General features: G+C 46.8%; 415 protein-coding genes and 1 tRNA gene (2 of these 416 running past the window's edge). 206 read left to right on the forward strand and 210 right to left on the reverse strand.

The window, feature by feature from the left end:
• The 3 genes from FEN17_RS02200 to FEN17_RS02210 all read left to right on the forward strand — a co-directional run.
• Nucleotides 1–374: the 3' portion of a YeeE/YedE family protein gene (locus FEN17_RS02200; RefSeq protein WP_138363674.1), read on the forward strand. It extends 190 nt beyond the left edge of the window; 374 of the gene's 564 nt are visible here — the last part of the coding sequence; the start codon falls outside the window, past its left edge; its stop codon occupies nucleotides 372–374.
• Between the two features lie 73 nt (nucleotides 375–447).
• On the forward strand, nucleotides 448–894 hold the full coding sequence (locus FEN17_RS02205; RefSeq protein WP_205748127.1) for a DUF6691 family protein: 447 nt from the start codon (nucleotides 448–450) through the stop codon (nucleotides 892–894).
• A gap of 168 nt (nucleotides 895–1,062) precedes the next feature.
• Nucleotides 1,063–1,431 carry a YidH family protein gene (locus tag FEN17_RS02210; RefSeq protein WP_138363676.1) on the forward strand — a complete coding sequence of 123 codons (369 nt, stop codon included), beginning with the start codon at nucleotides 1,063–1,065 and terminating at the stop codon, nucleotides 1,429–1,431.
• Nucleotides 1,432–1,461: 30 nt separating this feature from the next.
• On the opposite strand, the gene FEN17_RS02215 is transcribed toward FEN17_RS02210, so the two are convergent.
• The 3 genes from FEN17_RS02215 to FEN17_RS02225 form a co-directional block, all read right to left on the reverse strand.
• Nucleotides 1,462–2,178 (reverse strand): aspartate/glutamate racemase family protein, encoded by a 717-nt coding sequence (locus FEN17_RS02215; RefSeq protein WP_138363677.1) that lies wholly within the window; start codon nucleotides 2,176–2,178, stop codon nucleotides 1,462–1,464.
• An 11-nt stretch (nucleotides 2,179–2,189) separates the two neighbouring features.
• Complete coding sequence (locus tag FEN17_RS02220) at nucleotides 2,190–3,059, reverse strand: HEPN domain-containing protein (RefSeq protein ID WP_138363678.1); 870 nt, start codon at nucleotides 3,057–3,059, stop codon at nucleotides 2,190–2,192.
• 184 nt (nucleotides 3,060–3,243) lie between these two features.
• Nucleotides 3,244–3,519, reverse strand: coding sequence for a glycosyltransferase (locus FEN17_RS02225; RefSeq protein ID WP_229208655.1), 276 nt, complete (start codon nucleotides 3,517–3,519; stop codon nucleotides 3,244–3,246).
• A gap of 349 nt (nucleotides 3,520–3,868) precedes the next feature.
• Here FEN17_RS02225 and FEN17_RS27820 point away from each other — a divergent pair, with 349 nt between their 5' ends.
• The 3 genes from FEN17_RS27820 (at nucleotide 3,869) to FEN17_RS27435 (ending at nucleotide 5,568) form a co-directional block, all read left to right on the forward strand.
• Nucleotides 3,869–4,156: a hypothetical protein gene (locus FEN17_RS27820; protein ID WP_310589742.1), complete on the forward strand. Its 288-nt coding sequence runs from the start codon at nucleotides 3,869–3,871 to the stop codon at nucleotides 4,154–4,156.
• Between the two features lie 12 nt (nucleotides 4,157–4,168).
• On the forward strand, nucleotides 4,169–4,351 hold the full coding sequence (gene trpF / locus FEN17_RS27825; RefSeq protein WP_310589743.1) for a phosphoribosylanthranilate isomerase: 183 nt from the start codon (nucleotides 4,169–4,171) through the stop codon (nucleotides 4,349–4,351).
• A gap of 599 nt (nucleotides 4,352–4,950) precedes the next feature.
• The gene (locus FEN17_RS27435; protein ID WP_205748090.1) at nucleotides 4,951–5,568 is read left to right on the forward strand and encodes a DUF4242 domain-containing protein; all 618 of its coding nucleotides are present in this window, start codon (nucleotides 4,951–4,953) and stop codon (nucleotides 5,566–5,568) included.
• Nucleotides 5,569–5,662: 94 nt separating this feature from the next.
• Here the strand turns inward: FEN17_RS27435 and FEN17_RS02245 are convergent, their stop codons facing one another.
• The 3 genes from FEN17_RS02245 to FEN17_RS02255 form a co-directional block, all read right to left on the reverse strand.
• Nucleotides 5,663–6,043, reverse strand: a complete 381-nt coding sequence (locus FEN17_RS02245; protein ID WP_138363680.1) for a hypothetical protein — start codon at nucleotides 6,041–6,043, stop codon at nucleotides 5,663–5,665.
• Nucleotides 6,044–6,210: 167 nt separating this feature from the next.
• A complete protein-coding gene (locus FEN17_RS02250) occupies nucleotides 6,211–6,489 on the reverse strand; it encodes a DUF4242 domain-containing protein (protein ID WP_138363681.1) in 279 nt (92 codons plus the stop codon).
• Nucleotides 6,490–6,586: 97 nt separating this feature from the next.
• Entirely contained in the window at nucleotides 6,587–9,169 is a 2,583-nt protein-coding gene (locus FEN17_RS02255) for a helix-turn-helix transcriptional regulator (protein ID WP_171037813.1), read from the reverse strand.
• A 974-nt stretch (nucleotides 9,170–10,143) separates the two neighbouring features.
• Between FEN17_RS02255 and FEN17_RS27610 the strand changes: the two genes are divergently transcribed.
• From FEN17_RS27610 to FEN17_RS02265, 3 genes are read left to right on the forward strand one after another with little or no spacing between them, the layout of a single operon-like run.
• Nucleotides 10,144–10,620 carry an SDR family NAD(P)-dependent oxidoreductase gene (locus FEN17_RS27610; protein WP_229208656.1) on the forward strand — a complete coding sequence of 159 codons (477 nt, stop codon included), beginning with the start codon at nucleotides 10,144–10,146 and terminating at the stop codon, nucleotides 10,618–10,620.
• Nucleotides 10,562–10,981, forward strand: coding sequence for an SDR family NAD(P)-dependent oxidoreductase (locus FEN17_RS27615; protein WP_262711548.1), 420 nt, complete (start codon nucleotides 10,562–10,564; stop codon nucleotides 10,979–10,981). Before FEN17_RS27610 ends, FEN17_RS27615 begins: the two co-directional genes overlap by 59 nt.
• Before the next feature lie 53 nt (nucleotides 10,982–11,034).
• Nucleotides 11,035–11,889, forward strand: a complete 855-nt coding sequence (locus tag FEN17_RS02265) for a helix-turn-helix domain-containing protein (RefSeq protein ID WP_138363683.1) — start codon at nucleotides 11,035–11,037, stop codon at nucleotides 11,887–11,889.
• Nucleotides 11,890–11,967: 78 nt separating this feature from the next.
• On the opposite strand, the gene FEN17_RS02270 is transcribed toward FEN17_RS02265, so the two are convergent.
• The 5 genes from FEN17_RS02270 to FEN17_RS02290 all read right to left on the reverse strand — a co-directional run bounded on the left by FEN17_RS02270 (nucleotide 11,968) and on the right by FEN17_RS02290 (nucleotide 17,240).
• Nucleotides 11,968–12,183 (reverse strand): hypothetical protein, encoded by a 216-nt coding sequence (locus tag FEN17_RS02270; protein WP_138363684.1) that lies wholly within the window; start codon nucleotides 12,181–12,183, stop codon nucleotides 11,968–11,970.
• A gap of 23 nt (nucleotides 12,184–12,206) precedes the next feature.
• Nucleotides 12,207–13,805, reverse strand: a complete 1,599-nt coding sequence (locus FEN17_RS02275; RefSeq protein WP_138363685.1) for a T9SS type B sorting domain-containing protein — start codon at nucleotides 13,803–13,805, stop codon at nucleotides 12,207–12,209.
• A gap of 162 nt (nucleotides 13,806–13,967) precedes the next feature.
• Nucleotides 13,968–15,131, reverse strand: coding sequence for a T9SS type A sorting domain-containing protein (locus tag FEN17_RS02280; RefSeq protein ID WP_138363686.1), 1,164 nt, complete (start codon nucleotides 15,129–15,131; stop codon nucleotides 13,968–13,970).
• A gap of 363 nt (nucleotides 15,132–15,494) precedes the next feature.
• Nucleotides 15,495–16,205, reverse strand: coding sequence for a LytR/AlgR family response regulator transcription factor (locus tag FEN17_RS02285; protein ID WP_138363687.1), 711 nt, complete (start codon nucleotides 16,203–16,205; stop codon nucleotides 15,495–15,497).
• A gap of 6 nt (nucleotides 16,206–16,211) precedes the next feature.
• Complete coding sequence (locus tag FEN17_RS02290; RefSeq protein WP_171037814.1) at nucleotides 16,212–17,240, reverse strand: sensor histidine kinase; 1,029 nt, start codon at nucleotides 17,238–17,240, stop codon at nucleotides 16,212–16,214.
• A gap of 200 nt (nucleotides 17,241–17,440) precedes the next feature.
• Here FEN17_RS02290 and FEN17_RS02295 point away from each other — a divergent pair, with 200 nt between their 5' ends.
• Nucleotides 17,441–18,166 (forward strand): ABC transporter ATP-binding protein, encoded by a 726-nt coding sequence (locus FEN17_RS02295; RefSeq protein ID WP_138363689.1) that lies wholly within the window; start codon nucleotides 17,441–17,443, stop codon nucleotides 18,164–18,166.
• Nucleotides 18,163–18,933 carry an ABC transporter permease gene (locus tag FEN17_RS02300; RefSeq protein WP_138363690.1) on the forward strand — a complete coding sequence of 257 codons (771 nt, stop codon included), beginning with the start codon at nucleotides 18,163–18,165 and terminating at the stop codon, nucleotides 18,931–18,933. Before FEN17_RS02295 ends, FEN17_RS02300 begins: the two co-directional genes overlap by 4 nt.
• 994 nt (nucleotides 18,934–19,927) lie before the next feature.
• Here FEN17_RS02300 and FEN17_RS02305 read toward each other — a convergent pair.
• Nucleotides 19,928–20,374 carry a hypothetical protein gene (locus FEN17_RS02305; RefSeq protein WP_138363691.1) on the reverse strand — a complete coding sequence of 149 codons (447 nt, stop codon included), beginning with the start codon at nucleotides 20,372–20,374 and terminating at the stop codon, nucleotides 19,928–19,930.
• Between the two features lie 248 nt (nucleotides 20,375–20,622).
• Between FEN17_RS02305 and FEN17_RS27935 the strand changes: the two genes are divergently transcribed.
• On the forward strand, nucleotides 20,623–20,859 hold the full coding sequence (locus FEN17_RS27935; RefSeq protein ID WP_171037815.1) for a PLD nuclease N-terminal domain-containing protein: 237 nt from the start codon (nucleotides 20,623–20,625) through the stop codon (nucleotides 20,857–20,859).
• Nucleotides 20,860–21,419: 560 nt separating this feature from the next.
• On the forward strand, nucleotides 21,420–21,848 hold the full coding sequence (locus FEN17_RS02315; RefSeq protein ID WP_138363693.1) for a CHRD domain-containing protein: 429 nt from the start codon (nucleotides 21,420–21,422) through the stop codon (nucleotides 21,846–21,848).
• A 289-nt stretch (nucleotides 21,849–22,137) separates the two neighbouring features.
• Here FEN17_RS02315 and FEN17_RS27190 read toward each other — a convergent pair whose 3' ends face one another.
• From FEN17_RS27190 to FEN17_RS02330, 4 genes are all read right to left on the reverse strand, one after another.
• Nucleotides 22,138–22,302, reverse strand: coding sequence for a hypothetical protein (locus tag FEN17_RS27190; RefSeq protein WP_171037816.1), 165 nt, complete (start codon nucleotides 22,300–22,302; stop codon nucleotides 22,138–22,140).
• Between the two features lie 387 nt (nucleotides 22,303–22,689).
• Nucleotides 22,690–23,973 (reverse strand): alginate export family protein, encoded by a 1,284-nt coding sequence (locus FEN17_RS02320; RefSeq protein ID WP_229208658.1) that lies wholly within the window; start codon nucleotides 23,971–23,973, stop codon nucleotides 22,690–22,692.
• 457 nt (nucleotides 23,974–24,430) lie between these two features.
• The gene (locus FEN17_RS27940) at nucleotides 24,431–24,868 is read right to left on the reverse strand and encodes a PH domain-containing protein (RefSeq protein WP_138363694.1); all 438 of its coding nucleotides are present in this window, start codon (nucleotides 24,866–24,868) and stop codon (nucleotides 24,431–24,433) included.
• Between the two features lie 800 nt (nucleotides 24,869–25,668).
• Nucleotides 25,669–27,357: an alpha/beta hydrolase family protein gene (locus FEN17_RS02330; protein WP_138363695.1), complete on the reverse strand. Its 1,689-nt coding sequence runs from the start codon at nucleotides 27,355–27,357 to the stop codon at nucleotides 25,669–25,671.
• Nucleotides 27,358–28,675: 1,318 nt separating this feature from the next.
• On the opposite strand from FEN17_RS02330, the gene FEN17_RS02335 reads away from it, so the two are divergent.
• On the forward strand, nucleotides 28,676–29,065 hold the full coding sequence (locus FEN17_RS02335) for a hypothetical protein (RefSeq protein WP_138363696.1): 390 nt from the start codon (nucleotides 28,676–28,678) through the stop codon (nucleotides 29,063–29,065).
• 165 nt (nucleotides 29,066–29,230) lie between these two features.
• Here FEN17_RS02335 and FEN17_RS02340 read toward each other — a convergent pair whose 3' ends face one another.
• The 4 genes from FEN17_RS02340 to FEN17_RS02355 form a co-directional block, all read right to left on the reverse strand.
• A complete protein-coding gene (locus FEN17_RS02340; protein ID WP_138363697.1) occupies nucleotides 29,231–30,268 on the reverse strand; it encodes an alpha/beta hydrolase family protein in 1,038 nt (345 codons plus the stop codon).
• 607 nt (nucleotides 30,269–30,875) lie between these two features.
• Nucleotides 30,876–31,055 carry a hypothetical protein gene (locus tag FEN17_RS02345; protein WP_205748091.1) on the reverse strand — a complete coding sequence of 60 codons (180 nt, stop codon included), beginning with the start codon at nucleotides 31,053–31,055 and terminating at the stop codon, nucleotides 30,876–30,878.
• A gap of 9 nt (nucleotides 31,056–31,064) precedes the next feature.
• Nucleotides 31,065–33,452 carry a TonB-dependent receptor gene (locus FEN17_RS02350; protein WP_138363698.1) on the reverse strand — a complete coding sequence of 796 codons (2,388 nt, stop codon included), beginning with the start codon at nucleotides 33,450–33,452 and terminating at the stop codon, nucleotides 31,065–31,067.
• Nucleotides 33,453–33,490: 38 nt separating this feature from the next.
• Entirely contained in the window at nucleotides 33,491–37,717 is a 4,227-nt protein-coding gene (locus tag FEN17_RS02355; RefSeq protein ID WP_171037818.1) for a hybrid sensor histidine kinase/response regulator, read from the reverse strand.
• Between the two features lie 240 nt (nucleotides 37,718–37,957).
• Between FEN17_RS02355 and FEN17_RS02360 the strand changes: the two genes are divergently transcribed.
• Nucleotides 37,958–38,455: a hypothetical protein gene (locus FEN17_RS02360; protein WP_138363700.1), complete on the forward strand. Its 498-nt coding sequence runs from the start codon at nucleotides 37,958–37,960 to the stop codon at nucleotides 38,453–38,455.
• Between the two features lie 258 nt (nucleotides 38,456–38,713).
• On the opposite strand, the gene FEN17_RS02365 is transcribed toward FEN17_RS02360, so the two are convergent.
• The 4 genes from FEN17_RS02365 to FEN17_RS02380 all read right to left on the reverse strand — a co-directional run bounded on the left by FEN17_RS02365 (nucleotide 38,714) and on the right by FEN17_RS02380 (nucleotide 43,352).
• On the reverse strand, nucleotides 38,714–39,550 hold the full coding sequence (locus FEN17_RS02365; RefSeq protein WP_310589744.1) for a histone deacetylase family protein: 837 nt from the start codon (nucleotides 39,548–39,550) through the stop codon (nucleotides 38,714–38,716).
• A 69-nt stretch (nucleotides 39,551–39,619) separates the two neighbouring features.
• Nucleotides 39,620–40,501 carry a DUF808 domain-containing protein gene (locus tag FEN17_RS02370; protein WP_138363702.1) on the reverse strand — a complete coding sequence of 294 codons (882 nt, stop codon included), beginning with the start codon at nucleotides 40,499–40,501 and terminating at the stop codon, nucleotides 39,620–39,622.
• Nucleotides 40,502–40,532: 31 nt separating this feature from the next.
• A complete protein-coding gene (locus FEN17_RS02375; RefSeq protein WP_138363703.1) occupies nucleotides 40,533–40,982 on the reverse strand; it encodes a response regulator in 450 nt (149 codons plus the stop codon).
• A gap of 186 nt (nucleotides 40,983–41,168) precedes the next feature.
• Nucleotides 41,169–43,352 (reverse strand): DUF6242 domain-containing protein, encoded by a 2,184-nt coding sequence (locus tag FEN17_RS02380; protein WP_138363704.1) that lies wholly within the window; start codon nucleotides 43,350–43,352, stop codon nucleotides 41,169–41,171.
• Between the two features lie 431 nt (nucleotides 43,353–43,783).
• On the opposite strand from FEN17_RS02380, the gene FEN17_RS02385 reads away from it, so the two are divergent.
• Nucleotides 43,784–46,234 (forward strand): T9SS type A sorting domain-containing protein, encoded by a 2,451-nt coding sequence (locus tag FEN17_RS02385; protein ID WP_138363705.1) that lies wholly within the window; start codon nucleotides 43,784–43,786, stop codon nucleotides 46,232–46,234.
• A 37-nt stretch (nucleotides 46,235–46,271) separates the two neighbouring features.
• Here FEN17_RS02385 and FEN17_RS02390 read toward each other — a convergent pair whose 3' ends face one another.
• From FEN17_RS02390 to FEN17_RS02410, 5 genes are all read right to left on the reverse strand, one after another.
• On the reverse strand, nucleotides 46,272–46,706 hold the full coding sequence (locus tag FEN17_RS02390) for a response regulator (RefSeq protein ID WP_138363706.1): 435 nt from the start codon (nucleotides 46,704–46,706) through the stop codon (nucleotides 46,272–46,274).
• 334 nt (nucleotides 46,707–47,040) lie between these two features.
• On the reverse strand, nucleotides 47,041–47,430 hold the full coding sequence (locus FEN17_RS02395; protein ID WP_138363707.1) for a hypothetical protein: 390 nt from the start codon (nucleotides 47,428–47,430) through the stop codon (nucleotides 47,041–47,043).
• Between the two features lie 18 nt (nucleotides 47,431–47,448).
• A complete protein-coding gene (locus FEN17_RS02400) occupies nucleotides 47,449–48,609 on the reverse strand; it encodes a serine hydrolase domain-containing protein (RefSeq protein WP_138363708.1) in 1,161 nt (386 codons plus the stop codon).
• A complete protein-coding gene (locus FEN17_RS02405; RefSeq protein WP_138363709.1) occupies nucleotides 48,606–49,811 on the reverse strand; it encodes an acyltransferase family protein in 1,206 nt (401 codons plus the stop codon). The genes FEN17_RS02400 and FEN17_RS02405 overlap by 4 nt, the downstream gene beginning before the upstream one ends.
• Nucleotides 49,812–49,910: 99 nt before the next feature.
• Entirely contained in the window at nucleotides 49,911–50,465 is a 555-nt protein-coding gene (locus FEN17_RS02410) for a DoxX family membrane protein (protein WP_205748092.1), read from the reverse strand.
• Between the two features lie 133 nt (nucleotides 50,466–50,598).
• Here FEN17_RS02410 and FEN17_RS02415 point away from each other — a divergent pair, with 133 nt between their 5' ends.
• A complete protein-coding gene (locus FEN17_RS02415; RefSeq protein WP_138363710.1) occupies nucleotides 50,599–51,342 on the forward strand; it encodes a beta propeller repeat protein in 744 nt (247 codons plus the stop codon).
• 42 nt (nucleotides 51,343–51,384) lie between these two features.
• Here FEN17_RS02415 and FEN17_RS02420 read toward each other — a convergent pair whose 3' ends face one another.
• The 3 genes from FEN17_RS02420 to FEN17_RS02430 all read right to left on the reverse strand — a co-directional run bounded on the left by FEN17_RS02420 (nucleotide 51,385) and on the right by FEN17_RS02430 (nucleotide 55,886).
• Entirely contained in the window at nucleotides 51,385–53,859 is a 2,475-nt protein-coding gene (locus FEN17_RS02420) for a TonB-dependent receptor domain-containing protein (protein ID WP_138363711.1), read from the reverse strand.
• An 84-nt stretch (nucleotides 53,860–53,943) separates the two neighbouring features.
• Nucleotides 53,944–55,200 (reverse strand): sensor histidine kinase, encoded by a 1,257-nt coding sequence (locus FEN17_RS02425; RefSeq protein ID WP_138363712.1) that lies wholly within the window; start codon nucleotides 55,198–55,200, stop codon nucleotides 53,944–53,946.
• An 11-nt stretch (nucleotides 55,201–55,211) separates the two neighbouring features.
• Nucleotides 55,212–55,886 (reverse strand): response regulator transcription factor, encoded by a 675-nt coding sequence (locus FEN17_RS02430; RefSeq protein WP_138363713.1) that lies wholly within the window; start codon nucleotides 55,884–55,886, stop codon nucleotides 55,212–55,214.
• A gap of 281 nt (nucleotides 55,887–56,167) precedes the next feature.
• Between FEN17_RS02430 and FEN17_RS02435 the strand changes: the two genes are divergently transcribed.
• From FEN17_RS02435 to FEN17_RS02445, 3 genes are read left to right on the forward strand one after another with little or no spacing between them, the layout of a single operon-like run.
• On the forward strand, nucleotides 56,168–56,506 hold the full coding sequence (locus tag FEN17_RS02435) for a PadR family transcriptional regulator (RefSeq protein ID WP_138363714.1): 339 nt from the start codon (nucleotides 56,168–56,170) through the stop codon (nucleotides 56,504–56,506).
• Nucleotides 56,503–59,166, forward strand: a complete 2,664-nt coding sequence (locus FEN17_RS02440) for an ABC transporter permease (RefSeq protein WP_171037819.1) — start codon at nucleotides 56,503–56,505, stop codon at nucleotides 59,164–59,166. The genes FEN17_RS02435 and FEN17_RS02440 overlap by 4 nt, the downstream gene beginning before the upstream one ends.
• A gap of 58 nt (nucleotides 59,167–59,224) precedes the next feature.
• A complete protein-coding gene (locus tag FEN17_RS02445) occupies nucleotides 59,225–59,680 on the forward strand; it encodes a ferritin-like domain-containing protein (protein WP_138363715.1) in 456 nt (151 codons plus the stop codon).
• An 80-nt stretch (nucleotides 59,681–59,760) separates the two neighbouring features.
• Here the strand turns inward: FEN17_RS02445 and FEN17_RS02450 are convergent, their stop codons facing one another.
• Both FEN17_RS02450 and FEN17_RS02455 read right to left on the reverse strand, forming a co-directional pair.
• Complete coding sequence (locus FEN17_RS02450) at nucleotides 59,761–60,009, reverse strand: hypothetical protein (protein ID WP_138363716.1); 249 nt, start codon at nucleotides 60,007–60,009, stop codon at nucleotides 59,761–59,763.
• A 35-nt stretch (nucleotides 60,010–60,044) separates the two neighbouring features.
• Nucleotides 60,045–61,289 carry a PQQ-dependent sugar dehydrogenase gene (locus FEN17_RS02455; protein WP_229208659.1) on the reverse strand — a complete coding sequence of 415 codons (1,245 nt, stop codon included), beginning with the start codon at nucleotides 61,287–61,289 and terminating at the stop codon, nucleotides 60,045–60,047.
• Nucleotides 61,290–61,594: 305 nt separating this feature from the next.
• On the opposite strand from FEN17_RS02455, the gene FEN17_RS02460 reads away from it, so the two are divergent.
• From FEN17_RS02460 to FEN17_RS02480, 5 genes are all read left to right on the forward strand, one after another.
• Nucleotides 61,595–62,020: a DUF4345 domain-containing protein gene (locus FEN17_RS02460; RefSeq protein WP_138363717.1), complete on the forward strand. Its 426-nt coding sequence runs from the start codon at nucleotides 61,595–61,597 to the stop codon at nucleotides 62,018–62,020.
• Between the two features lie 135 nt (nucleotides 62,021–62,155).
• A complete protein-coding gene (locus FEN17_RS02465) occupies nucleotides 62,156–63,052 on the forward strand; it encodes a helix-turn-helix domain-containing protein (RefSeq protein WP_138363718.1) in 897 nt (298 codons plus the stop codon).
• Nucleotides 63,053–63,151: 99 nt separating this feature from the next.
• On the forward strand, nucleotides 63,152–63,973 hold the full coding sequence (locus FEN17_RS02470; protein ID WP_138363719.1) for an SDR family oxidoreductase: 822 nt from the start codon (nucleotides 63,152–63,154) through the stop codon (nucleotides 63,971–63,973).
• A gap of 127 nt (nucleotides 63,974–64,100) precedes the next feature.
• Nucleotides 64,101–65,546 (forward strand): DUF1800 domain-containing protein, encoded by a 1,446-nt coding sequence (locus FEN17_RS02475; RefSeq protein ID WP_138363720.1) that lies wholly within the window; start codon nucleotides 64,101–64,103, stop codon nucleotides 65,544–65,546.
• 65 nt (nucleotides 65,547–65,611) lie between these two features.
• The gene (locus FEN17_RS02480) at nucleotides 65,612–66,829 is read left to right on the forward strand and encodes a DUF1501 domain-containing protein (protein ID WP_138363721.1); all 1,218 of its coding nucleotides are present in this window, start codon (nucleotides 65,612–65,614) and stop codon (nucleotides 66,827–66,829) included.
• Nucleotides 66,830–66,956: 127 nt separating this feature from the next.
• Here the strand turns inward: FEN17_RS02480 and FEN17_RS02485 are convergent, their stop codons facing one another.
• A complete protein-coding gene (locus tag FEN17_RS02485) occupies nucleotides 66,957–67,379 on the reverse strand; it encodes a winged helix-turn-helix transcriptional regulator (RefSeq protein WP_229208660.1) in 423 nt (140 codons plus the stop codon).
• Between the two features lie 88 nt (nucleotides 67,380–67,467).
• On the opposite strand from FEN17_RS02485, the gene FEN17_RS02490 reads away from it, so the two are divergent.
• Entirely contained in the window at nucleotides 67,468–68,331 is an 864-nt protein-coding gene (locus FEN17_RS02490; protein ID WP_138363722.1) for an SDR family oxidoreductase, read from the forward strand.
• Nucleotides 68,332–68,374: 43 nt separating this feature from the next.
• On the opposite strand, the gene FEN17_RS02495 is transcribed toward FEN17_RS02490, so the two are convergent.
• A complete protein-coding gene (locus tag FEN17_RS02495; RefSeq protein WP_229208661.1) occupies nucleotides 68,375–69,109 on the reverse strand; it encodes a GAF domain-containing protein in 735 nt (244 codons plus the stop codon).
• Between the two features lie 86 nt (nucleotides 69,110–69,195).
• Here FEN17_RS02495 and FEN17_RS02500 point away from each other — a divergent pair, with 86 nt between their 5' ends.
• From FEN17_RS02500 to FEN17_RS27830, 4 genes are all read left to right on the forward strand, one after another.
• The gene (locus FEN17_RS02500) at nucleotides 69,196–69,807 is read left to right on the forward strand and encodes a Crp/Fnr family transcriptional regulator (protein WP_138363723.1); all 612 of its coding nucleotides are present in this window, start codon (nucleotides 69,196–69,198) and stop codon (nucleotides 69,805–69,807) included.
• A gap of 58 nt (nucleotides 69,808–69,865) precedes the next feature.
• Complete coding sequence (locus tag FEN17_RS02505; RefSeq protein ID WP_138363724.1) at nucleotides 69,866–70,243, forward strand: DUF4267 domain-containing protein; 378 nt, start codon at nucleotides 69,866–69,868, stop codon at nucleotides 70,241–70,243.
• Nucleotides 70,244–70,374: 131 nt separating this feature from the next.
• A complete protein-coding gene (locus tag FEN17_RS02510; RefSeq protein WP_138363725.1) occupies nucleotides 70,375–70,695 on the forward strand; it encodes an ArsR/SmtB family transcription factor in 321 nt (106 codons plus the stop codon).
• Nucleotides 70,696–70,747: 52 nt separating this feature from the next.
• Nucleotides 70,748–71,611, forward strand: a complete 864-nt coding sequence (locus tag FEN17_RS27830; protein WP_310589755.1) for an SRPBCC domain-containing protein — start codon at nucleotides 70,748–70,750, stop codon at nucleotides 71,609–71,611.
• A 138-nt stretch (nucleotides 71,612–71,749) separates the two neighbouring features.
• Here the strand turns inward: FEN17_RS27830 and FEN17_RS02525 are convergent, their stop codons facing one another.
• Nucleotides 71,750–73,999, reverse strand: a complete 2,250-nt coding sequence (locus tag FEN17_RS02525) for an ATP-binding cassette domain-containing protein (RefSeq protein WP_138363726.1) — start codon at nucleotides 73,997–73,999, stop codon at nucleotides 71,750–71,752.
• 129 nt (nucleotides 74,000–74,128) lie between these two features.
• Here FEN17_RS02525 and FEN17_RS27195 point away from each other — a divergent pair, with 129 nt between their 5' ends.
• Both FEN17_RS27195 and FEN17_RS02530 read left to right on the forward strand, forming a co-directional pair.
• Nucleotides 74,129–74,299 (forward strand): hypothetical protein, encoded by a 171-nt coding sequence (locus FEN17_RS27195; protein ID WP_171037820.1) that lies wholly within the window; start codon nucleotides 74,129–74,131, stop codon nucleotides 74,297–74,299.
• A 58-nt stretch (nucleotides 74,300–74,357) separates the two neighbouring features.
• Entirely contained in the window at nucleotides 74,358–74,657 is a 300-nt protein-coding gene (locus FEN17_RS02530) for a hypothetical protein (protein ID WP_205748093.1), read from the forward strand.
• Nucleotides 74,658–74,732: 75 nt separating this feature from the next.
• On the opposite strand, the gene FEN17_RS02535 is transcribed toward FEN17_RS02530, so the two are convergent.
• The 4 genes from FEN17_RS02535 to FEN17_RS02550 form a co-directional block, all read right to left on the reverse strand.
• Entirely contained in the window at nucleotides 74,733–76,172 is a 1,440-nt protein-coding gene (locus FEN17_RS02535; protein WP_138363728.1) for a TolC family protein, read from the reverse strand.
• Nucleotides 76,162–79,368 (reverse strand): efflux RND transporter permease subunit, encoded by a 3,207-nt coding sequence (locus FEN17_RS02540; RefSeq protein ID WP_138363729.1) that lies wholly within the window; start codon nucleotides 79,366–79,368, stop codon nucleotides 76,162–76,164. Before FEN17_RS02540 ends, FEN17_RS02535 begins: the two co-directional genes overlap by 11 nt.
• A 28-nt stretch (nucleotides 79,369–79,396) precedes the next feature.
• Entirely contained in the window at nucleotides 79,397–80,479 is a 1,083-nt protein-coding gene (locus FEN17_RS02545) for an efflux RND transporter periplasmic adaptor subunit (RefSeq protein ID WP_138363730.1), read from the reverse strand.
• A 108-nt stretch (nucleotides 80,480–80,587) separates the two neighbouring features.
• On the reverse strand, nucleotides 80,588–81,004 hold the full coding sequence (locus FEN17_RS02550; RefSeq protein WP_138363731.1) for a hypothetical protein: 417 nt from the start codon (nucleotides 81,002–81,004) through the stop codon (nucleotides 80,588–80,590).
• A gap of 410 nt (nucleotides 81,005–81,414) precedes the next feature.
• On the opposite strand from FEN17_RS02550, the gene FEN17_RS02555 reads away from it, so the two are divergent.
• Together FEN17_RS02555 and FEN17_RS02560 are read left to right on the forward strand one after the other, a co-directional pair.
• Nucleotides 81,415–83,160 (forward strand): ABC transporter ATP-binding protein, encoded by a 1,746-nt coding sequence (locus FEN17_RS02555; RefSeq protein WP_138363732.1) that lies wholly within the window; start codon nucleotides 81,415–81,417, stop codon nucleotides 83,158–83,160.
• A complete protein-coding gene (locus FEN17_RS02560) occupies nucleotides 83,144–84,901 on the forward strand; it encodes an ABC transporter ATP-binding protein (RefSeq protein WP_138363733.1) in 1,758 nt (585 codons plus the stop codon). The genes FEN17_RS02555 and FEN17_RS02560 overlap by 17 nt, the downstream gene beginning before the upstream one ends.
• A gap of 73 nt (nucleotides 84,902–84,974) precedes the next feature.
• On the opposite strand, the gene FEN17_RS02565 is transcribed toward FEN17_RS02560, so the two are convergent.
• The 14 genes from FEN17_RS02565 to FEN17_RS02630 all read right to left on the reverse strand — a co-directional run bounded on the left by FEN17_RS02565 (nucleotide 84,975) and on the right by FEN17_RS02630 (nucleotide 101,526).
• Nucleotides 84,975–85,775 (reverse strand): transglutaminase domain-containing protein, encoded by an 801-nt coding sequence (locus FEN17_RS02565; protein WP_229208662.1) that lies wholly within the window; start codon nucleotides 85,773–85,775, stop codon nucleotides 84,975–84,977.
• A 66-nt stretch (nucleotides 85,776–85,841) separates the two neighbouring features.
• Complete coding sequence (locus FEN17_RS02570; RefSeq protein WP_138363735.1) at nucleotides 85,842–86,027, reverse strand: hypothetical protein; 186 nt, start codon at nucleotides 86,025–86,027, stop codon at nucleotides 85,842–85,844.
• A 101-nt stretch (nucleotides 86,028–86,128) separates the two neighbouring features.
• Entirely contained in the window at nucleotides 86,129–86,458 is a 330-nt protein-coding gene (locus FEN17_RS02575; protein WP_138363736.1) for a hypothetical protein, read from the reverse strand.
• Entirely contained in the window at nucleotides 86,455–86,874 is a 420-nt protein-coding gene (locus tag FEN17_RS02580; protein ID WP_138363737.1) for a HEPN domain-containing protein, read from the reverse strand. The genes FEN17_RS02575 and FEN17_RS02580 overlap by 4 nt, the downstream gene beginning before the upstream one ends.
• 66 nt (nucleotides 86,875–86,940) lie before the next feature.
• Nucleotides 86,941–89,148, reverse strand: coding sequence for an outer membrane protein assembly factor BamB family protein (locus FEN17_RS02585; RefSeq protein ID WP_310589745.1), 2,208 nt, complete (start codon nucleotides 89,146–89,148; stop codon nucleotides 86,941–86,943).
• Nucleotides 89,145–90,086 carry a DUF4380 domain-containing protein gene (locus FEN17_RS02590; RefSeq protein ID WP_138363738.1) on the reverse strand — a complete coding sequence of 314 codons (942 nt, stop codon included), beginning with the start codon at nucleotides 90,084–90,086 and terminating at the stop codon, nucleotides 89,145–89,147. The genes FEN17_RS02585 and FEN17_RS02590 overlap by 4 nt, the downstream gene beginning before the upstream one ends.
• 214 nt (nucleotides 90,087–90,300) lie before the next feature.
• On the reverse strand, nucleotides 90,301–91,866 hold the full coding sequence (locus FEN17_RS02595) for a RagB/SusD family nutrient uptake outer membrane protein (RefSeq protein WP_138363739.1): 1,566 nt from the start codon (nucleotides 91,864–91,866) through the stop codon (nucleotides 90,301–90,303).
• A 42-nt stretch (nucleotides 91,867–91,908) separates the two neighbouring features.
• The gene (locus tag FEN17_RS02600; RefSeq protein ID WP_138363740.1) at nucleotides 91,909–95,409 is read right to left on the reverse strand and encodes a SusC/RagA family TonB-linked outer membrane protein; all 3,501 of its coding nucleotides are present in this window, start codon (nucleotides 95,407–95,409) and stop codon (nucleotides 91,909–91,911) included.
• A 3-nt stretch (nucleotides 95,410–95,412) separates the two neighbouring features.
• Nucleotides 95,413–96,405: a FecR family protein gene (locus FEN17_RS02605; protein ID WP_229208663.1), complete on the reverse strand. Its 993-nt coding sequence runs from the start codon at nucleotides 96,403–96,405 to the stop codon at nucleotides 95,413–95,415.
• Nucleotides 96,406–96,474: 69 nt separating this feature from the next.
• Nucleotides 96,475–97,116, reverse strand: a complete 642-nt coding sequence (locus tag FEN17_RS02610; RefSeq protein WP_138363742.1) for an RNA polymerase sigma-70 factor — start codon at nucleotides 97,114–97,116, stop codon at nucleotides 96,475–96,477.
• Between the two features lie 166 nt (nucleotides 97,117–97,282).
• A complete protein-coding gene (locus tag FEN17_RS02615) occupies nucleotides 97,283–97,783 on the reverse strand; it encodes a methylated-DNA--[protein]-cysteine S-methyltransferase (RefSeq protein ID WP_138363743.1) in 501 nt (166 codons plus the stop codon).
• Nucleotides 97,784–97,851: 68 nt separating this feature from the next.
• Nucleotides 97,852–98,505: a class I SAM-dependent methyltransferase gene (locus FEN17_RS02620; RefSeq protein WP_171037821.1), complete on the reverse strand. Its 654-nt coding sequence runs from the start codon at nucleotides 98,503–98,505 to the stop codon at nucleotides 97,852–97,854.
• Between the two features lie 67 nt (nucleotides 98,506–98,572).
• Complete coding sequence (locus tag FEN17_RS02625) at nucleotides 98,573–101,194, reverse strand: ABC transporter permease (RefSeq protein WP_138363745.1); 2,622 nt, start codon at nucleotides 101,192–101,194, stop codon at nucleotides 98,573–98,575.
• On the reverse strand, nucleotides 101,191–101,526 hold the full coding sequence (locus tag FEN17_RS02630; RefSeq protein ID WP_138363746.1) for a PadR family transcriptional regulator: 336 nt from the start codon (nucleotides 101,524–101,526) through the stop codon (nucleotides 101,191–101,193). The genes FEN17_RS02625 and FEN17_RS02630 overlap by 4 nt, the downstream gene beginning before the upstream one ends.
• A gap of 166 nt (nucleotides 101,527–101,692) precedes the next feature.
• Between FEN17_RS02630 and FEN17_RS02635 the strand changes: the two genes are divergently transcribed.
• The 3 genes from FEN17_RS02635 to FEN17_RS02645 all read left to right on the forward strand — a co-directional run bounded on the left by FEN17_RS02635 (nucleotide 101,693) and on the right by FEN17_RS02645 (nucleotide 104,294).
• Nucleotides 101,693–102,094: a hypothetical protein gene (locus FEN17_RS02635; protein WP_205748094.1), complete on the forward strand. Its 402-nt coding sequence runs from the start codon at nucleotides 101,693–101,695 to the stop codon at nucleotides 102,092–102,094.
• A 1-nt stretch (nucleotide 102,095) separates the two neighbouring features.
• A complete protein-coding gene (locus FEN17_RS02640) occupies nucleotides 102,096–103,400 on the forward strand; it encodes a hypothetical protein (RefSeq protein WP_138363748.1) in 1,305 nt (434 codons plus the stop codon).
• 66 nt (nucleotides 103,401–103,466) lie between these two features.
• Nucleotides 103,467–104,294, forward strand: a complete 828-nt coding sequence (locus FEN17_RS02645) for an SGNH/GDSL hydrolase family protein (protein WP_138363749.1) — start codon at nucleotides 103,467–103,469, stop codon at nucleotides 104,292–104,294.
• On the opposite strand, the gene FEN17_RS02650 is transcribed toward FEN17_RS02645, so the two are convergent.
• Nucleotides 104,287–104,832 carry a DUF4468 domain-containing protein gene (locus FEN17_RS02650; RefSeq protein WP_229208664.1) on the reverse strand — a complete coding sequence of 182 codons (546 nt, stop codon included), beginning with the start codon at nucleotides 104,830–104,832 and terminating at the stop codon, nucleotides 104,287–104,289. The two genes, FEN17_RS02645 and FEN17_RS02650, sit on opposite strands and share 8 nt — an antisense overlap.
• A gap of 130 nt (nucleotides 104,833–104,962) precedes the next feature.
• Between FEN17_RS02650 and purL the strand changes: the two genes are divergently transcribed.
• The gene (gene purL, locus FEN17_RS02655) at nucleotides 104,963–108,625 is read left to right on the forward strand and encodes a phosphoribosylformylglycinamidine synthase (protein WP_138363751.1); all 3,663 of its coding nucleotides are present in this window, start codon (nucleotides 104,963–104,965) and stop codon (nucleotides 108,623–108,625) included.
• 57 nt (nucleotides 108,626–108,682) lie between these two features.
• Here purL and FEN17_RS02660 read toward each other — a convergent pair whose 3' ends face one another.
• Entirely contained in the window at nucleotides 108,683–110,257 is a 1,575-nt protein-coding gene (locus FEN17_RS02660) for a DUF8451 domain-containing protein (RefSeq protein ID WP_171037822.1), read from the reverse strand.
• Nucleotides 110,258–110,427: 170 nt separating this feature from the next.
• Here FEN17_RS02660 and FEN17_RS02665 point away from each other — a divergent pair, with 170 nt between their 5' ends.
• Nucleotides 110,428–111,159 carry a hypothetical protein gene (locus FEN17_RS02665; RefSeq protein WP_138363752.1) on the forward strand — a complete coding sequence of 244 codons (732 nt, stop codon included), beginning with the start codon at nucleotides 110,428–110,430 and terminating at the stop codon, nucleotides 111,157–111,159.
• A 75-nt stretch (nucleotides 111,160–111,234) separates the two neighbouring features.
• Nucleotides 111,235–111,786 carry a Fic family protein gene (locus FEN17_RS02670; protein WP_138363753.1) on the forward strand — a complete coding sequence of 184 codons (552 nt, stop codon included), beginning with the start codon at nucleotides 111,235–111,237 and terminating at the stop codon, nucleotides 111,784–111,786.
• Between the two features lie 7 nt (nucleotides 111,787–111,793).
• On the opposite strand, the gene FEN17_RS02675 is transcribed toward FEN17_RS02670, so the two are convergent.
• On the reverse strand, nucleotides 111,794–111,973 hold the full coding sequence (locus FEN17_RS02675) for a hypothetical protein (protein ID WP_138363754.1): 180 nt from the start codon (nucleotides 111,971–111,973) through the stop codon (nucleotides 111,794–111,796).
• Between the two features lie 178 nt (nucleotides 111,974–112,151).
• Between FEN17_RS02675 and FEN17_RS02680 the strand changes: the two genes are divergently transcribed.
• From FEN17_RS02680 to FEN17_RS02695, 4 genes are all read left to right on the forward strand, one after another.
• On the forward strand, nucleotides 112,152–112,679 hold the full coding sequence (locus FEN17_RS02680; protein WP_138363755.1) for a hypothetical protein: 528 nt from the start codon (nucleotides 112,152–112,154) through the stop codon (nucleotides 112,677–112,679).
• A 15-nt stretch (nucleotides 112,680–112,694) separates the two neighbouring features.
• Nucleotides 112,695–113,447, forward strand: a complete 753-nt coding sequence (locus tag FEN17_RS02685) for a hypothetical protein (protein ID WP_138363756.1) — start codon at nucleotides 112,695–112,697, stop codon at nucleotides 113,445–113,447.
• A gap of 232 nt (nucleotides 113,448–113,679) precedes the next feature.
• Nucleotides 113,680–113,931, forward strand: coding sequence for a hypothetical protein (locus FEN17_RS02690; protein ID WP_138363757.1), 252 nt, complete (start codon nucleotides 113,680–113,682; stop codon nucleotides 113,929–113,931).
• A 68-nt stretch (nucleotides 113,932–113,999) separates the two neighbouring features.
• Complete coding sequence (locus tag FEN17_RS02695; RefSeq protein WP_171037823.1) at nucleotides 114,000–115,973, forward strand: amidohydrolase family protein; 1,974 nt, start codon at nucleotides 114,000–114,002, stop codon at nucleotides 115,971–115,973.
• A gap of 134 nt (nucleotides 115,974–116,107) precedes the next feature.
• Here FEN17_RS02695 and FEN17_RS02700 read toward each other — a convergent pair whose 3' ends face one another.
• A complete protein-coding gene (locus FEN17_RS02700) occupies nucleotides 116,108–117,463 on the reverse strand; it encodes an alpha-L-fucosidase (protein WP_138363759.1) in 1,356 nt (451 codons plus the stop codon).
• Between the two features lie 169 nt (nucleotides 117,464–117,632).
• Here FEN17_RS02700 and FEN17_RS02705 point away from each other — a divergent pair, with 169 nt between their 5' ends.
• Genes FEN17_RS02705 through FEN17_RS02715 form a run of 3 tightly spaced genes read left to right on the forward strand, consistent with a single transcriptional unit; the run spans nucleotide 117,633 to nucleotide 118,811 of the window.
• Nucleotides 117,633–117,827: a hypothetical protein gene (locus FEN17_RS02705; protein ID WP_138363760.1), complete on the forward strand. Its 195-nt coding sequence runs from the start codon at nucleotides 117,633–117,635 to the stop codon at nucleotides 117,825–117,827.
• Complete coding sequence (locus FEN17_RS02710) at nucleotides 117,827–118,288, forward strand: nucleotidyl transferase AbiEii/AbiGii toxin family protein (protein WP_138363761.1); 462 nt, start codon at nucleotides 117,827–117,829, stop codon at nucleotides 118,286–118,288. Before FEN17_RS02705 ends, FEN17_RS02710 begins: the two co-directional genes overlap by 1 nt.
• Entirely contained in the window at nucleotides 118,275–118,811 is a 537-nt protein-coding gene (locus FEN17_RS02715; protein ID WP_138363762.1) for a DinB family protein, read from the forward strand. The genes FEN17_RS02710 and FEN17_RS02715 overlap by 14 nt, the downstream gene beginning before the upstream one ends.
• Nucleotides 118,812–118,814: 3 nt before the next feature.
• Here the strand turns inward: FEN17_RS02715 and FEN17_RS02720 are convergent, their stop codons facing one another.
• The 4 genes from FEN17_RS02720 to FEN17_RS02735 form a co-directional block, all read right to left on the reverse strand.
• The gene (locus FEN17_RS02720) at nucleotides 118,815–119,291 is read right to left on the reverse strand and encodes a hypothetical protein (protein ID WP_138363763.1); all 477 of its coding nucleotides are present in this window, start codon (nucleotides 119,289–119,291) and stop codon (nucleotides 118,815–118,817) included.
• A gap of 102 nt (nucleotides 119,292–119,393) precedes the next feature.
• Nucleotides 119,394–119,942, reverse strand: a complete 549-nt coding sequence (locus FEN17_RS02725) for a TlpA family protein disulfide reductase (protein ID WP_171037824.1) — start codon at nucleotides 119,940–119,942, stop codon at nucleotides 119,394–119,396.
• Between the two features lie 22 nt (nucleotides 119,943–119,964).
• A complete protein-coding gene (locus FEN17_RS02730; RefSeq protein ID WP_138363765.1) occupies nucleotides 119,965–120,978 on the reverse strand; it encodes an OmpA family protein in 1,014 nt (337 codons plus the stop codon).
• A gap of 46 nt (nucleotides 120,979–121,024) precedes the next feature.
• The gene (locus FEN17_RS02735) at nucleotides 121,025–121,489 is read right to left on the reverse strand and encodes a T9SS type A sorting domain-containing protein (RefSeq protein ID WP_138363766.1); all 465 of its coding nucleotides are present in this window, start codon (nucleotides 121,487–121,489) and stop codon (nucleotides 121,025–121,027) included.
• A 100-nt stretch (nucleotides 121,490–121,589) separates the two neighbouring features.
• Here FEN17_RS02735 and FEN17_RS02740 point away from each other — a divergent pair, with 100 nt between their 5' ends.
• Nucleotides 121,590–122,195: a 2'-5' RNA ligase family protein gene (locus FEN17_RS02740; RefSeq protein WP_229208665.1), complete on the forward strand. Its 606-nt coding sequence runs from the start codon at nucleotides 121,590–121,592 to the stop codon at nucleotides 122,193–122,195.
• Nucleotides 122,196–122,198: 3 nt separating this feature from the next.
• Here FEN17_RS02740 and FEN17_RS02745 read toward each other — a convergent pair whose 3' ends face one another.
• Entirely contained in the window at nucleotides 122,199–124,028 is a 1,830-nt protein-coding gene (locus tag FEN17_RS02745; protein ID WP_138363767.1) for a glycoside hydrolase family 2 protein, read from the reverse strand.
• 19 nt (nucleotides 124,029–124,047) lie between these two features.
• Nucleotides 124,048–124,782, reverse strand: a complete 735-nt coding sequence (locus FEN17_RS02750) for a DNA-formamidopyrimidine glycosylase family protein (protein ID WP_138363768.1) — start codon at nucleotides 124,780–124,782, stop codon at nucleotides 124,048–124,050.
• A 95-nt stretch (nucleotides 124,783–124,877) separates the two neighbouring features.
• Between FEN17_RS02750 and FEN17_RS02755 the strand changes: the two genes are divergently transcribed.
• Complete coding sequence (locus FEN17_RS02755; protein ID WP_138363769.1) at nucleotides 124,878–126,047, forward strand: AI-2E family transporter; 1,170 nt, start codon at nucleotides 124,878–124,880, stop codon at nucleotides 126,045–126,047.
• Between the two features lie 67 nt (nucleotides 126,048–126,114).
• Here the strand turns inward: FEN17_RS02755 and FEN17_RS02760 are convergent, their stop codons facing one another.
• Nucleotides 126,115–127,116 carry a ScyD/ScyE family protein gene (locus FEN17_RS02760; protein WP_138363770.1) on the reverse strand — a complete coding sequence of 334 codons (1,002 nt, stop codon included), beginning with the start codon at nucleotides 127,114–127,116 and terminating at the stop codon, nucleotides 126,115–126,117.
• A gap of 232 nt (nucleotides 127,117–127,348) precedes the next feature.
• Between FEN17_RS02760 and FEN17_RS02765 the strand changes: the two genes are divergently transcribed.
• Both FEN17_RS02765 and fdhA read left to right on the forward strand, forming a co-directional pair.
• The gene (locus FEN17_RS02765; protein WP_138363771.1) at nucleotides 127,349–127,927 is read left to right on the forward strand and encodes an O-methyltransferase; all 579 of its coding nucleotides are present in this window, start codon (nucleotides 127,349–127,351) and stop codon (nucleotides 127,925–127,927) included.
• A gap of 143 nt (nucleotides 127,928–128,070) precedes the next feature.
• Complete coding sequence (gene fdhA / locus FEN17_RS02770) at nucleotides 128,071–129,258, forward strand: formaldehyde dehydrogenase, glutathione-independent (protein ID WP_138363772.1); 1,188 nt, start codon at nucleotides 128,071–128,073, stop codon at nucleotides 129,256–129,258.
• 91 nt (nucleotides 129,259–129,349) lie between these two features.
• Here fdhA and FEN17_RS02775 read toward each other — a convergent pair whose 3' ends face one another.
• From FEN17_RS02775 to FEN17_RS02795, 5 genes are all read right to left on the reverse strand, one after another.
• Nucleotides 129,350–130,264: a TraB/GumN family protein gene (locus FEN17_RS02775; protein WP_138363773.1), complete on the reverse strand. Its 915-nt coding sequence runs from the start codon at nucleotides 130,262–130,264 to the stop codon at nucleotides 129,350–129,352.
• A gap of 23 nt (nucleotides 130,265–130,287) precedes the next feature.
• Nucleotides 130,288–131,055 (reverse strand): hypothetical protein, encoded by a 768-nt coding sequence (locus tag FEN17_RS02780; protein WP_138363774.1) that lies wholly within the window; start codon nucleotides 131,053–131,055, stop codon nucleotides 130,288–130,290.
• 117 nt (nucleotides 131,056–131,172) lie between these two features.
• A complete protein-coding gene (locus FEN17_RS02785) occupies nucleotides 131,173–132,060 on the reverse strand; it encodes a Nif3-like dinuclear metal center hexameric protein (protein ID WP_229208666.1) in 888 nt (295 codons plus the stop codon).
• 28 nt (nucleotides 132,061–132,088) lie between these two features.
• The gene (locus tag FEN17_RS02790) at nucleotides 132,089–134,785 is read right to left on the reverse strand and encodes an ABC transporter permease (protein WP_229208667.1); all 2,697 of its coding nucleotides are present in this window, start codon (nucleotides 134,783–134,785) and stop codon (nucleotides 132,089–132,091) included.
• Nucleotides 134,786–134,796: 11 nt separating this feature from the next.
• Nucleotides 134,797–135,117 (reverse strand): PadR family transcriptional regulator, encoded by a 321-nt coding sequence (locus tag FEN17_RS02795; RefSeq protein ID WP_138363775.1) that lies wholly within the window; start codon nucleotides 135,115–135,117, stop codon nucleotides 134,797–134,799.
• Between the two features lie 246 nt (nucleotides 135,118–135,363).
• Here FEN17_RS02795 and FEN17_RS02800 point away from each other — a divergent pair, with 246 nt between their 5' ends.
• Together FEN17_RS02800 and FEN17_RS02805 are read left to right on the forward strand one after the other, a co-directional pair.
• Nucleotides 135,364–138,006 (forward strand): DUF7133 domain-containing protein, encoded by a 2,643-nt coding sequence (locus FEN17_RS02800; protein ID WP_138363776.1) that lies wholly within the window; start codon nucleotides 135,364–135,366, stop codon nucleotides 138,004–138,006.
• A gap of 259 nt (nucleotides 138,007–138,265) precedes the next feature.
• Nucleotides 138,266–138,718: an SRPBCC domain-containing protein gene (locus FEN17_RS02805; RefSeq protein ID WP_138363777.1), complete on the forward strand. Its 453-nt coding sequence runs from the start codon at nucleotides 138,266–138,268 to the stop codon at nucleotides 138,716–138,718.
• An 18-nt stretch (nucleotides 138,719–138,736) separates the two neighbouring features.
• Here FEN17_RS02805 and FEN17_RS02810 read toward each other — a convergent pair whose 3' ends face one another.
• Nucleotides 138,737–139,201 carry a hypothetical protein gene (locus FEN17_RS02810; RefSeq protein WP_138363778.1) on the reverse strand — a complete coding sequence of 155 codons (465 nt, stop codon included), beginning with the start codon at nucleotides 139,199–139,201 and terminating at the stop codon, nucleotides 138,737–138,739.
• Between the two features lie 9 nt (nucleotides 139,202–139,210).
• A complete protein-coding gene (locus tag FEN17_RS02815) occupies nucleotides 139,211–139,561 on the reverse strand; it encodes a hypothetical protein (RefSeq protein ID WP_138363779.1) in 351 nt (116 codons plus the stop codon).
• Nucleotides 139,562–139,707: 146 nt separating this feature from the next.
• Here FEN17_RS02815 and FEN17_RS02820 point away from each other — a divergent pair, with 146 nt between their 5' ends.
• Nucleotides 139,708–140,970: a hypothetical protein gene (locus tag FEN17_RS02820; RefSeq protein WP_138363780.1), complete on the forward strand. Its 1,263-nt coding sequence runs from the start codon at nucleotides 139,708–139,710 to the stop codon at nucleotides 140,968–140,970.
• 58 nt (nucleotides 140,971–141,028) lie between these two features.
• Here FEN17_RS02820 and FEN17_RS02825 read toward each other — a convergent pair whose 3' ends face one another.
• The 3 genes from FEN17_RS02825 to FEN17_RS02835 form a co-directional block, all read right to left on the reverse strand.
• Nucleotides 141,029–142,123, reverse strand: a complete 1,095-nt coding sequence (locus FEN17_RS02825) for an Ig-like domain-containing protein (protein WP_138363781.1) — start codon at nucleotides 142,121–142,123, stop codon at nucleotides 141,029–141,031.
• A gap of 28 nt (nucleotides 142,124–142,151) precedes the next feature.
• Nucleotides 142,152–142,829, reverse strand: a complete 678-nt coding sequence (locus FEN17_RS02830) for a hypothetical protein (RefSeq protein WP_138363782.1) — start codon at nucleotides 142,827–142,829, stop codon at nucleotides 142,152–142,154.
• A gap of 119 nt (nucleotides 142,830–142,948) precedes the next feature.
• Nucleotides 142,949–144,328 carry an immunoglobulin domain-containing protein gene (locus FEN17_RS02835; protein ID WP_138363783.1) on the reverse strand — a complete coding sequence of 460 codons (1,380 nt, stop codon included), beginning with the start codon at nucleotides 144,326–144,328 and terminating at the stop codon, nucleotides 142,949–142,951.
• Between the two features lie 198 nt (nucleotides 144,329–144,526).
• Between FEN17_RS02835 and FEN17_RS02840 the strand changes: the two genes are divergently transcribed.
• Nucleotides 144,527–145,324 (forward strand): HipA family kinase, encoded by a 798-nt coding sequence (locus FEN17_RS02840; protein WP_138363784.1) that lies wholly within the window; start codon nucleotides 144,527–144,529, stop codon nucleotides 145,322–145,324.
• Nucleotides 145,302–145,685, forward strand: a complete 384-nt coding sequence (locus FEN17_RS02845) for a DUF3037 domain-containing protein (protein ID WP_138363785.1) — start codon at nucleotides 145,302–145,304, stop codon at nucleotides 145,683–145,685. The genes FEN17_RS02840 and FEN17_RS02845 overlap by 23 nt, the downstream gene beginning before the upstream one ends.
• On the opposite strand, the gene FEN17_RS02850 is transcribed toward FEN17_RS02845, so the two are convergent.
• The 5 genes from FEN17_RS02850 to FEN17_RS02870 form a co-directional block, all read right to left on the reverse strand.
• Nucleotides 145,682–146,467 carry a LytR/AlgR family response regulator transcription factor gene (locus FEN17_RS02850; RefSeq protein ID WP_138363786.1) on the reverse strand — a complete coding sequence of 262 codons (786 nt, stop codon included), beginning with the start codon at nucleotides 146,465–146,467 and terminating at the stop codon, nucleotides 145,682–145,684. The two genes, FEN17_RS02845 and FEN17_RS02850, sit on opposite strands and share 4 nt — an antisense overlap.
• A gap of 172 nt (nucleotides 146,468–146,639) precedes the next feature.
• A complete protein-coding gene (gene glgB, locus FEN17_RS02855) occupies nucleotides 146,640–148,571 on the reverse strand; it encodes a 1,4-alpha-glucan branching protein GlgB (protein ID WP_138363787.1) in 1,932 nt (643 codons plus the stop codon).
• A 9-nt stretch (nucleotides 148,572–148,580) separates the two neighbouring features.
• Nucleotides 148,581–151,916: a maltose alpha-D-glucosyltransferase gene (gene treS / locus FEN17_RS02860; protein ID WP_138363788.1), complete on the reverse strand. Its 3,336-nt coding sequence runs from the start codon at nucleotides 151,914–151,916 to the stop codon at nucleotides 148,581–148,583.
• A 13-nt stretch (nucleotides 151,917–151,929) separates the two neighbouring features.
• Nucleotides 151,930–153,885, reverse strand: coding sequence for an alpha-1,4-glucan--maltose-1-phosphate maltosyltransferase (locus FEN17_RS02865; RefSeq protein WP_138363789.1), 1,956 nt, complete (start codon nucleotides 153,883–153,885; stop codon nucleotides 151,930–151,932).
• Nucleotides 153,886–154,058: 173 nt separating this feature from the next.
• Entirely contained in the window at nucleotides 154,059–158,264 is a 4,206-nt protein-coding gene (locus FEN17_RS02870; RefSeq protein ID WP_138363790.1) for a hybrid sensor histidine kinase/response regulator, read from the reverse strand.
• 185 nt (nucleotides 158,265–158,449) lie between these two features.
• On the opposite strand from FEN17_RS02870, the gene FEN17_RS02875 reads away from it, so the two are divergent.
• From FEN17_RS02875 to FEN17_RS02885, 3 genes are read left to right on the forward strand one after another with little or no spacing between them, the layout of a single operon-like run.
• Nucleotides 158,450–158,830, forward strand: a complete 381-nt coding sequence (locus FEN17_RS02875; protein ID WP_138363791.1) for a response regulator — start codon at nucleotides 158,450–158,452, stop codon at nucleotides 158,828–158,830.
• A gap of 55 nt (nucleotides 158,831–158,885) precedes the next feature.
• On the forward strand, nucleotides 158,886–163,094 hold the full coding sequence (treY, locus tag FEN17_RS02880; protein WP_138363792.1) for a malto-oligosyltrehalose synthase: 4,209 nt from the start codon (nucleotides 158,886–158,888) through the stop codon (nucleotides 163,092–163,094).
• A gap of 58 nt (nucleotides 163,095–163,152) precedes the next feature.
• Entirely contained in the window at nucleotides 163,153–163,623 is a 471-nt protein-coding gene (locus FEN17_RS02885; RefSeq protein WP_138363793.1) for a hypothetical protein, read from the forward strand.
• A 27-nt stretch (nucleotides 163,624–163,650) separates the two neighbouring features.
• Here the strand turns inward: FEN17_RS02885 and FEN17_RS02890 are convergent, their stop codons facing one another.
• Nucleotides 163,651–165,513, reverse strand: a complete 1,863-nt coding sequence (locus FEN17_RS02890) for a YfbK domain-containing protein (protein WP_138363794.1) — start codon at nucleotides 165,511–165,513, stop codon at nucleotides 163,651–163,653.
• A 174-nt stretch (nucleotides 165,514–165,687) separates the two neighbouring features.
• Here FEN17_RS02890 and FEN17_RS02895 point away from each other — a divergent pair, with 174 nt between their 5' ends.
• From FEN17_RS02895 to FEN17_RS02930, 9 genes are all read left to right on the forward strand, one after another.
• Nucleotides 165,688–166,284, forward strand: coding sequence for an RNA polymerase sigma factor (locus FEN17_RS02895; RefSeq protein ID WP_171037825.1), 597 nt, complete (start codon nucleotides 165,688–165,690; stop codon nucleotides 166,282–166,284).
• Entirely contained in the window at nucleotides 166,271–167,260 is a 990-nt protein-coding gene (locus tag FEN17_RS02900; RefSeq protein ID WP_138363796.1) for an energy transducer TonB, read from the forward strand. The genes FEN17_RS02895 and FEN17_RS02900 overlap by 14 nt, the downstream gene beginning before the upstream one ends.
• Before the next feature lie 400 nt (nucleotides 167,261–167,660).
• Entirely contained in the window at nucleotides 167,661–168,050 is a 390-nt protein-coding gene (locus FEN17_RS02905; RefSeq protein WP_138363797.1) for a response regulator transcription factor, read from the forward strand.
• A 14-nt stretch (nucleotides 168,051–168,064) separates the two neighbouring features.
• Nucleotides 168,065–169,279 carry a sugar transferase gene (locus FEN17_RS02910; protein WP_138363798.1) on the forward strand — a complete coding sequence of 405 codons (1,215 nt, stop codon included), beginning with the start codon at nucleotides 168,065–168,067 and terminating at the stop codon, nucleotides 169,277–169,279.
• Between the two features lie 57 nt (nucleotides 169,280–169,336).
• A complete protein-coding gene (locus tag FEN17_RS02915; protein WP_138363799.1) occupies nucleotides 169,337–170,005 on the forward strand; it encodes a TolC family protein in 669 nt (222 codons plus the stop codon).
• On the forward strand, nucleotides 170,002–172,188 hold the full coding sequence (locus FEN17_RS02920; protein WP_138363800.1) for a GumC family protein: 2,187 nt from the start codon (nucleotides 170,002–170,004) through the stop codon (nucleotides 172,186–172,188). The genes FEN17_RS02915 and FEN17_RS02920 overlap by 4 nt, the downstream gene beginning before the upstream one ends.
• Nucleotides 172,185–173,354: a glycosyltransferase gene (locus FEN17_RS02925; protein ID WP_138363801.1), complete on the forward strand. Its 1,170-nt coding sequence runs from the start codon at nucleotides 172,185–172,187 to the stop codon at nucleotides 173,352–173,354. The genes FEN17_RS02920 and FEN17_RS02925 overlap by 4 nt, the downstream gene beginning before the upstream one ends.
• Nucleotides 173,355–173,365: 11 nt before the next feature.
• The gene (locus tag FEN17_RS27200) at nucleotides 173,366–173,509 is read left to right on the forward strand and encodes a hypothetical protein (protein ID WP_171037826.1); all 144 of its coding nucleotides are present in this window, start codon (nucleotides 173,366–173,368) and stop codon (nucleotides 173,507–173,509) included.
• Nucleotides 173,510–173,521: 12 nt separating this feature from the next.
• Nucleotides 173,522–175,012 carry an O-antigen ligase family protein gene (locus FEN17_RS02930; protein ID WP_138363802.1) on the forward strand — a complete coding sequence of 497 codons (1,491 nt, stop codon included), beginning with the start codon at nucleotides 173,522–173,524 and terminating at the stop codon, nucleotides 175,010–175,012.
• Here the strand turns inward: FEN17_RS02930 and FEN17_RS02935 are convergent.
• Both FEN17_RS02935 and FEN17_RS02940 read right to left on the reverse strand, forming a co-directional pair.
• Nucleotides 175,009–175,380: an Hpt domain-containing protein gene (locus FEN17_RS02935; RefSeq protein ID WP_138363803.1), complete on the reverse strand. Its 372-nt coding sequence runs from the start codon at nucleotides 175,378–175,380 to the stop codon at nucleotides 175,009–175,011. The two genes, FEN17_RS02930 and FEN17_RS02935, sit on opposite strands and share 4 nt — an antisense overlap.
• A gap of 62 nt (nucleotides 175,381–175,442) precedes the next feature.
• Entirely contained in the window at nucleotides 175,443–177,020 is a 1,578-nt protein-coding gene (locus tag FEN17_RS02940; RefSeq protein ID WP_138363804.1) for a glycosyltransferase family 39 protein, read from the reverse strand.
• A 303-nt stretch (nucleotides 177,021–177,323) separates the two neighbouring features.
• Between FEN17_RS02940 and FEN17_RS02945 the strand changes: the two genes are divergently transcribed.
• Nucleotides 177,324–178,283 (forward strand): hypothetical protein, encoded by a 960-nt coding sequence (locus tag FEN17_RS02945; RefSeq protein WP_138363805.1) that lies wholly within the window; start codon nucleotides 177,324–177,326, stop codon nucleotides 178,281–178,283.
• A 1-nt stretch (nucleotide 178,284) separates the two neighbouring features.
• Nucleotides 178,285–179,493 carry a glycosyltransferase family protein gene (locus FEN17_RS02950; RefSeq protein ID WP_138363806.1) on the forward strand — a complete coding sequence of 403 codons (1,209 nt, stop codon included), beginning with the start codon at nucleotides 178,285–178,287 and terminating at the stop codon, nucleotides 179,491–179,493.
• Here the strand turns inward: FEN17_RS02950 and FEN17_RS02955 are convergent, their stop codons facing one another.
• From FEN17_RS02955 to FEN17_RS02995, 9 genes are read right to left on the reverse strand one after another with little or no spacing between them, the layout of a single operon-like run.
• Nucleotides 179,494–180,345, reverse strand: a complete 852-nt coding sequence (locus FEN17_RS02955; RefSeq protein ID WP_138363807.1) for a glycosyltransferase family 2 protein — start codon at nucleotides 180,343–180,345, stop codon at nucleotides 179,494–179,496.
• Between the two features lie 42 nt (nucleotides 180,346–180,387).
• The gene (locus FEN17_RS02960; RefSeq protein ID WP_138363808.1) at nucleotides 180,388–181,731 is read right to left on the reverse strand and encodes a flippase; all 1,344 of its coding nucleotides are present in this window, start codon (nucleotides 181,729–181,731) and stop codon (nucleotides 180,388–180,390) included.
• A 30-nt stretch (nucleotides 181,732–181,761) separates the two neighbouring features.
• Nucleotides 181,762–182,526 (reverse strand): glycosyltransferase, encoded by a 765-nt coding sequence (locus FEN17_RS02965; RefSeq protein ID WP_138363809.1) that lies wholly within the window; start codon nucleotides 182,524–182,526, stop codon nucleotides 181,762–181,764.
• 12 nt (nucleotides 182,527–182,538) lie between these two features.
• On the reverse strand, nucleotides 182,539–183,429 hold the full coding sequence (locus FEN17_RS02970; protein WP_138363810.1) for a glycosyltransferase family 8 protein: 891 nt from the start codon (nucleotides 183,427–183,429) through the stop codon (nucleotides 182,539–182,541).
• 28 nt (nucleotides 183,430–183,457) lie between these two features.
• Complete coding sequence (locus tag FEN17_RS02975; RefSeq protein ID WP_138363811.1) at nucleotides 183,458–184,591, reverse strand: acyltransferase family protein; 1,134 nt, start codon at nucleotides 184,589–184,591, stop codon at nucleotides 183,458–183,460.
• Between the two features lie 2 nt (nucleotides 184,592–184,593).
• Nucleotides 184,594–185,181 (reverse strand): sensor histidine kinase, encoded by a 588-nt coding sequence (locus FEN17_RS02980; protein WP_138363812.1) that lies wholly within the window; start codon nucleotides 185,179–185,181, stop codon nucleotides 184,594–184,596.
• A gap of 3 nt (nucleotides 185,182–185,184) precedes the next feature.
• Nucleotides 185,185–185,523, reverse strand: coding sequence for an STAS domain-containing protein (locus FEN17_RS02985; protein ID WP_138363813.1), 339 nt, complete (start codon nucleotides 185,521–185,523; stop codon nucleotides 185,185–185,187).
• A gap of 5 nt (nucleotides 185,524–185,528) precedes the next feature.
• On the reverse strand, nucleotides 185,529–186,686 hold the full coding sequence (locus FEN17_RS02990; RefSeq protein WP_138363814.1) for a response regulator: 1,158 nt from the start codon (nucleotides 186,684–186,686) through the stop codon (nucleotides 185,529–185,531).
• Nucleotides 186,683–187,228, reverse strand: coding sequence for a hypothetical protein (locus tag FEN17_RS02995; RefSeq protein WP_138363815.1), 546 nt, complete (start codon nucleotides 187,226–187,228; stop codon nucleotides 186,683–186,685). Before FEN17_RS02995 ends, FEN17_RS02990 begins: the two co-directional genes overlap by 4 nt.
• 185 nt (nucleotides 187,229–187,413) lie before the next feature.
• On the opposite strand from FEN17_RS02995, the gene FEN17_RS03000 reads away from it, so the two are divergent.
• Both FEN17_RS03000 and FEN17_RS03005 read left to right on the forward strand, forming a co-directional pair.
• Nucleotides 187,414–188,331, forward strand: a complete 918-nt coding sequence (locus tag FEN17_RS03000; protein ID WP_138363816.1) for a glycosyltransferase family 2 protein — start codon at nucleotides 187,414–187,416, stop codon at nucleotides 188,329–188,331.
• Between the two features lie 3 nt (nucleotides 188,332–188,334).
• Nucleotides 188,335–189,519 carry a glycosyltransferase family 2 protein gene (locus tag FEN17_RS03005; RefSeq protein ID WP_138363817.1) on the forward strand — a complete coding sequence of 395 codons (1,185 nt, stop codon included), beginning with the start codon at nucleotides 188,335–188,337 and terminating at the stop codon, nucleotides 189,517–189,519.
• Nucleotides 189,520–189,546: 27 nt separating this feature from the next.
• On the opposite strand, the gene FEN17_RS03010 is transcribed toward FEN17_RS03005, so the two are convergent.
• The 11 genes from FEN17_RS03010 to apaG all read right to left on the reverse strand — a co-directional run bounded on the left by FEN17_RS03010 (nucleotide 189,547) and on the right by apaG (nucleotide 200,005).
• Nucleotides 189,547–189,915, reverse strand: coding sequence for an Hpt domain-containing protein (locus FEN17_RS03010; protein WP_138363818.1), 369 nt, complete (start codon nucleotides 189,913–189,915; stop codon nucleotides 189,547–189,549).
• 55 nt (nucleotides 189,916–189,970) lie between these two features.
• Entirely contained in the window at nucleotides 189,971–190,981 is a 1,011-nt protein-coding gene (locus tag FEN17_RS03015; RefSeq protein ID WP_138363819.1) for an MlaD family protein, read from the reverse strand.
• Between the two features lie 2 nt (nucleotides 190,982–190,983).
• The gene (locus FEN17_RS03020) at nucleotides 190,984–191,748 is read right to left on the reverse strand and encodes an ABC transporter ATP-binding protein (RefSeq protein ID WP_138365249.1); all 765 of its coding nucleotides are present in this window, start codon (nucleotides 191,746–191,748) and stop codon (nucleotides 190,984–190,986) included.
• Nucleotides 191,749–191,750: 2 nt separating this feature from the next.
• Entirely contained in the window at nucleotides 191,751–192,539 is a 789-nt protein-coding gene (locus tag FEN17_RS03025) for an MlaE family ABC transporter permease (RefSeq protein WP_138363820.1), read from the reverse strand.
• 28 nt (nucleotides 192,540–192,567) lie between these two features.
• Nucleotides 192,568–193,341, reverse strand: a complete 774-nt coding sequence (locus FEN17_RS03030; protein ID WP_138363821.1) for an EcsC family protein — start codon at nucleotides 193,339–193,341, stop codon at nucleotides 192,568–192,570.
• Nucleotides 193,342–193,496: 155 nt separating this feature from the next.
• The gene (locus tag FEN17_RS03035; protein ID WP_138363822.1) at nucleotides 193,497–195,494 is read right to left on the reverse strand and encodes a sialate O-acetylesterase; all 1,998 of its coding nucleotides are present in this window, start codon (nucleotides 195,492–195,494) and stop codon (nucleotides 193,497–193,499) included.
• Nucleotides 195,495–195,533: 39 nt separating this feature from the next.
• Nucleotides 195,534–196,526: a glycoside hydrolase family 43 protein gene (locus FEN17_RS03040; RefSeq protein ID WP_138363823.1), complete on the reverse strand. Its 993-nt coding sequence runs from the start codon at nucleotides 196,524–196,526 to the stop codon at nucleotides 195,534–195,536.
• A 59-nt stretch (nucleotides 196,527–196,585) separates the two neighbouring features.
• Complete coding sequence (locus tag FEN17_RS03045; RefSeq protein ID WP_138363824.1) at nucleotides 196,586–197,728, reverse strand: hypothetical protein; 1,143 nt, start codon at nucleotides 197,726–197,728, stop codon at nucleotides 196,586–196,588.
• Complete coding sequence (locus FEN17_RS03050) at nucleotides 197,725–198,690, reverse strand: DUF2157 domain-containing protein (RefSeq protein WP_138363825.1); 966 nt, start codon at nucleotides 198,688–198,690, stop codon at nucleotides 197,725–197,727. Before FEN17_RS03050 ends, FEN17_RS03045 begins: the two co-directional genes overlap by 4 nt.
• A gap of 109 nt (nucleotides 198,691–198,799) precedes the next feature.
• Entirely contained in the window at nucleotides 198,800–199,576 is a 777-nt protein-coding gene (locus FEN17_RS03055) for an O-methyltransferase (RefSeq protein WP_138363826.1), read from the reverse strand.
• Nucleotides 199,577–199,618: 42 nt separating this feature from the next.
• Complete coding sequence (gene apaG, locus FEN17_RS03060; protein WP_138363827.1) at nucleotides 199,619–200,005, reverse strand: Co2+/Mg2+ efflux facilitator ApaG/CorD; 387 nt, start codon at nucleotides 200,003–200,005, stop codon at nucleotides 199,619–199,621.
• Between the two features lie 151 nt (nucleotides 200,006–200,156).
• Between apaG and ung the strand changes: the two genes are divergently transcribed.
• On the forward strand, nucleotides 200,157–200,822 hold the full coding sequence (gene ung / locus FEN17_RS03065) for a uracil-DNA glycosylase (RefSeq protein ID WP_138363828.1): 666 nt from the start codon (nucleotides 200,157–200,159) through the stop codon (nucleotides 200,820–200,822).
• Between the two features lie 66 nt (nucleotides 200,823–200,888).
• Here the strand turns inward: ung and FEN17_RS03070 are convergent, their stop codons facing one another.
• Entirely contained in the window at nucleotides 200,889–201,293 is a 405-nt protein-coding gene (locus FEN17_RS03070) for a Dabb family protein (RefSeq protein WP_229208668.1), read from the reverse strand.
• A gap of 525 nt (nucleotides 201,294–201,818) precedes the next feature.
• Between FEN17_RS03070 and FEN17_RS03075 the strand changes: the two genes are divergently transcribed.
• On the forward strand, nucleotides 201,819–202,655 hold the full coding sequence (locus FEN17_RS03075; protein ID WP_310589746.1) for a zinc dependent phospholipase C family protein: 837 nt from the start codon (nucleotides 201,819–201,821) through the stop codon (nucleotides 202,653–202,655).
• On the opposite strand, the gene FEN17_RS03080 is transcribed toward FEN17_RS03075, so the two are convergent.
• From FEN17_RS03080 to ald, 3 genes are all read right to left on the reverse strand, one after another.
• Nucleotides 202,656–203,177 (reverse strand): DinB family protein, encoded by a 522-nt coding sequence (locus FEN17_RS03080; RefSeq protein ID WP_138363830.1) that lies wholly within the window; start codon nucleotides 203,175–203,177, stop codon nucleotides 202,656–202,658. It abuts the gene before it with no gap.
• 66 nt (nucleotides 203,178–203,243) lie between these two features.
• Nucleotides 203,244–205,025, reverse strand: a complete 1,782-nt coding sequence (locus FEN17_RS03085; protein ID WP_138363831.1) for a DEAD/DEAH box helicase — start codon at nucleotides 205,023–205,025, stop codon at nucleotides 203,244–203,246.
• A 436-nt stretch (nucleotides 205,026–205,461) separates the two neighbouring features.
• Complete coding sequence (gene ald, locus FEN17_RS03090; protein ID WP_138363832.1) at nucleotides 205,462–206,574, reverse strand: alanine dehydrogenase; 1,113 nt, start codon at nucleotides 206,572–206,574, stop codon at nucleotides 205,462–205,464.
• Nucleotides 206,575–206,746: 172 nt separating this feature from the next.
• Between ald and FEN17_RS03095 the strand changes: the two genes are divergently transcribed.
• The 8 genes from FEN17_RS03095 to lepB (FEN17_RS03130) all read left to right on the forward strand — a co-directional run bounded on the left by FEN17_RS03095 (nucleotide 206,747) and on the right by lepB (FEN17_RS03130) (nucleotide 214,145).
• Complete coding sequence (locus tag FEN17_RS03095; protein WP_138363833.1) at nucleotides 206,747–207,208, forward strand: Lrp/AsnC family transcriptional regulator; 462 nt, start codon at nucleotides 206,747–206,749, stop codon at nucleotides 207,206–207,208.
• Nucleotides 207,209–207,280: 72 nt separating this feature from the next.
• Nucleotides 207,281–208,303, forward strand: a complete 1,023-nt coding sequence (locus FEN17_RS03100; protein ID WP_138363834.1) for an SPASM domain-containing protein — start codon at nucleotides 207,281–207,283, stop codon at nucleotides 208,301–208,303.
• A gap of 166 nt (nucleotides 208,304–208,469) precedes the next feature.
• On the forward strand, nucleotides 208,470–209,267 hold the full coding sequence (locus FEN17_RS03105; RefSeq protein ID WP_138363835.1) for a ParA family protein: 798 nt from the start codon (nucleotides 208,470–208,472) through the stop codon (nucleotides 209,265–209,267).
• A gap of 33 nt (nucleotides 209,268–209,300) precedes the next feature.
• A complete protein-coding gene (locus FEN17_RS03110) occupies nucleotides 209,301–210,218 on the forward strand; it encodes a ParB/RepB/Spo0J family partition protein (protein WP_138363836.1) in 918 nt (305 codons plus the stop codon).
• 3 nt (nucleotides 210,219–210,221) lie between these two features.
• Nucleotides 210,222–210,920: a DUF5683 domain-containing protein gene (locus FEN17_RS03115; RefSeq protein WP_138363837.1), complete on the forward strand. Its 699-nt coding sequence runs from the start codon at nucleotides 210,222–210,224 to the stop codon at nucleotides 210,918–210,920.
• Between the two features lie 27 nt (nucleotides 210,921–210,947).
• The gene (dapB, locus tag FEN17_RS03120) at nucleotides 210,948–211,667 is read left to right on the forward strand and encodes a 4-hydroxy-tetrahydrodipicolinate reductase (RefSeq protein ID WP_138363838.1); all 720 of its coding nucleotides are present in this window, start codon (nucleotides 210,948–210,950) and stop codon (nucleotides 211,665–211,667) included.
• Between the two features lie 30 nt (nucleotides 211,668–211,697).
• Nucleotides 211,698–212,834 (forward strand): signal peptidase I, encoded by a 1,137-nt coding sequence (lepB, locus tag FEN17_RS03125; protein WP_138363839.1) that lies wholly within the window; start codon nucleotides 211,698–211,700, stop codon nucleotides 212,832–212,834.
• A gap of 132 nt (nucleotides 212,835–212,966) precedes the next feature.
• Nucleotides 212,967–214,145: a signal peptidase I gene (gene lepB / locus FEN17_RS03130; RefSeq protein WP_138363840.1), complete on the forward strand. Its 1,179-nt coding sequence runs from the start codon at nucleotides 212,967–212,969 to the stop codon at nucleotides 214,143–214,145.
• 55 nt (nucleotides 214,146–214,200) lie between these two features.
• Here the strand turns inward: lepB (FEN17_RS03130) and FEN17_RS03135 are convergent, their stop codons facing one another.
• Nucleotides 214,201–216,024, reverse strand: coding sequence for an alpha-amylase family glycosyl hydrolase (locus tag FEN17_RS03135; protein WP_138363841.1), 1,824 nt, complete (start codon nucleotides 216,022–216,024; stop codon nucleotides 214,201–214,203).
• Nucleotides 216,025–216,132: 108 nt separating this feature from the next.
• Here FEN17_RS03135 and dprA point away from each other — a divergent pair, with 108 nt between their 5' ends.
• On the forward strand, nucleotides 216,133–217,254 hold the full coding sequence (gene dprA, locus FEN17_RS03140) for a DNA-processing protein DprA (protein WP_138363842.1): 1,122 nt from the start codon (nucleotides 216,133–216,135) through the stop codon (nucleotides 217,252–217,254).
• A 4-nt stretch (nucleotides 217,255–217,258) separates the two neighbouring features.
• Entirely contained in the window at nucleotides 217,259–217,888 is a 630-nt protein-coding gene (locus FEN17_RS03145; RefSeq protein ID WP_138363843.1) for an AlbA family DNA-binding domain-containing protein, read from the forward strand.
• A 36-nt stretch (nucleotides 217,889–217,924) separates the two neighbouring features.
• Here FEN17_RS03145 and FEN17_RS03150 read toward each other — a convergent pair whose 3' ends face one another.
• Both FEN17_RS03150 and proS read right to left on the reverse strand, forming a co-directional pair.
• Nucleotides 217,925–218,356, reverse strand: coding sequence for an FKBP-type peptidyl-prolyl cis-trans isomerase (locus FEN17_RS03150; protein WP_138363844.1), 432 nt, complete (start codon nucleotides 218,354–218,356; stop codon nucleotides 217,925–217,927).
• Between the two features lie 62 nt (nucleotides 218,357–218,418).
• Nucleotides 218,419–219,894: a proline--tRNA ligase gene (gene proS, locus FEN17_RS03155; protein WP_138363845.1), complete on the reverse strand. Its 1,476-nt coding sequence runs from the start codon at nucleotides 219,892–219,894 to the stop codon at nucleotides 218,419–218,421.
• A 181-nt stretch (nucleotides 219,895–220,075) separates the two neighbouring features.
• On the opposite strand from proS, the gene FEN17_RS03160 reads away from it, so the two are divergent.
• A complete protein-coding gene (locus tag FEN17_RS03160; RefSeq protein WP_138363846.1) occupies nucleotides 220,076–221,404 on the forward strand; it encodes a hypothetical protein in 1,329 nt (442 codons plus the stop codon).
• A gap of 114 nt (nucleotides 221,405–221,518) precedes the next feature.
• Nucleotides 221,519–223,075, forward strand: coding sequence for an OmpP1/FadL family transporter (locus FEN17_RS03165; protein ID WP_138363847.1), 1,557 nt, complete (start codon nucleotides 221,519–221,521; stop codon nucleotides 223,073–223,075).
• 53 nt (nucleotides 223,076–223,128) lie between these two features.
• On the opposite strand, the gene FEN17_RS03170 is transcribed toward FEN17_RS03165, so the two are convergent.
• Genes FEN17_RS03170 through FEN17_RS03180 form a run of 3 tightly spaced genes read right to left on the reverse strand, consistent with a single transcriptional unit; the run spans nucleotide 223,129 to nucleotide 225,301 of the window.
• Nucleotides 223,129–223,632, reverse strand: coding sequence for a shikimate kinase (locus FEN17_RS03170; protein WP_138363848.1), 504 nt, complete (start codon nucleotides 223,630–223,632; stop codon nucleotides 223,129–223,131).
• Nucleotides 223,633–224,724: a BT_3928 family protein gene (locus FEN17_RS03175; protein WP_138363849.1), complete on the reverse strand. Its 1,092-nt coding sequence runs from the start codon at nucleotides 224,722–224,724 to the stop codon at nucleotides 223,633–223,635.
• Nucleotides 224,725–224,755: 31 nt separating this feature from the next.
• Nucleotides 224,756–225,301 (reverse strand): DUF1599 domain-containing protein, encoded by a 546-nt coding sequence (locus FEN17_RS03180; RefSeq protein ID WP_171037827.1) that lies wholly within the window; start codon nucleotides 225,299–225,301, stop codon nucleotides 224,756–224,758.
• 81 nt (nucleotides 225,302–225,382) lie between these two features.
• On the opposite strand from FEN17_RS03180, the gene folP reads away from it, so the two are divergent.
• From folP to FEN17_RS03205, 5 genes are all read left to right on the forward strand, one after another.
• Nucleotides 225,383–226,234, forward strand: coding sequence for a dihydropteroate synthase (folP, locus tag FEN17_RS03185; RefSeq protein ID WP_138363851.1), 852 nt, complete (start codon nucleotides 225,383–225,385; stop codon nucleotides 226,232–226,234).
• A gap of 37 nt (nucleotides 226,235–226,271) precedes the next feature.
• Nucleotides 226,272–227,075 carry a diadenylate cyclase CdaA gene (gene cdaA, locus FEN17_RS03190; RefSeq protein WP_138363852.1) on the forward strand — a complete coding sequence of 268 codons (804 nt, stop codon included), beginning with the start codon at nucleotides 226,272–226,274 and terminating at the stop codon, nucleotides 227,073–227,075.
• Between the two features lie 96 nt (nucleotides 227,076–227,171).
• Nucleotides 227,172–227,435 (forward strand): 30S ribosomal protein S20, encoded by a 264-nt coding sequence (rpsT, locus tag FEN17_RS03195; RefSeq protein WP_082214323.1) that lies wholly within the window; start codon nucleotides 227,172–227,174, stop codon nucleotides 227,433–227,435.
• A 113-nt stretch (nucleotides 227,436–227,548) separates the two neighbouring features.
• The gene (locus FEN17_RS03200; RefSeq protein ID WP_138363853.1) at nucleotides 227,549–228,823 is read left to right on the forward strand and encodes a lactonase family protein; all 1,275 of its coding nucleotides are present in this window, start codon (nucleotides 227,549–227,551) and stop codon (nucleotides 228,821–228,823) included.
• 134 nt (nucleotides 228,824–228,957) lie between these two features.
• Nucleotides 228,958–230,571: an ABC-F family ATP-binding cassette domain-containing protein gene (locus FEN17_RS03205; RefSeq protein WP_138363854.1), complete on the forward strand. Its 1,614-nt coding sequence runs from the start codon at nucleotides 228,958–228,960 to the stop codon at nucleotides 230,569–230,571.
• Between the two features lie 76 nt (nucleotides 230,572–230,647).
• Here FEN17_RS03205 and FEN17_RS03210 read toward each other — a convergent pair whose 3' ends face one another.
• Nucleotides 230,648–231,283 carry a gluconate 2-dehydrogenase subunit 3 family protein gene (locus tag FEN17_RS03210; RefSeq protein ID WP_138363855.1) on the reverse strand — a complete coding sequence of 212 codons (636 nt, stop codon included), beginning with the start codon at nucleotides 231,281–231,283 and terminating at the stop codon, nucleotides 230,648–230,650.
• 31 nt (nucleotides 231,284–231,314) lie between these two features.
• A complete protein-coding gene (locus FEN17_RS03215) occupies nucleotides 231,315–233,054 on the reverse strand; it encodes a GMC oxidoreductase (RefSeq protein WP_138363856.1) in 1,740 nt (579 codons plus the stop codon).
• A gap of 169 nt (nucleotides 233,055–233,223) precedes the next feature.
• On the opposite strand from FEN17_RS03215, the gene FEN17_RS03220 reads away from it, so the two are divergent.
• Nucleotides 233,224–234,189, forward strand: a complete 966-nt coding sequence (locus FEN17_RS03220; protein WP_138363857.1) for an L-threonylcarbamoyladenylate synthase — start codon at nucleotides 233,224–233,226, stop codon at nucleotides 234,187–234,189.
• A 7-nt stretch (nucleotides 234,190–234,196) separates the two neighbouring features.
• On the opposite strand, the gene FEN17_RS03225 is transcribed toward FEN17_RS03220, so the two are convergent.
• The gene (locus FEN17_RS03225) at nucleotides 234,197–235,624 is read right to left on the reverse strand and encodes an ATP-dependent DNA helicase (protein ID WP_138363858.1); all 1,428 of its coding nucleotides are present in this window, start codon (nucleotides 235,622–235,624) and stop codon (nucleotides 234,197–234,199) included.
• A 144-nt stretch (nucleotides 235,625–235,768) separates the two neighbouring features.
• Between FEN17_RS03225 and FEN17_RS03230 the strand changes: the two genes are divergently transcribed.
• The 4 genes from FEN17_RS03230 to coaD are packed head-to-tail and all read left to right on the forward strand — an operon-like array spanning nucleotide 235,769 to nucleotide 238,266.
• Nucleotides 235,769–236,209, forward strand: a complete 441-nt coding sequence (locus FEN17_RS03230) for a CBS domain-containing protein (protein ID WP_171037828.1) — start codon at nucleotides 235,769–235,771, stop codon at nucleotides 236,207–236,209.
• A gap of 17 nt (nucleotides 236,210–236,226) precedes the next feature.
• Complete coding sequence (locus tag FEN17_RS03235; protein WP_229208669.1) at nucleotides 236,227–236,844, forward strand: NUDIX domain-containing protein; 618 nt, start codon at nucleotides 236,227–236,229, stop codon at nucleotides 236,842–236,844.
• Nucleotides 236,845–236,865: 21 nt separating this feature from the next.
• Nucleotides 236,866–237,771, forward strand: a complete 906-nt coding sequence (locus FEN17_RS03240) for a DUF3822 family protein (RefSeq protein ID WP_229208670.1) — start codon at nucleotides 236,866–236,868, stop codon at nucleotides 237,769–237,771.
• Between the two features lie 12 nt (nucleotides 237,772–237,783).
• On the forward strand, nucleotides 237,784–238,266 hold the full coding sequence (gene coaD / locus FEN17_RS03245) for a pantetheine-phosphate adenylyltransferase (RefSeq protein ID WP_138363859.1): 483 nt from the start codon (nucleotides 237,784–237,786) through the stop codon (nucleotides 238,264–238,266).
• Nucleotides 238,267–238,269: 3 nt separating this feature from the next.
• On the opposite strand, the gene FEN17_RS03250 is transcribed toward coaD, so the two are convergent.
• Nucleotides 238,270–238,956: an NUDIX hydrolase gene (locus FEN17_RS03250; RefSeq protein WP_138363860.1), complete on the reverse strand. Its 687-nt coding sequence runs from the start codon at nucleotides 238,954–238,956 to the stop codon at nucleotides 238,270–238,272.
• Nucleotides 238,957–239,057: 101 nt separating this feature from the next.
• On the opposite strand from FEN17_RS03250, the gene FEN17_RS03255 reads away from it, so the two are divergent.
• Together FEN17_RS03255 and pyrE are read left to right on the forward strand one after the other, a co-directional pair.
• Nucleotides 239,058–240,362, forward strand: a complete 1,305-nt coding sequence (locus FEN17_RS03255; RefSeq protein ID WP_138363861.1) for a hemolysin family protein — start codon at nucleotides 239,058–239,060, stop codon at nucleotides 240,360–240,362.
• Complete coding sequence (gene pyrE, locus FEN17_RS03260) at nucleotides 240,362–241,003, forward strand: orotate phosphoribosyltransferase (protein ID WP_138363862.1); 642 nt, start codon at nucleotides 240,362–240,364, stop codon at nucleotides 241,001–241,003. Before FEN17_RS03255 ends, pyrE begins: the two co-directional genes overlap by 1 nt.
• Before the next feature lie 118 nt (nucleotides 241,004–241,121).
• On the opposite strand, the gene FEN17_RS03265 is transcribed toward pyrE, so the two are convergent.
• Nucleotides 241,122–242,144: an aldo/keto reductase gene (locus FEN17_RS03265; RefSeq protein ID WP_138363863.1), complete on the reverse strand. Its 1,023-nt coding sequence runs from the start codon at nucleotides 242,142–242,144 to the stop codon at nucleotides 241,122–241,124.
• Between the two features lie 141 nt (nucleotides 242,145–242,285).
• Here FEN17_RS03265 and ppk1 point away from each other — a divergent pair, with 141 nt between their 5' ends.
• Complete coding sequence (gene ppk1 / locus FEN17_RS03270) at nucleotides 242,286–244,382, forward strand: polyphosphate kinase 1 (RefSeq protein ID WP_138363864.1); 2,097 nt, start codon at nucleotides 242,286–242,288, stop codon at nucleotides 244,380–244,382.
• Between the two features lie 206 nt (nucleotides 244,383–244,588).
• On the forward strand, nucleotides 244,589–245,182 hold the full coding sequence (locus tag FEN17_RS03275) for a TetR/AcrR family transcriptional regulator (RefSeq protein WP_138363865.1): 594 nt from the start codon (nucleotides 244,589–244,591) through the stop codon (nucleotides 245,180–245,182).
• Here the strand turns inward: FEN17_RS03275 and epsC are convergent.
• Complete coding sequence (gene epsC, locus FEN17_RS03280; RefSeq protein ID WP_138363866.1) at nucleotides 245,175–246,017, reverse strand: serine O-acetyltransferase EpsC; 843 nt, start codon at nucleotides 246,015–246,017, stop codon at nucleotides 245,175–245,177. The two genes, FEN17_RS03275 and epsC, sit on opposite strands and share 8 nt — an antisense overlap.
• Before the next feature lie 191 nt (nucleotides 246,018–246,208).
• Between epsC and FEN17_RS03285 the strand changes: the two genes are divergently transcribed.
• On the forward strand, nucleotides 246,209–247,135 hold the full coding sequence (locus FEN17_RS03285) for an alpha/beta fold hydrolase (RefSeq protein ID WP_138363867.1): 927 nt from the start codon (nucleotides 246,209–246,211) through the stop codon (nucleotides 247,133–247,135).
• A 13-nt stretch (nucleotides 247,136–247,148) separates the two neighbouring features.
• On the opposite strand, the gene FEN17_RS03290 is transcribed toward FEN17_RS03285, so the two are convergent.
• Entirely contained in the window at nucleotides 247,149–248,273 is a 1,125-nt protein-coding gene (locus tag FEN17_RS03290) for a T9SS type A sorting domain-containing protein (RefSeq protein ID WP_138363868.1), read from the reverse strand.
• A 134-nt stretch (nucleotides 248,274–248,407) separates the two neighbouring features.
• Nucleotides 248,408–249,466 carry an isoaspartyl peptidase/L-asparaginase family protein gene (locus FEN17_RS03295; protein ID WP_374756666.1) on the reverse strand — a complete coding sequence of 353 codons (1,059 nt, stop codon included), beginning with the start codon at nucleotides 249,464–249,466 and terminating at the stop codon, nucleotides 248,408–248,410.
• Between the two features lie 159 nt (nucleotides 249,467–249,625).
• On the opposite strand from FEN17_RS03295, the gene FEN17_RS03300 reads away from it, so the two are divergent.
• Nucleotides 249,626–251,485 carry a glycoside hydrolase family 2 protein gene (locus FEN17_RS03300; RefSeq protein WP_138363870.1) on the forward strand — a complete coding sequence of 620 codons (1,860 nt, stop codon included), beginning with the start codon at nucleotides 249,626–249,628 and terminating at the stop codon, nucleotides 251,483–251,485.
• Between the two features lie 93 nt (nucleotides 251,486–251,578).
• Here the strand turns inward: FEN17_RS03300 and FEN17_RS03305 are convergent, their stop codons facing one another.
• From FEN17_RS03305 to FEN17_RS03335, 7 genes are all read right to left on the reverse strand, one after another.
• Entirely contained in the window at nucleotides 251,579–252,760 is a 1,182-nt protein-coding gene (locus tag FEN17_RS03305; RefSeq protein ID WP_229208672.1) for an MraY family glycosyltransferase, read from the reverse strand.
• Nucleotides 252,761–252,938: 178 nt separating this feature from the next.
• The gene (locus FEN17_RS03310) at nucleotides 252,939–253,682 is read right to left on the reverse strand and encodes a glycosyltransferase family 2 protein (RefSeq protein ID WP_138363872.1); all 744 of its coding nucleotides are present in this window, start codon (nucleotides 253,680–253,682) and stop codon (nucleotides 252,939–252,941) included.
• Nucleotides 253,679–254,248 carry a WcaF family extracellular polysaccharide biosynthesis acetyltransferase gene (locus FEN17_RS03315; protein WP_138363873.1) on the reverse strand — a complete coding sequence of 190 codons (570 nt, stop codon included), beginning with the start codon at nucleotides 254,246–254,248 and terminating at the stop codon, nucleotides 253,679–253,681. The genes FEN17_RS03310 and FEN17_RS03315 overlap by 4 nt, the downstream gene beginning before the upstream one ends.
• Complete coding sequence (locus FEN17_RS03320) at nucleotides 254,205–255,131, reverse strand: glycosyltransferase family 2 protein (protein WP_138363874.1); 927 nt, start codon at nucleotides 255,129–255,131, stop codon at nucleotides 254,205–254,207. Before FEN17_RS03320 ends, FEN17_RS03315 begins: the two co-directional genes overlap by 44 nt.
• A gap of 57 nt (nucleotides 255,132–255,188) precedes the next feature.
• Nucleotides 255,189–256,340, reverse strand: a complete 1,152-nt coding sequence (locus tag FEN17_RS03325) for a glycosyltransferase (protein ID WP_138363875.1) — start codon at nucleotides 256,338–256,340, stop codon at nucleotides 255,189–255,191.
• A 30-nt stretch (nucleotides 256,341–256,370) separates the two neighbouring features.
• On the reverse strand, nucleotides 256,371–257,525 hold the full coding sequence (locus FEN17_RS03330) for a glycosyltransferase family 4 protein (RefSeq protein ID WP_138363876.1): 1,155 nt from the start codon (nucleotides 257,523–257,525) through the stop codon (nucleotides 256,371–256,373).
• Nucleotides 257,525–258,583, reverse strand: coding sequence for a hypothetical protein (locus tag FEN17_RS03335; RefSeq protein WP_138363877.1), 1,059 nt, complete (start codon nucleotides 258,581–258,583; stop codon nucleotides 257,525–257,527). The genes FEN17_RS03330 and FEN17_RS03335 overlap by 1 nt, the downstream gene beginning before the upstream one ends.
• 187 nt (nucleotides 258,584–258,770) lie before the next feature.
• Here FEN17_RS03335 and FEN17_RS03340 point away from each other — a divergent pair, with 187 nt between their 5' ends.
• Nucleotides 258,771–259,649, forward strand: a complete 879-nt coding sequence (locus tag FEN17_RS03340; RefSeq protein WP_138363878.1) for an alpha/beta fold hydrolase — start codon at nucleotides 258,771–258,773, stop codon at nucleotides 259,647–259,649.
• 50 nt (nucleotides 259,650–259,699) lie between these two features.
• Here the strand turns inward: FEN17_RS03340 and FEN17_RS03345 are convergent, their stop codons facing one another.
• The 3 genes from FEN17_RS03345 to FEN17_RS03355 are packed head-to-tail and all read right to left on the reverse strand — an operon-like array spanning nucleotide 259,700 to nucleotide 261,972.
• Complete coding sequence (locus tag FEN17_RS03345) at nucleotides 259,700–260,068, reverse strand: VOC family protein (RefSeq protein ID WP_138363879.1); 369 nt, start codon at nucleotides 260,066–260,068, stop codon at nucleotides 259,700–259,702.
• Between the two features lie 27 nt (nucleotides 260,069–260,095).
• Entirely contained in the window at nucleotides 260,096–260,626 is a 531-nt protein-coding gene (locus tag FEN17_RS03350) for a cupin domain-containing protein (protein WP_229208673.1), read from the reverse strand.
• 8 nt (nucleotides 260,627–260,634) lie between these two features.
• Complete coding sequence (locus FEN17_RS03355) at nucleotides 260,635–261,972, reverse strand: amidohydrolase family protein (RefSeq protein WP_138363880.1); 1,338 nt, start codon at nucleotides 261,970–261,972, stop codon at nucleotides 260,635–260,637.
• Nucleotides 261,973–262,110: 138 nt separating this feature from the next.
• On the opposite strand from FEN17_RS03355, the gene FEN17_RS27205 reads away from it, so the two are divergent.
• Nucleotides 262,111–262,287, forward strand: coding sequence for a DUF6496 domain-containing protein (locus tag FEN17_RS27205; protein WP_171037829.1), 177 nt, complete (start codon nucleotides 262,111–262,113; stop codon nucleotides 262,285–262,287).
• A 177-nt stretch (nucleotides 262,288–262,464) separates the two neighbouring features.
• A complete protein-coding gene (locus FEN17_RS03360; RefSeq protein WP_138363881.1) occupies nucleotides 262,465–266,340 on the forward strand; it encodes a PAS domain S-box protein in 3,876 nt (1,291 codons plus the stop codon).
• On the opposite strand, the gene FEN17_RS03365 is transcribed toward FEN17_RS03360, so the two are convergent.
• The gene (locus FEN17_RS03365; RefSeq protein WP_138363882.1) at nucleotides 266,337–267,194 is read right to left on the reverse strand and encodes an SDR family oxidoreductase; all 858 of its coding nucleotides are present in this window, start codon (nucleotides 267,192–267,194) and stop codon (nucleotides 266,337–266,339) included. The genes FEN17_RS03360 and FEN17_RS03365 overlap by 4 nt on opposite strands.
• Before the next feature lie 206 nt (nucleotides 267,195–267,400).
• Here FEN17_RS03365 and FEN17_RS03370 point away from each other — a divergent pair, with 206 nt between their 5' ends.
• Genes FEN17_RS03370 through FEN17_RS03385 form a run of 4 tightly spaced genes read left to right on the forward strand, consistent with a single transcriptional unit; the run spans nucleotide 267,401 to nucleotide 271,987 of the window.
• Entirely contained in the window at nucleotides 267,401–268,702 is a 1,302-nt protein-coding gene (locus FEN17_RS03370; protein WP_229208674.1) for an NAD(P)/FAD-dependent oxidoreductase, read from the forward strand.
• Nucleotides 268,703–268,711: 9 nt separating this feature from the next.
• A complete protein-coding gene (locus FEN17_RS03375) occupies nucleotides 268,712–269,614 on the forward strand; it encodes a magnesium transporter CorA family protein (RefSeq protein WP_138363883.1) in 903 nt (300 codons plus the stop codon).
• 33 nt (nucleotides 269,615–269,647) lie between these two features.
• Nucleotides 269,648–270,829 (forward strand): fibronectin type III domain-containing protein, encoded by a 1,182-nt coding sequence (locus FEN17_RS03380; RefSeq protein WP_138363884.1) that lies wholly within the window; start codon nucleotides 269,648–269,650, stop codon nucleotides 270,827–270,829.
• 33 nt (nucleotides 270,830–270,862) lie between these two features.
• Nucleotides 270,863–271,987, forward strand: a complete 1,125-nt coding sequence (locus FEN17_RS03385; protein ID WP_138363885.1) for a glycoside hydrolase family 18 protein — start codon at nucleotides 270,863–270,865, stop codon at nucleotides 271,985–271,987.
• On the opposite strand, the gene FEN17_RS03390 is transcribed toward FEN17_RS03385, so the two are convergent.
• A complete protein-coding gene (locus FEN17_RS03390) occupies nucleotides 271,968–275,369 on the reverse strand; it encodes a DEAD/DEAH box helicase (RefSeq protein ID WP_138363886.1) in 3,402 nt (1,133 codons plus the stop codon). The two genes, FEN17_RS03385 and FEN17_RS03390, sit on opposite strands and share 20 nt — an antisense overlap.
• Nucleotides 275,370–275,458: 89 nt before the next feature.
• On the opposite strand from FEN17_RS03390, the gene FEN17_RS03395 reads away from it, so the two are divergent.
• The 3 genes from FEN17_RS03395 to FEN17_RS03405 all read left to right on the forward strand — a co-directional run bounded on the left by FEN17_RS03395 (nucleotide 275,459) and on the right by FEN17_RS03405 (nucleotide 278,124).
• Nucleotides 275,459–275,902 (forward strand): RpiB/LacA/LacB family sugar-phosphate isomerase, encoded by a 444-nt coding sequence (locus FEN17_RS03395; RefSeq protein WP_138363887.1) that lies wholly within the window; start codon nucleotides 275,459–275,461, stop codon nucleotides 275,900–275,902.
• On the forward strand, nucleotides 275,902–276,843 hold the full coding sequence (locus tag FEN17_RS03400) for a DUF481 domain-containing protein (protein WP_229208675.1): 942 nt from the start codon (nucleotides 275,902–275,904) through the stop codon (nucleotides 276,841–276,843). Before FEN17_RS03395 ends, FEN17_RS03400 begins: the two co-directional genes overlap by 1 nt.
• Before the next feature lie 120 nt (nucleotides 276,844–276,963).
• A complete protein-coding gene (locus FEN17_RS03405; protein WP_138363888.1) occupies nucleotides 276,964–278,124 on the forward strand; it encodes a Gfo/Idh/MocA family protein in 1,161 nt (386 codons plus the stop codon).
• An 87-nt stretch (nucleotides 278,125–278,211) separates the two neighbouring features.
• Here FEN17_RS03405 and FEN17_RS03410 read toward each other — a convergent pair whose 3' ends face one another.
• Entirely contained in the window at nucleotides 278,212–279,060 is an 849-nt protein-coding gene (locus tag FEN17_RS03410; protein ID WP_138363889.1) for an aldo/keto reductase, read from the reverse strand.
• A 602-nt stretch (nucleotides 279,061–279,662) separates the two neighbouring features.
• Here FEN17_RS03410 and FEN17_RS03415 point away from each other — a divergent pair.
• The 4 genes from FEN17_RS03415 (at nucleotide 279,663) to FEN17_RS03430 (ending at nucleotide 282,747) form a co-directional block, all read left to right on the forward strand.
• Nucleotides 279,663–279,923 (forward strand): hypothetical protein, encoded by a 261-nt coding sequence (locus FEN17_RS03415; protein ID WP_138363890.1) that lies wholly within the window; start codon nucleotides 279,663–279,665, stop codon nucleotides 279,921–279,923.
• 115 nt (nucleotides 279,924–280,038) lie between these two features.
• Nucleotides 280,039–280,737, forward strand: coding sequence for a response regulator transcription factor (locus FEN17_RS03420; RefSeq protein WP_138363891.1), 699 nt, complete (start codon nucleotides 280,039–280,041; stop codon nucleotides 280,735–280,737).
• Nucleotides 280,721–282,082: a HAMP domain-containing sensor histidine kinase gene (locus FEN17_RS03425; protein ID WP_138363892.1), complete on the forward strand. Its 1,362-nt coding sequence runs from the start codon at nucleotides 280,721–280,723 to the stop codon at nucleotides 282,080–282,082. The genes FEN17_RS03420 and FEN17_RS03425 overlap by 17 nt, the downstream gene beginning before the upstream one ends.
• A 143-nt stretch (nucleotides 282,083–282,225) precedes the next feature.
• Nucleotides 282,226–282,747 carry a hypothetical protein gene (locus FEN17_RS03430; protein ID WP_205748095.1) on the forward strand — a complete coding sequence of 174 codons (522 nt, stop codon included), beginning with the start codon at nucleotides 282,226–282,228 and terminating at the stop codon, nucleotides 282,745–282,747.
• A 4-nt stretch (nucleotides 282,748–282,751) separates the two neighbouring features.
• Here FEN17_RS03430 and FEN17_RS03435 read toward each other — a convergent pair whose 3' ends face one another.
• Nucleotides 282,752–283,639, reverse strand: coding sequence for a hypothetical protein (locus FEN17_RS03435; RefSeq protein ID WP_138363893.1), 888 nt, complete (start codon nucleotides 283,637–283,639; stop codon nucleotides 282,752–282,754).
• Between the two features lie 189 nt (nucleotides 283,640–283,828).
• Between FEN17_RS03435 and FEN17_RS03440 the strand changes: the two genes are divergently transcribed.
• From FEN17_RS03440 to FEN17_RS03470, 7 genes are all read left to right on the forward strand, one after another.
• Nucleotides 283,829–287,671, forward strand: a complete 3,843-nt coding sequence (locus FEN17_RS03440) for a PVC-type heme-binding CxxCH protein (RefSeq protein WP_138363894.1) — start codon at nucleotides 283,829–283,831, stop codon at nucleotides 287,669–287,671.
• A gap of 74 nt (nucleotides 287,672–287,745) precedes the next feature.
• Entirely contained in the window at nucleotides 287,746–288,870 is a 1,125-nt protein-coding gene (locus FEN17_RS03445) for a redoxin domain-containing protein (RefSeq protein ID WP_138363895.1), read from the forward strand.
• A gap of 25 nt (nucleotides 288,871–288,895) precedes the next feature.
• On the forward strand, nucleotides 288,896–289,903 hold the full coding sequence (locus tag FEN17_RS03450; RefSeq protein WP_138363896.1) for a sugar phosphate isomerase/epimerase family protein: 1,008 nt from the start codon (nucleotides 288,896–288,898) through the stop codon (nucleotides 289,901–289,903).
• Between the two features lie 256 nt (nucleotides 289,904–290,159).
• Nucleotides 290,160–290,525 carry a BlaI/MecI/CopY family transcriptional regulator gene (locus FEN17_RS03455; protein ID WP_138363897.1) on the forward strand — a complete coding sequence of 122 codons (366 nt, stop codon included), beginning with the start codon at nucleotides 290,160–290,162 and terminating at the stop codon, nucleotides 290,523–290,525.
• 18 nt (nucleotides 290,526–290,543) lie between these two features.
• Nucleotides 290,544–292,487, forward strand: coding sequence for a M56 family metallopeptidase (locus FEN17_RS03460; protein ID WP_138363898.1), 1,944 nt, complete (start codon nucleotides 290,544–290,546; stop codon nucleotides 292,485–292,487).
• A gap of 65 nt (nucleotides 292,488–292,552) precedes the next feature.
• Complete coding sequence (locus FEN17_RS03465; protein WP_138363899.1) at nucleotides 292,553–293,692, forward strand: cellulase family glycosylhydrolase; 1,140 nt, start codon at nucleotides 292,553–292,555, stop codon at nucleotides 293,690–293,692.
• Nucleotides 293,693–293,777: 85 nt separating this feature from the next.
• Nucleotides 293,778–294,125, forward strand: coding sequence for a hypothetical protein (locus FEN17_RS03470; protein ID WP_138363900.1), 348 nt, complete (start codon nucleotides 293,778–293,780; stop codon nucleotides 294,123–294,125).
• A 39-nt stretch (nucleotides 294,126–294,164) separates the two neighbouring features.
• Here FEN17_RS03470 and FEN17_RS03475 read toward each other — a convergent pair whose 3' ends face one another.
• Nucleotides 294,165–294,659, reverse strand: a complete 495-nt coding sequence (locus FEN17_RS03475; protein ID WP_138363901.1) for a VOC family protein — start codon at nucleotides 294,657–294,659, stop codon at nucleotides 294,165–294,167.
• Nucleotides 294,660–294,761: 102 nt separating this feature from the next.
• Here FEN17_RS03475 and FEN17_RS03480 point away from each other — a divergent pair, with 102 nt between their 5' ends.
• From FEN17_RS03480 to FEN17_RS03540, 13 genes are all read left to right on the forward strand, one after another.
• Nucleotides 294,762–295,676 (forward strand): sugar phosphate isomerase/epimerase family protein, encoded by a 915-nt coding sequence (locus tag FEN17_RS03480; protein WP_138363902.1) that lies wholly within the window; start codon nucleotides 294,762–294,764, stop codon nucleotides 295,674–295,676.
• 93 nt (nucleotides 295,677–295,769) lie between these two features.
• A complete protein-coding gene (locus FEN17_RS03485) occupies nucleotides 295,770–296,060 on the forward strand; it encodes a GNAT family N-acetyltransferase (protein WP_138363903.1) in 291 nt (96 codons plus the stop codon).
• Nucleotides 296,061–296,104: 44 nt separating this feature from the next.
• Nucleotides 296,105–296,656, forward strand: coding sequence for a carboxymuconolactone decarboxylase family protein (locus FEN17_RS03490; protein ID WP_138363904.1), 552 nt, complete (start codon nucleotides 296,105–296,107; stop codon nucleotides 296,654–296,656).
• A 57-nt stretch (nucleotides 296,657–296,713) separates the two neighbouring features.
• Nucleotides 296,714–297,265 carry a DNA-3-methyladenine glycosylase I gene (locus tag FEN17_RS03495; RefSeq protein WP_138363905.1) on the forward strand — a complete coding sequence of 184 codons (552 nt, stop codon included), beginning with the start codon at nucleotides 296,714–296,716 and terminating at the stop codon, nucleotides 297,263–297,265.
• A gap of 141 nt (nucleotides 297,266–297,406) precedes the next feature.
• On the forward strand, nucleotides 297,407–298,873 hold the full coding sequence (locus FEN17_RS03500) for a Gfo/Idh/MocA family protein (RefSeq protein WP_138363906.1): 1,467 nt from the start codon (nucleotides 297,407–297,409) through the stop codon (nucleotides 298,871–298,873).
• A gap of 179 nt (nucleotides 298,874–299,052) precedes the next feature.
• On the forward strand, nucleotides 299,053–300,168 hold the full coding sequence (locus FEN17_RS03505; RefSeq protein WP_138363907.1) for a sensor histidine kinase: 1,116 nt from the start codon (nucleotides 299,053–299,055) through the stop codon (nucleotides 300,166–300,168).
• On the forward strand, nucleotides 300,165–300,932 hold the full coding sequence (locus tag FEN17_RS03510; RefSeq protein WP_138363908.1) for a LytR/AlgR family response regulator transcription factor: 768 nt from the start codon (nucleotides 300,165–300,167) through the stop codon (nucleotides 300,930–300,932). Before FEN17_RS03505 ends, FEN17_RS03510 begins: the two co-directional genes overlap by 4 nt.
• Nucleotides 300,933–301,082: 150 nt before the next feature.
• Nucleotides 301,083–301,439 carry a helix-turn-helix domain-containing protein gene (locus FEN17_RS03515; RefSeq protein WP_138363909.1) on the forward strand — a complete coding sequence of 119 codons (357 nt, stop codon included), beginning with the start codon at nucleotides 301,083–301,085 and terminating at the stop codon, nucleotides 301,437–301,439.
• A 40-nt stretch (nucleotides 301,440–301,479) separates the two neighbouring features.
• A complete protein-coding gene (locus tag FEN17_RS03520; protein ID WP_138363910.1) occupies nucleotides 301,480–301,965 on the forward strand; it encodes a cytidine deaminase in 486 nt (161 codons plus the stop codon).
• A gap of 120 nt (nucleotides 301,966–302,085) precedes the next feature.
• Entirely contained in the window at nucleotides 302,086–302,706 is a 621-nt protein-coding gene (locus FEN17_RS03525; protein ID WP_138363911.1) for a hypothetical protein, read from the forward strand.
• Nucleotides 302,707–302,760: 54 nt separating this feature from the next.
• The gene (locus FEN17_RS03530) at nucleotides 302,761–303,723 is read left to right on the forward strand and encodes a hypothetical protein (protein ID WP_138363912.1); all 963 of its coding nucleotides are present in this window, start codon (nucleotides 302,761–302,763) and stop codon (nucleotides 303,721–303,723) included.
• Between the two features lie 8 nt (nucleotides 303,724–303,731).
• Nucleotides 303,732–304,313, forward strand: coding sequence for an RNA polymerase sigma factor (locus FEN17_RS03535; RefSeq protein ID WP_138363913.1), 582 nt, complete (start codon nucleotides 303,732–303,734; stop codon nucleotides 304,311–304,313).
• Complete coding sequence (locus FEN17_RS03540) at nucleotides 304,303–305,577, forward strand: hypothetical protein (RefSeq protein WP_138363914.1); 1,275 nt, start codon at nucleotides 304,303–304,305, stop codon at nucleotides 305,575–305,577. Before FEN17_RS03535 ends, FEN17_RS03540 begins: the two co-directional genes overlap by 11 nt.
• 13 nt (nucleotides 305,578–305,590) lie before the next feature.
• Here the strand turns inward: FEN17_RS03540 and FEN17_RS03545 are convergent, their stop codons facing one another.
• The 3 genes from FEN17_RS03545 to FEN17_RS03555 all read right to left on the reverse strand — a co-directional run bounded on the left by FEN17_RS03545 (nucleotide 305,591) and on the right by FEN17_RS03555 (nucleotide 308,662).
• Entirely contained in the window at nucleotides 305,591–306,571 is a 981-nt protein-coding gene (locus FEN17_RS03545) for a glycosyltransferase family 2 protein (RefSeq protein WP_138363915.1), read from the reverse strand.
• 8 nt (nucleotides 306,572–306,579) lie between these two features.
• Nucleotides 306,580–307,434: a phytanoyl-CoA dioxygenase family protein gene (locus FEN17_RS03550; RefSeq protein ID WP_138363916.1), complete on the reverse strand. Its 855-nt coding sequence runs from the start codon at nucleotides 307,432–307,434 to the stop codon at nucleotides 306,580–306,582.
• A 133-nt stretch (nucleotides 307,435–307,567) separates the two neighbouring features.
• Nucleotides 307,568–308,662, reverse strand: a complete 1,095-nt coding sequence (locus tag FEN17_RS03555) for an aldo/keto reductase (protein WP_229208676.1) — start codon at nucleotides 308,660–308,662, stop codon at nucleotides 307,568–307,570.
• Between the two features lie 202 nt (nucleotides 308,663–308,864).
• Between FEN17_RS03555 and FEN17_RS03560 the strand changes: the two genes are divergently transcribed.
• Nucleotides 308,865–309,260 carry a hypothetical protein gene (locus tag FEN17_RS03560; protein ID WP_138363917.1) on the forward strand — a complete coding sequence of 132 codons (396 nt, stop codon included), beginning with the start codon at nucleotides 308,865–308,867 and terminating at the stop codon, nucleotides 309,258–309,260.
• Nucleotides 309,257–309,460: a helix-turn-helix transcriptional regulator gene (locus FEN17_RS03565; RefSeq protein ID WP_138363918.1), complete on the forward strand. Its 204-nt coding sequence runs from the start codon at nucleotides 309,257–309,259 to the stop codon at nucleotides 309,458–309,460. The genes FEN17_RS03560 and FEN17_RS03565 overlap by 4 nt, the downstream gene beginning before the upstream one ends.
• 113 nt (nucleotides 309,461–309,573) lie before the next feature.
• On the opposite strand, the gene FEN17_RS03570 is transcribed toward FEN17_RS03565, so the two are convergent.
• From FEN17_RS03570 to cobA, 7 genes are all read right to left on the reverse strand, one after another.
• Nucleotides 309,574–309,858: a hypothetical protein gene (locus FEN17_RS03570; protein WP_138363919.1), complete on the reverse strand. Its 285-nt coding sequence runs from the start codon at nucleotides 309,856–309,858 to the stop codon at nucleotides 309,574–309,576.
• A gap of 167 nt (nucleotides 309,859–310,025) precedes the next feature.
• Complete coding sequence (locus FEN17_RS03575) at nucleotides 310,026–310,520, reverse strand: nitrate reductase associated protein (RefSeq protein ID WP_138363920.1); 495 nt, start codon at nucleotides 310,518–310,520, stop codon at nucleotides 310,026–310,028.
• A complete protein-coding gene (locus FEN17_RS03580; RefSeq protein WP_138363921.1) occupies nucleotides 310,517–311,992 on the reverse strand; it encodes a rubredoxin in 1,476 nt (491 codons plus the stop codon). Before FEN17_RS03580 ends, FEN17_RS03575 begins: the two co-directional genes overlap by 4 nt.
• A 5-nt stretch (nucleotides 311,993–311,997) precedes the next feature.
• Nucleotides 311,998–315,525 (reverse strand): nitrate reductase, encoded by a 3,528-nt coding sequence (locus FEN17_RS03585; protein ID WP_138363922.1) that lies wholly within the window; start codon nucleotides 315,523–315,525, stop codon nucleotides 311,998–312,000.
• Nucleotides 315,526–315,739: 214 nt separating this feature from the next.
• A complete protein-coding gene (locus FEN17_RS03590; protein ID WP_138363923.1) occupies nucleotides 315,740–317,050 on the reverse strand; it encodes a NarK family nitrate/nitrite MFS transporter in 1,311 nt (436 codons plus the stop codon).
• A gap of 29 nt (nucleotides 317,051–317,079) precedes the next feature.
• Nucleotides 317,080–318,438 (reverse strand): alginate export family protein, encoded by a 1,359-nt coding sequence (locus FEN17_RS03595; protein ID WP_138363924.1) that lies wholly within the window; start codon nucleotides 318,436–318,438, stop codon nucleotides 317,080–317,082.
• 25 nt (nucleotides 318,439–318,463) lie between these two features.
• Entirely contained in the window at nucleotides 318,464–319,222 is a 759-nt protein-coding gene (gene cobA / locus FEN17_RS03600) for a uroporphyrinogen-III C-methyltransferase (RefSeq protein WP_138363925.1), read from the reverse strand.
• A 269-nt stretch (nucleotides 319,223–319,491) separates the two neighbouring features.
• Here cobA and nirB point away from each other — a divergent pair, with 269 nt between their 5' ends.
• From nirB to FEN17_RS03620, 4 genes are read left to right on the forward strand one after another with little or no spacing between them, the layout of a single operon-like run.
• Complete coding sequence (nirB, locus tag FEN17_RS03605) at nucleotides 319,492–322,008, forward strand: nitrite reductase large subunit NirB (protein WP_138363926.1); 2,517 nt, start codon at nucleotides 319,492–319,494, stop codon at nucleotides 322,006–322,008.
• A gap of 43 nt (nucleotides 322,009–322,051) precedes the next feature.
• Nucleotides 322,052–322,402, forward strand: a complete 351-nt coding sequence (gene nirD, locus FEN17_RS03610; protein WP_138363927.1) for a nitrite reductase small subunit NirD — start codon at nucleotides 322,052–322,054, stop codon at nucleotides 322,400–322,402.
• Between the two features lie 4 nt (nucleotides 322,403–322,406).
• Nucleotides 322,407–323,837, forward strand: a complete 1,431-nt coding sequence (locus FEN17_RS03615; protein WP_138363928.1) for an ATP-binding protein — start codon at nucleotides 322,407–322,409, stop codon at nucleotides 323,835–323,837.
• Between the two features lie 23 nt (nucleotides 323,838–323,860).
• Complete coding sequence (locus FEN17_RS03620; protein ID WP_138363929.1) at nucleotides 323,861–324,535, forward strand: response regulator transcription factor; 675 nt, start codon at nucleotides 323,861–323,863, stop codon at nucleotides 324,533–324,535.
• Here FEN17_RS03620 and FEN17_RS03625 read toward each other — a convergent pair.
• The 3 genes from FEN17_RS03625 to FEN17_RS03635 all read right to left on the reverse strand — a co-directional run bounded on the left by FEN17_RS03625 (nucleotide 324,507) and on the right by FEN17_RS03635 (nucleotide 329,732).
• Nucleotides 324,507–325,955: a serine hydrolase domain-containing protein gene (locus tag FEN17_RS03625; protein ID WP_171037831.1), complete on the reverse strand. Its 1,449-nt coding sequence runs from the start codon at nucleotides 325,953–325,955 to the stop codon at nucleotides 324,507–324,509. The genes FEN17_RS03620 and FEN17_RS03625 overlap by 29 nt on opposite strands.
• Nucleotides 325,956–326,027: 72 nt before the next feature.
• The gene (locus FEN17_RS03630; protein WP_138363931.1) at nucleotides 326,028–326,321 is read right to left on the reverse strand and encodes a hypothetical protein; all 294 of its coding nucleotides are present in this window, start codon (nucleotides 326,319–326,321) and stop codon (nucleotides 326,028–326,030) included.
• Nucleotides 326,322–326,399: 78 nt separating this feature from the next.
• Entirely contained in the window at nucleotides 326,400–329,732 is a 3,333-nt protein-coding gene (locus FEN17_RS03635; RefSeq protein ID WP_138363932.1) for a PVC-type heme-binding CxxCH protein, read from the reverse strand.
• Between the two features lie 195 nt (nucleotides 329,733–329,927).
• Here FEN17_RS03635 and FEN17_RS03640 point away from each other — a divergent pair, with 195 nt between their 5' ends.
• Complete coding sequence (locus tag FEN17_RS03640; protein WP_138363933.1) at nucleotides 329,928–332,336, forward strand: ABC transporter permease; 2,409 nt, start codon at nucleotides 329,928–329,930, stop codon at nucleotides 332,334–332,336.
• Nucleotides 332,337–332,360: 24 nt separating this feature from the next.
• Here the strand turns inward: FEN17_RS03640 and FEN17_RS03645 are convergent, their stop codons facing one another.
• From FEN17_RS03645 to FEN17_RS03660, 4 genes are all read right to left on the reverse strand, one after another.
• On the reverse strand, nucleotides 332,361–333,179 hold the full coding sequence (locus FEN17_RS03645) for a GNAT family N-acetyltransferase (protein WP_229208677.1): 819 nt from the start codon (nucleotides 333,177–333,179) through the stop codon (nucleotides 332,361–332,363).
• A gap of 11 nt (nucleotides 333,180–333,190) precedes the next feature.
• On the reverse strand, nucleotides 333,191–334,198 hold the full coding sequence (locus tag FEN17_RS03650) for a TolB family protein (protein ID WP_138363935.1): 1,008 nt from the start codon (nucleotides 334,196–334,198) through the stop codon (nucleotides 333,191–333,193).
• A 50-nt stretch (nucleotides 334,199–334,248) separates the two neighbouring features.
• Nucleotides 334,249–335,292, reverse strand: coding sequence for an esterase-like activity of phytase family protein (locus FEN17_RS03655; RefSeq protein WP_138363936.1), 1,044 nt, complete (start codon nucleotides 335,290–335,292; stop codon nucleotides 334,249–334,251).
• Between the two features lie 155 nt (nucleotides 335,293–335,447).
• Nucleotides 335,448–336,176: a 3-keto-disaccharide hydrolase gene (locus FEN17_RS03660; RefSeq protein WP_138363937.1), complete on the reverse strand. Its 729-nt coding sequence runs from the start codon at nucleotides 336,174–336,176 to the stop codon at nucleotides 335,448–335,450.
• A 134-nt stretch (nucleotides 336,177–336,310) separates the two neighbouring features.
• Between FEN17_RS03660 and FEN17_RS03665 the strand changes: the two genes are divergently transcribed.
• From FEN17_RS03665 to FEN17_RS03675, 3 genes are all read left to right on the forward strand, one after another.
• Nucleotides 336,311–337,591 carry an MFS transporter gene (locus FEN17_RS03665; protein ID WP_138365258.1) on the forward strand — a complete coding sequence of 427 codons (1,281 nt, stop codon included), beginning with the start codon at nucleotides 336,311–336,313 and terminating at the stop codon, nucleotides 337,589–337,591.
• 89 nt (nucleotides 337,592–337,680) lie between these two features.
• Entirely contained in the window at nucleotides 337,681–338,919 is a 1,239-nt protein-coding gene (locus tag FEN17_RS03670; RefSeq protein WP_138363938.1) for a GDSL-type esterase/lipase family protein, read from the forward strand.
• Between the two features lie 197 nt (nucleotides 338,920–339,116).
• Nucleotides 339,117–342,551 (forward strand): PVC-type heme-binding CxxCH protein, encoded by a 3,435-nt coding sequence (locus tag FEN17_RS03675; RefSeq protein ID WP_138363939.1) that lies wholly within the window; start codon nucleotides 339,117–339,119, stop codon nucleotides 342,549–342,551.
• A gap of 69 nt (nucleotides 342,552–342,620) precedes the next feature.
• On the opposite strand, the gene FEN17_RS03680 is transcribed toward FEN17_RS03675, so the two are convergent.
• Entirely contained in the window at nucleotides 342,621–343,511 is an 891-nt protein-coding gene (locus tag FEN17_RS03680) for an NAD(P)H-binding protein (RefSeq protein WP_138363940.1), read from the reverse strand.
• A gap of 80 nt (nucleotides 343,512–343,591) precedes the next feature.
• On the opposite strand from FEN17_RS03680, the gene FEN17_RS03685 reads away from it, so the two are divergent.
• The 10 genes from FEN17_RS03685 (at nucleotide 343,592) to FEN17_RS03730 (ending at nucleotide 348,586) form a co-directional block, all read left to right on the forward strand.
• Entirely contained in the window at nucleotides 343,592–343,972 is a 381-nt protein-coding gene (locus FEN17_RS03685) for a winged helix-turn-helix transcriptional regulator (protein WP_138363941.1), read from the forward strand.
• Between the two features lie 26 nt (nucleotides 343,973–343,998).
• The gene (locus FEN17_RS03690) at nucleotides 343,999–344,199 is read left to right on the forward strand and encodes a hypothetical protein (RefSeq protein ID WP_229208678.1); all 201 of its coding nucleotides are present in this window, start codon (nucleotides 343,999–344,001) and stop codon (nucleotides 344,197–344,199) included.
• Nucleotides 344,192–344,599 carry a putative toxin-antitoxin system toxin component, PIN family gene (locus FEN17_RS03695; protein WP_138363943.1) on the forward strand — a complete coding sequence of 136 codons (408 nt, stop codon included), beginning with the start codon at nucleotides 344,192–344,194 and terminating at the stop codon, nucleotides 344,597–344,599. Before FEN17_RS03690 ends, FEN17_RS03695 begins: the two co-directional genes overlap by 8 nt.
• 128 nt (nucleotides 344,600–344,727) lie before the next feature.
• Nucleotides 344,728–345,474: a ThuA domain-containing protein gene (locus FEN17_RS03700; RefSeq protein ID WP_138363944.1), complete on the forward strand. Its 747-nt coding sequence runs from the start codon at nucleotides 344,728–344,730 to the stop codon at nucleotides 345,472–345,474.
• Between the two features lie 89 nt (nucleotides 345,475–345,563).
• Entirely contained in the window at nucleotides 345,564–345,926 is a 363-nt protein-coding gene (locus FEN17_RS03705) for a DUF1304 domain-containing protein (RefSeq protein WP_138363945.1), read from the forward strand.
• A 12-nt stretch (nucleotides 345,927–345,938) separates the two neighbouring features.
• On the forward strand, nucleotides 345,939–346,523 hold the full coding sequence (locus FEN17_RS03710; RefSeq protein WP_138363946.1) for a Crp/Fnr family transcriptional regulator: 585 nt from the start codon (nucleotides 345,939–345,941) through the stop codon (nucleotides 346,521–346,523).
• An 88-nt stretch (nucleotides 346,524–346,611) separates the two neighbouring features.
• A complete protein-coding gene (locus tag FEN17_RS03715) occupies nucleotides 346,612–347,346 on the forward strand; it encodes an SDR family oxidoreductase (RefSeq protein WP_138363947.1) in 735 nt (244 codons plus the stop codon).
• 85 nt (nucleotides 347,347–347,431) lie between these two features.
• Nucleotides 347,432–347,854 carry a nucleotidyltransferase substrate binding protein gene (locus tag FEN17_RS03720; RefSeq protein ID WP_138363948.1) on the forward strand — a complete coding sequence of 141 codons (423 nt, stop codon included), beginning with the start codon at nucleotides 347,432–347,434 and terminating at the stop codon, nucleotides 347,852–347,854.
• A gap of 2 nt (nucleotides 347,855–347,856) precedes the next feature.
• Nucleotides 347,857–348,192 (forward strand): nucleotidyltransferase family protein, encoded by a 336-nt coding sequence (locus FEN17_RS03725; protein WP_138363949.1) that lies wholly within the window; start codon nucleotides 347,857–347,859, stop codon nucleotides 348,190–348,192.
• A 166-nt stretch (nucleotides 348,193–348,358) separates the two neighbouring features.
• Nucleotides 348,359–348,586, forward strand: coding sequence for a hypothetical protein (locus FEN17_RS03730; RefSeq protein ID WP_138363950.1), 228 nt, complete (start codon nucleotides 348,359–348,361; stop codon nucleotides 348,584–348,586).
• A 126-nt stretch (nucleotides 348,587–348,712) separates the two neighbouring features.
• Here FEN17_RS03730 and FEN17_RS03735 read toward each other — a convergent pair whose 3' ends face one another.
• Complete coding sequence (locus tag FEN17_RS03735; RefSeq protein ID WP_138363951.1) at nucleotides 348,713–349,084, reverse strand: hypothetical protein; 372 nt, start codon at nucleotides 349,082–349,084, stop codon at nucleotides 348,713–348,715.
• Nucleotides 349,085–349,429: 345 nt separating this feature from the next.
• Between FEN17_RS03735 and FEN17_RS27945 the strand changes: the two genes are divergently transcribed.
• The 5 genes from FEN17_RS27945 (at nucleotide 349,430) to FEN17_RS03760 (ending at nucleotide 354,011) form a co-directional block, all read left to right on the forward strand.
• On the forward strand, nucleotides 349,430–349,675 hold the full coding sequence (locus tag FEN17_RS27945; protein WP_171037833.1) for a DUF3850 domain-containing protein: 246 nt from the start codon (nucleotides 349,430–349,432) through the stop codon (nucleotides 349,673–349,675).
• 95 nt (nucleotides 349,676–349,770) lie between these two features.
• Nucleotides 349,771–350,301 carry an ATP-binding protein gene (locus FEN17_RS03745; RefSeq protein WP_138363953.1) on the forward strand — a complete coding sequence of 177 codons (531 nt, stop codon included), beginning with the start codon at nucleotides 349,771–349,773 and terminating at the stop codon, nucleotides 350,299–350,301.
• Entirely contained in the window at nucleotides 350,298–351,827 is a 1,530-nt protein-coding gene (locus FEN17_RS03750) for a PIN domain-containing protein (RefSeq protein ID WP_138363954.1), read from the forward strand. Before FEN17_RS03745 ends, FEN17_RS03750 begins: the two co-directional genes overlap by 4 nt.
• On the forward strand, nucleotides 351,805–352,182 hold the full coding sequence (locus FEN17_RS03755; protein ID WP_138363955.1) for an ASCH domain-containing protein: 378 nt from the start codon (nucleotides 351,805–351,807) through the stop codon (nucleotides 352,180–352,182). Before FEN17_RS03750 ends, FEN17_RS03755 begins: the two co-directional genes overlap by 23 nt.
• A 35-nt stretch (nucleotides 352,183–352,217) precedes the next feature.
• Nucleotides 352,218–354,011: a hypothetical protein gene (locus tag FEN17_RS03760; protein WP_138363956.1), complete on the forward strand. Its 1,794-nt coding sequence runs from the start codon at nucleotides 352,218–352,220 to the stop codon at nucleotides 354,009–354,011.
• Nucleotides 354,012–354,032: 21 nt separating this feature from the next.
• Here FEN17_RS03760 and FEN17_RS27950 read toward each other — a convergent pair whose 3' ends face one another.
• On the reverse strand, nucleotides 354,033–354,278 hold the full coding sequence (locus FEN17_RS27950; RefSeq protein WP_138363957.1) for a helix-turn-helix transcriptional regulator: 246 nt from the start codon (nucleotides 354,276–354,278) through the stop codon (nucleotides 354,033–354,035).
• Between the two features lie 45 nt (nucleotides 354,279–354,323).
• On the reverse strand, nucleotides 354,324–354,542 hold the full coding sequence (locus tag FEN17_RS03770; protein ID WP_310589747.1) for a helix-turn-helix transcriptional regulator: 219 nt from the start codon (nucleotides 354,540–354,542) through the stop codon (nucleotides 354,324–354,326).
• 134 nt (nucleotides 354,543–354,676) lie between these two features.
• Here FEN17_RS03770 and FEN17_RS03775 point away from each other — a divergent pair, with 134 nt between their 5' ends.
• Nucleotides 354,677–354,946 (forward strand): SymE family type I addiction module toxin, encoded by a 270-nt coding sequence (locus FEN17_RS03775; protein WP_138363959.1) that lies wholly within the window; start codon nucleotides 354,677–354,679, stop codon nucleotides 354,944–354,946.
• A 6-nt stretch (nucleotides 354,947–354,952) separates the two neighbouring features.
• Here FEN17_RS03775 and FEN17_RS03780 read toward each other — a convergent pair whose 3' ends face one another.
• Nucleotides 354,953–356,071, reverse strand: coding sequence for an acyltransferase family protein (locus FEN17_RS03780; protein ID WP_138363960.1), 1,119 nt, complete (start codon nucleotides 356,069–356,071; stop codon nucleotides 354,953–354,955).
• Between the two features lie 179 nt (nucleotides 356,072–356,250).
• On the reverse strand, nucleotides 356,251–357,327 hold the full coding sequence (locus FEN17_RS03785; protein WP_138363961.1) for a spore photoproduct lyase family protein: 1,077 nt from the start codon (nucleotides 357,325–357,327) through the stop codon (nucleotides 356,251–356,253).
• A gap of 263 nt (nucleotides 357,328–357,590) precedes the next feature.
• Here FEN17_RS03785 and FEN17_RS03790 point away from each other — a divergent pair, with 263 nt between their 5' ends.
• The 9 genes from FEN17_RS03790 (at nucleotide 357,591) to FEN17_RS03830 (ending at nucleotide 368,790) form a co-directional block, all read left to right on the forward strand.
• Nucleotides 357,591–358,811, forward strand: coding sequence for an alpha/beta hydrolase (locus FEN17_RS03790; RefSeq protein WP_138363962.1), 1,221 nt, complete (start codon nucleotides 357,591–357,593; stop codon nucleotides 358,809–358,811).
• A gap of 84 nt (nucleotides 358,812–358,895) precedes the next feature.
• Nucleotides 358,896–359,849 carry a bifunctional helix-turn-helix transcriptional regulator/GNAT family N-acetyltransferase gene (locus FEN17_RS03795; protein WP_138363963.1) on the forward strand — a complete coding sequence of 318 codons (954 nt, stop codon included), beginning with the start codon at nucleotides 358,896–358,898 and terminating at the stop codon, nucleotides 359,847–359,849.
• A gap of 196 nt (nucleotides 359,850–360,045) precedes the next feature.
• A complete protein-coding gene (locus FEN17_RS03800; protein ID WP_138363964.1) occupies nucleotides 360,046–360,402 on the forward strand; it encodes a nuclear transport factor 2 family protein in 357 nt (118 codons plus the stop codon).
• Nucleotides 360,403–360,540: 138 nt separating this feature from the next.
• A complete protein-coding gene (locus FEN17_RS03805; protein WP_138363965.1) occupies nucleotides 360,541–361,149 on the forward strand; it encodes a dihydrofolate reductase family protein in 609 nt (202 codons plus the stop codon).
• Between the two features lie 125 nt (nucleotides 361,150–361,274).
• Nucleotides 361,275–363,518 (forward strand): transferrin receptor-like dimerization domain-containing protein, encoded by a 2,244-nt coding sequence (locus FEN17_RS03810; protein ID WP_138363966.1) that lies wholly within the window; start codon nucleotides 361,275–361,277, stop codon nucleotides 363,516–363,518.
• Between the two features lie 196 nt (nucleotides 363,519–363,714).
• Nucleotides 363,715–364,149, forward strand: a complete 435-nt coding sequence (locus FEN17_RS03815; RefSeq protein ID WP_138363967.1) for a glycine zipper family protein — start codon at nucleotides 363,715–363,717, stop codon at nucleotides 364,147–364,149.
• A gap of 117 nt (nucleotides 364,150–364,266) precedes the next feature.
• A complete protein-coding gene (locus FEN17_RS03820) occupies nucleotides 364,267–365,031 on the forward strand; it encodes a methyltransferase domain-containing protein (RefSeq protein ID WP_138363968.1) in 765 nt (254 codons plus the stop codon).
• Nucleotides 365,032–365,047: 16 nt separating this feature from the next.
• The gene (locus FEN17_RS03825; RefSeq protein ID WP_138363969.1) at nucleotides 365,048–367,969 is read left to right on the forward strand and encodes a glycosyl hydrolase; all 2,922 of its coding nucleotides are present in this window, start codon (nucleotides 365,048–365,050) and stop codon (nucleotides 367,967–367,969) included.
• An 11-nt stretch (nucleotides 367,970–367,980) separates the two neighbouring features.
• The gene (locus FEN17_RS03830; RefSeq protein ID WP_138363970.1) at nucleotides 367,981–368,790 is read left to right on the forward strand and encodes an EcsC family protein; all 810 of its coding nucleotides are present in this window, start codon (nucleotides 367,981–367,983) and stop codon (nucleotides 368,788–368,790) included.
• Nucleotides 368,791–368,835: 45 nt separating this feature from the next.
• On the opposite strand, the gene FEN17_RS03835 is transcribed toward FEN17_RS03830, so the two are convergent.
• The 5 genes from FEN17_RS03835 to surE (FEN17_RS03855) form a co-directional block, all read right to left on the reverse strand.
• Entirely contained in the window at nucleotides 368,836–369,741 is a 906-nt protein-coding gene (locus tag FEN17_RS03835) for an NAD(P)/FAD-dependent oxidoreductase (protein WP_138363971.1), read from the reverse strand.
• Between the two features lie 52 nt (nucleotides 369,742–369,793).
• Nucleotides 369,794–370,348 (reverse strand): TetR/AcrR family transcriptional regulator, encoded by a 555-nt coding sequence (locus FEN17_RS03840; RefSeq protein ID WP_138363972.1) that lies wholly within the window; start codon nucleotides 370,346–370,348, stop codon nucleotides 369,794–369,796.
• 248 nt (nucleotides 370,349–370,596) lie between these two features.
• Nucleotides 370,597–372,921 carry a DUF7133 domain-containing protein gene (locus FEN17_RS03845; protein ID WP_138363973.1) on the reverse strand — a complete coding sequence of 775 codons (2,325 nt, stop codon included), beginning with the start codon at nucleotides 372,919–372,921 and terminating at the stop codon, nucleotides 370,597–370,599.
• A gap of 53 nt (nucleotides 372,922–372,974) precedes the next feature.
• Nucleotides 372,975–374,276 carry an MFS transporter gene (locus FEN17_RS03850; protein WP_138363974.1) on the reverse strand — a complete coding sequence of 434 codons (1,302 nt, stop codon included), beginning with the start codon at nucleotides 374,274–374,276 and terminating at the stop codon, nucleotides 372,975–372,977.
• Between the two features lie 238 nt (nucleotides 374,277–374,514).
• Complete coding sequence (gene surE, locus FEN17_RS03855) at nucleotides 374,515–375,252, reverse strand: 5'/3'-nucleotidase SurE (protein WP_138363975.1); 738 nt, start codon at nucleotides 375,250–375,252, stop codon at nucleotides 374,515–374,517.
• Nucleotides 375,253–375,339: 87 nt separating this feature from the next.
• On the opposite strand from surE (FEN17_RS03855), the gene FEN17_RS03860 reads away from it, so the two are divergent.
• Nucleotides 375,340–376,242, forward strand: coding sequence for a diacylglycerol/lipid kinase family protein (locus FEN17_RS03860; RefSeq protein WP_138363976.1), 903 nt, complete (start codon nucleotides 375,340–375,342; stop codon nucleotides 376,240–376,242).
• A gap of 5 nt (nucleotides 376,243–376,247) precedes the next feature.
• Here the strand turns inward: FEN17_RS03860 and FEN17_RS03865 are convergent, their stop codons facing one another.
• Complete coding sequence (locus tag FEN17_RS03865) at nucleotides 376,248–376,940, reverse strand: SGNH/GDSL hydrolase family protein (protein ID WP_229208679.1); 693 nt, start codon at nucleotides 376,938–376,940, stop codon at nucleotides 376,248–376,250.
• A 214-nt stretch (nucleotides 376,941–377,154) separates the two neighbouring features.
• On the opposite strand from FEN17_RS03865, the gene FEN17_RS03870 reads away from it, so the two are divergent.
• Nucleotides 377,155–377,877 (forward strand): proteasome-type protease, encoded by a 723-nt coding sequence (locus tag FEN17_RS03870; RefSeq protein WP_138363977.1) that lies wholly within the window; start codon nucleotides 377,155–377,157, stop codon nucleotides 377,875–377,877.
• A 70-nt stretch (nucleotides 377,878–377,947) separates the two neighbouring features.
• On the opposite strand, the gene FEN17_RS03875 is transcribed toward FEN17_RS03870, so the two are convergent.
• The 6 genes from FEN17_RS03875 to pdxA all read right to left on the reverse strand — a co-directional run bounded on the left by FEN17_RS03875 (nucleotide 377,948) and on the right by pdxA (nucleotide 386,198).
• Entirely contained in the window at nucleotides 377,948–380,269 is a 2,322-nt protein-coding gene (locus FEN17_RS03875) for an efflux RND transporter permease subunit (RefSeq protein ID WP_138363978.1), read from the reverse strand.
• 64 nt (nucleotides 380,270–380,333) lie between these two features.
• On the reverse strand, nucleotides 380,334–381,527 hold the full coding sequence (locus FEN17_RS03880) for a class I SAM-dependent methyltransferase (protein WP_138363979.1): 1,194 nt from the start codon (nucleotides 381,525–381,527) through the stop codon (nucleotides 380,334–380,336).
• Nucleotides 381,528–381,593: 66 nt separating this feature from the next.
• Nucleotides 381,594–383,393 (reverse strand): tetratricopeptide repeat-containing sensor histidine kinase, encoded by a 1,800-nt coding sequence (locus FEN17_RS03885; RefSeq protein ID WP_138363980.1) that lies wholly within the window; start codon nucleotides 383,391–383,393, stop codon nucleotides 381,594–381,596.
• A 173-nt stretch (nucleotides 383,394–383,566) separates the two neighbouring features.
• The gene (locus FEN17_RS03890; RefSeq protein ID WP_138363981.1) at nucleotides 383,567–384,190 is read right to left on the reverse strand and encodes a DNA-3-methyladenine glycosylase; all 624 of its coding nucleotides are present in this window, start codon (nucleotides 384,188–384,190) and stop codon (nucleotides 383,567–383,569) included.
• A 5-nt stretch (nucleotides 384,191–384,195) separates the two neighbouring features.
• Nucleotides 384,196–385,083, reverse strand: a complete 888-nt coding sequence (locus FEN17_RS03895) for a YicC/YloC family endoribonuclease (RefSeq protein ID WP_138363982.1) — start codon at nucleotides 385,081–385,083, stop codon at nucleotides 384,196–384,198.
• A 5-nt stretch (nucleotides 385,084–385,088) separates the two neighbouring features.
• Nucleotides 385,089–386,198 (reverse strand): 4-hydroxythreonine-4-phosphate dehydrogenase PdxA, encoded by a 1,110-nt coding sequence (gene pdxA, locus FEN17_RS03900; RefSeq protein WP_138363983.1) that lies wholly within the window; start codon nucleotides 386,196–386,198, stop codon nucleotides 385,089–385,091.
• Nucleotides 386,199–386,293: 95 nt separating this feature from the next.
• Here pdxA and FEN17_RS03905 point away from each other — a divergent pair, with 95 nt between their 5' ends.
• Nucleotides 386,294–387,220 (forward strand): 2-hydroxyacid dehydrogenase, encoded by a 927-nt coding sequence (locus FEN17_RS03905; protein ID WP_138363984.1) that lies wholly within the window; start codon nucleotides 386,294–386,296, stop codon nucleotides 387,218–387,220.
• Between the two features lie 59 nt (nucleotides 387,221–387,279).
• Here FEN17_RS03905 and FEN17_RS03910 read toward each other — a convergent pair whose 3' ends face one another.
• The 4 genes from FEN17_RS03910 to trpS are packed head-to-tail and all read right to left on the reverse strand — an operon-like array spanning nucleotide 387,280 to nucleotide 390,415.
• Nucleotides 387,280–387,846, reverse strand: a complete 567-nt coding sequence (locus FEN17_RS03910; RefSeq protein ID WP_138363985.1) for a 50S ribosomal protein L25/general stress protein Ctc — start codon at nucleotides 387,844–387,846, stop codon at nucleotides 387,280–387,282.
• 35 nt (nucleotides 387,847–387,881) lie between these two features.
• The gene (locus tag FEN17_RS03915; RefSeq protein WP_138363986.1) at nucleotides 387,882–388,826 is read right to left on the reverse strand and encodes a ribose-phosphate pyrophosphokinase; all 945 of its coding nucleotides are present in this window, start codon (nucleotides 388,824–388,826) and stop codon (nucleotides 387,882–387,884) included.
• Nucleotides 388,827–388,865: 39 nt separating this feature from the next.
• Nucleotides 388,866–389,441 carry a phosphatase PAP2 family protein gene (locus tag FEN17_RS03920; RefSeq protein ID WP_138363987.1) on the reverse strand — a complete coding sequence of 192 codons (576 nt, stop codon included), beginning with the start codon at nucleotides 389,439–389,441 and terminating at the stop codon, nucleotides 388,866–388,868.
• Nucleotides 389,438–390,415, reverse strand: a complete 978-nt coding sequence (trpS, locus tag FEN17_RS03925) for a tryptophan--tRNA ligase (RefSeq protein WP_138363988.1) — start codon at nucleotides 390,413–390,415, stop codon at nucleotides 389,438–389,440. The genes FEN17_RS03920 and trpS overlap by 4 nt, the downstream gene beginning before the upstream one ends.
• A gap of 104 nt (nucleotides 390,416–390,519) precedes the next feature.
• On the opposite strand from trpS, the gene FEN17_RS03930 reads away from it, so the two are divergent.
• The 5 genes from FEN17_RS03930 (at nucleotide 390,520) to FEN17_RS03950 (ending at nucleotide 396,126) form a co-directional block, all read left to right on the forward strand.
• Nucleotides 390,520–391,185, forward strand: a complete 666-nt coding sequence (locus FEN17_RS03930) for a DUF2461 domain-containing protein (protein ID WP_138363989.1) — start codon at nucleotides 390,520–390,522, stop codon at nucleotides 391,183–391,185.
• A 157-nt stretch (nucleotides 391,186–391,342) separates the two neighbouring features.
• Complete coding sequence (gene dnaE, locus FEN17_RS03935; RefSeq protein ID WP_138363990.1) at nucleotides 391,343–394,993, forward strand: DNA polymerase III subunit alpha; 3,651 nt, start codon at nucleotides 391,343–391,345, stop codon at nucleotides 394,991–394,993.
• A 91-nt stretch (nucleotides 394,994–395,084) separates the two neighbouring features.
• Nucleotides 395,085–395,417, forward strand: coding sequence for a thioredoxin (gene trxA, locus FEN17_RS03940; protein WP_138363991.1), 333 nt, complete (start codon nucleotides 395,085–395,087; stop codon nucleotides 395,415–395,417).
• Between the two features lie 123 nt (nucleotides 395,418–395,540).
• Entirely contained in the window at nucleotides 395,541–395,720 is a 180-nt protein-coding gene (locus FEN17_RS27955) for a type II toxin-antitoxin system HicA family toxin (RefSeq protein ID WP_138363992.1), read from the forward strand.
• A gap of 10 nt (nucleotides 395,721–395,730) precedes the next feature.
• A complete protein-coding gene (locus FEN17_RS03950) occupies nucleotides 395,731–396,126 on the forward strand; it encodes a helix-turn-helix domain-containing protein (RefSeq protein WP_138363993.1) in 396 nt (131 codons plus the stop codon).
• A gap of 22 nt (nucleotides 396,127–396,148) precedes the next feature.
• On the opposite strand, the gene FEN17_RS03955 is transcribed toward FEN17_RS03950, so the two are convergent.
• The 9 genes from FEN17_RS03955 to FEN17_RS03995 all read right to left on the reverse strand — a co-directional run bounded on the left by FEN17_RS03955 (nucleotide 396,149) and on the right by FEN17_RS03995 (nucleotide 404,970).
• A complete protein-coding gene (locus FEN17_RS03955) occupies nucleotides 396,149–397,027 on the reverse strand; it encodes an aldose 1-epimerase family protein (protein WP_138363994.1) in 879 nt (292 codons plus the stop codon).
• Nucleotides 397,028–397,074: 47 nt separating this feature from the next.
• Nucleotides 397,075–397,932, reverse strand: a complete 858-nt coding sequence (locus tag FEN17_RS03960) for an SDR family oxidoreductase (RefSeq protein WP_138363995.1) — start codon at nucleotides 397,930–397,932, stop codon at nucleotides 397,075–397,077.
• Between the two features lie 101 nt (nucleotides 397,933–398,033).
• Complete coding sequence (locus tag FEN17_RS03965; protein ID WP_138363996.1) at nucleotides 398,034–398,612, reverse strand: Crp/Fnr family transcriptional regulator; 579 nt, start codon at nucleotides 398,610–398,612, stop codon at nucleotides 398,034–398,036.
• Nucleotides 398,605–399,837 carry an aspartate aminotransferase family protein gene (locus FEN17_RS03970; RefSeq protein WP_138363997.1) on the reverse strand — a complete coding sequence of 411 codons (1,233 nt, stop codon included), beginning with the start codon at nucleotides 399,835–399,837 and terminating at the stop codon, nucleotides 398,605–398,607. The genes FEN17_RS03965 and FEN17_RS03970 overlap by 8 nt, the downstream gene beginning before the upstream one ends.
• A gap of 65 nt (nucleotides 399,838–399,902) precedes the next feature.
• Nucleotides 399,903–401,096 (reverse strand): hypothetical protein, encoded by a 1,194-nt coding sequence (locus FEN17_RS03975; protein WP_138363998.1) that lies wholly within the window; start codon nucleotides 401,094–401,096, stop codon nucleotides 399,903–399,905.
• On the reverse strand, nucleotides 401,089–401,931 hold the full coding sequence (locus FEN17_RS03980; RefSeq protein ID WP_138363999.1) for a type 1 glutamine amidotransferase: 843 nt from the start codon (nucleotides 401,929–401,931) through the stop codon (nucleotides 401,089–401,091). The genes FEN17_RS03975 and FEN17_RS03980 overlap by 8 nt, the downstream gene beginning before the upstream one ends.
• Before the next feature lie 40 nt (nucleotides 401,932–401,971).
• A complete protein-coding gene (locus FEN17_RS03985; protein ID WP_138364000.1) occupies nucleotides 401,972–403,072 on the reverse strand; it encodes a carboxylate-amine ligase in 1,101 nt (366 codons plus the stop codon).
• 20 nt (nucleotides 403,073–403,092) lie between these two features.
• Nucleotides 403,093–404,235, reverse strand: coding sequence for an ATP-grasp domain-containing protein (locus FEN17_RS03990; RefSeq protein WP_138364001.1), 1,143 nt, complete (start codon nucleotides 404,233–404,235; stop codon nucleotides 403,093–403,095).
• Between the two features lie 27 nt (nucleotides 404,236–404,262).
• The gene (locus FEN17_RS03995; RefSeq protein WP_138364002.1) at nucleotides 404,263–404,970 is read right to left on the reverse strand and encodes an esterase family protein; all 708 of its coding nucleotides are present in this window, start codon (nucleotides 404,968–404,970) and stop codon (nucleotides 404,263–404,265) included.
• A gap of 133 nt (nucleotides 404,971–405,103) precedes the next feature.
• On the opposite strand from FEN17_RS03995, the gene FEN17_RS04000 reads away from it, so the two are divergent.
• Nucleotides 405,104–405,877 (forward strand): alpha/beta hydrolase, encoded by a 774-nt coding sequence (locus FEN17_RS04000; RefSeq protein ID WP_138364003.1) that lies wholly within the window; start codon nucleotides 405,104–405,106, stop codon nucleotides 405,875–405,877.
• 8 nt (nucleotides 405,878–405,885) lie between these two features.
• Here FEN17_RS04000 and FEN17_RS04005 read toward each other — a convergent pair whose 3' ends face one another.
• Nucleotides 405,886–406,911, reverse strand: a complete 1,026-nt coding sequence (locus FEN17_RS04005) for an aldehyde dehydrogenase family protein (protein WP_171037834.1) — start codon at nucleotides 406,909–406,911, stop codon at nucleotides 405,886–405,888.
• A gap of 129 nt (nucleotides 406,912–407,040) precedes the next feature.
• Between FEN17_RS04005 and FEN17_RS04010 the strand changes: the two genes are divergently transcribed.
• From FEN17_RS04010 to FEN17_RS04020, 3 genes are all read left to right on the forward strand, one after another.
• Complete coding sequence (locus tag FEN17_RS04010; RefSeq protein ID WP_138364004.1) at nucleotides 407,041–407,388, forward strand: 4Fe-4S dicluster domain-containing protein; 348 nt, start codon at nucleotides 407,041–407,043, stop codon at nucleotides 407,386–407,388.
• A 346-nt stretch (nucleotides 407,389–407,734) separates the two neighbouring features.
• Nucleotides 407,735–408,928, forward strand: coding sequence for a porin (locus FEN17_RS04015; RefSeq protein WP_229208680.1), 1,194 nt, complete (start codon nucleotides 407,735–407,737; stop codon nucleotides 408,926–408,928).
• A 49-nt stretch (nucleotides 408,929–408,977) separates the two neighbouring features.
• On the forward strand, nucleotides 408,978–410,297 hold the full coding sequence (locus FEN17_RS04020) for an ammonium transporter (RefSeq protein WP_138364005.1): 1,320 nt from the start codon (nucleotides 408,978–408,980) through the stop codon (nucleotides 410,295–410,297).
• A gap of 94 nt (nucleotides 410,298–410,391) precedes the next feature.
• On the opposite strand, the gene mtaB is transcribed toward FEN17_RS04020, so the two are convergent.
• Both mtaB and FEN17_RS04030 read right to left on the reverse strand, forming a co-directional pair.
• Entirely contained in the window at nucleotides 410,392–411,720 is a 1,329-nt protein-coding gene (mtaB, locus tag FEN17_RS04025; protein WP_138364006.1) for a tRNA (N(6)-L-threonylcarbamoyladenosine(37)-C(2))-methylthiotransferase MtaB, read from the reverse strand.
• Nucleotides 411,721–411,757: 37 nt separating this feature from the next.
• Nucleotides 411,758–413,593 carry an LTA synthase family protein gene (locus FEN17_RS04030; protein ID WP_138364007.1) on the reverse strand — a complete coding sequence of 612 codons (1,836 nt, stop codon included), beginning with the start codon at nucleotides 413,591–413,593 and terminating at the stop codon, nucleotides 411,758–411,760.
• A gap of 146 nt (nucleotides 413,594–413,739) precedes the next feature.
• On the opposite strand from FEN17_RS04030, the gene FEN17_RS04035 reads away from it, so the two are divergent.
• Entirely contained in the window at nucleotides 413,740–415,926 is a 2,187-nt protein-coding gene (locus FEN17_RS04035; RefSeq protein WP_138364008.1) for a glutamine synthetase III family protein, read from the forward strand.
• Nucleotides 415,927–415,964: 38 nt separating this feature from the next.
• Entirely contained in the window at nucleotides 415,965–416,516 is a 552-nt protein-coding gene (locus FEN17_RS04040; RefSeq protein WP_138364009.1) for a hypothetical protein, read from the forward strand.
• Nucleotides 416,517–416,604: 88 nt separating this feature from the next.
• Here FEN17_RS04040 and FEN17_RS04045 read toward each other — a convergent pair whose 3' ends face one another.
• Nucleotides 416,605–417,618 carry a glutamine synthetase beta-grasp domain-containing protein gene (locus tag FEN17_RS04045; RefSeq protein WP_138364010.1) on the reverse strand — a complete coding sequence of 338 codons (1,014 nt, stop codon included), beginning with the start codon at nucleotides 417,616–417,618 and terminating at the stop codon, nucleotides 416,605–416,607.
• A gap of 389 nt (nucleotides 417,619–418,007) precedes the next feature.
• Between FEN17_RS04045 and FEN17_RS04050 the strand changes: the two genes are divergently transcribed.
• From FEN17_RS04050 to FEN17_RS04060, 3 genes are all read left to right on the forward strand, one after another.
• Nucleotides 418,008–418,718, forward strand: a complete 711-nt coding sequence (locus tag FEN17_RS04050) for an RsmE family RNA methyltransferase (RefSeq protein ID WP_138364011.1) — start codon at nucleotides 418,008–418,010, stop codon at nucleotides 418,716–418,718.
• 42 nt (nucleotides 418,719–418,760) lie between these two features.
• On the forward strand, nucleotides 418,761–419,408 hold the full coding sequence (locus tag FEN17_RS04055) for a DUF4159 domain-containing protein (protein ID WP_138365262.1): 648 nt from the start codon (nucleotides 418,761–418,763) through the stop codon (nucleotides 419,406–419,408).
• Between the two features lie 131 nt (nucleotides 419,409–419,539).
• The gene (locus FEN17_RS04060; protein WP_138364012.1) at nucleotides 419,540–420,286 is read left to right on the forward strand and encodes an acyl-CoA desaturase; all 747 of its coding nucleotides are present in this window, start codon (nucleotides 419,540–419,542) and stop codon (nucleotides 420,284–420,286) included.
• 155 nt (nucleotides 420,287–420,441) lie between these two features.
• Here FEN17_RS04060 and FEN17_RS04065 read toward each other — a convergent pair whose 3' ends face one another.
• The 5 genes from FEN17_RS04065 to FEN17_RS04085 are packed head-to-tail and all read right to left on the reverse strand — an operon-like array spanning nucleotide 420,442 to nucleotide 425,676.
• Complete coding sequence (locus tag FEN17_RS04065; RefSeq protein WP_138364013.1) at nucleotides 420,442–421,824, reverse strand: sensor histidine kinase; 1,383 nt, start codon at nucleotides 421,822–421,824, stop codon at nucleotides 420,442–420,444.
• 1 nt (nucleotide 421,825) lies between these two features.
• On the reverse strand, nucleotides 421,826–422,503 hold the full coding sequence (locus tag FEN17_RS04070; protein ID WP_138364014.1) for a response regulator transcription factor: 678 nt from the start codon (nucleotides 422,501–422,503) through the stop codon (nucleotides 421,826–421,828).
• Entirely contained in the window at nucleotides 422,500–423,033 is a 534-nt protein-coding gene (locus tag FEN17_RS04075) for a 5' nucleotidase, NT5C type (protein WP_229208681.1), read from the reverse strand. Before FEN17_RS04075 ends, FEN17_RS04070 begins: the two co-directional genes overlap by 4 nt.
• Nucleotides 423,033–424,346, reverse strand: coding sequence for a dihydrolipoamide acetyltransferase family protein (locus FEN17_RS04080; protein ID WP_138364015.1), 1,314 nt, complete (start codon nucleotides 424,344–424,346; stop codon nucleotides 423,033–423,035). Before FEN17_RS04080 ends, FEN17_RS04075 begins: the two co-directional genes overlap by 1 nt.
• Nucleotides 424,347–424,401: 55 nt before the next feature.
• Nucleotides 424,402–425,676 carry a competence/damage-inducible protein A gene (locus FEN17_RS04085; RefSeq protein ID WP_138364016.1) on the reverse strand — a complete coding sequence of 425 codons (1,275 nt, stop codon included), beginning with the start codon at nucleotides 425,674–425,676 and terminating at the stop codon, nucleotides 424,402–424,404.
• A gap of 104 nt (nucleotides 425,677–425,780) precedes the next feature.
• Between FEN17_RS04085 and FEN17_RS04090 the strand changes: the two genes are divergently transcribed.
• Nucleotides 425,781–426,506 (forward strand): DUF4197 domain-containing protein, encoded by a 726-nt coding sequence (locus FEN17_RS04090; protein WP_138364017.1) that lies wholly within the window; start codon nucleotides 425,781–425,783, stop codon nucleotides 426,504–426,506.
• Nucleotides 426,507–426,560: 54 nt separating this feature from the next.
• On the forward strand, nucleotides 426,561–426,902 hold the full coding sequence (gldC, locus tag FEN17_RS04095) for a gliding motility protein GldC (RefSeq protein ID WP_138364018.1): 342 nt from the start codon (nucleotides 426,561–426,563) through the stop codon (nucleotides 426,900–426,902).
• Here the strand turns inward: gldC and FEN17_RS04100 are convergent, their stop codons facing one another.
• The 5 genes from FEN17_RS04100 to FEN17_RS04120 all read right to left on the reverse strand — a co-directional run bounded on the left by FEN17_RS04100 (nucleotide 426,903) and on the right by FEN17_RS04120 (nucleotide 431,864).
• The gene (locus FEN17_RS04100) at nucleotides 426,903–427,262 is read right to left on the reverse strand and encodes an MmcQ/YjbR family DNA-binding protein (RefSeq protein ID WP_138364019.1); all 360 of its coding nucleotides are present in this window, start codon (nucleotides 427,260–427,262) and stop codon (nucleotides 426,903–426,905) included. It lies immediately after the preceding gene.
• The gene (locus FEN17_RS04105; RefSeq protein ID WP_138364020.1) at nucleotides 427,259–427,438 is read right to left on the reverse strand and encodes a DUF6728 family protein; all 180 of its coding nucleotides are present in this window, start codon (nucleotides 427,436–427,438) and stop codon (nucleotides 427,259–427,261) included. Before FEN17_RS04105 ends, FEN17_RS04100 begins: the two co-directional genes overlap by 4 nt.
• A 32-nt stretch (nucleotides 427,439–427,470) precedes the next feature.
• Nucleotides 427,471–429,474: a (E)-4-hydroxy-3-methylbut-2-enyl-diphosphate synthase gene (gene ispG / locus FEN17_RS04110; protein ID WP_138364021.1), complete on the reverse strand. Its 2,004-nt coding sequence runs from the start codon at nucleotides 429,472–429,474 to the stop codon at nucleotides 427,471–427,473.
• Between the two features lie 80 nt (nucleotides 429,475–429,554).
• Entirely contained in the window at nucleotides 429,555–430,637 is a 1,083-nt protein-coding gene (locus tag FEN17_RS04115) for a mevalonate kinase family protein (protein ID WP_138364022.1), read from the reverse strand.
• Between the two features lie 3 nt (nucleotides 430,638–430,640).
• On the reverse strand, nucleotides 430,641–431,864 hold the full coding sequence (locus FEN17_RS04120; RefSeq protein WP_138364023.1) for a sugar MFS transporter: 1,224 nt from the start codon (nucleotides 431,862–431,864) through the stop codon (nucleotides 430,641–430,643).
• A 351-nt stretch (nucleotides 431,865–432,215) separates the two neighbouring features.
• Here FEN17_RS04120 and FEN17_RS04125 point away from each other — a divergent pair, with 351 nt between their 5' ends.
• Together FEN17_RS04125 and folE are read left to right on the forward strand one after the other, a co-directional pair.
• A complete protein-coding gene (locus FEN17_RS04125) occupies nucleotides 432,216–432,632 on the forward strand; it encodes a 6-pyruvoyl trahydropterin synthase family protein (protein WP_138364024.1) in 417 nt (138 codons plus the stop codon).
• The gene (folE, locus tag FEN17_RS04130) at nucleotides 432,592–433,281 is read left to right on the forward strand and encodes a GTP cyclohydrolase I FolE (RefSeq protein WP_138364025.1); all 690 of its coding nucleotides are present in this window, start codon (nucleotides 432,592–432,594) and stop codon (nucleotides 433,279–433,281) included. Before FEN17_RS04125 ends, folE begins: the two co-directional genes overlap by 41 nt.
• A 150-nt stretch (nucleotides 433,282–433,431) precedes the next feature.
• On the opposite strand, the gene FEN17_RS04135 is transcribed toward folE, so the two are convergent.
• Together FEN17_RS04135 and FEN17_RS04140 are read right to left on the reverse strand one after the other, a co-directional pair.
• Nucleotides 433,432–434,352, reverse strand: a complete 921-nt coding sequence (locus FEN17_RS04135) for a sugar phosphate isomerase/epimerase family protein (protein WP_138364026.1) — start codon at nucleotides 434,350–434,352, stop codon at nucleotides 433,432–433,434.
• 24 nt (nucleotides 434,353–434,376) lie between these two features.
• Nucleotides 434,377–435,390: a cation diffusion facilitator family transporter gene (locus tag FEN17_RS04140; protein ID WP_138364027.1), complete on the reverse strand. Its 1,014-nt coding sequence runs from the start codon at nucleotides 435,388–435,390 to the stop codon at nucleotides 434,377–434,379.
• Nucleotides 435,391–435,437: 47 nt separating this feature from the next.
• Between FEN17_RS04140 and FEN17_RS04145 the strand changes: the two genes are divergently transcribed.
• Together FEN17_RS04145 and FEN17_RS04150 are read left to right on the forward strand one after the other, a co-directional pair.
• The gene (locus FEN17_RS04145) at nucleotides 435,438–435,983 is read left to right on the forward strand and encodes an NUDIX domain-containing protein (RefSeq protein WP_171037835.1); all 546 of its coding nucleotides are present in this window, start codon (nucleotides 435,438–435,440) and stop codon (nucleotides 435,981–435,983) included.
• A 1-nt stretch (nucleotide 435,984) separates the two neighbouring features.
• Nucleotides 435,985–436,599: a LysE family translocator gene (locus FEN17_RS04150; RefSeq protein ID WP_138364029.1), complete on the forward strand. Its 615-nt coding sequence runs from the start codon at nucleotides 435,985–435,987 to the stop codon at nucleotides 436,597–436,599.
• 2 nt (nucleotides 436,600–436,601) lie between these two features.
• Here FEN17_RS04150 and FEN17_RS04155 read toward each other — a convergent pair whose 3' ends face one another.
• On the reverse strand, nucleotides 436,602–438,167 hold the full coding sequence (locus FEN17_RS04155; protein WP_138364030.1) for a GH3 family acyl-acid amido synthetase: 1,566 nt from the start codon (nucleotides 438,165–438,167) through the stop codon (nucleotides 436,602–436,604).
• Between the two features lie 14 nt (nucleotides 438,168–438,181).
• On the reverse strand, nucleotides 438,182–438,949 hold the full coding sequence (surE, locus tag FEN17_RS04160; protein ID WP_138364031.1) for a 5'/3'-nucleotidase SurE: 768 nt from the start codon (nucleotides 438,947–438,949) through the stop codon (nucleotides 438,182–438,184).
• 113 nt (nucleotides 438,950–439,062) lie between these two features.
• Between surE (FEN17_RS04160) and FEN17_RS04165 the strand changes: the two genes are divergently transcribed.
• The gene (locus FEN17_RS04165) at nucleotides 439,063–439,557 is read left to right on the forward strand and encodes a GNAT family N-acetyltransferase (RefSeq protein WP_138364032.1); all 495 of its coding nucleotides are present in this window, start codon (nucleotides 439,063–439,065) and stop codon (nucleotides 439,555–439,557) included.
• 3 nt (nucleotides 439,558–439,560) lie between these two features.
• Here FEN17_RS04165 and trhO read toward each other — a convergent pair whose 3' ends face one another.
• Nucleotides 439,561–440,547, reverse strand: coding sequence for an oxygen-dependent tRNA uridine(34) hydroxylase TrhO (gene trhO / locus FEN17_RS04170; RefSeq protein WP_138364033.1), 987 nt, complete (start codon nucleotides 440,545–440,547; stop codon nucleotides 439,561–439,563).
• Between the two features lie 135 nt (nucleotides 440,548–440,682).
• Here trhO and FEN17_RS04175 point away from each other — a divergent pair, with 135 nt between their 5' ends.
• Complete coding sequence (locus FEN17_RS04175) at nucleotides 440,683–441,297, forward strand: deoxynucleoside kinase (RefSeq protein ID WP_138365264.1); 615 nt, start codon at nucleotides 440,683–440,685, stop codon at nucleotides 441,295–441,297.
• Between the two features lie 49 nt (nucleotides 441,298–441,346).
• Here FEN17_RS04175 and FEN17_RS04180 read toward each other — a convergent pair whose 3' ends face one another.
• A complete protein-coding gene (locus FEN17_RS04180) occupies nucleotides 441,347–441,829 on the reverse strand; it encodes a hypothetical protein (RefSeq protein ID WP_229208682.1) in 483 nt (160 codons plus the stop codon).
• A gap of 156 nt (nucleotides 441,830–441,985) precedes the next feature.
• On the opposite strand from FEN17_RS04180, the gene FEN17_RS04185 reads away from it, so the two are divergent.
• The gene (locus FEN17_RS04185; protein ID WP_138364034.1) at nucleotides 441,986–442,183 is read left to right on the forward strand and encodes a hypothetical protein; all 198 of its coding nucleotides are present in this window, start codon (nucleotides 441,986–441,988) and stop codon (nucleotides 442,181–442,183) included.
• A complete protein-coding gene (locus FEN17_RS27440) occupies nucleotides 442,183–442,545 on the forward strand; it encodes a hypothetical protein (protein ID WP_205748096.1) in 363 nt (120 codons plus the stop codon). The genes FEN17_RS04185 and FEN17_RS27440 overlap by 1 nt, the downstream gene beginning before the upstream one ends.
• A 49-nt stretch (nucleotides 442,546–442,594) precedes the next feature.
• Here FEN17_RS27440 and FEN17_RS04190 read toward each other — a convergent pair.
• Nucleotides 442,595–442,676 (reverse strand) — tRNA-Leu (locus FEN17_RS04190).
• A gap of 158 nt (nucleotides 442,677–442,834) precedes the next feature.
• Here FEN17_RS04190 and FEN17_RS04195 point away from each other — a divergent pair.
• Complete coding sequence (locus FEN17_RS04195; protein WP_138364035.1) at nucleotides 442,835–444,238, forward strand: Gfo/Idh/MocA family protein; 1,404 nt, start codon at nucleotides 442,835–442,837, stop codon at nucleotides 444,236–444,238.
• Nucleotides 444,239–444,279: 41 nt separating this feature from the next.
• Here the strand turns inward: FEN17_RS04195 and FEN17_RS04200 are convergent, their stop codons facing one another.
• A complete protein-coding gene (locus FEN17_RS04200) occupies nucleotides 444,280–445,956 on the reverse strand; it encodes a PLP-dependent transferase (RefSeq protein ID WP_138364036.1) in 1,677 nt (558 codons plus the stop codon).
• A 30-nt stretch (nucleotides 445,957–445,986) separates the two neighbouring features.
• On the reverse strand, nucleotides 445,987–447,327 hold the full coding sequence (locus FEN17_RS04205; RefSeq protein ID WP_138365266.1) for an amidohydrolase/deacetylase family metallohydrolase: 1,341 nt from the start codon (nucleotides 447,325–447,327) through the stop codon (nucleotides 445,987–445,989).
• A gap of 304 nt (nucleotides 447,328–447,631) precedes the next feature.
• Here FEN17_RS04205 and FEN17_RS04210 point away from each other — a divergent pair, with 304 nt between their 5' ends.
• The 3 genes from FEN17_RS04210 to FEN17_RS04220 all read left to right on the forward strand — a co-directional run bounded on the left by FEN17_RS04210 (nucleotide 447,632) and on the right by FEN17_RS04220 (nucleotide 451,075).
• Entirely contained in the window at nucleotides 447,632–449,341 is a 1,710-nt protein-coding gene (locus FEN17_RS04210; protein WP_229208683.1) for a T9SS type B sorting domain-containing protein, read from the forward strand.
• Nucleotides 449,342–449,443: 102 nt separating this feature from the next.
• The gene (locus FEN17_RS04215; protein WP_138364037.1) at nucleotides 449,444–449,800 is read left to right on the forward strand and encodes a YciI family protein; all 357 of its coding nucleotides are present in this window, start codon (nucleotides 449,444–449,446) and stop codon (nucleotides 449,798–449,800) included.
• Nucleotides 449,801–449,842: 42 nt separating this feature from the next.
• Nucleotides 449,843–451,075, forward strand: coding sequence for an RNA polymerase sigma factor (locus FEN17_RS04220; RefSeq protein ID WP_138364038.1), 1,233 nt, complete (start codon nucleotides 449,843–449,845; stop codon nucleotides 451,073–451,075).
• A 2-nt stretch (nucleotides 451,076–451,077) separates the two neighbouring features.
• On the opposite strand, the gene FEN17_RS04225 is transcribed toward FEN17_RS04220, so the two are convergent.
• Both FEN17_RS04225 and FEN17_RS04230 read right to left on the reverse strand, forming a co-directional pair.
• The gene (locus FEN17_RS04225; protein WP_138365268.1) at nucleotides 451,078–452,427 is read right to left on the reverse strand and encodes a WG repeat-containing protein; all 1,350 of its coding nucleotides are present in this window, start codon (nucleotides 452,425–452,427) and stop codon (nucleotides 451,078–451,080) included.
• 53 nt (nucleotides 452,428–452,480) lie between these two features.
• A complete protein-coding gene (locus tag FEN17_RS04230) occupies nucleotides 452,481–454,079 on the reverse strand; it encodes a MutS-related protein (RefSeq protein ID WP_138364039.1) in 1,599 nt (532 codons plus the stop codon).
• 176 nt (nucleotides 454,080–454,255) lie between these two features.
• Between FEN17_RS04230 and FEN17_RS04235 the strand changes: the two genes are divergently transcribed.
• From FEN17_RS04235 to FEN17_RS04250, 4 genes are all read left to right on the forward strand, one after another.
• Nucleotides 454,256–456,640, forward strand: coding sequence for an ABC transporter permease (locus FEN17_RS04235; RefSeq protein WP_138364040.1), 2,385 nt, complete (start codon nucleotides 454,256–454,258; stop codon nucleotides 456,638–456,640).
• A 639-nt stretch (nucleotides 456,641–457,279) separates the two neighbouring features.
• Entirely contained in the window at nucleotides 457,280–458,293 is a 1,014-nt protein-coding gene (locus tag FEN17_RS04240; protein WP_138364041.1) for a Gfo/Idh/MocA family protein, read from the forward strand.
• A 24-nt stretch (nucleotides 458,294–458,317) separates the two neighbouring features.
• Entirely contained in the window at nucleotides 458,318–459,193 is an 876-nt protein-coding gene (locus tag FEN17_RS04245; protein WP_229208684.1) for an aldo-keto reductase family protein, read from the forward strand.
• A 188-nt stretch (nucleotides 459,194–459,381) separates the two neighbouring features.
• Nucleotides 459,382–461,373, forward strand: the 5' portion of a protein-coding gene (locus tag FEN17_RS04250) for a GumC family protein (RefSeq protein WP_171037836.1). 204 nt of this gene lie beyond the right edge of the window; only the first 1,992 of its 2,196 coding nucleotides appear in the window; it begins with the start codon at nucleotides 459,382–459,384; the stop codon falls past the right edge of the window.

The following is a 461,373-nucleotide window of genomic DNA, read 5'->3' on the forward strand; positions in this document are numbered from 1 at the left end:
ACCTGTTTTTCGTATCGGGTATCTTTTTTGGAGGCGTGATCGCAGTAACATTTCTGGCCAATCCAAACCCAATGCAGCTGAATCCAGCACTGGCAAAAGAGCTCAGCGTATATGGTATAACGGATTTTTCATCACTTGTGCCGGTTGATCTGATGCGTTGGGACAAACTCCTGACTCTCCCAGGATTTATCATGATAGTCGGTGGCGGGTTTCTGATAGGATTTGGAACAAGATATGCCGGAGGCTGCACCAGCGGGCATGCGATCATGGGACTTTCAACCTTGCAATGGCCTTCGCTGGTAGCGACCATCTGTTTTATGATCGGCGGATTTGCGATGGCCAACTGGATATTGCCTTTCATATTAACATTGTAATCAACACATGGAAAATTCAAAACAGGTCAATTTTATCCGGCACCACGAGCACGAAATCCGCGCCACGGATTCAATGTGTATCAACGAAAGTCAAGTGCAGCACAAATGGTATTACAACTTGAAATACCTTGTGGTTGGATTAGTATTTGGAGTGCTATTTGTAAAAGCAGAAGTAACCAGCTGGTTCAGGATCCAGGAAATGTTCCGGCTGCAATCGTTTCACATGTATGGCATTATCGGCAGCGCAGTGGTGGTCGGAATGATTTCGGTTTCGCTTATCAAGCGGTTTGACTTGAAGACCATTTCAGGGGAGCCTATCACTTTCACCGATAAAAAATTCAACAAGGGACAAATTTATGGTGGATTGTTGTTCGGGCTGGGCTGGGGTTTGACCGGCGCTTGTCCGGGACCCTTGTTTACGCAAATAGGTATGGGAGCCACGGTTGTAATTGTGACATTATTGAGTGCAATTGCCGGGACCTGGGTTTATGGGAAGTACAGGGATAGCCTGCCTCATTAGGCCGGCTGGCTCTTAGTAAATGTCTTCTGATCGGTCCGCAAGTAGTTTCTAATACCGCATTAAGATTATCTTTCCTGCTGACTTTGTTCTATGATACGCTGTTTTTATCAATCGATATTGTAGCGTACATTGCATTGCATTGATTTTAAACAAAGAGCGTAAACAAGGATGAGCAACATGAATGCTGGTGATCACCTGGCTAACGAGCGTACTTTTCTGGCCTGGATACGGACGAGCATCGGTATTATGGGTTTTGGTTTCGTTGTCGTTAAGTTCTCTCTTTTTGTCAGACAAATAACTGCGGTTTTGGGTCAAAAGGCAGAAATCCCGAGGACCGGCTATTCACCAGTGATCGGGATTTTGCTTGTTGTACTAGGGGCAATGACAACTTTGTTCTCTTACATCCGCTATATGAATACGAAGAAGCTGCTGGAAAGCGGCCAATATTACCACTCCACATTGTTGATCAAATTGATGACTGCGGCCATCTTTTTGATCAGTATTCTCTTGATTGTCTATTTATTGAAGACCACTTAGAAGCCTACTGACATTCATAAGCCAGTGAACTTAATTCCCCTTTAAACTTCGTTCGACCGCTGCCAGAGCGTGTAATGTCGTCGTATCGAACAAAGGAACGCGGCTATCTTCCTGCTGCACTAAGAGCATGATCTCCGTACATCCCAAAATAACACCCTGAGCACCACGCTCAACCAAATCCCCGATGATCCTTTTATATTGTTCCCTCGACGATGCAAAAACTTTTCCGCGGACCAATTCCTCGTAAATGACACGATGGACAATCGCACGGTCTTCCGCATCAGGAGTGAGTACTTCGAGACCGAACTGATCTTGCAGGCGACGCTTATAAAAATCGCCCTCCATTGTGAAAGCAGTTCCCAGCAGTCCAATTTTGGTAATGTTTTGCTCCCGAATGGCCTGGCCCGTCGGATCGGCAATGTGTAATAATGGAATGGAAATATGCTGCTGCAACTCGTCGGCCATGCGATGCATGGTGTTGGAAAGGATCAAGATGAAGTCCGCGCCGCCCCGTTCAAGCCGTTGAGCTGCATCGATCATTACCTGCGTCGCCAGATCCCATTGCCCGAGATGCTGGTATTGCTCGATCTCGGCAAAATTGACCGAAAACATCAAAATTCTGGCCGAATAGAATTCTCCTAACCTGTCACGTGTTGCCTCGTTAATGATGCGATAGTACTCCGCGCTGGATTCCCAGGAAAGGCCGCCAATAAGGCCAATTGTCTTTAATGGTGTTATTGTAGTCATCGTATCTCTTCTCAACCTTCCGTAAACTGCGCAATGCGTTCGTTACAAATACGTTCGGTCAATTCTTTCAGCAGTTTCACCCGTTCGCCGAGATATTCCAATTCCTCTTTTTCGATTTTGTAGTTCGTTTCATATCGGGCATCGATGTAAGCTTTTTTCAAGAGTTGAAACAATCTTTCTTCCTCGGCGGTCATTCTCGGGAAAATAGTTGCGAAATCAGAATGAAGTTTTTTCACCCGGTTGCCAAGTTCCTCGATATCGTGGATTTTGGGTTTGTAATCAGTGAAAACAAGAAGAATAGCGGTGTAATATCTTTCCGTCGCTTGGTGAAGTTCGAAAACTGCGTTCGTGTAAAAATCTGAATCTTCCTCTCCTTCTTGGAAATAGAGTTTAAACCCTATCAAAAATTTACTTGCAGATTTGAACCAATGACTAAAAGCATCATTGGCTTTTTTCTGTCTTTCTTTTGGATTCAAATCTTTTGGTTCGGACAATTTAAAATTTCCGGAATCGAAAAGCATAATTCCTTCTTTTAAAATGTCAACAAAAAAGTAATAATTCCGCTCTATTTTATCATTTACAAACCCGATGCTATGCTGAATAATGCTGGTTCTGTTAATGTCTTTATTGTCAGACAATTCCCTGTCTAGATCTCGCCATTTCTTATCTCGCTTTGCAGAAATGCGGTCTTTGGTAATGACAAGAATATCGATGTCACTTACGTATTCGTACTTTTCCTGATAATCCTCTACCCATGTACCACGGGCATAACTTCCGAAGAGAATGATCATTTCGGCCGGGACTCTGGATTGGATGATTTTGGTGAGGGTTTTTAGGGCGGTTTGTTTGGGTTTGGGGAGGTGGGAGAGGGAGGTTTTCATGATTGTGTGGGCAGCGTGTAGACGGAATAACTAATTGTTATTTCCAGGACAAACGATTTGAAGTCGTGAACAAAGAATTTTCGCCAATGTACGAAATTTCGAATTTAGTAGGATCTTGTCGGTATTTGCTGTGATTGAACCAGCCTTCTTGTAATTGCAGAGTCAACTCACTCCCGCCCCTCAATCAATTGGATCGCGTTTTCCAGTACATTTTCCGTTTGTCGGCCAGTTTCACTGCGTTTTGATACAGGATTTCAGAGGTCATTAATTTGTCGACTGAATCGACGAACCGGTTTTCATCGAGTTTTTTCAGGGGGATTGGTTTGATCCCATATCCATTCTGACTGGCAAGTTGCCCCCAGAAATGTTGGTCGCCGGTGGGATACAGGATGGGGCATACTAAAAACGGTTTTCCGGCGCGCATACATTCGGCCGTGGTACCAATGCCTCCGTGATACACAACGGCCTTTACAAGTGGGAAAAGCTTTTCGTAGGGCGCAGATTCGATAATTTTGATCTGTTTTTCCCGTTCAAGTTTTCGGAGCCAGGCTTAGCACCTTGTTTCGTTGTTTCTCGAAAATGACAGTGATATATGTTTATTGATAAATAAAAGAACTTAATATGTACGCTTCTCAAAAGGTGAGAGTCAAGATATGCTGTATAAGCAGTCTCCAAGAAGCAAAGCTTGCAATAGAATATGGAGCTGATGCGATAGGGTTAGTCGGCAAGATGCCTAGTGGGCCTTGCGTGGTGGATGATCTTACTGCTGCTGAATTGCTCTGGCCACACCACCCCCAATTGCTACATTTATGCTGACTAGTGAAATAACTTACGAGGGTATAATTTCACATTACCAGATAGTAAAGCCAACAACAATTCAATTGGTGGATGAAATATCAGTAGAAGTTTATGTGCAGCTGCGCCAAACACTTTTCAACACCAAATTGGTACAGGTAATTCACGTGATTGATGAACGCAGTATTGAGCAAGGTTTGATGGCCGCAGAATATGGTGCAGATGCTCTGTTGTTAGACTCAGGAAATCCCAATTTGGCAATAAAAGAATTAGGAGGAACAGGCCGCATACATAATTGGTAAATTAGCAGGAAAATGACTGAAAGTTCAAGTATTCCGGTTTTTTTGGCAGGTGGGCTAAATGTACTGAACGTGAGACAAGCGATTGATCAGGTAGGACCGTTCGGGTTAGATATCTGTAGCGGAGTTCGTTCAAATGGATTATTAGATGTAAAGAAATTAAAAGACTTCATGTCCGTTGTAATCAATCATGCATAGTGGCGGTCTTGGTTATTGTGCATGAGTGATTTTGGACTTGGCGCAAATAACCTCCGAATATTGCGGCTGATCTGGATAAGTTGCTGTGGGGGGGCCTGTCTCGCAGTCAGAGGGTTTTTTGTGAGAATCTTGTATTACTTCTTTCGTTTCAAAAGAGCCTGCGTACCCAGGATTAATGTACCCAAGTTCGCTTTACTGTTCGTCAGGATTACACAACCACTGCCTGGCTCAAGGAAAGCTGAGATGTGCGCGGCAAACCCCGGCGTACTGCCATTATGCTGAATATCACGATAGGAACCCATGTTTCGTAGTCCCCACCCCGGGCCGATGTCGTTACGCGTGGGCTGTGGCCGGATTACACCGTGGTTGATCTGAAAGGAAAAGAAATCCCGATCAGCAAAACGTATCGGGAGACATTCATGAAGCTGGTAAACAGGGATCAGCTGTTTTAATGTATATATGGAATGTAAGTTAGCATGATCTAGGCTTGTTGAACCTGATAAAATAGGGCATCTGCAATCTAAAATAGGGAAAAGCACTGAAATGATATCATCTGCCGCAACCTTAGTTTGCACCGTATCTAAAACTATCAAAACAACATGAAAAATTTAAGCTACGCTTTGATTGCAACAGCAGTACTTTTTAGTTCTTGCAAATCGGAATCACAAAGTATCGATTCCAATCAACAAAAAAGCATGTTCCTGGACGTGCACAATCTGGAACCAGGTAAGGTAACGTTTGATGCAGTGGCGGATGCCCACAAAAAAGACCTCGCCACGCAGGGCAAGTATGGTGTTAATTTTGTCAAGTTCTGGGTAGACGAAGCCGCAGGTAAAGTGTACTGCCTGTCCGAATCACCGGATTCGGCGGCGGTATACCGAACTCACAAAGAAGCACACGGCCTGGTTCCGGATCTGGTGCAACCCGTGAGCAGCGGCAAAGAAGCTGTGGCTGGCGTTCAACCTACTTTATTTTTAGACATTCACCAGCTCGGTGCTGGCAATGTGACCGCCAAAGCGGTTGCAGATGCGCATGTGAAAGATCTTGCCGTTCAGGGTAAGTATGGTGTCAATTTCATCAATTATTGGGTTGATGAAAAGTCAGGGGCGGTAATGTGTCTTTCCGAAGCCAAAGATGCCAACTCTGTGATAAGCACGCACAAGGAGGCGCACGGACTTATCCCCGTTGAAGTTCACCAGGTAAAACAGGGACAGTAGAAACCTGTCGGCCCAACGCGAGAGAGCGTCTCAAATGTATGAGACGCTCTCTTTTTGTATTACATTTTAACAATCAAACGGATAAATATATACGTTATCTCACGCTCAGCAGACGATGTTGTTGCACTGAGATATTCTCGATATGGAAATGCTTGTTCTCCATCATTCGCTTGCTGTAAATACAAATTTCGTAGTCGCCATCTTTCAGTTCGGAGATGTCGTAGTTAATGGCAGTCTTAACCGGCCTTTTGCCGATGTAATTTTGCTGGATTGTCTTTCCTTCAAAAGATTTAACCATCACTATCAGCTTCATTTTCAAATTGTTATTGATGTTTACCCTGAGTCTTCCGTCTTTCAGCGGAAAGATGGTCCATTCTAATGATCCGATGTTCTTGTGGCTGTTGTCCTTTGCTTCTGTATTTAAAGCAAGCAACATAAGTACCTGAAAGGCGAGTGCCCTGTTCATGATTTTCATGATTGTTTGATTTTTGTGATTGATAAATTGGTGTGGAAACTGCGTAGAATTCCTGACTGCCAGATGTTAAGCCGGCAGAAGCGGTGCATAAAATCCGTCGCGGAAACCTCCGCGACGGATATGACACATAACAAACCTAATTATTGACGACGAAGGTGAACCGGCAACTAGTAAGTGGCCCCGGTGGCCGGGTCGATGATGGTTTTAACTTCGGTAATGGAATCAATCGGGAAGTTTCCAAGACGCGCGTGCTCGCGGACCATTTCTTCCGATTCACTAATGTGAATACAAAAAAGCTTGTCATTGGTTACAAATGATTGGATCCAATGATACGGTACGCCCAGCTTGCGCACAGTTGCGCATGACGCCTGCGAGATCGCCTTCAACTCTTCGCCTGACAGATTACCCAGTCCCGGGATCGTCCGCTCGATGATAAATTTTTTCATATATGGCTAGTCTTTGTGATTAGAATAGGATACAAAGATATATGGTGCCAGCAGGGAGAACCAGGGGGGTATTGCCTAAATTACCAAACCCAATTCCCTATTTTAGTATTCCCATAGACAATGCTTCATTGACGGCTTTCGACCGGGTACCTACATTGAGTTTCAGCAGGATAGCGGAAATGTGATGATCCACCGTTTTTGCTGAAATGAAAAGCTTTTCGGCTATCTCTTTGTTTTGCATCCCCGTCTGCAAAAGTTGTAAAACATCCAGCTCCCGGCTGGTGAGCTGGGCCGCATTGGAACGGGTGCTCAGGCGCTTTCCTCTCGGAATTTTTTTGACGCCCTCGGAGCGCATGGATTGCCTCAATTTTTGATAAACCCGCTCCGCGCCAAGCTCCTCAACCATTTTCAGCCCCTTCCTCATATCCTCTTCGTCCCCCTCGAACAATGTCAGGGCATACTCGTACGGGCAGCCGGTTCTTTCCCAATAAGCGGCCGCTCCCTTTTCATTTGTATACTGACCGTCAATTTCTTTCGTCAAAACATAATCCCTTCTGGCCCGTTTCAACCAGAAATACAACTTGTTATCATCTGTGATTTTCTTTACCTGCCGGATCATGTCTACCGCCTGATCGAGCACGGCTGTTTCTATGAGGCTAGTACCCAGCAGCCACTCATACTCCAGCAATGCAGACAAAGCCGGCACAATCCGGTGCAGCTCCATTGTGTCAAAAGCAATCGTCTTGGCCTCGGAGAGCAAATCGAGTGCCCCATCCTCCCCGCGGCGCAATTTCAAAAGCCCGATTGTTATCAGCGAGCCGATTTTGATCACAGGCAGCAGGTCTTCGGTTTGTAAAAGACTCTGCGCCAGCTTAAAAGCCTCATCCCAGGCTCCGGTTTCCAGGTTAAGCCTCGCTTTGTACCCCACCATGTAAAGGCGAAGAGAGTCCATATCCCTTTCCTGACAGTAGGCAATTCCCAGATCCAGATGTTCCCTGGCAACATCGTAAAGTTTCATTGATATCGCATTGCTACCAATGGCTGTATATGCACGGGCGGCGTGTTCGTGAAATGCGTATTCCAGTGCGATCTGAAGGCTCTCCTGCAAATAGGACATCCCTTCCGCAACTGATTGATGGTCTGTCATCAGTGCTGACCCAATGCTGTTCAAAGCATGCGCAAGTGTTTCCTGATCGTCAATCTCACGTGCCAGATGACTTGCTTTTTGTCCCCAGGCCAGGCATTCGTCTGTTTGGTCTGCAAGCATTTTCAGCGCTGCCATGTTACTGTAAGCCATTGCTTTGGCGCGGGAAGCAGGAGCGTTTTGCAGTTCATTTACTGCCCTGATACCCAGCTTTTCTGCCTGTGCACGATTTCCCTCATACCACCAGAGCCTCGACAAAAATCGCAGGTTCTTCCCTATCTTTTCCGCATCTTGCTGTTCCTGCCAAAATTCCAGCGCCCGCTCCGTGTATGCGATTGCCTCTTTGTTTTGGTGGATCAGATAGCATTCGTAGGCGTATAATTCGTGGTAAGCTGCAAGTTTTTCCTTACCGATAAACTTTTCACATTCGATAGCCAGGCAATACAGCCTCGCTGCGTCTGCATGGGCCCCGGCTAAGGCGGACTTTTCAGCAGCGATGGGCGCATAGCGTGCAATCAGCTCATCGGAGCCCGCATTTTTGGCGTGATGAACGATGCGCTCAATTTCCTGGTTTTGCTCAAACACTTCCAGGAACATGGCCAGGATTTGTTTATTGAGTGCGATGCGAAGTAAGGGAGATAATGACGCCTCAATAGTCTGACTATAAAGCTGATGCTTAAAAAAAATCAGCCCGTCCCTTACAATCAGTATTCTGGATCCAAAACAATATTTAACTGCTTCCCTATACCTCGGCTGTATCTGCTCGAGGTATTTCAATTCGAAACCCGCAGGAAAAATGGAGAGCATTTCCCACAGTGTTTTCGTATCATCTTCCTGCTGATGATAAACCGACAAAATAGAATCCCGGACATTTTCGGGGACTCCGTTGCTATAACTTGCAAGGATTTCTGTGACGTAAAAAGGGTTTCCACCCGTAATATTGTACACTTCTTCGCCGCTGTAACCCTTCTCAGCGGCCAGTTTTTCCACGATTGCGCGCGAGAAGGGCGCCAGTTGAAATTTGGTGAAAGAATGGGAGTAAAGTTGTCCGAGCACATTCCGCAAAGGGTGCCGCGCATGCACTTCGTCATCACGGTAAGTCAGGATAAAAAGGCATTTCAGCTGACCGATACGCCTGCCCAGAAATTTGATAAAATCAAGCGTAGCTTCGTCCGCCCAGTGAATGTCTTCAAAAACCACCACCATGCCTTTGCGCTCCTTATGCAGTTCCTGTAAAACACTCAAAAAAAGCGACGTCCGGTCTTCGGCATCGGTATGAACCTCTGAGAATCCTTTTCCCAGCTGGATCAGAAGGTCGTATAGGGGTGCAAGGGGCCGCGGGCTGTACAGTGCATCACAGGTTCCCCAGTATGTTTTGTAATCAGGTTTGATCTCTTTGCAAAATGCGTTGACCAAAGTGGTCTTTCCGATACCTGGCTCACCAGTCACAAAAATGCAATGCCCTTCATCGCTTAATGTTTGTTTGAATTTGGAATGGAGCGTGGTTAAGAATTCAGCTCTTTCGATAAGTTCCATGGCGCTATTTTCGAGAAATGGCATCCAAGTTAGTGCGAAACGGAAGATAACACCGATACCGTAAACTAATTAGCCCTTTTAATCGCGAAAAACCTTCATTAAAACAGCTAATCATCCACGGAATTTTCGTTAGCAAGCACAGGTCATGAATAGGTGGATTGGTTGTAACAACCGGCTATAATTTAGCTCACCAACAGAAACATTACTATCAACTTTGAGACTCTTCTCCGGAGCCGGCCATCAGGGCTTTGTGTATGGATCATCATGGAAACTTGTGGCCAGGCACGAGGAAAGGCAGTAGACTACAAGATTGGCGAGAAAGACTGGAAGCTTACTACGGTCCTAATCAAATCAAGACTTTGACTGTTTGATCATTTCTTTACGAATCATTTGTACACACTTGTATTTTGGTTATTGGCTGTATGCTTATTTTTCCAGCCCATAGTTTCCATCAGCGTTTCAATTGGGAGCTGCAAATAGAAAAGTGATTTAATAATCCACCGGCAGTGGGTCGTTATATTTTGCAGGTAGGATTCCATTTTCTGCTCGTCGGTCTGCTCCAATAAAAATATTTTTCTTACACTTCCAATTAAAAATCGTTTTAGATGATCGTATTTTTCCAATTAACATCAGCCAAATCTAAACGGAAATATGAGGTTCCTTATTAAACTTAAAATCAACAAAGGGTCGAACGGGTATCATGTTTCTGGTACCGATGATGCCGATAGTGAGATCCTCACAACTGGCAATCTATAACTTTGCTTTCTCAATTCAGATCCATTAATTTAATGAGTGTCTTTGCAACGATATGCTCATAATTATTTGCTTTAAACCAGCCGCCAATCTTGATTGATAGCCATTAGTACTTGATTTCGAGGGCATTGACACATAGAACAAAGTTAGATTGACCTTTTGAACAAACCGCACTTCAAAGCAACATCGTATCTTTGCATGCTTATAAAAATCAAATAGCTATGGAAAAAGTATGGTTTATAACTGGTAGTTCGAGCGGCTTTGGCAGAAGCTTGACAGAAGCATTATTAGCAAAGGGCGATATTGTTGCGGCTACGGCAAGAAATACTGAAAAATTAAATAATCTGGCTGTTAAATATACGGACCGCCTGTTGACACTGGAGTTAGATGTTACAAGCCAGCAGCAAATCCAGGCCGCTATTTCGGACACGATTGCCAAGTTCGGCCGTATCGATGTTCTGGTTAATAACGCCGGCTTTGGCGTAACCGGCGCAACTGAAGCTTTTACCGACGATCAGGTAAAGAACCAGTTTACTGCAAATTTGCTGGCTCCTGTCAAGATCTGCAGGGCAGTATTGCCTTATATGAGAAAACAAAAAGCCGGGAGGATTTTTAAATTTAAGCTCAGTAGGCGGATTGGTGGCAAGCATTGGCCTGTCCATTTACCAAAGCGCGAAATTCGGACTCACCGGGTTTAGCGAAGCGCTGGCAAAAGAAACGGCTCCGCTCGGGATAAAAGTGACTTCAGTAGAGCCAGGCGGAATGAGCACGAATTGGGCGGGGCAGTCCATGTCTTTCGCACCTCATATTGAAGGCTATGAATCGACGGTTGACGCCCGCGTTGAATTATTTAAAAGCGGAAAATTTGTAGCCAAAAGCGACCCGAATAAAGTTGCACAGGTATTGATAGAGCTGGCCGACAACCCTGAGCCGCCGATTCACCTGGTTCTTGGCAGCGACGCCGTGGGTATACTCAAACAGGCAGAAGCGACGAAGAAACAAGAATACGAAAAGTGGCTACCGGTGACTCTGTCGACTGATGCAGACGATAGTAAATAATAATATCATTAGTAACAGCATGGTATAATTGCCATGCTGTAATTATGCGAAAAATGGGCAGCCAGATAGAACACAGGACCTTACGTCAAATTACCTACACTTGCTATTCGAACAGCATAAGAGAAGGTGAACAATTTATTCCGGAACACGTATTTAGTTACCAGATTTCCGGGAAGCTCATCTATAACGACGGCGAAAATGAATATTTATTCGATGAAGATAGCTTTCGGTTAACAAGGAGGAACACGCTTATCAAGTTCAACAAGGTTCCTTCACAGGACGGTGAATATTCTAATGTTTCTGTCTTCATGGATCAGAACACTCTGAGAAACATTAGTCTGGAATATGGCTACCGAGGAACTAAAAGTCACCGGAGCGAGCCTGCATTCCATATAACATCCAATGAGCTGCTGTCTGGTTATATTGAGTCACTAAAACCCTATGATGAACTCAATAAACCGGGCAATGAAATTTTAAAAAACCTAAAACTAAAGGAACTTATTATTGTGCTGATCCAGACGAATCCTTTTTTAATGGATATCTTGTTTGATTTTACCGAACCTGGAAAAATTGACCTGGAGGCCTTCATGAACCGCAATTTTCGCTTTAATGTTTCACTTGAACGTTTTGCTTACCTGACAGGCAGAAGCCTTTCTACATTTCAACTCGATTTTGAAAAGACTTTTGCAGCAAACCCCAGGAAATGGCTGCAGCAAAAAAGGCTCCAGGAAGCGTATTATCTTATTAAAGAAAAGGGCGCACATACGTCTGAGGTATACATAGATGTTGGATTCCAAGACCTGTCACATTTCTCTTATGCTTTTAAAAAAAATGTTTGGTTTTCCGCCATCACAAATACCTTAAGCTGGAACTGGAAAAACGATATAAATCGTATTTTTTTCTTCTAAAACAGTTGCAAAAAAATCAATAGTTGATGATTTCTGGTCAAAAATATTCTTTGTTGTCTGAGGAGTGTTGGTGTTTAACTAGTCTAACGAATTTTTGATCTCAGTTATCGGCAAATGATCACCGAGGAATTTTCCGTAATGGGCCATATTAATTTTTCCACTTTCATCAATAAGAAAGTCAGCACCGATGCGGTCAGAACTACCGTCTGATTTGATTTCACGTTTGATTAATCTTTTTCCCTTTTTCACTTTTCCCCACGTACCATGAAATAGCCCTTTCATAACTTTGCCCATTTTTTTATCGATATCATAGAGCCTCACAGGACGAACACTTTACCAAAGTAAACGTAGCTGCTTCCACCCCTCATAAGGATTCGGATCTTGTAAGCGAAGGGACCTTGCATGATACTTCCTTTATAGATGCCGTCCCAAAGTGAATAACCGCTAGAAATGACTCCGGGTTTATTCTGCAAAATAACTTCTCCCCACCGGTTATAAAGTGTCAATTCTTGTACTTCAAGCTTTGCGTCTGAAAAAAAAATTTCCCATCTGTCATTGATTCCATCTTTGTTTGGAGTAAACGCTGATGGTAAAAAGAATGACTGGTTGCAGGACGATACTAAATCTACATTTTGCTCAACGACACAATCCTGATCGTCTTTCAAGGTAACTGTAAATCTTCCCTGCGCTAATTGAGTAAATACGGCCTCGTTTTGAAACTCTGTCTTGTCAAGACTGTAAGAGTAACCGCCCGTTCCGGTTGCTACAATCACTATTTGGCCATTAGACATGCCGCAAGCCGGTTTTTGTACATCTATTTGACTAATTACTGGCCCGATGCTTTTATTTATCGTAATGTCCGTTGAGTCGGCGCACCCACCTTCGTCTTTGACTAAAAGCTGATATTTGCCAGCCTGCAAACTGTCGAATTCGTTTAGATGTTGTTCAGGCCTGCCGGTAATGGTGTAAGACAAGTTACCATTGCCCGTAGCCATCGGTAATTTTACCTTACCATTGGGAATCCCACAGGATGTCGCTACTACATCTATCTGATTCAGTTGCAACTTTTGGCTCTTCTTTAAAGAGACATTCTGTGACACGGTGCATAGAGAGTCATCCGTGACCCAAACCGTGAAATCTCCTCCCTTGAGCTGCTCAAACAAGTTGTTTTCGCTGAAATTTTTGCCGTCGAGCGAGTAGGTTAAAATGCCATTTCCGCCATAAGCTTCGATATGGATTAGACCATTTGCATCTCCACATTTGGGGTCAGTTAAGTCAACTGAAAGAATGCTGGGAGAAAGTTGCTTTTCGATTTTTACCTTATCACTGACTATACATCCCTCCGATAACGGTTGAGCAGAAATCTTGTAATCTCCGCCAGCGAGGTTGTCAAAAAAGCCAGATAATTGCATAGGGCCATCATTGAGCCTGTATTTCAGTGGGTAACGTTCTGAACCACCATCGCCTACCACGCTCAAAGTTCCATCATTTTTCCCGCAACTGGCGGGCGTTGTTGTGACTTTAACGAGAATGGCGTCCACCACTTCAATTTTTATGGGAGTAACGACAGACTCAACTCCGCCCAGATTTTGTGTGAGATAAAAGGTTGTGGTGGAGTCGAGTGGCGCCGTATGAAAGGTATTACCTTTGGCAAGAAAAGCATTTCTCGAGGAATCTGCATACCAAGTTACGTTTATTCCAGTCACATTGAGCACCGGGCTACCACCGCGGCAAGTTACATCCGGCGATTGCAGAATGATAGAATCGGTATGTGCTGACTGCGGTTCTGTAAGCACTACTACGATTGTGCTTTTTAAGTCAGATGCATAGACGCTATTAAATAATTGGAACGTCGCAATCAACAGACTAATCCATTTTATAAGACCTGTGCCTGAGAGCTGATTTTCAATTGCCATATTTCATTTGGCAAATCGTAGATTGAAATAGCGCTTAATTGAAATCTGTATTCTATTAAGCTTTCCACTAAATGATATTTAATCCAACGCATTAAGGAATTAATTGTAGCCGTGCACATCTCTGCACCCCGCCAGCTCTTTTAAACTGACGGGGTGCAAATATTATTCAAGAATTATCCTTTCCTTCCGCACGGGCAATTTCGATTTTTCGTCCGAAATTACATGAATATAGTACGTTCCACGAGGAAACTTACTAACATCCATTTCTATCTTGTGATTTGCCTTGTATGATTCGAGCCTACTTAGCTCGTCAGCCGAAATATTTTTTATCTCCTCCCCGGACTTTTCAGAGTATAGAACTACTTGGAAAGGAATGGAATTAGCAGATTCGGTATCAGCAAATTCAAGTGACAGCAAATTAGAAGCCGGATTTGGATAAATGGTTTTTAGCATTCCACCTGCGCCTGGGATGTAAAAACAATATGATGTTCCTGTTCCACACGAATTAGTACCACTCACACAAATTGTTGCGCCTGAAGATGTTGTTATGTATGCATCTCCATAATTTTGAACAATTGAAGCAGAACCGGAAGTAACAGTGAAAGCGTACGTTACGGACGGATAACCCGAGATTTGAGTAAACTGCCACATATTCGAGCCTGGATCAAATAGCGAATAACTTGGATTTGTAATAACAGGTGTACCTAAGTTCGCGCTGGTTAAAGTACTTTCCAAGTTGCTACACGACGGAACAACAGCTTTAACAGAGTAAGTCCCAGAGGAACTATTGGCAATTGTCACAGTACTTGAAACTCCTGGTAAGGCCGTGACAATACTTCCTCCGTTGACAGTTACCCCACCTGTTGATTGCCAAACAAAATTCATTGGTTTAGTACTTTGGAAAGCATAGCTGCTATTTGCAGTGAAGCTTGCAGAATGGCCAGCACAGACATTTGATCCCGTAACCGTCGGAGCAGGAGGTCGTTGTTGAATATATACCCTTATTTCGCCAGTATTATTTACATAGCCGACATCGATGTAACCATTTTGGCGTGCAGCATCAAGATTTAGTGTTTTTTGAACATCTGAAGCAGTGTTACTTATGCTTAAATTAGACGATGACGTTGCTCGCATTTTTAGAATATCGGTGCCATTTGTAACGACATCTATGATAAGTGCGACACTGGTCTTGCTACACTCGATATAAGCTACCTGGCCATTCGTATACCAGGTGCCATTTACCTGTACTCTTGAAGGAGCTACAGCAAAAACTGCGGCACAACAAGAAAATAAAAAGAATACTGTTAGGTAAAACAAATTTCTCATTGATATTAAAGTTTATCGTGAACATTAATTGTCTCCCTAAGTTACTTTAGATTAAATTATTTAAATTATAAATGTCATTAAATTAATATTAAACTTTTCTAACGGATATAGAAGGTTTTCTACACTTCTATTTTGCATTGTTTCCAGCATTGGCCTGGTGATCAACTTGGGTGGTGTCGTCCCAGGATAGAGGTTTTTTTGAGAATCCAATGATAATGCCGTGAATTGCAAAAAAGTGGTTATGGCCTTCGATTGTGTTTACAAATTATCAGGGGCATGTTTGGACAAAATGTCTAATGAAAGTATCGTCCGCACTGCCCCCACATTTATATATTTAATTTCAGCAACCAGCGGATGAATGATTTAGCTGATTCTTTTAAAAAGATCTTCGCGGTAAAATTCGCCGATTGGAATCTCCTTTTTGTCGATCATAACACGGTTTCGCTCAATGCTTTCAATTTTATTCAAAGCAACGATAAACGACCGGTGTATTCTTAAAAACTGGTCGCTTGACAATTTTTCCATCAGGCTAGACAGGGAAAGCTGTGTTGTGATCTGGCTCTGGCGCGTATGTAGCATGACGTGATCTTTCTTACCCTCAATAAACAGTATTTCCTGTACATCAACACGGACTGTTTTGCTGCCGGATTTGATAAAAATATTTCCGTCCAACGGCTTTGTTTCAGTCAGATTTTGGTTTCGCTGCTGATTTTCAGATAATTGTGCTTGTGCTTTTTGCACCGCCGTCAGAAACCGACTGAATGGAATGGGTTTGAGCAGATAGTCTACCACATTCAGTTCAAATGCATCCACTGCAAACTGGGGGTAAGCTGTCGTCAGGATTACAAGAGGCGGGGTCTTTATGGCCTGAAGAAACTCCAATCCATTCAGGCCTGGCATTTCAATGTCCAGAAAAAGCAAGTCAATTGGGTTTCTTGCCAAAAATTCGAGTGCCTGCATGGGTTTTGCGCACAGCTGAGCGAGATGCAGGAATGGTATCCGCTCGATATAAGCCTCCATTACTTCGAGGGCCAGTCTTTCATCGTCTATTGCCAGGCATTGAATCTTCGTCATTGCAGATCAAAAGGTCAGGGAAAGTGTGGTTTGAAAGCTTTTATTGGTTTCGTTAAAATACAACTGATGCCGGTCCGGATACAAATGCAGCAAGCGCCGTTCCAAATTGGCTAGTCCGATCCCCCCTGTTGCGGCCATTGATTTTGTGCCAATCCCGTTATCGGTTAGCAGCCTGATACTGCTTTCCGTCACGGAAAGAGAAATGGACGCAAATCCGGACCCATGTTTAAATACATTTTCGACGATCGGCATTAATAGCAGCGGTTCGAGGAATATGTTTTCAACATCTCCCTGTATTTCGAAATGCACTGGAAAGTCCAACGGTAGCCGAAGTCTTTGCAACTCAAGAAAATGTTCGATCATCTCCACTTCTTTGGCAAGGCCTATCTGGTCGTTATTGGTTTCGTAAAGTACATACCGCATCAGTTGGGAAAGCCGCATGATACCCGCCGAAGTTTCTACCGACTGTTTGATAGCTAACCCATAAAGCGCATTTAGTGTATTGAAAAGAAAGTGCGGATTGAGCTGTGACCGGAGGAATGCCAGCTCTGTTTTCAAATACGCATTTTCGAGCTCCCTTGTTTTTTGCTGAAATGAAAACCAGTCGACAGAAAACCGCACGATACAGGCAATTCCTGCAAACATTAACAATTCGAATGACCTCAAAACAAACTGCTCATCGTAAGATAATGGAAATAACGTAGCGTCCGGGCCAAGATACCAATTTCGCAGTGAGTGGTAGGCGGGAATAAAGATGGTTACCAGGACCAGTATTGTGGCAACATTCAGCAGCAGGAACCGTGGGACTTTCATCTTTGCCAACAGGGTAGGAATAAAATAGCTGTAATTGGCGTAGAAAACGATCATCTCCGCGACAAGATGAATGCTTGGGTGGCCAATCAAAAAGTTAACTCCCTGATAATTATTGATATAAATAGCGGACAACAGATAGATCAGCCAAACCATGCCATGAAACAGCGCAGGCAAATAGTAGGGCAGAGGCTTGTGAAGAAGCTGTTGAAACCGGTTTTGCATAATTGGTAAAATTACCGAATAAGCCTTTCCTTTTCCTAAATTACCCTCAGACTGCCCTCTGAGTATATCAGACGCCATTTTTAAGGCCTTCAAGACGCGCAGTGGGCTGAAAGATATGCCAGGTGTTTTCAGGAAGGCATTGGCGGTTTTTTGTTTTTGAAGTCAAACTCGCGGATTTGTTTTGGAGAAAATCAAATCTGATGACTTACGCAATCCAAACCGATCAACTAAACTACTCCCACGGGGGGCAGTTGATTGTCAACAACCTCAGCCTACAGGTCCCGGCTGGAAGTATCTTCGGTTTTCTTGGCCCGAATGGCTCCGGGAAAACGACTACAATCTGCCTACTGCTCGGATTGATCCCGACACAAGGGCCTTGCATTCAAATGTTTGGACAGCAACTCAATGACCAACGGTTGTTAATACTGCAAAAGATTGGTGCTCTCATTGAAGCCCCTGTTTTGTATCCACATTTATCAGGCGGGGAAAATATGGAAATAGGACGACTGGCCCGAAGGGTTGAACGTGAGCGAATTGGCCGTGTACTTGAAATGGTTGGCCTTGCGGAAGAAGCGAGAAGACGCGTAAAAACTTATTCGCTAGGCATGCGGCAGCGGCTCGGTATTGCATTGGCACTGTTGGGCGATCCTGAACTGCTTATCCTGGATGAACCAACGAACGGTCTGGACCCCGCGGGTATTAGGGAAATGCGAAGGTTATTGGCTGAACTGAGCCAGGTTCATGGCAAAACGGTCTTTATTTCAAGTCATTTATTAGATGAAATGGAAAAGCTCGTCACGCATGTAGGCATACTGAACCATGGAAAAATGCTGTTCCAGGGGCCGGTTGCACAGCTTCATTCGGATTTTGCCGCCGGGGCCACCCTGGAAGAAATATTTTTGAACCTTACCAATGAGCCGATATGAATATTGCGGCACATCTGCTCTCAGGCCTTGCCATGGAAAGGCTGAAAATAAAAAGGACAATGGTCGTCTGGTTGGCCGTGTTTGCGCCGGCCTTTGTGGTGGTTGTGGCATTTGTAGCAGGCTATGCGGACGGCGAAAAATTTTATAAACCCGGAGTCAATCCCTGGTTCAATTTTTCGGAACACATCCTGGCAGGCTGGTCCCTGTTTATTTTTCCGATTTACGTCTCGCTGCTTTCCGCACTTTATGCAGGTATCGAACATCAGAACAGGGCGTGGGGATACATATATAGCTTGCCGATGTTAAAAAGCAGTATTTATCTGAGCAAGCTTGTGGTATTGACAGCGCTTATCGCGCTCAGTCACGTGGTCTTATTTGTATCGGGATCATTGGCAGGGAACCTGATGGGAGTGTTAAAACCTGCTTACGGATTCCAGGATTTCACGATGCCAACATTCATGCCGCAGGCTTGCATTTGGATATGTATTTGCGGCCTTGGGATGACGGTTATTCAATTGTTAATCAGCCTTTGGTTCGAAAGCTTTATAGTTCCGGCCGGGTTCGGCCTTTTTGCGACATTGACAGGTGCGATCGCAAGAAGTTTTCAGGTAAGCCATTTTTCTCCATACCTGTGGCCATTTGTATTTCTGAACTTTACACTGGACGTGCAGAAGTGGGATTATCCTATTTTGGGAAAGAGCTTCTTATTGTATGTGCTTGGTATACTGATTAGCCTTTGGGCCCTGGGCAAGAGAAGTAATTTATAGATTGGTATATCCTTCAACATCCATTATTTATCCTCCTACTCTGATCTGTTTCCTTTTCTTTAATAGTTCTTTTAAATTGTACCAAGGGGGCGAATGCAATATTTTCGTTGCAAAATAGGAGGAATAATTGTTAAAAAAAGTTCTCTCCATTCCACCGACAATTCGTATTTTAAGGTCTTAAAATATCCAGATTATGCGCAATCAAATCAAATTACATGTCCTGTTTTGGCTGGTAACATTTTTACTATTTATGGGGCAGCCATTGGTAGACTGGCAGCACAGTATTTTTGGTTATTTTCTGGTTTTGGGAAACGTGTATACGGCCAGGTGGATATGCGGCCAATCCTATTCGGCCAATTGGAGCGACATGTTCCGCATGTTCTTCCTTACCTTTTTTGCTTGGAGCTTGGCCGGACTGTCCGTATTTGCCAGTTTCGTCGAACCTGGCCTGCATCTTATGCATTACTTAGAATCACTTATCAACATCTCGTGTCTTGTCGCATTTTCATTATTCCCAGCTTATTTTGTTTTCAGGATCAAAAGGAAAATTGCAGCTAAAATTTAATTCTTTGAGGTTATTTCGGCTTAATAAAGACATCAAAAACGACCGGGGACAAATCGTTAGGACAGAATTGCTATTCGTATATTCTTGGTGCCCCATTATCGTAATGACAAGTTCTTTTTCTGCCCGAGAACCGCCGACAAGCTTGCGAATCTGGGCCTCAGGGCAATACCGTCGCTCAATACGTCCCGTTCTTGCGATTGCTCGGCATGCGTTGAGGGTGGGATGGCTGTCTCATCTTGGAGCGTTTTGTGAGATTGATCGATTTGTTAGGATATTTAATTCCGCGTAACAGCTAAAGAACTCATAATGAGGGCATATTGTCTTTTCAATATAGCTGGCTGCTTTGAAAAATGAGGGCTTTCATCTCTCCTTTGTTCTCGAATCTACAGCTGGATTTAGTAAGCGCATCGATCATTTGCGCAACGACACTTACCTTCTCAATTTATTCATCATATGAAATTGAGGCGAATCTTGCATTAGCAACGCTATTGCCAAAGCATTAAGCGGCACCGAAGAAAGATGCTCATCAAGAATTGAGATACCATTGAATAAGCAGAATTCTATCATTGAATCCAGTAAGCTTGAGTAGTCCGATGTAAAATCTACACGAAAGCGAACGCTCACTACGCGCTGGTCTTCCATAAAAATCTCACAACAACTTTTGTCCAGTTCACCAAACTGTACTATGTTTTCACTCCATGATTGCTTTTGCGGTATAAATGTCTTTATGGGCATGAAAGCTGACACATCCATTGGGAATACTGTCCAAAAGCGTTCATCATCCACCAGTCCATCAGAAGTTTGAAAATCATCAAAGTTGACCGTATCGATACTGGCCGCAGGAACTAAAATGAAATGGTATTGCCAAATTGCCATGTTATGGGCGGATAAAATTAATAGCATTGGTGTTGTCGTAAAAGTAACTGAGACAATAGGTATTATCGCTATACTCAACAATTATCCTGTAGCTCTTCGGAACTCAGCTACTGCGGATTGATACTATTCCCCGCTTCAAAAGAGCGTTTTGTGAGAACAGACAATAATGATAAAAAGATGAGATGCTATTTTGAAATAAGTATCCAATCTTTATATTTATGCTGTTATCCAACTACTTATTAATCAGTATGGCCATATTGACCTCATTGTTTGGACTCGGAGATCAGGAGCTTTTTCTGATTTCGATTGCAATACTATTTTACTCAGTTGTGATATGGACGGTCGTCGATCTATTTTCTAATAAAGATCTACCCGCAATCCCAAAACTACTTTGGTTGATTGTAATTCTTTTCTTTCCATTTCTAGGAACGCTGATTTACTTATATTACGGGAGGTCAGCGAAACATTTGTCCAACCAACGGTAATAGCGATATCTGCGCCAGTATAGCTAGTTCCTGGGCGAAGAAACCCATAGTACCTGTCTCAAATAACGTCCGAATATTGCGGCTGATCTGGATAAGTTGCCATGGGGTTTCTGTCTCACGTCGAGGGTTTTGCAAGAACGGAAAATGAGCTAGACTTTCCATGTTTCCGATTAAATAATCGACAAAACCATATTACTGTTCTGCCCAGGCCAATATTTTATCGATATATAGCTTCCACCAGTGCATATTTAAATAAAAAAGCAGATGCGAGTACCTCAGCAGCAGCTTAATCGCCAGTTGCCATTTTTTGTTTGGAAGTCAGCTTGCTTGTCATGTACCGAAAAACTTGAAAATCCCTTTAATCTGGGTTAAGTTTTCAGGCCCGCAAGTGGATGGCGACGAGTAAGTGGATTTCATTGCCGACACGCGGATTTTGGATGACAGTTGTGTGATGTCTATTACTTTACACTATATTTATGGAGTAGAGTGGCTGATTAGGAGCGCGTTAGTTAATACTGATTGAATTGGAGTCTTCATTTACACAAATAAATCTTACTACTATGAAGAAGTTTACTCTGCTGTTCCTCTTTTTATTACCACTCATTGCTTTAAAATGCGACGATCATGATCTGCCAGCAATCCAGAAGGTAGAAACAACCCTATCCGGAGCCAATGAGGTCCCGGCCAATAATACGCAAGCAAGCGGCAAGTTTTCAGGGACATTTGACCCAACCACCAAATTATTAAAATTCAGCCTCACCTACACCGGACTTGTTCCCACAGCCGGGCATATTCATACCGGGGCAGCTGGTACCAATGGACCCGTGACCATTCCATTTCTTTCTGTTGCCACAAGTCCGATTGTCTACGAAGTGGCCCTCACAGATGCTCAGGTGACAGCTTTGCAGACCGGAAACCTTTACACAAATCTTCACACGCCGATGTATCCCGGCGGAGAAATACGTGGCCAGCTAGCCATTGTTCCGTGACATTAACATGGTTTTAATGGTTGCTTCGGTGCTGAGGTGCTTGGGTCAGAAGTAAATTTCTTCCCTTGCCCGGCCACTGCAGCGACATTGAAAAATCCGACGACGGTCGATCCGTTTGCCTTTGAGTTGACAATATTGATGGATACGTTCGCCAGCGGGGCAGAGGTGAACAGCTCCGAGATGCCGCCTCTCCGGTCGGCTTGAGAAATGACCTCAGCCAAATAGTTAAAGGAAACCAGGTTAATCGAATGAATCTTTGCATAAACGGAGTCGCCGTCGACCAGAGGAGCTACCGGACGGTCGTCGTCACCCCGTCGTCTGCGTTGATCCCCAGCCTGATCGGTAAAATGAAGGTACTGCCCTCAAAGCCGCTGCCTGACGATTTTCCTTCATCGTAGGCGGTGCTAATTTCACTTGTCTTATTGAGCAGTTTCCCGTTTTTATAAGCGCGCATCACCCTCTATAAATTGACCAGCTTGCAAAGAACTATCAATCCTAAGGAAGAGTTTTTGTTCTATACCGCCTTGCTCTTGAGTGGACTGCGGTCTCGTACAAACCGGAGATGTCTTAAAAGACAACCTCGCCGTCAGAAAAGCTCTCGCCGATATTGATGCCATACGAACCGGGGTCGTCTTAACAGAGAAAGCCCTTTTTTATAAAGTTAGCCTTAGCGAGCAAATGGATTCAACCTTAATTCCGTGTGGCCATATTAGGTTTAAACAATGAGTTAGTATTCTAGCTGTTTCCTAACATCCCAAATCTAATGCACGGAAGCAACCGAGAATGTGCAGGCGATTTATCTCATGTTCGAGGGTTTTGTGAGGAAGTAACTGCCAGACGGTTATTGAAGTTTGAACCATTTACGGCTTAGTAAGCGGGGTGTATAGGATACCATCAGATAGCTCCATATGGGTATTTTTCCAGCATCCGGAACCTTATTGAGTAGCTCCATGCGCTTGTCAGCAATGGTGAACGAAAAGCCATAAATGATCTCTATTCCTTTGATGGGCTTGTAATTCAAAGACAAATCACTTTCAAAGCCAAGATATTTACCGGCGATTTCCTCGCCTTCACTTATAAGCGGATATTGGGAGTAAAATAGGTGGGCATCGCCTCGCAAAGAAAGCCTTTTACCAGCCTGGTAAATAATAAAGAGGTACGGATTGATCAGTCCTTTTTCATTGACATCTGCCGGGAACCGGGTGAACAGGTTCATGTTGCCCATGAATTTCCAAGCTACTCCGTAGAGCGGCACGAACGAATTGGATATCTTTTTAGAGGGAGTATTTTTCTCACCACTCAATATTTCAGCACCCAACCGGAACAACGTTCTTCCTGTATTCGCACTGATCTCAGGTTGGATGTAATAAGCGCGTAATTTTTCCGAAGCTGCGTTCTGGCCATACTGATAGTATGCGTTCACTGTCCCGAAAATGCTGCCCTGGGTGTATTCAAGTCGTCCGCCATTGGTGATACGTCGATAGTATTGCCGGTCGCCGGTTGTTCTCCGGAATACATCCATTGCATTGATGTTTGTAAGTGTAATGTTGTTATTGAACTTGTGCTTTAAGTGATGGACAAAAAGAAATTTATAGGTGTGAGAGCCAACCGGCGAATAGGCTGGATCGAAATGCTGTCCATATGGCCTGGTGAATACTAATGTTAGGTCTGTCTCCAATTTCTTCTTATAAAGTAACCGGATACCCTCATGCGAGCGGCTCTGCTGGCCCCAGGGCGCAGCAGAGAATATCCTGCCATTGTCGAGCGACAAAGCTTGTCTGCCGACCCTTACAGAAAAGTTTTTAGTAATAGTAGGTTCAGCGTACAGTTCAAAAAAATTAATACTCCCGACATGGGAAAAGCGTCCAGTTTCACCCCAAACGTGGATTTCCTGCGGCGAAGCATGTAAACGAAGCCAATTTGTCTTATAAGTAATGCTGAGCCGGTTCCTTTGGGTGGTATATAGATCAGGCATAACCGTATCGGCAGCTGTCCACATAAAATTATCCCGATATTCAGCCCTGGGTCTTACTTCGAAATCAATGATCAATTCCCGGCGCAAGGTATCAGCCGATTGTGCAAGCAAATCACCGGCTCCAAAAATCAGAAGTAGAAACGCTATCAAATAAAGCGTTGTAGGATTTGGATAGGTCTGCCTGAACACAAAAAATTAGTTTGTCAGGCAAAACTAGCTCATAATCTATAAATTCAATAGACTAATATTTCTTTTTACTTGTCTCATGAAACGTCCGATAGTTGTGACCGATCAGACTTCGACGGGGCGGCGGGATGAGTGTCTCACGTTCGAGGGTTTTGTGAGAATCGTTAGTCCGGGCTCGAATAACTCATTTTATGTTAAACAACAAAACACAGAACAAGAGGGTGAGAGGGGTTTTGTGAAAGTTCTTGGTTTTGTACAAGGAGAACCCACTTTTTCCCATTGCGTTCCGGATCCGCTGCTGAACTAGGTAGAAGCAGTCCTGAACGAAAATTTTATAACGCTTTTGTGTTTTTTGACTGCTACTAAACGTATCAAATCTATTAGTCTTACAATGTCGTAATAGAGCTATTGATATAAAAACTCAGTGCTTTGGCGTATAAGATACTTGAACATGAATGTGTTCTGAGATTTTGAGAAGATCAGCTATGAAATTAATCCTGTCTTTGGGAGAGATCATTATACTGTCATATCGATTATATTTCAACTCTAATCTGTTCAATGACAGAGCTGGCGCGCTCAGGGGGTTTCTTGTTTCCACTATCCTTGTAATCGATCTGATAGGTATCGTCTTGTCCACTATAAAGCCAGATTTAATTCTGATCTGATCGCCAATGATTTGGTAGTATGTAGTCAAAAACAAGTGCAGAAAGAAAGCACCTATTAACGCAACAATAGCAAAACCGCCCCAACCTCCTTTCGAGATAAGTAATATGCTAACAACTATGGACAGACCAGAAATTGAAATAGATAACTCAGGCCCGATTGCAGAATTGTATTTTTTTGTCTTTAAATCTACCATCGTAACAGCTAATCAACTTACGAAAACGAATGACAACATAAAGTTATATAAAAATAGTTATACTCACTTAACATCAGTTTATTACCGGCTTTAATCCAAAATTCCTGAGGTAATACAAGCCCTAAAATACCTATTTGTCTCAGAAAACGTCCGAAATTTCCGGCTAATAAGAACACAGACAGGCGAGTGAAGTTAGTCTCGTGGTCGAGCGTTTTAGGAGACTGAATCCATCTGGTCTCCTTTCAACTAAATTCAACGTTTCGACCATAATTAGTGTCCTCATGTATAAACTGTTATCTAAGATGAAGGCTTTACTCTATTTACTTTTGATGGTGCTGGTTTGTTGCTGCAAGAAATCAGAGGTATCATTAAATACAAATAACTTGATTGGGACTTGGAAATTACGCTCGTCAACACCCGCGTCTCAAATTCGTTGGACATTCGACGAAGACTACCTTTATATAGCATCCGATTCTTCGCTTAGTTGTCGCTCAGCCGAAGGACAGCCTTGGGAATATCGAGTGACAGAAAAAACCTTCCATGCGAGATATGTCGGAATATCGAACGGACTCGTAACCATTCCAGATATCCGCTACCAAATTACTGTTGTTTCAGACAGCATACTTACTCTGGAAAATAGCGGCTCTGACAGACAAGACTTCATAAAATGTAGGTAGGACAGAAAAGCCAATTCGTCTAAAATAAATTGGTTGGGTGTCTTACAAGGGAGGATTATGTGAGAATCCAAGCATAGGAATGCTATGAAAGCGGTAGAATAAGATTGATTTCAGTTTGTGATCCTATGGAACTGTAAGTTGTAAACGATTTGTCCAAATCGCTTGATGGTCGGTATCACGCATATAGGTACCAAGCATGAAGTTACGATCTGCTGTGGTGGCACTGTTAAAAACTAAAGTTCCATTGATTACAACTTGAACAGGTCTACTAAAATCGACCATTTCAGGTGACAGATAAATTGTTAACAATTTAACGCGGGAGGTTTCAATTTCAAACCGATTGTTTGAATAGGAAGCGTTTACGGCACCGGATCGGCGCGGATATACAAAAGCCTGAGAAGTACTATCCAGGACAACTTCCGGATTAACGACATGGCGCCATCCGGCAACTGATAAATTTTGATTGATTTGCCATGGCATTTTTTGTGCCATTGTATCTAATTGATTCAGTTCCAGCCAGTCGACGCGTCCGTGTTTCACATCATCACATTCCCAATACAAGTTTTGCTGAAACGGGTCACGTTGTTTGACCACGAGATTGGCAAAAAGTTTTTGGTAAACTTCCTTCGTGACGCTGTCCTTTGAACTGATCAGATAGGAATGCTTTCGGTGGCCCAAAAGTTCCTGATTTTCCCAGTTCACTTTTAGTTGACTCGCCAGATTAGCGACGGCCCGGTGAGCTTCCAACGGATAATAATAATCAAAGTCCGTAGCCACATTGTAAAAGGACCGATTAATGCCATTCTTGATAAAAGTACCGCCGGTGCGTACCTGCGGGCGGTTGTTAACGCCGGCAAACCCTGCAAACAGGCTTGGTTGTTTCATAAGATATGAAAATGCGCCGGTAGCGCCATTGGAATGCCCAGCCACATATACACGACGATCGTCAATCGAGTACATTTTCTTAACCTGCTTAACCAGCTCTGGAACCAGCCCGAATCCATCGTCGGGCATCATCCAGTTATAACGGTTGGTGCCATACGGAAATATGGCAATGAGACCCGACTGGTATGCTTGTTCAACAAATGGTTCGCCAAAGAATCCTGTCAAAGTACTATCGACCATATTCGGAAATTGTGTCTGTCGGTTGATAGCGCCGTGCAGCACTACTATCGCTGGATAATGACGATTGGGATCAAAACCTAATGGCAGTTGTACCAGATAAGGGAATTCCAGTGAGTCCGACATTTCAAGCCAGTGGGATTTGTACCGGCCCGGATGGGAATAGGTATGTGCCGAACGAGCTTCTCGCATCCGTTTGTAGAGCATGTCGACAGGCAAGATTTTGGTCAAAGAGTCAAGATGTTCACTATTTTGGCGAAGCAGTTGTCGCTGGTCCTCCCGAAAAACGAGGCTCGCCTGGATCCGCTGTTGGCGTTGTTTTTCTTTGAGCTGCTCTACGCGGTCCATGATCTGAATCCAACGCACGTCCTGGCGCAACCAATCGAAACTCTTATTTCCAAATACTTTAGTTGCAATATCCGATTCGAGAACCAGGGTTGCATATTTGATTGCTAGATCCGCATTATGGTCCCGGCTAGCGAAATCAGCTGCATTTAAGTAGCGCCAATATTTGTCGGCAGGCTCTGCTTCCGCCGCTTTCAGGGCCCATTGAATAGCAGCACCCCAGTTCTGCCTGCCCATATTGGCGCCCATGCTATCTACCGCAGGATTTCGCGATTGTGCAAAGCTAAGGATGGGCAGCAAGATGCTTAAAATGATACCTAGAAAAAGGTGGATAGAAATTTTCATTTGACTAGTCATGTTGGGTTTAGTAATTACCGAATCTAATGATTGATGATATCACAACTGATTAGTCAAAAGAGGAGAATAATGAAACGAGCGTTGCATTCGAGCGCAGTAGTGACTGTCAAACATCGGTATGTTTCACATTGGAAGGATACGACAAACTCGATGACAACGTATTTTATATTTCGGGAGAAGCGCTGTGAAGTGGCACTGTCTCGAAAGTGACAAATTTAATCGGAGTATTTTGATTTAAATGTTCGCTTCTGAACAATCTGGAAGACGCATTTCCCTTGTAAGTATATTATTTTCAGTTACTTAAAATACCAGCATAGATTTTTCATTTGGCTATGTAAATAACATCTTCTTTTGAAAACTTCTCTACGTATTTATCCGCTTGATGTAGCCAGCCTGGCATTGGTTGTTCAAAAAATATCCTTTACAAAAAAGTAGGTTGTTTGTGGTAGATATATGCCGTCGGCAATCTACTTTGTGGATGGTGTTGGTTCTGCAATTAATCTCGCTTTCCGCGGCTATGCACTCGGCTCGATACTTTGGCTGAAAGCCAAGATGCACTATTGCCAAACTATATTTTGAACGGCGAAGTGAGAATACCATGTTTTAGTGGGCCAACCCTATTGCCCTCACAACCGCTACTCAAAATAACATCGATCAAAAGAATCCCGTAATGCAGCCTGCTGGTTGAGGTTGAAAATGTGTCTTACGATTGGAGGGTTTTGTGAGATCCGTTGCAGGACGTAACTTTGGAAGATATCTCAATCATAAGATGGGGAATTTTCACGATCACATTAACAAACTGTTCTCTCTAACACCTGAATTCTCTGAAGATCGTATCCAACAAACACATCTGTTAAGTGGCCTCGGTTATTCAGATGAAAATCTCGTCTTAATTGACGATATACTTCGAACCAAAGAAGTTTCCACTTTCAAGCATCTTTCGGATGCCAATCAGAGTGTTTTGGATAACTTACTGATCTATGAGATCCAGACGTTCAAAGGCAAAGTTTACATTGGTCTAATTGTGGACCCGTACGAATTATATCACCCTGCCTTTATCCTTCGCCTGATCGAAATATAATAAAGCATACACCATCCATGTATATTAGAAACGCAGTCAGCGATGTAGACACAAATCGTTAATTGCATTCAAAACCTTCAATACTACTATCGCAACATGGCACAAGAGTTAAGCGGCTGGACAATCTTAACTTCGAGCATTTTGTGAGATTACCTAAAAAACTGCACAAGCTCCAACTATTGGCAGCGGAATAGTATCCAATAACAAACTAACCCATCTGCCGACATGAAATATCTTGCATATTATTTTTTATTTGTAGTGTTATCGGCAGCCTCCTGCCATACTGAGGAAGTAGATGAAACTGACAGCCTCGGATGTCAATCTGATAATGCATTGGAGCAAGTGGCCTGGTTAAAAGAAAAAGTGAATGATTTAACAAAGCAGAGTGCTCAATTCAAATGTAGCGACAAGGAAGAAGGTTGCTTCTATATCGCAAGAGGCGACGTCAATGGCGAAACCATTTTTGAAGTTGGGAACTGCTGCCCAAACATGAATTCTGTTCCAGCATTCTTCAAATGTGACGGTACATCTTTTTGTGAAGCAGGAGATATTGACTGCATACGAAAAACCACTCCTGACGGCAGAAAGCTTCTTTGGAGCTCTCGCATAAAATGAATAGTAGACTTTCAAGAAAGTTTGTTGTAAAAAAAGTCCGATCACTGCTGCTGTTAAAACCAGGATGGATAATGGACAGGTGCCTCACGTTCGAGGGTTTCATGAGAACGGGAAATGTGAGAAGAACTCTCCATAGTTTCGATTAAATAAAAAAACAAAAAGCTATCACTGTTCTACCCAGGCCAATATTTTATCGATGTAGCTGCCACTAGTTGGCTTACTATTTTCCGAACCACCTAAATAATGATTGCAGCCTACGCAGGTATCATATATTAAGTTTGTTTTCCCTAGACGCAGAAATTCAAGCCTAACATAATCAAGCCCGTAAATGGGAGAACTGTCATCCTGGCTTGCAGCAATCATATATATTGGGATCGTCAGTTTGCGTAACTGCTCAAAGGGGATGAGTGTACCGAAACTTGCCCAGCGTAGGTAAGAATGGCCGCCTGTTTCTTTATCCGTCGCCGTCGGATTTTTATAAATTTCTGCAATGCGCCCAAAGGAAACATTTACGCTATCCTGTGCCTGTTGCTGGGTTAGCTCACCCTTGGCAGCTTTGATGCGCCAGCTAATGATTCCATCATAAAGTTGATTAAGCCCACTTCCAACGACGGAAGCAATGTGAGTAATCCGCTTGTCTTCAACGGCCAGAGAGGGAACCACCTGACCACCTTCGGAGTAACCATAAGCTACTATCTTTGTCTTATCCCAAAAGCCGTGATCAATTAAGTAACTTATAACGATCTTGGTCGCCTGCACACGCCAATACAAACTAAGGCGTTTCGTATATTCCTTTGAAGGTTTATGTGCGAATACAACCTGTGACGGATTCTTTTGATATTCTGCAACACTTACATTGAGGTTTAATGTATCACAAAAGGAGGTGCCTGGTTTGCCTAGAATGATATAGTGATATTTATTTTTCGTCTTGCTGAATAATTCTTCGCTGAAAGTAGTAGGTGTCGTTACAAATTTATTTCCCTGAATATACAGGCATAAAGGAAGTCCCCCGCTACCATTGACTTCAATAAACAAAGGCGCTTTTCGGAGGATATGTACAGTATCAACATAGAATTGGATCAGGCCCAAGTTCTTGTCTGTTATTGAGTATTCCTTCAACCCATAACCATCAGGAGTTACGAGCTGAGCCAATACAACGTTTTTTAACAATAGTAGGACAATTAATAGTAATATGTTTCTCATATAAGCTTTCAATCAGATGATTTCACAAAAAGACGCATTTAAGGACTAAGAGTTGCATGCCATTAAAATCAAGCCCTATGCTATTACGACACTGCCTGTCTCATGAAACGTCGGATATGGGTAAGAAATATTAACGTCAATGGGAACACGCTAACCTTAAATCAATCGGTCTTAGATTGTTATCTCAAAAATCAATGCCTCTGCCTAATTCATCTTAGTGAGTTTTTGAGAACGTGACATGATCCTCTAAGTCTATTTACATAGTTAAATTATAAGGAATAATTAGGCGTGAGGCATCCCAGATTTCATTCGCACACCAGAGCAGCCAACTTCTTCGGATCCTCTAACAGAAAGTTCTAGTGTTGTACCATTTGGTGCAGCCATAATGAGTGCCGATTTTTTTGCCTGCCGATATTTACACCTGTTTGTCCGTTGTAGGTATAATTCCTGTCCCCCAATTGTCCCTTAAATCTATAATTGTTTAATAATGAGCGTGTTAAATTTTGTATCGGGAAGTGATTAGCTGGTAATGGCCCAGCTCGAGACGCTGATGCCGTGAAAAAATAAATTGATCACCCTGGCGCCATTAAGTCCATGGCTGCGATCTCTACGTTGGCAATGCCCGCCAGGTTTTCGTGGCCTTTTCTATATCCCTTGCAGGGACTATGATGGTTGCGCCTGCGGTTGCCAATGTTTTCGTTGTTTCCAGGCTGATGCCTGTATTGCCGGCGGTTACAATGGTGATCTGTCCTGCTAGGTCAGTGCCTTGGAAAGCGCTTTCTCTCATTACGCAACATTACTTTTTGCCAAACCTGTAATTAAACGTTACAATAATTTGCCTCAGCGGCCTTACATCGAACAGGTTGAATTGCCAGGGGTTGAGGTAGCTGACCTGGTTGGTCAGGTTCATTGCATTTATCTGAAGTTCGTAACTTTTGAACTTATAGCCCAGACTTACATCCCAGGTATAACTTTTCGGGATTCGCAATTTTGGGTCATTGGCAATGCCGGAGAAGAACCTTCCCTTGTAAAACAATCCGGATCCGATAGAAAGGCCCTTCCATGTTTTAACAGGGGAATAGTGTAGCCAGATATTCGCGGCAACTTTGGGCGCATTTGGCAGAAGATTGCCGGTTGGATAGCCAGGATCAGAAACTACCCTGGTTCGCATGAAAGAAGCGCCGGCCGTGAGAGATAGTGACGGAAGCAGCAATCCGTCTGCATCGATTTCTACCCCCTGGCTGCGGTGGTGACCTTCGTAATAAACATTGTATTCGTCGTAATTGGGATTGACCGGATCAAGATACACGTAACCGTACGGGTGGTGCTTGTCGATTTGGAATAAACTAACCGTAACTCCAAGCTTCTCCGAGAGCAGGTTTGTTTTCGCACCGGCTTCAACTTGCGAGCTGATCGTAGCCGGAGGTGTCGCGTAGTCTTTATAGTTTTTTGCAAAAACATCCGGCGAATTGATCTCGTAACCCTTGGAATAGGATGTATAGAGTGACAAACCGGGACCGGGCTTAAAAACAAGGCCCGCCCGGGGGGTCAGAATTTTTTTGTTAATAATGTCATCCTGGTAGCCTTCGTACGCTGTGCCGGCAAGCTCATTCTGGTAATAGTGGTTGCCTTGTCGGGTCAAACCCGCCCTGATACCGAGCAATATCTGCAATTTTTCGTCCCAAAGAATCAGCTGGTCCTGAAAGTAAAACCCGGTACGTTCTATGAGGGAAACATAGGGGCGGAGCGGAGCCTTAGCAGGGGCCTCAATCTGCTCCAGAGCACGTTTGGGGCTATAAATGTTATTGGTATCCAGCACGCTTAGTTCTCCCCCGTTTGTATAGCGATAGTGGGTAGCCTGATAATCGGCGCCTACCAGAAGCTGATGCTTGACCGCTCCACTGTAAAAGGTGCCATAAGCGTCCGCAGAGACAGTCCCATTTTTTGATTTTTGATTAAATCCATAAATCCGGCGGGCAAAATCACCTTTTTCATCGGGCTGATCAAACCATATCCCAAATGGCCGGTTGCTTGTTTTTGCGACGAAGATTTTTAACGCGATTCGCCAGGCATTATTCAATTCATATTTAGCTGTCAAAAAGTGGCTCTGATCTTTGAACCGGTATTTCAATGAAGGCTCTCCAAAATATAAGGATGGACTGAGCTTCCTGAGACCTGTTATGGTCCCATCCGGCGACACCAATCCCGCATCGTCGGTAGCGCTTGATGCACGTATCACTGATTCGGTACTGATGGACAACTTCGGCGTGACCGCCCAGGATAGGGCAGGCGCAATGAAACTTCGGTCGGATCCGACAAAATCCCTGAAACTTTTGCTTTTTTCAAGTGAGGCATTTACACGGAACCTCAAATTCCGGCTTTTTGTCAGCGGGCCTGTCAGGTCTAATGATGTCCTGGCGAGTCCCCAGGAACCGGTTTTTAGCTGAAAACGGCCGCCAAAATCAGCAAGAGGCTTTTTGGTAACAAAGTTTAAAACCCCACCGGGAGCAACATCCCCGAACAATATCGAAGCCGGGCCCTTCAAAAATTCTACCTGTTCAATGTTGTCCGCATAGTTGTTGCCCCAGTTCCAGATCATCATCCCGTTCCACCGGTAATTCTGCGCGTCATTGAGGTCGAATCCCCGGGCATTGAAAAACTGTGCAGAGCCCGCGCCACTATAATTCCCCGAGAAAGTAATCCCGCTGATATTGCGCACGATCGTGGTCAGGTCAAAAGCCGCTTGCTGATTAATGGTCTTCTGACCGACTACCGCAATGGATTGGGGTATGTCCCGGATATCGATCAGTGTCCGGGTGGCAGTGGCTGATTTCGTCCTGACGCCGGAAATGGCGACTTCTCTGATAGCCAAAGGATTTTCGGTCATGTTGAAAGATAGGGTCACAGTCGAGCCGGCCTTGACATCCACAGGAAGGTTTTTTGTGCCAAAGCCCAGCATTGTGGCGATAAGCAAGTGCTTTCCCGCAGCTGCTTTGATCAGATAGTTGCCTTGCTCGTCGGTATTTGTAATGACATTCCAATCTTTAATTGCAATGCTCACAAACGGCAGCGGCAGTCCGTTGATATCCGTTATCTTACCTGCCAGTGTGCCTTTCACGTTTTGTGCAGACAAACCCGCCGAAGCGTAAATCATCAAAAGAAGAGCCATGAAGCCGACTTTCATATTAGCCGAGGCTGATCAAAGGAACGTGGAACATATTTTCAGGAGGCACTTATCTGCTGGTTGTACAGGTTTGTAAGGCATTTTGTGAGTACTTCGAGGTTGATGGGTTTTGACATATAATCATTCATCCCTGCCGCGATACATTTCGTCCGGTCTTCGCTCATTGCATTCGCCGTCAATGCCACAATCAATGGTCGCGAGCCATAAGTTTGCCTGATGATCCGGGTTGCTTCCAGTCCGTCCATCTCAGGCATTTGCAAGTCCATCAGGATCAAATCGTAGGTGTTCAGCTTCATCATTTCAATCACTTCCAGTCCATTATTGGCCAGGTCGGGCTGATATCCCAGCTTATTTAAGATCCAGATGATCAGCTTTTGGTTCAGTAAAATGTCTTCTGCAATCAGGATGTTGTATGGATATTGACCCGCAAATTCGGTCGACAGCGCTGTTTTCCGCTGTTCTGGTTTCGGTGCTTCCTGTGTTTTGAGCAGGTTTGTGATGGAGCGAAAAAGTTGCGCCTGCCGTACCGGCTTACTGATGATCGAGCTAAACAGAGACTGAGAGTTACGCTGATTTTCGTCCCTGAGCGATCCCAGCAGGATGATCGGCATTGCACTTGTAGTCTCCCTGATTTTTTTAGACAGTTGCAGTCCATCCATACCCGGCATCTGCATGTCAGCGATGACCAGGTCGACCCGCGCCTCGCCCGAAAGGATTTCCAGTGCCTCCGTTCCAGAGCCGACGGCGATCACATTGATTTTTAAGGATGAAACCTGACTCTTAAGAATTGCCCGGCTGTTTTCATTGTCATCTACGATCAGTGCCAGCTTATCATTAAAAAATAAGTTTTCCGGCGCTTTTAGGTTAGGCTCCTGCGTTTCAATGTTCTCGCAGTCGATTTCAAAGTGAAAGCTTGTCCCGTGTCCAAATTCACTCTGGACTTCAATCTGTCCGCCCATTAATTTCACCAGACGTTCGCAGATGACCAGCCCCAGACCGGAGCCGCCATATTTTCGGGTAACAGACGAATCCAGCTGATTAAATGCTTTGAAGAGGTTGCCCTGCTGCTCCGCAGGTATGCCGATCCCCGTATCTGATATTTCAAACCTAAGTTTAAACTTGTTATCAGAAACCTCTCCAAGCATTATCTTAATCAGTACCTCTCCGTGGTGCGTAAACTTGACTGCATTCCCCACCATATTGATCAGGATTTGTCTCAGCCGGAAGCTGTCTCCAAAAACAAAGGCCGGAACATTGTCTTCGATCAGATAAAGCAGATCAATCCCCGATTCGACAATTTTCGGCCCGAATAATTCCAGCACATCTTCGATACAGCTCCGGAGCTCGAAACGATGCGCTTCCAATTCTATATTTCCCGACTCGATTTTTGAGAAATCAAGCACATCGTTGATGACGCTCAGCAGCGACTGCCCACTATTTAAAATGGCCTCTGCATATTCCTTCTGCTCATTGTCAAGGTTGGTTTCCGTCAGCAGCGATGCCATCCCCATCACACCGTTTATGGGTGTTCGCAACTCGTGGCTCATGGTTGCGAGGAAAGTGCTTTTTGCGGAATTAGCTGCATCTGCCTGTTTCTGGGCCGATTCCGCAATGAGCCTGGCATTCCGCTCCTGCGCTTTTTGTTCCAGGAGCCGGTCATTCAGTTCTTCGAGCGTAGCCGTATTTTGCATTAATTCCCGGTTTAGCTTTTGAAGATTATAAGCCTGGTCCCTGATTTCCTCCGTCCTGCGCCTGACCTGCAACGCCAGCATTGCTTTTTGTTTTCTCTCGAATTTCAGACGATAATAATAGAAAAGGTAAGCGCCAGCGACAAAAAACAGCACAAGTGCCGATTTGAACCACCACGTCATCCAATAAGGTGATTTGATGCGGATGACCAGGCTCGCTTCCTTGTCACTCCAAAGGCCATCGTTGTTGGATCCCCTGATCCTCAGCGTGTAAGTGCCGGGATTAAGGTTGGTGTAGGAAGCATTATGTGCGTTTCCTATATAATTCCAATCGGCATCGAAGCCTTCCAGCTTGTAAGCATACTGATTGTCCTGGGGATTTGTATAGTCGAGGGCCGCGAATGAAACCGTGAAGACGGAATGCGAATGATCCAGCACTATTTCCTTTGATGTTAACAGGGTTTGCTTCAAAGGACCGTTCCTCGTTTTCAGGTTGACCGGCTTATTAAAGAGCTGCAAACCGGTCAGTACAATGTTGGGTTTGTTGCTGTTGTACGTAAGCTGAGCAGGATCGACGATTGTAAAACCGTTGATGTTCCCCATGGCAATTTCACCACTTGCCAATCTGATCCCGGCGCCCAGGTTAAATTCCGTCGTTTTAAGATTATTATTTTTTCCGAAATTCTTGAAAGTGCCCCTGATCGGGTCGAAAGAGGTAATTCCATGGTTTGTGCTGATCCAGAGAATGCCGGATTTATCTTCCGAAATGTAATTGACCGAATTGTTGACCAGCCCATTTTCCTCAGTAAAGCTGGTGATCGCACCGTTTTTGGGATTGTACCGGTTCAGTCCGCCGCCCTGCGTCCCGATCCACATGTCACCCTTCGAATCTTCATAGAAACAGGCCACAACGTCACTGGTCAGCGTGCTGTTGGCTGTGTTAAGTTGCGAAAAGGTATTTCGCACCGGGTCAAAAATGCTGATCCCTTTTGAATACCCTCCAATCCAGATGTTGCCTTTCCGGTCTTCATGAAGCGCGAGAACCGTGTTGTCGCAGAGACTGTTGGACGGGTTTTCTTCCTGATGCAGATATTTGACGAAATTGCCGCTAGCCGGGTCGTAAAGGTTCACACCGCCACCATCGGTCCCGATCCAGATCCTGCCGGCCCGGTCCTCGATCAGTATATCGATGGAGTTGTTATTGATCGATTTCGCTCCGGGACCTTTCGTGAAATGCTTGAAAGTACCTGTTCCCGGATTAAATAGGTCCAGGCCATTGCCGGATGTCCCGATCCATAATTGACCGTTTTTCTTTGAGTAAACCAGGCTCGTGGTGTAATTGCTCGACAAACTATTCAGGTTACCTTGCTGGTGTGTGTACTTTTTATAAGTCAGCCGGGTGCGGTCGAAATATTCAAATCCTGCGTCTGTTGCAAGATAAATGTTGCCTGCCTTGTCCTCAGCCAACGCCCGGACAATATTTTTTGCGGATGGAATGTTGGCAAGAGAGGACTTATAGGACTCAAATGTGGTCAGGTTAGGGTCGTATTTTAAAATTCCCTGACTGGATGTCCCGATCCACAGCACGCCGGATTTGTCTTCAAAAAGTGAATAAATTCCGTCATTGGGCATTCGGCTTTCGCCATCAGTCCGATCGTTCAGCTGAACAAGCTTTTTGTCGGTGGCGTCAAACAGCTGGAGCGTCGTATTAGAGCCCAGCCAAAACTGGTTATTTCGGGTTTTGAGCAAGCAAATGATCGGATTAATTCCGCCGACCGAATTTTTGTCCGGTTCAACAGCGTACTGCCGGAAGGTGCCTGTTTTTTTATCCAATAATTTGAGGCCGCCGGCACATCCGATCCAGATATTTCCGCCGTCATCCTCTGAAATTGAAAGGACGCTGTTGTCCTGGTTCTTTAAGTCATGGTCCCGGTAATATTGTAGTGAAGTGGCATTTTTCTTCCGAAGTATGAGGCCGCGATTGGTACCGATCCAGATATTTTGTCGGCTATCTTCAAAAATGGCGCGTACTTCTTCTGGTTGATCCAATGGCCCCAAAGGGATGTTCTGAAAAGATCTTGCATTTCTTTTGAGAAAGTTCAAGCCACTGGGCGTACCGACCCAGATATTTGACTGACTATCCTTACAGACAACATTGATCTGATTCCCATTGATGGAATGAGGATCGCCCTCTTTGTTGACAAAACGGGTAAAATGATCTTTGGCCCGGTCATACTTATTGAGTCCTCCGGTGCGCGTTCCAATCCATAAATTTCCATCAAGGTCTTCACAGATGCTCGTGATGTGATTTGCAGAAAGCGAGGTTGGCTCATTTTTATTGTTTTTAAAAACCTGAATTCCGTAGCCGTTATATTTATTTAAGCCATCCTGCGTCCCAAACCACATAAATCCGTAGCTGTCTTGCAAAATGCAGTGAATGGAATTTTGGGAAAAATTTTCAGAACCGCTCAGCGGCGCTAGCTGTAAGGTTCGGTTCTGCGCACTGGCTATGGTCAACCCGTAAAGGGACAAAAAAAGCAAATGCAAAAATCGGCTCTCCTGCAGGAAGCGTAGCATAAACTTGGTTTTCCTATTCATTCAAAGCAAAGAGGATGTCGGAGCACTCAAAACGTAGTATTAATTCGTTCGAATATCGTAAATATAGTTGACCAATACCAACTCTCGATTGCTTAGCATCCAACTTATCGAAATCGTAGGCCTGGGGATCATCATGGAAGGGATCAAAATTCCTCTCTTAGTGAGAAATACATCCTGCGGCTAACTATATCCCCACTTATTCAACTTTCGTCGAGAGGATTGAAAACCGATTCCATCAAGCCTGGCCGCAATGCTATGCGCAAGCCAAAAGGTTGGAGTTATGACGATGGGGGAGCGCAATGGCGCACGATTGATTTTGATACGGTTAACCCGCCCGCTCATCTTCCCAATTTTATGGAGTATGTGGGTTTTCCATATAAGGAATTGAAAGTTGAAGGGTGGAACCCGGTCATGTGGCGCAACTATTATCCGAATAATTCTAATGGTGCAGTCGGGATCGCTTCTTTGCTGATTGTGGTACAAGATCTGAAAGCGGCGCGCGATGAATTTAGGAAAATTGGCTTTAAAGAGCTGGAAGATAGCGATACCCTGGCTCGTTTTAAAGTAGCAGATGGGCAGGAGCTTCATTTAAAAGCGCCCAATTTACCTGGTGATGCATTCAGCAAATTTTTGAAAAAACGCGGCCAGGGTGTTTATGCGGTGCGTTTTGATGTAAAGAATTCGCAGCATGCCACGGTGCGAAAGGAGAGGGAGTAAGTGCCCCGGCGCTCGCCCATCCGATGTTGCTGGCCACGGCAAGCGACGCCTTCCTGCGTTACACGATCACGGAGGGAAGGGACCACACGCCGATGCCCGCGTTTGTGTATTGCGCCTGCCCACATGCTGCATCCGTCCAGGTTGTCAATACCTTGAAGCGCTTTGGCTATAAACATACGGCCATTCTTGACGAAGGAATCCTGGTTTGGGCACAACTTGGCTACCCGGTTAAGCATGGACGGTAATAATGCTGAACAATCAGAAAATTCTTGCAGCAACGCGATAGGTATTCGCATGCGCCTCGATAATCAGGCGGAGCTGTTCGGAATAGCCACCTCCCATACTGCATTGAACGGGAATATTGTGATTGTGGGCGAGCTGCAGCACAATTTCATCACGCCGCCGGCACCCTTCGAGCGTACACGACATTCTTCCGATTTTGTCCGTATACAAAATGTCTACACCAGCCTGATAGAAGATAAAATCAGGTTTTACATTGGCGACTAATGCAGGCAGGGTTTCGGAAAGAATCCTCAGATAGGTGCTGTCACCTGTTTTATCTTCCAGACCAATATCCAGGTCACTTATTTCTTTTCGGAAAGGATAATTATTTGTCCCGTGCATGGAGAATGTAAAAACGCGTGGCTCGTGCGCGAAAATCGCCGCTGTGCCATTTCCCTGGTGTACGTCCAGGTCAACAATCAGTACCTTGGATGCTTTCCCGTGATCGAGCAGGTATTGCGCGGCAATAGCTTGGTCATTAAGCATGCAAAATCCTTCTCCCTGAGCCGGTCCCGCGTGATGCGTACCGCCGGCAATGTTGAATGCAATGCCTGTCTCAAATGCCATCAATGCACCGCGGACCGTTCCGTTTGCAATGCGCAGCTCGCGTTCGGCGAGCATCGGCGTTTGTTCAAAACCAATCCGCCGCATTTCCTTGCCCGTCAGCCTTCCCTGCACAACACGGTCCGCATATTCGCGCTCATGAACGGCGTAGACCGATTGCATATCGAGCGGATCAGAGCTGAAAAAATTAGCTGGCTCGGCAATACCCTCCCGCAGCAGCTGTTGCGGCAAAAGCTCGTACTTATCCATGGGAAAGCGATGCTGTTTGTGAACAGGATATTTATAGCACGAATGATATGCGATGGGGAACATCAGGACCTAGACAGCCGGTGTACGTTTTTTGAAAAAACCAAGCTTTTGGATCAGCGTAACAACCCCGGCTACGATCAATCCTACGGCAAGCCCGACGATAAATTCCTTTAATGTGGCAGGTAAAGCAGGGAAAAGGTCGTGGATGAAGTGAATGTTATGAACAAAGATCCCGCCGGCAACCAGCAACAGAGCGAGGGTACCTACGACGGTTAAGATTTTGATAATCACAGGCAACGCGCCAACAAGTACTTTCCCTATTTTGAAAAGAAATCCTTTTTTATCCGACCGGTTGATCAGCTTATGACCGGCGTCATCTGACCTAACAATCAATGCAACAAGGCCGTACACACCGACGGTCGCAAGCAGAGCCACTGTCGCGACGGTGATGATTTGTATCGTCAGGTTTTCGGTCGCCACCGATTCCAGTGCGATGATCACGATTTCGACGGAAAGAATAAAATCGGTCATAATAGCCCCCTTTACCTTCGCTTTTTCGTCAATGACCACCGGAGCTTGGTGCCTTGCGACAGGAACTTCCGCGTCTTTACCGTTTTTGTGAAAAAAATATTCAATGATCTTTTCGGCACCCTCGTAGGCGAGGTAACAGCCACCGAGCAGCAGAATATAGGTAATTGCGACTGGGAAAAATGCATTCAGAAGCAGGGATACAGGAACAATGATGAGCTTGTTGACGAGCGAGCCTTTTGTAATTGCCCATAAAACCGGCAATTCTCTTTCGGCCAGAAAACCTGTTGCCTTTTCCGCATTCACCGCCAGATCGTCCCCGAGAATACCGGCCGTTTTCCGTGTCGCTACTTTTGTAGCCACAGCAACATCATCCATTAACGCAGTTATATCGTCCAAAACTGCAAAGAAACCCGACGCCATTGATGTTAGTTAAAATTGATCACTCCATAAGTTACAGTTCTAAGGTAGGGTTTAGTTCAATTGTAAAGACAGGCGCGGGTTTATTCTTGAAAACTTTACTGCGATTCTCAACAGCGTCGGCATCGCTTACCAGGCGACCAAGCCGGACATTATCCTGCCGGTCGGGATTTCGTTTTACACCTTCGTTATAATCGTTCGCGCCGCTTTGCAGGCCAAAAATGGTATCCTGCACCGTGTCGCGTGCCGTTAAAAATATAAGCGGCGTTTTTCTGTCCTGTTTTCTGAACTCCCGGCATACCTCGATCCCGCTTTTTCCGGGCAGCATCCAATCGACCAGCAACAAATCGTAATCGCCGGTTAAGGCCATTTGAAGCCCGCTAATTCCCTCCGACGCCGTATCGACTGCATAGGATTCTTCTTCCAGCCCCTGTTTAAGAAAATTAAGAATTCCCTTTTCGTCTTCAATAATCAGGATTCTCATGCGCTTAAAAATTTACAAAAGCCCGGTATTTATCCACTGCTTCTTTAAGCTGCAAATTCGGTATATATAATTGTTGAAGGTATGAAGTCGGCCTTAAGATTAGCTTAAATTTTGTGGCGCTGCATTTGGATAGTTTTTTGGACCAGGATTTCTGGCATCCGGGCCCAAAAAATAAGATTGATTTAGTTATTGTTTAAAAATCTTGACCGTCTGCATTTGAGTGCGTGTGCTCACGCGGAGCATATAATTACCCGGTTGCTTCTGACCCATTGAGATCGATTCGCGCAATGCAGCGGATCCCGTGCGAAGTGTTTTGTCTGAAATGGTCCGACCAGACAGATCAAAGAGCGTCAACCTGACGGTTTCACCCGTAGCACCCTGGATATCAACCTGAAACTCGTCCACTACCGGATTTGGAAAAGTGACTACCTTAAAATCAACTTCATTCTCTGATCCTTCTTCTACCGTTGACTCTTCTCCCGAAGTGCGGCAGCCCACGCAGTCCATTGCTTTGGGCGGATCGGAAAGTACAGGGGCAGGTGCGTCGGGAGATGTCATCAAAAGCGAAGTATTGCCTACCGCGAAGAACTGACCGTTACCATGCGTAATGGCATTCAGCATAAAATTGAACCCGTAGTTGGTGACATTCATCCAGAAATCACCGTTCGCAGAAGTATAAACGTTTCCCGATGCACTCACAGCGACAAATTGTCCATTTGCATAGCAGACGTCATTGAAACTGACCGCGCTGTTTGGAAGCTTTTTCGATTTCCAGCCGTAACCATTCAGTGACGTGACGATGGTATTATTGGTGCCCACCGCTACCCATTTGCCATTTCTATAAGCCACACTCCGAAGTTCGTTCGTAGTTCCGGTCGCTTTAAAATCCCAGTTCATCCCCATTTGAGACGTCGCCAGCACCCCTTTTTCGCCCACAAGTACAAACTGTCCGTTTTCAAACCCAACGCCACTATACGAAAGCGTTCCCAGGCAATTCGATTTATACCAGACCTTCGCATCCACCGACCAGAGGATCAAGCCATTTAAACCGACCGCGACAAACCGGCCGTTTCCGTAAGCGACACCCGTCAGCTTTTTACCAAATGTTACCTGGCCATAGTTCCAGGAAATACCATCGGCCGAATATTGAATGAATGCATCGTCACCCACTGCCACGAACATCGATTTCCCGAAAGTCACATCATTAAAACATTTCGCGCCGCCAACCAGGTGATTGGTTTCTGATGCGCTGAAATGAATGCCGTCTGCTGAATTGATGATCAGGTTGGCGTACCCAAAATTGCCATAAATGTTACCCAGCGGCTCCGTGCCCACAGCCACAAACCGGCCATTACCATACGCGGCGCCTTTCAAGCTCATTTTCCCAAAATTGGGCATAGGCGAGCTCCATGATTTGCCATTGTTGTAGGAAGCGCGAATTCTCGGACTTACCCCTAAGGTAAGATAGTGGCCGTCTAGAAATCGGACCCGCGTGCTAGTACAGTCTGAACCTGAATTGATCAGTGGAGCAGTCCAGTTACTTCCATCGGAAGATGTTGCCACCTTGTATCCATCGTTGATCGCCACATAGATGCCCGTCAGGGGATTACAGGTCACGCCGATCCAGTTTAAGCCAGATGAATTAGCTGGTCCCTGTCTAAGAGTCCAGTCGAATGCATTATAGGAGAACATAATCGCCCCGTTGGTACCCACGGCCACAAAATTGGTGCCTTTACCGGCTGTGACGGCTTTTAGTGAATAAACTGCTCCGGAGGCTCTTTTTGTCCATACGCCGATATTGTCAAACCGCGAAGTCCTGATCTCGCCATCACTTCCCACGGCAACGAAAAAGATGGCGCTGAAAGCTACGTCGTTCAAATGCTTCGTAGTTCCGGATGTGCACTTTGTCCAGTTGCTTCCGTCGGTGGAGGAAACGATCGTGCCCTCTTCACCCACAGCAACGAAAACACCGTTTCCATAGGCTATGCCTTTCAGTTCTTTTTGCGTTCCTGAATTTTGTTTGTTCCAGGAAACGCCGTCCGTGGATGACAGGATGATGCCATTTTCTCCGACCGTGACAAATTTCCCATTCGCAAAAGTGATGGAATTGATAGCATAAGATTGGCCCACACCTGATTGTTGCATGTCCCAGACGCGCTCGTTGACAGAAGTTCTGATGAGCCCTCTGTTGCCCACCTGGACATACTTTCCATTACCGTAGGCAATGTCGCGAATTTGATTTGTCAACTCGGCGCTGGCGAAATTCCAATTGCTTTGTGCTGTTGCTATGAATGTTGAGAACAGCATGGCAAGAGACAACAATGTCTGGCGGAAAATTAAAAAGTGATTATTGGTAAATCTTTTTTTCATGACTAATAAATGAATGTTGGTAATTGAGAATGCAGTGTTTCCGGGCCACTAGTTGACGTTCCGGAAGACAATGCAAACTTAAAGCGGGCGGTGAGCGGCAACAATAAAGTGAAGGGTACAAAACGTCATCAGACCGTTTTATAGAGGTTTACAAGAGGTATACACTTAAAGAAAAATGAAATAATTTCCAGGCTTAATGCAGATTGTATGCAAATGGTGATAAGCATTATTCAACAAGCTGCTGCCGCATTTTAGCCGAAAAAATAAAGTTTCCAGTTGCTGCATTATACGTTTGGGTAAATCAGATTTAATGATTGTTCTTTGCAGAATCTCAATTTCCTCTTTCAGAACTTCATGAGTTAAAGTCTACTTCCCCAGAGATCATGGTCTCTTTTTGACTCAGCTATTCCTTGACATCTCTAATCCTTTTTATGAAAAAACTTTACTGCTTCATTGCGTTCCTGCTTCCTTTTGCTTCGTTCGCTCAATGCCCCACCAGCACCGTTTTCCTTGGCACGCAAGATGATGTGAATTCGTTTCCCAGCACCTATCCCGGTTGTGTAACGCTGCCCGAAAGTTTGTACCTAATAGGAGGGGACCAACCTACGGACATTTCCGATCTGTCTCCGTTATCGGTTCTTACGAGTGTTGGTGGTAGCATCCTGATCCAAAACATGGGTGCATTAACAACCCTGAACGGCCTTCAAAACATTACTTCAATTGGTGGCGAGCTGGAACTTTATTCCAATCCGGTATTAGCGGATATATCAGCGCTTTCACAAATTACAAGTGTGCCGGACAGACTTTCGATTGATGGCAATGATGCGCTTACAACATTGTTTGGCCTGAATAATGTCAAGTCCATAGGTAATGACCTGAATATCTCTGCTAATAATGCCCTGACCACAATAAGCGGTCTGACCGTAACGTCTGTGGGCGAAGACATCAACATTGTGAGCAATCCGTTGCTTACGGATTTGCAGGGACTTCAAAATATTGTCACGCTTGGTAACGATCTTTTGATATCGAATAACGATGCCCTGACCAGCCTTCAAGCCCTTTCTGGATTTACAGTTGTAAATGAAGATATGGAAATATCTTACAATCCGTCACTGATCAGTCTAGCCGGTCTCGAAAATATTACAACCTACACTGGCGATTTAATTATCCTTGGCAATACATTGATTTCGGATCTCTCGCTGCTTTTAGACCTCACCGAAATTGGCGGCACACTCCGTATCGGCGAAAGTCCGTTGATTACAGATTTAAAAGCATTGGAAAATATTACTACGGTAGGTGGTCTTTACATTGACGGCAATACTGCATTGACGACTTTGAGTGATCTGAAATTAACAAGTGCGCAAGCTATAACGATTGAAAACAACGATTTACTCACGGATCTGAAAGGTCTTGAGAATATTACCACATTGGAAGAGAATTTAGCAATCATCGATAATGATGGGCTGACAAACCTGAACGAGCTGGCTGGTTTGACCAGGATCGGTTCAATGATCATCGCTAATAATATCGCCCTAAACAACATTCAGGCGCTGTCAAAAATCACTTCATTGCCCGGATATTTCGGGCTTCAAATCGCCTCAAATAGCGCACTGACGGATTTACAGGGTTTGGAAAATATAACGACCATTAGCGGGCCAGTTCTGATTTTGCAAAATCAAGGATTAACTAGTTTGAATGGATTGGACGGCCTCACAGCGATTGACGGGACAGATTTTAATGGGCCTGGTTTGACCATTACGGGCAATCCGGACCTCGCCGATATCAGTGCTCTCTCCGCTTTGACAACCTTGAACAATGGATTTGCAATTTCCGAGAATGGTGCGCTGGTAAGCCTCGCCGGGTTAAACAACATACAATCATTCGGGCCTTTTTCTTATTTATATATTGCGGGTAATCCGTCATTAACAAGCCTGGCCGGGATTGGAAATCTTGAAAGCGTGGATGTTTTTGTGATCGACGATAATGACTTACTGACCGATTTATCCGGTCTTGAAACGCTGGAAACAGTGACACTGTACTTCGATGTAAGCGGCCATGGCGCACTTACTTCTCTTAAAGGATTGAAGAACCTGACAACCATCAGCGGTGCGCTTGTATTGGACTCTAACCCAATGCTTTCAAATCTAAACGATTTGAGCAGTCTTACTTCGCTGCTGAAGACACTCACCATTACGAATAACGAAAATCTGGGCACTTGCGCCGTGGCGGGTATATGTGCTTTCTTAAAAACGAGCAGCCCCGACGACGTCATGATCGCCAATAATAGCATTGGATGCAACTCTCAGCAACAAGTAGAAGTATCATGTGGCAATTTGCCGGTTACATTGGTGGAGTTCAAAGCCAGGAAACAAGAGCGTTTTGTGCAGTTGATCTGGTCTACCAGCAGTGAGGTGAATAGCAGCCATTTTGATATACAGCACAGCCATAATGCGGGCCAATCCTGGGAAACGCTGGGTCAGATTCGGTCGAGTGGGGAGAGTTCCGAAGCAAAAAATTACGAGTTTATCCACCTTAACCCTTCGCAAGGCGAGAATCTATACCGTTTGAAAATGGTTGATCTGGATAAAACGTTTGCATTCAGTACAATCCGTAGCGTCAACATTGACCAGCCGAATGAATTCTCGGTATATCCCAATCCCGTCGCTGACCAGCTTACCGTGGAAGCAAGCGGTGCAACCACAGCTAGTAAACTTCGGATTTGCAATGCAGCGGGCAAAATGCTTTTATCCAAAGACGTCAAGTTCTCCGGACAACCTTACCAGGTTGAAACATCAGCCTTGCCCACTGGAATTTACACCATTCAAATGCTTAGCGGGACGGGTAAAAAACAAGTGCAGAAATTCGTGAAAATGGTACATTAAACGGGATCATTGAAGACTGACTGAATAAGTGGCCATTTTACGGGACAGCCGCAAAATTATTCGGAGCTGCGCACTGTTTCCAATAATCGACTATCAGCCTGATTGTATTTTTAATATCTTCCATTTTCGACGGTTTTATAAAAAAGCCCTGTGCGGAAGTACTATAAGCGTCAATAACAGCCTTTTGATTAATTGCCGTCGTGAAATAGATATATGGAATGCATTTAAGGCTGAGCGCTGCATCAGTGTGTAATTTTCGCCTTAGTTCAAGTCCGTCGAGCTTGGGAAGATTGATGTCAGACAGAATCAGAAAAGGAAGGTCTGTGGTTGTATGCAGATGCTCCAATGCTGATAGTCCGTCGGGAAAATAAAGACGTTGGTTACTATAACCGAGCTCATTGAAGACTTCCTCTAAGATAAATTGATCGTCTTCGTCATCTTCAATGATGATAATGGTGCCATTTTTATTCATGATTCTGGTTTTTTGCATTTCGGAAAATATCCTAACACCTCGCTTACAAATTTTTGTTGATGTGTGGTGGATACGGCCCTTAAACAAATTATACCAGACAGAGATAAAGACCTTGGGTTACTGCCCTGCCTCAAACTTTTAAAGTGAAAACGCGCCATAAGGCGATAGCGCCGACATCATGAAAACCCAACTAACTATTCAAGGCAGTTCAATTCGAGGAATCGCATCATTTTACGAGGAGATCAACAGGGTCTTTGTCAAACCCGGAATGAGGTAAATGGCAGAATGAATAATAGGAGGTTAAATGCGGGTTAGAAAACATAAAAAACATGAATCACCTCCTGAAAAACGAGAGGATAACATTGACTAGAAAAATGATCTGAGCTGCCGCGAATGTAAACAAAAGCGCGAAAAAAGTTTGGAATGCAATGTTAGCATTGGACGCCAGTAGCGCAATAATGGTGAGTGTAACGATGGTTATTGCAATATGCAAGAAGGACATTGAATAATTAAGCTTCTTGCCGGCCTTGCGCATCATCCAATAAATTAGCCCGAAAAAACCTATCAAAATAGCTACCGCACCAGCATATTGAATGATACCGAGTACATAGTAGGTATCATAAAGCTGAAAATCGATCGCATGCTGTTTGAATAATAGCCCTGCTAGCAGAATTATGGGTATGCTTAACCAACATACTGCGTGAGGTGAGGTTGAAGTACTCATAATTAAATCCCAAAATTCTCAAAAACTATACCTTACCAACTGTCGAAAATCTAAATTTGGTTGGATGGTTTTGTCGAACCCGGCTTGGGTGAAGATGAGGCCATAGAAGTTTCTTTTTCGATTGATCCAGCCATGGATTCCCTTTGCACTCATGATTACCACTTCTTCCGCAACCTTATTAGAGATTTCGGCTCTTGTCATGCCTAATCCATAGGTTTGATCCACACCGTTCGTATTGTCGCGTTCCATGATGTCAACTGAACTGGATTTAAGCACTCTTACTCCCCCATAAGTGCCTTTATTATACATCATTGTCAAAAATCGAAGGTATTCATTCATAGAACAAACAACCCCATAACCAGTTGCTGGATTGGCGACGTTTTCCGGACTGTAAACGGCTTTTCCCATTTGACATTTAGAGCCAATTCGCTCCCAGAAGATTTGCGCCCACGGTTTTTTTTCAACGATCTCTGCCACGCGCGATGCGACGCTGAAAGATACGCTGCCATAATGTGACTGCGTGCCGGGTGCAAATAATAATGGAGTCCTGATCGCAATACTATCTATATTTTGTGAAAGCGTTATATTGTTGCGGGTATCGAATGTTGATTCCGTGACAATTCCGGAGGTGTGGGTTAATAATTGGCGGATCGTAATGTCTTTTTTGTCATTTTGAAAAGAGGCAATGTATTTACTCACCTTATCATCAAGTGCCAAATTTCCCGATTCCACAATACTCATGATCACCGCAGCCGTAATTGTTTTTGAAGCAGAGAAAATGGGCAACGGGGTTTCAGTATTATAAATCCCTTTCTGATAACAAAATAAGGTGGAACCTTGCCTCCCGATATAAACAACCAGATTGCTATCATATTTCTGGGCATTTGCATCGAGGAAACCGCGAAATTTTGCCTTTGAATTTGAAAGTGCGTTAATCGGAAAGTTATTGCACGGTTTCAAAAACATCAGGTTTTGAAGATCGCGGTCTGTTCCAAATGCTGAGACGGAATCACTAACCAAACCGAGTTCCGCGTTGCAGGTTACACACGTGCTATCGACCGGATTAATGACTACTGGGGTGGTGACATCGGGGATGGTATCTACCGGTTTTGGGGCACTATGATGAGTTTCACAAGCCAGACTCAGCGCGGCGATAAAAACAAGTAATGTTCGTTTCATGAATGGCTGACAGGAATAACATTAGGAAATATCTTATGTCTCAAACTCATGAAAGGCAATTCTATAAACCGGTACATCAGGTAAGCGACTATGTAGGTGAAAAAATATGTTCCGGCAAAAACGGCAGCCTTTGAAATGCCTAATTCAAGTCCCTCCGCGTTATACCAGTCTGTCGCTAAATCTATCATTAATAAATGCATCAAATAAAAGGAGTACGACGTCTTGCTGATATTGGTAATTATGTTTACGGTAATTTTTCCCGGACGCGGACATATCGATGCGTAAGGCAATATAAGTGCAAAACCACAGCAAAATAGCGGAAGAAATAATACATCAATAAAAATATTAGCCTTTCCGCCTGCGACAGTCTGGTCGACAATTACAAAGCAGATCAGGACAAGTGCAAGACCAGCACCGAGCAGTATTTTCCTTATTTTTTCACTGTAATGATTTTTGTCAACTAAAAAAGCGGTCAGACATCCGTAAGCAATTGCGTCCAGCCTGAAAGGGACAATCTTTCGCATTTGATCCCAATCGCCTACGGGTGTTGCGAAAGTTTTCCAGCTTGGATAGATGAAATTTTCAGTAATAAGATAGTTGATCAAATCTTGCTGATAAACAATATGGTAAATCAGCTTGGTAAATAATCCGAAAATCAGAAAGGCGAATACTACTGTAAGGAAAATCCGGTCCCTGTTTCTGAAATCCGATATTAAATATCCCACCGTTATCATTAACAAAGGAAACAACAAATAGAACCACTCTTCCACGGCAAGGCTCCACGAATGTGGAAAAAAGCCGGGAACAGGCGTAATGATATTTTGAATAAAAAATAAATAGAAAACCTTGTTGTGGGTAGATCCTGAAAAAGAATTGTAGATGGCAAAAGCCGCAAAATAAGCGGGCAAAGTCCGCAGCCATCGATTAACCCAAAAGACCCGGACTGCTTGCCAGTTAAGTTCCGGTTTAAACATGGTGCGAAGTATAATGCGTCCGATCAGAAAGCCGCTGAGTACGAAAAAGGCTTCTACACCAAATCCCAGATAACCGAAGTAGTTAAAGATGTTTGTGAATGGATTGATTGATACGGAATGTGCTAAAAAAACCATTATTACGCAACAGGCACGTACGAGATCTAATCCAAATAACCGTTCAATTTTCTTAGAAACTACACGGTAAGGGGGAGTAAAAGTTTCGATCATGAGAGGTGAGAGTAAGATGTCCAGGACGAAGATATAAGGTCTTCAAATTAATTGGACATTTTACAACTAAAAAAAAAGGAGCCGTGTAGCTCCTTTATTTTAAATTCGCGCACTGGCCACCTCTCTATAAACGCCAGGTACTCTTTTAGTTAACGTGCTGCGCAGGCTTTGAGGCCTTGCGACTATCCTTGCGCCTGTCCAGGTGGAGGCAATGACCATTCCTGCTGCAATCAGAATAATATCTTTAATAATATATTGGGCTTCCAAAGTTGGCGCGTGAACCGGACCGGGAAAAAGTTCTGCCGGGTACAAAAGCAGCGGCGACATAGCCCCTATCATTTGTAAAGCAAGCAACCAAACCCCAACCCGCAGGAGCATACCGGTTAAAAAGCAGAGGCCGATCACACATTCGAGGCCAGCTACGAATATCATGGCTGTATGCCCGGAAAAGATGCCCAATGTCAGGACGGTTGTAGTGCGTGTTGCCAGCGACTGGATCGGACTGATGCCATTGAAAAATTTGAGGACACCAAATCCCACAAAAACCAGCCCCATCGAAAAGCGAAGAACATTAATGCTGTTGGCTACGAGCCATTTGTTGATGGCAGTGTCAAGCTTGTCGAAACGGTCAAACAAATTGTGCGTGTTATTCATGATGAAGACGTTAAGTTTTAGATTTCCCTTATGTACGCCGGTGGTCACTTAAAAAGATTTGTGGTGTTGAATTAATTATCTTTTTTGAAGTATAAATATGTAACTTAATGGCAACTAAACTAACTGAATACACATGAAGGTCTTTCTTTACGCTTTCTTGCTGCTTGCAGCATTGTCTTGTAAAAAATCCGATGTGGATATCGTTGAAAGCGACACGGTTTTGAGTGAATATCCGGATTGGTATACCTTAAAATCCCCGGTAGATCGCCAGATTGAAGGTGTTTGGGGCAATTACGACAAAACGGTGCTCATCTCAACCATGTCGAAAATCTTCCGGACTACCGATCAGGGAAAGCATTGGGACTTGGTTCACGAGCAGTCGACAGGGATGTTTGGCGTTGTGCAATATCAGGACACGCTGTTCACCATGAGCGGGTTGTCCAACCAAACCAGGGATAAATCATCCCAGCAGGTTTTGGTACAGGCCGATAATTTCAGCACCGACGATGGCAAAACCTGGCAGAAATACACCGCGATAAATCCTGCTTTGGGAGAAATCCCCGAATTCGATTCACCCGAAAAATTTCTGATAAACCCGATTGTTGCGCCAACAAAAGTTACCTACCAAATCTTCAAAGCCTTCCGCGACGAAAATGCAACCGTGGGAAACTTTACCACTCCCGGCGTCGTGAAGTCAACAGGCGAAAGAATTGATCTTCCGCAGCTTCATCAGCTCCAAAGCCTCTACTTCGATGATCAGCAGCGGCTATACATCGTCGGAAGTGATGCGGTGTGCGGCACGGAAGAGTCATTTAAATTTTGCAATAGCAAAGGGGGACGGGGTGTGGTATACGTTTCCAAGAAGGCATTGCCGTAGTCAATGTAATATTCTGACGGCGTTGTTGAGAAACTGGACAACTCAATTATCCCCGCTCGGGGCGCTGTGCAGGAAGTCGTTGCCTTGTTCTTTGCCTCTCTTGAATTCCAGCTTGCCGAATTTGTAGGTGAGACTCACGCCGAATGAGCGGTAGGGGACTAGTACCGTGTTTTTTGAAATGTAATTGCCTGTGCGGATTGTGGTTACCTGGCTGATGTATTTGGTAAAAGGGTTGGTGGCGGTGAGCCCGATGCTGGCATTTTTGTGATAAAACTGTTTGCGGAAAGCAAAGTTGTAAGTCAGCTGCTGCGGGCGTTTACCCTGGATCGTGTTGATCGCCGAAGAATAATTTCCAAAACCTTCTAAAACCAGGTCCTTCGGCAGCAGGTAAGTCGCATTGAGGTTGAAGCGCCAGTTGGTACCATTCGTCACATTGCCGCCGAGCAGGTCATTCACGACGCGTTTCTGTGTGACCATCAAATTTCCGCGCAAATTCAGCTGACTGGTAATCGGCATTGAACCTGAGATGCTTACACCCGAATTATATTCGATCCCGATGTTCTGCCGGTTGGTGACCGACACATTTACATACGTCGAGTCGCCGATCACATAAGTGGGGTAGAGGATGGTGTAGGGTTTTACATCATCCGTGTTGATCCGCTCGATCAGCGCGATGTAGACATTGCCGCCGTTTTTGAAGGATTTGTTGTAGCCCAATTCAAAATTATTGCCGATCTCCGGTTTCAAAAGCGGGTTGCCGGTGGTAATGTTGTACGGGTCGCTCAGGTTCATAAATGGGTTAATGTCCCGGTACTCGGCCCTTTCGATGCGGCGGGTGAATGCCAGTTTCAGCGACTGCTCGTCTTTGAAATTATGTGAGAAAATCAGCGAGGGCACCAGGTTGTTATAAGACGGGATCGCCGTATTCGGGTAGTCGATTTTTACGTCGGTATGCTCAAAACGAGCCCCGGCTTTAACATTTAAAAACTTGAAAAGCGAAAAAGTGGTCGACAGGTATCCCGCATAAATTTTCATGTCATACCCCAGCTCGTAAGACTGTGCCGGATCGGGAATGTATTGGCTTAATGCTGGCTGAAAAACGCGGATGTCAGCCACACTGCTGATGTTTTGCAGAACCGTTTTTACCCCGGTTTCAATGATGAAATTCTTTCTGATCGGGTGGGCGTAGTCGATGGAAATGTTGGTTTGTTTGTCATTGCCGGGCGTATTTCCCGAAGTCCCGGCGAAAGGAATTTGCTCCGACGCCAGGTTCTGGACCTGGTTGTAGCTGGCGCGCGGCTTGCCAAAACTGGAACTGTAAAGCACATTCAGTTCCTGGCCGTCTTTGGCAAATTTCTTGATGTAGTTTAGGCTCCAATCGATCGCGCCGATACCGCCTTTGCTGGACGAATTGCGTAAAATGTTTGACGCCGCAATTGGCACACCATTTTGGCCCAGCAATGTTTGCGAAATGTTGGTTACCCCGCTGCTGCTGTTGCTGAAATTGTTGTAACCTACGGCACCGATCAGGTTGTCTTTTTTCGACAAATTCCAGTCGAAACCGATGCCCGAGCGGTAGCCGCTCCGCTGAAAATCCTGGTAACCATTTTGCAGCAAATGCGTTTGCGTGTTGTCCGCCACATTAGTCGAAAGGCGGTCCTGCGCGCTGGGCGTCCGGGAACTGAGCTGCTTGTTGCCGCTAAAAAAGGCATTAAGTCCAAAATTATTTTTTCTGAAATTCAGGTTCAGAGAGCCATTTTCAAGGCGGGTGCCGGCGGCCAGGTTAATGCTGCCATTTACCCCTTGCAACCGGTTGTCTTTCAGGATAATGTTAATGATCCCGCCCGTACCCTGGGCATCGTATTTAGCGCCCGGACTGGTGATGGCTTCAATACTTTTGATCTGGTTGGCGGGAATCGAAGCCAGTGCGTCCGTCAGACTGTTCCCAAAAACACTGGAAGGTTTGCCATTGATCAGGAAGCGCACATTCGGATTGCCCTGCAACTCTACATTGCCATCGATATCGACGGATACCTGCGGCACTTTTTTCAGGACATCCAGCGCTACGCCCGCCTGCGAAGTCACATCATTCGCTGCATTAAAAACGATCTTATCAATCTGATTTTCAATGATCGCCGCCCGTCCGGTGACCGTCACTTCCGCCAAAGTTTTCACGGTGGGTGTCAAGGCAATGTTACCCAAATCCACCGTCTTTCCACTTACGCCCATCTGAACGTTGGTGACCGATTTTTTTTCATAACCAATAAAATCAATGTTCACCGTGAATGTGCCGGTGCTGAGACCGGTGACCTCGAAGTACCCCGTCGAATCTGTCACCGCACCGTTGACCACTTTATTGGAAACCTGGTCGGTGACGCCTACGGATGCGTATTCCACTGCTTTACCGGTTGCGGCATCGGTGATTTTTCCGGAGATTTTAAGGTTTGATTTGCTCTGGGCGAAAACATTCGCGCAGATAAACAGGAGCAGGACGGATAAGAATATGGGTTGCTTCACGGGATGGCATGTTATGAAGCAAACTTAGAATGCGATTCTGGAGAATTTTTAGAGAAGCCGTCGCGTAGCTGTTTTTTTATAAAACTAATCCCACCTTAATGTAAACCGGTGCAAACCAGCATTGTAACGATATTGAATGTCAATCGAAAGCTGTTCACAGATTTGTTTCACAATAGACAAGCCCAGACCATTGTGCTGGCTGTGCTGTTGTTCCTTGTAAAATCTGCGGAAAAGCCGGTCGGTATCCAGCGGCTTTTCCGGGCCGGAATTTTCAATGTAAAATTCTTGGGGTAACAGTTTTATAGCAATCACGCCGCCTTCCTTGTTGTGCCTGCCCGCATTTCCAATCAGGTTTGTCAGCAGGATATCAATCAGTTGCGGGTTTGCAGTGATCGTCGCGGGATGCAGCTCGGAGGTGATCAGCATTTCGTTATTCCGCCAGAATTCCTGAAACTGAGAAAGCTTTTCCTGCACATTCTCCAAAAGATTCACCTGTCCGGTTTCTGCATACTGTTGGTTTTCAATCTTAGCCAAAAGTAAAAGCGACTGGTTGAGTTTGGTGAGCCGCTTGATACCCGAATACACGCTGGTCAAAGCCTGGATCTGTTTCTCCGACAGGCCTTCCTCCTGGATCACCAGGTCAAGTTTCGAGCGGATAATTGCCAGCGGCGTCTGTATCTCATGGGACGCGTTTTCAGTAAATTCTTTCAGGACCTGATAGTCGGTCTCCGCATTCGAGATGGTTTTTTCCAGCAGCGCATTCATGTACGTGAACTCCTCAATGTCTGTCGCGGGAAAGTCGGGAATGTTGTTTTTGCCTAATTTAAATGTCTTCATCGCCGCCAGCGCACTGTAAAAAGGCGTCCATAAACGTTTTAAAATGATCAGGTTAAGAAAAATGGAAGTTGCGATGATGAGGAGCAGCATTGCCAGCGTCAGCCCAACCACCGTCCGTGTCAGTAACTTTACACCCTCGATCGGCTTGGCAATGGTGATCCGGAAATTTTCGGTTTTCGTTTTTTGAATGTAGGTCAGCTGGCGGTATTTGTGGGAACGTTTCTCAACCCGCTCGGCAATAAAAACAGTCGACAAATCTGCGTAATTGTCTGCCTGAATGGTCTTTTGATAGGCAACCCGCGTCTCATCCATCGTGTTGATCGGTGGCAGCTTGCCTTCCTTTTCTACATATTTTTCAATGCGGATCTTGTAATCATCCAGCGCCTCGTCGAGCTCATGTACCAGCACATAGTTTACCAGGAAATAATAGCAAATACCCGAAAACACGAAAAGCAAGACCATGACAGTCAGGTTAATGCGGTTATATCTGGTGAAAAGTTTCATCCGCCGGAAGATCAAAAACTGAATTTGTAGCCCATGCCGTAAACGGCCTTAATGTAGTCATCGCAACCCGCATGCATCAGTTTCTTGCGCAGGTTTTTAATGTGTGAATAAATGAAATCGTAGCTGTCGGCCATATCAATATCATCACCCCAAAGATGCTCGACGATCGCCTCTTTTGTTACCACGCGGTTTTTGTTGCTCAGAAAATACAGCAGCAGTTCATACTCTTTTTTAGTGAGCGCGACAGGCTGCTCGCCTGCTTTCAAAACCCTATCAGAAAGGTCCAAGGTGAGCGGGCCGATCGCTACCCGGGTTTTGCCATCGAAAGATTTTCGCCTGACAATCGCCGCCACTCTCGCACCCAATTCGGCCAGGTGAAAAGGTTTGGTGAGATAATCATCCGCGCCGGTATTGAGTCCTTTGATCCGGTCGTCGAGTGAGTTTTTGGCGCTGATAATGAGCACACCTTCGGACTTGTTCATCGCTTTCAACTCTTTCAAAATATCCAGCCCGCTGCCGCGCGGCAAGGTAATGTCCAGGATAATGCAGGCGTATTCGTTGATCACCACCTTATCCAGCGCAGTGGGAAAATCGTAGGCCGTTTCACAGCTGAATTGTTCCGAATTGAGATAGGTACAAATGCTGTCTGAAAGCTCTTTTTCGTCTTCAATAACCAGTAATTTCATGGATTGGCTTGCTTGCTTACAAATACCAAATATTCGTCCACAATCTGTATTATTTCTGGATTAAAATCACAGCAAAACAAGTTTGAGCATAGGCAAATTTTCAAATAGACTGTAAGTCATATCTGCGAAATGTTGTTTTGGTAGCGAACATTCAAATGTCCGGTATCGGACAGGAAACAGAAATGGTGTCGATAGTAAATATCTATTAGTCAATACATTATAAACAATAAACATTTGTGGCCTGACATTTTAATCAGCAAAAGTAGAAGTAATAAAAACCGATGAAACGAACATACTTAGGTGAGTTTGAAGAGATCGTTCTGCTGACCGTTGCGGTGATGGAGGGACGGGCATACGGCGTGGTGCTGATGCAGGAAATTATGGAACAGACTCGCCGGGAAGTGAGGCTGAACCAGGTTCATTCGGCTTTGCAGCGGCTGGAAGAAAAGGGGATGGTGAAATCCGAAATGGGCGAGCCCACCGCCGAAAGGGGCGGAAGGCGCAAAAGGTTGTTCAAAGTGACGGCATTGGGGCAGCGGACCCTGCGCGAAATTCAGGATGTACGCGTAAGTTTTTGGGACAGACTCTTGAATCCGTTAAAGCTTTCCACCGATTTATGAGCCGGCAAGACGAACTTTCCGAACCACCGCGGCTGGCCGATAAGCTCCTTCGCTTTTTTTGTGCGCCGCATTTACTGGAATCGATTCAGGGCGACCTGCACGAAGCCTTTGCATATAAAGCCGAAACTGCCGGCATAGAGAAAGCCCGCCGCGACTACTGGTGGGAAGTACTGGGGTTTTTCAAGCCCAGATATATCAGGCGAAAAAATTCGGCGCGCCAGCCATACGATGATTATTCTTATAACCCTTTATTCGGTATTGATATGCTAAAAAATTATTTAAAGATCGCGTTCAGGAACCTCGTGAAAAACAGAGGTTATTCGGCCATAAATATTGGTGGCCTGGGCTTGGGCATGGCTGTGGCCGTGCTGATCGGGTTGTGGGTTTACGATGAATTCGCCTTCGACAGGTACCATCAACATTACGATCGCATTGCTAAGGTCATGCAGAAAGGTGCTCTCAACAATGAGGTCTTCTACAACGAGTACATGCCGGCACCGCTGGGAAATGAGCTTGCTGCGAAGTTTGCGGATGACTTTGAACACGTGGTCATGTCGTCGTGGACCAGCGAGCATATCCTGGCGTATGGAGAAAAGAAATTCACCAGAAAGGGTAACTACCTGAGCGCCGGAGCGCCCGATTTGTTTTCCCTGAACATGAAACAGGGGACGCGCCGCGGGCTGAAAGATCAGAACTCCATCATGTTGTCAGAGTCGGTTGCACAGGCATTATTCGGGACGGCTAATCCGATAGATCAGATCGTGAAGCTGGATAATAGTATGAACCTCAGGGTTACAGGTGTTTACGAGGATCTTCCCTATAACACCGAGTTCAGGGACCTTTCATTTATCGCACCGTGGAGCTTGTATGTTGCCACGCAGGATTGGGTCAAAACGGCCATCGACAACAATCAATGGAACAACAATTCGTGGCAGGCGCTGGTGCAGATCAGCCCAAAATCAAGCTTTGAAGCGGTATCGAAAAAGATCCGGAATTTAAAGCTGCAACATGCACCCGAGACGGCATTTTACAAGCCGGAGCTTTTTCTTCAGCCCATGAAAAAATGGCATTTGTATACTGGCTGGGACAAAACCGGAAACCTGGACAGCCGCATTCAATATGTCTGGCTTTTTGGCATTATCGGTGTCTTTGTGCTGCTGCTTGCCTCCATTAACTTCATGAACCTGAGTACGGCCAGGTCCGAAAAACGTGCCAAGGAAGTGGGTATCCGAAAAGCAGTCGGTTCCTACCGCACGCAGCTGGTCAACCAGTTTTTTACGGAGTCACTGATGGTTGTGGGCCTGGCTTTTATACTTTCCATGTCGCTGGTCATCATCATTTTGCCTTTTTTCAACGAGGTGGCAGACAAGAAGATCAAGTTTCCGGTCGATAATGCCTGGTTCTGGTTGTCAGGACTGGCATTTACATTGGTTACCGGCATTTTCTCGGGAATATATCCCGCGTTTTACCTTTCCTCATTTCAGCCTGTAAAAGTTCTGAAAGGCGTGATCAATGTCGGTCGCTATGCCGCCATCCCGCGCAAAGTGCTGGTTGTTTTACAATTCACCGTTTCTGTTACCCTGATCATCGGGACCATCATTGTGGTCAAGCAAATCCAGCATGCCAAAAACCGGCCTATCGGTTATGATCGCGCCGGACTGATTACCGTAAATATGAATACGCCCGAGTTGTATGGGCATTACAATGCATTGAGGGATGATTTGCTGAAAACCGGCGCCGTGGTAAATATGTCCACTTCATCCACGCCGGCCACGGATATGAATTCTTCCAACGGCGGATTTGAATGGGAGGGCAAGGATCCGAATCTGAAGGAAAACTTTGGCACGATCGGGGTGACCCATGATTTTGGTAAAACAGTCGGTTGGGAATTTATCAGTGGCCGCGATTTATCAAGGGAATATGCCACAGACTCGTCAGGAATGGTGCTGAATGAAAAAGCGGTGAAATACATGGGCCTGAAACATCCTTCCGAAATCGTCGGTAAAATCATGAAATGGAACGGAAAGCCATTTACCGTGGTAGGGGTGATCAGGGATATGGTGATGGATTCGCCTTTTCAGCCGGTTTATCCGACGGTATTTATGCTCAACTACAACTGGGCTAATGTCATCAACATTAAGCTGAACCCGCACCAGTCCGCCGCCAGTTCCCTGGCAAAAGTGGCCACCGTTTTCAGGAAGTTCAATCCCGGCAGCCCGTTTGATTACAAGTTCACCGATCAGCAATATGCGCTCAAATTTGCAACAGAAGAGCGCATTGCCAAGCTTGCCTCAGCCTTTGCGATCCTTGCGGTTTTAATCAGCTGTCTGGGATTATTCGGGTTGGCTTCTTTTACGGCGGAGCAGCGGACCAAGGAAATCGGCGTCCGGAAAGTCCTGGGCGCGTCCGTGGCAAACCTCTGGGCATTACTATCCGGCGATTTTGTGAAACTGGTGATTTTATCCTGTGTCATTTCGGCACCAGTAGCCTATTATTTCCTCAGCGCCTGGCTTTTAAAATACGAATACCGTACCGAAATCTCGTGGTGGGTTTTTGTTGCTGCTGCCTCCGGGGCAATGCTGATCACCATGCTTACGGTTAGTTATCAGGCAATTAGGGCCGCACTGCTGGATCCTGTGAAGAGCTTAAAGAGTGAGTGAGGCGGTGATTCTGGCATGATATTCTTAGAGCATTTTTTAAACAAACAAAAAAACCATCATGGCAACTACAGAAAATGCAACCGGCGTATTACATGAACTGATCGAAATCAACAATGACCGCGTAGCCGGCTTTGAAAAAGTGATCGCCGATATCAATGACGAAAACATCGACCTGAAAGCAATCTTTGAAGGATATGCGCAGCAGAGCAGAAAAAATGTGCAGGAATTGTCCGCTATCGCGGGTTCTGCCCCACATTTAGAAGATGATAACAGTGTAGCAGGTACTTTGCACCGCGCATGGATCGATGTAAAGGCGCTTTTTGGCGGCAGCGACCGTGCCAGCATTCTATCAGAAGCTGAGCGTGGTGAAGATGCAATTAAAAAAGCATATCAGGATGCATTGAATTCTGCGGAACTGCCTTTTGACGCACAGGAAATCGTTAGAAGCCAGGCGCAGGATATCAACTCAGCGCATGACAAAATCAAACTTTTGCGCGACGCGGCTAAGGCTTAATTTCAGCAAAAGCCGGATTTAGAAGGCATTAAACCGCCCTGATTGTTCAGGGCGGTTTCTTTTTTAAAGTCTGGTCGCTGTCAGGAATTGCCTTTTGCGTCCCAGTGGTCTTTAATAATGTTTTGATCCTGGTCACGGATTAAAACACGCACAAACCTTTCGCCCCTCACACGTCCCTGTGCATCGCGGTTGCCGATGAATAACATGACCGGATTTCCTTCCTCATCTGTTTTGAAACTGATATCATATCGCTCAAATTTTTGATGAAGCATTTGTCCGGGTGCGTATTTTTTGCTCAGTTTTTTGAGCAGCTTTTCTCCGATTTTCATGTCTCGTATTTTTTATTGACCGCACTTTGTTGCCCTTACTTACCTGTGTAGGAAACCCGGTATACCACACCATTTGTATCGTCGGAAAACAACAGTGATCCGTCTTTGTGTACCGCTACGCCCACCAGTCTTCCGAAGTGTGCCCGGTTATTATTGACAATGAAACCGGTCACAAAGTCTTCAAACCTTACAGGTTTTCCGTTCTCAAAATGCATCCTGACAATCTTGTAACCAACCGGCTTGCTGCGGTTCCAGGAGCCGCGCATCGCTACAAATGCATCATTCTGATATTCCGCAGGAAATCCTGAACCATTATAAAATGCCATACTCATGGGCGCAGAATGAGCCTGATACGTGAGGGTAGGCAAGGTGGTTTTTTGCAGATATTGCTGGTAAGTCGTGTCACCTTCGGGCCGGTCGCCCGGGTTGTACTTGCCTTCACCATAAATGTATGGCCAGCCATAGTCAGCGCCTTGTTTGATCTGGTTCACTTCTTCCTTCTGCTCGTCGTCGCCCAGCCAGTCTATTCCGTGGTCCATCCCCCACAACTCGCTCGTTTGCGGATGCCAGCCAAAACCGATCGTGTTCCTTAAACCTTTTGCAAAAACTTTGCGGTTGGAGCCGTCTTCATCCGCCCGCAGGATGGTCGCGTTTTCACCATTTGGTTCAGGACAGGAATTACAAGTGCTGCCGACAGTAAGGTACATTTTATTATCCGGTCCAAAGCCAATCGTCCGGTTGGGGTGCTGGCCACCATCCGGCAAGTCGCTGATCAGCATCCGCGGCTGCCCAAGTGTACCATCCGGGTTCATATCCGCTACATAAACCTCCTTTACCGCCACCATGTACATTTTTCCATTGTGAATCGACAGCCCGTGCACCTGCTTGATGGTTGCCACTGTCTTTTTATTGTCAGCAACACCATCATTATTATTGTCTGTAAACATCATTACGATCCCTGCTTCCCGGTCAGAGGCATATACCTGTCCCTGATCACCGACTACCAGGATCCTTGGTTTGCCGACTCCATCCGTAAACTTATTCACAGCAAATCCTGCCGGCACTTTCAGCTGTGCAATGTTGGCATCGGTAGCAGGTTGTACCGCCGGATAAAACACATAACCCTCAATCTGCGTCGACGTCGGTTCCTCATCCGTTTCAGGGATAAATGATTCCCAAAAACTGTCACCGTCCTTACACCCGGTCACTGCGACAGCCAAAATGAGTACCAGCATGCTAGCCTTCCCCATCCATTTCCAAATCCCATAATTGTTTTCCATGTTCGTTTGTTTGTTGATAAATATGTATTCTGGCCGGGCAGATAAACAAAATACGTGCGCATTCTAAATCGGCGAAATTTCGAATGTGCGCGTGTAATGCGTTCTACATTCCGGGAATTGTTTTGAAAATTAAAATACGGATTTGGCAGTTACGCGTGTTGCTATCGATTCACAGTTCAGCTCCAATTTCCCACAACTAAGCCATCGAAATCGCCGGTTGGCGGGTTAACCCTTCTAACAACTGCGTGTCCTTGATACTTTTGAATCGATAATTCTTTTCATCGTCTCAATCACAATCAATCAATATGCGCAGACCAAAACTTCTCGAAAGGGCCGCCCAGGGCTTCATTTTCTTATCCGCATTGGCATTGCTTTCCGTCAGTGCCATGGCTTTAAAAGACCCTCAGTCGATCATGGACCTGGTAAGTGTCAAACTTACCAACAATGATGCATTCAGCTCAATAAGAGGCATTTACGGCGGCGTGAGCCTCACCTTGGTTATTTGTTTGCTTTACCTGATGTTTCATCATGTCACCGGCGGATTAGCCTTTTTGTCTTTGCTTTGGGGTTTTTATGCCTTGTCAAGAATCATCACAATATATTCAGAGGGCCCCCTCGGATCATTCGGCCAGCAGTGGTTACTGATCGAATCCACACTAGCCGTAATTGCGATCGCGCTATTCTGGGCAATGAAAAATGCGGAAGATTTGAAGCCTGCTGAGGTAAAGTAAACCGGGGAGGAGGAGTGCCTGACTTCGGGGTGATCGTGTCCTGCTAAATGTTGGAATCCGTGTTTCGCGTGGGATCCGAATTGTTTCATTTCAAAATGCGTTCGGGAACAGGGACATTGTTTCTCGTTACTCGAAATGATTTTAACACAACCAATACAAGTTTTTGCACCGGAGCTTTCCGATGTGAAAGATCCGACTGCTGGCTACTTTATCGCCGTCAGGCTGGACGATTTCTCGGAGGAAAGCCTGGTGGCGAGCACGGTTTACAGCCGCAAGGATTTTTACAAAATCTCCCTCATCACCGGGCACTCGGATTACCATTATCGTGGGGAAGTTTACCCGTTGCGGCCCAATGACTGGGCTTTGGTTTTTACAAACACCGAGATACCGTATCGCTGGGACCTGCACGAGGAGAAATGCCGGGGTTTCAGCTGTTTGTTTACAGAAGATTTCCTGCCCCTGCATACACACATTCGCCCGGCAGACTGGGATGTTTTCAACGGAAATGCGCAATCTGTTTTTAAGTTAGATGAAAGAGAGAAGCTTCATTTTGAAGGAATTTTTCAAAAAATGCTGGCAGAACAAGCTTCCGTTTACACGCACAAGTATGACCTGCTTTTCCTGTACGTTTTGGAATGCATTCATGGCGCGATGAAGCTGCAACCTGCAACCGAGCCGCGTCCCCAAAATGCGGCAGCAAGCCTGGTCAGGTCTTTCAAGGATTTACTTGCCAGCCAGTTCCCGATCGCCTATCCGCATCAACAGATCGGCTTGCGCTCGCCCCAGCAATTTGCCGACAAGCTCGCCGTGCATACCAATTATCTCAACCGCGTGGTAAAAGAAGTGACTGGCAAAACCACTTCACAGCTCCTGACCGAAAGGTTAATGCAGGAAGCGCACGCGCTGGTTATTCATTCCAATTGGACGATCGGCCAAATCAGTTACAGCCTCGGGTTTGACGAGCCGACGCATTTTGCCCGCGCTTTCCGGAATCATACCGGCGTCCCACCTTCTTCTTTGCGCCAGTTATAGCAATGGTTTGACCGAGGTCAGTTTTGGTTTGATCATGGTTAATGCTCGTTTCCTCCCGCTGGTAGTTTTGTATTTCAAAACTTACAAAGCGATTTTACTATGAAAACCTGGTTTATTACAGGCACCTCAAAGGGCTTGGGAAAAGTACTTACTGAAAAATTACTGGCAAAAGGAGATAGGGTGGTTGCAACAGTCCGGCAGGCAAATGCGCTGGACGAATTGAAATCGCAATACCCGGATACATTATGGGTTTACATGCTTGATGTCACGGATACTGCGGCCATCAAATCGGTGGTTCGTCAGGCATTTGGGGCAGCGGGCAGCATTGATTATGTCGTAAACAATGCCGGATATGCGCTATTCTGTGCCGTGGAAGAAGCCGGCGATGAGCAGATTCGTCAGCAAATAGATACGAATGTGATAGGCTCCATCCAGGTTATCCGTGCTGTTCTGCCTTATTTCAGAAAGCAGGGTTACGGTCGTATTTTGCAAATTTCCTCCGCTGGCGGGCAAACGACCTACCCGAATTTCGGTTACTATCACACCACCAAATGGGCGATTGAAGGCTTTTGTGACACCATTTCCCAAGAGCTCAAACCGCTCAACATTGGCGTTACCATCGTAGAACCCGGCGCACATCACACCTCCTTTGGCTCTGCCATGGTTACCGCCCCAGTAATGGAAGCCTACGATCAGACGCCCGCCGGGGACGTCAGAAGAGCCATCGCCGAGGGCGCATTCCCGATCAAAAACGACGTGCATGTTACGGTTCAAGCCATCATCGACAGCGTCAATGTGCATCCCGCGCCACTCAGGCTAGCTTTGGGCGGCGATGCTTACCGGGACGTCCGCGCATCTTTGGTAGCCAGACTGGAAGCACTGGACGCGCAGAAAGATCTCGCGCTGGCCAGTGAAAAATAGGGTAGGTTCGCCGGCTCGTCTGCGGGCTTGATACCATTTCTGTGAAGTTGCAGTTTAAACCTTGTGCGGTTTTTAAAGTCATAGACCTGAAAACCAAGGCAATATTTTATCCTGCAAATTTTTCTTCATGGAAAATATCATCAAATCGGAGCGGTTGCGACATCTGTACTGGCGGGCTGGGTTCGGGGCAAGCCCTGAGCAATGGTTGAAAGAAGACCGACCTGTTAAAAAAGTGGTGGAAGAAATGTTGGGTAACAAGCATGGCTTTCAGCCACTGACGGTGGTAGATGCCGACCAGTTTGTGAGAAACAAGACACCCAAAAAACGGATCGCTGAGGGCGGGCTCAATCGAGACGCCATTAAAATGCGTGTGAAGGAAAATGCGGAACACATCCGTGACCTGAATGTGCGCTGGGTGGAAAAGATGGCTTCGGGCGAGGATGTTCTTCGGGAGAAAATGGCTTTGTTCTGGCATGGGCATTTCGCCTGCCGTGTGCTCAATCCGGTGGCGGTGCAACATTATCTGAATACGGTCCGGCAACATGCGCTCGGCAATTTTGCAGATTTGCTGATGGCCGTTTCAAAAGAGCCTGCGATGCTTCAATTTCTTAATAATCAGCAGAACAGGAAGAATGCGCCCAATGAAAATTTTGCCCGGGAAGTAATGGAATTGTTCACATTGGGACGCAGTTCCGGAGAATATACCGAAGCCGATATCAAAGATGCTGCCAGGGCTTTTACAGGCTGGGGATATAATGTCAGCGGCGAATTCATTTTCCGGCAAAATCAGCATGACGATGGTGAGAAAACGATCTTTGGTCAGACCGGCCAATTCAAAGGCGAAGATGTGATCCGGCTTTTGCTCGAAAAAAAGCAGACAGCCAATTTTATTACAGGCAAAATATATCAGTTTCTGGTCAGCGAACAGACGAATAGTCCGGAAGTAAGATCACGGATCAAAATGCTTGCTGAAAACTTTTACAAATCGGACTATAACATTGCGGGGCTTCTGAAAAGCATTCTGACCGCCGATTGGTTCTACGACCCGAAAATCCGGGGCAGCCGCATCAAATCACCCGTTGAACTTGTCGCCGGCATGCAGCATACCTTAGGGCTGGTTTTTGAACAAAAGCAGTCGCTGATCTTTATCCAGCGCACATTGGGGCAGGTCTTGCTTTATCCCCCCAATGTAGCCGGGTGGCCAGGCGGGCGAAACTGGATTGATTCTTCAAGCCTCTTGTTCCGGATGAAATTGCCTGACCTGGTTTTGAAGTCCGGCGAGGTAACCCTGCAGCCCAAGCAGGACGGCGACGTCAATACAGAATTACTGGCCAGGCGCGGCAGTGACCTGATGCATGTAAAGCTGGACTGGAATGCATTTGAGTCCGCATTTTCGGAGATTAAATCTGACCAACTCTTCGAAGCTTTGGCGGCCTGCCTGATTCCGTTACCGCTGGAAAAAACACAGCGAGAGCTCATATTGAAAACCGCCGGAAAAAGCAGCTCGCGCGGTGAACGGATCAAAAATCTCACCATCGCATTGATGGCTTTGCCGGAGTATCAGCTTTGCTAGATGGAAATTCGTAGCTGCGTATAAGTGTGTGCGTTCTTAGTTTTATCAATTAAATGGCATTGGAAATGAAACGACGGGAATTTTTAAAAAGATCGGCTTTAACGACTGCCGGAACCATGATGATTCCTTCTTTTTTGAAGGCTTATGAACTGGGGCAGATGAATGTGGGTGCGGCAGGTAGCAAAATTTTGGTAGTAATTCAACTCTCTGGCGGCAATGACGGACTTAATACGGTTATACCTTTCAGAAATGACATTTACTACCGGGAAAGGCCTTCCCTGGCAATTGCTCGCGAAAAAGTATTGGCGCTGAATGACGAGATGGGGTTCAATCCGGCACTATCACCATTGAAAGAACTCTATGATGAAGGCTTGGTGCGGGTGATCAACAATGTTGGCTACCCAAATCCCGACAGGTCACATTTCCGCTCCATGGACATCTGGCAGACAGCCAGCAGTTCCGACCAATACTTGCAAACCGGCTGGGTAGGACGCTACATGGACGCTGCCTGCTCGGGTGCCGGCGGCTGTGCACCGCACCGGGCGGTGGAGGTGGACGATACGCTCAGTCTGAGCCTGAAAGGAAATGCGGTAAATGGCCTTGCCTTGCTCAATCCCAAAAAACTGTATAATCAAACCCGCGGCGGAATGGTGAAAGAATTGGCGCAAACCAGTAGCTCAAAAACACCGGATAACCTGGGTTATCTGTACAAAACGCTGGCTGAAACCGTATCCTCCGCAGCCTATGTGTACGATCAATCGGCGAAGTCTGTCCACCAGACAAAAGGGACATACCCCGCGCATGAGTTGGGGAAACGACTGAAAACGGTATCGGAACTAATTCAGTCAGACACAGTTACACGGGTTTATTATGTTTCCATTTCGGGTTTCGATACACATGTAAACCAGGCAGGTCAGCAAGAAAGGCTTTTGCGGCAATATGCCGAGGCGGTAAAGGCATTTATGGATGATATGAAGGCAACCAATCGCCAGGATGATGTTTTGGTGATGACTTTTTCAGAGTTTGGTCGTCGGGTAAAGCAGAATGCGAGTAATGGTACGGACCACGGCACCGCCAACAACGTTTTTCTGGTAGGAGGGGGTCTCAGCAGCAGCGGCCATATTTACAACCAGCCGCCAGACCTGGATAATCTAGAAGAGGGCGATTTGAAATTCTCTGTTGATTTCCGGAGCATTTATGCAACCCTGCTTGCAGATTGGCTGAATGCAGACGCTCAGGCTATTCTTGGTAATAAGTTTCCTAAACTGGATCTTTGGTCCTAGCAATTATTGGCAGTGCAGGCAGAATTTCAGAAGATTCTCTCACGTGGTTGCTAACGAACCATTCGAAAGCAGCTGCCAGTAATTTTCTGAGCCATCGGCAATGTTCCCTGATGGGCGCCGGCTTACGTCAGGCGTTGCGGGCAAGCTGCTGGTACTTCTCCACCGCCGCATCTTTGCCAGTCCGAAGTTCATCCAGCAGGCCAGGGTCAATGTCGGTCGTATAATGCCGGGCTCCCCACAGGATGTGCGACACGATAATCGGCACGATATCTAACCCTTTTTCCGTCAATCGGTATGTGAATTTTGATTTTTTATCAGCGGCTACTTCCTTGGTCAAGATGCCCTGCGATTCCAGGACGGCCAGACGATCGGCCAGCACATTGGTCGCGATTTTTTCTGCTGATTGCAGAAACTGCCCGTAAGTAGACTTTCCTGCAAACACCATATCCCTGAGAATGAGCAGGGTCCACTTGTCCCCCAGCACGTCGAGCGAGGTGCTGATCGGGCAGGCAGAACGTTGTTTTGGCTCTTTCATAATAAATGAATTCATTTTTACTTGCTTTTTGCAAGTATTATTTTTTAACTTTACACTTGCAAATCGCAAGTAAATATAAACTGTTTTTTTTAATTCTTTTATTATGATTTTAGTAACAGGTGCCACAGGCGGTTTAGGACGCCAAACCATCGAATTTTTGCTCAATACTACCCCGGCCTCACAGATTGCAGCTTTGGTACGGGATGTTAACAAAGCTACGGACCTCGCTGAGCGTGGTGTAGACGTCCGGCAAGCCGACTACCTTGATGAGGCTGCGCTGGTGCGGGCCTTCCAGGGCATTGATAAGGTGTTGCTGGTTTCGGCAGTAGCCTTTACCGACCGGGCACGCCAGCACAGGAATGTCATCGACGCCGCCAAAGAAGCCGGTGTAAAGCATCTGTTTTACACCAGCATCCAGCGCAGTACGAATTTTGTCATGATGGAGGTTACAGAAAGTGACCTGGCTACGGAAGCCTACCTGAAAGCATCCGGACTTGCTTACACCATTCTCAAAAACGGCTACTATTTTGAAGGACTGGGGTATATGATTGGCAGCGAAGTGCCGGAAGCGGAGATACAGGTTCCGGCGGGAGAAGGCAAGATCGCCTTAGTGAGGCGTAGCGAACTGGCTGCTGCCACTGCCGCGCTGCTTACCAGTGAAGGACATGAAAATCAGGAGTATACCCTGTCAGGCAGCGAAGCGTATTCGTTTCACGACATTGCCCGGGAATTATCTGCACTGGCGGGCAGGCCTATTTCTTACAAAAGCATCGGGCAGTCAGAATTTGTTGCGCAGAAAGTGGCTGCAGGCTTGCCAGAAATCGTTGCCAAATTTATTGGCCAGTGGGCCGCTGCGGCAGAACATGGCATGCTGGCGGGAACCAGTGACATTGTGGAGCGTCTGCTGGGCCGCAAGCCCACATCGCTGCGGAAGTATCTGAAAGCAACTTACTTTCCGGGTACCTGACGTTTTTCAACGACAGCCCAAGTTACCGAGCTTTTACAGACAATTAGGAATTTGCCAGCAAGTCAAGAGTTGCCTGTAACTTGCTTATTGCGAAGCTGGGTTTAAAGGTGCTTGAAGGAGTATCATTATTCCCTTCGCTATCTGTTTTCAGCTCATGCAAAACATCGGAAACATGCTCGGAAATCAAATTATGAAGGTTTTCAACTTCCGCATGTCGCTCCTGTAGTGCATGCTGGATTGCCCGCATCGCTTTGTCAGCGGATTTCAATTCGATCAGGTTTACAACATGCCTGGCCAATATCTGCAACGCGAGAAGCTGTTGTTCCGTCAGCTCCCTGGGTATATGGTCGATCACGCAAAGCGAGCCGAGGCCAAATCCTTTGCTGTCTATGAGCGGTGCGCCGGCGTAAAATATGACATTCGGGTCATCGGTTACGAGCGGGTTTTGTGCAAACCTCTCGTCTTCGCGGGAATCGGGTACGATAAAAACCTGGGATGGATTCTGGATTGTATGGGTGCAAAATGCAAATTCCCTGGGCGTTTCTTTGACAGCCAAGCCATGGTTTGACTTAAACCACTGGCGGGAATCGTCCACCAGACTTATTAGGGAAATGGGTGTTTTGCAAATTTCAGATGCGAGCTTGGTGATATCTTCATACTCTTTTTCAGGGAGTGAGTCGAGAATATCATATCCTTTTAAAGCGGCGAGCCTTTCTATTTCTGCAGGTGTGATGGACGTTTCAAACATGGTAATGATCTCTGCCAAAAGATACGGCATAAATGCAAAGATGCAAATTTTATCGACCGGGCTCCAAATTAGGCGGGACTTATGAAAAGTCTCAGATTAATCCGAAATTGGTTTCAATGAATGCTTCGCTCAACCCGCTTATCGAGACCATACGATCAATAGTACCGCTGACTCCGGCAGATGTTACTCTTATCGAGACTTTGTTCCAGCCTTTGCTGCTGAGGAAAAACGAATATTTTGTTCAGTCCGGACAAGTTTGTCAACATGTAGGCTTCATTCAATCAGGTTTGGTCCGGTATTTTGTCAACCAGGACGGCGACGAAAAGATCTATGACTTTGGTTTGGAAAACGACTTTGTCTGTGACTATGAAAGCTTCGTCCCGCAAAAGCCCTGTCGGCGCGACATTCAGGCTATTGAAGATTCCAGTCTTTGGGTGATTTCATGGACCAATCTGCAACGTCTGTTTTCCGAACTTACTTATGGTGAGCGCTTTGGCCGGATCGCTATCGAGCAGGTTTTTGTCAGGACGATCGGGCAGTTGGTCTCACTTTACACGGATTCGCCAGAGCGCCGGTACCAGGCATTTTTAGATGAGTATCCAACGCTGCCGCCCCGGATTACACAATACCATATATCTTCCTTTGTTGGGGTCAAACCGCAATCGCTGAGCCGGATACGGGCGCGATGGGCGGGGAAGGATTACAATCGTCTTTCTTCACCTGAGTGAATGCACAGGCAGGGGCTGCTGACCAATTTTGTGCTGTACTTTAAAAACGCACAAGATCATGTCAACACAACCTATTTCTTCTTCACTCAGGCTGATAAGCCTGCTACTTGGTTTGGGAATGCTATTTATTGGCGCCCGTTTCCTGATTGCCCCGGAAGTCGGTGAAGCCGGATTTGGCCTGCACTATGACCAGCCGAATTATGCTTTCCACAGCATTAAGGGCATCCGGGACATTTTCTCGGGACTGCTCATCGTGCTCTTCGCCTGGTCGCACGACCGCAGAGCGTTATTTCTGACCTTATTGGCCGGCTCCATCATTCCTTTGGCTGACATGATCACTGTCTGGCAAACACCAGGCAGTAATCTGTGGGCCATGCTTATTCACGGAGGGACCGTCGTTACACTGTGGGTGATGAGCTATTTTTTAAGGCATTAAATAAATCAAACATTCATTACAAAGATTTGGGAAACCAGTCGGTTGTATTATATTTGCAACCGACTGGTTTCTTTTTGTCTATACAAGAAGATCTTAATCAAACGGTTTTTATAACGATCAACAAACATTTCATGAGAAGAGATATTTTCCAAGCCATCGCCGATCCTACCCGAAGAGCAATCATCTTACTGATCGCGGTACAAGCCATGACACCCAACGCGCTTGCCGAGCATTTTGATACCACCCGACAAGCGATTTCCAAGCATTTGAAGGTACTTATACAGTGTGAGCTGGTTAAACCACAACAACAAGGCAGGCAGATTTACTATCAGCTTGAAGTTGAAAAAATAGATGAAATAGACCACTGGCTGCGACAATTCCGAAAAATCTGGGAAAGCCGCTTCGAACGTCTGGACGACCTTTTAACAACACTTAAAAAACAACAGCAATGAAACCTAATCTTCAATTTGATTTTTTGGCAGACAAGCAAAATAACAGCTTACAATCCGGCGCGAATTCCAGGCAGATCGTCATTTAGTTTGGGACTGTTACACAAAAAGTGAGCTCCTTGACCAGTGGTTTGCGCCCAAACCGCTGTCTACAAAGACAAAGTCCTTCGATTTTCGGGAGGGCGGTCACTGGCATTATGCCATGCTGGAACCGAATGGCAATGAATATTGGGGCTGGACCGATTACGTAAAAATCCAGCCAGTTGAGTATTATACGGCCCTCGACGCATTTTCTAATGCGGAAGGAGAAATCAACGAAAGCCTTCCACGCGCTGAGTGGCTCGTGACCTTTACCGATAAAGGAGACAATGCATTGGTCGAAACGGTCGTCACCTACAAATCGCTGTCAGATCTCGAAGCGGTTATCCAAATGGGAATGGAAGATGGAATGACCAGCACACTCGAAAAACTTGATGAACTATTATACACTTTAACAGACAAAAAAATGAGCGACAAGGTGACGGTTAATGCAACAATTGATGCGGATGCGGCGAAGGTTTGGGATTATTACACAATGCCTGAGCATATTACAAAATGGAATTTTGCGGACCCGTCCTGGTGCTGCCCTTCCGCTTCGAACGACATGCAGGTAGGAGGAAAATACGCCGCCCGGATGGAAGCAAAAGACGGAAGCTTCGGCTTCGACTTTGAAGCGGTTTACGACGAAGTTAACCCAGGCAAAAGTTTTGCTTATAGCATGCCAAATGGCCGAAAAGTTGACGTAGTTTTTGAACCTGCTGACGACAAGACAAATGTAAATGTGACGTTTGATGCGGAAACAGAAAACCCTGTCGAAATGCAAAAAGCCGGCTGGCAGGCGATTTTAAACAACTTTAAAGAATATACAGAGTCAAACTAACCGATCGGAGATAACGATTTGAAAAACGCTGTTACCGTTTAAATGGTAGCAGCGTTTTTTATTTTTACTACTATATAAATGAAACCCACCGGCTGCCGTCAGGCCTTGTGACAGACCGAGATAACGGTATCAAGGTTATTAAACCGAATTCCTCAGATAGACACTCGTAATCGATCCTTCCGCGCGCAATAATTCCACCGGCGTGCCTTCAAAAACGACTTTTCCGCCTTTGGTGCCGCCGTCCGGGCCCATATCAATGATCCAGTCTGCATTTTTGATGACATCCAGGTTGTGTTCGATGACGACCATGGTGTTGCCGGCGTCGACGAGGCGGTTCATGATGGAAAGCAGGTGGGTAATGTCCGACATGTGGAGGCCGGTGGTGGGTTCATCGAGGACGTAAACGCCGCTTTTTTTGTGCAGCTCGCTGGCGAGTTTGATGCGCTGACATTCGCCGCCGGATAATGTGCTCAGCGGCTGACCCAACGTAAGATAGTCCAGGCCGACGTCACTCATCGCCTGTAACTTTTGCAGGATTTCTTTTTGGGTAAAAAATTCAAGTGATTGTAAAACAGTCATTTCCAGTACATCGGAAATCGATTTTCCATCCAAATGATAGGCAAGTACCTGTTCCTTGAAACGCTTTCCCTCGCAAACTTCACAGGGCGTTTTGATGCCATCCAGAAAAGCCAGATCGGTATAAATAACACCCGTGCCCTGGCAAGTTTGGCACGCACCTTCGGAATTGAAACTGAACAAAGAAGCACTCACGCCGTTTGCTTTGGCAAATGCTTTCCGAAAATCGTCCATCACACCGGTGTAAGTGGCTGGATTAGAGCGGGTAGAGGTGCCCACGGCCGACTGATCGATCACTACTGCCTTGGGATGCTGTGCCAAAAATACCTGGTGAATTAAAGAGCTTTTTCCCGAGCCGGCAACGCCCGTCACCACGGTGAGTACACCTTTTGGAATGTCAACATTTACATGGTGCAGATTGTTGACATTCGCATTCACGACAGAAAGTTGGCCCGAAGGTTTCCGGAATTTTCCCTTGATCGGCAAGGATTGTTTGATATGTCGGCCGGTTAATGTATCTGCTTTCGAGAGATCAGTAAAACTGCCTTCAAACACAATGTGACCGCCTTTTGTACCGGCATGCGGGCCGACGTCGACAATGTGGTCCGCGACTTTGATCACATCCGGATCGTGCTCGACGACGATGACGGTGTTGCCTTTGTCCCGCAGTTTTCCCAGCAGCTCATTCAGGCGGTGTACATCTCTGGGATGCAGGCCCACGCTCGGCTCGTCGAAAATGTACATCACATCAATCAGGCTGCTGCTGAGATGTTTCACCATTTTCACCCGCTGTGATTCGCCGCCGGATAATGTGCTGGTTTCGCGGTCGAGGCTTAAATATTCCAGACCAATGTTGACCAAATGTCCGATCCGCTCAGTCAAAGTTGTGACCATGGAAGCGGCCAAAGGGCTCTCTATCTTTTTAATCAGATCCAGTAATTCCGAAACTTCCATCGCCGACATTTCGGCAATGTTCAGGCCTTCAATCTTGCAGCCCAGTGCCGCCTGGCTCAGCCTTGCGCCTTTGCAAAGTGGACAGGGGCGGAGTGCAATGTAGGGCGCGACCTGCTTCTGCGTGCGCTCGGATAATGTTTTGAGATCCCGTTTTATATATGCCCTTTCGAATTTCTCGATCACGCCGAGATAACTCGCATTCATCGTCCCGCCACCCACTTGCAGCTTGAATTTCAAATCCTTCCCATGCAGCAGCAAGTTCATTTCCTCAGGCGTGAAATCCGACAGTTTTTTATCATTATCAAAAAATCCTGAACTGGCGTAGCTGGCTTTTTCCCAGGTTGCAAACGTCGGCACTTGCACGGCGCCTTCATTCAGCGACTTGCTCATATCCAGGAAAGTATCGGATACAACACCCATTTTCTTGCCTAGCCCGTTACATTCCGGGCACATTCCCTGCGGGTCATTGAAAGAAAACGCATTGGAACCACCGATGTGGGGCTTTCCGATCCGCGAAAAAAGCAGCCGCAGCACCGGAGAAATGTCGGTGATCGTACCTAATGTTGAATGCGAATTCCCGCCAAGCCTCCTTTGGTCCACGACGATCGCCATGCTCAGGTTTTCGATCGCGTCGGCGTGAGGTTGGGCATATTTCGGTAGGAAGTTCCGGATAAACATGCTGAAATTTTCATTCAGCTGCCGCTGCGCCTCAGTTGCGATGGTATCAAAAACAATGGAAGATTTTCCGGACCCCGACACGCCGGTAAAGATCGTAATCTTCCGTTTCGGAATGCTTAAAGACACATTTTTGAGATTATTCTCCCGCGCACCGCGAATTTCAATGTATTCCTGAGGCATGTTGGATTTAGGTAAAGTGGAAGAATTGGCTGGAAAAGCAAATCAACGAAAATGCAACAACTTTTTAAGTATTTGTGAAATCAATTCACAAAATTTATATTTGGAAAAAACTATCACACGCTAGGATAAATGAGCAAATCTAGAAGGGAAAAATTAGTAGAAGAATTGCAGCAAATGATCGATGAGGCAGAAAGTCTGCTTATTAACACACCTAATAATGTGACAGCAGAAGAATATCAACATGCAATAGAAAGGATTAAATACCTGCGGGAAACATTGAAAAATGTATTGAAAATGTGAGGGCAATGGTTACTTATAAATATGTATTGAAATGAAATCTATAAATAAGACTAATACAGTGTTTGAAGAAGTTAGCCAGCTGCTTGATGATGTAGAATCTAAATTGATGGAACTGACAGGCAGCAAGCTGATTATCATGGATAAGGAATACAAGCTGCGTGAGTGGATGACCCTTTCCGACTACTGTAAGAAGTATCAGATTAAGCCCTCGCGGCTTTCTAACTGGATTGAGCGGGGTATTGTTCCAAATGGGAATTTAATTGTCATACCCGAACTGAATGGCTTGAAATTGATAAAAAACCAACCTTACGCGGCAAGGTCTTATGAAACCCGGGCAGTTCGAAGTGCAGTTAATTGATGCGTAAATTGTCAAACCAAAAAAAAGCCAGATCAACAGATCTGGCTTTCCTATTTTTAAAATCAACTAAAAACCTTAATTCCAGCCGCCGCCGAGTGCACGGTAAATATTGACCGTGGCATTCATTTGCTGCATTTTGGTTTCGATCAGGTCGAATTTTGATTCCAGGGCTTCGCGCTGGGTTAATAATACTTCCATGTAATCGGCGCGGGCTGAGGTGAAAAGTCGGTTTGCAATGTTGGTCGACTCGTTCAAAGCTTGCACCTCCCGGAATTTGGTATCGTAAGCCAAACCCAGATTATTAATGTTCGAAAGCTGGTTTACCACCTCGATATAAGCATTCAAAACAGTACGCTCATAGTTGTAAACTGCCTGGATTTGTCTTGCATTGGCACTGTAATATGTTGCCTGGATCGCATTTTTGTTAATCAGCGGTCCTGCAAGGTCACCTACCAGCGCACCCATTAGCGATTTTGGTACATTACCTAAATAAATCGGGTTAAATGCTTGTAAACCAATCGCCGCTGAGATTCCCAAAGAAGGATAAAAATTCGCTCTTGCGACCTGAATGTCCAGCTTTGCGGCTATCAGATCCTGCTCTACCTGACGCACATCCGGGCGGTTTTGCAGCAATTGCGCCGGGATACCAGCCTGCATGACATTCGGTACAAGGCTCTCGAAGCTGGTGGTATCTCTCAAAACAGGCTGCGGGTAGCGTCCCAACAGAAAGTTGATCCGGTTTTCAACCTCCACAATCCGCTGCCTGATGGCATACTGGCGGTTTGTGGTGTTAAGTACCTGCGCTTCAAACCTGCGCACGGCAAGTTCAGTAACACGGGTCGCCTCTTTCTGCATCTTCACAATTTTCAATGCATTGTTCTGGATCTCAATGTTCTGGCTCACGATGTTCAGCTGTGTGTCCAGGGCGCGCAGCTCATAGTAAGAGTTGGCGATCTCGGCTACAATGTTGGTCATCGTGAAATTCCGGCCCTCGATCGAGCTTAGATACCGGTACATGGCCGCTTTTTTCGCATTCCGCAGTTTGTGCCAGATATCTATTTCCCAGCGTGCAAAAAGGTTGATCCCAAAGTCCGGAAGCGGCTCGGGCGTTTCTCTTCCCGGCTTGATCTCGGTTGTAGCTTCGCTCGAACCTACCTGCGTGTAGCGACCTGCTTTTTCCACTCCGGCACCGCCGCGCAGACCGACAAAAGGCATGTATTCCCCTTGTCTGGCACGGATCTCGTTTTTAGAGATCGCGATTTCCTGCAAAGTAATGTTCAACTCCTGGTTATTGCTAAAAGCCGTGTCGATCAGGGCGCTGAGGTAGGGATCTGTAAAATAATCCCGCCATTTTATCTTACCCGTGTTAGTCGAATCCGTGCCCTGCGTCGCATTATAGCTGCTTGTCAGTGCCGGGTTGGGCGTTCTTTGTACCGAGTTTGGTGCATGGCATCCGTAGTATGTCAGGGCGACAAATGCCACCCCGACCCACTTTAATATTCTTTTATTGCGCATCGTTTTGAGTTTCTTGTGTTTGAGGGAAAGCGTCGACCGCGTGAACAAATTGCTCAGACAACGAGCCGTCATCTTCATCTTTGATCATTTTTCTGCCGTCGGCCAGAGAGCCGAAGATGACGTACAATCCTGGAATGATGATAACCCCGAAAATGGTACCGAACAACATACCGCCGAGCGCCGAAGCACCGATGGTACGGTTACCGATCGCACCTGCACCTGTCGCGCTGATCAGCGGGATCAAACCGGCGATGAAGGCGAAGGAAGTCATCAAAATCGGACGGAAACGTACTCTTGCTCCCTCGATAGCCGCATTCAGGATCGTTTCACCCTGGTGCCGTTTCTGGACGGCAAACTCGACGATCAACACCGCATTCTTACCCAACAACCCGACGAGCATGATCAGACCGATCTGTGCATAAATGTTGTTTTCCAGGCCCATCAATTTCAGCAATAGGAATGAACCAAACACCCCAACCGGCAGCGACAACACTACCGCGAAAGGAATGATGAAGCTTTCATATTGTGCGGCGAGTACGAAGTAAACGAATGCCAAAACGATCATAAATACTACCAGCGATTCATTTCCGCGGATCGATTCATCGTATGAAAGACCTTCGAATGCAATGTCATAACCTGTCGGCAATGTATTCGCAGCCACTTCACGGATCGCCGCGATGGCATCCGCTGTGGTATATCCTTTGGCAGGAAGTCCCTGGATCGCAGCGGAGTTATACAGGTTGAAACGCGTGATCTCATTCGGTCCCTGTCCTTTTTTCAATTTCATAAAAGAAGAATAAGGCACCATTTCACCTGCATCATTTTTTACAAAAAGCTTCAAAAGGTCAGATGGAAGACGACGGAAACTAGGGTCGGACTGCACATACACTTTAAAGAACTGGTTGAATCTTGTAAAACCCTGTTCGTAAGTACTACCGATCATAATGTTCAGGTTATCCATCGCTTTTCCGATCGATACGCCTTTTTGCATCGCCAGCTGATTGTCAATCTGCAATTCGTACTGCGGATAGTTGGCAGCGAAGAAGGTAAACAAACCGGTCAGCTCGGGACGTTTGGCCAGATCTTCCATGAATTTCTTGTTGATCTTGTCAAATTCCGCGTAATCGGTATCAGTCGTTTTATCCAGCAAACGCATAGAGAAACCACCGGAAGTACCGAAACCTGGGATCGCTGGTGGTTCAAAAAATTCAACCACGGCTCCAAGTCCTCTGGTTTTACCTTCAAGCTCTTCCATGATCTCCTTCACATTCAGCTTACGGTCGTGCCATGGTTTTAAGTTGATCAAACAGGTACCTGCGTTAGAACCGCGACCTTCTGTCATGATCTCGTAACCTGCCAGAGAAGATACCGATTCGATTCCTTCCACTTCCTCGCAAATCTTTTGAAGACGTCTTGAAACTTCATTGGTTTTTTCCAAAGTCGATCCCGGAGGTGTCTGGATGATCGCGTAGATCGTACTTTGATCCTCGTTTGGAATAAAACCTGCTGGAAGCACTTTGTTCACATAAACAATACCTGCGCAGAATGCCAGCAACACGCCCCAGGTTACCACCCGGCGGCTTACGATCCTTTTCAGCAAGCCTACATATTTTCCGGTTACCCGGTCAAAAACCCGGTTGAAACCGTCCAGCGATTTTGTCAGGATGTTTTTCTTTTTAGGATGTCCGTGGTGGTTTTGCAGCAGCATGGCGCAAAGTACCGGCGTCAATGTCAAGGCGATAAGTGCCGAGATTACGATGGAGCTCGCCATCGTGATCGAGAACTGGCGGTAGAATGTACCGACCGGACCAGACATGAAGGAGATCGGAAGGAATACCGAAACCATGACCGCGGTGATCGCGATGATCGCGCCGCTGATCTCTGCCAATACTTTTTTCACCGCATTAAAAGGCGAAATCCCAGGCTCTTCCTCAAACTTCGCGTGGACGGCCTCGACGACGACAATCGCATCATCGACCACAATACCGATCGCAAGTACCAATGCAAAGAGCGTGATCAGGTTGATCGAAAGCCCGAAACCCTGTATGACAAAGAATGCCCCGATCAGCGAAACCGGTACCGCAAGGATCGGGATCAATGTGGAACGCCAGTCGCCCAGGAAGACGAATACCACAAGTGCTACCAGGATAAATGCATCCCGCAATGTGTCGATTACCTGCTCGATAGACGCGTCAAGGAATTTCGATACGTCATAGCTGATCTTGTAATCCACGCCCGGAGGGAAGGTTTTCTTCATCACGGCGAGCTTCTCTTTTACTTCTTCAATCACGTCGCTCGCATTACTACCATAGTTTTGGCGTAGTACGATCGCCGCAGAAGCGTGGCCGTCAAGGTTAGAATAAATATCAAAAAACTCGCTACCCAGCTCCACTTTTGCAATATCCCTTAAATGGATACTTTCCCCGTTTGCGTTAGCCCGGATAATGATCCCTTCGTATTCTTCCGGCTTATCGTACCGGCCTTTATAGGTCAATACATATTCCAGTGATTGTGCTGCGATACCGGAGCTTTGTCCGATCCGGCCCGGGCGACCTACAATACTTTGTTCGCCCACCGCCTTCATCACTTCCTCAGTAGAAATGTTGTAGGCACGCATACGTTCCGGGTTCAGCCAGAGACGCATCGCATACCGGCGGCTACCCAGGATCTGCGCCCGCGCGATACCCTTTGTGCGTTGCAGCTCGGGGATCATTTTTACGGTCGCGTAGTTGAACAGGAATTTTTCGTCAATCGTCTCCGCTTTCGAGTACAGGTTGACGTACATCAACATACTAGGCTGTACCGGCGTGATGATAACCCCCTCACGTTGTACCAGTTCCGGCAAAAGTGGCATTACCTGGTCCACCCTTGTTTTTACCCGGATTACGGCCACGTTGGGGTCGGTCCCGGGCTCGAAGATGATCCTTAGCGTCGCCTCCCCCGCACTGGTTGCATCAGTTGCAATGTAACGCATGTCCTGCACCCCGTTGATCGCCTGTTCAAGGGTGATCAGCGTGGATTTTACGAGTACGTCCGCACTCGCACCAGGGTAGGCAATAAAAATGTTTACGGTCGTCGGGGCAATGTCCGGGAATTGGGAAATGGGTAATTTCTCAATCGCCAGAATGCCTATGAAGACGATCATGATCGAGATCACAATCGCAAAAACAGGTCTTCTTATGAATTGATTGAACATGTCTTTTTGTGCTTTTTAAGATACCTGACTATTCGGCGTACAGACTTAAATTCGAGATCACAGAATCAGGCTTCACGAACTTGGTGTGTATTTTCTCGTTCTCCTTCACCTGACGCAAACCTTCCAGCAGGATCTTATCATCCTTGGTCAGACCAGAGCTGACGACGAAAATATGCGGCAGCTCGGCGGCGATCTTGATCTCTCTTGAATGGATCACATTGTTTTTATCCAGTACAAAAACATATTTCTTTTCAAGTACCTCGAAAGTGGCTTTCTGAGGGATGATCAGCGCATTTTTGTAGGGAAGCTTTACTAGGATGTTACCTGTTTCTCCATGTCTCAGCAACCTGTTCGGGTTTGGGAATGTAGCCCTGAAAGCAATGTTACCCGTCTCATTATTGAAGTCCGCCTCGATCGTTTCAACTACCCCAGGATATTCAAAAATCTTATTGTTGGCCATCAGAAGGTTCACTTTCAGGCCTCCGTCTTTACTGATCTTCGTTTTGTAATCCAGGTATTCCGCCTCGGGAACATTGTAGTAAACCCACATTTTGCTGTTGTCCGAAAGGGTTGTCAGCAAATCGCCCTCGTCGAGCAAACTTCCCAGCCGCACCTGAAAATGGTCCATGATACCGTCAAAAGGTGCGCGGATATCGGTAAACCCAAGGTGCACTTTCGCCAGTCCCAGCTCTGCTTTCGCTTTGTCGAGTTTCGCTTTTGCCAGCGCCAGCTCGTTCTTCGAAACCACATTGCTGTCGGCCAGCGACTTGGTGTTTTTGAATTCGATCTCGGCAAAATTTGCTTCCGCTTCTGCTTTCTGTGCTTCGGCCTGGTAAACCATCGGCATGATCTGGAACATCATCTGTCCCTTTTTCACGGTCTGACCTTCGTCCACATATATTTTTTGCAGATATCCTCTTTCCAGCGCCCTCAATTCAATGTGGCTGATCGCGCGGATCTGGCTAACATATTCCTTGGTGACCAATGTATCTTTCTGTAAGGGGCTTGTAGTGAGGTAGTCAACCTCTTCTTCCTTCTCTTCTTTTTTTGATTCACAGCCTGTTTGCAGAAACAAAGCGCACAAGCTCATCAACATGAGAATTCTCTTCATGATCATTTTTAGATATTTAAAAATTATAGTTTTCTGACATTTTCCTGTTGTGTCGCCCGGCCTCATCGCCGGACATTTGCGGGGTTTCCGCTTAAAAAAGGGTTGGGATCAAATCCGTAAAACCCGAAGCCTCAGATACCTGCTGGAAGAGGAATAGAACCAGTGCGTAAAAAATGGCAAAACCTCCTTGACTTGGTCAAAAAGGTGGACAGGTATCTGGTTAAAAAATGAATAAAGATCGTTACAAGGCTGGGTATACGTTTTTGCAAACGCAGATTTATAAAGCTCTTCCTCTTTCTCTTCGGGATAAGTTCCGTCGTGAGATTTGGTGTCGGTATTTAGCTCGGCGCGGATGACGGCCTGGCGGTGAAAAGCATCGTTTAATGTGGCTTCCCCTGACTTTTCCAGGCGTCTCTGCAACCTCTGACGCGCTGCACTCCGGTGCGAATACGCCGAAGCGGTACCGCGTCCCACCAGCAGGAGGATAAACAGGAACACCACATATTTTCCCAGCGCCTTCATCATTTCAAAGCAGGGCTATGAGGTTGTGGGTAAGTGCCTCCGAGCCATTTCGGCGAGGCTGTTAAAATCCCTGTTTTATAATTTTTCATAGAAGTGAGCTTTATGTAATTGGTTACAAAAACCGCACATTTCTCTTAATAAGGTGTTAAAAGCAAGTTAAAAAGGGATTAAAATGTCGCGATTCGAACCAAAAATCTTAAAAAAAGACAATTCCGGAAAAAACAGGTCTACCCATGGTAACAAAGACCTTGGCCTGCCGCCGGAAACCGTTTTTGAAAGATTTTGTGGTCTGGTAAAATTCGAAGATTTAATATATCTATTTTGTTAAGTGTCGAGGTCTTGTATTAATTGAACTTTAATGACCCTGCGCCGCCCACTTTGCTATATTTGCGGACTGATTAAATATCCACCACATGTCTGAAAAAGCAAAAGGCCCGGACGCCGCACAACCGGGAATATTCAGCCTGCTGACGCCGTATAGGGGATTGATCGTCTTGCTCCTGCTCTGCGCGCTGCTTAGTAACGGGATCAATCTTTGGCTCCCAAAAATCATTGCCGATGGTATCGATGCCTATACCCACCAGCGTTTCGACCTGCATGCCATCCTCATCAAATTCTCAATTGCGGTCGTGCTGGTCTTCGTTTTTGGTTACATCCAAAGCATTATCCAGGTTTACGCCTCAGAAAAAGTAGCCCGTGATCTGCGGATGCGGTTGTCGGACAAAATTTCCCGGCAAAGTCATGCTTTTGTTGAAAAATCAAATCCTTCCAGGCTGCTGACCTATCTTACCGCGGATTCAGATTCTGTAAAACTGTTTGTCTCCCAGGCATTTGTGTCAATGGTATCTTCTGTTTTTATCATTGTCGGGGCCAGTATTCTTTTGTTGAGTATCAACTGGAAACTGGGGTTGGCTGTCATTGCGATCATCCCCATCATCGGCGGTGCATTCTTTTTAACACTGCGAAAAGTGCGGGCGCTTTTCGTGCAGAGCCGGGAGGTGATCGACTGGCTGAACAAGATTATTAACGAAAGTATTCTCGGCGCCGCGCTCATCCGGGTCGTCAATTCCCAGCAGCTTGAATATGCCAAGTTCCTGGAAGCCAATACAAAAGCAAAAAGTTTTGGGCTCGCTATCCTCAGCCTTTTTGCCGGTCTGATCCCGATCGTCACCTTCGTCGCCAACTTGTCCATGCTGACGATTCTGGTACTCGGCGGGCATTTTGTGATCGAGGGTACGATGACGCTCGGTAGTTTTGCAGCATTCAACAGTTACTTATCCCTGCTCATTTTCCCGATTCTCATCATCGGTTTTATGAGCAATGTAATCGCGCAGTCCACCGCCTCATTTCAGCGCATTTCCGCCGTTTTAAATGTCCCCGATCCAGTAATTAATCCCGGTCAAAAAACAGAATTAAAAGGTAATATCGACCTTCAAAATGTGTGGGTGAGATATGGTGAAAAACCGGCGCTGAAAGATGTAAGCATGTCGATCAAAGCAGGTGCAAAAACAGCGATAATTGGCCCCACTGCCGCTGGGAAAACGCAGCTTTTATATTTGTTAACCGGCCTCACAACGCCACAGGAAGGTACCCTGGAATTCGATTCAAAACCCATCGATTTTTACGATAGCGAGTCTTTTCACAGTCAGGTTGGATTTGTATTTCAGGACAGCATTGTCTTCAATATGAGCATCCGGGAGAACATTGCATTCAGTTCAAAAGTCACCGACGAATTGTTGCAAAAAGCCATTGAAACCGCTGAGCTGAATGCTTTCATAGAGAATCTTCCAGACAAATTGGATACCATCGTTTCTGAGCGCGGTTCAAGTCTTTCAGGCGGACAAAAACAGCGGATCATGCTGGCTCGGGCACTCGCTATCAATCCGAAAATTCTCCTGCTCGACGATTTTACAGCCCGTGTCGACAGCAATACCGAGAAAAGCATTTTGGCCAATGTTGAGCGCAATTATCCAGGCATTACATTGATTTCCGTCACCCAGAAAATTTCCGCTATCGAGCATTATGACCAGATTATTGTGCTCATGGAAGGCGAAGTGATCGGCAGCGGCACGCATCATGAACTGATGGAAACCAGCCCGGAATACGTACAGATTTTTAATTCACAACAAAGCACCAGCAATTATGAATTACGATCTTAACCAGCTTTCGGAGCAGCAGGAAAAAACCTCTACTTACAAGGCGTTGGGCAGGCTGCTGAAACTGATCGCGCATGAGCGGGGGAATCTCATGTTGGCGATGGTCGCGATCATTCTCAATACGTGCGTTAACCTGTTTGGGCCGTTTTTGATAGGTCATGCCATCGATAAGTATGTGGTTACCAAACAATTCCATGGCTTGCTGGTTTTCGGTAGCATTCTGTTGGCGATGTACCTGCTTGGGCTTGTCACCGCTTACAGCCAGACCAAGCTGATGGGCGGGGTAGGGCAGCGGCTGCTTTTTACCTTGCGTAATGCCATTTTCAGCAAATTACAGGAGCTGCCGATGGCGTTTTTTAATAATAACAAAGCCGGTGACCTGATTTCGAGGGTAAATAATGACACGGACAAAATCAATCAGTTTTTTTCGCAGTCCCTCATGCAGTTTATCGGCAGCATTTTTACCATCCTCGGTGCCGGGATTTTTCTGTTGTCGATCAACTTGAAACTGGGCGCCGCAACATTGGTACCTGCGGTATTTATGTTGTTTTTCACGATGGTGCTCTCGCCGTGGGTGAAGCGTACCAATGCGGCTAACTTGAAGAGTACGGGCGGTTTAAGTGCAGAAATCCAGGAAAGCTTGAACAATTTCAAAGTTGTGATCGCATTTAACCGTCGGGATTATTTCAGGGAGCGTTTCCAGGCAGTGAACCTGGATAACTACAAAACCGCGCTGCGTGCCGGGTTGGCGAATAACCTATTTATGCCGGTCTACACGCTTTTTGCCAACATTGCCCAGCTTGTGGTGCTCAGTTACGGCATTTACCTGATCAGTACGGGCGAATTCAGTGTCGGCTTGCTGGTGAGTTACCTGGCCTATGCGACCAACTTTTACAATCCGCTGCGGCAACTTGCGGCACTGTGGGCCAACTTCCAGGTAGCGATGGCCGGCTGGGACCGTATCTCGCACATTCTGACGATGGAAACCAATCTCGTCGAGCTCCCCGCCACCAAAAATGCGGCCGCCGGATCGTTGCTCGAATTCCGGAATGTGCATTTCAGCTACGATAGCCGCGAAATCCTGCATAACATTAATTTCAAAATGGAGCGCGGTAAAACCTACGCGCTCATCGGCCCGACGGGCGGCGGAAAAACCACCACTGCGTCGCTCATTGCCCGTTTGTATGATCCAAAAGAAGGCACAGTTCTACTCGACGGAAAGGACATTCGGGAGTATAGCGCGGAAGAACGCAGCCGCAAGATCGGCTTCATTTTGCAGGAACCCTTCTTGTTTAGCGGCACCATCCGCGAAAACATTCTGTATGGAAACGAGCATTTGAAAGATTACTCGTCCGAAAAATTGGAACAACTCATCCAAAGCACCAATCTTGGTGAGATACTATCCCTTTTTGAAGACGGTCTGGAAACAAAGGTAACTGCCTCGGGAGACAGCATTAGCCTGGGACAAAAACAGCTCATCGCCTTCATGCGCGCCGTTTTGCGCAGCCCGGAAGTGTTGATCCTCGACGAAGCTACTGCCAACATTGATACCGTCACGGAAAAATTATTGGGCGATATTTTGAAACAATTACCTGAAACAACCACGCAGGTGATCATCGCACATCGGCTCAATACCATCGAGAATGCAGATGAAATTTTCTTTGTCAACTCCGGAGAAGTAAACCGCGCCGGCTCACTGGATGACGCGCTCGCCATGTTACTGAAAGACAAGCGGAGTAGCTGATTTTCTTTTTGGTTTCTGTTAAAACAAAAAATGTCTGTCGTTTCCGGCAGACATTTTTATTCAAAACCTTTAACTATTGCGCTGGTTCCGGTTCAAGAAGCTGTACCTCAACATGCAATGATTTCAATGTGGCATTCCCGAACTGGGTCACCATCGCCACATCTGCGGCATCACGGCCGTGGGCAATTTCGATGCGGTAACCTTCGGTATGTTCCTGTACGGCGTCAAACGCGTACCACTCGCCGCCGATATATACCTCAAACCACGCATGCAAATCCATTTCCTGCAACTTGTCAAGATACCCGACCGTCATCCGCGCAGGGATGCTGAGGCTCCGGCAAAGCGCGAGCGCCAAGTGGGTAAAGTCGCGGCATACGCCGATTCGGTTGCGGGCCAGGTTCAGCGCCGTAGTCGTCGAATCCGTAACGCCATATTGATATTTCACATTGTTATGGATCCACTTCCGGATTTCTTCCACCTGATCGTAGCCAGGAACGAAGTTTCCGGCTATTTCCATCGCCAACTTGCCAATTTCCGGCAAATCAGACTCACAGTAGCGGCTTGGCAGAATGTACATCATTACTTCGTCGGGCAAATCGCCGACAAGCATATAGGAGGGCGGAGGCGTCGGGATCGGTTTGGTAATGTTCACCTGCGCCTGCACTTGCGTTGAGATCGTCACCTGTCCCACGGGCAGCACAAAGCGCTGGCACGGGTTTCCATAAACGTCGGTATATTCCGAAAAAGGCACCGACGGGCTCACCTCAAAACCTTCCTGGATCACAGATTGGCCGTCCTGGCGACGTGGGCGGAGCATGGTTGTCACATTGGTAGGCGCGTAAACATCATAAATGATTACGCTTTTGCCCTGCATTTTCATAGAATTCGCTTGATTTTAGTATACCTCACTCGCTATAAATCCTATGCCATTTGCCGGTTCTCAGAGCGGAACCAGCTCATCTTCCGCGAATTCTCCTTCTACTTCCTCGTTTTCTTCATTTTTATACTTCACCTTCACCCGGCCGCCATCTCCTGACCCACCGACCGAATATTCCACCACGCTCATTCCTGTGGTTCCATTCTTTTCCTTCACCCAATCCCCAGCCTTAAATTTTTGCTCGTCCATTGTTTTGTTCGTTTGATTGAGCAGGTTGACTGGAAAAAATTATTCCAGCCGGGTAGCGGCTGGAATGAGTAATAAACATATCGTAAGTGGAATTTGCAACTTTAATGTGTTCCGATCAGAACCTGTGGGGGCTGATCAGCAGTAGAAGAGGTCATGATACCTGCTCGCCACTCGAAAAGTGGTTCTTCCAGTTTTGTGAAATTATCGTCTGTAATAAAGACCAGATTTTTGCCTTCAAATTCACGGATAAATTCTGCAAACAATGCTCCTGCGTCAGCTCTGAATTCACGATCAGATTTGAGTAGCTCGGTTGGATAAATATTTGCCAAAAAAACATCACTGGTTTCGCCGTAGCCTAATTTAATAGTCGCCTGGCTGAATTTTGCCGAAAGTCCTGTTAAACTGGATAGTAAATGTGTGATCGGATTCATATACTCAATTTATAAATATTTTCCAGACAGTTAACAATTTCGAAAGCAGATTCTTGCGCCCGCCTGCTTGTTACTTCATCAATGAGGTCCGGAGTATAATCGGCAACTTCTCTTATTTGTTTCAAATCCGATAGGGCAGTGTTTATATCAACGGAAAGCGCAATGTTATCCCTGTAAAGTTTGCCGACTAGCTCTGACATCAGGGAATTGATCAAAAGTAAATGCGTACTCGCAGAATTGTTCTTCAAACTTTGGTCAATAACCCTCTTTGATTTCAGCTTGTAAAGCAGCTCTTTAATATACTGCAAACATCCATAATAAGAGCAATGAACGCTGCTATTCCATTTTGCGTGGTCGATCAGTATTTGCGCAGACTCGAAATTTTCCTTGTATTTAACTAGTAATGTTGTAGCCATTTAAGTGTGTGAGAAGGTTTGCTATATCCGGCAAACCTAAAAAAAGCCGGCCTTCAAAGCAAACTGTCACGGCAGCCCAAATGCCATGATAAACCCGGAAGGATTCTCCTTCGTCCCGCCGACCGAAAGTGCCACGAACTGCTTGCCGCCACTCATATAGGTGCAAGCCGTAGCATTGGCGACGCCCGGCAATGCTGTTTTCCAAAGCAGCTTACCCGTTTTTTTGTCAAAGGCCCGGAGTTGTTTATCATTGGTCCCGCTGATGAAAACAAGGCCGCCGGCTGTGACGATCGGGCCGGCAGAACCTTCCTGACCTGTTTCAGGGCCGTCTTTAAGTTGACGTTTTTCATCATTACCCAGCGGGATCTGCCACTCGTATTCGCCGGTCGATAGATTTACGGCGCTTAATGATCCCCACGGCGGGCGCAATGCCGGGTTTCCATCGGGGTCGCGGAAGTGGCCGTAGGCCGTCAGGTTCAGGTATTTGTCTGCGCCTTTTTTCGTTTTACCTGTTTCAAATTTCGTTACCGCATCGCTGCTCTGCTGTTCACGCTCATATAAAAACGCGATGATCGCCTTTTCTTTTCCTTTTACAACGCTGGCAAATGCAGGCATTTTTCCGCCGCCTTTTTTGATTTTATCCAAAGCCGCCTCACGCGTCATCCGGTTGCGCAAGCCAACCAGCGAAGGGTATGTAGGCTCATCGCCATTTTTATCTTTCCCGTGACAAGCCACGCAATAAGTCATGTAGAGCGATTTTCCTTGCTGAAAAACCGACATATTCTTTGATTCCTCTTCCGGATCCACCTTTTTCATTGATTCGATCTCAGGAGAATCATTTGATTTAACAAACAAAACACTGGAAGTCGGATCAATCGCCGCGCCGCCCCACTCAGCGCCGCCGCGTGAACCAGGCAACATCAATGTTCCCTTCAAGTCCGGCGGTGTGAAAAGTCCCTCATACCGCATCGAGCGAAACTTCTTCACGATCGTATCATGCCCTGCATCGGTATAATGTGTGAGGTCTGTCTCGGTCATAATTTGTCTGGCAAAAGGCTTAGGCTTCGATGGAAAAGGCTGCGTAGGCCAGGATTCTTCGCCAGGGATGGTCGACTTTGGTACTGCCCGCTCCTCGATCGGAAAAAGCGGCTCGCCCGTTTCCCGGTTAAAGACAAAAATGAAACCGTGCTTGCTCACCTGTGCCACTGCATCCACCTTCTTATGGTCTTTTTCAACCGTCACCAGATTAGGCGGACAGGGGAGGTCGTAATCCCACAGATCATGATGCACAGTCTGAAAATGCCAGATATGTTTGCCCGTCGCCGCATCCAGGGCTACCACGCTGTTTCCATACAAATTCTGTCCTTTCCGGTCAGTACCATAATAGTCGTAAGTCGGAGAGCCCGTCGCCAGGAAAACCATTCCGCGTTTCAAATCCACGCTCATACCACCCCAATCATTCGCGCCGCCCGCATATTTATACGCCTCTTTCGGCCAGGTTTCGTAGCCCGCCTCGCCTGGGAGAGGGATCGTGTGAAATGTCCAGACCAGCTTGCCTGTCTTACAGTTGTAAGCCCGGATATAACCCGGCTGCGCGCCGTAAAGCTCTGACACCTCCGCGCCCATGATCAGCAGATCTTTATAAACAATCCCCGGAGAAGTTGGGATCACCGAAATCGCCGCCGGGTCGTCCCTTAACCCCACATTCATGCTCACTTTTCCGTCTTTTCCGAAAGTTGGGATCGGTTTTCCGGTTTTAATGTCGAGCGCAAAAAGGTTATCCCCACCCGTCACCAGGATCCGCTTATTTTTAGCATTCGCCTTTTCCCCTTCTTCCCAATAAGTCACCCCACGACTCACGCCGCCGCCTTCCGCACCGAAAAACGGATCAAATTCCCATATTTTCTCTCCGGTCGTAGCATTCACCGCATATACCCAATGTTTGGCGGAAGTGGCGTACATCACGCCGTCGACAATGATCGGGTTACATTCGCTGCTGCCCGGGCGGCCGCCATCTTTCATATCCTTCAATGCAAATGTCCAGACTGGTTTCAGCTGGGTAACATTGCCCGTATTGATCTGGTCGAGCGGGGAGTAGCTGGTGCTGTACGGGTCGGCTTTGTAGACGCTCCACGTACGGTCATCGTCTTTTGCAGACTGATAAGCCACAAAAAAAACGAAAGAAAAACTGGCGATCAGGAGGCCGGAAAGCGAATTGAAAATGCGGAAGTTGAATTTTTTCATGCCGGTGATAAAAGGCAGCAAAGGCTTCATTTTACTAATGTTCTAACATAGTCGACCAGCGGTTTTCCGCCGGCTTGGACCGGTATATTTGCAGGTAATTTTCGCAAAAACCAGCGCGTGACCCACACAGAAGAAGCATTCGGCGCAAGTTCTGAATAAGGCCCCTGATGCTCAATTTCCACATATCCGGGATTGGTGTCGCTTACTTCGCTGGCAAAAAGCTCGACTTCGCCTTCTTTCGGGGCAGTTTGTTCGAGGGATATATCCGGAAATTTTTTGACCAGAATTACATCACCGTTTACCTGCGCCAGCCATCCTTCGGAGCCGTCGGCATAAATCTGCCGGTCGCCTTTCAGAGGCAACTTGTCTTTTTGATATGAATAATAAAAAATCCCGTCTTGAATCTCGGTAGACGACATTAAGCCGCCCCGCGCGGAATCTTTTCCTACCGGAAAAAACGCAAGGCCATTCGTTTTCACCCGGGTAACCTCCCAGGGCGCGACTTTCTGAGGTTTACGGGAGTGATTGGTAATAATAAATTTCAAAACAAAAGACCCGCTTTTCGCATCCGCCGAAATTTCCTTGGTAACAACCAATCCCGTCTTAGAATCTTTCTGACTGATCATTTTAACAACATCACCTACCATAGAAGCAGTGTAAGGCTTATTGTCAATCTCAGCCGAAGGCGGCCAATTCCAGTCACTTTGCGGACTAAACCAAAAAGTCGATCCCCAGTTGAAATTGTTAATGGTGCTGTCAGTCAAAAAATCCTCTCCACTTAAAATCAAATTCGAGATTCTGCCCCCTTTTGAAGGGTCAATGCGCATCACCTGGTCCCCAAGGCTTATTTCGAATTTTCCCTCTTTTTGGATTGGGAAAGTTGTTTTTGACTTCTGGGCAAGGAGGTCTTGCCTGGAAGTTAAAAGCAACATTAAGGTGGTTAAATGTATTAGCGTTATGCGGCTCACTTGGACTGTTGTTTTGCTCAACTTTGCTATGATAATTTAAATAATATATGTAATGCGCTTTCGTGTCATGCTGAGCGGAGTCGAAGCACGTTACTGGCTGGGAACATTGCAAAAAGGGCGTTGTGCCTAGCCAGTAGCGTGCTTCGACTCCGCTCAGGGTGACAAGGGTTGGTAAGCTCAGGCTGACAAAAAGACTAAACTTCAACCCTTTTTCTCAATTCCAATCCCCGGCCACATCCGCCGCAATCGCCGGATTGGAATTCCTTTCCGCAATCGGGATGGGCAGGAGCACATGCTTATCCAAAAACGGCTGCTGGCCTGGTCCGGCGGGGTGTTCTGCATTCAATGTTTCTTTTGCTATACCCCAGCGGTTGAGGTCGAACCAGCGGACTTGTTCGCCGGCAAGCTCAATGCGGCGCTCGCGGCGTACGGCTTCGCGGGCGGCTGTTTGGGTTAATGTTGTCGGGTAGTTTTTGGCCATTACGTCCGGGCGGTTACGCACCTGGTTGATGTAGCCGATAGCCGTGGGGATGTTAGGTGAAGCTTTTTCAATATTCGCTTCGGCGAGCATCAGGAGTACGTCGGCGTAGCGCATCACGTGTGTGTTGATGCCGCTCATCGGTGCTTCGGTGTACTTTTGAAATTCATATGGCTCGTATTTTCGGTAGCGGTTGCTGTAAAAATCGTAGGGATATTTGATCGGGCCGGCGGCGCAGAAATCACAATATTGGGTGTCGCCGCCGTTGCTGGTCGCTCCATAGAAAGTGTATTTCGCTCTCGGATCAATGTACCCTGCTGCGCCTGTCGCAGGATCATTGTATTTGTGGGCCGCTACCAATGCATTCGAAATTGTCACGTTTTCCCAGTCATTGAAACCATATTCCTGCGCCCGGCCGGTGTGGAATGTTTTTCCATCCTCACCTTCCTGGCCGCCAAACATATAGTACTGTGTGTTCGACGTAGTGTAAGTATGGTTTACTGCAAAAATCACCTCGGGCGTGTTGATGTTGTCCTCGCCAAACAAATGATCATATTTCGGGTCCAGCGCATACGTGTAAGGCGCGGCGGTAAGCTTCACAAGCTGCTCGGCTGCCTGGTCGTATTTTTTCTGGAAAAGATAGGTTTTCCCCAAAAATCCCACCGCTGCACCTTTCGTCGCGCGGCCGAGCTGGTCGGCAGGGTAGGCGACGGGCAGGTCGGGGATCGCGAGGGAAAATTCGCTTTCAACCACTTTCCAAACCTCTTCCACAGAAGCACGCGGCGCCGAGTTGGTTTTGGAATCGTCGTAAGTCATTTTCAGCGGCACACGGCCCCAGTTCGTCACCAAATTAAAATACGCAAAACCCCGCAGCCAATGTGCCTCGGCAATGTACTGCGCCTTCAAAGCAACCTCCGAATCATCCCCGGGTTGCCAGGTTTCCATCACTTTTAATGCCAGGTTTGCCCGGAAAATCATGCGGTAAAGTGACGCCCAAAGACCTACGATATCCTCATTATTATTGGTAAAACTGTAATCTGTCAGCTGCAACTCGGTACCCACCAGCGCACTGGAACGCTCGGCTTCATTGGCAAGCAGGTCAAAGATGAAATACCACTCCCGCGACATCATCCCCATGTGGCTAAACACCGCATAAGTCGCCAAAATGGATTCGTTGAACTGTGTCTGGGTTTTGAAATACGTTTCGTCGGTATAAGTATTCTCGTTTTTCACGTCGAGGAGCTTGTCGCTGCAGCCCGACAGAAAAAGGATGGAGAGTGCCAGTATTTTTAAATTTTTCATTGTTGTTTTGATTTTTTACAACATTCCATTTTTTTCAAAAACTCAAAATCCTGCCTGCAGACCGAACATAATTGTCCGCGGCTGCGGTACCTGGCCGGTATCGATGCCCCTGCCGAAAATGAAGTTACCGCTGCCCGTCACCTCAGGATCGTAACCCGAATATTTGGTGAATGTCATCAGGTTTTGCGCGGTAACGTACACTCGCAGGCTCGAAAGAATACTGCCCGTGAAGGGTTTGATCTTCGTCCCAGGCACCGTGTAGCCGAGCGTCAGGTTTCTGATCCGGGCATAAGCACCGTTTTCGACATACCAGGAAGAGTTGCGCAGGTTGGCAGCCGTACCGTAGTTTTGCCCGGCGCGGGCAATGTCGGTAACGTCACCCGGATTTTGCCAGCGGTCTAGCACGGTGGTTTTGGTGTTAAAAGGCAGCGCGATACCTTCAAGATAATATTTGGTACCATTGATAATGTCCACGCCAGCCAGTCCCTGCAAGGTAGCCATCAGGTCGAAATTCTTGTAATTCAGGTTGATATCAACGCCGTAGGTAAATTTCGGGATCGGGCTGCCGAGAAAAGTCTGGTCGGCATCGGTTACCTGGCCGTCACCATTAACGTCCTTGAAAATCCGGTCGCCGGGGAGCAAGCCTGCCTGGTAAACCGCATCCGCATTGCCCGAAGCAGATCTTGCCAAAGCATTGTATTTCTCCACATCCGCATTGTCGATTGCCACGTGGTCATACACATAACCGTAAAAAGCGCCGATCGGCTGACCCACCTCCGTACGCGACATTGCTGGCACCGAATAGAATGCGCCATCAATGATAGGCACCGCATTTTGCGTACCCAGCGACCTTACCTGGTTTTTATTAAAAGAACCATTCAGGTTAATGCTGTAAGTCAGTCCTTTATCGGTATTTCCATTATAACCCACAGTCAATTCAAATCCGCGGTTGAATGCAGAGGCAGCATTGATGAGCTGACTGCTCGAAGCGCCCGCCACGCCGCCGTAACCCGTCGACAAAGGCAGCGGTACCTGCACAAGCAAATCCTTGTTCAGCCGGTTGTAGTAACCTGCGCTCAATGTCAGTTTTTTCTTGAAAAACGACGCGTCGAGGCCGAAATCCAATGTGGATGTTTCCTCCCATTTCAAATTTGGCGTAGAAGGGACCGCTACTGTTGCACCATTATTCAAGGTTTCGCCGGGGCCGAGCGGGTATACCACACTGTTGCCACTTCCGGTCCAAACCGTTGATTGATAGGAGAAACCATTAATGTTGGAGTTACCCGTCTTACCCCAGCTCGCGCGCAGTTTCAAGTCCGAAATAAAATCCACCGATTTCATGAATTCCTCATCCGAAACCCGCCAGCCTAGACCTGCCGAGGGAAAATAACCCACCCGGTTATCCTTGCTGAAAAGCGAAGTAGCATCGCGGCGGCCAGTCAATGTCAGGATGTATTTTTCTTTGAAATTATAATTGACCCTGGCAAAATAAGAGATGAACCTGGCATTGGAATTAGCCAATCCCGAACTGAAATTCACGGTTTTCGCTACACCGATTTGGTGAATTTCCTCATTGGCAAAATTGCTGCCGACCAGATTGACCGAGCGCGACAAGTAGCCGTCTCGGTACGAATTTCCGGCCGTTATGGTAATTCCGTGGTTTTTGAATTGTTTGTTATAGGTAAAATAATTTTCAAGAATGTAGCTCAGGTTGAAGCCGTAACCTTCGGAAATCTGGCTTTGCGTCACGAGCTGGTTCCCGGCGTAGGTCGGGTTATAGGAATAGTTCTGGTTAAAATTGTAAGTGCCGCCAAACTGCGTCCGGAATTTCAAACCGTCCAGAATTTCCAGCTCGCCGTACAGTTGCAGGTAGTTGTTCAGGTTGCGGTTTTTAGTATCATATAAACTGGGCACGATGAGCGGGTTCTGCGAGTCGTTCCCATCTTTTGCGCTGGTCGCAATGCCGTAGCCGCCGAGCGGGTTAGTCGGGTCAAGTACCGAAATGTAAGGTGGCATCCGCAGGCCATTCAGAATGTTGGCCACATTCCCATCCGTAACCTGGTAGCGAATGTTGAGCTGCTGCCCGAGCTTGATGCGTTTTCCTACAAATTCTTCCAGGTTAAAACGAAAGTTGGCGCGGGTGAAGCTCATATCCACCACCTGGCTTTGCTGTTTGGTATAACCCGTTGAAAAACTGTAAGTAACATGCTCGGTACCGCCGCCAATGTTGATGTGGTGCTCGCTGATCTTGCCGGTGCGGAACATTTCCTTCTGCCAATCCGTCTGCGTAATGTTGGCTTCCGGCGTCGCCAGTCTCGGTGGCAGCGGCTGACCGTAGTTGGTGTACCATTCTTTTACCAGATCGGTATACTGCTGCGCATTGAGCATATCAAACTGTTTCCATGGCCTCGAAAAGCCCACATATCCATTATAAGTGATTTTTGGTTTGCCTGTTTTGGGTAATCTTGTAGTGACTACCACGACACCATTTGCGCCCTGGGCGCCATAAATAGCCACCGAAGAAGCGTCTTTCAAAACACTGATCGATTCAATGTCATAAGGACTGAGCGAGTTGAACATCGTCGCGTCGCTCTGAATTCCGTCGATTACATAAAGCGGTGCCGAGTTGGTGAAGGAGCCGGTGCCTCGAACCACAATCTGCGCGCCGGAACCTGGTACGCCACTGTTGTTGATCACCTGCACGCCAGCGACTTTTCCCTGCAATAACTGCGAAGTATTGCTCACGCCCACGTCGCCAAAACTTTTGCGTGAAACCACGCCGACAGCGCCGACAAGGTCTTTCCGGGACTGTTCGCCGTAACCTACCACCACAAATTCTTCCAGCGCATTCACATTCTCAGCCAATGTTATATCGATCGTCGAACGGTTGCCGACGGGAATTTCCTGGCTGGTAAAACCGACGAAGCTGAATATCAAAACTGCATTCGCGTGATCGACCGAAACGGTATAATTACCCGCATTATCACTGATCACCCCGCGATTGGTACCCCGTACCACAATGCTCACACCAGGCAGCCCGTCGCCTTTTGAATCCAGGACGCGGCCTTTGACAGGAATTTCAACTACCTGGCGCTGAGGCGAAAAACGTACTTCTGCCGGAATTGTCGGCGCGGGCAGCATGGCCTCTTCGCTGCCGGGCGTAGCGGGCTTTTCTTCTTCGTAAGCCGTTTTTCTCACCGGTTTTTTAACGATCAGATACGTATCGCGACCAGATTTTTTAAATTCCAGCTGGTTGGGATTGAGCAAGCCTTCGAGCCGCTTTTCCAGTTTGCCGGTGTTCGATTCGGGCGCGGCAGGGATGGTAATGCCTTGAACAGTAGCTTCTTCAAATACAATGTTGACCTGGTATTTCCGACCGAGTTCCAGCAGGACATCGCGTAATTTTTGCGCTTCGGGCACATTTCTCGGCGCAGGCTGCGGGCGGGCAGTTTGCACGAAGGCCATGTTCTGCGCCATTCCGGCGAGCGCCGCCAGCGACATGCAGAGACTCAGCCCCGATCTCAGAAGTAATTTTTTAGACATAAATCAAGGAATTTTGGGGGTAGACAATTCTATGTAATCCTCTTTCTGGGTAATCTCGATTTGCATCAGCTCGGACAAAATCTGTAATAAATCGTCCGCCTGGGTCGCTTTGTAAGTGCCGGCAATGCGGCGGTTCGCGAGCAACGTATCCGGTATACGCACATTGACATTGAACTGCTCATGAATTTGCAGCGCCACTTGTGAGAGCAGGGTATTGTCAAAGTAAAAAGTCTGGTCTTTCCAGGCGGTGTAGGGGCGGGGATCGGCTTCTTTGGTGAGGTTAAATGCGCCGGTTTTGTCAGAAACAAAGAGATTTCCCGGTTTCATGTACAACTGTTTTCCTTCCGGCAACTTCAATTTAACCTTGCCATTTTTAAGAAAAACCCTTTTTCCACGCGCCCTCGAAAACGCAACAAACTCGGTTCCGAGCACTTCGATCTCATAATTCTCACCGATATGCACGATAAAACGATCGTTATGCGGAGTGTGTGTTACTTTAAATTCCGCTTCGCCGTCCAGAAACACTTCCCGACTGCCGCTGCCAAAACCAAACCTCGGTACCAGCAAGGTTGAGTTGGAATTGAGCACCACCCGGGTACCCTCCGAAAGCTGATAGGAAGCCGTTTTGCCGATCACGGATTCAAGTGAACGATACAGGATTTGTTTTTTAAACACAAAACAGGAGGCGATCAAAAAACAGGCTGCGGCGGCCCATTTCCACTTACTCAGGTTTAAAAAGGGTATCAAAATGGCATTGTGTTCCACATTGTCAGCTTCCGGCTGGGCGGTTGAGGACGTTACTCCGGCAAGATTTGCCTGGAAATGCTGCAAGGCGCTTTCTGCATCCGGCTCGAACTGAGGATGTGCGGTTTCCCACTCGTCGAGATACTTATAGTATGTGTCCTGATTATTTTCGTCGGCCAGCCATTCCTCCACGAGCTTTCGCTGCATCGAGGTGGTTTTGCCGTCGAAAAAATCAAATAGTAACTGTTTCATGATCGGTTCCTTCATGGTATGGACAGGAAATAGCGCGGCCGCTGCAGACGGCCTGGCAGTGTCTGGTTTTTAATATAAAAAAAGAAGTAAAAGCAGCGTCCAATGCGAGGAAAGCTCTTTTCGCAGGCGGATCAAGGCCCGGCTCACCAGTGCTTCGACGGCTTTCGAACTGATTTTCAGTTCCTCCGCGATCTCGTGGTATTTCTTGCCTTCGACGCGTTTGAGGATGTAGGCGCGGCGGCATTGCGGCGGCAGCTCGCGGATAATGTGCTCGATTTTCTGATGCAGCTCGGTGAACTGTAATGCTTCATCTGGATTCAAACTATCCGAACATTTGGTCTGATCTTCCGGAGAATGCGAAAATTTCATTTGGAATTTCAGATAATTATACGCCCGGTGTCTGACCGATTTGTACAAATAAGCGCGGTAGGAGGTGGTCACGTGCAGGAAAGTCTGGTTTTGCCAAAACACCGTAAAGATTTCAGAAACAATGTCCTCCGCCACCTCTTTGGAATGTACAAAACGTACGGCGTGGTTACAGAGGTTGACATAATACCGCCTGAAAAGCAGCTCGCAGCCTTTTTCGGGGTTGGTGCCAAATTCTTTCCGCAGTAGAAATTCGTCGTCGGTGACGAGGGTATCGTCCAACAATTTTTCCTGAGCCGGAACAGGCAGATCTTCGTGGGGATTGCGGTAGGAAAATGTACTCATTTGAATGGTGTTCACAGTGCTCGCCTCGTATTACACCACCCAGACAAAAAATTACCACTTTTCCCTATACTGCAAATAATAAAAAAGTGAAAATACTTTCAAACGGAATATAATAACATGAGAAAAGATAATCGCCAAATTTCCTGATACCTACTAAATGCAGCTTTTAATCCCATAAAGAAAGCTGGGCAGGCGGTTTTTCGAGATTAAGCAAAATGCTTTTGTGGGCAAGTCCGCCACCAAAACCAACCAGCTTTCCATTCGCGCCGATGATCCTGTGACAGGGGCCGATGATCGGGATTGGATTCTTGTTCGCTGCGCCGCCGACAGCCCGCACCGCATCCGGAATGCCGATTTCCTTTGCAATCTGTCCGTAGGTTTTTGTTTCTCCAAAAGGTATCTCCATCATCGCGAGCCACACTTTTTTCTGAAAATCGGTGCCTTCAAAATCGAGTACCAGATCAAATTCCTTTCGGCTTCCTGCAAAATATTCATTCAGCTGCTTCTCGGTTTCCAGCAGGATCGGATGGTTTTCATCCAAAACAAAATCCTCCGTTACGCCGGCCAGCAAATCCGCCCGGTCCCAATGCACGGCTTTGAGCGCGGTATCGCTTGCGATCAGTGTCAGCTTTCCGACAGGGGACGCTATAGTCTTGAAGTATCTCATGTTTCTCTGTCTTTAACCCAAGGCTTAAATCTTGGGTTCCTGAGACTTGTGTTCCTGCGGCCCAGATCTTATGACCTCGGTTTATGTTCCATCCACTCGAAAACCCTGGCCAGAATAAACCCACCATAATGTCTGCTCTCAAACGCAATTTTAAAACTGGCAGCCATAAAAAGTCCTTCCATATCCGGCAGCTGCTTGGCCTCGACATTGCCGATGATCCTGAAAAAACGGTACATGAGTTGCAGCAGTGGTTTTTGCCAGATGCGGTTGAGATTTGTTTGAATGTTGAAATCGACAAAAAGCCACTTGCCGCCGGGTTTCAACAATTTCTTTAACAAGTTGAAACTCAATGCTGCATTGTCGGGGCTAAAATTGTCAAAAAGGAAAGGCGTGAAAATAATGTCAAACTGGTGGATGGTTCTGAAATCCTCGACGGGTATTTCCAGGAATGTTACCTCATTTTGTTTCCAGTTGCGCTGCCGGGCCAGGGCAATCATTTTTGTAGAGTTATCAAGGTAAGTGATGACCAATCCGGCGGGATGGATTTTTACGATTTCTTCCAGGATCCAACCCGTGCCGCCGCCCACGATCAACACATTGGCCGGTGTGGTGATATATGGCAAAAGCGATTGCTGCGAGCGCACAATCGCTTTTTGAAAAACCAGACGACTGATCAGGTCATAGCTGCCGGCAATCGAGTCGTAATTATTTTTTTTAGCCAAAATAAAAAACCGGTCAAAAGGAATTCAGGCAATATACATATTTATAATCCGCCTGACCGGTCCGGTATCATTCACTTTTCAAAACCTTCGCAGGATTGTTTCTTGCGGCCTTCACCGTCTGCGAGCCGATCATCAAAAACGCCAGCAGCATGACCGTAAAGGCACCACCCAGCATTTCGACTACACTGATGGGCTGGTGGTAGGCGAACCGGGTCAAAACCACTTTGTCAAAAAACAGGTAAGTCGCAGGCAGGGCGATCAGTGCGGAGATGACAAGCAAGACGAGGAAGCTTTTGCATAATAAATAAATCAGTCCTTCCTCGCTGGCGCCCAATACTTTACGAATGCTGATCTCCTTCAATTTTGTTTCAGTTGTGAAAACCACCATGCCGAATAAGCCCAGTGACGCAATGCAGATCGCGAGGAATGCGATGAACCCGATGATCTTGATCATAACCGAAAACTGGCTGTACGCTTCCTCGATCTGATCGTCGTAAAATTTGGCATCCATCTCATGCACTTTATCCACTTTCTGCCAGGCCGATTTAATGCCCTCCATCGTTGCTGCCAGGTTGTTGGTTTCCACTTTCACATTGAGATAACCGCCCGGCACATCCGTCGCGTAGCGGAATACCACCGGCTCGATCTTGTTTTCCAGGGTCCCATAGTGAAAGTCTTTGACCACACCCACGATCACCAAATCCCGCGCCGCTATCTTCACAACCTCTCCGATCGCTTTCTGCGGATCACCGTTTGCAATGTGAAAATGTTTTAAAGTCTGTTGGTTCACAATGATTTCACTCTCTTTACCCTCCTCCGGTCTGAGCTTGAAATTGCTTCCCGCAAGAAATTTGTGGTTGTGCATCGGGAGATAATGTTCATCCACCCGGTTTTGCCAGATCGAGGCGGAATCCATTTTGTAGCGGAAGCTTTCGCCGTACATACTGCCCAGGCTGGTCACCATCATCGACTGGGACACCTTTTTGACAGTCGGTATCTGCGTAATTTCCCTGGAAAGCAGGTCGGCTTTATTGCCTTTTAGCTTAATGTTGATGATGTTATCGGTTTTGAAACCAAGATCGAAAGATAGTAAGCCTTTATACTGATTATACCCGACTAGCGTCGCCGCGATGAAAATGAGGGACAATGTAAATTGGGTGACGATCAGAGCCTTGCGGAATCCGATCCGGCGGAAGATTTTGAAATTGGACGCGTCTTTCATGACGGTCAGCGCATTGATTTTTGAAAAAAACACAGCGGGTAGCAAGCCGGCAGCGAGTCCGGTAGCGACGGCCAGCAGCAGAAAGTAGAAGATGGTTTCGAAGCGAAGATCAAGCGCTACCAGATCAGGCATGTGCTTGTCGAGCATCATAAATTGATTTCTTAAAACCAGAAACAACCCAAAGGAAAATAGCAGCGCCAACAAAGCTATGATGACCGATTCTGCCATAAACTGACCCAGGACGTGGCTTTTTTGTGCACCAATGATCTTTCGGATGCCAACTTCCCGGGACCTTCGCATAGACCGCGCGACAGAAAGATTGGTGTAATTGAAACAGGCCGATAAGATAACTACCAGTGCCAGGCCGCCCAGTACCCAAATCATGGACGGCGCTATGGCCGGGCCAATGTTGTTGGAAAGCTTTCCGCCCAGCACAATGTCTTTAAGCGGTTGTAGCGAAATGAAGATGGTACGGGCGGTGAGCGCCTTGTTTTCCTCCTTGCTGAGCCGGTCGAGGGCAGGCTGGATGGATTCAGGATCTGTTTTTTTCGGAAATGTTACATAAACGTAATTGGACCAGATACTCGCCCAGTTGTGCAGGTCGGCGTCGATTTTTCTTGCGTCGGCAGTGGAGAACGAAACCAGCGCCTCGAAGGTCAGGTGCGAAAGTTTGGGCACATCCTGCACAATCCCGCTGACAACATAATTCGTGGTGTCGATCAGGATACTTTTGCCGATCGGGTCTGTGTCGCCAAAAAGCTTTTTGGAGGTTTTTTCTGTCAAAACCAGATGATACGGATCTTTCAGTGCCGTATTTCGGTCGCCTTTGAGCAGCGGGAAAGAGAAAACTTTGAGGAAGGAATTGTCTGCGTACAACGCTGAAATGGGGAATGTACCCTTGTTTACCTTGGCATCGCCCCAAAGTCCCTGTCTGATCACCGTCACGTCCTCAATCGCGGGCACCGCTTCCTTGATCCTGTCGCCAATTTTGACGGAGGTGGATGCGAGCTTCATTTCATTCGCATTGCCTTTTTCAGTGGTAGTCGTGATGACGCGGTAAAGCCGATCTTTTTTCTCCTGAAAGCCGTCGTACGATTTCAGGTCAGTCAGGATCGCGATCACCAACAAACCCACAGACATGCTGACTGCCAGGCCGATAATGTTGATTAAAGAAAATAATTTATTGCGGACGAGGCTTCGCCGGGATGTTTTGAGATAGCTGCCGATCATGATCCAGTGAATGAAAAAGTGGAAGATTTCTATTTTTCTGATGGTATAAGGTCTGAGGAATTTGAGGACGTCGATGACATAGATCAGCCTCGCCCGTCGCACGCCTTTGCGCTGCACATTGCGGTCGAAAAATTCGTTGAGATCACCTTCGAGGTCTTCGAGCAGACGCGGGCGGCAGTACCATCGCAGGAAACTGGTAGCCCATTTTGGCGGCGCGGCTTGTTGCTGTTTCTTCATATCGAACCTTCGAGATTAAAGCCGGGAATGTTGCGCCAGATGTTCTCACGCATTTCCTTGGCCTTCATTAAAGCGACTTTCCCCGTGTGGCTCACTTCATAAAAGCGTTTTCTCTTACCGCCGCGTGTACTGGTGGCTTCACCAAGCCTACTTTTTGCCAAACCCTTGTCTTCTAATCGGTTAAGTACCGAATGTACTACGCCCAACTTGGCGGCGCGACCCGTATATTTTTCCAGCTCATCACAAATCGCAACGCTGTAAGCCTCGCTCGCCAGTGCCGCAATCGTCAGCAAAACAAGCTCTTCAAATTCACCTAAATTGGCCCCCTTCATGAAGTTATAACGAATGTCAAATGTTAATTCACCAAATGTATGTAAAATGAAATGGTTTATTTTGGTTTTGTATGTAAAATAATTTTTTGGCCAGGTTTTGAACAGACAGATGTGATACGAACTGAGAATTCCTCTCGCCAAATTGCGCTATATTGCGACCATACTTTTGTTCGCTTTAAAATACATTGCATTGAAATTGGCTTTCGTCCCCCTCGCGGTGATTTTGTGGCTTTGCTGGATTACAGCCGCCAATTACAGAAAACTTTCACTCGCCAAATCCGATGTCGAACTCGATAAAATCGACCAGATGCTGGCCGGAATAAAAGACAAGCTGCCGATGGATGCCAAGATAGGTTTCAGGACCAACATCGATCCGGGCAGGAGAGGGGTACTTTATTTTAAATCAACATTGATACTTGCACCAAGAATCCTGGAAAACAATGACCGGGACACCATTCTGTTGATCGAGGATCCTCATTTACAGCCAGTTTTGGATAAAAATTACGAATGTCTGGAACGTGGCGGCAACCAGGAGCTGAATTATTGTTTGATGCGCAGACGAAACTGATATGCTGTTTTTTGCTATGCTTGCCTGCGTGCTGGTTTTGTTTGCGGGAACCAGTTTGTCACTGACCAAAACTTGCGGATTATCCGGCCCGCTGCGGTTTCCTGTGGCTTTTGCACTGGTTTTGGTGATACTCAGTTACGGTTATTATCTTGGTTTGTTGTTTCAAATTCAGATAGGAATTCTGCTGCTGAGCCTTGGCCTGCCGCCCATCTTGTACCTGGCTTTTGAAAAGTATAAAAGCAGGCAGCTAAATCTGAGTTTTCCAAAAAAGATTGGTAGTAAGAACCTGGCTGTACTCCTGGCGATACTGGTTCTGACGATCCGTTTTAACAAATATGTGTATCGCTGGGGCGACTGGGACGCCTGGGCGATCTGGAACCTGCACGCCAAATTTCTTTTTTACCCCGAACATTGGCGAAATATTTTTACGGCCAGCCTGGCTGAAACCCATCCCGATTACCCCCTGATGCTTCCCTCGCTGATCGCACTCTTCTGGCGCGGATTGGGATTTGTGACGCCGCTGGTCCCGGTTGCAATCGCACATTTGGTTTTGCTGGCCATACCAGTGACGGTATACCTGGCCCTGAAACGCGCAATGCATTCATTTGCAGCACTTTTAAGCCTCTTGATTTTCTGCGTTGATACCACATTCATTCACATTGGAGGCTCCCAATATGCGGATACACTCGTAGCATTTTTTGTGCTGATGACTTTTGTGCTTTACCAGGAAACGAAGGTTAGCAGTAATCGCAGACTTGTATTTGTTTTGGGAATTGTAGCCGGAAGCACGAGCTGGATTAAGAATGAGGGAATGTTATTTTTCCTGGTTTTCTCTTTTTCATTTTTGTGTTTTCATTTCAAAAAGCCAGCCGTCATTTTCAGGTACATCCTGGGGGCACTGATCCCTTTTATAATTGTCATTCATTTTAAACTAAAACTCGCGCCAGCCAATGATCTGATTCACGGCGGCAGGGAAAAGGATTTGCTGAGCTTGATAAGCGATCCAAATCGCTACTGGCTTATCATCAAGCATTTTACTATGACTGGGATAACCGATTACTGGATCATGCTGTTGCTGGTGATGATTGTTTTGATCAACAAAATGCCGGTTATAAGAACATTGCCTTTTATGGCGATCAGCCTGGTTCTGGTAGGATACATCCTTGTATATCTCACAACCCCGCACGATCTCGACTGGCATCTCGGCGCTTCGGTCGACCGGCTTTTTCACCACATTTACCCGGCGGCGGTTTATTTGTTTTTGTTAAAATTCAGTGAAAACCGCGAAATCCGGCTTTGGTCGTGAGGCGCGTTTAAGGAGTTTACCACGCGTTTTGACTTATAGTGCAGGATTATTATTTAGTTAGTCAACATGAAAAAGCTCCTGCTACCGATTTTACTTTTGCTTATCAGTACCGCATTCCTCCCTCGCCAGATCACCTGGGTCGCCATCGGCGATTCTATTACTTATCTGAATGATCACAAAGACGAAACCGGTAACCGGGTCACGAAAGGTTATCTGACGTTAATCAAGGAGAAATATCCTGATGTTGAGTACATTAACCAGGGGCACAATGGGTGGACTTCGGTAAATATTGCGGAGAAAATAGAGGCGCTGAATCTGGTCAAAGCGGATGTGTATACTGTTTTTCTAGGTACAAATGATTGGTGGCAAGGTAAATCGCTGGGTACTATCTCGGATTACCAGAATGCAACTGGGACCGGAACTGTTTTTGGGTCTTTTAAAGTGATTACCAACAAATTAAAAACGCTGAACCCCGATGCGCAGGTGATCCTGATTACACCTATGCAGCGGGGTGATTTTGTTTATATCAACAATTCAAAAAACAATGCATACGGCTCTTACAAGCCTAAAAAAGAGCAAACGCTGGAACAGTTTGCGAATGCAATTGTAGAGATTGGCAAGCTGGAAAATTATCAGGTGATGGATTTGTACCACGAAAGCGGCATTACGCCTGATAATATGGTGAATTTCAAAAGATTAAAGGACCCGAAAACGGGTGAATATAAAAACTACACGTATCCTGAATACGTCAACATTCCCTTTGATCCTGAAAAAGACGAATATCCATATCCCGCCGAAGCGAGTAACATGACTTACGACGGCCTTCACCCTTCGGACAAAGGCTACGAAATTATTGCCAATATGTTGATTGACAAATTGAAAGGTCTTAAATAAGCGACCGTTTGAGGCTGCCTAGAAGATTATAAAGCGCCGTATTGATGCCTTCATTTTCGGCCTTCATCACCTTTAATTCCTGTTCAAGTTCAGCGCGTTTTTTCTTGTTGTTTTCTGCCTTGACAATCACTTCTTTAGCAGTAATGTTGTCATTTTCTTTTGAAGTGAGCCGCTCAGGGCTGTGCAATGTTGAAATGCCATCCAGGTTGGTGATTTTGGCGAAATACTGATTGTCAGCGGACTCGACAGTCAGGTCAAAGCGCACATAACCATATTGTGAATGAATCAGCGGCACATAGCTCGTCACCCGCAGAACCCCCTTCACAGAATCCTCAAAAGAGACGGCATTTTCATAGTTCCCAAATGTCTTCGAAACCCACTCCTGGACTTTCTTATACAACTCATTTTTAGACAATTCCGGCTTCCCGGAGTCGGAATAATAAATGTTCTTTTCCTGATCAAGCGGAAGTAAGCCATCCTGCGCGAATGTCTGGGCAGCTGAAAAAAGAAGCAGAGCTATAAAAATGAAATGTTTCAAACCGGATGTAAAATGGTTAAGTCGACAAATATAGGAGAAAAGGTGTGTTATGTCGGATGCGACCAATCTCCTATCTACGCATTTTAATCCGTAGCAAAAAAGCCCTACCTTTGCGGCATAATACGATACCATGATATACTTTTTTGCAGACACCCAAAACACTGTCTTTGCGTTACAAGTTGAACGATCGCTGACAGACACCGATATCTCAAAATTAAGCTGGCTTTTTGGCGGCGCAGAACTCCGGGATGAGCAAACCATCACGGAGTTTTTTGTTGGTCCCCGTGCCGCGATGATCACGCCGTGGAGTACCAATGCCGTGGAAATCACGCAGAATATGGACATTCAGGGCATTATTCGCATTGAAGAATTTAAAAAAGTAGATGAGGATTTCTCTGGTTTCGACCCCATGCTTTCGCAAAAATACAGCGAGCTGAACCAGGATATATATACGATTAATATCCAGCCTGAGCCGATCCTGGAAGTCGATGACATTGCGGCATATAACAAGCAGGAAGGACTTTCGCTGAGTGATGAGGAAGTGGATTATCTGAATAATCTTGCTGAGAAGTTAAATCGCAAATTGACTGATTCAGAGGTTTTTGGTTTTTCTCAAGTGAACTCCGAACATTGCCGTCACAAGATTTTCAATGGCGTGTTCGTGATTGACGGCGAAGAGCAGCCGATTTCGCTTTTCAAATTGATCCGCAAAACTTCCGAAGCCAATCCAAATTCAATTGTTTCGGCATATAAGGATAATGTTGCTTTTGTAAAAGGCCCTGTTATCCAGCAATTTGCGCCAAAAAAACCGGATGTTCCTGAATACTACGAGATCAAAGATTTTGAATCGGTACTTTCTTTGAAAGCCGAAACACACAACTTCCCAACAACCGTTGAACCATTCAATGGTGCTGCGACAGGTTCTGGCGGAGAAATTCGGGATAGATTAGCGGGTGGACAAGGTTCTTTGCCGCTGGCGGGGACTGCGGTTTATATGACGGCATTGTCGCGTTTGGAAGAAAATCGTCCGTGGGAAAATGGCGTGGAAGAACGCCAGTGGCTGTACCAAACTCCGATGGACATTCTGATCAAAGCTTCAAATGGTGCGACGGATTTTGGAAACAAATTCGGCCAACCGCTGATCGCAGGCTCGGTTTTGACATTTGAACATGAAGAAAACGGTCGCAAGCTGGGTTACGATAAAGTGATTATGCAGGCTGGCGGAGTGGGGTATGGAAAGGCGGATCAGGCGAAAAAGCATACACCCGAAATTGGCGACCAGATCGTCGTGATGGGCGGTGAAAATTATCGGATTGGAATGGGCGGCGCGGCGGTTTCTTCTGCGGATACCGGCGCATTTGGTTCTGGAATTGAGTTAAATGCGATCCAACGCTCCAATCCTGAAATGCAAAAACGTGTAGCCAATGCTGTTCGCGGGATGGTTGAAAGTGGCAACAATACGATTGTGTCGATTCATGACCACGGCGCGGGCGGACACTTGAACTGTCTTTCTGAGCTGGTTGAAGAAACCGGTGGAAATATTGATCTGGACAAATTGCCGGTTGGTGACCCGACGCTTTCTGCCAAAGAAATCATCGGTAACGAATCCCAGGAAAGAATGGGACTTGTGATCGGCAAGGAAAATCTTGAAACCTTGAAACGTATTGCCGACCGCGAGCGCGCGCCGCTTTACCAGGTAGGGGAAGTGACTGGCAGTCATCGGTTTACATTCGAATCGGAGAAGACCGGTGCCAAGCCGATGGACCTGAAAATGGAAGATATGTTTGGCAGCTCGCCCAAAACGGTGATGGCTGACAAAACCATTGATAGAAATTATGAGCCTGTCACTTACGAAGTTGAAAAACTTCACGAGTATTTGGAGCAACTGCTTCAATTGGAAGCAGTTGCATCCAAAGACTGGCTGACAAATAAAGTAGATCGCTGCGTAGGCGGCCACGTTGCCAAACAGCAATGCGCCGGACCATTGCAATTACCTTTAAACAATGTAGGCGTAATGGCATTGGACTTCCAGGGAAAAGATGGCATCGCAACTTCCATCGGTCACGCACCGCTTTCGGCATTGATTGACCCGGCGGCCGGAAGTCGCAACGCCATTGCCGAGGCGCTTTCTAACATTGTCTGGGCGCCTTTGAAGGATAACCTGGCCAGCGTGTCGCTATCTGCCAACTGGATGTGGGCTTGCAAAAATGAGGGCGAAGATGCACGTTTATATAAAGCTGTGAAAGCCTGCTCTGATTTTGCTATCAGTCTGGGAATCAACATTCCGACCGGGAAAGATTCACTTTCGATGAAGCAAAAATACAAAGGCGACGAGGTAATCGCGCCGGGCACGGTGATCATTTCCGCGGCTGGACATTGCGATGATATCCGCGCGGTAGTTGAGCCGGTTTTGAAAAAAACGGGCGGGTCGATTTATTATATCAATTTGTCTGGTGACACTTACAAATTGGGCGGCTCGTCTTTTGCGCAGATATTGAACAAAATTGGGGATCAAACACCTGACATTCAAAGTGCAGATGATCTCAAAAATGCATTCAATGTAATCCAACAGCTAATCAAAGAAGGCAAAATTCAGGCTGGTCACGATATTGGCAGCGGCGGTTTGATCACGACTCTCTTGGAAATGTGTTTTGCAGACCGCGATCTTGGCGCATCGATCGATTTGTCAAGTCTCGGCGATCAGGATATCATTGAAAAACTCTTTGCAGAAAATATTGGAATCGTCTTCCAGGCCGATGAATCGGTGGAAAACACGCTTGAAGCCAGCGGTGTCAACTTCCATAAAATCGGGACTGTAAACCTGGCTTCCACATTAACCGTGAAAGATGCGGCTGGCAAATGGGATTTTGACATTGACCAGCTTCGCGATGTCTGGTTCAAAACTTCGTATTTGCTGGATAAAAAACAAACCAAGCCGGAATTGGCAAAAGAGCGTTTCGACAACTACAAACACCACTTGTTGCGCTACAAATTTCCTGCGCAGTTTGATGGTAAAAAACCAGTTATCGACGAATCAAAACCTCGTCCCAAAGCAGCAGTTCTCCGCGAAAAAGGCAGCAACTCCGAGCGGGAATTGGCCAATGCGATGTACCTGGCCGGTTTTGATGTCAAAGACGTCCACATGACGGACCTAATTTCGGGCCGTGAACCTTTGGAGGACATTCAATTCATCGGCGCGGTAGGAGGGTTCTCGAACTCGGATGTACTTGGTTCTGCAAAGGGTTGGGCGGGCGCATTTTTATATAATGATAAGGCGAGGATCGCGCTGGAAAATTTCTTCAAACGTGAAGATACCTTGTCAGTGGGCGTTTGTAACGGTTGCCAGTTGTTCGTCGAGCTGGGCTTGATCAACATCGGCCACGACGTGAAACCGAAAATGCTGCACAACGCCAGCGGCAAGCACGAAAGCATTTTCACTTCCCTGACCATCCAGCCCAACAAATCGGTGATGCTGTCGTCACTGGCAGGCTCCACATTGGGCGTCTGGGTATCTCACGGCGAAGGTCGCTTCGAGTTCCCGTATACCGAAGACCGTTACAGCATCGTCGCCAAATACGGCTACGAAACTTACCCGGCCTGCCCCAACGGTTCCGGCTTCAACACCGCAATGCTCTGCGATGAAACCGGCAGGCATTTGGTGATGATGCCGCATATTGAGCGGTCGCTGTTCCAGTGGCACTGGGCAAATTATCCGGATGGGAGGAGGGATGAGGTGAGTCCGTGGATGGAGGCGTTTGTGAATGCGCGGGAGTGGGTTGAAAATAAGAAGTAAAAGTTCTTACCATATTAAAGAAGAAAGCGAGTTGTCAAGTTTTGCTTGACAACTCGCTTAGTTATCAGTCTCAATCAGTCTATTCTCAAAAAATTCAGTTGTGTAATATCCTCCGGTTTTTGGTGGGCCAACAAATCGGATCACGTTCAATGCTTTAAGTCTCTTTATGTGCCGCTCAACTGTCGCTCGGGATTTTCCCATTAACGAAGCAATTTTATCCGATCTTAAACCCTCATTTTTAATAACTAAAAAGGTCAATTGCGTCATTTCAAATTTCATTGATTCAGAGAAATCTTCGGTTTTGTCTTCTTCAACTTCAAGTAGGCGGCAAATAAGTGTTGATAAAAGACGAAGATCTCCCTGAACAGTGTAGTATCGGGCTTCCGGCTCCCTTAAAGAAAACTTATTTACTCCCTCAAATACTCCCTCATTTACTCCCTCATTTACTCCCTCAGTCTTACCAGCTGGTATCGGAATCTTGGTTTTAAATGTGATTCCTTCTATAAATATCGGCAATCTGTTTCCCGCATAGCGATTTGTCAGACGATTTACGTTCAGAACTCCGGAACCTAGTTCATCAACGCGCCCCAGCTGTATGAAAAACTTTGCGATAACAGGATTTTTTGGAAACGGAGTAAAGCGGTCGGGGTCAATCAAGCCTTCTCCATGTGGATTATTGGCGTTTTCAGTTTCAACATAATTATTTCCGATAATGAATGTGCATGGATAGGCGTTGGTGTACTCTCGGTGCACAATGATATTTGCAGCGACTTCGCGGAATATAGCGGTTCTCAAGCTAATGCGCTGATCTTCTTGCATATAAAACTTGTCAGGTAGATGCTTTTCAACAAAACTCATAAGTTGCTCATACGCTTCTACCAAGTTTGTCTGAATGTAATTTCTGTCGTCGTACCGGTCTTTGTTATTTATCCTGACCAGCGCGTCAATTTTATAATGAGGTAATATCTGGTTAATCGTGTCGTCTTTTCCGAAAATCAGCGCAGCCGCGAGGGTGTATCCTTCCAATCCTGTGTGAAAATCCTTTTTCCAGAGTCCGGCAGTGGTTAGAAGTCGCTTATCATCTAGTATAAGCCACGGATGATCGGGATTGTTACTGCGAATTAAGCTTCTCACTTTCGAGAAAAGCGCCGGGTTAAAATCTTCAAATTTCAGTTCCGGGTAGACAATGTTCTCGGTGTAGTGTGCCCGCTTTTGATTGAATATCTCTGCAATTTGTTGAGGTTCAGTTACCTTGAAATCTCCATCACCACTTCTTTTGTATATAAAATTGGATGTCTTATGAACCTGGGAGCTCGCAGGTACTTGTAAGTGGATGATCCATTTTTCATCTACAAAATGTTTATGTGGAGAAAGGATAAACGTTGGAGTAATTTTTGTCGGATTATTCGAAAGCGCAGCGAGGTCAACGATCATTCTATTTACCTGCTCGGGCTCTATGCCGGTGATTTCGCCAGCATCATTTACGCCCAACAAAATTTCTCCACCCTCATAATTCAGCATTGCGCAAATTGTTTCAAAGAGACTCCCGGGAAGGTCGGATCTAGCCTCCTTAAATTCTAGTCGCACGCTTTCCTTTTCTCGTAAAAGCGACATCAATCTTTCTATCTTCATTCCAGTAAAGTTTTCCCTTCTTTACTTCATTGAATACGGCTTTTACTACCTACAAAAAAACGAATTAGCCAGCGTGGGAGTTTGGGTGATTAAACGGTAAATTTCAAACCTGCTTCCTGGCTCGGAAACTTTAACAATGTTATAACTGAAGGCTCAACAAACTCTCTATCATGACAGCCCAAACCCTCAACACCCAACTCCTCGAACTCTACCAAAAATACACCGCCTCCATCTACGCCCAAACCTGGGAAGACAATGTTTCAGCGCCCTTGCTAATGCATGTTTTTGATGAGTACTGCGAAATGGAAAATAAGATTCTTTTCGTGGGGCAAGAAACATTCGGGTGGCATTCTATGTCTGCAAAACCGAACGTTTCGGAGTTGCTGCTAATGTACAAAGGCTTTCAACTTGGCAAGCCCAGCGAGCTGCGAGAGGGAAGAAAACAGCGCATTCTGTCCAGCCCGTTTTGGAATTTTTGCCGCAGTTGTTTTTATGATTTGAATCGTAATGTCGGTGGTGTTACTAACAAAACAAACGGCTTCCTCTGGACCAACATTTCCAAATTCGATTGCAACAGTACCACGCCATCGTACGATCTGCAAGAGCGAAACAAGGAAGGTTTTGAATTGTTGAAAGCCGAAATCACCATTTTGAAACCCGATGTGGTGGTGTTTCTCACTGGCTCCAAATACGACAACCGCATTGATGCGGTGTTCAATCCCATCCGCAAAATCATTTTGCCCGAAGGATATTTGTATCAGCTCTCCACCGCCGACGGCTCGCTGCCGCCCCGCACTTTCCAAACCAAGCATCCCAGAACATTACTAGGCTCCCGCCGGAATAAAATGCCGAATCGGTATCGGGAGGTTTTGGGGAAGGTTGGGGAATGGGCGTTTTGTTAGCTCGGGAAAGCTGGTCAAAGAAAGATTGCCGTTTTCATGCAAAAATGCTTTCTTGAAGAATAGTTCAATATTCCGATGAACGACGGGACCGACTACACGCCTTCCATTGATGATAATCTGCTGGATATTTCTGATAAGGAACTGTTGAACCTGTACGAAACCAGCGGAATTGCTAAATGCGAGATTTTGATTCAGGAACTGGATTTGGCGACGGATCTTGATATTAGCCTGATTTTGGAAATTCATAGGACAGCTTTTTCCGAATTGTATAGTTGGGCTGGTAAATGGAGAAACATTGAGGTCCAGGTTGGTAAGTTGTCCCCACCGCATCCATCGCAGGTTCCGGCGTTGATGTACCAATTTGCCGACGACATCAATTACAGGTTGAAAAGGGTGGAAGAGAAGCAGGGGATTGCTGAGCTACTAACCTATTTGCATCACCGTTTTGTGTGGATTCACCCTTTCAACAATGGAAATGGACGAACGGCGCGGTTACTTTTAAATGCTGCTGCGATGCTCAAAGGCTTTGAGCCGATTAAGTTATATCACCGTGAGGGAGAGGCTAGAACGAAGTACATTGGAAGCTTTGAGAAAGGCAGATCAGGGCGATATGCGTGCACTTACTGACCTGATTTTAATCGAACTTACGCCCCTTTAACTCCGCTTCCCGCAACAACGCGATCACGATAGCCTTGACCTGCGCCTCGGGCACCTCCTGGTTTTCCAATGCCATGCTGCCACTTACAGATTCGGTGATCATGGAAGTGACGTAGGCTTTCTGGCGCAGTTTGGCGTATTTTTCGAAGAGTTTCATAGTTTAAATATAGGAATTTAAATGGTAAGTAAGAATGAGTTTAATCGGGTCAAGGAAACCTAGAGTTGTTCGAATTTAACGTAAATTTTGAATGGGGATCAATATGTGTCCAGGTAAAATATGAATCAATGTGATAAATTAGTTGCATAATGTTTCTATTATTTAGTTGTTGATTGAAATGGCAGAACAATTACCCGATTGGTTAGTAAGAATGCAAAACGGCACAATCGGCGAAGCTAGGGCCAAAGCATTCTTGATTGACCGCTTTTGGATCTTAGAAAGATCAGTTGATATTGACGGTGTCGATTTGCTCATTCAGCGAAGGATTACGAGGCAAAATAGATATGATAGGGAAAACCCTCGATATGGACTCGTCCAAGTTAAATTTTTCGGCTCGGTAAATACGTCTCATTACATTAGAAAGGAATATGTTTGTTATGAGGATGATTCTGCTCGTGACGATTTTTTTGTACTATGTCATTCGGGTGATGAGGGTCAGGCTCAAACATTTATTCTTACAGCGGACGAAATTTTGAAGAATTTTAATTTGTCCGATTATCAGGGAGTTGTAGCATATAGACTTCCTTATACAAGCTTTCATAAAGATTCAAACTTTTTAGTGTCATCTAGTAAACTGGCGCTGGACAGAATTGAAAATCAATTGAGGCAAGCGGATTTTACTAGAAATAGACAATTTATATCTTAGAGGTACGACTATTCGATGGAAAGTCTAGCGACTACTTCACCTGAATTTTGTGAACCACTTGATAATACTTATGGCGATATTCCGGAACAGTTTGGAATTATTAAAGGTATCGTTTCCAATGCTATGTATGAGATGTCAGAAGTTATGGACATTTTGGAACTAGTGATGAAAGAAACAGATCCTTTAAAAGCCTTGACCCTTAGTTTCGAGATAAATTCTGGCCTTGCTGATGGATATGGGAGTTGGGGAAAGGAACTGGCAAATGCATTGTGGGATCAGCATTTCTATTCTGTTTGTAAGGAGCATAAGGAGAAGATTGATTTTTTGAAATCAAATCACATATTAGATAGATTTATATTGGCAAGACAAGAATTGCAAGAAGCTATTGTGCGCTTTCTGTGTGATAACCTTCCACAAGACCAAGATCTCGTGCACCGGGTTGTAATAACTTTTTTGCCGGATACACTTCGGCAAATACAGGTGCAAAATTCCTTAATCCATGCTACAAAGTACTGGGATACTGATTTACAATTTGATCAAAGATTTAATAGGTTGTTGGTGCCAGAAAGTTGTGGCACTAGGAAGATTGAGGCTGGACAAGTGGAGATTTTCTGGATGCCGGCTATATATCTCGAAAGTGAAAGGAAGTTTGGAAAGTTGTCTGTTAGTATTGAAGATTTTTATCGCGTAACAGACTTTATCATATATGCTGAGGGAATGGAGGGTATCTACAACAGTCTCATGGCGAGCAGAGCATCGAAAAATTAGGTGAGCCAGATTCTAGATAGCAATGAATACCGTTAAAAAATTCCCCCGCCCCCAATTTGCATCCCACCAAATTTCTCCCGGATATGCGACCTCCAAAAAAATAGTCTTTATGAAAAATCTTGAAAGTTTTGCCCTGTTATGGTGTGAGGACCGCGAAAGCACCTCGAGCGATGACTACTTCGCTTGGACACCTTAGGCAGGGCATTTTTTATCCATCCAAAAAAATAGTCTTATGTCCAACCAACAAACCAATCCCGAGTCCGCCGACGCGCAGTCCGCCGACTCGAAATGCCTGGCCTACGGCCAACAAGTAAAAGAATTGCTTAGCGCAAGTTCGCCCGACGCTTGGTGCGATCACCTTTGGTCAATGTACGGTGGTTACGTCCTCGCTCAGAAAGAGTTGGGTTACAGCGCAGAAGCACCCAATGTCTTTTGGTCATTCCGTGATTTGCTTTTTTTCTTTGAAGGAATGAAGGAGAAATGAGCGAGTGGGTGGATGACTGAATGAGTGAATGTTTTGATACTCACGTTCTTCTATTACTTCTCAACAAAATGAAAAAGCTCACATTATTCACACTTCTGATTTTCATTTCTTTTACCCCGGTGGTTCTGGCTGGCGGCATGCCTGCGGATAGCGGGGTTTTTATTTTGCATAAGTTTCAGCAGCGCATTGGGCGGGAGGTTTACCGGGTTTCGGGGGAGAATGGCGCGATGCGGTATGATGTTGATTTTAAGTTTGTTGATCGCGGGAGTCCGGTGCCGCTTACTGCCATGATTCGCTTGAATGCGGCTTTTGAGCCGGTGGATTTTTTTGCGGAGGGTAAAACTTCGCGGCTTTCGCAGATCAAAGATTCCATTCACATTGAAAATGGTACCGCATTTGTCTCGGCGGCTGATACGGTTTTTACGCAAAAAGTAGATAAAAATACATTTCCCATCGACGGGTATTCCCCGGCCACAGCGCAGGAATTGTTGCTGAAATTCTGGAAAAAAAGAGGTCAGCCTGCCCACATTACCACCTTGCCAGCGGGCGATTTGCAGATCCTGAAAGACGGAACCGACCAGTTTACCCTCGCCGGGAAGAAAGTCACATTGACGCGATATATGGTCAGCGGGCTGATCTGGGGCAATGAAATGCTTTGGGCCGATGGCGACGACAACCTTGCGTGCATTCTGACGATCGATGCCGAGGGCGACAAAACCGAGATGGTGCGGGAGGTTTATGAGCCTTTGCTCGATGAATTTATCAGCCGCGGCGCTGCTTATGGCATGGCCGCTTTTGCCAAAACGATGACCCAAACTGAAAACGCGAATGTGCCGGTTCTGATCCGCGGAGGCCAGGTGATCGACATAATCAATGGCGTGGCGGCGCAAAATGATGTGCTGATCGAAAACCGGCGAATCAGTAAAATCGGTAAAAACCTGACAGCGCCGAAAAACGCAAAGGTGATCGACGCGACCGGAAAAACGGTGCTGCCCGGACTTTGGGACATGCATGCGCATTTCGAGCAGACGGAGTGGGGGCCGGCCTACCTCGCCGCCGGCGTAACAACCGTGCGTGACTGTGGCAACGAAATCGGCTTCATCGCCGCCACGCAAAAAGCGATCGACACCGGCAAAGGAGTCGGCCCGAAGATTTTGATGGCGGGTATCATCGACGGAAAAGGGCCGATCGCATTGGGCGTGATCCAGGCCAATACGCCCGATGAGGCGATAAAAGCGGTGCGGAATTACAAGGAAAAGGGTTTCGATCAGATCAAAATTTACAGCTCCATCAAGCCTGAAATCCTGAAAGTGATCAGCGACGAAGCCCACCGCCTGGGCCTGACCGTCACCGGGCACGTGCCGCAGGGCATGAACCTCCGGCAGGCCGCCGGGCTGGGCATGGATATGGTTAACCACCTGCCGTATGTCACCCAGCTGATGAAGCGCGACACGTTGCGCAGGATCGATTTTGCGGATACGGCCAGCATTTCGGCGATCGAATTTGTAAAGCAAAAACCCCTTGTAGTAGACCCGACCATCGGCGTTTACACCTTATGGTCGCGGAGCCTGAGCGAAGATATTACCCTCTCCGAACCCGCATTTTACACGCTACCGCTCACTTTACAATCACAATTCAAAAGCACCGGCGTCGATTCCGCGACGGCACGGCGGTACAAGCCTGCATTGGAAAGTATGGGAATGTTGGTCAAAAAACTATACGACCAGGGCGTGCCGATCGTAGCCGGCACCGACATGGGTTTTCCCGGATACAGCCTGCCACGAGAACTTGAACTCTACGTCGAAGCTGGCCTCACCCCAGCCCAGGCGCTGAAAACTGCTACGATCACCCCGGCCGAGATCATGGGAAAAGACAAGCAAACCGGCTCAATTGTAGAAGGGAAAGATGCTGATTTGATTATTGTTGACGGAAATCCCCTCACCAGAATCAGGGATGTGCGTAATGTGAAGGTGGTGGTAAAGGGTGGGGTTGTTTATGATCCCGGGGTGCTGCATCGGATGGTTGGGTTTAATGTGAAGTAAATGATGCACTTTGTCATGCTGAGCGCAGTCGAAGTACGTCACTGGCTTGGCACATTGCAAAAAGCGTTGTTCTTAACCAGTAGCGTGCTTCGACTCCGCTCAGCATGACAAGTCGATTGGGCGCTTCGCCTTCCTCACTGCGCCCCGTCAATCCCCGATTTGGACGTCTTAACTTCCTCCGCCACCTTAAACTTTGCCCCAGAAATCTTCAAAACCACCGCATTCGGCCAGGTGCGATTGGTATAAAACCGCTGCCCATTCACCGCGCTCACGGCCAGCCCGAGCGGCGTAGGTGCTGATTTGATGGATGCGTCGAAATTGTTGACGTACTCTACCAGCTCACTTTTGTAGCCGAGTACTTCCACTTTCGTTTGCGCATTCCCTTCAATCATTGGGAAGAGAAATTCGCGGCGCTGGCCATATTTCCATTCGTCGTCGCGCTTTTTGGTGATGAAGGCGTAGATATGTTTTTCGTCGTTCGATTGGATGAACCAGATGTCTTTGTCACGGATGACGGGGAGCGGTTTAACAGCGTATATAGCTTCCCCGTTGGCGAAATTCCAGAGTGCGATTTCCCGCAAAAGTGCTTCCTGCTCGATCTGGATTTCGCCGTTTGGTTTCGGGCCGACGTTTAGTAGGAAGTTACCGCCTTTCGCGCGGATTTCGATGAGCATGTTGATGATCTCGGTGCCCGATTTGTGCGGATCGTTGGTGGGTTTGTATTGCCAGTCGGTGCCCATCGTGTAGCAGGCTTCCCAAGGGCGCGGCTGGGCTTTGTCGGGGATGTTTTGCTCGGGTGTGTTCATGGCGTCGCGGGTGATCACGAGCTCGGGTTGCAGGCTCCATGCATACTCGCGCAGCCCGTCGCCGGGGCCGTCGAAGAACATAATGTCGATTTTGCCGTATTTGGTGAGGAGTTCTTTGATCTGCGCCTTGTCGTATTCCATCAGTTTCGGGTTATTCATCGGAAACTGTCGCTTGTCCTGCAACCGGCCGAGCGGAATGTTGTTTTGATGAAAAAACAGAAAATCTTCCGGTGAAAAATACAGCCCGATCGCAATGCCCTGCTTGCGGAAAGCGGTGATAATCTCCTTCAAAACATCGCGCTTGAAGGGCGTGTTCATGACATTGAACGTCGTCGTTTTGGTATCGAACATGCAAAAACCGGCATGGTGCTTGGTCGTGAAAACCACATATTTCATCCCTGCCAGTCGTGCCATCGTCGCCCACTCGTCGGGGTCAAATTTTTTGGGGTTGAAAAACGTAGGGAGTTCATTAATATATTTTTCTACATACTCATCCGAAGCCCCGGCCAGCGAGTGACTGATCACGGTGCCAAGTGAAACATCCACATTCCAGTGAATGAACATGCCGAAACCCAAGTCCTGGAACCATTTGACGCGGTCGGGTTTGTTGGTGGTTTGCTGGGCGAATGTTGGGTTCGATATGATTAGGAGTAGTACGAGGATTAGGAGTTGTTTGAGGCGCATGGAGTGAAATGTGGTTTTTATAAAGATTGGTTTTGGGTGCATTAATACTCTCTTTACCTTAAATTTTCTTAACCTTCATAGAATTATGCATTCTTGAAATCAAAATATGCATTCTTCGGCATCATCTTTCTGCACATATCCTAATATATTTGATAAAATCAAAGCGAAAATGGATCGGAAAATTGCAATGGTTAAGCGGCAGATTGACATGAAAACTGCCGATCAAGCGGATGATGATTTGAGGTACTGGTTAGGCAAAACGCCGCAAGAACGAATTGCGGCGGTGACTTTCCTGGTGAATCAGCGCTTGAAGCCTTCTGAGCGAATGGATAAGACCTTCTTTACTCAACGAAAAATGAAATAATGCAGCTGGCATCGGACTTTGAGGATTTCATATCGCTTCTGAACAAACATTCGGTAGAGTATCTTGTCGTCGGAGGATATGCGATGGCATTTCATGGCCGGCCTCGTTTTACAGGTGATCTCGATATCTGGATTAATATATCCGACCGTAATGCAGAAAAGATGCTTGTGGTTTTGGTTGAGTTTGGCTTCGCTTCATTAGGTTACCAAAAGGATGATTTTTTGAAGGAAAATATCATTAATCAGATTGGTTATCCCCCACTGAGAATTGACATTCTAACCTCAATAGATGGAGTGACATTCAGCGAGGCAGTTGAGCATCGAAAAGTAATTTTAGTAGATTCAATAAAGGTGCCTTTTATTGGCCTCAGCCAGCTCATAGCAAACAAAAAGGCATCTAATAGACCACAAGATATTGCCGATGTAATCGCATTAAAATCGAATGACAATGATATCGAATAGCGACACACTTATGATGACCATCAAATCCAGCCTCTGGCAGCAATTCGGCGCCGGCATCAACACCCTAGGCAACGCCATCGAACGCTGCCCTTTGGAAGTCTGGGAGGATAAAAAACGCTTCTTTTACATTGCGTACCATGCCGTAATCCTGACGGATTATTATCTCACCATTCCATCGCCAGAGGAATTTCATGCGATTTTACCCTTCTCTTTCACTGAACCTGATGAAATACCTGACGGCGTTTTGGGGGACATGGTGCCTGACAAGCATTACACCCAGCCAGAAATGCTGGGCTATATCGACGAAGTGCGCATTAAATGCCAGAATGTAATTTTCGGATTGACCGAAGAGAAATTAAGCGAGCGCTGGATCGAGCCGAGCGGGGATATGGATTACGCGGTCTTGGAAATTTTACTTTACAATTTGCGGCATGTTCAACATCACGCCGCGCAGCTGAATATGTTGCTGAGGCAGGAAGCACATATGCGGTCGGAGTGGGTTTTTCGGGTGGATGAAGATTGAAACCTACTTGTAATTGTAATTTAAGGGTTCGAACGTTCTAAGATAATATCTGTCTATTTCGCTTTTGTAAGTCTTACTCTTTTGTAAAGTCCCATCTGTACAATTATACACTAAGCTCAGACCAAATTTATGAGCTGCCATGCGAAGGTTGTGTATAGCGTGTTCTCTTGGCGGAAATTGATTTATATAATAGTCCAGAGCGCCTAATTTAATTAGTGCATCCATGATTATTCCGTCGTTATGGTAGCGCCATGTCGATGTGAGTATCGGATCTATAAATATCGGGTTGCCAGATTTTCCCATTTCACGTATAACTATTGCATAGCCATTTGATACTGGTATATCTTTTAAGATTTTTAGAAGAAATATTAAAAGATCCGGTTCGGCTCCTCTCACCATTCGCTTAAAGGCGTTTAAACGAGCCTTTCTTGTATGAGCCGAGAGGCTAATTACAACTTGGTCGACATCTTCTTGCAGCATATCTGGTTGGATTAAAACCAAATATGACACCTGCCTACGACTTTAAAATTATTGCTTATTCTATGGCCGCTGAGACTTATCCTGCGGTTTATGACAAGTAAATTACTTCACCGGCGAATCGGCCATCTTGGTAAAATATCCTAACTGACCCATGCCATCCACAATCGTCTGAGAAACTTTAAGCCGCCCGGCTTTGTCGAAAATCATGGCGCGGGGGATGAATGTGAGCTTTTGTTCTTTTAAAAAGCGGGAAGATCGGTAGTCTAATATGAGATAATTTTCTGTGTAGTCTGTCAGCTTTTCTTGCTCATTTGCTTTTTTCCATTTCTCAACATTGTCGTCGATCGAGAGATAGACAAAAACAATGTCTTTGCCTTTTAAAGCTTCGACTAGTTTCGTCGATTCCGGCATGATTTCACGACATGGTCCGCACCAGCTGGCCCAGAAATCGACTACTAGTATTTTTCCGGCGTGACGTTTTTTGATATCGTCGAATGTTAATTTTTTGCCAGTCATATCAGCCAGGAATATGGAATTGGTATCCTTCTCCGCCTTTAAAATCAAACTTGTTTCGCCCGATTTTAACGTATGGATTTTGTCTGTAAAACTAAAACTAAAAATGCTGGAAAGAGCTAAACTAATAACTAACATGAGACACTTCATATGCAATGTATTATTGATTTGACGCCTTGTTGTTATTTACAAATCTCAATTCTACACGCCGGTTTCTAATTTTATTTTCCTCACTATCATTCGCAACTACCGGCGCATCGGGCCCCTTCCAATCAATTCGAATTTGCCCGGGAGGGACACCATTTGTTTTCATATATTGCTGGACAACGCGTGACCGGTATTCAGAAAGAATCATGTTCAGATTTCGCTTCCCAACATTATCAGTGTGGCCGGTGACCTGGGCGATGAGGTTGTGCCGACGCACAAGTTCCTGGCAAATGGAATCCAATGTTAACCGGCTGTCTTTTCGAAGCTGGTAGCTGCTTTGATCGAAGTATAATGTTCTCGGCCTCAACATTGTTAGCTGTGTCCGGGAGGAAATGGCTTCGTTAATATCCGATTTTGTATAATGAATTGGCAGGAAATTGAAGCCCTCTTTCAGTACTACTTTTTCACTGCTGGTAGCTGTGAAGTAATTTTCATTCGGAAGATAAATACCTTTTGAAAGCGTGTATGGACCGGCTGATATGTAATTCACTTTCAGATTTTTGCGACGGTAACTGTTTAGAATTGGACGGGTTTCCGAAATCTTACGAGCACTTTCATCGTCCAATACAATGTGGGATATAATGCTGTCCGGAACGTCATAATGCAGGAAAAGCATGTTGCGCGGAAACAATGTTTCATCGTCTTTAACTGACTGATCGAAACCCGTTCCAAGCATTGCAACCGTGATTTCAAACGTAGCATCCTGCTCTGGCTTTTGAACAAAATTCACCGGAACACTGCGTGTCTCAAACCCTTCCGCCTCAAATGTGAGCGATAATGTCGAATCCGGAATCACAAACTTAAATTCACCCGATCTTGCTGCGGTTAACTTTTTCTTACTTGACCTGAAAACCGCGGTCACATTGCTTTTGACCACGGAATTATCCGCGAGATTATAGCAATGTCCCGTGATTGTAATGTCGGGGGTGGCAAATAGCAGAATCGAGAGAAGTAATGTTGTGAACATTTTTATATTAAAAGAAATAAGAAGTTAGTTCAGATGAAGAAAAGCTTCACAATTTCGCCAGCTTGTAATTGATAACATTTCCGTTTTCTTTTTTTAATCGGATTACATATTGCCCTGCCGGCAAATGCTTAATATCAACCGCTGATTTAATCTGACCGGAAATTTGTTCGACGAGCTTGCCTTCGAGATTAAAGATTTCAATTTGCTTAAGATTGGCAATATCGTTCGCTCCGATATGGAATTTTTCAGAAACAGGATTTGGGTAAATTCCAGTATTTAATTGATTTCCAAGATCGACTTTCACAATCCTGGAATAGGCATAAGTGTCATCAAGGTCGACCATTTTGAGCCGGTAATAATTGGTTTCCGGAGCTGGCCTTTCGTCGGTAAAGGTATATAAATGCGTCGCGCTGCTTTCGTGCTGGGCTGTTATCCGGTTTATTATCTGCCAGTTTTTGCCGTCGGCGCTTCTTTCGATAACAGTCAATAGCACCAGGTAAATTTTTTTCATGGAAGCCTTTAGTTAGTTGTGTATACCACAAATGTAAGAAGTAACCGTTGTATATTATGATTAATTCAACATTAGTTTGTATGTATTTAATTTTCCCTAAATGGTAGGTTCTTCCGTCTACTCCCTAGCCATTATGCCCAGCCTCGACATTGCGGAGCAGGTGCAGGAAATGAAGCAGCAGTACCGCATCGCGCTTGGCCGCAGCTACGGGAGTGCGAATGCAGATGGGCACATTTCCCTGGATGGATTTGAGGCGGCTGAGGCGGACTATCCTCTGGTTTTAGCTGAATATCAGCGGCTTGTTTTGGAGTTGACTGCTTTTGAGATTCGATTTTCCGGATTTGCTGATTTTGATCGGGGGAATTTCTCGGCCTTTTACATTCAGCTTACCGATGAATCTGCCGCCGCGATCCGGGAGAGGAGTACGGCGGTGATGAAGGGTTTTGATAAAAAACTCAAAAAACAATACATGCAGAAGTGGGCCGACGAATCCAAAAACCCGCACATGACCATTGGTCGGAGGCTGACGCGTGAGTGGGTTGCTGTGGCGCATTCCATGTTTACAGACTATAATGCCAGCTTTTTGTGCGACGCGTTTGCGATCAGGAAATACAATGAAAAGCGGCGACAGTATGATGTGGTAGACGTACTTCCACTCGCCCGTGAAAGTACGCCTTTTTTGCAGCTGGATTTATTTCAGCCCTGATTATCAATGTGATTTCAATATTCCTGCCGGCACTTTGAGCGCGCCGGTTTCAGGATCTATCAAACCGTTTCTTTCGTCCTCAATATCGGTCGCTTGCGTATATACGTCGCCGGAAATAGATCTTTTCCGCAGCTCTTCCTTGAACTTCCGGATCTGATCGGCGCGGCCCGCTTCGTCCTCCGGTCCGCCATAGTTGCTGAACCCAAAACCACCCCACTCGCTCACCACCAGCGGCACCTGTTTCCGGTAAAAAAACGGATCGCCTACCACCAGCGGAAATGCCGCCACGCTCTGCATGTTTCCTGCCGTCAATTCATCGAGCACTTGTTTCCAGCGTTCGAGATCCGGCGTGTAAAGGTGGGCAGTGAGCAGCCCCGATTTCAGTTTTCCTTCGTGCGAAATGTGCTGCCATCCATCATTATCGACTGTAAGGAATTGTGGGTAAGCGATTTGCATATAATGATACATATCCATAATGTACTGGCGCGTATCCTGATTGGAAGCAATATCCTGCGCGCCCCAGTCTTCATTATACAAGCTCCAAATCACGATTGAAGGGTGCGTGCCCATCAGCGCCAGCATTCTCAGTAACTCCTGCTTGTGATTCTCACGGCTTTTTTTGCTCGACTGGTGCGGGCTCGGCACTTCCACCCAAAGCATCATTCCGATTTTATCGGCTAGCTTGTAAATCCGCGGATCCACGCCGGCAATGTGAATGCGCACGAGGTTACAGCCCAGCTCCTTCATCGCATACATGTGTTTCTGGATTTGCCGGTAAGTCGAAGCACCGGGCTGGTACAGAATACCATCGAGATATACCGGCTGGTTGTTGAGATAAATCTGACTGCCGCGGGCTTCAAACCTCCGCAGCCCGAATTTTGTCTCAATCTGCGATTCATAGCCGTTTTTATCCACCAGCTGCGCCACCAGATTATACTGATAAGGCGACTCCGGTGACCATAATTGCGGATCTGGAATCGCCAGTACGAGTCGCTGCGACTTTTGTCCGGCCTCCAACGAAATCGGAAATTCGTCTGTCGCGATCGGCTCGGTAGGGTGGTCGGCAATGTTGTAGACTTTCAACCGGATCGTATACAAACCCGGATCGTGGATGCGGGTCGTCAGATCAAATCGCGCCAGGTTATCTTCCATCGTACTCAGCACCCGCACGCGCGACCGCAGCCGGTTTCTCTCCACGGTTTCGAGCCACACGCTGCGGACTGCGCCGGTGTAAGTCTGGTACCAGATTCCACCGCGTTTATACACATGCGATTCCTGTTTTCCGCGCGTCGTATCTGCGTCCATCGTGCTGGAAACCCGCACGGTCACCCGGTTCACAGGCTGTAAAATCCGGTCGTCCAACTCATAGGAAAATGAAGTATACTCGCCAATGTGCACTTCTTCTCCTTCAATCGTCGCGAGCGGATGACCGTTCAGCCACACGCGCGTTTCATAGCCGCAGGCGCCAAAAGTCAGTTGCAGCAGCGAGTCGGGCTTGTTTCCGATATGCTGCTCAGGCAGGTTAAATTCACGCTCATACCACACCACGATCTTGTCGCGCCAGGAGGCAGCACTTTTTTGCGCCTGTCCGATGTGTTCTTCCACACTGCCCGGCCAATGTGCGGTCTGGCTGTACTGATGGCCGATCGACCACATCTCCTGCACCCCGATATCGCCCGGATCTATGTCAAATTTCCACTCGCCGTCCAGTAGCACGTGCTCATTGGGACGAAGTACGGCGCGGGGTAATGCGTCCAGATAGAGTTCATTATCAAACGATTCCTCACGACTTTTCGTAGTTCCGTAGTTAGAATGATCGGGTGTGGTGTTCATATTTTTTATTAAGTTTTACTCAAAATTTTTCCTGACAAACCTCACAATAGTAACTCCGCCGCTTGTTTTTGCCGATGTACTCTTTGTGAAAAGGCACCTTATCCCTCGGGCAGGTTTTCTTCGTATAGGCTTCCCAGTGTTTCTTTAATGTACCCGCTTTTTTCCATTCCAAAAATTCCTGCGCGTATTTGTGGGTTTCCCTAATGATTTCTTTCAACTTTTTATCAGGGATTTCGCCCACCTTGCTCATTGGATGCACGCGGGCACGAAAGAGCACCTCGTTTTTGATAATGTTGCCGCTGCCGGCGAAGATATCCTGGTCGAGCAGGGCGTCGCAGGCGAGTGCTTTGGGCTGTCCTTTCAGTTTTTTTAATGCTGTCGCTGGCGACCAATGTTCGGACATGATATCGCCCGACCAGTCGTAAAGTTCCTCGGCCGGCTTGTCCAGAATCTTAATATTCGCCACGTAAAAGTTGATCTCGTGCGTGTCAAAAACCAGCCTGAGGCGCGGATTCTGCTTTTTTCGCTCGTCGACGGTATAGCTGCCAAAAAGCATCAGGTGAATGCTCACGGTAAAATCTTTAAAGCATATCAGGAAATGTTTTCCCCAAGATTTGAAGTCAAGGACCGTCTCGCCAACCAGCCGGTCCATATCTATTTTGGCATAACCTTCGGCCTGCTGAACAGCTTTTCTCCGAAGGTGGAGGTCACAAACCATTTCTTTCAATATCACAATCGACGGTCCTTCCGGCATGGCATACTTATTATGTTGTCAAACTTGCCGGGTTCCGTAAAAAATGCGCGCCACGGGCATTTCCGAATTACTCATTTTAACTTCGCACAACACGTATGGGATTTTTTTCCAGCAAACCCAAAGAAGTAAAAGCACCCATCTCCATCGGCCTCGATGAAAAGGAATATCCTTTTTACATCAAGGCGCCGATGACGCTGATCGGGCTGTATTTATTCTTCTATTTCCTCTATCTGCTACAAGATATTATTGTTCCTTTCGCCTTCGCCGGGCTGATTTCAATATTGCTGAATCCGGTTTATAACCGTTTTGTGCGGTGGAATTTTAATAAAATACTGGCCATCGTCTGTACCATTTTTTTAGCGCTGCTTGTCGTGGCGGGGATTATGTTTTTCCTTTCTTCCCAAATCGCCCAGTTCGGCGAAATGCTGCCTCAGTTGAAAACCAAGGCGGTTTCACTCATCCACGACCTGCAATCCTGGCTTTCGGCCAAGTTTAATGTCTCCAATGAAAAGCAGACCAGCATGGTGAATGATGCATTGAACGAAGCCATGAACAGTGGCAAGACGTACGTGGGGAAAACGCTGAATACCGTGTTCGGGGTCGTGAGCTTTTTCATTCTTATTCCGCTGTATATCTTCCTATTATTGTTTTATAAACCGCTGATCCTGAACTTCGTATTTGAAGTTTTTGACGAACATAACTCTGAGCGGGTAGCTGAAATTTTGCAGGAAACCAAAGGTGCGGTGCAAAGCTATATTGTCGGATTAATGATAGAAACCACCATTATCGCAGTCTTAAATTCCACTGCATTGCTGATCCTGGGTGTGAAATATGCGGTATTGCTGGGGGTGATCGGTGCGATTTTAAACCTGATACCGTACATCGGCGGGTTGATCGCGATCATTTTGCCGGTACTGATTTCATTTATTACAAACGACGGTTTCACAACCCCGCTGCTGATTATAGGTGCATATACATTGATCCAGTTCGCGGATAACAACATTATCGTCCCGCGTATCGTATCTTCTAAAGTTTCGGTGAATGCGCTGATTTCCATTCTCATCGTTTTACTCGGCGGAACATTGTGGGGCGTGAGCGGCATGTTCTTATCCATTCCGTTTGCAGCGGTTTTAAAGATTATCTTCGATCGTATCGAGGAGTTGAAACCCTGGGGAAAATTACTGGGAGATACCATGCCGGAACATGCACCGCCGAAAGTTGTCGATCCGCGGGAAGCTGAGGATGATACGAAAACGCTGCTTTGATTTTTACCAAAACAAAAAAAAGGCGCCACCCTGCGAAGAGTGGCGCCTTTTTTAGCTGTAATCAATCTTAGTAAGTCAGTTTGTCCACAGTTCCCGCAAACATATTTACCAGAACAAACTCACGATCTCCCGTACGTTTGATGTCAGTTGCCATGGTAAGACCGCTCAAAAGTGGTGTTCCGTCTTCATTCATCACCGCACCCGATCCAGGCTTGAACATTCCTTTGTCAAATTCAGCAAATTTCAACACCAACGGCTTGTTGTTGGCAGTCAGCGCAATGTGCGTCAGCGTGGTGAAGCCGGATTTGTAAACGCTTACATTTCCAATGTTGTCCACTGCAAAAATCTTCGCGCTGCCTGGCACAAAAGGTCCGCCGGACAATGTGCTGATCAGGAATTGTTTGCCATCCCAAACGATGCCGGTTGGAACCGCATCCACGATCGGACCAGTACCTACTTTTGGCAATTTTGCGTACAATTTAATGGTGCCCACGGTTTTGTCTCTTCTGAAAATCGCGTTTGAACCAGCGTCTGTCATGTAAATGTCGCCGTCAGGGCCCATAGTCAAAGCGTACAGGTTGGAGTTGTCAGGCGTAGCCAGGTGCATTGCCCTGATTTCGTTTCCGTACTCATATACTTTGAAAGAAGAAATAGGTCTCGGAGCATCACCTGTTTTGAAACCAGCTACATCAGCAACGTACAATTTCCCGTCGATACCATGCAGGATGTAAAGTTTGCCGTCGTGGTAAAGCACGTGACTCATGCCTTCGGGACCTTCCGGGCCGCCAGCAGAGTTGAAACCAGTAGCGAAAGTAGTTTTTGTACCATCTGGCGCGATCATCACAACTGCGCCATCGTTGTTTCCGGTACCGATTTCCGATACCCAGAAATTGCCTTTATCATCTTTGTCAATGCCCAGCGGCGCACGCAATCCCGAAGCGAAAGGAGTGGACATCAGCGCAGTAGGTTCCGGAATCGGGCCTCCGGGAATTTCATGGTCGGTACAGGCGAAAACGCCCAGGAGCAGGAGTAGGTAAACAGCCGTTGATTGTAAAAAACGCTTTTTCATAACAAAGGTTTAATGGAAGTTGGTTGGATAATAATCTGTGCTCTTTAAAAACACACAATCCAAATTTAATTATTTAAAGGCCGATTTTTGCTGCGTATAGCAAGATTTAGCTATCCGTAATTATTTACCGGTAACATTTATGTTGTAAAGAGTTAAGAAGCCGATTATTGGTCTTATGTTTGGAAATCCGATATTTTTCCATCCTTTTTCCATATAAAATTTCGTTTTTCCGATGACCCAAGATATTAATCAACCTTTTCCCAAAGCCTATTTGGCCATCGACGCCGCTACGAAGGAGTCCGGCTTCACAATGGCGTCCGACGTTTACACCTGCTCTTTATTAAAAACCCTCGCCGCCTCCAAGCCGGGCGGTAACTTTCTCGAACTAGGTACGGGTACAGGATTATCTACTTCCTGGATCCTCGATGGCATGGATGAAAATGCGACTTTAACTTCGATCGATTATGATGAAGCATTTCTCAAAATAGCAGCATATTACCTCGAAAGCGATCCGCGTCTGACGCTGGTTCAAACTGATGGCGCCGACTGGGTAGCTGCAAATGCCGGCAAAAAATACGATTACATTTTCGCCGATACCTGGCACGGAAAATACCTACTGCTTGACGAAGTGCTGGATATGCTCAAACCCGGCGGCTTTTACATCATCGACGACATGCTCCCACAACCCAACTGGCCCGAGGGCCATGATGTGAAAGCGCGGAATCTGGTCGAGTATCTTGATAGCCGGAATGACCTTGTGATCACAAAACAGGTTTGGGCAACTGGGATTATTTTGGCAGTGAAAGTGTAGCCACGAATACACGAATCCGCACGAATGCATTCGTGTTGATTCGTGTATTCGTGGCTAAAAAATTTGATTTATTCAAGACAAATTAGAGTAAAATTTAGTAACGGTCAGCTTCAATTAGAACTAACCCCTTAAATTTTAGCTATATGTGTCAAAATCATGGAGTGGCCTACATTAAGCCCGGCGAAGTGCAGGTGCAGGAAATTGAGTATCCAAAACTCGCGCTCGGCGACCGGAAATGCGAGCATGGCGTGATCCTGAAAATCGTTTCCACCAACATTTGCGGCTCTGACCAGCACATGGTCCGCGGGCGTACCACCGCCCCGGCGGGACTCGTACTTGGTCACGAAATCACCGGGATTGTGCTCGAAGCAGGCAGGGACGTGGAGTTTATCCGGGTCGGCGACCTGGTGTCGGTGCCTTTCAACATTGCCTGCGGACGTTGCCGGAACTGCAAGGAAGGCCGCACCGGGATTTGTCTTAATGTAAACCCCTCGCGTCCCGGTGCCGCTTACGGTTATGTGGATATGGGCGGCTGGGTTGGCGGACAGGCCGAATACGTGATGGTGCCTTATGCCGATTTTAACCTACTGAAATTCCCCGACAAAGATCAGGGGATGGCTTACATTAAAGATCTGACATTACTTTCTGATATTTTTCCAACCGGTTTTCACGGCGCAGTTACTGCGGGTGTTGGCCCAGGTTCGATTGTATATGTGGCAGGCGCTGGACCAGTGGGACTTGCCTGCGCAGCATCCTGCCACTTGCTCGGCGCAGCGGTGGTGATCGTCGGCGATATGATCAAGGAGCGCCTCGACCAGGCGAAAAGCTTTGGTTGTGAGGTGATTGATTTAACAAAAGATACCCCGCTCGAACAAGCGATCGAAGCGATCATTGGCGTGCCGGAAGTGGATTGTTTCGTGGATTGCGTCGGTTTCGAAGCCCGTGGTCACGGCGCGGACGCAGGAGAAGAAAGGCCGGCGACCGTACTCAACACTGCCATGGCGGTCACCCGCGCCGGAGGAGCCATCGGTATTCCCGGCCTCTACGTGACGGGCGACCCGGGCGCGAAAGACACCGCCGCCCAGCAAGGCAGCCTCAGTATCCGTATCGGTCTGGGCTGGGCCAAATCACATTCATTTTACACTGGCCAGTGCCCAGTCATGAAGTACCACCGCCCGCTCATGAATGCGATCCTGTACGACAAAATCAAGATTGCGAAGGCTGTCAATGTGGAAGTTATCACCTTGCAGGACGCACCGAGGGGATATCAGGATTTCGATAAAGGCGCTGCAAAGAAATTTGTGATCGATCCACACGGGATGATTGCTTAGGGGATTTTTAGAGTGATAAAAAAGGGCTGCATAGATGAATGCAGCCCTTTTTTTATGAAGATAAATGTATTGTAAATGTGCATTTGAGAAATCAAAGTACCGGCTCGACGCGGTAGCCCTTTTCCCGTAAGAGCACAATCAAGCCGGTTTTGTATTTCAAATGCGCGAAGCCGACGGCGATCAGACAGGACTTTCCGGTCATGTTTTTCTCGATTTTTGGGATCCAGTATCGGTTTCTTTGTTCCAGGGTTCCGTAGTCATTCAGGACTACCGGCTGATCGGGTGTATCGGTTTTTTCCAGCTCGTACGGCGCATTCATTTGTTTGTAAGAATCTATAACGTGCTGAATGTCAATATTCCGCGAGTAAATATTCCAGCCTGGCTTGTCACTGCCGGGAATTAGTGCGATCGCCTTTTGCATCACGTTCCGCGCATCGTTGATCCGGCTTGAATCAAAATCATAGTTCTTGACCTTGTCCAAATGATCGCCTTTCTTACCCTTTGATTTGAAATAATTAAAAAGATCCTGATCCATGGACCGGTTGACGCCATTTCCACCTGCGCGGTCGGCCACCAAAGTTTGCATGATTACATCCCACATTTCCGCCACATTCATTTCCGCTGCGTCAGTATTGTTCTTGATACCTTCGCCGACGCGGACTACAAAAAACGAATCCAGCGTCTGATACTGTTCAGATGTAATAATCGAAACAGCTTTCAGCGATCTGGCAGATTTTACGGGTAAATTGATTGGGTCTGTACTAAAAACTTCTGTCAGCAGAAACTCGGAGCTATCCACTGCCGCCTTGATTTTAGGAAATTGAAACAGCCACGCGGAATCCAGCAAATGGTGCGTACCAAGTAAATAGGAAGGTTTTTTGAGACCATTCCCACTGATTTTCCAGAGAATAGTTTTTGGATTTTCTTCAAAACGTATTTCTCCCGGCGACGACACAGAGCAAAGGAACAGCGCTGGTAGTATGAAGCAAAAAATGTCTTTGAGCATACATTAAATATTCCTGCGAAACCTCAAAGGCATTTATAAAATGTCGCTCCTGCGGCTCTTTCTGCCAAAGCTGGGTCAACTTTGTTCGGATCAGGAACGTACAATTTCTCAGCCCGGTGTGCAATCAGATTTTTAAGCTTGCTGTTCGTGCAAAAGCTTAAACTTTTTAAACTGTAACAATCGCTCAGGTCGAGGTTTTCTAAATTTACGAGGCCGGATAGGTCGATCTGGTTCATCATTCCGAATTGCGAGATCAGCGTCTTCAATTTCGTATTATCTCCCAACTTCAAAAAGCCGATTGATGCTTTGTAACCGCCACCGTCAGATTTTCCGGAAACATTCAAATATTCAAGGTTCACATTGTAGCGCACATCCAGGGTGTCGATCGGTGCACGATATTCTTTGTTTGCCCCGCCTGTCGCCCACGAGTAATTATTAGAATTGTCCGTAGGAACCTGGTACAAATCGAAACTCAGGGAGCGCAGGTTCGTAAAATATTCGAGGCCTTTTACAGATCTTTTACTCCCCAACATAAAAATGTTGAGGCTATCCACATTCTTAACCAGACCATATCGAATGCTTCCGTTAGCATTCGCATCAGGGTCAATTTTTTCTTTGATTAAAAAGGCTTCAAACTCAGGCGAAAGCTCCACCAGATCTGTATCTGCCAAAGGTTTCAGCGGCGCAAGGGTCTCCGGCTTTTCGATTTCTTTTACCGGCTCGGTTGGCTTGTCTTTGCAGCTGAAAAGAACAGATAATGTTAAAATGAGGCAAAGAGAGAGGTTTTTCATGAGGCTAAATTGTGTCAGGTTTTGAGTAGCATTGTCAAGAGTAAAAGTTACAAAAAATAGTTGTAACCTATTGAATATTAGTTTTACAAATGACTGTTTTCAAAACGCTGCGCTAGCTTAAAGCCACTTAAACGGGTCCCCTGAAGCAATGTGCGTCACTTTCAAATCACCTACTTTCGGCCGCAGCCACTCCGAGAAATATTCCATCCCCGGCTCTTCGCTGACCGAATGTCCCAAGATGATCAGCGCGGTTTTGCCGCCCATTAATCGGCTGTCGCGGATATATTCGGCCGTTTCCCACTCCGAAACTTCACCCACGATCAGCACATCCGGTTTCTCCGCTTCAACCACAGAAACGTGAGACACCCCGCCCGACGCGCCAGGCAGCAAGGCTACCTTGGCACATGTCTGATCCAGGTCGCCGATCACCCGTAACTCTTTAATGTTCAGCGCGGTTTTCAATTTTTTTACCAGGTCGCCCAATGCCACGGGCGGAACCGTGAGGATCCGCGAGCCGGTTTTATAATATGATTCCCAGCCAACCTTTTTTGCGACGCCAAAACTGACCGCATCCGGCCGGAGCGAATGACAATAATCGTGAAACCGCCAGACCGTAATATTATTTTTTGCCAGCAGCTCCTGCTTTTTCTTGACTACCTGATTGTTTTTGACCCACTCAGGATTGTCGAGGTGATTATAGAATGTCGGTTCGTGGGCAATGATAAAATTGGCTTTCTGTTTCACGGCTTCATTGATCACGGTTGCCGTCGAAAACATCGTTGTGATGATACCGGTCACCTGCTGGTCTGCGCTGCCCGATTTCAATGTATCGACCGTGTTCGGGATCGGAGAAAGGTTACCCTCTTTCATGATCAGGTCCATGATTTGCTGAACCGTCCAGGTTTTCTTGGGAGCAAAATCCGAAGCCGATAATAGCTCGGGCGCGAGGGAGAGGCCAGCCGCCGCAGCGAGTGAGTTTTTCAGGAAGTTTCTTCTAAAGATCATGTTTTGAAAAGCCCGGAAGCACGCTATGTTACTCGCTTTTCAGCGATTTCGCCGGATTGGTCAGCGCGGCTTTGATCGCCTGGGAACTTACCGTGGCGAATGCAATCACCACAGCCAGCAAGCCTGCGAGCACAAACATCCACCATTCTATGTCGATTTTATAAGCGAAATCGTCCAGCCACTGCTTCACCCCGTACCAGGCAATCGGCGAGCCGATGACAATCGCGATCAGAACCAATTTCAAAAAATCCTGCGAAAGTAATGTGACAATGCTGCTTACTGTTGCGCCAAGCACTTTTCTCACGCCAATTTCTTTCGTCCGCTGGGCAATCGTGTAGGATGACAAGCCGAAAATTCCGAGCGAAGCGATCATGACTGCCAGCAGCGAGAAAAAGCTGGATACCTGTCCGAAAATGCGGTCGTCTTTGTATTGTTCATTGAATTTTTGATCCATGAAAAAATAGTCAAACTGGTTTCCCGGAAAGAATTCTTCATACTTCTGCCGCACCAGGTCCACCGTCGCCTGCATATCCTTGCTCGCAACTTTGACCGAGAAAAATCCGCCCATGGAATAGAAAGGCGCAAAAACGATCGGCTCGATGGCGTGTTTCAAAGATTGCTGGTGAAAATCGCTCACGATACCGACGATCTCCCATTCTTTTCCGAAGAGCAAAAACTTCTGCCCGGCCGCTTCTTCCGCAGTTTGAAAACCCAGCAATTTGGCCGCTGAAAGATTGAGCACCACATTCTTCACTTTCCGGCCGTCAGGATTTGAGTCGGTCGGGAGGAAGTCACGGCCTGCCAGCATTTTGATTTTATAAGTTTCAAAAAAGTCAAGATCAACCGGCATCCGGCTGAATGTCACACCTTTCTGATCATTCGATCCCAGCCTTTTAATGTTGAAGTTGCGGCTCAGCCGGTTTCCAAAAACATTACCTGAAGAAGCCGCCGCCGCGACCGACGGATACCGGCGCAGCTCAGTTTTGAAACCATTGATCCGGTCAATTCCAGTCGAATCCCAGTGCGTCAGCTCGGGGCCGCGCACCACGAGCATTTGTTCCATGTTGAAGCCCAGACTTTCATTCCGCATGAATTGCAGTTGTTTGAAAACAATAAAAGTCCCGACAATCAGCACCATAGAGGCGGTATATTGGAAAACCACCAGCGACTGGCGTACCCAAACACCTTTGGCCGAGCGCTTAAAAGAACCTTTCAACACACTGATCGCCTGAAAAGCCGACAATGCGAAAGCAGGGTAGAAGCCTGAAAGCAAAATTCCGAAGATGAAAATCGCGCCCAGCGCCAGCGCCATCGTACTGCCGCCGTAACCCTGGCCGGTGAGCAAGGAGAATGATAACGGTTTTTCAATGAGTTGATTTAAAACCGGTTGCATTAGTAGTGCCAGCGCCACAGCCAGCGCCAATGCCATGAAATTCAAAAGTACCGACTCGGAAAGAAATTGCCAGATCAGCTGCGCTTTGGTCGCCCCGGCAACCTTGCGTACACCTACTTCTTTGGCGCGTTCGAGCGAGCGGGCCGTCGACAAATTAATGTAGTTGATCCAGGCAATAAGCAGGATAAATGCGGCGATGATCAGCATGGTCCATACCGCTTTTCCGCTGTTGACTTTGCCGATTTCGTATTCGTAATCCGAGAAAAGGTGGGCCTTATTTAAAGGTTGTAAATGAAATTTCTCCATGCTGCCCGATACCTTGTCGCCTTTGAAATAATGCTGGCTGAATGCCGGAAACTTCCTTTCCAAATTCGCTGCGTCCGTACCTGGTTTCAGTTTGAGATAATGCCACATATCCGAGCCGTCCCAGCTGGTATTCACCCAATCGCCCCAAGTCACCACCAGTGTTTCGTACGACATGAGCACATTATACTGCAAATGTGAGGTCGCCGGAAAGTCCTTCATGACACCGGTAATCTGGTAGGGCTCCGTGTCCAAATCCAGCTTGATCGACTGTCCGATGAGGTTACTGTAATCGTCCGGGCTTGCATGGAAAACGGTTTGCGCGCTGCTCTCAGAAATAACCATGGAATGCGGCGCTTTCAATGCGGTTTTTGCATCGCCGGCCAGCAGCGGGAAGGTAAAAAAGGAGAGAAAATGATTGTCTGCGTAAACGCCTTTCTCCTCAAAGATCTTCCGGTCTTTTTGCAACTTGAATGTACCCGGATTAGAAATGGTGGTGTAATCCTCCACTTCGTTGTAATCCTTTGCCATCGTTTTTCCGATGGTCGGGTAGGTGATGGTACCGTGCTGGATCAGTTTTCCTTGCTGAAAACGGTCGTTTGTGACGCGGTAAATGCGGTCGCTGCCTTTATGGAACTGGTCGAAACTCAGCTCAAAGCTTACATATTGCAGGATCAGCAGGCAGGCAGTGATGCCCACCACCAGTCCCGTGAGATTGACAAATGTGAAAGCCTTGTTCTTCCACATATTCCGCAGAGCGATTTTGAAATAATTCCTGATCATGGCCGGTTGGTAGGGATAAGTTTTAGGGTATCTCGATTTTTCTTTTTTGAAAGCGAAAGGGCGGATCATACTCAGCACGTCCACGGCGTAGCGCCACCGGGCATGCCCGACATCTCCGGCTTTGACGCGTTGGAAATACAGTTCTTCCAGGTCGCCTTCCAGTTCTTCCACCAGGTGTGGCGCACAGAAAATACGCAGTAAGCGGTTAGGCCACTTGGGCGGGCTGCTGTTGTTTTTGTTGTTCATATAAAGGTTTTTCAGGCAGGTCTTGGAATATTTTCCCACATTCTGTTACGGATCTCACGAATGTTATCAAGTGCTTTGGTACCCGCCATCGTGATGGTGAAAAGTCGCTTGCTCCGGCCGCCGCGCTCGGCAGTAGCTCCGCCCATCCGCGACGAAAGCAGGCTTTTTTCTTCCAGCCGGTGCAGGGCCGCATGTACCGCGCCCAGGTTTACCGAGCGTCCCATTTGCTGCTCAATCTCATTCGTGATCGCCGCGCCATAAGCGTCCCCGGCCAGCACCGCGACGGCCAGCAAAACGATTTCTTCAAATTCACCCAGGTATGTTCCTTTCATTGATAAAAGCGGACTGTGCTACATTACTTCTGTAAATGTATAACAAATAGGGTGCCACATTTCAAAATGCCTTTTTGCAGTGATTTTAAGCGGTTTTTCAAAAACTCAAGTGTTCGGATGCGGACAAAATATTTTCGCGGCGGACAGCATTTAGAGTAGTTCCGCCCACTTTTTCATTTTAATATCCGGTTACTTTATCTACTAATAAACAGGCTTTCACCAGCCACACCTGTATTACAAATTATTATGTTAAAAATTACATTTAGCCTGTTTTCAGCGTTCCTGCTTCTTTGCTGGAATGGCCTGAATTTACAGATCAACAAAACTTCTGAACGTTCTTTACAAGTTGCGGCCGACTCTCTTCCGAACGCTTCCGGCTGGCCCGCCGAACTCGATGTGACCCCTTTTGCCGGCCCGAATCTGACGCCGAGCCCGGCTTGTCTGGCGGTGGCCGCTACCGGCGAAGTATATGTGGGCGTGGATATGATCGGTTCTTTGGGCAAAGAGCCGGGGAAAGGCAGCATTGTCCGTCTCGTTGATTCTAATAATGATGGTAAAATAGATGCGAATTCCACATTCGCGATGGTGGATGATCCGCGCGGGATCATTGCGATGGGCGACCAGGTTTTTGTGCTGCATACCACATTCGTCGACGGAAAAGCTTCCGGTATGGATCTCGTTGTTTTTGAAGATAAAAACCATGACGGAAAAGCCGACGGTCCTTCGAAACAATTGATTAAAGGAATCAGCAACCCGAAATTCCTGCAAAGCCGCGGTACCGACCACGCTACAAATGGTATCCGCATGGGTATCGATGGCTGGATCTACATTGCTGTGGGTGATTTTGGTTTTCATGAAGCGGTGGATGCTTCTGGTAAAAAGCTGACGCAGCTTGGCGGAGGAATTGTCCGTGTTCGACCAAATGGTACCGAGATGGAAGTGTTCACGCACGGTCTGCGAAACATATATGATGTGGCGATCGATCCTTATATGAATGTTTTCACCCGCGATAACACCAATGACGGCGGCGGCTGGAACATTCGTTTCAGTAACCAGATCCAGTCTGGTGAATATGGTTATCCGGTTTTGTTTAAAAACTTCACCGAAGAAATCATCCCCGCTTTGATTGACCTCGGCGGCGGCTCGGGAACTGGTTCTTTGTTTATGGACGATCCAACCTGGCCAGCCAAATACAACCACGTGCCGATGATGGCCGACTGGGGAAGAAGTCAGGTCTACGTCCATCGCGTCACACCCGACGGCCCGACATTCACTCAAAAAGAAGAAGAATTTATCAAGCTCGCGCAGGTAACGGATCTGGACGTGGATGCATCCGGAAGAATGTACCTCGCTGCCTGGGACGGTGCCGGCTACTCGGGTAACCCAAGCAAGGGTTTTGTAGTACGCGCAATTCCGAAAGGCTGGAAGTACACCGCATTTAAAGATGTAAAAAAATCGTCTGCCAAGGAACTGGAAGCACTTTTGAAATCGGAAAGCGCGGTGCAGCGTCTGGCCGGTCAGCAGGAATTGTTGGCACGTTTCCCGAAAGAAGCTGTGACGGCTTCCTGGAAAATTGCGTCGGATAAAAGCCTGCCTTTGCACATTCGTGCAGCGGGAATTTTTACTTACGGGCAGGCTGCCGGGAAAGATGGAATCACTAACCTGGTGAAACTCACGGACGATGCCAATGTAAAAGAATTCGCATTGCGGACATTGGCCGACCGGAAAACTTTCCTGGATAAAGTACCGACCGAACCTTTCCTGAAAGCGATGAAAGATTCGAATCCAAGGGTTCAATCCGTGGCGACGATCGGGCTGGGACGTTTGGGACGCGTAGAAGCAGCGCCGGCATTGCTCGCGGTGAAAGTACCTTCTTCATTTAAATCTCCCGAAAAAGGCACCGAAGGCCCGCACGCGACACCTAACTCGGCTATCGTACCGCCGCATTTGGCTGTACGTGCGCTGGTGGCGATCAATGCCGTAGATGCCTGCGTGAAAGCGATTGGTACTGAAAATTCGACGATCGCATTGTGGGCGCTGCGCTACATGCACGACCCGAAAGCAGTTTCAGGACTGATTGCCGCTTACGGAAACGCGAAAGATCTGGACGCTAAAAAACAAATCTTGACCACATTGGGCAGGTTATATAAAGAAGAAGCCCCTTACGACGGCTCCTGGTGGTGGAGCACCCGGCCGGATACCCACGGTCCTTATTATAAGGCAGTTACCTGGGGCTCTTCCGATGCTATCAAAACATTGTTGATGCAGGAGTGGAGCAAAGCCGATGAAAATGGCAAGAAATTCTTCGCGGATCTGAATGGTCGCCAACGGATGGGGATCGATGAATTTGGTGGTGAGGAAATTGTGGTAGAGAAAACCGAACAGCGTATCGATCTGAGCAAAATCCAGAATAAAAAAGGCCAGGTAGGGGATAACTCGATCGAGGATGTGATGCTGGCTATCGCCAAAATAGAAGGTGACCCGGCTTTGGGCAAACAATTGTTTACCAAACAAGGATGCATCGCCTGCCACAGCATTACCAAAAACGGGCCGCTGAAAGGCCCTTACATGGGACAGATCGGCTCGATCATGAACCGCGAGCAAATTGCCGAATCGATTCTGAAACCCAATGCTTCTATCTCGCAGGGTTTCGCTTCGGTGCTGGTGACTACCAAGGACAAACAATCTTATATGGGTTTTGTTTCGGAAGAATCGGCGGAGAAACTAGTTCTACGGGACATTACGGGCGCGGTGTATACATTTAAAATGTCGGATGTGACTTCCCGCAAGGAAATGGAAAATTCCATGATGCCGCAGGGACTGGCCAACGAGCTTTCGTACCAGGAATTTGCTTCTCTGGTGACATTTTTATCACAGCAGAAAAAATAATTGCAAAAAATCCGGATTACGATAGTCGTAAATCTTGCCATTGTAGTACTACTTAGTACAGATGGTAAGCCCACTTATCAGAAATTCCGATTTACTCAATGTTATAGCTTGACCAATCCCGTCCGACTTCCGGACGGGATTTTTTTCGTCCCGAATCACCCTCTCAAAGTCCGATTTTCACCGCAGAGGAAAAGTGATTGATTCCTAGCTTTGAATCATGTGTTTAGAGTTATCATCTATTTCAAAAACTTCAACCAGCATGGAAAATTTAAAATTGCAAACCGATAATGCGATCCAAATCTCAAAATCGCAGCACGAAGTTTTCGAGGGCATCGTAGACCCTGCGAAAATGTCTAACTATTTTATTGCCAATAGTACCGGCAGGATGGAAGAAGGCGCAGAACTGATCTGGCATTTTCCGGAAATGGACGTAGATGTGTCTGTGAGAGTCGGTAAAATCGAGCAGGATAAGTATGTGTCTTTTTACTGGGGCGAAAAGGACAGGGAATTATTGGTAGAGATTTCGTTGGAACCTTTCCGGGACGCGACGGTGGTAAAAGTTTCTGAAAAAGAAATGGAAAACGACGAGGCCGGCATCGCGTGGCTGAAAGGCAACACCGAAGGCTGGGCCAATTTTTTAGCCTGTTTAAAAGCTTACCTGGAATATGGGATCAATCTGCGTAAAGGAGCTTTTGAGTGGCGCTTTCAATAAAAAAAGCTGCCTTTGTCGTCAGAAATCTCTCAGATAAGGTCGCGCAGAAAGCGGTGAAAACGGCCAGGGAATCGCGATCAGAATGATTACCGCAGCAATGATGTAATAAATTGTCATTGTCTTAAATTTTGCCAGATCATCTTCATTTCGCTTCGCAATCGACGATCCTGCCGAGAGCACAAAAATCGCGATCGTCATCAGCGTGATATGGATCATTCCGAAAAACACAAATTCAAACTGACTGACCGCCTCTTTGTAATGTGTGCGGAAGTAAGTAATAAACGGACTATTGAAGTACAGCACATACCCGATCATTAGCTGGATATGTGAGAATGTAGCCGCCGTATGCCTGACAGAATCGTCAAACTTTGTAAAGGGTTTTCGCCCGGACCAACCTCTGATCCCGCGGTAAATGGCAAAAAGAAGAGTAACAACCACAAACCACCGGACAATGGAATGTGAAAAAATCAGGACTGGATACATGTTTGATTATCAGGGCTTTTTTCGTTTTTTCAAGCTGTCGGCCTGTGCCGGCGTCATAGTTCTCACCGTTTTTTTAACCGTATAAGAGGTAGTTGTATCTGCATCCGGGCGACCGGTGCTGCTTCGGCTGCCATCAATGGTACCGGTGGAATTTACATTGCCGTTATCATTCAAAATAGGGCCGGTTTCGGCATTGGCGGAGTCTTTCAAGATGGCGGTAACATCGGAAGTGTCCGTCTTTGCCTTGCGGACACGCATTTTTTCTTCGTGATATTTTTCAGACGATTTTCCTTTTTGTGCAAAGGTCAAAGTCGGGGCGGCGAAAAGCGCCAGGGCAATAATAAGTTGATGCGTTTTCATGGTAAGCTGGTTTTAGTTAATGTTGACGGTCCAGTCCTGATTTTACTTTAAAACCAATCAAATATTATTCCAGCCACATCATTAGGGCGCATGATCATTATTTTTGCAGTTTTGTAGCTTTTAAGTCATATCGCATCGATTCCTAAATGGCTTCAGATTTAATCGTACTGCAACGCTGCAAAAAGATCATTGAAGAAAATCTGGACTGGGGGGCCGGGGAAACCTGGCAGACTTTGGATTTTGAAAACCTGAGCCAGCTGATCCTCGACAAAACCGGCGTTTCCCTCAGCATCAGTACCCTGCGCCGGATCTGGGGCCGGGTGGAGTATAACCATTTGCCCAGCACCACGACATTAAATACACTGGCAAAATTTGCCGGCTACCACGACTGGCGGACCTTCGCAAAAGAACAAAGGCCGGCCCCGCTGCCCGAACCGGAAACAATTGCCCCGGTGCGGACAGTAAGCCAACCTTTTGCCCTGAGAAACCTCATCTGGCCCGCGCTGGTTTTGCTGGCGGTTACCGCATTTTGCATTGTGGCCTTTCAGCGGTCACAAATGGTCAGCAAAGACCAGTATGCATTTCGGAGCCACCGGGTTACGCGGGGCGTGCCCAATTCGGTCATTTTTACTTACGATGCCTCGGCTTCGCCGACCGACTCGGTCTTCATACAACAGTCGTGGGACAGCAGTACGAGAACTAGGGTCGACAAAAACACAACAAAGCATACTTCCATTTATTACGAGCCTGGTGTGTATACGGCCAAACTGATTGTGGGGGACCAGGTGGTAAAAGAACATCAGCTGGTGATCCCGACCAACGGATGGGTTGCGACCATAGGCTCCGACAAAGTGCCGGTTTATCTCAAAGACCGGGAGTTTATGCACGACAGCCTGCTCCGTATACCAGTTGAAGTGATACGGAAGAACAACATTGCCTTGCAGCCCCAGCCACCGTTTGCACGGATTTTCAATGTCGGAAACTTTCCGCCGGTGCCTCTGGACGACTTTTCTTTTAGTGTGTCTCTCAAAAATGAATTCGGGGAAGGAGCCGGGGTATGTCAGTATTCATTCGTTTCTCTGCTTACAGATGACATTCCCATTTTCTTCCCGCTTTCGATCGAAGGGTGTGTGTCGGAGCTCAATATACGCTGTGTCGATTCTTTCGCTTCCGGCAAAAAAACAGACTTGTCGGCATTCGGTGTCGATTACGCAAAGTGGGTACATATTTCCTGCAAAGGCGACGGAAAAAAGATACGGTACTATGTAAACGACAGGCTGGCGATTGAATTTCCTGCTCCTCAAAGGCACATCCGCGTACTGGGACTAGCCTTTGGTTTTCAGGGAACCGGTGCTGTCAAAGACATCGCTCTGAATGCGGGTAACAAAACTGTTTTCCAGGCATTTTAGATTTGTAGTATGTGTTTTGGAAAACGAACCCCGGTCAAAGACCGGGATGTGTTCAGATTTAATTATGCATCAACTTGAAGATCTTCACGGTACCGTCCTCCTGTTCAAAATGAATGTAGTACATGCCGCTTGGATATTCTTTCATACTGATCGTAAATGAAGACTCTGCAACCGGCTTCGATAGCCTGACAATCCCCGAATTGCTGATCATGCGCATATTTTTCACCTTTTTGTTGCGCACTACCACATGCAGCATGTCGTTAACCGGATTGGGATACAGCTCTGCCCACGAGAATTCCGGGAAATGCACCGATTTGATTTTACTATAAGTAAATGTTGCGTTGGCATCGGTCATTTTAAGCCGGTAGTAGTTCAAGCCTGATTCAGGCAAACTGTCCACCGAGACATATTCCCTCGATTCCCTGCTTTCAAAGGCAGCTTCAACCCTTGCGATGTTCTTCCAGTTTTTCAAATCCTGGCTGCGTTCCACGTCGTAATGATCGCTGTTCGATTCTTCGGACGTGCCCCAGGTAACTTCTGCTGCTGTTTCCAGTTTTGTTACATCAAAATGGGTCAGCGTCACAGGGAGCGGATTGGTCACAATGTCCAGCTTTACATTCGCGATGTTCGTCTGCTGGCCGGTTTTGTCACTTACCTGGTAAGTGAATGTTACCTCGCCGGCGAAATCGCGCGCCGGAATAAAACTAAACTTTCCATCCACCCGGGTTACAGCGCCTTTTAGAGGCTGCTGGATAACCACCAATGTGGAAGCATCGAATTCTGCACAAACCGACTGGTCATTCTTCAAAACGTCCACCAGGACATTTGTGTTGACCTTTCCAGTTGCAATGTCGTCGACCGCAGTCGGCTTGTGATGTTTTACAATAATTTTAATGGACTCGTCAGATATGCACCCATCCTTGTTTACACCAAACGCTTTGTATGTACCTTCCTCACTGACAACCAGTTCGCTGGCGTATGAACCGACGATGATCTCATTGTTACGATACCATTCATAGCGTGTGGCGCCTGTGGATGCGGCATTGATCCGGAGCGTTGCGGCCTTGCACATGGAGACTTCCCTGGTCTGGCCCTGCCCGAAGGCGAGGCCAGATAGCAGGAGCATCATCCAGATGAGCGGATAAGTGCGCATAGTAATGGGTAACCCGGTTGAGCCCGGATTAGTTAAGTGTGATAGTAGGCACGCTTGGCATTGGCAGGTTGTTCAGGATCTGCTGCGTTCCAAGGACTACGCAGTTGGTCAGGTTGGATGCAGTTGATGGGAAAGTACCGGATGTTGGCAGTACATAAGATACTACTGCTGTGTAAGTTCCGGCAGCTTTGGCAACCAAAGTACCGGTTGTTTCGCTCAATGTGGTCGCACCGTTTTTCCAGACAAAAGGAGATACAGTTACGCCATAAGTACCCAGGTTGGATACCGTATTGATGGTAGCGGTCAGACCTACATTCGGCAATGTTCCCGAACAAAAGTTTGTCTCGCCGTCGGGAGTGATCGTAACTGTGATCTTTGGCAATACAACGATGTTATATTCAACCACGTCGGACAAACATCCACCTGCAATTTCCAATACTTTCAAGGAGATTTTGTGCAGTTTAATGTCGGTAGTCGCATCTGAGAACGTATGTGTCAATACGCCGTTTCCAACTGAACCCAGAATTTCCTGAATATCTACGTCATCAATCGTCCAGATCAGCTTGGACAGTGCACCGCCACCAGTAGGTGTCAGCTTAAAAGGTTCTCCGCTAACAACATAGTAGTTAGCAATAGGCGCTGCTTTTGAGATTTGAGCGAAAGCAACAAGGGTAAACACTGCGAGGATTGAGAAAAACTTTTTCATGTGTTGTGTTTTGTTTAAAAAAATTGATAGATGAATTGGTTATAAAAATTTGGGCAATACGATGCTAACGGTTGTGTATATTCGCAACCAGGGGAATTTGAAAAAAACTAAGCTGAAAACTAGGGATTAAGCGACACGACCGGAAGGATAGGAGCAGTTTGTACGGTCACAGTAACCTTCTTTCGGGGCGATGCGAGGCATCCCGACCCGGTTTTCTGAGTTTGGACGTAGTAAGTCTTCGTCCCGACTGTCGTGAGCCCGGAGGCAAGCAAGTTCTGCGCGGAGGAGAGCAAAGTTCCCGAACGGATATCCGTATACCACGCGTAGTTGAATGTTCCGATGTCCGAAATCCCGGCTTGGAGCGAAAGTGCCGAAAGCGACACAGATCCGACATTGGTACAGGCTTGCATATCCGGCGCAGTCATACTCGTCTCGTCGGGCACGCGCCTGATATCGTGGATGTTAACTCCCGCAGCGCCAAGTCCTGCACCCAGCCCTGCAATGTTCAGATCGATCTCGATCCGGTCGAAGATCACCGGCGTACCGTCAGATTCTTTTGGAGCATAGTAAAATGCTACCTGTGAGTCATTTACACCGAGAAGGTCGAGGAGCGCCACGTCGAGCAGGGAATTCATGAGCGTAACCGCCCCCACCTGACTCGCCCCGTTATAGGCCTTTAAGTTGACACTGCCCGCCAGGTTGGCTTTTACAAACGATCCACTTTGAGAAAGCACGATCCGCACGGCATCACGGTTGTTCGATTTACCATTGAAAATGAATGTCTGCGTAATGTGTCCCGTCAATAGTGCAGCCCCGGTGGAAACAAGAGACGACTTGGTACTGAGGTCGTTATCGATCGCACTGGACGGATTGGTGACGTCAAATTTACCCAGTGTCAATCCCGACGAACCTTTGGTGGACGCATTGGGTTGTCCGCAATCTGCGGCGTTGAAAGGGTATGGATTGGATTCATTGGACGGGTTTGCCGCACGGAAAGCATAGTAAACATTCAACGTGTTGCTGGCTACTACGAGTGGAGAGGACAAGGTTACCCTGACGGTCTTAAAGTTGCCGGTAGGCGTCACTGCGATGAACACTTTTCCGTCTGACGTGTAATAAGTAGTTGAGGTCGAGGATACTAACGTTGTTCCGCTGTAAGCCGTAACTGCCACACCGCCTGCAAGCAAATTGGTGGAAGCGCTGTTGTTGACTCTGACGTAAACGGTGGACGGACTGGCCGCACTGCTGGTAATCTCATCAGCAAAACCCAGATTGAGGTACGCCGTAACCGTTCCCACAACGGTCGTCGCGGTCAAGGTTGCATAGGTTTCCTGGGAATTGATGGCATTGGTTTCTCCGGTTACAGTACCTCCCGTACCTCCGGTTGTTTGACTGTTTGCATAAACTGCTCCTGCTGGCTGGGCGTGTGAAATGTGTGCACAGAGATTCAACAAAAGCAGCGCAAAAGTGCGTGCGATTTTTGAGTAAAAAATTTTCAAATATGAACTGGATAGAGGTGTTGCTGTGTGAATTAGTTCTACAAATGAAAAGGGTTTGTTTTGTCTATACAAAATAATTTTTGTAGAATAATCTGAATGCACTTGTCAAGTGTCCAATTTAAGTATGCTGAAACGTTTAAACGGTTGCAAAATTTTTTTGGGGTTTTGCCTAAATTGCCCTCGTTAACCAAAAATTGTATGGCCAACGAAATTTCCGAGCTGCGAAATGTTCATGTAGACCGCTACCTCACACCGCTCCGGGAGGGAGGTTCTTTGCCGGCGATTGTAGAAGCAAATGATGGGTTTTTATATGTGCTGAAATTTCGCGGCGCAGGCCAGGGGCCAAAAGCGCTGATCGCCGAAGTCATTGGTGGTGAGCTTGCAAGGTACCTGGGCTTGAAAATTCCCGAGATTGTCTTTGCGCATCTCGATGAAGCATTTGGCCGCACAGAACCCGACGAGGAAATCCAGGACCTGCTCAAAGCCAGCGTCGGCTTGAACCTCGGAATGCATTATTTGTCCGGCTCCATCACCTTCGATCCGCTGGTAACACGGCTGGAATCGCGGCTCGCTTCGAAAATTCTCTGGCTCGACAGCCTCCTTACCAATGTGGACCGCACGGCGCGGAATACCAATATGCTGATGTGGCACAAGGAACTCTGGCTGATCGACCACGGCGCATCTTTGTACTTTCATCATTCCTGGGATAACTGGAAGGAACAGGCAAAACGGCCATTTCCGCAAGTCAAAGACCATGTGCTGCTGTGGCAGGCAAATGATCTGGCCGAAATTGATGAAGAATTTAAATCCCTGATCACGAGTGATATTATAAAAAAAATTACTGCGCTGATCCCGGATGAGTGGCTCCTCGTGGATGCACCTTTTACGACTGCCGAGGAACATCGCAATGCGTATGCGGAATTTTTGGAGACCCGGCTCTCCGTTTCAGATTTATTTGTAAAAGGAGCCAGCGATGCCAGAAAAGCACTTATTTGAATATGCGGTGATTCGCGTGGTGCCAAGGGTAGAGCGCGAAGAGTTTATGAATGTGGGCGTCATTTTGTATTGTTCCAGCCTCAACTTCCTGCGGGTTAAAACTCGGCTGGACGAAACCCGGCTGAGCGCATTTTCGCCTGCTATTGATTTTACAGAAGTTCAACATTACCTGCGTGCTTTGGAGCAGGTTTGCCAGGGCAGAAAAGAAGGCGGTACCATCGGCGCACTCCCGGTTTCTTCCCGGTTCCGCTGGCTTACGGCTACCAGAAGTACGGTTATCCAGGCTTCAAAAGTACATGCTGGTTTTTGTGAAGATCCAGATTTAACCCTCGCAGCATTGTTCAACCAGCAGGTCTCTTAGCCCGGCTTATGCGGGTTAACATATTGATTCAGAAGATCTTTCTTTCTCCGGGAAACTTCAATTTCTGTTCCGTCTGTGAGCAGGATCACCTGGTTATTGTGGCTGATATGCTTGATGTGTCTCGGGTTGATCAAATGTGATTTGTGTGTGCGCAGAAAATTGAATTCCGATAGCATATCATCAAAATGCTTCAATGTTTTGCTGGACAAAAACGGCCTTTTTCCGACGAGGTGTATAGCTGTGTAATTCTTGTCCGCTTCGAGACGCAGGATTTCATCGAGACCAAAAAAGTACACGCCGGCACTGGAAGGTACGGCTAGCCGGAATTCGCGTATATCTTTCTTGGCAATGTTGCGGGTGAGGTTTTCGTAAAGTTGTTGTTGTAAAAGCTGCTGCTGCTGGTCGGCGGGAGGCATGCGGCTGATGGCCCGCTGCATGTGTTTGTCCACGGCTATTTTAAGTTCTTCAATATCGACCGGTTTCAAAAGATAATCCAGCGCGCTGAAACGGATGGCCTGGATGGCGTAGTGATTGTAGGCGGTGATAAAAATAATGTCAAATGGCGGATTGGTTTGGGTGGCGAGAAAATCAAAACCGTTTTGATAAGGCATCTCAACATCGAGGAAAACCACATCCGGCGTAAAATCTTCCATTGTGGCGAGTGCCTCGTGGACGGAACCGGCTTCGCGGATGATCATTTCGGTAGTTACAAAGGAGATCAGGTAATGCGCCAGCACATTGCGGGCACGCTGCTCATCGTCGATAATTAGTGCTTTGATCATGTTTAGGTAAGTATTACAGAGTTGTTGATATCCGCAATATTCCTCCCTTGTACCGCTTTTCTAAATCCGTTTATTCAAAGGCACAGATGATTTATTCAAAGGCAAGGCCGACCTCACAATGTGAAGCCGGCCTTGTCTTTAAGAACCTGAATGTTTATAAATCCTGTAAATATCAGAGCCAGTCAAACTCTCCTGCATACCTTAGCACAATGACACTCAGCGCAGGAAGGACGAGCGGCAAAGAATGTCCGCGGCGATGTTTCGGGATCGGATAACTCTCTAAGTTTTCCCTCAGAATCAAATCACAACCGCCATATCTCAGGTTATCTGTATTTAAAATCTCTTCGTAATAACCTGGTTTTGAAACACCTATGCGATAGTTCTCCCTGACAGTCGGCGTGAAGTTCGCGATGAAAATCAAGTTGTCTTTTTCATCATTTCCTTTTCTGACCCAGCTGAAAACGCTGTTCGTCGCATCCTGGTTATCGATCCACTCAAAGCCCTCGCCTGAAAAATTCTTTTCATAAAGCGCTGGCTGTGATTGGTAAAGTTCGTTCAAATCCTTCACCAGTTTTTGAATTCCCTGGTGACTTGGGTTCAGATTTTCGTCCCAGTCCAGGCTGAAATCGTGTCGCCACTCATGCCGCTGGGCAAATTCACCGCCCATAAAAATGAGCTTTGCGCCCGGATGCCCGAACATATAAGCGTAGAGCATGCGAAGATTGGCAAACTGCTGCCAGTAATCACCCGGCATTTTATTGATCAGCGAATTCTTGCCATATACCACCTCATCATGCGAAAGCGGCAGCGTGAACTTTTCGGAAAAAGCGTAGTGAATGCTGAATGCCAGCTGCCCCTGATGGTAAGACCGATATACAGGATCCTTCTGAAAATAGGAGAGGGTATCGTGCATCCAACCCATCATCCATTTCATATCAAAGCCCAATCCACCATTGAAGACCGGCTGCGTAACCCCAGGCCAGGCAGTGGATTCTTCCGCAACCGTGAACACATCGGGATAATATTTATGCACCGCAGAATTGAACTCTTTCAGGAAATCGATTGCTTCCAGATTTTCCCTGCCGCCATACTGGTTTGGTATCCATTCACCTTCGTTTCTTGAATAATCAAGGTAAAGCATGGACGCAACTGCATCAACGCGCAATGCGTCAATGTGAAATTTATCAAGCCAGTAAACTGCATTCGAAATCAGAAATGCCTTCACCTCATTTCTTCCGTAATTGAAAATAGAACTTTTCCAATCGGGATGAAAACCTTTGCGGGGATCTTCGTGCTCGTAAAGGTGTGTTCCATCGAAGTAACCCAGGCCGTGCTGGTCGGTCGGGAAGTGGGAGGGAACCCAGTCCAGGATCACGCCAATGTTGGCCTGATGCAGCGCATCTACCAGAAACATAAAATCTTCCGGCGTACCGAAACGGCTGCTCGGGGCGAAGTAACCCGTAAGCTGATAACCCCACGAACCGTAAAACGGATGTTCCATCACCGGCATGAATTCCACATGCGTGAAATTCATAAACTGGCAATATTCAGGAAGTTCCGCCGCCAGCTCGCGGTAAGTCATGAAATGGCCTTCTTCTTCATGCACCCGCCGCCACGACCCAATGTGCACTTCGTAAACTGAAATCGCTTTTTCCATAGCAGGTTTCGATTTCCTTTCACCAAGCCAGGCTGCGTCCTTCCAATCATACTCGGCGTCCCACACAATCGACCCCGTATTTGGCGGCGTTTCCCAATGTATCGCATAAGGATCACCCTTTTCGACCTCATAACCATTCATCGACCGGATAAAATATTTGTAATATTCTCCTTTGCCGATGCCCGGAATGAATGTCTCCCAAATCCCGGAATGATCGTCGCGCGGCTGCATTGTGTGGCTGCCGCGGTTCCAGCCGTTAAAATTTCCGATGACGGAAACCTCCTTCGCGTTGGGTGCCCAAACCGCGAAGAAAGTCCCTTTTTCACCGTCCCGCTCCGCCACGTGCGAACCGAGCTTGTTATAAATATGATAATGCGTACCCGATTTGAACAATTCAACATCAAAAGGGGTAATCAACGATTGTGCATCGTTCTGGATCTCAGTCATAATCTGTTTTTAAGCGGTCAAAATTTCATGCTTTTTCAGGATCGATTTAATTCCCCTGAGTGGTACCATGACCCATGACGGCCGGTTGTTTACCTCGTAATTCAGCTCGTAAATGGCTTTCTGCAACAGGAATGTCTGCATCAGAATGTTGAGATCTTCCTTATTCTGCGGGATGATCGGATTGTCTTTCACCGTTTCCAGATAAGCTTTCATAAAGAAGCCGCTCATGTAATGATACCATTGTTCCACGTAGGGGATCAATTTTCCGATATCTTCCTTACGAATTTGATTATCAAGGAACAAGCTGCCATAAGCCGCATAGTGGAACGAGCGGATCATACCGGCAACATCGCGCAGTGCCGATCTTTTTAACCTTCTTTCACTGTAACTGCGCGCTGGCTCGCCCTCAAAATCCAGGATTACAAAGTCTTTTCCGGTAAACAGCACCTGGCCCAAATGGTAGTCACCATGGATACGAATTTTAGAGGTATCAATCTTGCGACTGTATACCTTTTTAAGCTCGGCCAGGATGTCTTCCTTCATTGCCAGAATTTCATTGGCTTCATCTTTTACCTCAGTTTCCAGCTTTTTCATGTTCCGGTTAAGGCTCTGGAAGGCTACCCGCACCAGGGATTGCAGCGAAGAATAAACCGACCGCTGGTAATGCAGGGAGAAATCTTCAGGTTTGAAATCCGGCGTATCCGTACCCGCCGCCAGGGCCAGGTGCATCTCTGCAGTCCTTACGCCCAGCAATGCAACCTGCTCAGCCACCGGCACATCAAGCAACTCTTTCAGCTGGTCCGGAATATCTTCGTATCCTACCGGCTCCGTCAATGTACCCATCATTTCAGGCAGCTCCATTTCGCTACCCGACAGGATTTTTTCATTAAAGCTATCGAGGCGGTCGAGCATATTCGCCCAGGCATCGGTACTGTTATTGACCATTTCCTGCATCATTCCCAGCACCATCGAGTCCTTTTTGTATTTCCACTCCACGGCACCAACATAAGCCGGAATGTTGGGGAATTTGGCCTTATTGCTCAGATACTGCGTGATCTCGACATCCGGATTGATCGCCCGGTCTACTTTACGGTATAGCTTGAAGAAGAATTTACCATCGTACGTGATGGAAGTATTGCTTTGCTCGCCTGACAAAACACGCGGCTTTATCTTATCCGACTCCTGTACATGTCTTTCCAGATCAGCATTGCCGGAGAAATGGATTTCGCTGTCTTTTGCATGCAGCTTTTCACTCCCAGCCATATTCTGGATCAGCGCCTGCTGCATTTCAAGGCCATAAATCGCGTCAAAAAGTACTCCTTCCTCCTCACCGTCAATTTTCACCCTGGCCACTACCGCCTGCGGGCAGTTTTCCTTCACTTTATAAGAAAAAGGTTCTTTTCCAAAGGCCAGCGGAAGCTGGTACATTTCCGGCAGGTCACTCTGGTACGAAGCTTCCAGGAGGAAAATATATGCCGGTGGGTTGTCGCCCAGCGGCATTGCGGCGTGCGATACCACACGAATGCTGTCAAGCCCTTTCCCTTTTCCGCCAAACCAACGCATCTTCATCAGATAGTTGGGCAGGAAGCTCGATTCGAGTCTTTCGATCACTGCGGGGTCGATCAGATCACCCCACTTTTCCAGTTCCAGCAAAGGCAACTCGGCAGTCTCATCAATTTCCGGATGCGTTTTGGTCAACGCGAAACATTGGCAGGCATAGGCTTCCAGCGTAAAGAAATAAGGCGTGCTGTCTTTTACCGACGGGAATTTATTTTTACTATAAATCTCAACCGGCTGGTATCCTTTGTACTGATCCAGATCCAGCTCAACCGGCTGCGGAAAACGTGACAGGTTGGCGATCACCAGCATCGTCTCGTCTTCGAATGTCCGGGTAAATGCCAGAACCTTCGAATTTTCCGAGTTCAGGAATTGAATGTCGCCGCGGCTGAATGCTTTGTATTTTTTCCGGGTACTGATCGCCTTTTTCATCCACCATAACAAAGAGGAAGAATTGCGCGATTGCAGCTCCACATTGACAGACTCATAATGATACTGCGGATCCAAAATCAGCGGCAGATATAGCCGCTGTGGGTTTGCCTGCGAAAATCCTGCATTCCTATCCGGGCTCCACTGCATCGGCGTACGTACGCCATCGCGGTCACCGAGATAAAAGTTATCGCCCATCCCGATTTCGTCACCATAATAAATGATCGGTGTGCCCGGGAATGTGAAAAGAAGTGAGTTCAGCAACTCAATTTTTTTCCGGTTGTTTTCCATCAAAGGTGCAAGCCGGTGACGGATACCGAGGTTGATCCGCGCCTTCGGATCCTTGACATATACCTTATACATGTAGTCACGCTCCTCGTCGGTTACCATTTCCAGCGTAAGCTCATCATGGTTACGAAGGAAAATACCCCACTGGCAATTATCTGGGATCGCAGGAGTTTGGTCGAAAATATCCGTCAGCGGGTACCGGTCTTCCATTTGCAGCGACATAAACATCCGCGGCATGATCGGGAAGTGGTAATTCATCTGACATTCGTCGCCTTCACCGAAATATGATGCCGAATCTTCCGGCCACATATTCGCTTCCGCCAGCAGCAATGTGCCAGGGTAGCGCTCGTCGACATATTTCCTTAATTTTTTCAGATAAGCGTGTGTCTCGGGCAGGTTTTCACAGTTGGTACCGTCGCGTTCAAACAAGTACGGCACAGCATCCAGGCGGAAACCATCGACACCCATTTTACACCAGAAATTCAGGATCTTGAAGATCTCTTCCTGCACCAGCGGGCTATCATAGTTCAAATCGGGCTGGTGGTGGAAGAAACGGTGCCAGTAATATTGCTCAGCCTCGCTATCCCATGTCCAGTTTGATTTTTCGTAATCCTGGAAAATAATACGGGCATCCTTGAACTGCCGCGGATCATCCGTCCACACATAAAAATTCCGGTGATCTGATCCTTTCGGAGCTTTCCGTGCCCGCTGAAACCATGGGTGCTGGTCAGAAGTGTGGTTGATTACCAGTTCGGTAATCACTTTCAAACCGCGTTTGTGCGCCTCTTTCAGGAAAGTCTTGAACTCGTGAATGTCGCCGTAAGACGGATTGATGGAATAATAATCCGCAATGTCATAACCATCGTCGCGCAGGGGAGAGGGGTAAAATGGCAAAAGCCAGATCGCCGTCACGCCGAGATCCTGCAGATAGTCCAGCTGTTCCATCAGACCCTTGAAGTCCCCGATACCGTCACAGTTGCCGTCCTTGAAGGCCTTAATGTGCAGCTCGTAAATAATCGCGTCCTTATACCACTGCAAATTCTTTTCTAGTACTCCCTTTTTATATTCCATATCATCTTGGTGTTCAGTGATTTTCGATTTTCAGAATGTGTGCCGGCATTTCGTAAGGGTTCATCTGTACGTAATTATATTCGCCGCGCCAGTGATATCTTTCCCCGCTGAGCATGTCGCGGACGGTGTAGGGTTGGTCCCAGTGAATGCCGAACTGATGGATAGGTACTTTAATATGAGCGCCCTGCGTGTTCCAGTTGTCCAGGTTCACAGCAATGATCAGCCTGTTTCCGCTGGCTTCGTCGGTCTTGGTGTAGGCAATTACACTGTCGTTATTGGTTTCTGTAAAATTGATGTTCCAGGTCGTTTGCAGCGCCGGATTCTCTTTCCTGATCCGGTTTACCCGGGTAATGATCTCCCGGGTGCGGCTGTACCTGTCCCAGTCCCAATGTTTGATCTCGTATTTTTCGTTGTCGGTATATTCCTCCTTGCCGGGGTGCGGCGTGTTGACGCCGTATTCGTAAACCGGGCCGTACATGCCGTAATTGGAAGATAATGTTGCCGCAAGGATGAATCGCGTAATGTGCGCATTCTCGCCGCCTTCTACCAAATGATGCGGGAGAATGTCAGGCGTGTTGGGCCAGAAATTTGGCCTGAAATAATATTGCTGATCCGTCTTGGTAAGCTCGTAGAGATATTGTTCCAGCTCCCACTTGCTGTTCCGCCAGGTGAAATAGGTGTAGGACTGGTTGAAACCAATTTTCGCCAGCCGCTCCATTACCCTCGGCCTTGTAAATGCCTCGGCCAGGAAAAGAACTTCGGGATGTACCTTACGCACTTCACCGATCATCCATTCCCAGAATGCAAATGCCTTCGTGTGCGGATTGTCTATCCTAAAAATGTGCACACCTTTTTCAATCCAGAAATCGATCACACTTTTCAGTTCGTTCCAGAGATTTTGCCAGTCTTTCGTTTCAAAATCAAAAGGTAGAATGTCTTCGTAGCGCTTCGGCGGATTTTCGGCAAACTGTACCGTGCCGTCGGGACGCCATTTGAACCACTGCGGATGCTCCTTCACATAGGGATGGTCAGGCGCACATTGGTAGGCAATGTCCATGGCAATTTCGATTCCTAACTTGTCCGCATCCGCTATCAACGCCTCAAAATCTTCCATGCTGCCCAGCTCCGGGTGCACCGATTTATGGCCTCCAAGCCGGTTACCGATTGCCCAGGGAGAGCCTGGATCGGTTTCTGATGGGGTAAGCGAGTTATTTTTTCCCTTCCGCTTCATCTCACCGATCGGATGGATCGGCGGAAAGTATAGCACGTCGAAACCCATTTTCGCTACTTTCGGTAGCAGTTTCTGAACATCTTTAAATGTTCCGTGCGTATCAGGCAGGGTAGAGGCCGATCGTGGAAAAAGCTCATACCAGGTACTGAATGCTGCTTTCTTGCGCTCGACTTCTAATTTAAATGTCTGGTCAAAAACGGTGATGCGATCTGTATACCGAATTTTGGACATGGCCGATTCGACTTCTTCGCTCAGGGCCAGGTTCAGCGCCCACTCGGGATCGTGGGTATTTTTCAGCCCGTCAATCCATTTATCAAAGTCATCCACATATTCCTGATTTGCCAGCGACCGCGCTTCTTCCAGGATCTCGGCACCGATCAGAATTTCTACTGAAATGTCTTGTCCGGCCTGGAATTTTTTGAGCAAACCTTTCTTCCAGGTAGTAAAATGGTCGATCCAGCCTGTGAAGCGGTATTCATAAATGCCGGGTTTCTCTGGTGTCCAGGTCGTTTGCCAGCGATCGTTGATGACATATTGTAACGGAACATCTCCCCAGAACTGGTCGGATTCGTGTTTGAAGATCACGCTGGCAGCCAGGGAATCATGGCCATCGCCGAAGATATCGGCCGAAAAGACTACGCTTTCGCCGATCGCCCGTTTTGCCTGAAACCTGCCCTCTTCAACTTGCGGGGCCACATTGCTGATCACGACACGCTTTCTTCCATCCTGAATTCCCATTGATGCATTTCATTTGTTGAATGCCTCAACGTTAATCAAAATCATGCCTGCAGAACGGTTCCCGCAATCATTTCGGACGCGTATAGGGAGGGAGCAGTGCTACAAACGGTTATTTAACTGTTTGTAAATAAAAGAATTGGAAAATTGTAGGGGGGTAACGTTTAACCCCGAACTCAAACAAACTGTTTTGCGGCGAAGGCGCGTTGCAGACAGGACTTAATTTCCTCATAACGGATCGGTTTGGCGATATAATCATCCATTCCGGACTGTAAGCAAATCTCCCGGTCTTCGGCCATAGCATTGGCGGTGAGCGCGATAATGTAGGGTTGCTGGCCGGGCAGCTTACGGATCATTCGGGTAGATTCGAGCCCGTCCATTTCCGGCATTTGCACATCCATAAACACTAAATCAAAAGATTCCCGGGTTACTTCTTCCAGCGCCTCGAGACCATTGCGGGCTACCTTCGGCGCGTAGCCCAGCTTGGTCAGTACCGCCACAAAAAGCTTCTCATTTACGGCATTATCTTCCGCCATGAGAATTTTCATGGGGTAACCTTCCGCAAAATAAGTCGACAGCAAAGTTTTTCCTTCCGAAGCCCTCGGTTCCACCACCTGCCGCGACAGCTCTTTTCTGATCACATCGCCCAGCCGCTGGTGTTTGACCGGTTTGGTGAGAATGGCGGAAAAAATATCGGGATTGTTCTTGCGCGTCTCGTCACCGACCGAGCTCAGCAAAACGATAGGCAGGTCGGGGAATTTCTTTTTTACTTTTTCGGCCAGCTGGATCCCGCTCATTTCCGGCATGTTCTGGTCGGTGATCAACATATCGATCCGGTTGTTCTCACCCAGGATTTGCAGCGCCTGACTGCCCGAAGACGCCAGGATCGGCACCAGTTTCCAGTATTTGAGCTGGGTTTCGATGATACGCAGGTTCGTTTTGTTGTCGTCAACCACCAGCACCGTTTTTCCATCGTTTTCAAATGGATTGGTACTCGTGCTGCTGTCCGCTTCGCCCGGCGCCGATTCGGTTTGAATGGTAAAGAAAAAGCTGGTCCCCATTCTTTCAACACTTTCGGCACGGATACTGCCGCCCATCAGCTGCACCAGGCGCTGGCTGATCACCAGGCCGAGCCCGGTACCGCCATACTTCCGGCTGTGCGAAGAGTCCACCTGCGAGAACGCTTTGAACAAAAGATCCAGCTTGTCGGCCGCAATACCAATACCGGTATCCTGCACCTGGAATGTCAGCTCAATGCCACCATTTTCATTCTTCTTCTCACATTGTACACTCACCACAATTTCGCCGCCATGGGTGAACTTCACCGCATTACTGACCAGATTGATCAGAATTTGCCGCAGCCGAAGGTTATCCCCGATGATCTGCGACGGCACTTCGGGATCTATCTGGTACACGAGGTCGAGGCCCATATCAGCCGCTTTTCTTGAAAAAATACCCAGCACTTCCTCGATACATTCGTGCAGGTCGAAAGACTTGTGTTCCAGTTGCATATTGCCCGACTCGATCTTCGAAAAGTCGAGAATGTCATTGATTACCGTCAGCAGCCCGTCGCCGCAGCCAATAATGGTGTCGGTATATTCGGCCTGCTCCTCAGACATGTCGGTTTGCGAAAGCAGCATCGCCATGCCCAGGATCCCGTTCATCGGCGTGCGGATCTCGTGGCTCATGGTTGCCAGGAAAACACTTTTCGCCTGGTTGGCTTTTTCGGCTTCCTGCCGTGCCTGCTGTTCCAGGATGTGTTTTTCCTGTAAATCAAAATTCAGCTGGTACAGGTCCAGCGCCTGCGCTTCCAATGCCTGTCTTTTTTCGGTTACTTCCCGCGTCCGCTGATTTACCTGGTTCAGTAGTTCTTCCCGCTGATTCTCAATAACCCGCACCCGCGCCTCGTAAAACAGATAAACTGCCAGAAAAAACAGCAGCACCAACATGGCCCTGAACCACAATGTTTGCCAGTATGGCGGGATGATGTGCAGCCGGATGTACGTGCCGGTTTCATTCCATACCCCATCATTGTTGGAAGCCTTCACCCTGAAAACGTAGTCCCCCGGATCAAGGTTGGTGTAGGTGGCTTTGCGCGTTGTGTTCGAGTAGATCCAGTTATCATTGAACCCCTCCATTTTATACGCGTACTGGTTCTTGCGCGAAATGGTGTAGTTCAATGCTGTAAATTCAAAAGACAGCATCAGATCCTCATAGGAAACCGTAATGTCCCGGACCTCCGTAATGTGCTTGTTCAGGGGTGAATCCGTTGTGTGCGGACTTACCGACTGGTTGTAGATCTGGAAATCCGTAATAAAAACCGGTGGAATGTTGCGGTTATAGTGAATGCTGTCGGGATGAAAAACATTCAGCCCGTTTTGCCCGCCAAAAAACAATGTGCCTTCACTGTTTTTGAATGCTGACATGCGGTTGAATGAGGCGCCCTGCAGACCGTCGCTGTTGTCGAAATTGCGGAAGGTCCTGGCGGCCGGATTAAAATTGCAAAGTCCGTTATTGGTGCTGACCCACAAAGTGGCGTGCGCATCTTCCTCAATTGCCCAGACCACATCATTGGGCAATCCGTTTTTCTGGTTGTAGTGCGTGAAGGTTCTTTTCTTACGGTCGAAAAGGTTCAGCCCGCCGCTGGTACCGATCCAGAAATGATTTTTACTATCCTCGAAAATGCAGTTGATCAGGTTGTTGCTGATTGTTTTCGGATTTTTCTGGTTGCGGATAAAATGCGTAAAGGTTTCTTCTTCGGGATTAAACAGATTCAGCCCGCCACCTTCCGTTCCGATCCAAACGCTGCCGGTTTTATCAACGTAAACAGAAAGGATCGTGCTGCTGCTGAGGCTGCCGGGATTCGCGGCATCGTGCTTGTAGGTGATGTAGGTATTGTTGGTAGTGTTATATCTCAAAAGTCCTTCCGAGGTCCCGACCCAGATCGATCCCCGCTGATCGTTGGCGAGGCAATAAATGTTCAGGGGTATCGGATATTTGACCTTCGGATTTCTGTTTAAATTATCAAAATGATTCGCGCCCGGCACAAACCGGCTGAGCCCGCCTTTGAAATTACCCGCCCACATAGTACCGTCTGGCTCCTGCAAAAGCGCGGTTATGAAAGCACTGGCCGGACTATTGGGGTTGCCGGGATCGTGGGGATAATGTTCAAATTTGCCGGTTTTTCTGTCCCACACATTCACGCCGCCGCCATCGGTCCCGATCCAGAGCTTACCGTCCTGTGCCTGGATCACCGACAGCACATTATCATTGTTCAATCCGTTTGGAAGACTTGGGTTGGCCCGGTAGCGCCGAAATTTGAGCGGCGCATGGTCTGCCACATTGATCCCGCCGCTGAATGTCCCTACCCACATATTCCCGACCCGGTCGCAGAAAAGGGAATAAATAGAACCGTTGTTAAGCCCCTCAGCATTGGCTTTATTAAAAACTTCCCTGGTGAATTTTCCGTCCTTTTCCAGGATGTTGATCCCGCCGTTTCGTGTCCCGATCCAGAGCCGGCCGGTCTTGTCCTCCGCCAGCGAAATAATGTCGTTATGTGAAATGCTTGCAGGGTCGGCGGGAATATTGCGGTAGGCTGTAAACGTTCCGCGGGTACGGTTCATTAAATTGAGCCCGCCGCCTTCTGTACCGATCCAGAAATTACCGCGGACGTCTTCGTATAAAGTATTTATTTCATTTTTGCTCAGCGACTTGTGGTCGGTGGTAAGGTTGATATATCTTGAAAACGTATTTGTCGCAACATCAAGCTTATTCAGCCCGCCATCTTTGGTGCCAGCCCAAACTACGCCGGCGCGGTCTACAAGCACTTTTTTTACAAAATCATCACTGAGGCTGGCGGTGTTTCCGGGCGTGTTTTGGTACCGTCTGAATGTTTTGGCACGCACATCGAAATAATTCAGCCCGCCTCCGCCCGTCCCGATCCAGAGATTTCCTTGTTTGTCCTGGCTGATGGACATGACCTTATTATGGCTGATACTTTTCGGATTTGAAGGATCATTCCTGTAAGTTGTAAAAATGTCGGTTTCATAGCTGTACATGCTGATGCCGCCATCGTCGGTACCAATCCAGAGGCGACCCTCCCGGTCTTCAAAAAGTACGTTGACGTAGCTATATCCAATACTTTTTGCATTATCCGGGTCATTCCGATAGACCGTAAACTTATATCCGTCGTACATATTGAGGCCATCCTGCGTCCCAAACCACATAAAACCGCGGCGGTCCATCAAAATGCTCGTCACATTGTTTTGAGATAATCCCTGATTGGTAGTAAGATGGCGGAAAATGTAGCTTTTATGCTGGGCTTGTAAACCTGAAAAGGTAAGTAGGAAGAGGAAGAAACTATTTATGAAAAATACTTTCATTTTTATTTCATAGAGGGTATAAAGTATTTACCAAATAGTTTGCCTATTCAGGTTTTAGTTGTAACTCGCTAACTAAATTATTTCTACAACTAAATTTTAAATGTATAAAAAAAATTGTTTTTCTACATTTAAATAACCGCTTGTTCGTGGATATATTTATGTGAAAATGCTTTTTTCCCGCCTGCATGGAATTTATAATTATAGACGATAGCGCATTTGACCTCTTTACCCAGGAAAAGCTGCTTTTGAAGAGCGGGCTGGCCTCCAAGGTCCAGACATTCTTTTCACCGCAGACGGCACTGGAACATCTGCGCAGCCACAGCAGCGGGATCTGCGATACCGTAATTTTAGTAGACTTGCAAATGCCCGAATTGAACGGCTTTGAATTTGCGGAAAGATACGGGCTCTTACCGGAAGAAGTACGCGGTCATATCCGCCTTTTCATGATCTCCTCCACCGTCGATTCTTCCGACATCGACGAAGCCGAATCCAATCCTCACATCATTAAATTATTGTCGAAACCGCTGGAAATTCCGGTTTTGAAAGGGCTTTTAAACGAATGTTAGGCATTTTGCTGGCATAATATTTAAAGCGCAGGATTTTGAATCATCATCACTTCGTATGACTAATCCTGTTTCTACTTACCGCATTCAATTTCATAAAGGGTTTTCATTTCAAGACTTCGAAAATCTCATTCCGTACTTCCAAAAACTGGGTGTAGGGACCATATATGCCTCGCCGATCCTGGAATCTGTCCCGGGAAGTACCCACGGCTACGATGGCGTCAATCCGGGGAAAATAAATCCGGAATTGGGCACGCTGGAAGATCTTAAAAATATAAGCGGAAACTTAAAAGAGTCCGGTATCGGCTGGTTGCAGGACATTGTGCCCAACCACATGGCTTTTGATCCGGGCAATCCGTGGCTGATGGATGTCCTGGAAAAAGGCAAACTTTCGGAATATGCCCCCGCTTTTGACACCGCCTTAAACAGCAAGCTTTTTAAGGGCAAACTGATGGTGCCTTTCCTGGGCCAGGAGCTCGCAGATGTGATCGAAGCGGACGGAATCAAACTTAAATACCAGGACAACCGCTTCATGGTCAGCTATGAAGGTGCTGCCTATCCGCTCAATCCGCTTTCTTATATCACCTTGCTTTCTTTTGATCATGAAGGTCAGTCGGAATCGGTGCAGCAGCTGCTGAGCCAGTTGCGGGAGCTTACGGATGAGGAAGATGCTAAAGTCTTTTCGGGCCGGTGGAGTGAATTCCTGCTGCAACTGGCGTCGCTCGCAAAAAATGAGCAGATCCGGGTTTACCTGGACCGGGCACTGGAACATTTCAACAATGATAAGGCCGAGCTACAAAAAATCCTCGATGAGCAGGCCTACGAACTTTGCTTTTGGCAACAAACCGAAGAAAAAATCAATTTCCGCCGGTTTTTTACAGTTAATGGGCTAATATGCCTGAACATGCAGGACGACCAGGTTTTTGACCAATACCATGAACTCGTTAAAGAACTAGTGGCGGACGGCACATTCCAGGGACTGCGGATCGACCACATTGACGGGCTTTACGATCCGACGGGCTATCTGGAAAAATTGCGGAAGCTGGTAGGGGAGGACACCTATATTGTCGCTGAAAAAATCCTGGAAAAAAGCGAGGAACTGCCTACATCCTGGCCGATCGAAGGCACGACGGGCTATGAATTTCTGGCGATGGTGAATAATATTTTTACCAATCAGGCGGCGGAACCGGCTTTTGATGCTTTTTATAAAAAGTTAAGTGGAGAGGAAAAACCAATCCACGACCAGCTGATCAGCAAAAAATCGGAGATTCTCTACGGTCACATGGGCGGCGAGCTGGAAAATTTGTACCAGCTTTTTATTGAACTCGACTTGCTGGACCTGGAAAAAGCGGGCAACCTGCAGGAAGGAGAATTGAAGGAAGCGATCGGCGAAATGCTCATACATTGCCCGGTTTACAGATATTACGGCGCAACAATTCCGCTGGCTGAGGAGGAAGCTGCGGCGGTTCAGGGCATTTTTGAAGAGATAAAAAAATACCACCCCAAGCTGCAAAACGGCGTGGGTATCCTGGAAGAAACATTGCTGGCGAAAGCTGGCGAGCGCGACGAGGAGTATGACATTCGGGTGACTGAATTTTATCAGCGCTGCATGCAGTTTACCGGCCCGCTGATGGCGAAAGGTGGTGAGGATACTTTAATGTACACCAACAACCGCTACATCGGCCACAACGATGTCGGTGATTTTCCGGATCGTTTCGGGGTGACTACCAAGGCATTTCATCAGTTTATGAAATCGCGGCAAAAAGACTGGCCGCTCGCATTGAATGCTACTTCGACGCACGATACAAAAAGGGGCGAGGACGTAAGGGCGCGGCTGAATGTGCTGACCGACCTGAGCGAAAAGTGGCTGCAAAAAGTGGAAGCCTGGCAAAATCAGCATGCGGATTTAACTGAAAAACCGACAGCAAATGACCAGTACCTGATCTACCAAACATTGATCGGGGCACATCCGATGCCGGGCGAGGACGAGGACGATTTTTCTGAGCGGGTTTCGGAATATTTGCAAAAAGCGCTTCGTGAAGCGAAAACAAATACTACATGGTCGGAGCCGGACGAGGCTTACGAGCAGAGTGCCAAGGATTTCGCAGCCAATCTATTAAAAAAAGACCAGCCATTCTTCCAGGAGTTTCAAGGATTATTGACTGAAATTGCTGACTTCGGGATCATTAACTCCCTATCCCAGCTGATTTTGAAGTTCACTTGTCCGGGCGTGCCGGACGTGTACCAGGGTTGCGAATTCTGGGACCTGAGCCTGGTGGATCCGGATAACCGTCGTGCCGTAAAATTTGCCAATCGGATCGATGCCTTGCAGGCATTTGAAAATTATGAGCCGGAAAGGTTACTGGAAAAACTCTGGGACGAGCGCAGCAGCGGCCAGATCAAGCTCTGGCTCACGCAGCAGCTGTATCATTTGCGCAAGGAAAACCCGATCCTTTTCTCAAAAGGAGATTATATTCCGCTTAAAACCCGCGGTGAGTACAAAGATCATTTACTGGCCTTTGCCCGCAGGTTTAAAAAGTCATTTTACATTACTGTGGTACCGCTGCACGCCGCACAAATGTGTGAAGCCCAGAGTAAAAGTTTCTTTGAGCTCGACTGGGCGGATACGACCGTGGTACTTCCCGACAACATTTCGCCGGAGTGGGAATCTGCCGCAACCGGCGAGACATTTGAATGTCACAGCAAGCTGCTTCCAGGTGATTTATTCAAACAGCTGCCTTTCGCGATCTTGAAGGGTTCGAAGCCTGACAATGAGCGCAGTGCCGGAATTTTGGTGCACATTACCTCGCTGCCTTCGCCTTTCGGGATTGGCGATCTGGGGCCGGAATCTTATGCATTTGCTGATTTTTTGGAAAAAGCGAACCAGAAATACTGGCAGATTCTGCCGCTGAACCCGACAGAAGCAGCGCAATCCAATTCACCTTACAGTGCATTGTCCAGCCGGGCAGGTAATCCGCTGCTTATTAGTCCGGAAGTGCTGGCGGAAGAAGGTTTGATCCCGGTTGAAATGCTGGACAATTTCAAAGTGGAAGCCAGCGCCCAGACAGATTTTGAAAAGGCAGGGAAAATCAAGTCGGAAATTTTGGAAAAAGCATTTCAAAACCGGCCGAAAAACGGTGCGGAGCAGGCGGACTTTGAAGCTTTCTGCACTGCAAATGAGGAGTGGCTGGAAGATTTCGCCCTATACATGTTATTGAAGAAAAAACACGACGGCGCACCCTGGTATACCTGGGACGGGCCATTCAGGCTGCGTGACGAGGCTGCGCTGGCTGAATTGCGGGAGCAGGATGCCGAGATGCTGGAATTTGTAAAGTGGGAGCAATATGTTTTCGATAAACAGTGGAAAAAGCTGCGTAAGTATTGTAACGATTTGGAGATCAAGCTGCTCGGCGATATTCCTTTTTATGTCAGCTACGATTCGGCGGATGTTTGGGCCAACAAAGAGTTGTTCTGCGTGGACGATGAAGGTAAGATTACAGGAATTGCAGGCGTGCCGCCGGATGCATTTTCGGATGATGGTCAGTTGTGGGGTATGCCGGTTTTCAACTGGCAGGCCGTGAAAGCGCAGGGATACCAGTGGTGGATCGACCGGCTGGCGAAAAACATTGAGCTTTTTGATCTGATCCGTCTGGATCATTTCAGGGCATTTGCGGATTACTGGGAAGTACCTGGTGATGAAAAAACGGCGATCAACGGGAAGTGGAAGCTTGGGCCGGACGAAGAATTTTTCAATAAGATCAAAGGCGTGTTCGGGAATCTACCTTTCATTGCCGAAGATCTGGGTGAGATCGGGCCGGAGGTATATAAGCTCCGCGATAAGTTCTCGCTGCCCGGCATGAAAGTCCTGCAATTTGCTTTCGACGAAAACATGCCGCAATCGGACCACATTCCGCATAACTACTCCGCGAATTTCATTGCATACACCGGTACACATGATAACAATACAACGCGGGGCTGGTTTAAACAATCGGCTGCGGAAGGTGTGCAGAAACAGTTGGAAAGATACATTGGCAAGCCTGTCGACGAGGAAAACGCCTACATCGAAATGGCCAGGCTGGTTTACGGTTCGGTAGCGAAAACCGCGATTTTGCCCATTCAGGATGTACTTAACCTCGATGAATCAGCTAAAATGAATCTGCCGGGATCAAGCGAAAATAACTGGTCGTGGCGGTTATTGCCGGGCCAGGTGACAGAGGAGCATCAGCAATTCCTGGCTGATCTGGCGGTTTTGTTTAACCGGGATTAATACGCGTTGATCTGAGAGATCAGAAATTATATTTGCATTTCACCAACCTGAATATGATATGTCGCGCAAAATAGCCTTTCTCGGTCCGTTTATGTTTTCCTTCGTCTTGTTGCTGCAATCCTGCGGCGGATCGGCGGGGAATCCGGAAGAGGCGTCGCAGCTGCTGACAGCTTCGCCAAAGTGGGCGATTGACGAGATTACGGTGAATGATGCGGTGACATTCAAGGATGGAAAAATGACGAAACAGTTTGGCGGGATTGATTTTGAGCGCTACATGGAAACAGTCGAGCTGAAAAAAGACGGAACGTTTTCAGGTGTTTTCAAAGGTGATCCCAAGCCTTTTGAAATGAAATGGAAGGTCAATGGTGAGAACATTACGGTTGGGCTGGAAGGCCGGGCCCGGGGCAGCGACTGGACGATCGCGCCCCGGGATGTGACCAAAGATGCATTTATCATGCGCACAAAAAGTACGGCGTACGACTATCCGCGCGAAACTTCGATTTCTCTGAAATTCAAAGCATTAAAATGATCCCGGATCATTTCCGGGATCATTTCTTTATTCTTTCCTGGCAGTTTCTTTCCGACCGTCGAGGGATTGCGCAGCCTTTACAAGCTGTACAAATTCGGCGCGGTAACCTTCTTCATCCGTCCCGAAAGCACCTTTTGCCAGAGGAATAATATGGTTGTAAGAGGCATTTCCCTTGAATTCCGAATCCCGTAAAAGAAGACCAAACTCAGCGACTGCACTTGCGAAACGCAGGTTTTCGGAACATTGTGCTAAGGGTTTCGAAGTGTTCTTCACCGGCACATTGAGCAGCACGCTTTTCTCACTTTCCGGGTTTTTATAGCGGACCTTCACAGTCAGCATTTCATCGTTGCTACCCAAATCCGATGCATTTGTTTTTTTGTATTTCAAAGCGTCGGTTTGCGTGATATAGCTACTTTTTGCCCCTACGGGCACAATTTCGTAGATCGCCGTAACCGTGTGGCCGGCGCCCATATCACCAGCATCTTTTCTATCATTGTTAAATTCCTCATTTTTCATCGCCCGATTTTCGTACCCGATCAGCCGGTAAGCCTGCACGTGCGCAGGGTTAAACTCGATCTGGATCTTCACATCTTTGGCAACCGTAAACAATGTCCCGCCGAATTCCTGCACGAATACTTTTCGCGCCTCCTGCATGTTGTCGATGTAAGCGTAGTTACCATTACCTTTGTCGGCCAGCGTTTCCACGTGGCTGTCTTTGTAATTACCCATTCCAAAACCCACAACGCTCAGGAACACGCCGCCTTTTCTTTTTTCTTCAATCAGCCGCTGCAAACCGCCCTCGCTGGAAATGCCAACATTGAAATCGCCATCGGTTGCGAGGATCACGCGGTTGTTGCCTTTTTCCAGAAACCCTTGTTTTGCCAGCTTATATGCCAGTTCAATACCTTCGCCGCCTGCTGTGGAGCCACCGGCTTCGAGGTTATCCAGCGCTTCTTTGATCTTCATTTTTTCATCACCGGAAGTGGTTGGTAGCACCACGCCAGCGGCACCTGCGTAAGCGACGATGGAAATTTTATCTTCCGGCCGCAGCTGGTCAACCAGCAACTTGAATGCCTGTTTTAGGAGTGGCAGCTTGTTCTGTGCCATCATCGAGCCCGACACGTCGACGAGGAAAACGAGATTGGAGGCGGGCAAATTTTTGGCAGAAACCGTCCTGGCCTGCAAGCCAATGTGCAGCAATTTCAGACCGGGATTCCAGGGTGAATCCGTGTATTCAGTATTAATGGCAATCGGATGGTTGCCAGTGGGTTGCGGATATTGATAATCAAAATAGTTGATCATTTCCTCGATCCTTACCGCGTCCACCGGCGGCATCTGGCCAGCATTCAAAAACCGGCGCACATTACTATAAGCCGCCCGGTCCACATCAACCGAAAACGTCGTCAGCGGGCTTTGACCGGTGAGCTGGAAGCCGTTTTCGTTGATCACGTTATAGTCCTCGGTATTGCCCTGCTGTGGTACCATTATTTCCATTGCTACGCCAGATGGAGCGGGCGCTGAGGCCAGCTGGGCAAAAGGTAACCCTACTTTTTTAAGGGACTGCATCGCTTTATCGCTGAGGCTTTCTGACTCTACTTCGCCGGGCGACAATGTTACCGTCATTTCTTTTTCAGACGTAATGTTTACTTCACTGGTTTTAAAATTGGGATGCGTGAAGACGATTACTTTGGCATAAACCGGCACCGAAATCGAAAACTTACCCGCGGCGTCCGTCTTCGTTTTGGCGACGCCGCTTTTCACCGAAACCTGTACATTAGAAATCGGTTTTGAGCTGGTATCCAGTACGGTACCTGTAATGTTACGGTCTGGTACCAGGACAAATGCTGCGCTGAAAAGCAGTGCGAGGAGTACAATCCATTTTCCTTTCATGGTCAATCAAGTTTTAGTTTTAACCGCTTGATGCACCGGGCAAAGGGATTCCATAAACTTTTTTTAAAAATTTTTATGGAATTTTGATCACACCGCATCCAGTGAATGTCAGGCATGCACGATTTCAGCTTTTAGCGACGGCCAGTGAAGTTTTTGAAAATATTTCCCGGGATAATGAAGGACGCTTTGTCGGAAGGCGACAAGCTGCGCCTATACAGGAAAAACGGGGATATCGGGCTGCTGGGTGCGCTATATCAGCCTTACATGGAAATGGTTTATGCGCTGTGTTTCAAATATCTGCGGGCTGAGGAGGAGAGTAAGGATGCGGTGATGCAGATTTTTGAAAAGCTGGTGAGCGATTTAAAAAATCACGAAGTCGATAACTTCAAAAGCTGGCTGCACAGTGTGGCGCGCAACCATTGTCTGATGCAGCTCAGGAGCCGGCAGGCTGTCGGGCTTCCAGCCGGGCTTCCAGCCGGGCACCTGCTTGTTGCGGCCGAGGATGTGGGGGAGATTTTTCAAAATATGTCCGTCGAGCCAGACGATTTGAGCGATAAGTTATTTAAAGACAACCAGTTGAATGTCATGGAAAAATGTTTGGAAACATTGGTCCACGAGCAGAAACTGGCGGTGGAGCTGTTTTATAAGGAAGAGAAATGTTATAAAGAAATTTCGGTGATCGCGGGTTTTGAGCTGGGTAAAGTGAAAAGCTACATTCAGAATGGCAAGCGAAACCTGAAAATTTGCATGGAGAAAAATGGCAGCATCTGATCAACATTCACCCGTAACCCTCGCCACATTTGACCGGTATGAAAACGGGGAAATGTCGCACGAGGAGCAGTATGCGCTGGAAAAGCGTATGCTGGAAGACCCTCTTGTCGCGGAGGCTTATGAAGGCTACCTGTCCATGAAAGCCGCCAATGTTGATCCTTTGAAGGTTGGCGGAGAATTGTCCGATACATTAAACGCCCGGCTCAGCGGGAAAAGAAAGGTAATCCCGATGTGGTACTACGCTGCGGCGGCTTCCGTCATCATGGTGCTGGGTGCTTCCTGGCTGGTATTTTTCAATGCCCGCGAAACCCTGCCCGGCTTCCGGTCAGAAATTCCGGCCATGACCATTGAAGTTGATCCGCAGGAGTCCGTCTCACAAAAAGCACCGCCGCCAACTTCTGAGAAAATTTTACCAATACCGGCTCCTGCGCCAGAGAAAAAACCGGCGCGGCCGCAGCAGCTTGCTGAAACAGAAGCCGCCGGGCAGACGGATTTTAATGAGACAAACATTGATATAAAAAACCGGGAATTGATTGTAGCCGCCGAAGCAGCACCGGCACCTGCTATTTCCGCACCGGCTGCTCCCTCGGCATCGGCGACGGTGCTGGCGGATAAAGCAGAATCAGCCAATCCGGGCCTGGCGAAGTCGGGCCGGGAGGGAGCAAAAATGGCGGCCAGATCTGCCCTCGCAAACCTGGATTCGGCAGCCGCACCAAGCGTCGGCTGGGAGGCCTATCAGGCGTATCTCCAAAAAAATACTGAGCTGAAAATCGGCCATGCTGAGATCATAGTACGCTTCACCGTAAACGCCGACGGGACCTTGTCGGACGTGAAAGCCACTGGTAACCAGCCTGCTTTATCCGAGCGCGCAGTACGGATTGTAAAGGATGGCCCAGCCTGGCGGCCAGCGAGTTTGCAGGGCTCCCGCAGACCTTCACCCCAGGAGGTTACACTTCATTTTCATTCCCCAGAATAATAGAATAATCGCATCGGTTACATAAGTCTTGTAGAACTAATTTATAAAATTTTCGGCTTTTCGGCGGTTGAGATTTTGTGATATAGATTCCAGTAATTATTTTTACTAGCAATTCAAGAACACCTACCTCCACGAAACCTAAACATAACGCTCAATCTAAACGCGTAAAAATGCCGTCAGGACGTCTTTAAGCAATTTTTCATCCTATTCGTTCGTGGGCAAATCTAGAAAATTCACAATTTTTTCCGGCATATTTTGTATTGGCAAGTATTATGACTAATTCTACAAAATAATTTGCCCATCAAATAGTACGCCATATAGCCCTGGAAAAGAAAATCACCCTAAGTAACCATTCACTAACTAGCTAATACTCCGTATTTGATTTTTTTATACTTAACCCATGGACAGTAGAAAAAGCCTATTGATTATAGATGATGAGCCCAGTATCACCAAAATATTGGAGCATTTTTTGAAAAAGGATTTCAACGTTATCATAAAAAATGATGGGTCAGAAGGGATGTTGTGGCTGGAACAGGGTAATCAGGCAGATTTTATCATCGCAGATTTGAATATGCCCAACCTGAACGGAAAGGAATTTCTGAAAGTGGCAAAAGCGAGCAACCTGTATTCTGAAATACCGATTATCATCCTGTCGGGCTCCGATGAGAGCAGCGAGCGTATCCAGTGCCTCAACCTCGGCGCAGATGATTTCATGGTTAAGCCCTTCAATCCCATGGAAGTGCATGCAAAGATCAACGCGATCTTGCGCAGAAGTAAAAGATACTCCTAATCAGTCATATTATTATGGAATTGACGATGACCTCACAGACAACCCCTGCCGAGGCGAAACCTTACATTGCACAGTTCAGGGTGATCTACCTGAATGTTGACTTTGAGCATTATATCTATTTCTCCGAAAAGTTTGCAGAGTCCCTGCAGGTCGAATATTTCGGGACTAAAGAAGGCGTACTGGAAGCATTGGAAGAGAATTTTCCGGCCGATGTGATCGTCGCCCATGCCACCAGCGGCGGCCTCGAATTGCTGGATATCGTCCGCGGAAGCACCGGCTACGGTAACATTCCTTTCGTTTTGATGGTTGACCGCCTCTCGCAGGATGCCATCGACATGGCCCGCAACAAGCACGCCGACGATATTTTCTCCGTCAAATTTGAGGAAGGAGATCTGCTGACGCGGATCAAGTATTTCAAGAAAAGACAATGGTATGTTGCCAACAAGGCATCCCAGATCATTGGTTCTCAGGGCACTAAAACACCTTTATGGAAGCGTGCGATCGACGTCATTACGACGGGCGGCGCGGTGCTTTTGCTTTCGCCGGTGTTTATCCTGGTCGCTATCCTGATCCGCCTGGATTCCAAGGGGCCCGTTTTTTACAAATCAAAAAGGGTAGGGAGTGGCTATAAGATTTTTGATCTCTACAAGTTCCGCACCATGCGTACCGATGCCGATCAGCAGATGCGCAAAATGGCTGCCCTGAACATGTACAACAAAAACACGGAGCCGGCGCAGGAAATCGAAGCTACTGGCTTATGCGCTGAATGTCAGGCTGGTAACAAATGTAAAAACCTGCTTTTCCACGACGGAAAAGAAATCTGCGAAAAGCTTTATCACTTCCAGAAAGACCAGAAAGCGGCTTTCATGAAATTTCAGAATGACCCGCGTATTACACGCATCGGCGGATTTCTCCGGAATTCAAGTCTGGACGAGCTGCCCCAGCTGATCAACATTCTCAAAGGCGATATGTCGCTTGTGGGAAACCGCCCGCTGCCCCTTTATGAGGCTGAAAAAATGACTACAGATGACAAGATTTTCCGTTTCGCGGGACCAGCCGGGCTGACAGGGCTGTGGCAGGTGACGAAACGTGGTAAAGGAAAAGCTGATATGTCGGAGGAGGAGCGTACGCAGCTTGACATTACCTATGCGAAGGAATTTTCGTTCAAAATGGACATGCAGATCATCCTTAAAACATTCCCGGCCCTTCTGCAATCGGAGAATGTCTGATCAATCCATCGCGACGTGTCATTTTCAACTTGTTTTTCAACCTCATAACCCCTTTAAATGAAATACATTTACGCACTGCTACTCTTAATCACCTCACTTTCCCCCCTCAGGTCCCAGGACCTCCTCACTCAGGAAATTTCTTATCCTTATCTCGAAAAACTGATCGAGACGGCCAAGAAAAATTACCCAAGACTGAAACAGTATCAGTCGCGCGTAGAAGCAGGAAGTTATGCGGAAAAAAAAGCGAGACTTTCGTACTTCGAGATCCTATCGTTTTCCTATCTGTACAGTCCCGACAGGCTTGCGAGCTCTATCAACCCCAACTTTTTGAACGGGTACCAGTTTGGTTTCTTTGTGAATATCGGGTCGCTGCTGCAAAAGCCGTCCCTGATCAGGCAAGCCAAAAGTGAACTGAAAGCCCTGGAATTCGACCGGGACAGCTACCTGCTGAATCTGGAAGCGGATGTCAAGAGAAGGTATTTTGCCTATGCCCAATACAAAATGCTGCTGCGAGTCAAAGCGAATGCTTTGCAGGATGTGATGGAAATGGCCGAAGAACTGAAATTAAGATTTGAAAAAGGCGAAAGCTCTTTTGAAGAATACAACAGATCTCAGGTGGTCATATCGGACAGATTGCAGGCAAAAATCTCCGCAGAAGCGGATGTGCTGATCTCCAAAAGCTCACTAGAAGAATTATTAGGCCAAAAACTGGAAGACATCCAATGACAGAACTTTCCCAATTTCTCAGAATATTATACCGGAATAAGCTTATCCTGATCTTCGTACCGCTGATCACGGTGGTAGCGGCTTACTTCCTCGTGAAAGCACTTCCCGACCAGTACAAATCCAATGGCAGCATTGCCACCGGGCTCGTGGACAAAACCGAGCAGGGTTTGATGAGCAGCGGCACCGAGCAGGATTTCGAGATTGCCCGGAAGTTTGACAACATCATTCAGATGATGACGCAGAAAAAGGTGCTTGACCAGGTTTCGTACCAGCTTTTGATGCACGATCTGAAATCGGACGAAAAATCGGATTTTGCCAAGCCTTCCAAATTGCTGACCGAAATGAGCCAGCAGGAGCGCCAGCAGCTGATGAACGTGGTTAGTCAGAAATACAAGGCGCAGCAGGAGCTTTTACCGGATAAGCCTTTTGAAAAGAAAATCCAGAACATTCTGGCGGACATGGAGTTTGATGCGGGCAACCTGCAGAAGAAGCTGACCATTTACCGGGCTTCCAACAGTGATTATGTCAACATTGATTTTGAGGGGAAAAACGCATATCTGACTGCTTTCGTGATCAATACGCTGAGCAGCGAGTTTATCAATATGTACTCCTCGCGGCTGGCTACCAATTACGACCGTACGATCAACTTCCTGGCCGATTTCCTGGAACAGAAGCGACAAGCTCTCCGCCAGCAGATGAATGGTCTGCGTGATTTCAAAATCAAAAACCGGGTGCTAAACCTGGATGAGCAGGCGAAAAGTCTTTATGGCCAAATCTCTGAGTTTGAGCTGAGACGTGAGGTTGCCAAAAAAGATATCATCGCTTACGGCGTCGCGATCCGCAACATTGATAACCGTTTCAGCAGCAACGACCGCAAGTATTTTGAAAGCGCAGTTTCGACCATCAACCAGAACATTGTGGCTACCAAGCAAATGATCCGGTCGGCAAACGAAGCTTATGTAAAAAGCAATTTTGACCCGAAATACAAGGCAAAACTGGATTCCGCGCAAACATTGCTTTCCAGACAAATCACGGAGTCGACAGACCGATACCTGTACAGCCCGCTGACCGTAAAACAAAACCTGGTTAGCGAGAAACTGACGATGGAAATCGCGCGGGACCTGGCTGTAAACAGTGTTGCGACGATCGAGGCGGAGCTGAAAAGACTGAACTCTAAATTCGACGGACTGGTACCAAACGAAGCGAAGGTGCAGGAATTTGAAACCGCCATCGACATTGCGGGCCGCGAGTACATGGAGGCTTTGCAGAAATACAACGATGCAAGATTGCAGTCGAGCTTTCCGGCTAAATTGAAAGTGGCTGAAAAAGCGTTGCCGGGAACAATCCAGCCTTCCAAGAAGATTGTCCTGATCATCCTTTCGGGTGTTATCAGTCTCGCTTTCTGCCTGTTTGTACTTTTCATCCTTTACTTCTTCGACAACTCGATCCGGTTTCCGCAGCAGCTTGCCAATGCCACCGACAGGCCGGTACTGGGTTTTGTCAACCACGTGAGCGGCGGGTTCAACCTTACGCAGCTGCAAAACGAAACTTCGCACGAGCGGAAAGTGGAAATGTTCAGGAACCTGATCCGCTCGATACGCTTCGAGCTCGACAATGAATATCCCGACCCGAAGATCATTTCGGTGACGAGCCTCGCAGAAGGCAGCGGCAAAACATTGCTGACGATCAGTCTTGCCTGGGCCTATTCCAAGATCAACAAACGTGTATTGATTATCGACGGAAATTTCACCGATTCGGACATTACCAAATTGAATACCGGCGCCAAGTACCTGGAAGATTTTCTGTCCATAGGAAATGGTGTTTCGCTTGATAACCAGCACGGTGCAATCAGTATTCTGGGAAACAAAGGCGGTGATGTTTCCCTGTACGAGCTCAGCAATGAAGCGCAGATCCGCGACGCGCTGAGCCGACTGAAATCCATGTTCGACGTGATCTTGATCGAAGCCGATTCGCTGGTGGCGATGAACAAAGCCAAAGAATGGGTGACTTTCTCCGATACGGTGGTAGCGGTTTTCGAAAGCGGCCACACTATTTCTTACGCCGACAGGTCCAAAATTGAATACCTGAAAGGCTTGAATGGTAAAATGGCGGGCTGGGTACTGACCGGCGCAAATGAAATTCTGAAACAGACAGGTAAAGTATCTAAATACGTAACTGAATGAGTATCATTTGGTTTTTATGGGGGCTGGTTCAGGTAGCAATCGGATTTTATCTCATTTTCCCGATCCTTTTGTTATTGATCCACCTGTTTGTGCCAAAACGAAAACCGGTAACATCAAAAAATGTTACCGAGGCGGATTATGCGCTGATCGTGACGGCTTACCAGCAGGTTGAGCAGCTTCCCGACGTCGTGGCGTCCATCCTCCGGATCAATTACAGCAACTACCTGGTGTACATTGTCGCCGACAACTGCGACATTTCGACATTGCATTTTGCAGACGAAAGAGTAATTGTTTTGCGACCTGAAACGGTGCTGGCTAGTAATACGCGGTCACATTTTTATGCGATCAACCATTTCAGAAGACCGCACGAGCGACTGGCGATCATTGACAGCGACAACCTGCTGGACAGCGAATTTCTGAATGAGCTGAACCCGCTTTTTGATCAGGGATATGCCGCGGTTCAAGGGGTTAGGAAAGCTAAAAACCTCGATTCGGTATATGCCTGCCTAGACGCTGCCCGCGACATTTATTATCATTTTTACGACGGTCGGTTGCTATTCGAAGACGGTTCTTCGGCGACGCTTTCCGGTTCAGGGATGGCATTCACGGTTGCATTGTATAAGGAGGCGCTGGGTGCTTTGGACGTAAGCGGGGCTGGTTTTGACAAGATCCTGCAAAATGCCATTGTGACCCGCGGCCAACGCATTGCGTTCAATGAGCACGCGGTGGTGTATGATGAAAAAACATCGGAATCGGACCAGCTGGTGAAGCAGCGTTCTCGCTGGATCAACACCTGGTTCAGGTATTTCAAATTTGGTTTTGCGCTGGTTTTCAAGGGGGTTACCGGTTTTAACTGGAACCAGCTTTTATTCGGTTTTGTGCTGCTGCGGCCGCCTTTGTTCATTTTCCTGATCATTTCGGTCTTTTTTATGTTCCTGAACCTGCTGATCAATCCGTTGGTCAGCCTGCTGTGGCTGGGGGGGCTGCTGCTTTTCGTAACCGGGTTCCTGATTCCTCTTTTCCATGAATCTGTGGACCGGCGGATCATCCGATCGCTGACCTCGATCCCGGTTTTCATGTATTACCAGGTAGTTTCCTTACTGAAAGCCAAAAAGGCGAACAAGATTTCGGTGGCTACCAAGCACAATTACAGAAAGGCACCATAAAAATCGGCGTTATGAAAGTTCTCCCCTCCAAAAAGCCCAGGAAAAAACTGCGCGAACCTGAACTGACACGTTTACAAACCATTACCCGGACGATTGCCCTGATTCTGGCCTTTGTGAGTGTCTTTGTTTTCTTTTTCAAGATTTTATTTTTCTAGATATCAACACCATTGAAGTACTCATTATCAACCGATTCGCTTAGCCACAAACCAATAGTTCCGCTGATAGACAGGCTGACCGGCCCCGTTGGGCTGATCCTGCTCGCGGTGCTCGCCGTTTTCTTGGGCATCGGGTCGATTTATGGCGGGATTGTGGTGGGTCTGCTGCTGCTTATTGCCATGGTGGCAATTCCGGCAGTGTATGCGATTATCGTTTATCCGATTTTCGGGATCGTGGTGCTGATGGCGATGGCTTTTTTCCTGTTTTTCATTTCCCGCCTCGGCGTCGATTTTCCTATGGGAACCGCCATGGACGGTTTGCAGGCGATGCTCATACTCGGTTTTCTGATCAAACAAAAGGGGAATTGGGATTTCAGCATTTATAAAAGTCCGGTGTCAGTGATGGTGCTGGTGTGGATCGGGTACAATGTTCTTCAGGTGGCCAATCCCTGGTCCGAGTCGCGAATGGCTTGGGTGTACACCGTGCGGACCGTGGCGATTGTGACGCTGATGTATTTTGTTTTCATTTATCATTTACGGTCGATCAAGTCCATGCGGGTAGTGGTGGTGGCCTGGATCATTCTGGGACTTTGCGGCGCGATTTACGGTTTCAAGCAGGAATATATCGGTATTGCGCCATCCGAGCTGGCTGGTTTGTGGGCTAACCCACAGATGGTCAGCTTATTGTTTATCAATGGTGCCTGGCGGAAATACTCACTTTTTTCAGATCCGGTATCATTCTCCTACACCATGGTAGGAGCGAGCCTCCTCTGCATTGCGCTGCTTTCCGGGAAAACGACCCTGAGAATGAAGATTTTGCTGGGCAGTTTTACCGTCCTTTTTCTGATGGCGATGCTGTTTTCGGGTACGCGGGGTGCTTACGTACTGGTACCGGTTGCGCTTATCCCTTTTGCAATCCTGAATTTCAGCAAACGAATTATGCTCGTTTCCTGCATCGGGGCGGTTTTTATCGCCTTCCTGGTTGTCATACCAACGGGTAACCCCACATTGGCACGGTTCCAAACTGCTTTCCGGCCATCGGATGACCCTTCTTTCAATGTTAGAAAATATAACCAAAAACGCATTCAGCCCTATATTTTAACGCATCCTTTTGGTGGAGGGCTCGGATCGACCGGGGCGTGGGGTGCGCGGTTTGCGCCGAATTCTTTTCTGGCAAGTTTCCCACCAGACAGCGGTTATATGCGGGTCGCCGTGGAAACCGGCTGGGTCGGGATGCTGATTTTTTGTCTGCTGATGTACCAGGTACTCAAAATGGGGATCAACAATTACTACCGGATCAGGAATAGTGAGCTCCGGACTTACTGCCTGGCTATGACATTGATTGTCTTTGCGTTAAATGTCGGCAACTTTCCGCAGGAGGCGATCGTGCAATTTCCGAATAACATCCTGTTTTACATTGCGGCGGCCATGCTACACACTTGCTACCTGACCGACAAGAAGTTGTCGAAAGAAACACTTCCGGTGAGTACGCCGGAAGCTTAGAGATTTTTCAGGATGGTGAGGCCGACTTTCGATTCTCTTTCCAGGTCGGCGAGGGTGCCGGACAGGTTACTGACCGTTCCGCCCTGCTTCAAAGCAGTTTCAATTTCCTTGTATTTGGCGGCGGTTTTAAGAAGGCCCACAGAAAAAAGTGAAGAGCGGTATTTGTGAATCGCCTGTTTTAAAGCATCAAAATTACCTGCATTGGATGCACCGGAAATATTTCCGAGTTGCGTGTCGGTTTCGGCTTCAAACATACTGATCAATTCACCTTTTAATTCAGCGTCGCCGCCAGTAATTTCATTGAGGTAACCGTGATCAATCATGGAATCCAAATCTGCTTGATTGTTGTTGGGGTCAGTCATGTCCATGAGTGGTAATTGTTTTAAATGTGATAGGGTAGATGTAAACAAATTTAATATTTAAAATTAAATTATTCTGCCGCCTTGTAAAGATTATGCCGATAGATCTGGTACTCATCAATTTCTTTAAATAAATGATAATTGCTTTTCTTGATTTCAGGCAGATCAGGGATAATCTTGAAGGTAAATACAGAGGTGGATTCAATGATAAATTTTGCTTTTCCGGAAAGTAATGTTTGCCTGAAAAGATCATAACCCAGCACACCTGATTTTACATTAGATGATTTAAAAATGTCCAGTTCCGGGATCAGGCTATTTTTAAATAAGATATTATTTATTCCCCTCCTGCCGTAGGAAGTTTGAAGAATCGATTCATCATTCAAATTGGCGAAAATATACTCGTCTTCTTTTAATTGATTTTTTACAAAAGTGGCAACATTGGCCGCTAAACTTTCTCTTCTGATTACCTCTTCTTTACCGTCAATTTCTGTCTTTTTTACTTCTGAATACTGATAAATCACATTTAAAATACATATTCCTGAAATGTAGGATATAAATGCAATGTTCAGTAAAAAGTTTGCCTGGTAAACCGGGTTTGAATTTTTCAGTTTCCATGCAAAAAGAAGCAAAGAAATAATAAAGAAGGGCGAAAAATAAGCCACATTTGAGCCGCTTTTCAGCACGGTAATTCCCGCAAATGCAAACATTCCGCAGGCGCAAAAGGCAAGAAAACGCGTGATGATATCACCTTTGAAAATGGCCCATTTATAAAAAGTGATGATCAGGACGATCGCCGCTGGGATCAGGATTTTGATCTTGAAGCCGTTTCCGAAGACGTAGAGAAAAAACCAGCTGGTGTCTATACCATTCGCCACACCGCCGACCACATTTTTCAGGAACGCATCTTTATAAAGTAACAGCATGAGCCCGAGCAAGGCCACGAAGGAAACGCTGAATGTTAATCCGCTTTTAATCAGGTCCTTCCATCTTCCGGTAAAGACCAAAAAACCGAGTAAAATCACAGGGATCTGAATGCCGCTTTGCTTTGCAAATATGACTGCGGCGGATAGAAAGGACGCGATTATCAGGTTCACGGACTGGGAATTTAGTACCTTTTTTTGAAGATAACCCAGGAAAAAATACACCGACAGGATGATCATGAAATCCATCAGCGAGTCGGGCCTGACCGTAAATCCCTGCCTGAAAACACAGACGAAACAGGCCAGTCCGATGGCGGCGGAAAGTGCCGCGGAGAGCCCTAATCTTTGAAAAGCAATTTTATAAACCGTGAATGCCAGCAGCACATTGATAATGATATTCAGCCCACGCCCGATTACATAAAGCTGATAAATATTTTCACCCGGATCCTGGCCGGTAATAAAAGCAATTAAACCGCAGAGATAATGGTAAAATGGCGAATATTGGGTGATGGTAAACGGGATATTTGCAGGATCGGAATAGAGGTCTCCGTTAAAAATTAATTTCTGAATGCTGTAAATGACATTTTGCTCAACACCGCCTAAATCGGAGTGGTGACTTTTGGCAAGAATAACCCGAAAAATGACGGTGGGAATGAAACAAAGAAAGATGAGTAGTGCGGAATAAAAATGGATTCTTTTGATAGAATGCAGGTTATAAGGCAATTTCATTGAAGAACTTTGGAACGGGATGTGTTAAGTTGATAACGAGGGTAGCGGATAACAAATATCGTGATAAAATTACAAAACTGATTCATTTTATTAATATTTCGGGAATAGACATTCTACTTCGGTGTAGAAATCCTTGAAGCCAGAAAAAAAATATCCCGATTGACCTGATAATGTGGCTAAATATTGCGATTTTTAAACTCAGTTATCTTTGTAAAATGGCTGAATTTGCCGCATATCATGGCTGATACGCTGGAAAATTACTGACGGAAAACGTTACTTGAGTGAAGGAATAATGACTAGAACATGCTAAACAAAATACTTAGCTTGATTGTCCTGGCCAAATACGGACAGTTACCGATTGATTTACGCTATTTTTACAGGGATACTTACTATTGTCAGCTCACTCAACTGAAATACATTTTCAGAGATTACATTTTCAAAAAGAAGTATAAAGACATTGATTTTCAAGGTGAATTTGCGCCGGAATTACAGTTTGTGCTGCCTTTTGCCTACTGGCATTACAAAAACGGAACATTAAAAAGGACCGAGGGCGCCAAGTACACGAAGGAAATGTACTTTTTTTCACCGCAGCATACCGAGGCTTATGACATTCGGACGGAGCGGGGCAATTACAATTTTGAGATGCCGCGGATTTTGTACAGCCAGAATTATGACATGAAAAAATGGCTGCCGGTGCCTTTGAAAGAACATTATCAGAACCAGATCTATCAGTATGACAAACCTATACTAATTATTGCCAACCGGTATAATATGGAGTGGGGCGGTCCTCCGATCAGTTTTTACAGCATTGAAATTCTCGCCTACATTCTCGAAAGGGTCAAGCAAAATTATACGGTCATTTATAACAGGCCGCGCCCACACCATATTACCATGGACAACTCGGATATTTACGATATGAACGAGCACGAGTGGCTGGAAAAAGAACATCCCGACGTGCTGCTGATGGAAAATTTATTCCGGGAAAATAAAGGTAAGGCCAACAATTTCAACCACTTGCAACTGATGGTATACGCCAATGCCGAAAAATTTATCTCTATTCACGGCGGTACCGCAACATTGGCCAGCTACTTCGGAGGCACCAATCTCATCCTCTCCAAGCAAGGCCCGGAGCACCATTTTAAATGTTACGAAAAACTGTATCCGAAACTTTCGGGCGCGAAAATCATTCATGCCAAAACCGAGGATGAGGTAAAGCGGTATGTTGACGAAATTTTCTCAAAAGATTTCGTCCAAAGCCGCTGACATGGAATTAAAAGGACAACAAATCATTGTTTTCGGGCTCCCGCGGTTTGACGCCAAAATCGAGTCGACCAATTACACCATTGCGAAAATGCTCGCGCGGGAAAACCAGGTGTATTACCTGGAACATCCGCATACCATCAAGGATTATCTGAATTCCAAAGGCTCGCCGGAGCGGGAGAGGAGGGACGATTATTTTCCGCTGATGAATACGGATGTCATGGACACGGACAATCCCAATTTCAAGGTGATCATTCCGCCGGTTTTGCTGTCGATCAATTTTTTACCGGAAGGTGCACTGTTCCGGTTCGCGCTGAAATTCAATGAGTTCCTCTTACGGACAAAGCTGCGGCGGGTGATCAGCCGCTATAAGATCAAGGATTTTATTTTTATCAATTCCTTCAACTTTCACTATCCCGACGTGGCCGAAGGGTTGCGACCAAAACTGACGGCCTATCACTGCGTCGACCCGATCATTGTTCCTTTTGATGCACGCCACGGGGCGGTTTCGGAAAATGTTCTGCTAAGAAAAAGCGATATCGTTTTCTGTACAAGCCGACAATTATATGTGCAGAGCAAGAAGCTGAACCCAAATACATTCTTCGTCCCGAATGCTGCCGACATTACCCATAGTCAGAAAGCATTGAATGAAAAACTGCCCTTAGCAGCTGTTTTGGCCAATATTCCTAAGCCGGTCATCGGCTATTTTGGCAACATTGAGCGGCGGATGGATTATGTGATGCTCGAAGCAGTGATCAAACTAAACCCGGACAAAAGTTTCGTTTTTGTCGGGCCTTCCGATAAAAGCTATATTCCGGAATGGTTTTTCAGCGCGAAAAATGTGTTTTTTACCGGCAGCGTGCCTTATAGTGAAATGCCTGCGGTGATCAAAGGTTTCGATGTGGCACTTTTGCCTTTTAAAAAGGATGAGGTTAGCGCGACGATTTTTCCGCTGAAACTTTTTGAATACCTGGGTGCAGGTAAGCCACTCGTTTCCATCAATTTCAATGATGATCTGAAAGAATTTACGGGAGATACAGTACCGTACTGCGGTGATCCTGAGTCTTTTTCAAAAGCAATCTCGGATGCATTGAATCACGATACCGAAGCAAAAAGGAAGGAGCGGATCAGGGTAGCGGCGGATAATACCTGGGAAAAACGGGTTGAACAAATTGCGGATCTGCTGGCCCAGGCGCTCGCCAACAAGAAATAACTACAACTTTTCGATTTCTTTCGGGGCTTTGGAGTGGAGGTTGAAAAACAGTCCGCGGATTTCTTTGATCACTCGTTTTGTAAAAAGACTGATAAAGCTCCCGTCCCTTTTCAATGTTCTGGCCCCGGTCCATGCGCGGGCAGCGTTGTTTTTTACCTGCTTAATTTTTCCGTAACTCATTAAGGCATAAGCCAATCGGCCATCTTCGCCCCGGACATTCTTCATCACAAAACCGATTTTCAGAGCCGGTTCTCTCACAAAACCCATGCTGATTCCATACGTATTCAGGTACGGGCGGTTCATGTGGCGGTACTCGGCGATCAGATCTTTGGCGGTTTCCAGCAGTGAGAGCTGCCAGCGGGAATAACCTTCCTCGCTGATAAAAGAATATCGACCGTACACACAGACTACATCTGGCTGCGTGAGGACTTTCATCATTTCATCCACCCAGCAGTTCGGATAAAAACAATCGGCGTCGGCTAGGAGAATGTATTTGCCGCGCGCATTTTCCAGACCCATTTGCCGGGCCGGGCCAGGACCCTGGATAGCCTGGAAAACGGTTCTAACGTGCAGTTTGTCAATAGTTTGCTGTGTTTTGTCAGTGGAATTGTTGTTCACAACTAATATTTCAAAAGGCCGGGTCGTAGTCATCGCCGACAATGTGGCGACGCAGCGCAGCAAATTCACCTCCTCATTCCAGGCGGCTATCATAATGGTAATCAGCGGGTCCGACGTTTTTCTGGCATCGAGCCGCTGGTTGATTTCGTTAAATGCGCTCTCCGGAATCTGATCGAAGGATTCGAAAGGATAACTGTATTGTTTGAGCCAGTCCGGATTGGTAAAAAATGACATTGGAGAATGTGTCTTAGATACGTGAGCAAAAAGTCCAGTCCGTCAGGTCAGACGGGGTTTGATGTATTTGGTAAAAAATTCAGGATAGAATTTGTAGGCGTAAATGAACGTGTGAAAGGTATTTACTCCCAAAATCCGATGCAGAATGGTCTGCGCGATTGCAAAGCTGACAACATTGGAAGTTAATGTGGCGTAAGCAGCGCCCATCACGCCCATGCGGCTGATGAGTACGTAGTTCAGGCTCAGGTTGATCACTGCATTGAGCACTACCAGCATAAAGTTGATCTTTGGTCTTCCGATCGAGTCGAGTATCGTGCCGCATTGCCGGGCAAAAGGGATCAGCATACAGTATAACACTGTGACTTTCAGGATCGGAACGGTTTCTTCGTACTTGTTTCCGGCGATAAAGCTTACCACGAAATCGGGGAATAAAAAGAGAAAGGCGAGTGCCGGGATCAGCACCGCGAGAATGGTACCGACCGATTTTTCATACAAATACCGGATCGCGCCCTCGCCCTCGGTGGCCAGCCGGCGTGCACTTTGCGGGAAAACGATCACCGCAATCGCATTGGTCGGAATGTCGACCAAATTCATGATCCGGACCGCAATGTTGAATGCTCCGGAAGCCGCCGGCGACAAAAGCGAACCGAGCATCATCTGGTCAATCGTGCTGGAAAGAATAGAGCCGATAGAAGTTCCAAAGGCGTATTTTCCATAATTCAGCAGCTTTTTTACCCACTCGCTGGTGACTTGAAAAGTGAATTTGAGCAGGTCTTTTACAAAAAAGTATTCGAGAACAATCGCCAGGAAAAGCGCAATAGCCTGCACGTAAATCAGTTCAATCAGCCTGATTTTAATGTTGAAAATGAAGCAGATCGCAAGAAAAGCGAAGAAAACGCCCGACTTCACAAAATTGGTGATGAAAATTCCGTTGAACCGGAAATTGGCCTGCTCCATCCAGTGAAACTGTGAAAGTACGCCTGAAAAAAGGTACACAATGCTGTACATCATGAATAGCGGAACGATTTCCTCCGCCTTCCAGATCTGCCCCAGAAAGTTGGCGATGATCAGGTTGATCACAATGCAAAGCAATGTCAGCGCGCCGCAAAGCGCGAAGGATGCGGAGAGGATTTTGTCGTGCTCACTTTTGTCAGAAAATGACAAATATTTGATCAAAGCATTCTGTATCAGTCCGCTGCGTACCATTTCGAAAATGGTGGTGGTAGCCATAAAAAGCGTCCAGACCCCGAAAGAATGCTTGTCGAGCATGCGCACCATCAGGTAAAATCCACCAAAGCCGAAGAGAACGCCGGTGAGATTTTGCAGTACATTGATTACCCCTGATTTTAACCAGTACTGGTCATTACCCGATTTTTCGCTTGCCATAAATGCAGTTACTAAGAATTTATTTGCCGGTTATTTGCCCAGCAGATAGTCGAAATTGAATTTCAAATGCCGGTACAAGTGCCTCGATAGGGAGATCAGCGGGTTTTCCGTTTCACGCCAGAAATTTCTTCTTACCGTGCTGGGCTCCGCAGAAGAATTGACCTGGTCGAAATTGGCCGTATAGTCGTCATAAAAAAGACCTTTACCTTTGGCTTTCAATACCTGCATCATCATCCGGTATTCGGTTACCTCTACTTTTAAACCTTCGGGATACCGGCCAAAACGTTCAAAAAAAGTGGTTCTGCGCAAATGCGGGTGGTCGCTGTAATAGTAGAATTTCTTGTAGCCTGGGTTCCAGATTTTAAAAACCATATCCGAAAAACCATTCTTGTAGGGTTTCAGCCAGGGGTATTTGAAGTAGGCATAAAAGCGCACAAAGTCCAGCTCTTTCCGCTCATTCATGTAACTGAGGGCATTTTTCAGGTTTCCGGGGAAAATCTGCTGCGGCACAAAATCCTCCTGTACGTACAAAGTGTACGGCGTTTTGACAGCATCCTGGCCTTTATTAATGTTGTTACCCAAACCTTTGTTTTTCGGCGTGGTCACCAGCGTGAATTTGTATTTGCCTTTCAAACTGTTGATGTAGTCAACATGCTCCTGCTTGCTGCCGTCGTCGGACACCACAATATCTCCGAAACTACAATCGAGGTCGCTGAAATTTTTCAGCAATCTTTCGAGTGAAGTACTTCTGTTATAATGTGTTACAAGTAAAGTTATATCATCAAAATGTGGCATTTCCGTGAGGATCTAATTAAGGTATCCTGAAACAATTTTTCTCATTTTGTTATAAGCTTTGCGGCTCAGCCTCACCCAGTCCGGCACAGGCTGGTGGTCTTTCCACGGTGTCATACGCAAGTATTTGTAAAACTCATCCTTGTACGCCACGTTGCAGTTGTACGACTTGAAGATCGGCTTGATGTCGAGGTAGTGAATCAGCCAGGGATCTTTCACGTCGAGGATTGCAAAGGTATTCCATCGCTGATCGAGGATTACCCAGCGGTTAGCCAGGGTAATATTCAGACCATACTGATCGGGGAAACTGGCGGATGAGATGTTGTCGAAAATGCTCTGGATCACCTTGTTGGAAAGGTCGTCTTTCCGCCACTGCACCGGATCCACCAGCAGCATACCTGCATTGAAATATGGGGTATCAGGCGCAAAACCGAGTTCTTTGTAATTCGGCACGCCGCCCCAGTCGCTCGCGAATATTTTGGCCAGATCGGGTACCGCGGCAAATAATTTATCGCCCAGGTCGGTATGCCACAACTTTGAAATATCCTCGATCACAATCATGTCTACATCGAGGTACAAAAACCTTTCTGCGTCCTGTGGAATGATATAAGGCGCAAAAAGACGGAGGTAGGAAGTAATCGGGAAAGCCGATTTGTCTACCGGGATTTTCACGTTCGGCGGGATTACCGTGGCGGTTTTATGCCAGTGCATGGTCGTCATCGCCGGGTTGCTCGAACCGATGATCTTCTTTCTGCTTGACTCCGAAATGCCGTCGTCGATAATGTGCAGGTCAATTTTTTCCGGTGTTTTGTGATTGACCTCGATGGATTTGATCAGCGCGCCCAGAAGGATCGCGTAATGGTTGTCCGTGGCAACGACGATGGTTATTGTGTCTTTAATGCTCATATAAATAAAGTTATAACTAGATAGGCTTTTACGGAGTTTTCAATTCAGAGGTACGACCAGCCACGGGCGACGGTGTCCGCGGTTTTGATTTATAGGCAAACCGCATTTCAATGTGCTTGTAAGTCAGCATGGAAAAAATGTAGATCACCAGGAAATTGAGAATGAACAAATAGGAGTAGGCGGTTTCGGGAAACTTCAAAATCCGGATGAAAGCCACATTGAACAAGCTGATCATCAGCGCGTGGCTCATATAAATGGAGTAGGAATATTTGCCGAGGTTATGCAGCAGCTTCACCTGTTTCATGGCATTGGAAATGATCCCTTTTTCAAAAGCAAAAATGTAAATGCTCGCGAAAAACAGGAATTCGTACACAAATCCGAATTTTTTCAAAATATGCCCGGCGCTGATCATGATAATGATGGCCGCTATGGACAGGATTTCCAGTACAGTGAAAAGTGACGACGGACTTTTAGAGAATGACGAGTAAGTATTTCGGAAGACATTCACGCAAATCGCGCCCAGGAAAAAACCGATAATACCTCTCAGAAACCCGTAATCGAATGTGAAATCCAGCTTAAAACCATCCTGGATGGAAATCAGCGCCATACTCGCGGCGATCACCAGCAGGAAGTAGATCCAGTTTTTCATTTTTTCAAAACGTAAAGAAAAAATGGCGAGCGTGATTAGCGCGAAAACTATGTAAGCCACCATTTCGGCGCTGATCGACCAGCTCGGAATGTTCCAGCTGACATCTTTCGGGTTGAAAATCGGCGTGGAATTGAGCAGGAAAAGTGAAGAAATAAAGGTATAAATGTTGTTGTCGGGATCATTCGGATTGTTGACTTTCACGTAGGCCGTCAACATATTTTTGGCTATTTCCACGCCTACAAACAACATTAACATAAAAATGTGCAGCGGGTAAATCCGAAAAAAACGCTTCTTCAAAAACAGTTTTACCTCCCCGAAATTGGAAATTGCCTGGTAGCTGTATGCGATCACAAATCCGCTAAGCACGAAGAAGAAATCGACGAACATATCCGCATTTTCAACAAAAGCATTGTTGATGATGACGGTCTTGGCAAAAGGGCTCAGGTGGTACAGAAATACCAGCGAAGCAAATAACCCGCGAAAAATATCGAGCACTTCAAACCGATGTTTCATATTCAGCTGCCTTGGAGGTTAAAAGTGCTCCGGAACCTGTTGATGCCCGTCACAGGCTCATACTCGTACTCGAAATGGTCCGATGCCTTGGTCAGGATCAGAAGCCCGAAATGTTCGCTGGTATTGAGCAGCAGCATGGGCATTTCCTCACTTTCGATTTCCTGGATATAAAAAACCACCCTGTTGGGGCTCTCCGCCAGCACCGTTAAAGACTCCGAACCATTGTGATAAACCTGGAAATGCTGCGGAAAGGCTTCCTCCTGCAAAGGCCAGGTAATCGGGCCGCGATCAGCAACACCGCTGCTCGCGTAGTTTTTGAGGGTCAAGGGTTTACCACTGTCTTTTTTCTCGAAAAACACTTGCGCGTCATTGATCCGGATCGTCAGCAGGCATTCTTCCACCGCCGAATGTTTGATGGCATTCGTCAGCATTTCCGTAATCACCCACTTGATCCTTGTGGATACGCCCAGTTCCAGATCTTGCTGGCCGATTTGGCCCTCAATGTATGCAACGCAAAGGCTTACCGTGTCTGAAATCGCTTCCAGGTCACATTCAAAGACTGTTTCAAACCTATTTTGATCCTCGTTCATGCGCTATTTTATAACTTCCATCGCCTCTGCGTAGTCTTTAAAAATCTTAAAGACTTTATCCATCCTGATCAGCGTCAAGAGGTTGTGAACGTCGGGTTTTAAGGATACCAGGTAAATGTCAATGTTTCTCGGCAAAGCATATTTCAGCGCCACCACCAGGCTTCCCAGGAAAGAACTATCGACATAATTGACATTTTCAAAGCTCACCATGATCAGCTTCGCACCACCCACCATCAGGCTGATCATTTCCTCTTTAAAACTCTCTGAATTAGCCAGGCTTGCTTCGTCCGGTACAATCGTCGCCTGGATCACGTGGTTTATTTCGCGTGTTTTTAATATCATCTGGGTTAGTTTTTTTCAATGAAAATAATGCTGGCGTCGTCCAGCTGGTTACTGTCGTTGATGCGCTCCAATACCTTTGTTCTGATATGTGCAAAGCTTTCGGGCTTGCTGAGGTAGGGGCTGATTCTCTCGACAAAAAATGGGTAATCGCTCTTTTTCTTACCGTTTGACGGGATATCGATCATGCCGTCAGTAAAAATGATGAGGCTGTCGCCGGGCTGCAAAGCAATCGTGCGCTTGTCGTAGTAGCCGTCTTCCAGCAATCCCAGCAGCAGCCCCGATGATTGTATGGTCGAAACGGAGCGGCTTGCGGCTTTGTAATGGATCAGCGGCAAATCGCCGGCGCCCGTGTAATGTGCCTCGCCCGTCTCGCTGTCAAGCAGTAGCAGCGACAGGCTCGATAGGATATTTTGTAAGCTTTCGTCCAAATAAATCAGCTTATTGATCTTCTGCACGATGGTATCGAGGTTGAAATCATTGTCAAGCACGCAAAAACGGATTGCGGCGCGGATGTAGCTGAGAAAGCCGAAGGTGAAAAACCAAGCCTGCCATTTTTTTCCCATGATGTCGCCCAAAAAAGCGAAGCAAAAACGGCCGTCGACCTGCACGAAATCCAGAAAATCACCTCCCGGATAGCCGCGGAAACCCTGGTGCCAGAAATGCACTTTGAATCCGGGTACTTCCGGCTCGCGCACCGGAATAGATTTAACATTCAATGTTTCGGCAGCAATTTTCAGCTCGCGCACCGACCGTGAATGTTCGTTCTGCAGAGAAGTGATAATGTTGTTCAACTTGGAAATGATCACCGGGATCGGCGTTTCCTTGTTGATAAAATCCAGGGCGTACATGCTTAACCCCTGTAAAACCAGCGAGTTATCGGTAAATGATGTTAGAAACACAAAAGGAATGTCGCGGATGTTGGGGTTCATCAGTACCGCCTGCCTGAAATCGAAACCATTCATTTCAGGCATATCATAATCCGAAAGAATAAGGTCCGGCGTTTCCGTGACAAGCAGCTGCAATGCTTCCGTAGCCGACTCCGCCAGTACGCACTGATACCCTGCACGCATCAGCGCAGCCTCAACCACCCTGCTGAAAAGCCGGCTGTCCTCCACGAGGAGGATCTTTTTGACAGCGGCCGGGGCATCGGTATATGCGATCATTTTTTGTTGAAGTTTAGCACCAGCATCAGGACCCCGCCAAAAATGATCAGCAACGAAAACAGGTCCATGACAGTAACCCCGTCATTGATATTGAAATAATAAACCGTAAAAATTTCGAAACTGGGTGGCGCCGGCATAATGATCATCGACAAACCTGCCACGATCAGGATCACCGCCAATATCATCATGACCCCTTTTTGCAGCGGCGTCGTTTTGTTTTCGCTGCTGATCTTACTATCGATCGGGTTCTCGGCCAGAAGCTTTTCAAGCCCGTCCAGGAGCTGCTCGCGTGAGAGACTTTTGTCCTCGTCGAGCATCTGAAAAGGCGCCAGTTTTTTCTGTGCCGAGGCCGATTTCCGGAACGCATCCGAGATCTGCTGCTGATAGCTACGCGACAATTCGCCGTCTACCGAAGACCTTCCAATCAATTCTACCAGCTCCTGAACTTTACCGGCCAAAATATTCTTTTCAGGATCACTTTTTAAGAATTGATTTCCGGGATTTTCCAAAACGAAATGAATGTCGTGCGATGATATTTTCACTTTACCAACTATTGATTAGATTTTAACCGATCAGGAGAGGGTTTCCGAACTAGTTTGGACAAAATCCGGTGCTTCAAGCTACATTTTTCTTAAAGCTATATTTTTATTATTAATTTTGAAATAGTTCTACAAATCAACAAAAATAATCCCTTATTCAGAACGGTTTTTAGCGGTCATTTTTCAGAATGAAAAAAGTTTCCATCGTAACTGTCAATTTCAACCAGCCTCAGGTGACCGAGGATTTGCTAAAATCATTGAGTGAGGTAAATACGTATCCCGATCTTGAAATCATCGTCGTAGACAATGGCAGTAAGGTAAATTCCGTCCCGAATTGGGAGGCAGCTTATCCCGGGATCATTTTTATCCGTTCTGAAAAAAATACCGGCTTTGCGGGCGGCAATAACATTGGCATCCGGAAGGCGACCGGCGATTATCTTTTTTTAATCAACAACGATACCGAAGTAACCGGCGAACTAATCGGAAAGCTTGTAGCCGATATGGAAGCCAACCCAAAAATCGGAATCATTTCACCCAAGATCCATTATTTTGACCAGCCCGAAATGCTGCAATACACGGGCTACACGCCGATGAACTACTACACGGCGCGGAATGCCTGCATCGGTCAGTTTGAAGAGGATCGGGGACAATACGATTCGTTGAGCGGAGTTACCGGCTACGCGCACGGCGCGGCCATGATGATCAGGCGCCAAGCATTGGAAAAAGCTGGTGGGATGGCCGAAAATTATTTCCTGTACTATGAAGAACTCGACTGGTGCGAGCGGATCAGAAAAGCCGGGTACGAGATCCACGTGGATTTGTCCGCATTGATTTATCACAAAGAATCCGTTTCTGTTGGTAAGCGGTCGGCATTGAAGGAATATTTCATGAACCGCAACCGGATTTTGTTTATCCGCAAAAATGCGCCGGGGCTGACATTCTTCATTTTCTGCTGCTACTTCCTGGTGGCCGTGGTGCCTCGCAACATTATTCAATACATTAAAAACCGGGAATTCAGCTTTATTCCCGTCTTTATAAGATCAATCACCTGGCATTTTAAAAATAAGCCGGATAGCGAAAACCTGGGCTATCCGTTGATCCGCTAACTTATGGAAATCCTCTTCTGGCTCAGTCTGTTCATCGTTTTTTACACGTTTTTGGGCTACGGCATTGTGCTGTACATCCTCGTCCGCATTCGCCGGGCAATGAAAGGCAAGCGGCTCGCGCCCGGTCTCGACCAGGATTTCCCGACGCTGACACTAATCATTGCGGCGTATAATGAGGAAAGTATCATTGAAGAAAAAATCCGGAACACGCTCGAACTCTCGTACCCAGCCGGAAAGCTGAGTTTATTATTCGTCACTGACGGGTCGTCTGACCGCACGCCGGAGCTGGTGAGCAAATACCCGCAGATCAGGTTGATGCATACCCCCGCCCGGAGCGGGAAAATTCTGGCCGTGCACCGCGCCATGCATGAAGTGACCAGTGAAGTAGTGGTTTTCACAGACGCCAACACATTTCTCAACCGCGACGCCCTTGTGCTCATCGCCAGACATTATGCCGACCCGACCGTAGGTGCAGTTTCCGGCGAAAAACGCGTGATGCAGGACGCTGTGTCTGATGCCACCGCCGGGGAAGGTTTTTATTGGAAATATGAATCGACGCTTAAAAAGTGGGATTCCGAGCTTTATTCTGTGGTTGGAGCGGCAGGGGAGTTGTTCAGTGTGCGGCGGTCGCTTTACAAAGAGGTGGAGCCTGATACCATTCTTGATGATTTTATGATCTCGATGCGCATTGCCCAGCAGGGTTACCGCATTATTTATGAGCCGGAGGCGTATGCTTCGGAGCTTTCGTCGGAGAACATTCAGGAAGAATTGAAAAGAAAAGTAAGGATCGCGGCGGGTGGTATCCAGTCGATTATGCGGCTTAAAAGTCTGCTGAGTCCGTTTGGCTATCCGATGTTATCATTTCAATACGTCAGTCACCGGGTGCTGCGTTGGACGGTCACGCCGTTTCTGATGATCCTGTCGGTAATCCTTAACATTGCGATTGTAGCTACTTCGGGTGGCTGGTTTTACTGGCTGATTTTGCTTGGACAGCTTTTCTTTTACGGGCTGGCTTTCGCCGGCTGGATCTTGGAAAGGAGAAAAATCAAGGTGAAAGCGCTTTTTGTGCCTTATTATTTTTGCATGATGAACTATGCAGTAATCGCAGGAATCGGCAGATATTATAAAGGAAACCAGAGCGCTGCCTGGGACAAAGCCAAAAGAAAAAGCGCAGAACCGGTGAGGTAATGCGCTTTTTATGAGTGCCTGAAAATCTTAAAGTTCTTTCAACCGCGCCGACTCTTCTTCAAGTACCGGCACCAGCACATTCAGTTCTGAGGATATTTCGTCGTACCTGCTCACCAGATCAGCCCTATCGGCGTCACTTTTGATGGCTTTTTCCAGCTCGTCCACTTTTTTCCGGATCTTGGTGAGACCGGTCATGGTAAATGAGGGTTTCAGGCCGTGGACAATGCTGGCGGACTCTTTTTTATTATCCGATTTCAAAGCTTCTTCCAGGGCGTGCCAGCGGGGAAGCGAGTCGCTGAGGAAAGCATCGAAAATCATGTAAAGAATCACCGGGTCTTCGCCGTAAGCCTGGTCAATGTATTCTGAATCAAGAAGTGGGTTGAGTTCTAGGGCCATCAGGTTTAGGTTATAGGTTCATAGCGTTTTCAAGTTGTGCAAAACTATGCAATTATTAGTTCCCCTGTGCTTTCAAGGAGTCTTTTGGTTGCTGCTTGGCCGCTTCTTTCGCCTGTTTCTTGAAATAACGTCTGAACAGGAAATTGGAGCGTAATGCTGTCATATTGGTATCCAGCTTGCCGGTAGTCTTTTCTAAGTTTTTCAATGTTCCCTTCAGGTTGGCAGCCGTCGCTTCATCGTGCAGTAATACGCCCAAAGGACTTGTCGTATTCGAGTTGAGATCGGCGCTGGCCGTTTTCAGGTTGTTCACCATCACATTGGCCGAAGAAACCGTTTCGTTAAGGCGCGCCATGGTACCTCTCAAATCCCGCATAATGGTCGTATCAGTAGCAAAATCATTCGCCAGCCCCCCTTTTTGATTGAGCTTTTCAGTAAATCCTGCCAGTGAGGCGGTCAATGTCTGCGCATTGGTAGACGCTTTTTTCAATGCACCCAGGGTTTGGTCTACATCCTTATAAAGCGTTTCATCGTTGAGCAGCATACCCACGGTACCTTTTCCTTCCAGGATATTTTTGCTGATGGTTTTGAATGCACTCGTGATGCCCAGCAGGTTTTTATTATTTTCTGATAAAACCGCCAGCATTTCCTCCGTGCTTTCGATTTTTTCAACCACCAGCTCATCGCCGTCTTCAATCGAAGGTACCTTCTGTGTGCCGCCGTAGAGAACAATGATCTTATTACCGATCAAACCGTCGGTGCTGACCTTGGCTTTGGCATTTTTACGGATAAATTCCTGAGATTTCTCTTCAATGTTCAGCATTACCTCCACTTTGGAGTTTTCGAGAAACCGGATCGATTTCACGGTGCCGATCTTGACGCCTGAATACCAGACATTGTTGCCTTGTTTCAGACCATTTACATCGTTGAAAATGGTTTTGACGGTAATGTTCGAAGAGAATACCTTCTTCATACTGCCGATGGTCAGTATCCCGACAACAAAAATGATAATGCCGAAAATGACAAAGAGGCCTACGGTTATGGAGCGTTTTCTTGCTGATGTTTCCATTATTACTGAATAAAATTATAATCGTAAAAACTTTTGATCCTCGGTTCGTCCGATTCAAATACTTCTTCAAATGTTCCCGTTTTGAGAAACTTGCCGTCGAGCAGCATGGCTATGCGGTCGCCGGTCTCGCGGGCGCAGGTAAGGTCGTGGGTGATAATGATCGAGCTGGTGTGATACTTTTCCTTCACTTCGACAATTAGCTGGTTGATTTCCAGGCAGGTAATCGGGTCAAGACCGGCGGTAGGCTCGTCGTAGAGCATGATCTCGGGTTTTAAAATCAATGTGCGTGCAATGCCGATCCGCTTCCGCTGACCACCCGAAAGTTCCGACGGCACCTGGTTGATCGTCTGCAAAAGTCCGACTGCATCCAGTACCGACTCCACTTGTTCATTGATTTCCGCGCGGGTCAGGTTCGCAATGTTCCTTACCAGCGGGAATTCCAGGTTTTCGCGGACAGTCATACTGTCGTACAAAGCGCTGTTTTGAAAGGAAAAACCGATTTTAAGCCGCAGCTCGCGCAGCTCTTTTTCGTTCAGTTGCGACACCTCTTTTCCCAGCACGATACAATCACCGCGGTCCTGGTTGAGCAATCCGGCAATGATCTTGATCAGCACCGACTTACCCGTACCGGAACGACCGAGTACCACCACATTTTCCCCTTTTTCCAGCGTCAGGTCCACACCCCGGAGTACATGCAGGTCACCGAAGGATTTGTACAAATCCCTGATCTCGATTACGTGCTCGCCGGTTTTGGCAAAATCTTCCATCATTATATTCTAAAATAATTCGATACCTGTACAATGATCACTTCCTCTATAAAAATCAAAAACATGGAAATGACGACGGAGGAATTGGCCGCCTTACCCACACCCTCGGTGCCTTTGCTGGCGTTATATCCCTGATAGCAGCCCACGATGCCGATCGTAAAACCGTAAGCGACCGCCTTTGCAACCGATGTTCCGATATCCAGGAAAGTGATTTGCTCAAAGGCATTTTCGAAAAAAGCCCTGAAACTCGTGCCCTCATTCAAAGCCACATTCAGGTAGGCGCCCAGAAGACTTACGAGTGTACAATAGAATACCAGTATCGGGATGGTGATCGTAGAAGCCACCACGCGGGTTACCACGAGGAATTTGAAAGGATTTACCGCAGACACTTCCATCGCGTCGATCTGCTCGGTCACCCGCATGGAACCCAGCTCGGCACCAATGCTGGACCCAACCTTACCCGCGCTGATCAATGCTGTAACCAATGCCGCCAGCGCCCGCACGATCGCGATCGCCACCAGCGAGGGCAGCCAGGAAGTGGCACCGAATTCTGCCAGCGACGGCCTGGATTGTTTAGTAAAAACCATTCCGGTAATAAAGCCCGTCAAACTGATCAGCAGCAGCGACTTATAACCGATCGCGTAACATTGTTTGATGATTTCACTCAATTCCATTCTCCCTTTGAACGCTTCCCGGAAAAAGCGTACAAAGAAGCTATACCCGTTATATACGGCCAGAAGGGCGGAATCTATTTTTTTAGTGTAAACCTGATCCTTTCTTTTAGCGCTCATTCAATTTTTTTGCAAAGTGGATTTTTCCTTAAAATGTCAGTGGCAAGGTAGCCGGGGATCTGCCGTCGGGCAGCGCTTTATCTTCGAGCCAGCGCATTCTGTAAGCATTCATGGCGGTTTTTCCAAGTTTGTCCAGCAACCTGTAATTGACGATCACGCCCACCGCCGCACCGATACCGGGAATGAGCTGCGCCATTTTCGCGAGGTCGATGTAATCCCGGTATTCCTGCTGGAAAGATTTCCAGTCAAACTGGTGAATGTCGTCGGGTAAGGTGCTGCTTTTTACATTCCAGTCGGTCATCTGGTCGTAAACCCTTTGACGTTGTTTCTGGCTGGAAAAGGCGAGCTGGAAAATGTGGAGTATAAAAAGTCGTTCCTTGTAATCGTTGATCGGCCGGCCGTAAAGTGCCGCGATTTCAAAAAGCAGCTTCATTTTAATGCCGATCAGGATCGGGAATTCGGCGAGCGCAAGCCAGAAACCGCCGGCTCCGGTTATTCCACCTTCGGCAGCGCCGGCTTTTTTATAAAAATCTATGCGTCGCTGAACTGCCGTTTCAATTTCTTCGAGCGAAGTAACCATCGGCTGGGAAGAGGTAGTAAATTCGGCGCCTGTCAGCACCGCGCGGGTCATTTGCTTGATTGTCGCCGTGATGGCCTCGTGTATTTTATCAGGGATAATATCATTGATTTTGTCCTGAACAGCCTTGGAAGTTCTGTCGGCCAGGTTAGGCTGCTTTTGCATTTTCCGCCGCCATTTCAGCAGGTCCTGCGTTACTTTTTCCTCATACGTGGTGAGATGCATATCGGGCACGGTAAATTCAGATAGGGTAGAAGCGGGAAAAAACCGGCTCTGACCCTTGTTTAGCAAAAATCATTCCAAGTAAATTGAGCCGTCTGACAAGCTAATTTGGGATGCTATGCTATTTTCCGTGCGAAACGATGATACCTATATGTAAATCAATACACCAGCAGTTTCCGGTTCCAGCGATTATCGCCTGATTCGAATTGGATTACGTGAAGTCCGGGCGTAAGTTCCGGCAATGTGAATGTAGTTTCTGCACCATTCTTTAACTGGGTTTGATAAAGCTGCTGCCCCTGTACATTTCGCACAGAAATAAGCCCCGCGACCGGTTTTGGGAAGGAAATTTTTACCGGCTGATTTCTGACTACCGGATTTGGATAAACTGAAAACGGCGCGTCGGCTTCCTGCTCCACACCTGTGATAACCGGGAATTCATATTTGGCATAAGCATAATCGGCGGATTCGGAGGTTTTGCTGACAGCTTTCAAACGATATTCAATGGCTCCTGCATCCAGTCCCGGCTTATCTGTGAATGTCAAAACTGAACTCGAAAGGGTTTCGAGGGCAACGTAAGAATTGGCGCCGGGCAACTTTCTTTCCAGCTTATACTCCGTGGCGCCTGTTACGGATTCCCAGTTCAGGGAAATGCTTTTGTCTTCTTTGGCAGCGGCTGTCAATGTCGGCGTTTTCATGCCTGCTGCGATAGGTACCTGGTAAAATGTGAAAGCCCTCATGCCCAGCTTGTTCTTGATATAGGGGCCGGTGAAAGGGTAGTAGGGGCCGCCTTGTTCGAGGAAATTGGGTAGGTAATCCAGCATTTTTGCAGTCTGCGGGCCAGTCATGGTCAGTATTACCCGGTTTCCTTCCGCCTTGCCCGAGCTTACAAAGCCTGTGAAGCCGTCGGTATAGAAAAGGTCTTTAAGATCGAGGGTAACATTACCATTGGGTTTATAGGGCTCCGGGTAAACCAGCTCCTGGCCCTCGTCAAAAACAAGGATCACTTTGGTCCGGTCTTCCGAGTAAAAAGCTTTTTTGAGTGACGGCGAGTTGATGTTGAGCGTATCTTTCAAACCGTAAAAGTCACGCTCGATGAGGCGGGAAACTTCCTGCCCGCTCTGCACATTGCCGCCATGGCCATAATGCAAGCCGTCGAACTCGCTGGTGCCGACGGTAGCGAGGGAGCGCACGTCCGGGTAGATATCCGGTAGCCTGCGCTGGTAATCGCGCAATATCGCACCCACCAATGTAGGGTAATAAATAATGTCGATCTGGAAAACATATATTTTCTGTAAACCGGCCAGGTCCATTTTCAGGTTTTTGCGCAGCTTATCGAAATTGTCTTCCCAGTAGGAACCTTCATTATAAGCTTCACTTTCGCCCTGCCGGAACATATAGGCTTTGACAGCGCTCGCCACCCCCGCTTTTTGCAAGCGATAAAGCATTCTCCCGTACCCATTCGTCAGGTCCGCTGGGTTATTTTCCGTGCGCTGCGCGTGGCTCCAAGCCGAGGACCAGTGAAAACCAGCATTGATCAGACAGTTCGGAATACCCGATTTCTGCATCAATTGTTTTTGTATTTCAAAGCCCATCGTACCCACACCATTATCGTATGAATTCTTATTGGAGTAGGTCCAGAGCGTGTCTGCAGCATTGTAAGGGTCGGTATTGAGGTTTTGGGTGATCTTACCGAATGTTCTGCAAAAACGGTTGGTATCGGGCTCACCAAAAAATCCGGTGGAATTGGATTGCCCTGAGAGTACATACACATCCCCGCTCACCACCTGCTGCCGGTTCACAACCAGCGCAGAATCACCATCCTTGCAAACGTAGATTTTAAAGTCGTATCCTGCGAGTTCAGCCTTGATCTTTTGCTCTGCCGAAAATCTACCAATGTTATTCTGATAGGTAATGTTGGCCCGCAAATACTTGTAAGCCGCATTTTCCCTGGTAACCTGGATGGATATGTATTTCCAGCCCGCTCCTTCCACAATTCCGGAAAACGGTACCGTGGCTTCATTTTCGGCATTTCTGGGATAAAGCTGATAATCCTGCGGAAGCTTATTGAACACCACAGAATTGAACCGCTGAGCAGGACTGGCGCCAACAGAGAGGAGGTAAATACCGGCCGCAATCAGTAGATGTTTTAAATTCATAGTGTTCAGCAAAAAGTACGGGAGGATTATTTCAGGCAATTATTTGAGCGGCACCGCTTTCACACCTTCACGGGTAATTTTGACAGGGTTGATCATGCCTTTTTCGTCAAATGTCATCACATCTACGCAGGTTTCGCGGTGATTGCCGTCTGTTTCGGTCAATGGCCGGCGGTGATAGACAATGTACCATTCGTCTTTGCCGGGAATCTGGATTACAGAATGGTGGCCGGCGCCCCGGGCGACCGCGGGATCCTGTTGAAGAATTTTGTCTACTCTTTTGAATGGTCCAAAAGGCGAGTCAGCCACTGCGTAGGCAACAGAATAATTTGGGCCTGTCCAGCCGCCTTCCGACCACATAAAATAGTATTTACCGTTTCTGATAAACATAAAAGGGCCTTCCACGTAGCCTTCAGGGGTGATTTCGCGAAATGTCTTACCGTCTTCAAAAGGTACGAAACCTGTGAAATCCGGTTTCAACTTTGCAACATTGCAATGTTTCCAGCCGCCGTAGAAAAGATAATGTTGGCCGTCTTTGTCTTTAAAAACAAACTGATCGATCGGCTGGGCTCCGTTGTGAAATTTATCGACCAGCGGCTTGCCGAGGTAATCTTTGAAAGGCCCGGCAGGGTTATCCGCCACAGCGACGCCGATTCCGCCATATTCGTTATCGCTTTGAATGTCATTGGCGCCAAAAAAGAAGTAGTATTTTTTGTCTTTTTCAATAATAGAAGGCGCCCACATGGCACGCTTCGCCCATTTTATGGCATTGTTGTCGAGAATGTTGTTATGTTTTTCCCAGGTGACGAGGTCTTTGGAAGAAAACGCGTCGAAATGCGTCTGCTCATCGTAAGGCGCTGAATAAGTAGGATATATCCAGTAAGTTTTGTTAAAAATAATCCCCTCGGGATCAGCATACCAGCCTGGAAAAACTGGATTACCGGATGTTTTGACCGCGTCGGGCGTTTTTTTGGACTGAGAAAAAGATTGAAAACCGCAAATGCAAAGCAGTGTTAGGATGATGGCTTGTTTCATTACAAAGATTTTGAGCGTAGCTGGGTAACCTTTGTAAAGTTCTTAATTTTTGCCAAAATTCAATAGACTTCCCCCGCACCTCCGCCACCAAAATTACCGCCACCAAACTCGAATCCTTTTTCGGCGGGCGTCTGTCCCAGATTTTGCGCCACCAAAATCGCTTCCAGATTAGCCAGTTTCCGACGACCGTCCTGCTCGTCTGACAGGCCAAATTTCGGCGTATGGAGGTATTTTATCGCGCTCGCTGCGATAGTAATAAGCAGCGCGCCGGCCACCAGCAGTTCCTGCGCCGGAGTAAGCGGACTGAAATAATGCCGGTAAGTGTAGATGGAAAAACCGAAGCAAAACAAGCCGATGATCAGGAAAAGCCGGTCGTGTTTTTTGAGGCCGAAGAAAATGTAGCCGATGGGTATAGCGGTGGTAAAAAGATAAAAAAGCGGCGCAAAGTCGATTTGAGGGGAAATTGGTAAATGCAGCTCGTTCAGCATGGCATTGCCTTCGCGGACGATGAAATAATTACCTCCTAAATAGAAAACTACCATGCAAAGTCCTTGGAGCAACATTTTGCATTCTTGGTAATAAATGTTGCGGATCAGTCTGACCTGGGAGAAGACGATCGCAGAGAGAATCATGAGTGCAAAAGGAAGTAATGCCTTACCGATCGGGAACTTCATCATCAGGTCACCGACGAGCGCGAAAAGTGCCAGAAAGCAGCCTAACGTGGTCAGCAGATCTGCGTAACGCAATGTGGCGACAGTAAGAATAATGAGGGCCAGCATACAATAAACTGCGAAACCGGCACCTTCAAAAAGCAGGAAAACAGGTGTCATCGCCGCCCCGATCCCGGCATAGAGCAGCGCATTGTCGATGCCGGAGTGGTATAGTTTATTGTTTTTGATTAAATGTTCGAGGAAGAAAAAATAGGCAACCGCCGCGATAAGGCTCACCACCGAAAAAGTATTCTCGCTGGCCATATCCGCCACGAAAATGGACAGGAAACCTGCGAAAAAAGAACAGCCTATTAACCCAAAAATGAAAAGACCGGATTTTACAAATAAGCCGGGACGGTAAAAATGCTCGGGAAACTTTGTTTTAACCAGTGCTTCCTGCTCGCTGGTCAGCAGGTTTTTCGACTTCCATTTCGCAGCAGTCTGGACGATATGCAGGTTTTCGATCCAGGTAATGTTATAGGCTTTTCTCATTTTTTGATGCCGAGGAATTTCTTGAAGTTTAGAAGAAAGTAAATTATTCCTGCGCTAGATAACAGTACATAGTAAACACCTACAATTGCTGCGGCATCTCCAAGAGGACGTAAAACGGAATAGCTTAGAACTAAATAACCATAGACGACACCCATGAGGAGAAATACCAGAGATTGCGCTTTTCTAGCTCTGAAAATGAAGAAACCGGAAAGACAGATACTAACAATAAAACAAATAATACCATAATCTTTCGTGAAAAAACCTATTAATGAGGCAATACTTGCCAGGTTTCCACCAAGGAGAAAATAGGTGAATGAAAAATGTCTTTTCAATTCCTTTTCTTCTGAAAGCCAGCCTATCAAGACAAGCAGCGATCCGAGTATCATGGCCGAAATAAGCAAACGCTCGTTACCAAAATCGTTTTCAGCCAGGATCGACATGGGGGCAATGGTCAATCCAAGCCAGGAAGCCAGCCCAGTGATCGCCATCGAGAGCGCGCCGCGGTGGTCGAACCGGTAGGCGGAAAAGAAGAAAATGATCGTAGGAATGATGATCGCCAGTCCGTAGCGTGAGCCGAAAAACTTATATTGGAATTGAAGGTAGCCTTCGAGCGCGAGAAATAATGTGCATTCCAGAAGCAGCACGTAGTCAGAAAATTTGTTCGGGTTCCGGACCTCCGACCAGGAAAATGGCAGGCTGTGTTTAAATGTATAATAAAAGCAAAACGCTGTGAGAAAAGCGATGATGGCAATGATCACCTGATGACCGATCGTATCGATATTCTCATAAATAATAATTCCCGCGCCGGACGTGAAAAGCAGAATGCCGAGGTAAAGTATCGAGCGGAGTTCCCAATGCAGCGAAAACGGTTTCGAAGTTTCGTAGCTGGAAATGATGGAAGCCTGTTCTTCGGAAATAATTTCTTTTTCCGTCAAAGCTTTCAGAATAGCTGGGGTTGACATGCGTGTAAATTCGGGGGAGGTCAGTTGATGGTGCAACTTTACCAAAATAAAGAGCGAAAGGACATTCTCATTTATTCAACGGAACAATAAATTATTCAGTGGCGGACGATCAAAATCTCAGGACAAAATCTTCCTTAACCTGCTCAGTTCTAAAGAAAACCAGCCCTACCCAGAAGAGGTCGACGGTCAGGGTAACTTTTGGGTGTGCCTTGATGTATTTCCAGGCTTCGGTCATTTCGTCAGACCAGTAAATGTCGTCGAAAATAAAGACGGAATCATTTTGAATGTGCGGCAGGCAGGTTTCGAAGTACCGGACTGTCGGCTCGTACCGGTGGTTCGCATCGAAATAAGCGAAGTCAATACTACCTATCAGACTTTGAACGACTTCCGGTAGCGTTGTATCAATGTTCCCTACTTCGATGTGAATGTTCTTCGCGCGCTGCGCTGCAAAATGTTTTCCAGCTTTCGCGGCAGTTTGTGGGCAACCTTCCAGCGTAATTATCTCGGCTTCGGGATTTGCTTTGGAAAGATATAATGTGGTCAATCCTAGTGAAGTACCTAATTCAAGGATTGTTTTGGGTTGAAATCTTTGAATTAATCGGTAAAAAAGCTTTCCGAATTTTTCCGGCTTTTCCGCATTCTTGGCAATCGTGCGGATTTTGCGAAGATTGGATTTGTTAACCCGTGAACCTGCGCCAAGATCCAGGATTTCGATTTCCTCGTTGGAGCGAAGGAGTTCTTTCCTTAATTTTTTGATCGTTTCGTAATCCGGATTTTGACCGCTTTTTACAGAAATGACATTGTTGTAAAGTTCAAATAAAAACGGAGAATGGATGGAATGTTCGTTTCCCGAGCGCAGGAGGTACTTAATATAAGCGGCGATCAAAATAATGTCAATTTAAAAAGCAGACCGGAGGTCACGCCGGATCTAATTCAATCTGTAAGGAGCCACCAGCGAAAATGCGGGAATAATTACCCTGAACTGCCGGCCGTCGAGTACGCGCTCCATCAGGTAAGTGCCTGCCATCTTGCCCAGATCCGTCCGTAAGTTACATCCGGAGACATAATCATGCACATCACCAGGTTCCAGGATCGGTTGCAGACCAACGATTCCTGCACCTTCCACTTCCCGTACCGTACCATTTGCATCGTAAATATGCCAGTGCCGCCTGAGCAGCTTGACGGTATATTCACTGTGGTTCTCGATCAGGATCTTGTAGGTAAACACGTAATGGTCTTGCCCCGGATTGGAATAGTCGGGCTGAAACTCCGTTAAAACTGTGACTTTGACACCATCTGTCACTTTGGAAACCATACGGAACGTGCGGGTTTGCGGGTTTTGGGAAAGATTGAGCTGGGTTTTCTGCGTCTGTGTAAATATTCGATTTAAACGAAAATAGTCACCAATAGGTGAGAAAAGCAAATCAAAATCTCATAATTTGGTTTCCAAAATTAAAAACTGAGTTATGGAAGTAAGAATTGAGCAGTCATGGAAAGAAAAGCTGGCTCCCGAGTTTCAAAAAGATTATTTCGGTAATCTGGTATCCTTTATCAAAGAGGAATACGCAACAAAACAGATTTTCCCGCCTGCGAAACAAATATTTAACGCTTTTGACTTTTGCAGCTTCCCGGATTGCAAGGTAGTGATTTTAGGCCAGGACCCTTACCACGGCGTCGGGCAAGCCAACGGACTTTGCTTTTCAGTGAATGATGGTGTCCGGATGCCACCTTCGCTCATCAACATTTTCAAAGAAATCCAGGAAGACCTCGGTAAGCCTTTTCCCAAAAGCGGAAACCTCGAAAGGTGGGCAAAACAGGGCGTACTGCTACTCAATGCCACATTAACCGTACAAAGCGGCGCGGCGGGCTCGCACCAGAATAAAGGCTGGGAGCGGTTCACGGATGCTGTAATCAAATGCATTTCCGACGAAAAAGAAAATGTTGTTTTTATGCTTTGGGGTCGTTACGCCCAGGATAAGGGATCGATTATCAATGAGAAAAAACATCACGTCCTGAAAGCCAAGCATCCTTCGCCTATGTCGGCCAATAGTGGCGGCTGGTTTGGTACACATCATTTCAGCCAGGCCAATGCTTACCTTGAAAAAGAAGGCCTGGAACCGATTAACTGGTGATAAAAAAAGAGTCGGGATCCCCGACTCTTTTTAAAATTTTCACTCCTATTACTATTGTTAATTCTTTTACTTCTCAATGTTGGAATTCATTTCCAGCACTTTGGACCAATTCGCTTCATTGGTCTTGTTAAATAATTTACGGTCTGCATTAGCCTCGTATCCCTGAGCTGCCTCTTTCGTGCGGAATGTCAGGTAGTGGATCACATCAAACTCATTTTGTTCCGGCTGCGAATTCTGAACGTGACCAGCGGTATAAGCTACCACATCTTTCACTGCATTTTTCATCGTCGCAAAGTCACGCATGTGTTTGTCGATGTCCTCAGGCGTAGTGCCCGGTTTGAATTTGATACAAACCACGCGCTGGATTTCAGCAGGTTTGTGGGGTACATAAGCTCCGTAAATGACAAGCATAAACACGCAAAGCGCGAAGACTGGTACCAGATATCCTAATGTTTTATTTCTCGTTTTCATTATTGCAAAATCAGTAAATGCACTTTCTAAAATTTGATGCAACAAAGTTAAAACAAAATTTAATAATTGTATTATTTGTATATAAAATATAATTTATTCTGTCAAAATGAATACAGATAAAATTAAGATATAGTGACCGGTCGGTTAACGAAATAAAATTTGGTGACATATTTTTAAGAAAACGTGCGGGAAGTAAACATTCGGGGTTTTAAAAATGAGCCTGCGCGCATCGATTTTTGTAGAGAGTAAAAATTTCAGTTTAAAAAACTGGATTAAACTGTTACTTTTTTTGCAATAGACGTCTAAATAGGAGTAGAGCAGATATTCCAACACTCCAAATTTTATATGGCTCCTATTTGTGCGTCGGGCAGGAAAAAACGAGAAAAATGTCTGTATTTTTTTAGGTTATGCCTGAATTTCAGTCTTGTAGTTACATTTTTAATATTTTCTTCCTCTCAACATCAGTGGGGATTTTGGGCACATAAGCGGATTAACCGGCTCGCGGTTTTTCGTCTGCCGCCTGAAATGCTGGTTTTTTATAAACCCAACATTGACTACCTCACAGAGAATGCTGTGAATCCGGACAAGCGAAGGTATTCCGTCGTCGGCGAGGCGGAGCGGCATTTTATCGATCTGGATGTTTATGGTGATGGTGCTCTGATTTTATTGCCCAAATATTGGCGGGAAGCTGTCGGGAAAATAGGGGAGGACAGCCTGCGCAAACATGGCATCGCGCCCTGGCACATTCAGCTGGCCAGTTATCAGCTTACTGAGGCTTTTAAGGCGAAGGACGCACAAAGGATTCTGCGCATCTCAGCGGACCTCGGACATTATATTGCAGATGCACACGTGCCGCTGCACACCACGCGGAATTATAATGGTCAATTTTCAAACCAGGATGGGATTCATGGGTTTTGGGAGTCGCGGCTGCCGGAATTGTTTGCAGGGGATTATGATGTCTGGAACGGCTCGGCAGAATATCAGGAGAACATTGCCAATGCGATTTGGAATGTCGTAAGGGAGTCGCATGCCTGCCTGGATTCTGTTTTTTTGTTTGAAAAAGAATTGAGCAAAAATTTTAAACAGGATAAAAAGTACAGCTACGAACTTAGAAATAATGTGCTGACGAGAAGTTACTCCCACGATTTTGCCGAAAAATACCATCAAATGCTGGACAGGCAGGTAGAGCGCCGGATGAGGGCGGCGATTAAAATGGTGGGTGATATGTGGTATACCTGCTGGGTCAATGCCGGGCAGCCCGATTTGAGTGACCTGAAAAATGCGCTTGATCCTACTCAGGGGGAGGAAAGCCCAAACTGGTTGAAGCGACTTTTTCCTGCAAGACCGGAGCCCGAGGATTAACTAACTTGCTTTTTCCAGCAAAATTTTAGCGGTAACCAGCAGCTGACCTACATGTCGCTGGGTATGTTCCGCAGCGTGAAATAACAAACCAATTTGTGTAGAAGGAATCATAGCGCGACCGACGTACCGGATTTCGGTTAATGTTTCCTCGTCGGTTTGTTTCAACTGTTTGATTGCGAGCTTGATTTGCTGATTGAGCTGCTCCAATAAATGGTGATACGTGCAGCCGTCGAAAGGTGCTTTGTCTTCGGATTTGAGATAGGCGAGTTGCGTCTCGGTGAGTGATTCGGCGCGGGCGTAGGTAAACAACCGGTCGAGGACGCCGGTGAGGTGCTGCAAATGAAAGCCTACCGACGCGACGCCGAATGGTTTTTCCCAGAGAAATTTGGTCGGGAATTTTTCGTCGAACAAGCTTATTTCTTCGCCTGCCTGCAAAAGTGCGTGCGCCACAGGCTGCAACAATGCGGGGACTTCCGGCAGCGGCCCACGGAGCCAGACTTCGGGTTGTTCCATGTTTTTCATCACCGAAAATAAACAAAAAAGGGACCTTTTTACAAGTCCCTTTTTAGCTAAACTATTTGCCAAATATTACTTGGCGATGTCAATTTGTACCGGTTTTCCTTTAATGGTATTTCCGTCCATCGCACGCAATACCGCGCGGGCATCACGCTCAGGCACATCTACAAATGTGAATTTGTCATAAATGTCAATCGCACCGATGGTTTTTCCAGGAATGTTGGCTTCGCCGGCGATCGCGCCCACAATGTCTTTCGGCATAATGTGGTCTTTACGGCCCAGGCTCAAAAATAAGCGGGTCATACCAGCTTCCGGAGCCGACGGACGACGGGATTCATCGCGGCTGCCACCTTCGGAGCGCCTCGATTCACCTCTTGAAGCCGGTGCATAACGGTCCGTACGCTCCGTGCCACGACGGTCTCCGCCTCTTTCGAAACGGCCACCAGGAGCAGAGCGACGTTCAAATCTGTCACTGCCGCCTTCGCGACGTCCACCGTCACGATCGCTGCGTCTTTCTTCCCAAGCCAGGTTACCTTCTGAGTATTCGTTTTTCTGAACGCCCATAATTTGCTTGGCCATCGCACCGACGATCTGCTCGGTAGAAAAACCTGCGTGGTGCAGCATATCCAGTACGTCAATGTACAGGTCTTGGTCGTCAGCCTCTTTGATAGAAGTGGCAATTTTTTCTACGAACCTGGCTTTACGAACACCTACGATATCTTCATAAGAAGGAATTACACCTTTCTCAATTTTAACTTTGGTATATCCCTCGATGGCTTTCAGACGATATTTTTCGTCACGTGCTACCAGCGAGAATGCTTTTCCGGACATCCCGGCGCGACCTGTACGGCCGATACGGTGTACGTAATATTCTTCATCCAAAGGAATGTCATAGTTGATCACACCATCCAGTCCGCTAACATCGATACCGCGGGCAGCAACGTCTGTCGCAACAAGAATGGTAGTAACACCCGCCTTGAATTTGCTCATGACATTACTTCTTTGCTGCTGGCGCAAATCGCCGTGGATACCTTCTGAGGCATAGCCTCTCAATTGCAGGTCTTCCACGATCTCGTCTACTTTTCTTTTGGTATTACAAAAAACCAGCAGGGATTTAATGTGGTGCATATCGATCAGACGGGTCATTACCTCGACTTTCGCCTGCGGTTTTACTTCAAAATAAACCTGCTCGATATTCTGGTTTGTCAATTCGTTGCGAACAACTTTGATCAATACCGGATTGTTCTGGAAACGCTTCGTGATCGACATGATCGGCTTCGACATCGTTGCCGAGAAAAGGATCGTCTGGCGGTCTTCCGGCATATCTGCCAGGATGCTTTCAATGTCTTCACGGAATCCCATATCCAACATTTCGTCCGCTTCGTCGAGTACCATCATACGTACTTCGTCGAATTTCAATGTGCGGCGCTCCATGTGGTCCATCACGCGGCCCGGAGTTCCTACCACAATGTGTACACCTTTTTTGAGGGAACGGATCTGGCGGTCGATAGAATCACCACCGTAAATCGCTTCGATGCGCAGACCTTTAATGTATTTGCCAAGACGTCCGATTTCTTCGGAAACCTGTACGGCCAGTTCACGGGTCGGGCAAAGTATCAGTGCCTGAACGGCATTATTAGTAAGGTCAATTTTTTCAAGAACGGGGATACCAAACGCGGCGGTTTTACCTGTACCGGTTTGTGCTTGCCCGATTACGTCGGAACCCTCCATGACAGCAGGGATACCTTGTGCTTGTATCGGTGAGGGTTTTTCAAAACCCATTTCAGTTAAGGCTTTGAGGATGTTTTCGTTGAGACCAAGCTCTGCGAAAGTTTCGAAAATTTCAGTTGTCATTATATGATTATTAGTATTAATACTTTGGAAAAAATGGGTGCGTCAAATGAGTTTAATCACGTCGTTTCAGGAACACAGCAATCACAGGCTCCGAGGAGTTGATAGCGCAATACAATACACCGGATCAGCCGGTAAAAGCCGGAACAAACAAATTAGTTAAAAGGGGATTTCACAAAGCCCACCACAACCATCCGTGGGGCTCTGCATGCGGGAACGGAAATTCCAACCGGACAAAATGGGTTGGCAGCTGTAATGATAAAATGCTGGACCGTATGAGAGGCAGAGAAGCGAACGGATGTTCGTTCAAATTTTATGCAAAAGTAAGATTAATATTGAAATTCACAACGCATTTGAGAAAATAATTGTAATATTTCCAGAAAACAAAAAGGCCCGGCAGGGATATGCTCCCGCCAGGCCGTGCATTAGGTTTGTTGATTCAGAATAATTCTTTTACGTCGGTATAAGGCAGGTTCCAGGCATCAGATACGCCTTTAAAAACTACTTTACCGTTCACGACATTCAGGCCTTTACGAAGTTCTTCATTTTTGGAACAGGCATCTTTCCAGCCCAGATTTGCCAGCTGCAATGCATATGGCAATGTTGCATTGGTCAAAGCCAATGTGGAAGTATACGGAACTGCGCCCGGCATGTTGGCTACGCAATAATGTACTACGCCATCTACTTCATAAATCGGATTTTCGTGTGTAGTAGCTTTGGAAGTTTCGAAGCATCCACCCTGATCGATGGCCACGTCCACCATCACGGTGCCGGGTTTCATCAGTTTCAGCATGTCGCGGGTAATCAATGATGGTGCTTTCGCGCCGGGGATTAACACGCCGCCTATGATCAGGTTTGCGCTTTTTACCAGTTCGCGGATGTTGTATTCGTTGGACATGACCGTATCCACATTTGCAGGCATAATATCTTCCAGGTAGCGAAGTCTCGCCAAACTGATATCTACAATCGTCACATTTGCGCCTAATCCGGCGGCCATTTTTGCCGATTGTGTTCCCACTATTCCGCCTCCCAGAACCAGGACATTCGCAGGTTTCACACCCGCTACTCCTCCCAGTAAAATCCCGAATCCACCCATCGGTTTTTCCAGGTATTTTGCACCCTCCTGAACGGCCATTCTACCCGCGACTTCGCTCATAGGCACGAGCAAAGGAAGACTTCTGTCTGTTTTTTCAACGGTTTCGTATGCGAGGCAGACCGCTCTGCGATCGATCATCGCATGTGTGAGGGGTTCTGATGAAGCGAAGTGGAAATAGGTAAATAGCAGCTGATCATCTTTAATGAGCGCATATTCGCTCTCGATAGGCTCTTTAACTTTAATGATCATTTCGGCAATGCCGTACACTTCCTCAATGGTCGAAAGAATGGTCGCACCGGCCTGGGTATATTGCTCGTCGCTGAACCCACTGCTTTTGCCAGCTTCGGTCTGGACATAAACGATATGTCCGTGCTTGCGAAATTCGGTTACGCCGGCCGGGGTGAGTGCCACGCGGTTTTCATTATTCTTGATTTCCTTGGGGACGCCAATGATCATGGTTTGATAGAAATAGTGTTGATAGTTTTAAGAGGTGCAAAAGTAATTTTCTGCCGAAAAACATTCTACCCAAGCTGTGATAGTTGGAAAAGAAAACTATTTTTGACCGGTTTTATGAGAAAATTTTCTGCTCGGGAATATTCAATCCGCCGGTTTACCATAAAAAAAACTAATGCAGCCAGACCCTATCGACCGCAAAATCCTGGATCTTCTTCAAACCAATGCCCAGATGACGATCAAAGAGATCGCCAGCCGTATCAATTTGTCGGTCACGCCAGTCCATGAAAGGATCCGGAAGCTTGAAAAAGAGGGGTTTATTGATAAATATGTTTGTCTGCTCAACCGGCGGAAACTGGGAAAAACATTGCTGGTGTATTGCAATGTTACCCTGGATAAACAGCGGAAGGAAAGTTTCGAGGATTTCAACCAGGCGATCGTGAAAATGAGCGAAGTGCTGGAATGTTCGGTGGTTTCGGGCAACTTTGATTATATGTTAAAAGTGGTTGTTGAGGATGCGGAGGCTTATAATCAATTCTACCAGCATAAACTTTCCGCACTGAAAAGCGTGTTACACATCAGTAGTTATTTCGTAATTTCCGAGATCAAGTACACCACCGGGATTGCCGTGATCTGATTTTAGCTATTCGAAAATCAACTCACACAACATGGGCCAGGCGCCACCAGCTAGCAGCTAAATGCTTTCATAATGAACAAAAATTTTAAGGACGGCCTGAATTTAATGTCCAAAGTGACGCCGAAAAGGGCCTGGAATGCGATACAGATCCTGGGAAGCTATTTTTATTCAAAAGCGACTGGTCGGCCGGTACACTGGGGCATGCCCATCGCGATTTCCTTTGAACCGACCACTTCCTGCAACCTGCGCTGCCCCGAATGTCCAAGCGGCCTTCGCTCATTCACCCGCCCGACGGGAATGATGGAAGAAAAACTTTACAAGAAAACAATCGACGAGCTGGCTGATACCTTACTATATCTCATTTTTTATTTCCAGGGCGAGCCTTACCTGCATCCCAAATTTTTCGAGCTGGTGCAATACGCGCATGACAAAGGCATTTATACGGCCACTTCCACCAATGCACATTATTTGACAGACGAGAAAGCCAGAAAAACAGTCGAATCCGGGCTGGACAGGCTCATTATTTCCATCGACGGCACGACGCAGGATGTGTACCAGCAATACAGGATCGGCGGAAATCTGGAAAAGGTTTTAGAAGGAACGCGCAATATTATCAAATGGAAAAAGGAGTTGAAATCGAGCACGCCGCATGTGATTTTCCAGTTTTTGGTGGTAAAACCGAATGAACATCAGATTGATGATGTGAAAAAACTGGCGGAAGAAATGGGCGTGGATGAAGTTGGTTTGAAGACCGCGCAGATCTATGATTACGAAGAAGGTTCGGACCTGATCCCGACCATTGAAAAATACGCCCGCTACGAGAAAAAGGCAGACGGAAAATTCTCTATAAAAAACAAATTTGTGGACCACTGCTGGAAAATGTGGCATTCGTGTGTGATCACCTGGGACGGGGCTGTGGTACCTTGCTGTTTTGACAAAGACGCCGAATACCAGCTCGGCGATATGAAGCGCCAGACATTCCGCCAGTTATGGAAAGGAAAGAAATACGAGGACTTCCGTGCATCGCTGATCCGGTCACGCTCGGAGATCGAAATGTGCAAAAACTGCACAGAAGGCACGCAGGTGTGGGCGTGAAACACTTTTCAAACTTCCAGTCAAATTATATTTTTAACTAAATAATAATGTTGGTTAACAAACTGACATTTAATGTGTTGACTATTTTGATCAAATCTCCGTGGAACATTTTTTGGTGAATTGCCCCGAATAACTGAAATTTGAACTGAGTAACACTAATGAATACATGGGCAAAGTAATTGCGATTGCAAACCAAAAAGGAGGAGTAGGAAAAACCACCACTGCCATCAATCTGGCCGCCAGCCTGGCAGCGCTCGAATTCCGGACGCTGATCATCGACGCGGACCCTCAGGCGAACTCTACTTCGGGGCTGGGGTTTAACCCGCAGGAAATGCACAACAGTATTTACGAGTGCATGGTGGAGCAGGCAAAAACTTCGGAGATTATCCTCGAAACCGATTTTCCCAACTTGAATTTACTGCCTTCACACATTGACCTCGTCGGCGCGGAGATCGAAATGATCAACCTCAAAAACCGCGAGCACCGCATGAAAGACGCGATCGCGGAAGTGCGCGATGACTATGATTTCATCATTATAGATTGTTCTCCTTCCCTCGGTTTGATTACCATTAATAGCCTCACCGCAGCGGATTCGGTCATTATTCCGGTTCAATGTGAATATTTTGCACTGGAAGGTCTGGGTAAATTATTGAATACAATTACCATTATTCAATCACGCCTCAATACTGCATTGATTATTGAAGGTATCCTGCTGACCATGTACGATTTACGTTTACGCCTGTCCAATCAGGTTGTGAATGAGGTTACCAACCATTTCGAATCACTTGTTTTTAATACGATTATTCCCCGTAATGTGCGGATCAGTGAGGCACCAAGCTTCGGTATCCCGGTCATGGCGCAGGATTCGGACAGCAAAGGCGCTATCAGCTATTTAAATCTGGCAAGAGAAATTCTCACTAAAAATGGTTTGCTATCTTCTGACAGACAGATGGGCGTAAACTGATAATCGGTTGAATAGCACGAACTGACACCACAAATGGAGAATAGCAGCAAGACAAAAAAGATGACCGGACTGGGCAGGGGATTGGGCGCTCTTCTGCAGGATTCCGAGAAAATAAATACCCCCAGGTCAAATTCCCGCGTGTCGGCCGCCGAAGTAGTCGGTTCGATGAGCGAAATTGACGTCAATCTCATTGAAGCCAATCCTTACCAGCCGCGGACCAAATTTGACCAGGAAGCTTTGCAGGAATTGGCAGACTCCATCAGAGTTCAGGGCATTATCCAGCCTATCACTGTCCGGCAGCTTTCCGAAGATTCTTACCAGCTGATTTCCGGCGAGCGGCGTTTGCAAGCCTCCCGCTCCCTCGGGCTCACATCGATCCCGGCTTACGTCCGCACCGCCAATGATCAGCAAATGCTGGAAATGGCGCTTATCGAGAACATTCAGCGTGAAAACCTTAATTCCATAGAAATTGCGCTGAGTTACCAGCGGCTAATTCTGGAATGTAGCCTGAAACAAGAGGAGTTGGGAGTTAGGGTTGGTAAAAACCGCACGACAGTCAATAATTATATTCGGCTTTTGAAATTACCACCGGTGATCCAGGCGGCATTGCGTGATAACCAGATCAGTATGGGGCACGCGCGGGCGATCATTACCATTAATAGCGATCAGAGCCAGCTGAAAATTTTTAATAAGATCATTGAAGAAGGGTGGTCCGTCAGGAAGGTGGAAGAGGAGGTTAGGAAATTGGGAATGATGGCCAATATCCAGACGGAGACCAAAAAGCAGCCAACAATTAATCAGGAAATTAAGGCGTTACAGTTCCAATTATCATCCTTTTTCGGGGCGAAGGTTTCCGTGAAAAGTAATGAGGAGCACAAGGGTGAAATTAAGATCCCTTTTACCTCTCAGGATGAACTGAACAAGATATTGGAGACGCTTAAATTCAAATAACACTTGAAAAACTGGTTTTTGCTGGGCATTATTTTGCTGATTTCACATAAGATTTCAGCGCAAAAAACGACTCAAAAAGATTCTGTCATTTTAAAGAATTTGCCCGTAGTGGTGGCCGATAGTGCAGTTTTGCTGGGTACGGATACGTTAAAAATAGTTAAAGTTGATTCGACGAAATTTTATCCGATACCCAAAAAAGCGACAAAAATGGCACTGATCCCCGGCATGGGGCAGATCTATAACCGGGACTATTGGAAAGCACCTATTGTATACCTGGCGGTCGGTGGCGGTTTATATGTGTATTTTCTGAATTCGCTGAAATACCATGATTATTTGAATGCTTATAAGGAGTTCTTTGATCTGGATAAGAGCAGCAGTACTTACGGTCAGCCGAAAAAGTCGCTTATTGATTCCACCGTCCAGGTGAGGGTAAGAAACTTGCTGAATACCAGCAGCGAACTTTTACCAGCGACAAAAGACCAGGCAGCACGGGGCAAGAATTACTGGCGGCGAAACCGGGGTTTTGCTTTGATCGTAACCGGGCTGCTGTACTCGCTGTCGATTGTGGAGGCCAATGTTGCAGCGCATTTGAAGACCTTTGATTTGTCGGAAGACCTGACATTGCGGATAGAACCGAAATTACAGCAGCCAGCCATGAAAACCCCTACACCGGGCGTGAGGCTGGTTTTTAATATAAAATAACAAGATTACGATTCAAATATTTAGTTAATGAGAATACTATTACTGGGTTACGGCAAGATGGGGAAGACAATTGAAAAAATTGCCCTGGACCGGGGACATTCAATTGTTGGAAAAATAGATGTGCAAAACCGCGATGAAATGCACAAGTTATCCGCATCGGACGTAGATGTGGCTATTGAATTCAGCTCGCCCGAAGCAGCATTTGACAACATATCTTACTGCCTTAAAAAAGGCTGGCCCGTCGTGAGCGGCACAACCGGCTGGCTCGAACACCGGACGGAAATTGAGCAGCTTTGCAAGGAACAAGCCGGCGCCTTCTTTTACGCTTCGAATTATAGCATTGGTGTCAATCTTTTCTTTCGCCTGAATAAACAACTGGCGAGACTGATGAATGGTCAGGCTTACCAGCGCTCGATGACAGAGGTGCACCACATTCATAAGCTGGATGCCCCGAGCGGCACCGCAATTACATTGGCCGAAGGCATTATTGAAGAAACCGAAGACCTGCAAGGCTGGAAACTGGCACCGGAGGACGAAGAGGGCTTTTTGCAAATTACCGCAGAGCGCCGCGACGAAGTTCCTGGTACGCACATTGTCCGCTACGAATCCGAAGTAGATACCATAGAAATATCGCATACGGCGCATAACCGGCAAGGCTTTGCGCTGGGGGCGGTGGTTTCGGCAGAATGGCTGCCGGGACGATATGGCGTTTTCGGCATGAATGACCTCCTTAAAAATTTAGATTAAATACTTAAAAACACCCAACAAGCGCTTGGCATGGCTATTAACAGGGAATTGACTTCCAGTCCAGTACAAAATAAAAAGAAGAAATCGGCGGTTCGTGAATGGTTTGATTCGATACTTTTTGCAGTAGTCGCGGCAACATTGATCCGCTGGCTGTTTTTCGAAGCATTTACGATCCCGACGCCATCGATGGAAAACAGTCTGCTGGTCGGTGACTTTTTGTTTGTAAGCAAGCTGCATTACGGCACACGTACCCCGAAAACACCTTTGCAGGTGCCGCTGACGCACCAGACTATCTGGGGAACGAACATTCCTTCCTACTCCGATGCAATTCAGCTACCTCAGTACCGCCTACCTGGTTTCAGCGAAGTGAAGCGCGGGGATGTGGTGGTATTTAACTATCCGCCTGAGTTGCAGCATCCGGTCGATTTGAAAACGAATTATATTAAACGCTGCGTCGCGCTGCCGGGAGATAAGCTGGAAGTGAGGGATTTACAGGTTTATGCAAATGGCAAGGCCGAGGAAAATCCGGCGAGAATGGAAAATGAATACTTTGTAGCGACCACTACCTCTGTGAATGAAACCAAGGTATTTAAGGAAAATGGTATTTCGGAATATAATGCTTACACCGAAAGCTATAATGATACCATTCCCGGAAATGACCAGATGGGTTACCTGGTTTTCACGACGGTAGAAATCGCGGCGAAATTGAAGACGTATGATTTCGTGAAAAGCATTACGTTGGTGAAATCTTCCAAAGATATCAGCGAGCCGATGCTGTATCCCAACTCTTCGCAGTTCAAATGGAACCGCGACAACTACGGGCCGATCACCGTGCCAAAAGAAGGAGTGACTGTGCAGCTGACGCCAGAAAATATCGCGTTATATGGGCCTGTGATCAAAAATTATGAGGAAAATGAAGGTGTGGAAGTGGGTGAGAAATTGATAAAAATTGGCGGGAAGGAAATTACCAGCTATACTTTCAAACAGGATTACTATTTTATGATGGGCGATAACCGCCACAATTCGGCCGATTCTAGATATTGGGGCTTTGTACCGAAAGACCACATTGTAGGAAAAGCGGTTTTCGTATGGATGTCAATCGATCCGAACCCAACCAGCTTTTTTAATAAAATCAGGTGGAACAGGTTGTTTCGTGTCATTGAGTAAAGTACGGTTTAAGTCATAAAGGAAGGAAGTCAATTTGGCTTCCTTTTTTTTGTTTATATATAAATAAATTTAATATGACTGAATATTTGCTATTCTGATTTCGCCTATATTGCGTGGACAATTATTTGAACTATGCAATCCACAGAAGTTTTTCAAAAACCCGCAGAACAAAAGAAGAAAAAGACACCGCTTCGCGAGTGGCTCGATTCCGTTTTATTCGCCGTTGTTGCAGCGACATTGATCCGCTGGCTATTTTTCAGTGCCTTCGTCATCCCGACGCCTTCGATGGAAAACAGTTTGCTGGTCGGAGATTATTTGTTTGTCAGCCGGTTAAATTATGGTACAACTACGCCGATTACGCCTTTGCAGGTTCCGTTGACGCACCAGACGATCTGGGGAACGCAGATTCCTTCTTACCTGGATTGGATTCAGCTGCCGCAATATCGCTTACCTGGTTTTTCCGAAGTTAAAAATGGCGATGTGGTTGTTTTCAATCTGCCCGTCGAGCATCCCAAGGCTTATCAGAAATATAGTAATGTACTGCCCGACCTGCATCCCCATCCGGCCGATTTGCGGTCCAACTACATTAAAAGGTGTGTAGGCATCGCCGGTGATAAACTTGAAATCAGGGCAGGGCAGGTATATGTCAATGGAAAGGCGCAGGAAAATCCGGTACGCATGCAGAACGAGTATTTTATTTCTGTTAATACCGCTGTAAATGAGGAAAATATCTTCCGCAAAAATGGCATTACGGATTATGCGCAGTTCACCGAAACATTCGACGACACAATCGCTGCCAATGATGAGTCTGGTTACATTGTGAAAACGACGCCGGATTTAGCAGCAAAAATCAAAACCTACGATTTTGTAAAAAGGATAGAGCCGATCCTGCTGAGCAAGGGTTTGAAAGAGCCTTTTCTTTTTCCTTCTTCGGATTTGATCGATTGGAATAAAGACAATTATGGGCCAATCGTCGTACCTAAAAAAGGCATAAAGGTAGCGCTTACCGACGTCAACATTGCACTCTATGGCGAGGTCATTCAGAATTATGACGGTAATGATAATGTGGTTTTTGAAAATGGCAAGATCACCCAAAATGGCCTGCCGCTCACAGAATACACCTTCAAGCAGGATTACTTTTTCATGATGGGGGATAACCGCCATAATTCAGCAGATTCACGTTACTGGGGTTTCGTGCCGAAAGACCACATTGTAGGAAAGGCGGTTTTTGTCTGGATGTCGATAGATCCGAACCCAACCAGTTTGCTGGGAAAAATTCGCTGGGATCGGATATTCAGGATTATCCAATAACAAAAAAAATGAGAGACCGAAACCGGCCTCTCGTTTTTTGTTAGTATGTTATTACTTAATCTTCCTGGGAGAAAATCAGTGCACTGTAAGGCGGGATTTCCAAAGAAGCATAAACTGATTTGCCATCAAAATCTCCATCCGCAGTTTCAACATCGCCTGAACCTTGGTTTGAAAACTCAGCGTCATAATGTTCGCTGTCGCTATTGAATCGGATGTGCCATTTTCCAGGTCTTGGGAAACCGATTTTATAGTCGGAGAAGGTTTCGGTTGAGAAATTGTAAACCACCATCACGCTGTCTTTCGGTCCGCCTTCAGCCCAGCGGTGCATCACAATCACCTTCTTCTCATTATCCACCCGAATAATTTCAGCATTTTGTCCCTGCAAACCTTTGGTCACACCAAACCAGTTTCTTCTGAGGTGGATCATGTCTTTATGCAGGTTTGCAAAACCGCTGAATCTTTCTAGCCGTGACCAGTCGATCGGGTCGCTGTCTGAAAACCATTTGTCTTCCAGCAGCGGTTGTCCCTGGAAAATCATCGGTATACCAGGCGAGGTAAGCACCAATGCGACTCCCAGCGCAGCACGCTTTTTAGAGTACCAGTTATCTACGTCGCCGTCCGCAATTTCTTCTGCAACCCGCGCCTGACCATTTGCTATTTCATCATGGGATTCTGTATAAATGATCCGCTGAAATGAATCCGTGTTGTAACGGTACATGATCGCGTCGACCACCTTATTCATATCGCGGTCCTGATCATTCGCCGTGATGATTGCGTCACGTACGGTATGTACGAATTCCGCATCCCACTGAGAACCATAGCCCAAGCCTCCGTTTTCTACATCATTTGTGATAAAATCAAGCGAATGCATATCTTCCGCAATCGTGATGGAATTGGGGAATTGCTCGGTAATGTCTTTGTTGATCCACTGCATCAGCGAAATACCTTCCTGTAAATCATTTCCAGGATTTCCGTCGGCTTTCACATTACGGATGTAAGGTACCATATCCATGCGCAGACCGTCGACTTGATAATCTCTCAGCCACATCATGGCATTGTCGTGGATATATTGACGAACTTCGCCGCGACCGTAGTCCGGACGGGTGCTTCCCCAGGGCGTTTCGGCTTTCCAGTCATTATAAAAGTAGATACCCCCGCCGTCATTTTCGCTCCAACCGTCAAACTGCCACAAATCAAGATCAGATGGCCCAAAGTGGTTGTAAACCACATCCAGAATCACTGCGATTCCAGCTTCGTGCGCCGCTTTTACAAAAGCTTTCAATCCATCCGGCCCGCCGTAATCCGATTCTATCGCAAAGGGGTTCGCGGGATTATAGCCCCACGATTTATCACCCGGAAATTCTGAGCAAGGCATCAATTCCACTGCATTGAAACCCATATCTTTCAGATAACCCAGCTTTTCAATCGCAGTATACAATGTACCTACATGCTCGCCCTCTTTCACATGGAAAGTCCCGACATGCAACTCATAAATAACGATCTCGTGCCAGCTTGGGATTTGAAATGAAACATTCTGCCAGTCAAATGACTGCTGATTGTAAACTACGCAGTTACCGGCCGAATTGGTCATTTTCAGTGCGTATGGATCATTTCTGTGCAAAGCACCCGCCGGGGTTTGCAGCAAAAATTTGTACTCGTCACCTTCTTTTGAATTTTCAATTAATGCACCCCAATGTCCGTTTTCTTCCTGATTAAGCGGATTTGCGGTTTCATTCCAGTCATTAAAACTACCGATTACGAACACTTTTTCAGCATGCGGCGCCCACACTCTGTAAAAAACGCCTTCGGGATAACAAGTTGCTCCCATGCCTTCAAAATGCTGTTCTGTCGCAGGGTTTTCAGTTTGTAAATTTTCCATATACTCTTTGAGTATTATTATTATTTTTGAGGTACTACTTTTTGACGTATAGGGACAAATCTTGTGCCAGGGTATTTCAGGAAGGTTTTTACTCAAAACACACTATATATGTTACCCACCTCCGACACAGACAAGGTCTGTATCCTCGCATTAATCCACACTCCGGGAATTGGCTCGGTTACCATTCGCCAGCTTATCAGCTACTGCGGCAGTCCCGCAAATGTTTTTCAGGCCGACTACAAAAAGCTCATTAAGATCCCGGGAATAGGGGATAAAGTTGTTAAAGCGGTACTTGACAAGAGTCATCTTGCGCTTGCAGAAAAGGAATTCCAGAAATGTATGGACGGGAATGTGACGCTTCATTTTTTCTCCGATCCCACTTATCCCGCCCGACTAAAACCACTTTACGATGCCCCGGTTGTTTTATATTCTCACGGCGACATTGATTTCAATGTTGGCAGGACTGTCGGGATTGTCGGGACGCGGCAGATCAGTGATTATGGAAAGGCGGTCACCGAGGCTGTGATAAAAGATTTGGTGCCATATCAGGCGCTCATTGTCAGCGGTCTGGCTTATGGCGTAGACATTACCGCGCACCGGGCGTGTTTGAAAAATGGTCTGGCGACAATCGGCGTGATGGCGACGGGGATCGACGTGCTTTATCCTTCTTCACATAAAAAGACTGCGATGGAAATGCAGGAAAATGGGGGGCTGGTGACAGAGAATGTGCTGGGTACCAAACCGGATTTTATGCGATTTCCGGCCAGGAACCGAATTATTGCAGGTCTGAGTGATGTTACATTGGTTGTGGAGTCTGGTAAAAAAGGAGGAAGCCTGATCACCGTAGAGTTTGCTCAAAACTATCACCGCGAAGTATTTGCCGTGCCTGGTATGATCGGAAGTAATCAGTCGGAAGGATGCAACCAGCTTATCCGGGACCATAAGGCAACGATTTTTACTTCGGTTGAAGATATGGCCACTTCGCTGGGTTGGAGTTTAAATGATCCGGTTGAAACAGTCGTTCCTGTTTCAGAGCCGGTTAGCTTTGATGGTTTCACCCAGGACGAAGGGCAGGTTTTGGCTATTTTAAAACAAAAAGGAACATTGCAGATCGACGAGCTGGCCTGGCAGTCGGGAATGCATTTGAACAAGCTGGCATCGATCTTGCTAAACCTGGAATTTCAGGGAATGGTCAGGTCCCTGCCGGGCAAAAAATACGGGTTAATATAAATTGATGAGTAAAGGAATATTTCAGATCATTCAGGAAGGGGAGGGGCTCACCGTCGAGTTCAAAAGGACGATTGATAGTCCATTTAAAATTGCCAAAACCCTGGTTTCATTTGCTAATACCGCTGGCGGAAATCTGCTGGTGGGCGTGATGGACAATGGTGCATTACTCGGCGTAGGATCAGAACTGCGGGAACTGGAAAAGCTGGAAAAAGCAACCCGTGATTTGATCGAGCCACAGATTTTGATCCGTATTAAATCAGAATTGCTGGACGGGAAAAAGTTGCTCTGGATCGAAGTGGCCGAAAGTGAAAGCAAACCACATTATGCTGTTAATGAGCGGGGTGACCGCATCATTTATATTCGGGTAAAAGACAAAAGCATTCCGATACCGAGGCTATTGCTTTATGGGGATGGCGATACTGAAACCGAAAAGTTGCTCTCTAATAAGCACGTGAAGACATTGATTACTTACCTCAAAGAGACCGATTCTGTGACGGCAAAAATATTTTCCAAAATTATCAACATTTCGGAAAAGCGTGCGGAGAGAATGTTGCACGATCTGGCTGCGCGGCAAGTTTTATTAAAAATCAATCGCGGCAAGCCGGAAGCATTCAGCTTGAAGTGGGCCAAATGAAAAAGGCTGACCAAGTGGTCAGCCTTCTTTATTATACTAGTTGATTCCTACCAGTTCCAGTTCAAATATCAGATCCTGGCCGGCTAGTGGATGGTTGGCATCCAGTACGACGATTTCATCGCCCACTTCACGCACCACCACCTGAATCACCTGACCGTTTCCGTCCTGGTGCATATTCAACGTACCGCCGATTTCCAGGGGAATTTCGGCCGGAATTTGTTTACGATCGAAGTTGATGATCATATCCTTATTGATCGGGCCGTAAGCCTCTTCATTTGGAATGTGAATGGTCTTTTTATCGCCCACTTCCATTCCGGTAACGCCATCATCAAAACCTTTAATTACCTGACCGCTGCCCAATGTGAACTGTAACGGATCGCGTCCCTCGGATGAATCGAAAAGTTGTCCGTCGGGTAATGTGCCTTTATAGTGGACCTGAACCTGGTCCCCTGCCTGTGCCTGCTTCATTGTGTTTTTCTTAAATGGTTAAAAATGACCGGGTCTTCAAGATTCGCACCCGGAAAATAAAGTTAGTACGCTCTCGCGAAAACAACCCTGCCAGCAGATGCTTTGCCTGTGTATATGCAAACCCCGCTTTCCTGCTCCTGATTCAGCGGGATGCAGCGTATAGTGGCCTTGGTTTCCTCCTTGATTTTTTCTTCTGTCTCGGAAGTACCGTCCCAATGCGCGAGCACAAAACCACCTTTTGTGTCCAAGATTTGGGTGAATTCTTCAAAGGTATCTGCCTTGAAAGTATTCTCTTCCCTGAAAGCCAGGGCCTTATTATATATAGATTCCTGAATGTTGTCCAGCAGGGATTGAATGTATCCGTCAATGCCTTCGATGGAAACGGTTTCCTTCGTTTTTGTATCTCTTCTCGCTACTTCCACGGTACCATTTTCCAAATCACGGGCACCCATCGCCAGCCGCACCGGTACGCCTTTTAATTCATACTCAGCAAACTTATAGCCAGGTTTGTAAGCGTCACTGTTATCATATTTGACGCTGATACCCAATTTTTTCAGCGCTTTCACGATCTCCGCCACTTTTGCAGAAATCTGTTCAAGCTGCTCTTCATTTTTATAAATCGGAACAATCACTACCTGGATGGGCGCCAGTTTCGGAGGTAAAACCAGGCCGCTGTCGTCGGAATGTGCCATGATGAGCGCACCCATCAGGCGGGTACTTACGCCCCAGGAAGTTCCCCAGACATATTCCAGTTTGCCGTCCTTATCCTGGAATTTCACATCAAATGCATTGGCAAAATTCTGTCCCAAAAAGTGCGATGTTCCTGCCTGCAAAGCTTTTCCATCCTGCATTAATGCTTCAATGCAATAGGTATCTTCCGCACCGGCAAAACGTTCGTTTGCAGTTTTAACACCTTTCACAACCGGCAGCGCCATCCATTCTTCGGCGAATTGCGCGTAGACTTCCAGCATTTGTTTTGTCTCCGCAATCGCCTCAGCAGAAGTTGCATGCGCTGTATGTCCTTCCTGCCAAAGGAATTCTGCGGTTCTCAGAAAAAGCCGGGTACGCATTTCCCAGCGTACCACATTCGCCCATTGATTGATCAGCAAAGGCAGGTCGCGATAGGATTGAATCCAGTTTTTATAAGTACTCCATATAACGGTTTCGGAGGTCGGCCGAACAATCAGTTCCTCTTCCAGCTTGGCGTCAGGATCTACTATTACACCTTTTCCGTTGGGGTCATTTTTTAATCGATAGTGGGTAACAACCGCGCACTCTTTCGCAAAGCCTTCCACATGTGAGGCTTCCTTACTCAGGTAGGATTTGGGAATAAATAGCGGGAAGTAAGCATTGGTATGTCCTGTTTCTTTGAACATATCGTCCAGTGCGCGCTGCATCTTTTCCCAGATCGAATAACCATACGGCTTGATCACCATACAGCCCCGAACCGCAGAGTTTTCGGCCAAATCGGCCCTTTTGACTAATTCATTATACCATTCGGAGTAGTTTTCACTTCGTGTTGGCAGTCCTTTACTCATTATTAGGATTATTTGATAATTGAAATGGAAAAAATCACTATTGAGACACCTCTTTTCGACGAGTTGCAAAGATAGTTTTTTATGTTAACTTTGGAATTAATGTATTGTGACGCCCGTTTACATACTATATGGAACGAAATTTTATATATATTAGCAACAAACATTTAAATCCTTTGAAGCCATGAGTACGATCAATAAAGCAAAAAATCTTTCTTTGCTGGTGTTGTTGGGAGCTTGGGGATGTACTAACACTCAAAATGTTTCGCGTTCGGCAGGTGGTTATGACGACCTTTACGGTGGTAACCCCGGTGTCGGAGTTGTGACAAGAGGAGCAGGTGCAGATCAAGAATATTCCCGTTCTGATAATCCGGACTACACTTATACCGGTAAAAATTCAGAGCAAGGCACCAGCGACTATTACGACGAAAATTATCTCTCATCCCGCAGCGTAAAACGCACTATTTCAAATGATGTCGGCTACAATGCCGGTTTTGTGGATGGCTACAACCAGGCCAGCGCATTCAATAATCCTTATTATAGCAACCTCGGCTCTTACTGGCCAGGTACCTCAATCGGTTTCCGGTTGGGATTTGGCAATTCATTCAGAATGAGTCCTTACATCGGCTTCGGAATGGGTATGGGATCTATGATGGGGATGGGTTCTATGATGGGAATGGGTTATTCGCCATGGGGCTTTAACAGCATGTATGGCTACGGTAATATGATGGGTTATTATGATCCATTCGGCTATAATTCTTTCGGATACTCGCCATTTGGTTATAGTCCTTGGGGTTACGGTGGTTATGGAGGTTATGGCTACGGTGGCTACGACAGCTACTACGGTGGCTACGGATATTCACCATGGGCTTACAGCCGTCCGGTTGTTGTAGTTAATAACAATTATGACAGAGGCGTTTCAAGAACTTACGGACCGCGGGTTGCGGATAACAGCAGAAGCTCACGCAGCAGCGAACGTTACAATTCGAACTTTGTAAATTCTTCAAGATCAGCTGCAACAAGTGGCGGTGATCGGAACGGTAGAAGAGGATCCAGCACGATTTCGGCTAATGATACTTATTCTTCTCCCCGATCAGCAAGATCTTATGGCAGAGGTGATGCAGGTAATGTTGGCGGAAGAACCAGCGCTGAGACTTATAGTTCAAGGGGCGCGAGCGAAGGAAATAATGTTTATTATTCCCGTCCACGTTCAGCCGGTGCAAGTAATTACTCAGATGGAAATGCCAACACAGGCAGCTACGCGTCGCCAAGGTCTACAAGAGGAACAAGCTCTTACAGCGCACCGTCATACAGTGCACCTTCAAGAAGCCAATCTGATTACAGCGCGCCAACCCGCAGCTATTCAGCACCTACCAGGTCCGAATCGTATAGCCAGCCTAGCCGGACATACAGCGCGCCAAGTTACAGTGCGCCATCAAGAAGTTACAGCGCTCCGTCAGGTGGCGGCGGTGGTGGTGGTTCAACAGGCCATTCTTCAAGAGGTCCAAGATAATTCTAACGTGATTGCGTTCGTGTAAATAAGCAAATTCAAACCCTGCAAGATGTCATAATTTTGCAGGGTTTTCGTTTAAAAAGTATTTACCCAACCAGCTATTTACTTAATTCAATGATGAAAAAATACGTAGGGGCAGCACTTTTGACGGCTCTTTGCATACCCTTTCTTTCTCACGCCCAGTATGCAGAAGATGCGTTAAGATATTCGGAAATGAACCAGACAGGTTCGGCTCGTTTTCAGGCACTTGGGGGAAATCACGCAGCGCTCGGCGGCGACCCCAGCTCAATTCACGGCAACCCGGCAGGGCTTGGCTTTTACAGCCGGTCGGAATTTACATTCAGCCCGGGGCTTACCAGCATTAATACAAAAGGCAATTATCTCGGCCAGTCATATTCCAATAGCAAATCGCTCGGCAACATTTCGCAGGCGTCGCTGGTGATTGCAAGTCAGCCGGGTTTTCAAAGACGGTGGAAAAGATCCTCTTTGGGAATTTCCTTTTCGCGTCAGCAGTCTTTTCATGATACCTATAATTACGGCGGCTTGAACAACCGCAGCGCTTACGTTGACAAAGTTGTTGCAGATGCGAATGGTAAAAGTACGCCGGTATCACAGCTCGAAGCTGATTTTGAGGCAAATGGCTCGGTCACGGGCGGCCCGGTTGCCTACTCGGTTCCTGCGGCGTACTATCAAATGTACCTCATTAATCCGTCGGGTACATCGGGCTTTCCTTATTCGGCGGTCGATAAGAATAGTGTTGTAAATCAATTTGGTACGCTGGATGCCAGCGGGGCAAATACGCAGTGGACGATTGCGTACGCCGGAAACTTGGACGATAAATTTTATATCGGCGGTAACATTGGTTTCAGCAGGCTGCGGTACAAATACACGCGGACATTTGAAGATAGCTACGTCGATAGTCCTGAGCTGATTTCAGTGAGTCAGGGCGAAGGTCTTGATGTAACCGGAAGCGGGATCAACCTTTCGCTGGGCGTTATCTATAAATTCAGTCCGATGTTTCAGCTTGGCGGTACGATCATGAGCCCCACATTTACGAGCATCAAAGAAACATTCACGCAGAATGTATCTGCCCAGTATGTGGATGGCAAAGTAACTGGCCCGGATGGAACATTGATCACGCCGCCTTATACTTCGCTCCCGATTGCGCCGAATGATTTTGAGTACTCGATGACCAGTCCTTTCAGGGGAAATTTGGGAGCCACTGTTTTTCTTCAAAACAAAGGTTTTATCACAGGAACTGTCGAATATGTAGGTTACAGTGGTATGAGTGTCCGGACTAAATATTTGAATGATACCGATAACCAGGCTTTCAAAACCGATACAAAAAATGAGATCACAGACTCATTTAGAAATGCCGTGAATTTCCGACTGGGCGCTGAATATCGGGCTAATTTGATGCGGTTCCGCGTTGGTGGTGCTTATCTGATGAGCCCGTATCAAAACAGCGATGGTATCCAGCGTGACAAATTCCTCGTTTCGGCTGGTCTTGGCGTCCGCGGAAACAAGTTCTTCGCCGACCTGTCGGGCAGCCTGGCAATGTATGAATCGGCTTTTACGCCTTACACATTGAGTAATGTACAGGATTATTCTTCGGTGAGGATCACAAACAAACCCGTCAATGCTGTGTTGACTTTGGGAATGCTGTTCTGATATTTTAAAATAAATGTAGAAAACAAAAGCACGGATAACCGGGCTTTTGTTTTCTATAACAGAGGCTGAATCGTTTCCAGCAGATGATGCAGCCCAATATCTCCCTGCAAAGTAAAATGTGCCTGAGAGTAAAATGGCGTCCTTTCCGCAATCTTAGCTTCGAGGGTATCTTTTAAAGAAGCGGCTCCCGATAAAATCGGGCGGTCATCTTTTCCATGATTTTCAATCCGCTTGGCTAATTCCGCAGCGGGTACGTCGAGATAAATACTCACGCCCATCGCATTGATCACCGACATGTTATCAAAAAAACATGGTGTTCCGCCACCAGAAGCTAGTACAATATCCCGCTGTGCAGTCACTTCTTTCAATAATCTGCTCTCCACTTCCCGGAAGTAAGCTTCGCCATTTTCAGAAAAAATCTGTGAAATCGGTTTTCCCTGGTCACTTTCAATCAACTTGTCCAGATCGACGAAGCGGTAGTTCAATGCGCGCGCCAGCTTTTTCCCCAGGGTAGTTTTGCCGGAAGACATCATTCCGACAAGAATAATGTTCTTCATCTATTTTACTAAATCTATCACTTCCTCGGGTGTGGGCGTATCATTGTAATGCCATTTACCTTTCACGACGCCATCTTTCAATAACCACAAACCTGGATTTGACCTCAAAATCGTTTTCAAAACCGTCGCATCTACATAATAGAATGGTGCAGTCAACTGATGCGCAGCCAGGAAACTGACGATCTCATCACTATTTCCGGAAGTCAGAATGACAGGCTCGATGCCTTTTGATTTAACATTATTCAGCAGCTTATTAATGTCGGGAAGCGCTGCGGTATTAATATCCGTCAAACTTTTGATGATCAGAAATAGCTTTTTCCCTTTGAATGTTTCCTCGGTAAAATCGCCTGCATCATTCCAGACTTTGTAATCTGTGATTTTTGGCTTCGCGTCTTCATTGAGAATATTCATTTCCTTGAAAACCAAGGTAGTATCGCTTGGGTATTTTTCGTATTCAAACGTTTTTCCGTCTTTTTCAAAAACATATTGATACCTCAGCGGCTCAGAAGGTGTGAGCTGCGCCGGAATGCTGGCGCCGACGCGGTAAGGTAGCAAATCAATAATCGGTAAATGTCTGAGCGCGTAAACTGCGATTCCAAGTGAGGCAACCGTTGACAAAACCACGACAATCCCGGTCGGCAGCGGCTTGAATTTCTTTCGGTACCAAACAATGATCAGGATCAAAATCAGCAGGAAAAGATCTTTTCCAAATGAAGTCCAGGGTGTTAGCTTGATCGCCGCGCCGAAACAGCCGCAATCCGTCACTTTATTAAAATAAGCAGAATAGAATGTCAGGAATGTGAAAAAGAGAATGATCAGCAGCAGCAGCCAGGAAATGGTTCTCGGTTTATAACCTACCAGCAGCGCGATTCCGAGCACAACCTCGGCCGTACATAGGAAAACCGAAAGATATAATGCGAGCGGCACCAGCCCCATGAAGAAATGGTGCATAGCCGGCAAATCGGTGGCGAAAACTTCAAAATATTCTTCAAGCTTGTATTGCGTGCCGATCGGATCGTTCAGCTTGATAGCACCGGAGAAAATAAAAAGCAATCCGACGAGGACACGTGAAATCTGAGCGGCGATTTTCATTTCAAAGTAGTTGACAAATAAGCATTTACGCTCAATTGGTTTGCAATGCGTTGGATTTGATCAAACAAAAAACGGAGTAGTTGATAATGTCCTGGTAGCCCGCTTTCACACCTTCTGAAACCAGGGTTAACCCTTTGTTATCTTCAATTTGCTTGATCCTGAGCAGCTTCATCAGGATAATGTCGGTCATCGAGCTGACTCGCATATCCCGCCAGGCTTCCCCGTAATCGTGGTTCTTATTGAACAATAGTTCACGCACTTCGTTCACCTGGATATTGTAAAGTTTGGCAAGTTCGGCGTCATCAATCTCCTGATTTTGCTCCTGAGCATAAATCTGGATCAGCGCCATCACACAATAATTAATGATCCCGATAAACTCGGAAGAAACATCTTCATTCACTTTCTGGACGCCTTTTTCCTGGATCGTACGAATTCGCTGCGCTTTGATAAAGATCTGGTCGGTGATCGAAGGAATGCGCAGGATGCGCCAGGAGGTTCCGTAATCCTTGTTTTTTTTAGTAAAAAGATCTTGGCAATACTGAATGATTTCCTGATATTCCGCTTCTGTGGATTTCACTGTAATGATAAAAGTTAACTGCTTCGTAAGTGTTGGAGACAAGTATAATGTGCGTTTCCATAGCCGTGGCAGACTAAATGAATGATGCAAGTTAGCAAAAAAACGCTCAACATCCGGGGAAGGCTGTTCGATCTGTCCACGCCCGTGGTCATGGGAATTCTGAACATTACCCCCGATTCTTTTTACGAAGGAAGCCGGGTAGGCTCGCAAGATCAGCTTGTAGAAAAAGCTGGGACAATGATCGCAGAAGGTGCGACGATGATTGATGTAGGAGGTTATTCCACCCGGCCTGGTGCCGCGGCGATCAATACCGATGAAGAGATCGAAAGGGTCGAGTCTGCAATAGAGCCTTTGAATAAATTTTTCCCTGAATTGATTATTTCGGTCGATACATTTCGTTCAATGGTGGCGGAGCGGGCGGTTTTGAAAGGTGCGGCCATTATTAATGATGTGTCTGGCGGAACATTGGATGATGAAATGTTTCAAATCGCCGCCAAACTGAAAGTGCCTTACATTCTGATGCACATGCGCGGTACGCCGGAAACCATGAACCAGTTGACGGATTATCAGCACCTGGTTTCCGATATTTTGAAGGATTTGCAGCAGAAGATTTTAGCATTAAAAAATGCAGGTGTAGCCGATGTAATCATCGATCCCGGATTTGGTTTTGCCAAGACAATTCAGCAGAATTTTGAGCTGATGCGGCATTTGTCGGAGTTTGGTTTGCTCAATTATCCAGTGCTCGCAGGCATTTCAAGGAAGAAAACGATTTATAAAACACTTGAAATTTCTGCTGACGAGGCGCTCAATGGTACCACAGTGCTGAATACCCTTGCATTGGAACAAGGTGCCTCGATATTGCGGGTTCACGACGTGAAACCTGCCGTGGAAGCCATAAAACTATGGATGCACGCTGGCAGTTTTAAGCATTAATATAGTAATTTAGTCGCGAAATAATATTGATTTTCCTATGCGTGTGGGTTTCCTGAACATCAATTGGGCTGACGTCCTGGATGTTTTTTTAGTTTCAATTCTTCTGTATCAGGTATATATCCTCGTTCGGGGCAGCATTGCGAGCCGGGTTTTTCTGGGTTATCTCTTTGTATATGTGTTTTATCTGGTGGTCAAAGGACTTGGGCTTGGCCTGCTGACCGCGATCCTGCAATATTTTATGGGTGTGGGTGCCGTGGCCCTGATCGTGATTTTTCAGCAGGAGATCCGCCGCTTTTTGCTCATCATCGGTAAATCCACGGTATATACCAATAATGGTTTTTTGAAAAAAATGATGGGTAACTCGGCCCTTGATTTGAAGGGAAAAAATCTGAAAGAGATCGTGGACGCAAGCAAAACCATCGCAGCGAATTTCACAGGCGCATTAATCGTCGTCAACAAACGTGACGACCTGACGAAGTTTGTAGAGACGGGTGAATTGCTCGACGCGCGCGTTTCGAAACCTTTACTGGTGTCGCTTTTCAATCAGTATAGCGAGCTGCACGATGGCGCGGTGGTGATTGTAGATGGTGTTTTGAAAGCAGCGCGGTGCGTTTTACCGGTGGCGGATGGGGTAGATGTTCCTTCGTCTTTGGGTTTCAGGCACCGGGCGGGCATGGGTATGAGCGAGGCTACCGACGCTATTATCATTGTGATCTCCGAGCAGACGGGTAAAATTTCACTGGCCGTGGAAGGTGAGCTGCATAGCAACATTCCTTATAATGAGTTGGAAAGCCGCATTGAAGAGTATCTGGCGTCCGACGTACAGCGGATGCGTAAGTAAGATTTTGGCAAATATATTACTATGAAATTTGGCATTTCAGGAAGCAATTTCTATTTTTGCACACCGAAATGAAAGATAGAAAAATATTAAGAGCAAATGGCAAATCATAAATCAGCATTAAAAAGAATCCGCGCTAACGAAACCAAGCGTTTGCGTAATCGTTACCAACACAAAACTACCCGTTCATACATTAAGAAATTGCGTGAAACGACTGATAAGGCAGTAGCTGTTGAAGTTTACAAAACTGTATCTTCAATGTTGGATCGTTTGGCAAAGAAAAATATTATCCACAAGAAAAAAGCTTCTAACCAAAAATCGAAATTGGCCAGATTGGTTAATTCGCTTGCAGTAGCAGCATAATTTTTTCTTCTACAAGGCATTTTGCCCCGGGAGCTTCGCTTCCGGGGTTTTGTTTTTTTGTATCTTGCAACTTTGGCTTTTATTTTAACCACCTTAAAACCTAAATTCTTTTTATGAAAAAAGTGGCATTATTCGCTGGTTTGGCAGCTTTGGGATGCGTTTCATCCTATGCCCAATCGCCCATCACATTCAATGCACGCGGCCTCGTGGTAATTTCGGACGGGGATATGTCGGCTTCGGCGTTGGTAGATGGAAAGTTACTGAGAGACAACACATCCAAAGACCAGCTTACCACCATCAAATTTCCAGTTGAAAGAGGCTCCAAAGGATTGGGGACCGCTTTGGTTTCCAACTCTGCGCTGGGTTACTCCAAGACATTGGCCGTACCTGTAAACGGCGGCCTGGCTTATGTACTGGAAAACAGGGTGAAGCCCGAAGACGGCGTAGCTGAATACAAAGACCTTGGCAAGGAATTCCCGGCTGGTGAAAAATTGTTCGTAGTTGACATTGTGAACCTTGCCGCCCCAAAAGCAAAATTTGGTTTTCCGGTAGGTAAAAAACCGACTTCCATCGATGTCAATAAAAATGAGCTGATCCTTACTACCACGGAGGTAGGGAAGGAACTGGTATTCATAGAGGCAGGGCCGGATGGTAAGCCAGCGCGTTTTCTGAATTTGCCGGCTGCGATTGATACCGCCAACAAAATCATTGACATTACCTGGCATCCGTCTGGTGATTTTATTGCATTTACCTTGGATAACTCCAATGAAGTGGGCCTGTACAAAGTAATCCGCGAAGCAGGCAAGCTGAAAAATGTGGAGCCTGTGGGCAAGCCAGTGAAAGTGGGAACTGATCCATCATTTGGTAGATTCTCGCCCGATGGGAAACATTATTTCGTGCTGGATGCAAAAGGTGCCCCAGGCAAAGCGGCGGGCGAGGGTGAAATTCTGGTAGTGGATTTTTCAATGGACGGCTCGGCCGAGCATAAGGTGGCAAGCCAGGTACCGGCTGGTACCAACTCGGGTTCATTCGCGATCAGCCCTGACGGAACATTGCTGGTGACAGTTAACGCGGCCAAAAGCGGTTCTCCATGGACCGAGGCCGGCGCCGGATCAGGTGCTTCGCTGACTGTTTTCAAAGTTGCCCCGACTGGCGCACTTACTAAAGTTTCGGACTATCCATTTGAAGGAATTTATCCGCAGAGCGTGGCATTCGACAAAGACGGATCGAACCTGGCAGTAGCTGTGTATGAATACCTTGAATACGGTTTAGGAAATGGCGGCGTCGAATTTTGGACGGTTACCAAAGGAGATGCACCTGCATTGAAAAAACAAGGCGCGAAGATCAGCGTAGGAAAAGGCGCGCATACTTTGCGGGTTATTCCATAATAAAATTCCAATTTGAATGTGCAGGGCAGGCTTGTAATCAGGCCTGCCTTGTTGCTTTAAGTTTACTCAAATATGCTAAATCGACCCGATTTTTGTAATTTCGCGGTCTCATTCATTAATAATCAGTTAATAAGATGATTACGGTTCAAAACGTGTCGCTCAGGTACGGTAAAAGGATATTGTTCGACGAAGTAAATATAAAATTTGTCCCTGGGAACTGCTATGGCGTGATCGGCGCGAATGGTGCGGGGAAATCAACCTTTCTGAAAATCCTTTCCGGTGAAATCGAGCCGCAGACTGGGAATGTAAGCATGAACCCTGGCGAAAGGATGACATTCCTGAAACAGGACCAGTTTGAATTTGACTCGTATCCGGTGATGGATACGGTGATTTTGGGGCACGAGCGTCTCTACAAGATCATGAAAGAGCGTGAGGCAATTTATGAAAAAGCAGATTTCACAGACGAAGACGGCGAAAAAGCAGCAGAACTTGAAGCAGAATTTGCTGACCTCAATGGTTGGGAAGCAGAAACCGAAGCGGCGCAGCTACTCAGTGGATTAGGATTGACCGAGGATCAGCATCATGCAGTGATGGGAGATCTTAATTCAAACGATAAAGTGCGCGTGCTGCTCGCGCAGGCACTTTTTGGTAATCCGGACGTGCTGCTGCTCGATGAGCCTACGAACAACCTGGACGTAGAAACCGTGCTCTGGCTCGAAAACTTCCTGGCTGATTTCAAAAATACCGTCATCGTTGTTTCCCACGACCGCCACTTCCTCGACGAAGTTTGTACACACGTCGTGGATATTGATTTTAGTAAAGTGCAAATGTTTTCGGGTAACTATTCTTTCTGGTACCAATCCAGCCAGCTTGCATTGAAGCAGCGGCAGGATGCAAACCGGAAATCGGAGGATAAGCGTAAAGAACTGGAAGATTTTATCAGAAGGTTCAGCGCCAATGCTTCGAAATCCAAACAAGCGACTTCTCGTGCCAAATTGCTGGAAAAACTGACCGTGGATGACATTAAACCATCATCACGGAAGTATCCATACATTGCATTCAAATCGGAGCGGGAAGTGGGTGACCAGCTGCTGAGGGTTGAAGGTCTATCCAAGACTGCCGAGGATGGTACCAAGCTTTTTGACAATCTGAGTTTCAGTATCAATAAGGGAGATAAAATTGCTTTTGTTGGTCGCAATGTTAATGCGATCAGTGGATTTTTTGACATCATTAATGAAGTTCAAAAAGCAGATAAAGGCACTTACACCTGGGGTGTGACCATCACCAAATCGTATTTTCCAAAAGATCCGACGCCATTTTTCGATGTTGACTTAAACCTCGTTGACTGGCTGCGTCAGTATTCGGAGGAAAAAGATGAAAGCTTTATCCGCGGGTTTTTGGGCCGGATGCTTTTCTCGGGTGAAGAATCTTTGAAGAAAGCCAAAGTACTTTCCGGCGGTGAAAAAGTGCGATGTATGTTGTCTAGAACCATGTTATCCGGAGCAAATGCACTGGTGCTGGACGATCCGACCAACCACCTTGACCTTGAATCGATTACAGCATTGAACAATGGTTTGATCGATTTTAGCGGATGCCTTTTGTTCTACTCCCATGATCACCAGTTTGTGCATACCATCGCAAACCGGATCATTGAAATCGGGCCAAAAGGAATTCTGGATAAGCTGATGAGCTATGACGATTTCCTGCAAGATGAAACCGTGAAGCAGCAGAGAGCAAAGTTGTATTAATTTCTTTGTAGCATAAAAACAAAAACCCGCTCGGCACATTGTCGAGCGGGTTTTCTGTTTTTAAATAATTCTAAAACTATTCGTAACTGAGGCCGTATTGCTTCAAAACATCAGCCGGAACACCTTCCCAAACATTGGGTGTGTTACCCATATAGCCAAGATCGGCAATACCGATTTTTGAAGTATAATAGCCGGAAGCAGTCAGGTTGCGCATTAAATTAAAAAATGCAACACCTTGGCTGTAAACAGGTTTCGCTTTTTCAGGATAGGCAATGTCATCCACGATCTGGATCTGCTGCGCTTTGGTCGCAAGCGTGAAGATTTTTCCAAACCTTTTGTTCGATTCCCGGTCGAGCCACTTCAAGCCACCGCGTAGGGGCGTCTGGTTTTGCGGCATATCCTTGACAATAAATTCGATGAAATCCGGTACGCCAGCTTGTGACGCGCTGCCTGATTTATCGTCCGCGGGAATGATAATGTCAACCAAAACTTTGATCGTCGCCATCTCCGGCGCCGTCAAGAATTTCTCCTGCATCAGTTTCGCATCGCGGATTGCTTCTTCCTTGGTCCGTCCGCCGGGGATCTTAATTGGAGTTTCAGGTGGGGATTGCAAATCCAGTTCCCTTTGCTCGGCCAATGCCACCTGCGGACTGAGTGCCGTGATGCCGAGCGAGCTGAGTGTTAATGCTTTGAGTGAATCTCTACGTTTCATATATAGCTTGATTTGAAACAGTGTTCAAACATTAAATATTCTTTTGTTTAACCTGATTAATAATGTACTCCGACGCTCTCATCGACAATGCAAGGATCGTCCAGGTCGGGTTTTTGTCGGCCTGAGATACAAATGATCCGCCGTCTACCACGAATACATTTTTCGCGTCGTGGGCCTGCGAAAATTTGTTGAGCGCAGAAGTTTTCGGGTCGTCGCCCATGCGGACAGTTCCTACTTCGTGGATGATCCTTCCCGGAGCCGCAAGGCCATAATTGGTATCTGCACCTGGTTTCACACCATTTGCCACACCACCCAGCGCATGGATCATTTCCTCGAAAGTATCGTGCATGTGCTTCGCCTGCTTGATCTCATAATCCGACCATTTATAGTGGAAACGAAGAACCGGGATACCGAATTTATCTACCACATTCGGGTCGATTTCGGCATAATTATTAAAATCAGGCACCGCTTCACCGCGGCCAGCCATACCAATGTTGGCACCATAAAAACGACGATAATCTTCTTTCAGCGAAGATCCGTAGCCACCAGCGGGCTTGGTTACGCCGCTTTTGGTCGGGTATTTACCATTCAGATTTTCGATACCAGAACCGAAACCGTAGCTCGGCATACCCATACCGCCGCCATATTCAATGTGGTAACCTCTCGGGAAATCCAGTTTTTTGTTGTCCAGCCACCACGGCGTATAAACGTGCATGCCGCCCACACCATCCTCATTATAACGTTTTCTGTCCATCAAATGCGGAAGGAATGCGCCGCGCGAAGCACCGGTAGAATCGTGGAGATAATGTCCAACAACGCCGCTGGAATTGGCCAGACCGTTCTGGTGACGCTCTGATTTCGAGTTAAGTAAGATCCGGGAAGATTCCGCAGCACTTGCTGCCAAAACCACCACTTTCGCCTTAATCGTATGTTCGGTCAGTTTTTCACGGTCGATGTAAGAAACGCCGGTAGCAAGTCCGGAGGTTGGATCGGTGATCACTTCGCGGCACATCGCGTTGTTGATCAATGTTACATTGCCGGTTTTGATCGCAGGGATACAAAGCACGGAAGATGCCGAGAAATCCGCGTAAGCCTGGCAGGCGCGCGAACATTGGCTGCAATAAAAACAAACCCCACGCTGATCGTTGATCGGTTTTGTCAGGATCGAAAGTCGCGAAGGAATAACCGGTACATTCGCCTTTTTACCAGCCTGTTTAATAAATAATTCGTGCAAACGCGGCTTGGGAGGAGGTAGGAAAATACCATCAGGCTCATTTTCAATACCTTCCACCGTTCCGAAAACACCGATCAGTTTGTCAACCTGATCATAATATGGTTTTACATCGTCGTAGCTGATCGGCCAGTCGTCGCCAAGTCCGTCGATGCTTTTTCTTTTAAAATCTTTTGGGCCGAAACGCAGTGAAATCCGTCCCCAGTGGTTGGTACGGCCGCCGAGCATCCTGGAACGGAACCAGTCAAACTGGGTGCCATTTTTACGCGTGTATGGTTCGCCTTCAATTTCCCAGCCTCCCCAGGCCGCATCAAAATCGCCAAACGGCCGATGGTTGCTTGCACCGCGCCGGGGTGATTCGTAAGGCCATTTTAATTGCGTAATGTATTTAGGATCAGCCGGATCAAAGTATCCGCCGGCTTCCAAAAGTGCAACCTTGGCACCTGCTTTTGCAAGTTGGTAAGCCGCCATTCCGCCTCCTGCTCCCGAGCCTACAATGGCAACATCAAAAACAGTAGGTTGTTCTTTGATTTGAAACATAATTAAAGGGTTTTTAAGATGGTATTTTTAGATCAATAAATATAAACACGGATTATGTAACGGGGGTGGTCGGCGCTGACTTTCAAGGTTATTTAAAAACAATCTAAAAAAGAATACGCGGACTTTACCTCAACTGACCGTATTTTTGCACACTAAAAGATTACTTGTTTTGGCGACCATAGGAAGCGATATCAGCATTGCAAAGGAGTTTTTAATCAAAGGAGAACTGGTAGGAATACCGACAGAAACGGTATATGGGCTAGCGGGAAATGCATTGAATGAAAAATCGGTTTTGTCCATTTTCGAAACCAAGAACCGCCCGGCCTTCGATCCACTCATCATTCACACTGATTCGGTTGAAAAAATCGGTTTGTATGTGTCGGAATTTTCAGAAAAAGCGCGCGCACTAGCAACAAATTTCTGGCCGGGGCCACTCACATTATTATTGCCAAAAAAACAGATCATTCCCGATCTTGTCACATCCGGCCTTGATACTGTGGCAGTAAGGGTTCCTAATCATCCGATTTTATCGGAATTATTAAGGCAGCTGGACTTCCCGCTGGCTGCCCCGAGCGCAAATCCTTTCGGGTACATCAGCCCGACGAATGCCTCGCACGTGCAGGCGCAGCTCGGTGAAAAAATTCTTTACATTCTCGACGGCGGTGAATGTGAAGTGGGTCTGGAATCTACGATTGTGGGTTTTGAAGACGAAAAAGTAATCGTTTACCGGCTCGGTGGTTTGGAAATTTCAGAAATTGAAAGGGTAGTAGGAGAGGTGGAAGTAATGCCAAATTCTTCATCGAATCCAAAAGCACCGGGAATGTTGAAAAGTCACTACGCGCCGCGCAAGCCGCTTTTTTTGGAAAAAAGAGAAACAATAGAAACGCGCCAGAATCAAACTTCAGGCTATCTTTTGTTTGACCAATATATAAACAATGTTGACAGGGAAAACCAGCGCGTACTCAGCCCGTCGGGCGATTTGCGGGAAGCTGCGCATCATTTGTTTGCTTATCTGCGGGAGCTGGACAGTTTGCCGATTGACAATATTTACGCGGAATTTGCGCCTGCAACTGGATTAGGGCTTGCGATAAATGACCGGCTTCAAAGAGCTTCGGTGCCGGGAAGCGCACATTAAGCGATGTTTATTTGAAAAAATTTTGATGAAAATTCATCAGGAAAACTTCGTCCGTGGCGCGGGTGATGGCGGTATAAAGCCAGCGGATAAATTCAGCATTGATCTGTTCGTCAGGCAGATAACCCTGATCGATGAAAACCGAGCCCCACTGTCCGCCCTGTGCTTTGTGAACGGTCAGCGCATAAGCGAATTTCACCTGTAATGCATTCAAATACGGATCTTTTCGTAGCGCCTCCACTCTTTCTTTCTTGGATTTAATGTCCATATAATCCTCCAAAACGCTTTCATATAATTTCCGATTGTCATCCGCAGACATCGACGGCGATGCAGAATGTAACGTGTCGAGGAAAATTTTTGCATCAAATTCCGGCTGCTTTTCGTAATCCGTCAGTCGCAATGTGACGTCGGCGAAGCGATAGCCATACATATCCTGGGTTTTCCGGATTTTCAGGAGTTCTACAAAATCCCCGTTTGCGATAAATCCAGCCGGCGAATCTTCGTCGAGAATGTTATAATTGTTACGAACCACCATCAGCCTGTCACCCGCATCAAGCTCGTCTTCCGAAAAATGGATCACGCGCCGGATGTACTCATTGTATTGCACGGCCGCCTTGTTGGAGCGGGTCAGAATGATCGCGTTTTCCTGTCCATATTTGTCGTAAGCATAGCGCAAGCCCTCTTCGAGCCGGTCGCCGGTCATCTTGAAAACATCACGGAATGAGCGGGTTGTAATTTTAATCTCCGGTTTCTCAGCCGCGAGCTGCGTCCGGAGCGTGGTAGCATTAAAGAGGATCCCTGATTGTTCATCCTGCCGCATGACTTCTTTTAATTCCTCCTGGAAAACAGACATATAGAATGTTTTTTCAAGATATTCCCGGTCCAGCGCGGGACTTAACTCTTTACCAACCGGCGGTAGCTGCGCGGTATCTCCTACGAGCATCAGCTTGTTTCCTGGATTTTCAAAAACGAACTCGATCAGATCGGCCAGCAGGCTTCGGCTTCCAAAATCAGCTTCGTCGGTGATCATAGAAGCCTCATCCACAATAAATAAGGTATTATCGTGAAAGTTTTTTTGCCGCTGAAATGCCAATGTTCCCGAAAATGCATCGGCAGTTTGCTTGTATATTTTCTTGTGGATCGTCAGCGCAATTTTATCGGAATAGCCCGACATCACTTTCGCCGCCCGGCCAGTTGGCGCGAGTAAAACCGATTTATAACCGAAACTGCCCAGGACCTTAATCAATGTGCTGATAATGGTGGTCTTACCCGTTCCCGCATAACCTTTCAGCAAGAAGCAGTCGCGATACCTTTCCAATCCCTTCTCCTCAACCAAAAAATCGTTGGTCTGCTCGAAGAAGCGAAATTGGCCGTCAGTAGGTTTAAAAGGGAATTTTTTGCGTAAAAGCTGGGAAGGTAAAATTTTGTCGGCATCCATGGTAACGAATCTACTGTACCGGATACTAAAATCAAAACACATTGAAATTCACAAAAATATACTCAGAATTAGTTGGACTTTTACTTGTCCATTCCATATATTAGGATTCCTGTATTCTTACAACTCCCAAAACCTTCGAGAACTATGCTGGTACAACATGTAATGGGCAACAAGCCTTTCAACGCGATTTGGTCCGTCACGCAGGACAATACAGTCTTTGAGGCGCTGGAACTCATGGCTGAAAAAAACATCGGTGCGGTTTTGGTTCTAGAAGATGATGTTTTGATCGGGATTTTTTCTGAAAGGGATTATGCACGAAAAGTGATCCTGCAAGGAAAAAGCTCCCGTGACACGCTGATCAGGGAAGTTATGACCGCCAAGGTGATCACGGTTGAAACGGACCAAAAGATCGAAGAATGTATGCAGATCATGTCCGACAAGCACATTCGCCACCTTCCCGTGAACCGCGACGGGATTTTGATCGGCATTATATCCATCAATGACATCGTATCGGCAATTATTCACGAACAAAAGGAACATATCAGCACTTTGGAAAGCTATATTTCCGGAAGTCCTTATTCCTGAGATTTTTATAACATTTTTTGCGAAGGCTTGCGGTGTATAGAAAGACGCTGCAAGCCTTTGGTTTTTGTTTCCTGCTTGCCAATTATGGCCGGATGGTTATCTTTGCCGCTCCTAAAAATCCGACTTTGGAAGGCATTCATGATGAAATAAGGAATTTGTACGGCGAGAACGTGCGTCTGCGCGTCTGCGGGATTTGCATTCAAAACGAGCGGATATTGCTTATAAATCATTCGCTTTATGGGAAAGATACCTTCTTTTGGAGTCCGCCAGGCGGTGGTGTCCAGTTTGGCGAAACGGCCACGGAAGCTTTGGAACGGGAATTTTTGGAGGAGACCGGATTGCGGGTGAAAGTCGGTAAGCTGCTGTTTATCAATGAACATATCGAGGCACCGCTGCACGCAGTTGAAATGTTTTTTCAGATCGATTCTTTTGAAGGAACATTAAAAACAGGGGAGGACCCAGAGCTTTCGGCGGAGGGGCAGGTAATTGAGCAGGTGCAGTTTTTGAGCTGGGATGAATTGACCCAATTCGCTCCCAATCAGCTGCACCGGATATTCTCGATGATTGGCTCATTGGACGGTGTTTTCCACCTGCAAAACTACATTCCGGGACAAAATTCCGGTTTAGAAAAATAATAGAAAACTTAACCCTTAATTGTGGCAAATTCTGAAAATCAAGTCATTGAGATCATTCCTACGCTGCTCGTCGGGGACAGTTCCTTTGATGCTACCAGCATTCCCCTCTGTACATTATGCATTGAGATTGACGAGCGCCGGATCCGGTTATGCATTGTGCGGGACGAGAATATGGAATGTATCTGGCTCGAAGATTACGGTTTTGATACCGCACTGAGCGCCGACGAGATTTTTGAGAAGCTGAAAAAAATATTTGCAGGCCACATGCTCTGGTCTTCGGCTAACTGGAAGAATGTCCGAGTTGCAGTTAACTCTCACGCATTCAGTTTAGTACCTAGTTTGATTTTTGATAGCAATGCTACGGCCGATTATCTTTCTTTTGCCTTGGGCTCGCCGGTATCGCCCGAGGAGCGCATACTTTCGCATGATCTTTCCATCATCCACGGGCACAATGCATTCAGCGTTCCGCGAATCTGGTACGACTGGATCGTGAACCATTTCGGTAATTCTTCCATCGCATTTTACCACCTCACGAGCCCTCTAATAATCGGTGCTTTGGTCAGCCACGTGGAGCACCAGGAACTCCGGATCGCTTCTATTTATTTTGAAAAAGATTATTTCACACTGCTGGTAAGCGAAAGTCAGCGGTTGATTTTGTGTAACAGGTTCAGGTACGGACAGATACAGGAGCTGGTTTACATTGTCCTCTTTACATTGGGGCAGCTGGACTTTTCTCCCGAGGAAATAAAAGTCCTGTGCTACGGAGAAATTGCTTCGTCGTCGGAAAGCTACCACGAGCTTTCGAGATTTTTTCCCAATTTGCAGCTGGGAGGCAGGCCCACAACCCTGAAATACAGTACGCAATGTGCTGATGTTCCTGGTCACCGGTATTTCGGCCTGTTCAATACCTATCTTGTATCATCTTAGAGTTACCAGTTTATGGCGCGCGTAGCATTGTTTCCGGGGTCTTTCGATCCTTTTACCAAAGGTCACGAAGACATCGTTCTGAGAGGGTTACGCCTTTTTGACCAGGTTGTAATCGGCATCGGAAACAATGCCACCAAGAAGCGCTACTTTCCACTCGACGTCATGCAAGAGATGATCGAGAAAACTTTCAAGGATAGAGGCAATGTTAAAGTAATTACGTACGAAGACCTTACTGCACACACAGCCAGGGAGTTAGGCGCAACATTTCTGTTGCGCGGCCTTCGAAACACGACGGATTTTGAATATGAAAACGGCATTTCGCAGGTAAACAGATACCTCTATGAAGAAATCGAAACGGTTTTCCTGATCACTTCCCCCCATCTTGCGCCCATCAGTTCCAGCATCATCAGAGACCTGCACCGTTACGGACAGGGCGTCGATGACTTTTTACCTTATTCCCTGACGGAACTGAATAGGCTTAACCGCGAAAGTTGAAAATTATAATTCTTTGATTTTGTGCTGTTTGTTCAAACTATCTACCACATACCGGATAGAGCTGTATGAATTAATGAGCAACGCTTTGGCATCGGCAGGATCGTACCAGTCCAGTTTTTCGATCTGCTCTTCGGCTTGTGGCTGAATGTGGGAGTCGTCGGTGCAATCAAACAGATACCACTTGGTACGTTTCAGAATGCGGTTATTATTGAGAGTATAAGTATGCCAGGTAGTACAGATTTTATTGCGAATAATGGCTTTCACGCCTGTTTCTTCTTCGATTTCGCGGGTAGCAGCGACTTTTGAATTTTCACCTTTATCGAGTTTTCCTTTCGGTAAATCCCATTTTTTGCGGCGGAACATAAACAGCCATTTCCCCTCTTTCACGACCACGCCGCCCGCGGCTTTGATTACTTTGTAGTATCCTTTAATGCTGGCTTCTACCTGCGATTTTTCCTTGGTCGCCATCGTAATGGACAGCATTTCAGTAGGTAGCTGCTTTTCCAGTAGCTGAATTACCTGAAAAGCCGTGGTAACCGTGGAATTCAGGAATAAAACGTGGCCCTGAAGCATGCTCTTCTGCAATTTTTCCAGCCGCAAATCGACGATATGGTCGAAATGTGCCGTCTCTGCTTTGAGCTGATTGGTCCGTACAATTTTGAATGGACGGTCGTCAAAAAAAATGATCATTTTTCAAATGGTACGTGAATAGCTGCCAAAATTAAGTAAAGAGTTTAGTTTAGACAGAGATTATTATTGATAAATTTGCACTGATATCAAATAAAAAGTTCTTGGAACTCCTGATAATTCTACTTCTTGTGCTTCTCAATGGTATTTTTTCCATGTCCGAGATAGCACTCGTGTCCTCCCGAAAATCACGATTTGAAGCAGCAGCCAGAAATGGCGATTCCAGTGCCAAAGCAGCCCTCAATCTTGCCAATTCCCCAACCCGCTTTTTATCAACCGTCCAGATCGGTATAACACTGATAGGTGTTTTAACAGGTATGTACAGCGGCGATAAAATCACGGTCGATTTCGAGCAGACAATCTCACAAATACCGTTTCTAGCGCCTTACAAGCATTCGCTGGCCGTTGGCGGCGTGCTGGTTTTAATCACTTATCTCTCCCTGGTTCTGGGTGAGCTGGTACCGAAACGTATCGGGATGGCCAACCCCGAATCGATCTCGAAAGTGATGGCCAGGCCGATGAATTTACTGTCAAAAGCGACCGCGCCATTTATCTGGTTACTAGGGTTTTCCAGCGATCTCATTATTAAAGTACTGAACATTCGTCAAAGCGAAAATGCCGTGACGGAGGAGGAAATTAAAAGCCTTATCCAGGAAGGTACTTCGGGTGGTGTCTTTGAAGAAATTGAGCAGGAAATTGTACACAATGTATTCCAGCTCGGCGACCGGAAAGTGACTTCACTGATGACCAACCGCCAGGAAATAATCTGGCTCGATCTGGAAGATACGGTCGAGGAAAATAAAGCGAAGATTTTTGACGCAAGACATTCTATTTACCCGGTTTGCCGCGGTACGGTGGATGACGTGGTGGGGCTGGTGTATGTTAAAGACCTGATCGCCACAGACATTGAAGCGCAGCTGGCTAATTTGCAGGCTGTTTTGCGTGATCCGGTTTATCTGCCCGAAAGCAACCGCGCTTACCAGGCGCTGGAAAAGTTCAAGGAGCAGCGGGTGTATTTTGGGATTATTGTCGATGAGTACGGCGGCATCCTCGGGGCGCTTACAATGCATGACATTATGGATGCGCTGGTAGGGGATATTTCGGAGGACATTGAAGAAGCTTCGGAAATCGTGCGCCGGGAAGACGGAACTTATCTGGTTGATGCTCAGCTTCCTTTTGATGATTTCCTGCAATATTTTGAAATTAATATTCAGGATGCGGAGCGTCGGGAACTGGTAGGTTTCAATACATTAGGTGGGTTTGTTTTGCATATCCTGGAAAACATTCCGAAAGTGGGAGAGCAGTTCAAGTGGAAGAATTTCGAGTTTGAGGTCATCGATATGGACCGCAGCCGGATCGATAAATTGTTAGTGACTAATCATAATAAAAAGGAAGAATCCGAAGAATAATGCTGAACAACGAGGATATCACAAAAAGGATTGCAGAACTGCTGCTGGAAGCGCAGGCGATCAAACTAAGCCCTGATAAACCATTTCAATGGAGCTCGGGCTGGCTCTCGCCCATTTACTGCGACAACCGCGTAGCATTATCCTATCCCGACACCCGCACATTTATTAAAAAGACACTTGCCGAGCTGATTAAGAGGGAATATCCTGATGTTCAGGCGGTAGTAGGTGTCGCAACCGGCGGTATTGCCCAGGGAGCGCTGGTAGCCGATTTACTGGAACTACCTTTCGCCTACGTCCGTCCGGAGCCGAAAAAACACGGTATGGGAAACCAGATAGAAGGCCGGCTTGAAAAAGGGCAGCCCGTGATCATTATCGAAGACCTGATCTCAACCGGTGGCAGTTCGCTGAAAGTGGTTGACGTGTTGAGAGAAGCAGGTATTGAGGTAGCAGGGATGGTCGCCATTTTTACCTACGGTTTCGAAATCGCCGCCAATAATTTCAAAGAGAAAAATGTAAAGCTCAGTACGATCAGCAACTATAACGCATTGATCGAAACTGCTTTGGAACACAACTACGTCACTGAATCGCAGGTAGAAAGCCTGAGCGCCTGGCGGGTAGCTCCCGATAGTTGGGGCAAATAGAAGAAGACTGAAATACTAAAAATGAGGGGTTAAGGTGAATTCGTTTTTGAATTTCATCTTAACCCCTAAATATTTAACGCTTTATGTGGCTGATTTTTAAATCATTGACTCTCTTTCATTAAACCCGATGGTTGTCCAGCTTTTCATAAAGTCCCCCAAATGCTTCTTCTTTTACACCATCGGACTTTAAAAATTCGTGTGGAAACCCTAGCTCGATTTGACTTACTGCATTGAGTTTGTTGATCGCTTCTTCGGGTAAGCTGAAATTCAGACAACCCAGAGAATCCAGCATCTGATGTTCTTTGGATGCGCCAATGATGGGGATCATGACCTGATTGCGGTGGCGCGTCCAGTTGATGGCAACCTGCGCAGGCGTTACACCCAATTCGTCGGCGACTTCTACCACAGTTTGTGCAATAATGCTACTGTGCTCGTTCCGCCGAATGCTGTTTTCGGGCACCCTGCCTTTTTCCCCGCGTAAATATTTTCCGGTCAATGCGCCGCCACCGATTGCACCCCAGGGAGTTACCGCCAGGTCGAGTGCTTTTGCCATCGGAATAAGGTCACGCTCGGGTGTTCTTTGCAGCAGTGAATATTCAAATTGAATCGCCGCAAATGCACTCCAACCTCGGAAATCAGCGATCGTATTCGCCTGCGAAACTACCCAGGCGGGTGTGTCTGAAATGCCAACATAATGTACGATTCCCCGCGAAACCAGATCATCCAGGCCGCGCATTACTTCCTCGGCAGGCGTGGTATTGTCCCACATGTGCACCCAAAGCAGGTCAATGTATTCCGTATTGAGGCGTTTTAAGCTGGACGTCACAGAGCGAAACATATTCTTGCGGTGGTTGCCTGCGAAGTTCAGATCATCATTGCGGTCTTTTAATGTAAACTTGGTCGCCAGTACCCAGTGATCACGGTCAGTTTCAATAAATTCACCGACAAATTTTTCAGAAGAACCTTCTGTGTAGCGGTTGGCGGTGTCGATAAAGTTGCCTCCTTCTCTGGCAAATGTTTCAAATATTTTAAAGCTTTCGTGTTTGTCTGCCCCCCATCCCCACTCTTTGCCGAAGGTCATGGTACCCAGGCAAAGCTCTGAGACCCGAAGACCAGACCGGCCTAATAATTGATAGCGCATAGTAATAAAATTAAGATTTTCGTCGGCAATATAACGTCGGACGGTAATCGTACAATGTTATTTTTTGTGTTGCAAAGTTATATTCTTAGCCGCCAAATGTATTTATATTGTGACAAAATTCGAACCTACTCACCACGCTGAATGATTGATGTTGCCTACCCTTATTTCGATACGAATCTAAGTTGGCTTTCTAATAATTACCGGTTACTACTGGAAGCGAACGACGATACCGTACCGGTAAGGGAACGGCTCAGGCTGCTGGGTATTTATGCTTATCAGACCAAAGAATTCTTCCGGGTTCGTGTGCCCAATTTACTGGCGATGGCGGAGGTCAGCAACGATATTCGAACCAAGCTGAACATTTTTCCAGAGTCCCTGCTCGAACACATTTACGAAACAACTGAGAACCAGCTTGGTGAGTTTAACGAGATACTTACAAAACGTATCTTGCCTACACTAATCGAGCAGGGCGTACATGTATATTACAAGGAAGCATTTGCAGCCGATCACCTTCTTTTTCTTCGCAAATTCTTTGTAGACAAGCTTTTCAGGTATTTGCAACCCATCTTTCTGGATACCCGACGGAGCTCGAAAACATCCATTTTCGAATCTAAACAATTGTATCTCGTAGTCCGGATGCAGCACCGGGAGGATTCGGAGGAAGACTGGTATGCGTCTGTGAATGTGCCCTTCGAGCCTTTTGGCCGCTTTTTGGAATTGCCTGAATTGGACGGCAAGCGGCAGGTGGGATTTATGGAAGATGTGATCCGTGAAAACCTGCCGGTGCTCTTTCCGGGTTACAACATTCTGGAAAGCTATACATTGAGAGTTGAGCGTGAAACTGAGCTGACGATCGAGGACGATTACCCGATGCAAATTGCCCAGCGCATGTTGAAGCAGCTGGAAAAACGGAATTTCGTGCAGCCTTCCCAGTACTTCCACGAGTCGGGTATGCCGCTGTATGTGCGTGAATATCTGAGCAATAAGGTGGCAATCCCGATGAATGAATTCCATGAGCGCGGGGACTACATCTATATGCAGGATCTTACCAAGTTTCCGGCATTATCTCGGCGGCTTGACTATCCTTATCAGCGCCCGATCCAGAATCCGGGTTTTGATGAAAATACTTCTGTTTTTGAGTCAATTCAAAAAGCGGATCAGCTGTTGCACCTGCCGTATCAATCTTATGAGCCGATCGTCCGGTTTTTCAACGAAGCGGCGGTCGATCCGCATGTTAGAGAGATCCATGTTTCACTTTACAAGATCAGCCCTAATTCTTTCATTCTCAATTCCCTGATCAGCGCATCCAGAAACGGAAAAAGAGTTACTACCTACGTAGAGCTCAATACCAAAATGGATATTCAGGAGAATTTGCAGTGGTCGAAAAAAATGCGGGATGCGGGTGTGAAGATCGTTCTGAGTGTTCCCGGATTGAAAGTGCATGCAAAAATGGCTCTGGTAAAAAGGAAAGTGCAAAAAGGGTGGGAGCGGTATGCTTTCCTGGGTACCGGCGGATTTTACAGATTGACGAGTCGCGAAATTGTAGATCACGCTTTGCTGACCAGCCATAGAGAACTCACTAATGAGTTAGAATTGCTCTTTGGCTATTTGTCAACACAAGATGAACCAAAGAAGTATAAGTACCTGCCTTTCAATTTTTTACAGGTTACCCAATTCACATTACAAAAAAAGCTACTGGAATTGATCGACCGTGAGATTGCAAACTGTAATGCCGGGCTAAAATCCTTTATCACGATCAAGATCAACCAGTTACAGGATCACATTCTGATCGATAAACTTTACCAGGCTGGGCAGGCCGGCGTGCCGGTGCATGTGATTGTCAGCGAGAGCTGCGGGCTTATTTCGGGGCTGCCGGCACTGAGTGATAACATTATCGTAAGCCGCCACGTAGACCGCTACATTGAAAACTCACGGATCTTTCATTTTGGCAACCGGGGAAACGACGAGATTTTTCTGACATCCTGCGACTGGACGCACAGAAACCTGCACCGACGCATCGATATATGTTTTCCGATCGTGGATGAGAACCTGAAAAACCAGATGCGCCTGGTACTTAGAAATTATGTCAATGATAATCAGAAAGCCGTGCGTCTTGATTTGTATCAAAACAATTTGCGGATCCCTGACGATGGAAAAGGCAAGGTGCGGGCGCAGGACGCAAACTACCGGTTGGTAGAAAAAATAGAGAAAGCAGCGCCTTCCCGTAAGAGTGATTAAGCATTTTTTACGGGTTAAAAAAATTTTCCGCTGGCAAAATTTGATAATCGCCGCCTGCATTTCATTGACGCACTTTGTAGAATAGAGAATGAAAAAACGGGAAGAAATTTTACATAATAGACCTTGTAAGCCCTTGAGACATAAGTGCTATATGAGTATATTTGAAAGCATATCATCTGACTCAATCCTTAAACATACATTCTAGCATGGGGATAGTTGAACGAAGAGAACGACTAAAAATACAGGTACGTTCGGACATCGTTAAAACAGCCAAAGACATCGCTCGCGAGGACGGGTGGACGGCTGTCTCGATTCGGAAAATTGCGGAAGTGATTGAATACAGCCCGCCGATTATCTACGAATATTTCGATAGCAAAGACAAACTTCTGGAAGCAATTCGCCTGGAAGGGTTTGATTTTCTCCAATCGGAATTTGTGAAAATCAAAGGACATTTCAGCAACCCCCAGAAACAGCTGGTGGAAGTTGCACAAAGTATCTGGAATTTCGCCGTAGAAAATCCGGAGATATTTCAAGTGATGTTCAACCTCGACGGCGCTTACTGCGATTCCAAAAAGGCTTATTCTCACGCGATGAGCATTAAGGGAAATCCGGTTTGGGAAATGATCGCGAGCCTTCGTCCGAAATCCGGCGAAGCAGTTACAAAGACTTACTATGAATGGTGGTGCCTGACCTACGGGTTTGTGAGCATTACCATGACCACACAGCCCAGATACGCCTTTTCACAGGCAGAGCCGGTTTACATGGAAGGCATCCGGAGATTTATCCGGAGCATTATGTAGCAGGTGCTTCGGTGGCTTTTACTTGCGGGCGTATCTCTATTTTACTTTGGTGATAAACCTGGGAAAATGGAGGTACGCTTCTTACCAACCAGGCATTTCCGCCTATGATCGAATCATGCCCGATCACTGTTTCTCCGCCTAGGATCGTAGCATTGGCATAAACAACCACATTATCTTCAATCGTCGGGTGACGCTTACGGGAAGCCAGCGATTTGGAAACATGCGTGGCGCCTAATGTTACGCCCTGGTAGAGCTTCACATTGTTTCCAATTCTTGTCGTTTCGCCGATCACGACGCCAGTTCCGTGGTCGATAAAAAAGGAATGTCCAATGATTGCGTTTGGATGAATGTCGATGCCGGTCTGGCTATGCGCAAATTCGGTAAGCATGCGCGGCAAAAGCGGGATACCGGCTTTGGCAAATGAATGTGCAAAACGATACGTGGCAATTGCCATAAACCCGGGATAAACCGAAATCACTTCTTCAATGCTGACCGACGCGGGATCATTATCGGTAATCGACTTGGCGTCTTTCAAAAGCTCTTCATAAATCTCAGGCACCTGGGCAAAAATATCATCAAGGATTACTTCCGTATCCCGTTCAAGTTGTGGAAGCAAAGGTTGCAACATGCAGCTCAGGTCCCTCCGGAGGTCTGCATATTTCATGGCAAGGTCTTTGGAAGGACAACTTGGGCAATCCTGACTGATAGGAAATAGAAAATTGATCAGGTTTTGAATGAATGTGCCCGCATCGTCCCTGGAAGGCAACTTATAGCGGTACTTTTCATTTTGTCCCGAAAGACGTTTGAAGAAAACTTCTTGGTGGTTGGCTGTCATTAAAGGTAAAATTTGAACCGGGAAGTTGGGTACAGCAGGTAAACGTTTTACAGGCAACACAGATTAGCCCGGAAAAATTTGATTTGCCTGCGTTCTTTAAAAAAATCCGAAAGGATGCACCGTTTGCCCCGGTAATGTCGTATATTGAATATACTGTGAATTTATAAAATAGAGTAACATTCTTGAGGTGTATGTTAAGTTTTAAATTCCTTCGGTCCACATTCTTCTTTTTGCTCCTGGCCACCTCACTCAGCTCATGTTTTTCACGGTACATTATTTCCGCAAAACAGGTGAAAAAACATTATGCTGAGCGAAAAATAAAGCCCGTCGAGCAGATCATCAAGAACGATACACTTTCGCTGAGCATCGCCAGTATCGGCGCTGATACATTACCTATGCTGCTGCTGATCCACGGTGCGCCTGGGTCATTGTGGGGATATATGAACCTGCTGGATGATGAGGATTTGCAGAAGCAATTTCACATTGTTTCAGTGGATCGGGTGGGTTATGGCAAGTCCAAATTGAAATCAAGATTAAAAAAGAAAAGATATGTGACTTCAATCGAAACGCAGGCCAATGCACTGCTTCCGATTTTTGATTTAAATAAAAGCGACGAAAAAGTAACTGTCCTGGGAAGATCTTATGGTGCGCCGATTGCGGCTAAACTCGTTTCTATGAGACCGGATCAGGTGAAGGAGCTGATCATGGTTTCGCCGGTGATCGATCCGGAAAAGGAAAAATTTTACTGGTTTTCAAAATGGGGACGAAATTCATTCATCCAGCTTTTCTTACCGGGAGAATTCAATACAGCCACGGCCGAGAAATATACCCACGCCGACGAACTGAAAAAGCTGATCCCTGTCTGGCATAATTTGGAAGTTCCTACCACTGTAATCCAGGGAGGAAATGACTGGATTGCCGATCCTACTAACATTGATTTCGCCAAGAAACACATCAAAAGTAAACGCGCACAATACATTTTCCTTTACAATGCGGGCCACATGATCACTTACACGCATTTGTCGATGATCAAAGAAATGTTGCTGAAAAACAGGCTGTTTCAGGACAAAATTTCTTCTGTTGATACGCATACCAATGAAGGCCAGCTGGGAAATTAATCGATTAGCATTCTCAGCGTACCAGTTTCTGTGATACGGAATCAAAGGCATTGCTGGCTTTGATCAGGTAGAGGCCACTCGACAAGCTTCTCATATCAAACTGCTGCTGCGTCGAAAATTCGGGATTGCTTGTAGATGATTCACGAATAATCCTTCCGTTCATATCTATCAATTGCAGCTTAATAACCGACCGATTCTTGCTATATGCTTTGACAGTCACGAAATCCTGCGTAGGAACCGGGAAGGCCTCAACCGAGAGGGAAACTTCTGGTGAATCGGAATCCGGCGTAGAAGTGATCGGGTTGCCAAATTGCGACGACTCTGTTTCGGCATTCTGATAAGGCGGGATTTCCACCGAAGGGCCTGGCTTGTCGGTGACCGCAATGACGCCTTCGCGATAACTTTGCGAAATTAAAATGCCATCTCTCCATTCTTCCACCAGCAAAGCAAAAAGGTACTCGCCCACCACTTCTGGCGCTCGCCATTCCAATTTTTTTGTAGCGGCAATTACTTTAAAAGTACCGTTGCTGCTGACTTCATTCGGAAACATATAAGTATGGTCCAGCATCCGCACTGCGCAGCTTCCCGGCGAAGGTCTGCTGGCCCGGTATACTTTAACATTCATGCTATCGGCATCTGTGACAGTTGGTTTTAAATCAACTGAAAAAACCTGGCGGGCGCCGGCCTCGAATGCAAGGTAAGGTAATACCGGCGTAGAATTGGCCAGCTGCGTGCTGATCACCGTCCAGAGAAAAACAGGCGTGTTTTGTGAATTATGCAGGTTTAGAAGGTTCCCGACACGATTTTCAAGTAGAGTTGAAATTTGGAAGATTCCGGAAGAACCGTAGGTGTATGTTCCCACGTAATCTGATGCCATTATGTCTCCGTCAAGCATCACCGGAGTATCCGTAGTTCTTGAAAATTCTTTCGTATTTCCATCTCCAAAACAAACCAAAACCGATTGTTGGGCCGCACTCGCGCTTGCGCCAACTTGCGTGTTAAGGTATAAACGCACGGTTATCTTGTAAGTTTGCCCCGAAACATGGGCGGCCAGAATCTCACCTCCTCGGATATGGCTAGCCTTACAAAGCGGCGAAAGGAAAAAAAGGAATAAGAAAATCCCGTAAATTGATTTCATATAACGAAAAGGAAGCAGCTGATGATTTACTTTCTTTTTAACGTTAAACCCTGCTGAATTTGTATTGCTTAGGCGGTTACAAAATGCGAAATAAGGTGAAATTTTTACGGCAGTTTAGTCGGAAATTATCTTCATCAATCTTTATAAATCAAGACCTCGCTTTTGCCGGTGTTGTCGATGTAACCACGGTACATTCCCTCGCTATTAAACGGCATTGCGATGTTTCCGTTTTTGTCGAGGGCTATCACGCCGCCCTCGCCGCCACGTTCTACCAGTTTTTTCATAACCACTTCATTGGCAGCGTCTTTAACGGACAGACCTTTGTATTCCATCAATGCTGAAATGTCGTAAGCAACTACCGAACGGATAAAATATTCGCCATGGCCCGTGGCAGACACGGCGCAGGTAGCATTGTTGGCATAAGTACCGGCACCAATGATCGGCGCGTCCCCAATGCGGCCATATCTTTTATTTGTCATGCCGCCCGTCGACGTTCCGGCGGCAAGATTGCCAAATTGATCCAGCGCCACACAGCCTACGGTACCAAATTTTTTGCCTTCTGTAAAAATGAGATCATCCACTGCGCCTGACTTAGGGCCTTTCTTAATATCCTTTTCTTCTTTTGCATTGTGGTCAAGCTCTACCTTTTCGTCTTCCTTTGCTTTCTGCAAAGCTTTGTAGCGCGCCTCGGTATAGAAGTAGGATGGGTCAACAATGTTAAGACCTTTTTCTTTTGCAAACTTCTCAGCTCCGGTCCCGGCCATCATGACGTGCTCCGATTTTTCCATGACCGCAATTGCCGCGCTGATCGGATTTCTGATCACGGTTACGCCAGCCACAGCCCCGGCTTTCATCGACTTACCATCCATAACAGCCGCATCCATTTCATTTTTCCCTTCATTGGTAAAAACTGCGCCCTTGCCAGCATTGAAAAGTGGCGAATTTTCCATTACGTGGATCGCCGCCTCGACAGCCTGGACGCTGGTGCCGCCCTTTTTCAATATTGCATAACCTTTTTGCAAAGCCTCATTTAAAGCGTCCCGATACGCTTTTTCTTTCTCGGGGCTCATGTTGGCGCGCGTTATTGTGCCTGCGCCACCGTGGATTACCAGGGTGATCTTGCCCGGCTGCTGTGCCTGCGCTGAAATGCAACAGCAGATTGAAAAAAGGATTGTAAGGAAGAATTTCATCAGGCTGAGTTTTGAGTGAATGATCAAATCTAAAAATTAAGAAGCACATTACGTCATCACTGCTGAATCGATTTCTATGCTATCTTGCCGCTTTTTTGGGAGTGAGAGCAAATCTGCCTTTACTTTTATTTTGAACCTAAATATTAAGCAACCAACAACAGGATGAAAAAATTAATACTCTGCGCAGGAGTTTTGATGGCGACGCTGCAGGCATTTGCCCAGGCGCCAAAATCTGCGGACTGGAAAGTAAAAGAAGGGAAAATTGTGACGCCCTGGGCCGAAAAGGTGGTCGCGCAAAATCCGCATGCAGAATATCCGCGGCCGCAGCTGATCCGCCAAAACTGGCAAAATATCAATGGTCTCTGGAATTATTCAATCGTACCAGCCAATGCTGCAAACGCCGCGCCAACGGCATTTGAAGGTCAGATTCTCGTACCATTTGCGGTCGAATCGGCATTATCGGGTGTCGGCAGAACGGTGGGTAAAGATAGCGTGCTCTGGTACCAGCGGCTCGTGGACTTTTCACCCAAATTAAAAGATCAAAAAGTATTGCTGCATTTCGGTGCGGTGGACTGGAAATGTGATGTGTTTGTAAATGGTAAACCTGCGGGCACGCACCAGGGCGGATATGACCCTTTTACATTCGACATTACAGATTTGCTGATAAAAGAGAAGCAGCAGGAAATCGTCGTAAAAGTCTGGGATCCAAGCAGCGACGGTCCTCAGCCACGCGGAAAACAGATCAAAAATCCACACGGTATCTGGTACACGCCGGTGACTGGAATCTGGCAGACAGTTTGGCTGGAAACGGTTCCCACGAGCTACATCGCGTCCATTTTACCAACTGCTGATATTGATAAACAAAACGTTACCGTCAAAGTTGACCTGGAAAATGCAGGTGCCGATGATAAAATCAGGGTTACTGCCTGGGATGGTACAACCAAAGTAGGCGAGAAAGAAGTTGCGCCAGGAAGCGATGCGGTCATTCAGATCAGCAATGCGAAACTGTGGTCGCCGGACTCACCGTTTTTGTATGAACTGACGGCTACTGTTTTGAGAAAAGGAAAATCGGTAGACGATGTGAAAAGCTACTTTGCAATGCGTAAAATCGCAATGCAGCCTGACCAGAATGGTACTCTGCGGATGACATTGAACAACAAATTTCTTTTCCAATACGGCCCGCTCGACCAGGGGTGGTGGCCCGACGGCTTGTACACCGCACCGACCGACGAAGCTTTAAAGTTTGACATTGTGAAAACCAAGGAAATGGGCTTCAACATGATCCGGAAGCACGTAAAAGTGGAGCCTGCAAGGTGGTACCGCTACTGCGACGAGCTGGGCATGCTGGTGTGGCAGGATATGCCGAGCGGCGACATGGGCAACAATTGGGAACCGCGCCCTGCTATCACCGGACTTGAAACTGAAAAGGACCGCACACCGGAATCTGAAAACATTTATAAAACAGAATGGAAGGCGATCATGGACGCGAATCGTTTCTTTCCGTCTATCGTGGTTTGGGTGCCGTTCAATGAAGCCTGGGGCCAGTTCAAAACGGAGGAAATTACCAACTGGACCATGCAGTACGATCCAAACAGATTGGTAAACAGCGCCAGCGGAGGCAATTTCTTCCCTGTCGGACATATTATGGATTTGCACAACTATCCCGCACCAGCGATGCCACGTCCCGAGATTTTCGGCGCAAAGCAGATTATTGTTTTAGGAGAATTTGGCGGGCTGGGCTTGCCGGTAGACCAGCATACCTGGCAGCAAAAAGACAACTGGGGATATCAGAGCTTCAAAAGCCAGGAAGAGCTTTATGACAAGTACGCGTCATTTGTAGGCAAATTCGAGGCGCTGATCCGCAAAGGCTTATCGGCTGCGGTTTACACGCAAACTACGGACGTAGAAGTGGAAATCAATGGTTTGATGACTTACGACAGGAAGGTAATCAAATTTCCGGAAGCCAAAATGAAGGCGATTCATTCGCCGCTCTACAATGCTTCCTGGGTAAATTTGAAATAAGGATCTGGATTAGACTTGCTTAAAAATCAAAGGGACTTTGCAGCTGACAATCAGTTTTGCAAAGTCCCTTTCACTTTAATATAAAAAGTGTAATTAAATGTCCCTCAGCGTGTTGCCGGATGAATGCAAATCGTTTTCGTTGAATGATGGACTATTCATCAATTTTTTTTTCTCCTTCACAAAAACAACCCGTCTTTTCAGCATGTGCGCAAACAACATATATGCTCCAAACATCCCGATGTAAATGTAAAGTGACGCGGTATTGGTAATGTCGCCGTGGAATGTGAAGAATAAGGCGGTATTAATGATCGTCACCATCCAGAGTGAGAATGACGCCCAGAAATGATTTAATCCGTTGTCGATCAGGATGTGGTGCATGTGGTTTCTATCAGCCACGAAAGGCGACCCTCCTTTGAAAATCCGGACAATAAACACGCGGAGCGTATCAAAAATCGGGACGATCAGCAGCACCATCACAATAATCGGTGCATTGAAATAAGCATTCGGATCATGCAGGTAACCCACATTCAGGGACAGGAATTCGACTGAAAAAATCGAGAGCAGGTAGCCAACGATCAGCGAACCAGTGTCGCCCATGAAGATTTTACTGGTTTTGGAGAAGTTGAATCTCAGGAAGCCGAGCAAAGATCCGGACATCGCGAAAGCCAGACAGCCGAAGGAAAAGTGATCATTTAAAATAAACCAGATCCCAAAACCCAGACCGGCAATCAGACTGATTCCACCCGCCAGACCGTCGATCCCATCAATAAGGTTAACCGCATTGATGATCGCGATGAAGATGAAAACGGTCAGTGGTATACTCACAAAATCGGAAACCTGATGAATCCCGAAAATCCCGTAGAAATTATCCACCTTGAAATTGCCCATCGCGACAAGTATCAGCGAGGCGAAGATTTGAATAATCAGCTTCTTAGTCGGGTCAACCGCCAGAATATCATCTTTAATACCTAGAAAAAACAAAATGATCACGCCGGTCATCGCCAGGCTGATCAGGTTGGAATCGAGAATGTTCTCAGAATGCGGCCAAAGGAAATATGCAATTAATGTCGCTGCGAAAATAGCAATACCGCCCAATGTTGGAGTCTCCGTTTCGTGGGAGCTGCGGAATCCCGGTTTGGCAGTCAAATGCAAGAGATTTGACAGATTGATAATGATCGGGATGGAAATAATAGACAGGAAACAGGCAATCAGGAAGGAGAGTAAGCACTGATATACATCGTGATGTATAATGTTGCTAAAGTCTCCCTCGCTCAAAATCTGTAAGGGTAGTTTTAAATCCATAGTGTCTGCAAGAATGTTAGGAAGTGCGTTAAGTATATAAAGGAATAATCTAATTCAAATGACGTAAAATTAATCAATATAAAAAATATGCAAATCATTGATACTCAAAATATTTATTAACTGGACATCGATAATTTTTTCTAACACTGTTCTAAATAAATTGTAAAATCTTCCTCAAAGGTTTTAGCCATAATGTGTAGAACCTGGGCGTCAGATTGTTAGTTTTCCAGGCCTTCAAATCGTTGCGGTTTGCGGCCAGCCTGTTCTTCAAAGTACTGGTACTTACACCACCCACCCGCATCTTCACTAACACTTTTGGTAAATAACCGATCCTGACCTGAAATTTGTGAATAAATCGGAGCATCAGCTCGTAATCAGCGGCTGTTCCCAGGTCAAGACGGAATGTTCCGTTGTTCTTGTAAACTTCTTTTTTTACAAAAAAGGTCGGGTGCGGCGGCATCCATCCATTAATAAAAGAACCTTTCCTGTATTCTCCTGAGACCCACTTTCGCGTGACTTTCGTTGCATCAACCCCGTCAACAAATTCAAGATCTCCGTAAACACACTGAAAATCACCAGATTGCATCGTCTTAACCACCTCGCTGATCACCGACGGGTATGCGTAAAAATCATCGGCATTCAAGATTCCGATAACTTCGCCGGTTGCTAATTGGATGGCCTTGTTCATGGCATCATAAATCCCGGAATCCCGCTCACTGATGAATTGGGCCACTTTATCGCCGTAAGACGTCACAATTTCCTGGGTACCGTCGGTTGAATTTCCATCGACAATAATGTATTCGATATCAGAATAATCCTGTTTCAAAACCGAGTCGATGCACGACCTGATCGTGGCAGCGCCATTATAAACTACGGTGAGTATACTTACTTTCAACGGCTTATGGTTCTTGTTTTAACGTATTTGGCAGGATTACCCTGGTAAATTCCATAGGCATCCAGGTTGCTTGTCGCCACCGAATTGACGGTCAGCACGGCATGCGAGTAAGCGGTAACATTCGGACAAACCGTCGCTTTCGCACCGATCCACACGCCGTCCTCCAATGTGATCGGTCCCACTTTCAGGTCGAATGTGCTGCGGGTATAATCGTGATTTCCGGTCAAAAGCATGCAACCCTGCGAAAGACAGACGTTTGATTCAATAGTCACCAAAGTGAGGTTGTCAATCCACACATCTTCGCCGATCCAGCAATGGTTTCCGATCTTCAAAAACCAGGGATACTTAATGTTCACTTTCGGCTTGATCACGATACCAATACCGATCTTCGCCCCGAACATTTTCAGCAGCATGATTTTAAATGAAGATGGGTAGGGAATGTACGTATTGAAAAACAGCCGGTTAACAATATACCACGAAAGCAGCTTCACAAAGCCGCCGCCCGGATTGAACCAGTCAATGTTATACCCGGACAGATTGGTTTGGGTTCCTAAGGTCTTTTCCATATTCTGTCCTGAAATGCGATATAATCGTCTCTTTATCTTTTCCTACGCGGTGATACACTTCATATATTTTCGCGTCGACGAGGAAGCGGTACCAAAATCCCTGCAATACATGCCAGATTAGCCCCTTTGTCCCGTCCAGAAATCCTCCTTTTAAAATATATCTGTAACCGAAATAAACAAACGGCCGGGTAAAGAGCGGGAGGTCGGCGTACTTCACTTTGAGATACCGGGTACGCTGTTCCTGACTTCCCCAAAAGCTGGGTTCAACCGTCTCTTTGCTATCAAAATTATATTTAATATTCAATAAATCAATCACTTCCCTTATTGCATAATTGTTATGCTTTTGAGTCCACCAGGTAAGATTATTCAGGTTGTGATCGACGATATCGTGTTGCAATTGCTCGGTTCTGCCGCTGCTCAGTTTGATATGTTCGTCCATCCACAACTCTTCGCAAATACCTTGTCCATTTCGCCAGATCCGCAAAAGCCAGATTGGATAATACCCACCACGGCGGATCCATTTTTCCATAAAAATGACCCTTCTTTTGACATATAACCCTGAAACATCCTGCTGAAAACTGCGCATCGACATATTCAGTTCCTGCGCCAGTTCGGAGGTAATGTATTCGTCGGCATCCATCCGCATCAGCCATTCCGTTTTGAACGGATTATTCTGAATACCAAAATTGAATTGAAATGCGTAAGAAACCCAGGGATTCTGAACCACCGTAGCGCCCAGGTTTCGGGCAATTGTTACCGTATCGTCAGTGGAAAAAGAGTCGACAATGAAGATTTTGTCGGTGATCAGCAGCAGGCTTTTTATGCAACGCTCAATGTGCCTGGATTCATTGTGTGTCAAAATGATGACAGATAAGTCAATCATACCCAGTCTGAAACGTTAAAAAAATAGGCTTTCGCGGTGATGTTCAATATTTCAAAGTTAGCCAATTTTCTTAACTTTCTTGTATTCTTCCAATAACTGATTGGCAACCACTTTGATGTCAAAATTTTCCACTACCATCTTGTAGGCGCGATTTACAATGTCGGCAGCGTACGATTTATCTTGTAATATTTTAAGAATTCCTTCTGCTACGCCTTCACTATTCAGCGTCGTCAAAAATGCAGCATTGTGCTTCTTAATGTAATCGCCAAATCCCACGCGATCAGACACCACCGTCGGGATTTTACAAGTCATCGCTTCGAGGACTGCGATCGAAAAGCCTTCGGAATAGGAGGGAAGCACGAAAAGATCAGCATCTGAAAATGCTTCTTTTTTATTGGTATCGGTCAGCAATCCCACCAGTTTAACCCGGTCGCCTAGGTTGTTTTTCTGGATAAAATCTTCGGTTTCAGCCTGGTATCCGTCATCTGGGCCGGCGAGGATCAGCACGGCATTTGGCAAAACTTCACTGACTTTTTTAAATGCCGGGAGCAGCAGGTCGAGACCCTTTTTAATGTTAAGCCTTCCCATAAAAAGGATCAACTGCTGCTCGGCACCAATCTGATGTTTTTGTCTGAAAATACCTTTGGGCGGCAAATTCTCGTAATCGGACAGCTTCATACCATTCGGCACGATCACCATGTTTTTCGGCCGGTAACCCAGGTAGCGGATCACGTCTTCTTCCTCGTCGGTGTTGTTGATCTGGATCAGGTCGGCTTTGCCAAGTAATCTTTTCTGGTAAAGGATCGTCACGATTTGCTTTTTCCACTTGCTGTGCGCCACGGCCCATTTGTCGAGCAGGCCGTGAATCGTGATGACTTTTACAGCATTATTTTTAATCAGAAACGGCGCCAGCGCGCCGAAATGCCAGATTCCGTGCATGTGCACCACATCGTATTCATGTATGTGCTGTTTCAGGTATCGGTACATTTCCACGGAAAATTCGCGGTAAAAGTTGCTGATTGGCGTCGTGCGCTTGCATTCGATCAGCCGTGCGCCGGCCGGGACGGTGTAACTTTTTTCGCCGGGTGTCATCGGGCTGAGGATATCCACCTCGTGCCCCTGCGCCAGCACTTCCGTCGTGTGGTCGTAGATAATTCTTGCGGGGCCTCCGATGGCCCAAGTGTATGCACAGATATTCAGGATTCGCATGCTTTAAATTGATATTTTGGAACTGCGTCCTCAGGATGCACCGTCCAGTTTTTGATAACATTTTACCATTTCCGCCGCTACGTCGCGCGACGAAAATGGGGCGATTAGTTCAAGCGATGCCTGACCCATACCCGCGATTTTTCCAGGTTTTTTTTCAAAAAACTGCATCGCGGACACCAGCTCGGATTGTTTCGCAGGATCGAACGTAAAACCATTTACTTCATTTTTGACCAGATCCGGCACGCAGCCGCATTTTTCCGAAACGATCACGGGCATACTGCAAATCATCGCTTCATTTACCACAAGTCCCCACGGTTCCGATTTGCTTGGCAAAATGAGCACGTCACTTTTCGCCAGGAAATCAGGTATCTGGTACCACGGGAAGCCGCCGGGAAAGGAAACTTTATTTTTGAGTTCCAGCAAATCAACCAGTTTTTCCAGCGCAGATCTTGCCGGTCCGTCACCGACCAAGGTCAATTTCCACAATGAGTTTGGATTTGCTTTCAACATTTGATCGTACGCCCGCAGCAGCATTTCCAGATTTTTTTCCGGCGCCAGTCTCCCTACATATATAAAGCTGCGCGACAGTTTTTCAACATTTGCCTCACCAGATTTTGCTTCCTCGTAGCGGCTCCTAATCAAATCTTCATCCACCACCGCAGCATTACGGACCGCAATGTCAGCGGGATTAACTCCCAGATTTTCAAGATACTCGGCCGATGATTTTCCAAAACAAAAAAACGCATTCCCCCGGCCCACGATAAAACTCTTAACCGATTCACGCCAGCCCGAGCGCTCATGATCGGCCGGGGAAGATTCGGAGGAAATGACCACTTTCACGCCTTTCAGTCTCGCATAAAACATCAGCAGCACCTGCGCCATATCGAAATAGCCGGTAATGTTGAGGACGGTCGGTTTGTATTCTTTGAAAATCCGGAACAATGCTTTGCGCCGCTCCTGGAAAGTCACGCTGTCCAGGCTCCGGTTGAAAAGTACCTGATAAGGATAATGATATTTGACGGTATCGTCGGGCTGCATGTTGCTACGGCTCGCCTCGTTTAACGCGATTTGCGCCACCAGAAATTCGCTTTGCGGGTCGGTTTCCAGCAAAACCCGATGTATCTCGCTGAAAAGCCACGACTTATAATGTGCCCATAATTGATTGTGAACCACCAGTACGCGCATTACTTTTCAAGTTTTAAGTATTCCTGAAACAACGGATACAGGTTATTGGATAAAAATCGCTGGCCCTGGTCATTGTAATGCACCACGTCATTTTTGCGGTAAAGATCTTTGGAAACCCGAAACTGAAATTCATTGATCAGTCTGATATTTTTTCCTGCCGCAAACTGGATTATCTCGTCGCCCTGATCATTAAAATGCCCCATATCGATTTCCGAAATTTCGGGGTGCAGGTAAATAAAAAATGGAATGTTGTTCGCTTGGGCAATTTCGTACAACTGCTCGTAGCCCGGATTAAAACCGACGCCCGGCTTGCGGATGCCGGCATTATTCAGCTTCTCGTCTTCTGTAATATCCTTTTTATCAGGTGTTTGACTTGCAGGAACCTCCTTTTTAACTGAATCAATTTTGCTCGTAGAATCCACTTTCGCTGTACTGGGCTTTTCCTCAGCAGTTTCTTGTGTTGGCCTGAAAAACCGGTCGAGATAATAGAAGAAAATCCACCGGTACCGGTCCCACAATTCATACAGCGCCACTTTGTACTGCTTGTTCGGCATACCCGGATCGACGCCCACCGGACTAATGTGCGACATGATATCGTGTGCGTCGTGGCTGCTCGTCACCAGGCACATGAGCTTCGCTTTAAATGTGCCGAATTTTTTGAGATAAGCCGCCACGTTATCCGGCCCCCAAGAGCCCGCCGAAATGTTCAGGACGCGCACTTTTTTATGATAATCCTTGAGAAAACGCCTTTCCAGAATCGTGGAGGCAATGCTATCCTGATCTGTGAGGCTGCCGCCATTGACGACCGAATCGCCGATCAATAAAATAACGATGCTGTCGGATGGTGCGATTTCTTCATTCCGCATGGAAAAATGGTTGGTGCGAAGTGTTGAGCCAAAGCGTTTTACGTCCTGATTAGGCGCGTAGATATATTCGAAATCGGGGTCTGAAATGTAAAGGGGGGAATTGCAGAAGCCAAATGCCACTCTCAAAACAACTTCGGCTACCGCGGCAAGGATGACAATGCTGATTAAAAAGCCGTATAGGTACTTTGACATTAAATATGGGTCAGTTCTGAGTCGTTTGAGTGCGCAAATTTAGGATTACTTTTTCCAAAACCGACTTTTTGATATTTGCATCATCAAATAATGAGCCACTGGCTCTCACGCTTCATCTTGGAACGATAATTTAAAGATAGCCGCCACACAAGCATTGATGCTTAATCATTCGCTAAAAACCAACCTTATGAAATTCATTGAATCAAATGCAGGGACCACGGGTGAGCCGGTGAAATTGCTGGTACACGAAGTAGGCCAGGGTAAGCCTGCCCTGTTTATTACCGGCTGGCCTCTGAGCCACGAAATGTGGGAATACCAGTTTAATGTGCTTCCAAAACATGGGATCCGCTGTATTTCTTATGATCGCCGCGGTTTCGGGCACTCCGATAAGCCTTGGAGCGGATATGATTACGATACTTTGGCGGCTGATTTAAACGCTGTGATTGAAGCACTTGATCTGCACGATGTTACGCTGGTAGGTTTTTCGATGGGCGGCGGTGAAGTGGTGCGTTATCTGAGCACTTATGGCAGCGAAAGAGTTTCCAGAGCCGTACTGATCAGCTCGGTAGTTCCTTATATGTTGAAAACCGAGGACAATCCGGAGGGTTTACCGCAGGAAATGTTCGACGAATTTGTGCAGCAAATTGAAGACGATCGGCCTAAATTTCTTGCCGGTTTTGCCAAATCATTTTATGGGAATTCCCTGCTCAACAATGCCGTAAGCGACGAAATCCTGACCTGGCACGGCGGCCTGGCATTGCAGGCATCGGGACGGGCTACCACCCAATGTATCAGAAGTTTCAGCGCGACGGACTTCCGTAATGAAGTTTCGCTGCTGGACGTGCCGGTGCTGATCATTCACGGGGAATCCGACAAAACAGTGCCCATCGATGCGAGCAGCGAAAGGACTTCGGATATGCTACCGGGTGCAGAATACATTATTTATGAGGGTGCTCCGCACGGATTGTTTATTACACATAAAGAAAGGCTGAACGAAAACCTGGTGCAATTTATCAACCAGGAAGTCGTGACGATCAGCAACCCATATACAGATATTGTGACCTAGGCGATAGGATGAGGGGAAGCCGGGGCAGCACGTCATGTGCTGCCCCTTTTTTATGCGAGCATCTCAATAAATTCGATGCGGTTGCCGAAAGGATCGCGGAACGAAAAACGGTTTCGGTCAGGAATTTTGCTTTCATTGGAAATCGCGATCCCATGATTTTGCAAAATAGCCCGTGCATTTTCCAAATTATGTACTTCAAAAGCCGGGTGCCGCGCTGAAATATCATGCGTTTTCTCCGCCCGTATATGCAGCTGAATATCGCCCATCTGAAACCATATCGCCCCATTTGGCAGCGGGTAACCCATATCCGTCAGCTCCGGCAAGCCAAGTATGTCGCCATAAAACTTACGTGCTTCGTCCTCCGTACCTTCGGGAATGCAGAGCATGATGTGATCGAGTCTTTTAAATTCAATTTTCATGGTTGGAGATTTTCGGTCATGTTAATGTTAAACCCACAAGGTGATCAATCCGCCCGATTTACCGGAAAACGGATCCAATGCAGGTTTTGGAACTTTGGCAATGTTCTGGTCTGCTTTGGGCCGGTCGCCAGGCTCGCCCCGGAGAATGTCGTAGTCCCGTCCGTCCGGATAAGCACCTACCACACCAAAATCGCCGGACGATTCCAGTTTTTTGTGCCCCACGCCGGCAGGTATTACCAGTATATCTCCGGCTTCTACCCGGATCTTTTCACCATTTTCCCCGCCCATGTGCAGCAAGGCATTTCCGGCAAACACACCCAAAACCTCATGTGAAATACTATGGTAATGATGATAGGTAAACACCCCATTCCGCCAGGAATTCGTCCACTGATTTTTCGCAAAAAGCGCCTCCAACCACCCCGCACCTTTCACACCCCGCTCAGCAAACACATTTTTATAAACCAGCAGTGGATATTTACTATTCGGAATCTTCCCGTCATCTTTGAAGAAGAAGGTTTGAGGGTTGGTCATGGTGGATATATCAGGTCTGTCTTGCATCCCGTAAGTTACTTATTTAAAGGCCCCTTACTTACTTCAATGCCATTTTTCCAAACTGCCTCGATGGTCCGGGTGTTCTTAATGTCTTTTTCGGGATTGGCGCTGAGGATGACTAGGTCGGCGTGTTTGCCTTTTTCGAGGGTGCCGAAGTCGGTGTCGATCTTTAATGTTTGGGCGGCGTTGCGGGTGCTGACGGTGAGGGCCTGGATCGGCGTAAGGCCGGCCTCAACCATGAGCTGCATTTCCAGATGTTCGGTGAAACCCTGCGTACGTATCGGAAAGGCGCCCGAATCGGTTCCCAGCGCTACGGTGATGCCGGCATCGAAAATCTTTTTCAGGTTGATCATCCCGATTTTGTGAGACTCCATATTCTTGGCATAATCCGGCGAGTTCCGGATTTTCTCACCATAGCTTTTGTCGGAGATCATTTCAAAAACGCCCGGTTCCAAAGAGTTTTTGAAAAAATCATCATTGACCCAATCGGGATTTCCGCCGTACGCAAATAGATATTCATCCAGCGAAAGCGTCGGGATGTAAGTAACATGCTTCTGCTTCATTTTCGCTAGCAAATCGGCATCTACTTCTTTGTCGCGGATGCTGTGGGCGATGATATCCAGCCCCGCATCCACCAGCGCGCGGGCGTCTTCGGCGTAAAACAAATGTGCAGCAACACGGATGTTCCTTTTGTGCGCTTCTGAAATGATCGCTTTATAAATTTCCGGTTTCATTTTTTGTGCGCCGCCGTGATCATCCACCCACATTTTTACCACCGTCGGTTTAACAGCCGCCAGCTTATCCATCATGGCCGGAACCTCGGCTGGTGTAGCCGGACGGAGCAGCAAATTCATCCATGAGCCAGGATTGGGATCAGGCACATTGAAACCATATCCCGCTGAAAAAAGTCGGGCACCCGGCAGCTTGCCAGCCACCGTAGAATCGCGCAGGCCTTCAAAGATGAGCGGCCGGTCGGTACCCATCACGAGCACTGCGCTCACGCCATAATCTTCATACTTTTTCAGCTGGCGCAAAATATTTTCACGCGTATAATTTTCGGCCGACGAAGTATTTCCCTTCAATGTCCCGATATGCGCGTGAGCGCAGATTAGCGAGGGGATCACTATTTTTCCTGAGAGGTCCTGCACCTTCGCGTTGCCGGGTTTCAGGCCCTTGCCGATTTCAGCGATGCGGCCGCCCGATACCAGTATGTCCATATTTTGCCTCGGTGCCGACCTGGTCCCGTCAATCAGTGTCACGTTTTTCAAAAGCACCGGTGACAGCTGCGCCTGCGTACGAAAAGCCGCGGAGAGCATTAAAAACAGGATAAAAATGATGTCGATTTTTTTCATAAGATATATGCAGACCATGTTTTGGTTACATCAAAAAATGCCTGCCGTCTGGTATAGAATTTGAAACAATTCGTGGAATAATTTTATAAAGACTATCAAAAAGTAAATTAAGCATCCGATCTCTTAAGTTTTGAAATCATGGCCAAATATTCAAAAAAAGCGAGTGAAAAAGTAGGGGAGACCCTGCACGAGCAAAAAGAAGGAAAGCTCAAATCCGGCTCCGGTAAGAAAGTTACTTCCAAAAAACAGGCGATTGCGATCGGTCTTTCGGAGGCTAGAAAAGAAGGTGCAAAAGTGCCGAAGAAAAAGGATTAAAAATCGTTAACATTTAGCAAACCTTTTTACCAGGCCGTTTCGATGGTGAAAAGGTTTTTATATGTCGAACTGTGTAGACGTACCGCTACACGACGCGTATAACAGAGCTCAAAAAAACCTATATTGTGGGTCAATCTTTGATCCGCTACTCAGACGTTATAATTGTCAGTGTTTTAAATGAAGGACATTTTAAGGAAAGCGCTATTTGGTTTGCAGCAGAAAGATGAGGGCGTTTTCGATTTTGTGCAAGAATCTGCCGCCGACGGTTTTCTGATCTGGGAATATCAAAATCCGCAGCAATACTGGGCGGACAAAAGGCTGCTGAAAACACTGGCAAATACCGCGAATCCTGCGGGACTGGACGAAACCTTAGAGAATTTCCTCGAAAATAAGCAGTTCCAAAATTATCAGAAGAGTGCGCTTTTACATTTCTCAGATGACAATGCTGCTCTCGCGGGCAGGATCAGAGTAGTAGAAGAGGGTAAGCCGACGTTCTTGCTTGACCTCAATTCAATCATCGGATACGATCCGGAAAGCGGAGGAAAATTGGTAATTACAGGCTTTCAGGTAGATCGCCAGGTGGCGTACATTCCGGGCGAGCTCACCAATACCAAGCTATATAATTCCTTCCTGAAAAGTAACTGGCTTTACATGGTCGGGATCAACGTGGAAGGGAATTACATTTATGTAAATGATTATTTCTGTGAGTTTTACGGACTCAGCCGCGAAGAAGTTTTGGGTAAATCTTCGCTGAGCGGCGTTGTTCCCGAGGACATTGAAAAGTGTTTGCACGTCGGAAACCTTTGTTTCAAAAACCCCGGGACACCCAATTCTGTAATCCTGAGGAAAATGTCTGTCGAAGGCATTAAGGTAACCCAGTGGGAATTTACAGGCGTTGCGGATGAAAATGGCCAGGTGTACGAACTATTTTGTATCGGCTACGACATTACCGAGCACGTAAAAGTGGAAGAAGATTTGTCGGTACTCGTTTCCAACATGCAGGATGTCCTTTTTACCATCACATCCGACGGAATATTCACCTACGTGTCGCCCAGCTGGACTGTCATGTATGGATATACGGTGGAAGAAACGGTAGGTCACCCTTTCACGGAATTTATTCATCCCGACGATTTCAAAGTATGTTTTGAAGCCCTGAAAACCGCTTCTGAAACCGGTAAGCCGGTTCCAGGCGGCATCGAGCACCGCATTATTCACAAAAACGGGGATTGGTCTTGGAGCAATACCAGTGCCAACATTGACCCTTCGAGCGGTAATATCATTCTTACGAGCCACAACATCACCGAGCTGCGCAACTCGCGCGAAAAGCTTCGGGAGCTGGCGATCGTTGCTTCCAATACGACGGACTACATTGTCATCGCTGACAACAAAGGAAAGATTACCTGGGTCAACGAAGCGTACGAACGTAAAACTGGGCTCAGCGTGAAGGAAGTGATTGGCATGAACCCGATGGATTTATTGAAAGGGCCGGATACCGACCCGGAAACCATTGAATTTATCTACAATGAATGTGTTGCCCGGCGCGTGGTGCAGGCCGAAGTACTTTGTTACACCAGAATCGGCGAGCCTTACTGGGTCGACATTAAGATTACACCTGTATTTAATGATAAAGGAATCTGCACGCATTTTATCGCTGTGGAAAGGGACATTTCGGCGCGTAAAAGGTCGGAGGAGGAAATGCGGCGGATGCAATATATGCTGGAACAAACCAACACCGTAGCCCGGATCGGTGGCTGGGAGTTGAATTTGCAGACAGATAAATTATACTGGACGCCCATTACAAAAGAACTGCACGAGGTGGCCGGCGACTACGAGCCAAACCTCAGCACAGCCATCAGCTTTTACAAAGAAGGTTATCACCGGGATCTGATCACCCGCGTCGTCAACGAAGCAATCGCGACCGGTAAATCCTGGGACTCAGAACTTCAAATTGTCACGGCCAAAGGAAATGAAGTGTGGGTGAGGACGATCGGGAAGTCGGAGGTAGTTGATGGTGTGAGTATCCGCATATATGGCGCATTCCAGGACATTACCTCCCGCAAACGTGCCGAAATGGCTATTCAAAGCTCGGAAGCGAAGTTCCGGAGCCTCTATGATTCCACCAGCGACGCGGTAATCCTTTTCAACGATAAACAATACCTGGACTGCAACCGGGCAGCTTTGCGCATGTTCGGATTGAATGATACCGACGAGCTGAGGACATTGGAGCTGGGTGTTTTGTCAGGGTTCAATGCACCGGAATCTGCCGAGCAGCAGATAATTTTCAGAGATCATATCAATGCGTTGTACGAAAACGGCTCACATACCTTTGAGTGGAGTTTTGGTGGCTATGCGGGTGTAGAACCGTTTATCGCCGAGATTTTGCTGACATTGATCAATGTTAATAATGAGCAGATAATCCAGTCAGTGATCCGTGATATTACGATGCGGAAGAAAGCCGAGGCGGAATTGCTGGAAGCCCGGGAGCACGCCGAATCAGCTAATAAGCTCAAATCGGAGTTTCTGGCCAATATGAGCCACGAAATCCGAACCCCACTGAATGGTGTGGTCGGATTTACGGATCTTTTGATGAAGACCAATCTCGACGAGACGCAGCAGCAGTATATGTCCATGGTTTTCCAGTCGGCCAACTCGCTGCTCGATATTATCAATGACATTCTCGACTTTTCAAAAATCGAGGCAGGTAAGCTCGAATTATCATTTGAAAAAACGGATCTGCTCGAAATCTCCGGTCAGGTAGCGGATATGGTGACTTACCAGGCGCAGCAAAAGCATCTGGAAATGTTGCTCAACATTCCTTCCGACATTCCACATTTCGTTTGGGCGGATTCGGTCAGGCTACGCCAGATTTTGGTGAACCTACTGAGCAATGCGGTGAAGTTTACCCTCGCAGGTGAGATCGAGCTGAAAATCGAACTTTCTCAGATTGACGGCGACAATGATTGTCATTTCCGGTTTTCAGTTCGTGATACCGGCATTGGCATTGATCCCGCCAATCAGCAGCGGATTTTCGAAGCATTTGCGCAGGAAGATGCCTCTACCACGAAACGTTTTGGCGGCACTGGGCTTGGGCTTACCATTTCAAATAATTTGTTGGGCCTGATGGACAGCAAGTTGCAGCTCATCAGTACCCCCGACCAGGGCAGCACTTTTTATTTCGACGTCAAATTCCCGATGGTTGAGGGCAAAGATCAGTTTGAGTGGGACAATGTGGATGACATTCACCGTATCCTGATTGTCGACGACAGCGAGAATAATTGTCACATTCTCAGTGATATGCTCAACAATAAAGAGATCGCTTCCGATTATGTGCGCAGCGGAGAAGATGCGGTGGACTTGTTGAAATCAGGAGAAAAATACGACGTGATCCTGATGGATTGTCAGATGCCCGGCTGGGGCGGGATCAAAACGATCGTGGAAATCAGGGATCTGGGCGGGCAGTTTGAACACCAGCCGATCATTTTGCTGAACGATTCTTTCGAGGAAGATATGCTTGTTTCGATGCGAAATGAACTCGACATTCATCACTTTCTGGTAAAACCTGTCAAGATCCAGCAGCTGTTTTTTACCTTGTCCAACTTGGGTCTGAAAAAGCGGGCGGGTGTCGAGAAGGCTGTCGAGCAGCCGCAGCTGGAAGATAAAATTGCTTCAAAAAATTACCGGGTACTCATCGCTGAGGACCATCGGATCAATATGCTGCTTGTGAAATCGATGCTAGGGAAAATAGTACCGAATGCCGAGCTGGTGGAGGCGGCAAACGGTTTGGAAGCCGTGCATGCCTACGAGGAGCATCTTCCGGACATTGTTTTGATGGACATTCAAATGCCGGAAATGAATGGTTACGAGGCGACGAGGACGATCAGAAAAATCGCCCACCAACTGCACGTGCCGATCATTGCATTGACAGCAGGTACAGTTGTGGGCGAACGTGAAAAGTGCCTAGAGGCAGGAATGGACGATTATCTGACCAAACCCGTTTTAAAAGACACCCTCGAAAAAGCGATCCGAAAGTGGCTTTTTAATAACCAGCGTTAACTATTTATCACCTGGCCACCATTCGGGTGCAACACCTGGCCGCTCATATAAGATGCGTCTTCGCTTGCCAGAAATACGTAGCAAGTCCCTACTTCGCACGGCTGGCCCGGGCGCTTGAAAGGTGTATCTTTTCCAAATTTTTCCACACGCTCGGAATCGAATGTAGAAGGAATAAGCGGCGTCCAGATCGGGCCCGGCGCTACGGCGTTGACCCTGATACCTTTATCTGCCAGATTATCAGCCAGCGATCGGGTATAGGCGACAATCGCACCTTTTGTCGATGAATAATCAAGTAGCGACGGACTGCCGTGATACGCTGTGATCGACGTGGTATTAATGATTGAATCTCCCTCTTCCATCTGAGATAAAACGGCCTGCGTGAACTGAAAAAAGGAGAAAATGTTAGTCGTGAAAGTGTCCGTCAGCTGCTGCGTCGAAATTTCGCGTACATCATCTTTTGGATGCTGCTCGGCGGCATTATTGACCAAGATATTGATTTTTCCAAACTGATCCAGCGTCTGCTTTACAGCATCTTTGCAAAAATTTTCATCACGGATATCGCCGGGAATCAGCAGACAAGCCTTTCCCTCCGCTTCCACGAGCGATTTAGTCTTATCAGCATCTTCATTTTCTTCCAGGTAAACAATCGCGACGTCTGCGCCTTCCCGGGCAAAATGTATCGCCACCGACCGTCCGATTCCACTATCTCCACCCGTAATTAGTGCTGTTTTACCTTGAAGCTTGCCGCTTCCCCGGTAATTTTCGCGGATATAGATGGGTTTTGGGTCCATTTCCTCTTCAATTCCCGGGCGCACATCCTGCGTTTGTCCCTTCGTATCTATGTCGTAATTCATGATCAGCTTTTTTTAGTTAATGATTTTTTAAACCGTGCCTTTGAAAAAAGGGCGTGCCAGCAGCAAATAGTCACCCGGACAGCCCGGGACGCTGATTTTTATAAAATACAAAAAGGGAAAAATGCGCAAACATTTGCACAGAAGAACCACCCGAAGTGATACATCCGACTTTCAAAAACTGATTAAATCCGACCGGCATAATTATAATGTCACTAAGCCGCGGACAAAACCGGAAAAACATGGATTTCAGGAAAGTAGTGATCATTGGCGGCGGATTTGCGGGGATTAACCTCGCCCAAAAGCTTTCGAAGAACAAGCAATTTCAGATAACACTTGTCGATAAAAATAATTACAATTTTTTCCCGCCCCTGTTGTACCAGGTAGCGACTGGCTTTCTCGAAGCTTCGAACATTAGCTATCCTTTCCGCAAATTTTTTCAGGATAGCCAAAACCTGCATTTCAGTCTTGGCGCGTTTCTGGAAGTTTTCCCGGAAGAAAAAAGGGTTTCCACGGAAAGCGGGGACCTTTACTACGACTACCTGGTGTTTGCCACGGGTACCGAAACCAATTATTTTGGAATGGAAAATGTGAAGAAGAATTCGGTGCCGATGAAAACGGTGCAGGATGCTCTGGCGCTGCGAAATCACATTCTCATGAATAAGGAGCGGGCCACGAAAATCACGGATTTGAATGAAAGGAAAAAGATCCTGTCGATTGTGGTGGCGGGGGCCGGGCCTACCGGGGTGGAAGTTTCCGGCATGCTGGCCGAGATGCACAAGAAGATTTTCAAGAAAGATTACCCCGAGCTGAACCGCGAAGAAGTGCAGATATACCTTGTGGATGCGTTGCCTGTGGTACTGAATCCGATGAGTAAAAAATCGCAGGAACAAACGCTGGAAGAACTCAAAGAATTGGGCATCAATGTGTTGCTGGACCACGCCGTGAGCGATTATGTCGATGGCATAGTTTCATTTAAAAATGGAAAAAAGATTGAAACTGAAACGCTGATCTGGACCTCCGGCGTGACGGCGACTGCCTTGCCGGGGATACCCAAAGAAGCGCTGGGAAGAGGAAAAAGAGTGATCGTGGACGCGTACAACCGCGTGATGGGCTATGATCACATTTATGCCCTCGGCGATATTTGCCTGATGACCACCGATGAAAAATTTCCGGACGGACATCCGCAGCTGGCGCAGGTAGCAATCCAGCAAGGAAGAAACCTGGCGGAAAATTTGGTGCGAATCGCAGAAAATAAGGAACAGAAGCCATTTAAGTATACCGATAAGGGTACGATGGCGATTATCGGGATCAATAAGGCGGTGGCTGATCTGCCCGGATTGCATTTCAAAGGATTTATCGCTTATTTTCTGTGGCTCGTGGTGCATTTATTCTCCCTGATCCGCTACCGGAACCAGGTAAAAACATTGTATAACTGGATGGTGTTGTTTTTTACAAGAGACCAGTCACTGCGTTTTATCCTTGATGCCAAACCCGAAAATAAAGGCTAATCCACATTTATGATCAAGACCATCACCGACCAGAAGAAGTTTCCATTTGAATGGTTGGATATCTTAGACCCTGAGCCCGAAGAACTTAAAGACATTGCGGCGAAATACAAGCTGCACGAATCTTCCATCAAAGACTGGCTGCAAACCGATCATTTGCCCAAATATGAAAATGTAGGCAGCTATGTGCTGATCATTTTCAGGATACATTGCCACAAGGTGCCGGAGGAGGCAGATACTGTCCCCGAACTGACCGATAAAGTGGTGATTTTTATGAGTGATGAGCGGGTGATCACGCTCCACAAAAAAAAATGGGACGCGCCAAAAGCGATCCTGGAAAACCAGCTGGAACAACATCATTGCCAGACGACCCACGATCTGGTGAATGAAATCGTAAAAAGTTGCCTTTCTACCTACGAGGCGCCATCGGTGAAACTGACGGAGGATATTGAGTATTACGAGCAGAATATGTTCCTGAAAAACCGGAAACCGACGCTGCTGAAAGGACTTTATTATCTGCGCCGGCGTACCGAAGTGACGCGCAGGGTGATCATGCTTTCGCACGAGATCATCGACAAGATTGACAATCAGGAACATTCCAACACACATACCCGCGATACCAGGGATTTGTACGTGAAGCTGCACAACATTTACGATACGCTTTTCGAAAATATGAACCAGCTGGTGATGATCTATTTCTCGATTTCTTCGCAGCGTACCAATGAAATAGTCCGCGTTTTAACGCTGTTTTCCGTATTTTTCATGCCGCTTACTTTCATCGTCGGCATTTACGGCATGAACTTCGATTACATGCCGGAGCTCAGGCTAAAATTTGGTTATCCGGGCGTAATGATTTTGATGGGGCTGATCACGATCGGGATTTATACTTGGTTCAAAAGGCGCGGCTGGCTCTGAAGTAACCTGCTTTCAAAGTGTGTTTTTAAGTATATGAATCAACGTTCTACAAGATTATTCTTCTTCCTTTCCCTTTTATTAATCAGGAGTTTCTGCCCGGAAATTTCCGCTGCTGAACCGTTTGCAGTTCCCAAGCCGCCCGCTAACCTGCTGGCTACTGCGAATTCAGCGACGCAAATCACATTAACCTGGCAGGACGGCTCTGTGGATGAAACCGGTTTTGAGGTGGAAAGATCGTTGGATAACAAGACTTACACGAAGCTTATAGACCTGCCTGCCAATACCAAAACATACATTAACACGGGCTTAACTGCCTTCACCTCATACTGGTACCGTATCCGCGCCAAAAATGCCAGTGGCTTTTCTACTTATTCCAACATTGCATCAGCCACCACATTACAACTCCCGCCTGCCGCGCCAGACGAACTTGCGGGGTCCGCTGTTTCCACGACGCAAATCAATCTGACCTGGACGGACAATGCGACTAATGAGACCGGTTTTCAGCTGGAAAGATCATTGGACGGAAATTCCTTTTCGAAAATCGCGGACCTGGCGGCCAATGTGACAACTTACCAAAATGCCGGTCTGACGACATTTACCGAATATTTTTACCGCATCCGCGCAGTGAATGCCGTCGGGGCGTCGGCATATAGCAATGCGGTCGCCATCAAAACCCAGAACATTCCTGCGCCCGACCGTCCGCTGAATCTTACGGCGGTACCGACCGAGCCAGAGCTGATCCAGGTGCGCTGGTCGGCAGTGACGGGCGGCGCTACTGAAACAGTTATTGAAAGGTCGAAGGATAATGATGAGGGTTTTGTGCAAATCGGGAAAGTGGCTGCCAGCGTGCTGCAATTTGAGGATCGGGGGAAAAAGGAGACTGCTGATTATTATTATCGGATCAAAGCAATCAATGCCGGTGGCAGCTCGCCTTACAGCACAATTTCCATCGTCCGAGCATCGACGATTATTACCGGTGTAGAGCCAGCTAAAATTGGTGATTTGATTTTTGCGGCGGGAAAAACATTGGTAACTGAAATCCAAAGTCAGTCGCGGGCCACACTTTCCGTTTATGACATGAGAGGAAATCAGCGCCAAAGAATTGCAGTAACCGCTTCATCCAGAACGGATTTGTCAGCATTACCATCTGGACTTTACATTGTGGTGATTGAAATTCCGCAAAAAGTAATTTCCCGCAAAATCCTGCTTTATTGAGCAGCTACTTAGAAAAAACCTAAATCCAGACCTATGAAAAAAATCTGTCTACTTCTGCTGGCAGTGGCCGCGCTAGTCATTTCTAGTCCCGAATTTGCAAAGGCGCAATCGAAGAAAAAATACATTGTGAATGCCTATGTCGGCGGTTTTCGGGGTTTGGTGAAAACTGAGGAGATTGATGCCGATAAGCTGACACATATTAATTATGCCTTCGTCAATGTGAAGGATAGCTTGGCGACGCTTACCAATCTGGCGACGGACTCCATCAATTTCCGGAAATTAAATGCATTAAAACTGATCAACCCGGACCTGAAAATTGTCATTTCGATTGGCGGCTGGGCGTGGAGTGAAAACTTTTCGGACGCGGTTCTGACCGAAACTTCCAGACAAAAATTTGCCAAATCCAGCGTCGACATTATCCGCCAATACAACCTCGATGGCGTGGATATCGACTGGGAATACCCTGCGATGCGCGGCGAGGAAGGCAATATTTACCGGCCCGAGGATAAACATAATTTCACATTAATGTTCAAGGCTTTGCGTGACGAGCTGAACATGCTGGAAAAGGAAAAGGGCCGGAAATTCCTGCTAACCACTGCCGTCGGCGGCTCCAAATCTTTTGTAGAAAACACTGAAATGGGCGACGCGCAGCAGTACCTCGACTACATTCTGATTATGACGTACGACTACGGCGGCAAAAACGGGACAGTCGGCCATCACACCAATTTGTACGATTACGGTGTGGAGGAAGGCTCTTCGGCTGACAGGTCTGTGAAAAATTTCATGGCTGCTGGCGTACCGGCTAACAAAATCGGCCTCGGCGCTGCATTTTATGGAAAAGGCTGGGAAGCAGAAACGATAAAAAACAATGGTTTGGGTGAAAAACGTATCAAAGCCGTGCAGGGAGGCGGTTACACCAAGCTGAAAGACACATTGATAGACCAGAATGGTTATAAAAAATACTACGACAAAAAGGCCCGCGCACCTTATCTGTTTAATGAAAGTACCCGGACATTGATCACTTACGAAGACGAAAAATCCATCAAGGATAAGTGTAAGTATGTCAAAAAGAACAAATTAGCTGGGATATTCTTCTGGGAATATTTCAGCGATCCCAAGGAATATCTGCTGACTGAGATCAGTAAGGACTTGGATTAGAAACCAGCGCGAGCAAATCACTCCTGGTCAATGATTTCAAAATGGATGTATCCGTTTTCACGAGATCATTAGCCAGGTCTTTTTTCGATTCCTGCAATTCCATCATCTTTTCCTCTATCGTATCCGGGCAAATGAGCCGCACGGCGATCACATTTTTCTTCTGCCCGATGCGGTAACTCCGGTCAATCGCCTGATTTTCAACCGCCGGGTTCCACCACGGATCGATGATGTAAACGTAATCGGCTTCGGTGAGGTTTAGTCCTGTACCGCCCGCTTTCATGCTGATCAGGAAAACGCGCACATCCGGGTTATTCTGGAAATTTTCCACTTTTGCCGCCCGGTCTTTCGTCTGTCCGGTCAGATATTCAAAGCCAATGTTGCGTTTTTCCAACTCCGGTCTGATCAAATCCAGCATCGTCACAAACTGACTAAAAACCAGGATCTTATGTTGCGGCGATTTCATCTCGATCTGCTCCAACAAGGTGTCGATTTTCGCAGAAGCGTTGCCGTAAAAAGCGTCATCATTGAGCAGGGCAGGGGAGTTACAGATCTGGCGCAGCTTGGTCAATCCCTGCAAGACGTGCAGCGTACTTCGCTCAATATCAACCTCATTCCGTGTGTTCAGGAATGTGAAAAATTCCAGTTCATAAGCATTATAAACTTTCCGCTGCTCGTCGCCCATTTCGCAGTAGATCACCATTTCGGTTTTATCCGGCAGCTCAGTCGCAACCTGCTTTTTAGTGCGCCGCAAAATGAAGGGGTTAATCCTTTTCTGCAATTCTTTCGCGCGGTCGTTTTCTTTAAACCGGTCGATTGGCGTGGAAAAATGATGTTTGAAATGAAATTTGCTACCCAATAGTCCCGGACACGCAAATGATAGCTGACCGTACAAATCGAATGTATTGTTCTCCACTGGTGTACCCGTCAGCACCAGTTTGTTCCGCGATTGCAGCAGCCGTGCAGCCTTATAACGTTGAGATTCAGGGTTTTTAATGGCCTGCGATTCGTCGAGGATAATGTAGTTGAAATGGTATTTTTTTAAATAATTGACATCCATCAGCAACGTTCCGTAGGAAGTCAGCACAATGTCGAAGTGATCAAACCGTCCGGTTTCCTTGATGCGGTCGGAGCCGTAAATCGTGAGTACTTCCAGGTCGGGCGCAAACTTCTTGATTTCGTCCTGCCAGTTGAAAATCAGCGAAGTAGGTACGATAATCAGGTTGGTTTGCTTGCCGTGCTTTTCTTTTTGGGATAACAAGAAAGCGATGATCTGCACCGTTTTTCCCAGGCCCATATCATCCGCCAGGCAGCCGCCGAAGTTGAAATCGTCGAGGAAGTTGAGCCAGTTAAGTCCTTGTTTCTGGTAATCGCGTAAGGTGGCTTTCAAGGTAACCGGTTCAGCGACAGACGGAATGGTATCGAAACTTTCAAACTTGGTACGGTAAAATGCGATCTGCTCACGAACTTCCCGGTCCAGCAATTCCTCGTCGTACATTTCGCTGACCGAGATAAAATTCACTTTCGGCGTGCGGATCGTTTCTTCCACGATTTCCCCTGCCTCAAAGAATTTGGCAAACTTTTCAATCCAGTTTTCAGGCAAAATTCCCAGCGTACCATCGCCAAGCTCGACATATTTATTCCGGTTTTTGACCGCCTTATGCAAATTTTTCAGCGTCACATTTTGCTTGCCGAACTTCACATTTGCTGTGGTGTTGAACCAGTTGATCCCGCTGATTACATGTACCGAAACCTTTGCCTTGTGCAGGTTCACGCGATTTTTGGTCAGCGTATTAAAGCCGAGAATTGAGATTCCCTGTTCCTGCCACTCGTCAAAAACATCGAGAAACCAGTTTTCATCGAGAAACTGATTTTTATGGAGATAAAAGAAATTTTTGCCGAGCTGCTCCTCAAAATCAGGATGTTGGCGAATTATAGCGGCGCCGAATCGGTTTTCCAGATCATTGTCACGCGCCACTGTGAAAGGATTTCCGTGACTATCCACTGAGTAAATTTCCTTCCTTGAAAACAGCGCAACCTCCACTTTTCCATACTTCACGACCGGCGTGATCAGCACATATTGCCCGAAATCTTCCAGGTAAATGATCTTTCCGATTTCGTTATCAAAACCCTGCTCTTCTTTCTGCTGCTCAGTGGCGGGTTTCAGGTAAGAATAAATGATCCCGATCCGGTTCTCGATCTTCGCAAGCACATTTTGCCTGAATTCCTCAAACTTGGATTCGTGGATGATGATCTTCTGGTTGTGTTGCTTAAAAAACGAAACTGCATTTAAAATGTCCTCCCTGTCAATAAGATAAAGAGAGCTTTGGTATAGCACGAAATAGTCGTAGCGCATCTGCACCTTTTCCAGGTCGAGGTAAATGCCGTCGAGGATGAGGTAGCCGGAAATGTGGTAAAACTGCTCCTTGCGGTCAATGTGCAGCTGCATATCGATCGGCGACTGTTCCAGCCGGACGGGTATCAGCGAGGCCGCGCTCACATTCTCGGAAAAGCCGCTGTCGTGGTAATAAAAGTCGATTTCCAGCGGATTTTTAAGGATTGATTTCAATCCCGCAATGTCTGTCTCCGTTTTCTTTTTCCTGAAATTGTTTTGAAACGCAGATACCGCCGTGTGAAATTTAATGATTGCAGTTTCCTCTGAGCCCCAGATTTTTTCCAGCGGATTCAGCAGTATCAGCGGGTTTTTCAGCTTGCCATTTCCCGTCACCGAGGCCTCGTAAAGCTCGATAAAGAAATGCTCGTAATATTTATTAATACCAAAAACGGCGATGATTTTTAACTTATCATCCGCAGATTTCGCGCCAGGCAACTGCAAGGTAGGTTTGGCTGCCAGCTGCTCCGCCAGTTGCGTTACAAAACTCGGGCTCACCGGGATCATTTCTTTCTGCTTTGGCCTGATCACCAGCTCTTTATTGGACAGCGACATTTGAAAATATATGTCCGGATCGGGCTCATTTTCCAGGCCATAATCCACCGCTACCGGCCGGATTTTCTCCAAACGCAGCTTTTTATCAAAAAAGGCACGTAAATCCTTATTCCGCATCAGGTTATACAAAACCTGGATCTGATGCTCGCAAAGATTTTTTTTAGGCGTGGCGCAAGAGCAATATAGATTTACGTGCTGCTCATTTTGTTTTACAACCACCTTAAAAGGCTCAGCAGCAGCACCCGCGATGCGAAATGCGGCGTAATTGACGTCTACTTCATAAGGTTGAATGTCGAAAAAGCCGCGCCGCTCTGTGGAAGGCAGTTCCGCACTATTTTGTAAAATGTGTGTGGTCGTCAGGTCAGATATGTTGAAGTCCGGAAACGTAAAATTGTGCAGGCTTGGGCTTGCGGTCCCGGCAGTTTCATCTTTTCTCATGCGGCGAATTTTGTTAAAAATAACGAAATTACCGCCGTGGAGGGCATCCTCGCCTCCCGGCTTTATGTACATCTTAACCTTATTTTACCATGGAAATCGGACTGGCAGCAGACCACGGCGGATACGAGCTGAAAGAATTTTTGAAAAATATACTGACTGAGCAAGGTCACCACATTACGGATTTCGGCGCCTACCTGCTCGATAGCAAGGATGATTATCCCGATTTCGTAATTCCTCTGGCTCAGGCGGTCGCATCCAAAGAACTCGACCGCGGCATTGCCGTATGTGGCAGCGGGGTAGGCGCTTCCGTGGCGGCAAATAAGGTCACCGGTGTGCGTGCGGCATTGATTAATGATCATTTTTCGGCGCATCAGGGCGTGGAAGATGATGACCTGAATTTGTTGTGCCTCGGCGGCAGGGTGACGGGAAATATGGCCGCGAAGGAGCTGGTCGAGTCATTTTTAAAGGCTGAATTTACCGGTGAAGAAAGGCACATGCGCCGCCTCGGGAAGGTAAAAGAGTTGGAGAAATAGTGTCAAAACCGATAAATCAGAACATTTTGGCATTATTCTTTTGCGGCCCGGCGGTAATGAAAAATCCGACTTGCCACCGTTTTTTAAAGCTTGCCGCTTTCTTTTTAGTCCTTTTTTGCTCCCGGGTTTTTGCCCAGGAAACAGCCCCGGAAGGCCCGAAAATCCTTCCGGCAGATTCAGTAACCACCGCCAAACCGGACAAGGTCACAACAGATTCCGTCAGGAGCGGCGCCATCAAACCTGACTCGGTTAAGTCCGACTCAGTCCCGAAGCCAAAGGTTTTAATCGATACGATCCGCTACCGTTTTTATGGGGACGGGAATTTTACCAAGGGAAATGTGAACCGCACTTTGATGGTTTTCCGCGCCGAGCTGGTTTTCAGTGGCCCGGTGATCAACATTTCCACCAATCCGCGGTTTACTTATGGTAAACAAAATGGCATTCTCGCCGAAAGAGATTCTTACGGAGACCTTTTTGTAGATATTTTTAAAAAGCGGAGGACTTACGTTTTCGGGTTAGGTGCTTTGGAAACGAGTAACTTACGTAAGATTGATCTCCGGCAGATGGCGGGAGCAGGTATCGGTTACCGGCTGCTCAAAAACAAAACGAACGACCTGAGCCTGACCAATGCGATTTTATATGAATCGACCAACTTCCAGGAAATCGCCACGGTGATGACGATCCGTAATTCTTTCAGGATCAAGGGTAAACATTCACTTTTGAATGATAAGATCCGGTTTAACCATTTAACATTTATCCAGCCAGCATTGAATGACATTTCCAATGTGCGCTGGAATACGATCATGTCGGTGGAGTTGCCGCTGAATAAATGGATTACGTTGCGGACGAGCTTTGAAAACTCTTTCGAGAGTGTGGTGGAAGCGACGAGAAAGCGGAATGATTCGCGGATTACATTCGGTATCTCCGTCGGAAACAAGTAAGTATCAGGAATTTTTTTTTTTTGTAAGGGAAAGAAGGGCGTAACGCTGTCCATGTTGGCGGTACATTAAATCTTCCGGAAATGTGCTTTTACCCATAATCCAAACATTCCAATCCCAGCAATGAAAGAACTCGATAACCGTCGCCAATTCCTGAGAAATTCGGTCAATACTGCCGCCAGCCTGATGATGATCCCTACATTAGCACAGGAAGTGCTGGCCGCGGAAAAGCCTGTAAATGTTGAAGATAAGCCTCAAACGCCTATGGCCTCGCGCATTAAATTTTCCGTCATCGGGATCAACCACGGACACATTTATGGTCAGGTAGAAGCGGTGACGCGCGGCGGCGGCGAGCTGGTTTCGTTTTATGCTAAAGAAGCGGACCTGGCGAGCGCATTTGCTAAAAGATACCCCCAGGCGAAACAAGCCCAAAGCGAAGCGGAAATCCTGGATGATAAAAGCATTCAGCTGGTTTTGAGTTCTGGTATCCCCGACGAGCGCGCGCCGCTGGGTGTCCGCGTGATGAAGGCCGGCAAGGATTATATGGTGGACAAACCAGGAATTACAACTTTGGAACAACTGGCGCAAGTCCGCAAGGTGCAGAAAGAAACCAAACGCATCTATTCTATTATGTACAGCGAGCGCCTCGAAAACCGCGCGACGATCAAAGCAGGAGAACTAGTAAAAGAAGGCGCGATCGGAAAAGTGATCCAGACGATCGGACTTGGGCCGCACCGGATCAGCCTCAATACGCGTCCCGAGTGGTTTTTTGACAAAAAGCGTTTTGGCGGTATCATTTGCGACATTGCGTCCCACCAGTTTGACCAGTTTTTGTTTTTTACCAATTCAACAAAAGCGGAGGTCGTAGCCTCGCAGGTGGGTAATGTTAACCATCCGCAGTATCCTAAATTCGAGGATTTTGGTGATACAATGCTAAGAGGAAACGGCGGCGCAGGTTACATCCGCGTCGACTGGTTCACGCCGGATGGACTGAAAAGCTGGGGCGATGGTCGTCTGACCGTTTTGGGTACCGAAGGTTTTATTGAAATCCGCAAGAATGTAGACATCGGCGGCCGTGATGGCGGTAACCACCTTTTCCTGGTTAATAATAAAGAAACAACTTATGTCGATTGCAGCAAGGTTGAATTGCCTTATGGTCGCCAACTGGTCGACGATGTATTGAACCGGACTGAAACCGCGATGTCGCAGGAACATTGTTTCCTGGCTACGGAGCTGGCATTGAAAGCGCAGAAGAATGCGCAGAATGTGTCAGTATTGAGCTAGTTGACAAAAAAATCGCCCCCGGTGCTTTTCAGCGTCGGGGGCAATTTATGTTCATAGGTTAATATATTCGCTCTAATAATTCGCATGCTACTCCGAAAGTGCTGCAAAATCTTCGTCAGATAACTGAATATCACCTGCGGCCAGATTTTCTTCCAAATGTTTCAATGAGCTGGTGCCGGGAATCAGCAGAATGTTGGAAGCTCTCTTCAAAAGCCATGCAAGCGCGATTTGCGCAGTGGTAGCGCCATGTTTTTTGGCAATGTTGTCGATCTTGCTTTTCATTTTATCCGGTCCCGAAGCCAGTGGGAACCAGGGGATAAAGGCCATGCCGCGCTGCTCCGTGTAGTCCAGCACATTTTCCCACTGTCTGTTTCCCAGGTTATAAAGGTTTTGTACAGACACAATCGGCACCACTTTTTCGGCCCGCTCGATCTGCTCCACATCCACTTCCGATAAACCGACGTGGCGGATTTTCCCAGCTTTCACAGCATCTACGACCGGCCCCAGTGTTTCCTCAACAGGAAAGCGGGTGTCAAAACGGTGCAGCTGCCAAAGGTCGATCACGTCCAGTTTGAGTCGCTGCAAGCTACCTTCAATTGCTTCTTTGATATGTTTGGGATCACCATTTACCGGCCACTGATTGGGTCCTGTGCGTTCCAGGCCACCTTTTGTGGCGATCAGTAAATTTTGGGGATAAGGATGCAACGCGTCAGCGATCAGCACTTCGTTTGTATGCGGACCGTAAGAGTCAGCAGTATCAATGAAATTCACACCTGCTTCGACGGCTGCCTGCAATACTTTCTTGGCTGTTTCGCGATCGGGCGCATCGCCCCACACGCCGCGGCCGGTCAGCTGCATTCCGCCGTAGCCCAGTCTGTTTATTTCAATATCGCCGCCAATTTTGAATGTGGACGTATTTTCTGTTGTGTTTGCCATGATGATTTAATTAAGATGGTTCATTTAAAACCAACCAGCCCGCGATTTGATTCATAGCTGGTGTGAGGTTCGTGAAAAAATAATGGCACACAAATGTCACGCCAGAAAATGGCGATGTAGCTCCGAAACCGGCCGATTTTTACCTCCGTTCAATCGGTAAAACCTACCGTTCAATCATTTCCTGCCCTGATTTGAAAAAATTTTCGAAAATATTTTCTCCAATTACGGCTTTTTTCCTGCAATTATTTGGCAAAATGGCGCATTGGTTAAATCCACTCCGAATAAAATTTTACTTAATGTCATTTATGCCAAATTTAACTAACGACTTTTTTTAGGGGCAGTACGAAACTTTGTTAGTGGCCCTCCATACAGAATGTTTTTAGTCACAATTTTTAAAAAATCAGTGACTTTTAGATTTACAATATTGAAATAGTACCATAATTGTTGAGCTATCTTGCCCTGCATTTTCTGGTTTTTTATTGATTTTGGCCGAATATTCTTTTGGTGTAATCTGCCCTGAACGTTTGTATTCAGAATATTGTAGTATCTTTGTACAAGAAATTAAGACAAAAAGAAAAGAAAAAACGTAAACACTATTAACAATGAAAAATGCAAAATCAATGATAGTAGCCGCCATGATGGCCATGACTATCGCAACTTATGCCAACGCTGAGAATTCTACATATAAATTTGAAGAAAAAGCAAGAGTTACCGTTTTGAGCAGTGCCTTGCCAGCATCGCTTCCAGTTTTGGACAGCCCTGCACCACAGGCTGCAAAATCGACCGTTGACACCAATAAGCACACTGCTGCACAGAAAGCAGCAATCGTAGGTCTGCAATTGAAAAGCAACACCACGAAGTAATTAGTTACCGTAATCTTCAAAAAGGGGAGAATTTTATTCTCCCCTTTTTTTGTTGCCGGAGCAAGCCATACTTCAAGCCGACATCCTATATTTGGAGCCGGCAACAAACAACATTATGAAGCTCCTGCTCATCGAAGACGAACCCAGCGTAATTTCTGTCATACAGCGCAGCCTGAATGCTTCGGGGCACGAAATTACTGTGGCGATGGACGGGCAGTCGGGCCTGCAGATGGCTTTGCAGCATTCGTTTGACATTATTATCCTCGACTTAATGTTGCCTGTTATCAATGGGATGGAAGTTTGCCGGCGGATCAGGACTGCGCAAATTACGACGCCGATTTTAATGCTAACTGCCTTAGGTACAACGGAAAATATCGTCTCCGGTCTCGATGCAGGCGCCGACGACTACATGACAAAACCTTTCAAACTGGCGGAACTGGAAGCGCGGCTGCGGACATTGACCCGCCGCGGCAAGGAACCGGAAAAGGAGCGGATCGAAGGCTTGCTGATCATCGGCGATCTGGTTTTAGACAAAATCACAAAAACTGTCCGTCGTGATAACCAGAACATTGAGCTCACCGCCACGGAATTCCGGCTGCTAGAATACCTGCTTTCTAATACCAACCGGGTTTTAAACCGCATGGAAATCCTGGAAAATGTCTGGGACATTAATTTCAATCTCGGGACGAATGTGGTGGATGTATATATCAATTACCTGAGGAAGAAAATCGATAAAAACCATCCTATCAAGTTGATCCACACGGTTTTCGGGATGGGATATGTGATCCGGCAGGTGTATGAAGATCCAAAATAAGATCACGCTGCTTTTCATGGCGCTCACCGCAGGTATCATTCTGGCGCTGAGCGTATTCATCTATATTTTCACTTCTGAAAGTATTTCCGCAAGCTTTTTCCACCGGTTGGAAGTCCGGGCCGACATTGTGGGCCACGCGGCTTTGGAAGAGAACAAATACCGCACTTCCGTTTATTACGAAATCAAAGAGCGGCACCTTGGCGACTTGCCTTTTGAAAAGCACACCATTTCCGCCGACTTACCGGACGAAAAGGAGCGTAAAATTTTCCCGATGCCCGCTTCATTTTACAGTGAAATCAACAAAGCGGTGCCTGTCCGGTTTTATCAAAATGACACTTCTTACGTCGCCGTGCAAATTGAAAAAGCTGGTAAAGAGCTGATTGTGATTTCTTCGGCGGTCGATTTATATGGTCTGGAAGAAATGGCGGAGCTGCGAAAGCTGTTAATCATAGGTTTTCTCATCGCGATGGTTTTTGTATTCACTTTTGGAAAACTTTTTTCCGAAGAAGTTTTTAAACCGATCCGCCGGATTATTCGTAATGTGAAGGGAATCAATGCATTAAACCTCCATCAGCGACTTGCGATCGACGATAGTAATGATGACGTGGAGGCACTTTCCAGGACTTTCAACGAAATGCTCGACCGGCTTGAAATCACTTTTGAGATGCAGAATAATTTCGTGAGCAATGCTTCTCATGAATTTAAAACACCGCTCACCGTCATCAGCGGCGAGGCGGAACTGGGACTTCGGACGCCCGGAATCCCCGAAAATGCGCTGGTGTCTTTCCGCAACATTTACCAGGAATCGGAAAAGCTGGAACATCTCGCCAGCAGCATGTTAAGTCTGGCGCAGACGGGTTTTGACGGTAAAAAAGAAGAGTGGAATGATATCCGGATCGACGAGTTGATCCTTTCCGTGAAAGAAGCGGTTGATAAAATTATCGCGGATAATAAAGTCGGTATCAATTTTGACAGCCTGCCCGAAGATGACCGGAAACTGATTGTCGTTGGAAACAAAACGCTGCTGACGGCGGCTTTTACCAACATTGTTTTAAACAGCTGCAAATATTCGGATAACAAACCTGTGGAAATCATTATCCGGGCAGACGGGACTTACGCCATTGTGGAAATTAGGGACGAAGGAATCGGGATTCCCGAGCGGGAGATCGGGCAAATATTTGTGCCATTTTTCCGCGCTTCCAATACCGAGCGCTATAAAGGATACGGCATCGGGCTGCCCCTGGCCCACAATATTGTGCGCCTGCACCAGGGGAAGGTGGAAGTGGTAAGTCGGGTAGGAGCGGGCACCCGTTTCACGACTTTTCTGCCATTCCGAGCTTTCTAATTCGTTTTTAACATTCTTATCCCGTTCTAATTTCCCTCACACCACATTATAATCTAGCTCTTAGCGCGTCCTAACCTTGCTGCGGTAACATTGCATTGTTCTAAGTTTTGCCAAAGACATTGTTATTCAAACCGATAGACGACATGAAGACGATTATGATTCCATCCGATTTCAGCCACGAGTCGATCCTGACCTCCGAGTCGATCGTGCGGAATATGGATGAAGATGTGAAAATTGTTTTTACCCATTTCTTTCACATCGCGGACGATATTCAGGATCTGCTTTTTTCAAATACGCGTGACAAGGAATATGAGCTGGTTTCGGAAGATTTCTGGTCGGACTGCAAAGTCTTGAAAGACGGTTATTCCGAGAAACTGATCAGTATCCGCATTGATTTTTTCTACGGGAACAAGCTGGCAGCGCTGCGCAATTTCCTCGAATACCACGACGTGAATTTCATCGCATACTCCGAAAACCACGGCTTCCCCAAACTCAACAAAACAAGTATGGATGCTTTCCCGATCCTGCAAAAAGCTGGAATCACGATGATCAACACCGATCTGATCCATACGGCCGAGCAGACAGATACTCAGGGAATTTCGATTTCCAGAAACACCGAGCGGGATTTAGAACAGATGATGCAAGAGGAGCAGCGGAATGTTTAGATGGTTACTTCCTTTTTATCAGGCCGTTATGAATGTCGATCAGGATGTTATAGTCATCCTGCACCCATTTTCCGGTATTGAATTTCTTGTGCCGAGCGGTGATCAGGTAATCTTCAAAAATGTCGTAGGCTTTCATCGCATCCTCGTGGGAATAAAAGCTATCGACCCACGTCGCCGGAATTTTGTCTTTTTTTACAATACCAATCCCAACATTATACAGCTGAATAATTCCCTGCGAAAATTCCAGCGAAACCTGCCTTTGCTTCCGGATCTGGGCTGCTTTTAGGACTTGCGCGGTATGAAGAATGTAGTTGAGCAATCGCAGCTTGATCTGTTTTTTACTTTCCGGCTGCGTGGGTTTTGTGCGCCATTTATTTTGGGTATAATAAAACGGGTCATCTTCGTACTTCAAAACCGGTTTCCCGTTTTCAGCAAGGGATAGTACCTGCAAATTATTGAGTTCAATGCTCATAAAACGCATCCCATTTGCCGCTTTATCGAATGACAGCGGTATTTCCTGCGTATTCCTGCCCTGAGTGAAAAATACCGATTGCGTTTTATCATCAAAAGCCCAGCGGCCGGGTACGTACTCACCTTTTGTCCCGATTTGCGTGAAGGTACTGTCCTGGAAAAACGAAAAGAGCATTTCTTTGCTGTCACCGGAACCCGCACGTTCGCGGTCTCGGTACGGAAAAATTAATGCTGACTCGTCTTTGCTGACGCCCACCAACCGCCAGGTCCCCTCTACCAGTTTCTGACCGGAGAGGTTACTGTCTGGTAACACACGGTTTTTCAAACTTGCTCCTTCCTTTTTCCCGGTCCGGTTAATGATGCCGTGGTGCTGCATTAAGGTGATCAGAATGAAGAGAAACAGCAGTTTGATGAAGGTCATGACGACAGCTTTTACAGGCAGGCAGTAATTTGAAATTAACAAAATACCCTTGAAAATTCCAACTTGATATGGCCTTATCTATGCGGATAAACCACTTTTTTGAGTAATTCCCGGGCTTTTTCTGCTTATGCTAGCCAAGTAAAATCGAACAATTTATTCGCCACCAGAACATTAACAGCTGCTTTTGATATGGGATTTGTAAGATCTGCCCCACTACTTTTTATTTTCCTGCTGCTCAACTTCGGTTACCATTTTGTCACGCCGAAAGAGCAAGTCACCATTCAGACCCCGCCGGAAGTGCAGCTGCGGGCGGTGCAGAATGAATCGGCAGAGACCATCAGCATTTTCAGGGGTAGCGAAACCAAACCGATTCTGGTACAAAATGCAAAAGCCGATTTTCGTCCTTTTCTGCATCCCATCATCGCGCCCGACGGCAAAGGTGTGTTGACCGAGTACAGCCCCGGTCACCACAAACACCAGACCGGCATTTACTGGGGTTACACCCGGGTTAACGGTCGCGATTATTTTCATCATCCTTCTGATGGTTACTGGAAAAAGGTTTCGGCCAAAGTCGTCCAGGCAAAAGGGGCGGAAGTGAAGTGGCAGACCGTTTACAACCTGCTCGATTCGACAGGTACTGCTGTTCTGACGGAAACGCAAAACTGGTCGATGCGGCAAAAAAATGGGCAGTATCTCCTTGATCTGGAATGGAATGGCGAGGCGCAAACGGATGTGACGATCGGGAAATATGATTACGGCGGACTGTTTGTGCGCATGCCGTGGAAAGAAGGTATCAAGGGAGAAGTGGTGAATGCGGCGCGGCAAAAAAATGAAAAAGCGGAGGGTCAGGCTGCGATGTGGGTGGACATTGGGATGCAGGTTTCGGGACGAAATGACCTCGCGCACATTGCGATTTTAGATCATCCTGAAAATAAAGGTTACCCGCAAACCTGGCGCGTCGATGGGCAGCTGGGCGCAGGACCGGCGCGTGCAAGAAAGGGTGATTGGCACATTAAGAAAGGCGAAACAGAAGTCATCAAACATGAGCTGGTGGTCTATACGGGTGATTTCAAAGATGTTGCGCTAAATAAAACATTCGGAGAATTTATCGGAAACACAGGTCAGTATAACAGTACGGCATTGTGGGCACTGGCGCAGAAAGAGGGTAGGGAAGCGAAATTTCTGAGTGCGCAGGAAGCCGTGGCGGCGATGACTGTGAAGGACGGATACCTTGTAAATGCGTACGCCTCTGAGCCGATGATGACCCAGCCGATGGCATTTTGCTGGGACGACCGCGGCAGGATGTGGATTGCTGAAAATAAGGATTACGAATCGCGCGGGAAAGGTTTTTCCAATGCCGGTACCAGCCGCATTTTAATTTTGGAAGACACGGATCACGATGGGGTAGCGGATACCAAAAAGGTTTTCATGGAAGGCCTGGCATTCCCGTCCGCCATTGCTGTCGGTTTTGACGGCGTATTTGTAGGCGCGCCGCCGAATTTGCTTTTTGTCCCGGATAAAAATGGTGACGACAAGGCAGATATGGACGACATTGAAGTACGTCTGACCGGCTGGGGCATTCGCGACCGGCATGAAACATTGAACAGTTTTCACTGGGGGCCAGACGGTTGGCTATATGGTTTACAAGGTTTTGCGACACCCTCAAAAGTGGGCAAGCCTATGGGGAAAGGAAAACTTTACAAACACAATGATCCATTTCCCGATAACATTCAGGTGGAAGATGGGGTGGATATCAACGGTGGCGTCTGGCGGTATCATCCGACCAAAAATAAATTTGAAGTGGTGGCGCATGGTTTCAGCAATCCGTGGGGTGTGGATTTTGACGCAAAAGGGCAAATGTTCATCACGGCTTGCGTGATCCCGCATTTGTGGCACGTCATTCCCGGCGGTATTTATCACCGGCAGGGCGGCCAGCATTTCAATCCGTACGTGTATAATGATATCAAAACAATCGCCGATCACAGCCACCGCTCGGCGCATGGCGGGGCGCGGATCTATTTGTCCGACGCTTTTCCGCAGACAGAGCGCGGTAAAATTTTCATGGCCAACATTCACGAGCACGGCATTTTGTCGGACGAGCTGGTGCCGAAAGGTTCGGGTTTTGTGGGCAAACATTCCGATGATTTTCTGATGGCAAATAATGCCCAGTGGGTGGGTTTCAGCATGGAAATCGGGCCGGAAGGGGCTATGTATGTGCTCGACTGGCACGATGCGGACATTTGCGGATCGGACGTATTGAACTCCGAAACCGGCCGAATTTTCAGGGTTATGCCTAAAAATTCGCTGGCCGAAAACTGGACGGGCAGATACGCTGATTTGAATAAAATGTCTGACCTGGAACTGGTGGATTTGCAAACCAGCAAAAGTGAGTGGCATGCGCGTCGTGCCCGAATAATCTTGCAAAATAGAGCGACGAAAGGCAAAATCTCCGAGCCCGCCTTGGCAAAGTTGGGCACCATGTTCAAATCGGAGACCAATGCAGATTTTCGATTGCGGGCGATGTGGGCGCTGAATGCTGTGAATCCCGATGCAGCGCTCTGGCAAAAATCACTTACAGATAATGATCCTTATGTCCGCGCGTGGGCGGTGCAATTTCTTTGCGAGGATGGAAAACCTTCGGCGGAAGTGCTGGCGAGTTTTAATAAAATGGCGGTTGAAGATAAATCTGCGGTGGTGCGATTGTACCTGGCTTCTGCTTTGCAAAGATTGGGAAGTGCTTCAAAATGGAGCGTTGCGGATGGTTTGGTAACGCATGCCGAGGACGCTGCTGACCATAATTTGCCGAAAATGATCTGGTTTGGGATTGAGGCGCTGGTGAAGGAAGATGCTGCAAAAGCACTCGAATTGGCACAAAAAAGTAAAATTCCGATGGTCACCAATTTCATCGCGCGCCGCGCTTCCGATGCCGATCAGTTTGAAACATTGGTGGCTGCGATCGGGAAAGCGACTATGAACCGGGTGAATTTATTGGAAGGCATGCGCGATGGTTTGGAGGGGAGAACTGACATTAAAACCCCTGCGAACTGGAATGCGGTTTTTATCAAACTCAAACAAGCTGACAAGCAAACTGCCACATTAGCCACCGAGGTAAGCCGGTTATTCGGCGATACCGAGGCTGCGAAAACAGATTTAGCTACATTAAAAAACAAAAACGCGCCTGTCGATCAGCGGAAAAAAGCATTGCAATCTTTAACCAGCCGCCAGCGGAAGGAGCTACTCGCTGAGCTGCCAGCATTACTGGACGACAATGCTTTACGCCTCGATGCAATCCGAAGTGTAGCCGCTTTTGACGATGAGACATTAGCCAAGTCGATCATTGAAAAATATCCCAAACTGAATGCTGCCGAGAAATCAGAAGCAGTGCAAACATTGGCTTCCCGGCCAAAATCGGGCTGGCTGCTTACGCAGGCGATTTCCAAGAATGTTGTTCCGAAAAAAGAGGTACCGACTTATGTGGCGCGTCAGTTGCGGCGGGTGGTAGGCAGCGGCTTTGTGGAAGTTTGGGGGCCGATTGATCATGTCGCCTTTGATGAAAAGGCCTATAAAAAATACCGTAATCTTTTGACAGACAAATCGGTAGCGGATGCGAGTAAGGTGCAGGGAAGAATGGTTTTCCAAAAAACCTGCGCGCCTTGTCATAAGCTTTATGGTGAAGGTGGCATTATCGGTCCTGAACTGACGGGTTCCAACCGTGCCAACCTGGATTATCTTTTAGGCAACATTCTCGACCCCAGCGGCGAGATCCAGGACGATTATAAAATGGTGGTTGTGACGATGCGCGACGGCCGGACTTACGTTGGTAACATTGCCAAAGAGACGGAGCGCCAGCTGACTTTGCGGGTGGTCGGGCAGGATGCGGTGGTGGTGAACAAATCGGACATTCAAACCAGGGAAGTAAATGCGGCTTCGATGATGCCGACAGGGCTTTTGGAAAACCTGTCGGATAAGGAAGTTACCGAGCTGATCGCCTACCTGAAAACCAGCAAGCAAGTGGATATGCCTAAAAAGTAGTACTAAATCAGTAATTAATTGCAGTGAATAGCCTTTTGGCTTTTGTATATTATCGAATAAATAAAGCAAATCCTATGCGCGCTGTTTACAAGGTTTTCATTGTTCTTTTGGTTTTTGCATTGCAGGCCGCCAAGCCTCACGCGGAGCAGCCGGCCACATTAAAAATTGGCGCTTCCGCGCCGGATTTCAATTTGCTGGGCATTGATGGTAAGCGATATACATTAAAATCTTTTGCCGGAGCCGACATTCTTGCAATCGTCTTTTCCTGCAATCATTGCCCGACCGCGCAGGCTTACGAGCAGCGGATTAAGGACATTACTTCTGATTATAAAGCCAAAAAAGTAGCAGTTGTCGTGATTTCTTCCAATGATCCGAAGGCGATCCGTCTTGACGAGCTGGGCTACACCGATATGAGCGATACTTACGCTGAAATGAAGTTGCGCGCAAAAGATATGGGCTACAATTTTCCTTATCTCTACGATGGCGACGATCAGAAAATCGCCAATCTCTACGGCCCGGTCGCTACACCGCACATTTTCATTTTTGACAAAGCCCGGAAACTCCAATACAATGGTCGCATTGACGACGTGGAAAAACCGACCGGTACGCCCAAAAACAAAGACGCAAGAAATGCGCTCGACGCCATGCTGGCCGGAAAGCCGGTGCCGGTACCGACGACCAAAACATTCGGCTGCTCGATGAAATGGATTTCCAAGGAACATGGTGCGCAGGATGAGCAGGCAGGCTGGGCAAAGGAGCCGGTAAGTCTGGAAACGATCGATGAAGCAGGCATTAAAGAACTGATTCAGAATAAGTCAGACAAGCTGAGGTTGATTAATGTCTGGGCAACCTGGTGCGGGCCTTGCGTGACCGAATTTCCGGATTTCATGACCATGCACCACATGTACCGCGGCCGCGATTTTGAATTTATTTCAATCAGTGCCGATAGCCCCGACAAAAAACCGAAAGCACTGAAGTTTTTGCAAGGCAAGTTTGCTTCCAATAAAAACTACATTTTTAATGTGGAAGACAAATACAAGCTCATCGAGGCGGTGGATCCGAAATGGCAGGGCGCTTTGCCGTATACTTTGGTGGTAGAACCAGGTGGAAAGATCGTTTACTCAGCGCAGGGGCCGATCAATCCGGCGAAAATGAAGAAGCTGATTGTCGAAAATAAATATGTAGGCCGGTACTATTAAGCACTCAAATAAAACTCTAACTATAATGGAAGATCAGGACATTTCAAGACGCAAGTTTCTGGGTACCTCCGCGCTGGCCGCTGCCGGTTTTGCGCTGGTAAAAGTGCCGGTTTTCGGTGCGCCTGCCTATATCAAAAAATTCGGCAAGCCCAATTCGATGTTCAATGGCGTGCAGGTGGGTGCTATTACTTACTCGTGGCGGAGCCTTCCGGGCAGTGCCGAGGACATTTTGAAATACTGCATTGAATGTAACATCAGCGCGATCGAGCTTATGGGGCCGACCGGAGAATCTTTTGCCGGCGCACCCGAAGCACCGCCACGCCCGAGCATGGCGCCAGGAGCAAATGGTCAGCGTCCGGAAATGACGGACGAGCAAAAAGCAGCCATGAAAGAATACCAGACCAAAATGGCGGATTGGCGCTCGAAGGTTTCCATGGACAAATTTGTGCAGCTGAAAAAAATGTATAATGATGCCGGCGTGAGCATTTACGCTTACAAGCCGAATGCATTAAATGCTAACAGTACCGACGCAGAAGTGGACTACGCTTTCCGTGCAGCGAAAGCATTGGGTGCGAACCAGGCGACCGTGGAGCAACCAAACGATCCGGCGCAAACCAAAAGATTGGGCGACATTGCGGCGAAAAACAAGGTATATGTGGGTTACCACGGACATTTGCAGCAGACGGCCACCTGGTGGGATACCGCTTTGGAGCAATCGAAATACAATGCGATGAATTTCGATATGGGACATTATGTTGCAGCAGGTTTTGATCCGATCCCGCTCATCGAAAGCAAGCATGACCACATTGTAAGCATGCACGTCAAAGACCGTAAAAACAAAGAGCACGGCGGCCAGAATGTTCCCTGGGGCACCGGAGATACCCCGATCGTTGCAGCCCTGGAACTAATGCGTGCCAAAAAATATAAATTCCCCGCGACCATCGAGCTGGAATACGAAATCCCTGCCGGCTCCGATCCGCTAAAAGAAACCGCCAAATGCGTAGAATACGCGAAAAAAGCGCTGGGAGCATAAAACGCCGAAACAAAACCAACAACCAAGAGCCAGAGGCTCGACCGATTTACTGGCCCCGGATTTCAATCCGGGGCTTTTTTGATGGATAGCCGCGCCGTCGCCATCGTCGTGGTTTCGACGGATTTAAATCCGTCCATAGGATATCGGTCGAGCCGATGGCTCTTGGTTGCTTTGATTTCTAATAAATTATAGCTAAATATTTTTTCGTACGAAATTTTTCCTACCTTTGATCCGTTAGTTAGAAAACGAGATTTGCATGGAGCCTACAAAGTCGGAATTGGAAATATTACAGGTGCTTTGGGAGCATGGGCCGAGTACGGTCAGGTTTGTGAATGATACCCTGAATGAGCAGAAACGGGCGGTACAATATTCTTCCACATTGAAGCTGATGCAGATTATGGCGGAGAAGGGGATTTTGCTGCGGGACGAAAGCAGCATGAAGCACGTATACAGCCCGGCGGAGGCAGAAGATAAGACGAAAAATGCCTTGCTCGAACGTTTCGTGGATTCGATGTATAAAGGCTCGGCGGCAAGTTTGGTAATGCAGCTTTTTGGGAACAAAAAAACTTCTGCGGAGGATTTGAGCGAAATCAAGGATTTCCTGAACAAACTAGATCAATAACCATAAAATCTGTGAGCCATGGATTTTAACTTTTTTTCTCACCCCGATTTTCAAAAGCTGATTCAGGCATTGTGCCTCACGCTGCTGCATTCATTGTGGCAGGGTTTGATCTCGGCCGTTTTGGCAGGAGCGGTACTTTTTTTTACTAATAAACAAAAACCGGCGCTGCGGTATCATGTACTCTGCGCGGTTTTGCTGGTCTTTATCAGCTGCGTCGGGCTGACGTTTTTCCTGGAAGTGCAGAATCTAAGTAAAGTTTCGAATCCGGGTTTGACATTTATAAATAGTAATAAAAGTTTGATCCTAAACAAAGAACTGACCGTAGTTCAGGCCAGAGAATCTGTTAGCTGGATCAAATATTTGACTGAGTTCTGCAAGCAAAATGCTCAGATCATTGTGGCGATATGGTTCCTGGTTTTTGGGTTAAAAAGTGTGCAGGCTGTGGCTGGTGTGCATTATCTACGCAAAATCCGCACGCGAAATGTTTATGAACCCTCAACATTCTGGAAAACGAAGTTCCGCGAGCTGGCGGAGAAAATGCAGATCGGTCAGGCGATTTCGATGCTGGAATCGGGGCATGTGACCGTACCGATGGTGATCGGTTTTTTCAAACCGGTTGTGCTGGTTCCGCTGGGGTTATTGGCCAGTTTACCGGCCGCGCAGATCGAAGCCATTTTATTACACGAGCTGGCGCACATCCGCCGCCGGGATTATCTGGTGAACATGATGCAGATCTTTTGCGAGAATGTTTTCTTTTTCAATCCGGCCGTGCTCTGGATTTCACATTTAATCAAAGAAGAGAGGGAACATTGCTGCGACGATCTCGCGATCTCGGTCATGCAAAACAAGACTTCATTTATTCACGCACTGGTTTCATTTCAGGAGTACAATGTGTCTGCTTCCGCATTTAGTATGACGTTTTCCAAAAAACGTAACCATTTGCTGGACAGGATCAAGCGAATTATCAATAACAACAATAAACCTTTAGATGCCATGGAAAAATTATTTGTAACAGTAAGTCTGGTCGCGGTAGCAGCGCTCTCGGCCGCAGTATCTCACGTAGCCCCGGAAAAATTCAGGCCGGTAGCGCACGTCGCGAAGTCAGTTGAAATGATCACGCCCATTATGTTGCCGGAATTTGCGGTGGTCGCGCCGGTTGATACGATTAAGAAGAAGAAAAAAGAGTCGGACGACATCAGAATTCACTCGGCAAATGTGTATTCCGAAAAACAGGGCGTGGGTACCTTCAATGTTAACGTAGATGGAAAGCAGTACGATTTTATTCAGCAAAATGGCAAAACGACTGCGCTGAGCATTGACGGGAAAACGATCCCTGAAAACGAAATTGCTTCGCACAGTGACGAAATAGAGAAGATCATGCAAAAAGTCAAGGTGGCGCAGGAGCAGGCTGAGCTAGATCGCCGTAATGCGGAAAAAAGCAGGGACGAAGCGCAAGCGATGCGGAAACAGGCAGACGAGGTCAGATTGCAGGCGGAGGAACAGCGTATCCTTGCTGAAAGGAAGCGGGCCGAGGCGGAAGTGGGCAGGCAGATGGCAAACCAGAACCGGGTGCAGGCCGAAAAAATGCGCGAGCAGGCGAATGTGATGCGTGTTGATGCAGAGAACCAGCGCGGCGTTGCGGAAAAGGTTCGCGCCGAGGCGGAAGTGTCCAGGAAAAAGGCGGAGGAATACAGAATTATTGCCGACCAGGAACGTAAGGAATATGAGAAAAAGCAGGATGGATTGATCGACGATTTGTTCGGAGCAGGGATCATCAAAGGCATCAGCAACCTCTCCTACAAGCTCAGCGACGATGAGCTGATTGTGAATGGTACCAAGCAACCAGCCGCTTTGCATGAAAAAATGAAGTCCAAATATCTGACCGAAAAGGGTTCTGAAATGGTATACAAATATCAGGGCAGGACCGGGTATACCAGGACCGGGACGACTTATTCGAAATAAGCAGCAAGTATAAATCCCACGGCCCCGGCATTTTACTGAAAGTAGTAACGAAACATGCTCAACTCATGCATCGCAGGACTTTCATCAAAAATAGCGGGGCCGTACTGGCAGCAGGTGCCATCGGAGGTCACGAACTGGCTTTTCCAACCCCGAAAGCAAAAAATAAGCTTCCCAAATGGAAGGGCTTCAATCTCCTGGATTTCTTCTCGCCCGACCCCGCTTCGGGTCGCAAGGCAACTACCGACGAACAGCTAAAATGGATGAGCGACTGGGGTTTTGATTTTGTCAGGATCCCTATCGCTTACCCGGCCTACGTCAAGTTTGACCGCAGCCACAACATTACGCCAGACGAAGTTTACCAGATCGACGAGCAGGCAGTCGAAAAGATCGATAAACTGGTGCAGGCCGCCCATAAGTATAATTTGCACGTAAGTCTCAACCTGCACCGTGCGCCGGGTTATTGCGTGAATGCGGGTTTTAACGAACCCTACAATCTTTGGACGGACCAGAAAGCGCTCGACGCATTTTGCTTCCACTGGAATATGTGGGCGAAGCGGTATAAGAATGTTTCTTCCAAAAAAATCAGTTTCGACCTGCTGAATGAGCCGAGTATGCGGGCGGATATGAATGATCAGCATTCCAAAAGATCCTCAGTACCAGGTGATGTGTACCGAAAAGTGGCGATTGCCGCGTCGGAATCCATCCGGCGGGAAAATTCAAAACACCTGATCATTGCGGACGGAAATGATACCGGCTCCTCGGTGATCCCGGAGCTGGTGGACCTGGACATTGCGCAGAGCTGCCGCGGTTACAACCCGGGCATTATCTCACATTACAAAGCGCCCTGGGCAATGAAAGACACGACGAATGTGCCGGTGCCGAAATGGCCGGGGCAGGTAGGCGACAAGTATCTCGGCCGGGAGATATTGGAAAAGTTTTATCAACCCTGGATCGAGCTGGTCAACAAAGGGGTAGGGGTACATTGTGGGGAATGCGGCAGCTGGAACAAAACGCCACACGACGTTTTCCTGGCGTGGTTTGGCGATGTCCTCGATATTCTCACTTCAAACGGTATCGGGTTTGCGCTTTGGGAATTCTCGGGTGATTTCGGGGTGATGAATTCGCGGCGGCAGGATGTGGCTTATGAAGATTGGCACGGCCAGAAGCTCGACAGAAAGCTGCTGGAACTGATGATGAAATATTGAAAAAATTATAAACCAGACCGATCTAAGCGCGGATGGCGTGTCGTATATCTTTCCGACAAACTATTCGACCACGAAAAGAATCGGGATGACAGGACAGGAGTATTTTGCGCTTTTTTCGGAGGCAATGCGCACCAAACGAATTATCCGATACGAAAATGAAACCAGCAGGGACGACTATCACACCTATGGAATAAGAGAAACCCCGATGGGTTATATGTTTTTTTGCCTGCTGGAAACATTTTTCAGGAGAGGCAGAAATGCCGACAGCTGGATTCCGGGCTCGCTGACGTCTTACCACGAATTTGACGAGGTGCAGGGAGCAACCACCTCCACGCTGATCCTGACAGACAAAAAATTTGAACCGATCCAGGGATACCGGGAAAAGTTACCAGGACTGGTAAACGGATCACACGGCTGGATCACCGTAGATTGAAAACGAAGGGCGAACATATTTGAATGTTCGCCTTTTATTTTAAGTTAATTCTGCCAGTAAATCTCTCAGGTCCAGACTTTTGGTAAACATTTCAATCGAGCCGTCGGGTAAGTAGCTCCATAAGTCCTTCGGCCGGTCCCAATACAATTCTACGCCATTACTATCGGGATCATTCAAATACAATGCTTCGGAAACGCCGTGATCGCTGGCGCCCGAGAGCGGGTAATCGGCTTTGAGAAGCCGGTTCAAAACAAACGCCAGGTCTTTTCTGGTCGGATACAAAATAGCAGTATGAAAAAGCCCCACGCCGCGTTGGGAAGCTGGCGGAGCATCTTTGCTGTACCAGGTATTCAGGCCAATGTGGTGGTGATAGCCTCCCGCCGAGATAAAAACGGCCTGGTCGCCGTAGCGAGCCGTGATCTCAAATCCCAGCAGCCCGCAGTAAAAATCCAGTGCGCGATCCAGGTTCGCCACTTTCAAATGCACATGACCGATGCGCGTCTGCGCCGGTACTTTATAGTCGTCGGGTTCCATGTAGAGGCTTGTTTTGAGCTGATTTTAACAATCAAATTACGCATTGTTGCGGTAAAAAATTCCCGCCCGGTTCTTTAACAGGAAACATACTCCATCTCATTAATGAACCGTCGGGAATCATTGTCTTCCATGCTCGCCGTCACCGGAACCGGGTTGTTATCTCCGGAAAGTTTAAAAGCAAAAGCATCGCCCTTTATTTACTCATTGAACATGAGCACATTGAAAGGCCATAAACTGGGTTTCAGAAAAGAACTCGAAGTGGCTGCGAAAGCGGGCTACGGATCGGTTGAAATCTGGATCAACACCTTGCAGGACTATCTCAAAACCGGCGGCACATTGTCCGATGCCAAAAAGATCATTACCGATCTGGGCCTGAAAGTGGAAGACGCGATCGGTTTCGCGACTTGGATTGTGGACGATGAAGCTGCCCGCTCGAAAGCATTGGAACAATTAAAAATGGAAATGGAGCAACTGGCGGCAATCAGTTGTCCGAGGGTGGCCGCCCCGCCGATGGGCGCTACCACCGGCGCCTCGCTTGATCTGGCGAAAGTGGCTGAGCGATACCGTACTATTTTGGAACTGGGAGAAAAAACCGGTGTCGTGCCGCATCTGGAACTGTGGGGTTTTTCTAAAAACCTGAGCCGGGTGGGAGAGATATTATATGTGGCTGTGGAATCGGGCCATCCTTCTGCGCGGGTTTTGATGGATGTGTATCATTTGCATAAAGGTGGCTCGGGCATGGAAGCGGTGAAAGATGTAGGTAAGCCTCTGATCGAGATTTTCCACATGAATGATTATCCCAAAACGCCACCGCGTGAAACCATCACAGATGCCGACCGGGTATATGCCGGGGATGGTGTGGCGCCATTGAAAGATTTGTTGAAATCACTTAAAAATCCGGAAAAGCCTGTCATTCTTTCTTTTGAAGTGTTTAATCAGGGATATTATGCGCAGGACCCGCTGGTGGTGGCAAAAACAGGTTTAACAAAAATGAAGCAGGTAGCGGAAGGCATTTAAAGCCGCTGCATTTGGTTAAAGTAAATATATAAAAGGAAGAGGGCAGGTAAAACGTATCTTCATTTGCATATCTGAAACATTTAAAACCAATTTATGGAAGAAGTAAAATTCAAACTGGACGAGAGGAAGCGCGGCGGGTTTTATATCGAAAGCGATGGAAAAAAAGTAGGTGAAATGGTGATCGGGATCAGTGAAACGACGTTAACCGTGTATCATACCGAAGTAGATCAGGAAATGGAGGGCAAAGGTTTCGCAAAGAAAATGCTGGACGAAATGGTGGGTTACGCCCGTGAAAAAGGCTTGCAGGTGATGCCGCTTTGCGAGTATGTACTAATGCAGTTTCGCCGCCACGCAGACGAGTACGAAGATATCTGGAAAAAATAAATTCATTAAACCCCGGGCCTAAGTCCGGGGGCAACTGATTTGCGATGGCACATATCAATCTGGAAAATGGAATGCCCGGAATCCTAGGCCCCATGTTATTTAGTCCGCACACAGCAGCGCCTATGAACCTGCTGGCCAATGCATTGATGCAAAGCGATGAGGGTTTGAGCCGGGGAGAGCGTGAACTGATCGCCACTTATGTTTCTTCTCAAAATGACTGTTTCTTTTGCCAAACCATCCACGGCGCCATCGCCAGCGATTATCTGGGCGATGAGGATTGGTCTTTTGTCAAAAGTGTGAAGGATAATTATGAAGAAACAACTTTGTCTCCCAAATTAAAATCCCTGCTGGCGATCGCGGGCAGCGTGCAAAAAGGCGGCAAGAATGTGACGACCGAACAAGTGGAGGCTGCGAAAGCAAATGGTGCTTCTGACCTGGAAATTCACGACACGGTTTTGATCGCAGCGGCATTTTGTATGTTCAACCGGTATGTCGACGGTCTCGCCACCACGGCGCCGACCGATCCGGACATTTACAGAAAACGGGCGAAAAATGTGATTGCAAACGGATACTCGGCGAAAGGAACTACTTACTGACATTCTCGCTTTCCTACTGACGCGTTTTGCCGCTCACCAACATCAACTACCATCCACATGTCATATTGCAGTGCAATAGATTTCATGGCCGCCGACCGGAAGGCCCTCCACAAAGCATACCACGATCATTTATACGGTTTTCCCATCCACGACGACAATGAATTATTCTGCCGCCTCGTCTTGGAAATCAACCAGGCAGGATTGAGCTGGGAAACGATTTTAAAAAAAGAAGCCGGTTTCCGGGCTGCTTACGACAATTTCGACATTCAAAAAGTAGCTGCTTACACGGAGGTAGATTTTGAAAGGTTAATGTCCGACCCAGGCATTATCCGGAACCGCCTTAAAATCAATGCCGCAATCGAAAATGCCAAGACCATTTTAGCATTGCAAAAGGAACACGGTTCCTTCGAAAAATGGCTGGAAGCGAATCATCCCAAAACAAAATTGGAGTGGGTAAAGCTCTTTAAAAAAACCTTCCGCTTCACCGGCGGCGAAATTGTGAACGAATTTCTGATGAGTATCGGCTACCTGCCCGGAGCACATTCTGAGGATTGCGAGGTATATCACGAAGTGCTGGCAGCAAAGCCGCTTTGGGCGGCTGTCATATAAATTCCATAGCCGAGGGTTTTAACCCTAAGACCTGATAGTCACAATTTGCCTTTTCCGAGTAAATACAGAAAGCCGGTGGCTTAACAAAGTAAAATTACTTCACTTAACCAGCTTTGAATTCAATTAAACCCAAACCGTTTTATGCAAGAAAAGATTACAAATTCTGAGAAATCAGCTTCCACCAGAAGGGATTTCATCAAAGCATCGGCTGCTACGGCAGCAGGTTTCATGATCGTTCCCAGGCATGTGCTGGGCGGAAAAGGCTTTCTGGCACCCAGTGACAAATTGGTCGTAGCAGGCGTAGGGGTTGGAGGAAAAGGAACATCTGACCTTGCCAATTTTTTCAAAAGCGGAAAAGCCGATATCGGTTTTCTCTGCGATGTGGACGACAGAAGATCTGCGACAAGCAGAGAAAGTTTCCCCAAAGCCAAATACTATAAAGACTGGCGGGAAATGTTTGAAAAAGAATCAAAAAGTTTCGATGCGGTCTCCGTTTCTACGCCTGACCATACCCACGCCGTAGTCGCCATGGGTGCTATGCAGCTGGGCAAACACGTGTATGTGCAGAAACCGATGACCCACGACATATACGAAGCCCGAAAGCTCACTGAAGCGGCCGCCAAATACAAAGTGGTGACGCAAATGGGTAACCAGGGTTCGTCCGGCGATGGCGTGCGTCAGTTGCACGAATGGTACGATGCCGGCATTATCGGAGATGTAGGCGAGGTATTTATCTGGACCAACCGGCCGATCTGGCCGCAAGGTATCCCCTGGCCGACCGAAAAACCACCGGTGCCGAAAGAACTTGACTGGGATCTCTGGCTGGGCACCGCGCCTAAAAAAGATTACGTAGACAACCTGATCCCGGGTAGCTGGAGAGGCTGGTGGGATTATGGTACCGGTGCACTGGGCGACTTGGGCTGCCACCTGATGGAAGCGCCATTCCGCGTGCTGGGACTGAAATATGCGACGGACATGCAAGCCAGCGTCGGCAGTGTTTTTACGGCTTTTGGCAAGAGAGGTATCTTCCCTGATAGCTGCCCGCCATCGAGCCACGCAACATTGACATTCCCGAAAACTGCCAAAACAAAAGGTCCGGTGATTATGCACTGGATGGACGGTGGTATCAAGCCGGAACGTCCGGAAGAGCTGGGACCAAACGAATTGTTCGGTGACGGTAACAGCGGTATTTTGTTTGTTGGTACAAAAGGTAAAATGATGGCCAGCGAATATGCGGCAAACCCTCGCTTACTTCCTTTGAGCAGAATGCAGGAAGTGAAGGTTAAGCAAAAATTTGCCCGTGTGCCAGGTAGCGCAGAAGGTCACTATGCCCAGTGGGTGGAAGGCTGTATCGCTGGTTACGGTAAAATGGAGCTGAGCTCACCCTTCGAATTGGCCGGTCCTCTGACCGAGGCAATCCTGGGTGCTAACCTCGCGATCCGCGGTGCAGATATGCCAAAAGCCCGTGAAGACGGAAAAGGCTACACGTACCCTGGAAGTAACATGAAAATGCTTTGGGACGCTCAAAACATGAAAGTGACGAATTACGACGAGGTGAACCAGTTCGTAAGACGTAACTACCGCGAGGGATGGAGCCTGGGCGTTTAAAATAAAGTTGGTTCGAACGTCACGTTCGGACCGGATATGATGAGGCCTCCGGCCGATGAGCATTGTGCTTTTCGGCCGGAGGCCTCTTAATAGTCAGCACGAAGATGGATCTTCGCGCTAGCAATGCCGGCGATGAGCGACAATCAGTAGAACCACTGTCTTCTATCTTTTTCAATACAATGGCACAAACTTCTACTTTGTTCAGATCCGGCGACAGACTTTCAACCTACCAGAAATGGCGGCTGGGTTTCGGTTTTGCGCTCATGTACCTGCCGCTGCGTATATACATGAACGTCCTGACGATCGATCTGGGCATGTTCTTGAACCGCCTGCCGCTTTGGGTCGTTGAGCTTTCTGTAAGTGTCTGTCTATTTACACTTTGGATTCACGTCATCGAATGGCTGCACCAATATATTTCAAGAATGTTGGGTGAGGAGTTTATTGACGATTTCAAATTCCTGAACCAGCTTTTTACTTTAATTATCGCTTTCGGACTGGCGGTTTTGTTCAACGCCTGGTTCCGGATCGTGTGGCATTACATGGAGGCGATCTGGGAAAACCAGCCTTTTGAATGGGCGCCGGTGATCATGGACAGCGGGCGTCTGCACCGTCGCCGGGCCAATACCGCCATCACGGTTCTGGCATTGATGGGCGCCTATTATCTGGCCTCCAATAAACGCGCCAATCAGAAGTTGCAGCAAGTGCATGTCAACGAGGAGCGGCTTGAAAAGGAGAACATTAAAGCGCATTTTACTGCATTAAAAAGTCAGGTCAGCCCGCATTTTCTTTTTAATAATTTCAGTGTGCTTTCCACATTGATCGAAACAAACCAGGAACGCTCGGTGGAGTTTGTCAACCGGCTTTCCAAGGCGTACCGGTACATTCTGGAACAATCGGATTTTGAGTTGATTAAACTGCGGACGGAAGTGGACTTTCTGGAAACCTATATGTTTTTGCTCAAAACACGTTTTGAAGACAAAATCCGCCTCGATATTCAGATCCCGCAAAGTGAAATTGACCAGTATTCTATCGTGCCGCTCTCTTTGCAGCTTCTGATAGAGAATGCCGTCAAGCATAATCAAATGTCCACGAGTAATCCGCTGGTGATCACGATTTCCCGTGAGGGCGATTTTCTGGTGGTGAGTAACCCGGTCAGGGTAAGGCAATTGTCGGAACCTTCGACACGGCTTGGTTTGCAGAACATTGTGGACCGGTATAAACTGCTGGTCAACAAGCCCGTGTTAATCCTCGCTGAGCACAGCATATTTGCCGTAAAAATTCCCCTCCTCCAATGAATGTTCTGATTATCGAAGATGAAGCCCTGAGTGCCACCCGGCTGCAAACCCTGATCAACCGGCATAACCCCGACATCCATGTTTTAGCCAAAATTCCTTCCGTAAAAGAAAGTATCCAGTGGCTGGAAGACCGCAGCCACGTCATCCCCGACCTGATTTTTCTCGACCTGCACCTCGAAGACGATTTGGGTTTCAAAATTATTGACGACCTGAAACTGACCATTCCGATCATTTTTACGACGGCTTACAGCGAGTACGCGATCCGGGCTTTTAAGGCAAATGGGATAGGTTATCTGCTCAAACCCGTCGATCCGGCAGAGCTGGGTGCCTCTTTGGAAAAATTTAAAACATTGCATCCGAAGTCGGCGGCGCCTGATTTGTCAGCGCTGATTTCGATGTTTCAGTCACCGAATGCGCAGGAGGTTTTCAAGGAACGTTTTTTGGCTACGGCCGGTACCAAAATGTTCAGCATCAAAACCGCCGACATTGCCTATTTTATGGTCGAGCAAAAAGCGACATTTCTTAGGACATTCGACGGCAAACATCTGGCGATGGATTACAGTCTCGACAAACTTTTTCAACTACTTGATCCCGCTCAATTTTTCCGCATAAACCGGTCTCTCATCATTTCCCTGTCCAGTATCCGCTCCATCAACGCACTGTCCGCTGGTCGGCTCAAAGTCGAATTGGCACCCAGCCCGCAGCTGGAAGTGTACGTCAGCACCGATAGAATTTCAGATTTTAAGCTCTGGCTGGGCAAATAAGCCGCTTTTTTGTAAACAGGAATTTGGCTTTCTTCCGGTAAATCGGGCAGTTCGCAGGCAAAAACAGGGCATTCGACGACTTTGGTTTTATATCAAACTACTTCCCGTTTAATTTGGAATTAGTAATTATATCTACTAATTCAAGTCAGAATGCCATTCATCGACAAAACTAAAAACCTTCAATCTGCCGAGCTGACCAACTCGCCACTGACCCGTATTCAGTCATACATCAAAAACCAGGTGAAGCTGGGCAGAAAATTTACGATCAGGGATATCGCCGACGAGCTCAATTTGTCGGAATACAACATGAATAAAATGTTGATCAAGGCAACCGGTGAAACATTGAAATCTTTCATTGCCAGCTGCCGCAGGGATTTCTACGAAAACCGCCAGATCGATGAAAAGCTGGATACCGGCGGCGGAAAAAAAGTGGGAATCTGCCTTACCTGCCGAAAAACCGGCGTGGATCTGCTGCAATTATCTTCAAAACGCGTTAGATTGCAGTAAGGGTACCCAAATCGGTTTGGGACTATTTTTCTGACATCTGATGAAGTGCAATGTTTCTTTCGAGTACGAGTTGTTTGGCAATGTGCAGGAGCTGGAAGGATCATTGCAGAAGTTGCTCACGGCCGCCAAAGAAGCCGTCGGGTTGTCTTACGCACCCTATTCCAAATTTCATGTAGGTGCCGCGCTGCTGCTTTCAAATGGTGAAATTGTAAAAGGCAGCAACCAGGAAAATGCTTCTTCGCCCGCTGGCATCTGCGCCGAGCGGGTTGCGCTTTCAGCCTCCTCCTCGGTTTTTCCACAAGAAAAAATCATCGCGATCGCGATCACCTACCACAACGAATCCGCGGAAGAAGAGGCGGACAACATTGTTTCTCCCTGCGGTATATGCCGCCAGAGCCTCCTCGAAGCCACCGACCGGCAGCAGAGTCCGATCCGGGTTTTACTCGCGAGCCCGTCCGGTAAGCTGATTCTCCTCGAAAACGCAGCGCATCTCTTGCCGCTGGCTTTCTCAGCCTCTGATCTGTAAACTCATTTTCAAATCGTTACCATTTTTTTTCAGGGTTTGCAACGCTGAGTAAAAAAGGTTGTGTCTTTGTTTTTGAAGGCAGCTGATGGTTCTGCCAACTGAAATTTAAAACAGCACATAATGAAAAAGTTTTCCCTGATTCTCCTGCTCCTGAGCACCACTTTCGCCATCAATTCCTGTTCACACAAAGAAAAAGTGAAACCGGAGGAAGAAGATAATTTCACGATGGAGGAGTTCAATAAATACCTTCGCCGCGTGCCTTTTATTGTGGCGAAAGCGTATAAGCTGGTTGGAAAAGACACGCTGGATTTACTGAAAGATCCGATTTATAAAGAATACAACGAAGCCGTTTTCCTGGCGTTTTTCGATGGTCCGGTGCTCTTTTACGGCGGTCGAGAAATTCCCAATACAAAATTCAAAGCCTCCGCCAGGACATTTACAATAAACAATCGCATTTCGCTGCCGACCAATCTGAAATATTATTGGGACGAAAAATTGAAAACCGTTGTGGTGGAATCAGAGGGTACGTCGAGCTATTTCCCGATCATTCCTTCGGGTAAAAAGGCGATGCTAGACAAGAAGAAATTTGACCTTAACCATACTTTTGAAGAAGACCAGAATGCCGCGCATCCGAGCAGTATGACATTCACTTTTGAAGATTATGTGATTGAAATGCGACCGATGTGGCAGTATTACAAACAAGAGGGGCAGCAGGTGTTTGCGGATTTTGTGGTTTTTTAAATTCGTATGTAAACGACTGTCTGCAAGTTGATTAACGTTTTTATTGATATCAGAATGAGAGTCAGTTCCCTGCTTTTTATCGGTCTCCTCTGGATGTTCTCCTGCAATCAGGTCAATCTGGAACCGGTTGATCCTTCAACCGAGCCGACGGAAGCTTTGCAGGTTGTTAAAACCAGGTTTCCCAATGCATCCGATGTGGTTTTCAAGGCGATCATGCCGGGGGATGTGTGGGAGGTGGCTTTCAGCAACACGAATGAAAAATATCTTTCGCTGGTTGACCGGACCAAAATGTTTGAAACATTTAAGCTAAGACCGGATACGCTGCCGCAGCCGCTTACATCCTTCATGCCGCGCTCGACTTTTAAAGGCGGCACGTTTTCGGATAATGGTGAGGATATTAGCACATATCAGGACTATAACTGGCGTAACCGACTGCTTTACAATCTAAATGGCACGGATTATAGTTTCGAAATTGTGCGAAACAGGGCAGCTCCCTACACACCGGTTGTGGTGAATTTTGAAAATTACAAATACCACATTCATCTCTCAAAAGTGGATGACTTTCCAGCCGCAGTCCGCGATTTTCTGAGTGTCCGCCAGAACGTTACCTTTCGGGCCGGTGAGGCGCGCGTAAAGTTGAATTTCGAAAAACATTACTGGATGCAGGTATCATTCATGCTGTATGGAAAGGAAGCATTGGGGTATTTGTTGCTGGACGAAAAAGGCAAGCTGATCTGGTCGAGCAAGGATTTCAATCTTCCGCCAAATTATGATGCCTCCTCCAACATTGACACGCTGCCAGAGCCTATCCAAAATTACCTTGACCAAACTCCGGAGCTGGCAACATTCAATTCAAAACCTGAAAAAATATATAAGTGGAGAAGTGAGTATGAGGGAGTTGTAAGCTATTATCTGTCGATGCAGCAAGGTGACTGGACTACGCCGTCGGAACTTTGCGAGCTATATTTTGACCAGGATGGAAATCTTTTAAACCGCCGTGCTTTTGTGTCTTTCTGAGAAATAGAATGAAGTTTTTTACCTCTAACAAATACAAATCACTGACCCAACTTGTGGGCGCTTGTCAAAAGCGCGACCAGGCTGCGCAGACTGTATTTTATGACCGGTATAAAAACAAAATGACGGGAATTTGCCTCCGGTACGCTAAAACCAGAGCGGAGGCAGACGACATTTTCCAGGAAGCATTTATCAGGATTTTCAATCATATCGACGACCTCAAAGAGCCGGAAGCGGCCGATAGCTGGGTGAAAACGATCGTGATCCGGACGGCGATTAATTATTACCATCGCACTACAAAAAGCGAAACCTTGCATTCTTCGCTGGATAATACGGAAATGCAGCTGGATTCGGGCGATTATGAGAAACTGATGGACCAGCTGAATGTGGAAGATTTGCTCGGACTGATCAACGAGCTGCCTGACAAGTACAGGACGGTGATCAACATGCATTTAATTGATGGATATACCCACGTGGAGATCGGCGAAATGATGTCTTTATCGGACGCGACCGTCAGGTCTCAATTTATGAGAGGAAGGAATATGCTTTTAAAAAAGTTGGAATTAAAAGGGATCGTGCATCATGAAATCTGAGGAAAAGCTCAATGAGGCATTGCGGGCCGCCCTGAAACGCAAATTTGACGATTTTGAAGAAACGCCCAATCCGGCTTCCTTCAACATTATCCGTGCGCACATCAAGCAGCCACGGAATTATAAGTTTTTGTTTTTGAGTCTTTTGCTGATAGGGTTAGTTGGGACGGGTTTGTTTTTTAATCAATATCTGGGTGAAAATGCTGGACCGCAAGTTGCTGGACGTAAGGATCATATAAGCCTCACTAAATCTGAGTTGAAAGCGAGAGTGGCACCGGAAGTCGTAACACTTAAAAATGAAGAGAAAACTAAACCAGAAATTTCACGCCGCGACGCAGATCTGAATATCCCGCGGCAGACTTTCAAAAATCGAAACAAGCACCAGGATGTGCAATCAAAGCTTCTGGCGCAGGCTATTGAGTCAAACCTTCCGGCGCAGGTTTTGAGAAGCAATAGGAAGGAAAACCTTTTCCAGGAAGCTGACCATAACCTCTCTCCGCAAATTTTAATTGCTGAAAACAATGCAGAAGAAATCAGGCAACCAGCGCCAGCAACAACATTAGCGATACAAGTTTCCAAGCTGGAATCCGAGCAAATGAAGTCTACGGCAATGAATCTGCCGGGCGTTGCGGTCCCGGAGAAGGATTCACCTTATTATAAACAGAAAAATCCGTCGAAAGTAAGTTGGCTGGTAAATGCGGCCGTTTTGAAATCGTATCAGATCCTGACTGTTCCAAAATCGTCGGGGCAGGATTTCCAGAATTTCAAATTCCCGTCGGTCTTTTCACTGGAAAGTGTGGGCTACAAATTTAGTGTCGGGCTGGAAAAGAAAGGTTTCCAGGCTTTACTGCATTACAGCACATTCAGGCTAAAGTTTTCCTACGAAATTGCTGGGAATGAATACATTGTACAGAATGAAGGCCAGAGCTACACCATTGTACGCCCTGGAACTGTGGTGACGGAAAACAATAAAATGGATTTGCTGGGAATTGGTCTGAGCAAGCAGGTACTCTGGGGAAATTCGCCTTTCCGGAAATATTATGCATCCGCCGGGCTGGAATATTCACGTGCAATCCAATCTAAAAGCCACATCGGCTGGATTAATGCTTCAATCGGCAGGCAATTTGCTGTAAACCGGAATGTATTGATCCATGTCGGGCCTTATGCAGAATTCAGCCCGCTGAAAATGTCAGGAGCGAATAACCCATTCCTTTATCAGCCGTACCGCGTAGGTATCTCGCTGGGAATGAAGCTTATCCGCCCCTGAGGCAATGTTTAAATTAAACTTTCGAGCGCAGCTTGTAAGTGCCGATCGCGATGAAACTGTAAACCTTCTGAAGAAATGGGGGTAGTACGAAATCCCGTATTACCTCTTTTTTCCTTTCTCCCTGCGGCTTGGCCAGGTTGAGGTATTTCAAAGCATATTTCAGCTTCGAGAAATAATCCCCCTCGTACTGTTTCGCAAAAAGCAATTTGTAATAGTAAGTAGCAATGTTCTTCCGCAGCACCGCATCGTATTTGTAATCGAAATGCCGGTTAATGTTGGAATACAGCTGGATCCGGTTGAATAAGAAATCGGAACTGTAATGATTGTCGGCAAAACTAGCACCGCCCCGGTTTTTCCGGTAAACCGACATCACCTCGTCAATATAACCGATCGGCCCGCGGCTGGCGAACATAATGTTACGCGGAATATCGCCGCTGGTAGAAAGGTTAGTCCACTCAGGATCGGGATTCTTTGCAAATTCCTCGCGGCGGAACATTAAGCTGGAAGTTGCGATAAAGGTCAGCTCGTCTTCGCCGATCAGGTCATCTACCGTGTATTCTGTCTTTTTTAATGTATTCACTAAATGCGGCGGTGCAGAATTATCGTCGTAAATCACCATCGCATTATGGAAGCTGGCCGAATAATGCGGGTTCGCATCCAGCATTTCAACCTGTTTTTGCAGTTTGTGCGGGGAAGTCAGATAATCATCGCCGTCAAACTGTGCGATGTACTCACCCTTAGCAATAGCAAAGGTCTGAAGGGCATTAAATTTGCCATTCAGACCCAGGTTTTTGGTTTGTAAAAGTAACCGGACTTTACCGGGATAGCGCTGCTCGTAATCTTTGAGAATGGCCGCGGTATTGTCTTTGGAGCAGTCGTCACCTACAACAATCTCATAATCAAATGTGGTTTCTTGCATGAGCAGGGAATCCAGCATTTTCGCTACGAACTTTTCGTGATTGTAGGTAATCACGCAAACACTCACTCGGATCATAATTTATTTTATTTAAAAACCGCTTCCACTTCCTCTTGTTTCGGGAATCCCGGGAACAACAATTCAGGGGTAGGTTTATAAATATAGGGTAGGGGAAATCCGCGGTCCACGAATGTTTTCTCTACCAAGTTGTTGAAACGGAATTGTGAAGTCCAGCGGATGTGCGGCGTTACATTGGTTCCTGAACGGTGCACGGTAAATGTGGAGAAAATCAGGATATCTCCCGCTTTCAATTCCAGCTGAACGAATTCATCCTCAGGCAGTTCTTCCTGAATGCTGCTTATATAATCCACGTCGCTGCCTTCAAACAAACCTCTTTTGTGGCTGCCTGGCAAAACCTGCAATCCGCCCAAAGCCGTATCGCAATCCACTAGTGGGAACCACATCACAATGCTGTCCAGCGAACCTTGTCCGCCGCGCCAGTCCTGGTGTGCGCCCAGTTTCCAGTAATCCTGTTTTTTGGCCAGGTTGCGACTGTTGAACATCATTGCAGGACGTACCGCGATGATAGGATATTCTAAACCAATGCTTTGCAAAACTTTTGTGATCCGGTCGTCGGTGCCCAGTCTGTGCAGGGATACCAAATGCTGAACCTGCTTGCCGGTATTGACAAATGCATCGAAATCCTTTTGAAAGAACTCGTACATGCCAGCTTCAAACTCGTCCTGATTGTCAACATCGATTTTTCTGCCCAGTGTGCGTTCGATCTGATATGCGAAGACGCCGCGCGCTTCGTCGAAAATGGCTTTGATTTCTTCCGGAGTGAAAAAGTTACGCACTACAATGTAGCCGTCCTTAAAATATTGTGATTTGATGTCCGCACCGGTGACAGGCGCCTCGTTTGTCAAGCTAACGTTATCCATGTGTATTTTCCCAATTTTGTTTTAAAAGGCTATTAAAATAGATGGTCAAAGGTACTGTAATTGTCTTTCAATTAGAATTTTCACAAACTGATATAAATCATTTTGTTGGAATTTTTCTAAATAAAGCGGTTTGTCAGAAGTGTAAGTGGCCATAAAGACCCCCGTAAAGGTCAGTTTGAGAGCCAGTTGAACCCAGAAGGTCATGCGGATAACCCAGCTCGATGGCCGAAATGTCGTCCAGCCTTTTTACCGTTTCTTCGCTTAATGCAATCCGCAGGCTTCCCAGGTTATCCGCCAGCTGGGCTTCGTTTTTAATCCCCAAAACCGGAATTACTGGGGAGCGGCGTTGCATCATCCACGCCAACGCAATTTGTGACGGAGCAACATTCAGTTCTTCCGAAATTGCTTTTAATTCCCTAGCAATATGAATGTTCCGCTCCGAAAACCGCGGACTGTTTTCTCTCAATCTGCCAGTTTGCCCTTCCAGGTATTTCCCGGTCAAAACCCCGTTTCCCAATCCGCCCCAGGCCGTTACCGAAATGCCCAGCTCTTCCGCCATCGGGATCAGGTCCCGCTCCGCCGCGCGGGCTATCAGGCTGTATTCCACTTGGATAGCGACAAATTTGTTCAATCCTTTCCAGTCCGCCAGGGTATTCGCCTGACTGATCACCCAGGCCGGCGCATTGGAAATGCCGAGATGCAAAACTTTCCCGCTACGCACCAGATCGTCCATCGCCCTCAAAACCTCTTCCGGCGCCGTCGTAAAATCCCAGCTGTGCAGCCAGAGAATGTCTACAAAATCCGTATCCATTCTTTTAAGGCTGTCTTCCAGCGAGCGGACCATATTTTTACGATGATTACCTGAGAAGTTCAGGTCGCCGGGCCGGTCTTTCAAAGAATATTTGGTACCCACCACATGCCGGTGACGATCCGCCTTGATAAATTCGCCGAGCCACTGCTCGCTGGTACCATTTGTATATCGGTTAGCGGTATCAAAAAAGTTGCCGCCTGCGTTTATGAAAGCGTCGAAAATCTGTTTGGAAGCCGCCTTTTCCGCACCCCAGCCCCAGTCGGTACCAAATGTCATCGTGCCCAGACAAACCTCCGAAACCCGCAGACCGCATTTGCCGAGCACGCGGTAGTTCATGACATTTTCGGTGCCTCGCTGCGCTGCATTTTGCTGGTCAGCGGCCTGTTTTCCCAATAAATTCTTTACCCAATTAGCCATAAATTTTGCGTAGATTGACGATTTTCAATATTACTGGAAGCATATATATATTCAAAGCATTATTTCCCCGAGTTCGCGAGCGGGGCTCACAGAGATCGTGCTTCACGTAAGCTGCTTAATAAATTAGCTTTACTTTTTGTCAACTTAACTTGACAATAGGATATGCAAGCTTATCTTTGTGTGGACTTTAACCTATAATCAAATGGAACAATCAAAAAAGACCGAGGGGCGGGCCTCTATCATATTTTCCCTCATTTTTGCCGCAACTTATTTACTGGCCACATTGCTTTTGAAGCGTCATTTGCTGGGACAAACCGCTTCGATTCTCATCGCCATCCTGCCGGTTATAGCATTCGCCTTTTTCATTTTCAAGTATGTCAAAGCAGTTGCAAACATGGACGAAGTCCGGCAACGTGTACAGTTTGAAGCGGTCATCATCGGATTCTCACTGACTGTCATGCTGCTGATCGCGCTGTTTCTGCTAAGCCTGACCGACATTTCGTACCCCGAATGGTTTGGATATTCGCAGCTGGTCATTTTTTGCTGGCTGTTCTATTTTATCGGCTGGCTGGTTTCAAAAAAGAAATACGGAATATGAAAAATACGATTAAGGTCGAACGCGCCAAGAAGAACTGGACCCAGGCCGACCTTGCAAAGCATATTGGCATTTCAAGACAAAGTCTGAATTCAATCGAAACCGGAAAATTCATCCCGTCCACCATCCTCGCCCTGCGCATGGCAAAGGCGTTTGATACAAGTGTAGAAGTTTTGTTTCAGTTGGAAGAAGGGGAGTATTGATTTACTGGGAAAGGCGGGTTATTAGTGATGTTCTTACAAAGATTTAAAGGAGCAGTCCATTTAGAAAAGACTAAAAGTCAGGAGTTGCAAACCACAACTCCTGATAATTTGGATCACTCTGTTTCTAGCCGCTCCAATCCTTCCCAGAGCACTTTCAGGTCATAAAGCGCCGTTTTCTCAGTATCACCAAAACTAAGGCTGGTAAAGTAAAGCGCCAGATCGTGCACCTTTTTCAATGATCCGATTAGCTCATTGTAACCATGAGATCGAATGAGGTCAAGAAATTCGGCTTGTGACTGCGTTACCTGTACCAAAATTTCTGATACGTGACGTGCATCAAACGTTTTGCCAGCTGAATGCTCCGCTGAGCCGGGATTTGTTCCATCCGAAGTTCGCATGTTAAATGGATTGAAGTGAAGAAAAATGGAGGGGTCACTGCGAACTTCATCACGATGTTAGCATGATCCGGCTTCGGGACTTTCACCCGTATGCCCCTCCAAGGCCATTTTTACTAGGTTTTTAGATATTTAAATATCAGGAAATTCACTCAGCGGAGTGCCAGGAATTAGAAAAATTCCCGCACCGCGGCCGGAAAATTCTTCCCTTCATGCCCGGATCGGCTCAATTTCACCAACGCAAATCTTTCCAGAAAATCCAACGCCGCCCATTGTCTTATTGTAATCTCGGCACATTCCCACTCCGCAGCTTTCTCATTTACTTCCTCAGGAACGAGATTCGCCTGCGACCACATATCATTCAAGTCCAGCAAAATCGAAGGATAAACACCCGTATATTTCCAAACCAACTCACGCACATACCGCCCATAATTCTCCACCTCAAAATCCAGATAACAGGGCATTTGAGCCAGATCATCCTTCTCCGCATAACTCAATTTCACCCAATCGGCAAGTTTTAGCTTTACCCTGCACGCGTCCAGTTTGTAGCGCACAATCATCGGAACACATTTCAATGTCCCCACAAAGTCATTTTCAAATTGAAAAAATTTTACGTCGACTTTTTCGGTTTGCGGGTTTTCGAGTTTAAGATTTTCTGCAATCATATATGCAATGTTAGTGAGTTGGACAACGTCATTTCGACGGGTTGCAGCAATGATTTTTCATTGTCGCAGGTGCCGCAGCAGTAATGTTCCGGCAGTTCTTTGAAGGCGGTGCCGGGGCTGACATCTTGTCCTGGATTGCCGTATTCCGGATCGTAAATGGTCAGGCAGTCAGGACATTGGTGGACTAATTTTACAATTTGCGTTGCGGTCGGAGTTTCAATGTTTTCCGTTAAAAGGCTTCTCCCATTTTCCAGTGCGCGGAGGTTGTTGAATCTCCTGCAAAGTCTTTCGAGCTGCCAGCCGAGGTGGATGCCGAATAAACCTTTTTGGAACAAAATATGCGTTCGGCTGTTTGGGTTGAAATTTTCAGTGTGGTAAAGGTCATAGACATTCAAAAACCCGACCCCGCCGATTTTCAATAATGCCCTTTTTTTGACTAAGACCGAGCCGAATACTTCTGACTTACAGCGGGTTTGAATGCCAAAACATAAGCCGAATGTGCGTGTATCATGTTTTTCGAAATGCCGGATCAGCCGGTTTTTTAAAGTGTTGCCGTCGCCGGGATAATCTTCGGTTTGCCACGCCAGCTCATTTGCCGCGTGCCGAACATTAATGTTGTGTCTGCCCAGAACCCCGCTCCACTCGCTGCGATATTGATCCTCAATTCCTTTGATGATCAGCGATTTCCAGGGTGTCGTGCAGATTTCGCCAATACGTGTTTTGAGGCAAATGGTGCAGACATCCAGCAAAAAATCAATCGCAAATTCCTCGTCGCGGCGATATAAACCCAGCCACGTCCGCGATTCGTAGCGATTAAAACCTTCATAATAAGGCAGCGAAAAAGAAGGTAGTTCCAAATCCGAGCTGGCCGGCAGGGATACATAATGCAGATTTCCTCTGATGATTTTATAAAGTTCGGATTCGTCTAAATCCTGATTTTCAAGCATTTCCTCCTCGATCACCTTCGCTACCCGCCCGATTTCATTGGTATATACCAAATCCTTCCATTTGAAAACGACATTGCTCTGCTTCGGCCGGATATACAGAAACCAGAAATGCGGATCATTGGAGCTAACAAAATTGATGTTGCCTGTGAAAAAGGGTGTGAAGCTCTGGTTCGAGTCCGAAATGTTGATTTTGAGCCGCGGCTGGAAATCGATGGAATCCAGGATTGAATGATATTCGCCGGCATTCAGCCAATGTCCCGTCCTGAAAACTTCCTCGCCACAATACGAGCTGATGATGTTTGGAAAACGGTTTGTATTGGTCTCATACGCCACATTCAGCTTTTTCAAATCGCTTTCCAGGAACCGCATGTCCTCGTAATGCACCGTCATCAGCATTTGCTGCCGCGAGCCGAATTTTACTTTGCGGACATTTGCAGCCCACGCAGCAGTGAGTATTTTTTTCAAAAATCCCGGCGACGCAATGCCGCCCGGCAGATTGATTTTGATGTGATAATAGTCCCTCATAACCCTCAAACCATCATAGATTCCTTCATTTTTTCCAAAATCGACCTTACTTCCGGCCTGCACGATCCGCAACCTGTTCCCGCTCCGGTTTTCTGGCAGAGCGCCGCAAAATCCTTACAACCCGCTTCGATCGCATTTTCCAGGTTCCCGCTGCCAACCTGGTTGCACGAACATACCAGTTTCCCCAGCATCGGCTCCACTTTCTGGCTCGATCGTAGCAACTGTAAACGCTTCTCCGACAGCTCGGTACCTTCTGCAATCAGCACTTTAAACTCCGCAAATTCATTTTTATCACCGATCAGAATCGTACCCACCAGCTTGTCGCGGTGTATAATGCATTTTTTGTAAAACCGCTTTGCCTTGTCCGTAAAAACGATCTGCTCGTACGCCGGATCATTCGCCGGGACGTCTATCAGCCCCATGCTGCACATATGCAGGCCGTCCATTTTCAGGATATTCATGGAGAGACTTCCTTTGTAAGGCATCGAAATGTCCCCGGCCAGGTAGGTCGCGATCACTTCGGCCTGCTGCTCGGCGGCGAGGGTAATGCCCCACATTTGCCCGTTCCACTCGGCGATTTCTCCCGCCGAAAAGATTTCAGGATCAGAAGTTTGCAGATAGTCATTAACCGTCACGCCCCGCTTGCAATCCAGTCCGGTAGCTTGCGCAAGCTGAATGTTGGGCACAGTTCCGGCGGTAATAATCACTGCTTGACAAGTCAGTCTCCGTCCCGATTTCAGGCGGATACCCAGCACTTTTTCGGAGCCATCGAAAGTGGCGATTTCATCATTGAAGTAAATGTTAATGTTCCGGTCGGCGAGTTCCTGGTACAGCAGTTCGCTTGCCAGCGGATCCAGTTGTCGCTCCATCAGTCGTCCACTCCGCTGAATGACACTCACTTGCACATTCATTTCCCGGAAGGAAGCGGCAAGTTCAAGACCCAGAATCCCGCCGCCGACGATCACCGCATGCGCGCCAGGCTGCCGCAAAAAGGGTAGGAGCGAGTCGGCATCCGGCCGGGAACGCATGTTGAAAATGCCGGCCAGGTTCGGGACGCCTTTTGGCATAAAAGCCCGACTGCCCATGCCGAGGATCAGCTTGTCGTAATGATGCTGGCGCCCCAGATCGTCCACCACAATTTTATTTTTCCGGTCAATGTTAGCGATCCCGATGCCGGCGTGAACCGTAATGTTATTTTCTGCAAACTGATCTTCGCGCAACTTCACCAGCTGTTCCCATTTTTGTGCGCCGCTGATATAGTCCGGCAGCATCACGCGGTTGTAAAATGGATCAATTTCTTTGGAAAAAACGTGGATTTCGTCCCTCTGGTTAAGGCTGCGATATTGATTGATAAATCCTAAACCGGCAGAACCCGCGCCGATAATGATGATTTTTTCAAGCGGTTTGACATAAGCCGAGACCTGCACCGCCGAAAATTTAAAATCCGGCTCTTTCGATTTCGGGTCAACCAATGTGCTGGTGAGATTATTGGCGCGGTTGAGATTGCTGCCCAGCATTTTGCCCCAGTGCATCGGCAAGAAACAAAGCCCGGGCCGCACATCCGTACTCAGCTGGACTTTCACCCGCACCTCGCCCCGCCGCCCGGCCACTACCGCAAGTTGTCCGTCATTCAAATTCCGCTTCTTCGCATCGTCCGGGTGGATTTGCAGGAAAGGCTGGGGGATATGTTTGTTCAATTTTGCCACGCGCCCGGTTTTGGTCATCGTATGCCACTGGTCGCGGATCCGGCCGGTTGTCAACACCAGTGGAAACTCTGGATCAGTCGGTTCTGAGGCATTTTCATCATCTACGGCGTGGATTTGCGCTTTTTTATTGGGGGTATAAAATTGATGGTCTTCAAAAAGTCTTTTGGTTGATGTAATGTTTTCAAAAGCATTGTCCGACGCCGGCGCAGGCCACTGGATGCTTCTGTTTTTCCTTAAAAGTTCATGATTGACGGCTGTAATATCAATGCTGGTACCCGCCGTGATCTTGACATATTCATCATAAATTTCGGAAGTGTTTTTGTAGTTGAATGCTTCGCCAAAACCCATTTTGGCAGCGAATCGCCAGATGATTTCAGAATCGGGCAATGCTTCTCCCGGCGCGTCCAATGCTTTGGGGAGATAGGTGATACGCCTTTCGGCATTCGTCATCGTGCCATCTTTTTCGAGCCAGGCGGCGGCTGGGAGGACTACATCCGCCATTTGAACCGTATCCGCCCGACTGGATACATCTTGTACGACAACGAACCGGGCTTTTTTCAAAGCATTTTCGGCAGCATTCACATCCGGCATGCTTACCATTGGATTGGTATTAATGATCCAGATCGCTTTCAGCTTGTCGTCGGCCAGCGCCTCGAACATTTCCGTCGCGGTCAATCCCGGTTTCGGCTCAATGTTGACGGGAGTCTGCCAGAATGTTTCCAGCTCTTCGCGATGTTTGGCATTCACAACTTCGCGGTGGCCCGGCAGCATGTTCGCTAATCCGCCCGTTTCGCGTCCGCCCATCGCATTCGGCTGGCCCGTCAAAGAAAACGGCCCATTTCCTGCCCTCCCGATTTTGCCGGTTATCAAATGCAGGTTAATGAGCGAAAGATTTTTATTCACCCCGATGACCGACTGATTCAAACCCATCGTCCAGAAAGAAAGGAAACCTTTCGCCTCACCGATCAGCCGCGCAGCAATCTCAATGTCATGCGGGTCAATCCCACAAATCTCCGCCGCCTCGTGCACCGATCGCTGCATTACTTTTTGTCGATAGGTCTCAAAACCATCGGTATGATCGGTAACAAAATCAATGTCAATGTTGCCATTTTCAATCAGCAACCTGCCGATCGCGTGGTTCAGCACAATGTCAGTGCCGGGATTAATTTGCAAATGCAAGTCCGAAGAGCGGGCCGTATCCGTGACGCGCGGATCAACGCAAATGATCTTAACATGTTGATTATCAGCCTTGTGTGCCTCGACGCGTCGCCAGATAATCGGGTGGCACCAGGCGGGATTCGCGCCAGTTACAAACAAGACATCGGCCGCTTCGATGTCGTCATAAGTCACCGGCACGCTATCCTCACCCAGCGACATTTTGTAACCGACCACGGCGGAGCTCATGCACAGCCGCGAGTTGGTATCGATATTATTTGATCCGATAAAGCCTTTAATCAGCTTGTTCACGAGGTAATACTCCTCCGTCAAACATTGCCCTGAAACATAAAAAGCAACCGAATCAGGCCCATATTTCTTGATAAAAGTCTTAAAAACCGCCGCAGTTCTGTCCAGCGCCTCATCCCAGCTTACCCGCTGCAAAGACATCGATTTATTCAGCCGCATTTGCGGATATAGCAGCCTGTCCGACTGGTCCATCACCGTGTAATGTAGGTTCATACCCTTCGAGCAAAGCATTCCGTTATTTGAAGGATGCGTCTTATCGCCTTCCAGGCTGAGTTGCCCGTTCGCCTCTTTAGTAACCACCACCCCGCAGCCGACGCCGCAGTAACAGCAGGTTGATTGGAAGGTGTTGGTTTGGGTTTTCATGGGGTGGGTGGTTTTTAGTTGGGATGTGGTTTGGAGGGGTTCGGTGTTGTTTGTTATTATTCCATGTCATGCTGAGCGGAGTCGAAGCACTTTACTGGTGAGCAGAGTGCAAAAAGGCGTTCTGCCAAGCCAGTAGCGTGCTTCGACTCCGCTCAGCATGACATGAGGAAAGAAGCATGATATAACATAACGAACTCAGCGTGACATGGATTAATCAAGCCTCCGCAACTTCCAGCTTTTCCGCCCCGGTAACAACCCGCGCCGACTTGTCAAAATCAATCAAAGCCACCACAGCAGCCACACAGGCAATCGCGACGCCGATGTACATAAATGCCTGTGAGTAAGTAATGTTCTCGGATTTAAACAGGAAACCCGCAAGCACTGCGCCCACATTCCCACCCGCACCCACAATGCCGCTCACAGAGCCTAATGCCTTTGGATTGATAAAAGGTACAATCGCATAAGTGGCACCATTGGCCATTTTCAAAAACATCGCAAAGCCTAACATTGTGAGTACCGCGATGGTAATGCTGCCGCTTTGGGCGAAAAGTGCGATGCCGATTCCTTCCATTGCCAGCAGGCCGGCTAATAATCTGCCTTTTCCAGCCAGGCCGAAGGTTTTTCCTACTTTATCTGCCACAATCCCGCCGACTGCCCGGGCGAAAATGTTCATGAAACCGAATGTTCCGGCAAGGATACCTGCGGTTGCGAGCGAAGTCTGGAAGTTGTCGAAGAAGTAAAGTGCGGCTACATTGTCAAAGGTGATTTCAATTCCGAAGCATGCCCCGTAAGCTAAAAAAAGTGCCCAGGTACGTTTGTCCTTCATTGCAGCAGCGAGTGTTCCTTTTGTTTTAACTGACTTAGGATTAGCAATTTGCAGCTCTTCGAAATTTCCTTGCGGAGTATCTTTTGTAAAAAAGTAATACACGAATGCAAAAACCAGCAAAACCGCTCCGGGAATGACCATCGCCATCCGCCAGGCCGATTCCGGCAGGTAGCCTGCACCTACGAAACCCGCGAAAATGAGCGGCATGACCATATTCGTCACTCCGCCGCCCAGGTTACCCCAGCCGCCAGCGACTGCATTGGCGGTGCCAACAATCTTTTTATCGAACATCACGGAAGTGTGGTATTGTGTGACAACAAATGATGCGCCGATGACGCCGATCGCGAGGCGGAAAAGCAAAAAGCCCTCATAGCTGTGCACCAGCCCGACCATCATCACCGGAAAAGCGCAAATTCCCATCAAAGCCGAATATGTTTTCCGCGGTCCCCAGGTATCGCATAATTTTCCGATTGCAATGCGCGCCACGACCGTCGCCGCTACGGAGGCGATGATAATGTTGCCGATCTGGCTTTTCGTCAGGCCGAGGTCGGTTTTGATCACCGACATCAGTGGCGCGAGTCCAAACCAGCCGAAAAAGCAGAGAAAAAATGCCATCCAGGTCAAATGAAATGTGCGCATCTGGATGCCTTTGAAGCTGAGAATGTTGAGTTTTTCCAGCGGCTTGTTTGTGCTTTCCATCGTAATAGAAGTTGAAAGAGTGAAGTTGACTATTTGGTGAACTCTGGTTTGATATTAATCATCAGATAGGCCCAGTTGGCCATTTTGGAAGGATTGGCGACATTCTTAACCTGCCCTAATGTGGCTGTGGTGAAGTAGGTGCAGTAGCCGCCCTGAAAGCTGATCGCCTTTGTCAGATTATAGTTTGCGATAAAATCCAGCTCGCTGCCCAGGCTTGAAGACAGCTTTTGATCATTGGCATTGTAAATCGTTGCCGCGCTTGAAAAGTGATGATAGTCAGCGGATAAAGAAAATTTTTCGGAGGTTTTGAGAATGCTGTTGACGTACAAATCCGAGAGTCCGCCCCTGCCGAAACCATTGGCCGCATAGAAGTAGTCCATCTGTCCCCAAAACTTGTGCGGCGTGCCGTAAAGCGGGTCGAATGTTCTGTTTTTGGCAGCATGCGCGCCGGTACCTGAGGTATGGTCAAAGCCGGGGCCGACGCTCAGAATTCGGTTGATCGTGTAGAGCCCACGGACGGAATACATATTGGCATTCAGCGACTTACCGTCCCGGTCTTTACCGGTTTGCAAATATGCGCTGGCCGTCAGGTTCCAAGATTTATGCGGTTTAATTTGCAGATACGGCCCAAATGTTACCCGGTTCCAGGTGCCTTTTTGCAAGACCCTTTCACTTTTTTCATTCAATGTATATTTCTGAAAATCATCCTTTAATGCGAGAAAAGAAATGTTTCCAACATTCAGTTTTTTGCCCAGATAAACAAACTGCATGGACTTGTACATCGTCCCAATTCCGTTCGTGCCAGCTGGATATCCGTTGGGAATTCCTTCGTACAGTGTGCCCGTTTTTAGTTCACGGTTCTGGTTATACGCTGCGCCGATATGGGCTGTAAAATTGTTGGCGCCGAGTTTCAAAACCGCCGCATCGTGACGCCGTGCCTGTTGCAGCCAGTCAAGGTTTCCGAGGAGACGGCTGTCGTCATACAACAGTTCCTGGCGGCCGATTTTGATGGCGAATTCTTTGCCGAGCTTCGTTTTTGACGTATCCAGCAGGCTGATTTCACCCCAGGCTTCGTGCAGCATCAGGCCGTTCAATGCGGAATTGGTGATGCGGTTATTGGTGGAAGCATCCTGTCCCCACACCCGGACATCCTGCACGGCGACAAAAAATTGGTAGCGGTAACCTTTGTAACCCGCATTGAGCCGGGTTCTTTGTGATGTAAAAAAGGCCGGTTTTTCACCTTTCGCGAGCGGCGAGCCCTGGCCTTGCAGTAGCTCGGTGCGCGTACGGAGCTGGCCCGAAACATTCAATTGGGCGAAGATTTCACCGGGGCAAAGCATGGCGATGCCGATGATACCCGCCCAGAGCAGGTAAAAGTTTTTGTTCATCGTAACAGGAGTTATAAGTTGGTAATCAGATCAGTTGCATGCTTTGCAGGTACTCCCTGGTGTAGGATGGATGCAGCGAAACCACCTCGCCGATCACCATGATCGCAGGTGTCCCGATGCCATTTTCTTCTGCCAGTCGTGGCATTTCCCAAACCTGCCCGATCAAACTTTTTTCGTCTTCGCGGGTGCCATTTTGAATGATGGCCATCGGCAAATGCGCCCGGCCAAATTTCTTATACAGATCACAAATTTCCCTCAACCGGTTCATCCCCATCAAAACCACCACCGTCGCTTTCGACTGCGCCGCAAGTTGCATATCCTCCGAAAGCTCCTCATTCCGCGTTGTGCCAGTGATCACCCAGAAACTTTCACTATACCCGCGGCTCGTAACCGGAATTTCCAGCGAAGCTGGCACCGCGATGCAGCTCGAAACGCCGGGCACAACTTCCACCTCCAAAGCATGTTCCCGCGCATATTCCAGTTCCTCATAGCCTCTGCCAAATACAAATGAATCGCCGCCTTTCAGTCTCACGACGTGTCCACGCTTACGTGCAAGCCTGACAATTAACCCGTTAATCTCATTCTGTGAAAAAGAAGGGTTGCCTGCCTTCTTTCCAACATACATTTTCAATGCATCGGCAGGCGCGAAATCCAGCAGTTCCGTATTGGCCAGTTCGTCGTACAAAATGACATCTGCATGCTGCAATGCCTTCAATCCTTTCACGGTGATTAATTCCGCATTGCCAGGTCCGGCCCCTACGAGTGTCAATTTTGGCGTATTCATATAATGGAGTGATTAAATGATAGGATCCTATGATGTATAGTATGTAGTAACTATATTAACTATGGCATCAAAATTAGAGGCTAAATTTTACAAAACAATGATTTAACCAAAATTTATATTTAAAATTAACTATATCGACAAATAATACATTAGGAAAATAACTAATCGCCATTTACATTTGAAAGTTGGCAATGCTCCCAAAAGCTGATTTTATTCGAATATTTATATAATATTTTGTTGTATTTATAATTTAATAGTTAAAAAATACTATGAACTCCATTAGGAACATCAGAATTGTAGTTGCCGGCAACGGAATGGTAGGATATAAATTCTGCGAAAAGCTGCTGGCACGAAAGAAAACCGAGCAGCACTTCGAGGTGACTGTTTTTGGCGAAGAGCCGCGCGAGGCTTACGATAGGGTACATTTGAGTGAATTTTTTGCCGGAAAAAGTGCAGACGATCTGTCGCTGGCCTGCAGGGACTGGTACGCCGAAAACAATATCCTCCTGCTCCTGTCAGATCCGGTGGTGGACATTGACCGCGAACAAAAATGCGTCCGGTCGCATCATGGGCATGTAGTTTATTATGACTATCTCATTTTGGCAACTGGCTCCGGCGCATTTGTCCCATCGATTCCGGGCGTGGAGAAAGAGGGAGTATTTGTGTACCGGACGATTGAAGACCTGGAATTGATACAGTCTCACGCAGCAAAATCGAAAAAAGGCGCTGTGCTGGGCGGTGGTTTATTGGGGCTGGAAGCTGCCAAAGCATTGCTGGACCTTGGTTTGCAGGAAGCGCATGTGGTGGAATTTGCGCCCAGGCTAATGCCGCGGCAGATCGACGAGGCCGGTTCCCGCACACTACAAAATCAGCTGGAATCGCTTGGCTTACAGGTGCATCTTGCCAAAAGCACGCAGGAAATTACAGGAGGCGATTGCATTGAAGGCATGTTGTTTGCCGATGGCAGCCTGCTGGAAGTGGATATGCTGGTGATTTCCGCAGGTATCCGCCCACGTGACGAGCTGGCCAAGATCGCCGGTCTTGAAACGCATCCCAGGGGCGGCATAGTAGTTAATAACCATTTACAAACTTCCGATCCCAACATTTTTGCCATCGGTGAATGTGCACTGGCGCATCACATGATCTATGGTTTGATCGCGCCGGGATATGAAATGGCGGAAGTGGTTGTGGCGAAACTGACTGGGGGTGAAAAGGAATTTTTGCCTTTTGATATGTCGACCAAACTGAAATTGATCGGTACCGACGTGGCGAGTTTCGGGGACGCATTTATTGAGGAGCCAACCTGTAAGACAATTCGTTATGAAAATAAAGCCAAAGGAATTTACAAAAGAGTGAATGTGAGCGAGGACGGTAAAACGCTGCTCGGCGGAATTCTCGTCGGCGACGCCAGCCAGTATAATATGCTTTTGCAGACATTCAAAAACAAGACCATTTTACCGCCCGACCCGGAAGATCTGATCCTGGGATCGCGCGGCGGCGAGGAAGCGGGCGCGGGCGTGATGAGCTTCCCGGACGATGCATTGATCTGTTCCTGCGAGGCGGTAACCAAAGGAATGTTGTGTCACGAAATCGGTGAATTTGGGCATCATACCGTTGATGCGCTGAAAAAAAGCTGCAAAGCCGGGACGGGCTGCGGTGGCTGCGTGCCGCTTGTGAAGGACATTATCGCCGGGGTAATGAATCAAAAAGGCGTTTACTTGCGGAATGTGGTGTGTGAACATTTCAATTACAGCCGCCAGGAGCTGCTCGATCTCGTGAAAATGAACGGGCTGAAAACGTACGGCGCCGTGCTCGATGAATTTGGAAAAGGCGATGGCTGTGAAGTTTGCAAACCGCTGGTCGCCTCGCTGCTAGCCAGTTTATGGAATGAAAATATCCTGCAAAAAGACCGCGCACCGATCCAGGATTCCAATGATCGCTACCTGGCCAACATTCAAAAAGGGGGTACCTACTCGGTGGTGCCGAGAATTCCCGGAGGCGAAATCACGCCTGAAAAACTCATCGTGATCGGGGAAGTGGCTCAGAAATATGGCCTTTATACCAAAATTACCGGCGGCCAGCGGATTGATATGTTCGGTGCGCATTTGGGCGATTTGCCAAACATTTGGGAAGAATTGATTGACGCAGGTTTTGAGAGCGGGCATGCCTACGGAAAATCGCTGAGGACTGTAAAAAGCTGCGTAGGCTCCACGTGGTGCCGGTTTGGTGTGCAGGATTCTGTGAGTTTTGCCATCGAAGTGGAGGACCGGTACAAAGGTTTGCGCTCGCCGCACAAGTTGAAATCGGCGGTTTCGGGCTGCATCCGCGAATGTGCGGAGGCGCAAAGCAAGGATTTTGGCATTATCGCGACCGAAAAAGGCTGGAATTTATACGTCTGCGGAAATGGTGGCTCCAAACCCCAGCATGCACAACTCCTCGCCACCGACGTGGACAAAGAAACCTGCATCCGCCTGATCGACCGCTTTTTAATGTTCTACATTAAAACCGCCGACCCGCTCACCCGCACCGCCACCTGGCTCAACAAAATGGAAGGCGGCATCAACTATCTCAAAGCCGTAGTCGTCGAAGATTCCCTCGGCATCGCCGCTGAACTGGAAAACGACATCCAGCAGCTCATCGACGTGTATCAATGCGAGTGGAAAGAGGTAGTACAAAATCCAGAGCTCAGAAAGCGGTTCACCCACTTTGTAAACACACCCGAAAAAGATCCAACAGTAGAATTCGACTCAATGCGAGGCCAGAAAAAGGCAGCCGAGTGGGTCTAACATTCACTCATTCACTAATTCAATCATTCAAAATTCCACTCCCATGTACTCAAACGAAACAACCCAAAAAGTAACCTGGCACAAAGCCTGTCACGTCGATGATATTCCCGAAGATGGCGGCGGCTGCGCGCTGATTGACGGGCGACAAATCGCGATTTTTAATTTTAGCCGGCGCGGCGAGTGGTTTGCGACGGATAACCAATGCCCGCACCGGCAGCAGATGGCGGTTTCGCGGGGAATGATCGGAAGCCAGGACGGTGAGCCGAAAGTCGCTTGTCCGTTTCACAAAAAAACCTTTTCATTGCAGACCGGGAAGTGCCTCAATGATGAAAATTACGAGATCGGCACGTTTCCGGTGATGGTCAAAGAAAACCTGGTGTACATCGGGATATGATTGAATGGAAAGACTCGACAACCGGGTAGCCGGCAGCCTCACCCGCTTCTATGTGGTGGCATTGTGTGTGGTAGCAATGCTGACAATCAGCGGATTATTCCTGATCCGCAGGACAATCAGTGGGCTCAATCACGACAGCCGCGTGGTGAATGTGGCGGGGAGGCAGCGGATGTTAAGTCAAAGGCTGACCAAGCTGGCGATCATCGAAACGGACGGAAAAACGAGAAATGATCCGGCGAGTTTTGATTCGCTGCTGGTAGTTTGGAAACTAAGTCACGACCATTTGTTAAAAAATAAACTGCCTGTGGATGAAGATTTTGTGACTTGGAAAAGCGCGAAACTGGATTCGATGTTCAGAGAAATTGCCCCGGTTTTCGATAGTCTCTATCAGGACTTTGCATTAATCGGAACAGATTCGATTTCCAAACCCGCGAGAAATCAGGCGCTGGTTGCTGTTTTGAAAAATGAGCCGGTTTTTCTTGCCAAAATGGACAACATTGTCTTTCAGTTTGACAAGGAAAGTTTTGCCAAGCTGGAAAATCTGGAAAGGATCGAGTGGATACTGGATATCATGACGATCCTCGTGTTGCTGGCCGAAGGACTGCTGATTTTCAGGCCGGTAGTGAACACGACGCGCCGGGTTGTGCGCATGCTCACCGAATCCGAAGAAGCTTTACAGCTATCGAACCAAAAGCTGAAAGAAGCGAATGAACATTTGGTAGCGGCCCAAAATGACCTTTTACAATTACAGGAAGAAAAATACCAGCTGCAAATGGCCGAGGAGCGAATCAGGGCGGCGGCGGTGATCGAAGGGCAGGAGGACGAGCGAAAAAGGTTTGCGCTTGAACTGCACGACGGCATCGGCCAGATGCTGACCGGCCTTAAACTACATGCCGAAAAGCTCAAAACCATGCCTTTTGCGGACGAAAAGCATCAGAAAAGGTTCGACCAATTGGTATCGCTGATTCACGATACGATCCAGACGACGAGACAGGTTTCTTTCAATCTAATGCCCTCTGTATTAAATGATTTCGGGCTGGCCGCAGCATTGCGGTTACTGTGTGAGCAGACGCGAAATTCATCGGGAATCAACATTCAGTTTGAAGAAAAAACAACAGGAGAGCCTGAACTTGGCCGCGCGATGGAAACGGGCTTGTACCGGATTGCGCAGGAAGCGTTGAACAATGCCGTCAAACACGCCCAGGCCGATCACATTATTATCAAATTGGAACAGAACGAAAATCGGGCGGTGCTGGAAGTGCGTGATGATGGTAAGGGTTTCAATCTCAATGGTTTGAAACCGTACCAGGATTTTTCGTATAACCACAACGGTATGGAAAATATCCGCACGCGGGCGCAGCTGATGAATGGGGAAATGGAAATTATCTCGGAAATTAACAGTGGGACAAGGTTGATCGTTAAGGTGGATTTCTAATATTTGCAAAAAACGTTTCCAACATGCCGATCAGGATTTTAGTTGTGGATGACCATTCTGTGGTCCGTCAGGGGATAATTTCTTTGCTGGAAGATGAGGACGACATTGAAATCGCCGGTGAGGCTGCGGATGGTGACGAGGTGTGGGATATGGTCGAAAAAACAAAACCAGACGTAATCCTACTCGACCTGACGATGCCGCGCGTCTCAGGTATAGAAGTGATCGGGCAGATTGTTCCTGAGTTCCCCGATGCTAACATCCTGGTTTTCAGCATGCACAATAACCCGGATTATATGATTTCATCCGCGAAGAATGGAGCCTCGGGTTACTTGCAAAAAGATACCAGCCGTGACGAAATGCTGGCGGCCATCCGCAGCATTGCCAGAGGCGAACTTTACTTTCCTCCCTATGCTTCATCAGTCATTATCAGGCATTTACTTAATGACGGCGGCAACATCAACCAGCTACCCAGTCCGGTGGTGGAGCAAATCAAAGGAAAATCAATCTGGAACATCATCACCCCACGCGAGCAGCAGATCTTAAAATGCCTCATCGAAGGCATGAGCAGCAAAGATATTGGTGAAAAATTCAATATCAGCTCAAATACGGTTGCTAATCAACGAGCAAGTATTATGAAAAAGGCCAATGTTAAAAATACGGCAGAGTTGATTAGTTTGGCTTTAAAGGGCGTGCGTTAAAACTGAGCAAACGGCTAAAAACAAGCACCAGATTCAGTAGGGCCACAATGCTGAACAGTGTTAGAAAATCTGGTGCCATCAGATAAATCCTTCGCCAGCTCAAAACCCGGCCACTTAGCATAGTTACCAGTACGGGGAGCAAAACCAAAATCAGCATAGGCACGAGCCGTGAAAACAGCAATAACCGCGATTTCCAGCGAGGTCTCTTTTGGTGATTTCGGTACCATTGTTCTATTCTGAACAGCCTCAGGATGACAAAGAAAATCCCAATAAGCAAAGCCACATTTAATGTAATCGGGAAAACCCACGCAGGAAATGTGGGCACTTCCGGTTTTTTGTTTTCCAAAATATCAGTAACTCCCTGAATAAATGCATGATAATCCTCAAAAGCATTTATCCCTCCATTAAATAATATCACCACGCCATAACCATTTTTGGTAATAATCTGCTCGGCGCTGTAAGTCCACAAAATGCCGCTATGTGAAAGCGTACCGTCTTTTCCGACAAACCAACCCATGCCGTAAGGCTTCCCGGTGGGTGCATTATGCATCATTTTCAATGTTGTGCTGTCCAGCAATGTCACATCTCCAAGTTTTCCCTGATTCAACTGTAACCGCAGCCATTTTGCCATATCATCCGCCGTCGAAACAACGCCTGCTGCGCCTTCAATAAACCAGTCGGGTTCGTGCAAGGGTATTGCTTTTCCAAATGCGAAAATGTGTCCATCAGAAAAGCCTGAACTTGAACTGCTTAAAGCACTTGTCGATGAAACAGACTTTGTACCCGACATTTGAAGCGGCTTGAAAATGTTCGCTTCCAGGTATTTATCAAAAGGCTGGCCGCTTACCTGCTCGACGACTTTGGCAAGAATCTGATAATTAGGATTATGGTAGGTAAACCGGGTGCCGGGATCATCCGCAAGCTTCACATCATTAAGACGCTCGATCGCTTTGTCCAGATTTTCAGGCTCTGTTTTAAAGGCGAGTTCGGGAAAAACCTTGTCATTCAATCCGCTAACCTGATTTAAAACCTGGCGGACCGTCATTTTCGCGCCGCGCGGATCGGCGAGTTTAAATGTTGGAATGTATTGATTTATCGAATTGTCAATGTTCATTTTTCCTTGCTCCGCGAGCTGCATCACGGCCATCGCTGTGAAAGCTTTGCTCAGCGAAGCGATAGCAAATGGCGATCTTGAATTAATCGGTATGCCTTTACTATCCGCGCCGTAGCCCTTTGAAAAAATAACAGAATCCTTGGTGACAACGGCAATCGCGAAACCGGGAATATTACTTTTAGCCTGTATCTCGCGGAGATACTGGTCAATTTCCTGCGATTTGCGGCTGTTTTGAGCATTGACCGGTTGTAGAATCAGAGATATGATTGCGAAAATGAAACAAAGGAATGTGCGGAAGTAATGCATGGCTTTTGAACTTGACGCACAAAAATCGGCTGAAAAAGCCCTCACAACCCCTGATTGTTTGAAGGATTGCATTCAGGAAACGTGGGCGGCTACCTGGTATGGAATGGCTTTAATCAACTTTGTATTGTTAAACTCTTCGACAATCACAACATTCTCTTTTGGCACAATTCCGCGATTGATCCAATTCAAAACCGTCTCAATGTTCTTAATATTGAAACGCTTACAATATTCCTTGATGGTAACCCACTCCGAAAGATCAACCACTTCCCCGCGACTGATCAGGTAGGAACGGGCATCATCGATCGCAACCCGGCCCTCCGCCAGCATTGCTTCGACTTTTTTGCTTACATCAGCACTTTCTTCCATGTCGAGTGATTTTAATTTCACGACCTATTTTATAAAGATATGAACTGTTAGGTAATCTAACAAAAGATTTGCGCACCTTCAAGGATTTTTAGCATCAACAACATTCACCACCCCCTGCATCACACGCCAGTGACCCGGAAACGAGCAAATAAACGGATACGCCCCGGGTTGGGACGGCGCAGTAAATTCCAGACGGAAACTTTTGCCTGCGTTCACGAGCGGGGTGGAGAAAAGAATGTCCGCGGAATTCGGGATGAAATTTTTCTCGAAACCGTCTTTCAAATTTGCCATCGCGTCGGCGGCTTCGCCTACCTTTTGCTCGGTTCCGGGCTTGACGATCACCACGTTATGTGGCATCATATCGGTATTGTTGAAAATTAGGATGACTTTTTTGCCTGTGGGAACCTGAAATTCCTTTTTGTCAAAAGCCATTTTTGCCTCGATGGTATTCAGTACGAGCTCAGTAACATCTTTGTTGGCAGGTTTTTTCGCAACGTCGGCTTTTTGTTTTGCTTCTTCGGCTTTTGTTCGGATTGCGGCTAATGTTGCGGGTGTTTTCGGGAGCGCGGCAAGTTCTTCGGCTGTCAGCGACGCCAGCAGATACGTTTCAGCTTTTCCGGTGATTTTCTTTTGTTTTAATGCCGCCAGCCAAACTGGTTTTAAATGGCGGAAAGTCTCGCTGATCGCATAATCAAGGTATCTGTCGGTCGGATATTTGAAAATGTCGGTTGCGGCCAAAACTGCCTTTTCATTTTCATAAAAACTCATGGCGACGATCGCTTCCAGTCTTACCCGTGGCGATTCGTCGTTTAGTCTCGTCTGCATTAATGTCAATGTTTCCGGGATACGGTCGCTCCAAAAACGTAGAACCCTGGTCGCTGCGGCTCTTGCCTGCGGTTCTTTGGCGTTTAGAAGTGTTTTTAGCAGAGCAGGTTCAACAATATCAAAATCCTGGTAGAGCCACAATGCTTCCAGCAAATGATGCTCGTATTCCGGGTTATTCTTATCGAGCGCGGCAGTCCATTTTTTCAATGCTGGTAAAACCTCTGAGGCAGGCTTTTCTCGAAGCTGGATTCTCGTGCGGTACCGGAATCGGTCTTCGTAGACTTTCAGGTTTTCGAGTAAGTCTGGAATGCTTTGTGCCGAAATGTCCGTGGGTTTCAGGAGCGGCTTTTCCTTGTAAGTGATCCGCCAGATTCTTCCGTGGGATTTGTCGCGAGCGGGGTCGCGGGGTGGGTTTTCGCCGTGGGAGATGAGTGGGTTGTACCAGTCTGCAATGTAGAGGCCTCCGTCGGGGCCGTATTCGAGGTCGATCGGGCGGAAGTTTGGGTCTGAGGATTGGAGGAGGTTTTCTCTTTCTTTGCCACGAATGCCGGAGCTATCACGAATGATGCGGTGTTGCTTCGTACCCTGAAAACCAATGTTGTTATTAACCAAAAAGTCCCCCTGGACGTCGTCAGGGAAGTTCCGGCTGGAAATGATTTCGATTCCGGCGGTCGGCCTCACTCGGGTTTCGGTGAACATTTCGGTTCTCGGATGCTTGTCGGGATAATCTACTTTGCCGGTCATCGGCGGCGCAAAATAGTTGGAACCGTCGGAGGCATCGCCGATCAGGTGCGTGCCCCATTTGTCGAAAATGCTGCCCCAGGGATTATAATAGGGGTAAGAAATGTAGTGAAACAGCTTCGCCGTGCGCGGTTCGTAGCGGTAAGTGGCGCCGGCGTAGGAACGGACAGGGCCGTAAGGTGTTTCCACCTGCGTGTTCAGGAAAGTACCTTCGTTGAAATACAATGCGCCATCCTGCCCGTAAGTAAATGCGTGCGTCGCGTGGTGGCTGTCTTCCGAGCCGAAGCCGCTGAGGATCACCTCTTTTACATCCGCTTTCCCATCTCCGTCAGTATCTTTTAAGAACAAAATATCTGGCTCCTGCGAGACAAAAACACCGCCATTTCCAAACTCATAACCCAGCGGCAAATACAGGTCGTCGGCAAAAATGGTGTGCTTGTCCGCCTTGCCGTCGCCGTCAGTATCTTCCAGGATCACGATCTTGTCGTGCACCGGAATGCCGGGGAAATACTGCGGGTAAGTCGGCATCGTAGCGACCCAAAGGCGGCCTTTTGCGTCAAAATTCATTGCGACCGGCTTTTCAATCGGAAAATCTTTTTCGGAAGCGAAAAGGTTAATTTCATAACCTTTCGGCAGCGTGAATTTTTCGGTGGAAGTCGAAAACAAATTTTCCTGCCGGGCTATCTTTTTCGCAGCTTCTCCCTGCCGGCCCGTCATCGGAATGTCGGTAACCAACGTTGGGTCAGCCGGTTTGCCGCGACGGTCTACAATGTCCAGCGCTTTTTGATAGGCATTTACATTTTTGGTTTTGGCCAACTCCCAGATCACCGAATCCAGCGCAGCCGTCATTTGGTTCAGTTTGCGCAGCTCCGGCGGAAAAGCAATCACCCCGAAAGGCTCCCGGCGACGGCCATAAATGTATTCACCATTTACCGCCCGCCAGCGATAGAAAAAATGCGCATCCTTCATTTTGACGACTTCGCGCAGCTTTTTACCAAAATAAGAATCAAAATCCGGCTTGCCGCCAAAACCCAGCGACTGGGCCATCCACTCCGCAGCGAGGCGGTAACCCGCATCATTCAAATGTATCCCGTTAATGGTGAGTGGCGTCTGGTTTTTGGCCTGCATTTTCGCCAGCGAAGGCGTGAACAAATCGATAAAGTAAAGCTTCTGCACCGAAGCCGCTTTTTGCATTGCTTTGGTGTAGAGCGCCAAATTTTTATTATGCTCCGCAGGATCAGGATAATGCTCACTCAGGTTTTCGTGAGCAATAGGAGAGACGAGGATCAATGTGGGCGCAGATCGTCCATTATATTGGTTTGACAAAAGATTTTTTATGAAAACATTCAGATCCTTTTCAAACTCCGGCAGCCCGGCGGCGCCCTTAAATGCCTCATTCATACCAAAACAAAGGAAAATGATGTCGGCTTTCTGGTCTCTCAAATCCTGGTTCAGCCCCGCGAAATTCAGCGCGACTGGCATGACGATCTTCTCGGTTTCGTGGGTGAAACTTTTGAAATTGATCTCTTTCTGGCCTTCGGTAAGTCTTGTTGTTTTTTCACCAAAACCGGGAAAATTCAGCGGCCGCGGCTGCAAACCGACTTCATCCGCGCTCCATCCCATATTCCTCATCGTCAGTTCTTTTTCCGTAAAATGGCTTTGAAGCTGGGTTTCGAAATAACCGTAGTGCCGCATCCGGTCGGCGAAAGTGTTGCCGAGCAGAATGATATGGTCGGCTTTTTTGGGCGAAAAGCCAGGGTTGGGCGCCTGGGCGGCGGCTTTTTGGCTACTGCAAATGCAAAGGAAAGCCAGGGCAAATGCCAGGCAGCTTAATGGAATTTTCATAATCAGGTTTAGGAAGAGTCCAATTTATCATAATTTTAATAGCTTCTCAACATATACCGGACATGCACGTTCAGAAATGAACAGCTTTTTAGGATTAAAGTATTGATACACAATTTATTGAGATAATGGCATAAATTTTACGCGAACACTGTCAAAGTCATAAAACCGGATTTGCCTCAGATATTCCCGTTCCTCATGATCAAAAACTACTTCAAAATCGCCTGGCGCAACCTGCTCAGAAACCGCCTGTATACAATCCTTAACATTGCCGGACTGTCGGTAGGACTGGCCTGCGCGCTGGTGGTTTTCTGGTTTATCCGGTTTCAGACCACGCACGATCATTTTCATAAGAACATTGACCGTATTTATCAGGTAACCACCGAGTTTCACTTCGACGGCACCACCTACTCGCGCGGCGTACCCGCCCCGATGTGGAAAGCCATGCGGACGGAAATGCCATCGTTTACCACCAGTATGTGCATTGCCGGTTGGGGACAATTTTTTTCCGTGCTCGGCAATGATGGGAAAGTGATCAAGAAATTCAAGGAAGAAGGCCCATCGATGGCATATGTCCAGCCGGAATACTTTTCCATTTTCGACTTAAAATGGCAGGTTAGCAATGCAAAAAAGGCGTTGTCGCGCCCCAACACAATTGTGCTGAGCCGAAAGATTGCTGATAAATATTTTGGAAAGGAAAATCCGATCGGCAGGCGGGTGAGGCTTAACAACCAGCTGGATCTGGAAGTGACCGGCATTGTGGACGAGCCCGCGGAGGCCAGCGATATGCCTTATACTTCATTTGTTTCGTTCGAAACGCTGGTTGCCAATCCGAAATACAGCTACGGTGGCAGCGGCCTGGACCACTGGGGCGGCGTGAGTTTCGGGACACAATGTTTCACACTTCTGCCCGAAGGTTATAATATTAAAACTGCTGAAAAACAGCTGGTTGCATTAAGTAAAAAATACCACGGCAACGATTACAAATCGTACGATCACTACCTCGTACCCTTCAAGGAAATGCATCATTCGGAGCGGTACCGCGGTTCGATGCCGATGAAATGGATTTACATTATGAGCGCGATCGGCATTTTTCTGATCATTACGGCTTGTTTTAATTTCATTAATATGGCGACGGCCCAGGCACTGCGCCGCTCGAAGGAAGTGGGTGTGCGTAAAGCAGTTGGCGGTACGCGGCACCAGGTTTTTATCCAGTTTATGCTCGAAACCGCGCTGATCACGCTTTTTGCGATGGCTACCGGTTTTACGATCGCTTACGTTTTGCTGCCGCACATATCCGACTGGCTCGGACAGCCGGGTAGCTGGCCGGCGCAGGTCAATTTTACCGACACGATGTTGTGGGTTTTTCTGGCCGGTTTGTTTTTCATTGTCGTGCTGCTGGCGGGTTCTTATCCGGGCACTATTCTGGCCGGTTTTCGCCCGGTTCTGGCGCTCAAAGGCAATGTTACCACGCGGCACATCGGCGGCATTTCGCTCCGTCGCGGGCTGATCGTTTTTCAATTTGTACTGATTCAGTTGCTGGTGATTTGTACGATTGTCGTCAATAACCAGGTCGATTATATGCTGTCAAGTTCGGTAGGTTACGAAACCAGGGGCCTTGCCAGCATCCGCATTCCGGCGCCTGATAAGGTGAACCAGACAACTTTTAGGCAGCGGTCAATGGAAATCCCGGGCGTGGCCGATGCCAGTTTCTTCATTTTTTCGCCAACAACCAACTCGAATAATTCTACCAACGTCAATTATGATAACCGTCCGAAGGATGAACTCTTGCAGATAAATACAAAAAACGCTGATAATCACTACATTCAGACCTTCGGGCTGACCTTGCTGGCCGGCGAGAACATTCCCGAAAGCGACACGATCCGTGGTTACCTGGTGAATGAAAAGGTTTTGGAAAAACTGGGCATAAAAAGACCGCAGGACGCGATCGGGAAGATGCTGTCGATCTGGGACGTAAAAGCGCCGATCTATGGAGTTTTGAAAAACTGGAACAATACATCACTGAAAAATGGCGTCGATCACGTGGCGATTTTTACGTACCGCGACTTTCATTACACCTGCGGTATCAAGCTGACTTCCAACAATGTGCGAAAGACGATGAAATCGGTTGAGCAGCTTTGGAGCCAATATTTTCCGGATTATATGTACGAGCAATCGTTTTTGACCGAGGAAATTGCGACGAGCTACGAACTTGAAAACACGATGCTGAAACTGATCCGAACCTTCTCGGTGATTGCAATTTTTATCGGCTGTCTCGGATTGTATGGTCTGGTTAAATTCATGGCGTCGCAAAAAACCAAAGAAATCGGAGTCCGGAAGGTGCTGGGAGCGAATTTGTCGGGGATACTGGGCATTTTTGGGAAAGAAATCGGCCTGCTGATTGGTGTCGCGTTCCTGATCGCGGCGCCGCTGGGCTGGTATGTGATGCAAGCCTGGTTGCAGGACTATGAAAACCGGATTCCGATCGGACCGGGGATATTGTTCATTTCGGTGTTGGTAACATTGCTGGTAGCGGGTGTTACCGCAGCTTACGAATCGGTGAAAGCCGCACTGACCGATCCTGTCAAATCTTTGCGGACCGAATAATTCATGGAAGCGCTCAGGCAAGTTTCAACCTTTTTCCGGTCCGAAACTTGCCCAGATAGATTCAGGTTGGTCATTAACCTTGTCTCCCAAATACATTCTCAAAAACCGCCGCTGCTCGGTGAAACCATTGTTTTCCGCCCAGTCGATGGCAGGCTTGTTGTCGAGCGGAATATCCAGGAAAGCATTTTGGCCGGGAAAGTGTGCAGCTATCGCATTCAAAAGCACGTTTCCAGCAACTGGATTTACAGCAATCACCGGCCCGATCTGTACCGCATTTCGGCCTTCCCGATATCCTGCGTAGCCGATTATTTTTTTATTTTCAGTTGAATAAAAAAATGGTTTTTCAGCTTCATCGATCAAATGTTGAAGCAATTCCTCGCGTGCAGTTTCAGTAATTTCAAAATCAAAATCACGAATCGATATGCTGGACTTCAACTCATGAATGTGTTGGTCAAAATGTAAATCCACATTCAAAATACCCGCAAACCGCACGACTTCATATTCTCCCTGGAAACCTAATTTTTCATACAAACCCTGCCCCAAAGCTGTCGCATCCAGACGGATTGTTTTCACATTCAAATTTCTCAGATAACTGATCGTGTGCTGTAAAAGCTGTTTCGCAATGCCCTGGCCACGCATTTTTTTGTCTACCAAAACCATCGCAATCCAGGCAATATTCTCGAAACGTGCCGTGGTAGCTGTGGCGACGCCCTCACCGTTTACTTCGACTACGAAACATCCGTCCGGTTCCAACGCCAACGCCCGCAGCCAGTCGGCATCCAGCTGGTTCCAGCCTGATTCGGTGACGAGATGCCGGCATAGCGGCAGGTCGGCAATGGTCATTTGTCGGATGCTTACCATCTGTCGATTAAACCCGTCATATACAAATCAAACCCACCTTTTCCCCCGGGTCGATCAGACGAAAAGATCATTAAATAATAATTGAAATGATTCAGCGAGGGCAAAATAGGCCGGTATTCGTTGAAGGACGTATTGATGCGGTCGCCTGCGTTGACAGGCGTCGACCATTTGCCGTTTTCGAGTTTGGAGTAGTAAATGTCGGTGCCGCCTTTTCCGCCTGGACGGTCGGAGACGAATACCATGATGTCGCCGTAGAGGTAAGGACACTTGTCGTCGGCGGGGGAGGAGAGTTCTTCGACTTTTCGTATTGCAAATTTCTCGGGTTTGATAAAGGTGGCCGTGGACAGGCGATCATAACCTGCACCATCAATGCTCACTTCATAAATGTCAAAATTTCCGTCCCGGTTTGAGCTGAAATAAATCTTATCGCCGTCGAAGGAAAAAGTGGGATAACCGTCGTCTTTCTGGGAGTTGAGCAAGTCGAATTTAAACGGACCTTCGTAGCCATGTGCGCCGCGGACCATGTATTTGATTTCCATATTTCCCTCAGAATCATCGGCGTAGAAAAACAGTACGTCGTCGGGCGTGTTCCCATCGGAAGCAAGGTCTCTTCGCATGGAAATGGTTCGTGGACCGTAAACATTAAAGTTACCATTAGCAGTATTTGCAAATACGGCTGTGGTCGCATTGTCGGTCACATCGTCATAGATAATGCCGCTTTTCGAAATTTTCTGGATACTGAGCCTTTTGTCATATTTCAATTCGGCCGGAATATATACCAGGTTGAAATAATCTTTCTTTTCGCGTTTGGAGGAAAATGTCAGAAAAACATGACCGGATTTGTTGTGGGGAAGATCCGAATTGTAGTCATCAAACTCAGAATTGAACTCTTCCAGCGGCACAACATCCTTCAAAAATTTTCCCGCAGAGCGATCGTAGAATGGATCAAGCCAGCAGCTGTTACAAACCACAGCCAAAGTGAGGATCAGGAGCTTTTTCATGTTTCAGGCTAATTTTGGATTTTTACTAAAAATCAACCTTCGGTTACATTCTACTTATCTCCAATTACCTTTAAGACAAACCATTGCGTTTTTTGTCTCGTAGTGTCTGCTTCGAAATTGTTGTCGGAAATGACGGCGATTGTTTTGTGGTCGGGCCCCCAGGTCATGCCTTCCAGATTGTCGATTTTTTTAATGTTTTTGATCGAAGAAAAATTGAAAACTTCCTGCTTCGGCAGCGGACGGAATGAAGGCGCTTTCGCGAGTTCTTTGAAAGCCGGCGTGCCAACATTCGTGGCATCAGCGGTAATGCGGGTTTCATATAATTTAACATCGCCGCTGCTGCCGGTGAAGCACCTTTCCATCATCAGGTAGCGGCCATTTCCGATGTACAGTATTTCGGAAATGCCATTTCCCAGGCTTCCGTCCACTTTTTGGCCGTTTCCGTTGCAGGAGTTAATGTCCAGCTCATAGGCATATTCGGCGATCATTTCGCAGGGCGCCGTTTTGCAATTCATCAATTTCAATCTTGCATAGCGACCGTCTTCCGAAAAAGGCCACTCGCTGATCGTCGCCACGGTATCATTTCCGGCAATCGCCAGCGACTCGTAGCCGCGGTTGTTCAGTTTGGACCTGTACTCGAAAGACGGTTTGTCCATCGCCCAGTTTTGTCCCTGCTGCATGATCATGGAGAACGCGCCCTTTTCAAAACTGCTGTCGGGATTAACCACGCCCGGCTCTATACCTTCTTCGGTGCCGATCCAGAATTTCTCGCCGTCGAACCGGATCGCCTCCGACTGGGTAAGTCCCTGCACCGGATGCCCGGCCGATTTCGTCCAGTCAGGTAGGCCATTTTGCGTTTTTGCATCGATCTCAAAAAGGTAGCTGGGACGACCGGTTCCCACGCCGTCGGTGATAAAATACCATTTATTCAACCCCGGCACATATTCGATTCCCGAGATTCCGCCGAAGGTTTTGTCTTTGATTAGATCATTTAGATTGTTCTGATACTGAGCAGGATCATTCTCCAAATGCAGACTTTGACCGAAAGAAAAGGCAGAAATAAACAGCAATAAAAGGAGGGGAAATATGCGCATCGGAGGGAAAGTTTAAGAGCGAATATTCAAATGTAAGAAAGGCAGATTATGCGTGTGTTACGAAATTGATTGAAAGGTTAAGACCGAGCCCTAACCTTTCAACCAAACCGCAAAATGCTTGTTTACAAAAAGTATATCCTGCAAAAGACCCCGACTTAAATTTCCCGAATCCTGATCGTCCCAAAGTAAACTTTCTCCTTTGCATTGTGATTTTGCAGCGCGATTTTTCCTTTCGCGTGCGGCGTCGCGTACGGCCAGTCTTTGAACTTGCTTTTGGTCAGGTTCGTCTTCCACTCATCGTTTCCGTAGGTGTATTCTACCACCAGTTTACCATTGAGGTAATGTTTGATCACGTTGTCTTTCACGACGATGCGGCCGGTGTTCCAGGTTCCGGCTGGTTTGAATGCAGTCGGGTCTGATGGTGGGTTCATGTCGTAGTTGGCGCCGCTGAGCTGGCCGGGATGCAGACCGGTTTCTTTTCCGTCGGCGTTTTTTACTTTATAATTGGCATCGTCAATGATCTGGTATTCAGGTCCGGAGAAAATCGTGCGGGCGATTTCTGGCTTTTCAACAACCTTATATACGACCCCGCTGTTGCTCCCGGTCGGGATTTTAAATTCGAATTCCAGCTCAAAATCCCCGTATTCCTTATCAGTCACGAGGTCGCCGCCGGTGCCTTCGGAAATCAGCGCGCCATCTTCCACCACCCAGCCTTTTACGCCAGTTTGGTTGTAGTTATGCCAGCCTTTGAGGGTCTTGCCATCGAATAATGTCACCCACTTTTCTTTTTGCGGGTTTTCAAATGTTTCATCAGAAGTAAAGCCCGGCGCGGCAGTCAATGTCACACCCGCCAGTAGCCAGGTGAAAAGTTTAGCATTTCGCATGTGGTCAGGGATTAGTTTTTTAAAATAAGATTTGAAGGCTGCGTATTTACTAATTGCAAACCATCCTATCCCGGTAGAATCGGCTGACAAAATGTTTTTAAAAGACATTGACCACTTCCTTTTCTGATTATTCCATGACGCAGCAATTAGCTCCTCGCAGATGGTTCCGAATTATCCCAGTCGTTTTTGTCACTTATAGCCTCGCGTACCTCGATAGGGCGAATTTTGGTTTCGCCGTAGCCGGTGGCATGGCCGACGACCTCAAAATTACCCCTAATACCTCTACGCTGCTGAGCTCGCTCTTTTTCCTGGGTTACTTCTTTTTCCAAATTCCGGGGGCACATTATGCGGCGACGAGGACCGCTAAAAAGCTGATTTTTATATCCTTAATTCTCTGGGGCGGACTGGCCGCCGCGACGGGTATGGTGAATGATACGACCACATTGATCGTCATTCGATTCATGCTGGGTGTGGTGGAAAGTGCGGTGATGCCGGCCATGTTAATTCTTCTGAGTCAATGGTTTACGAAAGAAGAACGCTCCCGCGCCAATACATTTCTGATCCTCGGAAACCCGGTTACGGTGCTCTGGATGTCGGTTTTGTCGGGCTACCTGATCGACTCGATGGGCTGGCGGTGGATGTTTATTTTACAGGGCGTGCCGGGCATTATCTGGGCATTTATCTGGTGGAAAGTGATCGACGAGCGGCCGATGAAAGCCACCTGGCTGACGGACGAGGAGAAACTGGCCGTCGAAAATAAATTGCAGGAGGAGCAGGCGGGTATCAAACCAGTGAAGAACTATGCAGAGGCATTCAAATCGACCAAGGTGATTTTACTCTGTCTGCAATATTTGTTGTGGAGTGTCGGAGTTTATGGTTTTGTGATGTGGCTGCCCTCGATCATTAAAGCGGCGCCGGACATGAATATGGTGAATACCGGCTGGCTGTCGGCGGTACCTTATCTTTTTGCAGTGATCGGCATGTTGTCGGCGTCTTACTTTTCTGATAAAAGCGGCAACCGGAAAGTTTTTGTCTGGCCATTTTTATTGATCGCGGCGATTTGTTTGTACGGAGCGGTATGGCTTGGGCCGGATAAATTCTGGTTTTCTTACGCATTGTTGGTGGTAGCGGGAGGCGCATTATATACGCCTTACGGGCCGTTTTTCGCGGCTATCGCCGAAATTCTTCCCAAGAATGTAGCTGGCGGGGCGATTGGTCTGATCAACAGTTTGGGCGCATTGGGCTCGTTTGCAGGATCTTATCTGGTAGGTTATCTCAATACCGAAACCGGAAACTTCAATGCATCCTATACCTTAATGTCCGTGGCACTGGTTTTGGCGACGGTCATCACGATCGCGGTTATTCCTGCTCCCGGGCGGAAGCTCGCCGCGCAGCCCGAAGTAAAAAGCTTTTGACCACTGACAGTACAGGTTAGCTTTTTAGCAACAAATAATTAATTTCCCGCCGAAGTACTCATTATTGTATTATTCTAAACCCAAATTGCATGATTAGGTTGAAAGTGCCGGTTTTTGCCGGTTACATTGTTCTATTTTTTCTTACCCTCGCGGGTGGGTTTGCATCGGGACAAAGCTCCACGACTGCAAATGCACCCAAGTTTGACCTCAAAGACGGCGATCGTGTCGTGTTTTTGGGGAACTCCATTTTCGAGAACGATTTTCAATACGGCTACCTCGAAATGGCGCTGACCACCCGGTTTTCGGACAAAGGCATCACATTCCGAAACCTCGGCTGGACAGGCGATAATGTCTGGGGAGAAGGCCGCAGCACCTACACCAACCCGCCGACGCCGTATCAACATTTGATGGAAGACATTACCAAGGCGCAGCCGACGGTGGTTTTTCTGGCTTACGGAGGCGTGGAAGCGCAGGACGGAAAAGCTGGTATCCCGCATTTTAAAGAAGGTTTAGAAAAACTTCTGGACACGCTGGACAAGCTCGGCGCGAGGACGATTTTACTTTCAACCATCCCCGTGGCGTCTAATGATACCGCCCAGCATGTTGCCGAGCGCAATGCTGATCTTGAACTTTACTCTACGGCGATATATCAAGTGGCGAGCCTGCGCAACAAGCAGTATATCGACATTTACAACCCGATTTTAAATACCAGCAAGAAATCGGTGATCCTTGAAAATACCGTGCATTTGAATGAGCTGGGCTACTATTACTTGGCGACAATCCTTGAAAAAGCATTGGGGCTGGATGCTGCGAAAGCGACGACGGCTATCACTTACGCCAAAGAAAAATCCACGGCTTCCAATGGAAAAGTGATCCCGGCGGATGATGAATCAGCATTGGTCAAATTCACCGTGCAAAACCAGTATCTGCCGCTCCCGACTCCAAAATCGGGCGGCTGGATCGTGGACAATGCGCGGATGTTGCGGATTGCGGGTTTGAAAAAAGGATATTATGTATTGATGTCCGAGAATAAGGAAGTGGCGGCTGCATCTGCAAGGGAATGGGAGAGTGGCGTCGAAATTAAGCAGGGGCCTCAGTTTAGCCAGTCGGAAGAAGTGCGGAATATGATCTTGAAAAAGAACGAGATACACTTTTTCCAATACCGCCCGATGAATCAGACTTACATTACCGGCTTCCGTAAATATGAACAGGGCCGCCACGTGAAAGGCCTGGAAGACCAGAACATTCTGATCAAGTTTTTGGAGGGACAAATCATCCTGAACAGCGAGCCGAAGGAAGTGACTTATGAATTGCGGAAGCTGGAATAGCACCGTCACCCTGAGCGGAGTCGAAGGGTTGTTCTGGCTGGGAAGGAAGTTAAGAAGCAAAGTGCATATGTCGTTTTGCCAAGTCAGTAGCGTGCTTCGACTCCGCTCAGCATGACAATGCAAAAGAAAGCTTCAAATTGAGACAGAAAAATTTAAACATTAAAAGCTAAGCGCCTAACAGCTAACAGCTAACAAACATGAAAGCATCAAAATTACTATACGGGGCGACGCTTTTTGCGGCGGTACTCCTTACGACCTCTTCTACCAAAACCGATACCACCAAGGAAAACCAGGACCCGGATCCGCAAAAGGAGCTGGCGTCATTTAAGGTGGCCGACGGTTTTGAAGTGACACTTTTTGCCTCAGACCCGATGGTGGCTAAGCCGATCCAGATGAACTGGGATGCCGAGGGGCGGCTTTGGGTGGTGAGCAGCACGGTTTACCCGCATTTGAAAACCGGGGAATCGGCTAATGATAAGATTTTTGTTTTAGAAGATACCGACGGCGACGGGAAAGCGGATAAGTCTACCATTTTCGCCGAAGGTTTGTTCCAACCGACCGGTATCCTGCCTGGTGACGGCGGGGTTTATGTGGCTAACTCGACGGAGATCCTGCACTTTGCTGATACCGATGGCGATGGGAAAGCCGACAAAAAACGCCGCATTCTGAATGGTTTCGGTACGGGCGATACGCACCACTTGATCCATACTTTCCGCTGGGGGCCGGAGGGTCGGATGTATTTCAACCAGTCGATCTACATTTATAGCCACGTAGAAACGCCTTTCGGAATAAAACGTCTGGAAGGTGGCGGTACCTGGGCTTTGAACACCCGGAACCTGGATATGGAAGTTTATCTGCGAGGATTGGTGAATCCGTGGGGTATCCAGTTTGATAAATGGGGACAATCGTTTTTGACCGATGGTGCTGGGGGTGAAGGTATTAACTACGGTTTCCCGGGTGCAACATTCGTAACGGCGCCCAATGCTGCCCGCATTATGCGCGGCCTGAATCCCGGCCAGCCGAAACATAGCGGGATCGACGTGGTCTCGGGTAAACATTTGCCCGACGCATGGCAGGGTAGAATGATCACCAATGATTTCCGCGCCAACCGGATCAATAGTTTCAGGTTGGAAGAACAAGGCGCAGGTTACGCTTCAAAGCAAGCCGACGATTTAATGTGGACCGACGACGTGGCTTTCCGACCTGTGGATATCAATGTGGGTCCCGATGGCGCGATTTACGTAGCCGACTGGTATAATCCGATCATTCAGCACGGAGAAGTGGATTTCTACGATCCCCGCCGCGATCAGCAGCATGGACGTATCTGGCGTGTGGTGGCGAAAAATCGTCCTTTGGTGCCAAAACCAAAATTGACCACTGCCAGCATTCCCGAGCTTTTAGACTACCTGAAAGTGCCGGAAGAATGGACGCGCCTGCAGGCAAAGCAAACATTAAAGGCGAAAGGCGCAAAAGATGTGGTTCCCGCTTTGCAAAAATGGGTGGCTGCGCTGGACAAAAATGATGCGAACTACGAGCATAACCTGCTGGAAGGCCTTTGGCTTTACCAGACTTTGGAAACCATAAACGAGCCGATTTTACTGGAATTGCTGAATGCAAAAAGCCACAATGCACGTGCGGCAGCATTGCGTGCGCTGGAATTGTGGTATCCGAAGTTGAAGAATGTGCCTGCACTTTTGGCAAAAGCAGTGAAAGATGAGCACGCGCAGGTGCGCCTGGAAGCGGTGATTGCTTTGCGGAAAACCAAAACAGCCGAAGCGGCAAAAGCTGCTTTGTCTGTTCTGGATTTTCAGATGGATGAATTTCTGGATTTTGCATTGTGGCAAACGGTGCGGGAATTGGAGCCGGTTTGGTTAGCCAAATTGAAGACTGATGCCGGGTTTTTGGGTGATGCAAAGAAATCTGCTTATGCGCTGAAATCGGCTGTGAACCCGGATGCGGCGGCTTTGCTGGTGCAGCTTTACCAAAAAGGCCAGGTGCCCGACGAATACCAGAAAGATGTACTTTCCAATCTCGCCGCGACGGGTAAACCGGCTGATTTGAGCATGTTGCTCGACCTTGCTTCGGAAAAAGGTAAAAACACAGCGTCGCAACTGGCGGCCCTGGAAGATGCTGGCCGTCAGCGGAATATAAAGCCGGACAAAGGCGCTGAGCGCATTGCAACATTGATTGATAGCGACGATGACGCGGTGAGCCAGGCGGCGATACGTCTGGCGGGACTTTGGAAAATAGAATCATTGAATGGAAAGTTGACGGAACTGATCCAAAAAGGCTCTCCGGATACCAAGAAGGCAGCATTAGGTGCGCTCGCGACGATTGATAAAGCCAAGGCGCAGCAGCTCATGAAGGATCTGACGGGGCCAAAAAATACGCCGGAGGTACGCGTCATTGCGGCTTCTCAATTAGCTGTGGTCGATCCGAAAGCAGCCGCGCCCGTAGCCACTGAGCTGATGCGCACATTGCCTGCCGATACAGATCTGACGGATTTGTTCGTCGCATTTATTGCCACAAATCCGGGCGCGCAGGCGCTGGGCGAGGCGATTGCGGCTAAGAAAATTCCGGAAGCCGCTGCTAAAAAAGGACGTCAGCTTGTTCGCCAGCGCGCGGGCTGGACACGACAGGCCATAGACGAAATGAAAGTTTTGAACAATTCCCTGGAAGCATCGGGCGGCGGATTACCTGCGCAAAAAATGCCGCAGGATTTGAATGATCAGCAGATTGAAGGTCTGGCGAAACTGGTGCGCGAAAATGGTGATCCGGTAAAAGGAGAGCAAATTTTCCGCCGGGTGGAATCAAGCTGTACGACCTGCCATGCGATAGGAGGGGCCGGTGGTCTGATCGGGCCTGACCTGAGCAGTTTGGGTACCAGCTCGCCGGCTGAAAATATTATCCGCTCGATTTTGTCCCCAAGTGCTTCGATCAAAGAAGGTTATGATCTGAAAAGAGTGGTGAAAAAGGACGGCTCGGACATGATGGGCTACCTGGCTTCCGACGGCGCAAACGAGATCGTGATCCGCGACGTGACAGGCAAAGAAGTTTCAATTGCCAAGAGCCAGGTGCAGGTGATGGAAAAAGTCCCGGGCTCGCTGATGCCTCCGGGGCTGACGGCCAGTCTGGACCAAACGGAATTCATTAACCTGGTAGGTTATCTTTCAAAATTGGGCGAGCCGGGTGCATTCCGAGTGCCGAATATCAGATTGGTAAGACGCTGGGAAACAACCACAAATGCGGCTGCGGTGACTGGAAAAGTGGCTAAAAACGCGAAGATAGTGTGGACATCAGTTTACAGCAAAGTTTCGGGCGAACTCCCGATTGGAGATCTGCCGGAAGTTGCTGGCGCAGGCGGAAAGCAGCTAAGTGTAGTCCGTTTTGACATTGAAGTTTTGACCAAAGGCAATGTAATTTTAGCATTAAACGCCGCTGATGGCATTACTGCTTCGGCAGATTCAAAACCATTGAAAATTTCCGACGGCAACATTACCGCTGATCTCACGCAGGGCATGCATACGATCACGTTGCTGATTGATAGGGACGCATTGAAGCAGCAGGGCCTGAAAGTGGAGTTAAAAGACACCGCGGGCGGCGCGCAAACGCGGTTGAAAATGGGTAAATAAGGTATTTGCAAACAAAGAAATACCCGGTAGAGCTGATCTGCCGGGTATTTCTTTGTTTAAAAATCGATATTAAGCGTGCGCAAATGCTCCCGTAAAGTCCTTTGCAAAATCTTCCAATTTATAGCTTCCCAACGTTGCAGGGCGATTTTTCCAATATTCTTCCTGCATTTTACCATTGCGCAAAGCTTGTCCCATTTCCGTGTAGAGAGAAGCGAAACTTTCGTTCAGGCCGGCTCCCAGCAAGCCTTCATGCGCTTGTTCGTCTGAAAATGGAATCCATGGTGTATTTTCTTTGCCGAGGGCTTTTCCCAAAATAGCAGCGATCTCGGTCGGGTGACGCTCATCGTTGGCAATGTTGGTGACCGATTTTCCTGTGAAAAGATCCAGCAAGGTTTGGGTTGCGACTTCTGCAATGTGGTCGGTGTGGGTCAAAACCAGCTTTTCGTCGGTGTCGCCGAAGTTGCTACCTGCAATCCCTGCTTGCAGGATCATCGGACCGAATGCGAAAAGGTTTGAGAAGAAATAGGACGGACGGAGGAATTTAACATTCAAATCGGGGAAGGCCAGTAGCTTTTCTTCCAGGTATCCCAGCGCGTCGATCGGTCCTGCGCCTTCACGCAAATGTGCGCCCAGGCTGCTCAAAAGGACTACATGCTGAATATTGCTGTCTTTCAAAGCTTCAATATAGACGTCGGCAACTTCGAGCTGGAAATTCTCGTAATCCGTCAGCGCAAAGCTGCTTGGGATCATCAGGTAGGCTACCTCTGCGTTTTTGAATGTATTGTTTACGAAATCTGAATCTGTCGCGGAACCGATGGCAGCATGTGCGCCCAATGCTTCGATTTCTGATTTTTTATCCGGGTTGCTGCTGATGACAGTGACGTTGTGACCGGCTGCGATTAAGTTTTTTGTTACTGGCAAGCTGATGTTGCCCAATGAACCTGTGATGATGTATTTCATGATACGTTGTTTGTTTTTTGATGGGACAAAGCTATATTTGTACTTACTTTTAGACAAGTACTTACCCCAAAGTATGTATCATGACGAAGATCAAAGAAAGTTCGACTTATAATGCCAACCGCGAAATTGTTTTGCAGGAATGTCCGGTCACTTATGTGATGCAAAAGATTGGCGGACACTGGAAACCGATCATTCTGTATCATTTGCTGAGCGGCGAAAAACGTTATTCCGAGATCAAAAAGGCCATGCCGCATATTTCCGAAAAAATGCTGATCCAGCATTTGAAACAACTTGAAGCCGATAATTTGCTGATCCGCAATGCCAAACCCGTCGTGCCGCCCTATGTTACTTATACTTTGACGGAAGCAGGAAAAGAGCTGGAGACGGTGATCAGCGCGATGGCGGCCTGGGCTTTTAAGGATATGAAAAGGGGGATTGTGGAAGCGGTTTTAGAGGGATAATTTTTTATATTTGGTTTATGAACACAATGCGAGTCAATATCATTAATCCCAAAGCCGCCCGTCTTCTTAAAGACCTGGCGGATATGAAGCTCATTGAAATTCAGGATATTCCATCAAATGGTTTTCGGGATGTTCTGCAAAAATTGCGTTCAAAGGCAAGCTCAGCACCAACGTTAGAAGAAATTACTTCAGAAGTTGAGTTGGTAAGAGCTAAACGATATGCCTGAAAAACCGCTCCGCATTATTATTGATACCAACCTTTGGATTAGTTTTCTGATTAGAAATGATTATTCCAGACTGGACGATATTCTCTTTTCTGGAAACTGCATTTTAATTTTCAGTAGCGAGTTACTGGAAGAATTCCTGTCAGTGGTCAAAAGACCAAAATTCAGGAAATACTTTTCGCAATCGGATATTGAGAGCGTTCTTGAAACAATAGATGAGTATGCTAAATTTGTCCGGGTTACAAGCCAGATCGATATTTGTCGGGATGCAAAAGATAATTTCCTATTGTCCCTGGCAGCCGACAGCTCCGCAGATTATCTATTAACAGGGGATAATGATCTATTGGAATTAAGGCAATTTGAAGGGACGAAAATCGTAAAGATTGCTGATTTTCTTTCCTAGCTGTTACCGGCGCATCATGTAATTACCCGGCGCAGAACCTTTCGAATGTTGTTTGAAAAGTATATTCTGAACAGTTTTGGTTTTTGTATTAATCAAAAACATCCCATTCAAACAGAACCCAAAACATTATGTTTAAAAAATTACTGGCTCTCGCTCTTTTTGTCGCGTGCGCAGCTACTTCCAATGCACAGCAGTTCAAGGCTTTGCTTTTTACCAAAACTGCAGGCTTCCACCATGTATCGATCCACGAAGGTGTTACCGGCATCCGCAATCTGGCTTCACGTCACAATTTTTCGGTAGACTGGCAGGAAAATGCGGATGTTTTTAATGAAAAAAGTCTGGCTAACTATCAGGTAATCATTTTCTTAAATACAACCGGCGACATTCTCAACCCCGAGCAACAGGCTGCATTTGAAAAATACATTAAAAGCGGAAAAGGCTGGGTAGGCATCCACTCCGCGGCGGATACCGAGTACGATTGGGCGTGGTACGGCAAGTTGGTAGGCATGTATTTCAAAACCCACCCGGCACAGCAAACAGCATTTCTTGACGTAAAAGACAGCAATTTCCCCGGTCTGGAACGTTTTCCAAAACGTCTCCTCTGGACAGACGAATGGTACGAATACAAAAAACCATACAATGCCGACGATCTGAAAATCCTGATCACCCTGGACGAAAAAACCTACGACCCAAAAACCAACCAAGGCACAGGCATGGGAGCAGAACACCCGATGTCGTGGTACCACAATTACGATGGTGGCCGGGCATTTTATACCGGATTAGGACATATCGGCCTGGTTTACTCAGACCAATCGTACCTGGATCACTTGTACGGAGGAATTTACTGGGCGGCTACCGGGAGGGGGTTAAAGTAGTTTTAAAAAGTATATCTAAAAATCAAAAGCCGGACAAGTTCTCCTTGATCCGGCTTTTTTATAACTTCCAGCAACTAAACCGAAACGAAATGGAACTCCTCGGCAAAATCCTCATCGGTCTCATCGCCCTCGAACACATCTACATTCTCTACATTGAAATGTTCGCCTGGGAAACGAAAGGCAAAGAAACATTTAAAGGCAGCCTGGCGCCCGAGCTTTTCAAGCCTACCAAAACGCTGGCCGCGAACCAGGGTTTGTACAACGGTTTTCTCGCCGCCGGTCTGATCTGGACATTTTTTATCGAGGAGCATCATTGGCGATTCCACGTCGCTATTTTCTTTTTGACGTGCATTATAGTGGCTGGCATTTATGGGGCGTTTACGGCTAGCCGGAAGATTTTCTGGGTACAGGCACTGCCGGCAATTGTGACGCTGGTGGTTTTGCATTTTTAGGTCAATGAAAAAATGATAGCCCAAATGCCGATCACTTTCCTAACCTTCCTCCAATCACACTACCCAATCCCCAAATCCGACCTGCAAATCATCGCGAATCACCTCTCAACCCGTACGGTCGAAGCCAAAACCATTCTTCTCCGCGAAGGAGCCACGGCCCAGGAAATGTTCTTCATCTGCGAGGGCATTCTTAAAATTGTGACGAACAATGAAAAGGGAAATGCGGTAACCCAGTTTTTCCTGAAAGAAAACCAGTTTTGCACCATTCTGGATAGTTTTGAAAATGGTGTCGCGGCGCAGGAAAGCATTGTTGCTGCCATAGATTGTGAGCTGGTGGTGTTGCAGAAGCAGAAGTTGCTAAGACTGTATCAACAACTGCCTTACCTCAAAGAATTGATTCAAAACATTACCCGCCGCGCATTGCTTGCGAAAATCGCCGTGCGCAATGCCTACATGGGCGAGAATGCTGCTTCACGCTACGAAACTTTCCTAGCCCGCCAGCCCGAAATCGCACTGCGCGTGCCGCTGGGGGACGTCGCCTCCTATCTTGGTATCGCCCAACAATCGCTCAGCCGCATCCGTCGTAATGTGCGTTGAAACGCTTTTTTAACAATTGTTAAATACTTCCGAAAAGCCGCATTTTAATTTTGTTCCCGTTATTTATTTAATTCAAAATTCAGGAACAATGGATTCAAAATCAGCGCTTTTAGAGCGTAAAAAAGTAGTTATCATCGGTGGAAGTGCGGGTATTGGTTTCGCGGTGGCGCAGGCGGTTGCCAGCAAAAATGCACAGGTTGTGATTGTTTCCAGTAATCAGGAGCGGGTCAATAACGCGCTTGAAAAATTGCCGCAAAACAGCGCAGGACACGCGCTTGACGTGACTGACGAAGAGCAAATTCACGAGCTTTTCGAAAAAATCGGCGCCTTCGATCACCTCGTTTACACCGCGGGGGAAAACCTGATATTCAGCAACGTCCGCGATACCGCACTGACTGATGCCCGAAAATTTTGGAACATCCGCTACTGGGGCGCATTTACCGCTGCCAAACATGCGCAAGAACACATCAATCTTGGTGGCTCGATCACCTTCACGAGCGGCATCGTAAGCCAGCGCCCCAATGCAGGCTGGTCGCTGGGCGCGAGCATTTGCGCTGCCATGGAAGGCTTCACCCGCGCGCTAGCCCTGGAACTCGCACCAATCCGCGTTAACATTGTCTCGCCAGGCGTAGTCGAGACGGATCTTTGGAGCAACATGCCAGCCGCTGACCGTGACACATTTTACGCCACCACTGCCGAGGCGCTGCCGGTGAAGCATGTCGGGCAGGCCGATGAAGTTGCGCAGGCTTATGTTTATTTGATGGAGCAAACCTTTGGGACGGGGCAGGTTTTGGTGGCGGACGGCGGGGCGGTGTTGGTTTAGTTTGAAGGATCGCTTTTAAGGACGATTTTAGGAGCACATATCAGCATTTTACCTAAAATCATTTATTTTGGTAAAAACATTTGCCATGAATGTAGATACCACATACTATGAAAGGTGCATCAGCACGCTCGAAAAAGCGTATGAATTATTGCTGAAATCGGACGTGGAAAGTATCGACTACGATATGTATCGATCTGCCAGCGTCAAGGAATTCGAAATTATTTTGGAACAAAGCGGAAAGCTGCTGCGGAAAGTTTTGAAGCCATACTTTCATTCGTCGCAGGCTGTCGACCAGTTGTATTTTAAAGACATATTTCGGCACGCTGTTTTGAGAAGCGTGATTACGGATGAAAGTTGCGAACGCTGGCTTTTGTACAGAGACAACAGGAATAACACTGCGCACGATTACGGCGTGAATTTTGCTGAGGAAACATTAAGACTATTGCCGGAGTTTATTGAAGACGCAAATGCACTCGCCAGAATAATCCGTCAACATAACGTTTCGTAGACATGCTTTTGAGAGAAAAGGACAGACAAACATTACAGGAAATTTTCACGTCAGCTGATGCGCCTGTCGAGGTTTGGGCGTATGGAAGTCGTGTCAATGGTACTGCGCACAATGGAAGCGACCTTGACCTTGTGATACGCTCAGAAGACCTTAAACCGCTGCCTTGGGATACACTGGCTGATTTGAAAGAAAGGATTCGAGAAAGCAACATCCCGATCTTGGTTGAACTGCACGATTGGTCCAGGCTTCCATCAAGCTTTCACGCTAATATTGTACGGCAGTATGAGGTGATTTTTGATCCGTCATTTGGAACGGTACTACCTTTATGCACACACTAAAAATCACCATCTCGAGAACGAGTACAATAACCTGGGCCTGAAAGGCGAAGGCCTGTCTTTCTCGGACGTTGTTGATGTCATCAGCAAGCAACTAAGTTTGCAAAATCAAGAGATACGAGCTGAGTTGACTAAAAATATGGATATTCGAACACACAAACTATCAATCATGAAAATTCAAGCAATCATAGAACGTACCGTTGAAGCAATTAACCAGCTTCCGCAAGACAAAGCTGAGGAGATATCAGATTTTGTAGATTTTGTCAGGAAACGCTATGAAGAAAACCGGCTTACTGAGGAAATCGAAAAGATGGTCGCAGAAAGTGCGTCATTTGAATTTCTGAATGACGAAGAAGAGCTTTACGCTGTCACGGATCTGAAAGTAGTAGACAATTAAGTGACATACGAAGGGCCTTCTCGGGAGAATGTCCAACTCGGATTTGACCGAACTGGACTTAAAACTCAAAATACTACTTCAATTGAATTAAGAAGGTCGCCGGGATTGCTCGGCGACCTTCTCATTTTAAGCAAAAAAGCTCGCTCTCCCCAGCACCCCGGGTTGCCAGCTGCCATCCCGCCTTCTTAATGCCCGTGAAACGGTGAGCACTTCTTCCAAACGTCCCTCGGGATCGCTCATGAGGTTTTGGCTGTGAAAGTATTGGCCGATGATTTCCCACTCGAAAGTGTCGGTTTGGGAATCGTAAATGCCGATGGGGATGCGGTGGCCGTCGGTCTGAAGCGTGCCCAGGACGTGCTGCGCCTCTTCCTGCGACGAGCAGCCCACGTGCTGGTACTGCCCTTTCAGCGTATATAGTACCGAGTAACGGTTTTTCGAAAATTCGTTTCCTTGCGCTTTCTGCTTGTTCTGTCTGAGGGAATTTTGCAATTTTTTCATGATCTCTGTGTTTTGTCTCCGTTCTGGTGTTCGCTTAATCTGCTTATTGTAAAAATGATAAAATGAACGGAGATGTTTAAAGTTTCAAGCCAGCATTTCGTGCCGCTCAAAACCATAAACGCATCTTGTATTTCAATAGTTTAAGAAAATTCCCACACAGGCGAAAGTTCTTCTGATCTTGTAGATGTTTGGTGGAATAGTGCAATTTGGATACAAGTTCAGTAGCTAAATCGAAAGTAAAAAATGCATCTTTGGTGTCTGCTGATGACCGACAATTTTTTGCCATTCGTGTCTCTGAGAGTAGTAGCTTTGTGGTCTATTATTCTACCAATACCAACAGCAACTATGACGACCCATTACCTGAAATGTCTTCCTGAACACTTTAATAGAAGCGCTTCCGGACTGAAAAACTACGAAATTAGGCTGAATGACAGAAACTTTCAGATTGGGGATAGGATAGTACTTCGAGAGTACGATTTAGCTGAAAATTCCTATCTGGGTAGGGAATTGGAAAGGAAAATTGAACATATTCTTTACGGAGGACAATTTGGATTGGATAGTGAGCACGTAATTCTCGAACTAAGTGTCTAACCGAATATTTCCGAAATCTTACCGAATAATAAATGGATTTGATGTTTTAAGTAAAAGGTTAGAAGATATGACTTGATGGCAGAAAACCCTCTGCAATGTTCAAAAATATCATCTTTGTTGGCGGGATTCATGGTGTCGGGAAAAGTACATTATGTATTCCGGAAGCTCAAATCCTTGGAATAGAATACCTCTCTGCTAGCGAAGTTCTCCGCTGGAAGGAAATCTCAACCAGTATAGAAAACAAAAATGTCGAGAACGTAAGTTTTACGCAGGATAGACTTGTGGAAGGACTGAAAAATATTATTGAAGAGAATAAGACCTACATTCTCGACGGGCATTTTTGTCTTTTTGACGCCAGTGGCACAGTTACAAGAATACCCGAGTCTACCTTCGTTCAAATGAACCCTGCTGCTTTCCTTGTCGTAGTGAATGATCCCAAAGTAATAGCGACCAGGCTCAAACAGCGAGATAATCGGCAGTATATTGATTCCCATCTGGCTGAAATGCAGCAAGAGGAAATTGAGTATGCTAAAATATTGTCAGCCAAGCTAGACATACCAATCCATATCCTTCCTGCGGATAGTAAATCTGACATTCACGAAATCCTTCTAACATACATTCAATGAGAGTTTTATTAGACACCAATATTGTTATTCATCGAGAAACAAGTAAGATAGTCAACCCGGGAATAGGAAAGTTATTCGGTTGGTTTGACAAGCTTGGTCATCGAAAGTCAATTCACCCAATAACAGTTCAAGAAATTCAGACCCATAAAGATGCAAATGTTGTCAAAACGATGTCTGTGAAGCTTGACAATTATTATTTGTTAAAAACTCTCGCGCCCCTGGATTCGAGAATTCAAGAGATTATTAGTCAGTCAGATAAAACAGAAAATGATGTCAATGATTCAAAATTGCTCAATGAGCTATTAGCTGACCGCGTGGATATTTTGATCACTGAGGACAAAAATATCCATAAGAAGGGTAAAAAGCTGGGAGAAGAAATTGCAAACAAAATATTTACTATCGAACGATACCTCGAAAAAATGAACAGTGAAAATCCTGATTTAGTAAATTATAAAGTGCTGGCCGTCAAAAAGGAATATTTCGGCAATATTGACGTAAATGATCATTTTTTTGATTCATTCAGAAGAGATTATGATGGTTTTGATAAATGGTTTGGGAAAAAGTCTGATGAGATCGCTTATATATGTTATGAGGAAGATCAGGTCATGGCCTTTCTTTTTCTTAAAGCGGAAGAAAAAGGCGAAAACTACAAGGATATAACGCCAGAGTTTCCCCGTAAGAGACGCTTAAAGATTGGAACGTTTAAGGTAACGTTAAATGGGTTTAAGCTTGGTGAACGTTTCTTGAAAATCATATTCGATAATGCTGTAAGTCAAAAGGTTGACGAGATTTACGTTACCATTTTTGAAAATACACAGGAGCAGAAAAGGTTAATAGAACTACTGGAAGAGTGGGGGTTTGATCATTGGGGAGCAAAGAAATCAGGATCAAGTGAAGAGAAAGTTTACGTAAGAGATTTTTCGAAAGCCTATGATTCAAAAAATCCAAAGCGTTCCTACCCAAATATCAGTGTGCACTCAGATACCTACATTATCCCTATCTATGGATCTTATCATACAGATTTGCTTCCAGATTCAATATTAAAGACTGAAAGTCCGCTTGACTTTGTTGAGAATGAGCCACATAGGAATTCTATCAGCAAAGTGTATGTGTCAAGAGGGAGAAATCGGTCATTGAAAGTTGGAGATAATATTATATTTTACCGCACCGGCGACACTGATCCGAAGTTATACACAAGTGTGATAAGCACAATAGGGATTGTTGAGTCGGTCGTAACAAACATCGCCGACGAAAACGATTTTGTTAGATTATGTCGAAAACGAAGTGTTTTTACAGACGATCAACTGAGAGCTCAATGGAACCATAAAGAGAATAGTAGACCATTTATTGTGAACTTTCTATATACTTATTCGTTTCCAAAGAGAATTAATTTAAAACAGTTATTAGAAATCGGAGTCATATCTAGTATTTATAATGTTCCGCGTGGCTTTGAAAAGATTAGCACCGATTATTTTTTATCAATAATTGAAAAAACCAATACAAATGAAAGTATTATTGTCTATTAAGCCGCAGTTCGCAGAAAAGATATTTGCGGGCACGAAGAAATATGAGTTTCGTAAAGCTATTTATAAAAATAAAAATATTAAAACAATTGTCGTCTATGCTTCCTATCCCGTACAAAAGGTAATAGGCGAGTTTTTAGTAGAGCAAATTCTTTCGCATCCACCGGAGATTTTGTGGGAGAAGACTAGTGCGTTGTCTGGAATCTCTGTTGACTATTTCGAATCGTATTTCAAAGAAAGAGAAGTTGGATTTGCCATTAAAGTTGCTAAAACAGTTAGATATGAAAATCCCTTATGCTTAAAACAGGACTTTAATATTCAGTATCCCCCGCAATCTTTTATGTATTTGGATGAATAGTGATGTTTCTTGTCAATTACGTTTGATTTTGTGTTATGAGAAAAGCTAATTATAGTCACTGGGAGAACATCGATAAATTAGAGGGGGTACTTTTTTTTGCTCAGCTGATTGATGAGATGCTTTTTGATTACACATTGGATTCCTATAAACCCTCGGCTCTTAATTCTCGTCTTCTTTGTATTGAATGTTTCGAGACATTGGAGGAGATAAAGGAAGGATTTATACCAAAAAAGAGTTTACAGTCTGTGGTAGAGGAGTTAAAATGGAGCTTAAATAGAGATGTTGCAGCTAAATCTCTCTTTGGAGTCAAGTTTGAAAATTACGTTGAGCGGCTTAAACCAAATGAGTTAAAAATTTACGAACTGGAAAATATTGTTGATCTGTTATACAATTCTTTCAATGATAGAAAGTATCTAGCAAGTATTATTACTTGTTTATCGGACTTTGTAAAAACAGGATCGAAAAAAGAGAAAATTCGTTCGCTGACAGGGTCCTTTGTGACGGAGTTAATTAATTATGGCTACAACAAAAATTATATATATTATCAGAATTTTAATTTCTTTTTTAATAAGCAAAAGCGAAAGCAAATAAAATCAGAGGCAGATATTGAAGATTTTTTTAAAATTTTCGACTTTCAGAGGCACGAGTTTACGGCTGTCTTCAAAGGTGGGATGATCTTCCAAAATTTCCGTGATACATTGAATGCATTTAATATTGTTGTAACAAGAAATTACAGCTGTTTTTCTAAAATGCGAGACGATGCGGCTTTTAAAAGAGAATTAAAGGTAAACGAGTGCTTCATAATTTGTTCTAAAATTGAAGCACTGGATCACCATTCTGCTCGCGCCTCAGCGGAGAACGTTTTGGCGCAGGTTAGCAATATATTTAATTTTTACCATCATAAAAACAAACCGGAAATACTAGATAAGGCAGTCGTTAGCCGGTCTTCCGATAATTACGTTGTCGTCATTGACAAGCTGTCTAAATCAGTGCTTAGAAGTGAGTACGAGCAAGGGGCCATGGAAGCTGCAAGGTCAGTTGAAAGTACATTAGGAAATTTACATCTCGATACTGAATCGACTCATCGCTTTGCGAGAAGTATCGATTTGCATAGCGCAGCCATTTCAACAACAGCGTTGGAAAATCAACTTTTGGACTTTTGGGCAGCACTAGAAACACTCTTGCCGAAAATAGCGGAGTCAGATAAGGATCGTATCGTGCAGATATGCAATAGACTCGTGCCTTTTCTTCAACTTAACTATATTCACAAAATCCTAGGCGAACTCCACAAAGATTTAAATCTTTGGAATGAGGCTTTCATAAATAGCATGTTAGAAAAGATTGGGGCGGGTGCGAACTATTCGGCGTTAGAGAAAATAGCCGCACTGGTATCTTTGGAACAGTCGAAACCATTGCGACAAGAACTTTATAATGAGCTTACAGATTTTCCATTATTGCGCAATAGAGTTTATTCTATTCATGAATCTTTGAAGTCCGTAGATAATATCGAAAAGTTGCTGGAGACTCATAAAATGAAAATTGATTGGCATCTCCGACGTATATATAGGACTCGGGGCCAAATAATACATTCTGGAAAATATCCGAGTTTCATATCCATCTTGATTGAAAACCTTCATAACTATTTAGATATCTTCTTGCATAAAATTATCGAACTTTCTAAAAGTCAGCGTATATCAAGTATAGAGCAGGGGGTTCTTGAAATCGAAGTTGCTTTGGAATTTCAAATCAGACTTCTAAAAAAGCATAGAGGTGAGGCACTATCTGTCGACAACTTCAGGGAAGCAATTCTTGGTGAGAAGAGAGTTTAAGATTTAGATACACTTAATTCTTCAACAATCCTGCAACACCCGAAAACCCTTGGGAATACTCGGTAGGAAAAGCACTGCAAGAGGCCTCTTATATATCTTTGCTAATAGCTGAGCTTCACCGATAGTCGGTAAGCTTGTACCCATTTCCCACTCATGAATCTTCGCCACGGATACTGACAATTCGGTTGCCACGTTCTTTCTGGACTTTTTCGCAGATTTGCGAGCCCATTTTAAAACGCATGGAGTTATACGTGCTTGATTCGCCATAAAATCATAATAAAATTGAACATACTAGGTTGGCAGTATTCTGTACTACTCCTTTGTACTTACTAACAGCTCCCTTATATCAACCTTCAATACAATAGAAATTTCATAAAGCATCTCCAAAGAAGGCTGAGCGTCATTAGTACACCATCGAGACACCGTCGATTCAGCCTTGTCTAAATCTCGGGCTAGGTCTCTATTCGTTTTTCCTTGTTCGGCCAGAACTATCTTCAATCTATTAATGCGTGTTTTGGGCATGAGAAGCATATTTCATGCTATCTAATGCTATTTAAAACCTTAACCAATAGCTCCAAAATGGAAATTTACGTAATATAGCGTATTACATCAAATAGTTTACTATATTTGCTAAACAGTTAATGTAAAAACTTAAAAGAAAAACTATGACACACGAAAAAAATTCTTCTTCGTCTTTGGAAAGGCAGTTGACAGTTTATAGCAAATATGTGCCGCGGGCTTGGTATCGGTATGTGGTGATGCCGGAGATCAGGCTTTGCGGGAAGTGGCTGCTGGATGCCGGTTTTGAATGTGGGGATGAGGTGACGGTGCGGTGTTTTGGGAATAAATTGGAGATTACGCTCAATCCGGTGCTGGAGCCGGAACCTGCGCCGGTCCGGAAACGGCGGTCGCGGCGCAGCGAGGTGCTTTCTTAGTCTTCGCTATTTTAGCTTCTTGCGGAGCCAGGCGCTGGTGGGTTCGTCGTAAAATTTCAAACTGATGTACGCCAGCACGATCGCGCCGGAGAAGGTGAGCAGGGCGGCGGGGAAGGCTTCGGATAATGTGATGCCTTTGTGGCGGCTGACCCAGGCGACGTAGAAATAGACGAGCACGTAATGTGTCATGTATAAGGGATAGGAAAGGTCGCCGAGGAATTTGCAGATTTTGGCTTCGGCCGGGCTGCGCGCCACGCCGCCGGCACCGAGGTAGACGATGGCCGGGAAGACGATGATGATGCAAAATGCTTCGTACAAACCATTGAGCCAGAGGCGATCTGTGCCGCCGATGCGGGGCATGAGCAAAACGGCCGCTACGAGGAAGCTACACCAAAGAAAGGCATTCGAGATGCGGACGGGCCGGGCGACGCGGGAGAGGAGCAGGCCGGCGAAATACGGAAATATCGTCCGCGTGATGCCGACGCGCATGTGTTCGGCATTCAATGTCCAGCCGCCGGTGACGTCTCCGTTCGGGTTCGTGACGGCGAAATGCAAAAGCACCGCGCCGGCCAGGGCGACGAAAACGGCCAATGCCCGGTTGGATAACTTCCTCAGTCCTAGGGCGTAGAGAATGTTGGCGATGTATTCGAAAAAGAGCGACCAGCCGACGCTGTTGAGCGGGTGCATTTCGAACCAGCCGCGGATATCCATCGAAAGCGGGACGGGCAGGAGCGTCCACCCGATGAGCATCACGACGAGCAGCTTCCAGAGGGGCACGGTGTGAATGAGGGGCCAGATGGGGGAGTCGGTATAATAAAAGCCGATGGCGCCGAGCGTCATGCCGAGCACGACGAGTGGTTGCAGCCGCTCGAACCGTCGCCGGAGGAAGGCGCCGACGGTAAGTTTGTCCCACCGGTCGTCGTATGCATAGCCGATGACGTAGCCGGAGAGGAGGAAGAAGAAGTCGACGGCTAGGTAGCCGTGGTTTATGACGTTTTCCAGCCGGGTTGCTGCTAGGGGCTCGGTGAGGTGGAAGCAGAGGACTATTATTGCGGCTATGCCGCGTAGGCCGTCTAGGGTTTGGTAGTGGGGTTTGGTTGGGAGGGTGGTGTTGTTATTGTTCATGGTTGGTGAGCTAGCTCGTGCTTCGACTCCGCTCAGCATGACAAAGGGGTTAATAGGGCTTACTTACTGGCTTTGTCACCCTGAGCGGAGTCGAAGGGCATACACGATGTCGCGAACATGTAAGAAGCATCGTGCACGTTGCTTCGACTCCGCTCAGCATGACAAGGCGTCCTGCCAAGTTAGAAAGCATACCTGATCTGGCAATAAGGTAACTCCTTCTTCACAGCTTCAACAAGCTCAGAAACAATCTCTCTCTTAATATTATTCTTATACCGCACATTCCGCTGCCCCGACTGGCTGTATTTAACCTGCTGAATATCTGGCCGCCAGAGGACTTCTTCGGCTTTGGGGTGCCAGGCTAGGTTTACTTCGTGGAGGCGGTCGTTGTGGGTGAGGAAGATGATTTCGGTGGCGAGCTGGGCTTTGGTTTGTTCATCGAGGACCTGGTTCATTTCCTCGAAAAGCGCGTACCAGTCGTCGAGCCAGCCTTCGTAATATATCACCGGCGCGAAACTTACATTGACCTCATAACCAGCCTCCCGGAATTCGTTCATGACGGCAATGCGTTCGCTGATGGGCGTGGTGCGGACGTCGACAAGTTTGGACATTTGATGCGGCATGAGGCTGAACCGGATACGTGTTTTGCGCTGCGGATCGTAGCTGAGCATTTCACGGTTCACGAACTTGGTGGCGAAGGTGAGCTTGGCATTAGGCAGCGTTTTGTAGAGGTCGATCATGTCTTTCACATTATCACAAATGGCCGCATCGGCCGAGCAATCGCCATTTTCGCCGATTTCGTACACCCAATATTCCGGGTCGATGGCATCGGGCTCGGCTTTGACGCCCTGCTTGGCAGCGTGGCGGCTGAGGTAGCCCATGATCTGCTCAATATTCACAAAAATGGAAATGGGATTGGCATAACCTTTCCGCCGCGGCACGTAGCAATACGAGCACGACATGGTGCAACCATTGGACTGCGAAGGCGCCACCCAATGCGAGCTGCGGGTATTCGGGCGGCAAGTGAGGCCTTTCTTGGCGCCGAGGATAAGAACGTTCTTTTTGTTCCAAAGCCAGTCGTCGACGGAACCTTCGAAGCCGAAAAGTTCGGGAATTTTCCAGTGGGAATCCACTTCAATGCGCTCGGCATTGGGGTATTTTGCCAGGATCTCGCGGCCACGCTCGTAGGTGGGGACGGAGGGTTCCAGGTAGATTTTGTGGATGGTAAGGAGGTCGGTGATGGTTTTTTGATGAAGCATGAGTTTGGTGTTTGGCGGTTTTTGGTATTAAAAGTTTGCCAAGGGGCAACCAAACTTTGTCACCCTGAGCGCAGTCGAAGGGCAGATGCGGTGGCTAACAAAGTGCTTCAAGTAGATAACGGTGCTTTTGTTGATGATAAGAAAGTTGGTGAGCTAGCTCGTGCTTCGACTCCGCTCAGCATGACAAATAAGGGTTTGAACGAAAACATAAAGTATTTCAACAAAAAATTTACTTGTATAAGAAACTGATACATCGCCAGACCATGAAATATTTTCTATCTGCATTCCTTCTTTTCATTTCAGCACTAGCATCCGCCCAAACGCCCATTCAAATCGGCCATATCGATACAATTCAATCGAAAATCCTAAACCAAACCCGCGAGATAATGGTGCATGTGCCAGACGGTGGTGATGGGCAATATTCCAGGAAGAGGTATCCTGTCATTTATTTGCTGGACGGTGAGTCGCATTTTAATTCGGTGGTGGGGATGGTGCAGCAGTTGAGCTCGGTGAATGGGAATATGGTTGTGCCGCAGATGATTGTGGTGGGGATACGGAATAGGAACCGGAGACGGGATATGACGCCGAACCAGGCTTCGGTGGATCCACCGTTTATGGACAGTGCGGCTGTGCGGCAGACGGGTGGGGGCAATGCGTTTCTGGATTTTATCGAAAAAGAGCTGATGCCGCAAATGGATTCGCTATACCCGACGGCGCCTTATAAAATGCTGATCGGGCATTCGCTGGGTGGACTGGTGGTGATGAATGCGCTGATTACACGGCCAAGGCTTTTCAATTCTTATATCTGCATTGAGCCGAGCATGTGGTTTGATCATGCGAAGTTTTTGGAAACGACGAAGAAGGCACTCAGTGAGACCAAATACAACGGGGTTTCGCTTTATATGGGCATTGCCAATACGCTGAGCGAGGGAATCACTTTGGCGAATGTGGCCAAGGATACCGGCGCTTTCTCTCGACACATTCGCTCTATTGTCGACCTTGACAAGTACATCAAAGCCAACCCGCAAATTGGGCTCCGGTATAAAAGCAAGTTTTATGCTGAGGACACGCACAGTTCGGCACCGCTGATTACTGAGTACGACGGTCTTCGGTTCATTTTTGATTTTTACAATTTGAAATTCAGCGATTCAGATTTTGAAAAAGACGGCATTGCATTTCCGCAGAAAATCGTGAAGCATTACAACACTATATCCAGGCAAATGGGCTACCCGGTGCTCCCGCCCGAGGAAATGGTCAACTCTCTCGGCTACCAGGCGATGCAGGAAAAGCATGATGTGATGGCGGATGCATTTTTCAAATTGAATGCCATCAATTATCCCGGCAGCTGGAATGTTTACGATTCTTATGGCGATTTTTTCGCTTCACGAAAGAATAAAGCCGCTGCGATCGCGCAGTATGAAAAGTCTCTCGCGATCGAAGATCATCCGGAAACGAGGGAAAAGTTAGAGGCTTTGAAGAAATAGAGCCTTAAAAAATGGAAAGAATTATTAGGTAAGTTGAAAACATCTTTATATTTGCATAATCAGTTATGTAATTAGTTTTTGTAAATGAATATTTTCAAAAGAACCGGCAAGATGGCGCTAGGCAGCCGCCTGAGAATGTTGACAGCGAAATTCACGGATGATGCCTCGTCGATTTACAATCTTTACAACATTGACATGCAGCCGAAATGGTTTCCGGTTTTCTATGTGCTGTCGGAGCGGGACGATGTGACGATTACGGAAATAGCGGTGGAAATCGGGCATTCGCAGCCTTCGGTGAGCAAGATCGTGCGGGAGATGGCGGCGAAGGGTTTGGTGATTGAAAAGAAGGATGCGGCTGACGGGCGGCGGAATGTGGTGCAGCTTTCTGCGGCGGGGAAGGCGATTATTGTTAAGATTCAGGATCAGTATCAGGATGTGAATGATGCGGTGGAAGAACTTTCGGCTGAGGCAAACCATGATCTTTGGAAGGCGATTGAAGAGTGGGAGTTTTTGCTGGAACAAAAGTCGCTATTCCAGCGCGTACGCGAGCGTCGAAAACAGCGGGAAAGTGGATTTGTGGAGATTGTGCCTTATGAAGCGAAGTATCAATCGGCGTTTCGGGAGTTGAATGTGGAGTGGATTTCGACGTATTTTAAAATGGAGGAAGCGGACTATAAATCACTGGATCATGCGGACTCGTATATACTGGACCGTGGCGGGCACATTCTGGTCGCATTGTACCGCGGCGAGCCAGTCGGCGTCTGTGCGTTGATTAAAATGGATGATCCGGATTGTGATTTCGAGTTGGCCAAGATGGCGGTTTCGCCGAAGGCGCAGGGACAGAATATCGGCTGGCTGCTGGGTAATGCGGCAATTGAAAAAGCCAGGTCTTTGGGTGCGAAGAGCCTTTATTTAGAAAGTAATACGATTTTGAAGCCGGCGATTAGTTTGTATCACAAGCTGGGATTTAAGAAAGTGACAGGCCGGCCGACGCCTTATGAGCGGGCCAATTTTCAGATGGAGTTGAAGTTGGGATGAGGTGATTTGGGAATATTTGAAGTGGATTTGTGTGGTTTGAGGTTAATTGGTATTGTCACTTGTTGCCATTGGTAGTCAGGTATTGTCAGGTGTCGTTTTTATTTGTCTCAATTGGCCCTTGGTAATGTCTGTTTTGCACCACTTCGGCGGGGTGTTTTGAGTTTAAATTTGCAGCCTAACATCTAAACATTCAACAATGACAACTCAGGAAATTGCGGCGCGCTTTGATGAGCTGGCCCAGCAGGAAAAATGGTTTGAGATCCAGGACGAATTTTTCGCGGACGATGTGAAGAGCATTGATCCGTCGCACTCACCTTACTTTGGGTACGCAGAAGGCAAGGCGGATGTTCGGAAAAAAGGGGAAGATTTTATTAAAAAGATCACAGGCTTCCACAGCGCAAGCACCACTTCTCCTGTCGTCGGCGGCGACTATTTTTCAGTAGGCCGGGAAGTGGACATTGAAGTAGAAGGTCACGGCCGCGTGCAGATGAAGCAAATTATGCTGTATCATGTGCAGGACGGGCAGATTGTTTCCGAGCAGTTTTTTTACTGAAATCAAGACACCTTCCAGCATTTGCCGCAAACAGCCCGTATGAATGTCGTTTTCTGCGCCCGCCGGATTGGGAAAGTGGGGGTAGATTTGCAATGTCAAACATTTCAAACATTTACGAACCTTTAACCAAATACAACTATGAGACGCATTATCATGAATGAGCATTTGACATTGGATGGCGTAATTCAGGGGCCCGGCGGGCCGGATGAGGATACTTCTGGCGGGTTTGAGCTGGGCGGGTGGTCGGCCCCCTTTGGGGATGAGGTGACCGGAAAAACGGTGATGGCGACCCTTGAACAGCCATTTGATTTATTATTGGGTCGGGTAACTTACAAAATCTGGGAACCATTCTGGCCTTTTCAAAGCGGGCCGATCGCGGACAAATTCAACAGCATTAAAAAATATGTGGCAACCCAAACGCTGACCGAAACCAGCTGGGGCAACACGATTTTGTTAAATGGAGATACACTCGAACAAATTAAAGAGCTCAAAGCAACCGACGGACCTGATCTGCAAATTTGGGGCAGCGGTAATTTTGTCCAGACTTTATTACAAAATGGTTTGATCGATCAGATGAATATTTGGCTCTACCCGGTCGTGTTGGGCAAGGGAAAAAGGCTTTTCGAAGGCGCGGCAGTGCCGGGTAATTTCAAGCTGACCAAAAATGTTGTTTCTGATAAAGGTGTGATCGTCAGTACCTATGAGGCTGACGGGAAGGTAAAGCTTGGGCGTATCGCTGAGGAATAATTTACATGTAGCCTGCAGAAATCTTGGAGCAGTGAATAAAAGGGGTTTGGAGAATGTAGGGCAGTTTTAATAAGGCATTTACCTGCAAATTATTATCTTGGGAAGTCCTAACGCTAAACTTCCTGATGAAACATTCCTTCCGAAAAGCCTCCTTCGTTTTTCTGCTGACCATCGCAACGTGCACGATCAGAGCCAATGCACAGCAACTTCTCGGTTTTAAATCGGAATCAACCAAAAAAGAATTTGATCTTGAAGCTGCGTTCGACAAGCAGCTTCAAGCCAATAATCTGAAAGAGTGGATGAAGCTCATGACCGCCTATCCGCATCAGGTTGGGTCCGCTTATGGGTTGAAAAATGCTTTGTTCATAAAGGATAAACTGGCTTCCTGGGGTTTTGAAGCAAAAATTGACACGGTGCATGTGCTTTTTCCTACGCCCAAATTACGGGTAGTCGAACTCGTAGAGCCGACCAAGTTCAAGGCAACATTACTCGAAAAACCATTTAAAGAGGACGCGACTTCGTCTCAAACCAAAGACGTTTTGCCGCCCTACCATGCCTACTCGGCGGCCGGTGATGTGACTGCCGAGCTGGTGTTTGTCAATTACGGAATTCCCGCCGATTATGAGGAGTTGGAGAAAATGGGAATCGACGTAAAAGGCAAAATCGTGATCGCCAAATATGGTAACTCGTGGCGGGGAATTAAGCCAAAAGTTGCGTACGAAAAAGGCGCGATCGGCTGCATTATTTATTCCGATCCGAAGGAAGACGGTTATTTTCAGGGAGATGTGTATCCGAAAGGTGCCTATAAAAATGAGACCGGTGCGCAGCGCGGCTCCGTAGTAGACCTTCCCCAGGCGCCTGGTGATCCGCTTTCCAACGGTTTTTACGCCACCGGCGACAAAAAACGCCTGACGGTGGAAGAGGCACCCGCGATGATGAAAATCCCGGTTTTACCAATTTCCTATTCCGATGCGCTGCCGCTGCTGAAAGCGCTGGGTGGCCAGGTAGCGCCTGCGGCCTGGCGGGGTGCTTTGCCGATTACTTATCACATTGGCCCCGGACCGGCGAAAGTGCATTTGAAGCTGGATTTTAATTTCAACATTGTGCCTTGCTACAATGTGATTGGTACGCTTAAAGGCAGCGAATTTCCCGACCAGTGGGTGATCCGCGGCAACCACCACGATGCCTGGGTTTTTGGTGCGGCTGATCCAGTAAGCGGCGCGGTGGCAGAGCTGGAAGAGGCCAGGGCACTGGGAGAATTATTGAAAACCGGCTGGAAACCAAAACGTTCCGTGGTGTATTGCTTCTGGGACGGCGAAGAGCCCGGCCTGCTCGGCTCGACGGAATGGGTGGAGAAATACCAGGATGTTTTGAAAGAAAAAGCCGTGGTATATGTCAATTCCGATGGAAATGGTCGGGGATATTTTAGTGCGGGTGGCTCGCATACTTTGGAGAAATTTATCAACCAGGTTGGTCGTGATGTGACTGATCCTGAGAAAGGTACAAGCGTGCTGGAACGTTTGCGGTCAAAAATGATCGTCGACGGTAACCCGACGGCCAGACAGGAAGCCCGCAGCCGTACCGATCTGCGGATCAGCGCATTGGGTTCCGGTTCGGACTATACACCCTTTATCCAGCATTTGGGTATTGCGTCGCTCAATCTGGGTTTTGGCGGCGAGGATGATGGTGGTGATTACCATACCATTTTCGACTCTTATGATGATTATGTGCGTTTCAAGGATGCAGATTTTTCCTATGGCATCGCACTCTCAAAAACGGCCGGGCGCTCGATCCTGCGCTTCGCAAATGCAGAGATATTGCCTTTTGAGTTTGGCAATTTTTCCAACACGGTGAGTATGTATGCCGCGGACGTAAAAAAGCTTCTGGAAACGAGCCGGGCCACAGCCGAGGAACACAATAAGTTGCTGGCGGAAGGTCGCTTCGAGGCGGTAGCGGATCCCAAAGAGCCGAAGCAAATCTTCAAATCCATGCCAGTAGCACCTTATCTTAATTTCGCGCCCCTGGAAAATGCGTTGACACAATTGCAGGAAAGCGCCGATGCTTACACCAAAGCTTTGGCAAAATCCGAGAACATTCCAGCAGAAAAGCTGGCGCAGGTTAACCAGATCATTTACAAAACCGAGAGATTCCTGATCAACGAAAAAGGCCTCCCCAAACGCCCGTGGTACCGCCACCAGATCTACGCGCCGGGCTTTTACACCGGTTATGGCGTTAAAACATTACCCATGATCCGCGAAGCAATCGAGCAGAAAAACTGGGCCGAAGCAGAGGAAGGGATAGGGAGGATCAGCGAAGTTTTGAAAAATTTTACCAGTGAGATTGACAAAGCAACAAGCATTATCAAGTAATAACAAAGCTACAGGGGGCGCTTATATCGGGAAAAGTACCGATCCGGCAATGCTAAAATCTGCTTTCTGCGAGCAGCGAACTTCCTTTTCACTTCGGTGAATAATTTTTGGGACATCGAAGACAATTCTCTTGTCTAGAAACAACCCCACTGGCACGATTTTATTTCTTTTTTGCGTATAACCATCCAACAAAAAGATGAAATCGATTATGTCAATGTTATGTGCGGTCGTTTTTTTGAGCGCTTGTAACAGTAATTCACACCAACAAGAAGAAACGTTAAGAGCACAGCAGGCTACCATTGACTCGATGAAGGTAGCGATGCAGAAAAAGGCGGTTGTTGATTCCATGAAGGCCGTAATGGCTGAGCGTGAGGAACGATTGAAGGAGGAAAATCAACAGGTCGCGTCAGCAACCAGCGCTGCTCCGGTAGCAACTTCCAAGAAAAAAACCAAATGGAGCCATACCGCTAAAGGTGCGGTAGTAGGAGCAGGAACCGGCGCGATCACCGGGGCGATCGTCAATAAAAAACATGGCGAAGGCGCATTGATTGGTAGCCTCATCGGCGCTGGCGTCGGAGCTGGTACCGGGGCAATTGTAGATAACTCGAAGAAAAAGAAAGAACGACAATAAATTGAGCGTCAATTAGATGCCGGAACAGGCAGACGAATCTTACAAACATCAACAAACTAGGCATCCCTGCAATGTTAGAATTGCGGGGATGTTTCTTTTTTAAGTAAACTTCAACAAATGGCCTGGAATCCCGATACCTATAATCAATTCAAATCTGAGCGGTTTACGCCGTTTTATGATTTGCTGGCGCTGGCGAAAACCAGGCCCGGCATGTCAGTTATTGACCTCGGCTGCGGCACCGGTGAGTTGACCAAAAAACTGGCCGATGCCATGCCCGATTGTTCGGTACTCGGCATTGATTCTTCGTCCGAAATGCTTGCAGGCTGCTCAAACTTTGCAGGTGAACATTTGGGTTTTATCCAGCGGTCGATTGAGGAGCAGGTCGGGCGGGAGGAAAAATTTGATCTCGTATTTTCTAATGCGGCGGTACAGTGGGTGGAGGACCACGAGTCGCTTTTCGCGAAGATCATTGCGATGATCAAGCCGGGCGGGCAGCTGCTCATCCAGATGCCGGCGCAAAACCACAATGTATCCAACATAATGTTGAACGAACTGGCTGCACAAGAGCCGTTTTCGGAAGCTTTGCAAGGGTATGTCCGCCAATCGCCTGTTTTGGAAATCGACGATTATGCCAGGATTTTGTTTCAAAACCGCGCGCGCGTGATGACTGTTTTTGAAAAAATATATCCCCTGATTTTGCAGGATTCGAATGCCTTGTTCGACTGGGTTTCGGGGACGGCTTTGATACCTTTCGTCGAAAGACTGGACGGTGAAATGCGCGAACAATTTATCGAAGCCTACAAACAGCATTTGGATTCAAGGTTTCACGCGCACCCCGTTTTTTATCCGTTCAAAAGGATCATTTTGGAGGCGACATTTTAGATTAAAATTTTAGGAAATGCTAAAAAACTTTCAGTTCGTCTTGTTGCTCCTGACGGTTCTTTCACATCCGGCTCTCTCGCAGGAAAGGCTTGTGAAGGTGAATGGTACCAATGACCATGTGCAAGCCCAGCGCAGCACCGCCATTATTGAAAATGCGGTATTTCAAAATCCGCCTTCCCAGTATGGAATCCGTTGCTGGTGGTGGTGGCTGAATGGCAACATTGATAAAGAGACCATCACGCGCGACCTGGAAGAAATGAAGGCCAAAGGTTTCAGCGGCGCCTGTATTTTTGATGCGGGTGGAGCCGAACAGCGGAATAATGCGCAGGTCCCCGAAGGGCCTCTTTTTGGCTCGCCGGAGTGGAAGGAATTATATGTTCACGCAATCAAACAAGCTGACAGACTGGGACTTGTGATGTCGATGAGCATTCAGAGTGGATGGAATCTGGGCGGGCCGGACATTACGCCAGCCGAAACTGCCAAGCAGGTCGTCATTTCGGAAACAAAAGTCAGAGGTGGTGCACAGATTCAGCAAGACTTGTCTTTGCCGAAGGTAAGGTTCGATTATTACCGCGACATTGCTGTGCTGGCAATTCCTGCCAAGACTTTTACCAATCGTCTGCCGATCAGGGAGTTTGAAAATAAAGCTGCGATGCGGGAGGTAGGTGGCTCGGCGCCTGAAACGCGAGGCTTGCTTGCAGATATTGCCGGAACTGCTGGTGAGGAGGATGCTACTTTGAAGCAGGTCATTAACATTACCCGCTATTTCGAAAATGGAAAACTAAACTGGAAAGCGCCGGCAGGCGAGTGGACAATCCTGCGCATCGGCTACACGCCCACTACCGCGGAAGTATCGACTTCCAGCGGCAAGTGGCAAGGACATGTGATTGATTATCTGAGCGATAAGAACTTTAACCGGTATTGGGATACGAATGTGGACCCACTCTTGAAAGCGATCGGACCGATGGCGGGGAAGACATTGAAATACCTGCAAACGGATAGTTTTGAAGCGGGCGGCATGAATTGGACTGAGGGTTTTGAGAAAGAATTTCTGAAACGCCGTGGCTATGACCCGATCCCGTACTTATCGGTTTTGGCTGGAAAAATTATTGAAAACCGGGAAGTCAGTAACCGATTTTTGTCTGATTTAAGAAAGACGCTGGCCGATCTGATCGCCGAGAAACATTACGGAACATTTGCAAAAAGAGCGCGGGAATACGGGATCGGTATCCAGCCAGAATCCGCCGGGCCGCACGCGGGGCCTTTTGACGGGCTAAAAAATTATGGTTACAGTGAAATCATGATGAGCGAATTCTGGTCGCTATCGCCGCACAGGCCGCGACCGATCGACCGGTTTTTTGTGAAACAGGCAGCGAGTGCAGCGAAGATTTATAACAAACAATTGGTTGGTGCCGAATCATTTACGACCATCGGGCCGCATTGGAATGATGTAATGTGGTCGGATATGAAGCCTAGCGCCGACCACGAATTCTGCGCCGGGCTGAACCTGGTTTATCTGCACACATTCACCGCTTCACCGAAAGCAATGGGCATTCCCGGCCAGGAATATTTTGCCGGGACGCATTTCAATCCGCAGGTTACCTGGTGGAATTATTCGACGGCATTTATCCAGTACTTAACCCGCTGTCACTACATGCACCAAACCGGCGTTTCAGTGGCGGATGTGCTTTATTATTACGGCGACCATTCGCCTAACATTGGCCGGTACAAGGAGGATGATCCGGCAGGCGCGATGCCGGGTTATGATTATGACCTGATTAATGAGGACCGGCTGCTGGCGCTGGAAGTAAAAAACGGTATCATCACATTGCCGCACGGTGTTTCTTATCGGGTTTTGGTTTTACCAAATCATAAAACGCTTTCCATGGCCGCGATGCAAAAAGTGGAGACGCTGGTGAAAGCCGGTGCGACGGTGATTGGCGAAAAACCCGGCACTACTGCGAGTCTTGTCAAATATCCTGGCAGCGAATCGAAGCTGAAATCGATTGCGGATGCGCTTTGGGGTAATGTGACTGAAAAAGCGGGCGAGCGAAAAGTGGGTTTAGGAAAAGTGGTTTGGGGGAAGACGGCGGCTGATTATCTGAGGTCTTCGGGCATTGCGGATGATCTGGAAATAGTGGATCATGAGCCGGGTAGCAAATATGATTTTATTCACAGGGCTTCCGGAAATGCAAATTTCTATTTTATCAGCAGCCAGAATAAAGCGGCGTCAAAAATCCGCGCAGCATTTAGGATCATGGGCAAACAGCCGGAGCTTTGGAACCCAGTGACTGGCGAGACGCGACCTGCCAAATCTTTTACCCAGGAAAACGGCCGCACATTCATAGACCTGGAATTAGATCCTTACGGTTCTGTTTTCGTGGTTTTTAAAGATGACATTCCGAAAGATCAGAAAGGAACATTGCCGACCAACTATCCGCAACTTCAACCTGAGACAACATTGCACGGTACCTGGCAGGTTGTGTTCGATCCGAAATGGGGCGGGCCGGAAAATGCTACTTTCAACGAGCTGGCCAGCTGGACGGACCGGAATGAGGAGGGCATTAAGTTTTATTCCGGCAAAGCAGTTTACACCAAAACATTTGACGTGAATAGTAGCATAGCTAGTTCAGAATCGGTTTTTGTGGACTTGGGAGAAGTGCGGGATATCGGTATCGCGAAGGTCATTTTAAACGGAAAAGACCTTGGAATTCTTTGGGCGCCGCCGCTGAGGGTCAATGTAAAAGGTATTTTAAAAGAGAAAGATAACAAGTTGGAAGTAGAAGTGGTGAACACCTGGCGCAACCGGCTGATCGGCGACCGGGGCAAGCCGCAGGAAAAACGGTTTACCAAAACCAACATTACGATCCAGGATTGGTGGCAACTAGTGCCATCGGGTCTGCTGGGGCCGGTGAGGATTCTCACAGGAAAAGAATAAAACGATAAGCCATGCAAAAAGAAATGACCGACAATCACCTGGAAGAATTGCGTCAGGCAATGTTAACCCTGGAAAATCCGGGTATAGCCGCCAAAATCACTAATTTTATTGGTATGCCGATCCAGAAAGCACTCGATTTACTCCCTAAAAACTGGAACGAAAAGGTTGGCGACATTACGCGGACGGCTTTGATAAAGGCTTCGGATGCCGCGATTTTTACGATGAAAGATAAGCCCGGAGGGAAGGCTTCGAATGTTTTGCACAAGGTAGGTGTGGCAGTTTCCGGCGGCGTAGGCGGCTTTTTTGGATTTGCAGCGCTGGCGGTTGAGCTGCCGGTATCTACCACGATCATGTTGCGGTCGATTGCGGACATTGCCCGCTCACAGGGCGAATCGATTGCCGATGCTGAGACCAAGCTGGCTTGTCTGGAAGTGTTCGCACTTGGCGGGACAAGCATTGAAGACGATCACTCCGAGAGCGGATATTATGCGGTGCGGCTGTCGCTTGTTACCTCGGTTTCGGAAGTGGTGGGGTATGTGACCAGAACTTTATCCGACAAAGGTTCTCCGGCATTTGTCCGGTTTATTGCCAGCATTGCACAGCGTTTTGGCTTGCAGATTTCAGAAAAAGTAGCCGCCCAGGCGATCCCGGCAATAGGCGCTGCCGGCGGCGCACTCATCAATACCATTTTTATCAATCACTTCCAGGAAATGGCGCGGGGGCATTTTACCGTGCGGCGGCTGGAAAGGATTTATGGGAAAGAGGCAGTAAAGACGACTTACGAAAGTTTTTTCAAAGCCAACATTCAGATAAAAAAATAGTGGCTCACCCGGCGTCGATTCCCGGCAAGCCCTGATTTTTCAATGTTACCCTTCATGGATTAGCTCAAAATTCATCATCGCCCCGGCTTTCGTCCCGGCGGCAGTGACCATGGATATTCCTCTGAACATGATGGTATTATCTCCCGCAGCGTAAATACCGGGAATGTTGGTTTTCTGCATTTCGTCTACTTTGAGATGTCCCTTTTCATTGATTTCACAACCCAGTTCCAGCGGGATAGTACAATGCTGGACAAAGGCGGGGCGGGCGTATAAAGCCGTGAGTTGCTCCGAAGTATTGTTTGTAAAATTGAGTTGGCTCAAATAACCTCTGTCGTGCCTGATGCTTTGGATTTCGTGTTCGTTGATCACAATGTTCATAGCCAGCGAATTCTCCCTGGTATCCTGGTCAAAAGTCGCTGCGCCATTTGTAAAAATGGTTACATCTTCCGTCCAGTGGCGGATCAGTTTACCCATTTCCAGCACTGTTTCACCATTAGCAAGGATCCCGGTTTTTTGTCCGCGATACTCATAACCGTGGCAGTAGGGGCAATGTATCACGCTGATGCCCCAGCATTCCGCGAAACCCGGTATCGGTGGCATAATGTCCCGGACGCCGGTGGCGAAAAGGATTTTTTGGGCTTTGGCGCGGTTGCCGCTTTCGGTTTCAACAGTGAAATCATTATTCGTGCCGGTTACCTGCGTGACTTTATCTTTGAGGATGGTGACAGTGGGGTAGGCGAGTACCTGCTTCAATGCTGCCTCGGCGATGGCCGCCGGCGTTTCTCCGTCGCGGGTGAGGAAGTTATGGGAGTGTGGCGTTTGTTTGTTGCAGGGATCGCCGCTGTCGATGATGAACACATTCCTGAGTGCGCGGCCCAGTGCCAATGCAGCGGACAATCCTGCATAACTTCCGCCAACAATAATTACTTCAAATGGAGAGTCATTTTTCATAATCAAAAATTAATTTTGTCTCAAATGTGAGACATGGTTGGATAAATTTTTTTTAGATACTAATTGCCCGGCTAAATGAAACCCACGCCAGCTTTTTTAGCTCGGCATCCGGCATTTTCCGTGCAGTTTGCGTAGCGATAGAAGCCGCCACGATTCCGTGGTGTAAATGATGGATCCAGTCCAATGTCAGGACAGGATTAATTTTTCCGGTTTCCAGCAAATATTGCAAATGCGATTTCCAGACGTGAAAAGTGTTATCGTAACCTGAACATTCCTCGTTCCCAGCCTGGTGCGAATGGTCGTGCATGGTATGGAGCTTGTGCAGAAACGAATGTTTGGTGCCGCAGTCGACGCCGGCGTAAAACATTCTTTCCAGCTTTTCCATCGGATCGTCAGAACTATTGTAAGCTTTCAGCATGGCAGCATGGCAGGTTTTGCGCACTTCCTTCTGGCACGAATCCATCAATTCTTTCCGATCTTTGAAATACCGGTGCAACGTCCGGCGCGTGGTCTGGGCCTGCTCCGCCACTTTTTCCAAAGGTGCAGACAGATCTTCATTAAAGATCAGAATCGCTGAATCGATGATATCTTGCTCGGTGTCTTTCATATCTGTAAAACAAAGATAGGGCAATGTCTCAGATTTGTGACATTACCCTATTGTTTTTTTCTTATTCTTTCTATTTCCGTCGGCTTAAGCCGACGGCATGAGATGCCATTGCGACGGCATGAGATGCCATTGCGACGGCATGAGATGCCATTGCGACGGCATGAGATGCCATTGCGACGGCATGAGATGCCATTGCGATGGCATTGCGATGCCATCCAAAATGCCATTTTGCGGCGATTGGCCGATTGTCAGATACCGTTTAATTCGGACTCAGTGAATGCTTTCTCACGTCCTGTGAGCTTTGTGCGCACTTTTAGTACTTCCTCGGTGCTCACATTATCTCCGTTATTTCGCCACGATTTGCGGATGAAGCTGAGCAGCTGCGCAATGTCTTCGCTCGGCATATCCTTGTCGTACCCGATGCCAGGCATATCCCCGCTCACTTCGGGAGTTTGGTATACATGACCATTCACTTTCACCGGGCCGGTCAAGCCGAAAAGTACGATGGAAATGAGCTTATCCTTGTTACCGGTCACCCACTCCGACTGGTTCAAAGGCGGCGCCAGGGAACGTACGCCACCGCCGTCGGGGCCGTGGCAGGTTTGGCAGATCGAGGTGAAAAGTGCTTCACCTTTCGGGAATTGTTTTTTCAACATATCCGGGTTACGGTTGCCCTGCGCGCTTTTGACACCAGCAATTACTTTCTGCAATTGTTTATTCAAAAGCAAATCCGGGTTGCCAAGCGATGCGGTGATGTTATTTTGGAACAACTCTTCACGGTCCTGCATGTTGCTGATGACGGCATCCGACACGTAGCGGTTGTTCGGATATTTAGTCGCCAGTTTGGTCAGCAAGCTTTGCGAGACGGTGGTGTCAAATTTGGCGAGGCTGTAACAGTTCAAGGCAATGTAAGGCGCTGATAGCGTGTCATTTTCCGCAATCATCCCTTCGAAGTTCGAAGCGAACTGCTTGTAAGAAGTCGGCGTCATCAAAGTGGCCGAAGCGTACAGGCCCTGCATTTTGTACATCCAGTTACTTTGTCTGAGCCAGGAGATTACTTCCTCTGGTTTCAAAGAATTCAAGCCTTCCAAAGTCCAGAGCGCGTGGATGGCGAGTAGGGGATTGGCAGTTTGTTTCAATGCTTCCCGCAAAGCAGGTACCGTCTGGTTATACTTTCCGTCGATCAGCTTTTGCTGCGCCCGGTCGCGGACCCAGCCATTTGAATGTCCCAGCAGTTTGACTAGATCATTTGCACCGTCTGGAATCATGACGGGTTTTGCATTGGATTTTTTTGGCACCACTTTGTAAATCCGACCAGCGGAAAGTGGCTGGGTAAGATTTCTTTTTCCGATCTGATCTTTCAGATAAGGCGTTAGATATGTTTTGTGCTGGATGATCCCGCGGTACATATCCAGAATGTACATCGCTCCGTCGGGAGCATTGTAAAGACTCACCGGCCGGAAACGCTCGTCGGTGCTTGCCAGAAATTCTTTTCCCTTGTAAGCCTGCTCGCCTTTCACGACGTACCCTTTTTCATCAATGATGTTTCTTTTGATCAAATTGGCCGAAGGCTCCGGCACGAACGCATTGAAATCGAATGGTTTGCCAAATAGATCACCCCGATAAATCACCGGGCCGGCTGCTGCAGTGAAATCATTCAGCCGCAGGCTATCGTCGAGAATGTTCTTCATATATCCGCGGTTTACACCAGGCGTCGGGTGCAGCGGGTATACCTTGTTGTTGGCTACTGATTTTTCATTGTAACCTGCCACTGTGCGCTGGTTTTTGTTCCACGCGCCCAAGCCGGCCGGAAAATAGTCGCCCAGCAAATTCTGGGAGTTATTGTTGTAATAAAGTCTTCCGTAATTGTCCTGGCAAATTCCCCACTGGCCGCGAAAATGCGTATGTTCGATCAACCATTTATTGCCTACTTTCCGGTAACGTTTGTCCGATTTTGCATTATAAATCCAGTTGTCCATCGCACGCAGCAGACCATTTGGCTGGTGTTCCACATTGCCGCCTTCGGTGTATTTCGGGTCGACCAATGTTCTTTTTCCAGCCACATCATTTTTGATTTCATAAAACCACAAATTTGTCGGCTCAGCTACGAGGATACCATTTTCTATCAAACAAATAGCTCTTGGCAAAACCAGCGAATCGATAATTACCTTGCGGTCGTCGTACACGCCATCTTTGTTTTTGTCTTCCAGGATTACAATGTTACCGTTTGGAATGTCCTCGCCGGTACCAATTGTATCAGGCATATAACCCGTCATTTCCACCACCCACATCCGGGCTTTGTCATCAAAAACCATGGCGACGGGAGAGCTTACCAGCGGTTCGGAGGCCACGAGTTTTACCTCGAAACCGTCCTCCACCTGCATTTTGGCGATGGTATTTCCGGCGGGGATAAAGGGCGATTTGCCGGGTGTGCCGGCTGCCGGAATTTCCTGCTTTGTTACCTCCGCGGTTGTTGACGTCGTCTGCCCGGCGGTTGTCTGCTTGTTTGTTTTACAATAAACTAATGTGAAAGAAACAGCAAGAAAGAGAAAAGGATAGCGGTACTTTTTCATTTCAGGATTTAGCTCTGCAAAAATTAGTAGAATAGATCAGCCTGTTAATCAGACTATAAGACTTTTAACGATTCTTCAACGGGTTTCATATTTTTGGTCAAAAAATGAATGATACCCCATGCTAAAAAATAAGCGAGCCCGCAGATTGTGAACAGGATATTGTACCCCGCACCAATGTTGCCCTGACCTTTGTAATAGTCTAGCAGCGCGCCCACCAGCAGCGGGAAAAACGTGGACCCCAGCGAGCCGGCCATACCGCCAATACCTACCACAGAACTCACCGCTCTTTTGGGAAACATATCCGAGACCGTTGTAAAAATGTTGGCACTCCAAGCCTGGTGTGCGGCAGTCGCCACACTGATGATCCCGACCACTACCCACACATTGGTAGCGAACTGCGCAAGAATGATCGGTAGCACCAGAAATGCCACAATCAACATGGTTACCTTCCGGGCTTTCAGCGGCTGCCAGCCTCTCCCGATTAAATAGGAAGAAAGATATCCACCGGCAATGCTGCCGAATGTAGTAGCAGAATATACGATAGCCAAATGCAAGCTTGGCTTTTTCAAATCGAGGGCAAATGTGGTCGCGAAGTAGGAGGGAAGCCAGAACAGAAAAAACCACCAGATCGGGTCCGTCAGGAATTTACCGATAATAAAAACCCACGATTGGCGCAGTTGAAGCAACTTTGTCCAGTGAATGGGCGCCTGGTTTTCACCATCACCTGCCTCATTATCGCTGTGAATGTAGGCATATTCTTCGGGCGTAACTTTTTTGTGCCGGGAGGGGATTTCATAGAAAATCCACCAGAAGATCAGCCAGATGAAACCCAGCGCACCCGTGATCAGAAATGCTTCCTGCCAGCCGTAAGTCCCTAGCAGCCAGGGTACCATAATGGGCGCCAACACGGCTCCGATGCTGGTACCGGAGTTGAATATACCGGTCGCCAGTGCGCGCTCTCTTTTGGGAAACCACTCCGCCGTAGCTTTCACCGCCGCCGGGAAATTTCCAGATTCACCCAAACCTAAAACCGCGCGTACCGCTCCAAAACCCAATGTGCTTTTCACAAAAGCGTGCGCAATTGCAGCGACGCTCCATATAATGATGGAGATAATGTAGCCCATTTTGGAGCCTACTTTATCAATAATGTTACCAAAAACAATGTAGCCCAGCGCGTAGCAGCCCGCGAAAATCATGACGATGTCGGCATAATCCGATTCCGTCCAGTTGAATTCTACTTCCAGGGTTGGCTTTAATAATCCAAGAATTTGTCTGTCGATGTAATTGATTGTGGTGGCAAAAAAAAGTAATCCGCAAATGACCCAGCGGTAATTCCCATTGTCAGTTTGTTTCATAGCGAGGATTTTGGTGAATTCTTGGATTCAGGAAAATGGTTGAAAAAATGGCTGCCCGGGGATAAGACTGCATTTGTACCATTCTACCCCTTAAAACCTCTGCAAAGACTTCATAAAAAATCCCGCCTTCACAATGTTTAGTTGTTCTGGCAGGATCTAAGTAATCAAGGAGCCGTATGAGTAAATTAGTCATTTCGCCTGGTGGCGATTTACGCATAAAGGTAATCAAAAAACGTATCTACTCTGCCACCGGGTATGCAAGTTGCGCTTTCATCAACGCATCTTCATTGGTCAGGTCGAGGCGCAGCGGGGTTACCGATACAAACTGGTTCTCAATCGCCCAGCGATCGGTACCTTCTTCCGCAGCTTCCAGCGGTACTACGGTAAACCAGTAATGTTTGCGGCCCATCGGGTCAAGCGCGGGGACGATCTTATTGTCATAAAGCCGCACCGATTGCCGGGTCCAGCGTACACCCTGCGGATTGGGCGGGAAGTTTACGTTGACCAGGTTCAAATGTGGGTTTTCAAAGATCAGCTTCAAAGCTTTCTCAACAAAAGGATCTAGTGCAGTGAAATCCGGCTCGATTTCGGTCGGCGTGCTCAATGCAATACCTTTTATTCCAAATAGTACGGCCTGCTTCGCTGCCGCTAATGTACCCGAGTGCCACATGGCATTTCCCAGGTTCGGCCCCATGTTGATACCCGACAGCACCACGTCCGGTTTATCCCATAAATGCTGGCCCAAAGCCACGCAGTCGGCAGGCGTACCATTGACGCGATAGGCGTCAATACCGTCAAAATCGATCGGTGATTTTTTATAGGAAAGCGGCCGCGAGGCGGTAATTGCGTGACCCATAGAGGATTGCTCCACATCAGGCGCCACGATCTTTACTTCCCCGAACCTTGCCGCAATTTTGGCTAGCGCAGCGATGCCAGGACTGTATATTCCATCATCGTTTGTTACCAGGATTTTCATAGCATGAATCATTGATTTCCCGGGGAGCTAATAAAATTATGCCTGGTATGTTTTTTATAAAACTGATGGTACGCTAAAAATCACTGTATGAAAAAGGCCGCTCTTTTGCACAATCCCACTGCGGGAGATAACGATTTCAGTAAAAAGCAACTTATTAAGCTCATAGAAGGCGAAGGTTTCGGATGTGCTTACGCGTCGGTAAAAGAGGAGGGCTGGGATCAATTTGAAGACGATACCGATTTTCTGGCAATCGCAGGAGGTGACGGGACGGTGCGCCGCGTGGCCAAAGCATTGATGAAAAGAAAGTTGCTGGACAAACAATTTCCGCTGGCGTTGCTTCCGCATGGAACTGCCAACAACATTGCCTGCGCGCTGGGCATAGACGGCGAGGCCCAAAGCATCATCCAGCGTTGGCACCACTATCATTTGAAACCAATGGATGTTGGCAAAGTCCATGGCCTACGCGACGACCTGTTTTTTCTGGAAGGTCTCGGACTTGGGATTTTTCCAAAGCTGATGAAAGAAATGGGCAAAGTGCCGCCTGAGCATCTCGGGGAAACGGTCCCTGAAAAGCTGAATGTTGCCAGGAACGTTTTGTGCGACCTGGTGAGTAAATATGAGGCGAAACCCTGCACCATCATCGCAGACGGTACGGAGCATACCGGCAATTTTCTGATGGTGGAAGTGCTCAATATCAGGTCCATCGGGCCAAATCTGGTGCTGGCTGCTAATGCTGATCCTGGTGATGGCGAATTTGAAGTGGTGCTGGTGACGGAAGATCACCGGAAACGTTTTCAATCATTTTTGCAAAGCCATATCGATGGCGAAGTACATGACTTTAATTTTACCACCATCCACGCAAAGCATGTTAAAATTATGACGGACTGGAAAGACCTGCATGTTGATGATGAGCGGATTAAAATTGAGGCGCCGGTTGACATCGAAATCGAGATACTGCCCGGCATGCTCAACTTTATCATTACCGAATAAACCGGTTAGATTTTAGGTTTAATCGCCGGAATGGTTTCGTTTACCCAAAGCCGGTACATTTTTGCCGAGAAATGCAGATTGTCTGAAGCAACCATGGACACATCGTTCAATGCGGTGCGTGAGATGTCGGTAATGTTGATAAAAAGGATTTTTTCCTTGTCACATTCCTCTTTCGCTACCTTATTAAAATTGTCAATCTCCTTCGCGGTCCTTTTCCTGACAGATTCACCAAAAGGCGTGACGCCCCAATCCGGGATGGACAAAACAAAAACCTTTTCCGCATTTCCACCTGCGTACCCGATGCTTCTGACCAGCAGATCGTGAAATTGTGAACGATACTCTTCTATGCTGCGTCCCTGATACTGATTATTCACACCGATAAGCAGCGAAACCACATCATAAGGTTTATCCGGATGGTAATTTTGGGTTCCGTCGAGCAGGTCTTTGGTCGTCCAGCCCGTTCTTGCGATAAAATAAGGCTCCTGCACAGCTACACCATTTTCTCTGAGCGCGGCGGCCAGCTGCATGGGCCAGCGATCTTCCTTCGAAACGCTTTCACCTATGGTATAAGAATCTCCGAGCGCAAGGTAAGTCAGGCCGCTGCCTGTATCGTTATTTCCGGGTTTTGCAGGATCCGGTGAGCTTTTGCAGCTTGACAGCAACATTAACAATGCGAAAATCTGTGTGATTGTTTTCATACGCTTATATACCATAAATCGGCTGTTTTGGATCGACTCGCCGTGTCATTTTGAAGCTGGTGATGTCTAACAATTTCAAAAAATTATCATGAAAAACCCGTTTTTATACCTGATCCATTGCTCAATTTGGTACTTTTGAGGCTGTTTTGCGTATTTGCCGGAAATGCTTTGCAGCACATTTGTAATGTTCTTCCGGAGTTTTAAAAGAAAAAAAATGACTTATTGTTTAGGAATAAAAGTGAAAGAAGGGTTGGTAGCAATTGCCGATACAAGAATCACAGCAGGCACCAATACCACGGTAAAAAGGAAAATGTACGTCACCCAGAAGGACAATTATTCCATGTTCATCATGACGAGCGGACTGCGGTCGGTGCGGGATAAGGCGGTACATTATTTTGAAGAACTGATCAATGATGGCGCGGTTTACGACAGGCTTTACAAAGCTGTAAATGCCTTTGGTGAACAAATCAAGCGGGTTGCCGAAGAGGACAGGGCCAACCTGGAAAAGTCCGGATTTAAGTTTAACCTGAACACGATTGTCGGCGGCCAGCTGCGGGAAGATGAGGACCACAAGCTGTTTTTGCTTTATTCGGAAGGAAACTGGGTAGAGCTCGACGAAGGTTCTCCCTACGTGATTATCGGAAATTCTGGTCAGGGAAAAGCGATACTGAACCGGGTTTTGAATGAAGAATCCACCATGAAGCAGGCGCTGAAAGCCGGGTTTCTCTCTTTCGATTCCACGCGCGTCAGTAACAATGATGTGGGCTTTCCGATTGATGTGGTTTTATATAAAAAAGACAGTTTCAAAATCGTCCAGCATCGCTACGAAGAAAAAGACCTGCGAGAAATCTCGGAAATCTGGGCCGACAAGCTGAAACAGGCACTCGACGACATTCCGGAAGAGTGGATGGACCAAAGCTTTGATAAAATACCTTAGAATGCTGAAAGCGAAAAAGGCCGGCTGATAAATTTTCAGCCGGCCTTTTTCATGCGATATCCAATGCTTTTTATTCAGGCTTCACTTCTTTCCCTTGCCTCTTGGCAATCGATAGAAGTAATGCAGGAAGTAGGATCAGGTTGGTACACATTGCCACCAGCAATGTAATCGAAACCATCACACCCATCGCCGCAGTACCGCCGAAGCTCGACGCCGAGAAGATGGAGAAGCCGCAGAAAAGAATTACCGCCGTGTAGATCATACTGAGCCCGGTACCATAGATCGATTTGGTTACCGCTGCCGAGGGCGTCAGGCCATTTTTGTAAAGTTCCTCGCGGTATCTCGTTAAAAAGTACACCGTACCATCTGAGGCGATCCCGAATGTAATGCTGAAAATCAGGATTGTAGTTGGTTTAAAATAAATATCGAAATAGCCCATGATCCCGGCCGTTAATGCCAGCGGAATAAGGCAGGGCAGTTTGGAAAGCAGAATGATAGGTACGGAACGAAAAAGCGCCATACCAACAATCGCAATCAGCGCAATCGCGATCAGAAGACTTTCATACAGATTTGACAGCAGGTAATCATTGCTTTTCAGGAACACGAGGCTGTGGCCCGTGAGACTTACCTTGTATTTTGAGGGATTAAAAATGGAATCCACTTTCGGGCGGATCTTTTGCATCAACACCTTGATGCGCTCAGAACCTACATCCGCCATCTGAAAACTCACCCGGGTGGTACTTTTGTCCTCGCTCAAGAACGCATTAATTTGCTTATTTGCGCCCTGGTTGCCCTGGATGTAACTGTTCATTTTGTTCAGTTCCAGCACGCCGGGCAGTGCATAATATTTGGAATCTCCGCCACGATACGCCTGGTACAAAAAGCGCGAAGCCTCCACCACCGAGAGCGGCTTCGAGAACTCGGGAAACTTGGCCATTTCGTTTTGAAAAGCCTTGATTTTGTACAGGGTCTGCGCCTGATTGGCGAAAACACCATTGGGCTGTTTGGTATTCACCATCACCTCGAAAGGCAATACACCGTTGAAGTTTTTCTCGAAAAATCGCAGATCAGTGTATACGACGTCCTTCTTCGGCAAGTCGTCCACCACATATCCGATCGTTTGGATTTTGGTCATCCCAAAGGCTGAAACGATGATCATGATCACCATGACAATGTATATTTCACGGCGGCGGTTGTGCACCAGAAAGTCGATTTTACGCAAAAATCCGATTGCCCATTTTCCTTCCAAATGTTTTAAATGTCGCGCTTTCGGCACACTCATATAATGTAGTGTGATCGGGAGCAGTACCAGGCAGAGCACATACGTAACCATAACGCTGATCGCCGCCACAACGCCAAATTCTACCAGCAGGATGCTATTTGTAAAATAAAACACCCCAAAACCAATCGCGGTCGTCATATTCGCCAGGAAGGTCGACAAGCCGATCTGCCGGATCATTTCCCTTAAAGCCTCGTCCTTTCGATTGTGCAGAATGAGCTCAGCCTGGTATTTATTGATCAGAAAAACACAATTCGGCACCCCGATTACAATGAGCAGGGGCGGGATCAGTCCGGTTAATGCGGTGATTTTATAATCAAATAAATGCAGGATACCGACAGAGAAAACCACGCCGATCAGCACTACGATGATAGATAATAATGTGAGTCGGAATGAGCGGAAAAACGCCCAAAGGATCAGTAATGTAACAAATACTGCTAATCCCATGAAAAGCTCCATTTCGCCGGAAATCTTTTTCATGTTTACCGTCCGGATGTAGGGCATGCCGGAGTAGTGCAGGTCGGTTTTATACTTGACGGCAAATTCTTCCGACAACTTTTCAATGTCATCGACAATAGTCAGCCGGCGCTTGGAATTCAGTTCTTTATCATTGAATGTCACGACGATAAGCGTCGCATTGGTTTTGCTGTTGAGGACCAAACCTTCATAAAAAGGCAGGTTTAAAATTTCTTTTTTGAGACTGTCAGCCTCTGCCTGTGTAGTCGGGATTTCCTTGATCACCGGCTGAAAATCGAACCGGGTTAGACTATCATTCCGGACAACTTTCGCAACATTCGCGATTGAAAGCACATTCTTGATGCCTTCCGTATTCTTGATTTCCTGCGATAGCTTGCACCAGTCACGGAATTTATTAATCTCAAAAAGCTGCGGATCCTGCCAGCCGATCACCATCACACTGCCATCTTCCCCAAAAAGTTTTCGGAAATCCTGATACTCCTTTTCGACGGGATCATTGGAAGGCAAGATTCTGGCAAAATTGTAGGAGAGCTCAATTTTACTGGCTTCGAAAGCCATGAAGACGGTTGACACTAACACTAATGCAACCCACAGCAGCCGGTACCGGATAATGTAAGTTGCTATTTTATTCCACATAAGGTTTTAATCAGGTTCTACAAAAAGTTGCAAATATAGGGACGCTGCCGAGTAAAGGGGCTTTTTACAAGTTTAAAATGCCCGTCATTCTTTCCAGATGGTGGTATTCAATGCCAAAGTATTGTTTCGCCTCCGCGATTTTTTGCAGGATCGCTCCCTGATCTGGCTTGTTCCTGTGATCCTTCGTACCCACGATCATGACATTTTTCGGTGTGTGCTCGTCAGAAACGAATTCGAATATCTTCGTCTTGTATCCAAAATATTCCAAAACCATCGCCCGGATTCCGTCAGTAACCATTTCTGCCTGTCGTTCCAGGAAAATGCCGTATCGCGTTAGAAACTGGACATCGTTTTGTGCCTTGTGTTTCTCCATTTCTCGCCTGATCTGCTTGTGGCAGCAAGGTGCCACTACGATCAGCTCAGCTCCGGCGGAGATACCTTTAAAAAGCGCATCGTCGGTCGCCGTGTCGCACGCGTGCAGCGCGATCAGGATATCCGTCCCGGCACTTTCAAATTGTTCAATGGTTCCTTCCTGAAAGTGGAGGTGCTTAAAATTAGCGTTCCAGGCGATTGTGTTGCATAAGTTCACCAGGTCCGGCCGGAACTCGACGCCGGTCACTTCGGCTTCCAGATGAAGCACCTGGGTTAGATAATCGTACAAAGCGAATGTCAGATACCCTTTTCCCGAGCCCATATCGGCTACTTTCAGCTTCTCCTTTGTTGGAATTTCCTTGATCAGGCTGCTCAGTATCTCAATGTAGTGGTTGATCTGGCGATATTTGTCCTGGGCATTTTTTAGCACATTCCCGCTTTCGTCCGTGATTTTCAGCTCGTGCAGGTACTTTTTATTCTGAGAAGAAATCAGCCGGTTTTTTGTCTTATCATGCTCAGCGGAAGGCACTTCCTGTACGCTCGAAGACATCTTCTTTAATGTGATTTTCTTGCCTCCGTGGATTTCCAGTTGCAGGTCAAAAGCCGTGGTAAGTAATGTGGCTACATGAAAGTCGGAGCCGAGCCATTTATTCAGAAGTTCCGTGCTTTCGGCAGCCGAATAATTTTTTACAATGTCCTTGGTTTTGTAGCGGTAAGTGAAGCTTAATTTTTCTTCCTTTTTAATCAGGACCTTCTTAATGTAAATGCTTTTGAGGTTTTCTTCCTGCCCCTTATAATTTCCAAGTGAAAGTTTGGCAAATGTTTGATCGGCAAGGCTTTGCGTAAATGCAGTCAGGAATTCTTCTACCTTTTCGGTAATGTTCATGAATGTTATTTTCTGTTCTTTAAGCTAACACCAAAAAGCACGGTGCAGTTTAATCGCGGAGGAAAACTAGCGCGCCACAGTTTTGGGAATCTCGATTTCCACCCGCGTACCCTTGGATTCCTGACTCTGGATCTGGATTTTGCCATGAAGACTTTCCACGCGGTTTTTCACATTTTTAAGACCAATACCCTGCCGCGAAGGATCGATCATCCCGCTGCCATTATCCGCCACCACCAGCGTAATCGTTTTGGTGTTTTCAACCAGATCAATGCTGGCCTGGCTGGCTGCTGAATGTTTGATAATGTTGTTGGCGAGTTCCAGAATAATGCTGTACAACTCGAATTCAATCTTGTTATTCATCCGGTTCTTTAGGCCGGTCAGATTGAATTTGAAATCAATGTTCTTGTTTTCGTTCAGCTTATCGACCAACCGGTTCAATGCTACGATCAACCCGTGTTCTTCCAGCTCCGCAGGCATCAGGTTGTGTGACAGGCTCCTGAGTTCACGATAGGCTGAGCCGACCATCTGGTGCACACTGTTGTAGATTTTCTGCTCTTCCGGTGAAAGGACTTTTTTATCAATTCCGTACAAATACCAGTTCAGCGATGCCAATGTTCCACCCAAATGATCGTGCAGCTCTGCCGCAACACGCTTTCTTTCAATCGTTTGTCCCTGGATAAGCGCTTCCCTGATTTCCGTATTTTTCCTTCTCAGCTTTTTGTTGTTAAACCAAAGAAATGCAGCAAAAGCGATGATCAGGCAGGTAAAAACAATAAGTACGCGCTGGATATTTTTCTGTTCGCTGATAATCTTTTGCTGCATCGCGGAGTCCATCAGCTCATTTTCGTAAGTGAGCTGGTACATGGTATACTGCCTTTTCACGTCGTCGTTATGGACCATACGCCAGCTGTAATTCACCTGGATATTGTATTCCAGCGCCTCTTTATACATTCCCTTGCTGGCATAGGCGCGTGAAAGTGTGATCAGCGCCCAGTTTGTCTGCTGGTTGGAATGATACAACTTGGCCTGTGCCAGGGCTTTTTTTCCTTCCTCAATCGCCTTGTCGAATTGCCCCATTCTGAAATACACATTGCTGAGGTCGTTTAATGTATTGAGCTCTCCGTAGCGGCTGTTGGTTTTTCGTGAGAGTTCGAGGCTTTGCTGAAAGTATTTTTCAGCTTCGGCGTATTCATGAATTCTCACTTTCATGTAACCTTTATTTTGCAAAATAGACGCCCGGCCCCAGTCCGAATCGAGGCTATCGAAAAGTGTATATGCCTGGTCATAATATTTGATGGCCACATCGTACATGCTCTTCTCACGATAGGCATTGGCCAGGTTTTCAACCGTTAAAGCTCTCGCGCTGTCCGCATCCAGCTGCGTAAATATCTCAATCGCTTGCTCATAGTTGACCCGCGCCGAATCCCACTGGCGGTATTCGGAAAAGCTTTCAGCCAGGAATCTTTTTGCGTGCGCAGTGTAAAGCGGCATGTTCATCCGCTTGGAAAGGATCATGGTTTCATTGGAAAGCTCCCGCAGAATATCGTAGCTCCCGTCGAGTAAGTAATAGGTGCTTAATAGGTTGTACGCCAGTATTTTACCTTTACTCCACTGATGTTTTTGGGAAAGAAAAAGAATGTGTTTTGCGTAGAACATCGACTTGTCTGCGTCGATAAAAATGTAGGAAGCGCCCTTTTTGTAGTATTTGATGACGAGCGCGGTATCCTCTTCAAAATTTTCGCGGGGAACAGCTTCCGGAATTTCATCTTTATCCGACTGGAAAACATCGGAGTTGCTGGAAGAGCATCCGCCTGAAAGGAGCGCAATGAAAATGACAGGAAAAAGAAGCTTGCAAAAGTCAATCATACTGTCCTGATACCATGTCGGCAATGTCTCCGGGAGGGCCGGAAAGAATGAAAGAATTTCATGGTATTCGTTGAGATTTCGGGGTTATCACCTCAAATATAAAAAATACATCTCTAACCATGGTGGTTATTTGTGATTGAATTGAATATTTTGAAGCATTAAGTGCCCGAAAATCAACCGCGGCTTACATATTTATTACCCTTGATAAAGTAACGGTAGGGGAGATCAGCGCCCACATTTATGCCGATTCTCGGGGAAGATTCCATTTCAAAACCGGAAATAATCGGGGGCGTGATGAAAATATTAGCATCATTCAAATGCAAATGATTGTGAGCCGAGCGCTCGATACCCATAGCGCGCACCAGCTTGCCAGGACCGCGGCACAAATCTTCCAGCTTAATCTTGCCTTTCCGGATCGATTCCCCGCTTTTACCAACTTTTAACGAGCGTCGCTGCTCCATAATTTCAATGCCGCGTGTAGGCTCCAATGCACGGATCAACACAGCTTCCCCGATCCCACATTCGTTACTTACTACATTGAAACACTGATACATACCGTAAATCAGGTACACATAAATCGTACCGGCAGCACCGTACATCGGCTCCGTACGGGTAGTACGGCGGTTGTAGGCGTGGCAGGCCGGGTCGTCCCGGAGATAGGCTTCCGTTTCAACAATAATCCCGGCGGTGGTACCGTCGGGACTATCGTGAACAAGCTCACAACCCAGTAATTTTTGTGCAAGCGTGCGCGTATCATGCGCGTCAAAAAACGATTGCGACAGCCTTGTCGTGGACATCGGTATCAGATAATGTTCATCGTCTGCTCTTTGATCTTTTCCAGCTCGTCCTTCATCTGGACCACAAAATGCTGGATCGAAACGTCATTGGCCTTGGAACCGATGGTATTGATTTCCCTGCCAATTTCCTGTGCAATGAAATTCAACTTTTTACCATTGCTTTCCGCCGCCTTCATGGTTTCCAGAAAATAGGTCAGGTGATTTGCCAGACGTATTTTTTCTTCTGAAATATCAAATTTCTCCACGTAATAAATCAGTTCCTGCTCGAAACGGTTCGGGTCGAAATTATCGTCTGATAACAATTCCCTCACTTGTTTTTCGAGCCGCTCACGTACTGCGGGGATACGCAGCTTGTCCTGCTCGCCCACGCTGTCCAGTAGCGTCTGGATCGTTTTAATGTATTCAGAAAATTTATCGCTGGTCATTTTGCCTTCCTGCTCCCTGAAAACCGTGCATTTACGTAAAGCCTCCATCACGGCGACTTTGATCTGCGACCAGTCATTTTCCTTGCTCGAATCGTCGACAGTCTCATTATTATACGCGTTCGGCATTTGAAGGGCGATTCTCAGCAATTCCGTGAAGTCGGGAGTGAAGCCCAGATCGCTCGCGGTATTGGAAAGATCCTGGTAATAAGCGGCTACCAGCTGACGGTTTACCGAAGTGGAAGCAATGGTTTTCCCTACCGGCTGCACGGTCAGCGTGAATTCCACTTTGCCGCGTTCCAGCGATTGTGTGATCAGATTCCGTATTTCAATTTCCTTTTCCGAGTAGTTTCTGGGTATGCGGCAATAGATATCCAAAAATTTCGAGTTCAGGGTTTTAATTTCGACCGTAACATTGATCGAGTCGGATTCGATGTTGGATACACCGTATCCGGTCATTGATTTCAGCATTTTTGTTAGTTGTTAAAACGTTGCTTCCCGCCGGATTTGGCAGGATGTTGGCTTTCAGATGGTTGTGGTTTAGATATCAGTGCATTCTTATCCATATCCGCATTAAAAATTCGGAACCTGGAAATGTCGCAAGCCATATAAATCGCCTGCAAAATGGAGCCTGGTTCCGCCAGATTTTTACCGGCAATGTTGTAGGCAGTGCCATGATCGGGCGAAGTGCGCACAGCAGAAAGTCCTGCCGTAAAGTTGACACCTTCATTGAAAGACAATGTTTTGAAAGGTATCAATCCCTGATCGTGGTACATCGCGAGTACGGCGTCATATTGTTTGTAGGTACCTGCCGCAAAAAATCCATCCGCCGGGAAAGGTCCGACAACGATGTGGCCTTTTTCCTTGAATGTTTTAATTACCGGCTGGATGATTTCGATTTCTTCCGTACCCAGCAAACCATTTTCCCCGGCATGCGGATTCAGCCCCAGCACCGCCAGTTTTGGTTTTTTTATGCCAAAATCACCTTTTAATGATTGTAAAATCTGCTCGATCTTGGCCGTCAGCTTTTCTGTTGTAATGTTTGCTTTTACATTTTCCAAAGGAATATGGCCGGTCAGCACCCCTACGCGTAAATCGCCGGAAACCATAAACATCAATGCATCCTCTTTCTCAAATGCCTGCGCAAGGAATTCGGTGTGTCCTGGAAATTTGAAAGTTTCGCTTTGAATGTTGTCCTTGTTGATCGGCCCGGTCACCAGCGCGTGGATTTTGCCTTCTTTTAAATCTTCCACGGCTCTTTTTAATGCTGCCAGTGAACCTTGGCCAGCTTCGGCGGTAATTTTTCCCGGCTCTATCTCGGTCTGGTGATCGTGCCAGCAAGTGATCACGTTTGTTAGTTTGTGATTTACCTGATCTGCTTTCTGGATGCCGTGAAGCGCCCAGTCTTTCATTTCCAGTTGCGTTCTATACTGGTTCAATACCCGCAACGAGCCATAAATAATGGGTGTGCACAATCTTGTTAACTGGTTTCCTTCAAGTGCTTTAAGGATTACTTCTGGTCCAATACCATTATAATCGCCAATTGTAATTCCTATGATGGGTTTGTCGCTATGTTGGTCGCTCATGTACGTAAAATGCGGTTGAATCTATTCTGCGGAGTAATTCTATATTACTTTTGCCAAAAAATTGACCGGCAAGTTACAAAAAATCCTGTGCTCCTATGAAAATCCTGATAGCGGACTCCATGCATTCGTCTCTTTTCAATATGCTGGAACAGCGGAACTGGGAATATGACTACCAACCCGAATACCGTAGAGTAGAAATTAAAGCCGCGCTGCCGGAGTTTGACGGACTTGTGATCCGTAGCAAGACTTTCGTGGACCGGGAAATGCTTGCAGATGCCAAAAACCTGAAATTCATCGCCAGGGCAGGAGCGGGGCTGGACCTGATCGACCTGGATGTGGCGAAGGAAATGAACATTCAGGTTTTCCATGCAGGTACCGGAAATCGCGATGCCGTGGCGGAACATGCACTGGGGATGTTGCTGGCACTATTCAACAACATTCTGAAAGCCGACCGGGAAGTCCGGAGCGGTATCTGGGACCGGGAGGGAAATCGCGGCGTGGAGTTGATGGGAAAAACCGTTGGATTGATCGGCTATGGAAATAATGGTACGGCTACTGCAAAAAGAATGAGCGGCTTTGGCTGTAAGGTGCTTGCCTATGATAAGTACCGCGACAATTATGGCGACGAATTTGCAGAGGCATCTTCTCTGGAACGGATTATGGCTGAGGCAGACATTCTGAGCCTGCACATCCCGCTGACTGAAATCAGCAAGCGAATGATCGATGACACATTTATCGAAAAATTCGCGAAGTCTTTCTACTTCGTAAATCTTTCAAGAGGAGAAACCGCCAGCCTGAGCGCAGTAGTTGCAGGCCTGAAAAGCGGTAAAATCAAAGGAGCTTGTCTGGATGTACTGGAAAAAGAGAAGATTGATAAGTTAAGTGAGGCTCAACAAAAAACTTTCGATTATCTGAGAACCTCGGATAATGTTGTCTTAACTCCGCACATCGGCGGCTGGACGCACGAGAGTTACGTTCGGATCAATGAAGTGTTGGTATCGCAAATCGAAACTGGCATATAACAAAAATGCCGACCAAAGGTCGGCACGTTTGCATCTATTAGCCATGAAAAATAAAATACTTATTTACCAAGTGTACCGCGAAGTGCACGTGGGATCTCTACTGATGCGATCGGATTACTTGCGGCTGTCAATATAACAAAATTTTCAGCTTTCAGTGCACCTACTTTAACAGATTTTCCTAAATCTAGTTCCGTAATATCAACATTCACGTAGTCAGGAATGTTCTGCGCCAATCCTTGTACACGCAATTTACGCAATTTTTGATTCATTTTACCACCCTTCATTACTCCCGTAGAAGTACCTGTCAACTTCACCGGTACATCCACTTTGATCTCCTTGCCGTCAACAATCTGCAAGAAATCCGCGTGGATCAATGCATCGTTTACCGGGTGGAATTGTTTTTCCTGAAGAATGGCGTTATATAAGTCACCTTCGATATTCAGGGTAACATTAAAAATATCCGGCGTGAAAAGCAATTCACGGAACAACATCGATGGCGCGTAGAAATGTACTTGCTCGGCGCCTCCGTACAACACAGACGGCACATAACCTTGTGCGCGTAACTCCTGGGCTTCCGTCTTTCCGAGATTCGCTCTTTTAAACCCTACAATCTCAATACTTTTCATAAGAATTTTTAATAATAAGTGAAATAAAATAAAATTTACTGATAGTTTATAAATAATGAACTAATAGATTCATGATCTCTGATCCGACCGATCGCCTTTGCAAAAAGCTCTGCAACCGACAATACGCGGATTTTTGGATTGTGTTGCTTCAAAGGAATCGTATCCGTAATAATTAATTCCTCCAAAACGGAGTTGGCAATATTTTCGTGGGCATTGCCCGACATGATCGCGTGCGTACTGATTGCCCGGACCGAATTAGCGCCTTTTTCCATGATGATTTCGGCCGCTTTGCAAAGTGTACCGCCAGTATCGATCAAGTCATCGACTAGTACGACATCCATTCCTTCCACATCCCCGATTACCTGCATGCTGGCAATTTCATTGGCCCGTTTGCGGTGTTTATCGCAAAGGATCATATCAACATTCAGGAATTTGGCAAAGTTTCTTGCCCGCGCCGCGCCGCCCATATCAGGGGAAGCGATGAGCAAGTTTTTCAGGTTCAGTGACTTGATATAAGGAACAAAAATCGAAGTACCTTCTAAATGATCAACCGGTAAGTCGAAGAAACCCTGGATCTGTCCGGCGTGTAAATCAATTGTAATCAAACGATCCACACCAACAGAAGTAAGCAAATTGGCCACCACTTTCGCAGCGATCGCTACGCGCGGCTTGTCTTTTCTGTCCTGCCTGGCGTAGCCGAAATAGGGAAGTACCACTGTTACATAATGTGAAGATGCGCGACGTGCGGCATCCACCATTAACAATAATTCCAGCAAGTTATCAGCTGGCGGAAATGTGGATTGGATCAGAAAAACATCACATCCCCTGATTGATTCTTCAAAACTTGGAGACAGTTCGCCATCACTGAACTTGCGTAAAGTGTAGCCTCCCAGCTCCTTACCATAATACCTGGCAATGTCTTTGGCCAAATATTCGGACTGACTCCCCGAAAATATTTTTACTGTATTAAATGATCCCATTGGCCAGACTAAAATTTCCGCAAAATTAACTAAAATGATTCAATTAAGATAATATCTTTTTGAAAAAGTATGATACAGCAGGACGCACATGAAGCCTACAAGTGTACCGACGATTGCCCCAACGAAGATGTCAGCCGGGTAGTGGACTCCAACATATACCCGGCTATAAGAGTACAAGGCCGCCCAGACAAAGATCAAACCGATATATCTGACATTGTTCCTTAAAAAAGCGAACCACGTCACTGCCAATGCAAAACTTGTGGATGCGTGCGAGGAAGCGAATCCGTAAAGCCCGCCGCAACCCGTCACTTCATGCACCAGGCCATTTAATGTTGGCTCGTGACAGGGGCGGAATCGCACAAAATAGGGTTTCATGAGCCCGGACGTAATCTGATCTGCAATGACGACGGCAATGATCACGGTTAAGATGGCAGCGAGACCTTTTTTCAGGCCAGGTTTCATCGAGAAAAAAATCAGCAGAATGTACATCGGGACCCAGGTGTATTTAAATGTGACCCAGTACATAATCGCGTCGAGCCAGGGCGTATGCATGCCGTTCAGCCAGAGAAACAGCTCCTGATCGGAATGTATCAGCGTGTCCACGGCGTCATTCATGAAGCAAAGCCGAGTATCTTGCGGACTTTTGCGACAGTTTCCCGGGCAATTTCGCGGGCCTTCGCTTCTCCCTCAATCAGAATATTTTCCAGCTCGGCCCGGTTTTCCATATAGTAGTTGAAAATCCGGCGCGGCTCGGCGTATTTTTCCAGCATACATTCAAACAAAGCCTGTTTCGCGTGGCCATAGCCATAACCACCATTCAGGTAATTTCGGCGCATTGTTTCAACGTCTTCCGCTGAGGCTACGAGACTGTATAATTTAAATGTAATGTCGCTCTCCGGGTCTTTGGGCTCTTCCAGCGGCGTGGAATCCGAAACGATTTTTTTAATAACTTTTTTAAGCTCGTTTTCCGGCAGGAAAATGTCAATATAATTATGGTAAGACTTGCTCATTTTTTGCCCGTCAATGCCCGGAACAGTCATCACCCGCTCATCGATCAGTGGTTCGGGAAGTACTAAAATGTCTTCACCGGCCGCTGCATTAAAACGCGACGCAATGTCCTTGGTCATTTCCAGATGTTGTTTCTGGTCTTTTCCTACGGGAACAATGTTGGCGTTATAAAGCAAAATATCAGCCGCCTGCAACACTGGGTATGTGAACAAGCCTGCATTTACATCGGCCAGTTTTTCTGATTTTTCTTTATATGAAGTAGCATTGGCCAGCATCGGGAAAGGTGTGAAGCAGCTCAGATACCAGGCCAGTTCGGCATGTTCCTGGATACGGGATTGTCGCCAGAAAACATTCGTACTGACATCGAAACCAAACGCAAGCCAGGTTGCCGCGATAGCCCGCACATATTCAGCACGCTCCTGACCATTTTTAATTGTAATCAGCGAATGAAGGTCTGCAATGAAGAAAAAAGATTCGTTTTCCGGATTTTTTGAAAGCTCGATTGCCGGCTGGATCGCCCCGAGAATATTACCTAAATGCGGCCTGCCGCTACTCTGAATGCCTGTAAGAATTCTGGCCATTTAAAATTTTGTTGCTGAAAATGTCTCCTTTCGTATCTCCAAAATTCGCTAAATTGGATCACAAAACGTAGCAAATTCGAATTTAATAGCTTCATCAAGATCTGATGGATTCCAAAACACTTCACTTTTTAAGTCAGTTAGCAGAGAATAATAACAGGGACTGGTTTCAGGCAAACCGTAAACTTTACGACGCCGCAAAGGCTGATATGGAGCAACTTGTGGGATATCTGATTCAGGAAGTAGGCAAGTTTCAGGACCTGGGGAATATTCAGGTCAAAGACTGTCTGCTGCGCATCAACCGCGACATCCGTTTTTCAAAAAACAAGGCGCCTTATAAAAACAACCTGAGCGCCGGCATCGGTCCCGGCGGCAAAAGTTCAGGCAAAATCGATTACTACATTCAGATACAGCCACACGGCCAGACATTCCTGGGCGGCGGGATGTGGGAAACAACGCCGGAGCAAATCGCCAGGTACCGGCAGGAAGTGGATTACAATGCACAGGAGCTGAAAACCATCATCGAAGACAAAGATTTCCGTGCATATTTCCCTGAAATCCACGGCGATGCGCTCAAAACCGTCCCCAAAGGCTACGCCAAAGACAATCCCGAAATCGAGCTCCTAAAAAGAAAGCAACTCTTTTTCATGCATCAATACACAGACAAGGAAGTTTCATCCAAAGATTTTGGCAAACAGGTTTTAAAAGGGATTGAGCTGCTAAAACCTTTTACGGATTATATGAACCATGTGCTTTATAATCAGGGGGAGTAAGTAAATTTTTTCCGTTTTCCTCAAAGGAGTAGAGCCCGCGGGGAATTTTGACAGGCATTTTGCCGGTTATACTTTATATTTCGTTAAGCGACCTTTTCAAATTCTCAGTTTATCGCGAAGGTTATTATCCACTCGGTTAAACCCCAAATACCCCAAAATGCAATTTTCCCACTTACATTGCCACACCCAGTTTTCGTTGCTGGATGGGGCTGCTGATATCAAAAAACTATTTAAGAAGGCCAAAGAGGACAACATGCCTGCGGTGGCCATCACCGACCATGGGAATATGTTCGGGGTTTTTGAGTTTGTGGCGGAGGGGAACAAGCAGGGAATCAAGCCGATTGTCGGGTGTGAATTTTATGTCGTGGAAGACCGGCATGTGCGGCAGTTTACTAAGGATAAAAAGGACGTGCGTTTTCATCAGCTGCTGCTGGCGAAGGACGAGATCGGGTATAAAAACCTGATCAAAATGTGCTCGCTCGGTTTTATCGAGGGGATGTATGGGAAATATCCCAGGATTGATAAAGAGCTGATTGTCAAGTATCATAAAGGGCTGATTGCAACGACTTGCTGTATCGGGGCGGTGATTCCGAAGACGATTTTGCGGCAGGGCGAAGAGGCGGCGGAGCGCGAATTTAAATGGTGGCTGGATCTGTTCGGGGAAGATTTTTACGTCGAATTACAGCGTCACGAGATCCGCGACCAGTACATTGTGAATGAAGTGCTGGTAAGGTTTGCAAAAAAGTATAATGTAAAAATTATTTGTTCCAATGATTCACATTACGTGGATCGGGACGATTGGAATGCGCATGATATCTTGCTGTGTATCAACACAGGGGATAAACAAAGTACGCCATCTGCCAAAGATTTTGACGACGATAAAGGTATCCCCAAAGGTTCGAGATTCGCGTTTTACAATGATCAGTTTTATTTCAAAAAGACCAGCGAAATGCTCTCGTTGTTCAACGATTTACCTGAGTCGCTGGACAATACCAATGAGATCGTTGACAAGATCAAAACCCTTGATCTGAGAAAAGATATTTTGCTGCCCAACTTCCCGATCCCAGAGGAGTTTAAGACCCATACCTTGTCGGAAATGGTGGGAAAAAAAGAGTTGACGGCGGACGTTTTGAACCAGTGGGAATACCTTAAACACCTCACATTCGAAGGTGCGCACCGGAAATACGGCACGATTACCCCGGCGGTCGAGGAGCGGATTAACTTCGAATTGAATACGATCCGGAATATGGGTTTTCCGGGTTACTTCCTGATCGTGGCCGATTTTATCGATGCCGGACGAAAAATGGGCGTTTTCATCGGTCCGGGACGTGGTTCTGCGGCTGGCTCGGTGGTGGCCTATGCTACGGGTATCACAAACATTGACCCGGTCAAGTACGACCTGCTTTTTGAGCGTTTCCTGAATCCTGACCGTATTTCACTTCCTGATATTGATACGGATTTTGACGATGAAGGTCGCCAGAAAGTGATTGATTATGTGGTAAAAAAATATGGCTACAACCAGGTTGCACAGATCGTGACTTATGGTACGATGGCCGCCAAATCAGCGATCAAGGATGTGGCCCGTGTGATGGATTTGCCGCTGCCCGACGCAAATGCACTGGCTAAACTGGTGCCTGATAAGCCGACTTATAACATGACCCTCAACCGGATTTTCACCGCGCCGCTCGAAGGCGAAGGAAGTCTGATGAAAAAGGAGGGTATTGCGCCTGAGGAACTTGATAATGTCAAGAAAATGCGTGCGATCGCGCTTGGTAACGATTTACAGGCGAGCGTCTTGCAAGAAGCTCGAAGGCTGGAAGGAACTGTCAGAAATACCGGTATCCATGCCGCAGGTATCATCATTGCGCCGAGTGATCTGACCGAAATTATTCCGGTAAGTACCTCCAAGGATTCGGATTTTTTGATCACCCAATATCAGGGAAAAATCATTGAGGATGCGGGGGTAATCAAGATGGACTTCCTGGGTCTCCGAAATTTGACCATTATTAAGGAAGCGTTGCGGCTGATCAAGCAAAATCACGGCAAAGAAATTGTGATCGACGATGTGCCGCTCGACGATCCTCTCGTGTTTGAGCTTTTCCAGCGAGGTGAAACAAACGCGATTTTTCAGTTCGAATCCGACGGGATGAAAAAGTACATGCGAGACCTCATTCCCGACCGGTTTGAGCACTTGATCGCGATGAACGCATTATACCGTCCCGGCCCGATCGCCTACATTCCAAACTTCATCCGGCGAAAAAATGGCCTTGAAGAAGTTACCTACGATTTACCTGAGCTGGAAGAATATCTGGCTGACACTTATGGAATTACGGTCTACCAGGAGCAGGTAATGCTTTTGTCCCAAAAGCTGGCGGGATTTACAAAAGGTCAGGCGGATACATTGCGTAAAGCGATGGGCAAGAAGCAGATCGAAACCCTGAACAAGCTCAAAGGCGACTTTATGAAAGGCGGGACAGAAAAAGGTCTCGACGCCAAAAAACTGGAAAAGATCTGGACTGACTGGGAAGCATTTGCGTCCTACGCGTTCAACAAATCGCACTCGACCTGCTATGCTTTCGTCGCGTACCAGACAGCTTATCTGAAAGCACATTATCCTGCTGAATATATGGCGGCGGTTTTAACTAGCTCGCTGGGCAATATTGACAAGATTACCTTCTTTATGGAGGAATGTAAAAACCTGGGGATCAAAGTTTTGGGTCCGGATATCAATGAATCGGACAGGCAATTTAATGTCAACAAAAGAGGTGAGATTCGCTTTGGACTGGCTGGGGTAAAAGGTAGCGGCGACGCGGCGGTTGAATCGCTCATTGAGGAGCGAAATGCAAATGGTCCATTCAAGGATATTTTCGATTTCATGACGCGCGTGAACTTGCGGACGGTAAATAAGAAAACATTGGAAAGCTTGGCGTACGCTGGTGGTTTCGATTGTTTCCAGGAATATCACCGCGCGCAATATTTTACCGCAGAAGCCGGCGAGAACAGCACATTTATTGAAAAATTGATTCGCTATGCGAACAACCACCACGCCGAAAAATCGTCTGCACAAGCTTCACTTTTCGGCTCAATGAGCGGCGGCGATACGACACTTGCAAAACCCAAAGCAGCCGATATTATGCCTTGGGACGACCTGGCAAAATTGCGGTATGAGCAGGAAGTGGTTGGGTTTTACATTTCGGGGCATCCGCTGGATACATTCCGGGTCGAGCTCGATAATTTTTGCACTTGTACTGTGCAAAAGGTGATGGAAATTGCGGAGGGAGAGCGGTCGCCGCGTTATTTTGGCAAGGAAATCAATGTGGCAGGCATTGTAACCAGCGCGCAGGAAAGAATGTCGCGGAATGGCAGCAGTTTTATGATTTTCAAAATCGAAGACTACCAGGGTTCGATGGAAATGTTGCTCGGCGGGGAAGATTATATCCGGTTTAAAAATTACCTGCAAGTTGGTCAGTTCCTGTACATTAAAGGTAAGGTGCAAAACCGCTGGAAGCAGGAAGACCAGTTCGAATTTAAAATTTCGCAGATACAATTACTTCCGGAAATCAGGGAGAGAATGTGCAAGAAAATCAAGATTAACCTGACGCTGGATCAGATTGATGCGCAATTTATTCATATGCTGAATGATACATTCAGTAACCATCCTGGTTCTTGCCTTGTGAACATGACGGTTGTTGATCCTGAAACGCACCTGGAAGTGGAAATGCTTTCGCGGGGCTACCGCATCGCTCCAACCAATGAACTTTTTAAAGTTTTGAGCGGCTTTCACGGAGTTAAATTCTCATTAAACTGATTTGTGTTATTCACTTCATACCAGGAACTTTTAGACGTCAATAATCCTTATCATACCAGATTATTATTAAAAACATTAGACACTTTTTAACATGGGAAAAGCAGTTGAAATAACCGATGGCACCTTCGAGGAACTGATCCAGGGCGATAAACCGGTACTTGTAGATTTTTGGGCAGAATGGTGTGGCCCTTGTAAAATGATCGGACCGGTTGTAGAGCAATTGGCTGGTGAATATGAAGGAAAAGCCGTGATTGGGAAAATGGATGTGGATATGAATTCTTCGGTTCCCGCCAAATTCGGTATCCGCAGCATCCCGACATTAATGATTTTCAAAGGAGGACAATTAGTTGATAAAGTAGTGGGCGTTGTTCCTAAAACTACTTTGGAAGATAAACTAAACGCGCAGATCGAAGCTACTGTATAGCTCTTGCCGTTAAATAATTGACATTGACAAAAGCCCTGATTACAGGGCTTTTTTTGTGGTGAAGTTTTTCAGAAGGTATATTTTTATATACCTTTGATAAGAACAACTATACTCACACAACTAATGAAATATTCGGAGTTTCACCGCCTGATCCGGCGGAATGGTTGGATACGTATCCGGACTCGTGGTAGTCACTATACCTATTCAAAGGATGGGGTCAATGTTACAGTACCGTTTCACGGATCACAGGAAATGTATGAGCCTTTGCGAAAGAGGATTTCGAAACAAATGGCATTGAACTAATTAAAATGTTATGAAAACAATCAAAGTCATCATCGGGCGAAGCAAAGACCATTACGGAGCTTACGCCGAAAATGTGAATAAAATATACGGCGGCGGCAATACGATAGAAGAAGTTAAAAACTCTGTTTTAGAATGCATTGAAATAGTCAAAACATTCGATAGTAAGAATATTCCAGCAGCATTGAAGGGAGAATACGAAATTGAATGGAAGCTTGACGTAGGGAGTTTTCTTCAATATTATAAGGGCATTTTCAGCCAGACGGGTATTGCAAAGTTGACCGGTATTAATGAAAAGCTTTTAAATCATTATGCCTCGGGGATAAAGAAGCCACGTCCTGCTCAGGCAAAAAAAATAGAAAATGCCTTACATAAATTGGGTAATGAATTGTTGGCAGTGAAACTATAATTCACTGCCAACAATTCATTTATCATTCATAAATCTCAATAACAAAACTTGCCTCGAAATTAGCGTGAGGTGCTAATTTCAAAATACCTTCTTTCTCTTCAAAGTTTTGATTTGACTCTTCTGAATCTGCAATTCCAAGCCAGGGCTCGATGCAAACAAAATGGCCGCCTGGCTTAGCCCAGATGCCCAGATATGGGAAATCTTCGTAGTGCACGGTGATGACCTGGCCGGATTTTGTGCTTCTCAGACTTACTTGTTTTGAGACTAAATGCTTGAAAATGAGTGCGTCGTTATCAAACAAATGTTCATTCAAATGAAGAATATTGGTATGTTCCAGCACGGCCCGCGTTTCGTTCTTTACCAGTCCGTCTTTTGATAAAAGCCAGGTCGAATCGTTTTCAACCGCTTCGAATTCCAGATAATAATCTTCATACGTTTCACCTTCATGCAGCGGACATTTGAATGCAGGATGTCCGCCGAGGGAGAAAAGCATTTCGTTTTCACCATGATTAATCACTTTGTGGTGGACGATCAATTTGTTTCCATCAAGCTTATAGATAATGAGAAACTCGAATTGAAATGGATAAATCGCCAGTGATTCTTCATCATATTTTAAGCCAAAAGTCAGGCTGTCTTCCGTTTGGTTGACCAGCCTGACTTTTTTATTGTTTCGCACAATACCATGACGCGGCAGTGCATATTGTTTCGCCTGATAAGTAACGAAGCCGTTTTTAATCGCGCCGATAACCGGAAAAAGCACCGGCGCATGGCTGGCCCAGACATCCGGATCAGCATCCCAGAGATAATCTTTCCCCGTGACCACCGATTGGATCTGACTTAATTCCGCGCCGGTTTCACCAACTGTTATTTTTAAATGTTCATTTTTTACTGAATAATCCATCGCATTACAAGATTAGCCTCCCGGACCTGGGAGGCATTTCTGTAAAGTTAGAAATTATATTTTTCCAGCCACTTTGCTTTTAATGTTGCGCGCGCATCGATAAACTCCTGGTCGGTACCTTCCGCCGCCGCGTCGAGTGGAAACCGCAGTGGACGGGTACCGGCTGGCATGTTCACCAGTTTCAAAACACCGTCGGCAATCGTTTGCGGGTTCATTTCAAATTGTTCCATTTTCCCAAAGAGCGCCTTACCCAGACCATTGAATTTTTCTGACGCAAACGGTTCATAATGAGCGGCTATCTCGGGTTTGTCGGCCAAAATCCCAGCCTTGCTACCATTGTTCATTTCAGTGGGATACACGCCCGGCTGGATCGTCACATTTTCAATGTTGAAGGGTTTCAACTCGTCCTGTAAGCCTTCCGTAATGCTCTCAACGCCGAATTTGGAAGCCAGATAGGGGATCATAAAAGGCAATGTGTGGCCGCTAGCGCCGGAAGTTAAATTGATAATCAGGCCACTTTTCGCTTCACGCATCGCCGGCAGCACCGCCTGGTAAGTACGCAGCACGCCGTAAAAGTTGATTTCAAACATCGCTTTTACCTGATCAATCGAGTAGGCCTCCAACAGACCAAATCCCGAAACACCCGCATTATTGACCAGAACATCAATGTGTCCGTATGTTTCAAGCGTTTTTTCAAAAGCATTTTTAACCGATTCGTCGCTGGTAATGTCTATTTCTACCACATCCACATTTGGTAATGCGCCAAGCTCGCTGGCGACTTTTTGATTTTTTCCGGCGATGTCGCGCATCCCGGCGATTACCTGGTGGCCCGCTTCTGCCAATGTGATGGTTATCAGTTTTCCGAAGCCTGTACTTGTTCCTGTTACAAAAATTATCTTTTTCATTTTGCGATCATCTTTATGTTTTAATGATGCAAAATTGCAGCCGAGAAGCCCCTCGATCCATTGACTTTTGCTGGAAAAAGGCATTGACATTTGTCAACGTTTCATTTCGAAGTACCTGGTTTTCTGACTCTGCTGAGCGTTTCGGGAGAAATGCCGAGGTAGGAGGCGATCATGTGCTGGGGGACGCGGTTGGCGATCGCGGGAAATTTGGAGACAAAGTCCTGGTATTTTTCTTCCGCGGTGTAGGTAATGTTGGCGTGAATCCGGTCCTGGTTCACGACGAAACTTCGCTGCAAAATGTTGTTGATCAAATCGTTGAATGCAGGGATAGCTGTACACAACATTTCAAAATCCTGCTTTTTGATCAATAAAATATCTGATTCTTCCAGCGCTTCAATGTTGAATTTCGAAGGCAGCCCCGAGGTTAAGCTGCTGCGGTCACCGGCCCAGTGATATTCTGGCGCGAATGTCATAATGTGTTCCTGGCCTTTGTTATCGACGGAATACGTCCGTAGAAATCCTTTGCAAACAAACGCATGTAGCTGCCAAACATCGCCTTCCTGTAGCAAATACTGCCTTTTCCGGAGATGCTTGATATGGCTTACAGAGGCAATCAACGCCAACTCTTCCTCCGTCAGCGTAATTTTGTCGGTCAGGTATTTTTTAAAAATATCAAACATTGTTTATCGTCGGCGCAGAATTCAAGACTTCAATAATCACCGCGCAAGCCTGCCGGATTTCTTCTTCCGTGATCGTCAGCGGTGGAGCGATCCGCATGGCATTGTCGCAAAACAAAAACCAATCCGTCACCACACCTTTTTCAATGCATGCGTCGATGGTTTGTTTCAGTTTTTCAAAAGATTGCATTTCGGCTGCCAGCATCAATCCGCTACCTCTAACTTCATGAATGTCAGGGTGAACCAGCAAAGATTTGAAAAGCTTGCCTTTTGCTTTGGCATTCTCTGCCAGATTTTCATCCCGAATCACATTCAATGTTGCCAGTGACGACGCGCAGCTTACAGGATGTCCGCCAAATGTGGTAATGTGCCCTAAAATCGGATTGTTTTTAAAAACCTGCATAATCTCCCGCGACGCCATAAATGCTCCGATCGGCATACCGCCTCCCATACCCTTGGCGCTGAGCAGGACATCTGGATAAATGTCAAATTGCTCGAATGCCCAGAATGTTCCCGTCCGCCCGAAGCCAGTCTGGATTTCGTCGACGATCAGCAGCGCGCCAACTTTCGTACATTTTTCCCGCAAGGCAATCAGATATTCAACCGTGGGGATCCTGACTCCGGACTCTCCGCCAATTATTTCAATTACTACGCCAGCTGTCTCCTCAGTAATGCATTCGAGATCAGGTAAATAATTATGCTGAATGTGCCGGATGCCTGGCAGCAGCGGGCGGAAGTTTCGCTTAAAAAATTCAGCTCCTGCCAAACTTAATGCGCCCTGACTCGCGCCGTGGTAAGCATTGTAGCAGGATATAAACTCACTTCTGCCGGTAAATCTCTTCGCCAGTTTCATCGCCCCTTCCACCGCCTCGGTGCCCGAATTGGTAAAATAAACATTATCGATCAGCCCGAAAGGAGAGGGGTTGGCAATATTAAGGGGTAATGTTTCTGTCAAAGCTTTTGCCAGCTGCACCTGACTTCCCTGCACATATTCGCCGTAAACGAGCAAATGCATGTGCTTTTCAAGCTGTTCATGAATCGCCGAAAGCACTTTTGGATGTCGATGGCCCACATTGCTGACGGCAATACCTGAGATCAAATCCATGTAAGATTTTCCCTCCCGGCTATACATGTAAACGCCCTCGGCTCTTTCTATTTCCAAAGCCAGCGGGTAGTCAGAAGTTTGTGCTAAATGATCAAAGAAATGTTGACGATGCGTAATGTACATTATATACTATTAATACTTTTTGAAAGTATCTTATTTTTTAAATGTTCTAAATGCTGGGAGACAGATTATTTTTCGAAAAATCCGGCGCTCCCGCCCACCCAGGTAAAATCTTTATTGTAGCGGACGCCGATCATTTCGCCCCGGCTTAATCTGCTTAAACTGATCAGCAGCTCAGGTTTTGGCGCGTTGTCCTTCCAGCCGTACATCATCCTGATCTCACATTTCACCAACCCATCCGGCGCCTGGATCACAGGTTCGTAGACGACTTTCTTTTGCAGAATGTAATTTTCGGGATCGGGCAGGGATATCAAATCAGCCTTAGTAATGTGCAGGTTTACGCCCGAACCGGCAAAAGAGAAAAGTGGTTTCAGGACGTAATTTTCTAAATCAGCCGGGAAATCTCCGTTATAGTCACTTACAAACCGCGTTTCGGGAATGTAGGGGCTTGATAAAAATGGGATAGAAAACTTGCTGATCCTGAAAAACCAGTTCGGATGGCCCACCCAGGCCACATTCACATCATCTGTGAAATGATAGCTTGTTTTTAAGTCGGGATAACTTTGCAGATCGTCGAAAATAAGGCGGTTGTAGATTCTTTTAACCTGGATTTTTCGCCCGTCTTTTTCGTAAAATAAATTTCTGCCCTCGCGGATCAGCTTGGTATAACATACCGCTTTGATACCCAGCATTTTCTCAGTTACCGCGAAATCAATTCTCGTTTTTTGTTTCTCGGGAAAAATTTCGAGAAGGATTACCTGCTCAGGATCTTCACCCGCGAGTATCAGGTTTTTCAAAGTACGGACATATTCATCGTAGGAGTTATCTCCCAGCAAATATTCGAAACCTTCCTGAATGTCAAAGTATTTTCTAAAAGACTCAGACAAAAATGCCTGGTAACCGAAAATTGATGGAAAGCCTTGTAACTCAATCAACTGCGGCACCAGTTTGCCGTTTTCATCTTTACAGATCGCAAAATCAATCGCTAAAAAAGAGGTATGCGCATTCTCGCCCGGCACATTTTGATCCTGTGGAACTGCACGATCGGTTTTTGCTTTGAAATCCGGTGAAGCTAACGTTTCGATAATTTCATCAGAAGCCTGCAAGATTTTCTCTTTCAATGCTTTGGGGACAAAAACCGGCGTTTCTGCAACACGAAAATCGAGCTGGCCCGGGAACGTATCTTCGAAAGAGGCGACGAATGCCGCGTATTTTTCTTCGGTAAACGAGCGGTTGAATGTTTCTCGGGCTTGCTTATGCATAGGCCAGGGGAAAAGTTTTATCCAGTGCGTTTTTGAGGAATGTGGGCAAAATCACCGATTCCGTCATCATAATTTTGTCGGGATCATTCAAATGCGCGATCATATCATTGTATTTGGCTTCACCGTGCGCAGCAATAATGCTGGTTTTTTTGTCCTCCCTCAAAAAATACCGCAGCATTCCCTCCGAATCAGCCTCGGGGTGAAACTGCGTACCAATAATTTCATTCGAAAAACGGATCGCCATGATTGCCCTTTCCAGCGGCACGTGCGGACGGATTTTTTCAAGGCAAAGCAGTTTTGCGCCCATACTTTCCATTATATACTGATTGGCCTGAATCACCTGGAAATCACGGGAGTCGACAATCCAGAAAGGATCATTCAGCGGATTCAGCAGCGGGTCTTTTCGTCCTAAACTTGTTTTGTGTACCGGAAATGTGCCGAAAGAAGTTTTCCGCCTTTTGCTCACACCCGCCAGTTCCCAATGCAGGCAGGCCATTTGAAAAGAGTGACAAATCAGGAACAAATGCTTCTTGATCCGGTTCTGGCGCTTTTTATTGTATTCTAATAATTGATCGAGGAAGCCAAAAAACTTTTTCTCCCAGGCTTCACCGACCGGAGACGGATTTCCCGGGCCGCCAGTGGATAGGTACGCGTCGAAATCCATGCCCGGCACTTCCAGTTTTTGTCTTACATCAAAAACCGTGTAGTGAACATGAATAGACTCTCTTTCAGCAAATTGCGCGATGATTTTCTTAATACAACGCATTCCTTCGTTTTCGAAGCCGTCGTACATGTCCAGAATCGCGATCCGGAAATGTTTAATATCAGGTGTCATTTTTTGTTAACTAACAGCGCTCACTGTCAGCTTTTAATTTTTAATAAAGGCCAACCCTTGTTTCCTGAACAATGTAGTCGACCACCGCATTTAAACTTCCGGTTTCTTCGAAAACAGCAAGCTGGCGGTCTGCGCCGGTTCCCATTTCCAAAATCTGATGGATGTAGTCGATTTCTTTTCTGCTGCCGAGTTCATCCACCACGTCGTCTATAAATTCGAGCAGCTCGGCCACCAGCAATTTGTACTCCACTTCTTCCTGCTTACCAAAGTCAATGAGCTTACCGTGAATCCCGTAGCGGGCAGCGCGCCATTTATTTTCATTGATCAACATGCGATCATAAATCCTGAAATTCAGGTTCTTACGATGCAGCTGGTAAATTTTCGCAACCAATGCCTGCATGATCGCAGCGAGACAAATCGTCTCGTCGGTACGCATCGGCACGTCGCACATCCGGAACTCTATCGTGTTAAAAAATGGATGCACGCGGATGTCCCACCAGATCTTTTTACCATTATCAATACATTTAGTTTTGATCAGTAATTCCACATACTCGTCATATTCCGACGCGCTGGAAAAGAAGTCGGGAATGCCGGTTCTTGGAAATTTGTCAAAAACCTTGCTCCTGTACGATTTAAAGCCGGTATTTCGCCCACACCAGAAAGGCGAGTTGGTAGACAATGCATAAATGTGCGGCAAAAAATATCTGACCGCATTCATGATCTGGATCCCCTCGTTCCGGTTTTCGATACCGACGTGCACGTGCAATCCAAAAATGAGGTTTCCCCGGGCTACGTCTCGCATTTCGTCAATGATCTGGTCGTACCGCGGATCGTTGGTGATGAGCTGGTCGGCCCAGTCGGCGAAAGGGTGGGTACCGGCGGCCGCCACCTGCAAATCCTGTTTTTCGGCCAGATCGAGGATCATTTTCCGGAGATAGGAAACTTCCTCCCGTGCTTCCTGAATGTTGTGGCAAATATTGGTACCTACTTCCACCACCGCCTGGTGCATTTCCGCCTTTACACGTTCCTGCAAGGTAATTTTTCCGTCCTCGACAAGCTTGGACATGTGCGAGCGTAGATTGCGTGTAACCGGATCGATGGTCTGAAATTCTTCCTCAATTCCCAGTGTGAAAGTGGCCATATAAGCTGTTAATCAGAAAATTAAGATTTTTTCAATTTGGAATTTTTAGCCGGCGCTTTCGTGGCAGCAGCATTTTGGGTAGGTATCACGGGCTCGGGTTCGGAAACCGGCTCTTCACTTTTGGGTTTGGCCAATCTTGCGGCTTTTTTCGCAACCACATTTTTAACATTCACCTCTTTCGCCGATTCCAAAACCGGAAGCGCGGCAGTCGGAGCATTCACAGCATTATTGATGAATGTACCCCAGGTAAGATTTACCTGTCCCGGAACCTGCTTTTTCGCACGTTCGATCGCCATATTCGCGGCTGCTTCCACCACCCACTCAAAGTTGTCGCGCCCTACCGAATAAATGTCCGCATCCGGCGCAGGGTTGCAAAAATCGATGGCGATGGGGATACCGTCGCGCACGGCAAATTCTACGGTGTTGAAATCGTAGCCCAGCGCAACATTGAGCTTTAATGTATAATCTTTTATGGTTTCCAAAAGCTTTTCCCGTTCTTCGCCGGTCGCTTTCAATTCGGACGCATATCTTAAATGATGCGGATTTCTTGGTTCGTAAGGCATAATGAGCACGTCCTTCAGACCAATGCAGTAGCAACGCACATAATCGGTAAATTCGATTTCCTCTTGCAGCATCATCACCAGCTGGCCGGTTTCTTCGTGTTTGTACCACATATCCTGCGGGTTTACCACTTTGTAAACACTCTTCCATCCGCCGCCATCGTGCGGTTTCATATAAGCCGGGAAGCCGACATATTGGAAAATTTCTTCCCAAGCCATCGGGAATGCGAGGTTACGAAAGGAAGTTTCCGATGTATTTTCGGGACGTTCTTTGGAAGGTAAAAGCACTGTTTTAGGCACAGGCACGCCGATCTTTTCTGCTAAGGCATTATTGAAAAACTTTTCATCCGCACTCCACCAGAAAGGATTATTGATCACCGCAGTCCCTGAAAGCGCAGCGTTTTTTAGATAAGCCCTGTAAAATGGCACGTCCTGCGAAATGCGGTCGATGATTACGGCATATTCTGTGGGACTGGCCTGCACTACCTTGTCTATGGATACGGCTTCGGCAATGATACCTTCCTCGCCTTTGCTGTTAACTCGTTCGATGAATGCATTCGGGAAGGTGTTTTCCATTCCGTACAAAATTCCAATCTTTTTCATATCAAGGTTTTTCGTTTTGTTTTTAATTTAAAGAATGCGGGAAAGGTAATCCGGAAACATCTTGTTCCATAGCGGCCAATCGTGTTTTTCCCAGCCGCGGATGTCGAGCCAGTGGTCGATTCCCTTGTTATTCAAAATGTTGGATAATTTAACATTGCTGTCCCGGCAGATATCCCACTCGGAAGTGCCGAGGACGATCTTCATGTGACCAAACCGCCAGCCCTGCTCGTTGGGCATGTAATCGACGGGATTGTTGAAATAAACCGTATCGTCGTAAAAGCCGTCGGTGAAAGTGCGGATGTCGAACGCGCCGCTCATACTCACCAGGTAAGCGACTTGCTCCGGGTGCCTGAAAGCAAAATTGGCCGCATGAAACCCGCCAAAGCTACATCCCGCCACGCCGATTTTTCCAACATGACATTCCTGCCTGATATAAGGTACCAGCTCGTTGTTCAGGAATTTATCGTATTGAATGTGATTGAGGACGCGGTACTGCGGGTTCAGGTGCTTGGCGTACCAGGATTCGGCATCGATGGAATCCACGCAATAAATCTTATATTTTCCTGACTCCACCAGTCCTTTCACCGAATCGATGAGGCCCATGTCTTTCGCCTGGTAGTACCTTCCTAGCGTTGTGGGAAAAAGTAAAATGGGATAGCCCCAGTTACCGTAGACAAGCATCTCAACATCCCGGTCGAGATGGTGAGAATAATATTTAATATGCTTCTCTTCCAAATGGAGCGCGTTTTTGATTGATAAATGAAATATACAAAACAATTCATAGTAAGCAAATTAATAACTTGCGCGTTTAATTTTCAGTTAAAGCGCCCCGAAAGTGAGTTTGAGCCAGCCTTTACCGGCCATTTTTTTGGATACCAAAACAATTTTTTCCCACTATCTGGACCGGGAAGTTACCCTTTCCGTGGTACTGCCGGCGGGTTATAATCTGGAAGAAAATTATCCGCTGATTCTTTTCAATGATGGTCAGGATTTTCCAGCGCTGAACCTGGTTGATACATTAACATTTCTTCAATCGGAGCAGCTGATAGTGCCGCATGTCATCGTAGGCATTCATGCCAATTTCGACCGGATCTATGAATATGGTACTGCTTCCCAGGCTGATTACGCCGGGCGGGGAAACAAGGCAGCAGCGACTACGGATTTTGTTTTGCAGGAACTACTGCCGCATTTGAGAGAACATTATGACGTTCAAAATCACAACATTACTTATGCCGGATTTTCTCTTGGCGGGTTAATGGCGCTGGATATGGCATGGCATCATCCCGAAATATTTGCAAAAGTGGGCGTCTTTTCCGGCTCGCTGTGGTGGCGGCAAAAAGCGTTGGATGCAGGTTATGACGATTCTGATAGGATCATGCATGCGCAGATCAGGAACTCAGCGCAGAAGCCTGATCTGCGTTTCTGGTTTCAATGCGGCGGGCTTGACGAGTATGATGACCGCGATGGGGATGGTGTGATCGATTCTATCCAGGATACATTGGAATGTATGGCCGAGCTGGAAAAGAAGGGTTATGCCTGGAACAAAGAAGTTTTTTATACAGAAGTGATAGACGGCCGGCACAATACAGAAACCTGGGCAAAGGTACTTCCGGCATTTTTAAAGTGGGTTTCCAGGAAATGATTGGCGATTTACTCCAATTCCGCAAGAAACTGCATCGTGTCTACATTGTCCGCGTAATCAAACAATCCGGGCGTCTGCGATCCCCCGAAATCAACTGAATTTTCAAAGCCCGTGTCCGGGCGCGCCACGATGCATTGAATCTTTTCACGCAATCCCGAAAGCTCGGTTTTAAGCTCGTCAATGTGCTGATAAGTACCGGTATGCAGCACGGAAATAGGGGATACCAGCGCTTCATTTTCGCGGATCATCAGGAAACCGTTGTCGAGATGCGGCTCACGGTTGACCAGAAATACCGACCTGTTGTACTCGTAGTTATTGAAGTATTTATGGTGGTGCAGGTAGTCGTTTTCTACGTATTGCAGCAAGTCGTAAAACTTGGTAAAATCATATCCGGCCGGTACAAAAAGCTTGGACACATTGCGGCAGCCCAGTCCAAAATATTGAAGTACATCCCGGCCCAGCGCTTCCAGTTCTGCGTGGGTTTCGTCCCCGGTGAGCACGGCTACCGAAGTCCGGTTTTTGCGGATGATATTCGGTTTTTTACCAAAATAATAATGAAAATAACGGGCAGTATTGTCGCTTCCGGTGGCAATGTACGCATCTGCTTCATTGAGCCGGTCGGCAAACTGAATTGCAGTTTTAAATCCCGGCTCGATTTCGGTGAGCTCATTCAAAAGTGCAGAAATAGGCACGGTATCTTCGGAACTGGGTTTGGCGAGGAGGTTGTGTCCACTGATGAGCACACTCATCGCGTCATGAAACCCGACGGCCGGAATGTTACCCGCCATCACGACACCTACTTTTTTAGCATTGTGTATCTCAGGATACGAACCGACCCACGCTTCCAGATTTTTGGCATTCAGAAATTGACTGGCGATGGCGCGAAGGGATTTGAGCACATTGACGGTCGTAAACCAGTTGTTCCGGCTGTTGGCGAGGGCGGCCCACTCGTAGATGATCTCCTCATTTTCAGCATTGTTAATAAAATCCCCAAGCTGGATAAATGCCTGGACCCTCTGCGCTCTTGACAACATTCTAATGAACTCTAAAAAGTTAAATGGCCACCGCCGTATTTATTTTTCTGATTGTTGGGAAACTATAAATAGTTATATTTGTTACCTTAATCATAAGAAATAGCAACAAATATAAACAATCCGGCGACTATGGCTATAATGATAACCGATGAATGCATAAATTGTGGGGCGTGCGAGCCAGAGTGCCCCAACACAGCAATTTATGAAGGCGGAGTTGAGTGGACCTGGGGCGACGGGACTAGTTTGGACGATGTGGATTTTGGCGATGGAACTGTCGTGAGCGGCAAGGAAAAGCAAACCCCTGTTTCAGATGAATTTTACTACATAGTAAGTGATAAGTGTACCGAGTGCGTAGGCTTCCACGAAGAACCACAATGTGCCGCGGTTTGCCCGGTAGATTGCTGCGTTCCCGATCCGGATAATGAGGAGGAGGAAGAAACATTGCTGGCTAAAAAGGCCTGGATGCACGGAGAATAGCACCAGCTGACATACAAGATTTCATAGCCCCGCTTACTGCGGGGTTTTTTTTGTGCCCTCCCGTTTTAGAAATGTCATTTAAATAATAAAATTTCTTAATAAGTAGAATCGTCAAAAGTTTAGAAAATTCTGTGTATAGTAGGTATCACAGAATATAAATTTTTTGTAGAAAACTGCTAAAACCGCATTTTTATGTTTCAAAAACAATAAAAAAGAGCACAAAAAAATGATTATTGGATTTTTCCAGATAAATTGGGCTGTGAATATTTGATAAATATAATTTTTGAATAATATTTGATCCATAAATATCGCCGGAGAGTAGTATTAACTTAAACAGAATATAATTATGAAAAAAGTCTATTGTACAGTATTATCTTTGATGGTTCCGTTTTTGGGTTTTGCGAAGTCCGGTGAGGAGAAGAAAGCGGTAAAGGCAGATACAATAGTGGTTGCAGAAGTGGAAGAGGAAGCGAGAGGTACATTTGCCTTTTCCGGTTACCTCGATTCTTATTACATGGCCAACTTCAACAAGCCGGCATCACGCTCAAACATGGGTGCTACCAATGCACGTGTTTTTGATCAGCGTTCAGGCCAGTTTTCTTTGGGTTTGGTCCAAACTAAAGTCGTTTACACAAACGATAAATCAGAAGCTGTCGTAGACCTGACATTTGGTCCGAATGCCAACCTGGGTAACTACGGTAACTCCTTGTTCAACACAGCACTCGCTATCAAGCAGGCTTATTTTACTTACAAATTCACAGACAAATTCTCGATGACCGCAGGTCAGTTCGGGACACATATTGGTTACGAGGTGATCGATGCTCCGGCCAACTTTAACTACTCACTTTCCAATCTTTTTAACAACGGACCTTTTTACCACGCCGGTTTGAAAGCGACTTACGCTTTTTCTGACAGGGCTTCTTTGATGGTGGGTGTTGTGAACAATGTGGATGGACTGGGCGATAACAACCGCGCAAAAGGTATCATCAGCCAATTGTACTTCAAGCCGGTTGAGAACTGGAATGTTTATCTGAACTACATTGGAAGTAATGAAGCGAATACAGACAGCCTTGGAAAACAGCCAGACGGTTTCTACCAGGTATTTGATTTGACCACCAGCTTTCAGATTACCGAGAAATTCCTGCTTGGTTTGAATGCTGCGTACGGAAGTCAGAAAGGAGATTATCAAGGTTTTGGCGGCCCGATCGATACGCAAACCTGGGGTGGATTTGCTGTATATGCCAACACGGCGATCACAGACAACTTCGGAATCGGCGCACGTTACGAATACTTCAATAATGATAATGGTGTACGTAGCTTACTGACCCGCAGTGGAATGGGTACAAAGGTGAACTCAGTAACATTGACTGGTAACATCAGCCTGGCCGACGGACATATCCTGGTGAAACCGGAATTCCGCCTGGATGCTTATCCTAAACTTTCAGGTGCATCTGAGGAGCAGCAGTTCCAGGATTCAGATGGTAACTGGACTAAAAACAGCCAGACTACATTCGGACTTGCATTTATTTACAAATTCTAACTATCTTAATTATACCTTCTTAATCTACTTTTAATAACAATTAACAACAATGAAAAAAGGTAATTTCATCCCGCTGATTATCCTGCTGGTAATCGCCATCCTCGGTGCCTTCGTGCCCAATGTTCCGACGCAAATTGTCACCGAAGGCGTTAATTCGGGAGACACTGCGTGGATGCTAGTTTCTGCCGCGCTGGTTTTATTGATGACTCCCGGACTTGCTTATTTCTACGGAGGAATGGTAAACAACAAAAATGTAATCTCCACAATGCTTCAAAGCTTCATCGCGATGGGCGTAATCAGCGTGTTGTGGGTTGTTGTTGGTTTTAGTCTTGCATTTGGTGACGATATCGGCGGGTTCATCGGAAACCCTACGACGCACTTTATGTTTAAAGGCGTGTTGGACGGTCCGGTTTGGGGAACAATTCCTTTCGCGCTATTCGCTATGTTCCAGATGAAGTTTGCGGTAATTACACCTGCACTTGTAACCGGTTCTATGGCTGAGCGTGTGAATTTCCGTTCTTACGTACTGTTTATCATCCTGTTCTGTATTTTCATCTACGCGCCGCTTTGCCACATGACCTGGCATGCGGAAGGTATCCTGTTCAAAATGGGTGTACTTGACTTCGCTGGTGGAACCGTAGTGCACATGTCTGCCGGCTGGGCTGCTTTGGCTGGTGCGCTTTACCTGAAAAGACGTAAGTCTTTGATGGAAGACCATGTATTGCCACCTGCAAACATTCCTTTCGTTCTTTTGGGAACTGGTCTGCTTTGGTTCGGATGGTTTGGATTTAACGCGGGTTCTGCGCTTGTTGCTGGTCCTCTGGCTGTATCTGCCTTCGCTACTACCAACACGGCTGCTGGTGCTGCCGGTCTTGGCTGGGTTCTTTTCGACGCTGCGAAAGGTAAAAAAGTATCTGCGCTTGGATTCTGTATTGGTGCGGTTGTGGGTCTTGTGGCAATCACGCCAGCGGCTGGTTTCGTAACAGTTCCTGCTTCGATCTTCATCGGTACGGTGGCTGCGATCATCTCTAACTACGTAGCACATTTGCGTACACGTTCCACATTGGACGATACATTGGACGTATTTCCTTGCCACGGTGTAGGCGGTATGGTTGGTATGTTGATGACCGGTATCTTCGCAACAAGCGGTGTTAACTCACTGGTAGTTGACCAGGGACTTGCATTCGGCGAAACCAAATTGTTCATCAACCACGTGATTGCGCTGGTAGGTGTGTCGGTATTCGCTTTTGCCGGTTCATTCCTGCTTTTGAAAATTGTTGACCTGATCCTGCCACTTCGTGTAACTGAGGCAGATGAAGCAGCTGGTCTGGATGTTAGCCAGCACGACGAGTTCCTTGTAGAGGCATAATTTACTCAACGTTGTATAGCAGAAAAGCCCGGGCTTGTCCCGGGCTTTTTCTTTTACTTGCCGTCGGCTTAAGCCGACGGTAAAAGATGGGCTTTTAATGTGCTAGAATTTCTTCATGGATCTCAGAAACTTCCATCAAAGATTCTGTATTGATATAATCGTAGCGCACCTCTTTGGTTTCGTTAATGAGCAGCGGGTCGTATTTCACAGCTACCCGGACGTAATTTTCTGTGAAGCCCAGCATTTGTCCGTCCTGAATTTCATCTTCAAAAAGCACCTTCCCGGTTTTCCCGATTTGTGTTTCGTAGAAAAACCGTTTCTTCTTTTCTGAAAGAATGTGCAGCATTTTTGACCTTTCTGCTCTTAAATTTTTCGGTACAATCGGCCGGATCGCGAGCGCTGCTGTGTTTTCTCTTTCTGAATAAGTAAAAACGTGCAGGTAAGAAACATCCAGCTCATTTAAAAACTGATAGGTTTCTTCAAAATGCTCCTGGGTTTCCCCGGGGTGGCCGACGATTACGTCTACGCCGATGCAACAGTCGGGCATCAATTCCTTGATTCTCACGACGCGCTCTACATACAATTCTCTTTTATAGCGCCTTTTCATCAATCCGAGAATCTTGTTAGAACCCGATTGCAGCGGAATATGAAAATGCGGGGCAAATCTTTTTGACTGCGCAACGAATGTGATGATCTCGTCGGTTAACAGATTCGGTTCGATCGAAGAAATCCTGAAACGCTCGATGCCTTCCACTTCGTCCAGGGCCTGGATTAATTCGAGGAATGTCTCTTTTCTTTCTCCGTTTTGTAAACCAAAATCACCAATGTTGACACCCGTCAATACGATTTCCTTCACATCTCTGGCAGCGATTTCGCGGGCGGCTTTCACCACATTTTCAATGGTATCCGACCGGCTTTTGCCGCGGGCGAGCGGAATCGTGCAGTAGGCGCAGGGATAATCGCAGCCGTCCTGGACTTTCAGGAATGTACGCGTGCGGTCGTTCAGTGAGTAAGAAGTATGGTATTCGATCGCCTGGTCGATGTGGGAGGCGATTACGTGTGCAGGTTGGCCGCTGGTTGTTTTTTCAAAGGTATCGATCAAATCCGCCAGCCTGAATTTCTCAGCCGCGCCTAATACCACATCCACACCAGGTATCTCCGAAATTTCCTTTGGTTTTAACTGTGCATAGCAACCGATGATCGCTACATAACCGTCCGGATTAATTTTTTGCGCCTCGCGGACAATCTTGCGGCATTTCTTATCCGCATTCTCCGTCACCGAGCAGGTATTAATGATAAATATGTCCGGATTTTCGTTGAACTCCACTTTGGTATGGCCTTTCTGCGCGAACATCCGCCCGATCGACGAGCTTTCGGAGTAGTTCAGCTTGCAGCCCAGGGTATAAAACGCGACTTTTTTCATTGATTTTGAATATCCTGCAAAATTACATCTTTTATACTCAACGCTTTAAATATTCTGTGAACGAAGCTTGCAGGTAAGCTTTTCCCAGTTTCTCATCTTCCGCATTGGTAACACCGGCCTTTTCGGTAATGTTTCCGCCAATGTTGTCCCTAATCAGGAAACCGTTTGGTTTCATCCAGCCCAGCCCATTATTAAAAGCAAAATAGGCAAACGGTTTTCGGCCGATTTTAAAAATAGCATTACTCCACACAAAATTCTTCGAGGGCAAATGCATTTGATCCAATAATGTCGCCGCCAGATCGGTTTGTGAGCATAGTGAATCGATTTTCAGTTTTTTATTATGGATTGCGCCGCCGAGCCAAAGCATCGGAATATGAAATTCGGCTGGCTTTGATTTGTCAGTCTCCGGCAGAGGATGTCCATGATCTGCCAGAATTATCACTAATGTATTCGCCCACCAGGATTTTGTTTTTGCCTTTTTTATAAAATCCCCGATTGAAGCATCGGTATAATGATGTGCATTTAAAAACAAATTTTCGGGATCGTTGCCTGAGATCACCGTTTTTACCGGTACTTCAAAAGGCTCGTGGCTGCTTAATGTAAAAAGTGTAGTGAAAAAAGGCTGTTTTTGATTGTCAAGATCAGTAAGCAGTTTGTTCAAAACAATGTGGTCATGCGCGCCCCATTTGGAGTTCATATCCTTTTCATCAAAATCATTTTTGTCAACAATCCTGTCAAAATCCTGTTGCAGGAAGTATGATTTCATGTTCGCAAATTCAGTTTCCCCACCATAATAAAAGGAAGTGTACCAGCCAGCCTTGTGAAATTCCTTCGGCAGGGAAGGCAGCGACATCGTCTTTTTCGGGATCTTGATAATGGATTGGGTAGGCTGGGCAGGATATCCACTAAGAATGCCAACCATCCCTTTGTCGCTCCGGTTGCCGGTCGCATACATTTTGGCAAACAAAATCCCTTCCTGCGCCAGCTTGTCAAATTCAGGCGTAATGCCTTTGACACCACCCATACTACCCACAACTTTCGCCGTAAAACTTTCCCAGATAATTACGACCACATTCAACTTTTTCGCGCTGTCGATCATTTGAATGGTAGGGCTATCATTCTGGTAAAGTGGGGCGATCGTTTTCTCCACTTCCTCTTCAGGGAAATACTTAAAAGGGTTGTTTTGAGAATACGTAGCATTGATCAGCGAGCTCATGTAATTCCAGGGAACATTCACCGCCGCGTAGTTCGCAAAACTTTTATCACTAAAAAAAACAGCGCTTTCATTCATCGGCGCCAGCTGCAAACCGCCGCGGATGGGAATGATAAGACTTCCGGTCAGTGCCAGAAAAATCGGTGCAGTGAAAATGTACGAGGATAATGTGAATGAGGCGACGAGTTTTCTGACCAGCGTCACCAGGATTTTTGAAATAAGAAAAATAAGAAGTGCCAGCAAAAGCAGCAGCGGAAAAACCGGCGCCGCGCCCATCGATGCCCAGGCTTCAACCGGTGTTTCGAGGTAATGTAACGAAGTTCCGTCAATCCGAAAGCCCCAGGCGCGGAAGAGTTCCAGGTCGACCACCACCAGCACATTGATCAATGTGGAAATGATCATACTATATATGGTGAGCGTCGTCCGGTACCAATTCCATTTTCTGGCGGAAAAAATAAGGAGCAGTGTGGGGATGACGAGAATGTAAGCTGCAAAGGAAATGTCCATCTGCAAGCCATGCCAGGCACTTTGTACCCAAAGTGAAGAGGGGAGTTCCAGCGCCTTTTTATAATGATAGGCGAGAAAAATGATCCGGTAAAACTGGAAAATCACAACCCAGATAAGCCCGTATAAGACGGCAAATTCTATTCTTTTACGCATTGGTGTCGGTCTCGAATCTGCAAAGTTCCGAAAAATGCGCTAACCTTTGTTTAGTTGACAGACTATTCGTGAAAATGTATACGCGTTTTGCGGTTGCTATGTTTAAATAAATAATTTTGAGGAGAATTAATATAAATGAATAAATAATGACGTTTCGCTCGAAGGCCTTTGAAATTGCGCAGGGCCGTATTTCCCCCACGATAGCCCCTCCCACAGAGAAAGTTGCAGACCTTTATGGAAGCAATACTTTTAGTGACGATGTGATGAAAACCCTGCTTTCCGCAGAAGCCTACGGAAAGATTTCCAATGCGATCCGCTCCGGATCAACGATCGATCGCGAAGTGGCCGACGAAGTTTCCGCTGCGATGAAATCGTGGGCGATCTCGAAAGGCGCCACACATTATACGCACTGGTTTCAGCCGCTCACCGGCTCTACTGCCGAAAAACACGATTCATTTTTCGATTTAACGATAGACGGCCGGGCCGTCGAAAAATTCAAAGGCAGCGCGCTGGTCCAGCAGGAGCCGGATGCTTCCTCGTTTCCAAGCGGCGGTTTACGTGCTACATTCGAGGCACGGGGATATACCGGCTGGGACCCGAGCTCGCCCGCATTTTTGATGGACAATGGGGGAGGCGGCAAAACATTGTGTATCCCTTCCGTTTTCATTTCGTATACCGGAGAGGCGCTGGATTACAAGGCGCCGCTGCTCCGCTCGCTGGTGATGCTGGATAAAGCGGCGACCGGCGTGTGCCAGTTTTTCAACCGGGACGTCGGCAAAGTCACGCCAACATTGGGTATCGAGCAGGAATATTTTCTGGTCGACAAAGCATTGTACTACGCCAGACCGGACCTTCTGATGGCTGGAAGAACGGTTTTCGGCCACAGCCCGGCGCGCGGCCAGCAGCTCGACGATCATTATTTCGGGTCAATCTCGCCGAGGGTGAATGCATTTATGGTGGATTTTGAATTTGAAGCACTAAAACTGGGTATCCCGGTACGCACACGGCATAATGAGGTAGCGCCGGGTCAGTTTGAATGTGCACCGACTTTTGAAGAGGTCAACCTGGCCATCGACCACAATGCATTATTGATGGATTTAATGCAAAAAGTAGGTGACCGTCATAACTTCCAGGTTTTATTTCATGAAAAACCTTTTGCCGGAATCAATGGCAGCGGCAAGCATAACAACTGGTCGCTATCGACGGATACCGGCATTAATCTGCTGGCACCGACTTCGAAACCCAAAGAAAACCTGCGTTTTCTGACATTTCTAATGAATGTTGTGAAAGCGGTGCACGATCACGCGGATCTTTTGCGCGCCTCGATTTGCTCGGCCGGAAATGAACACAGACTAGGCGCAAATGAGGCCCCGCCGTCCATCGTCTCTGTTTTTCTTGGAAATGAATTGACGAAAATGCTGGAAGAGCTGGTCAACAAAGGTGAAATCACTTTGGAAAAAGGGGAGAACTTCTACTATAAATTAGGATTAACCCGCATTCCAAACTTGCAGCGCGACAATACCGATCGTAACCGGACTTCCCCGTTTTGTTTTACAGGAAATAAATTTGAATACCGTGCGGTAGGAAGTTCGCAAAATAGTGCTTCGCCGATGATCGTCCTGAATACGATTGTAGCCAATCAGCTTTTGGAATTCAAAAGAGAAATGGACGAAAGACTGGCCAGCGGTGAGGAGAAAAAAGTGGCAACGGTGGAGATTTTGAAAAGGTACTTTACGGAGTCAAAAGACATTCTGTTTGAAGGAAATGGTTATTCCGACGAGTGGATCGAGGAAGCGAAGCAGCGTGGTTTGACCAACATTCGAAATACGTACGATGCGTTATACGCTTATAAAACAGAGAAAACGATTTCTGTTTTTGAAAAAATCGGTGTGCTGACCTCCCGCGAGCTGCATGCGCGCTATGAGATCGAGCTGGAAAATTATGTGAAGAAATTACAGATCGAATCCCGCGTAATCGGCGACCTGGCGTTGAATCACATTGTTTCGACGGTGGTGAAATACCAATTCAAACTGGCACAAACTGCCCGCTCGCTGACCGACCTGGAAATGCTGGCCGAGGCCGAGCCGATCAAGGAAATTATCAGGGACATTTCGTCGCACATTGTGGTGATTAAGAAGCTGGTAGGCGAAATGACCGAGGGACGTAAGACAGCCAATAACATTGACGATCTTTTTGAACGCGCAAAGTACTACGGCTCGGAGGTAAAAGGATTTTTTGAAGAGATACGCTACCACGTCGATAAACTGGAATTGTTGATCGATGATGAAGACTGGCCTTTGGCAAAATACCGTGAAATGTTATTTTTGGAATAATTTTTAAATAACTATTTTATTACCAATCGATTAAAACTATGAATCCCGGATTTGATCCAGAAGAAATTGCCCAGCTCAAAAGCGAATGCAAGGAAGAGGGGACAAACTTTATCCATGTCGAGGATGAATTTGAAGAACAGGAAGAAAACAACGAACATGCACATGTTCAGTTTGTTGGGACATATAAAGATTCGGAAGTGATCTACGATGCGCTGATCTACACGCTCAGGCTGCATCATTCAACATTGGTTTACGACGAGGCGCTGGAAAGGACCAAGAAGGAAATGCCACATTACATTTCGCAGGACGAGCGCCCCGACAATTACAACATCAGCGCTGAAGATGAAGAAGAAGCAGAAATGCTGCTGACCGAATTTATCGAAGAGATTGAGGAAAATGAAGAAATCCAGGTCCGCGAGCACGTGGAGACGGACGAAACTTTTGAATACGGAATCGGTCTGGAAGTAGGTTTGAACAAAACAGAAATCACGGACAAGGTGATTGACGAATTTATCAAAGCTTTCAATGCGGGCAATTTGCAGCTCGATCCTACCTTGTATTCATTCACAGGAAGCGAGGACGAAGACTGATTTTCAAAGAACTTTTTGAAATGAATCACAACAAAAAGACCACCCGATAAAGGTGGTCTTTTTATTTAAGCTATATCCTGTGCGCTGATCAGATGACAGCAGATTTCACAGTTTTGATAATGCGGGCTGCAACTTTGTAAGGATCAGCGGCCGAGTTTGGACGACGATCTTCCAGATATCCGCTCCATCCTTTTTGAGGAACCATTACCGGGATACGGATAGAAGCACCACGGTCAGAAACGCCATAGCTGAAATCGTGGATAGAAGCAGTTTCGTGCTTTCCAGTCAAACGCAGGTGGTTATCAGCACCGTACACTTCGATATGCTCTTTCACAACCGGACGGAATGCTTCGCAAATTGCGTCGAAAGTAGCTTTGCTGCCGGCAGTTCTCAAAATACCATTTGAGAAGTTTGCGTGCATGCCGCTACCATTCCAGTCAAGCGCGCCCAGAGGCTTGCAGTGCCAGTTGATAGATACGCCATATTTTTCACCGATTCTTTCGAGCAGGTAACGGCCAAGCCAGATCTGGTCACCCGCTTCTTTCGCACCTTTCGCGAAAATCTGGAATTCCCACTGACCAGCAGCAACTTCTGCATTGATACCTTCTACATTCAGACCTGCGTCGAGGCAAACGTCAAGGTGTTCTTCGATGATCTCGCGACCATAAGCGTTGGCAGCGCCAACTGAGCAATAATATGGTCCTTGTGGTGCAGGATAGCCGTTTGCAGGGAAGCCAAGTGGTTTGTTAGTCTCGTTATCCCAAAGGAAGTATTCTTGTTCAAATCCAAACCAGAAATCGTTGTCATCGTCCTCGATGGTCGCGCGGCCATTCGATTCGTGAGGAGTTCCGTCAGCATTCAAAACCTCACACATTACGAGGTAACCATTTTTTCTCTGTGGGTCTGGAATAATGTATACAGGTTTCAACAAACAGTCAGACGAACCGCCCGGTGCTTGCTCAGTAGATGAACCATCAAACGACCACTGCGCGCAATCTTCCAGTTTTCCACTAAAATCGTTTTCGATCTTGGTTTTGCTCCTTAGACTTTGGGTCGGCTTGTAGCCATCCAACCAAATGTATTCCAGCTTGGATTTTGACATAATAGGACTAGATAAAGTGGTGACGAATTATTATAACGGCACAATATTAATGTAAAAATGTATTTCCCAAAAATAAAACATAAGAAAAATTAACCTTATACAGAATAATATTGCGCGCGTAGTAGTATTGTCAGTAAAAAATGTACTTTTTTTATAAGTGGATCCGGTTTCAGTATGGCGCGTTTAGCCCATTTTTTATTAATAATTGAGAAAAATCAGGTGAAAATGTGACTATAAAACTAATAAATAATCGAAAAGTGCCAGAAATGTGGAGAGCATCGAATTTTAGATTTATAGCATTTTACAGCTTATCAATTTTGAATAAATGTAGGAAATTTCTATATTTTTGGACGCCGGATTTAGCCGGTCGAATTAATTTTTAGTAACAAATGCATTTATTTTATCAGCCTCACGAAAACCTTTTTGAACTCGATGAAGAAGAGGCAAAACACAGCTCGAAAGTGCTACGGCTAGGGTCTGGGGACATCATTTATGTAACAAATGGAAAGGGGCTCTTGCAAAAATGTATCTTGAATGTGCAGGCACGAAAAGTGGGTTATGAAGTGGTTGAATCATCACTTATTCCAAGACGAAATTTTGAAGTGGTGATCGCGGTGGCGCCTACCCGGAAAGCTGAGCGAAATGAGTGGATGGTGGAGAAACTGACTGAGATAGGAGTGGAGCGCATTGATTTTCTGGTCTCTGAACATACCAATCCCGAAACACTTAACCGTGTCGTGAACCAGGTAAGGCTCAACCGCATTGCCGCGAGCGCCATGAAACAGTCGCAGCAATATTATATGCCGGTGATCACAGTAAATAATAAGTTCGATACGTTTATTAAAGATGCATCGGAAGATTCCAGGCTGATCGCTTATGTGCCCGAACAAAATAAAGTGGAGCACGTTTTTAGCAGGGTTCGGAAAAATAGTAGTACCTTATTATTGATCGGTCCCGAAGGCGATTTCAGTAACCGGGAAGTGGAGCTGGCATTAGAGCAGGGTTTTTCAACGGTGTCGCTTGGCCCGACAAGATTACGGACGGAAACCGCCGCGATAGCAGGCTGCCACGCCATCAATCTGGCACAAGGTCTTTCTTAAAAACAACATTATTATATGTATAAAACGATTTTCAGTGTCCGTATGTCCTTTTTGGCGGTAATGCTTCTGGTCGGAATCTCGGCACAGGCACAATCGTCATTGAAAATCGCAAAGCTGAAATATGGTGGGGGAGGCGATTGGTACGCCAATAAAACCTCGCTGCCGAACCTGATCAAATTCTGTAATGCGGAGTTAAAAATGAACATTAACCCGGCTGAGGATGTGGTGGAAGTGGGCAGCCCGGATATTTTTACCTATCCATTTGTACACATGACGGGCCACGGTAATGTGGTTTTTTCGGATGCCGAGGCGCAAAATTTGAGAAATTATCTGCTTTCCGGCGGCTTTTTACACGTCGATGATAACTACGGGCTCGACCAGTTTATCCGCAGGGAAATGAAAAAAGTTTTCCCGGAGCTCAGCTTTGTAGAACTGCCTTTTGACCACCAGATCTACCGCGTTAAATATGTGTTTCCGGAAGGTTTGCCCAAAATCCACGAGCACGACGGAAAGCAGCCGCAAGGTTTCGGGCTGATCTGGCAGGGCAGGCTCGTATGTTTTTACAGCTACGAAACTGACCTCGGAAATGGCTGGGAAGACCAGAGTGTTTATAATGATCCTGAGGAAATGCGCAGGAAGGCTTTGCAAATGGGCGCCAACCTGCTCAGCTACGCTTTTATGATCCAGTAATGTTGATTTTTAACAATTAGTTAGCGTTTGTAGATTATAAATATATTGCAAAAATGCCTTTCCGGATTGCGGTTTTCTAACCTTTCCACCTTACTTTTGTGCAAAGTTCCTTCTAAAATTCCACGTCTTTCATGTATATTGTTCTGATTGTATTTGCTCTACATTGGTATCTATCATTGTTCTGTCAAACCTTTTTCCTACACCGCTATTCTGCTCATAAAATGTTCATTATGAGCAAACCATGGGAGCGGTTTTTCTATTTACTCACCTACCTATCACAAGGTTCTTCCTACCTGAGCCCAAGAGCTTACGCTATTTTACACCGGATGCACCATGCATTCAGTGATACAGAAAGAGATCCGCATTCACCGCATCATACAAAAAATGTTTTCACAATGATGTGGGAAACCAAGAACATTTATAATGCTGTGTTGAGCCGCAAACGCGCTATCGAGACGCGTTTTGAAAGAAATTATCCCGAGTGGAATTTTGTAGAAAAGCTGGGTGATTCGTGGGTTTCAAGAATCGGCTGGGGTGTATTATATATCGCTTTCTACGTGCTGGCCTACGTTTATCTGGATATGCACTGGGTATTTTTCTTCTTAATCCCAATCCACTTGCTGATGGGCCCGATCCACGGCGCGATCGTGAATTGGAGCGGCCACAAATACGGCTACCAGAATTTCGACAACGACGACAAATCCAAAAACTCGTTGATCTTCGATTTCCTGATGATGGGAGAGCTTTTCCAGAACAACCACCACAAAAGGCCCAATTCCATTAACTTCGGCTCACGCTGGTACGAAGTGGATCCAACTTATCCGGTAATCAAGCTGCTGAATAAGTTGAAGATTATTGAGATTCGCAAGAAGCACTAAAAAAACTTTGGCAGGCGTGAAGGACGCCTGCCAAGTTTGCTTATTAACACCACAAAAAATGAAATCTTTGGAAAGTCGCGTCTGCTAGACTGTTGCGACAATACAAATAAATCATGTAATACTTAAGATGGCGTTAAATTGGACTTAGAATTTGCTTAGAGACGCAAAAAAGTTATTTTAAAAACGGTACCCTTCGGTTTGTTGGATTGAATAGAGACGGTACCATTATGCAATTTCACAATCCGCTCCACTAGCGATAGCCCGATTCCATATCCTTTGATGTTGGCCGTGCTTTCACTTCTGAAAAAAGGCTGAAAAATCAAGCTCTGATCTTCCTTCGGAATTCCTTTTCCATTATCAGAGAATGTGAGGCTTAATTGACCCCGCGAAGTTTGCAGGCTGACATTCACCGTCTGATCGTCGGAAAACTTGCAGGCATTATCCATCAAATTCAGGAAAGCCGTTTTTAACAATGTCGTGTTTCCAGGCAATTCCAGCCAGGTATCGTCTTCCGGCAGCTCATCGAAATTGAGGAGAATGTTGTATGCCGGGTTTGCTTCCGCGAGATTCATCCGGCAATCGAGCAGCAGCTCGTCGACGCGTATTGTTTCGGTCAGTAAGTCGCGCTGATCTTCACTCACTTTTGCAAGTTCCAGCAAAGTATTGGAAAGCTGCGCCAGTTCCTGAATATCTTCCAGAACCGATTTAATCGTCAGTTGATATTCGGCTGTATTTCTCTCTTTTAACATACTCACTTCCAGCTGCGAGCGCATTTTCGTCAAAGGATTTTTCAGCTCATGCGAAACATTGGCAACAAAGATTTTCTGCATTTGAAATGCTGTCTCGATTCTGTCCAGGAGCTTGTTAAATGTGGTTGTCAATCGCCCGATTTCGTCTTTTTGATTTGGTACTTGTAAGCGGGTATCCAGTTTTTGGGGCAGAATTCCTTCCACCTCATTCATCACTTTCGAAATCGGTCGTAGGGCACGTTTTGAGAATATCCAGCCAACCATGGCGACGACAATCGTCACAATAAAATATAACACTGTTAGAAGTGTGCTCAGGTTGGATAAATTGGCCTGTCCGTACAAATCTTTCGCGCCCAGCAAAACCACCGCACGGTTGAAAGGATATTTATAATAGAGCCCGACAACTTTATAATCACCATCCTGATACCGGATCTGCCCCGACTTCCGGATTTCGTCCAGCCAATAATTGGATATATGTATGGAATTTTCCTGGTGGGTGGTTCGGTTGCTGTAAATCAAGCGGTTTTTCTCGTCGAAAATGTAGGCATTCTCGTCATAGATCAGGTCGCGGTTTGTTTCGTCGAGGGCTTTGAGGACATCGGAGTTGATCAGCGGGACCTGCACTTTAAGAAGCAGTTCGGCCTGGGATTTCGCTTTCGACCGCAGCCGGTCGTAGAAATCCTCGGTAACATTGTAATACGAGAAGAAATAGATCGCAAGAAAAGTGATCAGGAGGATACCGCTCACCAGCAGGGAAAATTGAACCGTAAGCCGGGTGCGGATCTGCATCTTATTCTACTTTAAGCACATAGCCCATCCCAAACAAGGTGTGGATCAACTTGACAGGATAGTCTTTATCGATTTTTTTGCGAAGATAATTTACGTAAACCTCAATCACATTGGTACCGGTATCAAATCCAATGTCCCAAACATGCTCTGCAATTTCCACTTTCGAGATAACTCTTCCCTGGTTACGGATCAGGTAAACCAGCAAATTAAATTCCCTGGCCGTCAGGTTAATCTTGTTTCCCGATCTATGAACCGTTTTCGCATCAAGTGACACTTCCAGATCGGCAAATTTCAAAACCTGGGCAGTATGCGAAACGGTCGCTCCGCGTTTGGTCAACGCACGTACGCGCGCCAGTAACTCTTTGAATTCAAAAGGTTTAACCAGATAATCATCAGCACCTGCATCCAGTCCGGTTACCTTATCATCAGTGGTGCCGAGTGCCGTCAGCATTAAGATCGGCGTCTCGTCGCCCCAGGTGCGGATCTCACGGCAAAGCTCGATCCCGTTGATCCCCGGAATAATAATATCGCTGATGATGAGCTGGTAAACGTTATTTTTGGCAAGCTGGCGACCGATCAGACCGTCGTAAGCGAAGTCGACCTCGTAGCCATTTTCTTCCAGCCCCTGCTTGATGGATTGTAATGTCTTCGGCTCGTCTTCAATGAGTAATAACTTCATGCGATCGGTAAAAATAGGTCAGAAACTTCCTTCCAGCTGGATACGCGTTTGAAGGTCTTGTCTTTCAGATTATGTGGGGCCGAGAAAAGTATGCCTTTTCCTTTGAATGCAGCGAGGTTCCGAACGTGGTCATCAATCAGGTAATCCGAGTTGATGATGCTTTTATATCCGCAGAAAACAATGTTGGTCCAGGGAATAAAAGGGAAATACTTTTTCAGCCAGTTAAACTTGTCATTAAATGACGTCGGAAATTCCATGCAGGCCGTCGCGATGAATAATTCGTAATATTTGGAGAGCTGGTACACGGTTTCTTCGGCGCCTTCTTTTACTTGAATGTCAGCGAAAAAACCTGGCGAGTCGATGATCTTATTGATTTTGCCGAGTTGTTTGGGATGCAGCAATTCCCTTAATGATTTCGAATGTAAATCCTTGGCAGTTAAAGCAGTATCAAAATCATTCAGGACGATCTCTACCAGCTTTTCATGCGTATTTGCCAGGACGTCGTCCATATCCAGCGTGAGTCTCAGCATCAAATAATGGTTCTGTGAACGTCGAAATTTTCAAGATAATCATTCACTCTCTTCAAAAATAAGCCACCCAGAGAGCCGTCCACGACCCGGTGATCGTAGGAATGTGAAATAAACATCATGCTCCTGATCCCGATCAGATCGCCGTGCTGCGTTTCAATCACTGCGGGCTTCTTCTTGATCGCGCCAAATGCCATGATCGCCACCTGAGGCTGAACAATGATTGGCGTGCCCATCAGGTTGGCGAAAGCGCCAATGTTGGAGACGGTGTAAGTTCCGCCCGCCAGGTCATCGGCTTTCAGTTTATTTTCCCGCGCCCGTTTTGCCAGCTCATTTACTTTTCTGGCAAGGCCAGGCAGGTCGTATTGATCGGCGTGGTGGATTACCGGTACGATCAGGTTCCCATCGGGCAGCGCCACGGCCATACCAATGTTAATTTCCTTCTTTTTGATGATCTTATCGCCATCAACCGAAATGTTGATCATCGGATAATCCTTGATCGCCTTCACGACGGCTTCGATCAAAATCGGCGTAAATGTGATGCTATCGCCACTTTTTTTCCGGTATTCGTTTTTTACATGCTCCCGCCAGTTCACCACTGCCGTCATATCGGTCTCAATAAAAGATGTGACGTGCGCCGAAATTCTGCGCGATTCGATCATCCGCTGCGCGATCATTTTGCGCATCCGGTCCATCTCGATGATTTCGCTGCTGCCATTTAATGAAGTGACAGCAGGCGTGTGCGGAATGTCGACTGTATTTGTGAGATTTTCTTTTCTTTTATCCAGAAAAGAAAGAATGTCATTTTTGGTAACCCGGTTATCCAAACCTGAACCTGGAATGCGGGACAATTCGGCCAAGGTTACATTTTCCTGCCGCGCAATGTTTAAAACCAGCGGGGAGTAAAAATTGCTATTCGTACCTTCCTCAATTTCATGCGCTGATTTTTTGCTCACAACCTGCTGAAAATCCGCTTCCAGCTGATTCGCCGTTTCCACAACTTCCAGCAGCTCCTCCTCTTCCTTTTCTTCTCCGGCGGGAGTCAGCAGTACAGGTGCTTCTGTAAAATCGCCATCTTCCACTTCAATGTTAGCCACCGCACTGCCTATCGCCACCACATCATTTTCCTTCACAAGCCACTCGGCGATGGTACCATTGTAAGGGCAGGGCACCTCGGTATCCACTTTATCCGTCGCCACTTCCAGGATCGAATCGTCGAAAGAAACACGGTCACCGGCTTTTTTGAGCAAGTGCAGCACCGTGCATTCCATTATACTTTCGCCCATCGGAGGCATCACCATTTCAACTATTCTCATATTTTCAATTTTCGCAGGTTATGCTGGCGGGCCAGGTTACCTGTAAGTGTCAGATTCAGTTTTTGACTTCAAGATTGCTCTTGAGAATCGTTTTTCGCAGCAAATTCAATGCGTACGAAGATGTCATCTCCACATTGATCTTTCTGATATTTCTTAATGTAAGTAGCTGTGTAAAAGTCTCATCCGGTGTAGCACAGGCAATCCAGACCGTACCAACCGGTTTTTCCGCCGTGCCGCCATCCGGCCCGGCGATGCCGGTTGTTGATATAGCATAGGTGGTATTCAACAATTTTCGCGCACCTTCGGCCATTTCGCGGGCAGTTTGCTCACTTACTGCACCAAATGTTTCCAATGTTTCTTTTGAGACACCCAAAACATTCATTTTCACCTCATTACTATAACTTACAACCGAGCCTTCAAAGTAGCCCGATGAACCCGGCACGCTTGTGATCTGGCTCGCCACAAACCCGCCGGTACAACTTTCCGCAGTCGCGACCGTAGCATTGTTATTTTTTAATAATGAACCGATTACGGTTTCCATTTCATCATTATCAAAACCATAAACGTGCTCAGAAATGTAAGGAAGCAAAGTTTCAACCTGCGCCTGCAATTGTTCATCCAATAAAGCCTGGTCGGTGCCGGTACCAGTCAGCCGGAGCTTGACGTGACCAAAATGCGGGAGGTAAGCCAGCTTGATGTTCTCAGGCAGCGCGTCTTCCCAGGGAGCGATTTTTTCGGCCAGAAAAGATTCGCCGATGCCAATCGTACGGACCGATTTATGTTGAATAATTTGCGTAGAAAAGATCTTTTTCAGCCTTGGCAGGATCTCAAATTCCATCAGGCTCTTCATTTCAAAAGGCACACCTGGCAGCGAAACGTAAATCACATTGTCCTTTTCAAACCACATTCCCGGCGCGGTACCCCAAAGATTAGGAATGTAGGTACAGTTTTTGGGAAGTGCCGCCTGTTGCGTGTTGAGCTCGGTCATCACCCTGCCACGTTTTGCGAAAAATCCCGTAATCAAGGTAAGCGCCTCCTGGTTTATTTCCAGTTCGGTGCCAAAATATTCGCAGAAAGTATGCTTGGTAATGTCGTCCCGCGTAGGTCCCAGACCACCGGTTACAATGACCACATCGGCGCGCAGACTGGCGGCTTTAAATGCGTCCAGTATGTCCGTCTTGTTGTCGCCGACCGACGTTTTTCGCACCGGACGAATGCCGATATCAGTTAGTTGCGTGCCAATCCACTGCGTATTGGTGTCGATAATCTGACCGAAAAGAATCTCGTCGCCGATGGTTAAAATTTCTGCCCTTGGGGAGGAAATAGTCATCTGAAAAGGGGTTAATAGGGACCGTTATTTTCCCAAAAATAAGTAAAATTAATCGTTATTGAGTACGTTTGAACCATAGTCAAAAAATTAGAAACCCATTTACAATGAAACGAAAAATCGCATCTATCATCATATTTTGGGCGTTTTGCGCCACGACTTCACAGGCGCAATTTAATCTGGGCAAAGTGCTGGACAAGGTGGGCGGCAATGATACGGGTTTAGGCGAAAACGAGATCGTCGCCGGACTGAAAGAGGCTTTAAATGTCGGGATCAGCAACGGTTCTGCCGAGGCTTCGAAGGTGGATGGTTTTTTTAAAAATGAGTTAATAAAAATCGCGGTGCCGCCTGAGGCGCAGAAGGTTGCCGAAACTTTGAGGAAAATGGGACTGGGCCATGAAGTGGACAAATTTACATTATCGCTCAACCGCGCGGCCGAAGATGCTGCCAAGAAATCAAAACCGATTTTTGTTAAAGCCATTACTTCCATGACCGTCCCCGATGCACTTGGCATTCTGAAAGGTCAGGACGACGCGGCTACGCAATATTTGAGAAAGACCACCAATGATGATTTGTTCAAAACCTTCTTCCCTGTGGTCGACAGCACATTAAACCTGAACAAAGCGACGGAATATTATTCGGACATTGTGAACAAATACAACGAGTTGCCGCTGGTCAAAAAGGTGAATCCTAATCTGAAAGAATACGCAACCCAAAAAACAATCGACGGGCTGTATGTGCTGATCGCGCAGGAAGAAAAAAAGATCCGCGATAATCCGAAAGCGCGTGTAACCGATCTTTTGAAAAAAGTATTTAGCAAATCCTCAAAGTGACTTATCAGGCAGGCGTAAGCGTCAAATGCTTACTTTTGGGAAAAATTAACCTCTATGAAAAAATCAGAAATACATTTCACCGTTGAGCTTGACGATAAGAATATACCAGAAAAGATTTTTTGGGAAGCTACCGATAATCCGAATGAGGGAATTAATGATACCCGCGCCATCGCCATCGCGGTCTGGGACCATTACCACCGCGGAACATTAAAAATTGATCTTTGGACAAAAGATATGGAAGTGTTCGAAATGAAGCGCTTTTATATCGAGCTGATGAGTGGCATCGCCGATACTTTACTAACTGCTACAAATGATCGCGGTATGGCCGATACGATTGAGGCTGTGTGCGAGACATTGAGCAAACGTCTTGACGAAGAAATGAAGGCGGCAAAATAATTACTTCGTCGCTTTTAATGTTTCCTGATCTTTCTTTGGCAATGTTGCTACCACGAGATCGTAGGAATCTTTGACCCACTCAAACAAAATTTCGCTTGGAATGTTGCCGGTGACATATACGGTATTCCAATGTTTCTTATTCATGTGATATCCGGGCTTTACGTCCGGATATTTTTCTCTCAGCTCTTCCGCTTTTTCCGGATCACATTTTGCATTGAACTGCTGTTTGTCAGAATCCAGCGGCGTCAGCAAAAAAACCTTGTTTTTTACCTTAAACACTAGCGTATCAGGCCCGAAAGGCAGTTCTTCGGTTACGCCGGGAAGTTTCAGGCAAAAGTCTCGCAGGGTTTCGAGGTTCATCTGGTAAATGCTCTAACAATCATTATGATCACGCAAATCAAAAACATGACGATGGAAATGCGGTTAATGCCATGCATCATCCGCAGGTTGAATGAATCGGGCGCATTCGGGTCTTTTTTCTTGAAAACCCTGACGAAATAGTAAAACACGTCACCCAGTTGAAAGTACCTTTTCATAATGTTGTCTGATTAACCCCTCTATCCATTTTTTAAATTAAAACTTCCTGCTCACTCGGTTCGATCCACCGGCCATCTTCCCGGATCAGCTCGATCAGCTCATCGACCGCTTTCGCAGCAGTTACCGATCGTTTGATCACCTCCTGGCCACGGTATAAAGCAATTTTATCTTTTCCCATACCCACATACCCATAATCCGCATCGGCCATTTCGCCGGGACCATTTACGATACAACCCATAATCCCGATTTTCACCCCTTTCAAATGTTCCGTATGCTTGCGGATCATGGCCGTAGTTTCCTGTAAATCAAATAAGGTACGTCCGCAGGACGGGCAGGAAATATATTCGGTTTTCGACATTCGCGTCCTTGCCGCCTGTAAAATTCCAAATGCAATGGAATTGTAGGAAGCCGCCGCTTTCAGCTTATCATCCAGGATACTATCTGCTTCAAAAACAGGCGATAACATTACACCGTCCCCGAATCCATCTACGAGCAAGCCGCCCATATCGGTTGCTGAAAACAAAGTTAACTTGTCACCCATATTAGTTGCATAAGCCCGGTTAATAATCACCGGCACTTTGTATTTCAATTCAGTAAGCATATAAAAGAAGCGGCGCATTTCCGGCATGGCGTGCTCATTTGTAGTATTGAGCACCAGCACGACATTGTTCTGCTCCGCTATTTTTCCCAGGAAATAATAATCGAATGTGTGGATATCGCCTTTGATGAAATTCAGTTGCTGAGAAGTTTCAATTGCCGCATTCCAGCTTTCCACCGTCCAGAGGGGAAATTTATTATTGCGATCCTCATGAATCAGCCACTGCTCGCTATCAAGAATTTCTTTCAAACCATTTGGTAACATAAATGGTACCGGCATCTTTCCCGTATAAATAAAATCCGCTCCCTGATCGTTCATCGCCCACTTATCGGGGACAGGCAAGAAGAAGTGTCCGATACTTTTTAGCGCGGCGAGATTGTCCACGTGAATGTTGGAATAATCGGCGATCACCCGCGGCACATTCAAATGTCCTATGTTGTAAATTTCCTGCGTATCCCGGCGAATATATTGAAAGGGGTTGATCGGACAATGATCGATTGGCTGGATAAAATCATGGCCGGAACGCGTGGTGTATCTTTCAATCAATGCTCTTGCTACAGGAGCCTCTTTCTCAGGCGCTTCGGTGAGCGAAACACGTACAGTATCTCCCAATCCGTCTTCCAGCAATGTTCCGATGCCCACCGCTGATTTGATCCGGCCGTCTTCGGCTTCGCCTGCTTCGGTCACGCCCAAATGTAGCGGGTAAGGTTTGAGACCGTCCTCATCAAGTCGCTGAACAAGAAGTCGGTATGCTTCCACCATCACCTGCGTATTGCTGGATTTCATGGAAAGCGCAATGTTGAAATAATTGAACTCCTCACAGATCCGGAGAAATTCCAGCGCAGATTCCACCATACCCAGCGGCGTATCGCCATATCGGCTCAGAATCCGGTCGGAAAGCGAGCCGTGATTGGTCCCGATCCGCATTGCGGTACCATACTCTTTGCAAATTCTAACGAGCGGGATAAATTTTTCGCGGATCCTTTCGAGTTCGGCGGCGTAAGAAGCATCGGTATAATCAATTACTTCAAAACGCTTACGGTCAGCATAGTTACCAGGGTTGATCCGCACTTTCTCAACGATCCTGGCCGCCAGTTCTGCGGCATTGGGGGTGAAGTGAATGTCGGCAATCAGCGGGACGTGAATGCCCAGCTTATGCAAACCATTTCGGATATTTTCAAGATTTTGCGCCTCTTTTACGCTCGGCGCCGTGATGCGAACGTACTTACAGCCAGACTCTACCATCCTGATCACCTCATCAATGGAGCCCTGCGTATCCATCGTATCCACGGTGGTCATCGACTGGACGCGGATCGGGTAGGCGGAGCCCATCGGCAAATCGCCAATGTTGATCGTGATGGTTTCGCGGCGCTTGTATGCTGTCAGGGAAGGACAGTAGAGATTGGTTTTTTGTTCTGAATCCGTAATCAATGTCATGGAATTGTAGTTGCTACAATGTACACTGCAAAGGTCTTAAAACAAAAACACAATCGGAATTACAATCGTGCATTTATGCCTCAGGGCTCAATCCGCGTGCCCGAATCCACCGTGATGATATAACTTTTTCCGCCTTCTTTTTCAATCGCTTCGGCTACTTCCTCTGCACGCGTGGGCGCATACACAAACATACAGCCGCCCCCGCCTGAACCATTGATTTTTCCACCCAGCGCGCCAGCATTCAAAGCTGCATTCATCATTCGCTCGATTTTGGGCGTTGAAGTCCGCTTGTGGTCGCGCAGGTTCTTGTAATGCAGATAAAGTAATTCACCGAAAGCTTCATCAAAAAGCTCATTGATCGGATCGTGCGTATTTTCAGTCAGCAATTCTTTACCCTGTCGCAGAATGTCTCGGTCTTCAATATTGGCTTTTAAAAGACTGAATTCGTCCTCGCTGAGCATTTTTTGGTAGTATTCCGCTTTTTCAAATGGCGTTGAAAAAATAGAAAATTCCGGATCATAAGCAGTCACTTTCCGGATTACATCTTCCATACCGTACCGGCAGCGGGCCAGGATACCCAAGGTATCTTTTGGTTCCAGCGAATCACCGAGGACAAATGTACCGAGCTGCGGCGTAAGTGCTTCAACGTAGATTTCCGGCGTGGATTCGAGGTAAATCACATTTCCGATGGCCGTAGAATAGTGGTCCATCATGCCGCCCGGTTCGCCAAATTCCAGTACCTCGGCCGCATTCGCGATTTCCCCCAATTCTTTTTGCGAAAAATTCAAAGGGTTATCACTCATTTTATCCAGGAAATGCGCCCAGGAGACAATCAGCGCCGACGAACTCGAAGTGCCGGAATTGATCGGAATGTTTCCATGAATGACACATTCAAATCCTTTGGAAAAAGTTAATCCTTTCCTTTTCAGCACATTGATTGTACTGCGAAAATAGTCGCGCTGTATTACATAAGGAAATGTGTCGCGGAGCGAAAATTCTTCTTTAAGCCCGAGATCGGGGAGGTGAAGAATCACTTTATCGTCGGGGCGATAATCGCCGTCAATGCTGATGCGCCGGGAAATAGCCGCCGCGATGACGGGCAGCCCAAGATAATCCTGATGTTCACCAAACAAACAAATACGGCCGGGAGTTGAAATCCTCATGAACTACCAGCTTTTCTTTTTATGGCCTACCAGACCGAAATACAGAATGAAAACATACAGCGGGATCATAATCCAGTATGCTTTTTGGGTGCTGCCAATTGCATCAGCGATGCCACCATAAAGCAGCGGAACCACCGCGCCGCCGGAGATACCCATCACAAGCAGGGCCGAGGCTACTTTTGTGAATTTACCTAAACCACTCAATGCCAGCGGCCACAATGCAGGCCAGATCACCGAGTTGGCAAAACCTAAAATCGCAATACAAACGACTGACGTAAAGCCGCTTGTGAAAAGTGCAGTCAACGTGACAAGCAGTCCGAGTACCGCACAGAATTTAAGGTAAGCTTGCTGAGAAACATATTTCGGGATCAAAGCCGCACCCAGCACATATCCGAACATCATTCCATAAAGGGTGTAGGTACCAAAGAGCCGCGCCTCATTTTCGGGGAAGCCCAGCGAGATACCGTAATTGATAATCGTATCACCCGCAATCACCTCCACACCCACGTAACAGAATATCGCGATTACACCTAAAACCAGGTTTGGAAACTGGAAAACGCTCGTTTTAGTCACCGGTACCAATGTTGAAACCGACGGCGTTTCTTCCTCTTCCTCGCTCACTTCCACCAGGCCTTTTGACATTCGGATCACCAGCGCAAGGATGATCAGCACCACAGTCATCACCACATACGGCATCACCACTTTATTGAGCTCATCTTTGGGATCCGCAGATTCCGCGCCGGCTAACAGTAATTTTCCAAAAATCAGCTGGCTGATCACGCCTGCCGTCTTGTTGGCAATACCCATAAAACTGATGCGCTGCGCAGCACTGTCACGCGGCCCTAGAATGGTCACATAAGGATTAGAAGCGGTTTGCAGCACCGTAAGCCCGATTCCGATCGTGAACAGACCGGCCAGGAATAGGGGATAGGAAGCCATTTCGGCAGCCGGAATAAAAATGATCGTGCCCGCAGCCATTACCAGCAATGCAAGCGACATACCGTTTTTGAAACCGGTTTTTTTCAAAACCAGCGACGACGGCACGGCCATTAAGGTATAGGAAATAAAAAATGCAAATGTGACAAGGTAAGAGCTGGTATTATCCAGTGTAAACGCCTTTTTGAAGAAGCTGATCAATGTTCCATTAACCCAGGTAATGAAACCCATGATGAAAAATATGACACCTATTATGAGGAGGGGGACAAGGTAATTGTTCTTTTTGCTCATTTACTTTCTGATTAGTCGGGAGTTATGGGTTAAAATGTTAGGTGCCTGATCTATATACTTAGTTTTTCTTTTTCGGACTAATTTCCAAATATTCTTTTGCCTTGCGGTCAAAGTGCGCAATTTACACTCATTCGCCATTTTTTTAATTTTTTTATTAACTAAAAAATCGGTTGATGTCTGACATTCGCCTGCTATCAATTTTTAAAGTGATTGAACAAATTCACAAGTTAAGGCGTTAACCGTTTGCAAGTGACCCCTGTGAGCATTTCACGCTGGCTCTAAGGCCCTAAATGTGTTGGACACATACTTTGTTACGACATTTAAGGCGACATTAACCAAGAATACTAAAATATGGCTGAAAAGGTGGCGGTGTTCCGCAAGGAACACTTTAATGCGGCTCATCGTCTTCACAATCCGGCCTGGTCGGATGAAAAGAATGAAACCGTATTCGGCAAATGCAACAATCCGAATTTTCACGGGCATAATTACGAGCTAGTCATTAAAGTGACTGGGCCGGTGGATCCTGAAACGGGTTATGTTGTTGACATGAAGGTGCTTAGCGCTATTTTAAAAGAATCGGTGATTGATCGGTTTGACCATAAAAACCTGAACCTGGACGTCGAAGAATTTAGAAATCTGAATCCCTCCGCGGAGAATATCGCGATCGTTATTTATTCTATTTTAAGATCAAAAATTAATTCGGAGCTCGCTCTGAAAGTAAGATTATATGAAACAGAACGGAACTTTGTCGAATATCCAGCCGACTGAATTGGTTGACATTGAGGAGGTTGGGGACGATCACGTATTTTCTACCATCGAGACACCGCTGCGCAAAGATGCTTTTGCGTTGGAGGATGATATGAAAATGGAACTGATTGAAAAACATTTCCGGCACATTATGGAAATCATGGGCCTGGATATGACGGATGACAGTCTAAAAGGCACGCCTAAACGCGTTGCAAAAATGTACATCAAGGAAGTTTTCGCCGGTTTGGATCCAAAAAACAAGCCTGCCGTAACGCTTTTTGACAATAAATATAAGTATGACCAAATGCTCGTAGAGAAGGACATTGCTGTCTTTTCGAACTGTGAGCACCATTTTGTCCCGATCTACGGAAAAGCCCACGTCGCCTACATTTCGAGCGGCAAAGTGATCGGGCTTTCAAAACTGAACCGGATCGTAGAATATTTCTCAAAACGCCCGCAAGTACAAGAAAGACTCACCGTACAAATCGCCAATGAGTTGAAATCAGCTTTACAAACCGAAGACGTAGCAGTTGTGATCGACGCGCAACACATGTGTGTTCAATCACGGGGGATCAGAGATTCAGGCAGCTCGACAGTGACGGCTTATTATGGCGGGAAGTTTGAGGAGGAAGCTAGGAAGAAGGAGTTTTTGAGTTATTTGGGGATGTAATACTTGTCACCCTGAGCGGGTGTAATACTTGGTCACCCTGAGCGGAGTCGAAGGGCGCTGTTGGCTAGGCACTGTGCACTAAGCATTGTTCCTAGCCAACAGCGCCCTTCGACTACGCTCAGGGTGACAAAGTTTTTGACAGAGCCAATGTTACACCATCGGCCCCACTTTTTCCAGCAGCGCCTTAGTCGCCTTAATTCCATCATATTCCGATAGCTTACCTCCCTCATATTCAATCCCCGCGATGCCTTTGAAGCCGCTATCTTTCACGATTTTCAGGATTTTAGTATAATCCGTTTCGATGCAGTTTCCTTTTTCGTCGAAGTCGTAGGTTTTCGCGCTCACACCTTTTGCGAAGGGCATTAATTCTTTTGTACCCTGGTACCTGTCGTAAGATTCCGCGCAGCCGCCGTCTTTTCTGGTGATACAGAAGTTACCAAAATCAGGCAATGTTCCTACGTTTTTCATATTTACCTGCTTCATCACGCCCGAAAGCCACTGACCGTTTGAAGAAGATCCACCGTGGTTTTCAACGATCACATTGATACCGGTTTTCGAAGCAAATTCACCCAGTTTGCCAAGTCCCTGTACCGCCGCTTTCGCGATTTCTTCGTTGGTACCTTTTCCGAATGCATTTACGCGGATGGTTTTGCAGCCCAGGTATTTCGCTGCTTCTACCCATTTGTAGTGATTTTCAACTGCTTTGTTGCGCACGGCATCGTCCAGCTCGCCCAAGCCGCCTTCGCCGTCGATCATGATCAAATGCGCTGTTACGCCATTGTCTTTCTGTCTTTTGATCAGATCATTCAGGTAAGTTTTGTCTTCGGCTTTGTCTTTGAAAAACTGGTTTACATATTCTACAATTGAAATGCCGAATTCTTTTTTGGCAAGTTCAGGGAATTCCATGTTCGTCAGTTTCTTCGCGAAAAGCGCTTTGTGAAGCGACCATTCAGCGAGGGAAATGTCAAACCAGAGTTTTTTGGAAGGTTCAGCGAAAAGGTCGGTGAATGTGGCGGCGGCCAGCGCAGTTGCTCCTGCCTGTCTGAGGAAATCGCGTCGTGAAACGTACATTGTGGTTAGAATTTAGATTTATGTTTATTCTTGGATATTGATTTTCGCTTCGGTGTACAGCTTCTCATTTTTCACCAGCTTGGCTGCATCCCACGCAATGTCCTGCACGAAATCGTGTGCGCGCACCGGACAATTTTCGATCCGGCAAAAATAGCAACATTGGTACAGACAGGGATCGGCATGTACAAAAACTTCCGTCTCACCCGTGTGGCTGCTTTTGAGGATGTTCTCAAAATTATGGATGGTCTCATGCACCTTTTGCAGTTCCCAATAATAAGGTAATGTTAAATGACAATCAATGTGCAAATCCGAGCCATACTGCTGCGCCCGCAAATTATGTACATCGATCCAATCCGGCTTTTTATTGTCCCGCAAAGTTTGCACCACTTTTTCGAGCAGCACATCATCCACGGCATCCATCAGCCCGGCCACCGACCGGCTTGTTATCTGGAAACCATTATATGCCAGAAAACCCCCGAAAAGGATGGAGGCCACACTATCAATCCAGACATAACCTGTGAGCATGATCAATCCTACGCTCAAAATCAGAACCACACTGCTAATGCTGTCGGTCATCAAATGTCTGCCATCGGCCACCAATGCAAGTGAGTTCGTTCTTTTGCCCTCGACCAGCAGCTTGTAGCCAATCGCCGTATTGACCAGGATTGTAAATAAGATGAAAAGAGATCCCCGCGCAAGGTTCTCGATCGGAGCGGGGTACATGAGTTTCTGAACTGCCTCATACACAATAAATAGCGCTGCAATAATGATCAGCGCGCCTTCCACTCCTGCGGAAAAAAACTCCACTTTGCCGTGGCCGTAGGGGTGGTTGCGGTCTTTGGGCTGGGCAGAAAGATAAATGCTGTAAAACGCAAAACCACTGGCGATTACATTGATAATCGATTCCAGCGCGTCACTCAGAATGGCATTCGAAGAGGTAATGTAGTAGGCAAAAAACTTCAAGCCCGTCAGCACAATGCTTGCTACAAAAGACAGTAGTATAAGTCGTTGTTTGAGCTTATTTTGGTTTATTTGCATGTCGGAGTTTAACTTCGGAGGTTAAAAATACTAAGAAATTGCGGGTTATGTCCACTGAAAATAATTGGAAGACGCTTACTACTGAAACCGTTTATGAGAACGCCTGGCTGGAACTCAGTCACCGTGACGTGATTAACCCATCGGGCAACAAAGGAATTTATGGACTGGTAAAATTTAAAAATCAGGCCATCGGCGTCATTCCAATTGACGAGGAAGGCAACATTTACCTGGTCGGACAGTTTCGGTACGCGATCGACGAATACTCGTGGGAAATTCCGGAAGGCGGCGGCTTGCTCGGTACCGATGCGCTGGAAGCGGCCCAGAGGGAATTAAAAGAAGAAACCGGTTTGGTTGCCGGAAAATGGACCAAATTTGCCCGCATACATACCTCCAACTCTGCCACAAATGAAGAAGGCTTTCTTTTCATGGCCGAGGAACTCACGCAAATGGACGCCGAGCCGGAAGATACAGAGGACTTGCAAGTGTGGAAATTACCATTGTCAGAAGCCGTCGAAATGGTGATGCGCTCTGAAATTACCGATTCCCTATCTGTTTGTGCCATTTTAATGACAGCGCGGCTGAAAGGTATCTGATATGCTCGAAGCCCTTTTTTTTGGATTGCTTACCGGCATCGCGCTTTGCCTCACATTTGGTACCGTATTTTTTTCGCTGGTACAAAACAGTGTCGATAATGGTTACCAGGCCGGTGTCAAAATTGCAGTCGGCGTTTTTGTCTGCGACATTATCTTCGTTTTCTTCGCCATTTTTGGGACAGCACTTTTGCCCGACATTCCCAATTTCAAACAATGGATGGCAGGAACTGGCGTCGTTTTCCTGATAATCATGGGCCTAAACAACCTCATCCGCGGCCAGCCTAACATTGCTTACCCCAAAACAAGTCTTGGAAACCTGGTCTATTATTTCACGACGGGTTTTTTGTTAAATGGCCTGAACCCGGTCAATTTTATCAGCTGGGTCACAATTGCTTCTTACATCCGGACCAACCTGCATTATAACTTTCACCAGGTACTGATATTTTTTGCAGCCAGCGTAATCGCAGTTTTTTTAGTGGAATGCGCGATGGCCTTTTTTGCACAAAGGCTTAAAAAGGTTTTTACACCAAAAGTGGTAACTCTATTTAACAAAGTGACAGGCGTAGTTTTTATCCTAATCGCCTGTCAGATCGCTTATAGTAATTTTATTAAATAAGTTTACTCCGTGATGTAACCCTCGGTTTTCAGGAAGTTGTTCCAGTCGTCATGCAGGTAGCTTTTGAAAACGCGCGGAAATTTATTCTGGCCGCCGAGCTTGCCTTTCGATTTCATCCAGGCGTAAAATGCTTCATTCGGCAAAATCGTCACGAAAACTTCCTGCAAAGCGTGACGTCTTTCAACTGCATAATCATCATTCAACTCGGCCAGTTTTGCGTCGAGTTTTTTCTTTAACAACTCGGTATCGACATTTTTTTCCTCCACACCGATGTACCAGTGGTGCGCGAACATGGTACCGTATTCAATACCTGAAACCGTGAATTCCTTTACAGAAAGGCTCATTTCATCGGCAACCAGGTCAATCGCCCGGTTCATATTATCCACCGAAAGGTGTTCGCCGCAAAGGCTCAGGTAATGTTTCGTACGGCCGGTGATCTGGATTTCACCACGGCTTTTATCAACAAATTTGACTGTATCCCCGATCAGGTACCGCCATGCTCCCGCGCAGGTCGAAAGCAGCAGCGCGTACTCTTTTCCTTCCTCCACCTGATCGATCATCAATGTTTCAGGATGCGCGAGCAGCGTCCCGTCCGAGTCGAAATTCTTCTCATTGAATGGTATAAACTCAAAAAAGATACCATTATCGCAAACCAGGTCCATTCCCGGCGCATTTGGGCGGGTTTGGTAGGCGATAAAACCTTCGGAAGCGAGGTAGGTATTAATGTAATAAAGCGGCCTGCCCAGCAGTTTTTCAAAACCTTTCCGGTAAGGTTCAAAGGAAACCCCGCCGTGCGCGAAAACCTGCAAGTTCGGCCAGATATCGTGGATGGTTTTTACATTATAATAGGCAATGATTTTTTCCATCAACAACTGGATCCAAGCCGGCACGCCGACAATAAATCCAATGTCCCACTCCTTGGCGATCTTGGTGATCTCTTCCAGTTTCAATCCCCAATCCTGCTGCGCGGCGATTTTTTGTCCAGGTTTATAATAAGGCCGGAACCAGTAGGGGATCTGCGCAATCTGGATACCGCTCAAATCTCCCTCGAAATGTTTGTCCTGATCTTTGAGATTGGTACTACCACTTAACATCAGAAAGCCTTTTTCATACAGATCGGGCGGAAGGTCTTTATAATGTCCGAGTGACAAAATCTGGCGGATACTGGTTTTTTGTATCGCACGCGACATGGCTTTCGTCACGGGAATGTGCTTGGAAGCGGCCTCGGAGGTGCCGGAGCTCAATGCATAATATTTGATCTGGCCCGGCCAGCATACGTCCTTTTCTCCTTCGAGAGATTTATGCCACCATTCGTTAAAGATCTTGTTGTAGTCGTAAATGGGGACATTCTTTTTGTACTCCTCGTAGAAGGCGCCTTTGTCACCAAAAAGAATGCTGGAAAGCAGTTCGTCGAAGTTGTATTTCTCTCCAAACTCGGTATATCTTGCCTTGGCCAGCAATTTGGCCAGGGTCTTTTTCTGCTGCTGATGAAGGCTCGCCTTGCGACGGTTAGCAACAATGTTACTAAAATGAATTCCTTTTTTTAATAAACTCCCTACTAATGCCATAGCTGATGTTTAAATTACAAATCCCAGGTCGATAGCTTTTCTAATGCTTCATATCCCGTCAGATCATATTGACATGGCACCACCGAAATAAAATTGTTGTCCAGTGCCCAGACATCGGTATCCTCTTTTTCCGTATCGAAATTCACAAACTCGCCAGCCATCCAGAGATAACCACGACCATTCGGGTCGACCCGGTAATCAAACTTTTCCTGCCACTTGGCATGCGCCTGCCGGCAAACTTTTATGCCCGGGATCGGTAGGTCAGATCTTGCCGGAATGTTGACATTCAGCGCAATACCGATCGGAATACCATTTTCCAGCGCCGATTCCGTGATCGATTTGATAAAAGGAACTGCGTGACTGAAATCCGCATCTTCATTGAAATCACAAAGCGAAAATCCAATCGACGGAATTCCTTCAATCGCGCCTTCAATCGCGGCAGACATGGTACCCGAGTAAAGCACATTGATCGAATTATTGCTGCCGTGGTTGATGCCGCTTACGACCAGGTCAGGTTTACGATCGAGCAAAACGTAATGTTTCGCGATTTTTACGCAATCTGCCGGCGTTCCGGAACATTCATATTCAACAACATTATCAAAAATATGCGTCTCGTACAATCTCAGCGGCTCGCCGATCGTGATCGCGTGTCCCATACCAGATTGCGGGCTGTTGGGCGCCACCACAACGACCTCACCGAGTTCCTGCATGATTTCAACCAATGTTCGGATTCCTTTGGATGTGATCCCGTCGTCGTTTGTAACTAAAATGAGGGGTTTCATAAATTTCTACTTATCAAAAGCCGGAAGCGGAGCCGCGTTGCCCTGATAAAGTACGCTGGTTTTTAGGTTGATAAAATGGTTATTTGCAGTTTTAAGCGCCAAATTTAAGCAATATGCCTTCATTCACAATAAAGCCTGCGGTTGAGACCGACATCCCGACGATCATTGAAATACAGGAAAAAACCTGGGAACCGACTTACGGTGAAATCCTTAGCAAGGAACAAATCGACTATATGTTTGAAAAAATATATTCGAGTGACGCCCTGAAAAGCCAGATGACAGAAGGCCAGCATTTCCTGATTTTGCTCAACAACAATACGCCGGAAGGCTTCGCATCCGTCTCGGATGAAGGTGCCGGAAAGTTCAAATTACATAAAATCTATGTACTTCCTTCGACGCAGGGAACCGGGGCTGGTAAATATTTGCTTGCTGAGGCTGAAAACTATGTGAAGTCGCGGTCGGGAAAAATTCTGGCCCTGAATGTGAACCGGTACAACAAGGCCAGGACTTTCTATGAGCGGATGGGCTACCAGGTTGTGGCCGAGAAGGATATCCCCATCGGCCCGTACTGGATGAATGATTTTATTCTGGAAAAAGAACTGTTTTAAAAGCTAGCTAACCTGCGCCTGCTGGGCCAGCTTCATTTTCTTAATGTTCTTTTTCTGGCTTTTCAAACCTTGAAGTGGGTGATAATGATTGCTTTGGCTCACGTAGTAGCCGGTGCCGTCGTAAGTTCTTTTGCCGGGATGCGCCTTACATTCCGGTGAGCAGGCGCCCTCCATTTCTTCGCCGCATTTGTGGCAAACCGGCACGTGTGTGTTGCATTCCGCATTCGCGCAGTTGATCATCCGGTCGCAGGGCTCGTCGCAAATGTAGCAGCGCGAAATTACAGTCGGATTTACTTTATTGACATCGACGGTTATGCGATTATCGAAAACATAGCATTTACCATCAAAATTCTCGCCGCCTTCTTCCAGTCCATAGCGGATAATGCCGCCGTGAAGCTGGTAAACATCCTGAAATCCCTGCTCCAATAGATATGCGCTGGCTTTTTCGCATTTGATACCGCCGGTGCAGTACGTCACTATTTTCTTTTCTTTCAAATGCGCGATCTCATGAATGTGCTCCGGCAGCTCGCGGAGGTTATGCATATCAAATGTGATCGCCCCCTTAAATTTGCCCACTTCATGCTCGTAATCAGAGCGCATATCCACCAAAACCACATCGGGATCGTTGATCAGCTTTTTAAATTCCGAGGGCTCCAAATGCTTACCGGTACGTACCAGCGGATCTACACCCAAATCAGAATTCACAATTTCATCCTTTACACGCACATGCAATTTTTGAAAAGCCACCTGATCGTGCTCCTCTATTTTAAACTGCACATCCCTGAACCGCTCATCCGACCGGACGTAATTCATATAAGCCTCACAAGCCTCAGGCGTGCCCGAAACGGTACCATTTAACCCTTCCGGCGCGATAATGATGCGCCCAAGCAAATTATTTTCAACGCAAAAAATATGGTGTTCGTCCCGGTAAGCCTCAGTGTCGGCAATCGGAGCGTAGTAATAATAAAGGATAACCCGGTAAGGCTTCATTTCTTTGGTCTTTAAATCTCAATGGAGGAAAAACGGATTTTCCACGCAGTTCTGTTCCTCAAATCGACCGCAAATATACAAAATAGGATATTTTTGTCCGCGACTCATCACGTTCGCTTCAAACTTTACCAGCTCATGCACATTGCGATCGTCGGAAATATCGGTGCCGGAAAAACGACTTTAACCCAAATGCTGGGTGAATATTATAAGTGGGAAGTCATGTACGAAGCCGTTGAAGGCAATCCTTATCTCGCTGATTTTTACCAGGATATGGGGCGCTGGGCCTTTAATCTGCAAATATTTTTCCTGAACAGCCGTTTTGCGCAGGTCCAGAAAATACGTGCTACCACGTATTCGACCATCATTCAGGACCGTACGATTTATGAAGATGCTTACATTTTCGCCCGCAACCTCCACGAGTCGGGCGTCATGACCGACCGCGATTACCAGACTTATCAGTTGCTGTTCGATTCAATTATCCGTAGCGTTTCGCAGCCCGACCTGCTCATTTATCTCAAAGCAGATATTCCAAAACTGGTTTCACAGATCAAAAAGCGGGGGAGGGACTTTGAAGCGGAAATTTCACTGGAATATCTTTCCGCGCTGAACAATTACTATAATGATTTTGTAGCAAGTTATGATCACGGAAAGATCATTGAAATTGATGTAAACGAAATGGATTTCGCAGCAAACCCGGACGATTTTCAATCGATTATTACCAGGTTAAACAAGGAATTGTTTTATGTTTAAAAACAAATTCCAAATTTGCTTAAACTGAGTTTGAGGATATGCAGATTAATTAGAAAAGACAAGCCAGCGCCTGCCCGAACTTGACCGATTTCTGCTGATCCAGGCTGAAAACCTTGTGATCTTCTGGCAGGAGGATCTCGACTTTGGTAACATCCCGCATTTTTTCAATCTCGCGAGGGCTCAGCGGCGCGGATAAGGTGAAGCAGGTTTTCCAGCGTGTGCGGTTTGAGGTGGTGGCGTAGAGCGAGAACTTCCCCTTTTTGGTGGTAAATTTCACCTCAGTAAACATAGGGACGTGAAAAACGAGGTCAATGTTCTCATTGCTGTAACTGAACATTTTCTCATCCCCCTGGCTCGACAAGGTCAGGTATTCGTTCTTACCGCCAAGCGGAATATTCTGATAATGAATCGTTTCGTTATTCGACTCGCTTATTTTCTCCTTGCATTGCGCAAAACAGGCACCATCAAAGCGACAAACCAAACAAAGCAGGACAAGCGTCCCGATCATCCTTTTGATTGTAAACGTTTCCAAACCAAATTAGAGGGTTGAGTTGAGTATTTTGAAGGTTTAAAGATATTAATAGAAATCCAGAAACGTTTCCCGAAAACAGGAAATTTCTATGATTCAGTTTGAAAATATTCATTATTATTGTGACAATTATTTCACATTATAAAACTCCTGAAATCTATGCACACCTTCCAGATTCTTTTCTATTTGGTTTCCGCAGCCACAATCGGGCTAGCCTTCTATTCTCTTTTTACACTAGTCAAAAAGGTTTTCAGTCCTGAAATCCGACTCACAAACCGTGAAACCGGCAAATCAGTGATACTTCCCAGGCATCACTACAACGGTTTGGCTAAAAAAATCCTTGAAGTAGTAGAGTAATGGAAGTGAAGGCTAGAAAAAAGAAAAAGCCTTCAAAATTCAGAACTGAGACAGTTACCCTCCTGACAACTTTTTTTAGCGGCATCGTTTATCAATTTCCGGATCGCTTTCCCAGAGAAATATTTTCGTTTCTGGCTGCGCCATTGAGCTATGTCTTGCAGTTTATATGGATCAGGTTATACAGTTTTCTGGATTTGAAGCTTGTGACATATAAGCTCAATTTGTATATCCATGAATTGGAATGCGAGAAGCGGATACTCGGCAAGAGTAAAACGAGGCAGCTCGAAATTGATCAGGAAATTGCTGAATATCGGAGGACTTTGAAGAGGAAACGAATTGAAAATCTGGATCTTGATGGTTAGTATAAACACAAAAAAACTGCATCCGAGAAATCGAATGCAGTTTGCAATGTGACCAGAAGGAGAGTCGAACTCCTATACCCGAAGGCACTACCCCCTCAAAGTAGCGTGTCTACCAATTCCACCACCTGGCCGAGGATTCAGGATGCAAAAGTAGTATTTATCTCTTTTGACGCAAGCGCTTGCTAAATGTTTTTTCCAGCAATTGATTTATTGTTGTGCCAATTAACCGACTTGCCTGAAATGTTAGTATTTTCAGGATTGGTACAATGTATATCTCACTTCTGAACCTATGCCTAACCACTCTCAAAACAACAGACGGGATTTTATTAAAAAATTATCAGGCGGCGCCATGCTTGCCGCTAGTCCGGTGCATGAGCTGCTTGCCGGAAATGCACCCAAATCAACTTCGCACGAACTCCCCTGGCTCAACCAGAAAATCGCGGCCAACGACCAGATCCAGATTGCCTGTATCGGTACCGGTATTATGGGAATGGGCGATACCCGCACGGCATTAATGGTGCCCGGTGTGAAGCTGATGGCAGTTGCCGACGTGTACGACGGCCACCTGGTGCGTGCCAAGGAATTGTTTGGAAAAGACATTCAAACCACCCGTGATTATTCCGAAATCCTCGGCCGTAAAGACATTGATGCGATCATTCTTGCTACGCCGGATCATTTGCATTCGCAGATCGGAATTGAAGCTTTGAAAGCCGGGAAAGCGGTTTATTGCGAGAAGCCGATGGTGCACAAGATCGAGCAGGGTTATGATATGATTAAAGCGCAGAGCGATTCCAAAAAGACTTTTCAGGTTGGTAGCCAGCGTGTTAGCTCTATTGTTTATGCCAAAGTAAAAGAGCTTTACAAAGCCGGTGCGATCGGCGAGCTCAACTTTGTGGAGGTATACTATGACCGGCATTCCGCCCAGGGAGCCTGGCAATATTCCATCCCGCCGGACGCCTCGCCGCAAACCGTTGACTGGAACCGTTTCCTCAGCAACAAAGCGCCAAAAATGCCTTACGATCCGCTCCGCTTTTTTCGGTGGAGAAATTATCAGGATTATGGTACCGGTGTAGCAGGCGATCTATTTGTCCATTTATTTTCAGGAATGCACTACATTCTGGACAGCAAAGGCCCGACGCGTATAATGACCAGCGGTGGGCTCCGGTACTGGAAGGACGGTCGTGATGTGCCGGATGTGATGGTGGGAATTTATGATTATCCGAAAACCGCTTCGCACCCAGCATTCAACCTGACATTGCGTGTGAATTTTGCCGATGGCTCAGGTGGTGGCTCTGGTTTCCGGTTTGTGGGTACCGACGGGCAGATCACCTTGCAGGGAAACACCGTGACAGTAAAGAAAAAGAAAATGGCGAAAGCGCCGGGTTATACCATCGACACTTTTCCAAAAGAGTTACAAGACAAATTCCTGGCTGAATATCAGGCAAAATATCCGTCAATCCCTGAAATGTCGGATCCTGAAATGGAGGAATACAAAGCACCAAACGGCTACGACGACCGCCTCGATCACTTTGCTTTGTTCTTCGATGCCATGCGCGGAAACCGGACCATCATAGAAGACGCTACTTTTGGTCTCAGGGCCGCCGGGCCAGCACTGCTGTCAAACAAAAGTTATTTTGAGAGCACAGTAGTACACTGGAACCCGGATGAGATGAAAATTGTGAAAGCGGTTTAAATAAAAAATCCCGGATGAAAATCCGGGATTTTTTATGATTCCTAGGTCGATAGTGGCCGCCCTGCCGGAATGTTGATCCTTTGCTTCCCGGTTGGGAATGCTGCTTTTTTCGCTTTGAATTTTGCAGTGACATATTCTACCATGTCAATTTCCCCCGTGATTGTGTCGCCGGAAAGTTTGCCGTAGAATGTCATTACCACATTGTCGCCCGGAACGCTGTACCGGCTTTGGAAACGCACTTCGTCGCCGTCGATATTTCCCATGAGCTCGCGGGTTGCGAATTCACCTTTGTGGGTTCCGTACAGATAATTCCCATCCTGTTTTTCGATCAGGAAAGTATGTTTGCTGGTACTGGTGTAAAATTCAATGTCCACATCCCAGCGACCGAGAATGTCGCCAGCGGGAGCCTTCATGACCGCTGCGGCTTTTGGGGCACTGCGTTTACGGGTCAATATTCCGTGAATTCTTTCCGCAACAATTTTGTCATTACCTGGCCCCATCATATAAGCGGCGATCGTGATCGAAGTCAGTTGCGGCCCGGCGTTATCTTGTCCTCTTCTGTAACCCGTTCCTACGGCCACCCTCGGCTTGGTCGTTTGAAGCTCGTCGGCAACTTCCTGACCTGTAATGTTGAGTTTTGCGGGGTCCCAGCTTACGGTGAGGGTAGGGGTAGCATTGTCCAGCGCACCTTCGGCCGGTTCTTTCACAGCCAGTTGCACGCTGTCGATACCCGTGAGTTTTTTGGAAATCGTATCCAGCCAGGATACCCACGTTCTCATTTCCGCTTTGTGGTCACGCACTGCCCAGGCTTCCACTGCCGCCAGCATTCCGATCACTTCCTCCCGACCGATCTTATTGTCGCGGCAAGGTCCGTGGTGCGGCGCGCTGGCCTGCCAAGCCGACATCAAAACATCCTTACTTCCCAGCATTAAACCGGCACATTGCGGTCCGCGGATCACTTTTCCGCCGCTGTAAGCAACTACGGAAGCACCCGCTGCCAGGTGAATGTTCGGGTTCATTGTAAGACGCTCAGCAGCAGCATCTACCAGAACAGGTACACCGGCAGGCTTCGCGATTTTTGCCACCGCAGCCACCGTCCACGGCTCTTCACCCACCATCATATAAATCATCGCGGTGCGCGGGTTGATCGCTTTTTGCAATTCTTCGATCGTTTCCACAGTGATAATTTTTACACCGCAGTTGCGGATCGCGTGGTCATATACATTGCGTGAATTTCTCGGAATGATCACTTCTGTTTTCTCAAAACCTTCCAGATTCGGGATGCGGATCAGTTTTTCAGGGTTACCGCCTGAAATGATGCCTGCCGTAATTTCATTCATACCCGCCGCACAACCGGCAGATACCATGCCCCATTCTGCACCGGTAAGTTCTGCAAGACGCTGTCCCACACCAAATGCCAGCTCGTCGATCTGCACATTGTACTGGCAGGCAAATTCCATCGCCTGTCTTACTTCCGGCAGTTCAATCGAAGCACCAATGATCGTAAATGTTCCCCGGCAGTTGATAATGGGTTCAACACCAATGGATTGATAAATCTGTGGCCCTGCTTTTAAAGGTCCGCCGGCCGATACTGCCGCGGCCGCTTTGTTAAACCAGTTCTTTGGCATGCTGCTCTCCGCCTTCGCTTCCAGCCCGCTCACCAAACCACCGGCCAGGGGCACCATAGCCAATTCTTTTAATATTTCTCTGCGTTTCATTCGGATATGAGTTTACTATTTTAATGAGAGCTAGGGACGATTGGCGGGCTGCTGATCACCGCCCTGGCGTGCACCAGCGGGACGCTCGCGCGGTGGCAGGTTGATCGGATCGACAAGCGCATTCAATGTGTACACAACGCTGCCGCCTTTAATCGTCAATTCAGTTTCAAGTCTTTTCTTGCCTTCAATTTTTCCGTCACGTGCGTAAAAACCAAATTTACCGTCACGCACATTCAGAACAGCTACATCGGCTGGAGCGCCCACCGAGAGGTTGCCCAATTCTTCATGTCTGATTTCTTTTGCAGGGTGCCAGGTACTGGCGGCAATCACGCCTTTCAGGTCCATCCCCATTGCCATAAACATAGACATAATGTTGTTCATATCTTTCATCGCCCCATTCATACTGCTCGTATGCTGGTCAGTGCTGATGGAATTTGGAAAAAAACCTTGTTTCAGAGCAGGTTGGCCCTGTGCAAGCAAGAAACTTGCGCCTCCGAACCCTACATCAAAAATGACCCCTTTTTTCTGCGCTTCGATTGCATAGGGTTTCACTTTATTGGTTTCGGTATCCACGATAGATTCGCGGCCGCGTCCGCTGTTGTTGCTGTTACCACCAAAGCAATGCGTGTAAATGTCGCCTGGACGTAACCTTTTCAGGTATAATTCTTCCAAAGGTAAAACCGGATTGGAACCGCCGAAATCAACCATAATCGGAATATTCGCCAATTTTCCGGCTTCCAGCGCGCGTTCTGTCGGTGTCCAGTCGTGACCGTTAAAGTGTGCGAGTTTTACGCCGACAATGTTATCCGGATATTTTTTTGCCATTTCAGCCGTCTTGGCCGGGTCCATTTCTTCCAAGCTGTTTTCGAATTTACCGCCCGCCATACCTTCGCCCACAATGTTCAGCATGGCGAAAACACGTGTCTTGGAAAGGTCAATGGTTTGTTTTTTAAATGTTTCGAAGGTTTTCCAACCCGAACTTCCTGCGTCAACCACGGTTGTCACGCCGGAGCGGAAGGTAAATCCGTCGGGCTGCAAACCATTCGGACCGTTGCGATAGGTACCTGCCAGATCAGTGCCCCAGAAATAATGTACGTGGATGTCAATAATGCCTGGCGTCACATATAAACCTTTGGCATCTACCACCTGTTCGCCGAGGTTTTTGTCAATGTTTTTGGCTACCAGCGCAATCTTGCCGTCGGTACCGCCGGGCGTTCCCTCAATCGCCACGTCCATGATGGCGTCAATGTTGTTTTTGGGGTCGATCACATGCCCGCCTTTGATCACAATGCTGTATTTTTTCTGCTGCGACAAAGCGGGTTTAACCAAAAATAAAAGCAGCAAAAAGGGTAGAAAAGTGCGTAAGCGCATCATTTGTTCATGGGTTTAGTATAATAATGTGATCCCTGAAAATGGTCAGCGATCCTTGAAATCAGGACATAGAAAACAAAGTCAAACCCCCATCCTTATACTACATTTATTTTCATTTCTGGATTTTCACGAAAGAAAGTACAGGCTTTTTTGTAAACATTAAATACAAAACATCAGTAAGTGCCATATTTTACCAATAAAAGAATGTAGTTTTTACTGGAATCCGACGCAACAGCCGGATTGCACCATGCGTAATGACTCTGCAAACCTGCTGTTTATGAAAAACCCTTTACTTCTGATCATAATGTTCCTGCTTACATGCCCGGCGCTGGCCCAGGTCGATTGCAGTAATGTGGGTTTTAAACAGGGAACCACTGCGGGCTGGACACTGAGTTACGGCACCGTTTCGGACGAAAATCAGCAGACCAACTTCTCCCCGGAAATCACCGGGACGCAGAACAGCGAACATGTAATCACAAATATCCGAGACGGAAACGATCCGAAGATTCCCTCGATACCGATGGTGGCGCCTGGCAGCACGCATTCCATCCGCATCGGTAATGTGAACGAGGGAGGACATTATTCAAGGATCCGTACCAATTATAAAGTGACGGCGGATAATTCGCTTTTTCAATACAGGTTCGCAGTGGTACTTCAAAACACGGGTTCCGAAGGCCGCGCCAATCACGAACCTTATCAAAAGCCTGGTTTTGATATCCTCATTTTTGATAATAACGGCCAGGAATTGCCGTGCAGCAGCTACGACATTCAGTTGCAGGGTGCCGCTACGGTCGACGGTTTCCAGGCATCCGGCGATATTCAGTACCGCAACTGGACCACCGGCGCCATCGATCTGCGAAATTCGGTTGGCAAAACATTAACCATCGTGGTAACCGCGCACGGCTGCACGCGGATGCGGCATTTTGGTTACGCTTATTTCGATGCGGAATGCTTGAAATCTGAAATAAAAGCCGCTTCAAATTGTCCCGACGAAAACGGTTTCCTGACTTTGATGGCGCCGTCGGGATTTACAAACTATCTGTGGAGCAATGGTGCCAAGACCCAGAATGCGCAGGTAAAAGCGAATGTGGGTGAAAAATTCAATGTAAAATTCTCGCCGCTTGGCAGTCTCGACGAAAGCTGCGCGCTGAGCCTGGATTATACGGTTACATATAAAAAAAGTACGGCGGTAGTTTCCGATACGATCTGTGAGGGGGATACCTATGCTTTGGGAGATACCATCCTGAGGACCAGCGGCGTGTATGTCCGGAATGTGAGTAAAAGTAATGTTTGCGACAGCACTGTGACCTTAACGCTCACAGTAAATCCGGTAGGGAATTACACCCAGAAAGTACAGATCTGCCAGGGCGAAACTCTGGCTGTGGGAGATAGCATTTATTCAAAATCAGGCACTTACACCAATCATATTCCTCAAAGAACAGGGTGCGATAGTCTGGTAACAACCGTTTTGGAAGTTGTTGAACTCGCATTGTCTGTCTCGCCTACGCTCTCGATCACGCAGGGTGATAGCGTGCAGGTACAATCATTTGTCAATCCGACCGGCGAGTATCTGTATCATTGGTCGCAAACAGGTTTGTCCTGCACCGATTGCCCCGACCCCTGGGCATCCCCGGTAACTTCTACGGTTTTTGAGTTGCAGGTAACCGACCCGAATGCGGTTTGCAACAAAACCGCCAAAGTGCAGGTGTACGTGAAACCATGCGGCATCGACGCCCCTGGTGCATTTTCCCCTAATCACGACGATCTCAACGAAGTGTTTTTTGTGTACGGAAATAAATGTGTAAAAATGATCCGCGAAATGGCAATCTACAACCGCTGGGGCCAGGTCATTTTCCAGAAATCCAACTTCGCCGCCTCTGACCCTGCTTTCGGCTGGGATGGGAGCTTCCACGGCCAGCTTTCCCAGGCAGGAGTTTATCCCTATAAAATCAAGGTAGAGCTGAACAATGGTTCGTTTCTGGATTACGACGGCACAGTGAATTTGCTGCGGTAGTCTGATATTTTTCAAATTTTTTTTAAATCAATGTCTTATTCCGTCAGGCCCAATTGTAATGATGGTGAAAATGATTTTTGATCAACTAAATTTTTTGAAAAAATGGACGAATACATTGTTTTTATGAGGCTAGACCTCATCACGAAAGATGCGCAGCCGTCACCAGAGCAGTTGCAGGTTTACATGCAGCAATATCAGGACTGGGTAGGAGGGATCGCTGCCCAAAACAAATTCGCAGGCGGTAAGGGACTTTCCACCGAGGGTAAAGTAATAACATTCAACGACGTAGTAACCGACGGCCCTTTTGTTGAACTCAAAGAATCGATCGCCGGCTTCATCATTATCAAAGCGGAGAGCCTGGAAGAAGCAACCGAAATGGCCCGCGCCTGTCCGATTTTGAAAGGTGAGGGTAACAGCGTGGAAGTCAGGATGATCACCACCGTGCATCCGCAAGCTTAGTTTATCCAAAAAAAGAACTTCAAACAATCCCGAAACCACACCTTGACCACACTCATCCCGCACCTCTTCCGCACCGAATACCGGAAAATCGTTTCAGTGCTATGCCGCCGGTTCGGTTTTCGGGAAATCGAAACCGCGGAGGACATTGTGAGCGATACTTTTCTGACGGCCGCGCAGTCGTGGGGTATTGAGGGTGCGCCGCCGAACCCGGCAGGCTGGCTCTACGAGGTAGCGAAGAATAAAGCCAGGAATTATCTGCACCGGCAGTCGATTTTAAATGATAAGATTTTGCCTGAAATGCTGGGTTGGGAATCAAAATTCGATGAAAATGAAATCGATTTGTCGCCGGTGAACATTAACGATAGTCAGCTGCAAATGATGTTTGCGGTCTGCCACCCGGCCATTTCAGCAGAATCGCAAATTGCGCTTTCGCTGCGGATTTTGTGTGGTTTCGGGATTGAAGAGATTGCTGACGCGTTCCAGCTGAGCAAGGATACCATTAATAAACGATTGCTGCGGGCCAAGGAAAAGTTGCGGGAAGCTAACATTCCGATAGAGATGCCGGATACCGGCGAAATTAGCGCACGGCTGGAACCGGTGCTGACTACCATCTACCTGCTTTTCAATGAAGGATATTATTCGGTCAGCAAGAATAAAGTACTGCGGAAAGATCTTTGCCTGGAAGCCATGCGCCTCTGTACGATGCTGATTGAAAATGCGCAAACCAATGAACCTCAGGTAAATGCACTGCTTTCATTAATGTGCTTTCACGCATCCCGGTTCGAAGCCCGTTTAAATGGCGAGGGCGCATTGGTCATTTACGAGGAGCAGGATACCGATCTTTGGAATACGGATCTAGTGAGTAAAGGTGGTTATTTTCTGCGCTGCGCTGCGGGTGGCAAAACATTATCGCGGTACCATCTGGAAGCGGCGATTGCGTACTGGCATACAGTTAAAACAGAGGGTTCTGAAAAGTGGGAGAATATCTTACAGTGTTATAATCAGCTTTTGCAGCTGCATTATTCGCCCGCAGCGGCCCTGAGCCGAACCTATGCGTTTTCAAAAGTACATGGAAAAGAAGCGGCGATCCGCGAGGCCGAAAAGCTCGGACTGACTGGAAATCATTTTTACCATCTGCTCTTAGGTGAATTATCGTTTCCTGCCGATCCGCTAAATGGTCAGGAACATTTTAAAAAGGCTTTGGCCCTGGCGAAAACAGAAACCGAGAAGCATGCCATTTTGAGAAAATTGAGGCAAAACAATTTGCCAAAATAATTTTAAACACGGGTACCCTTTTTCGCCGCCTTTGCCGCGCGTGCTTTTCGGAAGCGATCGAAGAAAAAGCTGTTGATCCGGATAAAGATCAGCAAACCGATCAGAATGAAAACCGCATTCAGCTTGTAAGAAAAGCCATTAAATTCCTCATTTCCCTTTAAATCAAGCTTATATCGCAGCCAGGTACGCTCTACCGTCGTAGTCGGTTTGTCAAAAGGCAGGGCTTCGTCGTAAATCGGTTCGACGATAAATTTCCCAGTGGTATCAATGTAGCCGTATTTGTCATCGATGCGCACCATCGAACGGCCATTGTTGTAGTAGGAGGCGAAGTCGTATTTAAGTGGCGTCCTGATCTTCCCGGATTTGTCAATGTGGCCAAATTTTCCGTTTATCGCGACTGCTGAGCGATCTTCTTTGGTAAATCCCGTCGCTTCGTCGTACAGGAATGCGATGCGGGTTTTGCCGCTTTTGTCAATGCAGCCCCATCTATTATTCTTTTTTACCCAGAACAAACCGTTGGTTGGCTTGCGGGTATCGGTGTATTCAAACGGCGTGACCATGTCGCCGGTGAAAACATTCAGGTAGCCGAATTTATCACCATATTTCACCCGCTCCATGCCCTGCCCGGAAAACTCGTAGGTCGGGTCAATGTCGTCCAGCGCCACGGGCACTTTCAGGATCATGTTTTTATCAATGATGCCGAACTTGCCCTGGTAGCTGAAATGATAAATGTATTTGGAGCTCTTGATTTCCTTCTCGATAAACGGGCTGAAATTGAAATTAAGAATGTAGAAATCCCGGCCCTTTCCCCAGAGCACGTCCTCCCGCGTATCCTTGCCGCAAAGGTGCCTTACTTCGGCTTTGGAAATCAGAAAGTCATTTTTGAAATACTGGATCGGCATTTTGTAGATCGTATTGCCTTTGGTATCAATGTAAGACAATCCAAATTGTTTTCCCGCGCGGTAAATGACCCAGGTTTTTCCATTACGAAAACGGTCGGTAGAAACATAAACCGGCGGCACAATTACTTTCCCGGACATATCAATAAATCCGTGCTGACCTGCATTCGGATCACCTTCCATGGCTACAAACTCAGCCAGCCCGTCAGCAAAATCCCCGATGTCCTTGAATGCCGGCGTCAACTTTTTACCTTGCTGATCGACCAGCCAGGTTTCGTATTTTTCGCATTTCACAGTGATTTTTTTGACCACAAAAACATTCCCATACTGCCGGTGCTCCTGGTAATCTTTTAGCCAGGGCTTATTGTCGGCAGGGCCGGGTTGTGCCGCTGCGGGCTGCACATGAAGTAAGATGATCAGAAAAATGAAATACCGAAATGCCGATTGAAACATCAAAAAAGGGAAATTGATGGTAACTAAGTGGCTAATATAAAAAACTCAGCCATTCAAATACCACTGCCGGTTACATTAATGTTGCCCGATTTTCTCGCCAGTTTAAAGGCTTCCTGCGTCACTTCGGCCGGGTAACCGTTCAATTCCAGTATCCTGATCGCATTCGTATTAGTCAGCACGCCGGGTTTGATCTGGTAGTCGAAATGAATGTCATCATTTTCGACTACCTCGGTAAAATGGTAGGCGCTGAATGTATCCCGCAACAAATCGGCCAGTTCAAGATCATGTGAGGTTACAAAAACAATGTTATCCGCCCCGCTTAGATATTCCAGTACCGCCTTCCCGGCTGCAATGCGCTCCACGGTATTGGTGCCTTTAAAAATCTCATCGAGCAAAAACAAATTGGCATCACCCGACCGGCTCTCGTTCAGTAATGCTTTGACGGCCAGCACTTCCTCAAAATAGTAACTCTTCTCGCTCAGCAAATCATCCGAGATACGAATGGCAGAATGCACCCTCAGGAGCGGAATTTCAAACTGTTTTGCGAAGCAAGTACCGATCGTCTGCGCCAGGATAGCATTGATCCCGATCGTACGGATGAATGTCGTTTTGCCCGACATGTTGGAACCGGTAAGCAGCGCAGATTTTTGTGCAAGCGTAATCGAGTTAGGCACCCACTGGTCGATTAGCGGGTGATATATGTCGCTGGCAGTCAATGTATTTTTATTTCCTTCCAAATTTGGAATACAAAAATGCGGCAGATCTTTCCGAAGAAAATCAATCGATAACGCGACGTCGATCTCTCCGACAAAATTAAAAATCTGGTCGATCTCCTTCCGCTTCTTGTCCAGTTGGTCCAGCACGTGAAAAAGCACCAGCGGTTCGATCAGAAAGAGCGCTTTGACCAGTTCCAGCAGATAATCCACTAACTGCCCGATTTCGCTTTGCAATTTGGCTTCCATTTTAAAAAGCGACATAGCCGCCCCAAGACTATCAATCGCCGAGATGGAATCCTGAATCTCCGGCTCCGTTTTGCCAAGATCATTCGATTCGGCGAGGTTTTTCGCAACCTGCGTCAATAATGATAGCTGCGAAACCGAGCTGCGATACATGTAAAGGTTGTTTTTATTCCAGTAATGAAAACCAAAATTGATGGCCAGCAAGATAATCAGCGCAATGAATGCCTGCGGAACAAAGAATAACATTAAAACAGCAAGCACACTGGCTACGGAAAGTGCCGGGACAATCCCGAACCAAGCTGGTTTTCGCATGTGCTCTTTCAGAAACAACGCGGGGAGGTTGTAGGCATCATCACTTTGCAGCCTGGATAATTGTAGCAAAATGCTGCTCTTGGTTTCGGGATTCTTGTTCAGACTTTCAATACATTTTTCGAAACGCTGTGCGTGCTGCCCGTCCCGCGGAATGGTCCTGATCGTGTGATATAGTAGTTGCTGGCCGATTTTCGAAGTTGTGCGGTCAATGAACATGAATATTTCGTCCATGTCCAGGTCGCTGAATGTGCGGTCGGAAATGATTTGGTGAAAACCTGCTTTATCCGATAGTTTGAAGAATTTTTCGATGCGGAAGAAATCAAAGGTTTCTTTTTTGATTTTACCAAAATCCTCCGTTCCCTTCTTTATGCTTTTGAACATCGAGCTTTATATTTTAATTAATCGGATAAAACCCAAATTCACCGTCCGTCAACGTACGTAAACTGTTCGAAATCGGACAGAAAAATATGTGTAAAAGGCTGTAGCGAATTGGGGAACGGGAAGTTACCACACGGCATGAAAGTTGCTGTCATGGTCTATCTCCTTATCTCTTTCTTATGATCAAAAACTACGTGGTCCTGGCCTTCCGCAACCTGGTCAAGGACAAATTTTACAGCCTGATCAACATTCTCGGGCTGACAATCGGCGTGACCTGTGGCATGCTGCTGTTCCTTTACGTGGCCGACGAGTTGAGCTACGATAAGTACCACGAAAAAGCTGACCGCATTTACCGGATTGTTTCTTACATCCGCGAGCCGGACAAGATCAACAAATGGACCAGCACGCAGCCGCCGCTGGTGAAGACTTTGAAACAGGATTATCCCTTCGTCGAGAGCTACGTGCGTTTTTTCGGAAATGGACGTACCATGTTCCGGCTCGGCGAGCAGAAGTTTTACGAAGAAGACGTGTACTCCACCGACTCGACGGTATTCGATATTTTTACCTATCAATTCCTGGAAGGCGACCCGAAACTGGCACTCTCGCAACCAGGCAGCATTGTCCTGACTGAAAAAGTAGCGAAACGCTTTTTTGGAAAAAATGAGGCAGTAGGAAAGATCCTGCGCACCGACGATACCACTTCGTATAAGGTCACGGGTGTAATCAGAGACGTGCCGAAAAATTCGCATTTTACATTCAATGCATTGATGTCGCTCAACAGCAACCAGCGCAACGCCGACGGCTGGGGTGGATTTTATATCAACAGCTACCTGCTGCTTTCCAAAAATGCCGATATCAAGAAGCTGGAAGCAGGTTTTCCCGGGTTGTATGACAAATATATGTCGTCGATTTTCAAGCGGATGGGTATCCACATTACTTACCAAATGCAGCCGCTGACGAGCATTCACCTCTATTCCAAATTCGACGGGGAGAATAACGGTGACATCGGGTACGTCTACACATTTAGTGCGATAGCGTTTTTTATGCTGCTGATCGCCAGTATCAATTATATGAACCTCGCCACGGCGCAATCGGCCCGCCGCGCCAAAGAAGTCGGTTTGCGCAAAACGATGGGCTCGCTGAAAGGTGCGCTGATCGCGCAATTCCTGACCGAATCGGTACTGATCACCTTGATTTCGCTTTTCGCCAGCCTTATTATGGTCGCGGCGCTGCTTTCGTTTTTCAATCAGGTTTCGGGTAAAGAAATCGGTTATCTGGAATTATTAAGCCCGAAATTCATGCTGATCGGCGTGGCGATTGTGGTATTTACCGGGCTGGTAAGTGGCAGTTATCCTGCGTTTTACCTGTCTGCATTTGAGCCTGCGCAGGTTTTAAAAGGATCCTTCAAGGCACGTGGCGGAGGCTTTTTCAGGAAAGCTTTGGTAGTAACGCAGTTTTCTATTTCCATGGTCATGCTGATCTGCACCTGGATCGTGTACCAGCAGCTGCGGTACATGCAAACGAAAGATATGGGTTACGACCGCGACCAGGTGCTCACAATCGACTACCAGGACCAGCAGCCGCATGACAAGTACAATGCATTTAGAAAAGCTTTGCTGGATAACCCTAACATTCAAAGTGTTGCGACGGCGTCGTCGCCGGTGAGCAACATTGGCGGGCGGGTGATTTTCAATGTTGAATCTTCTACCGGCATGAAAGAAATGGCTTTCAAACCTACGGTGATCGACCACGACTACATAAATACGATGGGCATGAAAATCGTGAAAGGCCGGAATTTTTCGGAAGATTCGCCTGCCGATACGGCCAATAGCGTATTGGTAAACGAGGCGGCCGTAAAACGGATGAACTGGAAAGATCCGATCGGCAAAAAAGTAATGCTGGGCACGGTGCCCGCCGATGGCAAAAATCCGCCTCCGACGGCGCAGGTTGTGGGGGTTGTGCGTGATTTCCATCAGCAATCGCTTTACAATCCGATCGAGCCGCTGATTATGATTTACCGCCGGAGCAGCGGGGTGATGCACATCAAGGTCAAAACCAAAAATACCAAAGAGACACTCGCTTACATCGGCCAGAAATGGCAGGAAATATACCCGAGCCGGCTCTTCGAATACCGCTTCCTCGACCAGGATTTCGAATCGGCTTATCAGGCCGATGAGCTCCGCGGCAAGATCTTCACCGCATTTTCGGCATTGACGATCCTGATTGCCTGCCTAGGATTGTTCGGCCTCGCCACATTCACGACCGAGCAGCGGGTGAAGGAAATCGGGGTAAGAAAAGTGCTGGGCGGCTCAGTGACGAGCGTGGTCCTGCTTTTATCCAAGGATTTCACGAAGCTGGTACTATTCTCTTTCCCGATCGCGATCCCGATCGCCTATTTCTCCATGCATAAATGGCTGCAAGGGTTTACCTACAAAACCGAAATGAATGTCTGGATATTCCTCGGCGCCTGCGCTGTGACGCTCGTCATTTGCTGGCTGACGGTAATTTATCAGTCTTTAAAAGCGGCGCTGGCCAACCCCGTAAAATCTCTCAGGTCGGAATAAAAAGCAAAATGATATATAACCGGCACCGGTGCTAATTTCTTAGCGCCGGTGTTTTTTTGTGAAATATAGCTGAGTATTACGCGGCAAGAATACCTGCGGTTCGGGTGCAATTCAAAGTATTTCGTATAGGTATAAGCGTGTAGTATTGCTATCGTAGAATTTAATTTATTTTTCGACGAAACTAAATAGCGAAATAAAATATCGATATTATGACTTACGCCATCATTTATAACGAAAATCACCTTTTATTGGATAATTTGTTCTGAAATACGTTGCTAATTATTTTTTTAAGATGGTTTACTCTTTATATTTGTTTGAAACCAAATCCTCTACGTTGTTCTATATTTATTGTGTGAAAATTTCTTCTACTCAGATAAATACGGGTATCCGCAATTAAAAGATTTTGTTTTCCAATACCCCACATTGTTTCCGATTTTGTAAGTACCGGGAACAACATTTAACGCTATCATAAGAATTGTTTGTTAAAAGAATCTGTCGCCGGGAAACCGCTTGACCAGAGATCTTTTTTGTCAAAATTTTATGTAACCCAAAGTGACCCATGCTTTTCATTTAAAGGCTGGAAGTCATTTAAGATAGTCGTCTTTAACCCTTTTCACTTTAATGATTTAATTCTGGTTTATGGTCAAAGTTGCTTTAATCGGTGCTGGCAAAATGGGTATTTCTCATTTGGCAATTCTTGGTGCTCATCCCAATGTGGAGGTGGTGGGCGTGAGTGATACATCTAAAATGGTACTGGATGTATTTGGAAAATATTCTTCGTTTCCCTGTTTTACCAACTATGAGGAAATGATTAAAGTAACGAAGCCGGATGCCGTTTTTGTTGCAGTACCAACCAAATACCACGCCACCATGGTGCGCAAGGTTTTGGAAAGCGGAAAGCATGTTTTTGCTGAAAAACCTTTCTGTCTCACTTCCGAAGAGGGCAAAGAGCTAGCCGGACTGGCAAAAGAAAAAAAGCTTGTAAACCAGGTTGGCTACCATAACAAATTCATTGGCACATTCAAGGAAGTAAAGCGTATCCTGGATATGAATGCACTGGGAAAAGTGGTGCATTTCACGGGAGAATCTTATGGTCCGGTTGTTATTCGGGAGAAGGCTGAAACCTGGCGTTCTAATCCGGAAGAAGGCGGCGGATGCCTGATGGATTATGCCTCACATGTAATCGACTTGATTAATTATTTGCTGGGCACGATTACCAGTGTGAAAGGTGCCATGCTGGAATCTATTTATTCCAAAAATGTGGAAGATGCGGTCTTTTGTATGCTGGAATTATCGACCGAAGTGACGGGCATTTTGTCTGTCAATTGGAGTGATGAAACCTACCGGAAAATGTCTACCTCTATCACCATTCTGGGTAAAAAAGGCAAGATCATCTGCGACGCAAACGAATTGAAAGTATACTTCAAATCACACGATTGCCCGGAAGGCTACACCAAAGGATGGAACATCCGGAATGTGACGGATCTGACTGATTCTGTGGACTTTTATTTGCGCGGAGAAGAATATTCCGCACAGATCGACCACTTTATCAATGCGGTTCAAAACCAGACGCCGAGTCCGATCAACGACTTTTACAGTGCATGGCAAACCGACCATGCGATCTCGCTCATTAAAAAGAATAGTATTCTATAAACCAACCCTTAAGATAGTATCATTATGATGGACAGGATCATTTTTGGTGATAATCAGTTTTTCGCTGTTAATCACATCTCTGACGAAAAATCCCGCGCGCAGTCGATCAGATTTAAAGACGATAGTGCGATTATTCAAACGCTGGACCTGGCGATCGACAATGGTGTCGATACGTTTATGTGCACTACCCACGACCGGATTGAAAACATTTGTGATCACATCCGCAGAAATCCAAAGCGGTACGAAGATTTCAAGATGTATCCCTGCATGCCTTATGCACATAAATATGCCAATGCGGTGACGGAAATGGGTTACGCCGGTACATTAAAACATTTCGTGCCAGGCAATTTTATGGGTTCTCTTTTTAAAGGCGGGATGGCATTTCTTTCCAAAGATTATCTTTCTATTATGGAATTGCTGGTCGATTCCGAAATGAAGATGTTTAAGGGAATTCAAACACCTGTCATCTTTTTGCAAAATGTAATTACCGATTTGCTCCTGGGTCTGGGAATGGTGGATATACTTGCGGCATTTCACGTTTACGTCAAAAAGAAATACAATGCGGAGGCTGGATTCATTACAATGAATTTGCCCAAGCTGCTTACTGCATTAGAAAGCAGAGGCATTGAAAACCCGATCATTTGCGCGTCTATTAATAAGGCCGGATTTAGAATGTCGGGCGGAATTGGGGCTTATGAAAAAGCTTTGCGGACGAGAAAAGTAAGGGTGATGGCAATGCAGGTTTTAGCCGGTGGTGCAATCCCTCCGCGTGAAGCAATTGAATATGTTTGTAATCTTCCCAACATTGAGTCAATTCTGTTTGGTGCTTCTTCGGCGGGCAACATTAAACAAACCGTTTCTTTAATTAATGAACATTCGATGCAATATGAAATGCATTGATATGAATAGTTTTTAGCCGATTTCTTATTATGAATGTACAGAAACCCGGATACACCTCCTTCACAGTTCCGGAGATGTCTGCCCGGACTACTCACGTTAAAAACAGAACCAGGCAATATCTTTACCACTGGCCTTTATTCATAATTGCCCTCGTGATTTCGGGGGCAGTTTTATTCCTTTATTTAAAAATGTTTAACCCAACCTATGAAGTCCGGGCGTCGTTTTTTATTCAGGATGAAGAAAAAAGATCGGGTGAGAAGTCTCCGTTGCATGAAATTGATTTGATCAGTTCGGCGAGGGTGCTTGAAAATGAACTTGAAATACTGAAATCCAAGCAGCTGATTGGCAGGGTAATCGAGGATCTGAACCTTGATATTAATTATAAAGTAATTGACGGGCTTTCTTCCAATGACCTTTATAACGCGGGCCCAGTAAAATTTACCCTGATCAAACCCTCCGGGAATTACGAGAAAGGCAAGATGCGGATTTTGATCAAGGATAAAAATGGATTTCTTCTGGAAACTGTGGGCGGTGAATCCAGGGAGATGACATTTAACAAACATTACGTCAGCAGCTTTGGAGAGTGGAAACTGGAACCGGCGATGAATCTCGGTCAATTTATTGGAGATAAAATACAGATTGCAATCGCTGATCCCGGTAAGCTGGCAATCCAGTACCAGGACAAGATCAGCGCAGTTTTGCCGAGCAAACTGTCCACAACCGTCGCGCTTTCGATCAAGGACGAGGTGGCTCAGCGCGGTATCGATGTTTTAAACCGGCTGATGTTCAATTATAACCTGGCCGGCGCAACCGCGAAGAATAATGAAACCCAAAGCACGCTGGCTTTTATCGATAACCGTCTCGCGTCTTTGTCGGGCGAGCTGAGTGATGCTGAAAAAGGAATTGCAACATTCAAAAGCAGCAGGGGACTCACTGATATCAGCTCAAACTCGAAAGTAAGTCTGGAAAACATGCAGACCAACGACGCTCAGCTCAACGAGGTGAATGTGAAGCTCAGCATTATTGAGGGTATTGAAAGTTACGTTAATTCCAATGTTAATACTGGCAAAGCGCCCGCCACATTAGGCATATCCGATCCGGCGCTGAACAGCTTGATCGAAAAACTTTCGTATCTGCAACTGCAGCGCGAGCGGCTTCTGGGAATGATGCCGGAGACCAACCCGGAATTCGAGCCGATCAACAGACAAATTGCGTCAACCAAAGCTTCGCTGAAAGAGATAGTCGGCAGCTTGAAATCCACCCTGATTAGTACCCGCGCCAAGTTGCAGACATTCAATTCCCGCTTCGAATCGTCGATCAAAAATATTCCCGTACAGGAACGCGAATTTATCAGCATTAAAAGACAGCAGTCAATTAAGGAGAGCCTGTATACTTATTTGTTGCAAAAAAGAGAGGAGGTTTCCGTGAGCTATGCAAGTGCGGTAGCCAACGACCGAATTATCGATCCTCCTTATGCCATCGCTCCGAAAGGCATTTTGAAATACCTGGCAATGCTGGCAGCGCTGATTTTCAGCATTGCAGTGCCGGTAGGGTTCGTGTTTATACGCGATTTTTTCAGTTCGAAAATTACAGATCCGCAGGAAATCGAAGACCTCAGCAGCATTCCTGTACTTGGAGAATTACCTTTTGAGGGTTCAAAGAACGCGATCACCGTCTCCGGGCTTTCTACCAGTCTCATTGGGGAGCAGTTCCGGGCCTTGCGTATCAAGCTGTTTTATTTGTTAAAGGAAAATCAGGGCGCGCGGGTTATCCTGGTCACTTCCGGCTTACCAGGTGATGGAAAGAGCTTTGTCAGCAGCAACCTGGCAGTCACTCTGGCGCTGTCGTCCAGGAAAACAGTGATCGTTGAATTGGATATGCGCAAACCCAAAATGGCCGCCTCGCTGGAAATGTCAGAGGACAGGCCGGGTGTGAGTGAATACCTGAACGGAGAAGCGGGCCTGAAAGACATTGTGCAGCAATCGAAAACGGAAAAAAGCTTGCATTTTATTGGCAGCGGCCGTATGGTCAAAAATCCCTCAGAACTGCTAGAAAGACCTAAATTGGCGGAATTGATCGGGCAACTCCGGGAATTTTACGACGACGTGATCATCGACAGCCCGCCGGTGCATCTGGTGCCCGACGCTATGATACTTTCGCAGCTGACGGATGTGACTTTA

Source organism: Dyadobacter luticola, assembly GCF_005860805.1.
In the GTDB taxonomy this organism is placed as follows: domain Bacteria; phylum Bacteroidota; class Bacteroidia; order Cytophagales; family Spirosomataceae; genus Dyadobacter; species Dyadobacter luticola.

Coding starts and splice junctions, on each gene's coding strand:
- FEN17_RS03715 (WP_138363947.1), top strand. CDS start 346,612: ATGGATTCAAAATCAGCGCTTTTAGAGCGTAAAAAAGTAGTTATCATC.
- FEN17_RS03880 (WP_138363979.1), bottom strand. CDS start 381,527: ATGAACATTACCGAAAAGGTAGAAGAATTCCTGACTGCATTTACGCAA.
- pdxA (WP_138363983.1), bottom strand. CDS start 386,198: ATGAGCGACCAACATAGCGACAAACCCATCATAGGAATTACAATTGGC.
- FEN17_RS03480 (WP_138363902.1), top strand. CDS start 294,762: ATGAACCGTCGGGAATCATTGTCTTCCATGCTCGCCGTCACCGGAACC.
- apaG (WP_138363827.1), bottom strand. CDS start 200,005: ATGGTTTCCAAAGTGACAGATGGTGTCAAAGTCACAGTTTTAACGGAG.
- FEN17_RS03070 (WP_229208668.1), bottom strand. CDS start 201,293: ATGAAAACGAGAAATAAAACATTAGGATATCTGGTACCAGTCTTCGCG.
- FEN17_RS04070 (WP_138364014.1), bottom strand. CDS start 422,503: ATGAAGTTATTACTCATTGAAGACGAGCCGAAGACATTACAATCCATC.
- FEN17_RS03470 (WP_138363900.1), top strand. CDS start 293,778: ATGACAGGACAGGAGTATTTTGCGCTTTTTTCGGAGGCAATGCGCACC.
- FEN17_RS02550 (WP_138363731.1), bottom strand. CDS start 81,004: ATGATGAAGGCGCTGGGAAAATATGTGGTGTTCCTGTTTATCCTCCTG.
- FEN17_RS03685 (WP_138363941.1), top strand. CDS start 343,592: ATGACGAAGATCAAAGAAAGTTCGACTTATAATGCCAACCGCGAAATT.
- FEN17_RS02595 (WP_138363739.1), bottom strand. CDS start 91,866: ATGAAAAATTTAAAAATACTGGCACTCTCCATCCTTTTTCTGTCGGGC.
- trpS (WP_138363988.1), bottom strand. CDS start 390,415: ATGGCCAGAATTCTTACAGGCATTCAGAGTAGCGGCAGGCCGCATTTA.
- FEN17_RS02220 (WP_138363678.1), bottom strand. CDS start 3,059: ATGAAAACCTCCCTCTCCCACCTCCCCAAACCCAAACAAACCGCCCTA.
- FEN17_RS03970 (WP_138363997.1), bottom strand. CDS start 399,837: ATGTACATTACGCATCGTCAACATTTCTTTGATCATTTAGCACAAACT.
- FEN17_RS27945 (WP_171037833.1), top strand. CDS start 349,430: ATGACGACCCATTACCTGAAATGTCTTCCTGAACACTTTAATAGAAGC.
- FEN17_RS03075 (WP_310589746.1), top strand. CDS start 201,819: ATGCTGGTTTTTTATAAACCCAACATTGACTACCTCACAGAGAATGCT.
- FEN17_RS03515 (WP_138363909.1), top strand. CDS start 301,083: ATGCCATTCATCGACAAAACTAAAAACCTTCAATCTGCCGAGCTGACC.
- trpF (WP_310589743.1), top strand. CDS start 4,169: ATGACTGAAAGTTCAAGTATTCCGGTTTTTTTGGCAGGTGGGCTAAAT.
- dnaE (WP_138363990.1), top strand. CDS start 391,343: ATGCAATTTTCCCACTTACATTGCCACACCCAGTTTTCGTTGCTGGAT.
- FEN17_RS03425 (WP_138363892.1), top strand. CDS start 280,721: ATGAAGATCCAAAATAAGATCACGCTGCTTTTCATGGCGCTCACCGCA.
- FEN17_RS02300 (WP_138363690.1), top strand. CDS start 18,163: ATGAATATTGCGGCACATCTGCTCTCAGGCCTTGCCATGGAAAGGCTG.
- FEN17_RS04210 (WP_229208683.1), top strand. CDS start 447,632: ATGTTCCTGCTTACATGCCCGGCGCTGGCCCAGGTCGATTGCAGTAAT.
- FEN17_RS27610 (WP_229208656.1), top strand. CDS start 10,144: ATGGAAAAAGTATGGTTTATAACTGGTAGTTCGAGCGGCTTTGGCAGA.
- FEN17_RS02605 (WP_229208663.1), bottom strand. CDS start 96,405: ATGAAACAGTTACTATTTGATTTTTTCGACGGCAAAACCACCTCGATG.
- FEN17_RS03150 (WP_138363844.1), bottom strand. CDS start 218,356: ATGAAGCAGGCACAGGCAGGGGACCAGGTTCAGGTCCACTATAAAGGC.
- FEN17_RS03640 (WP_138363933.1), top strand. CDS start 329,928: ATGATCAAAAACTACTTCAAAATCGCCTGGCGCAACCTGCTCAGAAAC.
- FEN17_RS02445 (WP_138363715.1), top strand. CDS start 59,225: ATGGCAACTACAGAAAATGCAACCGGCGTATTACATGAACTGATCGAA.
- FEN17_RS03375 (WP_138363883.1), top strand. CDS start 268,712: ATGATCAAGACCATCACCGACCAGAAGAAGTTTCCATTTGAATGGTTG.
- FEN17_RS04100 (WP_138364019.1), bottom strand. CDS start 427,262: ATGAACCTCGAAACCCTGCGAGACTTTTGCCTGAAACTTCCCGGCGTA.
- FEN17_RS03315 (WP_138363873.1), bottom strand. CDS start 254,248: ATGGAAAAGACCTTAGGAACCCAAACCAATCTGTCCGGGTATAACATT.
- ispG (WP_138364021.1), bottom strand. CDS start 429,474: ATGACATTGATTACGGATTCAGAACAAAAAACCAATCTCTACTGTCCT.
- ppk1 (WP_138363864.1), top strand. CDS start 242,286: ATGATTGATGTTGCCTACCCTTATTTCGATACGAATCTAAGTTGGCTT.
- FEN17_RS02670 (WP_138363753.1), top strand. CDS start 111,235: ATGAACGACGGGACCGACTACACGCCTTCCATTGATGATAATCTGCTG.
- FEN17_RS02450 (WP_138363716.1), bottom strand. CDS start 60,009: ATGAAAATCGGAGAAAAGCTGCTCAAAAAACTGAGCAAAAAATACGCA.
- FEN17_RS03585 (WP_138363922.1), bottom strand. CDS start 315,525: ATGAAAACCCAAACCAACACCTTCCAATCAACCTGCTGTTACTGCGGC.
- FEN17_RS03250 (WP_138363860.1), bottom strand. CDS start 238,956: ATGATCATTTTTTTTGACGACCGTCCATTCAAAATTGTACGGACCAAT.
- FEN17_RS02950 (WP_138363806.1), top strand. CDS start 178,285: ATGGAATTAAAAGGACAACAAATCATTGTTTTCGGGCTCCCGCGGTTT.
- FEN17_RS03170 (WP_138363848.1), bottom strand. CDS start 223,632: ATGAAGAACATTATTCTTGTCGGAATGATGTCTTCCGGCAAAACTACC.
- FEN17_RS02980 (WP_138363812.1), bottom strand. CDS start 185,181: ATGAACGAGGATCAAAATAGGTTTGAAACAGTCTTTGAATGTGACCTG.
- FEN17_RS04010 (WP_138364004.1), top strand. CDS start 407,041: ATGGCTATAATGATAACCGATGAATGCATAAATTGTGGGGCGTGCGAG.
- FEN17_RS02935 (WP_138363803.1), bottom strand. CDS start 175,380: ATGGACATGACTGACCCCAACAACAATCAAGCAGATTTGGATTCCATG.
- FEN17_RS04005 (WP_171037834.1), bottom strand. CDS start 406,911: ATGTTGTCAAGAGCGCAGAGGGTCCAGGCATTTATCCAGCTTGGGGAT.
- FEN17_RS03110 (WP_138363836.1), top strand. CDS start 209,301: ATGGAGAATAGCAGCAAGACAAAAAAGATGACCGGACTGGGCAGGGGA.
- FEN17_RS04235 (WP_138364040.1), top strand. CDS start 454,256: ATGATCAAAAACTACGTGGTCCTGGCCTTCCGCAACCTGGTCAAGGAC.
- proS (WP_138363845.1), bottom strand. CDS start 219,894: ATGAGTAAAGGACTGCCAACACGAAGTGAAAACTACTCCGAATGGTAT.
- FEN17_RS02475 (WP_138363720.1), top strand. CDS start 64,101: ATGGAAAATATCATCAAATCGGAGCGGTTGCGACATCTGTACTGGCGG.
- FEN17_RS03575 (WP_138363920.1), bottom strand. CDS start 310,520: ATGATTGCAGAAAATCTTAAACTCGAAAACCCGCAAACCGAAAAAGTC.
- FEN17_RS03805 (WP_138363965.1), top strand. CDS start 360,541: ATGAGACGCATTATCATGAATGAGCATTTGACATTGGATGGCGTAATT.
- FEN17_RS02205 (WP_205748127.1), top strand. CDS start 448: ATGTGTATCAACGAAAGTCAAGTGCAGCACAAATGGTATTACAACTTG.
- FEN17_RS03015 (WP_138363819.1), bottom strand. CDS start 190,981: ATGGAAACATCAGCAAGAAAACGCTCCATAACCGTAGGCCTCTTTGTC.
- FEN17_RS02500 (WP_138363723.1), top strand. CDS start 69,196: ATGAATGCTTCGCTCAACCCGCTTATCGAGACCATACGATCAATAGTA.
- FEN17_RS03965 (WP_138363996.1), bottom strand. CDS start 398,612: ATGTTTGATATTTTTAAAAAATACCTGACCGACAAAATTACGCTGACG.
- FEN17_RS02400 (WP_138363708.1), bottom strand. CDS start 48,609: ATGAAACGAACATTACTTGTTTTTATCGCCGCGCTGAGTCTGGCTTGT.
- FEN17_RS02440 (WP_171037819.1), top strand. CDS start 56,503: ATGAGCCGGCAAGACGAACTTTCCGAACCACCGCGGCTGGCCGATAAG.
- FEN17_RS03530 (WP_138363912.1), top strand. CDS start 302,761: ATGAGAGTCAGTTCCCTGCTTTTTATCGGTCTCCTCTGGATGTTCTCC.
- FEN17_RS02365 (WP_310589744.1), bottom strand. CDS start 39,550: ATGGATAAGTACGAGCTTTTGCCGCAACAGCTGCTGCGGGAGGGTATT.
- FEN17_RS27935 (WP_171037815.1), top strand. CDS start 20,623: ATGGCCATATTGACCTCATTGTTTGGACTCGGAGATCAGGAGCTTTTT.
- FEN17_RS02315 (WP_138363693.1), top strand. CDS start 21,420: ATGAAGAAGTTTACTCTGCTGTTCCTCTTTTTATTACCACTCATTGCT.
- FEN17_RS02535 (WP_138363728.1), bottom strand. CDS start 76,172: ATGCGCAATAAAAGAATATTAAAGTGGGTCGGGGTGGCATTTGTCGCC.
- FEN17_RS03920 (WP_138363987.1), bottom strand. CDS start 389,441: ATGAATGACGCCGTGGACACGCTGATACATTCCGATCAGGAGCTGTTT.
- FEN17_RS03840 (WP_138363972.1), bottom strand. CDS start 370,348: ATGAAAGACACCGAGCAAGATATCATCGATTCAGCGATTCTGATCTTT.
- FEN17_RS02710 (WP_138363761.1), top strand. CDS start 117,827: ATGCAGCTGGCATCGGACTTTGAGGATTTCATATCGCTTCTGAACAAA.
- FEN17_RS02245 (WP_138363680.1), bottom strand. CDS start 6,043: ATGAAAATCATGAACAGGGCACTCGCCTTTCAGGTACTTATGTTGCTT.
- FEN17_RS02725 (WP_171037824.1), bottom strand. CDS start 119,942: ATGTTAGTTATTAGTTTAGCTCTTTCCAGCATTTTTAGTTTTAGTTTT.
- FEN17_RS03145 (WP_138363843.1), top strand. CDS start 217,259: ATGAGTAAAGGAATATTTCAGATCATTCAGGAAGGGGAGGGGCTCACC.
- FEN17_RS03455 (WP_138363897.1), top strand. CDS start 290,160: ATGGAGCCTACAAAGTCGGAATTGGAAATATTACAGGTGCTTTGGGAG.
- FEN17_RS02760 (WP_138363770.1), bottom strand. CDS start 127,116: ATGAAAAAGCGTTTTTTACAATCAACGGCTGTTTACCTACTCCTGCTC.
- FEN17_RS03000 (WP_138363816.1), top strand. CDS start 187,414: ATGAAAAAAGTTTCCATCGTAACTGTCAATTTCAACCAGCCTCAGGTG.
- FEN17_RS03525 (WP_138363911.1), top strand. CDS start 302,086: ATGAAAAAGTTTTCCCTGATTCTCCTGCTCCTGAGCACCACTTTCGCC.
- FEN17_RS02775 (WP_138363773.1), bottom strand. CDS start 130,264: ATGCTCAAAGACATTTTTTGCTTCATACTACCAGCGCTGTTCCTTTGC.
- FEN17_RS03230 (WP_171037828.1), top strand. CDS start 235,769: ATGCTGGTACAACATGTAATGGGCAACAAGCCTTTCAACGCGATTTGG.
- FEN17_RS03550 (WP_138363916.1), bottom strand. CDS start 307,434: ATGGATAACGTTAGCTTGACAAACGAGGCGCCTGTCACCGGTGCGGAC.
- FEN17_RS04245 (WP_229208684.1), top strand. CDS start 458,318: ATGATGGACAGGATCATTTTTGGTGATAATCAGTTTTTCGCTGTTAAT.
- FEN17_RS02615 (WP_138363743.1), bottom strand. CDS start 97,783: ATGAGATACTTCAAGACTATAGCGTCCCCTGTCGGAAAGCTGACACTG.
- FEN17_RS02840 (WP_138363784.1), top strand. CDS start 144,527: ATGGCCAACGAAATTTCCGAGCTGCGAAATGTTCATGTAGACCGCTAC.
- FEN17_RS02870 (WP_138363790.1), bottom strand. CDS start 158,264: ATGAAAGTATTTTTCATAAATAGTTTCTTCCTCTTCCTACTTACCTTT.
- FEN17_RS04075 (WP_229208681.1), bottom strand. CDS start 423,033: ATGCTGAGACTCACGCTGGATATGGACGACGTCCTGGCAAATACGCAT.
- FEN17_RS03615 (WP_138363928.1), top strand. CDS start 322,407: ATGGAAAGACTCGACAACCGGGTAGCCGGCAGCCTCACCCGCTTCTAT.
- FEN17_RS02495 (WP_229208661.1), bottom strand. CDS start 69,109: ATGCCGTATCTTTTGGCAGAGATCATTACCATGTTTGAAACGTCCATC.
- FEN17_RS02990 (WP_138363814.1), bottom strand. CDS start 186,686: ATGATCGCATATACCGATGCCCCGGCCGCTGTCAAAAAGATCCTCCTC.
- FEN17_RS02805 (WP_138363777.1), top strand. CDS start 138,266: ATGGAAAATTTAAAATTGCAAACCGATAATGCGATCCAAATCTCAAAA.
- FEN17_RS03775 (WP_138363959.1), top strand. CDS start 354,677: ATGACACACGAAAAAAATTCTTCTTCGTCTTTGGAAAGGCAGTTGACA.
- FEN17_RS02745 (WP_138363767.1), bottom strand. CDS start 124,028: ATGAACACCACACCCGATCATTCTAACTACGGAACTACGAAAAGTCGT.
- FEN17_RS03780 (WP_138363960.1), bottom strand. CDS start 356,071: ATGAACAATAACAACACCACCCTCCCAACCAAACCCCACTACCAAACC.
- FEN17_RS03510 (WP_138363908.1), top strand. CDS start 300,165: ATGAATGTTCTGATTATCGAAGATGAAGCCCTGAGTGCCACCCGGCTG.
- FEN17_RS02975 (WP_138363811.1), bottom strand. CDS start 184,591: ATGAAACATCGGTTTGAAGTGCTCGATATTTTTCGCGGGTTATTTGCT.
- FEN17_RS03905 (WP_138363984.1), top strand. CDS start 386,294: ATGAAAATCCTGATAGCGGACTCCATGCATTCGTCTCTTTTCAATATG.
- FEN17_RS03395 (WP_138363887.1), top strand. CDS start 275,459: ATGGAAATCGGACTGGCAGCAGACCACGGCGGATACGAGCTGAAAGAA.
- FEN17_RS02285 (WP_138363687.1), bottom strand. CDS start 16,205: ATGACGAAGATTCAATGCCTGGCAATAGACGATGAAAGACTGGCCCTC.
- FEN17_RS03535 (WP_138363913.1), top strand. CDS start 303,732: ATGAAGTTTTTTACCTCTAACAAATACAAATCACTGACCCAACTTGTG.
- FEN17_RS03100 (WP_138363834.1), top strand. CDS start 207,281: ATGAACAAAAATTTTAAGGACGGCCTGAATTTAATGTCCAAAGTGACG.
- FEN17_RS03700 (WP_138363944.1), top strand. CDS start 344,728: ATGTTTAAAAAATTACTGGCTCTCGCTCTTTTTGTCGCGTGCGCAGCT.
- FEN17_RS04135 (WP_138364026.1), bottom strand. CDS start 434,352: ATGTACGTTTCACGACGCGATTTCCTCAGACAGGCAGGAGCAACTGCG.
- FEN17_RS02370 (WP_138363702.1), bottom strand. CDS start 40,501: ATGGCGTCGGGTTTCTTTGCAGTTTTGGACGATATAACTGCGTTAATG.
- FEN17_RS03385 (WP_138363885.1), top strand. CDS start 270,863: ATGAAAAAAATCTGTCTACTTCTGCTGGCAGTGGCCGCGCTAGTCATT.
- FEN17_RS03760 (WP_138363956.1), top strand. CDS start 352,218: ATGAGAAAAGCTAATTATAGTCACTGGGAGAACATCGATAAATTAGAG.
- FEN17_RS04225 (WP_138365268.1), bottom strand. CDS start 452,427: ATGTTTCAATCGGCATTTCGGTATTTCATTTTTCTGATCATCTTACTT.
- folP (WP_138363851.1), top strand. CDS start 225,383: ATGATGCAAGTTAGCAAAAAAACGCTCAACATCCGGGGAAGGCTGTTC.
- FEN17_RS02645 (WP_138363749.1), top strand. CDS start 103,467: ATGAAAAAGCTCCTGCTACCGATTTTACTTTTGCTTATCAGTACCGCA.
- FEN17_RS03990 (WP_138364001.1), bottom strand. CDS start 404,235: ATGAAAAAGATTGGAATTTTGTACGGAATGGAAAACACCTTCCCGAAT.
- FEN17_RS03720 (WP_138363948.1), top strand. CDS start 347,432: ATGAATGTAGATACCACATACTATGAAAGGTGCATCAGCACGCTCGAA.
- FEN17_RS02470 (WP_138363719.1), top strand. CDS start 63,152: ATGAAAACCTGGTTTATTACAGGCACCTCAAAGGGCTTGGGAAAAGTA.
- FEN17_RS02885 (WP_138363793.1), top strand. CDS start 163,153: ATGTCGCGCAAAATAGCCTTTCTCGGTCCGTTTATGTTTTCCTTCGTC.
- FEN17_RS03565 (WP_138363918.1), top strand. CDS start 309,257: ATGAAAAATACGATTAAGGTCGAACGCGCCAAGAAGAACTGGACCCAG.
- FEN17_RS27195 (WP_171037820.1), top strand. CDS start 74,129: ATGAGCAAATCTAGAAGGGAAAAATTAGTAGAAGAATTGCAGCAAATG.
- FEN17_RS02910 (WP_138363798.1), top strand. CDS start 168,065: ATGGAATTGACGATGACCTCACAGACAACCCCTGCCGAGGCGAAACCT.
- FEN17_RS02290 (WP_171037814.1), bottom strand. CDS start 17,240: ATGCAAAACCGGTTTCAACAGCTTCTTCACAAGCCTCTGCCCTACTAT.
- FEN17_RS02625 (WP_138363745.1), bottom strand. CDS start 101,194: ATGAAGAAACAGCAACAAGCCGCGCCGCCAAAATGGGCTACCAGTTTC.
- FEN17_RS03005 (WP_138363817.1), top strand. CDS start 188,335: ATGGAAATCCTCTTCTGGCTCAGTCTGTTCATCGTTTTTTACACGTTT.
- FEN17_RS02340 (WP_138363697.1), bottom strand. CDS start 30,268: ATGAGAAACATATTACTATTAATTGTCCTACTATTGTTAAAAAACGTT.
- FEN17_RS04055 (WP_138365262.1), top strand. CDS start 418,761: ATGTCCTTTTTGGCGGTAATGCTTCTGGTCGGAATCTCGGCACAGGCA.
- trxA (WP_138363991.1), top strand. CDS start 395,085: ATGGGAAAAGCAGTTGAAATAACCGATGGCACCTTCGAGGAACTGATC.
- FEN17_RS27820 (WP_310589742.1), top strand. CDS start 3,869: ATGCTGACTAGTGAAATAACTTACGAGGGTATAATTTCACATTACCAG.
- FEN17_RS02680 (WP_138363755.1), top strand. CDS start 112,152: ATGGCAGAACAATTACCCGATTGGTTAGTAAGAATGCAAAACGGCACA.
- FEN17_RS02575 (WP_138363736.1), bottom strand. CDS start 86,458: ATGAATCCGATCACACATTTACTATCCAGTTTAACAGGACTTTCGGCA.
- FEN17_RS03320 (WP_138363874.1), bottom strand. CDS start 255,131: ATGATTGACTTATCTGTCATCATTTTGACACACAATGAATCCAGGCAC.
- FEN17_RS03435 (WP_138363893.1), bottom strand. CDS start 283,639: ATGACCTTCATCAAACTGCTGTTTCTCTTCATTCTGATCACCTTAATG.
- FEN17_RS02560 (WP_138363733.1), top strand. CDS start 83,144: ATGAATTACGATCTTAACCAGCTTTCGGAGCAGCAGGAAAAAACCTCT.
- FEN17_RS02375 (WP_138363703.1), bottom strand. CDS start 40,982: ATGAGAATCCTGATTATTGAAGACGAAAAGGGAATTCTTAATTTTCTT.
- FEN17_RS03390 (WP_138363886.1), bottom strand. CDS start 275,369: ATGAGAAAAGATGAAACTGCCGGGACCGCAAGCCCAAGCCTGCACAAT.
- FEN17_RS03835 (WP_138363971.1), bottom strand. CDS start 369,741: ATGAAAAATGACTCTCCATTTGAAGTAATTATTGTTGGCGGAAGTTAT.
- FEN17_RS02730 (WP_138363765.1), bottom strand. CDS start 120,978: ATGTTCACAACATTACTTCTCTCGATTCTGCTATTTGCCACCCCCGAC.
- FEN17_RS03370 (WP_229208674.1), top strand. CDS start 267,401: ATGTCACTAAGCCGCGGACAAAACCGGAAAAACATGGATTTCAGGAAA.
- FEN17_RS02720 (WP_138363763.1), bottom strand. CDS start 119,291: ATGCTGCAAGAAGATGTCGACCAAGTTGTAATTAGCCTCTCGGCTCAT.
- FEN17_RS03445 (WP_138363895.1), top strand. CDS start 287,746: ATGCGCGCTGTTTACAAGGTTTTCATTGTTCTTTTGGTTTTTGCATTG.
- FEN17_RS02945 (WP_138363805.1), top strand. CDS start 177,324: ATGCTAAACAAAATACTTAGCTTGATTGTCCTGGCCAAATACGGACAG.
- purL (WP_138363751.1), top strand. CDS start 104,963: ATGATATACTTTTTTGCAGACACCCAAAACACTGTCTTTGCGTTACAA.
- FEN17_RS02825 (WP_138363781.1), bottom strand. CDS start 142,123: ATGCGCACTTATCCGCTCATCTGGATGATGCTCCTGCTATCTGGCCTC.
- FEN17_RS03845 (WP_138363973.1), bottom strand. CDS start 372,921: ATGAAAAAGTACCGCTATCCTTTTCTCTTTCTTGCTGTTTCTTTCACA.
- treS (WP_138363788.1), bottom strand. CDS start 151,916: ATGGAATATAAAAAGGGAGTACTAGAAAAGAATTTGCAGTGGTATAAG.
- FEN17_RS03025 (WP_138363820.1), bottom strand. CDS start 192,539: ATGAGCGCTAAAAGAAAGGATCAGGTTTACACTAAAAAAATAGATTCC.
- FEN17_RS02505 (WP_138363724.1), top strand. CDS start 69,866: ATGTCAACACAACCTATTTCTTCTTCACTCAGGCTGATAAGCCTGCTA.
- FEN17_RS03795 (WP_138363963.1), top strand. CDS start 358,896: ATGAATATTTTCAAAAGAACCGGCAAGATGGCGCTAGGCAGCCGCCTG.
- FEN17_RS02355 (WP_171037818.1), bottom strand. CDS start 37,717: ATGCTACGCTTCCTGCAGGAGAGCCGATTTTTGCATTTGCTTTTTTTG.
- FEN17_RS04080 (WP_138364015.1), bottom strand. CDS start 424,346: ATGAGAATAGTTGAAATGGTGATGCCTCCGATGGGCGAAAGTATAATG.
- FEN17_RS03485 (WP_138363903.1), top strand. CDS start 295,770: ATGGAAGAAGTAAAATTCAAACTGGACGAGAGGAAGCGCGGCGGGTTT.
- FEN17_RS02510 (WP_138363725.1), top strand. CDS start 70,375: ATGAGAAGAGATATTTTCCAAGCCATCGCCGATCCTACCCGAAGAGCA.
- FEN17_RS03695 (WP_138363943.1), top strand. CDS start 344,192: ATGCCTGAAAAACCGCTCCGCATTATTATTGATACCAACCTTTGGATT.
- FEN17_RS02525 (WP_138363726.1), bottom strand. CDS start 73,999: ATGCCTCAGGAATACATTGAAATTCGCGGTGCGCGGGAGAATAATCTC.
- dprA (WP_138363842.1), top strand. CDS start 216,133: ATGTTACCCACCTCCGACACAGACAAGGTCTGTATCCTCGCATTAATC.
- FEN17_RS04230 (WP_138364039.1), bottom strand. CDS start 454,079: ATGTTCAAAAGCATAAAGAAGGGAACGGAGGATTTTGGTAAAATCAAA.
- FEN17_RS03500 (WP_138363906.1), top strand. CDS start 297,407: ATGCAAGAAAAGATTACAAATTCTGAGAAATCAGCTTCCACCAGAAGG.
- FEN17_RS27200 (WP_171037826.1), top strand. CDS start 173,366: ATGAAAGTTCTCCCCTCCAAAAAGCCCAGGAAAAAACTGCGCGAACCT.
- FEN17_RS02410 (WP_205748092.1), bottom strand. CDS start 50,465: ATGAATAACACGCACAATTTGTTTGACCGTTTCGACAAGCTTGACACT.
- FEN17_RS02830 (WP_138363782.1), bottom strand. CDS start 142,829: ATGAAAAAGTTTTTCTCAATCCTCGCAGTGTTTACCCTTGTTGCTTTC.
- dapB (WP_138363838.1), top strand. CDS start 210,948: ATGAGAATACTATTACTGGGTTACGGCAAGATGGGGAAGACAATTGAA.
- FEN17_RS02255 (WP_171037813.1), bottom strand. CDS start 9,169: ATGGAACTTATCGAAAGAGCTGAATTCTTAACCACGCTCCATTCCAAA.
- FEN17_RS04185 (WP_138364034.1), top strand. CDS start 441,986: ATGCACACCTTCCAGATTCTTTTCTATTTGGTTTCCGCAGCCACAATC.
- FEN17_RS02890 (WP_138363794.1), bottom strand. CDS start 165,513: ATGAAAGGAAAATGGATTGTACTCCTCGCACTGCTTTTCAGCGCAGCA.
- FEN17_RS03980 (WP_138363999.1), bottom strand. CDS start 401,931: ATGACACCTGATATTAAACATTTCCGGATCGCGATTCTGGACATGTAC.
- FEN17_RS03045 (WP_138363824.1), bottom strand. CDS start 197,728: ATGAGAAAAGCCTATAACATTACCTGGATCGAAAACCTGCATATCGTC.
- FEN17_RS03885 (WP_138363980.1), bottom strand. CDS start 383,393: ATGATTGACTTTTGCAAGCTTCTTTTTCCTGTCATTTTCATTGCGCTC.
- FEN17_RS02815 (WP_138363779.1), bottom strand. CDS start 139,561: ATGAAAACGCATCAACTTATTATTGCCCTGGCGCTTTTCGCCGCCCCG.
- FEN17_RS03625 (WP_171037831.1), bottom strand. CDS start 325,955: ATGCATTACTTCCGCACATTCCTTTGTTTCATTTTCGCAATCATATCT.
- FEN17_RS02675 (WP_138363754.1), bottom strand. CDS start 111,973: ATGAAACTCTTCGAAAAATACGCCAAACTGCGCCAGAAAGCCTACGTC.
- FEN17_RS04125 (WP_138364024.1), top strand. CDS start 432,216: ATGGCTGAAAAGGTGGCGGTGTTCCGCAAGGAACACTTTAATGCGGCT.
- surE (WP_138364031.1), bottom strand. CDS start 438,949: ATGAAACCCCTCATTTTAGTTACAAACGACGACGGGATCACATCCAAA.
- FEN17_RS03135 (WP_138363841.1), bottom strand. CDS start 216,024: ATGGAAAATTTACAAACTGAAAACCCTGCGACAGAACAGCATTTTGAA.
- FEN17_RS03225 (WP_138363858.1), bottom strand. CDS start 235,624: ATGGATGCCGACAAAATTTTACCTTCCCAGCTTTTACGCAAAAAATTC.
- FEN17_RS04165 (WP_138364032.1), top strand. CDS start 439,063: ATGCCTTCATTCACAATAAAGCCTGCGGTTGAGACCGACATCCCGACG.
- treY (WP_138363792.1), top strand. CDS start 158,886: ATGACTAATCCTGTTTCTACTTACCGCATTCAATTTCATAAAGGGTTT.
- ung (WP_138363828.1), top strand. CDS start 200,157: ATGGAAGTAAGAATTGAGCAGTCATGGAAAGAAAAGCTGGCTCCCGAG.
- FEN17_RS02920 (WP_138363800.1), top strand. CDS start 170,002: ATGACAGAACTTTCCCAATTTCTCAGAATATTATACCGGAATAAGCTT.
- FEN17_RS03030 (WP_138363821.1), bottom strand. CDS start 193,341: ATGCATCTCACCACGTATGAGGAAAAAGTAACGCAGGACCTGCTGAAA.
- FEN17_RS27950 (WP_138363957.1), bottom strand. CDS start 354,278: ATGGCGAATCAAGCACGTATAACTCCATGCGTTTTAAAATGGGCTCGC.
- FEN17_RS03665 (WP_138365258.1), top strand. CDS start 336,311: ATGACGCAGCAATTAGCTCCTCGCAGATGGTTCCGAATTATCCCAGTC.
- FEN17_RS27940 (WP_138363694.1), bottom strand. CDS start 24,868: ATGGTAGATTTAAAGACAAAAAAATACAATTCTGCAATCGGGCCTGAG.
- FEN17_RS02705 (WP_138363760.1), top strand. CDS start 117,633: ATGGATCGGAAAATTGCAATGGTTAAGCGGCAGATTGACATGAAAACT.
- lepB (WP_138363839.1), top strand. CDS start 211,698: ATGGCTATTAACAGGGAATTGACTTCCAGTCCAGTACAAAATAAAAAG.
- FEN17_RS03800 (WP_138363964.1), top strand. CDS start 360,046: ATGACAACTCAGGAAATTGCGGCGCGCTTTGATGAGCTGGCCCAGCAG.
- FEN17_RS02790 (WP_229208667.1), bottom strand. CDS start 134,785: ATGAACAACAAAAACAACAGCAGCCCGCCCAAGTGGCCTAACCGCTTA.
- FEN17_RS03875 (WP_138363978.1), bottom strand. CDS start 380,269: ATGTGGAATAAAATAGCAACTTACATTATCCGGTACCGGCTGCTGTGG.
- FEN17_RS02415 (WP_138363710.1), top strand. CDS start 50,599: ATGAAGGTCTTTCTTTACGCTTTCTTGCTGCTTGCAGCATTGTCTTGT.
- FEN17_RS03955 (WP_138363994.1), bottom strand. CDS start 397,027: ATGGATTATTCAGTAAAAAATGAACATTTAAAAATAACAGTTGGTGAA.
- surE (WP_138363975.1), bottom strand. CDS start 375,252: ATGAAAATCCTGGTAACAAACGATGATGGAATATACAGTCCTGGCATC.
- FEN17_RS03675 (WP_138363939.1), top strand. CDS start 339,117: ATGAAAGCATCAAAATTACTATACGGGGCGACGCTTTTTGCGGCGGTA.
- FEN17_RS02610 (WP_138363742.1), bottom strand. CDS start 97,116: ATGAGTACATTTTCCTACCGCAATCCCCACGAAGATCTGCCTGTTCCG.
- FEN17_RS02665 (WP_138363752.1), top strand. CDS start 110,428: ATGACAGCCCAAACCCTCAACACCCAACTCCTCGAACTCTACCAAAAA.
- FEN17_RS02925 (WP_138363801.1), top strand. CDS start 172,185: ATGAGTATCATTTGGTTTTTATGGGGGCTGGTTCAGGTAGCAATCGGA.
- FEN17_RS02960 (WP_138363808.1), bottom strand. CDS start 181,731: ATGGCAAGCGAAAAATCGGGTAATGACCAGTACTGGTTAAAATCAGGG.
- FEN17_RS04195 (WP_138364035.1), top strand. CDS start 442,835: ATGCCTAACCACTCTCAAAACAACAGACGGGATTTTATTAAAAAATTA.
- FEN17_RS02630 (WP_138363746.1), bottom strand. CDS start 101,526: ATGAAGGGGGCCAATTTAGGTGAATTTGAAGAGCTTGTTTTGCTGACG.
- FEN17_RS03690 (WP_229208678.1), top strand. CDS start 343,999: ATGCGAGTCAATATCATTAATCCCAAAGCCGCCCGTCTTCTTAAAGAC.
- FEN17_RS02875 (WP_138363791.1), top strand. CDS start 158,450: ATGGAATTTATAATTATAGACGATAGCGCATTTGACCTCTTTACCCAG.
- FEN17_RS02350 (WP_138363698.1), bottom strand. CDS start 33,452: ATGAAAGTCGGCTTCATGGCTCTTCTTTTGATGATTTACGCTTCGGCG.
- FEN17_RS03205 (WP_138363854.1), top strand. CDS start 228,958: ATGATTACGGTTCAAAACGTGTCGCTCAGGTACGGTAAAAGGATATTG.
- FEN17_RS02915 (WP_138363799.1), top strand. CDS start 169,337: ATGAAATACATTTACGCACTGCTACTCTTAATCACCTCACTTTCCCCC.
- FEN17_RS02985 (WP_138363813.1), bottom strand. CDS start 185,523: ATGATATTAAAAACACGCGAAATAAACCACGTGATCCAGGCGACGATT.
- FEN17_RS03335 (WP_138363877.1), bottom strand. CDS start 258,583: ATGTCAAAGTACCTATACGGCTTTTTAATCAGCATTGTCATCCTTGCC.
- FEN17_RS03870 (WP_138363977.1), top strand. CDS start 377,155: ATGACTTATTGTTTAGGAATAAAAGTGAAAGAAGGGTTGGTAGCAATT.
- FEN17_RS04200 (WP_138364036.1), bottom strand. CDS start 445,956: ATGAAACGCAGAGAAATATTAAAAGAATTGGCTATGGTGCCCCTGGCC.
- gldC (WP_138364018.1), top strand. CDS start 426,561: ATGAAAAAATCAGAAATACATTTCACCGTTGAGCTTGACGATAAGAAT.
- cdaA (WP_138363852.1), top strand. CDS start 226,272: ATGCGTGTGGGTTTCCTGAACATCAATTGGGCTGACGTCCTGGATGTT.
- FEN17_RS04120 (WP_138364023.1), bottom strand. CDS start 431,864: ATGAGCAAAAAGAACAATTACCTTGTCCCCCTCCTCATAATAGGTGTC.
- FEN17_RS03095 (WP_138363833.1), top strand. CDS start 206,747: ATGCAGCCAGACCCTATCGACCGCAAAATCCTGGATCTTCTTCAAACC.
- FEN17_RS04175 (WP_138365264.1), top strand. CDS start 440,683: ATGCACATTGCGATCGTCGGAAATATCGGTGCCGGAAAAACGACTTTA.
- FEN17_RS04030 (WP_138364007.1), bottom strand. CDS start 413,593: ATGCGTAAAAGAATAGAATTTGCCGTCTTATACGGGCTTATCTGGGTT.
- FEN17_RS03590 (WP_138363923.1), bottom strand. CDS start 317,050: ATGGAAAGCACAAACAAGCCGCTGGAAAAACTCAACATTCTCAGCTTC.
- FEN17_RS03910 (WP_138363985.1), bottom strand. CDS start 387,846: ATGAAAAGTATTGAGATTGTAGGGTTTAAAAGAGCGAATCTCGGAAAG.
- epsC (WP_138363866.1), bottom strand. CDS start 246,017: ATGACAGCCAACCACCAAGAAGTTTTCTTCAAACGTCTTTCGGGACAA.
- FEN17_RS03865 (WP_229208679.1), bottom strand. CDS start 376,940: ATGAAAACAATCACACAGATTTTCGCATTGTTAATGTTGCTGTCAAGC.
- FEN17_RS02600 (WP_138363740.1), bottom strand. CDS start 95,409: ATGTCTAAAAAATTACTTCTGAGATCGGGGCTGAGTCTCTGCATGTCG.
- FEN17_RS02480 (WP_138363721.1), top strand. CDS start 65,612: ATGAAACGACGGGAATTTTTAAAAAGATCGGCTTTAACGACTGCCGGA.
- FEN17_RS02845 (WP_138363785.1), top strand. CDS start 145,302: ATGCCAGAAAAGCACTTATTTGAATATGCGGTGATTCGCGTGGTGCCA.
- FEN17_RS02810 (WP_138363778.1), bottom strand. CDS start 139,201: ATGTATCCAGTCCTGATTTTTTCACATTCCATTGTCCGGTGGTTTGTG.
- FEN17_RS04050 (WP_138364011.1), top strand. CDS start 418,008: ATGCATTTATTTTATCAGCCTCACGAAAACCTTTTTGAACTCGATGAA.
- FEN17_RS02895 (WP_171037825.1), top strand. CDS start 165,688: ATGAAGGACGCTTTGTCGGAAGGCGACAAGCTGCGCCTATACAGGAAA.
- FEN17_RS03505 (WP_138363907.1), top strand. CDS start 299,053: ATGGCACAAACTTCTACTTTGTTCAGATCCGGCGACAGACTTTCAACC.
- FEN17_RS02215 (WP_138363677.1), bottom strand. CDS start 2,178: ATGACTACAATAACACCATTAAAGACAATTGGCCTTATTGGCGGCCTT.
- FEN17_RS27955 (WP_138363992.1), top strand. CDS start 395,541: ATGAAATATTCGGAGTTTCACCGCCTGATCCGGCGGAATGGTTGGATA.
- FEN17_RS27205 (WP_171037829.1), top strand. CDS start 262,111: ATGGCCAAATATTCAAAAAAAGCGAGTGAAAAAGTAGGGGAGACCCTG.
- FEN17_RS03620 (WP_138363929.1), top strand. CDS start 323,861: ATGCCGATCAGGATTTTAGTTGTGGATGACCATTCTGTGGTCCGTCAG.
- FEN17_RS02685 (WP_138363756.1), top strand. CDS start 112,695: ATGGAAAGTCTAGCGACTACTTCACCTGAATTTTGTGAACCACTTGAT.
- FEN17_RS04205 (WP_138365266.1), bottom strand. CDS start 447,327: ATGCGCTTACGCACTTTTCTACCCTTTTTGCTGCTTTTATTTTTGGTT.
- FEN17_RS03275 (WP_138363865.1), top strand. CDS start 244,589: ATGGGGATAGTTGAACGAAGAGAACGACTAAAAATACAGGTACGTTCG.
- FEN17_RS03895 (WP_138363982.1), bottom strand. CDS start 385,083: ATGCTGAAATCAATGACCGGATACGGTGTATCCAACATCGAATCCGAC.
- pyrE (WP_138363862.1), top strand. CDS start 240,362: ATGCTGAACAACGAGGATATCACAAAAAGGATTGCAGAACTGCTGCTG.
- FEN17_RS03345 (WP_138363879.1), bottom strand. CDS start 260,068: ATGAAAATTGAATTTAAAAGACTCGATCACATCATGCTCTGCATTCCC.
- FEN17_RS02430 (WP_138363713.1), bottom strand. CDS start 55,886: ATGAAATTACTGGTTATTGAAGACGAAAAAGAGCTTTCAGACAGCATT.
- FEN17_RS02275 (WP_138363685.1), bottom strand. CDS start 13,805: ATGGCAATTGAAAATCAGCTCTCAGGCACAGGTCTTATAAAATGGATT.
- FEN17_RS02250 (WP_138363681.1), bottom strand. CDS start 6,489: ATGAAAAAATTTATCATCGAGCGGACGATCCCGGGACTGGGTAATCTG.
- FEN17_RS03330 (WP_138363876.1), bottom strand. CDS start 257,525: ATGCGCGTACTGGTGGTTCACAATCAATTATGGGCACATTATAAGTCG.
- FEN17_RS02425 (WP_138363712.1), bottom strand. CDS start 55,200: ATGAAACTTTTCACCAGATATAACCGCATTAACCTGACTGTCATGGTC.
- rpsT (WP_082214323.1), top strand. CDS start 227,172: ATGGCAAATCATAAATCAGCATTAAAAAGAATCCGCGCTAACGAAACC.
- FEN17_RS02405 (WP_138363709.1), bottom strand. CDS start 49,811: ATGATCGAAACTTTTACTCCCCCTTACCGTGTAGTTTCTAAGAAAATT.
- nirB (WP_138363926.1), top strand. CDS start 319,492: ATGAACTCCATTAGGAACATCAGAATTGTAGTTGCCGGCAACGGAATG.
- FEN17_RS04020 (WP_138364005.1), top strand. CDS start 408,978: ATGAAAAAAGGTAATTTCATCCCGCTGATTATCCTGCTGGTAATCGCC.
- FEN17_RS03915 (WP_138363986.1), bottom strand. CDS start 388,826: ATGGGATCATTTAATACAGTAAAAATATTTTCGGGGAGTCAGTCCGAA.
- FEN17_RS03415 (WP_138363890.1), top strand. CDS start 279,663: ATGAAAAATGCAAAATCAATGATAGTAGCCGCCATGATGGCCATGACT.
- FEN17_RS03285 (WP_138363867.1), top strand. CDS start 246,209: ATGTTAAGTTTTAAATTCCTTCGGTCCACATTCTTCTTTTTGCTCCTG.
- FEN17_RS04145 (WP_171037835.1), top strand. CDS start 435,438: ATGTCCACTGAAAATAATTGGAAGACGCTTACTACTGAAACCGTTTAT.
- fdhA (WP_138363772.1), top strand. CDS start 128,071: ATGTGTCAAAATCATGGAGTGGCCTACATTAAGCCCGGCGAAGTGCAG.
- FEN17_RS03300 (WP_138363870.1), top strand. CDS start 249,626: ATGAAAAAATTAATACTCTGCGCAGGAGTTTTGATGGCGACGCTGCAG.
- glgB (WP_138363787.1), bottom strand. CDS start 148,571: ATGACTGAGATCCAGAACGATGCACAATCGTTGATTACCCCTTTTGAT.
- FEN17_RS02640 (WP_138363748.1), top strand. CDS start 102,096: ATGCTGTTTTTTGCTATGCTTGCCTGCGTGCTGGTTTTGTTTGCGGGA.
- FEN17_RS03850 (WP_138363974.1), bottom strand. CDS start 374,276: ATGAAACAAACTGACAATGGGAATTACCGCTGGGTCATTTGCGGATTA.
- FEN17_RS02490 (WP_138363722.1), top strand. CDS start 67,468: ATGATTTTAGTAACAGGTGCCACAGGCGGTTTAGGACGCCAAACCATC.
- FEN17_RS02435 (WP_138363714.1), top strand. CDS start 56,168: ATGAAACGAACATACTTAGGTGAGTTTGAAGAGATCGTTCTGCTGACC.
- FEN17_RS03520 (WP_138363910.1), top strand. CDS start 301,480: ATGAAGTGCAATGTTTCTTTCGAGTACGAGTTGTTTGGCAATGTGCAG.
- FEN17_RS02390 (WP_138363706.1), bottom strand. CDS start 46,706: ATGAATAAAAATGGCACCATTATCATCATTGAAGATGACGAAGACGAT.
- FEN17_RS03815 (WP_138363967.1), top strand. CDS start 363,715: ATGAAATCGATTATGTCAATGTTATGTGCGGTCGTTTTTTTGAGCGCT.
- FEN17_RS02940 (WP_138363804.1), bottom strand. CDS start 177,020: ATGAAATTGCCTTATAACCTGCATTCTATCAAAAGAATCCATTTTTAT.
- FEN17_RS03475 (WP_138363901.1), bottom strand. CDS start 294,659: ATGGAACCCGACGACTATAAAGTACCGGCGCAGACGCGCATCGGTCAT.
- FEN17_RS03050 (WP_138363825.1), bottom strand. CDS start 198,690: ATGTCAACCCCAGCTATTCTGAAAGCTTTGACGGAAAAAGAAATTATT.
- FEN17_RS03360 (WP_138363881.1), top strand. CDS start 262,465: ATGAAGGACATTTTAAGGAAAGCGCTATTTGGTTTGCAGCAGAAAGAT.
- FEN17_RS02850 (WP_138363786.1), bottom strand. CDS start 146,467: ATGATCAAAGCACTAATTATCGACGATGAGCAGCGTGCCCGCAATGTG.
- FEN17_RS03430 (WP_205748095.1), top strand. CDS start 282,226: ATGAAGACGATTATGATTCCATCCGATTTCAGCCACGAGTCGATCCTG.
- FEN17_RS02585 (WP_310589745.1), bottom strand. CDS start 89,148: ATGAAGCCTTTGCTGCCTTTTATCACCGGCATGAAAAAATTCAACTTC.
- ald (WP_138363832.1), bottom strand. CDS start 206,574: ATGATCATTGGCGTCCCCAAGGAAATCAAGAATAATGAAAACCGCGTG.
- trhO (WP_138364033.1), bottom strand. CDS start 440,547: ATGAAGCCTTACCGGGTTATCCTTTATTATTACTACGCTCCGATTGCC.
- FEN17_RS02280 (WP_138363686.1), bottom strand. CDS start 15,131: ATGAGAAATTTGTTTTACCTAACAGTATTCTTTTTATTTTCTTGTTGT.
- FEN17_RS04040 (WP_138364009.1), top strand. CDS start 415,965: ATGAATCCCGGATTTGATCCAGAAGAAATTGCCCAGCTCAAAAGCGAA.
- FEN17_RS03660 (WP_138363937.1), bottom strand. CDS start 336,176: ATGCGAAATGCTAAACTTTTCACCTGGCTACTGGCGGGTGTGACATTG.
- FEN17_RS02540 (WP_138363729.1), bottom strand. CDS start 79,368: ATGTTCAATCAATTCATAAGAAGACCTGTTTTTGCGATTGTGATCTCG.
- FEN17_RS02965 (WP_138363809.1), bottom strand. CDS start 182,526: ATGCCACATTTTGATGATATAACTTTACTTGTAACACATTATAACAGA.
- FEN17_RS02970 (WP_138363810.1), bottom strand. CDS start 183,429: ATGAGCATTAAAGACACAATAACCATCGTCGTTGCCACGGACAACCAT.
- FEN17_RS03755 (WP_138363955.1), top strand. CDS start 351,805: ATGAAAGTATTATTGTCTATTAAGCCGCAGTTCGCAGAAAAGATATTT.
- FEN17_RS02900 (WP_138363796.1), top strand. CDS start 166,271: ATGGCAGCATCTGATCAACATTCACCCGTAACCCTCGCCACATTTGAC.
- FEN17_RS27440 (WP_205748096.1), top strand. CDS start 442,183: ATGGAAGTGAAGGCTAGAAAAAAGAAAAAGCCTTCAAAATTCAGAACT.
- FEN17_RS03645 (WP_229208677.1), bottom strand. CDS start 333,179: ATGACCATTGCCGACCTGCCGCTATGCCGGCATCTCGTCACCGAATCA.
- FEN17_RS03035 (WP_138363822.1), bottom strand. CDS start 195,494: ATGAATTTAAAACATCTACTGATTGCGGCCGGTATTTACCTCCTCTCT.
- FEN17_RS02660 (WP_171037822.1), bottom strand. CDS start 110,257: ATGAAGATAGAAAGATTGATGTCGCTTTTACGAGAAAAGGAAAGCGTG.
- FEN17_RS03825 (WP_138363969.1), top strand. CDS start 365,048: ATGCTAAAAAACTTTCAGTTCGTCTTGTTGCTCCTGACGGTTCTTTCA.
- FEN17_RS04060 (WP_138364012.1), top strand. CDS start 419,540: ATGTATATTGTTCTGATTGTATTTGCTCTACATTGGTATCTATCATTG.
- FEN17_RS03975 (WP_138363998.1), bottom strand. CDS start 401,096: ATGCATAAGCAAGCCCGAGAAACATTCAACCGCTCGTTTACCGAAGAA.
- FEN17_RS03580 (WP_138363921.1), bottom strand. CDS start 311,992: ATGAGGGACTATTATCACATCAAAATCAATCTGCCGGGCGGCATTGCG.
- FEN17_RS03930 (WP_138363989.1), top strand. CDS start 390,520: ATGGATTCCAAAACACTTCACTTTTTAAGTCAGTTAGCAGAGAATAAT.
- FEN17_RS03020 (WP_138365249.1), bottom strand. CDS start 191,748: ATGGAAGATTTTGCCAAAACCGGCGAGCACGTAATCGAGATCAGGGAT.
- FEN17_RS03165 (WP_138363847.1), top strand. CDS start 221,519: ATGATGAAAAAATACGTAGGGGCAGCACTTTTGACGGCTCTTTGCATA.
- FEN17_RS03420 (WP_138363891.1), top strand. CDS start 280,039: ATGAAGCTCCTGCTCATCGAAGACGAACCCAGCGTAATTTCTGTCATA.
- FEN17_RS02385 (WP_138363705.1), top strand. CDS start 43,784: ATGAAAAAACTTTACTGCTTCATTGCGTTCCTGCTTCCTTTTGCTTCG.
- FEN17_RS03745 (WP_138363953.1), top strand. CDS start 349,771: ATGTTCAAAAATATCATCTTTGTTGGCGGGATTCATGGTGTCGGGAAA.
- FEN17_RS02545 (WP_138363730.1), bottom strand. CDS start 80,479: ATGAAGAGAATTCTCATGTTGATGAGCTTGTGCGCTTTGTTTCTGCAA.
- FEN17_RS03545 (WP_138363915.1), bottom strand. CDS start 306,571: ATGATCCGAGTGAGTGTTTGCGTGATTACCTACAATCACGAAAAGTTC.
- FEN17_RS03105 (WP_138363835.1), top strand. CDS start 208,470: ATGGGCAAAGTAATTGCGATTGCAAACCAAAAAGGAGGAGTAGGAAAA.
- FEN17_RS03495 (WP_138363905.1), top strand. CDS start 296,714: ATGTCATATTGCAGTGCAATAGATTTCATGGCCGCCGACCGGAAGGCC.
- FEN17_RS02755 (WP_138363769.1), top strand. CDS start 124,878: ATGGGATTTTTTTCCAGCAAACCCAAAGAAGTAAAAGCACCCATCTCC.
- FEN17_RS03890 (WP_138363981.1), bottom strand. CDS start 384,190: ATGTCCACGACAAGGCTGTCGCAATCGTTTTTTGACGCGCATGATACG.
- FEN17_RS02765 (WP_138363771.1), top strand. CDS start 127,349: ATGACCCAAGATATTAATCAACCTTTTCCCAAAGCCTATTTGGCCATC.
- FEN17_RS03365 (WP_138363882.1), bottom strand. CDS start 267,194: ATGAATTACGACATAGATACGAAGGGACAAACGCAGGATGTGCGCCCG.
- FEN17_RS03710 (WP_138363946.1), top strand. CDS start 345,939: ATGATAGCCCAAATGCCGATCACTTTCCTAACCTTCCTCCAATCACAC.
- FEN17_RS03405 (WP_138363888.1), top strand. CDS start 276,964: ATGAAAGAACTCGATAACCGTCGCCAATTCCTGAGAAATTCGGTCAAT.
- FEN17_RS03290 (WP_138363868.1), bottom strand. CDS start 248,273: ATGAAATCAATTTACGGGATTTTCTTATTCCTTTTTTTCCTTTCGCCG.
- FEN17_RS03570 (WP_138363919.1), bottom strand. CDS start 309,858: ATGCGAACTTCGGATGGAACAAATCCCGGCTCAGCGGAGCATTCAGCT.
- lepB (WP_138363840.1), top strand. CDS start 212,967: ATGCAATCCACAGAAGTTTTTCAAAAACCCGCAGAACAAAAGAAGAAA.
- FEN17_RS02820 (WP_138363780.1), top strand. CDS start 139,708: ATGGCTTCAGATTTAATCGTACTGCAACGCTGCAAAAAGATCATTGAA.
- FEN17_RS03705 (WP_138363945.1), top strand. CDS start 345,564: ATGGAACTCCTCGGCAAAATCCTCATCGGTCTCATCGCCCTCGAACAC.
- FEN17_RS02715 (WP_138363762.1), top strand. CDS start 118,275: ATGATATCGAATAGCGACACACTTATGATGACCATCAAATCCAGCCTC.
- FEN17_RS02695 (WP_171037823.1), top strand. CDS start 114,000: ATGAAAAAGCTCACATTATTCACACTTCTGATTTTCATTTCTTTTACC.
- FEN17_RS03215 (WP_138363856.1), bottom strand. CDS start 233,054: ATGTTTCAAATCAAAGAACAACCTACTGTTTTTGATGTTGCCATTGTA.
- FEN17_RS04085 (WP_138364016.1), bottom strand. CDS start 425,676: ATGACTATTTCCTCCCCAAGGGCAGAAATTTTAACCATCGGCGACGAG.
- FEN17_RS02580 (WP_138363737.1), bottom strand. CDS start 86,874: ATGGCTACAACATTACTAGTTAAATACAAGGAAAATTTCGAGTCTGCG.
- FEN17_RS03735 (WP_138363951.1), bottom strand. CDS start 349,084: ATGAAAAAATTGCAAAATTCCCTCAGACAGAACAAGCAGAAAGCGCAA.
- coaD (WP_138363859.1), top strand. CDS start 237,784: ATGGCGCGCGTAGCATTGTTTCCGGGGTCTTTCGATCCTTTTACCAAA.
- FEN17_RS03175 (WP_138363849.1), bottom strand. CDS start 224,724: ATGAAAATCGCCGCTCAGATTTCACGTGTCCTCGTCGGATTGCTTTTT.
- FEN17_RS02345 (WP_205748091.1), bottom strand. CDS start 31,055: ATGAGAGAAAGCGCTTTCCAAGGCACTGACCTAGCAGGACAGATCACC.
- FEN17_RS03655 (WP_138363936.1), bottom strand. CDS start 335,292: ATGCGCATATTTCCCCTCCTTTTATTGCTGTTTATTTCTGCCTTTTCT.
- FEN17_RS03810 (WP_138363966.1), top strand. CDS start 361,275: ATGAAACATTCCTTCCGAAAAGCCTCCTTCGTTTTTCTGCTGACCATC.
- FEN17_RS03785 (WP_138363961.1), bottom strand. CDS start 357,327: ATGCTTCATCAAAAAACCATCACCGACCTCCTTACCATCCACAAAATC.
- FEN17_RS02305 (WP_138363691.1), bottom strand. CDS start 20,374: ATGGCAATTTGGCAATACCATTTCATTTTAGTTCCTGCGGCCAGTATC.
- FEN17_RS03680 (WP_138363940.1), bottom strand. CDS start 343,511: ATGAAATACATCATCACAGGTTCATTGGGCAACATCAGCTTGCCAGTA.
- FEN17_RS03085 (WP_138363831.1), bottom strand. CDS start 205,025: ATGACAACTGAAATTTTCGAAACTTTCGCAGAGCTTGGTCTCAACGAA.
- cobA (WP_138363925.1), bottom strand. CDS start 319,222: ATGAATACGCCAAAATTGACACTCGTAGGGGCCGGACCTGGCAATGCG.
- FEN17_RS02210 (WP_138363676.1), top strand. CDS start 1,063: ATGAGCAACATGAATGCTGGTGATCACCTGGCTAACGAGCGTACTTTT.
- FEN17_RS03200 (WP_138363853.1), top strand. CDS start 227,549: ATGAAAAAAGTGGCATTATTCGCTGGTTTGGCAGCTTTGGGATGCGTT.
- FEN17_RS04115 (WP_138364022.1), bottom strand. CDS start 430,637: ATGAGGATTTCAACTCCCGGCCGTATTTGTTTGTTTGGTGAACATCAG.
- FEN17_RS03160 (WP_138363846.1), top strand. CDS start 220,076: ATGAGTACGATCAATAAAGCAAAAAATCTTTCTTTGCTGGTGTTGTTG.
- FEN17_RS03985 (WP_138364000.1), bottom strand. CDS start 403,072: ATGGCCACTTTCACACTGGGAATTGAGGAAGAATTTCAGACCATCGAT.
- FEN17_RS03355 (WP_138363880.1), bottom strand. CDS start 261,972: ATGAAAAAAATCGACATCATTTTTATCCTGTTTTTAATGCTCTCCGCG.
- FEN17_RS03080 (WP_138363830.1), bottom strand. CDS start 203,177: ATGAAAAACATGGAACAACCCGAAGTCTGGCTCCGTGGGCCGCTGCCG.
- FEN17_RS02265 (WP_138363683.1), top strand. CDS start 11,035: ATGGGCAGCCAGATAGAACACAGGACCTTACGTCAAATTACCTACACT.
- FEN17_RS03830 (WP_138363970.1), top strand. CDS start 367,981: ATGCAAAAAGAAATGACCGACAATCACCTGGAAGAATTGCGTCAGGCA.
- FEN17_RS03410 (WP_138363889.1), bottom strand. CDS start 279,060: ATGGCAAACACAACAGAAAATACGTCCACATTCAAAATTGGCGGCGAT.
- FEN17_RS02395 (WP_138363707.1), bottom strand. CDS start 47,430: ATGAGTACTTCAACCTCACCTCACGCAGTATGTTGGTTAAGCATACCC.
- FEN17_RS02460 (WP_138363717.1), top strand. CDS start 61,595: ATGCGCAGACCAAAACTTCTCGAAAGGGCCGCCCAGGGCTTCATTTTC.
- FEN17_RS03595 (WP_138363924.1), bottom strand. CDS start 318,438: ATGAACAAAAACTTTTACCTGCTCTGGGCGGGTATCATCGGCATCGCC.
- mtaB (WP_138364006.1), bottom strand. CDS start 411,720: ATGAAAAAAGTCGCGTTTTATACCCTGGGCTGCAAGCTGAACTACTCC.
- nirD (WP_138363927.1), top strand. CDS start 322,052: ATGTACTCAAACGAAACAACCCAAAAAGTAACCTGGCACAAAGCCTGT.
- FEN17_RS02380 (WP_138363704.1), bottom strand. CDS start 43,352: ATGAAAAAAAGATTTACCAATAATCACTTTTTAATTTTCCGCCAGACA.
- FEN17_RS04045 (WP_138364010.1), bottom strand. CDS start 417,618: ATGTCAAAATCCAAGCTGGAATACATTTGGTTGGATGGCTACAAGCCG.
- FEN17_RS04090 (WP_138364017.1), top strand. CDS start 425,781: ATGAAACGAAAAATCGCATCTATCATCATATTTTGGGCGTTTTGCGCC.
- FEN17_RS02905 (WP_138363797.1), top strand. CDS start 167,661: ATGGACAGTAGAAAAAGCCTATTGATTATAGATGATGAGCCCAGTATC.
- FEN17_RS03750 (WP_138363954.1), top strand. CDS start 350,298: ATGAGAGTTTTATTAGACACCAATATTGTTATTCATCGAGAAACAAGT.
- FEN17_RS02700 (WP_138363759.1), bottom strand. CDS start 117,463: ATGCGCCTCAAACAACTCCTAATCCTCGTACTACTCCTAATCATATCG.
- FEN17_RS04015 (WP_229208680.1), top strand. CDS start 407,735: ATGAAAAAAGTCTATTGTACAGTATTATCTTTGATGGTTCCGTTTTTG.
- FEN17_RS03770 (WP_310589747.1), bottom strand. CDS start 354,542: ATGCTTCTCATGCCCAAAACACGCATTAATAGATTGAAGATAGTTCTG.
- FEN17_RS02785 (WP_229208666.1), bottom strand. CDS start 132,060: ATGATCTTTAGAAGAAACTTCCTGAAAAACTCACTCGCTGCGGCGGCT.
- FEN17_RS04155 (WP_138364030.1), bottom strand. CDS start 438,167: ATGGCATTAGTAGGGAGTTTATTAAAAAAAGGAATTCATTTTAGTAAC.
- FEN17_RS02330 (WP_138363695.1), bottom strand. CDS start 27,357: ATGAAAATTTCTATCCACCTTTTTCTAGGTATCATTTTAAGCATCTTG.
- FEN17_RS04035 (WP_138364008.1), top strand. CDS start 413,740: ATGACGTTTCGCTCGAAGGCCTTTGAAATTGCGCAGGGCCGTATTTCC.
- FEN17_RS03450 (WP_138363896.1), top strand. CDS start 288,896: ATGGAAGATCAGGACATTTCAAGACGCAAGTTTCTGGGTACCTCCGCG.
- FEN17_RS04065 (WP_138364013.1), bottom strand. CDS start 421,824: ATGCAGATCCGCACCCGGCTTACGGTTCAATTTTCCCTGCTGGTGAGC.
- FEN17_RS02740 (WP_229208665.1), top strand. CDS start 121,590: ATGGTAGGTTCTTCCGTCTACTCCCTAGCCATTATGCCCAGCCTCGAC.
- FEN17_RS03010 (WP_138363818.1), bottom strand. CDS start 189,915: ATGGCCCTAGAACTCAACCCACTTCTTGATTCAGAATACATTGACCAG.
- FEN17_RS04150 (WP_138364029.1), top strand. CDS start 435,985: ATGCTCGAAGCCCTTTTTTTTGGATTGCTTACCGGCATCGCGCTTTGC.
- FEN17_RS03265 (WP_138363863.1), bottom strand. CDS start 242,144: ATGCGCTATCAATTATTAGGCCGGTCTGGTCTTCGGGTCTCAGAGCTT.
- FEN17_RS02795 (WP_138363775.1), bottom strand. CDS start 135,117: ATGAAAGGAACATACCTGGGTGAATTTGAAGAAATCGTTTTGCTGGCC.
- FEN17_RS02335 (WP_138363696.1), top strand. CDS start 28,676: ATGAAATATCTTGCATATTATTTTTTATTTGTAGTGTTATCGGCAGCC.
- FEN17_RS03650 (WP_138363935.1), bottom strand. CDS start 334,198: ATGAAAAAGCTCCTGATCCTCACTTTGGCTGTGGTTTGTAACAGCTGC.
- FEN17_RS03350 (WP_229208673.1), bottom strand. CDS start 260,626: ATGCAAGACAGACCTGATATATCCACCATGACCAACCCTCAAACCTTC.
- FEN17_RS02735 (WP_138363766.1), bottom strand. CDS start 121,489: ATGAAAAAAATTTACCTGGTGCTATTGACTGTTATCGAAAGAAGCGCC.
- folE (WP_138364025.1), top strand. CDS start 432,592: ATGAAACAGAACGGAACTTTGTCGAATATCCAGCCGACTGAATTGGTT.
- FEN17_RS03460 (WP_138363898.1), top strand. CDS start 290,544: ATGGATTTTAACTTTTTTTCTCACCCCGATTTTCAAAAGCTGATTCAG.
- FEN17_RS02750 (WP_138363768.1), bottom strand. CDS start 124,782: ATGCCGGAAGGACCGTCGATTGTGATATTGAAAGAAATGGTTTGTGAC.
- FEN17_RS02455 (WP_229208659.1), bottom strand. CDS start 61,289: ATGGAAAACAATTATGGGATTTGGAAATGGATGGGGAAGGCTAGCATG.
- FEN17_RS03210 (WP_138363855.1), bottom strand. CDS start 231,283: ATGAAACGTAGAGATTCACTCAAAGCATTAACACTCAGCTCGCTCGGC.
- FEN17_RS02565 (WP_229208662.1), bottom strand. CDS start 85,775: ATGCAGGGCAAAAGCGTAATCATTTATGATGTTTACGCGCCTACCAAT.
- FEN17_RS03635 (WP_138363932.1), bottom strand. CDS start 329,732: ATGAAAATTCCATTAAGCTGCCTGGCATTTGCCCTGGCTTTCCTTTGC.
- FEN17_RS04215 (WP_138364037.1), top strand. CDS start 449,444: ATGGACGAATACATTGTTTTTATGAGGCTAGACCTCATCACGAAAGAT.
- FEN17_RS03790 (WP_138363962.1), top strand. CDS start 357,591: ATGAAATATTTTCTATCTGCATTCCTTCTTTTCATTTCAGCACTAGCA.
- FEN17_RS03730 (WP_138363950.1), top strand. CDS start 348,359: ATGAAAATTCAAGCAATCATAGAACGTACCGTTGAAGCAATTAACCAG.
- FEN17_RS02465 (WP_138363718.1), top strand. CDS start 62,156: ATGATTTTAACACAACCAATACAAGTTTTTGCACCGGAGCTTTCCGAT.
- FEN17_RS03340 (WP_138363878.1), top strand. CDS start 258,771: ATGAAATTCATTGAATCAAATGCAGGGACCACGGGTGAGCCGGTGAAA.
- FEN17_RS04240 (WP_138364041.1), top strand. CDS start 457,280: ATGGTCAAAGTTGCTTTAATCGGTGCTGGCAAAATGGGTATTTCTCAT.
- FEN17_RS03380 (WP_138363884.1), top strand. CDS start 269,648: ATGAATCAACGTTCTACAAGATTATTCTTCTTCCTTTCCCTTTTATTA.
- FEN17_RS03560 (WP_138363917.1), top strand. CDS start 308,865: ATGGAACAATCAAAAAAGACCGAGGGGCGGGCCTCTATCATATTTTCC.
- FEN17_RS03325 (WP_138363875.1), bottom strand. CDS start 256,340: ATGCGAATCCTGAATATCTGTGCATACACTTGGGCCATCGGAGGCCCC.
- FEN17_RS27190 (WP_171037816.1), bottom strand. CDS start 22,302: ATGCGCGCTTATAAAAACGGGAAACTGCTCAATAAGACAAGTGAAATT.
- FEN17_RS03820 (WP_138363968.1), top strand. CDS start 364,267: ATGGCCTGGAATCCCGATACCTATAATCAATTCAAATCTGAGCGGTTT.
- FEN17_RS03040 (WP_138363823.1), bottom strand. CDS start 196,526: ATGAAACAAGCCATCATCCTAACACTGCTTTGCATTTGCGGTTTTCAA.
- FEN17_RS04140 (WP_138364027.1), bottom strand. CDS start 435,390: ATGCAAATAAACCAAAATAAGCTCAAACAACGACTTATACTACTGTCT.
- FEN17_RS03725 (WP_138363949.1), top strand. CDS start 347,857: ATGCTTTTGAGAGAAAAGGACAGACAAACATTACAGGAAATTTTCACG.
- FEN17_RS02485 (WP_229208660.1), bottom strand. CDS start 67,379: ATGAATTCATTTATTATGAAAGAGCCAAAACAACGTTCTGCCTGCCCG.
- FEN17_RS03630 (WP_138363931.1), bottom strand. CDS start 326,321: ATGGAAGAAAGTGCTGATGTAAGCAAAAAAGTCGAAGCAATGCTGGCG.
- FEN17_RS27435 (WP_205748090.1), top strand. CDS start 4,951: ATGAAAAATTTAAGCTACGCTTTGATTGCAACAGCAGTACTTTTTAGT.
- FEN17_RS03555 (WP_229208676.1), bottom strand. CDS start 308,662: ATGGCTAATTGGGTAAAGAATTTATTGGGAAAACAGGCCGCTGACCAG.
- FEN17_RS02800 (WP_138363776.1), top strand. CDS start 135,364: ATGTTAAAAATTACATTTAGCCTGTTTTCAGCGTTCCTGCTTCTTTGC.
- FEN17_RS03860 (WP_138363976.1), top strand. CDS start 375,340: ATGAAAAAGGCCGCTCTTTTGCACAATCCCACTGCGGGAGATAACGAT.
- FEN17_RS03950 (WP_138363993.1), top strand. CDS start 395,731: ATGAAAACAATCAAAGTCATCATCGGGCGAAGCAAAGACCATTACGGA.
- FEN17_RS03960 (WP_138363995.1), bottom strand. CDS start 397,932: ATGAAAAAGATAATTTTTGTAACAGGAACAAGTACAGGCTTCGGAAAA.
- FEN17_RS02570 (WP_138363735.1), bottom strand. CDS start 86,027: ATGGACGAGCAAAAATTTAAGGCTGGGGATTGGGTGAAGGAAAAGAAT.
- FEN17_RS03670 (WP_138363938.1), top strand. CDS start 337,681: ATGATTAGGTTGAAAGTGCCGGTTTTTGCCGGTTACATTGTTCTATTT.
- FEN17_RS02270 (WP_138363684.1), bottom strand. CDS start 12,183: ATGGGCAAAGTTATGAAAGGGCTATTTCATGGTACGTGGGGAAAAGTG.
- FEN17_RS04105 (WP_138364020.1), bottom strand. CDS start 427,438: ATGAAAAGGTACTTTCAACTGGGTGACGTGTTTTACTATTTCGTCAGG.
- FEN17_RS03490 (WP_138363904.1), top strand. CDS start 296,105: ATGGCACATATCAATCTGGAAAATGGAATGCCCGGAATCCTAGGCCCC.
- FEN17_RS02295 (WP_138363689.1), top strand. CDS start 17,441: ATGACTTACGCAATCCAAACCGATCAACTAAACTACTCCCACGGGGGG.
- FEN17_RS02555 (WP_138363732.1), top strand. CDS start 81,415: ATGTCTGAAAAAGCAAAAGGCCCGGACGCCGCACAACCGGGAATATTC.
- FEN17_RS03440 (WP_138363894.1), top strand. CDS start 283,829: ATGGGATTTGTAAGATCTGCCCCACTACTTTTTATTTTCCTGCTGCTC.
- FEN17_RS02865 (WP_138363789.1), bottom strand. CDS start 153,885: ATGGGAATTCAGGATGGAAGAAAGCGTGTCGTGATCAGCAATGTGGCC.
- FEN17_RS02780 (WP_138363774.1), bottom strand. CDS start 131,055: ATGAAAAACCTCTCTCTTTGCCTCATTTTAACATTATCTGTTCTTTTC.
- FEN17_RS02690 (WP_138363757.1), top strand. CDS start 113,680: ATGTCCAACCAACAAACCAATCCCGAGTCCGCCGACGCGCAGTCCGCC.
- FEN17_RS02955 (WP_138363807.1), bottom strand. CDS start 180,345: ATGTCATTTTTTACCAATCCGGACTGGCTCAAACAATACAGTTATCCT.
- FEN17_RS03465 (WP_138363899.1), top strand. CDS start 292,553: ATGCATCGCAGGACTTTCATCAAAAATAGCGGGGCCGTACTGGCAGCA.
- FEN17_RS03540 (WP_138363914.1), top strand. CDS start 304,303: ATGAAATCTGAGGAAAAGCTCAATGAGGCATTGCGGGCCGCCCTGAAA.